We start from the raw sequence: 457,279 nt of genomic DNA, 5'->3' as shown, positions 1-457,279 counted from the left end.
TACGGCTCACGCCGTTATAGACGCAGCACGGGTGTTCGCAAACGCTCTTGCGCAAATATACAACTTCCTCATTGGTCTAACTTGTACCGAGCATTAACCGGCCGCTAACCTCAGAAGCGCTAATATCAGCATATGGACGGAGAGGTATGCGCCGATCGCATATCACTCATGAGTTTATTGCACTGCAAAATAATCATTAGTCATACTATTTATCGAACCATAGAAGCACGGGGATGGCGCCCCGGCCCGGCTTCAGCCGGACGCCCGCGGATCTCTTGGTCCGTGACGATATTCGCAGCCGCGCACTCCTCCTCCCAGCGCGCTGCGATAGGCTGGCAACACTCCTCCTCCCAGTTGCCGGTCACCATAACGCGCCCGCCGGATCCTCCCCCGGCGGGCGTTTTTGTTCGGCAAAAACTGAATTAAAGCATTGGCGGTCCGAGGATTTCCGCCGTTTGGCGCCGGCCTGCCGCATTGCCGTCACACCGCACCGGCAACGCTGCGGACAGATGGGCAACTTCGATCCGGCGGCGGAATGCGTTCTTATAGCGGATATATGGGCGGAACCGCCGGAAGCAGCGGCGTTTTTGAGCAATGGCACCGGTTCGGTCCTCCAAACGGGATTGCTTTCCTGAAAGCCATTCTGCCTATTCGTTGACCAAAAAACGGAAAATCTGCGTCAAACACCCCTAGAGCATTGCATGCATCGCATAGGTGATCTGAAAACTTGGCTGTTTTAGTCTTTCGCGCCGCAACATATATTCTGGTCATCAAATAGAGGTCAGCGCCGATCGGCGGCTGCTGGCAGATGAAACCCTCAGAAAGGGGCTTAACATGAACTTCTCTCGCTCTTTCAATAACTGGCGCAAGTATCGTCAGACGATCACGGAACTTGGCCGCATGACCAACCGCGAATTGCACGATCTCGGCATCGACCGTTCGGACATTAATCGCGTTGCCCGTGAGGCTTCTTCCCGCTAATCCAGGCGATCCGCTGCTCCTCCCAAGCAGGATCGTTCTGATTGAAACGCCCGCTGTACCCACAGCGGGCGTTTTCGTTTGTCTGCATGCGGCTGCTGCGGCGGTTGCATTGTTTTGCCGCTTTCGTTAGCCCGCACAAAAAATATCCACCGCCTAATTGACGAGCATCACACTGCACAATTGCATGGCAGACGCCTTTTATTTGCACTGCACAATAGGACGGTTCTCGCCTATATAAACATCAACCGCAGAGAGATAGGCGATCCCGCCATCCAGCGGACATATGTTAGAGGAAAAAGACAATGAACCCGATCCGCATTGCAAGAAGCTGGCTCAGCTACCGCCGTACGCTCAATGAACTCGGCGGCCTTTCGAACCAGACCCTGTCCGATATCGGCGTCAGCCGCTACGACATCCGCAATATCGCATCCCGCTCGTTCCGCTAATAGCCGGCCGTTAATAACGGCCGCTAATAGCGAGCGTGATGCTCCCAAGACGGCGCCCCAGGGCGCCGTTTTTGATTCCGGGGTGTTGGATCGCACCTGCCGACATGATATCAGCCCGGAATGAACACGATCTCCTCCTATTCCCCCATCCATGTCGTCGGCGGCGGGCTTGCCGGTTCGGAAGCCGCCTGGCAGATCGCCAGCTCCGGCATCCCCGTCATCCTGCATGAAATGCGCGGGGTGCGCGGCACGGATGCGCATAAAACCGACGGCCTTGCCGAACTCGTCTGCTCCAATTCCTTCCGCTCCGACGATGCGACCAGCAATGCCGTCGGCGTCATCCATTCCGAGATGCGCATGGCGGGCTCACTGATCATGGCCACTGCCGATCGGCACCAGGTTCCGGCAGGTGGCGCGCTCGCCGTCGATCGCGATGGCTTCTCCGAGGCGGTGACGAGGGCGATCCATGACCACCCGCTGATCACGGTCGTGCGGGAAGAGGTCACCGGCCTGCCGCCAAGGGACTGGGATCTTGCCATCGTCGCCACCGGGCCGCTGACGGCGCCGTCACTCGCAAGCGCCATCCAGGCAGAAACCGGCAAGGATTCGCTCGCCTTCTTCGACGCCATCGCGCCGATCATGTACCGCGAGAGCATCGACATGGATATTTGCTGGTATCAGTCGCGCTACGACAAGGTCGGCCCCGGCGGCACCGGCAAGGATTACATCAATTGCCCGATGGACGAGGCGCAGTACAATGCCTTCGTCGACGCGCTGATATCAGGCGACACGGTCGGTTTCAAAGAATGGGAAGGCACGCCTTATTTCGACGGTTGCCTGCCGATCGAGGTGATGGCCGAACGCGGCCGCGAGACCCTGCGCCACGGGCCAATGAAGCCGATGGGGCTGACGAACGCGCATAACCCGACGGTCAAGGCCTATGCCGTCGTGCAGCTGCGGCAGGACAATGCGCTCGGCACGCTTTACAACATGGTCGGCTTCCAGACGAAGCTGAAATATGGCGCGCAAGCGGAAATTTTTCGGATGATCCCCGGCCTGGAAAATGCGGAATTTGCCCGTCTCGGCGGTCTTCACCGGAACACCTATATCAATTCCCCCACCCTGCTCGACCCGTCGCTGACGCTGAAATCGCGGCCCGGCCTGCGTTTCGCCGGCCAGATCACCGGCTGCGAAGGTTATGTGGAAAGCGCCAGCGTCGGGCTGATGGCCGGCCGTTTCGCCGCCGCCGAACGCAAAGGCGAGGCGATCTCGCTGCCGCCGGCGACGACGGCGCTGGGCTCGCTGCTCGGTCATATCACCGGTGGGCATATCGTCACCGACGAGGAGCCGGGTAAACGATCATTCCAGCCGATGAACATCAATTTCGGGCTGTTTCCGGAGCTCCAGCCGGGTTCGATCGTCAAGCCCGAGGGCGTCAAACGTTTCCGCGGCAAGGACAAGACGATCATGAAACGGCAGTTGATCGCACGCCGCGCGCTTGCAGACTGCGCCGCCTGGCTCGGCTAAAGCACTTCTACTGCTTGTTCGCCGCCGAGATATGGCTCGGCGGCAGGTCCTTATCCGGCTCGGCGATATAGTTGCCGAGCAGCCAGAGCGCCACTTCCGAGGATTCTTTAGCGGAAGCAAATTCGAAATCGCCGTTGTGATGGGGTGCATCGAGGAAGTCGATCACCAGGCCCCTGCCCGTTTGCGAGCTGACGACGCGCACGCGGCCTGGCTCGATCAGATGGCAGGCGAAGTGGCGTGACATATTGCGCATGAAGCCCGCTTTGTTGTCGTGCAGACGCACGAAGATGGCCTGGCCGTTTTCCGTTGCCTGCAACTGGCGGATCGCCTCGGTCGGAAAAGCGCGGCCGAACTCGATGATGGCGAGGCCTGTATCGTGCAGGCCGTCTTCCTTGTTTTGCGCAGCCATGCGCGTTGCCACAAAAGCAAAGAAGATAACGATGGTGAAAAGAACGCACCAGACGATAATGCCCACGCCGAGTCTCCGTTCAATGGGGTAGCGGTTCAAGCCTTCTAACGCGCGAGACTTGCGCGAATTTGACCCGATGTCAGATTTTGCGGCGCGCCGCGGCCAGCCCCATCTGCAACTGGCGGCGCCATTGCGGCGACTGCAGCGGCCGGTCAAATATCAAAGCGCCGCGTTTCTGCGCGTTGACGAGTACCGGTTCGGCAAGGGTCGCCGGCAGAAAGGCCGGAAAGACCGCCGGCGCAATCGGCCCCGCCGCCCGCGCCTTTACCAGATGCTCGCGACCGAGGCCGGCGAAGGCCTCGATGGCGGCTGCGATGCGTGGCCTGTCTTCGCCGGCAAGGAAGGAATCGCGGTCGAGCCCGGTGGCGAAAAGGATCTGCAGCGGAATATAGACCTGACCACGGCGGCGATGCAGCGGCATCAGCAGCAACAGGCCAGCGACAGCCTGGGCGACGCCGGCGTGGCCGGCAGCATTCGCCGATCGTGCGGCCTCCTCAGGCGACAGCACGAGGCTTGCAAGCTGAATGAGGGCTGATGCCGTCTCGCCGGCATAACCTTCGAGTGAAAGACGCGTTTCCATCGGATCATCATAGAGATCGAAGGTGCGGGCCTCGATCATGTCGATCAGCGTCTTGCGCGGAAGGCGATGGGTTTCGATCGCCGCCAGAAGTGCGGCGGCGACGGGATTGGCTGCCGTCGACCCGTGTGCGCTGCCTTCCAGCAGATCCCGCCAATATTGCAGCCGCACCTCGCCGGGCAAAGTCTCGTGCACGAGATCACGGATGCGGGCAAGCTCGGCATTGAAGGCATAGAGAGCTGCAAGCGCGCCGCGCTTTTCCTCCGGCGACAAAAGACAGGCAAGATAACGGTCGCGGTCGCTGTCACGGAGCATCGCCAGGCAGATCTCCTGGTTCGTCGCACTATTGGCTTCAGCCATCGTCAGACCGCGATCAATGCCGCAGCGACGGCGCGCTGCTCGGCGAGCATGATATTGAAGGTGCGTACCGCCGCGCCGGTGCTCATCGGATCGGAGGAGATGCCACGCGATTTCAGCGCCAGTTTCAATTCCTCGGGCAGACGGCGAAGCTCGGTTCCGGTGCCGACAAGCAGAACCTCGATCTCGTCAGCCTCATCGAGCACACGCCGAAAATTTTCAGGCGACAGCGGTTTCGACATATCCATGTCCCAACCGTGAATGCCGGAGGGAAGACAAAGGATCGAGCCGCGATGAGACATATCGGCAAAGCGGAACCCGCCATTGCCGTAGCTATCGATCGGCGCGCGCCCGGGGAAATGCGCGGCGCGGATTTCTATGCCTTTTGCCATGTTTTCAAACCACCGTGCCGGATTTTACACCAACATCCGTCTTGTTGCTCTCTTCCCCGTCGGGAGCCTCCGGGCGTAGCCGAAAGACGATCAACACGGGAGCGGCGATATAGATTGAAGAGAAGGTGCCGAGAGCGACGCCGAAGAGCATCATAAAGGTGAAGGAGCGGATGACATCGCCCCCGAAAAGATAGAGCGCGAGCAAGGCGAGCAGCGTCGTCGCGGCGGTCAGAATGGTGCGCGACAGCGTCTGATTGATCGAAGCATCGATCAGGATCGGCAGCGGCATCTTCCTGTATCGCTTCAGATTCTCGCGCATTCGGTCATAGACCACGACCGTGTCGTTCAGGGAGTAACCGACGATGGTCAGCACCGCGGCAATGCTCGTCAGGTTGAATTCTATGCCGGTAAGGACGAAGAGACCGAGCATGATGATGACATCGTGCAGCGTTGCGACTATGGCGCCGACCGCAAACTGCCATTCGAAGCGGATCCAGATGTAGATGAGGATCGCCGCAAGCGCTGCAAGCACGCCGAGCGTCGCCATCATCGTCAATTCGCCGGAGATGGCGGGGCCGACGACCTCGACGCGGCGAAAGTCATAATCCTCCTGGAGCTCGCCGCGCACCAGCGTCGCCGCGGATTGTTCGGCATTTTCGCCGCCGCCTTGGGACGCGATGCTGATCCGCGCATTCGACGGCCCGCCCGTGCGCTCCACACGCACCTCGCCTAGATTGAGATCGTTGAGGCGTGATTGAAGATCGGCGAGGTCGGCATTGCCCTGCTTCGCCGTCGCCTCGATGAGCGAGCCACCGGTGAAATCGATGCCGAGACGCAGGCCGGCGGTAGCAAAGGCGGCCATGGCAATCAGCGAGATGACCGCTGACGCCGTAAAGACATAACGGCGGATTCCCATGAAACGGATATTGGCGTGTTCGAAGAGATCGGTCAGAACGCTCTTCGGCAGATGCCGGGGATGGCGGCCTTTCAGCCAGCCGGCGACGATCGAGCGCGTCAGCGTGAAGGCCGTGAAGACTGTCGTCAGGATGCCGACCGCCAGCGTCACCGCGAAACCGCGGATGGATTCGCTGCCGAGGTAAAAAAGGATGATCGCGGCGATAAAGATCGTGACATTTGCGTCGACGATCGTTGCGAATGCGCGCGTGAAACCGCGGCCGACGGCCTCTGCGAAGGAATGGGTGGTTTTCTTCTCTTCACGGATGCGCTCGTAGATCAGAACGTTCGAGTCGACCGCCATGCCGACGATGAGCACGATGCCGGCAATCCCGGGCAAGGTGAGCGTCGCGCCGGCAAGGCTCAGCACCGCAACGATGAGAATCAGGTTGAAAAACAGCGAGACGACGGCGATGACGCCGAGAATGCGGTAGAGCGCGATCATCAGTGCTGCGACCAGCACGACGGCGACGAGGCCGGCAACAAGGCCACTGAAGATCGAATCAGCGCCAAATCTTGGGCTGACGCTGCGTTCCTCGACGCTCGTCAGCGTCGCCGGCAGGGCGCCGGCGCGCAGCATGATCGCAAGATCGCGGACGCCATCCTCGGAGAAGTTCGCCGAAATCGCGCCCTCGCCGCCAGTGATCGCCGCATCGATAACCGGTGACGACATCACCTGGTCGTCGAAGACGATGGCAAGGTGCTTGCCGATATTCTGCCCCGTCACCTCCGCCAGCCGCTGCGTGCCTTCGGCATCGAGGCGGTAAGTAATCGAGGTATCCTGCGTCTGTGGATCGACGACAGGCTCGATATCGACCATATTGCTGCCGGAGACGAAAGCCGTGCGGTCGACGAGATATGGGATCGGCGGATCATCAAGCGAATAGAGCACTTGCGATGTCGCGGGCCAACGGCCGTTCAGCGCCTCCTGCCCCGACATGCTTGCATCGATCAGATGAAAGGAAAGCTTGGCCGGCTGGTTGAGCAGGTTTTTCAGCCGTTCCGCATCGACCGATCCCAGCACCTGCACGACGATCCGGTCGGCGCCATCGGGGTGAACAAGGAAATTCGCATGGCCGAATCCAGCGATACGGCGGGCAACGATATCGAGCGATCGAGTCCGGGCGGAAGCGACGTCAGCTGTGATGCCGGCGTCGGAAATCTGCAGCGAGAGCTGTCCCTCCTCGCCCCGCCGCAGCGCCACCTCCGGCCCTAAACTGCCGGCAGTCGCCGTCAAAGGTGTCAGGAGATCAACCGCCTTCTGCGTCTCGGCCGGATCGGTGATGCGGACAGTAACGGTCTGGTCATTGCCGGTCAGCCCGGTATAGCGGATGCCGGCGCCACGCAGCGCATTGCGCACATTGGCGACCGCCTCTTCCAGGCGGTCCTTGACGACATCGGAACGCTCGACCTTCAGAACGATATGCGAGCCGCCCTGCAGATCGAGACCGAGCGTCACGCGGTCGTGACGCAACCAGCCCGGCAGAGCGGAACGCTGCTCCTCGCTCAGCAGATTGGGCGCAGCGATGACGATGGCCGCAAACGCGGCCAGCCAAATCAGAAGTGTTTTCCAGCGGGAAAAATGCAACATTCTCTCGACGATCTTCCGATCCGGCGGTCCTGCCGTTATCGCTCGTTACGCTGCGTCGGCCTTGACGGGTTCACCCTTGACCCGCACTTCAGAGATGCCGCTGCGGACGATGCGTACGCGAACGCCGTCGGCAATCTCGACTTCGACTTCCTTGTCGTCGACGACCTTGGTAACCTTGCCGACAAGACCGCCACCGGTGACGACCTGGTCGCCGCGACGGATCGCCTTCAGGGTCTCGTCACGCTTTTTTGCCTGCGCGCGCTGCGGCCTGATCAGCAGGAAGTACCAGACGACCATCAGCGGCACGAACAGGATGATCATTTCGAAACCGGAGCCACCGAAACCGGTTGCGGTGTCGGTCGCACTCTGGGCGAATGCCGGGGTGATGAACATGCTAAACTCCTCAGGCTTCACGGCGGAACACCGCCTCTTTTTTCAGGTTGCCGGACTATAGTTACGGCTTCGGTGAATGCAACAGAAACAGCCGGAAACAGTACCGATTCCGCTGCCTCATAACCTTTCCGGCGTCAAAACGCCATGCTACCCCGCAGCGAAAGATCAAAGCGGATTGCCGCAGCGAAAAACAGGAGGCCTGCGATGACCGAGGAAATCAACAATGCCCTGCTTGCCGAACTGAAACGGCTCGCCGATGCCCTCCAGCGTCTTGCCGGGCCGGCGCCTGCCCTCAACGACTGGGATGCTGCCGACTGTTTCGTCTGGGCGCCTCTGCGCCAGCATCTGCAGCCTGTGAAGAAGCCGAACCGGGTGGCGTTGAAGCTCATCCGCGGCGTCGATCATGTGCGCGACATTCTGCATGAGAATACGGTGCGTTTCGCCGAGGGTTATGCCGCCAACAATGTGCTGCTGTGGGGCGCACGCGGCATGGGAAAATCCTCGCTGGTCAAAGCCGTGCACGAGGATGTCAGCCGCGAAAGTGGTGTCTCGCTGAAACTGGTCGAAGTCCATCGCGAGGATATCTCCAGCCTTCCCAATCTGCTCGACCTCTTGAAGGACACGTCGTACCGCGTGATCGTCTTCTGCGACGATCTGTCCTTCGATCATGACGACACCGCCTACAAATCGCTGAAGGCAGCACTCGACGGCGGCGTCGAGGGGCGGCCGGACAATGTACTCTTCTATGCCACATCGAACCGGCGCCATCTCCTGCCGCGCCACATGATGGAAAACGAGCAGTCGACGGCGATCAATCCGTCGGAGACGGTGGAAGAGAAGGTTTCGCTGTCCGACCGCTTCGGCCTCTGGCTCGGCTTCCACAAATGCAGCCAGGAAGACTATCTCGGCATGATCGACGGCTATGCCGATCACTTCAAGCTCGGGCTCGAACGCGGCAAGATGCATGCCGAAGCGCTGGAATGGGCAACGACGCGCGGGGCGCGCTCCGGCCGTGTCGCCTGGCAGTATATTCAGGACTTGGCCGGACGCATGCGCGTTCACATCGACCGGGTCTAATTTAGAATGATATGCATTGAATGACAAAAGCCCGGCTGTTGCCGGGCTTTTCTCGTTTCCTGGTACGCTATACCTATTCCAGGAAAGTCATCGGGTTGACCGGGGATGCGTCCTTGCGCACCTCGAAATGGACCTGCGGCTGCTTGACGTCGCCGCTCATGCCGGAGACGGCGACGGTTTGGCCACGCTGGATCTTCTGGCCGCGAGCGACGCTCAAAGTATCGGCATTACCGTAGACGGTGACGGTGCCGTCGTCGTGACGGACGAGAACCGTGTTGCCGAGTTCCTTCAGGCCGTTGCCGGCATAAATGACGACGCCATTTTCGGCGGCCTTGATCGGCGTTCCCTGCGGAACCGAGATGTCGATGCCGTCATTGCGGTTGCCGTTGACGTTAGCGCCGTATGAAGCAATGACCTGACCGCGGACCGGCCAACGGTACTTGCCGATGCCGGTCGATTCCGGTGCGGCGGAGCTGACGTCAGATTTCTTTTCGACATCGTCGACCGTCTGGGTGGCGGCCGGCGCCTTGTAGGGCGCTGGCTGAACGGAGGCCGTCTGCTGGGCCGGCGCTGTCTGAGCCGGCTTCGGATCGACCTTCTCGGGCTGGATCGACGCCGTCTTGATATTGTCGGCAGTGCCGTTCGGGATCTTCAGGGCCTGGCCGATCCGGAGCGAGTTGGCCGAAAGTTTGTTGGCGGCCTTCAGATCGTCGATATTGCTACCGGTCGCCTTGGCGATCTTTGCCAGCGAATCGCCTTGCTTGACGACGTAGCTGCCGGCAGGCGCTTTCGGATCCTTGCCGGCGCCGGCCGGAAGCTTGCCGGTAGAATCGGCGCTCGCCATGGTCTTGTCGCGGGCGGAATTGGCGCCGGGAATGACGGCGACGTTCTGCTCAGGAGCCTTCACCGGTTCCGGCATCTTGCCGGGCCTGGAAAGATCGGCCGCCTGCGACGCCGCCTTGGCGGCATTGCCGCCATTGAAGGTCGGGATCAGGATCGCCTGGCCGGGCGCAGCGGCGGAAGCCGTCTTCAGGTTGTTGACCCGCAGGATTTCCTTTTCCGGAACACCGAAGCGCCTGGACAGCGTGGCAACACTTTCGCCCGGACGTAGCGTTACGGAAGGGGCATTGGTCCCGGACCAGCCTGAAACCTTCGGCGTCGTGCCCGTCGTCAGAGTATCGGGCGTCAGCTTCGGCGCAGCCGGGGCCACCAATCGGTTTTTTTCGGCCTGGGGCGCTGAAGGGAAAGGCTGGGCGAGCGCGACTTCCTTTTCCCGCTGGCGGGAAGGCGCAACAGCCGTCGGCGCAGCAAGCTCGGAACGCTGCACCGAGACCGGTGCGGAAGCCATGCGGGCGCTCGACGTGCGGACCGGATCATAACTGGGGCTCGACGGATAAGGCTGGCTCAGCGCACCATTGCCGCCGCCGTAGCCCGACTGGCTGGCAACGGCGGAGCCGCCGAGATCGGCGCGCGGCACCGGATCGCCCTGAGCACCACCCCTGCGCGGAATGGAACTGGTGGTGATCTGGTCCTGCCCTGAGGAGGAAAACAAGCCGCCAAACCGTGTCACATCAGAACTGCAGCCTGTTGCGGCACTCGCCAACAGACCCACAACCAGAAGATTACCGGCCGACTTCCCGAACTTCGGCGAAAGACTGAAACGCATTGACTCGACCCACTGAGAACGCAACCATTTGTGAGTCTATTAAAACGCGTTAGTATTACCACGCGGTTAAGATGCTGGAATCAGTGCGGTATTTTTGAGAAGTTGATAACCATAGCTTACGGGTGAAAAATCGTAGAGCTTACAGCAGCGAGGCAAGGCGCGGAACGATCGGCAGATACGGGGCTTCGAACAGTTCTTCGCGTTCGAACCGGCTGCCGGTTTTCGTCAACCGCACCATGCGGCATTCGGTTTCGGAGATCATCAACGGCGCGATCATCGAGCCGCCGGAAACAAGCTGGTCAGTATAAAAGCGCGGCATCGCATTGAAGGCCGCCGTCACCAGGATGCGGTCGAAGGTGCCCTCTCCCTGCATGCCGGCACTACCGTCGGCGTGGCGGATGATAACGTTGCGCAGGCCAAGCGATTCCATGCGCCGCTGTGCCGCCGATGTCAGCGTCTTGTAGCGGTCGATGGACAGAACACGCTCAGCCATTCTGCCGATGACGGCGGCGGTAAAGCCGCTGCCGGTGCCGATTTCGAGGACGCGCTGTCCTGGTTTGACTTTGAGGTGATGCAGGATGCGGACGACAAAATCGATGCCTTCAAGGAAGGAGCCGCATTCGATCGGTATCGTCCGGCTCGAATAGGCATCATCGGAAAATTGCGGCGGCACGAAGAGCGAGCGCTGCGTCTGCTCGACCGCCGTCAGCAGATCGAGGTCGGAGATGCCTTCGGCACGCAATCTAAGGACGAGCGCCGCAAAGCCCTCTTTCTCGGCCAGTCTTGCCGTCAAACCTGTGCTCCGTATCCCAAGGCCCGCGCCACGCGGTCCGTCACGGAATAATCGGTCAGATCCAGTTTCAAAGGCGTTACCGAAATCTTGTTATGCTTCAGGGCATGAATATCCGTGCCTTCGATGAAGGCGCCGGCGCGTTCGCCGAACTTCAGCCAGTAATAGGGAAAGCCCCGGCCATCGGAGCGGGCGTCGACCTGCAGGTTGAAGGCGAGCTTGCCCTGCATGGTCACCTCGGCGCCATCGACCTCGTCGGGACCGCAGTTCGGGAAGTTGAGATTGAGAAACGTGCCCTGCGGCAGGTCCAGAACCATCAGCTTTTCCAGAAGGGCCGGCGCATGTGTCTCGCAGACCTCCCAAGGAACGATGCGCGCGCCGTCCTCATAGAGGTAGGCCTGGCTCAGCGCGAAGGAACGCACACCCTGCATCGTGCCTTCGATGGCGCCGGCGATAGTGCCGGAATAGGTTACGTCGTCTGCGACGTTCGAGCCCGAATTGACGCCGGAGAGAACGAGATCGGGCTTGATGTCCATCACCTGCCGGATGCCCATGATGACGCAATCGGTCGGCGTGCCGCGCAAGGCGAAATGCTTGTCGGAAATCTTGCGTAGCCGCAAAGGTTCCGACAGGCTCAACGAATGGGCAAGGCCGCTCTGATCAGTCTCGGGCGCCACGATCCAGACGTCGTCGGACAGCGTGCGGGCGATCCGCTCCAGCGCGGCCAAGCCTTCCGCGTGAATTCCGTCGTCATTCGTCAGCAGGATGCGCATCGCCTTCAGGCCGCCCGTTCGATTTTGGTCAATCCGCCCATATAGGGAAGCAAAACGTCCGGAATCGTGACGGACCCATCTTCGTTCAAATAATTTTCGAGAACGGCGATCAGGCAGCGGCCGACAGCGGTGCCGGAGCCGTTCAGCGTGTGGACGAACCTGTTGCTCTTGTCGTCCTTGTCGCGGTAGCGCGCGTTCATCCGGCGGGCCTGAAAATCGCCACAGACAGAGCAGGAGGAGATTTCGCGGAAGGCGTTCTGTCCCGGCAGCCAAACTTCGAGATCGTAGGTCTTGCGCGAGCCGAAGCCCATGTCGCCGGTGCAAAGCGTCATCGTGCGGAAATGCAGACCTAGGCGCTTCAGAACTTCTTCGGCGCAGGCCGTCATGCGCTCATGCTCGGCGATGGCGTTTTCGGCGTCGGTGATCGAGACGAGTTCGCATTTCCAGAACTGGTGCTGACGCAGCATGCCGCGCGTATCGCGGCCGGCCGAGCCCGCTTCCGAACGGAAGGACGGCGTCAAGGCGGTGAAGCGGAGCGGCAGCTTTTCCTGATCGAGGATTTCCTCGCGCACCAGATTGGTCAGCGTCACTTCGGCTGTCGGAATGAGATAACGACCGTCCGTCGTCTTGAAGAGATCCTCTTCGAACTTCGGCAGGTTGCCGGTGCCGAACAGGGCTTCAGCGCGCACCATTAGCGGCGAGCTGACTTCGGTATAACCGTGCTCACGGGTGTGGAGATCGATCATGAACTGGCCGAGCGCACGCTCGAGCCTGGCGAGCGACCCGGTCAGAACCGTGAAGCGCGAGCCGGAGAGCTTGGCGGCGCGCTCGAAATCCATATAGCCGAGCCCCTCGCCGATTTCGAAGTGCTCCTTCGGCGTATGGTTCCAGCGCGGCTTTTCGCCGACGACGCGGGTGACGACATTGTCGTGCTCGTCCTTGCCGACCGGAACATCGTCGAAAGGTATGTTGGGGATGCGAGAGAGCGCGTCGGCGAGTTCGGCCGTCAGTAGCCGGTCCTCCTCCTCGATCGCCGGCAGCAGGGTCTTCAATTCGGCGACCTCGGCCTTCAGCTTCTCGGCAAGCTCGCCATTCTTCTGGGACAGCGCCGCGCCGATCTCCTTGGAGGCGAGATTGCGGCGAGACAGCAAGTCCTGCGCTTTCTGCACGGCAGAGCGGCGCTTTTCATCGAGGGCGACGAGGCTTTGGGCCAGAGGCTCCGCGCCGCGCTTGGCAAGAGCGGCATTGAGCGCTTCGGGATTCTCACGGATCCATTTGATATCGAGCATCGTCGTTCCAGATCGTTTGCAACAGAAGTGACCCGGCCAAAGCCTGAGCGGGCTTCGACCGGATGAGACGGCGTTCATGAAAGGATTTCCGGATTGCCGCTCAGACGCTGTCCGTCTTGGCAACGTCCGCGGATTCGGTGTCCTTTTCGACCGCCTGCCGGGCACGCTGGCGCTCTACGAGTCGCGCCGCATGGATGGAAATCTCGTAGAGAAGGATCGTCGGTATCGCAAGGCCGATCTGGGACATCGGATCCGGTGGCGTCAACACGGCGGCGACGATGAAGGCAAGCACGATGGCGAACTTGCGCTTTTCGGCGAGCCATTGCGACGTCAGAAGTCCGACGCGGGCGAGCAGCGTGGTGACGACGGGAAGCTGGAAGACGAGGCCAAAGGAGAAGACAAGCGTCATGATCAGGCTCAGATATTCCGAGACCTTCGGCATCAGCGAGATCGCCACCTCGTCATGACCCGGCGCCTGCTGCATAGACAGGAAGAACCACATGACCATCGGCGTGAAGAAGAAATAGACGAGCGCGCCGCCCATCAGGAACAGGACCGGCGAGGCGATCAGGAACGGCAGGAAGGCCTGACGTTCGTTCTTGTAGAGGCCGGGCGCTACGAACTTGTAGACCTGGGCGGCAATGATCGGGAAAGCGACCACCAGTCCGCCGAACATCGCCACTTTGACCTGCGTGAAGAAGAATTCCTGTGGCGCGGTGTAGATCAGCTGGGCCTTCTCGACGTCGAGATGCGCCCATATTACGGCTGTCTTGTAGGGAATGACTAAGTAGTTGAAGAGATGCTTGGCAAAAAAGAAGCAGGCGATGAAGGCGATAAAAAACGCGCCGATCGACCAGATCAGCCGCGTGCGCAACTCCATCAGGTGCTCGATCAACGGCTGCGGCTTATCTTCGGACTCACCGCTCATGCCTCGTCCTTTTTCTTCATCTGTACCGGCGTCTTCGGCGTTGCAGGCTTCCTGACTGCCGTCGTGCGCTTCGGCTTTTCCACAGGCGCGGCAATGGCAAAGGCGGCCTTATCTGCGGCCTTGGCGCGTGGCTTGCGTACGGCCTTCGGCTTGGCGGCAACCGTTTCGGCCTGGACGATCGCTGCTGCGACGGGTTCAGGCTGCGCAGGCGCCGGCACCAACGGCGGCGTTTCCGGCAGGCTCATCGACGGCGTCGGGGCTGAGACCGCAGCAGGCGGCACCTCGGTCTTGTTTTCCGGGGCCACGGTCGCCTTCTGCAGGTCGGCCTTGATCTCGTTGCCCATCTGGCGAAGCGGATTCATCGCCTCGCGCAGGCTATTCACCGGGTTGAGCTTCTGAGCGTCGCTGAGCGTCTGGCGGACATCGTCAAGCTCTGCCTCGCGCAACGCTTCATCGAATTGCGCGCGGAAGTCACCCGCCACCTTGCGGGCGCGCTGCGTCATCTTGCCGAAAGCGCGCAGCATCGGCGGCAAATCCTTGGGACCGACGACCACGATCAGGACCACCGCGATGACCAAAAGCTCGGTCCAGCCAATATCGAACATGCAAGGCTCCTGGACGGGAAGCGCGGGGGCAGCGCCTTTTCCCGGACTTGGTTATTTCGTTTCGTCGGCCTTGTGATCGACGGTCTTTGCCGTTTCCGGCGCGTCCTCGTCCGTCATGCCCTTCTTGAAGCTCTTGATGCCCTTGGCAACGTCGCCCATCAGTTCCGGGATCTTGCCGCGACCGAACAACAACAGCACTATGACCAGAACGATCAACCAGTGCCACATGCTAAAAGAACCCATTACCCTAACTCCCTGTTTCGTTGTTCCCACGATGTAAGGATTTCAAACACCGTTTCCAACATCACGCCTTTTGAACTGCGCTTAATGTCACGGTATCGCCCTTTGTGACAAGCCATTGACCCGTCGAAAAGTGGCGGCCCCCATTGTTTTCGCCATGCATGGCAAAAGCAAGACGCAAGCCCCTCAATCTTCGGAGGCGCCGCGCGGCGCCAGCAACCCCAGTTCCTCGAGGTCCATCTGGGTTATCGGGTCCTCGTCCTCGGTCAGTTCGTCGTTCATCAACGGCGAGGGAATATTGAAATTCGCCGGAATCCGGCCTGACAGCAAGCCCGCTCCCTTCAATTCTTCGAGACCGGGCAGGTCACGCAGTTCCTCGAGACCGAAATGGTCGAGGAAATCGCGTGTCGTGCCCAGTGTCACTGGCCGGCCCGGCGTGCGCCGGCGGCCGCGAAACCGCACCCAGCCGGCTTCCATCAGCACGTCGAGCGTGCCGCGCGAGGTCTGAACGCCGCGGATATCCTCGATTTCGGCCCGGGTCACCGGCTGGTGATAGGCAATGATCGCCAGCACTTCCAGTGCGGCGCGCGACAGCTTCTTCACCTCGTTTTCATCGCGGCGGATGACAAAGGACAGATCGGCCGCGGTGCGGAAGGCCCAGGCGCCCTCGATCTGCACGAGGTTGACGCCGCGCGGCGCATATTGCGCTTTCAGACGCAGCATGATTGCGCGCACGTCAGCATTCTCAGCCAGACGCTCAGCCAGGAAGCTCTCGGAAACCGGCTGCGAGGAAGCGAAGACCAGCGCCTCGGCGATGCGCTCTGCCTCGATCTCCGCCTGCAAGTCGCGGCCCCTGCCTTCGAAATCGTCCTCGAAATCCTCATCACTCTTCGGATCGATCAAGCCGGCTGCTCCTGCTCCACCACCTGCAGCGTGGCGTGTTTGGGACCGCGGCGCATGTATAACGGCTGAAAGGCGCCGTCCTGGCGGATTTCCAACTTGCCCTCGCGCACCAGCTCTAGCGAGGCGGCAAAAGCGCTAGCGATCGCCGTGACGCGTTCCTCGGGCGCTGCGAGATAGCGCAGCAGATAATGCTCCATCGCTGTCCAGTCGCCGACCTCGCCGATCATCTGGGTCAGCAATTCGCGGGCATCTGTCAGCGACCAGACGCTGCGTCTCTCGATCGTCACATGGGTGACCGCATTGCGCTGGCGCAGCGCCGCATAGGCGGTCAACAGATCGTAGAGGCTGGCCGCATAAGCGGATTGCTGCCGGTCGGGAATATGCTCGGGCGCGCCGCGCATGAAGATGTCGCGGCCGAGACGGTTGCGGTTGACGAGGCCTTCCGCAGCCTGGCGCATGGCTTCGAGGCGTTTCAGCCGGAAGGCGAGCGTTGCCGCCAGTTCCTCGCCGGAAGGACCGTCATCCTTGGCCTGCTGGGGAATGAGCAGCCTCGACTTCAGAAAGGCGAGCCAGGCTGCCATGACGAGATAGTCGGCGGCAAGCTCGATGCGGATGCGCCGGGCGCTTTCGACGAACTGCAGATATTGCTCGGCAAGCGCCAGCACCGAAATGCGCGACAGATCAACCTTCTGGTTGCGGGCAAGATAGAGCAACAGGTCGAGCGGGCCTTCAAAGCCGGCGACATCGATCACCAACGCCGGCTCGTGGCTGGCGCGCTCGGCACCATTTTCCTGCCACAGCTTGTCCATCGGCGTTGCCGCCTGCTGACGCCCCGTGCCCTTGACCGTGTTCACCACCCTGCTCCTCTACAATCAGACCGTCGCAAACATCGCCTCGAATTCTGCCCTCAATTCCGCTTCGTCGGCGGCATCTGCTGCCGTGAAGCCCGCCTCCACCGCTTTTGCGCGGACAAGCGATTGACCGGCGATCTGCGGAACATTTGCCACGACCTCGCGCATCTCGTCCATATGGCCGTTGCAATGCAGCACGATATCGCATCCGCCTGCAATGATATTCGCCGCGCGTTGACCGATCGTGCCGGAAAGAGCATTCATCGAGCTGTCGTCGGAGAGCAGCAGACCGGTAAAGCCGATATGCTCGCGGATGATACCGTCGGTCACTTTGCGCGACGTTGTCGCCGGATTATCGGGATCGATGGCGGTGAAGACGACGTGGCAGGTCATCGCCATCAACTCGTCTTTCATCGCGACGAAGGGTGGGAAGTCATGGGCTTCCAACTCATCGCGCGAGACGGTGACGACAGGAAGTTCCAGATGTGAGTCCGCAAAGCCGCGGCCGTGGCCGGGAACATGCTTCATCACCGGCAACAGGCCGCCGGCCTTCAGCCCCTCGGCAGCCGCCCGGCCCATCGCGATGACGGTCTCGAGATCGCCGCCATAGGCGCGGTCGCCGATGACATTGCTGCTGCCCTCGACCGGCACATCGAGCACCGGCAGACAATCGACATCGATGCCGAGGCTCGAAAGGTCGAAGGCGTGCAGCCGCGACATCGCCCACGCGGCGCGCAGGCCGAGCCCTGGGTCGCGGCGATAGAGATCGCCGAGTTCCCGGCCTGAGGGATAACGCTTGAGAATGGGTGGCCGGATGCGCTGGACACGGCCGCCCTCCTGGTCGATCAGCACCGGTGCATGCCAGCCGACGCTGTCGCGCAGTTCGGCGACAAGATCGGTAATCTGACCTGCCTCCGAGATGTTGCGCCCGAAGAGGATGAAGCCCCAGGGCCGTTCGCCCCGATAGAAGGCTTTCTCTTCGGATGTGAGGGAAAGGCCACTGCAGCCAAGGATCATCGCTTTTGATTCGGTCATTTGAGAATCATAGACGGCGCCCGGCCAAATGCGAGCAAGGTCGAAAGCGATGCACAAAAAAGAGCGGCGGACCGATCCGGCCCGCCGCTCTTGTTATTCCATTCAAACCCGAGACTACTTGGAGATCAGGCAGCTGCCGCCCGCTGCGCGATACTGTTCGCAGAGCGCTGCGGCCTCGTCCTTGGAACCGGCAGGAATACGGACACGGTAGAAAGTGCCCTTGCCGGCGATATCGGCCTTGCGGATCTCATGTGCGCGGCCACCAAGCACACCGGCGAATTTCTTCGACAGGTTGGCATAGGATTTGGTCGCCTCGTCTTGCGACGGCAATGAGGCGATCTGGATGCCGTAGCCGCCGGCGGACGCGGCCTGCTGCGGCTGAGCGGCGACCGGTGCTGCGGCCGCGACCTCAGTCGTCTTCGGCTGCTGTGCCGGCGGTCGGACATTGCCCTTCTCGGTCACGGTGCCGACAACGTTGACGGGCTGCTCGGCCGGACGGGCGATCGGAACCGGAGCGGTATCGGTCGCCGCCCCGGTCTTGACCGGGCGCACCGGCGGTTGGACCGGGGCGGGATTTGCAGCCTGCGTGTCGGCGCCACCTGTCAGCGGCGGCTGTGCCGGCGTCGTTTCGGCAGGTGCTGCAGAACGAGCATCGGCGGAAGCAACCTCGGCGCTTGACGGGAAGCTTGCGGCCGTTCCGCCTACCGGCGGCACCGGCGAAGCCGATTGCGCCGACGGGGCCGTCAACGCCGGCATCGGCTGAGCAGACGATGTCACCGGGGCAGCCGGCTGGTCGACGGCTGCTGGTTCCTCGCGGGCGACCAGCGTGCCATCGGGCTTGACGATCATCGTGCGGACCTTGCGCGGCGAAACGGACGGCGCCTTGTCGGCATCGCTAGCGGGCGCGTTTTCGGCATTGTCCTGGTTCGGCAGCAGCCGAGGATCCTCCGTCTCACCGACTGCGGTCGGTGTGACCTGATCACTCGGGTTGGCGTTCTCGTCGTCCTCAGGCAGCGCTTCCGGTGTCAGCGTGCGCTGGACGACATCGACCGGCGCCTCGTCGGAAGAAACCAACGCCTTCTGCTTCGGCTCCTCGGCAGAACCGGCAACACGGTCGTAGACCGCCTTGTCCTGGTTCGGCACGGTCTTGCCGCCGGGATTTTCCGGAACGACCTTGACCGGCTCCTTGTCCGCAGCGATCACGCGCGGCTCGCCCGATGCGACGATGCCGAGCCCCTCGCCGTTCCAGACGGAGGAATAGACACCGTAACCGACGCCGGCGAAGACCACGAGCACGACGGCTCCGGCAAGCAGCCGGCGCATCGACCGGGCCCGGCTGAAATCAGCCGCCTGGCTTGCCGACTCAATCCGAACTTCGGAGGTTTCGCGGCGCTCGACCGGCTCGCGCACGCTGCGGCGGAAATCCTCCTCCAGCGCCCGTTCGAAATCATCGAGGCCATCGGCGATGGTGGGCTTGACCACCTTTGCCGCTGCGGCAGCCGTATCCGTGGCCGGCGCCGGGTTTTCCCGCGGCTTGGCCGGTTCGAAGAAGCTCGCGATCTCCGCGTCGAGATCGAAATCGAAATCCTGAGTTTTCGCGACCGGAGCTGGCTGCTCGACCGGCGGTAGCGCCGGCACGTGCATGTCCTCGACAGCCTCAGGACGATCCTCCGGATCGGAGATCATCGCCGGATCAAACGGCAAGTCTTCGGTCGAGTCAGCGACAGGCGTCCAGTTGAAGGCCGGAGCCGGAGTTGGAACCTGAGCCTGAGCCCGAACGTGGGACTCAGCAACGACAGCCGGAGCGGGCCGTGCAGGGGCGGAAGCCGCCTGCTGGAAAGCAGGAATTTGTGGCTCAGGCGCAAAAACGGCCGCTGCCCTAGGCGAGATGGCAGCGGCCTGCTCGGGAGCACGGACTGCCGGCTCCAGCTGCGGCACGGGCTCAGCCGGAGCCAGCTCTGGCGGTTCGGAGAAATCGAGATCGGCGAGTTCCAGCTCGATGCCGGCAAGATCCAGCTCGAAATCATGGCCGGCGAAGGGATCGTCGGCTTCCGGTACAGGTTGCTGTGCCCGCGAATATGCCGTCGCGGCAGGCTGAGGTGCAGCGACCTCGGCAAGCTGCGGCGCGACCGTTACGGCTTCAGCAGCATAGACCGGAGCAGGCCGAGCGGCAGCCGCGACGACCGGTGCCGGCGCGATCACTTGCGGCTGGACAAATGCAGCGGCAACGGGAGCTGCCTCGATCGATTCGGCCTGCGGCGAAACCGTCGCCGGATTGGGGCGTTGCGGTACCGGATAACGCGAGACGTCGGCGAGCAGATCGTCAAGATCGAAAGTGCCGGCAGTGTGCGGAACGTCGGGCACGACCTCGGTCAGCGCGGCATCGGCCTGGATCTCGCCTTCGACGGCGGCGGCAATGAGATCGAAACCGGCGTCGGACCCGAAATCTTCCAGATCGTCTTCGATTTCGACGAAGTCCTCGACCTCGGCAACCTCTTCCGACGCGATCACCTCGTCGTGGCGATCGAGCTCGGCGGGGAAGCCGAGCGACGGAGACGCGGATTCGAATTCCTCGGACGGCTCGGCAGCGACGATGGGGGCCAACTGCTCGACGGCGGGGGCGGACTGCTCGATTACGGGCTGCGGCTCTGCAGCGGGCAGATCGGCGGAATGCGCTTCAGCCACCGGCGCTGCGGCTGCTTCGACCACAGGTTCGGGCTTCGGCGGAACAACCGATTCCTCGCGTTTCGCGGCGTGGAAATTGGCAAGCGGCAACCTGATGCTGGCGGCCGACCACTGCGGCGCCTTGGCGGGCTGCGGCAGCGAAGAGACCGGAGCAGCACCGATCGACAGCTCAAGCTCCTCGATCAGGTCGCGGGCACCGCCGATAGCCGATTGCACCGGCGTCTCGAAAGCGGGCTCGACGGAAAGCTGCTGCGGCCAAGCCGCCGGGTCGGCGGCGGGCGCATCCCAGTTGCTTGCTGCAGGCACAGTTGCTTCCTCAGCCTCAACGGAGGCGACGGAAACCGGCTCTGCAACCTCCGGCCTCTCGGCAGCCGGAGAAACATCGAGAACGGGCTCAATGTAATCTTCGGGGATGACGTCGTCGGAGATCGGCTCGGCTGGCCGGTCGAGCTCTGCGAGCGGACGTGGCGAATCGTAACGGTCGAACTCGCGGCCAAGCTCGTCCTCGAGATCGAGGGCGGGCTCCTGCCGCGCGGGCTCGGTTATCGTGTTTGCTGCAACACGGGGTTCGAAGCCGACGATACGGGCAAGTTCGGCCAACGGATCATCGTCGGCAAACAGGTCATCTTTTCCGCGCGTATCATACGCAAGTTGTTTATCAGCCATGCCTATCCCACTCGCAAACGCCAACTCTGAATTGCCAGCGCATTGTGGGGAAATGGTGACGTTATCGCATTTCGTCCGGTGCGGCAGTGCCTGTAATGGCAAGTCCCGACTTCAAAACCGACGCGACGGCGTACACCAGCCCAAGTCTGGCAATAGTTGATTCTCGGTTTTTATCATTAACAAATCGTAATTCCGGCTGATCTTTACCTTTGTTCCAGTGCGCATGGAAAGAACTAGCGAGGTCGTAGAGGTAAAAAGCGACCCGATGCGGCTCCTGTGACTGGGCTGCAGCCTCGACGATCCGCGGGAATTCGGCGAGCTTGGCGACGAGCTGCAATTCGGCCGGATCGCCAATGCCTGCAACGGTTTGCGCCAGTTCGGCGGCCGAAACATCGAGGTCGCCAAAAGCCTCCCTCGCCTGCCGGAAGACCGACATGCAGCGGGCATGCGCATATTGCACGTAAAAAACCGGATTATCTTTCGACTGTTCCGTCACTTTGGCGAAATCGAAGTCGAGCGGCTCGGAATTCTTGCGATAAAGCATCATGAAACGCACCGAATCACGACCGACCTCCTCGACCACTTCCCGAAGCGTAACGAAATCGCCCGAGCGCTTCGACATCTTCACCGGCTCGCCGTTGCGATAGAGCTTGACGAGCTGGCAGAGCAGCACCGTCAGTTTCGCCTCACCGTCCGAAACGCCACGTGCAACCGCTTCCAGGCGCTTGACGTAGCCGCCATGGTCGGCGCCAAGCACATAGATCATCTCGTCGAAACCGCGGTCGAACTTGTTCTTGAAGTAGGCGACGTCGGCGGCGAAATAGGTGTAGGAGCCATCCGACTTGATCAGTGGCCGGTCGATATCGTCACCGACTTCGGTCGAGCGGAACAGCGTCTGTTCGCGATCCTCCCAATCCTCAGGCAGTTGTCCCTTCGGTGGCGGCAGCGTGCCTTTGTAGACATAGCCCTTGAAGGTCAGGTCGTTAATCGCCGTGCGGATCGCGGCTGCACCATGGGCATGCAGCGTGCGCTCGGAGAAGAAGACGTCATGATGGACGTTCAGCGCCGCCAGGTCTTCGCGGATCATCACCATCATCGCATCGATGGTGCGATCCTTGACGATCGGCATCCATTGGTCTTCCGGCATGTTGTGCAGCCGTACGCCGTAATCGGCGGCAAGCGACTGGCCGACGGGCACGAGATAGTCGCCTGGATAGAGACCCGAGGGAATTTCGCCGATCTTTTCGCCGAGCGCTTCGCGATAGCGCAGGAAAACCGAACGGGCGAGCACGTCGATCTGCGAGCCGGCATCGTTGATATAGTATTCCTTCTCGACGTCGTAACCAGCAAAGGCGAGCAGGTTGGCGAGCGCATCACCGACGACGGCACCGCGGCAATGGCCGACATGCATCGGGCCGGTCGGATTGGCCGAGACATATTCGACGTTGACCTTCCGGCCCTCACCAAGCGTCGAGCGGCCGTAATCGATGCTGGCGCCGATCATCGCAGCGAGCAGCCGCTGCCAGTAGCCGACGGCCAGACGGATGTTGATGAAACCCGGGCCGGCGACCGAAACCTCGGCGATGTCGGCATCCTCCCTGAGCTTGGCGATGATGATGTCGGCCAGCGCGCGCGGGTTGGTTCCGAGCGGTTTTGCCAGCACCATGGCGGCATTGGTCGCGACATCGCCATGGCTCGCGTCACGTGGCGGCTCGACGGCGATGCGGCCGAAATCGAGCTCGGATCGCTTTTCCCTGACCAGATCGATCTGTTCAAGGGCGGTTTTGATCCTGGCTTCGAAGTCGGTAAAAAGGTTCATCACACTCTTCCATGCATAGGCTGTGCCAAAGGCTTAAATCGGCCTTCGGCGGGGCGACCGCTGCCTATCGCAAATCCGGAGTCTGGTCAAACAATCGCCTGTGGGCGCTGATCGCATAGGTGTCGGTCATGCCGGCGAGATAATCGCCGACATGGCGGGCCTTCGGCGCATCCGACAGGCCGGCGATATGATCGACCCAGTAGTGGCTCTGCATCTCCTTGGGATTGGCCATGTAGGCGGCAAAGAGATCGGTGACGATCTGCGCCGCACCCGCACGGATGCGCATGATATCGGGATTGCGGTAGATACGTTTGAAGAGCATCGCCTTGATCAGCCTGTCGGTCTCGGCCATGTGATCGGAAAACGTGGCGATAACCCGGTCGGCACCGCGAATGTCGGCTGCGCTCTCGGGGCGCAGCAGGGAAAGGCGTGCCTGCGCGACGCCGATCACGTCTTCGACCATGCGGGTGATCTGCCGGCGCATGATCTCATGGGTGAAGCGGCTCGGCTCCAGATGCGGGTATCGCGCCCTGACCTCGGCCATCAGCCCGGCGAGAAACGGGATTTCCTCCAGCATATCGAAAGTCAGGTAGCCGGAGCGCAGGCCGTCGTCGATATCGTGGGTGTTATAGGCGATGTCGTCGGCGATCGCCGCGACTTGGGCCTCGAGGCTGGCATAGGTTGCAAGCTCGAGATCGTGCAGCTCGCAATAATCGAGGATCGGCTGTGGAACGGGACCGCGCGTGCCGACACCTTCGGGCGTCAGCAGCGGACCATTGTGCTTGACCAGACCTTCGAGGCTTTCCCATGTCAGGTTGATGCCGTCGAATTCGGCATAACGCCGCTCCAGCTTGGTCACGATGCGCAGCGATTGTGCATTGTGGTCGAAGCCGCCATAGGGCAGCAGCACCTCGTGCAGCGCGTCCTCGCCGGTATGACCGAACGGCGTGTGGCCGAAATCGTGCACGAGCGCCACGCCCTCGGCCAGATCCTCGTCGAGCTTCAGGGCGCGGGCGAGCGCGCGGGCAATCTGCGCCACCTCGATCGTGTGCGTGAGCCGGGTACGGTAATGATCGCCGTCCTGAGCGATGAAGACCTGGGTCTTGTGCTTCAGCCGTCGGAAGGCGGTGGTATGGACGATGCGGTCACGGTCGCGCTGGAAGTCGGAGCGCGTCGGGCTTTCATCCTCCTGATAAAGCCGTCCGCGCGTCGTCCAGGGGTCGGCCGCATAGACCGCCCTTTCACCGCTGCCGAAACCCAAAGCACGCCTATCGATCGTCATTGTTCACCGTCATCCTGCATGTTGCCGCATCTGCCCATTGACGCCGCTTTGCGCTCTTCATACCTATAGCCCGAAGAAACGGCAAAGAGGTGCTTTCTCAACCACCTCGGCGCATCATGGCCTTTTTACGAAGATCATGATAAGTTTGTTTGATATCAGGCATTTGAATATTCGAGTGCCAAAACCCATTCTCTCCGGATCTTGACCCCGGCAGGAGGAAACATGACGGATACGAGTGTAACCCTTTCAGATGCCGCAGCAAAGCGTATCGCTGCGATCGTCGGCGCCGAGGCCGGCAAGAGCGCGCTGCGCGTCTCCGTCGAAGGCGGCGGCTGCTCGGGCTTTTCCTACAAGTTCGACCTTGCCGACAGCGCTGATGACGACGACGTCGTCGTCGAAAAGAACAATGCCAAGGTGCTGATCGACAGCCTTTCGCTCGTCTACATGGCGGGTTCCGAGATCGACTTCGTCGACAATCTGCTCGGTCAATCCTTCCAGATCAAGAACCCGAACGCAGTGGCAAGCTGCGGTTGTGGCACCAGCTTCTCGATCTGAAGATCCGAACGCACTGCGTTCTCCCCATCGAACCGGCCGAAGATAATGCTTTCGGCCGGTTTACCGTCTTGTCCGACGACGAAAGACCACGATAAAAGAAGCGCACTAAAGCGCACCGCCTCGAAGCTGATTCATGCGGCGCGCTTTAGTTCTTTTGTTTTTATGCATGCCGTTATCCAGAACCGCTGCACATTTCTGGGCGACATGCATTATGCGCAACGGGACAGAGCCATGAAGATCGCGACCTGGAACATCAATGGCGTCAAGGCGCGCATCGACAATCTTACGCAATGGCTCAAGGATTCCGATCCGGATATCGTTTGCCTGCAGGAGATCAAAACGGTCGACGAAGGTTTTCCAAGGCTCGAGATCGAGGCGCTCGGTTATCACGTCGAGACGCACGGTCAGAAGGGCTTCAACGGTGTGGCCATTCTCTCGAAGAGTTCACCTTCCGAAGTGAACCGCGGCCTGCCCGGCGATCCGCTGGACGAACAATCCCGCTTCATCGAAGCGGTGTTCACCCTGCCCGACACACGTATCCTGCGCGTCTGCTGCCTCTACCTGCCGAACGGCAATCCTGTCGACACGGAAAAATATCCCTACAAGCTCGCCTGGATGGAGCGCCTGCGGACGTTTGCAGCCGAGCGGCTGGCCTATGAGGAGATGCTGGTCCTTGCCGGCGATTACAATGTCATCCCGGAACCGCACGACTGCTTCGATCCCAAGGTCTGGGAAAGCGATGCGCTGTTTCTGCCGCAGACGCGGGAGGCGTTCCGCCGGCTCGAAAATCTCGGGCTGACGGATGCCGTGCGCGTGACGACGGATGCGACGCAGCTCTATTCCTTCTGGGATTATCAAGCCGGCGCATGGCCGAAGAACAACGGCATCCGCATCGATCATCTGCTGCTGTCGCCTGAGGCCGCCGACCGGATGACGTCGGCTGCAATCGAAAAACACGTGCGGGCCTGGGAAAAGCCGTCCGACCACGTACCGGTCATCGCTTATTTCGATTTCACGGCCTGAGGCTTTTCGCCTTGATACTAGTCGTCGGAGCTAGTTGCGATGCTGTGCGATAGGGATACCGCCGTGCGGCGGTCGGCCTCATTGGCAACGGAGAAGGCCTGTTCCTGCAGCGCTTCCATCCAGCTGCAATCCTTGGGCTTGCAGCGGTCGAGCGCGGCCGTCATCAGCGCCAGGCCGCGGGCCGTCTGGCCCTCGTCGAAAAGAATATTGCCGAAGACCGCCATGGCGCCTGGGTGACCGCTCTTGCGGGCCTGGTTCAGCCATTTCTTCGCCTGCTGCGGGCTGGAATTGCCGCCCTCGCCGGCCAGCATCATCTGCGCCAGCTGGAACTGCGCCTCGGGGACGCCAAAGGTGGAGGCCACCTGAAAATAAAGCTGGCGCGCCTGGCTGAGGTCGATCCGGACCGGACTGCCTGATATGCCGTGTTTGTAATAATTGGCGAGCGACAGCAGCGCGTTGACAAAGAAGCCGGTATCTTCCGAGCCCGGTTCGACGCCCTGCTGGGCGATTTCGCTGTAAATCTTGAAGGCTTCGAAATCATCCTGCGTGACACCGTCGCCATCGGCATACATATTGGCGAGCGCCCAGCGTGAGCCGGTGTGCCCCTTTTCAGCAGCGTATTTATAGGCTTCGACCGCCTCTTCCTTCTGTCCGTTCTTATAGGCCTTGAAGCCGAACTTGAAGAGGTCGAAGGGTCCGGATTCCTTGCTGACGCCCGCCTTGATGTCAAATGCGCGGACCGGGCCGGACAGCGCCAGCGCTACGGCCATCGACATGCCCATCAGCATGAATTTGAACAGTCTGAACTCGGACGTCACCATTTCAACCGATTTCTTTCGCTCATCGCAGGCAGGAAGCAGCGGCGCTCGCGCTGTGCATTCCGCGGATGTATTTCTTCGAGGCGAGCGATCCCGCGGCGAGCTCCATGGCTCCTTTGCCCGCGTCGCATCCAGCCCACTGGCCCTCTCTCGAAGGCCGAATTTTCAGCGCATCATTCAGAACCACCCGGCTCACGGCATGGCCCGACAGCAATCTCCGTGGCAGGCTTTCGACAGTTGCGGCATCCGCCTTCCCGCCTTCACCATAATCGTAAACAACAAATGTGACGAAACCGGTATCGACATCTCCAGGAAAGCCGTGCCGCTCATCCGAGCGGGCCGAAAACGACAACAAAGAACGGCTCGACGGCGCCGCCGTGAGACCGGATTGGCGGTCGCAACAGCCTTGTGCAGAAAGCGAAACGGCCGCAATCAAACGATTGTTGCCAATCGTATCGCGCGATCTGTTGTTGCCGGAAAAAAATCGACCCATGCTACTATTTACACGCACCGTAAGCCTGCCCATCACCTTGCCCGCAAATAGCGCTGCGCCCTCTTTGTGGCGGGAAATGGACAATTTCACCCCGCTGCCACCTTACGGCAATCGTCGTAAAAAAGTGTTGCTGAATCGTCACAAATCAGAACGTCAATTTGTCTTACGGAGTGCTCAAAAAAAGCCCGGCAGACTGCCGGGCTCTCAAACCTCTACTTGGGACGCAGGGTCAGAACTTGATCTTTACGCTGGTGGAAAGCGCCGCCACCAGATCGTCGCCGAAGGAATAAGAGACGTCGTCGCCGTAAGTCTTGCCGTTATAGACGAAGGTGCCGGATTCACCGGCGGTCATGATGCCGAGCGCACCGGCCAGACGCCATTCGACGTTTTCGACCGGCGTATAGGAAACACCTGCGCCAAGCGTCCACGTGTCGGTTTGGGCGCCGTAGCCCTGGCTTGTGCCGCGATCCCAGGTCAGGCTGAGGGCGCCTGCCCATTGGTCGTTGAACTTGTGGCCGACGCCGCCGCTGATCGTCCAGCCGTCGCGATACAAGAGGTCGAGCGAGGTGAGTTGGCTGCCGGCGTTGCAGGCGACGACGCCCTTGGTGGCCTTCGGGCAGAAGGCGATCGACTGAAGCACGCTCCAGTTCGTCCACTTGACCGAACCGAAGGCAAGCCAGTCGGGGGCAATGCCGCTCTGCAGCTTCAACTCGACGGAATCGGGCGCTTCGGCCGAACCGTAGACGGGTGTGACGATACCGAGGTAGGGATTGGTGGGACTGACGGCCTTCGGCACCTCGGTCAAGTCGACCGTGCCCGTGAGATCGTCATACTTGACCTTGCTGTTATAGACCAGGCTGGCGCGAAAGGCATATTCCGGGATTTCGTAGGCGACGCCCGCCCGCCATCCCCAAGCCTGGTCGGCAAGGTCCAGACGGCCAGTGCCGTCATAGATTAGTGCGGCCGGCAGAGTGGTGATCGGGGCGACGAGGCGCGTCTTGAACCCCTCGACCGTCTGGTAGAATCCGCCACCGATCAGGCGAAGCTGTCCGGGACCCATGTCGAAACGATAGGAGCAAGTGGCACCGTAGTTGCGGGTGCTGATCTTGGTTTCGATGTTGTTGTTGACGCCCAGCCAATCAGTGCCGGGATTGGTGTGTGCGCCGAAGGGCGTTGAATAATCGCCCAAGCAGTCGATGGCGTCTCCGAAACCAACCTTTACCCCGAGATAGGGGACCCAGTAATCCTCCGTCTCATCCGCTGTGGTCGAACCACCGCCGATGCCGTTGGTGCCGAGGCCGTCCGAGGCTTTGGTGTCCTTGACGTTCGTCAGCCTGCGCTGCGGCATGACATAGGTCGCACCGGATTGCACCGAGAACCGCGAATTGTCGAAGAGAAGGTCGATATTGTATCCGCCGCGCTCCAGACCGCCGGCGAAGGACGGCGATGCAAGCGACGAAAAAAGAACGAGCGACGTTACGCCCTTGGAAAACCTACGCGATGCCATTGTGTCTCCCCCACTCCAGCAATTGATGTCACGTCACTCTAGTAAGTGTTCGCTCGACATGGCAACGCGCGCCACGGCAGCGCTTCCAGGCATTGCAGCGACTAGCTTACGTAAAGAAATTGACGGACACGTCAAAAAATCTGGTTAATAAAATTTTATTCCCAGGTTATCGGTTTTAAGATGGGCTTTTGGGTTTTCATTCCAAACATTGCAGAAGCTGTATCAATCCGACAACAGTGGCAGTTTTCACCCCCGGGAGGTCCGTCCAGCCGTAATCCACAGGCTCAGCGCCTGAAATCAGCCGCTTTCAGGCCGAATCACGCGCGCCGAACCAATGAAAAAGACGCGCCCGAGGAGGGACGCGCCTTTGAAATAAAATACCAAAACGGGCGATGAACCTTACCCGGCTTCGCTTACCCTGGAGAGGGCAGTGTTCAAGCTGGCGATCTGGCCCTTCAGCTCGTCGAGGCGCTCGCGTTCGGCCTCGACCACTTCGGGATTGGCGTTGGCGACGAACTTCTCGTTGGAGAGTTTGCCGTTGATGCGCGAAATCTCACCTTCCATTTTGGCGATCGCCTTTTCGAGACGGGCCTTTTCGGCGGAAAGGTCGATCAGATTGCCGAGCGGCAGGCAGATGGTAGCCTCGGCGACGACGATCTGAGCAGCCCCCTTCGGCGCATCGTCGGCCAGCGATATTGCCTCGACACGGGCAAGCCGCTTGATGGCGGCGTCATGGCGGAACAGACGTTCGCGCGTCAGGTTGTTGGCCTTGACGACGACGAGCGGGGCTGTCGCCGACGGCGGTACGTTCATTTCGGCGCGTACTGAGCGGATGCCGGAGACGAGGTCGATCAGCCAGTTGATCTCGTCGGCGGCCGCGTCGTCGGCATAGGAGGGCGACGGCCATTCGGCATGGCAGACCAAGGTGTCGCGCTCTTTGCCCTCGCCTGCCGTATGGGCCCAAAGCTCTTCGGTCATGAAGGGCATGAAGGGATGCAGCAGCTTGTAGATCTCTTCGAGAATATAGGCGCTGCAGGCCTGGGCCTCGGCTTTGGCACCCTCGTCCTCACCATTGAAGACCGGCTTCAGGAGCTCGAGATACCAGTCGCAGACCTCGTTCCAGACGAAGCGATAGAGCGCGCCGGCGGCATCGTTGAAGCGGAAGGCTTCAAGCGCTTCCGTAACGTCACGTTCCGTACGGGCAAGCTCCGTCAGGATCCAGCGGTTGATGGTGAGTTCGGCCGCCTCGGGCACAAAATGCGGGTCGCTCTTGACACCGTTCATCTCGGCGAAGCGCGTGGCGTTCCAGAGTTTTGTGCCGAAGTTGCGATAGCCGGCGATGCGGGCCGGATCGAGCTTCACGTCGCGGCCCTGCGCCGCCATGATCGCCAGCGTGAAACGCAGCGCGTCGGCGCCATATTCATCGATCAGTTCCAGGGGATCAATGACGTTGCCCTTGGACTTCGACATCTTCTGCCCATTCTTGTCGCGCACCAGCGCGTGAATGTAGATCGTATGGAAGGGTTCGACAGGATCGCCATTCTCGTCCTTCATGAAATGCAGGCCCATCTGCATCATGCGAACGACCCAGAACGGGATGATATCGAAACCGGTGACCAGAACACTCGTCGGATAATAGCGTGCGAGTTCCGGCGTTTCGTCCGGCCAACCGAGTGTCGAGAATGGCCAGAGCGCGGAGGAGAACCATGTGTCGAGCACGTCCTCATCCCGCGTCAGGATCTCGCCCGGCTTGAAGTTTTCGAGCAGGTCCTCGACATAAGCCTTCATTGGTCCTTCATGCGAGAGGTAATGCTGGATCGCCGCCTGCAGCGCCTCTTCCTCTGTCTGTTCGACAAAGACCTGGCCGTCCGGGCCATACCAGGCGGGAATCTGATGCCCCCACCAGAGCTGGCGAGAAATACACCACGGCTCGATGTTCTCCAGCCAGTTGAAATAGGTGTTTTCCCAGTTCCTGGGAATGAACCTGGTTCTTCCCTCGCGAACGGATTCCAGCGCGGGTTGTCCCAACGTCTTGTTGTCGACAAACCATTGTTCAGTCAGCCGCGGCTCGATAGGCACGCCGCCGCGGTCGCCGTGCGGCACCATGTGCTTGTGCGGCTCGATCTTGTCGACGAGGCCGGCCTCTTCGAAAATCTCGACGATGATCTTGCGCGCGAAGAAACGGTCCTGTCCTTCCAGACGGTCCCAGGCGCCATGCAGCGCTGCCGGATTGTCGAGACCTTCGAGGAAGTCCTCGTTCTCCTTGATGGTAATCGTGGCATCGACATTCATGACATTGATGGTACGCAGCTTCGCGCGTTTGCCGACCTCGAAGTCGTTGAAATCATGCGCAGGCGTGATCTTCACCGCGCCCGTGCCGGCCGTCGGATCGGCATAGGAATCAGCGACGATCGGTACCTTGCGGCCGACGATCGGCAGGATGACATGCTTGCCGACGATCGATTCATACCGCTCGTCTTCGGGGTTGACGGCAATGCCGGTATCACCCAGCATCGTCTCCGGCCTCGTTGTCGCGACGACAATATAGTCACGCGTCTCGAATTCGGTCGGCTTGCCTTCCTCGTCGAATGCAATCGGATATTGGTAGGTGACACCCGGCTCTAGCGGATAGCGCAGATGCCAGAGATGGCCCTTTACCTCGTGCTGCTCGACCTCCATGTCGGAAATGGCAGTCAGGAGTTTGGGGTCCCAATTGACGAGGCGCTTGTCCTTGTAAATCAGGCCTTCCTTGTAGAGTGTGACAAAAACTTCGAGGACGGCCGTCGACAGGCCCTCGTCCATGGTGAAGCGTTCGCGCGACCAGTCGCATGAGGCACCAAGGCGCTTCAGCTGGTTGAAGATCAGGCCACCCGATTCAGCCTTCCACTCCCAGACCTTGTCGATGAAGGCGTCGCGGCCCATTTCGCGGCGGCCGGGCAGCTGCTGTTCCATCAGCTTGCGCTCGACGACCATCTGCGTGGCGATGCCGGCATGGTCCATGCCCGGCTGCCAGAGCACGTCCTTGCCGCGCATGCGCTCGAAGCGAACCATGATGTCCTGCAACGTGTTGTTGAGCGCATGGCCCATGTGCAGCGAACCGGTAACGTTCGGCGGCGGGATGACGATGGTGAAGGTCTCGGCCCCGGGCTTGGCGTTCGCGCCGGCGCGGAAGGCGTCGTCCTCATCCCATTTCGCGGCGATTTTGGGTTCGACGGCAGCTGAATCATAGGTCTTGTCGAGCATTTTCTGACCAATTTCGAGGTTCGAGGATGGCGTTTGTAAATAGGATGGCTACCGGCAAGTCAATAAAAAAGCCGCCCCGGAGACCGGAGCGGCTTTTCAGGAAAAAGCAATCCGATCAGCGGCGCGGGCCGCGCGCCACGCGCTCGATCTCTTCACGCACCAGCCGCTCGACCAGCGTCGGCAGATTGTCGTCCAACCATTCGCGCAGCATCGGGCGCAGCATATCCTCGGCGATCTCGTCCAGCGAGCGGCGCTCCGCACCGTCGATCGCGGCGGCGAGCTCCTCGAAAGAGCGGCTGATCTGCAGACCGGCATCCTGTGAAAGCAGCGTCGGCTGGACCTCGTCCATGACGCTCGGCAGGAAACGTTCGGCCGAGGACTGTGCGGGTTCCAAAGCCGGCGGCATAGTTTCGACGGTGGGCGCCGGCTCGTCGACCGGTACCCGCGGTGCTTCCGCATAGACCGGCTCGGCCGGCTGCTCGATCACCGCCTGCGGAACAGGTGCAACGCTAGCCGGAGGAAAAACAGGCTGCGCCGGCTGCGGCTGCGGTACTGCTGCACGCGGCGGCTCCGGCATCACTGCCGGCTGCGGTTCGGGCTGGCGGAAGCCGCTCGGAATCTCACGCAGTGCCTGACCGGCCTGCACGGCGCTGCGCTCGGAGGCGGCGCGCACGCGGGCGGCGACATCGGCAAGCGACAGGGCGCGGGCCGGCACTTCTGCTTCAGGGGCGGTGCCGGCCGAATTGGCGGCGACGAAACGCGGATCGGAGGAGCGCATGGCCGGTTCGGGGAACTCCACGCCGGCATAGGTGTCATCCACCGTCAGATGGATTTCGGAGCCGTTCTCGTCCTCATCGGCGCCGTAGACCGGCGGCAGGGATGCGGAGATCGCCTTGCCGGCGCCGGGCTCATTGCTTTCGATGATCTGGCGAATGGAGGCCAGAATTTCTTCCATGGACGGTTCACGCGCTACACCTGGCTGAGCCATTTCAATCCCCGTTATCCAAAAACAACGACCCGATGATGTGGAGCGTTCACCCGAATCACCACGACCTTAGAATACCCCAGGCGGGAAAAAAATCATCGCGAATCAAATGAATGCGGCCATGCACAGTTTTGTTACCCGATGTTTGCGACCTGGCGGCGTCAGGGTAATTCATGTTTGTGAAGGCTTTCCAGCGGCACGAACAAAAACCGAGCATTAATGACAAGCCTTGCTCTTTACTCGGCGTCATCCTCGGCCTTGTGCCGAGGATCTGCGACGGAGAAATAGGCAGGCCTATTAGCCGGTCTGACAGGCCCCATTGACGCCCGTTGCTGAATTCATCGACAAAACCGCCTCAGAAAACGAATTCTCGCGCCTTGGCGAAACCGGGCAGCGGCTTCACGGAGGCATTGAAGAAGACGTTTTCCGAAACGGCGCCGCGCTCGGCGACGAATACCTTGGCGCGGGCAGCATTGCCGTAACCTTCGACGGTGATCAAACGGCCGCCATCACGCAATTGACCGAGAAGAGACGCCGGAACCTCCTCGACTGCGCCATTGACGAAGATCAGATCATAGGGAGCGCCGGCGGCGTAGCCCTTTTCGAGTGGTCCGGTCACGACTTCGACTTTGGCATAGCCGGAAAGCTGCGCCTTCGCCTCGGCGGCCAGCGTCTCATCGCATTCGAGCGCGATGACGGAGCCGGCAATGATCGACAGCAGCGCCGATGCGTAACCCGTACCGCAACCGACTTCGAGGACGAAATCATTCTTGGTGATCGCGGCCAGCTGCAGCAGCTTGGCGAGCGGCGATGCCTCCATCAGGAACCGGGCCGGCTTTCCCGGTGCTGCGGCCGATATCTCGACATCGTTGTCGATGTAAGCCAGCAGCTTCGCCTTCTCCGGCACGAATGCCTCACGCGGCACGGAGAGAAACGCCGTCAGCACGGAATGCGAGGTAACGTCCGTCGTGCGAACCTGGGTGTCGACCATCTTTGCGCGCGCTGCTTCGAAATCCATCATGTCCTCTGGCTCTTGAAAGCGGTTCCTATCCTTCGTCTCTTAATCCCCGCCACGGATGCTTTCAAGGCTTGGCAGCCTCCGGCGTAAAGAATCCGGCAGGCGCATCTTCCGCGCCACAGGGGGATTGAAGCGCTGCAACGCAAGCGTGGAATCCCCTGCCCCGTCATGTTATGATCCTCAACGGAGGAAATAAGGAGGAGCAGGCGATGTCTGCGATTTTCGAATATTTCTCGCTGTTCGATTTTTTCATCGTCGCAGCGCTCATCGGCATATTCTGCTGCGGGCTGCTTGACGGCGAAACGACCCTGAAGTGATTGGGCGCCGAAGGGCGCTCAGAGATATTCCCGGCATATCGTCTGCGGCAATCTCATGCAGGCAGACGCGGTTTGATTTGCACTCGGTTCGTTTGAAATCACGGCGCGACCCCGCTGCCCGCTACGCATGTTGCCAACAGCAGCCAGCACTTCCAGCCTCGACCGCCTCACGCACATTAACGTTACGTCAACCATTTTGTTGCGGCACCCTCACCTTTCGCTATGGGTGTGCGCATGCAAACCTTTCTGATAAAATCGCGTGATATAGAAGCGCTTCACTACAATGCCGATGCCCGCCTGCTGCTGATCAAATACAGCAGCGGCGACATTCGCAGCTTCACCGGCGTTTCGCCGCGGGCCATGCGACGGCTGCTCGGCGCTGGTCCCGAAATCGGTAGCGGGTCTGGATCAAGCGATCTGGTATATCAGGCGGAAATCCGCAAGGGCGGGCGGCCTGAAGGCGCTTTACCGCCTCAGGGGAATCAATCCGTCGCAGTTCGATTTTTCGGCCCGCCCGCGGATCTGGTAGCCGTGCGTTTCAGGCGCGACGCGTCGTCGCTTAACGGGCCGCAGCCAGGCGGTATACGTCGTGTGGAAAATTTTGGAGGCCTCGCCCGGAATTGAACCGGGGTACAAGGATTTGCAGTCCTCTGCGTCACCACTCCGCCACGAGGCCTCACGCGCTCGTTATCTGAGCCGTGGCGAGCGTTTAGAATGATCGTAAGGAAATCGCAAGAGGGCATTTCGGAAAAACGCCATTCCGCTGCTGCCGAAAAGGCCATTTTCCCATCCCGGAACGGCGCGGGCGCAGGCTGGGATTTCCATGGCCGTGACGATGCCCTATTTCCTGCCAATGTTTGCATTTGAAACGAATTGTCAGCTTGACGATCGTGCTGTTGGCCTCATATTGCCCCCGGGAGGGTGATAGGAGCTGCAATGGATTGGGCTGCCCTCAAATCGAAGCACGTGCATGCGGCATACGACGCCGACAGCCGGGATCTCCACGTAAAATTCCCGGGTTCTCCACCAGTGAAACATGCGGATATTCCGCCGCACGTCTACCAGAACCTGCTGGAAACGAGTGATCCGCACTTCTATTACAGTTATTATGTTGCGCCTTCCCGCGTATCACGGGGTGGGCGACATCCGGTCTCGGTCTCCCACGCGCTGAAGCTCGTCCTCCTGCTTGCCGTCTGCAGCCTCCTCATGGTGACCAGCCTCGATCCGGGTCCCAGTGGAGTGTTCGAGGAAAGCGAACTCAGGTCGAATTAGGCCCAAATTCGCATAGGCGGCGTGCCCGGCTCAATCGCTGGGCCTGCGGCAAGGCGACTGGCTGCTGGGTCGACATTGTCGGTTCTGTTCTGATTGCGATAACGGCGATCGTCGCGGTGGCGATCGTTGCTGCCATCACGCTCGTTCCGGCCGTTGAAATTGCGATAGTTACGAGGTCCGTTATAGCCTCCGCCTTGACCTTGGTCGATCACGCATCCCTCGGGACGGCGGCAGACGCCGCGAGCGTCAAAACCCCGGCTGTCGAGGGCCTCGGCAGGAACGCTTGAAAAAATCGCCGCCGCTGACACAACGACGATAAATAATGCCTTCATTTCCTCACCTGGACCAATTGGCGCGTTTTCGCATTTTACAATCCATAAACCATGAAGGCAAAAGCCATTCAGGGTTTCGCCAAATCTTTCTGGAGATGACTGTCAGCCAGCCGGGTCCCGCCGCCTGTGCCACCAGACCACCAGCCGCCGCCGAAGCCTGCGCGCGACAGGCAGATCGTGCGAAAGCACCAGGAGGCCGAGCGGCAGCATCCAGAATCCCAAGATTGGCAGGAAGCCTAAGAACCCGCAAAGAATGAGGGCCACGCCGATCGCCATCCGCGCGATGCGCGAACGGGGCATTCCGATGCTGAAGGAGCCGAGCATAAGCCTGCCGCTTGCATGATCGATGCCGAAGCGCCCCGCCCGCTTTTTGGGCCTTTCGCCGGCCCTCGTCTGTTCGCGATCATTCCGATTCGTCATTCCCCAGAGATGGGCACAGGCATCCCAAATACAAGTTCATTTCATTTTTTTGAAAAAACCGCTTGGCAAATCGGGCAAGCATTTGTATTAGCCCACTCACACCGCGCCAAGCAGTGATCCCTGGTAGCTCAGCGGTAGAGCATTCGACTGTTAATCGACAGGTCGCCGGTTCGAATCCGGCCCGGGGAGCCATTTTCAAGTTAATCGCCTGTTTCGTTGAGAAATCCGAAGACAGGCGCTTTCTTCTCACTTTTAGCCCTAAATCAGCATCCCCCTAATCCTTGCGAAAATCCACAAGACGCATAAATTCAATCCATCGGATAGCTTTTGCTGGTGACCACGGATGAACTGGCACCGTGCTGATGCAATCAAAGAAAGGTCGGGTCGAATGCTCCCCCCGACCTTTTTTTTGTTCAGACGCCGGAAACAAACGCCCGCCGAGTTGCTGCTCGACGGGCTGCTGTGGTGGTGTGGTGAGGTCAGGCCGACGCGACTGTGACCGGGTTACTGCCGACTAAAAATCGAAATACACGGTCACACCTGACCGACGACGATAGCCGTAATCGTTGCGATAGCCGTAATCGTCGCGATAGCCGTAATAGTCGCGATGCCCGTAATACCGCGGACGGTAGCACGAACCGTAGTACCGGCAGTCGCGGTAAGCGTACCGGCGGTTCTTCCAGTGGCCATACGCATATCCATTGCCGTGTCGACGGTGTTTGACCTGCTCGACGTCGGCGGTGTGCATTGCAACTGGTTTCGGCACGACGATCGGCGTGGCGTTTAGCGGCAGGGCAAAACATGCAGCCAAGACTGTGGCTGCGACTGCGGGAAAAAGCTTTTTCATCGGCGCATCCTTTCAGGCTCCGAGTCTGGGTTAATAGGCATTAACCTGGCATGAACGGCTCTCCGCTGTGGAATTTCCAGAAAGACACCAGCCGCCGCGCCCTAGTGTCGGATGGGGTGGTGATCGCGCCGGCCATCGGTGTTGGAGGAGCGGAGGTCACGTCAATGTGGCGTGAAGTGCCCCCCGCTGTTGGCCTGGGCAGCGGCCGAAAGGAACCGAGCGCACCCATAAAGCTGAGAGCCGCCCGGCCGCGGCGCCGTATGAAGCGGCGTCGCTCGCCTGCCATCGTGATGGTCACGATCCGGTTCAAGCAAAGCAAGACAGGGGTCAAGCTAGTCATACCCCGTGCTCCTGTGGACCACTCGCTCCTGGCCCGTGGCCGCATCAAGAGACCGCGATCGGCAACGTTCTGAGAGGCCTGAAAAGTTCTCATGCTGCGAACTTGGCAGACGCTACTTCGCCCTAGCACAGAGCACCACTATAACATTGTAGACGTCTTCACCGGATTGCGCGACTCGAAAACAGCAGCGGCGCTTCACCTGCGGTAGCCAAAGAACCGCCAAGGGTGTAGAGCCCATCGCATGGCCCTAGACCCACTCAAAGCACTCTCCGACTATTCCGAAGCCGATTGCACCGTGCAGTTCTGGATTGCCGACGCGCCCGCGGTTGAATTCAAATCTCTACAGGCCGCCGTGAGTTACGCGAAAAACAATGGCGGTCGATGGCAACAGATCGAAATCACGGTGCACTTGCCCCGCGAGGATATCGTTTACGCAACCGATAAGGTGCACCAGTTGATCGATGCATTGCGCCTTCACGGCCAGTGACATTGTTGGCATAGTCCCAAAGATCCAGGTCGCGAGAGAACAGCGTGGCCGCGGTCGTGTAAGCCCTCGTGGCGCCGGCCTTCATCGACGGCGATACCTCCGGGGCTGGTCGTCCTGGCGTTCGTCTTTAATGAAAGCGAAACGACGAACCGGCCGGCCTTTGCGTTGACGGTCGAATGATGTAGAGGCTGAGGCAGGACGCGACCGCCATTAACTTTAGAATGGGGTCGGGCGGCAGATTGACGTCACGTCGCTGCCACGAGATCACGTGGCCGTTCTCTCTTGATCATTGGAGCGTGGGAACCGCGCTCGCAGCTCCTTTTCAAACACATACTACCGCCACAGCAACCGGATAGGCTCAGTCATGGCTCTCGGTATGGCAATAGGAATTGGAATAGGCGCCGCGGTCGGCCCGATTCTGTTCGACGACGTCGCGATTGGCATCACGTTCGGGGTTGCGCTCGGCGCTGCCGTTGGGGCTACAATCAAACGGAAATGACGTCCGGGCGCGATCGCGATCCTATTGGCCAACGCTCCCGACTACGGAGCGCCTGCCTGACTTCTCCCCCATACTCCCGTTCTGTGCAGACGCGAGCCGCCTGCCTTTAATAGCTGCACGAACGACCGTCGCCGGGTCGGAAGCCATCGGCGCAGGCCGGATTCATGGAATCTCCCGGCTGATATCCCGATGCTGTGCCATATGAATTCGGCGGTGTCGAGCAGGCCGAGATCATGGCGGCAAGACTGATTGCTCCGGCTGCTACAAATGCCCGAAATCTGTTCATTGATGCTTCTCCAGTTTACGCCGTGACGCCATCATGAGTGCCTGTCCCTTGGGAGCAGCGGGAGGAATTTATCTTGCCCCCAAAGATATAGGCGCGTTGCTCGACTGGCGTTAGCGGGAGCGTCCAAGATTTCGTCGATCTTTATCATCCGCGCCTGAAGATCGTCGACGATCAAGCCGGCCGGGAACAAAGGCCGTGGTTCAAAGTTGAGTGGCATTAACAACGTAACGTCAGTTTCTGACAGGAGGTCTCTCATGGGTCGCGGTATTCTACTTTGGCTGCTCGGTGTTCCACTGCCTATCATCATTCTTCTGGCTCTGTTTATGCGATAGGAACAGATATGTCGGTTTCAATGACAGGTTCCGGAGAGATTGCCACTCCGGTCGAATCCTCCAAATCGGCTATGACATGGGGGCCCATCTTTGGGGGAGCCGCGGCAGCCATTGGCGTGACGCTCATCCTTTTGCTGCTCGGATCCGGGCTCGGGCTGACCATGGTGTCGCCCTGGTCGGGACAAAGCAGTTCGCTCGGGACACTCGGTGTGACGGCGGCAATCTGGCTCGTTCTCGTGCAATGGCTCTCTTCGGCGCTCGGAGGCTATATTACCGGACGGCTGCGGACGAAATGGGCGGCTGTCCACACTGATGAAGTTTTCTTCCGTGACACCGCGCATGGTTTCTTGAGCTGGGCTTTGGCGACAGTCTTCGTCGCCTGCTTTCTTGCATCGTCGCTGACCTCGCTGGCCGGCGCAGGTGCACAAGCCGTGGGTTCAGCGGCACATGCCGTGGGATCGACTGCCACTGCCGCCGGTACAGCAGCAGCATCGTCGGCAACTTCGCCGGTGGATCTCTCCACTTCCTATTTTACCGACGCACTGCTGCGCCCCGATCAGGCGCGAGCAGCGGCCACATCCAATGATTCCGCGGCAACATCGGAGGTGTCTCGCATCCTGCTCAACGGCGCCGCCGAGGGCAAGATTCCCGATGACGACAAGGCCTATCTTGCCACCATCGTCTCTTCTCGGACCGGTCTTTCCGAAGCCGATGCACGCACCCGCGTCGATGCGGTGTTGAAGCGTATCGACGACACCAAGGTTGCCGCCCAGAAAGCTGCCGATGAGGCACGCAAGGCGGCCTCCACCACGGCCCTGCTCGGCTCGCTGTCACTTCTGATCGGGGCTTTCATCGCCTCTGCCGCCGCAGCGTTTGGCGGATCGCAACGCGACGAAGAGGAAGATCTCATCGTCACTTCCCGGCGCTAAAGGCCCGGGTGAACTCGGGGCGCGGGGTCGAAAGGCCGCGCGCCCTATTTATGTTGTCTTGTTTGAAACGCAGCCCTTCGCCAGGTTGCAGTTTATTTTGCGGCGAGCGGAACATGTGGCCATTTTTGAGCTTCGGTTAAGTCAAACCTTTTCCGGAGAAGATAGATGGCCAAGAAGACGTCCAAGATCTCGCCCTCGGACAGTGCAACGATCCATGATCAGAAACTGCATCGCGGTGCAGGCGGTGAGCTTCATCAGTTTGCCGAAGACGGCATGCCGGTGTTGACCACGGCTCAAGGCGGCCCCGTCTCCGACGATCAGAATACGCTTCGCGTCGGCGCCCGTGGCCCCGCCCTCATCGAGGACTTCCATTTTCGCGAGAAGATTTTTCATTTCGACCACGAGCGCATCCCCGAGCGGGTCGTCCATGCGCGCGGTTACGGCGCCCATGGCTACTTCGAAACATACGAATCGCTGGCCGCCTATACCCGGGCCGATCTTTTCCAGCGGCCTGGCGAAAAGACGCCAGCCTTCGTACGGTTTTCCACAGTTGCCGGCAGCAAGGGTTCCGTTGATCTGGCGCGCGACGTTCGTGGTTTCGCGGTGAAGCTCTATACGCAGCAGGGTAATTGGGATCTGGTCGGCAATAACATTCCCGTCTTCTTCATTCAGGACGCAATCAAATTTCCCGACGTCATCCATTCCGTGAAGCCGGAGCCCGACAGGGAATTTCCGCAGGCGCAGTCGGCGCATGACAATTTCTGGGACTTCATCACCCTCACCCCCGAAAGCATGCACATGATCATGTGGGTCATGTCGGACCGCGCCATCCCGCGCTCCTTTCGTTTCATGGAGGGTTTCGGTGTTCACACCTTCCGCTTCATCAACGCCGCCGATGAATCGACCTTCGTCAAATTCCATTGGAAACCGAAACTTGGCCTGCAATCCGTCGCATGGAACGAGGCGGTCAAAATCAATGGTGCGGATCCGGACTTCCATCGCCGCGACCTCTGGCAGTCGGTCCAGTCAGGAAACTTCCCGGAATGGGAGCTCTGTGTCCAGCTCTTCGATCAGGACTTCGCCGATACGTTCGACTTCGACATCCTCGATCCGACGAAGATCATTCCCGAGGAGGTCTTGCCGGTCAAACCGGTCGGCCGTCTCGTGCTCGACCGAATGCCCGAAAACTTTTTCGCCGAGACCGAGCAGGTCGCCTTCATGACGCAGAACGTTCCGCCCGGCATCGATTTCAGCAACGACCCGCTTCTGCAGGGACGGAACTTCTCCTATCTCGACACGCAGCTGAAACGTCTGGGTGGTCCGAATTTCACCCATCTGCCGATCAATGCTCCGAAATGTCCCTTCCACAATTTCCAACAGGATGGCCATATGGCGATGCGCAATCCTGTCGGGCGGGTCAATTACCAACCGAACTCCTGGAATCAAGGGCCACGAGAATCGCCGGTTCAGGGCTATCGTCACTTCCCCGCCGAGGAGCAGGGTCCCAAAGTCCGGTTGCGGCCGGAAAGCTTTGCCGATCATTACAGCCAGGCCAGGCAGTTCTTCATCAGCCAGACACCGCCGGAGCAACGCCATATCGCGGCAGCGCTGATCTTCGAACTGAGCAAGGTCGAGACACCTGTCATTCGCGAACGCATGGTCTCGCATCTGATGAACATCGATGAGACCCTGGCCAGCAAGGTCGGCCACGCGCTCGGCTTCAAATCGATGCCGAAACCTGCCGATGCCGCCATGCCGACGCGGCAGGATCTCGAGCCGTCGCCGGCGCTCAGCATTATCGAGCGCGGTCCGAAGCGGTTCGAAGGACGCAAGCTCGGCATTCTTGTCAGCGATGGTACCGATGCCGCTATCTTCAAGGCGCTGCTTGCTGAAATCACCGAACAGAGGGCAAGTTTCGAAGTGATCGCGCCAAAGATCGGCGGCGTGACGCTCTCGGACGGCAATTGGATCGAGGCGCATCAGATGATCGACGGAGGACCCTCGGTGCTCTACGACGCCGTCGCGCTCCTCCCCTCGTCGGCGGGAACGAGTGACCTGCTGAAGGAGGCCACGGCCCATGATTTCGTGTCGGATGCCTTCGTGCACTGCAAGTTCATCGGCTATGTGGAAACAGCGCTGCCACTCATGCAGAAGGCCGGAATTGCCGATTCACGGGATGAGGGCGTGATTGCGCTCGGAGCGGCTGGGGATGTATCGGCCTTCGTCAAGGTGCTTGGCAAACTGCGTGTCTGGGGCCGCGAACCCTCGGTCAAACGGAATTGACCGCCGCCATGGGAATGATTTGTCGCAATCTAAAACCCGCGTAAACGCGGGTTTTATACCGTATGAGGCACGCAATTTATTGAAACTAAAGCGCGTCGCATCAAACTTGATTCATGCGACGCGCTTTAGTCCTTTGTTTTTATGCATGTCGTTATCCCGGAACCGCTGCACACTTCCGAGCGACATGCATTAAGTAATGGAAACTGCTTCGATCTGTTCCATCTTCCGTCCAATGCGCTGTGGAGAGCCGTATGCGCTGGTGCTTTCGACAGATCTCCGACTTAGCCGTCTTATGGGCAGGGCATCGTGTGGTCCCTGTCACGCTGGTCGCTTTCGTAGCCACATGGGCGGCAGTCGGCCTGAGTTTTTCCTTCCCGCGGCAGTGGCTTCTGCTGACCAACATGGTCGGTACAGCTATTATATTTTTCATTTTGCTGCTGGTGCAGCACTCGCAAAATCGGGACATGATGGCGCTCCATGCAAAGCTCGACGAACTCATCCGATCAAGCAAGGCAAGAAATCACTGGATTGCGGCTGAGAAGAAAGATGCCGACGCCATCGAGGAAATGCGCCAACAACACCACGACCAGATCTCAAAGACAATGAACTGAAGCGCGTCGCACGGAGGCGGTATGCATCAGGCGGATGCCGCCTCTGCGGCAGACTTTTCATCCGCTTTTTCCTCGACGCAGTCGGCTTGCGCGGCAAGCGTCTTGCTCATTTCCCTGAGTTCCTCCTCCTCCAGCTTTTCGATACCGACAAACTTGTTGGCGGCCTGGCTCGTCAGGATGAGTTCGTCAAGCTTGGCCTGGACCGCCTTTCCGTCGCGGTTCTGGCTGTTCTGCAAGACAAATACCATCAGGAAGGTGATGATGGTCGTGGTTGTATTGATCACAAGCTGCCAGGTTTCAGAATAGCCGAAAAACGGGCCGGAGATCGCCCATGCAAGTACGAGCGCCAGCGCCGCTACGAAGGTGAACGGCTTTCCCGAGAAATCGGCGACGAGGGTTGCAAAGGAAGAGAAGAAGTTGGGTTTGTTCGACATCTGAAAAGCCTCGCTGGATCGCAGCATCAATGCCGTCAATCGACAACATCAACGTCAAATCCGGGCCGAAGTTCCTCGCCGGTGAGCCGTCAGCGCACCCGGAAACACGGCCAACTCAGAAAATATTGTGCAGCGCAGCAACTTTTTGCTAGTGTAGACGTTTGGTTAAGCATCACCGCCATCCCGGCTGCTGATTGGCGGAGACTTTTCATGAGATCTATGTCAGACACTCTCGCACGCCTTGCTGCGCTGCGTGGAACGCTTCGCCCCCAACCCACGCAGGACAATTCCGATCTTGTCGCCTTGGAGGCGTTTGGCGCAAACCCGGGTGCTTTGGGAGGCCATACCTATCTGCCGACGAAGCGCGGGAAAAACATGGCGCTGGTCGTCGTCCTGCACGGCTGCATCCAGACTGCCGCCGGCTATGATATCGGGTCGGGGTGGTCGCGATTGGCCGAGGACTATGGCTTCGCGCTACTGTTTCCCGAGCAGCGACGGGCAAACAATCCAAACCTCTGCTTCAACTGGTTTAACCCGGAGGACACAAGACGCGATCACGGCGAGGTCTCTTCCATTCGCCAGATGATCGCAAAACTCGTTGCCGAACACGGTATCGACAGCCGGCGCGTGTTCGTGACGGGGCTTTCGGCCGGTGGCGCCATGGCCGCCGCCATGCTTGCCACCTATCCGGAGGTTTTTGCCGGCGGCGCGATCATTGCGGGCCTGCCCTATGCAAGCGCCGCGACCATTCCCGAGGCATTCGACCGAATGCGCGGCCACGGCGGTCCGACGGCAGAAGAACTTGAATTGCGGTTGAGAAGCGCTTCAGGGCACAAAGGTCCCTGGCCGACATTATCACTCTGGCAGGGAACCGCCGACAGAACCGTCGTGCCAGCCAATGCGAATGCGATCGTGGAGCAATGGAGAAATATCCACAGCGTCGACGCATCGCCGTCACGCGTCGAGGATATCGGGCGACATCAGCGAAGGGTGTGGACCGATGCTCATGGGGTCGAGGTGATTGAGCTTTATACGATTGCCGGGATGGATCACGGCACTCCGCTCGATGTCGGCACCGGCTACGGGGCAAGCGGCCCCTTCATGCTTGACGTCGGAATTTCCTCGACGGTGGAAATTGCCAGATCCTGGGGTCTGGTTCCCTCGTTTGAAAAGCGACTCGTCGCCAAATCCTCTGCTGCGCAACCGGAAAACGCCACGGCTCCATTCGCCGCGGAGAGCGACCGTGGCGGCATTCAGAAGGTCATTGAAGACGCCCTTCGATCCGCCGGCCTGCTGCGGTAAAGCGACAGACCGAGAGCAGCCCTGGCTGCTATGCCGTCATGCCAGGATGACCGTCGGAAGCCGGCGAGATTGCGCTATCAGTTTTGGGACTTGGGCAGTGGCCCGTTTTGATGGCTGAGGACGAGTTCGATCTGGACATCCTGCTGAAACTGCAGCACCCGCTGACCAACGTCGCTCTCCGGCATCCCGGCTGCCAGAAGCTGATCGGCGAGCCTGCGGCATTCGGCCCTCCAGAATTCTATTGCCTCTGCGCCGTGTCGGCGGCCGAGTTCACGGGCGCAGCGCTCGATATTGGCGGTTCCGGTTGCAGAGGGAAAAGCAATAACCCTGCCTTCACTACGGGCGGCGGGGCGGCAGGTCATTTCAGTAGCCATTGAACACAGGTTCCTTTGATCCTATTCGTTGTCTACGGGACTATGGTTAATGCTTTCTATCGTTCGTATCGGTTCCTTTTGACGAAGCAGAATTTGCAGCCCACGGCCGTCAGTCAGCCTCGCCTTCGACCTTGACGCCGGCACGCCGATGCGCCGACAGTCCGTGTCACGATCGACACTCCAGGCACAGAGACCACTGATGACGATGACCGTTCCCCGCAATTTCCTGAAAAGCCTGTTCGACGCGGCGGTTCGCGCCGCCGATCCGATAACCGGCATCAAGGCAAACCTGCCGGATCGGCCGAAGGGAAAGACCGTGGTAATCGGCGCCGGCAAGGGTGCTGCGCAGATGGCGCGGGCGCTTGAAAGCGTCTGGGATAGACCGCTCGAGGGTCTGGTGGTCACCCGCTACGGTTACGGCTGCGAGACAATCGATATCGACATCATCGAGGCTGCCCATCCGGTGCCCGATGCGGCAGGCCTTGCCGCGGCAAGGCGGCTGATGGAGACGGTGAACGGACTGACGGAAGACGATCTGGTGATCGCGCTGATCTGCGGCGGCGGCTCGGCCCTGCTGCCCGCCCCGCCGGAGGGGCTGGCCCTCGAAGACGAGATTGCCCTCAACGAAATGCTGCTTGCCTCAGGCGCGCCGATCTCGGCGATGAATGTCGTGCGCAAACATCTCTCGACCATCAAAGGCGGGAGACTTGCGGCAGCAACCAAAGCAAGGGTCGTCAGCCTGATCGTCTCCGACATTCCCGGCGACAACCCGGCGCATGTCGCCTCCGGGCCGACCGTGCCTGACGGTTCGACGCGGCACGATGCGCTGGAGATCATCAGGCAATATGGATTGCAGCTGCCGCAGGCGGCGCTCGACCATCTGAACTTGCCGAAGGCCGATGCACCGCGGCCGGACGATCCGGTCTTCCTACGGCACGAGCATCATATCATCGCCTCTGCCGGCGTGTCGCTGGAGGCCGCTGCGGCCCTGGCGAAGTCGCAGGGGATCGAGCCCGCCATCCTTTCGGATGCGATCGAGGGAGAATCGCGCGACGTGGCGCGGGTGCATGCGGCCATCGCCCGCGAGGTGCTGGGCCGGAACAGGCCGTTTTCGAAGCCGGTCGTCATCCTTTCCGGCGGCGAGACGACGGTGACGCTCCGAGCCAAGGGCGGCAAAGGCGGACGCAACGGCGAATTCGCGCTCGCCATGGCGCTTGATATCGACGGACAGGAGGGTATCCATGTCCTTGCCGCCGACACGGACGGGATCGATGGCTCGGAGGATAATGCCGGCGCCTTTGCCGATGGTGGCACCGTCAAGCGCCTTCGTGCCGCCGGGCTCGATCCGCGCCGGCTGCTCGACGGCAATGACAGCTATTCCGGCTTTGCGGCCACCAGCGACCTCTTCGAAACCGGCCCGACCGGAACCAACGTCAATGATTTCAGGGCTATCCTGATCCGCTGAAAGCCGGCCAATGGCAGCGATGGTGGATCAGGTTTTGATCCGCCCCTGCCCGACCAGCCATCCCACCGCCTCCTGCACCGCCTGCTGGGACGTGTACCTGGGGGTGTAACCGAGCAGGCGCCGGGCTTTGGCGATCGAGCAATTCGGGCTTCGGGCAATATGCTCCCACGTCGCCTTCGCATCTTCGGCCGTCTGGCTTTTGGCCCAGGCATTGAATGGGGCGAAGGTGAGCTTCGGCTCCTGCCCGAACCACCGCGACATGGCTTCGGCATAACCGCGAAGCGTCAGCGCCTGCTCCGAAACCGCGTGGAAACTTTCCCCGATCGACGCATTCCTGTTGGCGATCGCACCCATGAACATCGCCGCCACGTCATCGGCATGGACGTGATGGACAGTCTCCAGGCCGAAATGGGGCAGCGCCAGGGTCTCTCCCCGAGCAAGGGTTGAAAAGACCTGCAGGTTGAAATTACCGGCAGGATTGAGCGGCGCCCATCCGGGACCGACAATATGGCCGGGATGGATGATGGTTGCCGGAAAGCCGTGAAGCCTTGCCTGCTGCAGCAGATAGGTTTCGATCGCCGCCTTCTGGATGCCATAGTCACCGAAAGGAGACTTCGGCGCCTCTTCCAGTGTCGGCACGGCACTGGCGTGGCCGTGTGTCCAGATCGTGCCGGTATGCAGGAAATGACCGACATGCCCCGATAGTGCCGTCACCAGATGCTCCGCGCTCTCCAGCGTGAAGCAGATCATGTCGATGACGGTGTCGGCTTTCAACTCACGCACGGCCGTGCCGAATTCACCGGTCCGTTCCATCGCTGCCCGATCCATCCGACGCTGATCGACGGCAGCCCAGGCGCGGTTTTCCGTGTAGGGCTTGGCGGCGCCGCGGCTGATCGTGACGACGTCGTGCCCCGCCTCAACCAGACGAGGAACGAGATAGGTTCCGACATGGCCCGTTGCCCCGATGACCAAAACCCGCATTGTCGTTCCTCCCTTTGCATGATCCGCGCCGACTATGCTGCGCCGTGCCGCGATCCCGCAAGCGGAGTTTTCGCCAAGATGGGAAAGCGGCCCCGCTATCGATTCTTGAAAACAAGGCAGGTGCCGCCGTGACTGCGGATCTGGTTGCAGAGGTTGTTGGCTTCCGGGCGCGTCTGCCGGCCGATGCGGGCAGCATAACGCGGGCGAAAGCCGAAGCTGCGATCACGCTGTCGCAGGATCAGCGGTTGCTCCGCATTGAGCGGCGCAGGCAGATCCTGCACCGAATCGAGAAACATACGCCGGGCCACCGCGACATCCGCGTTCGCGGCAAGCTGGACGCCCCAGGGCGCCCAATCGCCCTCCGGACGCCAAGGCGTGTCCTTCAATATCCGGCGTTCGGCAAGCGCCACGCAACCCTCGAGAAAGGGCCTGTCCTTGTCGAGCGGGGCGGCCGCATCTTCCGGCGGATTGTCCTTCCACTCCTCCACCGTATGAGCGGTGATCGCCATGACGTAGCCGCGCGTCTCGTAAGGTAATCTTCCTGACGCGAGGTAAGAAGAAAGGCCGTTTTCGCCGGCATTGTAGGCAGCGGCGGCAAGGCCGAGATTGCCGAAACGATTGCGCAATTCATCGAGATACTGCGCCGATTTCCGCAGGGCTTCCAGCACCTGGTAGCTGTCCTCAAGGCCGCGCAGTTTCGCCGTTCCGGGCATGAACTGCGCAATCCCCTGCGCTCCCTTAAAGCTCACGGCATCGGGGCGAAAGGTGCTTTCGCGCCAGATGAGACGGGCGAAATAATCCGGCGGCAATTGATTGGCGCTGGCGAAATGCTCGATCGCGACGCAAAGGTCGCGATTGAAATTGTCCTTACGGATGCAGAGTGTCTCGCCCGATCCCGACGCCGAAGGCCCGGAGTAGAGACAGGCCGGCTCGGCAGCGCTTTCTTCCGGCTGGGCTTTTCCACTGGCTGCGGCGGAAAACAGAAGGCAGAGCGAAAGCATGGCCTTCGCCGTTCTCCTCCCAATGCCGGACTGACGCTTTCGCCCTATCATCGGATCTCAGCAGGTTCGACTTCCATCGCGACGGTGATCCTAGATAGCATCGATCAAGGCGCGAAGCTTGCCATTTCCGCAATGCCCGCACGAAAAAGCCGCCGCGCCAGATGGCCGCGGCGGCTTCAGGAAAGCTTTGAATACAGCGGTCAGGCCGTCGGTTGCTTGGTCTTCCGGAGATACGGCAGAACCGTATCGAAGGAGCCAAAACGCGTGATTGCGTCTTCGTTGGAAACCGCTGCGGTGATGATGACGTCCTCGCCCTGGTTCCAGTTCGCCGGTGTCGCCACCTGGTGCTTGGCCGTCAGCTGGATGGAATCGATGGCGCGCAGGATCTCGTTGAAATTCCGCCCCGTCGTCATCGGATAGGTGAGGATCAGCTTGATCTTCTTATCGGGACCGATGATGAAGACCGAACGCACCGTTGCGTTGTCGGCGGGCGTGCGGCCTTCCGAGCTCTCGCCGGCGCCGGCCGGCAGCATGTCGTAGAGCTTGGCGACCTTGAGGTCCTTATCGCCGATCAGCGGATAATCGACGTCGAAGCCGGTGGCGGTCCTGATGTCGTTCTTCCACTTGGCATGGCTTTCCACAGGATCGACGGAGATGCCGATGATCTTGACACCACGCTTGGAAAAGTCCCCGGCCAGGCCGGCCATGGCGCCGAGCTCGGTCGTGCAGACAGGCGTGAAATTCTTCGGATGCGAGAACAGGACGGCCCAGCCACTGCCGATCCAATCATGGAAGCTGACCGGTCCCTGTGTGGTGTCGGCGGTAAAATCGGGAGCAATATCGTTGATGCGTAAGCTCATGGTCGGCCCTCCAAAGCCTTGTGTTAAATCTTGATCATCTCAAATCGAGGCCATGGGATCCGTCCGCCGGAAGCGGTCACGAGATTGCGGTCAACAGGATCGCACCGGCCGAAGATAAAAACTTCCCATTCCAGGATTTTAAGTACGTCATATACCACGATCACCGAAGGCATGCTCTTTCGATTTCAGGCCTACGGCGGCATTATTTTTCCGATGCATCCGAGCGATGACAGGGCCGATATTTCAATCGGCCTTATCTGAAACATCAGGGGTCCGCCCTGCCCTCATTCAAGCCGCCTGCACGGTTTTGATCCTGTCGATGCCGCCGACAATAGGCGCGAAATCGGCCCAGACGCCCTGCGCGCCCTTCTGCCATTCATCGAAGGCTTCCGGCTTCAAGAGCTTGCCGCCATGGCCAAGCGCCGTCTCGACGGACTTCACCTCGTCGTCGACGATCAGCTGGTTGAAATAGGTGGCGCCTTCGCTGGAAGCCTGCTGGAACACCGCCTTCTGCTCGTCATTGAGGCCAGCCCAGAAGGTCGAGGAATAATAGATGACGCCGGATGCCCAGATGTGGCCAGTCTCGGTCATATCAGGCACGACCTCATAAAGCTTGAAGCCGGAATAGGCCGATTTGGTCAGGTCCATCGCGTCGGCGACGCCGGTTGCGAGCGCATTGTAGGTCTCGGTGATCGGAATGCCGATCGGTGTCGTGCCGAACGCGCTCCAGAGCTTGGTGTGCAGCGGGCTCTGGATGACGCGGATGCGCTTGCCCTTGAGTTGCTCGGGCCGCGTCACCGGTTCCTTGGTCAGGAGATGGCGGGCGCCATAATTGATGAAATCGCCGACGACGAAATTCTGCGCCTGCAGCCTCTGCTTGAGATCGGCACCGACATCGCCGCTGACGGTCCTGCGCACATGGTCGGCATCGCGGAAGAGGAAGGGCAGATCGAGGATCTGCAATTCCGGCGCCCAGCCGGAGAGCGACGAGACCGTCGAGAGGCTGGCCTGGATCGAGCCGAGGCGCACGCCCTCGGCCACTTCCTTCTCGCCGCCGAGCGCGCCGTTCCTGACGATATTGAACTTGAACTGGCCGGGAAGCTTGGCTTCGACCAGTTCGCCGATCTTCACCCAGATCTTCGTTTCCGGCTTGTCGTCGTTAAGCAGCGAGGCAATCGTGATCGTCGTCGTGCGGGCGGCGGCCGTGCGGACGAAAGCGGGCGCCGCGAGCGCCGTTCCGGCGAGCGCTGCGGTCTTCAGGAAATGGCGTCGGTTGAGATTGTCCATGGGGTTGTCCTGTTCGTTAGACGATGATGGCCCAGGCGCAAAGGATTGCGAGCGAGACCAGAAGGGCGAGCAGATAAGGAACGACGGCCCGGAAGAGCTCTGAGGCGGGAATGCGGGTGACGCCGCTGACGACGAAGATCAGCATGCCGAGCGGCGGCGTCAGTCCGTGGATCATCAGGTTGACCACGATGATCACGCCGAACTGGATGGGATCGATGCCGGCGGCAACCGCTGCCGGCAGCAGGATCGGGCCGAAGAGCAGGATCGCGGCACCGATGTCGAGAACGAGACCGACGACCAGCAAAATGACGTTCGACAAAAGAATGACGGCAAGCGCGCTGCCGCCGAGCGCCGTCGTCAGATGCGAGATCAGCGAGGACACGTCATCGACCGCCAACAGGAAGGCGAAGGGGCCGGCCGTGCCGATCAGGAGACCGATCGCCGCTGCCTCGACCGCCGCCTGACGAAAGGCAACATAGAGCGAGAGGAAACCGAGGCGCGCACCGATGCCGAGCAGCAGCGTGTAAAAGGCGGCGAGTGCTGCTGCCTCCGTGGTCGTGACGATGCCGATACGGATGCCGACGACGACTATGACGCCGAGGCCGAAGGCGGGGATCGCCTGGACCGCCGATTGCCAGCGCTGTCTCGCGGTCGCGCGCGGCAACGGCACCTGTTCGGTGACCGTCAGGTGAATGGCAACCGCCAGGCATATGGCCATCAGGCAGCCGGCAAAAAAGCCGCCGACGAGCAGTGCGCCGACGGAAAGATTGGTCGCCGAGGCAAGGATGAGAAATGCGATCGACGGCGGGATGATGTTGTCGAGAACCGATGTCGAGGCGATGATCGCCGCCGCCTGCGCCGGTCGATAGCCGTGCTTGACCAGTTCGGGCTGGAAGGTCGACGCGCCGAAAGCGGCATTTGCGACCGAGGAGCCGGAAGCGCCGGAAAAGAGAACACTGGTCAAAAGCGTCGTCTGCGCCAGTCCGGCCCGGCGATGACCAACCATGGCGGCAGCAAAGCGGACGAGCTGATTGGCGACGCCCGAAGCCGTCAGCAGGCCGCCGACTAGCAGGAAGAAGGGAATGGCGAGCAGCAGGAATTTCGATATGCCGGTGACGGTCGAGGAAACGATCGCCGCTTCCGGCAGGCTGCTGCCGAAGGCGATGGCGACATAGGCCGCGGCGAGAAAGGCGTGCGGCAGCGGCGCGGCGAGCACGAGACCGATCGCCGCGATCAACCCGAGGAAAATGCTTGGCGGCCAGTCGAGATCAATTGAGATATGCGGGATGCCGGCATAGAGCGCGACGCCCAGCGCAAGCGAAAGCGTTACCGGCAGGACCTTGCCGTCGGCGATACGCTGCAGAAGCAATACGACGAGGATCAGCGCGCCGCCGGCGCCGAGGAAGCCGAAGCGGATCCATTCCGGCAGACCGAGCGTCGGCGAGATACCGCCGAGCATCGTCATGATCTGGTTGCCGCCGAAACTCAGGATCAAGGCGGAAAGCACGGTGAAGATATCGGCGCCGATCCGCGTGACCTTCTGCAGGCTTTCCGGCAGCATCCTGACGAAAACGTCGAGGCGCATGGCAAGCGCGCTGTTGAGGCTGAGCGGCGCGCCGAGTGCGATCAGTGCCACATGCAGCCAGACTCCGAGGTCCTCGGCACCGATGAAGCCGGTGCCGAGGAAATAACGCAGGCAGACCGTGACGAGCACCATGAACAGCAACACGGCGAGAACGGATGCCGCGGCAATGCCGAGGATCGCTTCAACAGCCCGCAGCGCCCGCGCCGCAAGCCCATCGTCCCCGACCCGTTCGATCGGACGAACTTCACTGGTGGCCAATAAACCTACCTTCTGCCCAGAGGATCTGGCACTCCTGATCCTCAAAAAGATCGCGGTCGAGAGCGTCACGCCTTTTCGCCGAAACGGAGCGCTTCCTCAAGCGGCAACGGGCCAGAAAAATCGGGCTATCGACATCGGTCTGTTGAATGGAGAAGCCCAAAAGTGCAGCATTTGATTGTTTTTTAGGCATTTGCGTTGATGCACGTTTTTCAGGCGACACCTTGCCAAAATTGCTGCAGTGCGTCATCAATGAATAATGACGCATCTCGATCTGACAATTCTGGTGATCGACGAAAATGCCATACGCGCCTCCATCATCGAAGAAGGGCTGCGCGAGGCAGGGCATGCGCGCGTCACCGTGGTGCATGAGGTCAACGGCATCGCGCGAATCATCGAAACACTGACGCCCGACGTAATCATCATCGATATCGAAAATCCCAACCGCGACATGATGGAGCATCTGTTCCAGCTGACGCGCACGGTCAGCCGGCCAATCGCCATGTTCGTCGATCGCTCCGACACGGCCTCGATCGAAGCTGCGGTCGATGCCGGCGTCTCGGCCTATATCGTCGACGGATTGAAGAAGGAACGTGTCAAGCCGATCCTCGACATGGCCGTCAGCCGCTTCAATGCCTTCAGCCGGCTGCGGCGCGAGCTTGCCGATGCCCGCTCAGCGCTGGAGGAACGCAAGCTCATCGAGCGCGCCAAGGGCATATTGATGAAAATGCGCGGACTGTCCGAAGAAGAGGCGTTCGCCCTGTTGCGCCAGACAGCGATGAACGAAAAGAAGAAGATGTCGGAAATCGCCCAGAGCGTCGTCACCGCCGCAGGGCTGTTGATGTAATGGCCGACGTTCGTGAATTTCCGGAGGAACCGGAGTGGATATGATGACGAAGGCGACGAATTTTAGCGGCGGGCTGCCCTCGCCCGTGCGCGTGAACAACGAAGGGCCGAAAGTGCTGCGGGCCGGCTTCATTCCGCTCGTCGACGCATCGGTGCTGATTGCGGCGGCAGAATTCGGCTTTGCGCAAAAGGAAGGCCTGACGCTCGATCTCGTCAAGGACGTCTCCTGGGCGACTGTCCGCGACCGCCTGGCATTCCGCCAGTTCGATATCGCCCACATGCTGTCGCCGATGCCAGTCGCCTCCATGCTGGGTCTCGGCTCCAATCCCTCGCCGACAATCACGCCGTTTTCTCTGGGACGCGGCGGCAACGCGATCACGCTGTCGGCGCGACTTTTCGACAGGATGCGAAATGACGCGGGATTGCCGGAAACGGCAAATGCGCTCGACAATGCGCAAGCTTTGGCGAAGACACTGGCGGCGATGAAGATGCGCGGCGAGCCGCTACCGACCTTCGGGGTCACTTATCCCTTTTCCTCCCATAATTACGAATTCCGCTACTGGCTGGCGGCTGGCGGCATCGATCCCGACAGGGACGTCAAGCTCGTCGTCGTGCCGCCGCCACTGACTTCGGACGCGCTTGCAGCCGGCGCGATCGACGGTTTCTGCGTCGGCGCGCCGTGGAATATGGTCGCCTCGGAGCGCGGCCTCGGCAGCATCGTTGCCGCCAAACAGGATATCTGGCCATCGGCTCCGGAAAAGGTGATCGGCATGCGGCCGGACTGGGCGGAAAGCCATCCGGAAACCGTTTCCCGGCTGATCGTGGCGCTCGACGCCGCAGCCCGCTGGTGCGACCGGCCGGACAATCACGACACGCTGGCGGCAGCACTTGCCGATTCCCGCTATATCGCCGCCCCCGTCGAGATCATTCGCCGTGTTCTCGCCGGCGAATTCAGCCTCGATGCAAAGGGCAACCGCCGCGTCATTGCCGACTATTTCATGTTCCATTCCGGCTTCGCCAACTATCCCCGGCCAAGCCATGCTCTATGGATCTACAGCCAAATGATCCGCTGGGGACAGGCCGAGGCCAGCCTCAACAGCGCAAGGGCCGCCGCATCCGCCTATCGCCCCGATCTTTATCGCAGAGCCCTCGGCGACGACAACGCACCCGATGACGCCGATATCCGCATCGAAGGCAATGACGAAGGCGACCGCTTCATGGACGACCACGTCTTCGATCCGACGCGATTGCCGGACTATGTTGCGGGCTTCGCCGTTCGGAGCACCCTGCCCTTCGCTTCCCACAGCGATGAGACCTGATCGACAGGCCGGCCTGCACAAAACGCCAGCAATGATCTCCGTCCGCCCCACCGCAACGCACAAAAAATTTGCACGATTTTTAGTAGCCCCAAAAACGAGCAGACGACAGACTTTTAAAAATACTGTTTTTATTCAGTGCCTTGATATGAAAACACCAATCTGGCACACAGCTTGCAGGGTTATTAGCGCGCAGATCAACGACGATCAGCACAATGAGCGCGCATTAGGCGCTCGCGCAAAACAGAGACATTGCTCTTCAGATTGAAGACGTAGGTCCTACTGACATGAATTCGGCGTCCAACGACGGGCGCCACCAGCAAAGCCGCTGATCAGGATACTTCGCGCACCTCGTGTATGCGCGGCCTGGCCAGCGGCTTTTTTGTTTTAACCCCCAACAATGGATCGGCACGACCTCGTCGGGCCACGGAGAAGCCATGTCCGTCATCGAGAAAGCAGAGCCTATGTCCGCCGGCGAACCAGCCAAAGCATTGTGGATCTCCACAGCCGCCTTCACCCTCTGTTTCGCCGTCTGGACGATCTTTGCGATCATCGGCATCCGCATCAAGCAGGATCTCGGCCTGAACGAGGCGGAGTTCGGATTACTGGTCGGCACCCCGGTCCTCACCGGCTCGCTGGTGCGCATCGTCCTCGGCATCTGGACAGGGCGTTACGGCGGCCGTCTCGTTTACACGATCACCATGCTGGCCGCCGCATTGGCGACATTCCTGCTCTCCTACGCCCAGACCTATTCGCAGATGCTGATTGCCGGTCTCGGAGTCGGGCTTGCCGGCGGCTCCTTCGCGGTCGGTGTCGCCTATGTCTCGCCCTTCTTCCCGGCGGAAAAGCAGGGAACGGCGCTCGGCATCTTCGGCGCCGGCAATGTCGGCGCGGCCGTGACCAAATTCGCCGCCCCCTTCGTCCTGCTGGCATGGGGCTGGCAGGCGGTTGCGGAGATCTGGGCCGTCTGTCTGGCGCTGATGGCAATCGTCTTCTGGTTCACCACCACCGATGACCCGGCCTTCCGTCTTCGCCGCGAGCGCGGCGTCGCCTCCAAGAGCCTGGCTCAGGAATTCGCGCCGCTGCAGAACGTTCAGGTCTGGCGTTTCTCGCTCTACTATTTCTTCGCCTTCGGAGGCTTCGTTGCCCTGTCGCTGTGGCTGCCGCGCTATCTGGTCGGCGTCTACGGCTTCAACCTGGAAACGGCCGGGATGGTTGCGGCCTGCTACTCGATCCCGGGCAGCATCTTCCGCGCCTTCGGCGGCGTGTTGTCGGACAAAAAGGGCGCACGCAGCGTCATGTATACGATGCTGGCCGTATCGGCCGTGGCCACCCTCATTCTGTCCCTGCCGGCCGCTACGATTACGCCTGCCATTTTCATCGTCGTCATCTTCGTGCTCGGCTTCTTCATGAGCCTCGGCAAGGCCGCCGTCTACAAGCACATTCCCGCCTACTATCCCGAAAGCGTCGGCGCCGTCGGTGGCATCGTCGGGATGATGGGCGGCCTTGGCGGCTTCATCTTGCCGATCGCCTTCGGCCTGCTCAAGGACATGACCGGCCTATGGTCCAGCTGTTTCCTGCTGCTCTTTGCAATCGTCGTCGCTTCTCTCATCTGGATGCACCTGTCCGTAAAGCAACTGTCGCGCCAAGGGCACTCCGCGCCCGTGGCTGCAACCTGATCTAAGGACTTGGAAATATGACCGAAAAACTTGTCATCATCGGCAATGGCATGGCGCCCGGGCGCATGTTGGAGCACCTCTTCGAACAGGCGCCCGGACGCTATGAAGTTACGATCTTCAATGCCGAGCCGCGCGTCAATTACGACCGCATCATGCTGTCGCCGGTTCTCTCCGGGGAGAAGGACTACGAGCAGATCATCATTCACGGTGACGGCTGGTACATCAAGCACGGCATCATGCTCTACAAGGGCCACAAGATCGTCAACATCGATCGCGTCGCCAAGACCGTCACCTCCGACCACGGCGTCACCGAAAGCTATGACAAGCTGGTGATCGCAACCGGTTCGGTGCCCTTCATCATCCCGGTCCCCGGCAAGGATCTGCCGGGCGTCATCACCTATCGCGATCTGGACGACGTGCAGGCGATGCTGCTTGCCGCTCAGTCGCGCGAAAAGGCTGTTGTCATCGGCGGCGGTCTGCTTGGCCTCGAAGCGGCGGCCGGTCTTGCCCAGCGAGGCATGGACGTCACCGTGCTGCACGTCATGCCGACGCTGATGGAGCGCCAGCTCGACCCCGCCGCCGGCTATCTGCTGCAGAAGGCGGTCGAAGAACGTGGCATCAAGGTCATCTGCAAGGCCAATACCAAGGCGATCGTCGGCAACGGCAGGGTCGAGGGTATCGAGCTTGACGACGGCCGCATCATCCCGGCAACGCTGGTGGTAATGGCCGTCGGCATTCGTCCGAGTGTGGGCCTGGCGAAGGACGCCGGCCTTGCGGTCAATCGCGGCATCGTCGTCGATGCCGGCATGCAGACCTCGGATGGCAATATTCTTGCGCTTGGCGAATGTGCCGAGGTGGGCGGCATGGTCTACGGCCTTGTTGCGCCGCTCTATGAAATGGCTCGGATTGCCGCAGCACATCTCTCGGGCGATCGCTCGCCGGCTTTCGTGCATGCGGATACACCGACCAAGCTCAAGGTCACCGGCATCGAACTCTATTCCCTTGGCGACTTCGCCGACGGCGACGACCGCCAGGAAATTGTGCTGCGCGATGCCAGCGCCGGCGTCTACAAGCGCCTGGTGCTGAAGGACAACAAGATCATCGGCACCGTGCTTTACGGCGAGACCGCTGACGGCGCCTGGTTCAACGACCTGAAGAAAAAAGCGACTGATATTTCGGAGATGCGCGAGACGCTGATCTTCGGACAGGCCTATCAGGGAGGGTCGCCGCTGGACCCTATGGCGGCCGTTGCAGCCTTGCCGGATGACGCGGAGATCTGTGGCTGCAACGGCGTATGTAAGGGAAAGATCACCTCGACGATTTCAGGCAAAGGGCTGACGTCGCTCGACGACGTGCGGGCCCACACGAAGGCATCCGCCTCGTGCGGCTCCTGTACTGGCCTCGTCGAACAACTCATGGCGCTGACGCTCGGCGACAGCTACAACCCGGCTGCCGTGCAGCCGATGTGCACCTGCACCGAACTCGGCCATGACGACGTCCGCCGCCTGATCAAGGCGAAAGGGCTGAAGAGCATCCCCGCCGTCATGCAGGAATTGGAATGGAAGACCTCCTGCGGCTGCGCCAAATGTCGGCCGGCACTCAACTATTACCTGGTCAGCGACTGGCCGGACCAATATGCCGACGACTACCAGTCGCGTTTCATCAATGAGCGCGTCCATGCCAACATCCAGAAGGACGGCACCTACTCCGTCGTTCCGCGGATGTGGGGTGGCGTCACCAATTCGAACGAGCTGCGCGCCATCGCCGATGTCGTCGACAAATTCGAGATCCCCATGGTGAAGGTGACGGGCGGCCAGCGGATCGACCTGCTCGGTATCGAGAAGGAAGACCTGCCCGCCGTCTGGGCCGACCTCGGCAAGGCCGGTTTCGTTTCCGGCCAGGCCTATGCCAAGGGTCTGCGCACAGTGAAGACCTGCGTCGGCTCCGACTGGTGTCGCTTCGGCACCCAGGATTCCACCGGTCTCGGCATCCGCATCGAGAAATTCATGTGGGGCTCCTGGACGCCGGCCAAGCTGAAATTGGCCGTGTCCGGCTGCCCGCGCAACTGCGCCGAGGCAACCTGCAAGGATATCGGCGTGATCTGCGTCGATTCCGGTTTCGAGATCCATTTCGCCGGTGCCGCCGGTCTCGACATCAAGGGTACGGAGGTCCTTGGGCTCGTGCGGACCGAGGACGAGGCGCTGGAGCATATCGTGGCACTGACGCAAATGTACCGCGAGCAGGCCCGTTATCTCGAGCGCATTTACAAGTGGGCCAAGCGTGTTGGCCTCGAAGAAATCCGCCGGCAGATCATGGGCGATGCCGAAAAGCGCAAAGCCTATTACGAGCGCTTCGTCTTCAGCCAAAAATTTGCCCAGGTCGACCCGTGGTCGGAGCGTGTTTCCGGCAAGGACAAGCATGAGTTCAAGCCGATGGCGACGATCGGCTATCCGCAGGCTGCAGAGTAAGGAGATGGACATGAACTGGATCGCAATAGGCGACATCTCCGACATCCCGCTACGTGGGGCGCGTTGCGTAAAGACACCGCAGGGCAAAATCGCCGTCTTCCGCACCGCCGAAAACGAGGTCTTCGCCATCGAGGATCATTGCCCACACAAGGGCGGGCCGCTGTCTCAGGGCATCGTTCACGGCAAAGCCGTCACCTGCCCGCTGCACAACTGGGTGATCTCGCTGGAAACCGGCAAGGCTCTCGGTGCCGACCAGGGCGAGGTCCGGACGATACAGGTGCTGAACGAAGACGGCAGGCTGTTCATTGCCCTGGAAAGCCTGATGATGGCGGCGGAATAGATGGTAGCCGAGGTCAAGACCACCTGTCCCTATTGCGGCGTCGGCTGCGGCGTTCTCGCCACCGTCGACGAGGCAGGCTCAGTCAGCGTCAAGGGCGATCCCGAGCACCCGTCGAATTTCGGCCGGCTGTGCTCGAAGGGGTCGGCACTTGCCGAAACCATCGATCTCGATGGCCGGCTTCTCTACCCCGAAATCGCAGGCGAGCGCAGCGGTTGGGACGAGGCGCTGGATCTGGTCGCCCGGCGTTTTTCCGAAACGATCGCCGAACACGGGCCTGACTCCGTTGCCTTCTATGTCTCGGGCCAGTTGCTGACCGAGGACTATTACGTCGCCAACAAGCTGATGAAGGGTTTCATCGGCTCCGGCAATATCGATACCAATTCAAGGCTCTGCATGTCCTCCTCGGTGGCGGGGCATCGCCGCGCCTTCGGCGCCGACACGGTGCCCGGAACCTACGAGGATATCGAACTCGCCGATCTGGTGGTGCTCACCGGCTCCAACCTCGCCTGGTGTCATCCCGTCATCTACCAGCGGCTTGCCGCCGCAAAGGTGGCGCGGCCAAACATGCGCATCGTCGTCATCGATCCGCGCCGGACGATGACATGCGATATCGCCGACCTGCATCTGGCAATCCGCCCGGACGGCGACGTCGCGCTGTTCATGGGACTGCTTGCCCATCTCGCGACAAGCCCGGCAATCGACCAAAATTATATCGCTTCCCACACGGAAGATTTCGCCGACGCCTTTGCGGCTGCCGCGGCGCTTGATATCAACGATCTCCTGGAGCGGACCGGCCTGCCGGCCATGCAGATCCGGGAATTCTTCCGCCTGTTCGAGACCACGCCGAAAGTCGTGACCTGCTATAGCCAGGGCGTCAACCAATCCTCCTCCGGCACCGACAAGGTCAATGCGATTATCAACTGCCATCTGGCGACCGGCCGCATCGGCCGCCCAGGCATGGGACCGTTCTCGCTGACCGGCCAGCCGAACGCGATGGGCGGGCGCGAGGTCGGCGGTCTCGCCAATATGCTTGCCGCCCATATGGCGATCGAAAATCCGCAAGACCGGGACCGCGTGCAGCGCTTCTGGAATTCACCGGTCATCGCCGCAAAACCGGGCCTGAAGGCGGTCGACATGTTCCGCGCCGTGGCCGACGGGCGCATCAAGGCGCTCTGGATCATGGCCACCAATCCCGTCGTCTCGATGCCGGATGCCGACAGCGTCGAAAGCGCGATCGCCGCCTGTCCCTTCGTGGTCGTCTCCGACATCCTCAAAGAGACGGATACGACCCGGCACGCAGATGTGCTTCTACCCTCGCTCGGCTGGGGCGAAAAGGACGGCACCGTTACCAATTCCGAACGGCGCATTTCCAGACAACGGCCGTTTCTCGGCATATCAGGCGATGCCAAGGCCGACTGGTGGCAGCTTGCAGAGGTCGGACGCCGCATGGGATTTGCCGCCGCCTTCGACTTTAATGCACCGGCCGCAATCTTTGCCGAACATGCCGCCCTCTCCGCCTTCGAAAATAACGGCAGCCGCGATTTCGACATCGGCGCTCGTGCCGGCATAAGCGACGGCGCCTACGATGAACTATCGCCCTTTCAATGGCCGCAGGCGCCAGGGACCGCACCCGGCATCACCCGCTTCTTCGCCGAGGGCGGGTTTTTCCATGCCGACGGCAAGGCGCGCTTCATCGCGATGAAACCGCCGGCAACCGATCGCACCAATGCCGATTTCCCCTTCACGCTGAACACCGGGCGCGTCCGCGACCACTGGCACACGATGACGCGCACAGGAAAGAGCGCGCGGCTTTCCGCCCACATCGCCGAACCCTTTGCCGAGATCCATCCGCGCGACGCCATCGAGACCGGTATATCAAGCGCCGGCCTCGTCGAGATCGACAGCCCCCATGGCAAAGCGATCGTCCGGGCGCTGGTGACCGATCGCCAGGCACGCGGCGGCATCTTTGCGCCGATGCACTGGAACGACCAGTTCGCCGCGAAAGCGCGGATCGACGCCGTGGTCGCGCCGATAACCGATCCGTTTTCCGGCCAGCCGGCGTCGAAGAACGTTGCCGTTGCCGTTCGGCCCTTCCCCGCCACCCATTATGGCTTCGCCGTCTCGGCGACAAAACCGGCGACACCTGAGGCAGCCTATTGGGCGCTGGCGAAAGCCGACGGCGGCTGGCGGCTGGAACTTGCCTTCAGAAACACTGTCGACGACTGGACGGCCTGGTGCCGCGCGGTTTTCGCCATTCCCGATGAAATCGAGCCGCTGGGTTATGCCGATCGGCAATCCGGCGACCTCAGGCTGGCCTTCTTCGATGGCGAGACCCTGCTCGCCGCGCTGTTCCTCGCCCGCGAACCGGTCGCCGTCGCCCGCAACTGGGCGATCTCGCAGCTTTCCGCCTCGCATAGCGACCTCAGGAAACGCTTTGCACTCGTCGCAGGCCGTCCCGGCGCCGGCAGGCCGGATCCGGGCGCCACCGTCTGCTCCTGCTTCAGCGTCGGGGTCAACCAGATCGCTGCCGCCGTGCACGGCGGATGCCACAGCGTCGAGACTGTCGGCAAGGAAACGAGTGCTGGTACCAATTGCGGATCCTGCCGCAGCGAAATCGGCAGCATCATCGATCGCTGTCTTGCCGCTGCCGCGGAGTGAACGGCAGGAAACGTGACGCGGCTGCTATCAGGCCGCGTTCGGGACGATGAACATCTTATGGTCGGCTGAGATACGCACCGAAATCTCGTCATAGGATGCGAGGGTCGGATGCCGCGTCTCTATCTTGTGGTGATGAGCAGCGGTGACGACCATGACATCGGCGCCGGCGGCCTCGCCGGCAACGATGCCGGCTGCGACATCCTCGAACACCAGGCAATCATGGGTGCTGACGCCGAGCCGTTCGGCGCCCAGAATATAACATTGCGGATCGGGTTTACCGACCTTCACATCCTCCGCCGTCACCATGAATTTCGGCACCGGCAAGCCTGCCGCCTCCAGCCGCCGATGGGCAAGACGCAACGGCGAGGATGTAACGATCGCCCAGCGATCCGGAGGCAGTGAACTCAGGAATGTCGCAGCACCGGGAATGGCAACGACGTCGCTGACATCGGCGATTTCGGCTTCGGTCACCAGCCTGGATTCATGTTCGGGGTCCACCCCGGGCAGGTTCAGCCGGGTGATCGTGTCAATGCCACGCGATCCGTGCATCTTCGGCAAAAAGGTGGCGACATCGAGCCCGTGACGCCTTGCCCAGTCGCTCCATGCACGCTCGGCCGCCTGGATCGAATTGAGAATGGTGCCATCCATATCGAACAGGAAGGCGGCATAAGGCTTCTCGAAGCCACGGGGCATCGGCAGGGACAAAACGTAGATCCTTTTAAGGAGGAATATCGGACGGTCGTTGCTATCGATTGATAACGGCAAATTATTGCATTTTGCAAGCTTGCGGAAAGACGACGGCCGCTCTTGAGAAGGCAAAAACCGCCTTAGAAAGCCGTGCGGGTGGCCAGTAAGCCGCAGGAGAGTCGGAGACCAATCGAGTCGTGGCAGAGGGTATCGGTGCTGGCGGCGAGCTCCCGCGCGACCGGAGTATCGGCGCGCAGCTCGGCTTGCGCGGTTGGATCGACGCGCATCGGAGTGGCGGTCCATAGCGAGGGGCGGCTGACGTCGATTGAAGAAATCCTGTCCTTCTCGCGGCCCACGGCAGAGGACGCGATCGCCATGCCGCTTGCTGTCAAGGCGAGTGCAAGGGCAATCTGGAGGCCCAAATCTGCGGCCTCGCGAGAGGAAATGAACATAGCGGCCTCATGCTGCCGGTTTTCAGCGTTTATCCAGCAATTAAGGCAGGCGGCGATGCCGATCCAGCGGCTTCGCCCGTTAAGGTTTATGCGTAACCATGCAAGGTTCGCGTAAAAGTTTTTTGGCAAATTTCGGAACAATGATTCCAGCGGGCGGTTACCCGAGGGCCACCCAAGATGAAAATCAAAGGAGGATATCCTCATGACCAAGTCCCTTATTGCCGCTTCGCTGCTTGCGATCGGCATGGCATCGTCTGCCTTTGGCCAGTCGAACCCCGACCCGATCGGGCCGACGAATGGCGGCTCGACCGATCCGAGTTCAGGTAGCTATTCATCCGATTACACCAACAGTGACAACGGCATGTATCCGGTGCGCAGCATGGCGGTTGACCCGATGACGACACAAAGCATCGGCCGTCCGCAATCGATGGAATGCCCCGGCATGCCGCAACAGATGTCCGGCGTCGACACCCGCGGCGGTCAGAGCGGCGCATCGATCAGCGACGCCTGCCGCGAGTACGACAACTAACAGGCACCCTCCGCTGACAGAAAAGGCCGGTTCACGCCGGCCTTTTTCATGTCGCGCCGGCGATGCAAAGCTTGTTCTCGCGGATGAAACTTTTGATCCGGCCGTTCCGTACATTCGTAGCAGGTCGAAAAGAACACAAGCAGGAACGGCTTTATTGGCACAGGACGCGGCAAAACCGGCCATTCTCTGGTTTCGCAAGGACTTGCGCCTTGACGACAACCAGGCTCTCAATGCAGCCGATCTCTCCGGCCGGCCGGTCATCCCCCTCTATATAAACGAGCCCACGGCAGGCACCGGTCCACTGGGCGCTGCGCAAAGCTGGTGGCTGCACCATTCGCTGGAAGCGCTCGACAGGTCGTTGCGCAAGCAGCAGGGAGGACTGGTGCTTGCCAGCGGCGAGGCCCTCGAGGTGCTCTGCGCTTTGATCAGGGAGAGTGGTGCCGAAGCCGTCTTCTGGAACCGCCGCTACGATCCATCCGGAATCGCCATCGATATCCAAATCAAGCACGAACTGGAAAAGCAGGCGATCGAGGCGAGAAGCTTCGGCGGCCAGCTGCTGCACGAACCTTCCCGGCTGATGACCGGCGCCGGCACACCCTATCGCGTCTACACGCCTTTCTGGCGGGCGCTGGAGGCCGCCGGCGAACCAGAGCGGCCGCTCGCCGCGCCTGCGAAACTAAGGCTGGCATCGCAGCTTCTAAAATCCGAAAGGCCGGAGAGCTGGAGACTGCTGCCGACGAAGCCGAACTGGGCGAAGGGTTTTGGCGATCTCTGGACGCCGGGCGAAGAAGGTGCGCAGCAGAACCTACGTGACTTCGTCGAGGAAGCGCTCGATGGCTACAAAGAGAACCGCGACTATCCTGCGAAGCAAGCGACATCGATGCTGTCACCGCATCTGGCACTTGGCGAGATCTCCCCTGCCCGAATCTGGGATGCGACACGCGGTCTTACGAGCCAAGTGCCGGCGGCCGATATCGTGCATTTCCGCAAGGAGATCGCCTGGCGCGAATTTTCCTATCACCTGCTTTTCCATTTCCCGCAGCTTGCCTCTGAAAACTGGAAAAATCGATTCGACGGCTTCGAATGGCGCAACGACGATGACGATTTCAACGCGTGGCGCCGGGGGGTGACCGGCTACCCGATCGTCGATGCCGGCATGCGCCAGCTCTGGCACCATGGCTGGATGCACAATCGCGTACGCATGATCGTCGCCTCATTCCTCATCAAGGATCTGATGGTCGACTGGCGCCGGGGCGAGGCCTGGTTTCGCGACACGCTGGTCGATGCCGATCCCGCCAACAACGCCGCAAGCTGGCAGTGGGTGGCTGGCTCAGGAGCCGATGCCTCACCGTTTTTCCGGATCTTCAATCCGGTGCTGCAGGGCCAGACCTTCGATCCGGACGGTGACTATATCAGAGCTCATGTGCCGGAGCTTCGAGAGCTCGGGGCAAAATACATCCATCGGCCGTTCGAAGCGCCAAAGAGCATGCTCGACGAGGCAGGCATCACGCTTGGCCAAACCTATCCGAAACCGATCGTCGACCACACGCGCGCGCGCAACCGGGCGCTCGCCGCCTACAACGCCACAAAGGACGCCACATGAACGCGCACTTGCGTCCTGCTCCCCGCCGGCTGAAGATCGCCATCATCGGCTCCGGCATCTCGGGCGCCTCCGCGGCCTGGGCGCTGTGTCAGGTACACGACGTTACGCTCTACGAGAGCCAAGCGCGGGCGGGCGGCCACACGGCGACGGTCGACGTCGATTACGATGGGGTTCGGATTGCGGTCGATACCGGCTTCATCGTCTATAACGAACAGAATTACCCAAATCTGACGACGCTCTTTGCCGAGCTCGGCATCGCCACGCATGCAAGCGACATGAGCTTTTCGCTCTCACTCGACCGCGGCAGACTGGAATGGTGCGGCGGCGGGCTGTCTTCGATCTTCGCACAGAAGCGCAATCTGCTGCGGCCGTCGTTCCTGTGGATGATTCGTGAGATCCTGCGCTTCAACCGCACCTGCCTCGAAGACCGGGCGGCCGGCCATCTCGCCTCCCGTTCGATCGGCGATTATCTCGACTGGCGCGGCTTTTCGCCGGGTTTCACCAACAACTATCTCCTGCCGATGGCGGCGGCCATCTGGTCGACGCCGTCCGCCCGCATGCTGCAGTTTCCCGCCGAACATTTCGTCAATTTCTTCGACAACCACCGGCTGATCTATCGCCGGCAGCACCAGTGGCGGACGGTGACCGGCGGCAGCCGCACCTATCTCGACCGGCTGCTTCAGCCGCTCGGCGAACGGATGAAGCTTTCCTGCGGCGTGCGCAGCGTGCGCCGCTCCGCGAGCGGCATCGCGATCATTGACGATACGGGCAGCGAACACGCCTTCGACAAAGTGATCTTGGCTTGCCACAGCGACCAGGCAGCCCGCCTGCTCGTCGATGCTACCGACGGGGAAAGGAGACTGCTTGCCGCCATCCCCTATCAGCCAAACCGCGTCGTCCTGCACCGCGACGAAGCCCTTATGCCGCAGCGGCGCAAGGTCTGGGCTTCGTGGAACTATCTGCGTTCCAGCCGCGTAGATGGAAAGGCAGGCGTGGCCGTCACCTACTGGATGAACAGGCTGCAGGGCATCGACGACAATTTTCCGCTGTTCGTGACGCTCAATCCGGATCGTGAGCCGGACCCCCGCAGGGTTTTTGCGGAATTCGCCTACGAGCATCCGCAATTTTCGACCGAAGCGGTGAAGGCGCAGCAGGCGCTTGCCGCCATTCAGGGAGAGAACAATTGCCATTTCGCCGGCGCCTGGACGGGATATGGATTTCACGAGGATGGCCTCGTTTCCGGCCTGGCGGCAGCGGAGGCGATGGGCGGCATCATCCCCTGGCGGACGGTCCGAACCTGGGAACCTCAACCGGATGCAACAGCATGAGAGGACGCGGCGAAAAGCGTGGCATGGACACGGTGGCCAACGGCCCGCCACCGGATGCGGCGGCAGCACTCTATGTCGGCGACATCATGCATCAACGGATGAAACCGTTCGGCCATCGCTTCCGCTACCGCGTCTTCTCGCTGCTTGTCGATCTTGATCGGCTCGATGAGGCGGACCTGGCGTCGATGCTGTTTTCCGTCAACAGAGGCAATCTCGTGTCGTTTTACGAAAGGGACCATGCCGATGCCGGCAACACGCGACTACGCATCTATGCCGACCGGCTGCTGACCCAAGCGGGGCTCGATCGTGCCGACAGGATCCTGCTCGTCTGCTATCCCCGAATTCTCGGCTATGTCTTCAACCCGCTCTGCGTCTACCACGCCTATGATGCCGGTGGCGCACTCGTCGCGATGATCTACGAGGTGCGCAACACCTTCGGCGAGCGGCACAGCTATGTCTGTCCCGTCGGCCGCGGCGAGATGTCGGAAAGCGGGCTTCGCCAGAGCTGCGAAAAGCTCTTCCACGTCTCGCCCTTCATCGGTGTGGTGGGGCGCTATCATTTCCGCATCTTGCCGCCCGGCGCGGAAATCCGCTGGCGAATCCTCGAAACCGACAATGAAGGCCCGCTGCTTTCGGCGACGTATTCCGGGCGACAAGAGCCCTTGACCAGCGCCTCGCTGCTAAGGCTGACGGCGTACATACCTTTCCTCACCGTCAAAATCGTGGCCGGTATACATTGGGAAGCGCTGAAACTCTGGCTGAAAGGCGCGCGCTATATCAGGCGTCCGGCCCCGCCGCCTGAAGTCAGCATCCACCAGCCCTGCCCGCTTGCAGACGCGGCGGAATGACATTAGCTTTCGATGTAATGGCCGGAGGCCGCCCGAACACATCGTCACGGATGTATCGTCGCCCCTAACCGGCAAAAAATGCTGGAGGAGGAGAGATGAGTAAGGCGCAGGACTGGAATCTGCTGGCTCGTGATGCGGTGACGCTGACGGCCGAAAACATGTCCCGCATGGTGAAAGGTCTGCCCTTCAAGGCAAAGCTGGCTGTGCGCGGACTTCTGCACATGCAGCACGGTTCGCTCGCCGTTACCCTCCCCGACGGCCGCAGACTGTTGGTCGAGGGCAGGAAGGCCGGTCCAAAGGCGGCGCTCAGCCTCCACAACTGGAATCTTGCCTATCGGGCGCTGACGAGCGGCACGATCGGGGTTGCCGAAACCTATATGGACGGCGATTGGGACAGCCCCGACATCGCCGCCTTCCTTGAACTCTTCCTCGTCAACGGCGAGTCCGTCTACAGCTATGCGCATGGCAAGGGCGGCCTTGGCCGCCTCTTCGAGCGCGTCCGCCATTGGATGAACACCAATACCAGGACGGGCTCGAAGCGGAACATTTCCGCCCACTACGATCTCGGCAACGATTTCTACAAGCAATGGCTCGATCCGAGCATGACCTATTCCTCGGCACTCTATTCGACCGGGGCCAACGACCTGCAATCGGCGCAGAATGCCAAATACCGCGCGCTCGCGGAGGCGACCGGCATCGGGCCTGGGGATCACGTGCTGGAGATCGGCTGCGGCTGGGGTGGTTTTGCCGAATTCGCAGCAGGCGAGCTAAATTGCAAGGTGACCGGGCTGACGATCAGCCGCGAGCAGCTCGCTTTCGCCGAGGAGCGCATCCGCAAAGCCGGCCTCGGCGACCGCGTCGAGTTCCGTTTCCAGGACTACCGCGACGAGACCGGGCTCTATGACCGGATCGTCTCGATCGAGATGTTCGAAGCAGTCGGCGAGAAATACTGGCCATCCTATTTTTCCAAGCTCAGGCAATGCCTGAAGCCGGGCGGCAAGGCAGGCCTGCAGATCATCACCATCCAGCCAGAATCCTTCGACCAGTATCGCAGCAATCCCGACTTCATCCAGAAATATGTCTTTCCCGGCGGCATGCTGCCGACGCGCAACCATCTGGCCGAACTCGCCGGCAAGGTCGACCTGTCGCTGGACAAGGATTTCGGCTTCGGGCTCGACTATGCGCGCACGCTTGCCGAATGGCGCGAGCGCTTCTGGTCGGTCTGGGAGCGCATCCGCCCGATGGGCTTCGACGAGCGTTTCAAGCGGCTCTGGGAATTCTACCTGTTCTATTGCGAGGCCGGCTTCCGCGCCCGCAATATCGATGTGCGCCAAGTCGTGTTCTCGCGCCGGTGATCATTCCGCTAAATGCGGCGTCACCGAATGGTGACCAGTCAATGGCGGCCGCTCCCGCCAGCCGGTCACTCGGTTCACCAGCGTGAAATAAGCACCATAGGGGAGCAGGCGCGCCAGTTTCAGCATGGTTGTGAAGCGCTTCGGGAACGTGATCTCGAAGGCCCGCAATTTCAGCCCGGCGGCAATCTGCCGGGCGGCGTCTTCGGGCGACACCAAGGCCGGCATCGGAAAGGCGTTCCTCCTCGTCGCCGGCGTATCGACGAAGCCTGGGCTGACGAGCTGGATGCGGATGCCGATCTTGTCGAGATCGAATTTCAGGCTTTCGGCCATATTGATCAGCGCCGCCTTGGTGGCGCCGTAGGCCGCACCCGTAGGCAGGCCGCCATAGCCAGTGACGGAGGAGACGATGGCGATCTGCCCCTGGCCTTTCGCCTTCATATGGCCGATCGCCGGCAGCAGACAGTTGACGACGCCGGAAAGATTGACGGCAAAGCTTTTTTCGAAATCGGCGCGGTTCAGGTCCTCGGCATGGACCGGCAGGTAGACGCCGGCATTGAGGATCGCCATGGCGAGCGTGCCATGCTCATATTCGATGGAGGCCATGACATGTTCCATGTCCTCGGCATCGGTGACGTCGCCGTCGAGAACCACGATACTGCCGGAAAGACCGCTGGCTTCGGCCTGCAGCTCGACCAGCTTTTCGTGACGTCTGGCGGTAACGGCGACCTTGTATCCTTCGGCCGCGAGCTTCAGCGCAAGCGCCCGGCCGATCCCGGAACTTGCCCCGGTGATCCAGACGATTCCATGTTCGGGACGGGCGATGAAATCATGCATCACATGTTCCTCCGGCTCTGCCTGACCAACACGAAAACAGGTCCGGAAGTTCTCTGCGTCTCCCGGATTTATGGCTCTATCACACCATTGTGGCTGCTTTCAGCCGATCAGGTCGCCGATCATCTGACGAAAGGATCCCGTCAGTCTGACCGGCCCGTCCGAAACGGCAAAGGCGATGCAAGGCCTGTCCTTTTCGGCGACCGGTCGGTGGTCGACCGTCTCGTCGGCGATGGAGATGTCGCCGGGGCCGAAACGGCCGCGTTCATCGTTGAAGGCGCCGTCGAGGATGAGGATGAGTTCCATGCCTTTGTGGGTATGCGCCGGCAAGGCACGGCCCGGGCGGATCCACATCAGGTTGACCTCGCAGCCGTCCATATCGAAGCAATATTCCTTGAAGCCCGGCAAGCGCTTGCGCCAGGGCACATCCTCGACCTCGCGGCCGACGAGATCGCGCAACGCTTGGGGAAACAGTACGTTTTCCGGCCGCGCTGCCGCACGTGGCACAGAGACGGGAGGCGCCGAGGAAAAGATCGCCGAAAGCCGCCGGTCGCGATCGGCAATGGCAGCAACAGGCGCGCTTTCCAGGGCCTCCCCGGCCAGCAGCTCGAGGCTTTTGACCAGGCTGCGATTATCCGGCGTCATTTCGAGATGGGACCGCACCAACACACGCGCCGGCTCAGGCAAGGAGCCGGCGACATAATGCGCCATCAATGCATCGATCGTATCGATCTGCTCGTGAATCATGCCGGTTTCGGTCACGCCCTGTTGCCGCGCTCCGTTTTCGCTTTGTCGTCATCCGTACGGGGAAAGTCAATCTTCGGATCACTCCGCGCACGGTGGGATTGTCGGCTACGCGTCATTTCAGGGGAGGAAGGCCAAATTTTATCGTGCCCGACAGAGGCGTGGAATAGCATTTCTTGCCAACTCAGCCTTGTGAAGGGAAAAGACCGTTCCTAAAGTAAGAGTTCGAATAGAGGCAGATTCCATGACCTTCCACCCTTCCGTCCTCGAAGCCATCGGCAACACGCCCCTGATCAAACTCAAGGGTGCGTCGGCGGCGACCGGCTGCACCATTCTCGGCAAGGCGGAGTTCCTGAACCCCGGCCAGTCGGTGAAGGATCGCGCCGCGCTCTTTATCATCCGCGACGCAGAGCGGAAGGGCCTGCTTCGGCCCGGCGGCGTGATCGTTGAAGGCACGGCCGGCAACACGGGTATCGGGCTGACGCTGGTCGCCAAGGCGCTCGGCTACCGCACCGTTATCGTCATCCCGGAAACGCAGAGCCAGGAAAAGAAGGACGCTCTGAAACTGCTCGGCGCCGAACTCGTCGAGGTGCCCGCCGTTCCCTACAAGAACCCGAACAACTACGTGAAGGTTTCCGGCCGGCTCGCCGAGCAGTTGGCGAAGACCGAACCGAACGGGGCGATCTGGGCAAACCAGTTCGACAACGTCGCCAACCGGCAGGCGCATATCGAAACGACCGCCCCAGAGATCTGGAACGATACCGACGGCAAGATCGACGGCTTCATCTGCTCGGTCGGTTCCGGCGGCACGCTGGCAGGTGTCGCTACCGGCCTCAAGGCTTTCAAGGCAGACGTCAAGATCGGCATTGCCGATCCCGATGGCGCCGCTCTCTATGAATTCTACCAGAACGGCGCGCTGAAATCCGAGGGCTCCTCGATCACCGAGGGCATCGGACAGGGCCGCATCACTGCCAATCTCGAAGGCTTCACCCCCGATTTTTCCTATCGGGTGTCCGATGCAGAAGCGCTTCCCTATCTTTTTGATCTGGTCGAAAACGAGGGCCTGTGCCTTGGCGGCTCGACGGCGATCAACATTGCCGGCGCGGTCAATCTCGCCCGGGATCTAGGCCCCGGCCACACCGTGGTGACGATCCTCTGCGATTACGGCAACCGCTATCAGTCGAAGCTCTTCAACCCGGACTTCCTGACGTCGAAGGGGCTGCCCGTTCCAGGCTGGATTGCCAGGTCACCCGATATAAACGTTCCCTACGAGCCCGCGTGAGATCCCATGCCCGTCAATGCCCTCTATCGTGACGACTTCTATCTTTCGACATGCGAGGCGGTCGTCACCGCCGTTCACGAAGATGGGGGCATCGAACTGGACCAGACCTGCTTCTATGCGACATCCGGCGGCCAGCCGGGTGATACCGGCGAGCTTGAACGCGCCGACGGCACCAAGATCGCCCTTGGCCAGACGAAGCACGGTCCGAGCAAGGATATCGTCATCCACGTGCCACTTGAAAACGAGCCGAAGCCCGTGGTCGGCGAGACGCTGGTGCTGCACCTCGACTGGCTGCGCCGCTACAGGCTGATGCGCATGCACACGGCCTGCCATCTGCTCTCAGTCGTCTGCTCCTTTCCGATCACCGGGGCTGCCGTCGGCGAGGAGGAAAGCCGCGTCGACTTCGACATGACCGAGACGATCGACAAAGACGAAGTCACGGCCAAGCTGATGGAACTGGTCGGTCAGAACCATCCGGTCACCCTGCAATGGATCACCGACGAAGAGCTTGCGGCCAATCCTGATATCGTCAAATCGAAGAATGTCCGCCCGCCGATGGGGCTCGGCCGCGTCAGCCTCGTCTGCATCGGCGAGAACTCGTCGATTGACAGCCAGCCCTGCGGCGGCACACATGTTTCCGAGACTCAGGAAGTCGGGCAGATCCACATCGCCAAGATCGAGAAGAAGGGCAAAGAGAACCGGCGCTTCCGCATCCGCTTCGGCACGCCCGGCGACGAAGCCTGACCATCAAGGGAGACCACAATGAGTGAGACCAAGAGCCGTTTCGTCGTGTCGGCCGACTGGCTGCAGGCGGAACTCGGGAAGCCGGACCTGCGCGTGCTGGACGCCTCCTTCTATCTGCCGGCGCAGAAACGCGATGCCGATGCCGAATATGCGGCCGGTCATGTTCCCGGTGCCATCCGCTTCGACCAGGACAAGATCGCCGACCACTCGACGTCGCTGCCGCACACGATCCCCTCGCCTGACTATTTCGCCGCCGAAGTCGGCCGGCTCGGCATCAGCGAAAACGATCGGATCGTCGTCTATGACGGCATTGGCCTGTTCGCCTCGCCGCGCGTCTGGTGGCTGTTCCGGGTGATGGGCGCGAAGAACGTCTTCGTGCTCGACGGCGGTCTCGACGGCTGGAGGGCCGAAGGCCGTCCGCTCGAAAGCACCGCACCCAACTATGCGCCAGCGAGTTTCACACCTGACTTCGACGAGAGCCGGGTGGTGACGCTCGATAGGATGCGTGACATCGTCTCGAGCGGTGCGATGCAGATTGCCGATGCCCGCAGCGCCGGCCGCTTCGCTGCTGCCGAGCCCGAGCCGCGCGCCGGCATGCGCTCCGGCCATATGCCGGGCGCCCGCAGCCTGCCCTCCGGTGCCTTCGCGAACCAGGGCCGGTTCAAGTCGCTGCCCGAACTGCGACAGACCATCGAGGATGCCGGCATCGATCTTTCCAAGCCTGTCGTCACCTCCTGCGGCTCAGGCATCACCGCAGCAATCATCACGCTGGCGCTGGAATCGCTCGGCCATCACGACAACAAACTTTACGACGGCTCGTGGAGCGAATGGGGCAGCCGTGACGATACGCCTATCGTCACCGGCCCGCCGACGCCGGTCAAAGCCTGATCGCCATGGGGAAAACACCCGCGTCGCTCAAAGCGCATATCACCCGGCTGGAAATGACGGCGCCGCCGAAGGCGAGCATGCCGGTGCCCGTCAATATCCAGACGGCGATCATGCGCGCTCCCGAGATCCCCTTGCCCTTTTACCGCTATCTGTACCGGCAGGTCGGCGCGCGCTGGCAATGGGTGGACCGGTTGCGCATGAGCGACGAGCAGCTTGCCGAGACGTTGAACGACAAGCGCAACAATATCAGCGTCCTCTACGTCAACGGCGCGCCCGCCGGCTTCTACGAATATTTCTGCGAGGACGAAGATACGATCGAGCTCAGCCATTTCGGCCTGATCGAACACGCGCTCGGCCTCGGCATCGGCAAATGGTTCCTGCTGCAGGCGCTATACGCCATCTGGTCGCTCAATCCGAAGCGGGTCACCACCACAACAAACAACCTCGACCACCCGCGCGCACTGCAGCTCTACCAGATGTACGGCTTCTCCCCGGTCTCGACCGGCACCGGTATCGTCCGGCCGCTCAGCGACAAGGAGCTGCTGGAGATGGCGCGGAAAAGCTGACTGTTTGGTTTACCTTCCTGTGCCTGTCACAGGAATCCAGACACGGCGCGTCTGCGCCGGGAATGAAGCAATCCCACAAAGGAAAGCGTCTATCGCGCCCAAGGACTTGGGCGCACTGGAATCCTGTGACGAGCATAGGAATGAGGGAAGAGAGGTGGAAACTTCTCTTCAAACGTCGATGAATTGGCATGTCTGGCATCAAGTACGAGATTGTCCGCGGCGATCTCGACAAGCAATAGCACCCGCAAGAAACGGGTGGCTTGGGCGATGGTCCGGGTGCAATTTCATGGCGATCACAAGGAGATTTGCCGTGACCGCCATTCGTTTTGCCGCCATGCCGACCACTGACGCTGAACATCTCTGGAGCGGTGGCCGCGACGCCTATGACAACCTGCCTGAGACGGCGGTTTCCGACGGTGACGGCAACCCTTGCCGCCACTGCCTGGGGAATATCGAAGAAGGCGAGGAGTTTCTGGTTTTCGCCTACCGGCCGTTCCCGGAGCTGCAGCCCTATGCCGAAACCGGGCCGATTTTCCTCCACAAGCAGCCCTGCCGACGCTACGCCGCCGAGGAGATCCAGCCGCCAATGTTGACGATGAGCCCCGACTTCATCGTCCGCGGCTATAGCGAGAACGACCGCATCGTCTATGGCACCGGCGCAGTGACTGATATCGCCAATATTCCGGCCTACGGCGAAAAGCTGCTGGCGCGGCCTGACATCGCCTATGTGCACGTTCGCTCGGCCCGCAACAACTGCTTCCAATGCCGGATCGACAAGGTAAAGACGCCAGCCCTTGCGGAGACCGGCGCCCTCACTTGACGTAGAGTGAGATAGCTTACGCTACGTTCAATACGCTTTCCGGTGCGAAAGCCTCGTAGCCGAGCGCCTCGGCGACTGGCTTGTTGGTGATGCGGCCCTTGTGCACGTTCAGGCCGTTCCGCAGATGTTTGTCTTCGGCGATGGCGCGCAGGCCGCGATCGGCAAGCGCCAGGCCGTGGACCAGCGTGGCATTGTTCAGGGCATGCGCCGAGGTGACCGGTACCGCGCCCGGCATGTTGGCGACGCAATAATGAACGACGCCGTCGACCTCATAGGTCGGATCGGAATGGGTCGTCGCATGCGAGGTCTCGAAGCAGCCGCCCTGGTCGATGGCGACATCGACGATGACCGAGCCTTTCTTCATGCCGGATAGCATTTCGCGGGTGACGAGCTTCGGCGCGGCGGCACCTGGGATCAGCACGGCGCCGATAATGAGATCGGCCGTGAAGACTTCCTCCTCCAAAGCCTGGATGCTGGAATAACGCGTGTGGATGCGGCCTGCGAAGATATCGTCGAGCTGGCGCAGGCGCGGCAGCGACCGGTCGAGGATGCTGACATCGGCGCCGAGGCCGGCGGCCATCCTGGCGGCATGCAGTCCGACGACACCGCCGCCGATGACCGCGACCTTGGCCGGCAGAACGCCGGGCACGCCGCCGAGCAGGATGCCGAGGCCGCCATTGGCCTTCTGCAGGGCGGTGGCGCCCGCCTGGATCGACAGGCGACCGGCAACCTCCGACATCGGCGCCAGCAGCGGCAGGCCGCCGCGTTCGTCGGTCACCGTCTCATAGGCGATCGCGGTGACGCCGGAGGCGATCAGACCCTTGGTCTGATCGGGATCGGGGGCCAGATGCAGATAGGTGTAGAGAAGCTGACCGTCGCGGAGCTGCGCCCATTCGGAGGGCTGCGGCTCCTTCACCTTGACGATCATATCGCATTTTTCAAAAATATCCTTGGCGGAGGCGGCGATCTTCGCGCCAGCCGCAGCATAGGCGCCGTCATCGGCGCCGATGCCGGCGCCCGCCTTGGTTTCAACCCAGACCTCATGGCCATGGGCAACATATTCACGCACCGAAGCCGGCGTCAGGCCGACACGGTATTCATGGTTCTTGATTTCCTTCGGGCAACCGACACGCATTTGCGTTCCTCTCATGTCATCCGCAGTCGCGGATTTCCTCGGACACTGAATCCAACCACCAAGGGCGTGAAATGTCCTTGCAAAGACGATTTGCGAAGAGGCGATTTTTCGGTGATTATTGCGTACGCTCTATATTTTTTCGAAGGTTCTTCGAATGGCCGATCTGGATACCATCGATCTTGCGATTCTTAAGGTGCTGCAGGCCAATGCCCGCATCACCAATGCCGAGCTTGCCGAAAGGATCGGCCTGTCGCCTTCGGCCTGTTCGCGCCGGCTCGACATCTTAGAGCGAAGCGGTGTCATCGGCGGCTACCATGCGCGGCTTTCGCATAAGGCGCTCGACTACAAGATGATCGCCATCGTGCATATCTCGCTGTCCGGCCAGTTCGCCAAGACGTTGGCCGAATTCGAGGCAGCGGTGAAACTCTGCCCGAACGTGCTCGTCTGTTACCTGATGTCGGGCGAATACGACTATATCCTCAGGGTCGCCGCCCGCGATCTCGAGGATTATGAGCGCATCCACCGCGATTGGCTGTCGGCCCTGCCCCATGTCGTCAAGATCAATTCGAGCTTCGCGCTCAGAGAAATCATCGACAAGCCGAATGTCGGGCTTTGAGCCCTTGCATATCCACGGAAAGCCTGCCCAGACTTTCGGTGCGCGCGGGCGTTTCCCGTTCATTGGCATGTGATGACATCGAAGACCCAAGGCTATATTTTCGTCCTGCTGGCGATCACCATCTTTTCGCTGCAGGACGCCATCTCGAAACATCTGGCAGCGACCTATCCGCCGATCTTCGTGACGATGATCCGCTATTGGGCTTTCGCGCTGTTCACGATCATCCTCGCCTCGAAGATGCGCGGCGGCATCAGGGCGACGGCCCGTACCAAACGCCCCATGCTTCAGGTGACGCGCGGCGTGCTGCTTGCCGTTCAGGTGGTTTTGGCCATCACTTGTTTTGCCGTGATCGGCCTTGCCCGCTCACAAGCGATCTTTTCCGCGACGCCGATCCTGATCGCACTGCTGTCGATGCCGATCCTCGGCGAGCGGGTTGGCTGGCGACGATGGATTGCAATTGGCGTCGGGCTTTTCGGGGTTTTGCTGATCCTGAAGCCGGAAGGCGAGTTTTTCGATGTGAAACTGCTGCTGGCCATTATTTCCTGCTTCAACTTCGCCTTCTACGTCATCGCCACGCGTCTCGTCAGCCGCGACGACTCGTCGATGACGAGCTTCTTTTATACCGGCGTCATCGGCGGCATCACGATGAGCATCATTGGCCCGTTCTACTGGAGCTCTATGTCGCCTGGAGACTGGGGCTGGATGGCGCTGGTCTGCATGACCAGCATTTCCAGCCACTATTTCTTGATCCGCGCCTACGATCTCCTCGATGCCGCCGCGGTTCAGCCGCTGACCTATCTGTCACTGGTCTACGCCTCGATCATCGGTGTGACGATCTATGACGAAACGCTCAGTATCAACACGATCATCGGCTCGATCATCGTCGTTTCCGCCGGGATCTTCACCATCTGGCGCGAGCATGTGGTGGGGCGCAGGACGGCCACAGCCAATTGACGTTTCACTGCAATTTTAGCCAAGCCCCTAAAACCATTTCAATTTTCGGGCGCTATGCTCCCTGGCTGTATCAGGGGAGAACATATGACCCGCAACTTGAAAATCACGGCCCGTAAGGCCGACCGGAAAAACTGCCGCGTCTTCGGCAGCGTCAAATATCTGAACAGCGAGGTGGATGCCCGCATCCTCAACCTGTCGGCGACCGGTGCCGCATTGGAGATGAAGACGCCGCTCCATGCCGCATCCGGCAGCAAGGTCCGTATCGAGGCTGAAAACCTTGGGATGCTCGAAGGCATCATCCGCTGGAAGCACAATGGCCGTGTCGGCATCCAGTTCGACGTGAATTCGAATGCGCGGGCGCAGGTCTCCTCCTATTTCCGCTTTTTCCATAAGGAAATACGGCCGGTGCTGGCGGTACGCCAACTTAGAACCCATACCAACGGCGATCGCCCACCTCATTTGGCGCCGTTGACTCTGAAATCGTAAGGCTGCAGCGCTTCTGCGCCGCAGGGGCGGCCGAGATCGCGTCAGTCGCTGCGCTTGGCACTGGTGCCGAGCGCGCGTTGGAATCGGGTCGCCTTTCTCCGCGATTGTTTTGCCGTCCTGTCATTTTCGCAGTGTACTCCTTGTCAATTCGTCCTAATTCTGACGGGCCGGACGATGCATGATCTTTGAAGGAGAGTTCGATGTCTTCCATTTTCGACGTTGGCGTCATGAGCCGCCGTTCCCTGCTTGGCGGGCTTGCCGCCACTTCCGCCCTGGTGCTGCTGCATCCCTTCAGCGCACGCGCCAGCGCCAACCAGGCGCATCTCCGGCTGATGGAAACGACGGATATTCACGTCAACGTCTTCCCCTATGACTATTATGCCGACAAGCCGAACGACACGATGGGCCTGTCTCGCACCGGAACGATCATTGACGGCATCCGCGCGGAAGCCGTCAATTCGCTGCTGATCGACAATGGCGACGTGCTGCAGGGCAATCCGATGGGCGACTACATGGCCTATCAGCACGGCATGAAGGACGGCGACGTCCATCCCGTGATCAAGGCGATGAACACGCTCGGCTATACGGTGGGCACGCTCGGGAATCACGAGTTCAATTACGGGCTCGACTTCATGTTCAAGGTCCTATCAGGTGCAAACTTCCCCTTCGTCTGCGCCAACCTGACCAAGGGCCAGCTCGCCTCGGACCCGAGGCAGGACGATCTCTTCTTCAAGCCCTACCTTATCGTCGAAAAACAAATCAAGGACGGCGCCGGCAAGGAGAGCCCGGTCAAGATCGGCTTCATCGGCTTCGTACCGCCGCAGATCATGCTCTGGGATATCAAGAATCTCGAAGGCAAAGCGCAGACGCGTGACATCGTCGAGGCCGCCAAGGCCTGGGTTCCCGCCATGAAGGAAGCCGGCGCCGATATCGTCATCGCGCTTTCCCATTCCGGCATCGACGGAGCCGCGCCGTCCGAAAAGATGGAAAACGCCTCGCTGCATCTGGCCGCCGTCGATGGGATCGACGCGATCTTCACCGGCCACCAGCATCTCGTCTTCCCCGGCCCGAAGAGCTGGGATGGCATCGCCAATGCCGACCCCGTCAAGGGCACGCTGCACGGCAAGCCCGCGGTGATGGCAGGCTTCTGGGGTTCGCATCTCGGCCTGATCGACCTGCTGTTGGAAAAAGACGGCAACAGCTGGAAGATCGTCGACTTCACCGCGGAAGCCCGGCCGATCTATCATCGCGACGACAAAAAGAAGGTGGTTGCCGATTACGCCGACAAGAAGGACGTGGTCGACGCCGCCAAGGCCGAGCACGAGGCAACGCTTGCCTATGTGCGTACCCCCGTCGGCAAGACGTCGGCGCCGCTCTATTCCTACTTCGCGCTGGTCGCCGACGATCCCTCGGTGCAGGTCGTCTCCCAGGCCCAGACCTGGTACATCAAGCAGATGCTGGCCGACACCAAGTTCAAGGATCTGCCGGTGCTTTCGGCGGCGGCCCCCTTCAAGGCTGGCGGACGCGGCGGCGCCGACTACTACACCGACGTTCCGGCCGGCGATATCGCCATCAAGAACGTCGCCGACCTCTATCTCTACCCGAACACGGTGCAGGCCGTTGCCATCACCGGCGCACAGGTAAAGAACTGGCTCGAAATGTCGGCCGGCATGTTCAATCACATCGAGGCCGGCTCGAAGGACGCACCGCTGCTCAACAACGACTTCCCGTCCTACAATTTCGACGTCATCGACGGCGTGACCTATCAGATCGACCTGTCGCAGCCGCCGAAATATGATTCGTCCGGCAAGGCGATCAATCCGGATGCCAACCGCATCCAGAATCTCGCCTTCGACGGCAAGCCGATCGATCCCGCCCAGAAATTCGTCGTCGTCTCCAACAACTACCGCGCCGGCGGCGGTGGCAATTTCCCGGATATTGCCGCGGACAAGGTGATCTTCCAGGCGCCGGATACCAACCGCGACGTCATCGTCCGCTACATCCACGACCAGCGCACGATCAATCCGACGGCCGATGCGAACTGGACCTTCAAGCCGCTGCCGGGCACGACGGCGACCTTCGAGAGCGGCCCAAAGGCGAAGCAGTTCCTCGCGGCGGTCAAGAGCGTCAAGATCGAGGATGCCGGCGACGGCGCCGACGGTTTCTCGAAGTTCAGGCTGGTGCTTTAAGTGGAAAGAGATGCCGGCGAAGGCGCGCTCGCGCCTTCGTCATTCGGCAGCGAGCGGCGTTTCGGGTTCACGCAATTCTGCGATCTCAGCATGGAAATCGGCTTGGCTCGGGCAAGCCGAAAGCCGCGTGCGGAACGCGTCGATCATCCAGGCAGCCGCAGGTCCCGGCGGATTGGCGAGCTGGCGCATCGAATAGATGGCATACTCGCCCTGTTCGTAGGCGTCCAGATCGAGATGGACGAGCGCGCCGCTGCGAAGATCGTCATGCATCACTGAGGCAGGAAGACCGCCCCAGCCAAGGCCGGCCTTGATGAGCTGATGCTTCGTGGCAATGTCGCTGACGCGCCATGTTTTGTAGGACAGAACGTTGAAATCGCGCCCCTTCGTCCGGCCCGACGCATCGGTGACGACGAGCTGCACTTCCTCGCGCACGTCGCCGAGCGTCAACGGCCGGTCGATCCCAGCAAGCGGGTGATTGGGTGCGGCAACCGGCAACATGAAGGAGTGGCCGATCCGCTCGGTGACGACCGAATCATCCTGTTTTAGGACTGCGCCGCCAATGCCGATGGTCGCCTTGCCGCTGAGGACGAGGTCCATGACCACGCCGAGCTCACCGACATTGAGGTTTAACAAAACGGACGGAAACCTTTCGCGAAATTCGTGCAGGACATCGACCACGGCCCGGGAAGGCACCATGACGCTGATGGCGACGGACACCTCCGCTTCAAGCCCTTCCCGCAAGCTCTTGACGCGCGCTCGCATCACCTGCAGGTCGCCGAGTATGCGCCGCGCATCCTCCAGCATCGCCTTGCCCGCCTCCGTCAGCTTCGGCTGGCGGGCGCCGGAGCGCTCGAAAAGCGCCACCTCGAGCTGCGCCTCCAGATTGGCAATCGTATAGCTGACGACCGACTGCGCACGGTTCAGCGCCCGCGAGGCGGCCGAAAAGCTGCCGGTCTCGGCAACGGTCAAAAACACCTGCAATTGGTCCAGGGTCGGGTTCGGAAGCATATCCATCCATTCCATCGATAGTTTCGATCGACATTATCACCGTTTTTTCGATAGCAGGCCAGACCTATTTTCCTCGTCGACACTGCGGCTCACCTCCCAGCAATGGGCCGTCAAATCCAATTCGAAAGGAAATGCACCATGTCGTCCATCCTTCTTCTGACGTCCAGCCCGCGCGCCGACTCGCTCTCGACGCCGATCGCCGTCGACCTCGCTGAAAAGCTGAAGAGCCAGAACCCTGGTAGTGTTGTCGTTCGCCGCGACCTTGCCGCCAATCCGTTGCCGCATATCGATGACCTCTTCACCGGCGCAATCCGCAAGCCGGCCGAAGCCCGCACTGCTGAGGAGGCAGCCGCCGTCAAAACTTCCGACGAACTTGTCAACGAGCTGCTTGCCGCCGACACGATCGTCATCAGCACCGGTCTCATCAACTTCAACATCTATTCGTCGCTGAAGACCTGGATCGACAACGTCGCCCGCGCCGGCCTGACCTTCAAGTACACGGAAAGCGGCCCGGTTGGCCTCGCGACCGGCAAGAAGGTTTATGTGGTGCTCGCCTCGGGTGGCGTCTACTCGCAAGGACCGGCATCCGCCTTGAACCACGCCGTGCCCTACTTGAAGTCGGTGCTCGGCTTCCTCGGCATCAGCGATATCGAGACCATCTATGTCGAAGGCCTGGCCTTCGGTCCCGAAGCTGCCGAAAAGGCCATCGACGCCGCCAAGTCGCGCGTCCAGGAAATCGCGCTGGCCGCCTGATCGGCTTCTAATGCTCGCATGGAACGGCCGGCAATTGCCGGCCGTTTGTCATTGGTCGATACCGGCGACAAAATCCCGGACCGTCTCCAGGATTTCGGTCGAGAGTTGCTCATCGGAGGAAATCCTGGAAAGGCCGACGCCGCCGGCCATCATCGCGAAGGCCATGATCGCCTTGCGTCGCCGTTCTCCCTCGTCCGCTCCCGCAGCCTTGCTCGCCAAAGCCTCAAAATTGCGCCTGAGCCCATCGGTGGCGATCGCCCGCGCCTTCTCGCCGCTGCGGGCTATATCGGAGGTCAACGCCGCAAATGGGCAACCGTCGCCGGGGTTGTCGCGATGATAGACACTGACGTAACGATCGGCGATATCGGCGGGCTTCATCGCCGCCGGATCCACACCCTCGGCCGCCAGCCTGCGTCCCCACGAATCGAAAGCGGACTGAATCGCCTCGGCGACGAGATCGTCGCGGGAGGCGAAGTGCTTGTAGAAGCCGCCGACGGTCAGCCCGGCCTCCTTCATCAGGTCGGCGACGCCGATACCTTCGAGCCCTTCCTCGCGCAGCCGCTTCGACGCGGTCTCGACGATCTTCTCGTGCGTCTTCTGTTTCTCCAGCTGCGAACGCCCCATCGGAATCTCCCGGCACTAAATTCGAATGAGCATGATGTCGGCCGAAAACCGCTTACACTTTTCGGCATCATGCTCCTTGACTCGCATGGATTACAGTCATAATCCTTATAGATAACGATCATAATCCAGATCGTTAGCAATTCCAAGAGGAGCATGAATCATGCGTCTAAGAAACAAGGTCGCGCTGATCACCGGCGGAAACAGCGGTATCGGTCTCGCCACCGCCAGGATCTTCATCGATGAGGGCGCCAGGGTGGTGATCACCGGCCGCAATCCGGAAACGCTGGCCGCGGCCGAAAAGGCGCTTGGGGCCGGCGTGCTGGCACTGAAGATCGACGTCACCGATGCCGCTGCCACCGAGAAGGCCTTTGCGGAAGCCGCCGCAAAGGTCGGCAAGTTCGACATCGTCTTCGCCAATGCCGGCATTGGCGGCGCGACGCCGCTCGGCGAGACGTCGCCCGCGCAGTTCAACCAGATCATCAGCACCAATCTGACGGCGGTTTTCTTCACCGTGCAGGCGGCCCTGCCGCATTTCAACGACGGCGCTTCTGTCATCCTCAACGGTTCGGTGCATGCCGTGCTCGGCGCCCCCGGCTGGTCGGCCTATGCGGCGACCAAGGCTGCGGTCCGGGCGTTGACGCGGAATATGGCCTCCGAGCTCGCGCCCCGCGGCATCCGCGTCAACCAGGTGACACCAGGCGGCACGAAGACGCCGATCTGGTCGCCGATGGCACCGACGGAAGACGCGATGTCGGCGCTGGAAGCCCGCATCGGCGGGATGAGCCCGCTCGGCCGCATGAGCGAAGCTGACGAAATCGCCAAGGCAGCACTCTATCTGGCCTCGGATGACGCGGCCAATATCACCGGCATCGAGATCACCGTCGATGGCGGCATGACGAGCGCCCCGTCCGGCGCCAAGATCTTCCGCGCGGCTTAAGCGAGTTTCACCACCCCGGAACGGCCGACGACGCAGTTGCGGCCGCTCTTCTTGGCAGCATAAAGCCGGCCATCGGCGGCCGCCAGCACGGCGGTAAAATCGACACCGTCCTCGTCGGCGGTCGCAACGCCGATACTGACCGTGACCGGCCGGTCATCCGGCGTCTTGACGCTGGTGGCGATCGTCCAGCGCAGGCGCTCGGCAAGGAGCAGACCTTCCTCGTGGTCGGTGCCCGGGCAGATGGCAACGAATTCCTCGCCGCCGAAGCGGAAGACGCGGTCGCTCGAGCGCAACGTCGTGCCCAATCGGGCGGCGATCGCCTTCAGCACCTCATCGCCCTGGAGATGGCCGTAGCCGTCATTGACATCCTTGAAGTGATCGGCGTCGAGAATGAGGACGGTGGCGAATAGCCCCTGCCTCAATGCCTCGCGCACCATCAGCGGTGCTTCAACTTCCATGCGCGTGCGATCGTAGACGCCGGTGAGCATATCGCGGCCGGTGCGCTCCAGAAGGTCGTTGTAGCGCTCGCGGAATGTCAGGTCGCCGAACACGTCGCTGATCGAACGTGCCGACACGCTGGCCCCGCCCCGGCGAATACGATATTCGTAGATCGCAAACATCGCCGCATAGAGGCAGACGGCCAGCATTTTCGCCTTCCATCCGGCCCAGAATGCAGCGATCGGCACATCCAGGAAATAATTCAACGCGGCAAAGAAGCCGATCTGGTCGAAGGTCAGCAGCACAAATCCGGAAATCAGGAAGCGCAGCACGACGCGCCGGCGGAAGAAATCGCCGAGTTTCTCGTAAAGCAGGATGATGCCGAGTGAATCGACATAGAGCAACGCCGTGCCCCAGACCATCAGCCAGCCCATCTCTTTGAGGAAATCGACATCGGGCGTGTGGTTGGGCGACATTTGCAGCGGCAGGTGCAGCTGCAGCACCCAGGCGATGCCGACGGTCATCAGGTTGCCGAGGAACAGGCCGTAGATCGGCTGACGCACCGTGGCGGCATCCTCCTGCCGGTAAAGCATCAGGATCATCATCAGCTTGCCGGAGAAGAAGACCGATGAACCCGGCGACACATCGCCGAACGGCAACGAGACGTAGAAGACCGCCGCCAGATAGGTTTCCATGAAATGCATGACCCCGAGCGCCGTCAGGAAGACGCCCAGACCGAGCCGATGACGGAAGTGCAGAAGCGTGACCATCAGCGAGAAATAGGCGACGGCTTCGACAGCGAAGAGCGCGAGGTTGAACGTCTCCATCACCTCTCCCCAGCTTCAAGCCGGCGCGGTCGGCGGCGCGCGGACGCGGCGATCGCGACAGCGGATCCTTTGGTCGATCGTCCGAAAAAGTCAAACACGAGGGCGGCCCTGCACATGCTGCAGGCGATACCTTTGACCGCAATCCTTTAAGAATGCGTGAGCACGATTGCGCGCGCCGGAGAAGCATCCGGCTCACAGGATTGAAAAACAAGAATAATTGCGGCCGACATCCGGCCGATCCGGCAGATCCCGATTTCAGACCTGACGAAGCTTCTCGCCGTCACCAAAGAGCGACGAACCATGCTGATCAATGATCTGCTGCGCCTTGCGCACAGTGCATTCGAGCGCATCATCGGAAGAGCTAAACAGATCGGCGCGGATGAAATTGCGTACCAGCACCTCGTCGCCGACCTTCTTTTCGATGCGGCCGGCAAGACGATATTGGCTGCCTTCCCTACGCGGCTCCGCGTAGATCGTGCAATCATTGTAAAGCTGCGGCTCGCCGGAAGGGCCGGCCGCCTCCGAGGGGGCGGGTTTGCTGCCGCCGGAGAACATCGAAAAAATATTTGAAATGAACGAAGCCATGCTGCGCCTTTAGCACGGCGATATCGTCGTCGCCAAGTTAAATGATCAGATTGGCGAGGATCTCGTTTTCGGTGATATCCTCGTAACCCATGCCGGCAGCTTCGAAATTTCCGATCAGCCTGGCGAAATTGTCCGGCGCCTTGGTTTCGATGCCGATCAGGATCGAGCCGAAATTGCGCGCTGATTTCTTCAGATATTCGAAACGGGCGATATCGTCGTCGGGGCCGAGCAGATTGAGGAAATCCCTGAGCGCCCCGGGGCGCTGGGCAAGCCGCAGGATGAAGTATTTCTTCAGCCCTGCGTAACGCATGGCTCTTTCCTTTACGTCAGGCAGACGCTCGAAATCGAAATTGCCGCCAGAGACGACGGCAACGATGGTCTTGCCGCGGATCACGTGGCGGTCCATCGCGGCGATCGCCGTCAGCGACAATGCGCCGGCCGGCTCCAGCACGACGCCCTCGACATTCAGCATCTCCTGAATGGTGACGCAGATGGCGTTCTCCGGCATCAGTTGCACTTGGCTTGCCGGGAAATCGCAAAGAGCGGCGAAATTCAGGTCGCCGATCCGGGCAACGGCGGCGCCGTCGACGAAATTATCGACCTTGGCAAGCGTCGTCACCTTGCCGGCCTCGATACTGCGCCTCAGGCTCGGCGCGCCGGCGGGCTCGGTGAAGACGAAAGCCGATTTCGGCACGGTGCCGTGGAGATAACCGGTAATGCCGGCGGCAAGGCCGCCGCCGCCGACCGGCAGGACGACCATATCAGGCACCGTTCCCTCAGGCAGTTGCTGCATGATTTCAGCGGCGACGGTCGCCTGTCCCTCAATGATGTCGGCATGGTCGAAGGGCGGCACCATGACGCCGCCGATTGCCTCGACATGGTCGCGCGCGGCCTGGTAGCATTGGTCGAAGAAGTCTCCGAACAATCGGATGGTGATGAATTCGGCGCCGAACATGCGCGTCTTGTCGATCTTCTGCTGCGGTGTCGTCACCGGCATGAAGACGACGCCCGGCACGCCGAAATGGCGGCAGACGAAGGCGAAGCCCTGGGCGTGATTGCCGGCCGAGGCGCAGACGAAGGTCTTGCCGACCGCTCCCTGCCCGATCGCCTTGCGGAAGAAATTGAAGGCGCCGCGGATCTTATAGGAGCGCACCGGCGACAGATCCTCGCGCTTCAGCCAGATATCGGCCCCGTAGCGCGCCGACAGATGATCGTTGAGTTGCAGCGGTGTTGCCGGAAAAAGGCTGCGCATTGCTTCTTCGGCGCTTTCGACATCAAGTCTCGTCACGGGCGTGGTCCATTCTCATAATTACAGCGCCGCTATGGCATAGGCCGACCGGCAAAAGAAAGCCCGTTTCGGCCATTTGCGGTTCGCCGCCAGCCCTGTTTGCGAAAGCCTTTCTTAAGCCCACCGCAAAATTGGCGGCACATGAACTGATTTTAACTGTCAATGAAAACGCCAGCCACTAATATAAAGCCATGATCACGTTCAACTTCGCAAAACCACTCGCCTGGCTGCTGCTCGCCGTCATCCTCTTCGTCACGGTTTCGCCGATCGGGCTGAGGCCGGAGACCGTTACGACGGTCGACACCGACCGCGCAGGCGCTTATGTTCTTCTCGGCCTCGCCTTTGCGCTCGCCTATCCGAAACAGTGGAAATTGGTGGCCGTGCTGCTGATCGCTGGTTCCGTCGCCATCGAATATCTGCAGTACCTTTCGCCGACGCGCCATCCGCGCCTGCATGATGCCGGCATCAAGGCAATGGGCGCCGCCTTGGGGCTGCTCGCCGGCTGGGTGATCAACAGGTGGCGCGCGACCAAAGCGCCAGATACGCTTCCTCTCGCAGAAAGCTGATTATCCTGGACTAGAACCCGCGCAGCTGCACGGCCCAGAAAAACAGTGGTATTGCAGCGATCGCAGTTCCCAGAACAAGCGCGACACTGGTCTTGACGATCCGGACGCGCCGAACCCTAGCCCCACTCCAATCGTAAACCATCGTCTTACTCCCAGAAGACAACACTTACTCAACCGCCGCGGCGCAATCCTTGCACCGAAAATGCCCCCGTCAAGCAATAGAACGCATATATCCACAATATACATGCATATTCAAACGATATTGTGAAGCTGGTCCGGGGCGACCGGAATCGAACCCGTATGACCGAGGCCGATAGATTGTCGCTGAAACCCGGTACACTTGATCGGCATCGAAAACGACTTTGACAGTGCATGCCTAATGCTCGACGGCGAGCAAGTCAATTTCCGCTCGCCGCCGTCTCGCGCGTTTCCACATAATTCTTTCGTCGGAAGCCGAATAAAATCATGCGAAATTCAGAGTGTTACAGGTCTATTTCGCGTCTGACGTAACCGCGCTATAGCACTTCCACTAGCCGTCATAATGGCCGGAGAACGCCGCCTCTGCCGACTTGACGGTGACTGCCAAATTCACGCCCTTTGTGACCGTCGCGCCGGTGGCGCGAAGATCGGTCACCACTTTCAAGCCACCCGCCTTTGGGGCCGGGAGCGGCAGTACTGTGCCGGCGTCCAGATCAGCGACCCAGAGCCCGTCTTGACCTTCAACACTAATAACAACAACTGTAGCCATGTTTTTGCCCTCTAACGATTGATGTTTAAAATCCAGCTTTCTTCAGGCCTTCACGATAAAGATCTTTATGCCATTGCTCTTTACTTGGAACTGCAGACAACCACTTGTCCACATCGAAGTCCGGGTTGCCTTCACGAAACCTTCGTACAAAGACCCGCGCCTTGTCCTGATGACCCAACATGGCCCAACTTGCGGCGGACAACCTGTCCGCTAAATTGGGGTCGGCCATCTGCCCGATATAGTCCAGCGAAGCTTCGAATTCGCCGAGGGCATAGTTTGCTCCCGCAGCAGTCCAGAAATAGGTATCGGGACCGAGGGGGTTCAGCTCGATTGCCCGCTCGATCTTTCGCAAGGCCATGGCGGGGAGCGAACAATGAACCAACGTGTCCGCGTAGTCGGCAATCACGTCGGCATAGTGTGGCGCAAGGCTTTCTGCAATTTCCATTGCTTCGGCGCTTTCATCAAACGCGCCCTGCAATAGTTTGGCAACACCGAGCTCGCGATAGCCATCGGCAAAGTCCGAACGCATCTCGGTGGCCTGCTTTGCGAAAGTCTCAGCCAATTGCAAAAGATCGATATCACCTCGGGCCGTCAACAACCATTCCTTGGAGTAGGTGCGCGCCATAGAACTCTGCGCCGGCGCGAAATCGGGGCTTTCGCTGAGCGCGGCCTTCATTTCCTTGCGGGCGCGCCGCAGGTTCGGAAGTGTCAGCCGCGCCAGGTGCCGCCTGCCGACAAGATATCGATGGTAAGCGATCGGGTTCAGATCTTCGCGCAACGCCTCATGGCGCTCGATTTCGCTGGACACGGAGAGAGCGATCTGCCGGGCAACAACTCTCCTGTCTCTGGCGAGATCCATACGATCGAGGCTGAACCTTTCGGCCCAAACTATTTGATTCTGATCGAAAAAGATCAGCTGGGCGAACAGGGTCACTTCATCGCCGGAATTGCTGATCCGGGTGTCGAGGATATAGTTGACGCGATGCCGTTCAAAGAAGGCTTTCTGCGTCTCCACCTGGTGGCCGATCTGAACCGCCGAATACGGGGCTATGACCTCCAGGCTGTTGAAGACGCAAAATCCGATCGTGATATCCTCCACCAACGATGCGGCTAGAAAACCAGCTTGAGGCCGAACGGATTGGTTCCTGGGCGGAAGCAGCACCAAGCGGGGAATGGCAATGCTGATATCTTCGGGCTCAAGGGGAAGCGCCGCGTCGAGTTTCGCCTTTGACGACATGGATGTCGGACGGAGAGGTTTTGCATCACCGTCATCGGATCCGGTGCGCGGGGCGATGCCTTTCGAAGTCGCACTACGCCGCTGTTCGAAATAGTTCCGGAGGGATTCAACTTCCTCTTCCGCGTTGAATATCCGGATGAGCAATTGCAGCGTTTCCGGATCCCTCGGCTCCGTCCGAAACAGGATAACCGCTGCCTTCCTCAGGAGTTCGGATTCCTTTCCCGACTCGGCCAATCGGGACGCCGTTCTCAATGTATTTGCGAGAAACTCGATATGGTAGTTTTCCCGTTCGGCAAGCCACCGCTGAAACTGACGGCTATGGCTGTGAACCGCCCCCAGAAAAGGCTGGTTCATCAGTTTCACCAGCTGTCTCAGTCGGGCAAACGGCTCAACCTCGTCCTCCTGGTTCGATAGCAGAATGTCGGAAGACAGAGACGCCCGTTCAAGGGTGAGTATGTTGCCCTTTGATGAAAGGATGTTTACCCCGAGATCGATTTGGCGGGCCTTAATGCGCGAAATCACCTTGCGTAAAGTCGAAAGTGCAACGTCCCTGTCGGCCTCGCCCCATAGTAAGCGAGCCAAGGTCGTTCGATCTGCCGAACCTTGATCGGTTGTGAACAAATAGGCGAGAAGCAGCAGGCCTTTCTCGGGAAACGCAACAGCGTTCCCATCTCCGTCAACGAGCTGCAACGTCCCGAAGGTCTTCAGAACAAAAGCCATTTTGCCGTTTAGTCACCACATGTCCCGGCATTCACAATGAAAAGTGAAGTGCACGTATTGCAACAGTAGAAATCGCAAACACTACCCCTGCCAGTACTTTGTCCCAATGTCCTGCGAAATTCAACAAGCTTGTGTCGCAGGGGTTGTGCCAAGTTTTCTACGCTGACTCGCATAATGTTCGCAGTCGACCGTCGCGCCCTCGCATATCGGCAAGATAAATCGGAAAATTCGTGCCGTATCGTTGCTTTTCAAAGCTCTAATCAGCAGGCAAGATCTTCGCTTTACTGCCGAATTCAGCTGGACATTCGAAGCGGCCAGCGTTTTGGAACGCCATATCCCCAGTGCCCAATATCCGACCTCATCTCTCAAAGCCGATATAAAATTGTGGAGGGTGATTGCGGCCTCCAGACTTTGAAACGGAATCGCATGCCCACCCCTGAATATCGGTTGAGAAAACCGTCTCTCTTTGTTAGCAGGAAGAACCACGCGGACGTGGTGGAATTGGTAGACACAAGGGACTTAGACAAAATTGAGTGCACTGGCGGAAACGCCTGATGTAGAACTGCTCAAAGTCGGGGAAACCTGTCAGATGGCAATCCCGAGCCAAGCCCCGCAAGGGGAAGGTGTAGAGACTAGACGGGCAGCACCTAAGGCAGACGCTAGGGTGAAGGTATAGTCCAGACCACAAACGCCGGAAGGCGGCGGCGAAAGTCGTAGCTGGTAAGAAAATCCCTCGGCCTAGGCTTTGCGGGTTCGACCCCCGCCGTCCGCACCACCAACAAACAGTCATGCCCCGCTTTGCCGGTGGCACCGGCGAATGATCAGGCAAGTATTTCCCATCAAACGGAAAGGCGCCGCAAGCTTACGCTCGCCGCGCCTTATTATTTCTCGTCAAAGATCAGGCGAGCTTGGCAGCAAGCTTGGCGACATGGGCGCCCTGGTATTTCGCGCCTTCGAGCTCGATCTCGGAAGGCTGGCGCGAGCCGTCGCCGTTGGTGATGGTGGAGGCGCCGTAGGGCGAGCCGCCCTTGACTTCCTCGGTACCCATCTGGCCCTGGAAGGCATAAGGCAGGCCGGCGACGACCATGCCCTGGTGCAGGAAGGTCGGGATGAAGCCGAGGATGGTCGATTCCTGGCCGCCGTGCTGGGTCGCCGACGAGGTGAAGACCGAACCGAGCTTGCCGACGAGCTTGCCGGCAAACCAGAGGCCGCCGGTCTGATCCCAGAAATTGCGCATCTGCGAGGCGACCGTGCCGAAGCGGGTGCCGGCACCGACGATGATCGCGTCATAGTCCGCCAGTTCGTCGACGGTGGCGATCGGAGCGGCCTGGTCGACCTTATAGTAGGAAGCCTTGGCGACCTCTTCCGGAACCAGTTCCGGAACGCGCTTGACGGTGACGTCGGCACCAGCCGACTTGGCGCCTTCGGCAACCGCATAGGCCATGGTTTCGATATGGCCATAAGCCGAATAATAAAGGACGAGAACCTTCGCCATCTTCTGTCTTCCTTCACGCAGTGGGTTGAATGTCGTGATCGAGAGGATCTTTATCATGCGCGGATTTCCGAACACAGTCCCGCCTTGAAGAACTCAGTGTTCAACGCCCGTGGACGAAAATTCACTTGCGCTTCTCATTCCAGCGGGAATGAACGCGCCTGATAGCTGTTTGCAAAGGGGCCGAAGGACGCTACCTATTCACCAGCCCCACTTCACGGAACATCCCATGAGCCCTGCCATCGTCGTCACCGCCGCCATGCTCGCCATCGGCGACGAACTTCTTTCCGGCCGCACCAAGGACAAGAATATCGGCCACCTCGCCGATCTGCTCACCCTTTCCGGCATCGACCTCAAGGAGGTGCGCATCGTCGCCGACGACGAGGAGGCGATCGTCGAGGCGCTGAACGCGCTTCGCAGCAAATATGATTACGTCTTCACCTCAGGCGGCATCGGGCCGACGCATGACGACATCACCGCCGATGCCATTTCCAAGGCGTTCGGCGTGCCCTGCGAATATGACGAAGAGGCGATGACGCTGCTGGCCGATATGTACCGTCGCCGTGAGATGGAATTCACCGAGGCGCGCCAGCGCATGGCGCGCATGCCGCGCGGAGCTGTCCATATCGCCAATCCGGTGTCGACGGCGCCGGGCTTCATCATCGGCAATGTCCATGTGATGGCCGGCGTGCCGCAGGTCTTCCAGGCAATGGTCGACAATGTGCTGCCGACGCTTCGAACCGGCACGCCGGTGCTCTCGCTCGCCATCGCCTGCCCTTACGGCGAAGGCGAGATCGGCACGCCGCTGACCGCGATCCAGAAAGCCCATCCGGAAACCAGCATCGGTTCCTATCCCCGATATATCGGCCAGAAATTCTCGACAGAGATCGTCGTGCGCGGTCGCTCGCAGGCGGCGATCGATGCGGCCGGCGCCGAGGTGCACGCCATGATCGAGGCCATCCGCCAGCGAAAGGACATCGCCGAAAACCATTCCGCCGAGGCTTGAGGACAATGCCGGAGCCGGCGACCGAGCTTGATCCCCGTCAAGGAACGGAAGAACGGTCCGGTGCATTCCTTCCCTCGCGCACGCCATTTCAGCGCAAGGAGAATTGATATGTCTTACAAAACCATTCTCGCCATTCTCGATACAACGGACAATAGCAGCGCGGTTGCCGATTTCGCCTTTGCCTTCGCCGCCGAAAGCGGTGCTCATGTGATCGGCCTGCATGCCGAAACCATCTCCGCCGTGCCGCTGGTGGCGCCGATGGAAATCCCCGATCCTGTCGCCGTGCAGGCGCTGCAGGATATGGCGCATGGCGAAACGATCGCAGTCGAGCGGATCTTTCGCACTAAAGCGGAAGCATCGGGCGGCTCCTCCGAATGGCGCAGCTTTGCAACATCAACCGGCTACGGCTCCGCACCGCTGATCGAAAGCGCGCGCAGCGCCGATCTGCTGATCGCCTCGCAGGCCGACCCGGCCAAACCCTCCGACAGCCATGTCGACGTCGACAGTTTCCTGTTCGAAACGGGCCGGCCGGTGCTGATTATCCCCTACATCATCCGCCAGCCAAAGCCGATCAAGCGCGTGCTGATCGCCTGGAACGGCTCGAAAGAGGTGGCGCGCGCCACCTTCGACGCGCTGCCGATCCTCAAGGCCGCCGACGAGGTGGAGATTTTTTCGGTCGATCCGGCCGACACGGCGCTGCAATCGCCGCTGACGCCAGGCGCCGAGATCGCCGCGACACTCGCCCGCCACGGCGTGAAGACTACGCTTGCGACGGCCCGAAGCGTCGACAAAAACACCTCGCATGTCATCGAGAACCGGCTTTCGGACGACAGCATCGATCTTCTCGTCATGGGCGCCTATACGCATTCCTGGCTCTGGCAGATGATTTTCGGCGGTACGACGAAGACCTTGCTGCAATCGATGACGGCGCTGACTCTGTTGTCGCGTTGATGGTTGCCGCCATCATCGGCGCTCTTGCCTTTTACCGGCAAATTCCGTTAATTGCGGCGACCGATGACGCTTCGAGCCTCGGCCACAACTCGCGCAGTGCAGCTCGCGAACTCGCGCGTTGCAACTCGCGATCTCGCGCAGTTGCAACTCGCGCGATTTCTGGTTTGGCCGATTGCCGCCTCAAGCTCGTCCGGTCGCCGGCAAACGGCGTGTTGTTTTTTCATGCCGCGGAGCAGCCCGATGTCCCTTCCCGATAAAGCCTTTCCCGTTTCCTGGGATCAGTTCCACCGCGATGCGCGCGCGCTTGCCTGGCGGCTTGCCGGCCTCGACCAGACGTTCAAGGCGATCGTCTGCATCACCCGTGGCGGCCTCGTCCCGGCCGCGATCATCTCGCGCGAATTGAACATCCGGCTGATCGAGACCGTCTGCGTCGCCTCCTATCATGATTATGTCAACCAGGGCGACATGACGCTGCTCAAGGGAATAGCGCTCGAACTGCAGGAAAATGGCGGCGAAGGCGTGCTCGTCGTCGACGATCTGACGGATACCGGCAAGACCGCTGTCCAGGTACGCACCATGATGCCGAGGGCACATTTCGCCTGCGTCTATGCCAAGCCGAAGGGCGTTCCCACCGTCGATACGTTCATCACCGAGGTGAGCCAGGATACCTGGATCTACTTCCCTTGGGACATGGGCTTCACCTACCAGGAGCCGATTGCCAAGGGTCCGCGCTGATCGCCGATCAGAGCGCGCGATCCTAATATTTACCACTTGAAATTGTTCCAGATTTTGTCAACCCGGCCTCGTGAATCCGCTATCGGGATCTGCAGATCTATTTTACCTTATACTCATATACTAAGCGGGGTGCGAATCGTTTCAAGTTGCGCTTAAAGCGTGCAGCGACGATACGGTACAGGGAAGCAAGATGGCGCGGTGGGTGCATATAGGAGCGGCTGTAACCCTTGGGTTGGCGTCCTTTCTGTTTCCGCCGACGCTTGCCCGCGCCGAGCCTGCTTATATTCCCCTGGTGCGCGACTATGTCGAGACGCGGATCCGGCCAATGGTGGAAACGCCGCTGGTGCTGAAAGCCATCGCCGAGCAGAATGCGCAGTTCGGCAATGTCAGCGAAATGGATATGCGGGTGCTCGACGAGATCTACCGGTCGGAGGTCGATCAGCACCACCTGCAGATGGTCAAGCTGCTGCTCGACAAATCCGTGTCGCATTACCTGAAAACCAGGCAGGACGCCTCGCAGGGGGCGATCGTCGAATTTTTCGTCACCGACAGTCATGGGCTGAACGTAGGGCAAAGCACCATCACCGCCGACTATTGGCAGGGCGACGAGGAAAAATACCTCAGAACTTTCGCCAACGGCTCCCGCGAGATTTTCATCGACCGGGCGGAACGCAACGAATCCACCCAGATGCTCGAAACGCAGGCGAGCTTCGTCGTCATGGACGAAGAGGACAGGCCGATCGGCGTCGCCACCGTCACCATCGCCATCGATGCGCTCTGAAGAGTGCGAATTTCCTCGCCGAATCGGCATGCGCATTTGCGCCGGAAATGCCATCACAAGATTTGCCGCGGGACGTTTTTTTGCCGTTCCAGCACTTTCCTTAGCCGGCGACGCGTGCAAGCCATTGTAATTTCAGGGCTCCCCGGCTTTCCCCAATCTCCACAGGCGCATCCACAAGATGTTGTGGTTAGCAATCTATTAAGAGCCAGCCCTTGACGGAATCACCTGTTTCAAACTTACTGTCTCTGATGTTGCGGCGGCGACAGGACCGGAGGTAACGAGCCCGGTTCCCTTTTGAAAATTAGACGCGGAATCAGGGTAATGTGCCGGGAACGGTTCAGGCCTGACAGGATTTCTGCGCGGTTTTCAGCCTCCAAAAAAAGTGACATTGGGACTGGCGATAATAAGCTGTTAATACTATATTTAGTGTTTGCAGCCACCATCACCACAAGATACAGGAAGGGCATCTCCGGATGACACCCCTGTGACAATACGGAAACGAGACTGGCTGCACGACGACAAAAGTGCCGCCGGATAGGAATTTTGCGCCCTGGTCGCGGGGATCGGGCGCCAACACGAGGTTAAGACCATGCGCATCGAACGTCGTTTCACCAAGGCCGGACACGGCGCCTATGCGGATATCGAATTCCGCAAGGCGACGAGCGAGATCAAGAACCCTGATGGTTCGATCGTGTTCCGCCTCGAGAATATCGACGTTCCCGCGCAGTTCTCCCAGGTCGCGACCGACGTTCTGGCGCAGAAGTATTTTCGCAAGGCCGGCGTTCCCACCCGGCTGAAGAAGGTCGAGGAAAACGACGTTCCTTCCTTCCTGTGGCGCTCCGTTCCCGACGATGCGGCGCTGAAGACCCTGTCCAAGGATGAGCAGACCGGCTCCGAAATCGATGCGCGCCAGGTTTTCGACCGTCTTGCCGGCACCTGGACCTATTGGGGCTGGAAGGGCGGCTACTTCTCTTCTGAGGAAGATGCTTCGGCCTTCCAGGACGAGCTTGCCTATATGCTCGCCACCCAGCGCGTCGCGCCGAACTCGCCGCAATGGTTCAACACCGGCCTGCACTGGGCGTATGGCATCGACGGCCCCGGCCAGGGCCATTTCTACGTCGATCCCTTCACCGGCAAGCTGACCAAGTCGAAGTCGGCCTACGAACACCCGCAGCCGCACGCCTGCTTCATCCAGTCGGTCGAGGACGATCTCGTCAACGAAGGCGGCATCATGGACCTCTGGGTGCGTGAAGCGCGCCTGTTCAAATACGGCTCCGGCACCGGCTCCAACTTCTCGATGCTGCGCGGCGAAGGCGAAAAACTGTCCGGCGGCGGCCGCTCCTCCGGCCTGATGAGCTTCCTGAAGATCGGCGACCGCGCCGCCGGCGCCATCAAATCGGGCGGCACGACGCGCCGCGCCGCCAAGATGGTGGTCGTCGATATCGACCATCCCGATATCGAGGAATACATCAACTGGAAGGTCAAGGAAGAGCAGAAGGTGGCGGCCCTCGTCACCGGCTCGAAGGTCGTCGCCAAGCACCTGAAGGCGATCATGAAGGCCTGCTTCAATTGTGAAGGCGGCGATAACGGCGATTGCTACGATCCCAGCAAGAACCCTGCCCTGAAGCGCGAAATCCGCGCCGCCAAGAAGGACCAGGTTCCGGAAAACTACGTCCAGCGCGTCATCCAGTTCGCCCGCCAGGGCTACAAGGATCTCGAATTCAAGACCTACGACACGGATTGGGATTCGGAAGCCTACCTCACTGTATCGGGCCAGAACTCCAACAACTCCGTCTCGATCAAGGACGACTTCCTGCGCGCCGTCGAGACTGACGGCGAGTGGAACCTGACCGCCCGCAAGGACGGCAGGGTGATGAAGACGCTGAAGGCACGCGATCTCTGGGAAACGATTTCCTATGCCGCCTGGGCCTCTGCCGATCCGGGCATCCACTTCAACACGACGATGAACGACTGGCACACCTCGCCGGCCGGCGGCCCGATCCGCGGCTCGAACCCGTGCTCGGAATACATGTTCCTCGACGACACGGCCTGCAACCTTGCCTCGCTGAACCTGCTGCAGTTCAAGGACAAGGCCACCAAGCGCATCAATATCGGCGACTACGAACACGCGGTTCGCCTGTGGACCGTCGTGCTCGAAGTCTCGGTGATGATGGCGCAGTTCCCGTCGAAGCGCATTGCCGAACTCTCCTACGAATACCGCACGCTCGGCCTCGGCTATGCCAATATCGGCGGCCTGCTGATGTCCACCGGCATTCCCTACGACTCCACCGAGGCCCGCGCCATCGCCGGGTCGCTGACCGCGATCATGACCGGCGTATGTTATGCGACCTCGGCCGAAATGGCCGGCGAACTCGGGCCCTTCCCGAACTTCGCGCCAAACCGCGAGAGCATGCTGCGGGTCATCCGCAACCATCGCCGCGCCGCTTACGGCGAGACCTCTGGCTATGAGGCCCTGTCGATCGACCCGGTCGCGCTGATCCATTCGGAAAACCCCGACCAGGATCTCGTCGCCCATGCCAAAGCGGCCTGGGACAAGGCACTCGCGCTTGGCGAACAGCATGGCTACCGCAATGCCCAGGTCTCGGTGATCGCGCCCACCGGCACGATCGGCCTCGTCATGGATTGCGACACCACCGGCATCGAGCCCGACTTCGCCCTCGTCAAGTTCAAGAAGCTCGCCGGCGGCGGCTACTTCAAGATCATCAACCGCGCCGTGCCCGACGCGCTGCGCACGCTCGGTTATTCGGAAAGCCAGATTGCCGAAATCGAAGCCTATGCCGTCGGCCATGGCAACCTGAACCAGGCGCCGGCGATCAACCCGTCGACGCTGAAGACCAAGGGCTTCACCGACGAGAAGGTGGAAGCCGTCAACGCCGCGCTGAAGAGCGCCTTCGACATCAAGTTCGTCTTCAATCAGTGGACGCTCGGCGCCGATTTCCTCAAGGACACGCTGAAGGTTTCCGACGAACAGCTGGCTGACATGAGCTTCAGCCTGCTCGACCATATGGGCTTCTCGAAGAAGGACATCGAAGCTGCCAACGTCCATGTCTGCGGCGCGATGACGCTGGAAGGCGCACCCTTCCTCAAAAATGAACACCTGCCGGTTTTCGATTGCGCCAATCCCTGCGGCAAGATCGGCAAGCGCTACCTCTCGGTGGAAAGCCACATCCGCATGATGGCGGCGGCCCAACCCTTCATCTCGGGCGCGATTTCCAAGACGATCAACATGCCGAACGACGCAACCGTCGAGGATTGCAAGAACGCCTACCTCTTGTCCTGGAAGCTCGGCCTCAAGGCCAATGCGCTTTATCGTGACGGCTCGAAGCTGTCGCAGCCGCTCAATGCCTCGCTGATCGAAGACGAGGACGACGAGGATGCGCTGGAGGAACTCCTGCAAGCGCCCCTCGCCGCCCAGGCCGTCACCATCACCGAGAAAATCATCGAGCGGGTGGTCGAGCGTGTTTCCCGCGAACGCGAAAAACTGCCGAACCGCCGCCAGGGCTATACCCAGAAGGCCGCCGTCGGCGGACACAAGGTCTATCTCCGCACCGGCGAATTCGGCGACGGCCGCATCGGCGAGATCTTCATCGACATGCACAAGGAAGGCGCTGCCTTCCGCGCGATGATGAACAATTTCGCCATCGCCATCTCGCTCGGCCTGCAGTATGGCGTACCGCTCGAGGAATATGTCGAGGCCTTCACCTTCACCAAGTTCGAGCCGGCCGGCATGGTCATCGGCAATGACGCGATCAAGAACGCCACTTCGATCCTCGACTACGTCTTCCGCGAACTTGCCGTCTCCTATCTCGGCCGCCACGATCTCGCGCATGTCGATACGTCTGATTTCTCGAACACCGCACTCGGCAAGGGCATCCAGGAAGGCAAGACCAACCTGCTCTCCACCGGCTGGACCCGCGGCTACAAGCCGACGCTGGTGCCCGGCACCGGCGGCGAACGCCAGGCGGGCGAACCCAAGGGTGCGGCGACCGCAGCGCCAGCCCGCGCCACGTCCACCGGCACCGTGACCGTCTTTGCCGGCAGTGCCGCCCGCAAGCTGGAACCGACGGTCGCCATCTCCACCTCCGAAATCGTCGCCTTCAAGCGCGACTACGAGGAGCGCGCCAAGGAATTGGCGGAAGAGATCGCCGAAGAGGTGACCGAGGAAATCACCAGCGACGCGACCGCCCTCTTCTCCGACAAGGCCGCAGCCGACGCTGCAACGGCGAAATCCGAAGCCAAGAAGGTGGAAGCCGAACGCCGCCAGCGCTCGATCATGCAGGGTTACACCGGCAACATCTGCTCGGAGTGCCAGAACTTCACGATGGTGCGGAATGGGACTTGCGAGAAGTGCGATACGTGCGGTGCGACGAGCGGGTGCAGCTGAGTAATGCGCGGATGTATAGGCAGCCATTCATTTTGACGGGCAGCCACTGAAACGCAGAATACGTCTCGCCCCAAGCCGAAAACTTTGGGCGAGACGAACCCGTTCGAGATATCCCTGTTGATTGTGCGAGGCTTGGGCAGTGCACTCTCGCCGTCGTTTCCGGACGCCGAAGGGCGTTGAGACAGCAGCCTCGGCAGAGAATCCTGCCCCATCGTTTCGAGAGAATCCGCTCGGGCGTGTTGGACGTCGATCCTGAAGCATCCCGTCGGTCGCTCAGGGACACTCTTTGTCGATCGCACGATGCGCCCGGATGGCGGCTGCGACGCACACCCGTGACAGACCGTAATAGAGAGGCTCACAGGATGCGCGATGTCACGTAGCTGATCATCGACATCGCCATGATCGGGATGATGGCTTAGTGATCACCGGTGATTTCCAGGATGATGACAAAAGCCGTCATCGGGTCGGGGCCTGCACGACGCCCGCGAAATAGCCGGCCATGCCGAGAATAGTGGCAAGGGCGATGCTGGTGCCGAGCAACGAACCGACCGTGCTGCCGAAGCGGGCGCCGACTGCAAGCGAGGGCGCGAAGATGTCGCCCGGAATGACAGGGGCTTCGGCCGGAAAGGCTCGACGAGGTCGTACATGGAACCCCTGAGCCCCCAACTCGTTTGACGAGGTCGGCATGGCCTTGCATATTTAACAGCGTCCCTCCTGCCGGCGTATCCGGACGCCGAGCTTCTCCAAACCACGAGTCCGCCCTTGGCCTATCCGCAGCTCCGATCCCGGGATCCCGAACTCGAACATGAAACGCAAAGCGGCTTGCCTGCGTTGGTCCTGGCGGCGCTCGGCGTCGTCTACGGCGACATCGGCACCAGCCCGCTCTACGCCTTCAGGGAAGCGCTCCATGCGACCGCGGGAAGCGGATCGCATCGTGAGAACGTGCTTGGAATCCTTTCTCTGATCGTCTGGGCCCTGACGATCGTCGTGACCGTGAAGTATGTCACGTTCGTGCTCAAGGCCGACAACCGTGGCGAAGGCGGTACACTTTCCCTCATGACGCTGGCTCGGGAAAGTCTCTCCGGCAGGCCGGCCTGGGTCCTCGTGCTCGGCGTTGCGGGCGCATCGCTCTTCCTTGGCGACGCCATCATCACTCCGGCCATATCGGTATTGTCGGCTGTTGAAGGGATCCAGGTGGTTGCCCCGGCTTTGTCGACGTGGATCGTCCCGATAACTCTCACGATCATTGCTGTGCTTTTCTTCGTTCAGCGCTTCGGCACGGCCGGCGTGGCAGCAGTGTTCGGACCGGTCATGGCGCTGTGGTTCGTGGTGCTCGGGCTCAGCGGGGCGATCCATATCCTCGACGATCCAGCTGTCTTTTCGGCCGTCAATCCGCTCCATGCGCTCCGCTATGCGACAAACAACGTCGGCATCACAGTGACGGTGCTGGGCGCCGTCTTTCTCGCGGTTACAGGTGCGGAGGCCCTCTACGTCGACCTCGGCCATTTCGGCCGGCGTCCGATCGTGATGGCCTGGTTCCTGCTCGTCTTTCCCTGCCTCCTGCTCAACTACTTCGGTCAGGGCGCCTTCGTGCTCTCAAATCCGGAGATGGCCGAACACCCCTTCTTCGGCATGCATCCCGACTGGGCGAAAATTCCGATGGTCTGCCTGGCGACGGCGGCGACCGTCATCGCCAGTCAGGCGGTCATTTCAGGCGCCTACTCGCTTGTCCGTCAGGCCATGCACCTCAACTTGCTGCCGCGCCTGCAGATCCTGCATACCTCCGAGGCCCATTCCGGGCAGATATTCATGCCGCAGGTGAACTCCTTCCTCTTCATCTTCGTGGTCGCGCTGGTTCTCTACTTCCGTAGCTCGCGTGGGCTGTCCGCCGCCTACGGCATCGCCGTGACTGGAGAGATGTTGATCACTTCGGTGCTTCTCTTCGTCGTCATGCTACGCGTTTGGAACTGGAAACCGGTAAGCGCCGCGGCGGCCGTGGCGCCGCTCTTCCTGATCGACGCGGGCTTCTTCACCGCCAACGTCGCCAAGTTCGCCGACGGCGGCTGGGTGCCGGTCGCGGTCGCCTGCACGATGGGTCTCATCATGCAGACCTGGATGTCCGGTCGTCGTCTGCTCGCCGCCCGCACGAAGATGGACGAAATCCCGCTGGCGTCGATCATCAACAGGCTCGCGCAAAAGAAACCACCGACTGTGCCGGGCACGGCCATCTTCCTCACCAGCGACGTCGAAGGGGCACCGACTGCGCTTCTGCATAGCCTCAAGCATTACAAGGTACTTCACGAGCAAAACATCATCCTGAGCGTCGTGACCGCGACGACGCCTTTTGTCCCCGACGACGAGAAGATTTTCCTGGAGAGTTTCAATCCGCTGTTCAGCCGGCTGGTCGTCACCTTCGGCTTCATGGAGACGCCGAACATTCCCCGCGCCCTCGTCCTGGTACGTAAGCTGGGGCTGAAATTCGACATCATGTCCACGTCCTTCTTCCTGTCACGGCGGACGATCCTGCCTTCCAAGAAAGGCGGCATGCCGTTCTGGCAGGATCGTCTCTTCATTACGCTTGCGCAGAATGCCGGCAATGCGACAGACTATTTCGGACTTCCAACCGGCCGAGTTGTCGAACTTGGCCTACAGACGACGATCTGAATATTACAAGCGTCAGACGCCGACGCACTCGCGGGAACAATCTTTGTCCGTATTCAACCTCGTCGCCCCTCTGCTCACAGCAGGAAGTCGAATAGGCGCTTGCTGGCCCTCGCCGTCCAAGATGGCTTCACGGCGCCGGCAATTAATGGCGGCCCAAATGATGGAACCAGCTGCGATTGATAAAACCGGTTGAGCATGGCGTCGCACACGTAATGCCCCCAATTCGTCAGGTGCTCCGTCTCCTCAGCGCCCAAGAAATGAACGTAGGTGCCGACGTCGGAGGGAACGACCGGGGACGGCGGCAGCGTGTAAGATGCATATGGCTCGAGTTCGGCGTTCTTGCTGTCGATCGACCAATAGACGCCACGCGTTCTTGCGCGCAGAGCCGATTTCGAGGGATCGTCGAGGCCAAGCATATCCGCCAGTTTTGCAGCCTTGAAGGCGGCGACCAGGTCTCGCCGCCTCAACGACCTCACCTGATTGTCGGTGGTATCGAGAACACGCTTGAGCTGGGAGAGATAGTTCCAGTATCCGCGGGTGGTGGAGGAGCGCCAAGGCGCTCCTGCGTCGCTGACGAGCAGGCAGTCGCAGCGTTTCAGCGCCGGCTCGATGCCGTGATTGTCATAAACGCCACCGTCGCTCAATATCGCCCTGTCCGGAGCAACGGGTTCGCCAACCGTGTCATCGAGTTTTTCCCTCTTCCAGGAAAACTGCGACAGGTCCAATCGCAGCGGTGACAGTACGGGCGGGAATGCAGCCGAAGCGGCAACCGCGGTCGCGAGCGAAAGTGCCGGATGAAACGACAGGCCGATCCTGTAGTCCGCGATATAGCGGTTAGACATGCGGAAGAGCGAACCGGTGCTGAGATTGCTGGAGCAGAATACGAACCAGGGCGACCCCGGAAGATCTTTCAGGCTTGGCGACTTTCCGTCGAAGAGATGTCGCTCATAGAGTTTTGCCGCCTCCTCCGCCGCGCTCGAGAAGGGATTGAACACGCCCTTCAGAAAGCTCGGCCCATCGGCGAAGACCTGGCTGAAGGCCAGAATGCGATCGACATATTCCGTCTTGAAGTTGACGGCGACCTCATTCTTAAAGACCAGCCGCGGCCACACATAGGCCAGCAGACCGGAGGCGATGGATCCGCCCGATACCGACGAGATCATGTCGAGCTTCGCCAGAAGACCGGCCTCGTTCAGCCTCGCCAGCGATCCCGCGTGGAACAGCATGGCCCGATAGCCGCCGCCCGAAAGGCAAAGGCCAAGTTGATAGCGCTCCGCGGGTTTCTCGGGTTCGCCGGATCCAGACAAGACGCTGTCTTCCTCGGGATGCTCGTGTTCTGACATGCTTTATCGTGTCGCGTTAACAGAATGCCGACATCCGATGTATACCAGATCAAGATCGGCGCGTAGGAATGTCCTAGTGGATTTGCGCAGAGATGGCGATCCAGCCCATCTTTCACTTCGATCCGCCACTCCGCGGATTGACCGAAGCCTGCCTCGGTGGGCCGCCCCGATCGGACTTGCAAAAAATTCCTCGCAATGTTCAATAATGATCGTAAAGGCGGGGCGAATCGATGCGTTACATCGCGGCTGGGCTGTTGTTTCTATGCGCATTTCCTCTGTCTGCGGCAGAGATCACGCGACAGCCGTTGGAGAATGATACCGATCTGATCTCCGTCACGGGCGTCTTGAACGACGGTGACGAAATCGTCTTCAGAAACCTGGCCGCGGCCTCCAGCAAGGCCCTTGTTTTCCTGAACAGCGAGGGCGGGGATCTCAAAGCCGGGATCGAGATCGGGCGTGCCATCCGCCTTCGAGGCTTTGCCACGGCCACCCCGCCGGGGACCTTGTGCGCGTCAGCTTGCGCCCTCACCTGGCTTGCCGGGTCGCCCCGGTTTCTTCAGCCTGAATCCAATATCGGCTTCCATGCCGCCTATCGCGTGGTGGACGGCAAGGCCAGCGAGAGCGGCGTCGCCAATGCGCTGGTCGGCGCCTACCTCAACCAGTTGGGATTGTCCGATACCGCCATCGCCTACGTGACGTCGGCACCACCTGAAGGCATCGCGTGGCTGACGGCCGCCAAGGCGCAGGCCGTGGGCATCACCTACGACGCGATCGACGAGGACGGACCTGATCCGGCGTCCGAGGCGGGCAAGACGTTTCCACACGATCCGATGGGCGCGGTGACGGCCTTTTACTCCGCGCTCGCTGCAGCCGATGGTGAAACCGCCTCGGCGCTGGTCGTTCCGGAAAAGCGCGGCCAGGGGCCCTTCAACGAAGCTTCGATCCACGCCTTCTTCGGCGCGATGTCGCAGCCGCTAAAACTCACAGGCACGGCGTTGCGCGGCGACGATGAGGTCAGGGTTTCCTACAAATACGTCACCAATGACGGTCGTCGCTGTAAGGGCCGCGCCGATGTCCAGACCACCTATGTGTTTGGCAAAACACTGGTCTTGAGGATCAAGGTGCTTGATGGTTGCTAGCCAGATACCTCCGCTTTGAAGCAGTAACCGGCCGCTCGTTCCCTCGGGCGGACTGCGGCCCCTGCGGTCGCTGGCTGCGGACCGGCGATATCTACTCTGCATACCTCCGGGAGTTGGCATCGCATTTGTGCCATTCCCAGTCCATTCCGGCTTCACCCTCACGGCCATAACACCAGTCGAGGCGATCGAGCAGCGGACCGAGCTCGTCGCGCCGTTTGCACGCCTGCAGTGTCTTGACGCCCTCGCGGTCGAGGCTACCGCGGCAGATGTCGTCCAGCCCTATCCACTGGTCAATCAACCGATCCGGCGCCTTGGCTCCCTTGTCCGTGGCGAGCACCTTTCCGGTCTCGGACTCGATCTGCAGGGAGGCCGTGTTCCACACGTAAGAGAATTCCGCCATCCCGGCGGAAGTCTTACCCGTTTCCTTGTTTCGGGCAAACCACTCGACAATTCCCGACATTTCGCATTTTCCGGCACAGCTCGCAGTCACGGAGCCGGGTTTGACGCTGTAGATGCGCTCCGGCCAACGTTCCGCGAAGGCTGCCTTTTCCTTCAGGACGGCGTCTTTGTCGACCGAGTTGCCGAAGAAGGAGACCTCATCGGCATAGATGCTCTTCATGAAGGCTAGCGCCGAAGCGCTGTCTTTTGACCATTCGTCATTGTATCGGTTGACGAAATCAACCGCTTCCGTGGTCAGGTCGCCGGGTTCGGAGGCAGCCACCTCCTCGGAAGCGCCGGGGTCTGACGGCATGTCGGCGGGTGTTGCGCTCTCCTGCGGTGCGGCGCCTGGCGGGGGCGGCGCGCTTTCCTGTGCCGAGGGCATATCCTCGGGCGTGTTGATGTTCCAGTCTCGCATTTCGGCAGCGGTGAGATACCGTATATCGGTGCTGTCGATCGACAGACTGAGTTGCAGCAGATTGGGGCTTACCCCCATGTCGGTGAGATAGCCGATGATGTCGCCGGTCAGCGCTTGAACGGTCGAGACGGCCAATTTGTTATCCACGCCGGCATCGTCGGATAGGGAAACCCGATGCACGCCGATAGACCCTGGCTCGGCAAATCTTTCAACACCACCGACGAAGGCGAAGGCGCAAGCCGATGCACATTCCATGGCTCTGATCTGGAGCGTTTTTGCATTCAGTGCGCGGATGGCGCGGCCGAAGCTGATCGCGGTGACCACGTTTCCGCCGGGCGAGTCAAAGCTGATGTAGTCCGCTTGGTACTGCCGGTATTCGACGACAAGCTTCGTCGGATCGTCGGAGAACTCAAACACGCCCTTTATCACCAGGCCACGCTCTCCCGGCGCGCCGTCCAGACGTTGGTAGGAAATTGCTGCATGCCCCTCTCCGGCCAGGGCGACGAATGCCAGCAGCATCGATATGAATGAGACGGATTTCAGCATTCTTCCCCAGCCTTCGAGCACGTATTTCTCCTGTCGTCACTCGCAGCATATCTTGCTCACTTGTTGCCAGGCTGATCACCGAATCCTCGGCGTGAGCCCGCTTCAATGCGACCCAAGCCCATGGCGATCACGAGTGAAAGATCAACAGCTTTGACGAGAACATTTCACCCTACCCAGCAAAATCCGATCAATGCACAAGGGGCGATCTTCTGGCAAGCGGCACAATCAGAAGTGATAAGACACGGTAAACGCCGGTTCCTCGCCGGCATCGCGACATTCCTATCCGCACGGTCGGGATGCTTGGGCTAGATGTGCTTGAAATCGGTCCTATCAATTCCCGAGCGGCGGGCCTTGTAGACCGATGCACTGAATATCGGTTATGTCGCCTGCACCGAGCATCTGACCAGCGAGGCACTTCGTGACTTCTACCTATGACGATCACGCCCTCGACCTGACGAGCGACGCCGATTTCTTCTCCCTTCTCACCGGAAGCTACAAGCGCATTGTCGGCCGTCGCCTTGTCCGGGACGGGCAAGGACCGGACTGGCTTTACAACGATGCGCCTTTCGTGGTCCTCGCCCACAATAGCGAGCCGGACCCGCGCTTCATCTACGCGAACCGCACCGCGCAGAAATGCTTCGAATATGGCTGGGAGGAATTCGTCGCGCTGCCGTCTCGGCTTTCGGCCGAACAGCCCGATCGCGCCGAGCGCCAGCAGTTGCTGGATAGCGTCACGCGCGACGGTTTTGTCGACAATGGCCGCGGCCTCAGGATCGCGAAATCGGGACGGCGTTTCTGGATCGAGAAGGTGACCGTCTGGCAGCTCATCGATGAGACCGGGAAGCGGCTGGGCCAGGCTGCGATATTCCCGTCATGGCGGGACGAGTAGTCGGCTACCGCCGGATCTGCCCCGCCGGCGGTGAAATCACGGCCTCACGCGGTCAGGATGCGCTGCCTGAAACGCCGGCAGTTCTGCGCACCTACTATCGATATCGGCGATGCGTCGGAAACACGTGATATCAACGCCCCAACGGCGGGCGTTATAGACTTGCGGGATAAGGCAGAGGTCCGCCATCGTCGGCGTGTCGCCGAAGCTGAAGGCTCCGTCGTGTTCGCCGATCATCGCCTCCAGCTTGCGCAGTCCGTCGGCGATGAAATGCTTCATCCATTCCTCGCGGGCGTCGGCCTTGTCGGTCATGGTCGTGAGATGGGCCACGACATGCATGTTGCAGATCGGATGGATGTCCATGGCGACCGCATAGGACAGCGCCCGCACTGTCTGGCGATCGGCGCTATCGGATGGCAGCAATCCGCATTCCGGCCGAAGCTCGGCCAGATATTCGATGATGGCAAGCGACTGGGTCAGGGGTCTTCCATCGACCACCAGGGTCGGCACGAGCCCCTGCGGGTTGAGCGTGAGATAGTCCGGTTTCCCATGCGCTCCCTCCAGCAGATTGACCGGCACCGTCCTGTAGTCGATCTCCAGCAGGTTGAGCGCAATGCGGACGCGATAGCTCGCCGACGATCGCCAGTAGTCGTAAAGAACGACCTCGCTCATTGCGGCCCCACTCCCCCATAACGTTCGACGGTCTGCTCGATCGCCCCGAAGATCGAATGGCCGGCGCGATCCTTCATCTCGATGCGGACCTGGTCGCCGAACTGCATGAAGGGCGTCTTCGGCGCGCCGGTCTCGATCGTCTCGATCATTCGGATCTCGGCGATGCAGGAATAGCCGTCCCCTCCCTCTTCGACCGGCCGGCCCGGGCCGCCGTCCAGCTTGTTGGAAACCGTTCCCGAGCCGATGATCGTTCCGGCCGTCAGATTTCGGGTTTTGGCGGCATGGGCGATCAGCTGGCCGAAATCGAACGTCATATCGATGCCGGCATTGGCCTTGCCGAAGGACTTGCCATTCAGGCTGACCAGTAACGGCAGATGCAGCTTGCCGCCATCCCAGGCGTCCCCGAGCTCGTCCGGCGTCACAGTGACAGGCGAAAATGCCGAAGCCGGCTTGGATTGGAAGAAACCAAATCCCTTGGCCAGTTCGTGGGGGATCAGACCGCGCAGCGACACGTCGTTGACCAGCATCACGAGGCGGATGGCGTCGCGTGCCGCTTCCGGGCTTGCCTCCATGGCAACGTCGCCGGTGACGACGGCGACCTCGCCTTCCATGTCGATCCCATAGGCCTCGTCAGCCACCAGGATCGGCTCGCGCGGCGCGAGGAAACTATCCGAGCCTCCTTGATACATCAGTGGATCGGTCCAGAAGCTTGCCGGCATCTCGGCGCCGCGCGCCTTGCGCACCAGTTCGACATGGTTGACGTAAGCGGAACCGTCGGCCCATTGATAGGCCCGCGGCAAAGGTGACGTTGCGTCATGCTCGTGAAACCGGAGCGTCGGCTGGGCGCCTGTCTCGATGCCTTCGGCAATCAGCGCAAGTCTCGGCGCCACATGCTCCCAGTCGTCGAGTGCTGCCTGCAGCGTGCGGGCGATATGGCCGACTTCGGAGCAGCGGGTCAGGTCGCGGGAAACGACGACGAGGCGGCCGTCCCTGGTGGAGTCCTTCAAGGTCGCAAGCTTCATGTCCCTATTCCGATGCTATTACTTGATGCCCGGGGTTCCGTCGAACTTGCGTTCCAGACCATCCCAGCATTCGAGATAGTCGTCCTGCAGCGTTTCTAGCTCGGCGGCGTATTTCGTCAGTTGCTGCGGGTATCGGGTCTCGAACATGAAAGCCATGGTGTGGTCGAGTTTCAAAGGTTTGAGCTCGGCATTGGCCGCCTTTTCGAAGGCGAGCGCGTCCGGCCCGTGGGGAAGCATCATGTTGTGCAGGCTCATGCCGCCCGGCACGAAGCCCTCCTCCTTGGCGTCATACTGGCCATGGATCAGGCCCATGAATTCGCTCATGATGTTGCGGTGGTACCAGGGCGGACGGAAGCTGTGCTCGGCGACCTGCCAGCGCGGCGGAAAGATCACGAAATCGACATTCGCGGTGCCTGCATCTTCGGTCGGCGCCGTCAGCACCGAAAAAATCGACGGATCGGGGTGATCGAAGCGGATGGCGCCGACTGGAGAAAATGTCCTGAGGTCATATTTGAACGGCGCGTAGTTGCCGTGCCAGGCCACGACATCCAGCGGCGAATGGCCGATCTCCGTGACATAGAATTTTCCGCACCACTTCACATGGACGCGGCAAGGCGTTTCCTTGTCCTCGAAGGCGGCGACAGGTGTCTTGAAGTCGCGCGGGTTTGCCAGGCAGTTGGCGCCGATCGGCCCGCGGTCGGGCAGCGTGAATTTGGCGCCGTAGTTCTCGCATAAATAACCACGCCAGACCGTCTGTTCGCCGGTCCTGGCTACCTTGAACATCATGCCGCGGGGGATGAGACATATTTCCAGGGGCTCGACATCCATGATGCCCATTTCTGTGAATATTTGGATGGCGCCGAGCTGCGGTACGACCAGCAGTTCGCCATCGGCATTGAAGAAGTAATCGTCGACCATGTCCTCGTTGAAGACATAGGCATGGGCTGACATGCCGACCTGGGTCACGGCATCGCCTGCCGTCGTGATCGTCCGCACCCCTTCCAGAAAGTTCAGTTTCTCCGTTGGTGCGGGGATCGGATCCCACCGAAGCTGGCCCAGCGGCAGCGAATGTTCGTCGAGGCAAGGCGCGGTTTTCCAGAGCGGATAGGTGGCGTTGGAGAAGCGCCGGGTGTGACGCACGCTCGGGCGAATGCGATAGAGCCAGGACCTCTCGTTCGTCCCGCGCGGCGCGGTGAACGGCGAGCCGGAAAGCTGCTCGGCATAAAGACCGTAATTGCATTTCTGCGGGCTGTTCTGGCCCTGCGGCAAGGCGCCGGGAAGCGACTCGGTTTCGAAGTCATTGCCGAAGCCCGGCATGTATTTCAGCTTGTTTGCCGTTGCGCCTTCACCGCCCGACGTCTGGATCGATGTCTGGTCCATGCTCAACTCCTCCCCGAAAAACTCTCCGCCGAGCGTCTTTTCAGACGCGCGAGAGAGCTTACTCCGCCGCCGTCCCGATGACACCACGCCTGATCTGATCGGCCTCGATCGACTCGAAAAGAGCCCGGAAATTACCTTCGCCGAAACCTTCGTCGCCCTTGCGTTGGATGAATTCGAAGAAGATCGGGCCGATGACGGTTTTGGAGAAAATCTGCAGCAGGATTTTCGTCATGCCGCCATTCACCACGCCTTCGCCATCGATGAGGATGCCGTGTTTCTTCATGCGTTCGATGGGTTCGCTGTGGCCGTTCACGCGTTCATAGGACATGTCGTAATAGGTCTCCGGAGGACCCGGCATGAAGCGCAACCCGTTGTCGGCAAGCCGGTCGGTGGCGCCGTAAATATCCTCGGTGCCGACGGCGATGTGCTGGATGCCCTCGCCCCGGTACTTCTTCAGATATTCCTCGATCTGGCTGGTGTCGTCCTTCGATTCGTTCAGCGGAATGCGGATCTTGCCGCAGGGCGAGGTGATGGCGCGGCTCACCAGACCGGTGATGCGGCCGTCAATATCGAAGAAGTGGATCTGCTTGAAATTGAACAGCTCGCGGTAGAAATCCCACCACTTGTCCATGTTGCCGCGGAAGACGTTGTGGGTCAGGTGGTCGAGATAATAGAAACCGATCCCCTCGGGGCGCGGGTTGCGCTCGCCCAGCCAATCGAATTCAGCATCGTAAGCCGATCCCTTGGCGCCATAGGTTTCGACGAAATAGAGCAGCGAGCCGCCAATGCCTGTAATGGCCGGGACGTCGAGTAGCTTGTCATCACCTTCATAGGGAACGGCGCCTTTCGACAACGCGTGGTCGAAAGCGTGTTTGGCGTCGACGACACGCCAGGCCATCGATGCGGCGCAGGGACCATGTTGCTCGACAAAGCGGGCGGCATGGCTGCCGGGCTCGGCATTGACGACATAGTTGATGTCGCCCTGCCGCCAGACGGTGATGTCCTTGGTCTTGTGCCTGGCAACGGCGACATAGCCCATGCGTGTGAAGAGCTCGCTGAGCTTTTCGGGTTCGGGATGCGCGAACTCGACGAATTCGAAGCCGTCGGTGCCGGCCGGGTTGTCGGCGGTGATTTCGGATGGCGGTGCATCATGCGGGAAAGGACCCATTTTCTCCTCCTTATTAGATGGGAGTTTGACTGCGCAAAGTGTGGCCCAAAACGCGTGCAAAATCCTTGCATTCTTCATTCCATGAGAAGATATTATGCACGGTTCGTGAGCGTTTTGGAGATTTTACGCAATGGATGAACAGCTCGACAAACTGGATTTGCGCCTACTACAGGAACTGCAAAAGGACGGCAGGCTGACGAACAACGAGCTCGGCGATCGCATCGCGCTTTCCCCGTCGCAATGCTCGCGCCGGCGGACGAGACTGGAGGCCGAGGGCTATATTCGCAGCTATCGGGCTTACCTTGACCGGGAAAAACTGGGGCTGGATATGCTGGTGGTCATTTCCGTGACGCTTGCCACCCACAACAGAGACAATGCCCAGCGATTTTCCCAGCTGATCAACGGGCTGCCGGAGGTTCTCGAAGCCTATGCACTGACCGGGGAGATGGACTATCACCTGAAGGTCGCGACCCGCGGGCTCGCCGACCTCTCCAAATTCGTCAACGACGTTCTGTTGCCGCACGAGTCTGTGCAGCACGTGAAGACCTCGATCGTGCTCGATACGCTGAAGACCTTCGAGGGCTTTCCGGTGCGCATGCCCGGCATCTGGCACGGCGACAGCGCGCGATGATCTCCCATTGTCACCGATCAACGACTTATTTGGCGATAAGCGTCAAAGCGGCAGTTCGGTCGAGAATTTCAGCTCGCGCAGCACGAAGCTCGAGACCACCATGCGCACATGCGGGTTGCGCATGAGGTAGCGGGTCATGAAAGCTTCGTAGCTTTCCACGTCCCTCGCCCGGATCTTCAGCATGTAATCGAAAGCGCCTGACAAGGCGTAACACTCCATGATCTCCGGCCGCTCCAGCACCACCGAAGCGAAAGAGGCCACCGCCTCTTCGTGATGATCCTCCAGGGTGACATGGGCGATCACGCAGAGTTTGAGATCAAGTTTGCCGGGATCGAGCAGCGTCACGCGCTTGCGGATGACGCCGTCGGCTTCCAGTTCCTGGATCTTCCGCCAGGCCGAACTCTGCGACATGCCGGCCTTCTCAGCCAGATCTGCCAGCGACAGGCTGCCGTCGGCCTGGATGAGCTGCAGAAGGGTGCGGCGAAAGTTCCCAGTTTCTTTCATTTTCTGCCCAACACTCGGGAAAATCTGCCACCATTATGGCAAGAGCCAAGATGAAAGAAAAGAAAATCCGCCAAAGCTGGAGGATAATGGCAGGAATATCGTCATGCTCCGGGAGGATCAGCCTATGACCAAGGAAAGCAGCTACACCGCCAAACTGCCAGGCCCGGACGGCCTCTATGACTACACAGCCGAGGAAGATGCGATCTGGGGCGAACTCTACCGGCGCCAGATGAAAATGCTGGCCGATACCGCCTGCCAGGAATATCTCGACGGCGTCAAACTGCTGGGCCTCAAGCCGGAGAAGGTGCCGCAGCTTCTCGATGTGAGCCGACGCCTGAACGACACCACCGGCTTCGGGGTCGAAGGCGTGCCGGCGCTCATTCCGCCCTCGCGCTTTTACGAGCTTCTGTCGCAAGGCAAATTCCCGCTCGCAACCTTCCTGCGCCGTCGCGAGCATATCGACTATATCGAGGAACCGGACCTGTTCCACGAGGTCTTTGGTCACTGCCCGCTGCTGACCAACCAGAGTTATGCCAATTTCGTCCGGCATTTCGGCGAAACCGCCGTCCGCCTCGGCAAAGGTTATTCCTGGCATCTGTTCCGGATCTTCTGGTTCACGGTCGAATTCGGCCTGATTAACACGCCGCAAGGCCGCCGCTGCTTCGGCGCAGGCATCGTCTCATCGCCAAGCGAGGCGAAGGCGGCAACGGAGGGTATGGCCTGCGAATTTCGGCCGTTCGATCTGCTGAGCGTGCTGAGAACCCCCTACCGTATCGATATCCTCCAGCCGATCTACTACGTCATCGACAGCTTCGCCGATCTGGAGGCGATCATAGAGCAGGATATCGAGGCTACGATCCTCAAGGCGAAATCGCTCGGTGATTTCGCCCCCGCTTTCGAGGCCAAGGCTTCGTAAGCGCTGAAGCGGTGGGGAAGAGCGTGGGATCGCAGCATGCTGCGTGTCACTTCGGAGCGGCTGAACTTCGATTGACGAAGTCGACCAGGACACCCGGCTTGACCATGGCGGCCAGCTCTTCGACGTCCCAGTTCGTCAGCCGAACGCAACCATGCGAGCCAACCTTGTCGATGAGCTTCGGCTCAGGTGTCCCGTGTATTCCATAGGTCGGCTCCGTCAGGTCGATCCAGACGGTTCCGACCGGGCCGTTCGGCCCTTTCGGAATGGTCAGGACCTTGTCGTTCTTTCCCTGCTTGAAGTTCAGCTTCGGGTCATAGCGGTAGACCGGCATCCTCGCGACGCCCTTGACCTTGTGCTTGCCCGACGGCGCCGGATTGTCTTCGCTTCCAATCGTCGCCGGGTAGACTGCAAGCAGTGCTCCGTCCTCGGCATAGGCCAGTACCTGCCCGGTCTTCCTGTCAGCTTCAATCCTCTTGACCTTGCCTTCCCTTGGGGGACCAGGATTCACGACCCACACCGTGTCGCCAGGAGCGAACTGCGAAGCCGGGTTGAGCGCGTTCACAAGATCGATACCCATATGAAACCGCTCGGATAGCTTCTCCGCAACGCTGGTATATCCCAAGCTCTGCATCTTTGCCTTCTCGCCGTAATCCTCGGGGATCCGGTCAACGAGACCCTTGGCATCCTCTGGCGAGACGACATAGCTCTCGACGATCGGGGCAACGCCTTCCAAGCGGGAAACGACCTCTGCATCCGGCCTGCCATCGACAGGAAGGCCGTTCATCGCCTCGAAACCGGCGACCGCCTTGTTGACGTTCTCGCCGGCGAGCCCGTCGATGACGCCAGGAGACGCGCCGGCGCGGTCGAGCAGGACCTGAAGGCGGATGATCGCCGGGTCCGGATCTTCGGACGAGCGCTTGTCTGCTTTGATGGAAGCAATCGAAGCGGCGTTGATTGCATCGGGCTTGAGTTCCCCCGCGGCGGCATCGCCAACGGAGATGACCAAAGCGAGCAGCGATATCGGCAGGGCTGTTTTCATAAACGACAAATGACCATCGCCGAAACTTGTTCCATCGAGCAAAGCTACTCGGACTTTAGGCTTAGTCGCTTCAAGTCCTTCTCCAGATCACAGCGTCTTCGCACGGCTCTTGGCTTCGCGCGATCTTGCCGCGTGACGGGCGGGCCTGAGTTCCTCGATCGTCGGCAGCCACCACTTAGCGTCCTGAAGCGGCGGCATTTTCGCGGGCCAGGTGCGGACGAGTTCTTCGAGTGTGGGCACCCGCCAATATCCCCAGACCTGATCGTCGGTTCCGCGGGGATAGAGGTCCGCCACGACAGCCGGGTCGGCGAGTTCGCCGGTGACCTCCGTAAAGACGACGATCCCATACGAGATCGCGACGGGTCTCCCGATCGGCGGCAGGTCGTCGCCGGGAAGCGGGTAACGACGGCGCTTACGTTCCGCGGAGCGGAGCCTGCTGCGGAGATCCAGCGCGGTCCCCTTCCGCTCCTCGGCTCGACGTCGTCTCTCCTCCGGCTCGTTTCTTCGGGCCGCCGCTTCGATATCCGGCCATCTGCGCCTGAGTTCCTCATAGGATCGGCAGGGAACGTGCCATATCTTGAGATCGCCGTCCCACCGGGAGAAGGGCACTTCGCGCAACTCGTCGACGGCGGTCTTCGAGTATGGCGTGCGGATTCGAAAGCCTGCCTTGCCAAGCTCGAGGTATGGACTATCGATCGGATCGAAGGCGAAGGCATCGCGTCCCTTCGCATCCGCATGGGCGTCGGCTTCGGCCTCCTGCTCGGCAAGCCATCGTCCGATGCGACGGGAGGCAGTCCGGCCGGGAACGAACCAGGCCTTGCGGGCGTCGCTCCAGCGGGCACGGGGGAAGCGTCGTCGAAATTGCTCGACGGTCATCCTGTCGTAAGGAAAGGAAACGTCAGCGCCGGGCTTGGGGTCGTCATCGCCGGACGGCGCGTCGTCACGATCAGCCGGGGATTTCGTTTCGGTCATGGAAGGAGAACGTTTGCGCCAAGGGATCGGTTTCCCGGGGGCGACACCAACCCCTCAATTTTCAATCAACAAGAACGACGACTGCTCGACAACGACGACTGCTCGACACGGACGCGGGCAATTCCCCCTCAGTGAATTGTCTTCAATCGCTGGTCCGCATGCGAAATATCATGCAGCGTTGCCATAAGCTTTTCGAACTCGCTCAAGACACGATTGAACTCGCCGTCCGGCATGCCCGTGATTTCCGATATGGTCGACGAAACCGAGGCGATGAGCGTGTCGATCCAGACGCAACGGTCGGCCGGCACGTTGCCGAGAACCTCCTGCCGATGCGTCTTCAGCTCCCGCAGAATGCGGATGATAAGGGCTCCCCGGTCCGCCCTGCTCAAGGACCGCAGCCTTATCTGCGCCCTCTGAATTTCCGTTATCAGCGTCGTCGCCATCCCCTGCTCCCCGACCCTCAACACAACCGATATCACAACCGTAGCGTTTGCAACACGGACTTTGGTCCTACTGCGGCTCGACACCGTGATGATCAATTACTCGTCGCCACGAGGACCGGCGCGTCGCAGGTGCGCCGCGGGCCGTCCCATGGTTGATATGTATTGTCTTCCGGTCGATACGACCTGTAGCGAGCGGAGCACCAAGCCGTCTTCGCATTCACTTTGGTGCCCGCACCTTGATCGGCCTCGGCGATATCAGGCTGGTACGACGAAGAGCAGGCGCGGATCTCACCGCTATAGGATCGATAGGTGTTGGTCGCAGGATCGAAGGAGCGGTAACGTTGCGCGCACCAGGCGAGGTGCTCGGCCGAAAATTTTGGCAGCTGTGCCAGGCGCTCAGTTGACGGGCCAGCGGATTCCGGCTTCGTCGTTGCCGTCATGATGGCCGGCGCCTCGGTGACATAGCTGGAATAGAGAGGCGCAATCCGTTCATAACGCTGCAGTCGAGGGTCCACTTTCACCGGTTGCGTCGTCCAGAGATCGGGCGCCGCAAGATCCTGGAAGGCATGAGGCTCGGAATCCGCCACGACGTGGGAGGCAACGGATGCGGCGGCTATGCAGGCCCCGACGGAGCTGACGATTCCAAAGGCGACAGATGCCAGCGCGTTCATTGGCCCACCCCCTGCTGTTGCGCCTGCGCAACCCAGACGCGGCCGGCAGTGCTGCCATGTCGTCCGCCGGTGACGACAAGCATGGCGAGGATGCCGGCGATCGCCAGCAGGATCGCTATCAGCGGCAGGGCCAGACCTGCGGATTTCTCTTCGGAATAGATCATGTTCCTCTCCTCGGCCCCGGCGGCGGCGCTCTCCGCCGGGCACCGGCTGTCACGCACAACCCCGCAATCGGAACCGATTTTCGGAAAGGATTATGCGCAGATTGAAAGTGATAGAGCGTCCTTAGCGCGTGCTATTGGACGCGCGGCGCTCTATGTCGAGATGATGTAGACGATCGTGAATGCAGAAGGGTCGACGATGACGATCCGGCCATCGGCGAGGAGGAAGAAACGGTAGGCCTTATACTGCGGCACGATCTCGATTATGCGCGGCGGCAGCGGCTCGAGCCTGATCTTCTTCGGGATGGTCGTACCGACCGAGACCGTGAAATCCGTCTCACGAACCGGCTCGACATGAACTTCCTTCACAACAGTACGGATTTCCGTCTGCTGCTCGACCGAGATGTTGACGTTGGTCGTGTTGTTCGTCTCGATCTTGGTGGTGTTTTTGGTGTTGCTGTCGACCGACGTGTTGTTGTTGCCGACGTTCATCTTGCTGTTGGACTGGGTCTCGGCCGAACCGCCGGAAGACTTCGCGGCATCGCCGGGTTTTTGAGTTTCGCCGGAGCCGGTCGAGGTGCCGGTCGATGTCCCGGTATCTTGGCTGCCGGCCGGCTTCTGGCTTTCGGTCGAAGACTGTCCCGACTTGGGCGTCGTCGAGCTATCGGAGCTTCCGGACTGCGTCTTGGTGCCGGGCTCGGTTGCCGTCTGGCCGGAGGATCCATCGGTGGTGGTTCCCGAGGATGCCCCCGATGAGCTTCCGTCGGAGCCCGAAGGCTGCTGCGTGCCTTGGCCAGTGGAACCACCTGCGCCACCAGAGGCGGCACCGCCCGCATCCGGCCGCTTGGTCGCACCGTCGCTGGACTGGCCGTTTTGGGTCGCACCCTTCTTGGGAAGAATCGGCGCATCCTGCGCCGAGGCGGAAATGATGCCAACCGGCGAAACGCCGATCGCGAGTGCCGTCATCAGGACGGCGAGTGTCTTGCTCTTCATAATAATTCTCTTTGCTTTTTCGGCCGCACGACGACGCTGCCGTCGACCGTGCGGCTGATCTAAACGATGATTTCCGAAGTTAAGACGCGGTAGCGGCCGCGTGGAGGATCAGGTCACTTGATGACCTGGATCACCTTGCGGGAGGACGGTTCGACGATGACACGTTCATCATTGACCACGGCGTAGGCATAGGTCGGATCATCCGGAATAGGCGTCACGACGACCGTTTCCGGCAGCGGCTGTCCGACGACAACCTTCTCCTTTACGACTACGCGCGCCGACGGTGCCGGAGCCTCGCGAACGTAGGTGACGACCTTTTGCGGCGGCGGATCGATCGCGGTGCCAACGATGGCGCCGGTAACACCGCCGACAGCAGCGCCAACGGGACCACCGACAATCGCTCCGGTGACTGCGCCGCCGGCCGCACCATTGACGGTCGAGGACTGGGCGAATGCGACGCCGGACATGAGGGTCGCGGCAGTTGCCGCACAGACGATAAGCTTGGAGAGCATATTTTCCTCCTTCTGTTTTGAAGCGATCTTAATGACCGCTGCCAAACCAACTAGCTGGAGGCGGGGTCGTTCCCCGCCCCGGACCTCAGTCTGATCGATCCCGGCCTTTGGTCCCAAATCCATGTCAATGTCCGTTGCCGGCGCTACTTGCAGATCGAAGGGCCCCGTATTTCCGGGCATAGGCAGGAGACTGAAGGAGATGGCACGATCCAACCGCAGGGAGGCGGGACGCAGGCGCCTGGCAATGCGCCTGCCGGAGATGCGGAAGCTGATCATGGAAGCCCGCGACCCGCTGCAGCTCGAACTCTTCGAGGCCTACCAGATGGCTGTCGAAGCGCGCGATGCCGTTCGCAGACAAGGGTTCAACTCCCACCGAGTGCGGGAGTATGATGAGGTCTGCGTCGAGATTGAGCGCCACGTCATCAGCGCCATGCACGAAGCTCCCTATACGACCGCGCAGAAGGCCGGAGAGCCGTCATAGCTCGAAGGCGTTTGGCGGTCCCGCTTGGACGATCCGGGTGATTGGCGCGCCAGCCTGGGCCGAGGGCGCTACCGAGCGCGGCCGGCGACGACCAACGCGCTCATGCCGCCGCTAGGACAGGCTCCGTGCCGTGCTTCCACTCGCTCAGCCACCTCGTCGACGATCTCGGATATCCGCTCCGGCGCCCGCCATTCAATCTCTCCCCGGAGCAGCGTGCCCTGGCAGAAGGCGGCTGCGACGTCGTGCGCGCTGGCCGCGACGGATGTCAAATCGAGCCGATCGCAGGTAATCGCCTCAAAGCCGGCGGAGGACATCTGCGCCTTGATAGAGCCGGGGTCGAAGTAGGAGTATGGCAAGCGCCTGAGAAAATCCGGCGGATCGGATGGGAATAGGCTTGCCAGGCATTCATCCACGGATCTGGCGAAGTCGTTGGCCGAAAGTGCATCCCACGTCGAGAACAGAAAACGGCCTTTGCTGCGCAACACTCTTTCCGCCTCGCCATAGGCCTTCACCTTATCGGGAAAGAACATCGCGCCGAACTGGCAGATGACGAGATCGAACATCTCGGGCGCGAAGGGGAGGTTTTGGGCATCGGCGTGCATCCAGTGGGTCCGCGACATCGTCACCGATGGTGCGCCGATGTCCATCATTGCCTGGTTGAGGTCGGTGGCAACGATTTCCGTTGGCGGATCAAGCGTCATGCGCAGCGCGCGTGTCAAGGCGCCCGTCCCCGCCGCGAGCTCGAGAACGCTGCCAGGTTTCGACCGGTCGGCGGCGATCGCCATCTCCGCCGCATAGGGCTCGAAAAGAATCGGCACAAGGAGGGTCTGGTAAAGCTCGGCCACACCTTCATCGAATGGTGCGGGAGAACTGGCAAATGCGGCGCGGGCGCCGTTTTCGATGTCGGCAGAAATTGTCACTCGCAGATCTCCAAAACCCGGACCATTCAGTGCTGAAATATGACTGAATCTACTGACGTCCACGGGGGCAGGACCTAGGTCCCAGGTCTGTCAGACCGAAGTCCCGGGGGTGGAACGCGGACAGGACCGCGCCGTTTCGAAGAGGTGAAGGAGATCCAGATATGGCCCAGAGTAACAGATCCCGCGTCAATGACGCCTGCAATGTGTCCGTCATCGCCCTTGTCGTCGTTCTCGCTGCGCTTCTCTACGTCTTTGGCGCCGCCATGTCTGGAGACTCGCTCCAGTTGACCAAAAGCATAAGGGGCGCCGAAATCTTCGATACCAGGGATCTACCCTGACGCTGTCTGGAAAAATTTTGAGGAAGCGATAGGTTAGTCGGCAAGTCTCTTACCGGTATCAAAATGATTTGGCTTCGCCGCTGGAATGCCCGCTCACTCGCCTCCCAGTTCTTCATCGCGGGTGGGCTCATATCGATCGCGGCCATGTTCCTGGTTGGCATTCTCGTCACCCACCTCATAGAGGAGGCGGTCATCCACAACTCCGGTGCTGCGACGGCGCTCTACGTGGACAGCGTGGTCGCGCCGCTGCTTCCCGACATGCAAAAAGCAATACCGCTCGACGAAGGCAGCGCTCAGGCTCTGGACGAGACGCTTGGTCAGGGCGCGCTCGGCAGGCGTCTTGTTTCGTTCAAGCTGTGGCGAAGCGACGGAACTATCCTCTATTCGAATGAGAAGGAGCTGGTGGGCAAGAAGTTTGCGGTAAACGGCAAGCTTCGAAACGCGTTCGCAGGGTCTCTCGTCGCCCGCTACGAGGTCGCAAGCGATCCGGAAAGCGACAAGGAGCGCGCGCTCGGCAGGCCGCTCATGGAAATCTACAATCCTGTGCTCCAGCCATGGTCCGGACAGGCGGTCGCCGTCATCGAGTTCTACGAGACGGCAGAAGGATTAGGCGACAGTCTGGCGCATGCCAGGCTCCGCAGTTGGGGCGCCGTCGCCGCCCTGACAGCAGTCTTTTTCCTTGTTCTCTCCGTTCTGGTCTTTCGGGGCAGCCGCACGATAGAGGCGCAACGCAAGGATCTCAAAGAACGGGTCAATGAACTGTCGGCACTTTTGGAGGAGAATCGCGGGCTCCAGCGGCGGCTGCAGCGCGCCTCCCAGCGGGCGGCGGCGCTCAACGAAACCTATCTACGCAGCATCGGTGCCGATCTGCACGACGGGCCGGCCCAGCACATTGCTTATGCCTCACTGCGGCTGGACAGCGATCTGTTGATCAATGCGTCGACCCAGCCCGAAACGCGTGAAAAGGAACTCGCCTGGATACGCTCGAGCCTTGCAGAGGCGATGACCGAGATCCGCAATATTTGCAGCGGCCTGGTGCTACCGCAAATCGAGAAATCCTCGATCGCCGAGATCGTCGCGCGGGTGGTCGAAGCACACCAGCGCAAGACCGAAACCCATGTCGAAACAATCATCGACGACAATGGACCCGAACCCGCTCCTGCCGTAAAGATCTGCATCTATCGCTTCGTTCAGGAAGCGTTGAACAATGCGTATCGCCATGGCGGCGGCGTACAGCAGGCCGTAAGAGCCGTCTCGCGCAATGGTGATGTTCACGTCGAGGTCAGCGACCGCGGCGATGGCTTCGATCCGACCGAGGTGAGGCCTACGAGCCTGGGCCTTGTCGGACTTCGCGAACGCATCGACAGCCTCGGAGGATCCTTCGACGTCAAGACAGGCGAAGGAGGCACGACGGTGACCATGACCTTCGAGCCTATGGAAATGGGAGACTAGGGATGACATCAATCACTATCGGCGTCGTGGACGACCATCCGCTTTTTCGCGAGGGCGTTACGCGCAGCCTCTCGGAGATCAGCAACTTTGCCGTCGTTGGCGAAGGTGCCAGCAGCAATGATGCAGTGATGATCGCTGCCACCAGCCATCCCGACATCATGCTTCTCGATGTCTCGATGCCCGGTGGCGGACTGTCGGCGATCGGCGATGTGCTGACGCGTAGCCCGACAACGAAAGTGCTGATGCTGACGGTATCGGAGGAGGTGGACACGCTGCTGGCAGCCCTTCAACAGGGCGCGATGGGCTATGTTCTCAAAGGTGTCGGATCGCGTGGTCTCGTCGAAGCCATCCAGACGGTGCTGAGTGGCTCACGGTATATCTCGCCGACAATGTCGACGAAGGTCATGGAGAATTCGCTGCATGGCAGCGCACCCGATAAGAACAGTCTGACGCCACGAGAACGCGAGGTGATGGATCTGGTCTCTCAAGGCCTGTCAAACAAACATATCGGCTTGCGTCTCAACCTTCAGGAAAAGACGGTGAAGCACCATATGACACAGATTCTGAGCAAGCTCGGCGTCACGAACAGGACTGAAGCGGCTCTCCAATGGCGCGAACGGCGCTAGAGCATGCTGCCGAAAAGGGTGAGCGGGTTTTCCGACGACCTCATGTCCTGACTCAGCAACAGAACAGGCGCTGCCCGCACCACCCACTTTGCGGCTCCTTAGCGAAGGTAGCGGCCTAACCGGCTGGCATCATTTGCAGTCGCTTGCCGGCTTATGATCGTTCTGCCTTTTCCGTCCTTCATGACGTAACGGCCACGCCGCAGGGTTTCGGTAATGCCGTTTGCATGGCGGACGTCGATCGAACCATCGGAAGCTTCGATCGCTCTCGCCCCCGATTCTTGTGAGGTCCCTTTGGCAGAGGAAGAGGATCCGGCACTATTGCTGGAGCTTCCACCGGCACTATTCCCGGAACCGCCGTTCCCGTTCCCGTTGCCGCTCCCTCCCCCGTTGCCGTTCCCGTTGCCGCCGCCGTTACCGTTTCCTCCCCCGTTGCCATTCCCTCCCCCGTTGCCGTTGCCATTGCCGCCGCCATTCCCGTTGTTGCCGTCCTTAGCCTGCGCGCTTTCGACCGCCAGAACGGGAAGGGAGCCGCCAAGGTTCAATGTCACCGGCGATGCAACAGCGACGAGGGCTGCGGCCGTGCTGCCGCCCCACCTCAGAAAATCGCGTTTCGAGAGAGTCATCCTATATAGCCTCGTTCGTCCGTTCTCCGCCGTTTCCTACGCGGAATAGGCGCATGACAATTTTCGCTGTTCCGAAGATCAAATGCAACCGGACCTAAGGTACTAGAAAGGGCAGGACTTTAGTCCGGCTTACCCATAGCCAAGTCCACGAGCAAGGAATTCCGAACGATCATTGCGAGAGATAGACTGCGCCGCGCGCCATTCGTGACCTTCGCCGCCTCGTTGATGTATTGCCGCATGAGGGAGAATGCATTTTTCTGGAACTTCTTTCCGCGCCGCCGATTTGATTGTCGAAGAGCAACAGAGGAAACAGTGATGGCAAACCCGAACGAATCCCCCGCAGTCCAGTCCATGCGAAAAGAACAGGCAGAGCAGCGGAAGCAGGCCCAAAAAGGCGAGCTCGACAGAGGTATCGAGGGCACCTTTCCGGCCTCCGACCCAGTGTCTGCTACCCATACCTCAATTCCTGCCGGCCGCAGCGACGTCGAGGCGGCTGAGCGGGTGAAACGAGAGCCCGATCCCACCAGGCTCGACGAGGCATTTCCGTTCGTCGATCAGGCCCTGCGCTCGACCGGCGAAACCGGCGGCTCTTCCGCAGGCGTCGATGCCGATCGAGGGGAAATGCGGACGCTTCAGAAAGACGCAAGTCGAGTGGCGGAAACCGCTTCGGAACTGGCTTCAGGAACAGCGCGCCTGGCGAAGGCGGAAGCGAGCAGCTTCGTCCACGAGATCGAGAATCGGATACGCCGGCAGCCGCTGACCGCAGTGGCGATCGTCGCCGGCATAGCCTTCGTCTTCGGTGCGACGCGTTGAGGAGCCAGCCTAAAGCGCGTCGCATCAAATTTGATTCATGCGGCGCGCTTTAGTCCTTTGTTTTTATGCATGTCGTTATCCCGGAACCGCTGCGCCCTTCTGGGCGACATGCATTAGCTTCCCGGAAGTCTTGTGAAAATCGCAACCTACAATGTCAACGGAATCAATGGACGGCTGCCGATCCTGTTGCGCTGGCTGAAGGAGGACGCCCCTGATGTCGTCTGCCTCCAGGAGCTTAAGACAGACGACGCCAGGTTTCCGCGAAAGGAAATCGAACGATCCGGCTACGGCGCCGTCTGGCACGGACAAAAATCCTGGAACGGCGTTGCCATCCTGGCGAAGGGCAAGACACCGATCCTGACCCGGCGCGGACTTCCCGGCGACCCCGATGACACACACAGCCGCTATATCGAAGCCGTCATCGACGGCGTCGTGATCGGATGCCTGTATCTGCCGAACGGCAATCCCTTCCCCAGCGTCAAGTTCGATTATAAACTCCGCTGGTTCCGCCGCCTGCGCGAATACGCCGCCGAACTCCTCGAACTCGAAGTGCCTTCGATCCTCGCCGGCGACTTCAACGTCATGCCGACGGAGATCGACGTCTACAAACCCGAACGCTGGCTGGACGACGCCCTATTCAGGCCCGAAGTCCGCAAGGCCTATGCCAATCTCGTCGCCCAGGGCTGGACCGACGCCGTCCGGCATCTGCATCCGGAAGAGCGCATCTACACCTTCTGGAAATACTGGCGGAACAGCTTCGAACGCGATGCGGGGCTGCGGATCGACCACTTCCTGCTCAGCCCGGCCGTCGCGCCATGGCTGCGATCGGCGACCGTCCGGAAAAACCCGCGAGGCTGGGAGCATACCAGCGATCACGCACCCGTCATGATCGAGCTCGTTGTTCCCGCCGCCGAAGCCGTGTGAGCCGAGATGCCGTCGATCGCAGGCGCAGCAAGGAACCTACGATGCCGGCTGGAGTTAGCTCGCAAAGGAGATTGACCTATGCCCACGAATTCCATCCCCAATTCCGCAAAGCTTCCGCCGAAGCCGTTGAACGAGGATACCCAGGACGAACTGCCGGAAACCAATATCGACGAACAGCGAAAGCCTCCCATCAATATAGGCAGCAGCCGCGAGGCGGGCGACGGTGTCACCGACGCCGACCCAGAGACAGGCCGGCTAGTCCGAAGGATCGCATCCCTGCCCCGCAGTTCTCCAATCGGAAGTGACTGCTATGGCAGAAAGCAAGAATTACCTGAACTCCGACGAGATCCAGGCTGACGACCAGCTGTCGCCGAAGCCGATCGAAGGAAAGGATCCGCCAAGGCACGTGCGCAAAAGCGAGGAAGCGGTCGCCGAAGGCTCTGACGACACCGGGCGCGTGCGGATTCCGCCCCCGGTCGCCAATCCCGATTGATCGCCCGCCGGGAGGCGGTTCCGATCATCGTCAACTCATTCATTCGCGCCCAGATCATAAATGCGGCCAGTCAGCCAGGCTGGCCAGTCTCGCTCGAAGAAGGACTTGGCGTTTTCATCCACAGCGCGGTTCGGGCGCGTCGAAAGCTTGATCTCATCGCCCTCGAGCCGAACGACGATCTGCTCATCCCGATGCGCTTCGCGTTCCCTACGGAAGCGATATTGTTCTAACAGACCTGCGCTCGCATGCGGAATGGATTCGCCTTGCGGATCACATATCGCTCGCGCTCCGCGGCTGCCGCCTCCCCTTCGTATGAAGAAATCAAGCGCGCTGAGCACCGCTTCGGAGGCGAGCGCCATATGCCGCCATTGCACGCCTCGGACCGCCTCGGCTGCGCGACCGTAGGCGACGCCATCAGCGCGAATCTCAGCACTCAGCTTCCGAGCCTCGATCAAGGCCTCGCCGACGCTCTGCTCATCGCAGATGATGCCGGCCTTCTCGCTCATTCGCGACTGCACTGCTGAGCGAATCGATTTGACGGTGAGCGGGCTTTCAGTCCGAAGGGCGGAAAGCAGATCGGCAACACCTGCCTCGGCGATACCTGATTTATCCCCTGTGGCGGGCCGCTTCGCTCTACCGCTCGCGCCGATGTGCTCGGCCACCCGGGTGCCGAAGACTTGCCCGGCATTGAGCGCCGCTCCTCCCGGCCTCGTCACCCCATGGGTACCCGCCGCTTCTCCGACAGCATAACAGCCGGCAAGATTGCTGCGGCCCCAGGTGTCGACCATGATGCCGCCATTCATGTGCTGGTTGTTGACGGCGAATTCCAGCGGCTCGGCGGCGATGTCGATCTTGTAGCGGCGGTAGAGCTCGATCGCGAGCGGGTTCATGTGCTTCAAGCGATCGATCGGCACGTCTTGGCCAGCGCCGGCCTTGCCGAGATAGAGGCGGACGTCGTCGTCCAGCCTTTCGAGGCTGAACGGCAGGTCGCCTGGTACCGGCAGGGGATTGCGATTGAAGTCCATGAAGACACGCCGCCCGGCGGCGGTTTCGCTTGATATCGCGAGATCCACCAGGCTCGAGCCGAAGTCCAGCATGCGCGTCGCATGAAATGGCCACTGGTAGCCCTTGCGGAAGACATTCGACGCCAGCTCTTGCGTCGTGCGGTAATATTGCGCCAGGAAGTGGTGCTCGGTGCCTTCCGCATCGACCGAGTAGATATGCGGGATCGCCTGGACGTAAGTGCCCGACAGATTCCACGGAAAACCTTCCCGGCGCGTTCCGATGCCGAACTGGCTCTCTGTGAGGTTGACGAGTTCGACACCTGCCTCGAGCGCCAGTCCGAGGGAACCGAAACAGCCGTTGGGATAAACGCTGTCGCGATAGAGTTCTCCAGGCCCGCCAGCCGCCAGCACGATCACTCCACTGACGAACAACGCAATGCCGAGCGGGTTCTGCCCTGTGCGGTCACTGGCGCGCATGGCCAGTATGCCGACGACGTGGCGGTCCGCCCCTTCGCCTTCGGTGAGGATTTTGACGGCGGTGGTCTGGTTATAGAACGGCACGTCGAGCCGGATCGCCTCTTCAGCCAGCACCTTGACCATCAAGCGCGAGGTGCGCGGACCGCAGCTGGTGGCGCGGCCGACGTCGTCGTGGTCAGTCTGGTATCTCAAAGTTCCGCCGAGCGGATCCTGCGGCAGCGGCAGGCCGAGGAACTGCAGCGACGCCATCATCCGGGATGAGCCGACAGCCTCGACATAGGCCGTATCCTCGTCCATTGCGCCGCCGCTGCGGACGGCACGGGCCATCGCCTTGTAATTGTCGCCCTGATCCGCCGTGTTTGCCGTGTGAAGGGTCTGCTTGTCCGATCCCGAACAGGCCGAGGTTCCGCCCCAGGCGCTCTGGCTGACGATGACGACGTCATCGCCGCGCCGCTTCATTTCCACCGCGGCGCGCAGACCTGCAGCACCGGATCCGACGACGACGCAGCCGGCTCGGTAGACCGGCAGCTCGACGCCGGCGAGCCGGACCGCTTCCGATGAGGAAGCCTCGGGTGGAAGGCGCGGCATGTCGACATCGGTCAGTGCGTCAAGAATTTCCTGCGGAACAGCTCTGGTCATTGGCATTCAGCCCAACGGGATGTCGACCCAGCGCTTCTGCCGGGAGGACTCCATGCATGCATCGACGATCTGGCAGATGTGGTGGCCCGTATCGAATGTCGGCCACATCGGCTTGTTTGCAACGATCGAACGGATGACCTCGGCCACCTCGATGATCTTGCTTTCATTGTAGCCGATGCCGAAATTCGGCAGAGGAAGGAAAGCCTTGAAGGTGGGATTTTCCGGCCCGACGTCGATCTCCCGGAAGCCGCGCCGCGCCGTCCGGTCGTCGTTGGAATAGAAGCGCAGCCGGTTTATCTCGTCATAGGTATAGGCGATGCTGCCTTTCGTTCCGTAGACCTCGTAGGTCTGCATGAACTTGCGGCCGGTCGCGACACGGCTGAAATCGACGATCCCGCCGGCGCCGTTGGCAAACCGGCACAGCAGGTTGGTCGCGTCGGGGTTGGTAATATCAGCCCAGGCCTCGTTGCCGATGAGCTTCACCTGCTCGCCATAGGCAAGGTCCTCGACGACGGGCCGGCGCGGCGTCACGATGAAATTGTCAGCGATCAGGGAACTGACGCGGCCGACCAGGAAATCCATGAAGCTGAAAATGTGCGAGCCGGTGTCGCCGACGATCCCGGTTGGCGCCAGCTTTCCATCGGCGCGCCACATGAAGGGGGCGTTCGGATCGCCAAACATGTCGACGTGCTGGCAGCCGCGGAACAGCTTGATCTCGCCGATTTCGCCGGATTGAATGATGTCTTTCGCCAGATCATGGACGGGGTTTCTGGGAAAGGCGTGCCCGACACGGGTAATGACACCCTTCTCCCTGGCGATGTCTGCCAGTTCCCGAGCCTCGTCGGCGGTGTTTGCCAATGGCTTTTCGCAGTAGACATGCTTGCCGGCCAGCAGGGCCGCCTTGGCCACAGGATAATGAAGGTGGTCAGGCAGGCAGATATCGATCAGATCGACTTCAGGATCGGCGATCGCCAGTTTCCAGTCTTGATAGATCCGCGCACCCGGCGCCCTGCTGCCGAGATCCTCGACTGCGTCAGGATTGCGATCGACAAGCGCCACGATCCGCGCCGTCCCGTCCGAGACGCCGAAGAAATGCGCAAAGGTCTGATAGGCCATCGTGTGGATCTTTCCCATCCAGCCCGAGGCGCCAAGCACTGCAACTCTCACTTCGACCATTGTCATTACTCCTTAGCGGATTTCGGCGCGGGCCCGAGGTCTAGTGTCGTTGCGTTCGTAGGCGAAGATCGCCGACGGCAGCGCTGACAGGCCCCGGATGAGGTCCGATCCTTTTTCCCCGACCATGATTGTCGGTGCATTGGTATTGCAGGACGGCACGCGCGGCATGACCGAGGAATCGCAGACGCGGAGACCTTCAAGACCATGGACCTTGAGATCGAGCCCGACGACCGCATCCGGCCCCGTTCCCATCTTGCAGGTGCCCACGGGATGATGGTCGGTCTTGGCGTTGGCGCAGCCGTAGTCGAAGAGCTGCTCGTCGGTCATGACTTTCGGCCCGGGAAGCCTTTCGGCCATGACAAAGGGCTTCAGCGCCGCCTGCTGCATGATCTCTCGGGCGAGCTTGAGCCCCTCCAGGGACATCGCCCTGTCGTGAGGATCGGACCAGTAGTTGGGATCGATCAGGGGAGCAGCAGCCGGATCGGAGGATGACAGACGCACCGTCCCGCGCGAGCGCGGATGCAGATAGGCGGAATTGAGCGTCACGCCGGCGTTCTTGAGCCGCTCGACGCCCGCTTCGATACCCGAACCCAAACCGAGGTGGAACTGGATATCAGGAGACCGAGCGTCGGGATCGGCATACCAGAAGCCGCCGGTCTCGAAGAGCGACGAGGCAACCGGACCGCTGCGGAACAGGGCATATTGAAGACCGGCCCAAAGCGTGCGGTGAAGCTTTGCGACGCCGTCATAGGTATGATCGCCGGTGCACTCTGCGATGACGAAAAGGTCGAGGTGATCCTGAAGATTGCCGCCGACGCCGGGCAGATCGTGGAGCACCTTGACGCCCGCAGACCTTAGGTGATCGGCCGGTCCTATGCCGGACTGCAAAAGCAGCTTCGGCGATCCGATCGCGCCGGAGGAGATCAGCACTTCACGCTCGGCGCGGACGATTTCCGAGCCGCGCGCGGTGGCGATCTCGACGCCTGTCGCACGCGCTCCCTCGACGATAATCCGCGCGACGCGGGCGCCCGTCCGAACCGTCAGGTTCTTCCGATCCTTGATCGGCGAGAGGTAAGCAAGCGAAGCGGAGGACCGGCGGCGATCGCGCTGGGTGAGTTGGTAAAATCCGACGCCCGCCTGCTGGCGGCCGTTGAAGTCATAATTATAGGGAATACCGAGCTCCTGCCCGGCGCGAATATAGGCGTCGCAGATCGGCAACGGCGCCGCCGGCATCGAAACACCAAGCGGACCGCCATAGGCGTGGTAGTCGTCGGCGAAGCGCTGATTGTCCTCCGCACGTTTGAAATAGGGAAGGATCGAGCGATAGTCCCAGCCCTCGCAGCCGTCTTCACTCGCCCAAAGATCATAATCTGCAGCGTTTCCGCGCGTATAGAGCTGTGCGTTGATCGATGAGCCGCCACCGATGACCTTTGCCTGCGTATAGCGTAGCACCCGGCCCTTCATGTGTTTCTGAGGAACGGTTTCCCAGCCCCAGCTGGCCACACCTTTGGTCATCTTGGCGAAGCCGGCCGGCATGTGAAAAAGAGGATTCCAGTCGCCTCCCCCCGCTTCGAGCAGGAGGACGCTGATATCCGGATCTTCGCTCAGCCGGCTCGCAAGCACGCATCCTGCAGGACCGGCACCGGTGATGATGTAGTCGAATCCCATTTTTACTGTCCTGTTTGAACCCGGCTGACGCCAATGGATCTGCTCATGCCTGCAAGTCCGTCGATGCGATGTGATCTGCAACTCTCAGCGCCTGGCTGGCGACGGTGAGCGCGGGATTGACGGCAGCCGACGTCGGCAGGAAACCGGCGTCGACGACGAAGAGGTTTTCGTGATCATAAGAACGGCAGTAAGGATCCAGCGGCGCCGTCGCGGGATCGTTTCCGATGCGGACCGTTCCGCACTGATGGGAAGGCGTGCGCTTGTCGAAGGGTCTCGACAGCACGATCGGAAATCCGATCGACTTCAGGATCGCCTTCAGCCTGGCGACAAGTGCCAGATGCGCATCCCAGTTGGTTCGTTGCCACTGGAGAATGATCCGATCTCCATCGACCATGACGCGACTTTCGGGATTGGGAACGTCCTCGCTCATCGCGTAGAAATCGATGGCATGGCTGGTGATGAAACGCAGGACCCATTCCGGCGCCCTTGGCAGCGAACCCTTCAGAACCTTTTCGGAGATCCGGCCGAGGAGCTGCACGTTGCCGAGCGGCGGTCCACCCTTCCCGTCCGAGAGATAGAAGTCGTTGAAGGCAAAGGTCTTCTGGTAGACGGAGGTGTTCCGGAACCGTGGCGAGACGCCGATGACGGCGGAGGCGTTGTGGTTCATGAAATTGCGCCCTACCTGGTCGGAGGAGTTCGCCAGGCCTCCTGGGAAGCGGTCGTTTTTCGAGCGAAGCAGAAGCACCGACGACTGAACCGCACCGGCCGAAAGGATCAGGATCTTCGGCGAAACCGTCAGCGTCTCGCCGTTCCTGACATAGGTGACCCGGTCGATCCGGCTCCCCGCTGCGGTATCGAGCCTCGTCACGCGCGCATTGATTTCGAGCCGCACGTTCTCATGGCTTAACGCTACCGCAAGCGCTGCTGTCTCGGCATCCATCTTGCCGTCCCGTGCATTCGGATGCGCATCCCAGGGCGTGCGTGCCTTGGAAAGCCAGGCGTCGAGGTCCAGGCCGAGCGGCAGGGAAAACGGGTGCAGGCCCTTTTCCTTGAGGCGCGCCCTGACATCGGCGATCGGCGCCTCGTCCGGCACGGGTGGGTAGCCGTAGGCAGTCGAGTGATAAGGCTCGGTAGGGTCTTCGCCGAGGTTGCCGCGAACCTGGTACATCCTTTCCGCCTTAGCGTACCACGGCTCCAACTCCTCATAGGCAAACGGCCAGGCCGGCGACACGCCTTCCCGATGCTCGATCACGCCGAAATCCTCTTTGCGATAGCGCGACAAAACGGCGCCATAGAATTTCGAATTGCCACCGACATTGTAATAGTTGCCGGGATTGAAGCCTTTGCCGTTTGCCTCGTACCAGGTTTCCTTCGGCCGGAAATGTCCCCGCTGGAAGATGGCGCGCTGGTCGCGATTGACAGGAAGATCGGCGATGTGATCGCCGGCTTCGAGGATCAATATCCGCGCGCCGGTCGCAGCCAGGCCGGCGGCGACGGTGGAGCCGCCGACGCCTGAACCGATGATGACGATGTCTGGTGAACTGTTCATATCAGCGCCTGGCCGTCATATAATCCGCACCTGGCTGTCCGGATCGAAGAACACGGCCTTGTCGAGATTGAAGGCAAGGCGAGTTGTCTGTCCCGGAGCGATGCCGGCATCGGCGCGCAGGCGGGCGATGACGGATTTGCCGCCGAGCTTGGTGACGGCGAAGGTGTCGGAGCCGGCCGGTTCGACCACCTCGATCAGGCAATCGTCCTCGGTCAGCGAGCGCGCCTTGCGGTCGGCGCCGTCGGGGTCGGTCAAGGCTTCCGGGCGGATGCCGAAGATCACTTGTTTTCCGGCATAGGAAGACAGGCCGTGATTGCCTGAGACCACCGGCAGTCGGAGCGGGGCGGCGTTCGGCCGCTCCAGCGCGACGGCAAGCCCGGCCGCGCCATTCTCGACGGTGGCGTTCAGCAGGTTCATCGCCGGCGATCCCATGAAGTCGGCGACAAACAGATTGGCGGGGTTGTTATAGATCTCGGCCGGCGTGCCGAACTGCTGCAGCACCCCGTCCTTCAGCACGGCGATCTTGGTCGCCAGCGTCATCGCCTCGATCTGGTCGTGGGTGACATAGACGAAGGTGGTGCCCATGCGCTGGTGCAGCCGCTTGATCTCGGTGCGCATGTCGACACGCAGCTTGGCATCGAGATTGGACAGCGGCTCGTCGAACAGGAAGACCTGCGGATTGCGCACCAGCGCCCGACCCATGGCGACGCGCTGGCGCTGGCCGCCGGAAAGCTGGCTCGGCTTGCGGTCGAGCAGATGGCCGATCTGCAGCATGTCGGAGACCTGCTTGATCGCCTTGGCGCGCTCCTCCTTCGGAACGCCGCGGATCTCCATGCCGAAGGCGATATTGCCCGCCACCGTCATGTTCGGATAGAGCGCATAGGACTGGAACACCATGGCGATGTCGCGCTTGGAGGGATGCAGGCCGCTGATATCGCGCCCGTCGATGCGGATATCGCCAGAGGTGATCGTCTCCAGCCCGGCAATGGTGTTGAGCAGGGTCGACTTGCCGCAGCCGGACGGGCCGACCAGCACGAGAAAGCCGCCCTTTTCGAGTTCGAGGTCGATCCCCTTGAGAATGTCGATGGCGCCGAAGCGTTTTCTGAGACCGGAGATTTCGAGGAAGGCCATGGGTTACCCTTTGACAGCGCCCGCCATCAGACCGCGCACGAAGTAGCGGCCGGCGAGGATATAGACGATCAGCGTGGGAACGGCCGCGATCATCGCCGCAGCCATGTTGACATTGTATTCGACCACACCGGTCGAGGTGTTGACGACATTGTTCAGCGCCACCGTCATCGGCATGGAATCACCGGTGCCGGCATAGGCCGAGGCAAACAGGAAGTCGTTCCAGATATTGGTGAACTGGTAGATCACCGTGACGACGATGATCGGCAGCGAGTTCGGCAGCATGATGCGGCGGAAGATCTGGAAGAAGCTGGCGCCATCGACCTGGGCGGCCCTTACCAGCTCGGTCGGAAAGGCCTCGTAGAAATTGCGGAAGAACAGCGTGGTGAAGCCGAGGCCGTAGACGACATGCACGAAGACCAGATTGACGGTCGGATTGCCGAAGCCGAAGGTAAAGCCGGTGGCGTTTTGCAGCGTCATGCCGAAGCGGCCGAGCGAACCGAGGATCGTTGCCATCGGCAAGAGCACCGACTGGAACGGGATGAAGCAGGCAAACAGCATCAGCCCGAACACCAGCGTATGGCCGGGGAAACGCCACTTGGTCAGCACATAGCCGTTCAGCGCCCCCATGATGGTGGAGATTGCCACCGCCGGCACCACCATCTTGATCGAGTTCCAGAAGTAGCCCTTGATGCCGGCGCAAGTCAGCCCGACGCAGGTCTCGCCCCAGGCCTTGATCCAGGGATCGAAGGTCGGCGTCTGCGGCAGCGCCAGCATGTTGCCGTTCTGGATCTCGTCCATAGTCTTGAACGAGGTGGTAAGCATGACGAAGAGCGGCATCAGATAGAGGACGGCGAAGATGACCAGCAGGCCGTAGATGACCAGCCGGCCGATCCAGCGGGTGTTGTTATTCCTGTTGTCGCCGCTCTGCGAAGGCGGTGTGGTCGCAGTTATCGTCGAAGAGGTGACGCTGCTCATCGCGCCTTCTCCTTCAGTTCGGAATAGAGATAGGGAACGATGATCGCCGAGATCGTCATCAGCATGATGATGGCGCTGGCCGAGCCGACGGCCATCTCGTTGCGCTTGAAGGTGTATTCATACATGAAGTTCGATGGCAGCCAGGCCGAGCCGCCGGGGCCGCCGGAGGTCAGCGCCACCACCAGGTCGTAGGACTTGATTGCCATATGGGCGAGCACGATGAAGGCCGAGAGAAAGATCGGCCGCAAGAGCGGAATGACGATGCGCCGATAGAGCTGGAAAGCGGAAGCGCCGTCGATCTGGGCCGCCTTCATGATCTCGCCGTCGATGCCGCGAAGACCGGCCAGAAACATCGCCATGACGAAGCCGGACGCCTGCCAGACACCGGCGATGACGACGGTGTAGATGACGAAGTCCTTGTTCTTGATCCAGTCGAAGTGGAAGCTCGTCCAGCCGAAGTGGTGCAGCGTCTGCTCGAGCCCAAGGCCGGGATCGAGGAACCATTTCCAGGCAACCCCGGTGACGATGAAGGACAGCGCCATCGGATAGAGGAAGATCGGCCGCAATATGCCTTCACCGCGGATCTTCTGGTCGAGCAGGATGGCCAGGAACAGTCCGAGCGCCAGGCAGATGCCGATATAGAGAAAGCCGAAGATCGCCATGTTGGTGATCGAGGTATACCAGGAGGACGGCGGATCGCTCTCGAAGGTCCAGCGCCACAGCCGCTGATAGGCGCGCGCCCCGGTCAGCGCATAGGACGGAAAGGTCTTGGAATTGGTGAACGACAGATAGGCCGTCCAGACGATGAAGCCGTAGACGAAGACCAGGGTGATGACGAAGCTCGGCGCCAGCACGATCTTCGGCAACGCATCCTGCAGCCGGCCTCTGAGCGAGATCGGCGTCGATTGCGCCGGCGTCAGAACCGGATCGGTGGTCGCAACGGTGCTCATGGAATGTCGTCTCCCTCCTGCATGATGGTGGCCCTGCATGATCCCTGCATAGCCTCTCCGCACAATCGTCGCGGGATGATCGTCGGAGCCTGAGGCTTCCCCGCGACAATGCGCGGGGAAGCGGTGTCATCGAGCGTGGTCTCAGCGGGCGTCGTCGATCGCCTGGACGAGCTGCTTGACGGCTTCGTCGGAGGTCTTGATCTGGCCGTGGACGAACTTCGAGACGACATCTTTGTAGGCATTGGCGATGGCCGGCGGTGCGCCATAACCCTGGGCCAGCGAGCCGAACAGCGTGCCGCCCTCATTGGCAGCCTTCAGGTCGGCGATGCCCTTCTTGCCGCAGGCGTCGAAGTCGGTGTCGGGAACGTCGGTGCGGGCCGGCACCGAACCCTTGACGACGTTGAAGGCCGACTGGAAGCTCTTCGACAGCGTTGCGGTCGCCAGCGCCACCTGGGCCGCCTTGCGGTCGTCGGGGACGTTGAACATGCCGAACATGTCGGAGTTGTAGACGACGCTGCCTTCGGTGCCGGGGAAGCGGTAGCAGAGGAAGTCGGTATTCGGGGTCTTCTTGGCGGCGACGAATTCGCCCTTGGCCCAGTCGCCCATCACCTGCACCAGCGCATCACCCTTGATGACCATGGCGGTCGCCAGATTCCAGTCGCGGCCCGAGAAGTTCGGATCGACATATTTGATGATCGTCGCCAGATTGTCGAAGGACTTCTTCATCGTGTCCGACTTCAGCGATTCCTCGTCGAGGTCGTTGAAAGCCTTCTTGTAGAATTCCGGACCGCCGGTCGACAGCACGATGGAATCGAACATCGTCGCTTCCTGCCAGTTCTGGCCGCCGAGCGCCAACGGGATCACACCCGCAGCCTTGGCCTTGTCGAGCAGCGCGATCAGCTCGTCGAAGCTCTTCGGCTGGGTGCCGCCGATCTTGTCCATCACCGCCTTGTTGATCCACAGCCAGTTGACCGAATGCACGTTGACCGGGGCTGCGACCCACTTGCCGTCATAAACCGAGAACTTCTGCAGCGCTGCCGGCACCGACTTGTCCCAGCCTTCCTTCTTGGCCGTCTCGGTCAGGTCGCCCATGACGCCGGCCTGGGCATAATCGAGCACGGTATAGCCGAGCATCTGCGAGGCTGTCGGATAGGTGCCTGCGGCAACCATCGCCTTCAACGCCGTCATCGCCGCATCACCGCCGCCGCCGGCAACCGGCACGTCCTTCCAGGCAAAACCTTCCTTCGACAGATCCTGCTTCAAAACGTTCAGCGCCGCTGCCTCGCCGCCAGACGTCCACCAGTGCAGCATCTGAACTTCTTTTACGTCAGCTGCGCGAGCGGACACATGAGCGCCGGCCAGAGCCAATGCGATCACGGCAGTCGTGGTCAAAAACCTATTCATCGAAGATCCTCCCAGTTCCATTTTGGAAGATGCGGGACCCATTCCCGCACCAATCACCCGCCCTCCTCAGGCGTAGTTTCATTACCGGCTAAGCCAGCTTTTCCGTCTGCGGCATCCACCAGCCGGTGCGTTTGCCGATATGCATGTTCAGCGTCTTGGTCTCGGTGTAGTCCTCGACCGCATGGCGGCCGAGCTCGCGGCCGAGGCCGCTCTGCTTGTAACCGCCGAAGGGAAGCTCCGAGGCGCCGTCCATAAAGGTGTTCATCCAGACCGTCCCTGCCCGCACCGACCGGCCGATCGTCAGGCACGTGTCGAAATCGCGGCTCCAGACACCGGCCGACAGACCGTAGTCGATGGAATTGGCGATGCTGATCGCTTCTGCCGATGTCTCGAATGTCAGGACCGAAAGGACCGGGCCAAAGACCTCCTCGCGCGCCACCGCCATATCAGGGGTAACCTCTTCGAGGATCGTCGGCGACATGAACTGTCCCATGCCGAGGTCGAGCGTCTCGCCGCCATGCGCGATCCGAGCACCGCTGCTCCTGGCACCGGCGACATATCCTGAAATCTTCTCCAGGTGCTGCGGCGTGATAATCGCGCCGACCTGCGTCGATGGATCGAGCGGGTCGCCGACCTTCACTGCCTTCGACAACGCGGCAATCCGCTTGACGACATCGGAGGCGATTGATTTGTGCAGGATCAGCCGCGAGCCGGCGTTGCAGCACTCGCCGGCATTGAAATAGGCGCCGAAGACCGCAGCGTCGATGAACGCATCGAGATCGGCATCCGGAAAGACGATCTGTGGGTTCTTGCCCCCCAATTCCAACGACACCTTCTTCAGCGTCTGCGCCGCATTCGACATCGTCAGTTTTCCGACGCCGGTCGAGCCGGTGAAGGACACCATGTCGACGTCAGGATGAGAGGTCATGATGGCGCCGACCTCAGATCCCCCACCGGTGACAATGTTGACGACGCCATCCGGAACGCCTGCCTGCTGCAAGATCTCTCCGAGCACAAGTGTCGATCCTGAGGTCAGCTCCGAGGGTTTGACGACGGCGGTGCAGCCCGCGGCGAGCGCGAAGGGCAGCTTCTGGCCGACGATCAGGAACGGAAAGTTCCAGGGCGTGATGATCGCGACCACGCCAATCGCTTCGCGCAGGACGACGCCGAGCGTGCCGTCGCCGAGCGTATTGTAGCTTTCGCCATGGAGATCGCGTGCAAGAGCCGCCGCATAGCGCCAGATATCGACCGAGCCGGCAATTTCGCCCCGCACCTGCGTGATCGGTTTGCCTGCCTCGATAGCATCCAGAAACGCCAGCTCCTCTGCACGCGCGGCGATCAGATCGGCAGCTTTGAGCAGGATGGCGGACCGTTCGGACGCGGTCATGCGGGGCCATGGCCCGAGGTCGAAGGCCTTGCGTGCCGCAGCAATGGCGCGCTCGGCATCCGTCCTGCTGCCGGTCGGGAACCGGCTGACCACGACACCATGGCTTGGCGCGACACGCTCGATCGGATCGGCAGCGCCGGTCTCCCATTTGCCATCGATCAGCATCTTGAAATCACGCGCTTTGTGGTCGCTGAGCGCGGTGGGGTTGACGAGAACCGTCATTACCATTCTCCCTTGAACGTTGCCGGGCGCTTCTCGCTGAATGATGCGACGCCCTCCTTCAGATCGCCGGTCTTGGCGGCGAGGATCGAGCCCAGGGCTTCGACCGCGGTTCCATTGTCTTCACCATTCGCCGATGCGATCATCAACTTGGCGATCTCGACGGCAGCCGGCCCTCTTGCAGCAATCCTCTCAGCATATTCCCTGGCGGCGGCGAGTGAATTTCCTGTTGGAACGACTGCGTCGACGATGCCGAGCAGCCTTGCCTCCTCGGCGGTGAAGATCTCACCGCCGAGCGCCATGCGCCGGATGGCCTGCGCCCCGAACCGGCGCACGAGACGCTGGGTCCCCGACCAGCCCGGCACCATTCCGAGGCCGGTCTCCGGCAGGCCGATCTTGATGTGTTGCTCTGCGAGGCGAATGTCGGCAACGCCCGCCAGCTCCAGCCCGCCGCCGAGGGCGTGGCCGTTCAGCGCCGCGACCAGCGGCACCCGTAGCGTCGCCAGTCTTTCGAAGATACGATGACCGTACCGAACCCAGAGATGACCGAATTCCTGCGGCAGCATTCCGCCCCAGGCCTTGATATCGCCGCCTGCGGAAAATCCCCTTCCTTCGCCCGTCAGAACGGCGGCGCGCACATCCGGGTTCGCCTCCACCGCGTCGGCCGCGTCCGCTAAGGCCTTCAGCATGTCGAGATCGAGCGCGTTCAGCTTCTCCGGACGGCAAATCGTCAGCGTCGCAACATGTCCGTCGATGTCAACTCTGACTGTTCCGCTAGCCATTGAAACCGCCCTCCAGCGTCCGTTCCCTTTTGGCTGGAAGCGACAGGCCGATGGCTGCCTCGCCGAAGAGTGCGGCGTCCATGACTTTCAGGTCGGGGGCGACGATCAGCGGAAACTCCGATTGATCCAGGATATGGGACTGGAGATCGACGCCGGGCGCAATCTCGGTGAGGACGATGCCATCCGGCATCAGCTTCATGACGCACCGCTCGGTGACATAGGTGATCTCCTGCCCCTGCTCGATCGCCCGCCTACCGCTGAAAGTGACATGCTCGACCGCGTTGACGAGCTTCTTCAGCTTGCCTTCCTTTTCGATGAGAAGAGCCCCATCGGCGATCGAAAGCTTTGCTCCGGCGTTGAACATGCCGGAGAAGACGATCTTCTTTGCCCGCGCCGTGATGTCGACGAAGCCTCCGGCGCCAGCCGTCACATGCGGCCGGAAGGAAAGCTTGGAGACGTTGACCGAACCGTCCTTGCCGATCTCGAGGAAGGACAGCAGCGACGCATCGAAACCTGCGCCCTGGAAGTAAGTGAACTGGTAGGGAGACGGCATATATGCATCCGCATTGGAGGCACAGCCAAATGCGAAGTCGAGCAGCGGCACGCCCCCGACCGCGCCTTGCTCGATCACCCAGGTGACTGCGCCGTGAAGGCCCTCCTCCAGCAGAATACGCGGCACGTTGGCCGAGATGCCAAAGCCGAGATTGACGCAGCTTCCCGATTGAAGTTCCTGCGCGACGCGGCGCGCGATGACTTTCTGAACATTGAATTCCGGAACGTGGAAGCTCGCGAGCGGGCGGAAGATCTCACCGGAAATTGCCGGATCGTACCCTGTCTGCGTCGTCTGCTTCTGATCGGGATCGACGATGATATAGTCGACCAGCATTCCAGGCACGCGGACGTCATGGGGTTTCAGCGAGCCTTCCTTGGTGATCCGCTTGACCTGCGCGATGACGATGCCGCCATTGTTGCGGGCGGCCAGCGCCTGATCGAGGCCGCCGAGATATGCGCCTTCATGTTCGTATGTAAGATTGCCACGCTCATCGGCGGTGGTGGCGCGGATAATGGCGACCTGAGGGACGATCGAGGGGAAGAACAGCCAGTCGTCACCCTCGAAGCCGACACGCTTGACCACCGGGTGTTCCGAAGCCAGCTCGTTCATCGCGCAGCCCTGCCGCTCGGGATCGACGAATGTGTCGATGCCGATCTTGGTCAGGACGCCCGGCCGTTTGGCGGCGGCTTCGCGATGGATGTCGAAGAGGATGCCGGAGGGAATATTGTATGCCGGGATCTCGTTATTGGTGATCATCTGCCAGATCAGCGGCGGCTCTGATGACGACGGTCCCGATGGATAGGAGCCGCCGATGATACGCTTGAGCAGACCCTTCCTGGCAATATGGTCGACGCCCTTGATGCCGCTCATGTCGCCGGCGGCGATCGGATGAAGGGTCGTCAAGTCACGGGGATGACCGGTCGCATCGAAACGCTCGCCAATGGCCCTCAGCATGAGATCCGGGCAACCGAGACCGCTCGATGACGATACCGTCACAATGGCGCCATCCGGGATCAACGCGGCCGCTTCGGCTGGGGTGAGATGCTTCTTCATATGCGTTGCTCAGCGTCCTGTTTCGATTTTTACGCTCTTGCCGGTCTTTGCCGGCGTGGTCTTGCCAGCGCCGCAGCTCTCGCGGACAACCAGGCGAACGGCTGTTATCACCGTCTCGGCCTCGGCCTTGCCGGCATTGATCTGCTTCAGAAGCATCTGTGCGCCGCGGCGCCCGATGCCTTGCGGATCGACCGAGACCGTCGTCAACGCCGGAACCGCTGCCTGAGCCTCGATGACATCGTCGAAACCCACCACTGCGAAGTCGGCGCCAGGCTCCAGACGGCGCGCGCGCAATCCGTCGCAAACGCCGAAGGCCACGGCATCGTTGAAGCAGACCGCTGCGGTCGGCCGACGGCCAAGCGTAATCGCCTTTCCGATCGCCTCTACCCCGCCGGCCCGCGACGGCGCGGATGAGACGACCAGATCCTCGTGATAATCGAGCCCGGCTGCCTCTACACCGCTTCGGTAACCGGCAAGCCGGTCGTCGAAGACGGCGGTGTCGGGAAAGCCGCCGAGAAAAGCGATGCGCTTGTGACCGAGGCCCGCCAGGTGCTTGACCGCCGACATCATGCCGGCCTGGTTGTCGGAGACGATCGACGAGACCTTGGCGCCGGGCAGGTTTCGAACGACCACCACCACCGGTATGCCGGCCGCCACGAGCGGCTTGAAATCGGCGGCATCGGTAGCGCGCGCCGGCGAGACGATCAGCCCCGAAATGCCATGCTCACGCATCGATGCGACGACCTCGCGCTGCCGGTCGATGCTTTCACTGGTGTTCGACAGGAACTGCACGAATCCGGCCGACTGAACGACCATATCGACGCCGACCGCCAGCTCGGCAAAGAAGCTGTTCGTCAGGTCGTTGACTACGACCCCTACGATCTTCGATTTGGCACCGGCTTGGCGAAGATTGGCTGCGCCGCGATTATAGACGTAGCCGAGTTCGCGCATCACGGCATTGACCTTGGCACGCGTCCCTTCATTGACCAGGGAGGAGCCCTGAAGCACCAGCGAAACCGTCGACTTGGAGACGCCGGCGGCCTTTGCGATGTCGATGACGGTTACCCGCGTCTTTGTCATTTCCCTCTCCGACCACGACGTCGACTGATGGATAAATATTTGGAACGTTCCAATTTTGTCAAGTGACATTTGCAGCCCCATTATCGATTTGTTCATTTCCATTGAGAATTCGGCGCCGTTCTCGATCGTAATCTCAATCGGAAAATTGGAACGATCTAAATTCCAATCACTCGGCTGGCTTGTTTGTCAGGATCAGTGAACCCATGCCGAGTGATGTCAACGAGGTGGAAAAGGACAGCCCTGGCCTTCTGGACGAGCAGTCCGCGCATCGGTTAACCGGATCGTCGATCTTATGGAGAGCATCTTTTCGGCCGGGCGCCTCGACACCGGCAAAATCGATATCAGCTACGACGCCTGCGCCTTGAGATCATTGATAAGAACCTGTTGCGAGCGGCAGTCTTCGATCGCCAGGACGCACAGCTTTGTATTGGAGATCGACAGGCTACCTGAGTTCATCGATGCCGATCCGCGCACTTTGGCGCAGGTCTTTACCAACCTGCTGTCCAATGCCGTCAAATACGCGCTCGGAACCTCCGAAATTCGCGTCACGGCATGGGAGGAGACGGGAAACGTCACAGTCTCGGTCAGCGATGACGGCGTGGGGATCGATCCCGAAGACGTGCCCCGGCTGTTCCAGCGTTATTTTCGTGCGGGAACGTCGACTGGAATTGCCGGCACCGGCATCGCACGAGGGTGCGGATCGACCTTTACCATAACCCTTCCCATCGAGCGAACCGGTAACGCTTCTGCGAGCAGTGACGCTACCTGTTAATTCAGGATTGCTGTCCTGCATATCTACCCTATCCTTCTCAATAGAGGAGGATCATGCCATGGCTTTCATTCACACCCCCAATGCATCCGCCAGCGAGAAGACGACGTCGATGTATGCGTCGGCCGAGGCGAATTATGGTTATCTGCCGAACATGTACCGTGCCTTCGGTCACCGGCCGGAGGTGATGGAGAACTGGGCAGCGCTGCTTTCGAGCATTCGCGGCCATATGAGCCTCAGGCGCTATGAGTTGGTGACGCTGGCGGCGGCCAAGGAGCTGAAATCCTCCTATTGCATGCTGGCGCACGGCTCGGTGCTGCTGCGCGAGGGCTTTACCAGCGACGGGCTGACGGCCGTTGTCAACGAGACGGAGAAAGCGCCGATCCATGCCGGCGAACGGGCGATCATGGCCTTTGCCGCCAAGGTGGCGCGCGACGCGACGTCGGTCACCCAGCAGGATATAGACGGGCTGAAGAAACACGGGCTGAGCGATGCCGAGGTCTTCGACATCACGGCCGCGGCAGCGGCCCGGTGTTTCTTCTCGAAAATGCTGGATGCGCTCGGCGCCGCGCCCGATCACGCCTATATCGAGCGGCTGGAGCCCAATATCAGAAAGGCGCTCAGCGTGGGCCGGGAAGTCGAGCGGCCGCTGGCGCCGTCACCGTCGCGTGGCACATCGCAATGAGAGAGTGAGCCCCTACTCTTGCGGCCCCTATTATTCCGGTTTGTCCTCAAAATGCCGGATCGCAAACTCGGCGAGATTCTGACTCGACCGATCGGCATCGTCGAGCAGCGAGGGAAACAACTGCCACTGATGCGGCATGCCTGGCCAGATCTCGGTGGTGACGTCCACCCCCGCCTGGCGCGCCTTGTCGGCGAGCCGCAACGTGTCATCCAGCAGGACTTCGCCGGAACCGACCTGTAGCAGCAGCGGCGGAAAGCCGGTCATATCGGCATAAAGCGGCGATGCCTGGGGATCGGTCGGCGACCGGTTGCCGAGATAGGCCTTGCGTAAGGCCCCGATCCAGTCTTTGCCGACCAGCGGATCGCTGTCGGCATTCGATGTCATCGATCCGCCCGTCGCGGCAAGATCGGTGATGGGGCTGAGCGCAATGACCGCCGCCGGCAGCGCCTTTCCGGCCTGCATCTGCCGGAGCACGGTTTCGATCGCGATATTGCCGCCGGCGCCGTCTCCCGCGATGACGATATTGTCATTGCGATAACCATTGTCGAGAAGCCAGCGATAGGCCGTCAGCGCGTCGTTGATCTGCGCGGGATAGGTATATTCGGGCATCAGCCGATAATCGACAAGAAGCACATCGCTGGATGCGGCCTTGGCGAGCGAGCCGGCAAGCAGGCTGTGCGTGCGGATGGAGCCGCTGGAGAAGCCGCCGCCGTGAATATAGAGGATCATCCTTTGGCCGATCGGGTGATGTAGACGGGCCGGCCACATCAGCTCGGCATCGACGCCGTCCGCATCGACCTGCCGGACCTGGATGCGGGTCGGCCCCGGCGTCGTTTCCATCAGCGCCCGAAAGGCTGTCCGCCGCTGCTGCAAGCCGTCGGCGCCGGCAAAATGATCCTTCCAGAGGCCGACGAGCTTTTCGACCTGCTCGCGTGAGGCCTGGCTTTGCGGTCCAATGTCCTTGCCGGCCGCCGCCGAAGCCAGCAGCATCAGCGCGGCCAATGTGGGCAACAGACCGCTGAGCCGCTTTGAAGCTCTTCGATTACCAGTTGGCAAAATTCGACCGTTCATCAACCTCTCCCGATGATGCTGGCCATGGCGGCCATGGCAGCATCATTGGCCAGTTCACGCGCAGGAGTCAAAAGGCTGAGGGATGCGAATCCTCACCTTTTTACTCGGCTCTCATCGCGTCGATGACTGCCCTGAAGCCCGCCGACATGTGGCGTCGGCTCGGATAGTAGAGATAGAGCGGCTCCTCCGGCTGGCACCAGTCTTCCAACACCTGGATCAGTTCGCCATTGGCGATCGCCTTTTCCACGCGCGGTTCCCAGATATAGGCAAGACCGACACCGCCGAGCGCTGCCTGCATCATCAGTTCGTGATCGTCGAGCGACAGCGGTCCCGTCGGCTGAAAGCTCACCGCCTGGTCATCCTTCTCGAACTCCCAGGCATAGCGTGCACCTGACGGAAACATGTTCTGGATACAGAGATGGCGCTTGAGATCGTGCGGCGTCGCCGGCTTCGGCCGGGCCTCGAAATAGGCGGGCGAACCGACGACGACCAAGCGGATGCGCGGCTTGATGCGCAGTGCGATCATGCCCTCGGTGAGGCGCTCACCGAAGCGGATGCCGGCATCGAAACCCTCCTCGACAATATCGACCAGCCTGTCTGTCGCGTTGATCTCCAACTGCAAATTGGGATTGCGTTGGAGCAACGGAGCAATGACGCGGCCGATGACGAAGGGGCCGATCGAATTCGGCACATTGATCCTCACCTTGCCGAAGGGCGTGTCGCGATATCGGTTCAACGCATCGAGCGCTGCTGCCATCTCGCCAAAGGCCGGGTCGAGATGCGAGATCAGCAGTTCGCCGGCCTCGGTCAGCGAGACGCTGCGCGTCGTACGGTTGAGCAGGCGAATGCCGATACGGTCTTCAAGGTTGAGCACGGCATGGCTGACTGCCGAAGCGGTGACACCCCTCTCCTCGCCGGCCTTGCGAAAACTCTTATGCCGGGCAACGGCCGCAAAAGCCGCGAGTTCGGAAAGTTCGGTGGCACGCATTGCTGAATTTTGCTCATCATAGTTTCAAGAATAACAAATCTTATACAGCAACGGATTTTCGGTCAAATTCAACCCCGTCAGCACAGAGATGCGACGCCGAGACAAGCAAATAGTCCCCGAAAGGAATTCGTCATGAAAGTCTGGTTCATCACTGGTGCATCCCGCGGCTTCGGCGCGCTGATGACCAAGGAAGCCCTTGCATCAGGCGATGCCGTTATCGCCACCGCCCGCAACCCGAAGACCGTGACCGAGCAGTTCGGCGATCATCCGAATCTGCTTACCGTCGCACTCGATGTCACCAACGAGGCGCAGGCGAAAGACGCTGCGGCTACCGGCATCGCCCGCTTCGGCCGCATCGATGTTCTCGCCAACAATGCCGGCTACGGCCTGCTCGGCGCCGTCGAGGAAGCCACGGCCGAAGAGATCGAAAAGCTCTATGCCACGAATGTCTTCGGCCTGCTGAAGGTGACGCGCGCCGTGTTGCCTTATATGCGCCGCCAGCGTTCCGGCCATATTCTGAACTTCTCTTCGATCGGCGGTTACTTCGGCTATCCCGGCTGGGGCGTCTACGGCTCGACGAAATTCGCCGTCGAAGGCCTGTCCGAATCGATGGCCGCCGAACTCGAACCTTTCGGCATCACGGTGACGATCGTCGAGCCCGGCTTCTTCCGCACGGACTTCCTCGCCGATACGTCGCTGGCGGTGAGCCCGACCTCCATCGCCGATTACGAAGGCACGCCGGCCGGCAACATGCGCAATTTCGCCGCCGACGCCAATCATGCCCAGCCCGGCAATCCCGCCAAGCTCGCCGCCGGCATCATGACGATGGTCAATTCAGCCAACCCGCCGCTGCGCATGCCGTTCGGCAGCGACACGGTGGCTGTGATCGAGGAGCAGCATGCCAGCGTCGAAAAGGAGCTTGCCGTCTGGCGTGAACTTGCCCTCTCCACGGATTTTTCGAGCGATGCAAAAGCCTCGGCCTGAGAGCCAAGGCCGGTCCCGCCGCCGCATCCCGGATGTAAGGGTGCGGCGGCACTGTCGTTACGGCGGGACAGAGCGCCTTGCGGCATATTGGCATTCGCCTCACGCCGCGGATGGCCTAGATCTAAGGCAGACACCACCGTGAAGAGGCAAATCCATGTCCATCAAGACCATTTGCATTTATGGCGCCGGTGCCCTTGGCGGCGCCATCGCCGCCAAGCTCGCAAGCCGGGCCGATGACTACATCACTGTTTCCGTCGTCGCACGCGGGGCACATCTCGACGCCATCCGCAGCAACGGCCTCAGCCTGCGCGAAGCCGATGCGGAAACGCCGCTCAACGTGCGGCTGACCGCAACCGACGATCCCAAGACATTGCCGCCGCAAGATCTGGTCATCACCGGCCTCAAGGGCCATCAGTTGGCGCCCGCCGCCGCGGGTATCGCAGGCCTGCTGAAACAGGGCACCCGCGTCATAATGACCCTCAACGGCATTCCCTGGTGGTATTTCCATCGCGATACCAGGAGCGGGCATGCGGAGCTGCAATTCGATGAGCTCGATCCCAGCGGCAGGCTTTGGCGGCTGGTTGGCCCCGAGCGCGTGATTGGCTGCGTCGCCTATCAAGGCGCCGAAGTGGTCAATCCGGGTGAGATCCAGCTTTCCCACAAAGGACGCTTCGTGCTCGGCGAGCCGTCCGGCGAAATGTCTGTCGATCTGGAGGCCATAGCGGCGGTGCTGACCGGCGCCGATCTCGGCATTACGACCACTCCCGATATCCGAAGCGAAATCTGGAGCAAGTTGATGGGCAACGCTGCCTTCAACCCGATCAGCGCCCTGACACGGGCGCTGATGACAGACATCATGACGGATCCGGCGCTCATGGACATGGTGGGCAAAGTTATGAAGGAAGTGCTTGCCGTCGGCGATGCGCTCGGCGCGCATTTCAGCATGACAGTCGAGCAACGGCTGGAACAATCGCGCAATATTGGCGGCGTTCGGACATCGATGCTGCAGGACCTGATCGGCGGCAAGGCGCTCGAAATCACGCCGCTGGTCGGCATGCTGGTGGCGCTTGGACGCCTGACTGCAGTACCGACGCCGGTATCGGAGACGATCCTGGCGCTGGTGACGCAGCTGGATCGGGAAAACCGACGCGGCAGCTGATGGCGAAAAAAATGCGGCCGGGAAAAATCCGGCCGCCTCGCTTATCTTCCGACCTGCTCGGCCCAGTTCGGCGCCTTGCCGCCGCCGTCGAGGAAGGTCATTGCCACATTCGCCATGAGCGGCGAGGCGAAGGTCTCGTAGTGGGTGAGATCGGGCAGGATTGCCAGCCGGTTCTTCGACATGTTCTCCCGCATCCAACCGGCATCGCGCAGGCCGCCGCCGAGCTTGTGGTAGAAGTCAATCATATGCTCGGGACGGATCATGTCGGCATCGCCGTAGATCAGCATCACCGGCATGGTAAGCTTGGCGACCGCATCGCTATAGTCCTTGGGTTCGCGCATCAGCGCGCCCATGGCGTCGAGCAGTTTCGGAAATTCGGAAACGTCGGGCGCCACCGCCTTATAGGAGAGGAACATCGGCGAGTCCTTCATCATCTCGGCCATGCCGGCGCCGACGGCCGCCTGCTGCGGCAGCATCTCCGGGAAAAAGCCGTCCTGCGCATAGGGCGCCGAGAGGATCACCAGACGGCGCACCTGGTCGGGCGCGTTGGCCGCCATGTTCAGCGCCACCCCGCCACCGAAGGAATAGCCGAAGACGTCGAGCTTGTCGTAGCCGAGCTGCTTCACCAGGATTGCGAGATCGGCACCGATTGCCGCAAGGTCGATCGGCCGTTTGCCGAGCGGCGTGCGGCCATGTCCCTGCAGATCGACGGCGATCACCTGCCGGTGGTCGGCGAAAACAGGCATGACGGGCGCGAACATTTCGATCTGCCCGAGACCACCGTGAAGCAGCAGCAGCGGTTCGCCCTCGCCGCGGATCTCATAGTAATAATCGATGCCATTGACCGGCAGACTTCCCTTTTTGACGATCGGCGCTACTGCCTTCTCCTCGACAACGGGTACTTCACCGCCGGCGCTCGACATATCAGGGGCGGCCAGGAATGCGGCAGCCGTTGCGACCATCGAAATCAACGTCATCTTCGTCATGTCCTTGCTCCATGTTTGCGTCGATACCGCAAGGACGGCAGGGATCATGCTTTTCCGACACCGCGCTTAGAGATTTGTCGATTGAGGCTTCAAGACTGATTTCCAACTTTTCCTTAACCGGCATGCTGGTAAAATCTTCGCAGAGACTTCAGATGAACGAGACAGATGCCGAAACCGAATTTCCGCTTCACCCATTACGATATCAAGGAACAACGCGCCGGAACAATCGTCGAGGTGTCGTTGAATGCGGTGAACAATGTCCGCTTGATGACGGCGCCGAATTTCCAGCGCTTCACCGAGGTTCTCGATTTCAAATATATCGGCGGCGTGGCGCGTAAATCGCCGATCAAGATCGCCGTTCCAGAAAGCGGCCACTGGCATGTCGTCGTCGATATGGAAGGCCATCACGGGCTGGCGGATTCGTCCGTCAAGGTGATCGCCGGGCCTGGCAATCAGAAGACGCCGCGCGCTTCCTGAGCTTTACAGCACCGCGTCTCTACTCCGACGCGGTAGTGCTAAGCGCAGACGCGCTCTATAGACCCATCCAATCGAGCTGATCTTTGATCACGATCAATGAATCAAGCTGCCATGTCGATCACAATTCACCCGTTGCGAGCCGTAGCCGCCCAGAGCGCGAACCCATGCAAATCAGCTTAGCTTCCACGACCAGAGCGCTGGTGGAAACATCAAACCATGATCTTCATCACCTAGGAAGTGGTCCATGACTTCGAATCTGATCGGTCGTATCACCAATATCATTGATCCTGGCGATGCGCTCGGTGAAGTACTTTTCGGATTGATTATGGCGCTGACGTGGACGGTCGGTTCGAGGCTGGTTTTTGAAAAGGAAGGCTTAAATGTCCACGATCTGATCGTCGCAACGATCGGCTGCAACGTCGCTTGGGGGATTATTGACGCCGTCTTGTTCTTCCTCGGTACGACGTTTTACAAAAGCAGGCGGCTGCGCCTTTTTCGGCAAATCAAAACCGCCAGAAGCGAATCTGCGGCGCTGACGGTGCTCGCGAACGAATTCCCGATTGCAGAGGCACCGTTCTCGGCAAGGGGCGCCGACGCGGACGCACTCTATCGATCACTCCTGACGCTCGCATGCCGGGCCGATCCTGTGAAGGTGTCCCTACCGAAAGCTGATCTGTTTGCCGCAATCGCGGTCTTCGTTCTGGTCTCGGCCACGGCCATTCCCGCAGTGATCCCTTTCCTTCTCATCGACAGTGCGCACCTTGCGCTGAGAACCAGCAACCTGTTTCTCATCATGCTGCTGTTTGTGACGGGCTATGCGTGGGCGAGGTTTTCAGGAGGCAGGCCTTTTTATGCAGGGATGACGATGACTTGTCTCGGCTTGCTTCTGGTTGCAATAGCGATCGCGCTTGGCGGCTGAGCCCCGTTCACCAACCGAACAGGCCCAGACGCGTCAGCGCGGCTTGCGCTCCTTGCGAAGCTTGTCCCACCATTCCAGCCGCTTGCGGATTTCGCGCTCGAAACCGCGCTCCGGCGGATCGTAGAAGGTCTGGCGGCCCATCTTCTCCGGGAAATAATCCTGGCCGGAAAAGGCGTCCGGCTCGTCGTGGTCGTAGCGGTAACCGTCGCCGTAACCTTCGCCCTTCATCAGCTTGGTCGGCGCATTGAGGATATGCTTCGGCGGCAGCAGCGAGCCGTTCTGCTTGGCGGCTTGGCTTGCCGCCTTGAAGGCGGTGTAGACGGCATTCGATTTCGGCGCGGTGGCGAGATAGACGCAGGCCTGGGCCAGCGCCAGTTCGCCCTCGGGGGAACCGAGATACTCATAAGCATCCTTGGCGGCGTTGCAGATCACCAGCGCCTGCGGATCGGCAAGACCGATATCCTCCACTGCCATGCGTACCAACCGCCGGCCGAGATAGAGCGGATCCTCGCCGGCATCGAACATGCGGGCGAGATAATAGAGCGCGGCATCCGGGTCGGAGCCGCGCACGGATTTATGCAGCGCCGAGATCAGATTGTAATGGCCGTCCTGCGCCTTGTCATAGACCGGGGCGCGGCGCTGGACGATACGCGTCAGGCCTTCGGTGTCGAAACTCTCGCCCTCACGCGCAGCGCGCCAGACCTCTTCGGCGAGCGTCAGCACCGCGCGGCCGTCGCCGTCGGCCATGCGGATCAGGCTGGCGCGCGCTTCCTCCGTCAACGGCAGCGGCTTCTGCTCGATCGTCTCGGCGCGCTTCAGCAACTCCTCCAGGCTCTTCTCGTCATGCGACTTGAAGGTCAGCACGCGCGCGCGCGACAGCAATGCGGCGTTGAGTTCGAAGGACGGGTTTTCGGTGGTGGCGCCGACGAGGATGACGGTGCCGTCCTCCATGACCGGCAGAAAACTGTCCTGCTGGGCGCGGTTGAAGCGGTGGATCTCGTCGACGAAGAGCAGCGTCTGACGGCCATCCATACGCCGCAGGCGGGCGGTCTCGAACACCTTCTTCAGATCGGCGACGCCGGAAAAGATCGCCGATATCTGCTCGAAAGCCAGCCCCGCCTCGCCCGAAAGCAGCCGTGCCACCGTCGTCTTGCCGGTGCCGGGCGGGCCCCAGAAGATCATCGAGCCGAGCGAACCGCTTTCGATCATTCTTTTCAGCACGCCGTCCTCACCGGTCAGATGTTCCTGACCGGTGACATCAGCAAGCGTCTTCGGCCGCAGCCGGTCGGCAAGCGGCCGCCTGGCGGCCACCTCTTCCGGAACACGCGGCGCGAAGAGATCATTGCTCATCGGAAGAACTGCCGAATGCGCTGACCGTCGCGCTCGATCTCCACCCGCCAGAGGCCTGGGTCGCTATCGGCGATTTCGGACAGTTCGCTGGTCGACTTCACGTCCGCGCCGTTAATCGAGACGATGATATCCTTCGGCTCGAAACCGAGACGGGCGGCAGGCGAATCCTCCTTCACCTCGGATACGACGACTCCTGCCGATTCCGACGGCATGCGCAGTTCGTCGGCGACCCGCGGCGACAGGTTCTCGACGACAGCGCCGCTAAACGGGGTGCGCCCGCCAATGGTGCGCTGGTCGCGCGGCGAGGTTTCCGGAGCGCGGTCGAGCGTCAGCGGCAGCTGCTGCTCGCGGCCGTTCTCGACGACGGTCAGTTTGACCGACTTGCCAAGACCGGCCGTCGTCAGCCGATAAAGGAGCGCATCAGGATGTTCGACGGAAATACCGTCGACAGCGGTGACGATTTGGCCGGCCTTCAGCCCCGCCTTGGCGGCCGGCCCGCCTTCCGAAACCTTGACGACGAGCGCGCCGCGGGCCTTGTTTAGCCCCAGCGCCTCGGCGACTTCCGAGGTCACGGCATCGAAACTCGCGCCGACATAGGGCCGCTCGAACGATTTGACGCCGGCATCTGCCGAGGTGAGGAAGACCTTGACCAGATTGGCGGGGATGGCAAAGCCGATGCCGTTCGAGCCGCCGCCGCGCGAGAAGATCGCCGTGTTGATGCCGATCAGTTCGCCCTTCATGTTCATCAAGGCGCCGCCGGAATTGCCGGGATTAATCGAGGCGTCGGTCTGGATGAAGAAGCCGAACTCGTTCCTGACCACCTGGTTGCGGGCAAGTGCGGAGACGATGCCGCTGGTCACCGTCTGGCCGACGCCGAAGGGGTTGCCGATCGCCAGAACGAGATCGCCGACCTCAACGGCATCGGAATTGCCGATCGGCAAAGTCGGGAAATTTTCTTTGGTATCGATCTTCAGCACGGCAAGATCGACACGATCGTCGCGCAGCACCACCTTGCAGGGAAATTCGCGGCCGTCCGGCAGCGCAACCTTGATGTCGTCGGCGCCTTCGACGACGTGATTGTTGGTCACGACAGTGCCGTTCGCCTCGACGATGACGCCGGAACCGAGCGATGACTGCTTCTCGGAACGGTTCGGCATCTGCTGGCCGAAAAACTGCTCGAAGAAGGGATCGCCGGCAAAGGGCGACTGCCGCCGGACGGTCTTTTCCGCATAGACATTGACGACGGCGCCCGACGTCTGTTTGACGAGCGGCGCGAAGGAGAGCTGCATCTGCATCTGGCTTTCGGGCACGGTCTTTGCCGTCTGCGCATCAGCCGCGGCCGGCAGAACGAGCATGAGAGCGAACAGCGAGACGGAGACGCGCTTGAACAGGCCTTGCATGGGTATCCCTTTTGAATCCTCGTGTGGAACGTTTTAGAGCATGATACCGAAAAGTGTGAGCGGTTTTCGGACGACATCATGCTCTAACTACCTAATTGCGAACAAGATTCAGATTTTAGATCGAACCGGCCTAAAATCTGAATCTTGTTCTGTGGCCCGACGCTAGAAAGGAAAGAGGGCGGAAGCATGGAAGAATAAGGCCATGGGACGTCTTGGAAACCGATTGAAGTCATTGCGAACTTGATTCAGGAATTTCGGCCATGCAACTGATATCAAGAGCCAAAAACTGGGCGAAGTCACTGAAGCGTGACATCGTAGCTCTGTGGCTTGCCGCCCGAGACCCTCGCGTGCCTTGGCATGCCAAAGCGGTGGCCGCCGCCGTTGCCGCATACGCCCTGTCGCCCATCGATCTCATCCCAGATTTCATTCCCGTGCTCGGTTATCTCGACGATCTGCTGATCGTGCCGCTCGGCATCATGTTGGCGACCCGGCTCGTTCCGGCTGACGTGATGACTGCGCTTCGAGAGCAGGCGACAAAGCGCCTCGAGCGCCCCTCCAGTCGTCTCGGACTGATCTTCATCCTTGCCGTCTGGCTCGCCTGCATCATCTTCCTGGCTCTGACATTGCGCAAACTGGTTTGACCGGCGACAACAGGGATATTGGAATGATGACGGCAAGAGCGATGACGATAGTCTTTGGCTTTGCGATTTCGATCTTTGCATCGGATATGGCCCAGGCGGCGAGCTTCGACTGCGATGCGAAAGAATTGAAGCCGGACGAAAAGGCGATCTGCGACAACCGCGCGCTCAACGATGCCGACGTGAAGATGGTGACGACCTTCGAGCTGCTTTCCGGTCTGCTGGCGATGGGCTCACGCGGAACATTGCAGGATGAGCAGACAGCCTGGCTGAAAAAACGACAGGAATGCGCGGCGGATGCCGTCTGTATCAAGGCTGCCTATGACGAGCGGCTGAAGCAACTCGGCGAGACCTATAAAAACATCAACCGGCCGCTTTAAAAGCGACCGGTCGGTGGAGTAGCTGACTCTCAATCAGCGGGGAATAGCTTCGACCAGTTAGCGGGCGTTCAGATCCCGCACGGCGCCGCGATCGGCACTTGTCGCGAAGGCGGCATAGGCCTTCAGCGCCGTCGTGACGTTGCGCTTGCGCACTTCGACCGGATGCCAGCCCTTGGCGTCCTGATCGGCACGGCGGACGGCAAGTTCGGTCTCGCTGACGCGCAGGCTGATCGTCCGGTTCGGGATGTCGATGTCGATCATGTCGCCCTCGCGCACCAAGCCGATCGTGCCGCCATTTGCCGCTTCCGGCGAGGCGTGGCCGATCGACAGTCCGGAGGTGCCGCCGGAGAAGCGGCCGTCGGTGATGAGCGCACAGGCCTTGCCGAGGCCCTTCGACTTCAGATAGCTCGTCGGATAGAGCATTTCCTGCATTCCGGGGCCGCCCTTCGGGCCTTCGTAGCGGATGACGACGACATCACCCGCCTTGACCTCGTTGGCGAGGATTGCCTTGACGGAAGCGTCCTGGCTTTCGAAGACGCGGGCCGGGCCGGAGAATTTCAGGATCGATTCATCGACGCCTGCCGTCTTGACGATGCAGCCGTCAATCGCAAGGTTGCCCTTGAGTACGGCAAGACCACCATCCTTGGAGAAAGGATGTTCGACCGAGCGGATGACGCCGTTCTCGCGATCGGTGTCGAGTTCGTCCCAGCGGGCTTCCTGGCTGAAGGCGACCTGGGTCGGGATGCCGCCGGGTGCGGCGCGATAGAAGTTGCGCACGGTTTCGCTGTTGGTGCGGGTGATATCCCAGCGGTCGATCGCATCACCCAGCGTCTCGGCATGCACGGTCGGGCAATCGCGATTGAGCAGACCGCCCTTGTCGAGTTCGCCGAGGATCGACATGATGCCGCCGGCGCGGTGCACATCTTCCATATGAACATCGCTCTTGGCGGGTGCGACCTTCGACAGGCACGGCACCCGGCGCGACAGCGCGTCGATATCGGCCATGGTGAAATCAATCTCGCCTTCGTGGGCGGCAGCAAGGATGTGCAGCACCGTGTTGGTCGAGCCGCCCATGGCGATATCGAGCGTCATGGCATTCTCAAAAGCCTGCTTGGAAGCGATGGTGCGCGGCAGCGCCTTGATGTCGTCCTGCTCGTAATAGCGGCGGGCGAGATCGACGATCAGATGGCCGGCCTCGACGAAGAGGCGCTTGCGGTCGGCGTGGGTTGCGAGCGTCGAGCCGTTGCCGGGCAGCGACAGGCCGAGCGCTTCCGTCAGGCAGTTCATCGAATTGGCGGTGAACATGCCGGAGCAGGAGCCGCAGGTCGGACAGGCCGAGCGTTCGATGGTCTGGACGTCCTCGTCGCTGATCTTGTCATCGGCTGCGGCGACCATGGCATCGACGAGGTCGAGCGCGTGCGTCTTGCCGTGCAACACGACCTTGCCCGCTTCCATCGGGCCGCCGGAGACGAAGACCGTCGGGATGTTGAGGCGCAGCGACGCCATCAGCATGCCGGGAGTGATCTTGTCGCAGTTGGAGATGCAGACCATGGCGTCGGCGCAATGGGCATTGACCATGTATTCGACGCTGTCGGCGATGAGCTCGCGCGAGGGCAGCGAATAGAGCATGCCGTCATGGCCCATGGCGATGCCGTCGTCGACGGCGATCGTGTTGAATTCCTTGGCGACACCGCCGGCCGCCTCGATTTCGCGGGCAACGAGCTGGCCGAGGTCTTTCAGGTGCACGTGACCGGGCACGAACTGGGTGAAGGAATTCACCACCGCGATGATCGGCTTGCCGAAATCCGAATCCTTCATGCCCGTGGCGCGCCAAAGGCCGCGCGCGCCTGCCATGTTGCGGCCGTGGGTCGTGGTTCTGGAACGGTAGGCTGGCATCGGTGTCTTCCTCGACGTGGCGGAGATCATCAGGCGAAGCGGGACGGCATTGAGCCTGCAGCCGGGCAACGCTGCTTTTTGGAATTGTCCTAATCCAATCGGCGGGGGCTGTCACTACCGGCAAGGCCAAATCCGGTACGCTGCCCGGAGAAGCGCCTTGTACGATCGATCATATACGGTCTGGCGCGACATTGGGTTACAACCTATTCCATCACGACCGAACACAAAAAATTGGCTTCCCGTCAGCAATATTCAAGGCTTAGACACTAAAGCGCATCGCGATCTTTCAGATTCGCTCCCCGCACTTTAGGCCTTTGTTTATACGCATGTCGTTATCGCAAAACCGCTGCACACTTTTGCGCGACGTGCTTTAATCCTGTTATGCCGGCGGTTCGCTTAGGGACTATATTCCGAAGATCCGCCCAGGAGGTTTTCGACATGCCAAGCTATCGCCCACCGAAGATCGCGTCGTCCGAGATCACACCACGCCAGATATACCTGCGCCGTCGTGAATTTCTGGGCGCGGCAGCACTTGGGGCCTTTGGGCTCTACAGCACCGGCAAGGCGAGTGCTGCGGCGCTCTCCGCGGTCGAAAGCAAGTACAAGGTCGACGAGAAGCCGACGCCGATCAAGGACGTCACGACCTACAATAATTTCTATGAGTTCGGCCTCGACAAGGCCGATCCAGCCGCGAATTCCGGCGATTTCAAGCCGCTGCCTTGGACAATCAAGGTCGACGGCATGGTCAACAAACCAGGCACTTTCGACCTCGAGGCGCTGATCAAGGAATTTCCGATCGAGGAGCGCACCTATCGCATGCGCTGCGTCGAGGCGTGGTCGATGGTCATTCCCTGGGACGGCTTTCCGTTGGCATCGCTGCTCGACAAGGTAGAGCCGCTCGGCAGCGCCAAATACGTCGCCTTCGAAACCGTGGTGCGGCCAGACGAGATGCCGGGACAAAAGGGCTTCTTCCAGTCGCTCGACTGGCCCTATGTCGAGGGTCTGCGCCTCGACGAGGCGCGTCATCCGCTGACGTTGCTGGCCGTCGGGCTTTATGGCGAAACGCTGCCGAACCAGAATGGTGCGCCGGTCCGTCTCGTCGTGCCATGGAAATATGGCTTCAAGGGCATCAAGTCGATCGTCAGGATCACGCTTAGCGACCAGCAGCCGAAGAACACCTGGCAGGTCACCAATGCGCAGGAATACGGCTTCTACGCCAACGTCAACCCCGCAGTCGACCACCCGCGCTGGAGCCAGGCGAGCGAGCGGCGCATCGGCGAAAGCGGCTTCTTCGGCGCGAGCCGCCACCCCACCCTGCCCTTCAACGGTTATGCCGACGACGTGGCGAGCCTTTATGCCGGCATGGATCTGAAAGCGAATTTCTGATGGCGGAACTATCGCTTGCCATTCCCAAGCGCTGGCAGCCCGCCTCCGTCTGGCTGCTTTACGCCATCGGGCTTTTGCCGGCGGCCTGGACCTTCTATCTCGGAGCGACCGATCAGCTCGGCGCCGATCCGGTCAAGACCTTCGAGCTTTTCCTCGGCATCTGGACGATCCGTTTCCTGATCGCAACGCTTGCCGTCTCCCCTGCCCGCGAGCTCTTCGGCTGGAACTATCTGCGTTATCGCCGCGCGCTGGGCCTGCTGACCTTCTACTATGCGCTGATGCATTTCACCGTCTACATGGTGCTCGACCAGGCGATGGATATCCATGCCGTCATCAACGACGTGCTGAAGCGTCCCTTCATCATGTTCGGCATGGCCGGCCTTGCGATGCTCATTCCGCTGGCGGTGACATCCAATAATTTCTCGATCCGCCGCCTCGGCAAGAATTGGATCTGGCTGCACCGCCTGGTCATTATCATCGCCGCCTGCGGAGCGCTGCACTTCGCGCTCTCGACCAAGATCCTCGATCTCCAGCAATATATCTATGTCGGGCTGATCATCGCCCTCATCCTCTACCGCTCCTATCGCCCGATCGCGCGCAGCCGGAAGAAAGGCCAGGGGCGAACGCGCAATCGCGCGATGGCGTCGGCTTCGTGAGACGGCAAACTTAAAGGCCGGACCTCATCGCAACCCGCCGGGCGGGATCGAAGGCGCAGGCCGCGGCGATCCCGATTGCATAGGCCAGCATGTTCCAGAGCGAAAATATCCGGCCGAGCAGCAGTGCCCCTGCGGTCGTCAGCCGAAACGCGTCGAGCCAGGGCGTGTGATAGAGCCGGAACAACTCCACTGAGATCGCTATGACCAGCGCTATGACAGCAAGGATGGCCGGCCGTGACCTTGCGACAAAGAGGGCTACGAGCAGATAGACCATCGCTCCCCAGAACGCCGAGCCCCCATATTTGACGACGACGAAGGGCAGATCGACCGCATAGCCGAACCGTCTCAGCGCCAGCCCAAGTGCTATCACCACAAGCAGGGCGGCGAGGCGGAGGAACCGCACTTGAGAGCGAGTCTGAACGATGTCGCGCAATGAGACCTATCCTATATCAGTCAGCCCGTTGGACGGTTGAGGTGGAGATTGCGAATGATCGACGAGCTGCGGTTTGTCTTCGCAGATCGGCGCCCCACTTTCGTCTGCGACCGATGCACAAACAAAAACAGCCGGGCTTTGCGAGCCCGGCTGTTTTGTTTCCGCCGGAGCGGAAGATTTAAGCGGCGACGGCCTGCTCTTCGGCAGCGACGCGGGCCTTGTCGGCTGCGCCCTTGGCGAAGGTGTCGCGATCAACGAATTCGATCACGGCCATGGCGGCATTGTCGCCCTGGCGGAAGCCGGCCTTCATGATGCGCAGGTAGCCGCCGTTGCGGGTGGCGTAACGCGTTGCAATCGTATCGAACAGCTTCGAAACGACGGCGGCATCGCGGATCTGCGAAATCGCCTGACGGCGAGCGTGCAGGTCGCCGCGCTTGCCGAGCGTGACGAGCTTCTCGACGATCGGGCGGATTTCCTTGGCCTTCGGCAGGGTCGTGACGATCTGCTCGTGGGTAATCAGCGAAGCGGCCATGTTGGCGAACATCGCCTTGCGGTGGCTTGCAGTTCTATTCAGCTTGCGGCCGGCTTTACCATGGCGCATTGCTATTCTCCTTTAATGCAGGTGCCCTTACGCTAAGTGGGCCTGCCGTTTCCTGGCACATGCAGGCGATCGGCCTGCTGTTTGACGGGGAAAGGCAGCCGAAAGAGCCTGCCTTCTGTTATGTTCTTGCGATCGGCGTGCGGGCGGAAAACCGCTTCACACTTTTCCTCACGCCGCTCAGTATTGGTCTTCGTAACGCTTGGCGAGATCTTCGATGTTCTCGGGCGGCCATGCCGGCACTTCCATGCCGAGGTGCAGGCCCATGGAAGCGAGAACTTCCTTGATTTCGTTCAGCGACTTGCGACCAAAATTCGGCGTGCGGAGCATTTCTGCTTCGGTCTTCTGAATGAGGTCGCCGATATAGACGATGTTGTCGTTCTTCAGGCAGTTTGCCGAACGGACCGACAATTCGAGTTCGTCCACCTTCTTGAGGAGAGCCGGGTTGAAAGCGAGTTCGGTGACTGCTTCCTCTTCGGTTTCCTTCTGCGGCTCGTCGAAGTTGACAAAGACGCCAAGCTGATCCTGGAGGATGCGCGCCGCAAAAGCGACGGCGTCTTCGCCGGTGATCGAGCCATCGGTTTCGATGGTCATGTTCAGCTTGTCGTAGTCGAGAACCTGTCCTTCGCGGGTATTTTCAACCTTGTAGGACACCTTCTTGACCGGCGAATAGAGGCTGTCGACCGGGATGAGACCGATCGGAGCATCTTCCGCACGATTGCGTTCGGCCGGAACGTAGCCCTTGCCGTTGTTGACGGTGAACTCCATGCGGATTTCGGCACCCTCGTCGAGCGTGCAGATGACATGCTCGGGGTTGAGGATTTCGATATCGCCGACCGTCTGGATGTCGCCAGCCGTGACAACACCCGGACCCTGCTTGCGCACGACCATGCGCTTTGCGTCGTCGCCATCCATCTTGATGGCGATTTCCTTGATGTTGAGCACGATGTCCGTCACGTCTTCGCGGACGCCCGGAATCGAAGAGAATTCATGCAGCACGCCATCGATCTGCACCGCCGTGACGGCAGCGCCGCGCAGCGAGGAGAGCAGAACGCGGCGAAGCGCATTGCCGAGGGTGAGGCCGAAGCCGCGCTCCAGCGGTTCGGCAACAAGCGTCGCCCTGGTGCGCGAGCTCGAGGAGAACTCCACCTTGTTCGGCTTGATCAGTTCCTGCCAGTTCTTCTGAATCATGAGTTTGCCTTCCGTTCGTTGCCACCATCCAATCGTGGCAACCGAGCTTGAAAACCACCGGGAGCGCCAAGGCGCTCACCAGTGACGAGAGCGATGATCAGACGCGGCGCTTCTTGCGCGGACGGCAGCCATTGTGCGGGATCGGGGTCACGTCGCGGATGGACGTGATCATGAAACCAGCAGCCTGGAGCGCGCGCAGAGCCGATTCGCGACCCGAACCCGGACCACAAACTTCGACTTCCAGCGACTTCATGCCGTGCTCCTGAGCCTTCTTGGCGCAGTCTTCGGCAGCCATCTGGGCAGCGAACGGGGTCGACTTGCGCGAGCCCTTGAAGCCCTTGGCGCCAGCCGAAGACCAAGCAATCGCGTTGCCCTGGGCATCGGTGATGGTGATCATCGTGTTGTTGAAGGTCGAGTTGACGTGAGCGACACCCGACGAGATATTCTTGCGTTCACGACGGCGAACGCGGACGGCTTCCTTAGCCATGGTATTCCTTTCGTTGATCTCTTCGCCGCCGTAATGCCAGCGGCTACACCGGAACGGCGCCTATACGGTCCCGCTCCAAACTCAAAAGAGGCCGGCGCAGACCGCCAGCCTCCCTACTCCGGTTTCCCGGAAATTACTTCTTCTTACCAGCGATTGCCTTTGCCGGGCCCTTGCGGGTACGGGCATTGGTGTGCGTGCGCTGACCGCGGACCGGAAGGCCGCGGCGATGACGCAGGCCGCGGTAGCAGCCGAGGTCCATCAGGCGCTTGATGTTCATCGAGGTTTCGCGACGAAGATCGCCTTCGACCTGATAGTCGCGGTCGATGGCTTCGCGGATCTGAAGGACTTCGGCGTCCGTCAGCTGATGCACACGACGTTCAGCCGGGATACCGACCTTCTCGACGATTTCCTGTGCGAATTTCGTACCGATCCCGTGAATGTAGGTCAGCGCAATAACAACGCGCTTCGCAGTCGGGATGTTGACGCCAGCGATACGTGCCACGCCTGTTCTCCTTGCATTCCAGTTGCCATCCGGCAAGTGGGCTTCGTTATGCGGTCTTTAGAACCGCTCGTTCAGATTTACGTCCGCAACATGTCAAAACGACCGCACCCGGACTTCCCTGGGAAATCCGCGCCGATCGCATGGAATGTCGCGAGTTGGCGCGGTGTTTAGCGGAATCACTGCTGAAAAGCAACCGTTCCGCCAAGTTTATTTTCAAAGCCTTAAAGCTTCGAAAGAATGTTTTCGACCTCGGCCGTCACCTGATCGATCTCTGCCATGCCGTCCACGGTCTTGAGTTTGCCTTTGGCATGGTAATAGCCGATCAGCGGCGAGGTTTCCTTGTAGTAGACCTGCAGCCGAGCCGTCATGGTCTCCGGGTTGTCATCAGGACGGCGCTTGAAGTGCGTGGAACCGCACTTGTCGCACACGCCTTCGGCAGCCGGAACCTTATCGGTATCGTGATAGACGCTGCCGCACTGTGCGCAGGAGTAGCGACCGGCGACGCGACGGACCAGCTCGTCATCGTCGACACGGAATTCGATAACGACGGACAGGCCGAGACCCTTTGCCTTCAGCATCGCTTCCGTGGCGTCTGCCTGGACGAGCGTCCTGGGGAAACCGTCGAGAATGAAGCCGTTGGCGCAATCGGGTTGATCGATACGCTCGGAGACGATGGCGATAACGATCTCATCCGAGACAAGTTTGCCGGCGTCCATGACTGCCTTGGCGCGCTTGCCGACATCCGTGCCGGCGTTAACCGCTGCACGCAGCATGTCCCCCGTGGAAAGCTGCGGAATGCCGTGCTTTTCCACGATCCGCTGGGCCTGGGTTCCCTTACCCGCGCCCGGCGGCCCCAAAAGGATAAGTCTCATCGCCCCCTCTTTCCTCCACGCAACTTCGATTTCTTGATCAGGCCTTCGTATTGCTGCGCGATCAGGTGACCCTGGATCTGTGCAACCGTATCAAGAGTTACGCTAACCACGATCAAAAGCGAAGTCCCACCAAGGGATAACGGGATGCCGGTTTGCGACACCAAGATCTCCGGAAGGATGCAGACGAAGACGAGATAGATTGCGCCGATCATCGTGATTCGGGTCAGCACATAGTCGATATATTCGGCCGTACGCTCGCCCGGGCGGATGCCGGGAATGAAGCCGCCATGCTTCTTCAGATTGTCGGCCGTGTCCTTCGGATTGAAGACGATGGCCGTATAGAAGAAGGCGAAGAAGGCGATCAGCGCCGCATAGAGCACCATGTAAAGCGGTCGGCCATGGCCGAGGGCCGCGACGATCGATGTCGCCCAGCCAGGCATCCCCGACGTGCTGGCAAAGCCCGCAACCGTTGCCGGCAGCAGCAGCAGCGACGAGGCGAAGATCGCCGGAATGACGCCCGACGTGTTGAGCTTCAGCGGCAGGTGCGAGGTATCGCCCTGGAACATCCGGTTGCCGACCTGGCGCTTCGGATACTGAATCAAGAGCCGGCGCTGGGCACGCTCGACGAAGACGATGACGCCGATGACGCCGATCGCGACGATGATGACCAGCAGGATGAGGAAGGTCGACAATGCGCCGGTGCGGCCAAGTTCGAGCGTGCTGGCAAGAGCCGTCGGAAGACCGGCGGCGATGCCGGCGAAGATGATCAGCGAGATGCCGTTGCCGATGCCACGCGAGGTGATCTGCTCGCCGAGCCACATCAGGAACATCGTGCCGCCGAGCAGCGTCAGAACGGTGGAAACACGGAAGAACCAGCCCGGATCGACAACGAGGCCCTGGCCGCTCTCAAGGCCGGCGGCGATGCCGTAGGCCTGGAGCGCACCGAGGATGACCGTGCCATAACGGGTATACTGGTTGATGATCTTACGGCCCTGCTCGCCCTCCTTCTTGAGGTTTTCCAGCGCCGGCACGACCGATGTCATGAGCTGCACGATGATCGAAGCAGAGATATAGGGCATGATGCCGAGCGCGAAGATCGCCATGCGCTGAACAGCGCCGCCCGAAAACATGTTGAAGAGGCCGAGAATGCCGCCTGACTGACCGCGGAAAGCCTGGGCATAGGCTTCGGGATTGAGACCCGGAAGCGGAATATGGGTGCCGAGCCTGTAGACGAGGAGAGCTGCCAGTGTGAACCACAAGCGCTTCTTCAAATCCTCGGCTTTGGCAAAGGTCGAAAAATTGAGGTTGGATGCCAATTGTTCCGCTGCAGAAGCCATGCGATTCTCCGCGCTACCAATTCCGGCGTCTCTAGGGGATAGGCCGGCCCCGGAATCAGTATGAAAATTATTCAAAACCGGGTTCAGAACGGATTGCAGCGCAACCCCATGCCTCACCCTTGTTTTAGTCTTACCGGCATGACGCGGGCGCGCCAGCCAAGTTTTTGTGAGGCCCACATATGGGAGCAAAATCGCCCGGTGTGAAGCACCCCGGGCGAGATATCATCAGATTATTATTCGGCTGCAGCCGGAGCCGAAAGCTGCGTCACGGTGCCGCCGGCCTTTTCGATCTTCTCGACGGCAGGCTTGGAGGCGCCTGCAACGACGATGGTGATTTTGGCCTTCAGCTCGCCGTCGGCGAGAACGCGAACGCCGTCCTTAGGGCGGCGGATGACGCCGGCCGCCTTGAGGGCAGCTGCGTCAACGGTCGCCTTGGCATCCAGCTTGCCGGCGTCGATCGCCGCCTGGATCCGGCCGAGCGACACAACAACAAAATCGGAAGCGAAAATGTTGTTGAAGCCGCGCTTCGGCAGGCGACGATAGATCGGCATCTGGCCGCCTTCGAAGCCGTTGATGGCGACGCCCGAACGGGACTTCTGACCCTTCACGCCGCGACCAGCCGTCTTGCCGGAACCCGAACCGATACCGCGGCCGAGGCGCTTGCGGCTGTGGGTCGAGCCTTCGTTGTCTTTAATTTCATTGAGTTTCATGAGCGTTTCCTCCGTCTCACTTCTCGTCGACGACGCGAACGAGATGCTGGACAGCACGGATCATGCCACGAACGGAAGGAGTATCCTCCAGCGTGCGGCGACGGTGCATCTTGTTCAGTCCGAGACCGATCAGCGTGCGCTGCTGGACATCCGGACGGCGAATCGGGCTGCCGATCTGTTCGATCGTGACAGTCTTCGCTTCAGCCTTCTTAGTAGCCTTGGCCATCTGTCAAACTCCTCTTATTCTTCAGAGGCGTTGCCGGAGGCGCTACGACGAGCCTGCAGCGTTGCATACTTGATGCCGCGCTGAGCTGCGATGTCCTTCGGGTGAACCTGGTGCTTCAGAGCGTCGAAGGTGGCGCGAACCATGTTGTAGGGGTTCGACGAACCGGTCGACTTGGCGACGACGTCATGCATGCCGAGCGTTTCGAATACGGCGCGCATCGGACCGCCGGCGATGATGCCGGTACCGACCTTGGCCGAGCGCAGCAGAACCTTGCCGGCGCCGTGGCGGCCATGAACGTCGTGATGCAGCGTACGGCCGTCACGCAGCGGTACGAAGATCAGTTCGCGCTTGGCGGCTTCGGTTGCCTTGCGGATGGCTTCCGGCACTTCACGTGCCTTGCCATGGCCGAAGCCGACGCGGCCCTTCTGGTCGCCGACGACGACGAGTGCTGCAAAACCAAAACGACGGCCGCCCTTGACGACCTTGGCAACGCGGTTGATCGCGACCAGCTTGTCGACGAATTCGCTGTCGCGCTCGTCACGGCTCTGGCGGTCTTCCCGCTGCGGCCTTCTTTCCTGTGCCATTGTCCTCTTCCTTTTTCTTTTCCGGGTGCAATCGGCAAATAAATGTGGACCGCGTCAGCCTCCCCTATCGGAGAGTGCTTGCGGTCCGGCGAAAATCCGGCCGGCGCTATAAGCGTCCGGCCGGAAACTGATCAGAAGGTGAGACCGCCTTCGCGGGCTGCATCGGCGAGAGCCTTGATGCGGCCGTGGAAGATGAAGGCGCCACGGTCGAACACGACTTCCGTAACACCGGCCTTGGAGGCGCGCTCGGCAACGAGCTTGCCGACAACGGCAGCGGCGGCGGTATCGGCACCGGTCTTCAGAGAACCGCGCAGATCCTTTTCGAGGGTGGAGGCAGACGCAAGCGTCTTGCCGGCCACATCATCGATGACCTGGGCGTAGATGTTCTTCGAGGAGCGATGAACCGACAGGCGCGGACGGCCATTGGCCACCGACTTGATATGACGGCGCACGCGGTTGGCACGACGTGCAAGTGCTTCTTTCCTGCTAGCCATTTCGCGTGATCCTTACTTCTTCTTGCCTTCTTTGCGGACGATCCGCTCGTCAGCGTACTTGACGCCCTTGCCCTTGTAGGGCTCAGGACCGCGATATTCGCGGATTTCAGCGGCGACCTGACCGACCTGCTGCTTATTGATGCCAGAGACAACAATTTCAGTCGGCTTCGGAACGACGATCGTGATGCCGACCGGCGGCTCATAGATCACGTCATGGCTGAAACCGAGAGCCAGCTGCAGGTTCTTGCCCTGCAGGGAGGCGCGGTAACCGACGCCGTTGATTTCGAGCTTGCGCTCAAAGCCGTCCGTGACACCCTTGAAGATGCCTTCGATCATCGTGCGGGACATGCCCCACTTTGAACGTGCATCCTTGCTCTGGTTCACCGGCGTCACGACGACCGCGTTGTTTTCGAGCTTGAGGCTGATTTCGTCATTAGCAACGAAAAACAGCTCGCCCTTCGGGCCCTTTGCAGTGACCTTCTGGCCATCGACCGTAGCCGTGATCCCAGCAGGTACCTGAACGGGCTTCTTACCGATACGAGACATGTTTCAATCCTGTCTGTTCGCTATGGAGATCCCTGCCCGATCTTAGAAGACCGAGCAAAGAACCTCGCCGCCAACGTTCTGTTCGCGAGCCTGGTGATCGGCCATCACACCCTTCGGAGTCGAAAGGATGGTGATGCCGAGGCCGTTCGCGACCTGCGGAATGGACTTGACCGAGACATAAACCCGGCGGCCCGGCTTGGACACACGGCCGATCTCACGGATCACCGACGCGCCTTCATAATATTTCAGCTCGATGCTGAGTTCCGACTTGCCATTGCCGAAATCGACAACGGAATAGCCACGGATGTAGCCTTCGGACTGCAAGACATCGAGAACACGTGCACGGAGCCTGGACGCAGGCGTCGAAACCGACGACTTGCGGCGGGAAGCGCCGTTACGGATACGGGTGAGCATATCGCCCAACGGATCAGTCATTGTCATGTAACCTGCTCCTTACCAGCTCGACTTGACGATACCCGGCACCTTGCCGAAATTGCCCAGTTCACGCAGCGCAATACGCGACATGCGCAGTTTGCGGTAATATGCGCGCGGACGCCCCGAAACTTCGCAACGGTTGCGAACACGGGTCTTCGATCCATCACGCGGCAGGGATGCCAGCTTGATCGAGGCCTTGAACCGCTCTTCGATCGGAAGAGCCTGGTTCATGATGATCGCCTTCAACGCAGCCCGCTTAGCGGACTGGTTGGCGACCGTAGTACGGCGGCGCTTGTTCTTTTCAACTGCGCTTGTCTTCGCCATGTCAGGTTCCTTTTCTACGCTCGTCGTTACGGTTATTGACGGAACGGGAAGCTGAACTCTTTCAGAAGAGCCCGTGCTTCGTCGTCGGTCGTCGCCGTCGTGCAAACGATGATGTCCATGCCCCACATCTGATCAACCTTGTCGTAGTTGATCTCAGGGAACACAATGTGCTCCTTGATGCCCATGGCGAAGTTGCCACGGCCGTCAAAGCTTTTCGGGTTCAGGCCGCGGAAGTCGCGAACGCGCGGGAGCGCGATGTTCACGAGACGGTCCATGAACTCGTACATGCGGGCGCCGCGCAGGGTGACCTTGGCGCCGATCGGCATCTGTTCGCGGACCTTGAAGCCAGCGATAGAGTTGCGTGCGCGGGTGATGACCGGCTTCTGGCCGGCGATCGCTGCGAGGTCGGCGGCAGCTACCGTCGGCTTCTTCGAGTCGGCGGTCGCTTCGCCAACACCCATGTTGATCACGATCTTGTCGAGCTTCGGGATCATCATCTCGTTGGCGTAGGAGAACTGCTCCTGCAACGCCTTGCGGATGCGCTCGACATATTCCTTCTTGAGCCGTGGCTCGTATTTTGCCTCAGCCATCGATCACTTCTCCAGAACGCTTGGCCACACGGACCTTCTTGCCGTCAACAACCTTGAAACCGACGCGGGTCGGCTTGCCGTCCTTGTCGATGATTGCAACGTTAGACAGGTGGACCGGGGCTTCCTTGTTGATGATGCCGGCTTCCTGGGTCTGCGTCTGGCGCTGATGGCGCTTGACGACGTTGACGCCACGAACAACGGCACGATCTTCCTTCGGCATGACCTGGACAACTTCGCCGGTGCGGCCCTTGTCCTTGCCAGCGAGCATGACGACCTTGTCGCCCTTACGAATCTTCTGCATCGCTTCGCTCCTTACAGTACTTCGGGAGCCAGCGAGATGATCTTCATGTGGTTCTTGGCGCGAAGTTCGCGCGGAACCGGTCCGAAGATACGGGTGCCGATCGGCTCTTTTTTGTTGTCGATGAGGACTGCTGCGTTGGTGTCGAAGCGGATGACGGAGCCATCCGGACGACGGATGTCCTTGGCGGTACGAACGACAACCGCCTTCATCACGTCACCCTTCTTCACACGGCCGCGCGGGATCGCTTCCTTGATCGAAACGACGATGACGTCGCCGATCGAGGCATACTTGCGCTTCGAGCCGCCCAGCACCTTGATGCACATGACACGACGTGCGCCGGAATTATCCGCGACGTCGAGGTTTGTTTGCATCTGAATCATATCAGGTCGCCTTCTTGGTTTACCGGAATGGTTGGGCTAGCCCCCTACTCCGGCTTATGAAAATTTTCGCCGGCCGAGATGCCTTGACGGCAGCACAGACGCGGCAATAGCTGAATAGCGCGGGATCGATCGTGCCAGGGTGGTTTCCCGAAGGACCTTCCGTGCGCTCAAAGCAAAAGAACGCCCGGCTTTCGAGCGTTCTGACGCTGCTTCATACAGATATTTCGGCGAGACGCAAGGCCTCGCACAAAATTCTGTTACTGGCCCTGGGCGGAAATCACCGTCCAACGCTTGTCCTTGGAGATCGGCGCGCATTCCTCGATGGATACGGTATCGCCAATCTTGTACTGATTGTTCTCGTCGTGGGCCTTGTACTTCTTGGAACGACGAACGGTCTTCTGGAGCAGCGGGTGAGCGAAACGACGCTCGACGCGAACCACTACCGTCTTCTCGTTCTTGTCGCCAACGACGACGCCCTGCAGGATGCGCTTCGGCATATTTTTCTTCCTTTAGGCCTTAACTTCTGCCGCCTTCTGGCGGGCAATGGTTTTCACGCGGGCGATGTCCTTGCGGACTTCGTTGATGCGCGAGGACTTTTCGAGCTGGCCGGTCGCCTTCTGGAAGCGCAGGTTGAACTGCTCCTTCTTCAGCTTGGCAAGCTCGTCCTTGAGTTGGTCGGCGGTAAACCCGCGAACATCTGAGGCTTTCATGAGCTCAATCCCTTACTCTGCAATGCGCTGAACGAAGCGCGTCTTGACCGAGAGCTTGGCGGAGCCGAGGCGAAGAGCCTCACGGGCGATTTCTTCGCTGACACCGTCGATCTCGAACATCATACGGCCGGGCTTGACCTTGCATGCCCAGTATTCAACGGAGCCCTTACCCTTACCCATGCGGACTTCGGTCGGCTTTTTGGTCACCGGAACGTCCGGGAACACGCGGATCCATACACGGCCGGCGCGCTTCATATAACGCGTGATCGCGCGGCGGGCCGCCTCGATCTCGCGCGCGTTGACGCGGTTGGGTTCCTGAGCCTTCAGGCCGAATTCGCCGAATGCCAGGTCAGAACCGCCCTTAGCGACGCCCTTGATGCGGCCCTTGAACTGCTTGCGGTACTTGGTACGCTTTGGCTGCAACATTTTCTTATTCTCCGAACTTCTCTGCCACGCGCGCTATCAAGCGTTGTCGCGGCGACGGTCTCTGTCGCGGTCACGATCACGGCTTGCCGGACCCTGGGCGTCACCTTCCATCGCACGGCGCTCGGAAGCCATCGGATCGTGCTCAAGGATTTCGCCCTTGAAGATCCAGACCTTGATGCCGCAGATGCCGAATGCGGTTTCTGCTTCAGCCGTGCCGTAGTCGATGTCGGCGCGTAGCGTGTGCAGCGGCACACGACCTTCGCGGTACCATTCCGTACGGGCGATTTCAGCGCCGCCGAGACGACCGGCGCAGGTGATCTTGATGCCTTCGGCCCCAAGACGCATCGCGGACTGAACGGCGCGCTTCATGGCGCGACGGAAAGCCACGCGGCGCTCGAGCTGCTGGGCGATCGACTGAGCGACCAGCGTCGCATCGACTTCGGGCTTGCGCACTTCGACGATGTTGAGGTGCGTTTCCGAATTCGTCATCTCCGACAGCTTCTTGCGGAGCTTGTCGATGTCTGCGCCCTTGCGGCCGATGATCAGGCCCGGACGTGCCGAGTGGATCGTGACGCGGCACTTCTTGTGTGGACGCTCGATGACCACCTTGGAAATCCCGGCCTGCTTCAGTTCGCTCATGACGAACTTGCGCATCTTCAGGTCTTCGTGCAGCAACTGGCCGTACTCGGCATTGTCCGCAAACCAGCGGCTATCCCAGGTACGGTTGATGCCAAGACGGAAACCGATTGGATTGATTTTCTGACCCATTATGCGGCCTCCTCTACTGCCTGCACTTCACGAACGACGATCGTCAGGTGCGCGAAAGGCTTTTCGATGCGCGACGCGCGACCGCGGCCACGAGCGTGGAAACGCTTCATGACGATCGACTTGCCGACATAGGCCTCGGCGACGACAAGCGAGTCGACGTCGAGATCGTGGTTGTTCTCGGCATTGGCGATCGCAGATTCGAGCGTCTTCTTGACGGCACCTGCGATGCGCTTGCGGGAGAACTCCAGCTCAGCGAGTGCGCGCTCGACCTTCTTGCCGCGGATAGCCGCAGCAACCAGGTTGAGCTTCTGGGGGCTGACGCGGAGCGTGCGGGCGACTGCTTGCGCCTCGTTGTCCTTCAGCCGGCGTTCGGCTTTTGCCTTGCCCATTGTTACTTCCTCTTCGCCTTCTTGTCCGCGCCGTGACCGTAATAGGTGCGGGTCGGAGAGAATTCACCGAACTTGTGGCCGACCATGTCTTCATTGACACTGACCGGGATATGCTTGCTGCCGTTGTAGACGCCGAAGGTAAGACCGACGAACTGCGGCAGGATCGTGGAGCGACGGCTCCAGATCTTGATCACTTCTGCACGTCCGCCTTCACGAACCTTCTCAGCCTTCTTGAGAAGATAGCCGTCAACGAACGGACCTTTCCATACTGAACGAGCCATTGGAGACTTCCTCTCTTACTTCTTACGCTGATGACGCGAGCGCATGATCATCTTGTCGGTCGACTTGTTCGACCGGGTGCGCTTGCCCTTGGTCGGCTTGCCCCACGGAGTAACCGGGTGACGGCCACCAGAGGTGCGACCTTCACCACCGCCGTGCGGGTGGTCGACCGGGTTCATGACAACACCGCGGTTGTGCGGACGCTTGCCGCGCCAAACGGTACGACCGGCCTTGCCGTCGTTGATGTTGGCGTGGTCAGGGTTGGAGACGGCGCCGATCGAAGCAAGGCAGGAGCCATGAACGAGACGCTGTTCACCGGAGTTCAGGCGAAGGATCGCCATGCCCTGGTCACGGCCGACGAGCTGTGCGTAACCACCGGCGGAGCGAGCGATCTGACCACCCTTGCCCGGCTTCATTTCCACATTGTGGATGATGGAGCCGACCGGGATGAACTGCAGCGGCATGGTGTTACCGGGCTTGACGTCGACAGCCTTCTCGGAAGCGATGACCTTGTCGCCGGGAGCGAGGCGCTGAGGAGCGAGGATATAAGCCTTCTCGCCATCAGCATAGTTCACCAGCGCGATGAAAGCGGTGCGGTTCGGATCGTATTCGATACGCTCGACCGTGCCTTCGACCTCAAACTTGCGACGCTTGAAGTCGATCAGACGATACGTGCGCTTGTGACCGCCGCCGATGAAGCGGGCGGTGATGCGACCGAGGTTGTTACGACCGCCGCTCTTGGTCAGGCCTTCCGTCAGCGCCTTGACCGGCTTGCCCTTGTAGAGGGCCGAACGGTCGACGATGACCAGCTGGCGCTGGCTCGGGGTGATCGGATTGAATGTTTTCAATGCCATTTTCTTATACCTCAGAGACCGGTGGAGACGTCGATCGTCTGGCCTTCAGCCAGGGTCACAACAGCCTTCTTCACGTCCTTCTGCTTGCCGACGAAACCGCGGAACCGCTTGGTCTTGCCCTTGCGCAGCAGAGTGTTGACGGCCGTAACCTTGACGCCAAACAGCGCCTCGACAGCAGCCTTGATTTCCGGCTTCGTCGCCTGCTTGGCGACATTGAAAACAACCTGGTTGTTTTCGGATACCAGCGTGGACTTTTCGGTGATCGCCGGAGAGACGATCACATCGTAGTGGCGAAGATCGGTCACTTGAATCGCTCCTCTAGCGCTTCAACCGCAGCCTTGGAAAGCACGAGCTTGCCGCGGCGCAGGATGTCATAAACGTTGATGCCCTGGATCGGAAGAACATCGATGTTCGGGATGTTCTGAGCTGCGAGCTTGAAGTTGCCATCAAGTTCTGCGCCACCGATGAAGAGGGCGTTGGTCAGGCCGAGCGTCTCGAATACAGACGCGAGAGCCTTGGTCTTGGCTTCGGTGGCAACCAGGTTGTCGATGACGATGACGTCATCGGCCTTGATCTTGGCCGAAAGAGCGAGACGCAGGCCGAGTGCACGAACCTTCTTCGGAAGGTCATGCTCATGGCTGCGGACGACTGGGCCGTGAGCCTTGCCGCCGCCGCGGAACTGCGGAGCGCGAGCCGAATGGTGGCGGGCGCGGCCCGTACCCTTCTGCTTGTACATCTTGGCGCCGGTGCGCGAAATTTCAGCGCGGCCCTTTGCCTTGTGCGTGCCCTGCTGCTTCTTGGCAAGCTGCCAGCGGATGACGCGGGCGATAATGTCTTCGCGAGGCTCGAGGCCGAAAATCGCGTCCGAAAGGGAAACCTTCCCGGCGTCTTTTCCCTCGAGGGTTTTGACGTTAAATTCCATTGATCTGGCTCCCTTACTTCGCGGCCGACTTGACGGCGTCGCGCACGATGATCCAAGCACCCTTGGAACCAGGAACAGCACCCTTGATCAGGATCAGACCACGATCTTCGTCGGTCGAAACCACTTCCAGGTTCTGCGTCGTGACGCGCGTCTGGCCCATGTGACCAGCCATCTTCTTGTTCTTGAAAACCTTGCCCGGATCCTGGCGCGAGCCGGTCGAACCGTGCGAACGGTGCGAAACCGACACACCGTGCGTGGCGCGGAGACCGCCGAAACCATGGCGCTTCATGGCGCCGGCAAAACCCTTACCGATCGTCGTGCCCGTCACGTCGACGAGTTGACCGGCTGCAAAGTGACCCGCCTTGATCTCAGTGCCGATCTCAAGCAGTTGGTCTTCCGACACACGGAATTCTGTGACCTTGGCCTTCGGCTCGACGTTGGCAATGGCAAAATTGCCGCGCATCGCCTTCGACGTGTTCTTCACCTTCGCCTGGCCGGCACCGAGCTGAACTGCGGTATAGCCATTCTTTTCGACAGTACGCGTAGCGACGACCTGGACGGCCTCCATGCGCAGTACCGTTACCGGGACATGCTCGCCGGCGTCGTTATAGACGCGGGTCATTCCCACCTTCTGTGCAATCACACCTGAACGCATCGGTTCAATCCTTCTCACTCAGCCCGAAGACCCGAGGTCTCAGAGCTTGATCTCAACATCGACACCGGCGGCGAGATCGAGCTTCATCAGCGCGTCTACCGTCTGCGGGGTCGGATCAACGATATCGAGAAGGCGCTTGTGCGTGCGCATCTCGAACTGTTCGCGGCTCTTCTTGTCGATGTGCGGGGACCGGTTGACCGTGAACTTCTCGATGCGGGTCGGAAGCGGAACGGGGCCCCGGACGCTTGCACCGGTGCGCTTAGCCGTCGATACGATCTCGCGCGTGGAGGCATCGAGAATCCGGTGATCGAACGCCTTCAGGCGGATGCGGATATTCTGGCCGTTCATTCGACTTTATCCTTGTGTCTGTTATCCGCGTGTCACCATTGAGGGACACGACTTACCTTCAGTTACGTTAGCGGGCCACCGGTTTCAAAGATCGAGAGGGACACCGAGGTCGGCGTCCCTATCCTTTCCTTGGGCCTGGTGGCCCAGCCGCTAGTTACTCGACGATAGAAGCAACGATACCGGCGCCGACGGTGCGGCCACCTTCGCGGATCGCGAAGCGCAGCTTTTCTTCCATCGCGATCGGAACGATCAGCTCGACCGATACCGTGACGTTGTCGCCCGGCATGACCATCTCCGTGCCTTCCGGCAGCGATACGATGCCCGTCACGTCGGTCGTGCGGAAGTAGAACTGCGGACGATAGTTGGTGAAGAACGGCGTATGACGGCCACCCTCTTCCTTCGTCAGGATGTAGGCTTCAGCCATGAACTTCTTGTGCGGCTTGACAGAGCCCGGCTTGCACAGAATCTGGCCACGCTCAACGCCGTCACGGGTGACGCCGCGGATCAGCGCGCCGATGTTGTCGCCAGCCTGGCCCTGGTCGAGCAGCTTGCGGAACATTTCAACGCCGGTCACCGTCGTCTTCGTCGTCGGGCGGATGCCGACGATCTCGACTTCTTCGCCAACCTTGACGATGCCACGCTCGACGCGGCCGGTCACAACCGTACCGCGGCCCGAGATCGAGAACACGTCTTCGATCGGCAGCAGGAACGGCAGGTTGATCGGACGCTCAGGCGTCGGGATGTAGGCGTCGACAGCGGCCATCAGTTCGCGGATCGAATCCTCGCCGATCTTCTTGTCCGAATCTTCAAGGGCGGCCAGCGCCGAACCCTTGACGATCGGGATGTCATCGCCCGGGAAGTCGTAGGACGACAGCAGTTCGCGAACTTCGAGCTCGACCAGTTCGAGAAGCTCGGCGTCGTCAACCTGGTCGACCTTGTTCAGGAACACCACGATGGCCGGAACGCCGACCTGACGGGCCAGCAGGATGTGTTCGCGCGTCTGCGGCATCGGGCCGTCAGCGGCCGAGCACACCAGGATCGCGCCGTCCATCTGGGCAGCACCGGTGATCATGTTCTTGACGTAGTCGGCGTGGCCGGGGCAGTCGACGTGTGCATAGTGGCGGGCCGGCGTCTCATACTCGACGTGTGCCGTCGAAATGGTGATGCCGCGGGCCTTTTCTTCCGGAGCAGCGTCGATCTGGTCGTACGCCTTGTACTCGCCGAAGTACTTCGTGATCGCTGCCGTCAGAGACGTCTTGCCGTGGTCAACGTGGCCAATCGTGCCAATGTTGACGTGCGGCTTGTTGCGCTCAAACTTACTCTTTCCCATTTTCGGGTCTCCATTTTGCTAGTCCCCGAAGGGATCTAATTCTTGTTATCGGTCAATTGGTATTCCGGTCACTTCTGACCGGAATACTTTGCCTGGATTTCTGTTGCGACGTTCGACGGGACCGGCGAGTAGTGATCGAAGGTCATCGTGTACTGAGCGCGGCCCTGGGACATGGAGCGCAGGTTGTCGACGTACTTGAACATGTTCGCGAGCGGAACGTTCGCGTTGATGACGACGGCGATACCACGGCTTTCCTGGCCCTGGATCTGACCGCGACGGGAGTTCAGGTCGCCGATGACGTCGCCGACATAATCTTCCGGGGTCACGACTTCGACCTTCATCATCGGCTCGAGCAGCTGAGCGCCGGCCTTCTTGGCTGCTTCACGGAAGCAGGCACGCGATGCGATTTCGAAGGCGAGAACCGAAGAGTCGACGTCGTGGAAGGCGCCATCGATGAGGGTTGCCTTGACGCCGAGCATCGGGAAGCCAGCGAGCGGACCCGAAGACAGAACACTTTCGATGCCCTTCTGGACGCCCGGGATGTATTCCTTCGGAACGGAGCCGCCGACGATCTTCGATTCGAACTTGAATTCCTCACCGTCCGGGTTCGGTTCGAAGACGATTTTGACGCGGGCGAACTGGCCGGTACCACCGGACTGCTTCTTGTGCGTGTAGTCTTCTTCGTGCGTTCTGGTGATGGTTTCGCGGTAGGCAACCTGCGGCGCGCCGACGGTTGCTTCGACCTTGAATTCACGACGCATGCGGTCGACGATGATGTCGAGATGCAGTTCGCCCATGCCGGCGATGATGGTCTGGCCGGATTCCTGGTCGGTCTTGACGCGGAAGGACGGATCCTCAGCAGCCAGGCGGTTGAGCGCGAGGCCCATCTTTTCCTGGTCGCCCTTGGTCTTCGGCTCGATGGCGATCTGGATGACCGGCTCGGGGAATTCCATGCGCTCAAGGATAACCGGCTTCAGCGGATCACAGAGCGTGTCGCCCGTCGTGGTTTCCTTGAGGCCGGCGAGAGCAACGATGTCACCTGCGAAGGCTTCTTCGATGTCTTCACGCGAGTTGGAGTGCATTTGCAACATGCGGCCGACGCGCTCGCGCTTGTCCTTGACCGTGTTGATGACCGACGTGCCCTTTTCGAGCTTGCCGGAGTAGATGCGGGCGAAAGTCAGCGAACCGACGAAGGGGTCGTTCATGATCTTGAAGGCGAGCATGGAAAGCGGCTCGCTGTCATCGGCGTGACGTTCGATTTCAGCTTCAGTCTTGAAGTCGATGCCCTTGATCGCCGGGATGTCCATCGGCGACGGCAGGTAGTCGACGACGGCGTCGAGCAGCGGCTGCACACCCTTGTTCTTGAAGGCGGTGCCGCAGAACATCGGGTGGAACTTGACGTCGATCGTGCCGCGGCGAACGAGTTCGCGGATCTTCTCGTTGTCGGGCAGAATGCCCTCGAGATAGGCTTCCGTCGCGGCTTCGTCGATATCGACGACCGTCTCGATCAGCTTTTCGCGATACTCTTCAGCCTTGGCCTTCATGTCGTCGGGGATCTCGACGACATCCCACTGGGCGCCGAGCGACTCGTCGCGCCAGATGAGAGCGTTCATCTCGATCAGATCGATGACGCCCTTGAATTCGGTTTCCGCACCGATCGGCAACTGCATGACGACAGCCGTTGCGCCGAGACGGGTCTTGATCATCTCGACGGAGCGATAGAAGTCCGCGCCGGTCTTGTCCATCTTGTTGCAGAAGATCATCCGCGGGACGTTGTACTTCTCGGCCTGGCGCCAGACGGTTTCCGTCTGCGGCTCAACACCGGCATTGGCGTCGAGCAGCGCGATGGCGCCGTCGAGAACGCGCAGCGAACGCTCGACTTCGATGGTGAAGTCGACGTGGCCGGGGGTGTCGATGATGTTGAAGCGACGCGTCTTGCCGTCACGGCCCTTCCAGTAGGTCGTGGTGGCAGCGGAGGTGATCGTGATGCCACGCTCCTGCTCCTGCTCCATCCAGTCCATGGTGGCTGCGCCGTCGTGGACTTCGCCGATCTTGTGCGACTTGCCGGTGTAATAAAGGATACGCTCGGTGGTCGTGGTCTTGCCGGCGTCGATATGCGCCATGATACCGAAATTGCGGTAGTCTTCGATTTTATATTCGCGAGCCATTATGGACTGCCTTTCGATACCGTTCGGAATTACCAGCGATAGTGCGAGAACGCGCGGTTGGCGTCAGCCATCTTGTGCGTGTCTTCGCGCTTCTTGACGGCGGAGCCGCGGTTGTTGGACGCATCGAGCAGTTCGCCGGAAAGGCGGTCAACCATAGTCGTTTCATTGCGCTTGCGGGCAGCAGCGATCAGCCAGCGAATGGCGAGAGCCTGGCGGCGCTCCGGACGAACATCGACCGGGACCTGATAGGTCGCACCGCCGACGCGGCGCGAGCGGACTTCAACGTGCGGGGCAATGTTGTCGAGTGCAGAATGGAAAACCGTGAGCGGCTCCTGCTTGGACTTGCCCTGGACGACGTCGAACGCGCCGTAGACAATGTTTTCAGCAACGGACTTCTTGCCGTCGAGCATGATGGCATTCATGAACTTGGTGACGACGAGATCACCGAACTTCGGGTCCGGATTGATCTCGCGCTTTTCTGCTTTATGACGTCTGGACATAATTTTCGTCTCTTCAACCGTTAAGGCGCTTCATCACGCGGAGGACCTCGCGCAGCGCCGAATTACTCAAAACCGAATTACTTCGGACGCTTCGCGCCGTACTTGGAGCGGCGCTGCTTGCGGTTCTTGACACCTTGGGTATCGAGAACGCCGCGAATGATGTGATAACGGACACCCGGAAGGTCCTTGACGCGGCCGCCGCGGATCATGACGACGGAGTGTTCCTGAAGGTTGTGACCTTCGCCGGGGATGTAACCAATGACTTCGAAGCCGTTGGTCAGGCGGATCTTTGCGACCTTACGCAGAGCCGAGTTCGGCTTCTTCGGCGTCGTCGTATAGACGCGCGTGCAAACGCCGCGCTTCTGCGGGTTCTCCTGGAGTGCGGGAACCTTGTTACGCTTTACGTTCGCCTGGCGAGGCTTGCGGATCAGCTGGTTTACGGTAGGCATTCAACCATCCCTTACGTTTTATCTCAGTACCCTTGCGGGCTTGAACTCGCGCCGTCTCCGGCAGTGACGCACGCTTTCCGTCAATGCGCAAAATATGGCCCGATCCGCTTCCGCAGATGGACCACAAGGAGCAGAGGACGCATATAAATTGCGTCGTGCGTGCAGCATCATGACTTCAACGTGCGTTTAGAACCTTGTTTGAGGTGAACTTCAGGGCGCGTCGCCCCGAACAGCCAAGCCTCACATGGGATCTGATGGCCGGGGTACTACTGGTTTCCACCGATCTCGTCAAGGCCGGTTAAGAAATAAACTCGCCGTATCGCCTTGATCTGCGGGCCTAAGGCCCTGTTTCCAGGCTTCTAGACGAAATCAGGCCCGAGCACCAAGATAAAAACTTGGGCATTGCAGCAAAAGCAGTTAAGGAATCAGCAATTGCGGCGTGCGGCCCTCACAGCAGGATTCGAGCGACCGAATCGTCAAAGAGCCGAAGGACAGGCGATGATTACGACACCTGACAACGACAATAATTTCGACGGGCCGATGATCTTCATCATCATCGGCAAAGGCTACGAGTCCGACGGCAGCGAAGGCATCGACCTGCATATCATGTTGAAGGCGCCCGACGACGACACTGCCGTACGCGAGGCCTTGAACGCCCTTGCCGAGGAAGGCTTCATCGAGGCCGATCTCGACCAGATCGGCATGCTGACCGAGGTGCCGGCCGAAGAGCCGCACGCCTCCGCCTATCAGGGTGCCGTCGATGGCGAGGTCGCGATCATCCGCTTCAATTGAAGGGAGCCGCCGCTTGCGCTGCGGGTCGCCAAGGGCAGCATAAGCGGAAGCAGCGCCGTCCCTCCCCCCGACCAACCAAAGCCGACTAAAAACGAAAACCGCCCGGATCGCTCCGGGCGGTTTTTCAATTCGCGTGCCACCACGTGGCGGCTTCCGCTGCGGATTATTCCGCAGCCGGAGCCTTTTCGGCCATGTCCTGCAGCATCGGCGTGGCAACGGCTGCGCCGCTGCCCTTGCGGCGCTCTTCGAGGATCATCTCGTCGCGCGACGTGGCGATGCGACGGATCTGGGTCATGGTGCCGCCGGTGCCGGCCGGGATAAGGCGGCCGACAATGACGTTTTCCTTCAGACCCTGCAGGCCGTCGGTCTTGCCGGCGATTGCCGCTTCCGTCAGCACCTTGGTCGTTTCCTGGAAGGACGCCGCCGAGATGAAGGACGGGGTCTGCAGCGACGCCTTGGTGATGCCGAGAAGAACCGGATCGCCGTAGGCAGGCTTCTTGCCCTGCTCGATCAGATGATCGTTTACGTCTTCGAGCTCGATCCGGTCGACATTGTCGCCGACGATATAGGTCGAGTCGCCTGCATCGGTGATTTCCACCTTCTGCAGCATCTGACGGACAATCACCTCGATGTGCTTGTCGTTGATGACAACGCCCTGCAGGCGGTAGACTTCCTGGATCTCGTTGACGAGGTAGGAGGCCAGAGCCTCCACGCCCTTGATCGCCAGGATGTCGTGCGGAGCCGGGTTACCGTCGAGGATGTAGTCACCCTTTTCGATATAGTCGCCTTCCTGAAGGTGGAAGGGCTTGCCCTTCGGGATCAGGTATTCGACAGGCTCGACACCGTCTTCCGCCGGTTCGATGATAACGCGACGCTTGTTCTTGTAGTCGCGGCCGAGGCGGATCGTACCATCGATCTCTGCGATGATGGCGTGGTCCTTCGGACGGCGGGCTTCGAAGAGCTCGGCAACACGTGGCAGACCGCCGGTGATGTCCTTGGTCTTGGCGCTTTCAAGCGGCGAACGCGCGAGGACGTCACCCTGAGAGACCTTGGTGCCCGAATCGACCGACAAGATGGCGTCGACCGAGAGGAAGAAGCGGGCGTCACCACCACGCGACAGCTTCATGATGTTGCCGCTGGCGTCCTTGATGACGATCGCCGGCTTGAGGTCCGAACCGCGCGGGGTCGAACGCCAGTCGATGACTTGACGCTTGGTGATGCCGGTCGACTCGTCGGTGGCTTCCAGAACGGAGAGACCGTCGACCAGGTCTTCGAACTGAACGGTACCAGCCACTTCGGTCATCATCGGACGGGTGTAAGGGTCCCACTCTGCCAGACGCTGGCCGCGCTTGACCTTGTCACCTTCGTCGACATGCAGTTTCGAACCGTAAGCCACACGCTGCGAAGACCGCTCGACGCCACGCTCGTCCAGGATCTGGACGGTCATGTTGCGGCCCATGGCAACGAGGTTGCCATCGGAGTTGCGCAGGATGTTGCGGTTCTTGATCTGCACCGTACCTTCGTACGAAGCTTCGAGGAACGACTGGTCGACCACGGTTGCCGTACCACCAAGGTGGAAGGTACGCATGGTGAGCTGGGTGCCCGGTTCACCGATCGACTGAGCAGCGATGACGCCGACGGCTTCGCCCATGTTGACAGGCGTACCACGCGCGAGGTCGCGGCCGTAGCAGACTGCGCAGACGCCGGTCTGGATTTCGCAGGTCAGCGCCGAGCGGATGCGGATCGACTGGATACCGGCCTTCTCGATTTCGACGACATCGGGCTCGAGGATCATCCTGCCGGCATCGACGATGCGCTCACCCGTGATCGGATGATCGATGTCATCAAGCGCCGTGCGGCCGAGGATGCGGACGCCGATCGAAGCAACCACCTGGCCGGCATCGACGATGGCGGTCATGGTGAGGCCCGTCTGCGTTCCGCAATCGACGTGCGTGACGATGCAATCCTGCGCGACGTCGACGAGACGACGGGTCAGGTAGCCGGAGTTGGCGGTCTTCAGGGCGGTGTCTGCAAGACCCTTGCGGGCGCCGTGGGTCGAGTTGAAGTACTCGTTGACGGTCAGGCCTTCCTTGAAGTTCGAGATGATCGGCGTCTCGATGATTTCACCCGACGGCTTGGCCATGAGGCCGCGCATGCCGCCCAGCTGGCGCATCTGGTTCGGAGAACCGCGGGCACCGGAATGGCTCATCATGTAGATCGAATTCATCGGCTTCTGGCGACCGGTGCTCTCATCGAATTCGACCGCCTTAATGCGGGCCATCATCTCTTCGGCGACCTTTTCGGTGGCCTTGCCCCAGGCGTCGACAACCTTGTTGTACTTTTCGCCCTGCGTGATCAGGCCGTCATTGTACTGCTGCTCGTATTCCTTCACCAGGCTTTCGGTGTCGGCAACGATCTTGGCCTTGGCATCCGGAATGACCATGTCGTCCTTGCCGAACGAAATGCCGGCGCGGCAGGCATGGGAAAAGCCGAGCTGCATGATGCGGTCGCAGAAGATGACCGTGTCCTTCTGGCCGCAGTGGCGGTAGACCGTGTCGATCATCTTGGAGATGTTCTTCTTGGTCATTTCCTGGTTGCAGATGTCGAAGAGCACCTTGCCGTTCTTCGGCAGAAGTTCGCCGATGAGCAGTCGGCCAGGCGTCGTCTCATAGATCTTCGAGTAGGGCTTGCCATCCTCGTCGATCGACTTGAACCGGCCGCGGATCTTGGTGTGCAGCGTCACGACCTTGGTTTCGAGGGCGTGATGCAGTTCGCCGAGATCGGAGAAGGCCATGCCTTCGCCAGGCTCGTTCTGGTTCAGGATCGACAGGTAGTAGAGGCCGAGAACCATGTCCTGCGAGGGAACGATGATCGGCGCGCCGTTGGCCGGATGCAGGATGTTGTTGGTCGACATCATCAGCACGCGGGCTTCGAGCTGGGCTTCGAGCGACAGCGGCACGTGAACGGCCATCTGGTCACCGTCGAAGTCGGCGTTGAAGGCCGTGCAGACGAGCGGATGCAGCTGGATCGCCTTGCCTTCGACCAGGGTAGGTTCGAAAGCCTGGATGCCCAAGCGGTGCAGCGTCGGTGCGCGGTTCAGCAAAACCGGATGCTCGCGGATGACCTCGTCGAGGATATCCCAGACTTCCGGCTTTTCCTTTTCGACCAGCTTCTTGGCCTGCTTGACGGTCGAGGAGTAACCCTTGGCATCGAGGCGGGCATAGATGAACGGCTTGAAGAGTTCGAGCGCCATCTTCTTCGGCAGGCCGCACTGGTGCAGCTTCAGTTCCGGACCGGTGACGATGACCGAACGGCCGGAATAGTCGACGCGCTTGCCGAGCAGGTTCTGGCGGAAGCGGCCCTGCTTGCCCTTCAACATGTCGGAGAGCGACTTCAGCGGACGCTTGTTGGCGCCGGTGATGACGCGGCCGCGACGGCCGTTGTCGAACAGCGCGTCAACCGATTCCTGCAGCATACGCTTTTCGTTGCGGATGATGATGCCAGGCGCACGAAGCTCGATCAGGCGCTTCAGACGGTTGTTGCGGTTGATGACGCGGCGGTAGAGGTCGTTCAGATCCGAGGTGGCGAAACGGCCACCGTCGAGCGGAACCAGCGGACGCAGATCCGGCGGAATGACCGGAACGACCTTCATGATCATCCATTCCGGACGGTTGCCCGATTCCATGAAGTTCTCGACGATCTTCAGGCGCTTCATCAGCTTCTTCTGCTTGAGATCCGACGTGGTCTCGGCAAGCTCAGCGCGCAGATCGCCAGCGATCTTTTCGAGGTTCATCGAGGCCAGCATCTCGTAGATCGCCTCAGCGCCGATCATCGCGGTGAACTGGTCTTCGCCGTATTCGTCAACGGCAAGCATGTACTCTTCTTCCGAGAGGAGCTGGTGCTCCTTGAGGGCAGTCAGGCCCGGCTCGGTGACGATGTAGTTTTCGAAATAGAGGACACGCTCGACATCCTTCAGCGTCATGTCGAGCAGCGTCGAAATGCGTGATGGCAGCGACTTCAGGAACCAGATGTGGGCAACGGGAGCGGCGAGCTCGATATGGCCCATGCGCTCACGGCGAACGCGCGACAGCGTAACTTCGACGCCGCACTTTTCGCAGATGATGCCCTTGTACTTCATGCGCTTGTACTTGCCGCACAGGCATTCGTAGTCCTTGATCGGCCCGAAGATGCGCGCGCAGAAGAGACCGTCGCGTTCCGGCTTGAACGTACGGTAGTTGATGGTTTCCGGCTTCTTGATCTCACCGTAAGACCAGGAGAGGATCTTCTCCGGAGATGCGATCGAAATCCGAATCGAATCGAAATTCTGTGCAGGCACCTGCGGATTGAAAAGATTCATGACCTCTTGGTTCATGCCTGTCTCCTTCATGGGCTGAGAGCCCTCAAAATGCGATGGTCGGCGGCAATTTCCCGGGAGCCGCCTCCCTCGCTTAAACGAGAATAACCGCAAGATGCGGCGAAACTTCCCTTCCGGGCCGACACGGATACGGCGCCCGGTGGGACCGGCGTGCGCCGCGTTGGCAGCGCACGCCCTATCAGGTGCTTACTCGGCCGCATCGGGCAGCTGGGCTGCCTGCGCCTCATCAAGCTTGGTGTTTTCGAGCTCGACACTAAGGCCCAGCGAACGCATTTCCTTGACGAGAACGTTGAAGCTTTCCGGAATACCGGCTTCGAACGTGTCGTCTCCGCGGACGATGGCTTCGTAGACCTTGGTGCGGCCGGCGACGTCGTCCGACTTCACCGTCAGCATTTCCTGCAGCGTGTAGGCCGCGCCATAGGCTTCGAGTGCCCAGACTTCCATTTCGCCGAAGCGCTGACCGCCGAACTGCGCCTTGCCGCCCAGCGGCTGCTGGGTAACGAGCGAGTATGGACCGATCGAGCGGGCATGGATCTTGTCGTCGACCAAGTGGTTGAGCTTCAGCATGTAGATGTAGCCCACGGTCACCTGGCGGTCGAACTGCTCACCGGTACGGCCGTCATAAAGCGTCGACTGGCCGCTGTCCTTGAGACCTGCCAGACGCAGCATGTCGTTGACGTCGGCTTCGTTCGCACCGTCGAAAACAGGCGTCGCAATCGAAACGCCGCGCTTCCACTGATCGGCAAGACGCAGAACCGAGTCGTCGTCGAAATCCTGGACCTGTTCGGCCTTCGGACCGTCACCGACGACATCGCCGATGGTCTTGCGCAGCGGCTCGATGTTGCCATTGGCCTTGTATGCGTCGATCAGTTCGCCGATCTGGCGACCCATGCCGGCGCAAGCCCAACCCAGGTGGGTTTCGAGGATCTGGCCGACGTTCATGCGCGAGGGCACGCCGAGCGGGTTCAGAACGACGTCGACATGCGTGCCGTCCTCGAGGAACGGCATGTCTTCGACAGGCACGATGCGCGAGACGACGCCCTTGTTGCCGTGACGGCCAGCCATCTTGTCGCCCGGCTGGATCTTGCGCTTCACGGCGACAAAGACCTTGACCATCTTCATGACGCCAGGAGGCATTTCATCGCCGCGCTGGACCTTTTCGACCTTATCCATGAAGCGCTGTTCAAGGCGCGACTTGGATTCGTCGTACTGGCCGCGGAGTGCTTCGAGCTCGCTCTGGACCTTTTCGTCCTCGACCGCGAACATCCACCACTGCGAGCGGGGATATTCGGAAACGACGGCGTTGGAAAGCTCGGCGCCCTTCTTGAAACCCTTCGGGCCGGCGATGGAAGCCTGGCCGCGCAGCATTTCGATCAGACGGCCGTAGACGTTACGGTCGAGGATCGCCTGCTCGTCGTCGCGGTCCTTTGCAAGACGCTCGATCTCTTCGCGCTCGATCGCCATCGCGCGCTCGTCCTTCTCGACGCCATGGCGGTTGAAGACGCGCACTTCGACGATCGTGCCGTAGGTGCCAGGCGGCATGCGCATGGAGGTATCGCGCACGTCGGAGGCCTTTTCGCCGAAGATGGCGCGCAGAAGCTTTTCTTCCGGCGTCATCGGGCTTTCGCCCTTCGGCGTGATCTTGCCGACCAGGATATCGCCCGGCTGAACTTCAGCGCCGATATAGACGATGCCGGCTTCGTCGAGGTTCTTCAGAGCTTCTTCCGAAACGTTCGGAATATCGCGGGTGATTTCCTCAGGACCAAGCTTGGTGTCGCGCGCCATCACCTCGAATTCCTCGATGTGAATGGAGGTGAACACGTCGTCGGCAACAATGCGCTCGGAGAGCAGGATCGAGTCTTCGTAGTTGTATCCGTTCCAGGGCATGAACGCGACGAGCGCGTTGCGGCCGAGCGCCAGGTCGCCGAGATCGGTCGACGGACCGTCGGCAAGAATGTCGCCGCGGTTGACCTCGTCACCAACGGTGACCAGCGGACGCTGGTTGACGCAGGTGTTCTGGTTCGAACGCTGGAACTTCTGCAGCCGGTAGATATCGACGCCGGACTTGCCGGCTTCGAGGTCTTCCGTGGCGCGGATAACGATACGCGTCGCGTCGACCTGGTCGACCACGCCGCCGCGGCGGGCGCCGATAGCAGCGCCTGAGTCACGGGCAACGACCGGCTCCATGCCGGTACCGACGAACGGAGCTTCGGCACGCAGCAGCGGCACTGCCTGACGCTGCATGTTCGAGCCCATGAGCGCGCGGTTGGCGTCGTCGTTTTCCAGGAACGGGATGAGCGCGGCTGCGACCGAAACCACCTGCTTCGGCGAAACGTCCATCAGGTTCATGCTGTCGCGGGGCGCGAGCATGACTTCGCCGGCATGACGGCAGACGACGAACTCGTCGACGAAGGAACCATCAGGGTTCATTTCAGCGTTGGCCTGGGCGACGTAGTACTTCGCCTCTTCCATGGCGGAGAGGTAGAGCACGTCGCTCGTCACCCTGCCTTCGACGATGCGGCGGTACGGGCTTTCGATGAAGCCGTATTTGTTGACGCGGGCAAAGGTCGCAAGCGAGTTGATCAGACCGATGTTCGGGCCTTCCGGCGTTTCGATCGGGCAAATGCGGCCGTAGTGGGTCGGATGCACGTCGCGGACTTCGAAGCCGGCGCGCTCGCGGGTCAGACCGCCCGGACCAAGGGCCGAAAGACGGCGCTTGTGGGTGATTTCCGAGAGCGGATTGACCTGGTCCATGAACTGCGAGAGCTGCGAGGAACCGAAGAATTCGCGGACGGCGGCAGCAGCCGGCTTGGCGTTGATCAGATCCTGCGGCATCACCGTGTCGATCTCGATCGAGGACATGCGTTCCTTGATCGCGCGCTCCATGCGCAGCAGGCCGAGACGGTACTGGTTTTCCATCAGCTCGCCGACCGAGCGGACGCGGCGGTTGCCAAGGTTGTCGATGTCGTCGATCTCGCCCCTGCCGTCGCGCAATTCGACCAGCATCCTGACCACGGCCAAGATGTCGTCCTTGCGCAGGATGCGGACGGTGTCTTCGACGGTCAGGTCGAGACGCATGTTCATCTTGACGCGGCCGACGGCGGAGAGGTCGTAACGCTCCGCATCGAAGAACAGCGAGTTGAACATGGCTTCGGCCGATTCCATGGTCGGCGGCTCACCCGGACGCATGACGCGGTAGATGTCGAACAGAGCGTCCTGACGGTTCTCGTTCTTGTCGGCGGTCAGCGTGTTGCGGATATAGGCGCCGACATTGATGTGGTCGATGCCGAGAACCGGGATCTCGTCGAAGCCGTTCGCCAGGATGATGCCGAGCGTCTTCTCGTCGATTTCATCGCCGGCTTCGAGGTAGATTTCACCGGTGGAGTAGTTGACGATGTCGCCGGCAAGGTAGTTGCCGTAAAGATCGTCGTCGCCGGCCTTCAGCGCCTTCAGACCCTTATCGGAAAGCTGGCGCAGCAGGCGCGGGGTCAGCTTCTTGCCGGCTTCCACGACGACTTCGCCGGTGTCGGCGTCGACCATCTCGGTGATCGCCTTGGCACCCTTCAGCGTTTCCGGCTTGAAGGGAATGCGCCAGCCTTTGCCGTCGCGTTTGTAGAGCGACTTCGTGTAGAAGGTGTCGAGGATTTCCTCGCCGTCCATGCCAAGCGCCATCAGCAGCGACGTGACCGGAATCTTGCGGCGACGGTCGATACGGGCGTAAACGATATCCTTGGCGTCGAATTCGATATCGAGCCAGGAACCGCGATAGGGGATAACGCGGGCAGCAAAGAGCAGCTTGCCAGAAGAATGGCTCTTGCCCTTGTCGTGGTCGAAGAAGACGCCCGGCGAACGGTGCATCTGGGAAACGATCACGCGCTCGGTGCCGTTGACGATGAACGTGCCGTTATTGGTCATGAGCGGCATGTCGCCCATGTAAACGGACTGTTCCTTGATGTCCTTGATCGACTTCGCGCCCGTATCCTCGTCGATATCGAACACGATGAGGCGCAGCGTCACCTTCAGCGGCGCAGCATAGGTCAGATCGCGCTGACGGCATTCGTCAACGTCGAACTTCGGCGGTTCGAATTCGTAGGACACGAATTCCAGCATGGAGGCGCCGGAGAAATCGGTGATCGGGAAAACCGACTTGAAAACGGCCTGAAGACCCTCGTCGGGCCGGCCGCCTTTCGGCTCTTCAACCATCAAAAACTGGTCGTAGGACGCCTTCTGAACCTCGATGAGGTTCGGCATTTCTGCGACTTCGGGGATCTTACCAAAAAACTTGCGTACGCGCCTACGACCGTTGAACGAAAGGGTCTGAGCCATCGTCGCTCCTTCAAAATCTTGCACCCGGGCCTGCAACGGACGGGAACCGATGGCCAGTCGATCCCGTCAATCAATGAGTAATCCAATCTCGTCCGACACCCGAAAACGCTCAGCTCGGATTGCTGTGCTGCCCTCTGTGCGAGACTATCCTTTTGAAGAACCCATTACCCAAAAGCCGGTTTGACGCGGCTTTTGGGTAATTCGTTCAGAAAAACGGCAAATGGGAGGCAGCAGAGACTGCCTCCCAAAAGCAATTCAAGATTACTTGACGTCGGCCTTGGCGCCAGCATCTTCAAGCTTCTTCTTGATGTCAGCGGCTTCAGCCTTGTTGACGCCTTCCTTGACAGCCTTCGGAGCGCCTTCGACGAGGTCCTTGGCTTCCTTGAGGCCGAGACCGGTGATGGCGCGGACTTCCTTGATGACGTTGATCTTGTTGGCGCCGACATCCGTGAGGATGACGTCGAACTCGGTCTTTTCTTCTTCAACGACAGCAGCAGCAGCACCGCCGCCAGCAGCAGCTACAGCTACCGGAGCAGCAGCGGAAACGCCCCACTTTTCTTCAAGAAGCTTCGACAGTTCTGCGGCTTCCAGAACGGTCAGCGCGGAGAGGTCGTCAACGATCTTTGCGAGATCAGTCATTTTACTAGTTCCTTTTGTTCGGTTCGAACCGGTTGATTATAAACAGCGAAAAACCGCCTTAAGCGGCTTCGTCCTTCTTGGCGTAGGCCGCGAACACGCGGGCAAGCTGGCTTGCCGGTGCTGCAACAACTCCAGCGATGCGGGTAGCCGGTGTCTGGATCATGCCCAGCAGCTTCGCACGCAGCTCATCGAGCGAAGGCAGGGTCGCAAGCGACTTGACTGCATCGGCGTTGAGCGTGGTTGTTCCCATGGAACCACCCAGAACAATGATTTTGTCATTGGTCTTGGCGAAATCCATGACGACCTTCGGAGCGGTGATCGGATCGGTGCTGTATGCAATCAGCGTCTGACCCTTGAAGAGATTGGTAATCCCTTCCGCTTCCGTACCCTGAAGGGCAATTTTGGCCAGGCGGTTCTTCGCGACTTTGACGGTACCGCCAGCTGCACGCATCTTCGAACGAAAATCGTTCATCTGCGCGACTGTGGCACCAGCATAGTGGGCCACGACAACTGAGCCCGAAGCCTTGAAGACTTCACTCAGTTCCGTGACGAATTCGCGTTTTTCCGCTCTTTCCACTGCCTATCTCCAGTTGGCGGGACCGAGAATGGGCCCGCCGGGTTGCCTTTGCCTCCTGGGATCATGCGAGATCCCAAGCGACGCTTGAGGATCCTGTCCCCCCGCGCTCTCGCGCCAATCAAGGCTAAAGAGGCACAAGGCATCCAAGGCTCGAACCGATTTCCTAGAAGCGAACTTCATGCAATTCGGGTCTTACCCGTCTCATGCAGGCAAAGTGATTAAGGGAAAACCACCTGCAATCTCGGACAGGATTCCGGATTTCTCCGGAATATTCCGGCCCCTTGCGAGGCCGGAAATTCAGTCGCCGGACATAAAGCCCGGCAATAATTTACGCAGTCGGGCTTGCGGTGACCGAGCCGACTTCGATCTTGACGCCGGGGCCCATGGTCGAAGAAATCGCCACGCGCTTGACGTAGTTGCCCTTGGCGCCAGCCGGCTTCGCCTTGATGACGGCGTCGGCAAAAGCGCGGATGTTTTCTTCCAGAGCCTTGGCGTCGAAAGAGGCCTTGCCGATGCCGGCATGGACGATGCCAGCCTTCTCGACGCGGAACTCGACAGCGCCGCCCTTGGAAGCCTTGACGGCTCCGGCGACATCCATGGTGACGGTGCCGACCTTCGGGTTCGGCATCATGCCCCGCGGGCCGAGAACCTTACCGAGACGACCGACGAGCGGCATCATGTCGGGGGTGGCGATGCAGCGATCGAATTCGATCTTGCCGCCCTGGACGATTTCGACGAGCTCTTCAGCGCCGACGATATCGGCACCGGCAGCCTTGGCTTCATCAGCCTTGACGCCACGAGCGAAGACGGCAACGCGAACCGTACGGCCGGTGCCGTTCGGCAGGTTGACGACGCCGCGAACCATCTGGTCCGCATGGCGCGGGTCGACGCCGAGGTTCATCGAGACTTCGATGGTTTCGTCGAACTTGGCGACAGCCCGTTCCTTGACCATGCCGATGGCCAGGGTCAGAGCGTAGAGCTTGGTGGGATCAACACCTTCGTTGATCTTCTGCGTGCGCTTACCAGCCATGATCTTAACCCACCACTTCCAGGCCCATGGCGCGGGCAGAGCCCTCGATCATCGCCATTGCACCTTCGATATCCGCTGCGTTCAGATCCTTCATCTTGGCTTCTGCGATCGACTTGATCTGAGCCTTTGTGAGGGAGCCGGCCTTGGCGCCCTTGCCGGGCGTCTTGGAACCGGAGGTGATCTTCGCTTCCTTCTTCAGCCAGTAGCTGACCGGAGGCTGCTTCATCGCGAAGGTGAAGGACTTATCCTGGTAATAGGTGATGACGACCGGGATCGGCATACCCTTTTCCATTTCCTGCGTGGCGGCATTGAACGCCTTGCAGAATTCCATAATGTTAATGCCACGCTGACCAAGCGCCGGACCAATCGGCGGGGACGGGTTTGCCGATCCTGCCTTGACCTGAAGCTTGAGCTGGCCTGCAACTTTCTTAGCCATATCTCTCTGCCTTTCATGAACGGCCGGTCGCCCGGCCCGTGATGCCGGATCTCTCCGGCGGCTGCGGTTGCGTGGTGCGGATCATCAGGGTCCGGCTAAGACCCCCTCACCTTCCACGCGGATGCGGACTAGTCCGCAGGAAACAGGCCGCAAGGCCAGCTTCCAATCTCTTGCAATCAGACCTTCTCGACCTGAGCGTATTCGAGTTCGACCGGCGTTGCGCGGCCGAAGATCGACACCTCAACCTTCAGGCGCGAACGCTCTTCGTCGACGTCCTGAACCGTGCCGTTGAACGAAGCGAACGGGCCGTCGGAAACACGAACCTGCTCGCCGATCTCGAAGGTAATCGAGGCCTTCGGCCGCTCGACACCTTCCTGGACCTGACCGAGAATGCGCTCGGCTTCATAATCCGGAATCGGAACTGGCTTATTGTCGGAGCCGAGGAAACCTGTAACCTTCGGCGTATTCTTGATCAGGTGATAGGCTTCATCGGTCAGATTGGCACGAACCATGACGTAGCCCGGGAAAAACTTGCGCTCGCTGTCGACCTTGCGGCCGCGACGCACTTCCACCACCTTCTCGGTCGGCACGAGGATCTTCTCGAACAGGTGCTCAAGCCCCTTCTGGCGAGCCTTGTTCTCGATGTCCTCAGCGACCTTCTTTTCAAAATTGGAATATGCGTGGACGATGTACCAACGTGCCGCCATTTTCATCTCCACCCGTATCAGTTGCCGGTATTCAGCACGAAGCTCAGAACCCAGCCGATCAGCTGGTCAGCGGCAAAGAAAAAAAGCGCGGCGAAAACTACCATCACAAGCACCATAACCGTCGAGATCATCGTCTCGCGGCGCGACGGCCATGTAACTTTGGACGTCTCGGAGCGAACCTGCTGCAGAAACGCAAACGGATTGGATTTGGATGCCATCGACTGCCCACGCAATTACGGCGCGTAAAGCTGAAACCATCAGCCCCACGCACCGCGTGTCTGTTGAACCCTAAATAAACACCGATTTCCGAATACACAAGAGGGAAACCGAAGTTTAACGAAATTAGTTACCGCCAATCAATCCCCGGCCGGAATGCCGCGAGCATGTCCGCGCTGTCCCGCTTCGAGGAAAATGGCAGGGGCAGTAAGGCTCGAACTTACGACCTGCGGTTTTGGAGACCGCCGCTCTACCAACTGAGCTATACCCCTTCATGCCGATCATTCAGCGCCTGGACCAAAGTCCGCAAATCGCTGATGAAAAGCATGGCGCTCCCTTTAGGACGACGACAGCAGATTGGCAAGCACGATTTTCGATTTTCAAAGCCATTCTGCGCATATGCGAGCGATCGGCTCTTTCATCGCACCACCAATATCCGTTCAGACCGTCACATATTTCCGCCAATCGTGCTCTTCGTTAAAACCCAGCACCTCGCGGATCTTGCGGTTGGAGAGCAGGCCTTCATATTCGCCGATTTCGCGGGTGAAGGGCACGTTCGGGTAGAATCGCTTCGCAAGCTCCTTCGACGGCGTGTTGGCCGAGACGGTGTCGTTGGCCGCGTTGAAGACCTGATAGCCGAGACCGTCCTTTTCGATGCAGAGATGGCAGATCTGCCCGAGATCGCGGGCGTCGATATAGCTCCAGGCAATGCGCTTGCGCATTTCGGGATTGGCGAAATAGGTGGGGAACCGCTCATATTCGTGCGGCTCGATGACGTTGCCGATACGCAGCGCATAGATGTCGAAGCCTGAACGTTCGGCAAAGGCGCGGGCCGTCTTCTCGTTGACCACCTTGGAGAGCCCGTAGGAATCCATCGGATTGACGTCGTAGTCTTCCTCCAGCGGGAACTGGTGGAAATCACGATGGCCTTCGGCGAAGCAGACGCCGTAGGTCGTCTCGCTCGATGCGACGATAACCTTCCTGATGCCGAGCTTCACCGCCGCCTCGATGACATTGTAAGTGCCCATCGTGTTGATGCGGAAAGTCTCATTGTCGGGCTTGATCAGGATGCGCGGGATGGCGGCGAAGTGCACGACGGCATCGAAAGGCTGCACGCCCCGGCCCGCGTCCAGATCAGGAAAATCGCGGTGCATCGACAGAGCGTTGAAGACCTGACCGCTATCGGTGATGTCGGCAATGAGGTTGGTGACGCCGGGACTGTCCAGCGGCACGAGATCGAGGTTGTGAACCTCGTAACCGGCATTGATGAGCCACGGCACGGTATGGCGACCTGCCTTGCCCGAACCGCCCGTGAACAGAATCCGCTTCTTCATGGAATATCCTCCGCATCATGAAATCGGAGGCATAGATAGACGCTTCCGCGCGAAGAGCAAGCGAGCGTCCTGCAAGGGTTCACCCCCGCGTCGCCAGGAGCGCCCTCTTAGGGGCACCTGGCCGATCATTTCCAATCACCGCAGCAGCCTGCGGTGAACTGCTAAATCATCACTTGACGACACTTACCTCGCCGAGCTGCACTCCGGCTGCCTGAACAACCTCTTGCGGAATTGCAGCGATGAAAAACATCGTGAAAACATACATCGCGAATATCGTCGCAACGAACGTGGCCTTTGGAATCATCCGGGCTCTCCTCTTTGCATGAAGGAGTCTGGACTAAAATGAACCAATCACAACTGGTTTCTGAATGTGAGATGAACAAAATACTGTGACGGACGAACTTAACGATATTTTTACAACACGTGTTAATCCCCCTAATAGCATCAAAACGAAAAACCCCGCCGTTTCCAGCGGGGTTTTTCCTGAATTTCGGGTAATCCCAGGATTACTCGACGATAGAAGCAACGATACCGGCGCCGACGGTGCGGCCACCTTCGCGGATCGCGAAGCGCAGCTTTTCTTCCATCGCGATCGGAACGATCAGCTCGACCGATACCGTGACGTTGTCGCCCGGCATGACCATCTCCGTGCCTTCCGGCAGCGATACGATGCCCGTCACGTCGGTCGTGCGGAAGTAGAACTGCGGACGATAGTTGGTGAAGAACGGCGTATGACGGCCACCCTCTTCCTTCGTCAGGATGTAGGCTTCAGCCATGAACTTCTTGTGCGGCTTGACAGAGCCCGGCTTGCACAGAATCTGGCCACGCTCAACGCCGTCACGGGTGACGCCGCGGATCAGCGCGCCGATGTTGTCGCCAGCCTGGCCCTGGTCGAGCAGCTTGCGGAACATTTCAACGCCGGTCACCGTCGTCTTCGTCGTCGGGCGGATGCCGACGATCTCGACTTCTTCGCCAACCTTGACGATGCCACGCTCGACGCGGCCGGTCACAACCGTACCGCGGCCCGAGATCGAGAACACGTCTTCGATCGGCAGCAGGAACGGCAGGTTGATCGGACGCTCAGGCGTCGGGATGTAGGCGTCGACAGCGGCCATCAGTTCGCGGATCGAATCCTCGCCGATCTTCTTGTCCGAATCTTCAAGGGCGGCCAGCGCCGAACCCTTGACGATCGGGATGTCATCGCCCGGGAAGTCGTAGGACGACAGCAGTTCGCGAACTTCGAGCTCGACCAGTTCGAGAAGCTCGGCGTCGTCAACCTGGTCGACCTTGTTCAGGAACACCACGATGGCCGGAACGCCGACCTGACGGGCCAGCAGGATGTGTTCGCGCGTCTGCGGCATCGGGCCGTCAGCGGCCGAGCACACCAGGATCGCGCCGTCCATCTGGGCAGCACCGGTGATCATGTTCTTGACGTAGTCGGCGTGGCCGGGGCAGTCGACGTGTGCATAGTGGCGGGCCGGCGTCTCATACTCGACGTGTGCCGTCGAAATGGTGATGCCGCGGGCCTTTTCTTCCGGAGCAGCGTCGATCTGGTCGTACGCCTTGTACTCGCCGAAGTACTTCGTGATCGCTGCCGTCAGAGACGTCTTGCCGTGGTCAACGTGGCCAATCGTGCCAATGTTGACGTGCGGCTTGTTGCGCTCAAACTTACTCTTTCCCATTTGAATGCTTCCTGTGAACGAGATGGTGGGCCCCGGCGAACCGGTTTAGTGCCGCCGTTTAAGGCTTTCGGCGAAATTGCGCAAGACTTAATTGCAGGCGCCATTCTTGGTGTGACAGCGCATATGGGGGACAATTTGCCGCCTGCAAGGCGATTCGCCGGAGCACCGTCGAAAATTACTGAAATCCTTGGAGAAAATCGCGTCGACTGCCGGAGATGAGCAACCGCGCCGGCGTCTTCTGAAACATCTGCGTGCCGAATTATCGCGGCGGCGTCGGTCACGTGAATTGGGCTTAGAAAAACTGGAGCGGGTAGCGGGAATCGAACCCGCGTATTCAGCTTGGAAGGCTGCTGCTCTACCATTGAGCTATACCCGCGGGGTGGTCCGATCCGATGACGAATGGTGGAGAGAGTTGGATTTGAACCAACGTAGGCTGAGCCAACGGATTTACAGTCCGTCCCCTTTAACCACTCGGGCATCTCTCCAGTTATTCGTCCGGATCTTGAAGACCAAGTTTGTCAGACTTCGAAGCGTTGCGGCCCGTCGTCTGCGCCGCGTATATGACCGGAGCATTTCCGTCTGTCAACACGATGACAACGGAAAAAACACGAAAAATTTCATTCCTTGCCGAAAGCCGGCCGATGAAAGAAAGCCTATGCGGCAGCCAGCGCCATGGCTATAAAGCCGCATGAGCAAAGATAAAAAATCTGGCGGCACGGCCGCGACAGACCCATCGGCCAAGGATACGCATTACGCCACGCTGCGGCGCGCGCACCGTGACGGCAAGCGCGAACGCGGAGAGATTCCCACGCCTCAGCCACAGAAGCGCAAGCGCGGCGGCGAAGACTGGAAGCCGCCGGCGCTAGCGCCCGACCAGGTGCATCTCTACGGCCTGCATACGGTGCGCGCCGCCCTCGACAATCCCGAGCGCAAGAAGATCAAGCTTTTCGTGACGCAGAACGCGCTGGCGCGGCTCGAAGTCGACGTCGAAACACTCGGCATTCCCTTCGAAATGGTCTCGCCGCAGGACATCGACAAGGTGCTCGGCCCAGAGGCGATTCATCAGGGCGTCATGCTGGAAACACGGCCGCTGCCGGTCCGCCGGCTCGAAGCGCTGAAAGACAGCCCTCTCCTGCTCGTTCTCGACCAGGTGACCGATCCGCACAATGTCGGCGCCATCATGCGCTCAGCCGTCGCCTTCAATGCCGGCGCCGTTATCACCACACAGAGACATAGCCCGACCGAATCCGGCGTGCTCGCCAAGTCCGCCTCCGGCGCGCTGGAACTGATACCTTATATACAGGTTACCAATCTCGCCGATGCACTCGGTGAATTGCACAAGCTCGGTTTCTCCACCATCGGCCTCGATTCGGAAGGGCCGGCGCCGCTCGAAGGCACGTTCTCGGGCGGGAAGGTTGCGCTGGTGCTCGGCTCCGAGGGCAAGGGGCTGCGACAGAAGACGCGCGAAACCGTCAACGCGCTTGCCCGCCTCGACATGCCCGGCGCGATCAAATCGCTGAACGTCTCGAATGCCGCGGCAATCGCGCTTTATGCGGCGCGGCTTTACCTGAAGGCATAGGCTGGTCCGCAAGCGGGCCGAGGCGAAGAGAAATTACCATGATCCGTATCATCCCCCGCCTTGCGGCTGCAGCAGCGGCGCTGCTTGTCTGCGGTCTCGCATATGGGCAGGAGATCGATCCCGATATTCTCAAAGCGCAGGCCGGAACTTATCTCGTTGCCCCGGAAGACGGTGGAGCCGGATGCCGGATGACGCTCGAAACCGGCACAGCCATCGGCGGTTATGGGCTGTCCGGACAGGATTCCTGCGCCAAGCCGCTGCCTTCGCTTGCCGAGTCCTATGCCTGGAATTTCGACGGCAATGGCGGCATCATCCTGATCGATCCGCTGCGTAAGGTGCTGGCCCGTTTCGTCGAGAACGAAGGGTCGCCGATGAAGACGGAAGGTCGGGTGCCGCTTTTGCTGATCGCCGCACCCGACGGCGTCGATCGACTACCGACCTTCAACAGCCTTGCCGGGATTTGGACGATGCAAAGGCCGGACGGCGAAAAGCTCTGCGGCGTGACACTCGACGGCCATGTCAATGCTGACGGCAACGCGCCGCTGTCACTATCCGGAGACTGCGCCGCTAATGTCGCCAGGCTGAAACTGACAGTCTGGCATATCGAGGGTTTCGGGCTGACGCTGATGGGCGATGACGGCTCATCGCTTGACTTCGACATGCGCGCCGACGGCAATTTCGACAAATCGAAGGACGAAGGCGGCAAGCCGCTATCGCTCGTCCGTCATTGATTTGAAAGTTGACGGTGTATCCCGTCAACCCACTCGCCTGGGTCAGCTCGGTATCCGGCAGGCAGTCGGTCCGTCCATAGGGCTGCGGACCGCTTCGCCCGCCGCGTAAGTCAGTTCCACGGGATAGACGATCACGCTCGGCAGTTTCTCGATTTCCCTCGCATGCTCGGGGGTGCGTTTGATTTCCGCCTTGTAGGCAGCTGTGCAATCCGGCAGTTGCTGCGGCGACAGACCCGTGTCGGCGGCGATCGTCTTGGCGCAGGCAGTGCCCTCCAGATAGAGCGAACAGGAGGCCGTGTAGACGCGACGGAAATCGAGGGCCAGCTCCCCCTTCCCGCTCCTTATCGCAGAAAAATCGTCGCCCTCGAGGGAATCGTCGAGCAGCCGCTCGCCCGCCGCCGCATCGTAGACGACAAAGGGCAACCCGCCGTTCCATCCGTCCGCCGCACGGAAAAACACGAAACCGCCGCTGACGCCGATGAGATAGCCGGCGGTATCATCCTCGATCACCCGCTCGCGCTCGCCGATGCGTTCACAGGGGGCATCGGAGGCAAGCAGCGCCAGCTTTTCGGCTCCGACCTCACCGAGATCGACCTCCTTGACCATGAATGCGGGATAGCGGCTGCAGGTGATCTTCGGTTTCGCATCAGGATTGAGCTCATCCTTCGGCAACACGACAACATCCAGCTTTATCGGCTTGTCGAAAAGGCCCGCATTTTCGGACGCTCCGGCCCATGAGACGAATGCCGCGACAATGACCGATGCTGTAACCATCCGCTTCATGATGCCCGTCCCCAACTGTTTCAGGCATCCGTGGCACAGTTTAACCCGGTGCGACAGCTGGAAAAACCGATGCCGGCGATACCGCGCAAGGCTCGACCGAAGCCGGAGAAATTCAATTTTGCCTTGGAAAGACCTCCTGGGGCACTATGATCGGCCGATGACCGATCGTAACGACCGGTCAGAAGCAAGAAGGAACGATCCCCATCATGGCCATTCGACCGCTGATTTTCGGTATCCTCTTCATCGCGGTCTTCGTCGTGATTATCCTCAGCATCATGTGGGTGGACACGTCGCACCCGATCCACCAGCCCGATCCGTTGTCGCCAACGGCGCCCGGCCCCGCGACGCCCGGACAGGTGCAATAATGCATATCGCCCGGAAGTGTGCAGCGGTTCCGGGGTAACGACATGCATAAAAACAAAAGGCTAAAGCGCGTCGCATGAATCAAATTCGATGCGGCGCGCTTTAGCCCAGCAGGAACGCGGACGGCGATCAGGCGTTAATCCCGTAATTGAACGAGGATTGAACGCTCATGCGCATAATGATCGCCGTCGTCGCCTTCATGATCGTCTCAGTGCTCAGCATCGCGATGCTGTCACCTTCCGGCGCCGGCCAGACCGGCAACGGCAACAGGATTGAGGCAAGCGTCAACGAACCCGCCACGCATTGAAAACGGCCCGGATGATCCGGGCCGTTCTGTAACCGCGCGTCTCAGGCGCGCAACGGACGCGTCAGCCGCGGTAGAGCCAGAGAGGCATATCACGATCGCGATGGCGCCACTCGCGGCGTTCCTGCCAACGCTCGGCACGCCACCGGCGCCAGCGCCAGTCATCATCGCGCCAGTCGGACCGACGCCAATCACGCTGATCGCGCCAGCCACGGTCGTCACGCTCATCGCGCCAACCGCGGTCGTCACTTTCGTCACGGTTGCGATCATGTCGCCAGCCATCACGAATTTGAACGATATCGCCCTGGACCGACACGGCCGGCCGATCGACGGGCATGGCGGCGGCCGGGGCGACGGACGCCAAAGCCGCACCAACGGACATGGTTGCGGCGAAAAAGAGATGTGCGAGCTTCATGGCTGCTTCTTCCTCATTGATGATGAGGCGAAGATAAGCTGGCGCGGCTGAATTGGCGCTGAAGCAGCCCTTCAGGCAAGGTTCATCAAGGAGTACGTGATACCTGGCAAATCCGCCGGCGCGATCGAGCGAAGCAACGTCGAACCGAGACTATGGTCTGGACGGGCGGTATCGCGTGGAAAAATGGTGCCCCCACCAGGGTTCGAACCCGGGACCCCCTGATTACAAATCAGGTGCTCTACCAACTGAGCTACAAGGGCAATAGGTGCCCAACTAGCAGATTCTATGATTCTGTAAAGGAAAAATCGTGTCAGTGCGGACAGCTCGACTGCCGCTCAAAACGCTTCGCGATAGAAAACGTCCTTGTCGCGCCAGCCCTTTATCCTTTAGCTAGGACAGCATCATAAAGGGCATTGCATGGGCCGTTCATTTCAGACTCTTTCCTTTCTCGCCTCACCGACGACAGAGGCGCTTGAAGCGCGCGAGGAGTTGATTCGCATTTATGGTGACGTGCCGGCCGACGATGCCGACGTTATCGTCGCGCTCGGCGGCGACGGTTTCATGCTGCAGACGCTGCACAGCACGATGAACTCCGGCAAGCTGGTCTACGGCATGAATCGCGGCTCGGTCGGCTTCCTGATGAACGACTATCGCAGCGAACAACTTCAGGAGCGCATCTGCGTCGCCGTCGAAAACGTCTTCCGGCCATTGCAGATGACGACGGCCAACGCCGACGGCACCAATTCGACGGCACTCGCCATCAACGAGGTCTATCTATTCCGCCAGTCCTATCAGGCCGCCAATCTACGGGTCGCGGTGGATGGGCGCGTCCGCCTGGAGGAGCTGATCTGCGACGGGCTGATGGTGGCGACCCCCGCCGGGTCGACAGCCTATAATCTTTCCGCCCATGGCCCGATCCTGCCGCTCGAGGCCCCACTGCTCGCCATGACGCCGGTCAGCGCTTTCAGGCCACGGCGTTGGAGGGGCGCACTGCTTCCCAACAGGGTGACGGTCGATATCGACGTCCTCGAGCCGGTCAAGCGGCCGGTGAACGCCGTGGCCGACAATACCGAGGTCAAATCGGTGCTGCATGTCCGCATCGCCCAGTCGGAACATATGACGGCACGCATCCTTTCCGATCCCGACCGCTCCTGGTCCGACCGTATTCTCGCCGAGCAGTTCAAGGATTGAGACGATGGCAATGCGACGCCTATTGATGACCACCGTGTTCCTCATCGGGTGGTCGGCCGCAGCCTTGCCGGGGCAGGATGCCATCCTGCCGGCATCGGTGATTTTCGCGACCAGCACCGGCTACTGGCAGGATGACGGCAACGCACCGGATGTCGAGCGGGCGCCGACAGGCGCCGAGCGCGTTGCCAACCCCGAGGGAAAGACCACGCAGCGCCACGGCTACTACAAGCTATTTGCCGTTCGCCAGGCAGACAGGACCTCGAAGGTCTATCTGCAGCAGATTGCCCAGACCGAGACCGGCCCGGCGATCACTTCTACCGTCGAGTTGCAGGAGATCAGCGACCTGAAGCCTTATATTACCGATATACGCCCCGAGAATTCAAACGGCATCATCAAGGAGCCGGGGCTGTTCGCCACGATCTATCTGAAGACCGATCCCTCTGCGGAGCCGGATGGCTGGACCGTACTGATCGATGAATTCGGCGACATCACCGTGGAGAAGGCGACGAATTGAACAGCCGGGAACTGTTCAGAGGGGCATCCGAGAGATGAAATTGGGCTTCCGCGACGGCGTCCTTTACGACGAGAACAGGTCGAACTGGGACGCAGACGGCCCCAGACCCATCAGCTGGTCGCTGTGGTATCCCGCTGCCGATGAAACGCGGGAAAGCGACACAACGGAAAGAGGCTGGTTCCAAAAGGCGAAAGTCGCCCGCGACGCACCCGTCCGGCCGGGTGCCCAACCTTATCCCCTCGTCCTGTTGTCGCATGGCACCGGCGGATCCGCGGCCGGACTGGAATGGCTGGCGCGACGGCTGGTCGATCGCGGATTTGCAGCGCTTGGCGTCAACCATCACGGCAATACCGGCAACGAGCCCTATCGCACTGAAGGCTTTGCCTGTCTTTGGGAGCGGGCGCCGGATCTCAGCTACATGCTCGATCACCGCGATGACTGGCTCAGCGATCTCTGCGGTCATGTCGATACGACCAACGTCTTCGCGGCCGGATTTTCGGCCGGAGCCTATAGCGTGATGCTGCTTCTTGGCGCCGTCACCCAGTTCTCGCAGTTCGAACCGTCCAGGATGAAGCCGGGTGGCGCGCGCGGACCGAGGGAATTTCCCGACCTTGCCGATCATATCCCGACATTGCTTTCCACCAGCGAGGTGTTTCGCCAATCCTGGTCCCGCATGACAAAGTCCTACCGGGATGAGAGAATCAAGGCCGCACTGCTGTGCGCGCCGGGCCGGTCCGTTCTCGATTTCAGCGCGGAAACCCTGAAAGCTGTCGATGCGCCCGCCCTTATCCTGGTCGGCGACGCCGACAGGGCTGCGCCGGCCGAGGAATGTTCGGCATGGCTGCATGCGCGGCTCTCACGCAGCGCTCTTAAGATCTTCGTTGGCGGCCTTGGGCATTACATCTTCGTGCCGGAGGGCACCGCACTCGGCCTTGCCTTTGCGGCAGAGCTCTTTACCGATCCGCCGGGCATCGAGCGCGCGGCCATTCATGACGAGATTGCCGATCTATCGGCAGCACTGTTTCGAGATACCGCCATCGACGCCAGGGGCTGAGTACGAAAAAAGCCCCGGAGCGGGGCTTTCCACGTGCATATGCCGGCTCAATGCGGAGCGCGGCTCTATCAATCCACATCGTCGACGACCGCGTCGGCGGCGCCGCTGATGCGGTGGGCAAGGGCCGCTTCCATGAACTCGTTCAGATCGCCGTCGAGCACGGCGTCCGGCGCGCTGCTGGCAACGCCGGTGCGCATATCCTTGACCAGCTGGTAAGGCTGCAGCACGTAGGAGCGGATCTGGTGGCCCCAGCCGATATCCGTCTTGGAGGCGGCTTCGGCGCTGGCGGCGTCCTCGCGCTTCTTCAGTTCCGCTTCGTACATGCGGGCGCGCAGCATGTCCCAGGCCTTGGCGCGGTTCTTGTGCTGCGAACGCTCCTGCTGGCACTGCACGACGATGCCGGTCGGGATATGCGTGATGCGCACGGCCGAGTCGGTGGTGTTGACGTGCTGGCCGCCGGCGCCCGACGAACGATAGGTATCGATGCGGCAGTCGCCTTCATTGATCTCGATCTGGATCGAGTCGTCGACAACTGGATAGACCCAGATCGACGAAAAGGAAGTGTGGCGACGCGCATTGCTGTCGTAGGGCGAGATGCGCACCAGCCGGTGCACGCCCGATTCCGTCTTCAGCCAGCCATAGGCATTGTGTCCCTTGACCAGCAGGGTCGCGGATTTGATGCCCGCCTCTTCGCCGTCGTGGACTTCGAGAAGCTCGACCTTGAAACGCTGGCGTTCGGCCCAACGGGTGTACATGCGCAGCAGCATGTTCGCCCAGTCCTGGCTTTCGGTGCCGCCGGCGCCGGAATGGACTTCGAGATAGGTGTCGTTGCTATCGGCTTCGCCGGAGAGCATGGCCTCCACCTGGCGGCGGGCAGCCTCGGCCTTCAGGGCTTTCAGCGTGTCTTCGGCTTCCTTGACGACACTCTGATCGCCCTCCTCCTCGCCAAGCTCGATCAGCTCGATATTGTCGTTCAGCTGTTGTTCCAGCTGCTTGACGCCATTGATGCCGTCATCCAGCTGCTGGCGCTCGCGCATCAGCTTCTGCGCTTCGGAAGCGTCGTTCCAGAGGTTGGGATCCTCTGCCTTGTTGTTCAACCAGTCCAGCCGTCTTATCGCCTGGTCCCAGTCAAAGATGCCTCCTCAGCAGGGTGATAGCCTGCTTGGTTTCATCGACCACGTTTTCGATTTCGGCTCGCATTTTCCTGCTTCTCTGTCTGGGTTCTTCCGGTGCTGGTGGACATAGAGACGCCCGCAGCGGATGTAAAGGCCGCGCGGGCGTTCAAAAATCGGGACGGAGGTCAGAACAGGCCGGGCGTGCCGGTCTGGACGGCCTGGTTTGCCTGCGGCGAGGTCTTCAGGATCTCTTCCGGCGCCATGGTGCTGTCCATGCCGATGACGGAGAAGCTGTCGGCCGGGCCGGTGCCGGGCTTGAAGGCCTCGATGATGGTGTTCGGATCGCCGTCGACGGCGGCCATGCCGGTCTTGCGGTCGATCGAAATCAGATTCATGCCCGGCGGGATGACGAATTTCGATTCCGGCGCATCCTTGACGGCAGCCTGCATGAATTCGTTGAAGATCGGGGCGGAGAGAACGCCGCCGGTGCCGCCGCGGCCGAGCGGGGCCGGTGTATCGAAGCCCATATAGAGACCGGCGACCAGATCCGGCGTGAAGCCAACGAACCAGGCATCCTTCTCGTCATTGGTGGTGCCGGTCTTGCCTGCGACGTCGCGACCGCCGAGATCGACCTTGCCGGCGGCCGTGCCGCGCTGGATGACGCCCTGCATCATCGAGGTGATCTGGTAGGCGGTCATCGGGTCGAGAACTGTTTCGCGATTGTCGACGACATTCGGCTCTTCCTGGTTCTGCCAGTCGCCGGCATTGCAGCCCTCGCACAAACGCTCCTCATGCTTGAAGATCGTCTTGCCGTAGCGGTCCTGGATGCGGTCGATCAAGGTCGGCTTGATCTGCTTGCCACCATTGGCGATGACCGAATAGGCAGAGACCATGCGTAGCACCGTCGTGTCGCCGGCGCCGAGCGACATGGAGAGAACCGGCAGCATGTGATCGTAGATGCCGAAGCGCTCGGCATATTCGGCGACGATGTTCATGCCGAGATCGTTGGCGAGGCGCACCGTCATCAGGTTGCGCGAATGCTCGATGCCCGAGCGCAGCGTCGACGGGCCACTGACTTCGCCGCCGTAGTTTTCCGGCTTCCAGACCTGGCCGCCGGAGACGATTTCGATCGGCGCATCCATGATGACGGAAGCCGGCGTATAGCCGTTGTCCATCGCCGCCGCGTAGACGAAGGGCTTGAACGAGGAACCCGGCTGGCGCATCGCCTGAGTGGCGCGGTTGAATTCGGACTGGCCGTAGGAGAAGCCGCCGACCATGGCGAGCACCCGGCCGGTCTTCGGATCCATGGCGACCAGGCCACCCTGCACCTTCGGCGGCTGTTGCAGGCGATAGGAGCTCGACGCGTCGTCGCCGAGTTTTGCAACATAGACGACGTCACCGGGGGCTACGGCGCCGACCGGCGATTTCGCGGTCTTGCGGGCGCCGTCGGCCGAACGGAAGGCCCACTGCATGTTCTTGGCTTCAATGGTGCCGCGTTGACGGTCGGCTGAAACCTTGCCGCTTCCATCCTTGGCCGGCTGCAGGCCGATATCGACGTTGCTGTCCGAGACGGCAAGCACGACGGCAAGCCGCCATTCCGGCACGTCGGAGAGGGAAGGAATATCGGCAAGCGCCTTGCCCCAATCACCGCTTGCATCGATCTGCTTGATCGGGCCGTGGAAACCGCGGCGCTCGTCATAGGTCACCAGACCGTCCTGCAGCGCCTTGCGGGCCGCAAGCTGCAGCTGCGGATCGAGCGACGTGCGCACCGAAAGGCCGCCCTCATAGAGAACCTTCTCGCCATATTGGTCGATCAGCTGGCGGCGCACGGCTTCGGCGAAATAGTCCGAAGCAAAGAGCGAAGGGCCGGTCGTGCGGGCGGTGACGCCGAGCGGCTGCTTCTTGGCTTCCTCGCCATCGCTCTGGCTGACATAGCCGTTCTCGACCATGCGGTCGATCACCCAGTTGCGGCGTTCGAGCGCTGCCTCGGGATGGCGGAAAGGATGATAATTGGCCGGACCCTTCGGCAACGATGCCAGATAGGCGGCTTCGGCGACGGTCAGTTCAGTGACGGATTTGTTGAAATAGGTGAGCGCGGCGCCGGCGATGCCGTAGGAATTCAGACCGAAGAAGATCTCGTTCAGGTAGAGCTCGAGGATCTTGTCCTTGCTGTAGGCCTGCTCGATACGGAAGGACAGGATTGCTTCCTTGATCTTGCGGTCGATCGTCTGGTCAGAGCTCAAAAGAAAGTTCTTGGCCACCTGCTGGGTGATTGTGGAAGCACCGACCGGCCGGCGGCCGGAACCGAAATTCTGCAGGTTGACGAGGATTGCGCGGCCGAGACCGGTGAGATCGACGCCCGGATGATTGTAGAAATTCTTGTCTTCGGCCGACAGGAAAGCGGCCTTCACGCGGTCGGGGACGGCCTGGATCGGCAGGAAGAGACGCTTTTCCTTGGCGTATTCAGCCATCAGAGCGCCGTTGCCGGCGTGGACGCGGGTAGTCACCGGCGGCGCATAGCTGTTCAGAACGGCATAGTCCGGGAGATCCTTCGCGACGTTGGCGAGATAGATGGCAACACCCGCCGCCGCGACCAGAAACAGGACGCAGGCCATTCCGAAGAAATATCCAAAAAGTCTAACCATATTTTCAGCTACCGGTCTCTTCGATCGTCAATCGGCGCAGACGCAACGATTGTATGGATCAAGGCAATTTGCACGTTGCGCGGCTTACTCCATGAGCGCTACCGCCACAAGCCGATTCCGCGCCTCAGGCTGCGAAACATAAGCCGGAGTAACGGCGCGATTGTGAGGAAAATAGGGCTCCCGCCGCCGCATTCACCGCTGCGGGCGCGTTTCACTAGGACTGTCACATCCAAGCAACGCCCGTTCCCGCCGCCAAGCTGAGCCATCCTGCTCAGAATTCGATTCATGCAACGCAGTTTAAGTCTTTGTTTTCATGGATACGGCCGTCCCGCAACCGCAACTGAATTTCGGGCAAAAAGCGTTAGCCGCCATTCGCCATCACGCCGGCGCGGTATCGCTTCACCGCCTCGGTCAAAAGCCCGACGATCTTGCCGCGCCAGGTGTCGTCGAGCAGCAGTTTCTCGTCCTCGGCATTCGAGAGAAAGCCGAGTTCGAGAAGGATCGACGGCACGTCAGGGGCCTGCAGCACGCGGAAACCGGCATGACGGTGGGGATTGTTGATGGTGCCGACCTGATCCTTGAAAGAATTCAGCACGCTTTCGGCCAGCGAGATCGAGAAGGCCTGGGTTTCGCGCCGTGTCAGATCGAGCAGGATATCGGCGACCTCGGGCGGCTCGGCGACCGTTTCCTTGCCGGCGATCTGGTCGGAGAGGTTTTCACGTTCGGCAAGGTCGGCGGCGAGTTTGTCGGATGCCTTGTCGGAGATCGTGTAGACGGTGGCGCCACGGATATCCTTCTGCTTCAGCGTGTCGGCATGCAGCGAAATGAACAGCCCGGCATGGTTCTGGCGGGCGATCAGTACACGCTGCGACAGCGACAGGAACTCGTCGTCCTCGCGCGTCAGGAAAGCCTTGATGCCCGGCTCCTTGTTCAGGAGGTCGGTCAAGGCCTTGGCGAAGGCAAGCGTCACCTGCTTTTCCTCGGTCTTGGTGTCGACGCCGATCGCGCCGGTGTCGATGCCGCCATGGCCGGCGTCGACGGCGATGACGAAATCGCCGGGCGCGGCTTTCTCAGGCGCCGGAATGGCGCTGGTCGTCTGCGCCGCTTCGCTCCCATCGTTCGAGGCCCGATCGCTCCAGGCCCGATCGCTCCACGATTGCGTCTTCACCAGTTCGGCGAAGGCCTGCTTATCGATCATCTCGGCATCGAGCACGAGACGATGACCCTTGCCAGCCTCGTCGGCCTGCACCTTGGCGAGCGCCAGCTTCACCGGCCCTGCCGTCGTCAGAACGATGCGGGCGCTCTCCTCGTCCATCTTGCCATAACGGATATCCTTGAACAGGCCGCGGGCAGCGAGATCCTTGGCCGGAAAACCGAAGGCGGTCGCCGGCAGGTCGATGATGATGCGCTCCGGATTGGCGATATAGTGGACGGAGAAGCGCGGTTCGCGATCGAAATCGATGACGATGCGGGTTCTTGCGTCGTCGCCGACGATACGCGCGCCATAGGCAAGCAGCGGATCCCTGGCCTCGACGGAACCAACAACGGCCGGCAGGAAACCAACCGCCAGAAGCGCCGTCAGAACCAACCTTGCGAATATCGATCGCCGCACTGGGGATTTCGCCGCGATCCGAGCCCTCTTAAACAATGAACCGCCACACCCTATCTGTACTGCGATGGAGCCGACGCGGCCGCGTCGAACGTCGCTAGACGAAACACCCGTTGCGGCCCGCCGAATCGCGATCACTTTATCCCCAACTTCTATGCGTTACGAAATCCATCAATATTATGGCACATTTGGCTTTTCCCTTGCTATTGTGACACGGAAAACCTACAACGAATTTTAGGGTAAAGTGTTGACGGGATAGAGTCGCCGCAGAGGCTGCCAGCCAGATCAGGACCTGGCGCCACACCGGTCATCGTCCGCCGTCTCATGCGCTTCATCCTTAGAACTGGATCCTGATTTTCCGGCTCATTGTCGGAATTCATTGGTGGATCAGCCACCACGCTCTCAGGGAGCAAACTCATCGGACCCGAATGGGTCTTCGTATTTGTCGATCACGCTTGGTTGTTGATGGTTTCGCAGCAGGTTTTATCTGAAGTGTACAGGCCCCGGACCGAAATGGTTCCGGCTGCGGTCTGGCTGCTGCCCTCCCCCTCGCATCAGGCGCGACTTTCATTATCCGGCGCGGCCACTGCGGACCGCATTCTTTCTGTTTCAACAGCAGTCGGGAATGCGCTCTCGCGGCCACGCCGAGGAGCACAGCTTACATGGCAGACAAAATGCTTATCGATGCGTCTCACGAGGAAGAGACGCGCGTCGTTGTCGTTCGCGGGAACCGCATAGAAGAATTTGACTTCGAGTCTCAGCACAAGAAGCAGATCCGCGGCAACATCTATCTTGCAAAGGTAACGAGGGTCGAGCCCTCGCTGCAAGCGGCCTTCGTCGATTACGGCGGCAACCGGCACGGCTTCCTGGCCTTCGCCGAAATCCATCCCGACTATTATCAGATACCGCTCGCCGACCGTCAGGCGCTGCTTCGGGCCGAAGCCGAGGAGCATCGCCGCGACGAAGATGTCGAGCATGTCGAAACCGCGCCGATGGTCGATCTTTCGACCCAGGACCAGCCGGATGTCGGCATCGTGCCGGAGGCGCCGGAAACGGCTGCCGTAACCGACGAGCCGGCAGCGGTGGAGGCCGCGGCATCGCCCGAGGCCGCCGAGGAAGCTCCGGCCAAGAAGGCCAGGCCGCGCCGCAGCCGCAAGAAGGTGACCGAACCGGCTGCTGAGACAACCGCCACCGAGGACGCCGTTCCCACGGACGTCGAAGCCGAAGGCGCTTCGAGCGTCGATAACGAGGATGACGGTTCGACCGGCGGCGCGATGGCGGCCATGGTGGAAACCGACTCGATCTCCGAGGACGTCGATAGCGGCAAGCGTCGCCACGATGATGACGACGACGATGACGATCATGGCGAAGAGGAAATCATCGAATCCGTCGGCGCCGAGGACGCGATGGAAGAAGTGCCGGAACGGGTGCAGCGCAAGCCGCGCAAGCAGTACCGCATCCAGGAAGTCATCAAGCGCCGCCAGATCCTGCTCGTGCAGGTCGCCAAGGAAGAGCGCGGCAACAAGGGTGCAGCCCTTACTACCTATCTCTCGCTCGCCGGCCGCTATTCCGTGCTGATGCCGAACACGGCGCGCGGCGGCGGCATTTCCCGCAAGATCACCAACCCTGCCGACCGCAAGCGCCTGAAGGAAATCGCGCGCATGCTCGAAGTGCCGCAGGGTATGGGCGTCATCCTTCGCACCGCCGGCGCCAACCGCACCAAGGTCGAGGTCAAGCGCGACTTCGAATATCTGATGCGCCTCTGGGAGAACGTCCGCACACTGACGCTGGCGTCCACGGCTCCCTGCCTCGTCTACGAGGAAGGTTCGCTGATCAAGCGCTCGATCCGCGACCTTTACAACAAGGATATCAGTGAAGTCATCGTCTCCGGCGAAGAAGGCTATCGTGAAGCGAAAGACTTCATGAAGATGCTGATGCCGAGCCATGCCAAGGTGGTTCAGCCCTACCGCGACATCCATCCGATCTTCTCGCGTTCCGGTATCGAAGCGCAGCTCGACCGCATGCTGCAGCCGCAGGTGACCCTGAAGTCCGGCGGCTACCTGATCATGAACCAGACCGAAGCGCTGGTCTCGATCGACGTCAACTCCGGCCGCTCGACCCGCGAACACTCGATCGAAGATACCGCGCTGCAGACGAACCTCGAGGCTGCCGACGAAGTCGCTCGCCAGCTTCGCCTGCGCGACCTTGCCGGCCTGATCGTCATCGACTTCATCGACATGGAAGAGAAGCGCAACAACCGCGCTGTCGAGAAGAAGCTGAAGGAATGCCTGAAGAACGACCGCGCCCGCATTCAGGTCGGACGGATCTCGCATTTCGGCCTGCTCGAAATGTCGCGCCAGCGCATCCGCGCGTCGGTTCTCGAATCGACCACGCAGGTCTGCTCGCATTGCGGCGGCAGCGGCCATGTGCGTTCGCAGTCCTCCGTCGCCCTGCATGTCCTGCGCGGTATCGAGGAATATCTGCTGAAGAATACCACGCACAATATCAGCGTGCGCACCACGCCTGACATTGCGCTCTACCTGCTCAACCACAAGCGCCAGACGATCATCGATTACGAAAACCGTTTCGGCGTCGCTATCGTCATCGATGCGGACGGTTCGGTCGGCGCCCAGCATTTCGCGATCGATCGCGGCGATCCGGTGGAAAACCCGGTCAAAATCGAAACGCTCTTCAACTTCGCAGCCATTCCTGAAGATGACGACGACGACATCGTCATCGAAGTGGATGAGGACGAAGACGAAGAGCTCGAGGAAAAGCCGGCCGCTGCCGAGCGACCCGTCGCAGCACGCTCGGAAGGCGAAGCTGACGGCAATCGCAAGCGCAAGCGCCGCCGGCGTCGGCGTGGCCGCAACGGCAATGCCGAGCATCCGACGTCTGCCGCTGGCGAAGCCGGCGACGAAGATGAGGACGGTGACGACGAGGGCGGTGAAGGCGTTGAAACCGCCGAATCCACGTCCGAGACGCTGGCTGAAAGCGAGGAATCGCAGCGCCGCAAGCGGCGCCGTCGCGGCAAGCGTGGCGGTCGCCGCAATCGGGCCGAGGATGGCTCCGAACTGACGGCCAGCGAAGCTGGTGAGGACAATGGCGAGGACGAAGGCGACGACGTTTCGAACGACAGCGCTCCGAGCGAAGTCGTCGCCGAAACTATCGAAGCAGTTGCCGATGCCGGCGAAGGCCAGGCCGCGATGGCAGCCGTCGAAAGCGCACCTGTGATAGCCGAGGATGTAAAGCCCGCCCGCAGCCGCGGCCGCCGCAAACCGGCCGCAGTGCCGGTCGAGGAACCGGTGGCAGAGACGGCACCTGCGGCCGAGGCCGAACCGGAGTTGGTTGAAGCCACCGCCGATCTCGGAACACCCGTTCAGGAAGAGGTCAAGGAAGAGGCAAAGCCGGTTCGCGCCAACCGCGAATCCAATATCACCTCCTCCGAACCGACTGTGAAATCCACCCGCGTCGAGAATGGCGAAGCTGACGACGGCAAGCCGAAGAAGGCCGGCTGGTGGCAGCGCCGTGGCTTCTTTTGAACGCTGATTTTCGGACGTAAATGATCAATCCGGCCGCGGCGACGCGGCCGGATTTTTGTTTGTGGCGATGCTTCTTCAGCAAGTCGAACCCTGAGGGCTGGGCGTGTACCTTCACCCATTGGCACACTCGAGGTGGTCATGCGGACGACGATCGATATCGATGATGGCTTGCTCGACGCAGCAATGATCGTCACGGGATTGGCGACAAAAGAGGCCGCCGTCGAACAGGCTTTACGAAGCCTGATCGAGAGGCGCCGCCGGAAAAATGCGAACACAGACCTCGCAGGGATAGGCTGGGAAGGCGACATGGAAGAGATACGTTGCGACCAGCCGAACGGAAGACGGTGATTGTCGTCCACAGTTCGGTCTTGGATCGTGCGTCTGCGCGGGATAAGTGCGGCCAACCCGGTCCGGGAGATCGCCGATGCCGGCCCCTCATCCGCCTGCCGGCACCGACCGGGGTCGAGCCACGGGTCTCGACCCGTCCTGCGGCCCCCCGTAAACGGGGCGAAGGGACATGCCGCGCCCTCTCCGTTCCCACCTCGCTCTTGCAAGGCACGTGCCCTCGCCCCGTTTACGGGGAGAGGGTTATGGTGAGGGGCAGCCGTCGGCGCGAATCTCTTCGATATCGCTGCTCGATGCCGGCGAAGAGCGATCATCGTCCGCTACGGTCAGGCCGCCGGCGGATAGAGCAGATCGACGATGTAGCTGGCGTCGAAGCGAGAATCGAGCATGCCGTAGGTGGAGCGCCAGCCGCCGGCAAGGCGCGTCTCGATGAAGGCATCGGCAATGCGCCCTGCCCCGAGCCGATAGAGTTCGGCGGCACCGGCGGCGAGCGCCAGCTGCTCGACGAGCAAGCGCGCGGCGCCCTCATCCTGTTCACAGAGCGCGACAGCGGCGCGTAGCACGTCGATCGTCTTCTTGCCGGCCGGGCCGAGATCGCGGGCAAGGCCGGCGAACACCGTTTCGAACAGATCCTTGCCACGGTTGAGCACGCGCAGCACGTCGAGCGCCATGACGTTGCCGGAGCCTTCCCAGATGGCGTTGACCGGAGCCTCGCGGTAGTGGCGGGCGATCGGGCGTTCTTCGATATAGCCGTTGCCACCGATGCATTCCATCGCCTCGTAGATCAGCGCCGGCGCGATCTTGCAGCACCAGTATTTGGCGACCGGCGTCATGACGCGGGCATAGGCCGCTTGCTCGGCATTGCCGCGCGCCTTGTCGAAGGCATCGGCAAGACGGAAGGACAGTGCCGTCGCGGCGGCGACATCGAGCGCCATGTCGGCCAGTACGCGCGTCATGATCGGCTGGTTGACGAGCATCTTGCCGAAGACGCTGCGGCCGCGGGTGTGGTGTACGGCTTCGGCCAGTGAGGCGCGCATCATGCCGGATGAGGCCAGCGCGCAGTCGAGCCGCGTCAGTGTCACCATGTCGAGAATGGTGCGGATGCCGGCATCCGGGCCGCCGAGCAGGAAACCGAACGTGTCGGTGAACTCCACTTCGGCAGAGGCGTTTGAGCGGTTGCCGACCTTGTCCTTCAGCCGCTGGAACTGCAGGCCGTTGGCGGAACCGTCCTCCAGCAGGCGCGGCACGAGGAAGCAGCCCATGCCCTCCTTCGTCTGCGCCAGCATGATGAAGGCATCGCTCATCGGAGCCGACATGAACCATTTATGGCCGGACAGCCGGTAGATGCCCTCGCTGACCTTTTCGGCAGCGCTGCGGTTGGCGCGCACATCCGTGCCGCCCTGCTTTTCCGTCATGCCCATGCCGATGGTCACGGCAGACTTCTGCATGGCGGGCTTGTTCGACGAATCATATTTGCGCGAGAGGATTTTGGGGGCCCAATCCTTCTGTATTGCCGGCGAGGCCGAGAGCGCGGCGACCGAGGCGCTGGTCATCGTCAGCGGGCAGAGATGGCCGGATTCCAGCTGCGACGACAGATAGAAGCGGGCGGCGCGAACCTTGTGGGCCTCATCCTTGGCTTCGCTATCGGCCTGCGGATCCCAGACCGAGGAATGCAGGCCGACCGACATGGAGCGGCGCATCAACGCGTGCCAAGCAGGATGGAACTCGACGACGTCGAGGCGCTCGCCGCGCGGACCGTGGGTACGCAGCTGCGGCGGACCCTGGTTCGCCATGCGCGCCAGCTCCTGCGCCTCCGGCGAGGTGACGTAGCGGCCCATGTTTTCCAGGTCTTCGCGGATGCCGCGCGGCAGGGCTGCCGTCAGATCGACGATCAGCGGATCGGATCGATAGGCGTTGATGCCGGACCACAGGCTCGGCTGATTGAGTTCTGCGAGTTTTTCTTCAGTCCGGTTGGCGGAGGTCATAATTCGCTTCTAGTGTAAGAGCCCGGCAAAGGGAAACCGGAAGTTATGATTCGGTTCATTCTGCTCTATCGGAATTTTGGCGAAAATGCATGGGGACATAAGCCTTTGCCCACAGCGCATGCTTGCCCCGGCGGGCATCACTCTTTATAGACCCGCCAGAGACAGCAAGAGGCAGGGTCATGGTCTTTTTTCCCCACCGCCACCTCATCGGCATCAAGGGCCTCACCGAGCAGGATATCACCTATCTGCTCGACAAGGCCGACGAGGCCGTCAAGATCAGCCGCCAGCGAGAGAAGAAGACGTCGACGTTGCGCGGGCTGACGCAGATCAACCTGTTCTTCGAGGCATCGACCCGCACGCAGGCCTCCTTCGAGCTGGCCGGCAAGCGGCTCGGCGCCGACGTCATGAACATGTCGGTCGGCAACTCCTCGGTGAAGAAGGGCGAAACGCTGATCGACACGGCGATGACGCTGAATGCGATGCGCCCCGATGTGCTTGTTATCCGCCATTCGAGCGCCGGTGCTGCCGCCCTTCTCGCCCAGAAGGTCTCCTGCTCCGTCGTCAATGCCGGCGACGGGCAGCACGAACATCCGACCCAGGCGCTGCTCGACGCGCTGACGATCCGCCGCGCCAAGGGCAAGCTCTCGCGCATCATCGTGGCGATCTGCGGCGACGTGCTGCATTCGCGGGTGGCGCGCTCCAATATCCTGCTGCTCAATGCGATGGGCGCCCGCGTGCGCGTCGTCGCGCCCGCGACCCTGCTGCCCGCCGGCATCGCCGAAATGGGCGTCGAGGTCTTCCATTCGATGAAGGAAGGGCTGAAGGACGCCGACGTGGTGATGATGCTGCGGCTGCAGCGCGAACGCATGTCCGGCGCCTTTGTGCCTTCGGTGCGCGAATACTATCATTTCTACGGGCTCGACGCCGAAACGCTGAAGTCGGCGAAGGAGGATGCGCTGGTCATGCATCCCGGTCCGATGAACCGCGGCGTCGAGATCGCCTCCGAGGTGGCGGACGGGCCGCAGAGCGTGATCGCCGAACAGGTGGAAATGGGGGTCGCGGTGCGCATGGCGGTGATGGAGACGCTGCTCGTCTCGCAGAACCAGGGTCCCCGAAGCGATGGAATGATGGCATGAGCAACCCGATCGTCCTCAAAAACGTCCGCATCATCGATCCGTCGCGCAATCTTGACGACGTTGGCACGATCATCGTCGAAAACGGTGTGATCGTTGCTGCCGGTTCCGCGGCACAGAACCAGGGCGCGCCGGAGGGTGCGACCATCCGCGACTGCGCCGGCCTTGTCGCGGCCCCCGGTCTCGTCGATGCGCGCGTCCATATCGGCGAACCCGGCGGCGAACATCGCGAGACCATCGCCTCGGCAAGTCGGGCGGCAGCAGCCGGCGGCGTCACCTCGATCATCATGATGCCGGACACCGATCCTGTCATCGACGACATTGCGCTCGTCGAATTCGTCAAGAAGACGGCCCGCGATACCGCCGCCGTCAACGTCTATCCGGCAGCCGCTATCACCAAGGGCCTTGCCGGCGCGGAGATGACGGAGATCGGCCTGTTGATGCAGGCGGGCGCCGTCGCCTTCACCGATGCCCATTCGAGCGTGCACGACACGCAGGTGCTGCGCCGGATCATGACCTATGCGCGTGAATTCGGCGCCGTCATCTCCTGCGAAACCCGCGACAAATATCTCGGCGCGAACGGCGTCATGCATGAAGGGCTTTTCGCCAGCTGGCTCGGGCTCTCCGGCATTCCAAGGGAAGCCGAACTGATCCCGCTCGAACGCGATCTCAGGATCGCAGAACTGACGCGCGGCCACTATCACGCCGCGATGATCTCGGTGCCGGCCTCGGTCGAGGCTATCGAACGCGCCCGCAGCCGCGGCGCCAAGGTGACCTCAGGCATATCGATCAACAATCTGGCGCTCAACGAAAACGACATCGGCGAATACCGCAGCTTCTTCAAGCTCTATCCGCCGCTGCGCCCGGAAGACGACCGGGTCGCCATGGTCGAGGCGCTTGCGAACGGCGCGATCGACATCATCGTCTCCTCGCACGACCCGCAGGACGTCGATACGAAGCGCCTGCCCTTCGGCGAGGCGGCGGACGGCGCGATCGGCCTTGAAACCATGCTGGCGGCGGCTCTCAGGCTCCACCATGGCGGTCAGGTGAGCCTGATGCGCCTGATCGACGCCATGTCCACCCGCCCCGCACAAATCTTCGGCCTCGCCGCCGGCACGCTGAAACCGGGTGCTGCGGCCGATATCGCGCTGATCGATCTCGATGAGCCTTGGCTTGTCGCCAAAGACATGCTTCTCTCCCGCTCGAAGAATACGCCGTTCGAAGATGCGCGCTTCAGCGGGCGGGCCGTCGCGACTTATGTCTCGGGAAAGCTTGTCCACGCACTTTAAGAACCGGCTGGACTTAAGAAACGGCATACTGGGGATAGGCCACGGAGGGGCTGAGGCGGCATATGTTATCCAATCTCATGTCATGGCAGATTACGCTGCCGATCGCGCTTGCCGCCGCCATCATCGGCTACCTCTTCGGCTCGATTCCCTTCGGCCTGATCCTCACGCGTGCCGCCGGCCTCGGCGACGTGCGCAGCATTGGCTCCGGCAATATCGGCGCGACCAACGTGCTGAGAACAGGAAACCGCAAGCTCGCGGCTGCGACACTGCTGCTCGATGCGCTGAAGGCGGCGGCAGCGGCCTGGGTTGTCGGTTATTTCCTCGGCGAGGAGGCGGCGATCATCGCCGGCTTTTTCGCCTTCATCGGCCATCTCTTCCCGGTCTGGATCGCCTTCAAGGGCGGCAAGGGTGTCGCCACCTATATCGGCACCCTGCTCGGCGTCGCGCCGATCATGGTCGTGCTCTTCGCCGCCGTCTGGCTGGCGGTCGCCTTCACCAGCCGCTACTCGTCGCTATCGGCGCTGGTTGCCATGCTTGTCATTCCGGTTGCGCTATGGATACTGGGTAACGAAAAGGTTGCTGCTGTCATGGCGATCATGACGCTGATCTCCTACTGGAAGCACAGGGCCAATATTTCCCGCCTGATGGACGGCACGGAAAGCAAGATCGGAGCAAAGGGATAATGGATGCGCCGGGCGCGGGATCAAAAGGCGTCGCGCTGAGCGAACGGCAACGCATCGCCTGGCTGCGCCTCATCCGTTCCGACAATATCGGCCCGGCCACCTTTCGCGACCTGATCAATCATTTCGGATCGGCCGAGGCAGCGCTCGCAGCACTGCCGGAGCTTTCGGCGCGCGGCGGCGCGACGCGGGCAATCCGCATCGCCAGCGAGGCTGAGGCACATCGGGAACTGGAGGCGGCTCGCCGTTTCGGCGCCCGCTTCGTCGGCATCGGCGAGCCGGACTATCCGCAGGCCCTGAAGCAGATCGACGGCGCGCCACCGCTGCTTGCCGTCAAGGGCGCTCTTACCGCCGCCAAACGACCGGCCGTCGGCATTGTCGGCTCGCGCAACGCCTCGATCGCCGGCGCGAAATTCGCGGCGATGGTGGCGCGCGACTGCGGCCGGGCCGGTTATACCGTGGTCTCCGGCCTGGCCCGCGGCATCGACACGGCAGCGCATCGGGCAAGCCTCGACACGGGCACGATCGCAGCGCTTGCCGGCGGTCTCGACCAGCCTTACCCACCGGAGAATATCGGCCTGCTCGAGGAAATAACCGGTGGCAACGGCCTGGCGGTGAGCGAGATGCCCTTCGGCTGGGAACCGCGCGCCCGCGATTTCCCGCGCCGAAACCGGCTGATCGCCGGCATCGCGCTCGGCCTTGTGGTCGTCGAAGCGGCAACGCGCTCAGGCTCGCTGATCACCGCACGGCTTGCCGGCGAGTTCGGCCGCCTGGTGTTTGCCGTGCCCGGCTCACCGCTCGATCCGCGCTGCCACGGCAGCAACGGCCTGCTGAAGGACGGCGCTTCGATCGTCACCACACCTGCCGATGTCGTCGAGGCTTTGGCGCCGCCTACGCAATTCGAGCTGTTCCCGTCATCGATGGCCGAGCAACCGGCACGTGACGGCAAGGCGATGACGATGCCGCCCGGCGATTCAGACCGGGCTCGCATCATCGATGCGCTCGGACCAACCCCGGTCGAGATCGACGACGTCATCCGCCATACCGGTCTGTCAGCATCCGCGGTCTATCTCATCCTTCTGGAGCTCGACATCTCAAGCAGGCTGCATCGGCATCAGGGCGGTCTCGTCTCGCTTGCCGATTGAATTTCGCGCGATATCTCGGCGCGGCGCTGAGAATGGCGAACCATGCCGAAAATGATCGGCAACCTATCTCAAGGTGTATTTTTCCGACGATCCTCTTTCGGCTGCAACAGACGCAAGACGTAAAATTGTACCAAACCCCTTGACCGCGGCGATTTCCCTGTCCATGTCGGAGGGCCGGGCATCCATGTTGCGGTGTGTGTTGCGCTGGCTTCAATGCTGGCGTCGTTTCCTTTTTAGAGAATCATCATGAATGTTGTAGTGGTGGAATCGCCTGCCAAGGCCAAGACGATCAACAAGTATCTGGGTCCGGGATACAAAGTGCTCGCCTCCTTCGGCCATGTGCGCGATCTGCCTGCCAAGGATGGCTCGGTCCTCCCCGATCAGGATTTCGAAATGCTTTGGGAGGTCGATAGCGCCTCGGCCAAGCGGATGAAGGACATTGCCGACGCGGTGAAATCCTCCGACGGCCTTTTTCTCGCGACCGACCCGGATCGCGAAGGCGAAGCGATTTCCTGGCACGTTCTCGACATGCTGAACAAGAAGCGCGTGCTGAACGGCAAGCCGGTCAAGCGCGTCGTCTTCAACGCCATCACCAAGAAGGCGGTGCTCGACGCGATGGCCGATCCGCGCGACATCGACGTGCCGCTGGTCGACGCCTATCTCGCGCGCCGCGCACTCGACTATCTCGTCGGCTTCAATCTTTCGCCGGTCCTGTGGCGCAAGCTGCCCGGCGCACGTTCGGCCGGCCGTGTCCAGTCTGTGTCACTTCGCTTGGTCTGCGACCGCGAATCCGAGATCGAGCGCTTCATTTCGGAAGAATACTGGAACATCTCGGCGCTTCTGAAGACACCGCGCGGCGACGAGTTCGAGGCAAGGCTGGTTTCGGCGAACGGCAAACGGCTGCAGCCGCGCGCGATCGGCAACGGCGAGGATGCAGGCCGGCTGAAGGCGTTGCTCGACGGTGCGAGCTATGTCGTCGACACGGTCGAGGCCAAGCCGGTCAAGCGCAACCCGGGACCGCCGTTTACGACCTCGACGCTGCAGCAGGCCGCTTCCTCCAATCTCGGCTTCTCCGCCTCGCGCACCATGCAGATCGCTCAGAAGCTTTATGAGGGCGTCGATATCGGCGGCGAGACGGTCGGTCTGATCACCTATATGCGAACCGACGGCGTGCAGATGGCACCGGAAGCGATCGATGCGGCGCGCAGCGCCATCGTCGACCAGTTCGGCGAGCGCTACATGCCTGAGAAGCCGCGCTTCTATTCCACCAAGGCCAAGAACGCCCAGGAAGCGCATGAGGCGATCCGTCCGACCGATTTCTACCGGTCACCCGACCGCGTGCGCCAATTCCTCGATGCCGACCAGATCCGGCTCTACGACCTGATCTGGAAGCGCGGCATCGCCAGCCAGATGGCCTCGGCCGAGATCGAACGCACGACGGCTGAAATCACCGCCGACAACAAGGGCGAGAAGGCCGGCCTGCGCGCCGTCGGTTCGGTCATCCGCTTCGATGGTTTCATCGCCGCCTATACCGACCAGAAGGAAGACGGCGAACAGAGCGACGACGGCGATGAGGATGGCCGCCTGCCGGAGATCAATGCGCGCGAGACGCTCGCCAAGCAGAAGATCAATTCGACCCAGCATTTCACCGAGCCGCCGCCGCGCTACTCGGAAGCTTCGCTGATCAAGAAGATGGAAGAGCTCGGCATCGGCCGCCCGTCCACCTATGCGGCGACGCTGGCGACATTGCGCGATCGCGACTATGTGACGATCGACAAGCGCAAGCTGATCCCGCAGGCCAAGGGCCGGCTGGTGACGGCTTTCCTCGAAAGCTTCTTTACCAAATATGTCGAATACGACTTCACCGCCGATCTCGAGGAAAAGCTCGACCGGATTTCCGCCGGCGAGCTGAACTGGAAGCAGGTGCTGCGCGATTTCTGGAAGGATTTCTTCGCGCAGATCGAAGACACCAAGGAATTGCGCGTCACCAATGTGCTGGATTCGCTGAACGAGTCGCTGGCACCCCTGGTCTTCCCGAAAAGGGAGGACGGCAGCGATCCCAGGATCTGTCAGGTCTGCGGCACCGGCAACCTGTCGCTGAAGCTCGGCAAATATGGCGCCTTCGTCGGCTGCTCGAACTATCCGGAATGCAACTACACCCGCCAGCTCTCTTCTGAAAACGGCGGGGAAGCGGATGGTGCCGGATTGAACGAGCCGAAGAACCTCGGCACCGATCCGACGACCGGCGAGGAGCTGACGCTGCGTTCCGGCCGCTTCGGCCCCTATATTCAGCGCGGCGACGGCAAGGAAGCAAAGCGCGCTTCGCTGCCGAAGGGTTGGAAGCCCGAAGACATCGACTATGAAAAGGCGATGGCTCTGATTTCGCTGCCGCGCGATATCGGCAAACATCCGGAATCCGGCAAGATGATCTCGTCGGGCATCGGCCGCTATGGGCCGTTCCTGCTGCATGACGGCTCCTATGCCAACCTGGAAACCATCGAGGACGTGTTCTCAGTCGGCCTCAACCGCGCCGTGACTGTCATTGCCGAAAAGGCGAACCAGCCGCCAGGCCGGGGTTCGCGCGGTACGCCGGCGGCGTTGAAGACACTCGGCGACCATCCCGACGGCGGCGCGATCACCGTTCGCGACGGCAAGTACGGCCCTTACGTCAACTGGGGCAAGGTCAATGCCACCCTGCCGAAGGGCAAGGATCCGCAGGCGATCACCGTCGAGGAGGCGCTCGTGCTGATCGCCGAGAAGGCCGGCAAGGCGCCTGCTGGCAAAACCATCAAGGCGAAAGCCAAGCCGAAGGCGGCGGCCGCCGAAGCCAAGACCACCAAGACGGCGGCCAAGCCGAAGACAACAAAGGCGAAGGCGCCCGCGAAATCGAAAAAGAGCTGACGTGAGCAGAATACCGCGCGACAGAACGAACCCTGCGGGAACGCGCCCTGGCAAGATCGGTCGTGCCGGCAAGGATGCTTCCGCGGTCGAGCCGCTGAACATCGTCCACGGCGCGCTGCCCTCGCGCGAGGTGATCCTGCGCTTCATCGCCGATCATCCGCAGAAGGCCTCCAAACGGGAACTCGCCAGGGCCTTCGGCCTGAAGGGCGACAACCGCGTCGAGCTCAAGCACCTTCTGCAGGAGCTTGAGCAGGAAGGCCTGCTGCAGAAGAACCGCAAGTCGCTGATCCGTCCCGGCGCGCTGCCGCCGGTCACTGTCCTCGATATCACCACGCGCGACAAGGATGGCGATCTGATCGGCCGGCCGGCGGAATGGCCGGAAGACCAGGGTGTCGCACCTGCCGTCGCCATCCGCCAACAATCGCCTGCTGGCCGCCAGGGCAAGGGCAAGGCGCCCGTCGCCGGCCTCGGCGACCGCATCCTGGCGAAGATCTTCCCGGCCGCCGATCGCGGCGGGCCGGCCTATACGGCGCGGATCATCAAAGTGATCGACAAGCGCCGCGGCGCCTCGATGGGCGTTTTCCGCACGGCGCCTGGCGGCGGCGGCCGGCTGCTGCCGATCGAGCGGCGTGGCGAGGAGATGGTCATCGATCCAGACTTCACCGGCGGCGCCACGGACGGCGACCTGGTCGAAGTCGAAATCGCCCGCCTCGGCCGTCTCGGCCTGCCGCGCGCCAAGGTGCTTTCCGTCGTCGGCTCCGTCGGCTCGGAAAAGGCGATCTCGATGATCGCCATTCATGCGCATGGCATCCCGCATGTGTTCCCGCCAGCCGTCGTTGACGAGGCGGACGCAGCAAAACCCGCCACGATGTCGCATCGCGAGGATTGGCGCGACGTGCCGCTGATCACCATCGACCCGGCCGACGCCAAGGACCATGACGACGCCGTCTATGCCGAACTCGACCCCTCGCCCGACAATCCCGGCGGCGTCGTCGTCACCGTGGCGATTGCCGATGTCTCCTGGTATGTCCGCTCCAAGTCAGCGCTCGACCGCGAGGCGCTGAAACGCGGCAACTCTGTCTATTTCCCGGATCGGGTCGTGCCGATGCTGCCGGAGCGCATCTCCAACGATCTGTGTTCGCTGAAGGAAGGTGTCGACCGCCCGGCGCTTGCCGTGCGCATGAGCTTTTCCGGAGAAGGCCGCAAGATCGGCCACACCTTCTATCGCATCATGATGAAGAGCGCGGCCAAGCTGTCCTACCAGCAGGCGCAGGCGGCGATCGACGGCAAGCCGGACGATCAGACCGGACCGATGCTCGAGCCGATCCTGAAGCCCCTCTGGCACGCCTATGAGGTTATGAAGCGCGGACGCGACCGGCGCCAGCCGCTGGAACTCGACATGCCGGAGCGCAAGATCCAGCTGAAGCCCGACGGCACCGTCGACCGGGTCGTCGTGCCGCCGCGCCTTGAGGCGCACAAGCTGATCGAAGAGATGATGATCCAGGCGAACGTCTGCGCCGCCGAGACGCTGGAAAAGGCACGTCAGCCGCTGATCTACCGCATCCATGACGGCCCGACGCTTGCCAAGCAGGAAATCCTGCGCGAGTTCCTGGCGACGCTCGGCATCCCGCTTGCCAAGGGCGGCAACATGCGCGCCAACAACTTCAACGGCATCCTGGCGAAAGCGGACGGCACGCCGCACCAGACCATGGTCAGCGAGATGGTGCTGCGTTCGCAGAGCCAGGCGATCTACGGCCCGGAGAATATCGGCCACTTCGGCCTCAACCTGATGAAATACGCGCATTTCACCTCACCGATCCGCCGTTACGCCGATCTCATCGTGCATCGCGCCCTCGTCGGCTCGCTGGGCTTCGGTGAAGGGGGCATCACGCCCGAGGAAGAGGCGGCTCTCGACGATATCGCCGCCGAAATCTCGACCTTCGAGCGCCGCGCCATGGCGGCCGAGCGTGAGACGGTCGACCGGCTGATCGCCCACCATCTCAGCGGCCGCGTCGGCGAGGAGTTTGCCGGCCGCGTCTCGGGTGTGACGAAATCGGGGCTTTTTGTCGTTCTGCCGGACTATGGCGCCGACGGTTTCGTGCCCATATCGACGCTTGGAACCGATTATTTCATCTATGATGAGGCGCATCAGGCGCTCTCCGGTGAACGGACAGGGCTTGGCTATCGCCTTGGCGACAGCGTCACGGTGAAGCTTGCCGAAGCGATTCCGCTCGCCGGCGCGCTGCGTTTCGAAATGGTCAGCGAAGGGCGCGAAATGCCGACGGCGGTGCGCTCCTTCCACAAAGCGGGCCGCCGCGACAGGGGCCAGGTCCGCAAGAAGCCCGGAACGAGGCCGCCGCGCGGGCGGCATTAGTACCATTCCGCAAGAGATCCGCCGAGAAACATGAATCCCCATATACCCCGTTGAGACGACCACGGGCTTCAGGTTGGAGTAGCATGGGCGGAATGGTCAGAAGCCCCGTCAGCCGTCTACAATCAGTTCGGATCACGGCGAGGACTGCTTGAAACCGTTTTCGATGAGATTGCGCTTCAGGGTGGCCTTACGCGGATCGCCCAGGCGATGGCGATGCCGAATGCCCAAGCGGGACTCGATCATTTGATCGAAATCTTCTGCAATTTCTGGAACGGCCGTCGGTCGGTTGCATGATGCAATGGTGCTCGACGCCGAATTCGCGCAGGCATTGATCGAGCGAAACGAGCGCCGGCGGCAAACCATCGAAGTGCTGGTTGGGCGAATAACAAAGGGCAAGGCGTTTTCAATCAGCCAACGCGATGCTGTCGCATCTAATCTTTGCTTTTACGAGCTTCGCAATAGTTCGAATGCTGGGGGTGGGACGATCCCAAGAGGCGGTTGTCCTCCTGATCAAGGCTGCATGCAAGGATGCGATCGACCGAATCACATCGGAGGATTGAAATCCGCCAAACCTGTTGCAGTTGCGGGATGATCGATTGGCCCGTGCTGCTAGGGTGCGAATATTCCGCGACCGCGATCGCGCTACCGGCCGCGTCAGCTCTCAGTACCCACGACCACTAGCAGGCTGCTGAAAAACCCACTGGCTTTTGGGCTGGACACATGATTCCATCTTGCAAGTGATTTCGAGGGAATTTGGATGCGCGGCGGGGATGATCGGACGGGGTCGCTGTTTTCGTATGTCGACCTTGAGGCACGGGTTCCGGCCCGGCATCCGCTTCGGGCGATGCGCGAACTTGTGAACACCTCGTTTGTGGCGTTGGATGGATCGTTTGCAGCGCTGTATGCCAACACCGGTCGGCCGTCGATTGCGCCGGAGCGGATGCTGCGGGCGGTGCTGCTGCAGATGCTCTATTCGATCCGCTCGGAGCGTCAACTGATGGAACGGCTGGAGTTCGACCTGCTGTTCCGCTGGTTCGTCGGGCTTGGCATCGACGATGCGGTCTGGGATGCCTCGTCGTTTTCGAAGAACCGGGACCGGCTGCTGACGACGGAGGTTGCCCAGGGTTTCCTGTCGGCGTTGCTTTCGCAGCCTGCGGTCAAGCGGCTGTTGAGTGCGGAGCATTTTTCGGTCGACGGCACGATGCTGAAGGCGTTTGCCTCGATGAAGAGCTTCCGGGCCAAGGACGGTTCGGATGAGCCGCCGGAGGATGGCCGCAACGGCGAGCGCAACTTTCGCAAGGAGAAGCGCTCGAACAAGACGCATGCCTCGACGACGGACCCGGATGCGCGTCTGTACCGCAAGGGCAATGGCCAGGAGAGCCGCTTAGCCTATCTGGGGCACGCACTGATGGAGAACCGCAACGGGCTTGTGGTCGACGGCGCGGTGACGCATGCGACCGGCACGGGCGAGCGGGATGCGGCGAGCGCACTGAGCGAGGGCCTTGGCGAAGGGGCGACGCTGGGCGCCGACAAGGGCTACGACGCGGAAGCCTTCGTCGAGGAGTTGAAGGCTCGCAAGATCGTGCCGCATGTGGCGATCAATGGGACGGTGAACGGCCGAGGGCAAGCTCTATCTCTTTGTAGCAATTGACCGAACATCCAAGTTCGCGTTCGCAGAACTCTATACCAAAGCCGGCAAGATGAATGCTGCCCAGTTCTTGCGCAATCTGATCGCGGCAGTGCCTTACACCATTCACATCGTTTTGACCGACAATGGCATTCAGTTCACCAACCGAGCTTGTGATCGAAATGCCTTAGAGCACATCTTCGACTGGGTCTGCGACGATCACAGCATCGAGCATCGCCTGACCAAGGTGAAACACCCCTGGACCAACGGACAGGTCGAGCGGATGAACCGAACGATCAAGGAAGGTGAAGCGGAACAGGAATCGATCCAGTGGATCGATTTCCCGCTGAACGTCAAGCGCTTCCACTACGACGATCATGCGCAATTGAAAAATCATCTGGCCGATTTTATCGACGCCTACAATTTCGGGCGCAGGCTCAAGACGCTTAACGGCCTCACGCCTTACGAGTTCATCTGCAAACAATGGACTTTGGAGCCGGATCGATTCATCATCGATCCGATCCATCAAATGCCGGGACCAAACACCTATAGACTATCAAGCTGTAGATTCTGGCTCAGTACGTCCAAAAAGCTCCGGATCTTGGCCGGAGGCAATCTGTTCTCCTGCCAAAGAGCATGAATCGGGACCGGTGCAGGCTCGTATTCCTTCAGAAGGACCTCGAGTTTGCCCTCATCAACAAGATGTTTGACCTGCCATAAGGGCGAGTAACCCACACCGAGACCCGCGACTGCGGCTGCATAAAGCGCGGTCATGGAGTTTGATTTGAATGATCCGCCTACCTTTATCGTCCTTCGCTTGCCGTCATCCTGAAAGACCCATTCACCGGGACTCCGATCAACAGTACGCACAAGGCAATCGTGGGCCGCGAGATCTTTCGGCGAAGCTGGCCGGCCCCGTGCCAAGAGATAGCCAGGTGATGCGAATACGACACGTCGCAAAGCACCCAGTCGTTTGGCCTGAAGACTTGAATCTGGCAGATCGCCAATTCGGACAACGAGATCGAGGCGTTCATCACTAAGATCGACGAAACGGTCGGAGAGCTGAAGATCTACATCCACATCCCGAAACCGCCGCATATAGTCCGCAATCATTGGAACAATAAAGTCCGGCCCGAACAGGACGGGCGCACCTATCCGCAACAGTCCCTTCGGCTCAAGCCGGCGGTCGGTTGCTTCGAGCACGCCCTCCCTTATTGCCTCAACGGCTGGCTTGATCCTGCGATAGAACGCATCGCCCGCTTCGCTCGGTACCAAACGCCTCGTGGACCGATGAATTAGCACCACCCCCACCTCCTGCTCCAATGCAGCCAATGAACGGCTGATAGATTGAAGAGGTTTTCCAAGCTCGCGGGCTGCTGCAGTCAGGCTATGGTATTCGACGATCGCGACGTACGCCTCGAGATCATGGAGTTGTTTCATTTATTATCTCATTTATTATGATAGTCTATCTCTGATTCAGACTATTATCACAGTTTTGGTAATTCGCTACCTTCGCACAAACGCAAAAACCGGAGGAGTAGTCGAATGCCCGAAAGCAATCCCAAAGTGCTGGTGATAGGAGCCACCGGAAAATTCGCACGGCTGGTAATGCCCGCTCTAGCACGCCGAAACGTCACGGTTCGGGCGCTAGTACGATATCTCGCAAAAGATGTGCAGACCCAGGTGGGCGCCACGGTTGATGTTATTGAGGGTGACTTGCGCAATGCAGAAAGTCTTGACCGGGCATGTGATGGCGTCGATGGCGTTTTTTATATCGGACCAGCATTTGCGCCGGACGAAGCCGCGATGGGTGTCTCAATGATCGAGGCCGCTGAGCGCAGCGGAGTGCGCAAATTTGTTTTCTCATCGGTTATTCAGCCAACAAATACGCGGCTCGAGAACCACGCGAGCAAAATACCTGTGGAAGAAGCGCTCTATTCATCGCGTCTACAGTACACGATCCTTCACCCCGCGAACTTCATGCAGAACATCGCCCTCGCGTGGCCGAACGTGCTGGAGACGAGTACATTTTCCGAGCCATTCCCCAAGACCGCGCGCATTGCGCGTGTTGATTATCGAGACGTTGCCGACGTCGCTGCCGAGGCTCTGACTAGCGATCGACTGGCTTTCGCCACTCTCGAGCTTTGCTCTGAAGGACTTTACCACAGAGGCGATATTGCCGAAATGATGTCGGAAGCGCTTGGACGTCACGTCGAGGCTCTGGAACCTTCCTTTGCCGAGTGGGCATCGAGCGGGAATTTGCCGTACAACGACCATCAGCTGCATCTCCTTTCAAAGGTTCACGAGCATTATGCAAGGTTTGGGCTCGGCGGTAACAGTCTTACGCTAAGGGCGGCTTTGGGCCGCGAGCCGCGTTCCTTGCACCAGTTCATTGGCGACCTCAAGGCGGGACAATATTGATATGGCCAATTGGAACAAACGTGGTATCGCGATGACCGATCGGCGCAATAAAAATCCCAGATGGAAGAAGCTGCCAGCAGGCTACTCCAAACTTCTAATCCCGTTCGTTCTATCCCTAATGATGTCTGCAATAGTCTCGGCTGTGGCAACTGGCATGAGTGCTGGAAGCGGTTTTTTCGCGCACTGGCCCGGCGCATGGGCGGTGTCGTGGCTCGTAGCCTTCCCGAGCCTCCTCATGCTGATGCCGCTTGCACGTTGGATCGTTGGTGTCTTAGTCGAGCCCTTGCGCTGAATCGTCCTCTTTAATAGGTCAAGAGCGGCAGCGCGCTTCTGAGGATCTTCGCTCTTCCGGATACCGCGCCTGGAGCATTGTGGACCCCGCAACGATGGCCAAGGCCCAGTCCTCGAGCGTGGCTACTGCCAACTTCTTCTCGAGTAGGGGATCACGAGCGGCTGGTGTCATGCCGAAAGATTGCACCGCCTGTCGCCGAAGGGTTAACTTTACGGTGCCCATGGCTGTCGCCCGGCGAAGCTTGCGTGTCAGCAGCGAGCACGGCATAGCGAAGCGCTGTGACAAGCCGTTAAGATTCTGCCGTTAAGCTTCTGCCGTTAAGCTTCTGAAGCGAACGGAGCTTTTCGAACCCACCTGGCATAAATGAGCTCTTCAACAATCGCCTCGGCACCGGCCTCGTAGCTGATCGTCTCGGCCGGCACCGGCGGATCGACCCGAAGAGTGGCTGGCCTGGCGGGATCGGATGTCATCCGAGGTAATCGTATGACCGTCCAATTGAGGGTAGATTGCCGCAGCAGCCGCAGATGCCCCTCGCCGTCAAGAACCAGTCCGGGTATGTGCTGCATAAGAGCGGCACGCCGTTCAGCCATGTGGGGATGCTCCCTGCCAACCTCAATGTCGTCGCGCACAGCCGATCCCGTGACGGAAACGATGCGCGTGATCTCGAGCGCAGTCATCTCCGGGATCAGGTTCCTAACGGCGGCAGAGGTGACGTCCGCGATCTGTGCACCGGCACTTCCGAGCGTGGAAATCACCGCGTCGGCACCTGTGAGTAAGGCTCGAATCGCAGAAGGGTCACGGGCATCGCCATATACCGCCGTATAGTCGCTTTCAGCCGCGGCGAGTCCGTGGCTATGGACGAGGGCCCGAACCTGCATCTTCTGCCGGATAAGGTTTGCGACGATGCGGCTGCCCAAGCGGCCGCTGCCACCTAGTATCGCTACACAGGTCATGACGGTGATCGATCCGAAAGAAAGCTCGCAATCGGGCCGATAAGGTGCCGCCCAGCTTCCTCAGCAACGTTGTGACCGACATCGTCGAGCCTAATGAGACGGTGGTCCGTGAACACCTCCGTCCAGCGTGGAAGCAGCGGCGTGCAACCAGGGTCCTTCATTCCCCAGATCAGGAGTGTTGGCCGGTCCTTTAAGGTGTGACGCCGCGCCCAGATCTCAGCCAGCCAAGAGCTTTCCCCGACGATGGCGCGCGGGAAAACCCATGTGCCCTTGCGCTCGGCCGCCGTTGGAAACGGCGCCAGATATTGCGCGTGGACCTCTGGACCCAGCCTCGAGGAATCTCCGAACGAGGCTTTAAGAAGCACGCGAGGAAACAAATTGAGGTGCTTGCACAGCATCCGTCCGAACGCACTTCCGATAATATGGCTGAAGCGTCGAACGGCCGGATACTCCCGCACATCGAAGAACCAGCTATTCGATGCGATGATCCGACTCACTCTCGATGGATTGGCGACCGCGTAGCTGAGCGCGATCGGACCGCCCCAATCCTGAAAGACGAGGGTAATGTTCTTGAGATCGAGCCCTTCGATGAATCGACCAAGATTGGCCGAGTGGAATTGAGGGAGATAGGACAGGTGAGGCGGCTTGTCGGAAAGGCCGAACCCGAGATAATCGAGCGCAATGCAGCGATGAGTCGAAGAAAAATGACGGATGAGGTGGCGGTATTCAAACGACCAGCTGGGATTGCCGTGCGCGAATAGGAGAATATCACCCTCGCCCTCATCAATATAGTGCATCCTTCCATCGGGAAGATCGAACCACTTTGAGGTGAATGAATAGGCTTCACGGTCAACCCATGCCGGCATCGAAAGTGCTGGCATCGAAAGGGCGGGACCGCTAAACTCGGCGGGTACTGTTGGTTCTTCGGAGATCATCATTGGAGGATATTAGCGAGCTGCACCCAGGTGCCTCAACGCACCGCGAGGTTCCCTTATTGGTCTCAGAGCCAGAGTCCTCCGAGCACGACCCCGCATCCTGCCCGCTTGATGTCGCGATCAACACCATCGGCGGACGGTGGAAGCTCCATATTTTGCGCGTACTAGTGCTTTCCGGACCGCGTCGATACAATGCGCTGCTCGTGGCGATCGAAGGCATCAGTGCCAAGGAGTTGACCCGGAATCTGAGAGAGCTCGAGACGGCAGCACTCGTGGCGCAAATCGATGTTGAAAGCCGGAAGGCATATACCTTGACGCCGTTAGGCATTGAGATCGAAGCGCCGTTTCGGGCCCTTGGGATATTCGGAGCAGCACTGGCGAAACAGCGGGATAGCCGCCGTCGCAACAAGTTGAATGAGACCGGCTTTTTCCAGCGTTAGCACCATCTGGTGGACAGACGGTGCGGTCACCTCAAAGTGGCCATGCATATCGGCTTCTGCGAGAGGGCGTTTGAAGATCCTGGTGTAGGCATAAATGGAGGCCAGATATTGGCCCTGCAGCTGCGTGAACTGTGGCACGCTGGGGCGAGGCTCGTTGCCAAACGTTTGATTCATTTGCGTTTAACCTGTATTTCATCGCATCAGAAGGCTCAAATGACATTCTTTAGCTCCGAAGAGGAACATGCGATGCGCACACCGACCGATCCGGCTGTCCGCTACGGGGATATGCCTGAGGTCGAGCGTCCGGTTGGGCGCTCCATCATGCGGGGGCTGATGAACCGCTGCCCGGCTTGCGGCAGCGGCAAGCTCTTTCGCGCCTTTCTGAAGCCGGTCGATCATTGCGCAGCCTGCGGCGAGGCGATGTATCACCAACGCGCGGACGACCTGCCGCCCTATATCGTCATCCTCGTTCTCGGCCACGTCGTGGTCGGTGGCTATATGCTGACCGACATGACCTTCGTGCTGCCGGTATGGGCGCATCTTGCCATCTGGGCGCCGATCACCGTCATCACCGCGCTTGCCTCGATCCAGCCGATCAAGGGCGGCGTCATCGGCCTGCAATGGGCGTTGCGCATGCACGGTTTCGGTGGAGAGAGTGACGGTTCCGACGATTATGACATCCCCGGCCGGCCGGATTAGCGCCTTCACCTTCCAGACATATTTGACGTGTAGTGCCAGCGCTCCACCGATCACCACCCGAACGCGGCGGCCGACGATCCTCAACGATTTGACATGGTAAGCTTTTCTTGTCTGAACAGGCTTTACATTCCGCAGGTGGTCACTCACATCGGACATATTGCGAAACGCTGCCCGTCACCCGGATTTGGCACGTCTGTGTCTATCTGTGTGAGGTGACCGGCCGATTCGCGCGCGTAGCTTTCTAAGGATGGATAAATGTCTCAGCCGAGAAACGGCACACCGGGCGATGTCGAAGAAATCCATTGGCCTTCTCTGGTGGCAGCCATCTCGTCCATTTCTGCCGTTGGCATAGCAATCGGCCTCGGACTTCCGCTTCTCAGCATCATCCTCGAAAAACGCGGCATCTCGTCCACCCTGATCGGGCTCAACACGGCAATGGCCGGGGTCGCGGCGATGGCCGCCGCGCCGATCACCACTAGGCTCGCCCATAAATACGGCGTTGCGCCGACAATGCTCTGGGCCGTGCTGATTTCGGCGCTGAGCGCGCTCGGTTTTTATTATGCCCAGGATTTCTGGATGTGGTTTCCACTGCGTTTCGCTTTCCATGGCGCGACGACGACGCTGTTCATCCTCTCCGAATTCTGGATCAATGCCGCTTCGCCGCCTTCCAAACGCGGCTTCGTGCTCGGCATCTACGCGACCGTGCTTTCCCTCGGCTTCGCGGCCGGGCCGCTGCTGTTCTCGATTCTCGGCAGCGACGGCATCTTCCCCTTCCTGATCGGCGCCTGCGCCATCCTGCTGGCCGCCATTCCGATCTTCATAGCCCGCGACGAAAGCCCGGTGCTCGAGGAAAAACCGGAGTTGCATTTCATGCGCTACGTTTTCCTGGTGCCGACGGCGACGGCGGCGGTCTTCATCTTCGGCGCGGTCGAAGCGGGCGGCCTGTCGCTTTTCCCGATCTTTGCTGTGCGGGCCCATTTTACCGAATCGCAGGCAGCACTTCTGCTCACCATGATGGGCGTCGGCAACGTCATCTTTCAGATCCCGCTCGGCCTGCTCTCCGACCGCATCGCCGATAAGCGGCCGCTTCTGGCCGGCATGGCGCTGATGGGGTTCATCGGCGCGATGGTGTTGCCGGTGCTGCTAGACAACTGGCTGCTGATGGCCGGGCTGCTGCTTTTCTGGGGCGGCTGCGTCTCCGGTCTCTATACGGTCGGGCTTAGCCACCTCGGCTCGCGGCTGACGGGCTCCGACCTTGCGGCGGCCAATGCCGCCTTCATCTTCTGTTACGCTATGGGAACCGTCGCCGGGCCGCAGGCGATCGGCGCAGCGATCGATGTCGCCGGAAATAACGGTTTTGCCTGGGCGATTGCCGCGTTCTTCGGTCTCTACGCCCTACTTTCCGGCATCAGACTGATGTTCATTCGAAAACGGACTTGACTTTTCGGGCGAGATTCGTAGTTTCGCGCCAGAATTTGCCGTGGAGCCCATCCGGTTTCCACGGCTTTCATTTTCCTTAAAGGCAGGACGACCATGGCCAAGGCTACAACAATCAAGATCAAGCTGCTGTCGACAGCCGACACCGGTTTCTTCTATGTCACGACGAAGAACAGCCGTACGATGACGGACAAGATGACGAAGACGAAGTACGACCCGGTTGCACGGAAGCACGTCGAGTTCAAGGAAACCAAGATCAAGTAGTCACTTGATCTCAGGATTTCAAAAAAGCGCGCGCCCTCGGGTTGCGCGTTTTTTGTTGTCCAGGTGATCGCCTTTAAAGATGATAGCGCAAACAGAAAAACGCCGCCCTTCCATCTTCGGGAAGTGGCGGCGTTTTCTTGAAAGGGGGTCGGCCAGCATGCAAAACGGCACGAGGAACCGCTATAACTTGCCTACTAGCCGACCGACCCCACGACCCAGGAGATGCGGCGGACCTGAGCATCATGGGGTATCGACAACTCCTCAACGGGAGCGCTTCTCTTATGAGCCGATAATTTGCGCAAAAATGAAAGAAAATCAACAAATTCTTAATGATGATTTTTGCGGACTTGATTCTATGGTTAAAAGTCCAGTTTTGGTGCATACAAAGATTGGTCGGCTCTGCTTGGGCTCGAAGCGTAGGCATCCACGCTTCGAAGAAATTCTACACTATAACGTAATAACTTACCCATCCCCTCCCCTTAGGTGAGGTGGCTCCATCGCACTGTATTTCGCCCTATCGGCATGGGGAATTTTTTATAGTCGCTATTTCATTTTTAGCTATGGCCGCACACTTTCAAGACTATCGGGCAGCGGCGCATCGGCAGCAAAGCCGGAAATCCATTTTTGGGCTATTTGGCGGCAAAATTTTCACCCCGCGCCATGCGGGCGGGCATTAAAAATCGGTAATAATTCGCTTACCACTGTGGAAAACCCGTAGACGGCGCAGAAGGCGACAGATGATTCGTCAGGCGGCTGCGGCGACAACGCGGTTGCGGCCGGTATTCTTGGCCTCGTAAAGAGCCAGATCGGCCTGCTTCATCAGCTGGTCCGGAGTCAGCACCGCTGCAATACGCGAGGCGATGCCGAAGGACGCGGTGACGTTCAGCGCCTCACCGGCGTGTTTCAGCATGAAGGGAGCGCTTTCGATCGCCGTGCGCAGGCGCTCGGCGACAGCGGCGGCTATCTCAGGCGAGGTGTCGGGCATTACAACGACGAATTCCTCCCCGCCGTAGCGGCAGGCAAGGTCGGCACCGCGAATGGTCGAACGGACGCGATTTGCAAATTCCCGCAGGACTTCGTCGCCGCCGTCATGGCCATAGGTATCGTTTACCTGCTTGAAGCGGTCGATATCGGTGATCAGCACCGAAAGCGGCCGGCCGCGCGCCATTGAACGGTTGAAGAGCACGTTCAGATGATTGTCGAGATAGCGCCGGTTATAGAGGCCGGTCAGCGGATCGGTTACCGCAAGCTCGATCGTCTGCTTGACGCTGGCGCGCAGACGGTCGTTGTAGCGCTTGCGGCGGATCTGCGTCAGGCTGCGGGCAACCAGCTCGTTGGGATCGACCGGGCGGATGATGTAGTCGTTGACGCCGAGATCGAGCGCGCGCACGACCATCTCGTCAGCGCCCTGCTCGGTGATAATCAGGATCGGCAGGAAGCGCGTGCGCTCCAGCGAGCGCAACTGCGAGCAGAGGCGAAGCGGATCGTAATCGTCGAAATTGGCGTTGACGATGACGAGATCGAACGCGCTTTCGGCCGCCTCGAAGAGGGCTGCCTGCGGATCGGAGAGGGCAAGCACGTCGGCAACGGGCTTCAGCGCCCTGATAAGGCGCTCCTGCGAATTGGCGCGGCCGTCGACGAGCAGGACCTGAGCGGTCTCGTCGGCGCGGCCCTCGACTACCCGCGTGAGGTCGTCGATGCCCATCGTATGGGCGGTGTCGGCGCGAATGCGCAGCTCGTCGCTCAACGTCTTCAACCGCAGCAGGCTCTTCACCCGTGAGATCAGCTGCAGATCGTTGACCGGCTTGGTGAGGAAATCGTCGGCGCCAGCCTTCAGACCGCGGACGCGATCGGCCGGCTGGTCGAGCGCGGTGACCATCACGACGGGAATATGCGCGGTCTTCTGGCTGGCTTTCAGCCGCTCGCAGACCTCGAAACCATCTATGCCGGGCATCATGATATCGAGCAGGATGAGATCGACCTGGTTGCGCTCGCAGATCGCCAACGCCGTGTAGCCGTCGGCCGCGGTCATGACGTCGAAATACTCCGCGAGCAGCCGCGCTTCGAGCAGCTTCACATTGGCCGGAATATCGTCCACCACCAGTATTCGCGCAGTCATAGGTGTCTTTCCGATGCGTCAGGCATCGCCCAGATAGGTCTTGATCGTCTCGATGAATTTCGGAACCGAGATCGGCTTGGAAACATAGGCCTCACAGCCGCCCTGGCGGATCCGCTCCTCGTCGCCCTTCATCGCGAAAGCCGTGACGGCAATGACGGGAATGACGTGCAGCTCGTCGTCTTCCTTCAGCCATTTCGTGACTTCGAGGCCGGAAACCTCGGGAAGCTGAATATCCATCAGGATGAGGTCGGGGCGATGCTTGCGCGCCAGATCGAGCGCCTCCATGCCATTTCTGGTCTGGATCGTGGTGTACCCGGACGCCTCGATGAGGTCGCGAAAGAGCTTCATGTTGAGCTCGTTATCTTCTACAATCATCACCTGTTTGGGCATGGCAAGCTGTCCCTACGTCCGTTCAAGCAGCGGTTGGTCCCATGAGAAAGGCACATGCGGACAATAGCTCCGTGAAACCGATAGCGCACGCTAGCGGTATTTGGTTGAAGAAAAGGTAACTTACCCCTCGAAATGCAAAGCAACTTCAAGACTTCGAAACAACAGGCCGCCGACCCGCACGCAACCGCGATCGCCGTGCTCGGTTGGCTCGCCGGCGATCCCGACATGTTCGGCCGATTCCTCGCCCTGACGGGTGTCGCGCCCGGCCAGGTGCGCAACGCCGTCGACGACCCGGGATTCCTTGCCGGCATGATGGATTTCCTGATGAACCACGAACCGACGGCGATGGCTTTCTGCGCTGCGAGCGGCATCAGCCCGGAGACGGTGACCGCCGCCTGGCGGCATTTCTCTTCGCCGGGTCTCGATTCCGGAGAATACTGACCGTGGCCTGCACTCCGGACCTCGATGTCTCGCATATCCGCCTCGGCGAACGCCCGTTGATCGTCTGCGACGTCGACGACGTCGTGCTGCAGTTCATCGGTCCTTTCCAGCTTTTCCTTCAAAGCCAGGGACACGCGTTTCTGCCGCGATCGTTTAAGCTTCACGGCAACATCGTCTCGCAGGCGGATGGCGCGGAGATCGAGGATCCGCAGGTCAGCCGGCTGATCGAGGAATTCTTCGAGGCGCAGGAGCTGTGGCAGACGCCGCTCGACCGCGTCGTCGAAACGCTCGACCGGCTTTCGCAGGAGGCCGACGTGCTTTTCCTGACGGCGATGCAGCCGCGGTTCCAGGATCAGCGCCGCCGCCTGCTCGACAGGCTGGGCCTGCTTTTTCCGCTGCTTGCCACCGAGCAGCCGAAGGGGCCGATCGTTCACGCCTTGCATGCCAGCCGCTCCCTTCCCGTCGTCTTCATCGATGATATGGCGCGCAATCTGCATTCCGTCAGGGATCACGTCGCCGATTGCCTGCTGATTCATCTGATGCCGAACTCGCCCGTCCATCGTTTCGCACCGGCTGCCGCTGACGACATCAGCCGCGCCAGCGACTGGACGCATGCGGCCGAATTGATCGAGGCGCATTTTCTTTCCGGCGCTCTCATGCGCGCAGTTCCAGCCGCATGAGCGGACGGCCATCCTTGCGCCGTGCCACCATCTCGAAACCGGCCGCATCGAAGATCGCCGTCGAGCCGACGCAGAGGGTCACGGATTTCGACTGCTTCACATGATCGATCGGACAGGCTTCGAGCAGCCGCGCTCCCTGGCGCCGCGCATGGTCGATCGCAAGGGAAAGCAGGCGATGGCTCATTCCCTTGCCACGCAGTCCGGGCAGCAGGAAGAAGCAGCTGACGGCCCAGATGGATGGATCATGCGCATCACCCTCCTCCAGCGGCCGCGAGACGGTGCGCGGCGAATTGAACTGCGGCACGTCATGGCGCGGCCCGACCTGCACCCAGGCAACCGGTGCGCCATCCGCATAACAGAGAATGCCCGGCGGCGGCCCCGCCTTGATCCGGTCCTGCATATGCGCCTTGCGCTCCTCGGTCGCCATCTTCGTTCTTATCGCATGCGGCAGGCGCAGCGCGACGCACCAGCAATTATAGAAGGCACCTTGCGGCCCGAACAGGATTTCGAAGTCGCCCCAGCGTTCTGGCGTTACCGGCTCGAAACGAAGATCGTTATCCAAAGGCAAAGCTCCCGCCTCTCTTGAGACTCGGAAGCTTAGGGCGTAATGTTGCGGCGTTCAATCTTTGTTCTCATGATGACGCCCACGCCCGACAAGACACCCGGCTTCTGTCGCGACTGCCTTGCCGAGCAGAAGGGCGAGGCGCGCCGTTGTGTGTCCTGCGGCAGCCCCCGCCTGGTGCGCCATCGCGAGCTCTACGCATTGACGCTTGCGCATATTGATTGCGACGCCTTTTACGCGGCCGTCGAGAAACGCGACAATCCGGAACTTGCCGACAAGCCGGTGATCATCGGCGGCGGCAAACGCGGCGTCGTCTCCACCGCCTGTTATATCGCCCGCATCCACGGCGTGCGTTCGGCGATGCCGATGTTCAAAGCGCTGGAAGCATGCCCCGAGGCGATCGTCATCAGGCCCGACATGGAGAAATATGTCCGGGTCGGGCGCCAGGTGCGCGCCATGATGCAGGATCTGACGCCGCTGGTGCAACCGCTGTCGATCGACGAAGCCTTCCTCGAGCTTGGTGGCACCGAGAGGCTGCATCACGATCCGCCGGCGCGCACCCTCGCCAAATTCGCCCGCCGGGTCGAAAAGGAAATCGGCATCAGCGTTTCGGTCGGGCTTTCCTATTGCAAATTCCTCGCCAAGGTTGCCTCCGACCTGCACAAGCCGCGCGGCTTTTCCGTCATCGGCCGTGAAGAAGCGGTCGAGTTCCTGGCGCCGCGCCCCGTCACCACCATCTGGGGCGTCGGCAAGGCCTTTGCGGCGACGCTGGAGGCAGATGGCATCCGTACCATCGGCCAGTTGCAGCAGATGGAGGAAAACGACCTGATGCGCCGCTACGGCAGCATCGGCCAGCGGCTCGCCCGGCTGTCGCGTGGCATCGACGACCGTGAAGTGCATCTCAACGATGCGGCCAAGAGCGTTTCGTCCGAGACGACCTTCTTCGACGACATCTGGCGTTATGACGATCTGGTGCCGATCCTGCGCAACCTCTCCGAAAAGGTCTCCTGGCGGCTGAAGAAAAGCGGCATTGCCGGCCAGACCGTCGTCCTGAAGATGAAGAGCGCCGATTTCAAATCGCGCACCCGCAACCGCAAGCTCGAAGACCCGACCCAGCTTGCCGACAGGATCTTCCGCACCGGGCTCGAGCTTCTCGAAAAAGAAACTGATGGCACGAAGTTCCGACTGATCGGCATCGGCGTCAGCGATCTCGGCGATGCCGCGCGCGCCGATCCGCCCGATCTCATCGACCGGCACTCCGGCCGGCGAGCGGCCGCCGAAGCGGCGATGGACAAGCTGCGCGACAAGTTCGGCAAGAACACGGTCGAGACCGGCTACACCTTCGGCAGCGGCAAGCGCGATCACTAAGGCGTGAGCCCGGGCTGCCGCGCAGCCTATAAAATCTTCCTTAAACTTCGTCCCATAGTGTGCCCTGCAAGTATTGCGTATGGTTGGGTATCATGTTCTCGCGTCTCGTCTTCGGCCTCGGCTTGCTGTCGGCCACCGCACTCGTGCACCCTGCCCTTGCCGCAGATGCGCGCACGCTGCAGATCATCGTCTCGAAGGACAGGCAGTCGCTTGCGGTCTATGACGGTACCGAGGTCGTCGCGACCTCGAAGGTCTCGACCGGCAAGGACGGGCACACGACGCCGAGCGGCATCTTCTCGGTGCTCGAAAAGCAGAAATACCATGAATCCAATCTCTATTCGGCGGCGCCGATGCCGTTCATGCAAAGGCTGACCTGGTCCGGCATTGCGCTGCACGAATCGAATTCCGTGCCGCGTTATCCGGCCTCACATGGCTGCGTGCGCATGCCGGGCGCCTTTGCAAAGATGCTCTACGGGATGACCGAGCCCGGCATTCCCGTCATCATCAGCGACGGCCAAGTGGCGCCGCAGCCGATCGACCATCCGACCCTTTTCCATCGGCAAGCGCCGGCGCCGATGCTGCTGCTTTCAGATGTCGAACTGCGGCCCTCGATGCCCGACAGTCCGGGCACACCGGTGCAGGTGGCGATGAACGATACGGCGACCATGCCGATGCCGGCAGCTTCGCCGATCACCGCGCACGAACCCGAGCCGCCGTCCGAGCCGATCAGCATGCTGATCACCCGCCGCACGCTGCGCGAGACGATCATCGACATCCAGGCCTTGCTCAACCAGCTCGGCTTTTCCGCCGGCGATCCGGACGGCTTGCTCGGGCCGTCGACCGTGCAGGCGATCAAGACTTTCAAGACGCTGCGGCCGGCCGAATTTGTCGGTGACAGAAGTCTGGTCTCCGACGCGCTCCTGAGGGAAGTCTATGCCGCGGCGGGCAAGGGTGAACCGCCGAACGGCGTCATCATGGTGCGCCGGGCGTTCAAGCCGATCTTCGAAGCGCCGGTGACCATCGCCGATCCGGGCTTGGCGCTTGGCACACATTTCTTCACGCTGCATGCGGTCGATGAAACGGCCGGCACGGCGGACTGGCTCGGCATCACGCTGGAAAACAATCTCTCCCGCGAGACGATGAAGCGGCTCGGCATCACCAATCAGGAAAGCTCGATCATCACCGGCAGGCCGATTGTCCGGTCGCTCAGCCGCATCACGATCCCGGAGGAGACCCGCCGCAGGATCGACGCGCTGATCGCGCCCGGCTCGACGCTGACGATCTCCGATACCGGCCTTGGCCGTGACACCGGCGACGGCACGGATTTCATCACCATTACGCGTGGCTGATCACGATCACCCAGATTTGATCACCATCAGCCGGGGTGATCAGACAAGCTCGACATCGACGACACCGGGGGCGGCGCGAAGAGCGGCGGCGATCTCCGGGGTGATGCGGTATTTCTCCGCCAGCGCCACTTCCACCTCGCGTTTGCCCTCCTCCTTGATGACGATGAAGGACACGAGGCCGTCGCCCTTGGCGTTGAGATGACCGGCGACCATCTTCAGCGGTCCGGAATCGCGGACATAGACGCGCAGCGCCTTCTGCATCTGCAGCGACTTTTCCTCCAGCGACTGGATCGTCTGGATGCGCAAGCCGATGCCTTCCGGCCGCTCCTCGCCGGTTGCGGTCAGCACGAAGGATTTTCCCGACTCCAGCACGTCGCGATACTGGTTGAGCATTTCCGAAAACAGCACCGCCTCGAACTGGCCGGAGGAGTCGGAAAAGACGATGATGCCCATCTTGTTGCCGGTGCGGGTCTTGCGCTCCTGCTTCGAAATGACGGTGCCGGCGAGGCGCGCATTGAAGGCGCCCTGTTTGATTGCTTGGGAAAATTCGGCAAAGGTCTGCACCCGCATCTTCTGCAGGAGGTTGCTGTAGGAATCGAGCGGGTGGGCTGTGAGATAGAAGCCCAGCACCTGGAATTCCTTGAGCAGCCGCTCGGAGGCAAGCCAGGGCGAGAACGGCGGCAGGGAGATTTTTTCCGGCCCCGAGGTCAGGGTGCTGCCGAAAATGTCCGACTGGCCGCTCAGCTTGTTCTCTTGGGCGCGCTGGGCATAACCGAGGATGCGGTCGAGGCCGGCCGAAAGCTGGGCGCGGTCGGTGCCGAAACAATCGAAGGCGCCGGCAAAAATCAGGCTTTCAAGCACGCGGCGATTGACCTGGCGCGGATCGATGCGCAGGCAGAAATCCTCGATGCCGGCAAAAGGCTTGTCGCCACGCACCTCGACGATATGGTCGACGGCGGATTCGCCGACGCCCTTGAGGGCGGCGAGCGCATAATAGATGCGGTTGGCGCCGGTCTGGAAATGGCGGAAGGAGGTCTGCACCGAGGGTGCGATCACTTCGATACCGAGGCGCTTGGCATCCTGGCGGAAATCGTTGACCTTTTCGGTGTTGGACATGTCGAGCGTCATCGAGGCGGCGAGGAATTCGACCGGATAATGCGCCTTCATATAGGCCGTCTGGTAGGAGACGATGGCGTAGGCAGCGGCATGCGACTTGTTGAAGCCGTAATTGGCGAACTTCGCCAGCAGTTCGAAGATATTGTCGGCCTGCGGCTTCGATACGCCGTTCTTGACGGCGCCGACGACGAAGCGTTCGCGCTGCTGGTCCATCTCGGCCTTGATCTTCTTGCCCATGGCGCGGCGCAGAAGATCGGCTTCTCCGAGCGAGTAACCGGACAGGACCTGGGCGATCTGCATCACCTGTTCCTGGTAGACGATGACGCCTTGGGTTTCCTTGAGCAGGTGGTCGATCATCGGATGGATCGATTCCAGCTCTTCTTCACCGTGCTTGCGGGCATTGTAGGTCGGGATGTTCTCCATCGGACCCGGACGGTAGAGCGCCACCAGGGCGATGATGTCCTCGATGCAGTCCGGCTTCATGCCGATCAGCGCCTTGCGCATGCCGGCACTTTCCACCTGGAACACGCCGACCGTCTCGCCGCGCGACAGCATCTCGTAGGTCTTCTTGTCGTCGAGAGGGATCGCCGCGAGATCGACCTTGACGCCGAGCTTGGCGACAAAATCGACCGCGACCTTCAGCACCGTCAGCGTCTTCAGGCCAAGAAAGTCGAATTTGACCAGGCCGGCCTGCTCTACCCATTTCATGTTGAACTGGGTGACCGGCATGTCGGAGCGCGGATCGCGATACATCGGCACCAGCTTGGAAAGCGGGCGGTCGCCGATGACGATGCCGGCGGCATGCGTCGAGGCATGGCGGTAAAGCCCCTCGATCTTCTGGGCAATGTCGAGCAGGCGCGCGACGACCGGCTCCTTCGCCGCCTCCTCCTGCAGCTTCGGCTCCTCCTCGATCGCTTTGGACAGCGGCGTCGGATTGGCCGGATTGTTCGGCACGAGTTTGCAGATCTTGTCTACCTGGCCGTAAGGCATTTCCAGCACGCGGCCGACATCGCGAAGGGCGGCGCGCGCCTGCAGCGAACCGAAGGTGATGATCTGCGCCACCTGCTCGCGGCCATACTTGGCCTGGACGTAGCGGATCACCTCTTCGCGGCGGTCCTGGCAGAAGTCGATGTCGAAGTCCGGCATCGAGACGCGTTCCGGATTGAGGAAGCGCTCGAAGAGCAGCGAAAACCGCAGCGGATCGACGTCGGTGATCGTCAACGCGTAGGCGACCAGGGAACCTGCGCCCGAACCGCGGCCCGGGCCGACCGGTATATCCTGCTGCTTGGCCCATTTGATGAAGTCGGCAACGATCAGGAAGTACCCGGGAAAACGCATGCGCTCGATGACGCTGAGTTCAAAATCCAGTCGCTCGCGATATTCCTTTTCCTCGTAACCCGGCGACATGCCGAGCGTCGAAAGCCGCATGTCCAGCCCTTCGACTGCCTGGCGGCGCAGTTCGCTCGCCTCGGCGCGTTCGGCCTCCTCGGGATCGTCGGTCGCACCGGTGAAGCGCGGCAGGATCGGCTTTCGCGTCTTCAGCACGAAGGAGCAACGCTTGGCGATCTCGATGGTGTTTTCCAGCGCTTCCGGCAGATCGGCGAAGAGCTTGGCCATCTCGGCCCGGCTCTTCAGATAATGGTCCGGGGTCAGGCGAAAGCGGCTATCGTCGGAGACGATGGCATTGTGGGCGACCGCCATCAGCGCATCATGGGCGTCGTAATCGTCGCGTGTCGGAAAGAAGGCCTCGTTGGTCGCAACCAGCGGCAGGTCGTTGATATAGGCAAGCCCGACGATCCTCTGCTCATGGCGCTTGTCGTAGGTACCGTGCCGCTGCAGCTCGACATAGAGCCGGTCGCCAAAGAGACGCTTCAGCGCAAGCAGCCGGACTTCCGCCTGGGCTGCATGGCCCTCCTTGATCGCCACGTCGACAGGCCCGGTCAGGGCGCCGGTCAGGGCGATCAACCCTTCTGTGCCGGCCTCTTCCAGCCAGGAGGCCTTGATATGAATGGCCTGGTTGCTTTCGCCGCCGAGATAGGCGCGGCTGACGAGGTCGACGAGCCGTTCGTAACCGGCATCGGTGGCAGCGAGAAGAACGATCGACGGCAGCTTGATCAGGGCCTGCTGGCCGCCGCGCTTTTCCGTTTCCAGCCCGTCTTCCATGTCGATCGAGACCTGGCAGCCGATGATCGGCTGCAGGCCCTCCTCCATCGCTTTCTGGGAGAATTCCAGCGCGACGAACAGATTGTTGGTGTCGGTAATGGCGATCGCCGGCTGGCTGTCGCCGGTCGCCTTGTAAAGGATCTTCTTCAGCGGCAAGGCGCCTTCGAGAAGCGAATAGGCGGAGTGGACCCTCAGGTGGATGAAGCCCGGCGTGCCGCCGGTCACCTCAGCCGTTGAACCCTTTGCCGTATCCGCCATGCCATGCCTTCCCAATCACCCGAATGAATCGGACGCATTGTCGGCATAGAGGGCGAAGATGTCCAGAAGAAGTCCCGCGTCCGGACCGCATGACTGCCATGCGGTCCCCTGAAAACTTTAGATTGCCATGACGATGAGCGAGAAGCTGGCAACGAACATTGCGATGGAGGTGAATGCTGCGATATCACGGATCATGTCAGTCATTTGGCTCTCCCTTACTTGTTATGTTTTCACTTTGTTCGATGTTTGTTCCGTTGTCAACAGGAATCTTTTCCTTCTTTCTTGCGTTAGAAAATCCCGGGATGCGCATTGCGATTCGGTAAGGTCCGGGACGCGATCTGATGAGGAGCGATGTTGTTTCGCGATCTGCCGTAGATCGTGACATGGTCGCCAGACGGCCGACCTCCTCTCAAGACGACCCGCTTGTCTCGGCTGATGTTCTTTTTTTGTTCTTTACAGATCACTGCATATTTGCCAGCATCCGGCCGAGAGGAGAACGACATGCTCGACATTGCGATGCTGAACGAATTCGTCGTAGAGGCCAAGGCTGCGACCTATGTCGGCGGCGGCGTGCCGCGCGCGCCCTGCCGGCCGGGTGCCCACGATATGGGCTATGAGCGCGGCGACTGGCGCTATCTCGACAGCTATTTCGGCGGCACCGATTTCGCTGGACAGGAGGTGGTGTGGTTTGCCGGCGAGCCCGTGTGGGTGATGAACTATTTCGGTTGGATCGTCGCACCAGATCTCATCGACGGCGCTGCCGCCGGGGCAGTGATCAAAGCGGCACTTTCAGCCATGTATCGGCAGGAGCGCTTTCTCGGCGGGATGGAATTCGATCATCCAACCGGCCGCTATCTCGACCGCAGCGAAGGCGGTTGCGAGCGGTTCAGCGGCCACGAATGCATCATGGTAAACGGCCAGAAGGCCTATATGCTCGATTATCGCGGCGGGCTGGTCATCCCGTAATCGCTGCCTTAGATTTTTGTTTCTGCAGCGTTATCCCGGAACCGCTGCACACGTCCGGGCGACATGCTCTAGAAATCGACGACCTTGCCATCCGCGATCGTCACGCGCCGATCCATGCGACGGGCGAGTTCATGATTGTGGGTGGCGATGAGGGCCGCGAGGCCGGACTGGCGCACCAGCGCCTCCAGCGCATCGAAGACGTAGCTTGCCGTTTCCGGGTCGAGGTTGCCGGTCGGCTCGTCGGCAAGAAGCAAGCTCGGCGCATTGGCGACGGCGCGGGCGATCGCGACGCGCTGTTGCTCGCCGCCGGAAAGCTCGCCAGGGCGATGGGCGCCACGATGGCCGATGCGCATATAATCGAGAAGCTGGCCCGCCCGCTCACCGGCCTCCTTCCAGGACAGCCCGGCGATCAGCTGCGGCATCATGATGTTCTCGAGTGCGGAAAATTCCGGCAACAGGTGGTGGAATTGATAGACGAAGCCGATCTCGCTGCGGCGGATCGCGGTACGTTTCTCATCGCTCAGGCCGTCGCAGGCATGGCCGTTGATGCTGACTTCACCGCCATCGGGATGTTCCAAGAGGCCGGCGACATGCAGCAGGGTCGACTTGCCCGTGCCGGAGGGGGCAACGAGAGCGACGATCTCGCCTTTCGACAGCGAGAAATCCGCGCTCTTCAGGATCGGGAGCAGCGTATCGCCCTGCCCGTAATGGCGCTCGACGCCGGTAAGCTTGAGAACGACGTTGCGTTTCATGAAGGCGGCATTCCTTATTCGTAGCGTAGGGCCTGCACCGGATCGAGCCTGGAGGCGCGCCAGGCCGGGAAGATGGTCGCGATGAAGGAGAGCGTCAGCGCCATGACGACGATCGAGATGGTTTCGCTGAGATCCATCTCGGCCGGCAGCTGACTGAGGAAATAGACCTGCGGATTGAAGATCACCGTGCCTGAAATCCAGGAGAAGAACTGGCGGATGGATTCGATGTTGACGCAGACGAGGACGCCGAGCAGCACGCCGGCAACGGTGCCGACGATACCGATCGCCGCCCCGGTCATGAAGAAGATGCGCATGATCGCGCCGGCGCTGGCGCCCATGGTGCGCAGAATGGCGATATCGCTGCCCTTGTCCTTCACCAGCATGATGAGACCGGAGATGATGTTCAACGCCGCGACAAGCACGATCAGCGTCAGGATCATGAACATGACGTTGCGCTCGACCTGCAGCGCCGAAAAGAAGGTCTGATTGCGCTGGCGCCAGTCGGTGAGGTTGATCTGGCGGCCTGCCGCTTCCTCCACCTTGGGCTTCAGAGCGTCGATGTCGTCGGGGTGATCGACGAAAAGCTCGATCGACTGCACCAGTCCCTCGGCATTGAAATACAGCTGCGCTTCCTCGAGCGGCATGAAGATGATCGAGGAATCATATTCCGACATGCCGATCTCGAAGAGGCCGGAGATCTTGTAGGACTTGACGCGCGGGCTGACGCCCATCGGCGTAATGTCACCATCCGGCGAGGTCAGGGTGATGAGGTCGCCGACGCTCAGGCCGAGTTGGTTGGCCATGCCGGTGCCGATCAGCACGCCTTGGCCGGAGGCATAACCCACCATGTCGCCTGATTTGATGTTGTCGGAGATGGTCTTCAGCTTGGTCAAGTCCTCGGCGCGGGCGCCGCGCACCAAAGCACCGGTGCTGCCGCCAGCTTGGGCGGAGGCAAGCACCTGGCCTTCTACCAAGGGCAGCGCCATTTTGACGCCGGGCACGGCGGCCAGCCTGCTGGAGAGGTCGGGATAATCGGTGAAGGGACCATCGGACGGCTGGACAATCATGTGGCCGTTAATGCCGAGGATGCGCGAGACGAGCTCGGTGCGGAAGCCGTTCATCACCGCCATGACGATGATCAGCGTCGCAACGCCGAGCGTGATGCCGACGAAGGAAAAGCCGGCGATGACCGAGATGAAGGCTTCCTTGCGGCGGGCGCGCAGATAGCGCCACGCCACGAGGCGTTCGAAGGTGGAAAATGGCTTGCCAGCCGGACCCAAGCCGGATTTTGAACTCCGGTCCACTGCTGCCTCTGCCATTTCGCCTCCGTTTCCTTAAGCCACGAACCTGTTGATCGCCGCTTCGATGGTCATCGTTTCGCGGGCGCCGGTCTTGCGGTCCTTCACCTCGACTTCGCCGTTTGCGACCGCGCGCGGGCCGGCGATGATCTGGACGGGCACACCGATCAGGTCGGCGGTCGCGAATTTCGTGCCGGCCCGGTCGTCGGTATCGTCGTAGAGCACATCCTTGCCGGCCTTGGTCAGCGCGGCATAGATCAGCTCGCAGGTATCGTCGCAGGCCTGATCGCCTGCCTTCATGTTGATCACCACGACATCGAAGGGCGCCACCGATGCCGGCCAGATGATTCCATTGTCGTCATGCGAGGCTTCGATGATGGCGGGAACAAGGCGTGTCGGGCCGATACCGTAGGAACCCATGTGAACGAAATGTTCCTTGCCGTCGGGTCCCTGCACTTTCGCGCCCATCGGCTCCGAATATTTCGTGCCGAAATAGAAGATGTGGCCGACCTCGATGCCGCGTGCCGATAGGCGGTCGCCTTCGGGAACGGCGTTGAAGGCCGCCTCGTCATGCATTTCCGAGGTCGCCGCATAGAGCGAGGTCCACTTGTCGAAGATCGCCTGCAGGCCTTCGACACTGTCGAAATCAGTGCGTTCGTCGGGAATATTGAAGTCGACGAAATCCTTGTGGCAGAAAACCTCGGATTCGCCGGTGTCGGCGAGAATGATGAATTCATGGCTGAGCTTGCCGCCGATCGGGCCGGTATCGGCGCGCATCGGAATGGCGCGCAGGCCGAGCCGGTCGAAGGTTCTGAGGTAGGCGGCGAACATCTTGTTGTAGGAATGCTCCGCCGCTTCACGCGTCAGATCGAAGGAATAGGCATCCTTCATCATGAATTCGCGCGAGCGCATGGTGCCGAAGCGCGGGCGGATCTCGTCGCGGAACTTCAGCTGGATGTGATAGAGATTGAGCGGCAGGTCCTTGTACGACTTGACGGAGGAGCGGAAAATATCCGTCACCATCTCCTCGTTGGTGGGGCCATAGAGCATCGGCCGATCCTGGCGGTCCTTGATGCGCAGCATCTCCTTGCCGTAGGCGTCGTAGCGGCCGCTCTCCTGCCAGAGTTCGGCCGACTGCAGGGTCGGCATCGAAAGCTCGATGGCGCCGGCGCGGTTCTGCTCGTCGCGGATAATGGCGTTGACCTTGTCGAGCACGCGTTTGCCGAGCGGCAGCCAGGAATAGATGCCCTGCGACTGCTGGCGGATCATGCCGGCGCGCAACATCAGCCGGTGGGAGACGATTTCCGCCTCCTTGGGGTTTTCCTTGAGGATGGGCATGAAATAGCGGGACAGACGCATGGCGGATTCCGAAGCAGTTGAGATCCCGCCGTAAGCGGAATCGAAAGACAGTGGTGGATGTCGGGAGCGTTCATAGCCGCTTCGCGGCAGGAAGGAAACCCGCAACGAACGTTGGCAACCTCCCCGGAGCGCATGTTCGCAGCCCCAAAATGGAAGGGCGTCGAAAAGCGCGTGTTTATAAGGACTTGAACGAAAATCTTGTCAACAGAAAAATTTTACTAGAGTGTAGCAAAAATGCAAAAAAAGCTAATGACAAAGCCCAATGTTTGAGCTAGCTTTAGCTCACAAAACAGGCAAGAGAGATAAATTCTTGCCAAATTCGCGGTCAAGTCTTGGGAGGATCAGATCTTAGGCGCGCTCGTCGCTGCCCCGGCAACGGTTACAGATCACGCGATACTTAAAACAAGGCTTTTAGCCTTGTTTTTTTTTGGCTTTTCGACTTCACCCTACCCTAAAAATCCAAACAACTTCCGTAAGGGAATGATCCTCATTCCCTTACGCCAGCTCTTTGCCGCAATCGCATGACGCTGGTGTGACGAAGTTCGCTTTTTAGTGATATACATCTGCCCAAAGTTTGGGCAAAAGCTAGCTCTTAATAGAAGCTCGGCCCGAGTTGTGGAAGAGCATCAAAGCCCCAGCCGAAATAGGTGTCGCAGACATACCAGAGGCCGTAGATCAGAGCGGAAATCACCGTCGTCAGTGAAAAGACGAAGGCGGCACGAAACCGGCTGGGCGCGCTCGGAACGGTGCCGAAAACGACGTCATTGTCCTCAGCCTGGGTGCGCAGGCCGATCGGCAGGACGGCAAACAGCGTCATCCACCAGACGATGAAGTAGACGGCAAATCCCTGAAGAAATGTCTGGAGCATTGTGGTTCCCGGTGGTGTCGCGCTAAAGCGCGTCGCGATCTTTCAGATTCGCTCCTTGCGCTTTAGCTCTTTGTTTTACGCATGTCGTTGCCGCAAAACCGCTGCACACTTTTGCGCGACATGCTTTAGAGGACGGCAACAGACGTTCTGTCACTTTGAGTTAGGCGCCCTTATACGGCGGAATGGCAGCCAACTCAAAGCGGATGACGCGCATAGCCGCCTCGGAGGCATTCTGCCGCAGGGGTCACGCCTGTTCGAGTTCGATCAGCGTGCCGAAGAAATCCTTGGGATGCAGAAACAGCACCGGTTTGCCATGCGCGCCGGTTTTCGGCTGGCCGTCGCCGAGTACCCTTGCCCCGGCCTCGACCAACCGGTCACGGGCGAGAATGATATCATCCACCTCGTAGCAGATATGGTGCATCCCGCCAGACGGGTTCTTTTCGAGGAAGGCTCCGATCGGCGAGGTATCGCCGAGCGGTTGCAGCAATTCGACCTTGGTGTTCGGCAATTCGACGAAGACGACGGTGACGCCGTGTTCCGGCAGAGCCTGCGGCTGCGATACGGCAGCGCCTAGCGTGTCACGATAGGCGGCCGTTGCCGCGGCCAGATCGGCGACGGCAATGGCGACATGGTTCACGCGGCCAAGCATGGTCAGACCTTGGTGACGAAGGCGGTGACGACCGGCTTCTTGCCCCAGACCTGGTTCGCGGCCGAGCGGATGGCCCGGCGCACGGCCTCCTGCAGCATGTCGATATCCTTGCGACGGGCGCGCGGAATGCTTTCGATGGCGCTGATCGCCGCTTCGAAGAGCGTATCTTCCATCTCCTCGCCCTCGACGTCGTAGACCGGCAGGCCGATCGAAACGAGATCGGGATCACCGACGATGTCATAGCGGGCGTCGAGCACGACGCTGACCGCGACATGACCGACATAGGAAAGCTTCTTGCGCTCGCCGATCCCCATCTCGTCGAAATCGCCGATCAGCGTACCGTCCTTGTAGATGCGGCCATGTGGCGCCTGGCCGATCACCTCGGCGGGACCGGGCGCCAGCCGCAGAATATCGCCGTTGCGCACGCGCGGCACCAGGGCGATGCCGGATTGCTCGGCAAGCTCCTTGTGTGCCGTCAGATGCGTCGCCTCGCCATGCACCGGCACGACGATCTTCGGCCGCGTCCACTCGTACATCCGTTGCAACTCGTTGCGGCGGGGATGGCCGGAGACGTGAACCAGCGCCTCGGTATCGGTGATGATGTGCACACCCTGCTCGACGAGGCCGTTCTTGATGTCCTGGATCGCCTTCTCGTTGCCGGGAATGGAGCGCGAGGAAAACACGACGATATCGCCGGCCGCAAATGCCACATTGCGCATCTCGTCGCGGGAAAGCTTGGCAAGCGCTGCCCGCGCCTCGCCCTGGCTGCCGGTCAGAATGACGACGACCTTGTCGCGCGGGATGTAGCCGTATTCGTCCTCGGAGATGAAAGGCTTCACGCCCTCCATCAGGCCGATATCCTGGGCAACGTCGACGACCCGCTTCAGCGAGCTGCCGAGCAGCAGCACTTCGCGACCTGCCGCCTCGGCAGCCTCGGCAACAGTGCGGATGCGCCCGACATTCGACGAGAAGGTGGTGATCGCCACCCGCCCTTCGGCATTCTCGATGATCTTGCGCAGGCTTTCCGACACATCCTTTTCGGAGGGCGAAACGCCGTCGCGTAGCGCGTTGGTGGAATCGCACATCAGCGCCAGAACGCCCTCGTCGCCGAGCTGACGGAACCGCGTCTCATCGGTCAGAGGGCCGAGCGAAGGCTCGTGGTCGATCTTCCAGTCGCCGGTATGGATGACATTGCCGACTGGCGTGCGGATCATCAGCGACATCGGCTCGGGGATCGAATGGTTGACGGCCACACCTTCGATGCTGAAGGGGCCGACATTGATGGTGTCGCCTGCCTTGAACGGCGTCACCGGCACTTCGCCGATCCTGGCCTTTTCGAAATTGCGCTTGGCTTCGAGCAGACCAGCGGTAAAGCCCGAGGCATAGACCGGCACATTGAGCCCGGGCCAGAGATCGGCGAGCGCGCCATAATGATCTTCATGGGCATGGGTGATGATGATCGCCTTGAGGTTCTTGCGTTCACTGGCGAGGAAACGGATATCGGGCAGGACGAGGTCGACGCCCGGCAGGTCGGGGCCGGGAAAGGTAACGCCGCAATCGACCATGATCCATTGGCGATGCTCGGGCGGGCCGTAGCCATAAAGAGCGAGATTCATGCCGATCTCGCCAACGCCGCCCAGAGGCAGGAATACCAACTCGTCCTGTTTCGCCATAATTTTCGTTTTTTCCGCTATCTAAAAAACACATCACCGGCAGCAATGGGCATCATCCTGCCAGTGCCGGTATCGAGCATCAACAAGCCATTATCATCAATTCCGGCGAATTGTCCGGAAATCGATCGGTCCGGCAAATTCACCGTGATCTTTTCGCCGATGCCGCAGGCGATGGTGCGCCAACGCGCCGTGATCTCGCCGACGCCGCGGCCCTGGTCCCATTGATCAAGCACCTCCGCCATCGCCGCGAAGAGATGGGCGAAAAGCTCCTCCGGCGAGGCCGCACTTGCATGCTGACGCAGGCAGGTGACGGGGTAGAGCGGATTGTCCGGCATTACCGAGACGTTGATGCCGATGCCGACGATCAGCGCGTAGCGACCATCCGGGAGCCCCTCGCCTTCGACGAGAATGCCGCAAGTCTTCTTTCGGCCGATGAGGATGTCGTTCGGCCATTTGATCTCGAGCGGCTCGGCGCCCGGCGGCAGCACCTGGCGGATCGCCTGGTGCACGGCAACGGCAACGGCAAGCGGCAAAGAGCTCAGGCGCTCCATTGGCGCCGGGTCGATCAGCAGAAGAGAGGCGTAGAGATTGCCGCTTTCGGAAACCCAAAGCCTGCCGCGGCGGCCGCGGCCGCCGGTCTGCCGTTCGGCCGTCACCCAGAGATTGCCGCCATCACCCGCCCGAGCCCGGGCGAGGCATTCGCTGTTGGTGGACGATGTTTCCGACAGAGCCTCGTGCCTGAAATCGCCGAGCGATATCCGGCGCCGTCCGTCGGAAGTCATCAAAAGAGCGTCGCGGCGGCAAGCTCGGCCGCACCGCCGATCGGGCCGCCGATCAAGACATAGGCGGTGACGAACAGACCGGAGAGACCGAAGACCAGACGCAACGAACCGGAGACACGGGCGAATTCGCCGGTCGCCTCATCGAACCACATCAGCTTGATGACGCGCAGATAATAATAGGCGCCGACCACCGAGGCGAGAACGCCGATGATCGCGAGCGCATAAAGTTTGGCTTCGATGGCGGCGACGAAGACGAAGTACTTGGCGAAGAAGCCGGCGAGCGGCGGGATGCCGGCGAGCGAGAACATCAGCGCCGTCAGCACCACGGCCATAAACGGGTTGGTGGTGGAAAGGCCGGCGAGATCGTCGACGTTTTCGACGACGGTGCCATCCTTGCGGCGCATCGACATGATGATCGCAAAGGTGCCGAGCGTCATCACCATATAGATGACCATATACAGCATGACGCCGGTCACGCCGGTCTGGTTGCCGGCGGCAAGACCGACCAGCGCATAGCCCATGTGGCCGATCGACGAATAGGCCATCAGCCGCTTGATGTTCTTTTGGCCGATCGCGGCAAACGCGCCTAGCACCATCGAGGCGATCGAGATGAAGACGACGACCTGCTGCCAGTCTGCCAGAACCGGCTGGAAGGCCGTGATCACGATACGGGTCATCATCGCCATGGCGGCAACCTTGGGGGCTGCTGCGAGGAAGGCGGTGACCGGCGTCGGCGCGCCTTCATAAACATCGGGCGTCCACATATGGAAGGGAACGGCGGAGATCTTGAAGGCGATGCCGGCAAGGATGAAGACCAAGCCGAAGATCAGACCGAGCGAACGCGCACCCTCGACGGAAAGCGCCTGGGCGATTTCAGAGAAGTGGGTGTGGCCGGTGAAGCCGTAGACCAGCGACATGCCATAGAGCAGCATGCCGGAGGAAAGCGCGCCGAGAACGAAATATTTCAGGCCGGCTTCGGTCGATTTCAGGCTGTCGCGGTTGATCGCAGCGACGACATAGAGTGCCAGCGACTGCAGTTCCAGCGCGAGATAGAGCGAGATCAGGTCGTTGGCCGAGATCATCAGCAGGATGCCGAGGGTCGCAAGCACCAGCAGAACCGGGAACTCGAACTTGTCGAGCTGGTTTTCGCGTGCGTGGCCGGTCGTCATGAACAGGGCTACCAGCGAACCGATGAGCGCCACCAGCTTCATGAATCGCGAGAAGCCGTCGGCCATGTAGACGCCGCCATAGGCGAGGCCTTCAGCGGGTACGAAGAGCAGCCACAGGCCGGCGGCCAGCAAAAGCACGATGGCGAGGCCGGTAACGACGAGGCCCGACCGCTCGCCCGAGAAGACGCCGACCATCAACAGGACAAGGGCGCCGACCGCGAGGATCAGCTCCGGCGCGGAAAGATGCAGACTGAGGAGAATTGTTTCAGCGGTCATGTCCGATAAGTCCCGTCATCAATTCATAGACAGCGCAATGTTCTGCGCTGCGTGCACGGCGGCCGTGTAGTTGTTGACCAGCAGATCCACCGAGGCGGCCGTCGCATCGAAGACCGGAGCCGGGTAAACGCCGAAGAAGATGGTCAGCGCGACCAGCGGGTAGAGGATCAGCTGCTCGCGTCTAGAAAGATCGAGCAGCGCCTTCAGCTTTTCCTTCTCCAGCGCGCCGAAGATCACCCGGCGATAAAGCCAGAGTGCATAGGCGGCCGAGAGGATGACGCCGGTGGCGGCAAACAGCGCGACCCAAGTGTTGACCCGGAAGACGCCGATCAACGTCAGAAATTCGCCGACGAAGCCCGAAGTGCCGGGAAGTCCGACATTGGCCATGGTGAAGACCATCATCGCCACGGCATATTTCGGCATGTTGTTGACGAGACCGCCATAGGCGTTGATCTCGCGGGTGTGAGTGCGGTCGTAGACGACGCCGACGCAGAGGAAGAGCGCGCCGGAGACGATGCCGTGCGACAGCATCTGGAAGATCGAACCCTGAACGCCCTGCATGTTGGCGGCAAAGATGCCCATCGTCACGTAGCCCATGTGGGCCACCGAGGAATAGGCGATCAGCTTCTTGATATCGTCCTGCATCATCGCCACCAGCGAGGTATAGATGATCGCAATGACCGACAGGGCGAAGACGAACGGCGCGAAATAGTCGGACGCGACCGGGAACATGCCGAGCGAGAAGCGGATCAGACCGTAGCCGCCGAGCTTCAACAGCACGCCGGCCAGGATCACCGAGCCTGCCGTCGGCGCCTGAACGTGGGCATCCGGAAGCCAGGTATGAACCGGCCACATCGGCATTTTCACCGCGAAGGAGGCAAAGAAGGCAAGCCATAACCAGGTCTGCAGCGCCGGCGGAAATTTATAAGCGAGCAGCGCGGTGATGTCGGTCGTGCCGGCCTGCCAGTACATCGCCATGATGGCGAGCAGCATCAGCACCGAGCCGAGCAGCGTATAGAGGAAGAACTTGTAGCTCGCGTAGACACGGTCCTTGCCACCCCAGACGCCGATGATCAGGAACATCGGAATGAGGCCCGCCTCGAAGAAGACGTAGAAGAGCACGATATCGAGCGAGACGAAAACACCGACCATCATCGTTTCGAGGATGAGGAAGGCGATCATATATTCCTTCAGGCGCTTCTCGATCGAGAGCCAGCTCGCCAGCACGCAGAAGGGCATCAGGAAGGTCGACAGGATGACGAACAGCATCGAGATGCCGTCGACGCCCAGATGGTAGCCGATGCCGGTGCCGAGCCAGTCATGCTTTTCGAGCATCTGGAAACCCGGATTGGCATTGTCGAAACCAGTCCAGATGAGAAGCGAGACGACGAAGGTGAAGACGGTGGTGATCAGCGAGATCCACAGCACGTTCTTCCGGCCGGTTTCGCTTTCGCCGTTCATCAATAGCAGGAGCACCACGCCGACGAGCGGCAGAAAGGTGACCGTTGAAAGAATAGGCCAATCGGTCATCAGAAGGAACTCCCGAGCATCATCCAGGTAACAAGCGCCGCAATGCCGATCAGCATGGCGAAGGCATAGTGGTAGAGGTAACCGGTCTGCAGGCGGACGACGCGGTCGGTGACGGCGACGACGCGGGCGGCAACGCCGTTCGGGCCATAGGTGTCGATGACGCCGACGTCACCCTTCTTCCACAGGAAGCGGCCGAGCGCCTTGGCCGTGCGGACGAAGAGGAAGTCGTAGAGTTCGTCGAAGTACCACTTGTTCAGCAGGAACTGGTAGAGAATGCGGTGCTGCCTGGCGAGGGTGCGCGGCGTCTGCGGCGAACGGATATACATGTACCAGGCGAGGACGAAGCCGAGCAGCATGGCGATGAACGGGCTCAGGCCCACGAGCGCCGGCACGTGATGGAACTGTTCGACCAGTTCGTTCTCGGCCCCGGTAAACAGCGCGCCCTTCCAGAACGCGGCATATTCCTCGCCGTAGAACCGTCCTTCGAAGATCACGCCGGCAAACACCGCGCCGATCGCCAGAAGATAGAGCGGCACCAGCATGACCTGCGGCGATTCGTGGACATGGTGCATGACCTCGTGCGAAGCGCGCGGCTTGCCGAAGAAGGTCATGAAGATCAGGCGCCAGGAATAGAAGCTGGTGAAGAGAGCCGCGATGACCAGCAGCGAAAAGGCAAAGCCTGCGACCGGCGAATGCGAAGCATAGGTCGCCTCGATGATCACGTCCTTGGAGAAGAAGCCGGCAAAGCCGATCGGCGTGAACGGAATGCCGACGCCGGTGATCGCCAGCGTGCCGATGATCATCAGGATGCCGGTAACTTTGATATGCGGATACAGGCCGCCCATGTAACGCATGTCCTGCTCACCATCGACGGAATGGATGACCGAGCCGGCGCAGAGGAAGAGCAGCGCTTTGAAGAAGGCATGCGTGAACAGATGGAAGATCGCCGCGCCGTAGGCCCCTACCCCGAGCGCCACGAACATGTAGCCGAGCTGCGAACAGGTGGAATAGGCGATGACGCGCTTGATGTCGTTCTGCACCAGGCCGACGGTTGCCGCGAAGAAGGCGGTGATCGCACCGATGACGGTGACGACGACGAGCGCATCCGGCGACAGTTCGAAGAGCGGCGACATGCGGGCGACGAGAAAGACGCCGGCAGTGACCATGGTGGCGGCATGGATGAGGGCCGAGACCGGGGTCGGGCCTTCCATGGCGTCGGGCAGCCAGGTGTGCAGCAGGAACTGCGCCGACTTGCCCATCGCGCCCATGAACAGCAGCAGGCAGATGCCGGTCAGCGCATGCGCCTTGTCGAGTTGCATGCCGAAGAGGTTGAGGATCACTTCGCTCGCCTCGCCGCCGCCTTCATGCGGGGCGAAGTTCGAGGCATTGGCGAAGATCGTGTCGAGATTGATCGAACCGAACAGCACGAAGACGCCGGCAATGCCGAGCACGAAGCCGAAGTCGCCGACGCGGTTGACGATGAAGGCCTTCATCGCCGCAGCCGTTGCCGACGGCTTCTTGAACCAGAAGCCGATCAGCAGGTAGGAGGCGAGACCGACGCCTTCCCAGCCGAAGAACATCTGGGCAAGGTTATCGGCGGTCACCAGCATCAGCATGGCGAAGGTGAAAAGCGAGAGATAGGCGAAGAAGCGCGGGCGATGCGGATCGGTATGCATGTAGCCGATCGAATAGACGTGAACCAGCGTCGAGACCGTGTTGACGACGATCAGCATGACGGAGGTCAGCGTATCCACGCGCAGCGACCAGGAGACGTCGATGCCGCCGGACTGGATCCAGCGCAGCACCTCGACCTTGATCGGGCCGCCTTCAGGATGCCCCATGGCGACGGTGAAGAACACCACCCAGGACAGGATGGCGGCGATGATCATCAGGCCGCTGGTGACATATTCCGAAGCCTTGGCGCCGATGGCGCGGCCGAAAAGGCCGGCGACGATCGCGCCGATCAAGGGAAGAAAGACGATAGCCTTATAGAGGAACATGAGCCACTCAGCCCTTCATCATATTGACGTCTTCGACCGCGATCGAGCCGCGGTTGCGGTAGAAGACAACGAGAATTGCAAGACCGATCGCCGCTTCGGCAGCCGCGACCGTCAGGATGAACAGCGCGAAGACCTGGCCGACGATGTCGTTCAGGAAGGAGGAAAAGGCGACCATGTTGATGTTGACAGCAAGCAGGATCAGCTCGATCGACATCAGGATGACGATGACGTTCTTCCGGTTCAGGAAGATGCCGAAGACGCCGAGCGTGAAGAGGATGGCGCTGACCGTCAGGTAGTGGGAAAGTCCGATGACCATGTTCTTTGTTCCTTGACCTGCCTTAAACGCCCTGCCCGGGCTTGACCGAAACCACCTCGACGGCGGTGGCGGGCGTGCGGGCAACCTGCCTGGGAATATTCTGCCGCTTGATGTTGGTGCGGTGCCTCAGCGTCAGCACGATCGCGCCGATCATGGCGACCAGCAGCACCAGACCGGCGATCTGGAAGAAATAGACGTAGTTGGTGTAGAGCACGTCGCCGAGGGCAGCCGTATTGGTGCGTTCCGTCAGCGCCGGGATCGGCATGGCGACCGTCTTGGCGATCTCGGGCGAGATGACGCTGCCGCCAATGACGACGATCAGCTCGGCCGCGAGGATCACCCCGATCAGCCCGCCGATCGGCGCATATTCGAGAACGCCGGCCCTCAGTTCGGTGAAGTCGATATCGAGCATCATCACCACGAAGAGGAAGAGCACGGCAACGGCGCCGACATAGACGACGAGCAGGATCATCGCCAGGAATTCGGCACCGAGCAGCAGGAAGAGGCCGGCCGCATTGAAGAACACCAGGATCAGGAACAGAACCGAGTGAACCGGGTTCTTCGCCCAGATGACCATGAACGCCGACGCCACCGCGACAAAGGCGAAAAGGTAGAAAAATAGAGCCTGCAGACCCATGTTGGTGCCTTTTTCATCTTCCCCCCGGGCAGCCGGGAGTTTTTCTGCCCGATAGAGTTTTGCGCGGCTGACCGGCAAAGCTCCTGTGCATATTGACCGCGACCGAAGCAGCTAAGCTCCCTTACGGCATTTCAAAAACTCGATCAGCGGTACGGCGAGTCGATCGCGATGTTGCGGGCGATTTCGCGCTCCCACCGGTCTCCGTTATCCAGAAGCCGCGACTTGTCAAAATAAAGCTCTTCGCGGGTTTCCGTCGCGAATTCGAAATTCGGGCCTTCGACGATGGCGTCGACCGGGCAGGCTTCCTGGCAGAAGCCGCAATAGATGCACTTCACCATGTCGATGTCGTAACGCACCGTGCGGCGGGTGCCGTCATTGCGGCGGGGACCGGCTTCGATGGTGATCGCCTGGGCAGGACAGATCGCCTCGCAGAGCTTGCAGGCGATGCAGCGCTCTTCGCCGTTCGGATAACGGCGCAGCGCATGCTCGCCGCGAAAGCGCGGGGAGACCGGGCCCTTTTCGAAGGGATAATTGATCGTCGCCTTCTGGCGGAAGAAGTAACGCATCGACAGAAAGAACGCGCCGACGAATTCCTTGAGAAACAGCGAGCTGATGGAGCCGGACAAGCTTGCCATCTTCAACCTCCAATATTGCCGGAAACGAGAGCTGACATTATCATGCCCAACCCATCAGTTTCAGCACGAATGCAACGATGACGACCATGGCGAGCGACAGCGGCAGGAAGACCTTCCAACCGAGGCGCATGAGCTGGTCATAGCGGTAGCGCGGGACGAAAGCCTTGACCATCGCGAACATGAAGAACACGAAGCAGGCCTTCAGCATGAACCAGATGATGCCCGGAACCCAGTTGAGGATCCAGATGTCGACCGGGGGCAACCAGCCGCCGAGGAAGAGGATCGTCGTCAGCGAGCACATCAGGCAGACGGCCGCGTATTCGCCGAGCATGAACATCATGTATGGCGACGAGCCGTATTCGACCATGAAGCCGGCAACGAGTTCCGATTCGGCTTCCGGAAGGTCGAAGGGCGGACGGTTCGTCTCGGCAAGTGCTGAAATGAAGAAGATGATGAACATCGGGAAAAGCGACAGCCAGTGCCAGTCGAGGAACGACGACGGCAGGCCGAGCATGGTGCCGAGGCCGGTATGCTGCGCATTGACGATGTCGGTCAGGTTCAGCGAGCCGACGCAGAGCAGCACGGTGACGATGACGAAGCCGATCGAGACTTCATAGGACACCATTTGTGCCGCCGAGCGCAGGGCGCCGAGGAACGGATACTTCGAGTTCGAAGCCCAGCCGCCCATGATGATGCCGTAGACCTCGAGCGAGGAGATCGCGAAGATATAGAGGATGCCGACATTGATGTTGGCGATCACCCAGCCATCAGCCAACGGCACCACCGCCCAGGTGGCAAGCGCCAGAAGCACGGTCACCAGCGGGGCGAGCAGGAATACCACCTTGTTGGCGCCAGCCGGAATGACCGGCTCCTTGAAGACGAACTTCAGAAGGTCGGCGAAGGACTGGAAGAGGCCGAAGGGGCCGACGACGTTCGGGCCGCGGCGCAGCTGCACGGCCGCCCAGATCTTGCGGTCGGCGAGCAGCACATAGGCGACGAAGATAAGCAGGCAGACGAGAAGCAGCAGCGACTGACCGATCATGATGATCGCCGGCCAGACATAGGTCGAAAAGAAAGAATCCATAGTCCCCTGCCCTTACTCTGCCGCGACTTTGAAGTTGTTGCGGGCCAATGCCGAGCACTCCGCCATGACAGCCGAGGCACGCGCTATCGGGTTCGTCAAATAGAAGTCTTTCACCGGCGACGCAAACCCGGATTTGTTCATCTTGCCGGCTTTTTTCGCAACTGCGGCAATTTGGGCGCTATCGGTTTCGGCGATCTCGTCAATGGCGGCGAAATGCGGGAAAGCGGCATAGAGCCGGACGCGCAATTCGCTGAGCGAATCGAAGGGAAGCTTCTTGCCGAGCACGTCGGAAAGGGCACGGATGATCGCCCAGTCTTCGCGGGCATCGCCCGGTGCAAAGCCTGCACGATTGCCCATCTGGACGCGGCCTTCGGTGTTGACCCAGGTGCCGGACTTTTCGGTATAGGCTGCGGCCGGCAGGATGACGTCGGCATGATGCGCGCCGTTATCGCCATGCGAGCCGATATAGACGGTGAGCTTGGCCTTCTTGGCGGTGAAGTCGAGTTCGTCGGCGCCGAGCAGGAAGAGCACATCCATCGCCGTCAGCATTTCGGCGGCATTGACGCCCTTGGAACCCGGCACGAAACCGAGGTCGAGGCCGCCGACACGGGAGGCGGCCGTATGGAGGACGGCAAAGCCATTCCAGCCTTCAACGACCGCGCCGACCGAACCGGCAAGCTTGGCGGCACTGGCGAGTACGCCGGCGCCATCGGTGCGTGACAGCGCGCCCTGGCCGATGATGATCATCGGCTTGGCGGCGTTCTTCAGGACCTCGGCAAAGGCGTGACCGCCGTCGACCAGATCCTTCAGCGTGTCCGGACCACCGCCGAGATAGTCATAGGTGTAGCGCAATTCGCTCGGCTCGCCGATCACGCCGATCGGGAACTTGCCGCGGCGCCAGCGCTTGCGGATGCGGGTATTGAGGATTGCCGCCTCGAAGCGCGGATTGGCGCCGATGATCAGCAGCGCGTCGGCCTGGTCGATGCCCGAGATGGTCGGGTTGAAGAGATAGCTTGCGCGGCCGAGCGACGAATCGAGCGCCGCCCCATCCTGGCGACAGTCGAGATTGGTCGACCCAAGCGACTTCACCAGTTCGGAAAGCGCATACATTTCCTCAACGGAAGCAAGATCGCCGGCGATTGCGCCGATCTTGTCGCCGGAGGTAGCGGCAACGCCAGCCTTGATGGCGACGAAGGCTTCGGCCCAACTGGCAGGCTGCAGGCGGCCGTCGCGGCGGACATAGGGCCGGTCGAGGCGCTGGGTCTTCAGGCCGTCCCAGATGAAGCGGCTCTTGTCGGAGATCCACTCTTCGTTGATCGCCTCGTTGACTCGCGGCAGGACGCGCATGACTTCGCGGCCACGGGTATCGACGCGGATCGCCGAACCGACGGCATCCATGACGTCGATCGATTCGGTCTTGTTCAATTCCCAGGGGCGCGCGGTGAAGGCGAAGGGCTTGGAGGTGAGTGCACCGACCGGGCAAAGGTCGACGACGTTGCCCTGCAGCTCGGAGGTCATCGCCTGTTCGAGATAGGTGGTGATCTCGGCATCCTCGCCCCGGCCGATCAGGCCGAGTTCGGAAATGCCGGCGACCTCGGTGGTGAAGCGGACGCAGCGCGTGCAATGGATGCAGCGGTTCATCACCGTCTTGACCAGCGGGCCGATATACTTGTCTTCGACGGCGCGCTTGTCTTCCTGGTAACGCGAAGTGTCGATGCCGAAGGCCATCGCCTGGTCCTGCAGATCGCATTCGCCGCCCTGGTCGCAGATCGGGCAATCAAGCGGATGGTTGATCAGCAGGAATTCCATCACACCTTCGCGGGCCTTCTTGACCATCGGGGTGTTGGTGAAGACCTCGGCCAGTTCGCCGTTCGGGCCGCCGCGGATGTCGCGCACGCTCATGGCGCAGGAAGCCTGGGGCTTCGGCGGGCCGCCCTTCACCTCGACAAGGCACATGCGGCAATTGCCGGCAACCGACAGCCGCTCATGGAAGCAGAAGCGCGGAACTTCGGCCCCGGCATCCTCGCACGCCTGCAACAGCGTGTAGTGATCCGGAACCTCGATTTCGTTGCCGTCAATCTTCAGTTTTGCCATCGTCGCTCAGTCCTGTTTCCCGTTTGCCTGATGACGGCAAACAAACCTATTTTTGCAACACTCTCATTGCCAAGCCGGATCTTTCGTCCTGCCGACATTTGATGTCGCCCAAATTCTCTGTCGCGCGTTCCAGGTCCGGAACCCGCACCGGCATCTGCGGCGTGGGGCCCCCGCCCGTCCGCCGATCTGTCCATATTTCCGGCCGATTGCACGGCCGGACAGTTCATTTCCTTCGGCGCGCCCGCCCTGCCAGAACTTTTGCCTGGCCGATCCAGTCGTCACGGTCGATGCGGCCGTTGACGCCAAGCTCGGCGTCGAGCCGGGCGATGTCCTCGGTGCTCCAGGCAGCAATCTCGGCGAAGCTGCGAATGCCCCTGTCGTTCAGCACCTGCTCCAGCTTCGGGCCGATGCCGGCGATCAGCTTCAGATCGTCGACCTTTTTCGCCCGCTGGGCCGGTTTTGCCTTCACAGCCGGCTGGCTGGCAGGGACCGGTTCGCTGACCGGTGTTACAACAGTCAGTTTCGGCCTTGTCTTCTTCTCGACATCAGGCTTGGTCTCCGCCGCCGGCTTGTTCGCGGCCACCGGCTTGACCACAGCCTTGACCTCAGGGCGGATTTTCTCCGGCCGGATATCGACGGCGGGCATCGGCTCGTCCGGCGGCGTATCATCGAGCGCTGCCGCGACCTTGCCGGTCGTTTCCAGCGCGCTCTGGAAGGCGCCGAAAAAGGCGCCCGCCATCTGGGTCGAGAGACCGAAGCCGATCGCTGTTGCGGCGGCAAAGGCTGCGGCGGGATGCGCCATCAGCGGATGCATCGGCATTGCCCGCGCATTTTCCAGCATCTCGGCGGCAAGACGGCCGAAGCCGGCCGCGAAATCGGCGGCGTCTTCCTTCTTTCCACTCTTCGATGCGTTGTCCGCCATGATTATTCAGCCGCCTCCAGAACCGCGCCGTGATCAAGGGCGCTTGCCGTATACTGGTCGATGCGCTTTTCGATCTCGGGACGGAAGTTACGGATCAGACCCTGCACCGGCCATGCGGCGGCGTCGCCGAGCGCGCAGATGGTGTGGCCTTCGATCTGCTTGGTCACCTGGAACAGCATGTCGATCTCGCGCTTCTGGGCATTGCCCTTGGCCATGCGCTCCATCACCCGCCACATCCAGCCGGTGCCTTCGCGGCAAGGCGTGCACTGGCCGCAGCTCTCGTGTTTGAAGAAGGCGGAGATACGGGCGATCGCCTTGATCACGTCGGTGGATTTGTCCATGACGATCGCGGCGGCTGTGCCGAAGGAGGAGCCGACGCCGCGCAGGCCGTCGAAATCCATCGGGCAGTCGATGATGTCCTTGGCCGGAACGATCGGGCAGGATGCTCCGCCCGGAATGACGGCGAGCAGATTGTCCCAGCCGCCGCGGATGCCGCCGGCATGGCGGTCGACCAGTTCGCGGAAGGTGATGCCCATTTCCTCTTCGACCGTGCACGGCTTGTTGACGTGGCCGGAGAGCATGAACAGCTTGGTGCCGACATTGTTCGGACGGCCGATGGCCGAGAACCAGCCGGCACCGCGGCGCAGGATCGTCGGCGCAACGGCGATCGATTCGACGTTGTTGACCGTCGTCGGGCAACCGTAAAGGCCCATATTGGCCGGGAAAGGCGGCTTCAGGCGCGGCTGGCCCTTCTTGCCCTCGAGGCTTTCGAGGAGGGCTGTTTCCTCGCCGCAGATATAGGCGCCGGCGCCGTGATGGACGTAGATGTCCATGTCCCAGCCGAGCTTGTTGTTCTTGCCGAGCAGGCCATAATCATAACATTCGTCGATCGCCGCCTGCAGCGCTTCGCGCTCGCGGATATATTCGCCGCGCACATAGATGTAGGCCGCATTTGCGCCCATGGCGAAGCTGGCGATGACGCAGCCTTCGATCAGCGTATGCGGATCGTGACGCATGATGTCGCGGTCTTTGCAGGTACCGGGCTCCGATTCGTCGGCATTGACGACGAGGTAGTGCGGGCGACCGTCGCTTTCCTTCGGCATGAAGGACCATTTGAGACCCGTGGGGAATCCGGCGCCGCCGCGGCCGCGAAGGCCGGACGCCTTCATCTCGTTGATGATCCAATCGCGGCCCTTTTCGAGTATCTGCTTGGTGCCGTCCCAGTGGCCGCGGCTCATCGCGCCCTTCAGGGACTTGTCCTTGAGGCCGTAGATGTTGGTAAAGATGCGGTCTTTATCTTGTAACATGCTTCACCTCTTTACCGCGGCTTCTTGCCGAAGACCTTGATATATTCCGCTTCGCCGCCCTTGGCGAGCGCCTTGGCCTGCTTGACCCAGTCGTCACGCTCGATGCGGCCGCGGAAGTTCAGGTAGCCGTCGACCCATTCGCGCTCGGCCTTCTTCCAGCCCGCGACCTGCGAGAAGGTGAAGATGCCGATCTCGTTCAACGTCGCCTCGATCTTCGGGCCGACGCCCGAGATCATCTTCAGATCATCCGATGCGGCGGGCTTTTCGATGCCGGCCGGACGGTTCTTGTCGGTGAGCGCTGGCTTTGCCGCCGGGGCGGCTTCGGCCTTGACGGCGGGTGCCGGCGCCGGTTCGGCAGCCGCGGTGCCGGAAACCGGCTGCTGCTCGGCTGCCTTGGCATTCCTGGCAGCCGCCTTCGGCGCCGTTGCCGGCGTCTTCAGCGCGGCATTGGTCTCGGCATCGGTGCTCTTCGGGCGGGCGGCCTCGGAGGGCGGGATCGGAGCGGCGTCGACGACCGGAGCCGACACGCTTTCGGCATCGGCCTTCTTGGCGCGCGTCCTTGTCTTCGGCTCTGCCGTCGTCAGCGAGGTCAAGCCGCCTTCCGGCGCCGAAAATACCCGGTCGATCTGGGTGCCCGGCTTAATGCTCGCGCCATTGCCGGCGGCAAAGGTATCGATGATCTCTTCGAGGCGCGCCGGCGTCAGGTCTTCATAGGTGTCCTTGCCGATCATCACCATGGGGGCGTTGACGCAGGCGCCAAGACATTCGACCTCTTCCCAGGACAGTGTTCCCTCGGCATTGCGCTCGAAGGCATGGGCGTGGATCTTGCTCTTGCAGACCGACATCAGCGCTTCCGAGCCGCGTAGCATGCAGGGCGTCGTGCCGCAGACCTGGACGTGGGCGCGGGTGCCGACGGGATGCAGCTGGAACTGCGTATAGAAGGTCGCGACCTCGAGCACGCGGATATAGGCCATGTCGAGCATGTCGGCGATCTTTTCGATCGCCGCGCGCGTGACCCAGCCATCCTGCTCCTGCGCCCGCATCAACAGCGGGATGACCGCCGATTGCTGGCGGCCGGCGGGGTATTTCTGGATCGTCTTGTCCGCCCAGACCGCATTTTCATCGCTGAAAGCGAATGCGGCAGGCTGAAATTGATCTTCGGCTAATCGACGAACGGACATTCTTCCTCACGCCTTGTCAGTTTAGGGTTCCACACCGCGAAGCGGTCAAAGACTGCATTTCGCAGGCATAGGCCGACTGGTCTTTCTGCATAAACACTACGAATTTGCCGCCATTCGGAATGGCAGCCTTGATCTGATAGCCCTTGGACAAAAGATCGCCCATGGACGTTTGCGCCGCCGGCGGCGTCACTTCCTTACGACCCAGCGGCGTGCCGAGCGTATCGGTCTCCTGGGCCGAAACCCCGGATGCCGCAAGAAGAAGGGCGACGGCAAGCGGCAGACGCTGCATCAGCGGTCCACCTCGCCGAAGACGATGTCGAGCGAGCCGAGCACGGCCGCGACGTCGGCAAGCTGGTGGCCGCGGCACATGAAGTCCATAGCCTGCAGATGCGCATAACCCGGAGCGCGGATCTTGCAGCGATACGGCTTGTTGGAGCCGTCGGAGACGAGATAGACGCCGAACTCGCCCTTCGGCGCCTCGACGGCGGCGTAAACCTCGCCGGCCGGCACATGGTAGCCTTCGGTATAGAGCTTGAAGTGGTGGATCAGCGCTTCCATCGAGCGCTTCATCTCACCGCGCTTCGGCGGCACGACCTTGCCGTCGATCGACGAGAAAGGACCGGTCTTGGCATCCGACAGCAGGCGATTGACGCACTGCTTCATGATGCGGACCGATTCGCGCATCTCGATCATGCGGATCAGGTAGCGGTCATAATTATCGCCGTTCTTGCCAATCGGAATGTCGAATTCGAGATCGGAATAACATTCGTAAGGCTGGGCGCGACGCAGGTCCCAGGCAGCGCCCGAACCGCGCACCATGACGCCGGAGAAGCCCCAGGCCCAGCAATCCTCCAGCGAGACGACGCCGATATCGACGTTGCGCTGCTTGAAGATGCGGTTGCCGGTCAACAGATTGTCGATGTCGTCGAGCGCCTTCAGGAACGGGTCGCACCAGTCGCCGATATCCTGGACGAGCTGTTCCGGTAGGTCCTGATGAACGCCGCCCGGACGGATATATGCGGCATGCATGCGCGAGCCACTGGCGCGCTCATAAAACACCATCAGCTTTTCACGCTCTTCGAAGCCCCAGAGCGGCGGCGTCAGCGCGCCGACGTCCATGGCCTGCGTCGTGACGTTCAGCAGATGCGAGAGGATACGGCCGATTTCCGAATAGAGGACGCGAATCAGCTGGCCGCGGATCGGGATGTCGATGCCGAGCAGTTTTTCCACAGCCATCGCATAGGCATGTTCCTGGTTCATCGGCGCGACGTAATCGAGCCGATCGAAATAGGGCAAGGCCTGAAGATAGGTCTTGGTCTCGATCAGCTTCTCGGTGCCGCGGTGCAGCAGGCCGATATGCGGATCAACCCGCTCCACAATTTCGCCGTCAAGCTCCAGGACAAGACGAAGAACGCCATGCGCCGCCGGATGCTGCGGTCCGAAATTGATGTTGAAGTTGCGGACGTTATGTTCGGTCATGGCGATTAACTCGCTTAGAGTGAGTAGTGATTAGTGAGTAGTAGTTAGTTTTCATCCGCTCACTATTCGTCAGCTTTCCTGTGCTGAACGCTTCGGATAAGCGATCCCAGCATCTTTCCAATTTCGTCGCATCGGTCGAGCAATTCGTTCTAATCTGGCTGGTCATTCCATAGATCTCTTCCCGCGGGAAGGTTCTCGTCACCTCATAACAAACAACAGATCGCTCGATAGCAAATTGCCAGACTTTCAAATCACGATAGGAGCTGATTTTCCCGTTCGTCACCCAAATATCTGCCCACTACTCACTACCGACTAATCACCACTCACTGCTTGGCCTTCTCATCCCCAGGCAGCACGTATTCAGTACCTTCCCAGGGCGACATGAAGTCGAAGTTGCGGAATTCCTGCTTCAGTTCGACCGGCTCGTAAACGACGCGCTTTGCCGCATCGTCATAACGAACCTCGACGAAGCCGGTGGTCGGGAAGTCCTTGCGCAGCGGGTGGCCTTCGAAGCCGTAGTCGGTCAGGATGCGGCGCAGGTCCGGATGGCCGGTGAAGAGCACGCCGTACATGTCCCAAGTTTCGCGCTCGAACCAGTCGGCGCCGGGATGGACGCCGCAGGCCGAGGGAACCGGCGTATCTTCGTCGGTTGCCACCTTGACGCGGATGCGCAGGTTCTGCTTCGGCGACAGCAGGTGATAGACGACGTCGAAACGCAGCTCGCGCTGCGGCCAGTCGACACCGCAAATATCGATCAGGTTGACGAAACCGCATTTGGCGTCGTCACGCAGGAAGGTCAAAAGCGGGATCAGGTTTTCACCCGTTGCGGTCAGCGTCAGCTCGCCATACTTCATCTGCGATGCGGCGATCAGGTTACCGCGCGCTTCGCCAAGGTAGGACGCAAGCTCAGTCAGGGCTTCACTCATATGCCTTGTCCTTAACCCTTAGCGTTCGATCGTGCCGGTGCGCCGGATCTTCTTCTGCAGCAGAAGCACGCCGTAAAGCAGCGCCTCTGCCGTGGGGGGACAGCCCGGCACGTAGATGTCGATCGGCACGATGCGGTCGCAGCCGCGCACCACCGAGTAGGAATAGTGATAATAACCGCCGCCATTGGCGCAGGAGCCCATCGAGATGACGTAGCGCGGCTCGGGCATCTGGTCGTAAACTTTGCGCAGCGCCGGCGCCATCTTGTTGGTCAGCGTGCCGGCAACGATCATCACGTCGGACTGGCGTGGCGAAGCGCGCGGCGCAAAACCGAAGCGCTCGACGTCATAACGCGGCATCGACAGCTGCATCATTTCGACGGCGCAGCAGGCAAGGCCGAAGGTCATCCACATCAGCGAGCCGGTACGGGCCCAGTTGATCAGCTCGTCGGTCGAGGTGACGAGGAAACCCTTATCGGCAAGCTCATTGTTGATCTCGCCGAAAAATGCGTCGTTGCTGCCGATCGGCTTGCCGGTCGAGGGATCGATGATCCCTTTCGGCTGCTGGGCAACGAGCGGCTGATTGCTCACAGGGGCTACTCCCATTCCAGGGCTCCCTTCTTCCATTCATAGATAAAGCCGATGGTCAGCACGAAGAGAAAGACCATCATGGACCAGAAGCCGAACCAGCCGATGGCGCCGAAGGAAACGGCCCAGGGGAAGAGGAAAGCGACTTCAAGATCGAAGATGATGAAGAGGATCGACACGAGGTAGAAGCGAATGTCGAATTTCATACGGGCATCGTCGAACGCGTTGAAGCCGCATTCGTAAGCCGAGAGCTTTTCCGAATCAGGCGCTTTGAAAGCCACGGCGAACGGCGCAATAAGCAGCGCCAGGCCGATAACAAGCGCGATAGCGATGAAGATAGCGATCGGAATATAGGAACTGAGCAGTTCAGTCATCATGTTCATCCCTGCTTGCCGGAGGCGCCAGACGGCACATTTGGGCAAATGCCCGGCAAGCGAACGTGCGTTGCAACAAGCCGTGGTTAGCGCAGCCGAAGCCCCGGCGCAAGAGATTTACAGAGGCAATTCGACGCGTGGCGCGCGGACATTATCAAGCAGATGCAACGATGTCGCGACAAATCCGCCCAAGCCGTGTGAAGCTGCATGTCTGACCACTGGAAACTGCATGGCTTGGTGAAGAAAATGGCGCGAGTGACGGGGCTCGAACCCGCGACCTCCGGCGTGACAGGCCGGCACTCTAACCGACTGAGCTACACCCGCGCATTAATCGGCCATTTGCGGCCGCGAGGATGAAGAAAACCGGACAAACGACAAATCGCTTTGCGTTTTTACAAGACTTGAAATGGCGCGAGTGACGGGGCTCGAACCCGCGACCTCCGGCGTGACAGGCCGGCACTCTAACCAACTGAGCTACACCCGCAATTCATTTCAAGCAGTCCGGATGCCTTCGCACCCTTACCAAAACGGCTGCCCGTTTCGATGAGCGGCTAACTACGGGGTTCGCCATTTAGTGTCAAGCAGGTTTGGAGACAAAACCATGACAGCCGTTGAATTGTTTTGGCAAGGCCGCGCGGAATGAAGGAAAAGCCGTCAATTCCGTTTCCCGCTGCAGCACCGAGGCCGGATCGAAGCCGCCGGCACAGTCGAAGCCGACATGCCCCCTCCCCTTTATCCACAGCCTTGCCGCGCCCACCTGCCCCGCAAGGGACAGGATCGCTGTCAAAAAAATCAAAAAATCTTCACAAACACTCTTGCGGTTTTGCCGCGATCCGCATAGATCACGGCCACCAACGCGGCAGGCCGATCCGGCTTCGTTTGCGATGGGCGATTAGCTCAGTTGGTAGAGCGCCTCGTTTACACCGAGGATGTCGGGAGTTCGAGTCTCTCATCGCCCACCATTTATTCTTCCCCTAAAGTTTCAAATAGCTGGTGTGATGTTGAGGCTTCGAAGGCAGACGCCCGCATGGCTTTGTCACCTATTTGGAATTCTAATCGGCCACTGATCCAGTGGAAGCGCCCAGCAGGGCCAGATGCGGCGCGCCGTCTAAAGCCAACGCTCCACCAAAACGGACTACTCCCGGCCGCTGCAGCCACCTCCTATTGGGCGAATGGATGGGGGCCGGCAAAAGTGGGAGAATTCGTCGCCCGGAAAATCTCCGCGCTTGAAGGCTTACGACGCCTAGAGGTGTGCCATGAGGACTCTCTGCTCCGCATTGACGTTGTGCATCGCAATCGCCCTTAGCACGCCAAGCGCCAGATACGTCAGCCTGCCCGGATACGCATTCAAGACGAATCCGGCATGCGAGCGCCACGAACCGAAGACGCGATTCGACAGAAGGTGCGACTGGCCGAGAGTGGGCTTCAAGGACTTTACGCCCCCGCTTGTGACCGTGCTTGGGATCTGAAGATCCTGCTCTCAGCCTCTTTGCGAATCATCGCGGTCCAGACGCGCTTGGTAGCCCGAGGGGATCCATGCTCTTTGACTGCGACAGAGTCTCTGATCGTGGTCGAACGCCTTTGCTCTGAACTCCCCACCAGACTCTATATAGCACTTCGGAATCCCGAAATTGGTTGCGGGATTGAAATCATTGCATGTTTTTTTCTGTCGGCACCTCGCGAAGCGCCGCGGATTTCGGAATCCCGAAGCGGGGAATTTCGGGATTCCGAAGTGGCGTTCTAGAATCGTGACAGTCGAGGCTCATCGCCCACCATTCACCCCTTCGCCAGTTCTTTATCCACCGCCGAAACCAGCCGCGAATCATCCGCCGTCACATCCGGCGCGAAGCGGGCGGCGACTTTGCCGTCGCGGCCGATCAGGAATTTTTCGAAGTTCCAAAGAATGTCATCCTCGTCGCCACCTGACATGCCGTGGGATTTCAGCCGTTCACGCATCGGGCCCTCGCCTGTCGTCTTCACGCCAGACTTCGTCAGTTGCCGGTAGAGCGGATGCTGGGCTTCGCCCTTGACCGAGATCTTCGAGAAGATCGGGAAGGTGACGTCGTAGGTACTGGTGCAGAAATCGAGGATCTCGGCATCGGTGCCGGGCTCCTGACCCTTGAAGTCGTTGGCGGGGAAAGCGGCGATGACGAAGCCGCGTTCGCGCTTTTCGCCATAGAGCTTTTCGAGCCCCTCATATTGAACCGCCAGCCCGCATTTCGAGGCGACATTGACGACCAGGAGCACGCGACCCTTGTATTCGTTGAGCGCGGTTTCACGACCATCCACTGTTTTCACAGGAATATCCAACACGTTCGCCGTCACGGGAACCTCCAATTTTGTGGGAACATATTCGCCAAACTTAGCGATATCGCCGCCGTTGTCATCAGCGTCGGAATCAATTCCGCGTCAGCAGCGGTTCCGGGATAACGACATGCATCAAAACGAAGAGCTAAAGCGCCGCGTGAATCAGTTCGACGCGATGCGCTTTAGCGGCCTGTGCCGGGATGAGACCTCTCAGGCGGGGGATGTTTCCTTCACGTCGTCGAGCAGGAAGTGCACAATGATATAATCCGTCTTGAAATGGCGGCCGCTGTCCGACACGGATTCGACGCTGCCGCCGTCCTTCGGGTGCCAGGTGTGGTAATGCGGGTTGGTGGTGATCAGCGTGATGGCCTTGCCTTCTAGGGCTTCCTCACCAAGCCGGAAGCGCATCTCGGCAAACGGCCAGATCCGTTCGTAATCCTCCATGCTGATGCGTGCCTTCAGCGCCTTGCGGTGCCGCGGTGCTTCGCCGGCCTCGGCCGGTGATTCTAACATCACCTCCTCGGCCCCGTTAACGATGGCGTTGAACTCTTCAGGCCACATGCGTCTCATGAAATCGCTCCTCCCGAGCTCTCGTCAGTCCACATGTGAAACTTAGCGATTTGTTCGAAAGAAGCAAATTCCCGTCATGTGGTTGTCATCGGCGTCGGCTGCTCCTACGTTCGCCGCAAACCACATCAGGGCCGTCAGACGCCCGTAATCCAGAGATCAGAGATGAAGACACGTGAAGACAGGCAGGCGCTCCGGGCGAGCACGCCGCGCACTCCGCTCAGCGCCCATCATATGGAAAACGCCCGTCTGCTGCCGGATCGTGGCGAGTTGCTCTACCGAATCCCGAACGGCGGCATCGGCGTCGAAGTGGGAGCGGCCTTCGGCGAATATACGGCGGAGATCATGGAAAAGAATCGCCCGGCGCAGCTCTACCTCGTCGATCCCTGGTCGATGGATCGCTACAGCTCCGGCCTCGACGCAATCCACACGACGTTTTCTGCCGAGATCGAGGCCGGCAGGCTGCATCTGATGCAGGGCAAATCGCTCGACAAGCTCGCCGAGTTCGAAGACGATTTCCTCGACTGGGCCTATATCGATACCGACCATTCCTTCGAGCTCACCTGGCAGGAACTGCTGCTTTGCGACAAGAAGGTGAAGCGGACGGGGCGGATTGCCGGGCATGATTTCTGCACCGGCAATACCGTCAAGCCGATCGTCTATGGCGTCGTCGAGGCGGTCACCAAATTCTGCAAGGATTACCGCTGGCAATTCGAGTTCCTGACGGTCGAATCACACGCGCATTTTTCCTATTGCCTGAAGCGGCTGTGATTTAGCTCATGCCGGAATATTGCGCGTCGGTGACCTGCTCCAACCAGTCGACATGCTTGCCGTCCAGCGCCTCGTGAATGGCGATGTGCGTCATCGCCGTGTCCGCGGCGGCACCGTGCCAATGTTTTTCGCCCGGCGAAAACCATACCGTGTCGCCGGCGCGGATCTCGCTTATCTCACCGCCCCAGCTCTGGACGAGGCCCCTGCCAGAGGTCACGATCAGCGTCTGGCCGAGCGGATGCGTATGCCAAGCGGTGCGGGCGCCGGGTTCGAAGGTGACCGAGGTTGCCCGCATCCGGGCCGGTTCGGGCGTCTCCATCAACGGATCCTGGCGAACGGCGCCGGTGAAATAATCGGCCGGCGGCTTCATCGAAGGGCGAGAGCCGACAGGTTTGATCTCCATGATCTTTCCTTTTCCATTCATTGCGGTTGAAGCCTTGTCGCGGAACGATATTTCATCGAGGCAACCAATCAAGGCCGGATCGACAATTGCCGCATAGTTGTCCGCCTGATAGGCCAATATCTTTCATCACCTGGAGGATTTTTCATGAAACACCATGCTTTCGGCCGCATGCCTTTCACCGTCACCGATGTCGGCTTCGGCGCTTGGCAGATCGGCGGCTCCTGGGGCGATATCAGCGAGGTGGATGGACGCGCGGCGCTTAACGCCGCACTCGATGCCGGCATGACCTTCATCGATACGGCTGACGTCTATGGCGACGGCCGCTCGGAAAAAATCATCGCCGACGTGCTGAAGGCGCGCGGCGGCCAGCGCCCGATGGTCGCCACCAAGGCCGGCCGCCGGCTCAACCCGCATGTCGCCGAAGGTTATACCAAAGCGAACCTCGAAGGCTTCATCGACCGCAGCCGTGAGAATCTTGCCGTCGACAGCCTCGACCTCGTGCAGCTGCACTGCCCGCCGCGCGAGGTGTTTTACCAGCCTGAGGTCTTCGAGAACCTGAACGCGCTGCAGGCGGCCGGCAAGATCAAAGGTTACGGCGTCAGCGTCGAAAAGGTCGAAGACGGGCTGAAGGCGATCGAATATCCTGGCGTCGTCAGCATCCAGATCATCTACAATATCTTCCGCCAGCGTCCCGACCACCTGTTCTTCCAGGAAGCGCGCCGCAGGAACGTGGCGATCATTGCCCGCGTGCCGCTGGCCAGCGGCCTTCTCTCCGGCAAGATCACCCGGGACACCCACTTTGCCAGCGACGACCATCGCAATTTCAACCGCAACGGCGAAGCCTTCGATGTCGGCGAGACTTTTGCCGGCGTGCCCTTCGAGGTCGGCCTGCAAGCGGTGGAAGAGGTGCGCAAGCTGGTGCCTCAGGGCGCCACCATGGCGGCCTTTGCGCTGCGCTGGATCCTGATGGCTGAAGCCGTCACCGTCGTCATCCCCGGCGCCCGCAATGCCGAACAAGCTAAAGCCAATGCGGCCGCAGCCGATCTGGCGCCCCTTACGGCCGGTGTCATGGCGGCAACACGCGAGATCTACACGCGGCTGATCGCGCCGCATGTGCATCAGCGCTGGTAGGGCTGGAGCGTCGCTATTTTGTCAGGGCTGCGGCAAGTCGAGTCAGGCCCTCATCCGGCTGCCGCCACCGGCCGGGGTCGAGCCATGGGTTTCGGCCCGTCCCTCGTAAACGAGACGAAGGGGATGTGCCGCAACCACTCGGTTCCCTGCCCACATCTAGCATGGCACCTCCCCTTTTCCCCGTTTTCCGGGGGAGAAGGTTAGGGTACCTCAGGCGGGTTTCCGCTCTTTGCGCATCTCGTTTCGCATGATGAAGAGTGAGGCGGAAAGGATGAGCACTGCGCCTAGCCAGAGGTAGCCGGCCGGCGCATAACCGAAGAACAGCCAGCCGGCCAGCACATTCAGCGGCAGCTTCAGATCGTCGAAAGGTTGAATGTAGGCGGCATCCGCTGCGGAATAGGCAAGCGTCAGGAAATACTGCGCTGCGGCGGTCAGCAGCCCCGCCAGCAGGAACAAGGCAAGTGTTGTACCCGTCGGCACTGCAAAGCCTGCCGCAAGCGCCAGCCCTCCGTTTATCGGCGTCAGCAGAACGAGCAGCCAGACGGTGATCGTCTCCGGTCGTTCGATGCCCGTCAGGCTCTTGGTGATCAGCGACGAGGCGCCCCACAGCAGCGCCGAGAGCACCGGCAAGAGTGCTGCCCAGCCAAAGCCGTCCGACCATGGCTGCAGGACGATCATCGCGCCGGTGAAACCGGCTGCGGTCGCCGCCCAGCGGGCCGGACCGACGCGCTCACCCAGGAAGAGCCGGGCGCCGAGAATGATGAAGAACGGCGAGGTCATCACCAGCGCGATCGCCTGCCAGATCGGCACCGCGGCAAGGCCGGCGACCCAGGCCTCGACCCCGAGCGCGGCAAGCACGACGCGCGCCAGGTGACGCCAGGGATAGTGCGTGCGCATCGCCGCCAGGCCGAGCCTGCGCAGGAACGGCAGCGAAAACAGGAAGGCGAAGCCATATTGCCAGAAGGCGGCCGAGGCCGAGGGAAAGGCAAGCTTCATCGTCAGCCATTGGGTGACGACGTTAAGAAGCGAAAAGGCGATGCCGGCAAGGACCATCCAGAGTGCACCGACAATGGCGCGGGACGGCTCGACCGCAAGAGAATTCTGACTCATGTCTTTCATCCAAAACCAGGGACCAACATAAATCAGGACGCATGAGCCACGAACAGGCGACGCAGGACACCCCGCCCTTCGCACGGCCGACACTCATTCTCTTCCATCCGGACTTTAACCGTCGGCTCCGGAATCGCACCGGATCTGCTGACCCTCCCCCCGCATTGGCGCGGAAGGCGGCGCTCGCGGGCTCGGGCCGAAACCCATACCGCCGGTGGGGAGTTTCACCTCGCCCTGAGAACAGAAATGTCGTAGATCAAAGCCCGCATGGCGGCAAGCCACGAAAGCAAGGGCCCAGCAAAGCAAAAGGGGTCCGGCAAAGCCGAACCCCTTTCCAAATCCTGCACAGCCGGTCTCGTTTACGGCTGGCGGATAATCTCAGATCAGCCGTTGACGGCGTCCTTCAGGCCCTTGCCGGGCGTGAACTTCGGCACGTTGCGAGCCGGAATGTCTACCTCAGCGCCCGTCGACGGGTTGCGGCCCTTCGATGCGGCACGATGAGAAACGGTGAAGCTGCCGAACCCTGCAAGGCGGATGTCGCCCTTGTTCTTGAGTTCACCCTGGACAACGTCGAAAACCGCGTCAACAGCGGAAGCCGCGTCAGACTTCGTCAGTCCTGCCTTTTCGGCGACTGCGGACACGAGTTCATTCTTGTTCATGTTTCCACCCCTTTCTAAATGGTACGAAACGACTCAATATAAGCTAGGCGCCGAATAGGTATCATCAGGCCCGCCGGGAACCCAAAAGCCCTGCAAATCAAGGAAAAGCAAGCGTCTACATGACGTTTTCACAAAAAAGGCTGGCGTTTTCGCCAGCCTTTTTCCGAGTTTTCAGCCAATGGGGCATAAATGTGGCCGAGGCCACTCAATGCGCTATGGTTGCGCCCGTCTCGTCGAGGCCTTCGACCGATGCGATGACCGGCGTTTCCACCGTGCCGTCCCATTCGATCGGCTCCGGCCGCCGGATCAGCGCATGCTTGATCACCTCGCCCATGCGGGATACCGGGATGATCTCCATGCTGTTCTTCACGTTATCCGGAATCTCCGCCAGATCCTTGGCGTTCTCCTCCGGAATCAGCACCTTCTTGATGCCGCCGCGAAGGGCTGCGAGCAGCTTTTCCTTGAGACCGCCGATCGGCAGAATACGACCGCGAAGGGTGATCTCACCGGTCATGGCCACGTGCCTGTTCACCGGGATACCGGTCATGATCGAGACGATCGCGGTCGCCATGGCGACGCCGGCCGAGGGGCCATCCTTCGGCGTCGCGCCTTCCGGCACGTGCACGTGGATGTCGCTCTTGTCGAAGCGCGGTGGCTCGATGCCGAAATCGACAGCGCGCGAGCGGACATAGGAGGCCGCCGCCGAGATCGATTCCTTCATGACTTCCTTCAGATTGCCGGTGACCGTCATGCGGCCCTTGCCCGGCATCATCACGCCTTCGATGGTCAGCAACTCGCCGCCGACCTCCGTCCAGGCAAGACCTGTGACAACGCCGACCTGATCCTCGCCCTCGGCTTCGCCGTGGCGGAAGCGCGGGACGCCCAGATAGTCGGAGATGTTGGCAGCCGTCACATGCACGGACTTCGTCTTGCCCTTGATGATCTCGGTGACCGCCTTGCGGGCAAGCTTCATCAGTTCGCGCTCGAAGTTGCGGACGCCGGCTTCACGGGTGTAGTGCTGGCTGATGGACATCAGGGCGTCGTCGTTGACCGAGAATTCTTCCGGCTGCAACGCATGTTCCTTGATGGCCTTCGGCAGCAGATGCCGCTTGGCGATCTCGCGCTTTTCATCTTCGGTGTAGCCGGCGATACGGATGATCTCCATGCGGTCCATCAGCGGCGCCGGGATGTTCAGCGTATTCGCCGTCGTAATGAACATCACATCCGACAGGTCGTATTCGACCTCAAGATAATGGTCCATGAAGGTCGAGTTCTGTGCCGGATCGAGTACCTCGAGCAGGGCCGAAGACGGATCGCCGCGATAGTCCTGGCCGAGCTTGTCGATCTCGTCGAGCAGGAAGAGCGGGTTGGACTTCTTCGCCTTCTTCATCGACTGGATGACCTTGCCGGGCATCGAGCCGATATAGGTGCGGCGGTGACCGCGGATTTCGGCTTCGTCGCGAACGCCGCCAAGCGCCATGCGGACATACTCACGGCCGGTCGCCTTGGCGATCGACTGGGCGAGCGAGGTCTTGCCGACACCCGGAGGGCCAACGAGGCAGAGAATCGGGCCCTTGATCTTGGTGGCGCGAGCCTGCACGGCCAGATATTCGACAATGCGCTCCTTGACCTTGTCGAGACCGAAGTGATCGGCTTCGAGGATCTTCTCGGCATTGTTGAGATCGGCCTTGATCTTCGACTTCTTGCCCCACGGAATGCCGAGCAGCCAGTCCAGATAATTGCGCACGACGGTGGCTTCGGCCGACATCGGGCTCATCTGGCGCAGCTTCTTCAGCTCCGCATCGGCCTTTTCACGGGCCTCCTTGGACAGCTTGGTCTTGGAGATACGCTCTTCCAGCTCGCTCATCTCGTCGCGGCCTTCCTCGCCGTCGCCGAGTTCCTTCTGGATCGCCTTCATCTGTTCGTTCAGGTAGTATTCGCGCTGGGTCTTCTCCATCTGGCGCTTGACACGCGAACGGATGCGCTTTTCGACCTGCAGGACCGAAATCTCGCCTTCCATGAAGCCGAGGGCCTTTTCGAGGCGAGCCTTGACGCTGGTGGTTTCCAGCATCTCCTGTTTCTCGGTGATCTTGATCGACAGATGCGAGGCGACCGTATCGGCGAGCTTGGAATAGTCGTCGATCTGGCTGGCGGCGCCGACCACTTCGGGCGAAATCTTCTTGTTGAGCTTCACATAGCTCTCGAATTCGGAGACGACCGAACGCGACAAGGCTTCCAGTTCGACCGGATCGTCGTGCGGCTCCTCGAGCACATGGCCGAGCGCCTCATAGAAATCCTCGCGGCCGGTATATGTGTCGATCTCCGCGCGGGCGCGGCCTTCGACCAGAACCTTGACGGTGCCGTCGGGCAGCTTCAACAGCTGCAACACGTTCGCCACGGTGCCGACCTTGTGGATCGCGGAGGGATCCGGATCGTCGTCGCTGGCGTTGATCTGCGTCACAAGCATGATCTGCTTATCGGAACCCATGACCTCTTCGAGCGCACGGATCGACTTTTCCCGTCCGACGAACAGCGGCACGATCATATGCGGGAAAACCACGATGTCGCGCAGGGGCAGAACAGGGTAGGCAGTACTGCTCGCTACAGACGTTTTCTTCGTCATTTTAAGTCCTTTCCATCGTCCCGTTACCGGGCTCTCTGCGCGGCCGCTTGGGACCGGCCGGCACTCTCACTTGGCTCTACAAGTGGAGGTTCTGACTACGCTTTTCAAGCCACGCTAACGCCCGCGTTCCCCGGATGTGACAGCTTCATTACAACGGAACGCCAACACTATGAAGCGCGTGGCTGGACCGGCGCTTACCACTTCCGACCCGGCTAAAATACAAACGCCAGCAATAGGCTTACGGAATCACGGCATCATTGCCAAGCACTCTCCCTTGCGCAACATCGGCAAAGGCAATTCCGGTTCCCACCGGCAAAATACTAACAGTGCCTCGGATGGTTTTTCAAATAGAAAGGGGCCCGCCGATGGCAAGCCCCCAAAATAATCGTGCGAAAGCGCAAAGGTTACGCCGAAGCGTTGGCCTTTTCTTCCTGACGATCGGCATAGATGTATAGCGGACGGGCCGAACCGCGAACCACTTCCTCGGAGATGACGACCTCGCGCACGCCTTCGAGCGTCGGCAGTTCGAACATCGTGTCGAGCAGGATCTTCTCCATGATCGAGCGAAGGCCGCGGGCGCCGGTCTTGCGGACGATCGCCTTGCGGGCTGTTTCGCGCAGAGCATCCTCGTGGAAGGTCAGTTCCACGTCTTCCATCTCGAACAGGCGCTGATATTGCTTGATCAGCGCGTTCTTCGGCTCGGACAGGATCTGGATCAGCGCATCTTCATCGAGGTCTTCGAGGGTCGCCAGAACCGGCAAACGCCCGATGAACTCGGGGATGAGGCCGAACTTGACCAAGTCTTCCGGCTCCAGTTCGCGCAGGACTTCGCCGACGCGGCGATCGTCCTGGGCCTTGACGGTAGCGCCGAAGCCAATCGAGGTCTTCTCGCCGCGGGCGGAGATGATCTTATCGAGGCCGGCGAAGGCGCCGCCGCAGATGAACAGGATGTTGGTCGTGTCGACCTGCAGGAATTCCTGCTGCGGGTGCTTGCGGCCGCCCTGCGGCGGAACGGAAGCGACCGTGCCTTCCATGATCTTCAGCAGCGCCTGCTGCACGCCCTCACCCGAGACGTCGCGTGTGATCGACGGGTTGTCGGACTTGCGCGAAATTTTGTCGACTTCGTCGATGTAGACGATGCCCCGCTGCGCACGCTCGACATTGTAGTCGGCCGATTGCAGCAGCTTCAGGATGATGTTTTCGACATCCTCACCGACATAGCCGGCCTCGGTCAGCGTCGTCGCATCGGCCATGGTGAAGGGAACGTCGATGATGCGGGCGAGCGTCTGGGCAAGATAGGTCTTGCCGCAGCCGGTCGGGCCGACGAGCATGATGTTCGATTTCGCCAGCTCGACTTCGCCGTTCTTCGAGGCGTGCGCCAGGCGCTTGTAATGGTTGTGAACGGCGACCGACAGGATTTTCTTCGCCTGCCGCTGGCCGATGACATATTCGTCGAGGACCTTGATGATGTCCTGGGGCGTCGGAACGCCGTCGCGGGACTTGACCATCGAGGACTTGTTCTCCTCGCGGATGATGTCCATGCACAATTCGACGCATTCATCGCAGATGAAGACGGTCGGTCCGGCAATCAGTTTCCGGACTTCGTGCTGGCTCTTTCCGCAGAACGAACAATAGAGTGTGTTCTTGGAGTCGCCGCCGTTGCTGCCGCTGACCTTGCTCATTTCACTTTCCTTCCAGCACGCCGCATTTCAAGGCGAAATCGCGGTCCACTCTATCAGCTCCTGGCGGCACTCCGTTTCCGGAGCCTTTGCCGAGAAGGGCTTCAGGGGCTACGAACCAGGCCCAACAAATCATGTCCGGGTCCCGGCGGCAACGAATCCCCTTCGAATGCCGAATGCTATGTCATAAAAATTCAACATAGCATTAATAGTTACTATTAGCGTCTTCGTCGCCTGTTGAAAGCCCTTGTTCAATCACAAATGGGATAGAACTGTGGCGACGAAAACACCATCCCTATTAATTACTAGGCCTGTTCGCCTTCCATTTCGATGCGCGAGGTCAGAACCTTGTCGATCACGCCCCAAGTCTGGGCCTCGTCGGCATCCATGAAATGGTCACGATCGAGCGTCTTTTCAACTTCCTCGTAGGTGCGGCCGGTGTGCTTGACATAGACCTCGTTCAGGCGGCGCTTCATCTTGAGGATGTCGCGGGCGTGGCGCTCGATGTCCGAAGCCTGTCCCTGGAAGCCGCCCGAGGGCTGATGCACCATGATGCGGGAATTCGGCGTGGCGAAGCGCATATCTTTGTGGCCGGCAGCCAGCAGCAGCGAGCCCATGGATGCGGCCTGGCCGATGCAGAGCGTCGAAACCGCGGGCTTGATGAACTGCATCGTGTCGTAGATCGCCATGCCGGCGGTGACGACGCCGCCGGGCGAATTGATGTAGAGGGCGATTTCCTTCTTCGGGTTTTCGGCCTCGAGGAAGAGAAGCTGGGCGCAGACGAGCGTCGCCATATGGTCTTCGACGGCACCCGTCAGGAAGATGATGCGTTCCTTCAACAGGCGGGAATAGATGTCGTAGGAGCGTTCACCGCGGTTGGTCTGTTCCACGACCATCGGCACGAGGGCCATTGCGGTATCGACTGGGTTTCTCATGTGCGTCCTTTGTCAACGTCTCGCCGGCCGGCGCCGGGAATCAAAGAAAATGTCTATCCCTACATAGAGTGTCACTGCCCTCCTCTTCAAGACACGCATGAGGATAACGTTAAGATGGCGGGGCAAGGCGGCTTTAGCTGGTAGCCTCTTTCCCCCAAACGCCTGTTAACGGCGAGGCCCTGGCATCATCGCCCCCGGCTTTTCTCCACGACAGGATGAAGGAATGCTTACTTCATTCGAGAGCGCTTATAAGCGTTTACCCGACAGAAAGCCTACCGGCAGATATCAGCGCAAAAGCGTGCTGCGGCGCAACAGCATTAAGGAAGTGGCGAGCTTCATCGGCAAGGATAAAGGCCAACAAATAGCGGCCGACAGATAAGGCCGACGGGCAAGGGGTTGCTGCCGTGTTCAATATTGCTACAGGTCTCGCCATCTGGTGTTCGGAGGCGATGACGCTCGCTTTGGTGCTGTTCGTCGCCTGGCGCCACAATGTCAGAAACGAGGCCTACCTCTATTGGGGCATCGGCTTTCTGCTGACCGGCATCGGCTTTGCGATGATCGCGCTGCGCGGCCAAGTGCCCAGCCTGTTGTCCATAGAGATCGGCAATGCCATTGCGCTGCTCGGCCAGAGCGCCTGGGTGGCGGGTTTTCTGGCGCTGGACCGCAAACGGATCGAATGGTGGGCGCTGCTGCCGCCGGCGATCTGGCTCGCCGGGGTCTTTCTGCCCTGGGTCAACAGCGACTATTCAAACCGGGTGGTGCTCTATAATCTCGCTTCGGCGACGGGTGCGACGGCGCTTGCCCTTGCGGTCGCCGCCGGCGACATGCGCCGCGAGCGTACCCGCGTCAAGCTGATGGGTGTGTTCGTCATCCAGGGCTGCCTGTGCTTCGGCTCGGCGGTGACGATGGCGCTAACGCTGCCGAGCGATGTCGAGGCGACCAATCTCGGCGGCGCCTCCGCCATGGCAAGCGCCTTCCTGCTGACCATCGCCTTCGCGTTCACCTGCCGGCTGATCATGGAGCGCTCCGAACGGCACCTGCGCGCCCTCACCCTGACCGATTCGCTGACGGGCGTGCTCAACCGCCGCGGCCTGCTCGGTTATTTCAACGCCATCCAGGAAAAAGCTCATGACGACCAGCGCCAGGTCGCAGTGATACTCTTCGATCTCGACCATTTCAAGCGCGTCAACGACCGTTTCGGCCACCAGTCCGGCGATGCCGTGCTGACCGAATTCGCGCGAATGGCCCGCCAGTATATTCCGAACCACATCTTCGGCCGTATGGGCGGCGAAGAATTCGCAGCCTTCGCCGCGGTCACCGACCAGACCGAGGCCGAAGCGATCGCCGAAGCGATCCGCACCGAATTCTGCCGTCTTCCCGTCAGCACCGGCGAAGCAATCGTTCCCGTCACCGTCAGCATCGGCATCGCGCTTGCTTCCTCGGTCGAAGCCAATATCGACAAGCTGATCTCGGCCGCCGACCGGGCGCTCTACGCGGCAAAGGGCGCAGGCCGCAACTGCACCGTCACCTTCGGAGAAGCCGAGGCAGCAGCGCCGGCGCCGGCCGCGCCGAGCAACACCGCCGGCGAACTCGTGCCGACGGTCGACGACCAGATCGAGGCCCTGCGGCGCATGGGCACGCTGTCGCGGGCCGGCTAGCGGTAACGGTGAAAACCGGAATCAATCCTCGGGGTTAGACTTAGATTTTAAAGTGATTGACGCGCCCGGCCGGGCGCGCATCGCTTCCGGGCGGCTCGCCCTCACCCCGCACCTTTCCGAGGCCGAGCAAATCCGCTAAGCCTTCGGGCATGATGATACCGCCCTTTCTCTCGATCGATCCGGCCCGCCGCCATGTATCGCTGGACGCCCGCAACCCGGCCTTCTACAGCAATCCGAATGCCGTCTATGCCGCACTTCATGCGCATTGTCCGACGTTCTACTGGAGCGAGCAGAAGCAGTGGTTCTTCACCGGCTACGACCATGTGAACGGTTTGCTGCGCGATCGCCGCTTCGGCCGGCAGATCCTGCATATCGCCAGCCGCGAGGAGCTCGGGCTTGCCGAGCCGATGCCGCATCTTGCCAGTTTCGATCTCTCGGAACGCTATTCCCTGCTCGAACTCGAACCGCCGGAGCACACACGGCTGCGCACGCTGGTCAACCGCGCCTTCGTCTCCCGCCATGTCGAGAAGATGAAACCAGAGCTTACCGAGTTGGCCAACCGGCTGATCGACGGCTTCGCGGAAAAGGGTGAGGTCGAGCTGCTCTCTGCCTTTGCCGACATCATACCGGTGACGATGATCGCCCGGATGATCGGCATTCCCGAGGAAATGGGGCCGCAGCTGCTTGCCTGGTCGCACGCCTACGTCCGCATGTACATGTTCGGCCGCACGCGCGAGCAAGAAGACGAGGCCGAACGGGCGGCGAAGGAATTTTCCGACTATGTCCGGACGGTGATCGCAGAGCGCCGCGCCGAGCCACGCGACGACCTGCTCACCCACATGATCCATACCGAGCACAAGGGTCAGTATCTGACCGAGGAGGAGCTGGTCTCGACGACGATCGTGCTGCTCAATGCCGGGCACGAGGCGACTGTGCACCAGATCGGCAATTCGGTGCGCATCATCCTCGAGAGCGGCTCAGATCCGGCGGAAATCTTCCGCGACGAGGCGACGACCGAGCGCACCGTCGAGGAAACCCTGCGCACCTGCGCGCCGGTCCACATCTTCCAGCGCTGGGCCCTGGAGCCTGCGGAAATCGACGGCGTCTCCTTCCAGCGCGGCGACAAGGTCAGCCTCATCCTCGCCGCCGCCAATCTCGACCCGGCGAAGTTCACCGATCCGCTGGCCTTCCGGCCCGACCGCAACGAGGCGGCGAACCTCTCCTTCGGCGCCGGCATCCATTTCTGCATCGGCGCGCCGCTGGCGCGGCTGGAGCTCAACGTCGTGCTCCCGATCCTGTTCGCAAGGCTTGCCGGTCTCAAGCTGGCGAAGACGCCTGAAGTCAAGGACGTCTACCATTTCCACGGGCTGGACCGGCTGGATTTGTGGTGGTGATCCATAGCCTCGCAGATCAGCCGTAACGGCCGGTGATGTAGTCTTCGGTGCGCTTGACCTTCGGCGACTGGAAAATCTCAGCGGTCGGGCCGTATTCGATCAGCTCGCCAAGATACATGAAGGCGGTATTGTCGGAGATGCGGCTTGCCTGCTGCATGTTGTGGGTGACGATGACGATGGTGAACTCGCCCTCAGGCGGGCGACCCATCGATCGCGCGTCATGCGGCCGAGTCTTCCTGCAGCCTGCCGGATATGTCGTGCGCCGACATAGGTCTTCCCATCAGATAGCCTTGAAGCTGATCGCAGCCAGCCTCTCGCAAGATCGCCGCCTGGCGGCTGTTCTCGATACCTTCGGCGGTCACGGGAATCTTCAGAGCGGTCGCCAGCGAAATGGTCGCCCGAAGGACATCGGCGCCGTTGGCGCCTTCATCGAGAGCGGACACAAGCGAGCGATCGATCTTCATGCGATCGAACCCGAACTGCCGCAATGCGCCGATGCTGGCGTAGCCGCAGCCAAAGTCATCCAGCGCGAACTTTATCCCGACGCGCTTCAGCTGGTCTATCGACCGCCGGGCCTGATCCGGATTTGTCATCAGAACGCCTTCGGTGATCTCCAAGGTCAGGCGCTTCGGATCGAAATCGAGCTCGCGCAGGACCGAGATTACCTCCGCGGCAAATTCGGGATTGCAGAGTTGGATTGGCGAGACGTTCACCGACAGTGCCAGATCGGGCCAGCTCTTGGCATGCTCGATTGATGTCCTCAGCATGTGAACGCCAAGCGCATCGATGAGGCCGCACCTCTCGGCGAGAGGGATGAAAATCTCCGGGCTGATGTTTCCGGTTGACGTTCGCCAGCGCGCCAGCGCTTCAAGACCAGTGACAGCGCCTGTTGTGGCGGAAACGAGAGGCTGGAAAACGGCCTCGATCGCACCAGTGCTGATGGCGTGCTTCAACAGACCTTCCAGTTCGGCGACCCGTTGGCGTTCCTCGTCCAGTTCGGGGTCGAATTCGATCGCCTGGCCTCTGCCACTTGCCTTGGCGCGATAGAGGGCCATGTCCGCTCTGCGGAGAAGCTCCAGAGGCTCGATGCCTCCGTCGCGCGCGGCAGCTCCGATGCTTGCTCCAACTTCGATCGTTCGTCCGCCGATTTTGAAGGGCTCGGCAAACAGCGCGAGAATGGTCTTTTCCATATCTTCGCACGTGGCAGATCCAACATGCACCAGCGCAAATTCGTCGCCCCCCAGCCTAGCCGCGGCGACGACCTCGGGGTGGCAGGCCATCAGCGCGTTCGAAACCAGTCGGATCAAATCATCGCCGACCGCATGCCCCCAGGCATCGTTGACCGCCTTGAAGCCATCGAGATCGACCAGATAGAGCCGGGGTGGCGAAGAGCCCGAATTGTCCAACTCTTCCAGCAGGCTGAGAAGTCCATGTCTGTTCAACAGGCCGCTCAGGCTGTCATGGCCGGCTTCGAAAAGCGCTGCCTCCGCCAGCTGGCGCAGGCGCCGTGCCTCGGACGTCCCGACCATCAGAACGCCGATCAGGAACAGCGCAAGAATGGCGACGGCGGCAGCGACATAGGGCGTTACCCGATGAAACACAGTGCTTCCAGGCGCTTTGCTCGGCCATACGAGGTAGCCGATGACGGCCCCTTTCATGTCGGTGATCGGCGTATTCAGAAATTCCGGCCTGGGCTTCGTTTCAAGGTGCAAGCCTTCGAGTTCATGTTCGTTCGAGAGCGCGTCGAGAACCTCGGGGGTAAATTCCTTGTAAAAGCTCAGCGTGCTGAGCTTCGGAAGCTCTCCGGAGGCTTCGAAGGGCTGGATCGCCTGCGATGCGAGCAGGGCGATACCGCTTTCGGTCTTGATGAAGTTGACCATCGGCGCCCGCTCGGGATCGGCGGCTGCGTTGATCTGCCGATAAAAGCCTTCGCCGAAAAAGGCGCTCGGCTCGAAGGGCTTGCCCTTGGCATATGCGGAGACGATCGACGACCGGTCAGGGCCGATTACGATCGCGCCGTCATAGAGCGCGTAATCCTCGCTGGTCTTTCCCCAATTTTCATAGGCCCAGTCGGCGGCGGCAGGAGAGGAGGCCGCACTATAGGCATCGTCCCATATGGCATTGTCCGTCGTCGTCCCGCTCAGACGAGCCACAAAGGCTCCGATCGCCGCGCGGGCGGCGCGCGTGGCCCGCGCATCGTCGATCTCATTCGCCGACCGGGTCATCTTGACGACGACATGTGCCATCAGGCCGGTCAGGATGAGGGCGACGACAAGGAAACAGACCGTTGTCGCAATGATGGAAGAGGTCTGGGTGCGAACGTGCCTACCTGCAAGATTCGACGACATGCATATTCCGGAAAGATTAATTGCAAGGCCATGTCTGTGGGGACGGCAGGAGACATCATGTCCGCTATGCGCTGCAGATAAGATATAGCATTTTGACGATGTAGACCCGATTAACGGGATTGGTTAAAAGCGTTCTATCCGGCAAAGAAGCGCAGCCATCCGCAGAAAGACGGGCCGTCATCGCCGCAAATCGGGACAGGCCCGCCATCGTCAGCGCCGGTTTGCTGGCGCTGCTTAAACCTTGATCACATAATCCTTGCGAGTCGTTTCAACGACTTCCCACGTTCCCTTGAAGCCGGGTCGCAAGATCATCCGGTCGCCCGTCTTCAGATGAACCGGCTCACCGCCCTCCTCCGTGACGATCGAATAGCCGGACAGCAGGCTGAAATATTCCCATTCCTCATAAACGATCCGCCACTTGCCCGGCGTCGCCTCCCAGATGCCGGAATAGAGCCCGCCTTCGGCCTCCTCCAGGTTCCAGGTGCGGAAATGCGGATCGCCTGAGATGATCCGACCGGGCTCCGGGGCGCCGAACTCGGGTTCGACGCCGTCAATGCCGAGGGTGATGAAATTTGCCATGGCCACTCAGATCTTCGAGAGCGCCTGTTCGAGGTCGGCGATGATGTCCTTGACGTCCTCGATGCCGACGGAAAGGCGTACCACGTCGGCGCCGGCGCCGGCGGCGGTCTTCTGTTCCTCGGTCAACTGCCGATGTGTCGTCGAGGCCGGGTGGATGACGAGCGAGCGGGTGTCGCCGATATTGGCGAGGTGGGAGAAGAGCTCCAGCCCCTCGACCAGCGTCTTGCCCGCCTCATAGCCACCCGTAACGCCGCCTTCGACGCCGAAAGTGAAGACGGAGCCTGCGCCCTTTGGGGAATAGCGCTGCTGCAGGGCATGGTTCGGATCGTCGTCGAGGCCGGCATAATTCACCCAGGCGATCTTGCTGTGCGCCTTCAGCCATTTGGCGACGGCGATCGCATTGTCGCTGTGGCGTTGCATCCGGAGCGGCAGTGTCTCGATGCCGGTCAGGATCAGGAAAGCGTTGAAGGGCGAGATCGCCGGGCCGAGATCGCGCAGGCCGAGCACGCGGGCAGCGATCGCAAAGGCGAAATTGCCGAAGGTTGCGTGCAGGACCATGCCGTTATATTCCGGCCGCGGGCTCGACAGCATCGGGTAATTGCCGGATTTCGACCAGTCGAAGGTGCCTCCATCGACGATGAGGCCGCCCATGGAATTGCCGTGGCCGCCGAGAAACTTCGTCAGCGAATGCACGACGATATCGGCGCCGTGCTCGATCGGGCGGATGAAATAGGGTGTCGCCATCGTATTGTCGACGATCAGCGGCAGGCCGTTGCGATGCGCGACATCGGCAATGGCGGCGATATCGACGAAGGTGCCGCCGGGATTGGCCAGGCTTTCGATGAAGATGCCGCGCGTCTTGTCGTCGATCTGGCTTTCGAAGCTCGCGGGATCGGCGGGATCGGCCCAGCGCACCTGCCAGCCGAAATTCTCGAAGGCATGGCCGAACTGATTGATGGAGCCGCCGTAGAGCCTGTTGGCCGCGATGAAATTCTCGCCTGGGCGCATGATGGTGTGGAAGACGATCATTTGCGCGGCATGGCCGGAGGCGACGGCAAGCGCCGCCGTGCCGCCCTCGAGCGCTGCGACGCGCTCCTCGAGCACGGCCTGCGTCGGGTTCATGATGCGGGTGTAGATGTTGCCAAAGGCCTGCAGGCCGAAGAGAGCCGCGGCATGATCGGAATCATTGAAGACGAAGGCGGTGGTCTGGTAGATCGGCGTGACACGCGCGCCGGTCGCCGGGTCGGGCTGGGCGCCGGCATGGATCGCCAACGTATTGAATCCCGGATCGTTCTTGGCCATGTCGTCCTCCAGTTGTTGCTGACGGGCGGGATCATAGCCTGTCGTCTACGAAAGTTAATCGCGATCCGTTTCAACCCTTGGGCGTTTGGTGGAAAATCCGTCTCATCGCACCTCAACTCAGGCAATGAGACGGGGATACTCGATCGCCGGGCAGCGGTTCATCACCACCTTGATGCCGGCGGCCTCCGCCTTTGCGGCAGCCCCATCGTCACGGACGCCAAGCTGGGCCCAGATGATCTGCGGCAGCGGTCTCAGCGCCAGCGCCTCCTCGACCACCCCATCCAGATATTCGGCGGCGCGAAACACGTCGACCATGTCGATCGGCACGGGCACGTCGGCGAGCCGGGCATAAACGGTGCGGCCCTGGATCTGTTTGCCCGCCTGCCCCGGATTGACGGGAATGACCTCGTAGCCGCGCGACAGCAGATAACCCATGACGCCGTTGCTCGGCCGCGCCGGATTGGGCGAAGCGCCGGTCAGCGCGATGGTCTTTACGGAATGCAGGATTCCGGCGAGATAATCATCCGTATAGTCGTCGTGGTCCATGGTCGTTTCTCCACTCCCGAAAGCCCTCCAGCGCGGCCCGCAGTTTTTTTTGCGTTTCCGCGAAACGGGCTGCGTGTCTTTTCCGTATATATGAATTGGTTACTTCCTGAGGATGATTCGATGAAAAAAATCGCTCTTGCCCTCATGCTCGTGCTCGCCGCATCGCCGGCGCTGGCGATCTCGCGCTACAATCCGCTTGCCATGAGCTGCGCCAGCGTGCGCGCCGCCATCCACAATCAGGGCGCGGTGATCTTCCGCTATCAGTCTCCCCGTGGCTTGCCGCTTTACGATCGTTATGTCCGCAACAGCAATTATTGCGATGCGACCGATTATGCGGAATGGACGCATATCCCCTCGAAAGACAATCCCCGCTGCCCGGTCCTGAATTGCCAGAATATCGACAACCTTGACGGGATGCTTTTCGTTCCACATCATCAATTGTGATGGTTTCGCCCTCCTGACGGCCGCGGGAAGTCTGCAGGACTTTCGCCTTTGCGAAAGGCCGAAGCTCAATCCCGTGGTGCGACTTATCGACGATGGCACAATCAAAAGTTTAAAATTTTCAGTATGTCAAAGTTATAGAATAATATCTATATTTCAGCAGCATAGAATAATCACCTGCCTAATTCCCCCGGATCATTTCTGCTTATGTTCTTGATAATCCCCCGTTCCGTTCCCGTGTCCATTAGAAACATCTCATAGTTGAAAGGATCGCTTGGATTGAACGCATGTCGAGCGCACGTAAAAATTGCTTCAATCCACCGCGATTGTTTCCACACTGAAAGAATGCTATTCGTATATGAACGCGACCGCGACCGCCGCCGTGTATTTTCGTGCAAATCCCAGTTGTCTTTTCAGGAATTTGAAACGCCGAAGGCGAGGCGTTTTCCACTTCCCGCATCTTTTCCGGATTTACTCCCTTGCCACTCGACGTCATCCTGCTGGTTCTATTCGGCGCACTGCTGCATGCGACATGGAACGCCATCGTCAAGGCCGGCAGCGATAAATCTCTCGACGCGGCACTGATCTCTGCAGGCGGCGCGGTTTCGGCGCTGCCGTTCCTGGCATTTCTGCCGTTGCCGCAAAGCGCGGCCTGGCCGTTCATCGGCGTCTCGGCCATCCTGCAGTTCGCCTATTTCCAGTTGGTCGCCGCTGCCTACCGGGCCGGCGATATCGGCCTCGTCTATCCGCTGATGCGCGGCTGCGCACCGCTGCTGATCGCCGCGACAAGCGGCTTCATCCTGAAGGAAAATCTTTCCGGCGGCGCTCTCGCGGGCACGATGACAATCTGTGCGGGCGTCCTGACACTCGCTCTGGAGGCACGGCGCGGCAGCAGCCGCGCCATCCTGCTCTCGCTTGCCAATGCCTGCGTCATTGCCAGCTACACCTATGTCGACGGCATCGGCGCACGCCTTTCCGGCAATGCGGTTTCCTACACATTATGGATGTCGCTGCTGCCGCCGGTGTTGCTGTTTTCCTGGGCGGTTTCGCAACGCGGCACCTTGGCCGTGACGCGTCACGTCCGTCGCAACTGGTGGCGCGGCCTGATCGGCGGCGCCGGCTCGATCGCTTCCTACGGGCTGGCACTTTGGGCGATGACAAAAGCCCCGCTCGCAACCGTCGCGGCCTTGCGCGAAACCGCGATCCTCTTTGCGCTGGTGATCTCGATCACCGTCTTCAAGGAAAAAGCCAGCGTCTGGCGCTACGTCGCCGGTGTTGTCATCGCCATCGGCGGGCTGGTTCTGAAATTGGCGTGATCACTCGCCCTTCCATTCCGGCGTGCGCTTGCCGAGGAAGGCGCCGATGCCCTCCTCAGCATCCTGCGTCAGCATATTGTCGACCATCACTCTAGCGGCATAGTCATAGGCTGCCTCAACCGGCAGTTCGAGCTGGCGGTTGAACGCTTCCTTGCCGATCTTCAGGATCAGCGGCGATTTGCTGGCGATCACTCCGGCATATTTGGAAACCACCTGCGCCAGATACTGCTTCGGCACGATGCGGTTGACGAGGCCGAAATCCTTGCCGGTCGAGGCGTCGATCGTCTCGCCGGTCAAGAGCATCTCCATAGCCTGCTTGCGATGGGCGGCCCGGGAAACGGCCACCATCGGCGTCGAACAGAACAGGCCGATATTGACGCCCGGCGTGCAGAATGTCGACGTATCCGTGCAGATCGCCAGATCGCAGGAGGCGACGAGCTGGCAGCCGGCCGCCGTCGCCAACCCGTCAACCTCGGCGATGACGGGCTTCGGCAGATGCGCGATCTTCAGCATCAGATCGGCGCAGAGCCGGAAGGCCCTCTCGAAGAAACCGGCTCCCCGGTCCTCATCGGCGCGGTGGGCAGTGAGTTCCTTGAGATCATGCCCGGCGGAAAAGACATTGCCGGTCGAGGCGATGACGATGACGCGCACATCCGCATCCGAGCCGGCCTTATCGAGCTCGGCCATCAGCGCTTCGAGAAGCGCGATCGAGAGCGCATTGGCCGGCGGGTTGTTGAGCACGAGGCGCAGCACGCCGTCGCGCAGCGAGCGAACCAGTAACCCATCCGCCCTGTCTGCGTCCGGGAAGGATAGGATTTCGGCCATGATGCTGCTCCCTGCGCTCGATTTTAGAGCAGTTCAGCTTTTACGGAAACGCAGAACCACTCTAACTTTTTGTTTTAACGCCCTTCCGAACGGAAAACCGCTTCGCGCTTTTCCAGGAATTGCTTTGGACAGGTGTTCTGCCACAAGGCTGCGGCAATTTCGAGCAGGATATGCTCTGTCCGCAGCGGCCGCAGTCAAGACCAGAACCAGGATTTCAATATCTCAGCCTTCGCCTCAGCACGGGTCAGGCCGACATCGCAAAGCTCGTCGTCGGTGAGCTCGCAAAGCGTGCGGCGGCTGCGGCGCTTTTCCAGGTGATGCTCGATTGCCGCCAGCAGCCGCCGGCCCCTGCGCGCCGACCGGCAAAATTTCGATCGAACGATATCGCGCTCAAGGATTTCGCTCAATTCCATGGCCATCTCTTCCACCTCTCTTCAACACCAGAAGGATGGGCTGGAAACCCACATGAAGGAAGCTTATGGAAGTTATGATACACATAAGGAAATCTTTGGTATGGCGCTCAACCTCGATCAGCTCGCAACCTTCGTCAACGTCGCCGATCTCGGAAGCTTTACGGCGGCCGCCGACATGGAGGGACTGACGCAGCCGGCCGTCAGCCTGCAGGTCAAGGGGCTCGAGCAGCGGCTCGGTGTCCGGCTGATCGAGCGCGTCGGCCGGCGAGCGCAGCCCACCGCGGCAGGCCTCGACCTGCTGGTGCATGCAAGGCGATTGCTGCAGCAATCGGCCGTCGCTGAGGAAGCGATGATGCCACACAGAGACGGTGCCAGCGGCCGCGTGCGCATCGGCAGCGGCGGCACGGCGTCGATCCACCTGCTTCCTCACGCCATTGCCGCCGCCCGAAAATCCATGCCCGGCCTGGAAATCACCGTGCGCATCGGCGATGCCGACGACGTCTTGCGCGATCTGGAGGCCAACAGCCTCGATATCGCCGTCGTTGCCCTGCCGGCCTCAGGGCGCAACTTCGAGATCGAACCGTTCTACGAGGAAGAATTGCTGGCCGTCGCTCCGGCGGGCAGCCTGATACCCGACGGCGGACCGGACGCCGCCTTCATGCGCGACAGGACGCTGCTGCTTTATGAGGGCGGCAATACGCGACGGGCAATCGACGCGTGGCTGGCCGCACCGGACACTAGGATCCGACCGGCCATGGAGTTCGGCAGCATCGAAGCGATCAAGGAACTGGTAGCCGTCGGGCTCGGCTGGTCGATCCTGCCGGGACTGGCGTTGAAGCGCGACCGCGCCGGCCTCGTGACGACCTCATCGCTGCAGCCGAAGCTCACGCGCCGCCTCGGCATGGTTCTGCGCCGGGACAAGCATCTGACACGCGGCCTTCGGGAAATGATGAAATGCCTGCGCGAGTTCAAAGATTAGCGGCCGCTTCGACCGCGGCATGCTCTTTCAAACCCAGCAGGGATGCGAAAAGCGTCAAGCACGGCAGCTCTTTCGCCGGCAAATCTGTGGTAACACAATACCTCATAACTAACTCATTGTTTTTGCTTACTCTTTTTTCCAGACCTCAGGAACGTCGATATTGACCCAATGTCATATTCCCTCTATACACCGCGCCAGAACGCAGCCTGTCCGGGCTGCTTTCTTTTTGGCATGCCTCGAGCCTGTCAATCCAAGCAACAAGAAACGCCCTTCAAGCCCTCGGGCCAAGGGTCTCAAAAGAGAGTATTCACTATGGCAACCTTCTCCCAGAAGCCTGCAGAGGTGGAGAAGAAGTGGGTGATCATCGACGCCGAAGGGCTGGTCGTTGGCCGTCTCGCTTCCATCATCGCTATGCGCCTGCGCGGCAAGCACAAGGCAACCTTCACGCCCCACGTTGACGACGGCGACAACGTCATCGTCATCAATGCCGACAAGGTGGTTTTCACCGGCAAGAAATATTCCGACAAGGTCTATTACTGGCACACCGGTTTTGCCGGCGGCATCAAGGAACGTACCGCGCGCCAGATCATCGAAGGCCGCTTCCCGGAGCGCGTCCTCGAAAAGGCCGTCGAACGCATGGTTCCGCGTGGCCCGCTCGGCCGTCGCCAGATGAAGAACCTGCGCGTTTACGCCGGCTCCGCCCATCCCCATGAAGCCCAGCAGCCGGTCGCCCTCGACGTTGCCGTGCTCAACAAAAAGAATGTAAGGAGCGCCTGATCATGGCTGACCTCTCCTCCCTGAAGGATCTCGGCACGATTTCCGAAGCTGCTGCTCCGGCCCACGTCCGCAAGGTCGATTCGCTCGGCCGCTCCTACGCGACCGGCAAGCGCAAGAACGCCGTCGCCCGCGTCTGGCTCAAGCCGGGCTCCGGCAAGATCATCGTCAACGGCAAGGAATTCGCGGAATATTTCGCTCGTCCGGTGCTGCAGATGATCCTGCGCCAGCCGATCGTTGCGGCTGCCCGTGACGGCCAGTTCGACATCATCGCAACCGTTGCCGGCGGCGGCCTGTCCGGCCAGGCCGGTGCCGTTCGCCACGGCCTGTCCAAGGCGCTCACCTACTTCGAGCCGGGCCTGCGCCCGGTGCTGAAGAAGGGCGGCTTCCTGACCCGCGACAGCCGCGTCGTCGAACGCAAGAAGTACGGCAAGGCAAAGGCCCGCCGCTCCTTCCAGTTCTCCAAGCGTTAATCGCTTCGGACAGACGGAATTTACGAAGGCCGGGGAAACCCGGCCTTTTTTTGTTTGGCGCTGTTTAAACCAACCGGAAGCGCATCGGCATGTCATTGTCGCATTGCCGTTCTGCTGGTAGAAACTTGGCAAAGGGCTTCGAGAATGAGCGAAGCCGCAATCAGGGTTGCATCATGGGGACAACCAAGTCCGCAGACAAATAGGCCGCAACAACTCTGCCCTGTTGTTGCGGCGTCTGTCCGACCAATCCCGATACTGATGAAGAGACAGATCGCCGCCGAATGAAATCATTTGAGCGGGTTCTTTCCCATGTCTTATTCCAAAATCCAGCGCTGGACCTATTCCGTGCCGGCAGCCTTGCTGCTGATGGCGCCTTTCGACATCCTGACCTCTCTTGCCATGGATATCTATCTGCCGATCGTGCCGGTCATGCCGGAGGCGCTCGGCACCTCGCCTGATGTCATCCAACTGACCCTCAGCCTCTACATGCTCGTCCTCGGCGCCGGGCAGATCATCTTCGGCCCGATTTCCGATATTGTCGGACGACGGCCCGTCCTGCTCGCAGGGGCGGTACTCTTTGCCGCTTCCTCCTTCCTGCTGGCCGGCTCCTCGTCGGCGCCGCTCTTCGTGGCCTTGAGATTGCTGCAGGCAGTCGGTGCGTCGGCGGTCCTCGTCGCAACCTTCGCAACAGTGCGTGACGTTTACGCCGGACGTCCCGAAAGCATCACGATCTATGGCCTTCTCGGCTCCATCCTCTCCTTCGTGCCTGCATTAGGCCCGATCGCCGGAGCCTTGATCGCCGATCGCTTCGGCTGGCGGGCCATCTTCCTCGTCATCGGCCTGCTTTCGGTTGCCGCCCTTTTCAATGCCGGCATGCGGTGGCATGAAACCCGCCCCACCGTTACCGCGAAGATCGCTCTCCGCCCGATCCTCACAAGCTTTCCCTTCTGGGTTTATACCGGCGGCTTCAGCACGGCGATGGGGGCCTTCTTCGTCTTCTTCTCGACGGCACCCCGTGTGCTGATCGATAAAGCCGGTTTCTCCGAAATCGGCTTCAGCTTCGTCTTTGCCACAGTGGCGCTGGTGATGATCGTGACGGCGCGTTTCGCCAAACGCTTCGTCATGCGCTGGGGCATTGCCGGCAGCCTTGCCAGAGGCATGGCAATGCTGCTTCTCGGCGCCGTGCTGCTTGCCTTTGGAGAGTTGTTTCTGCAGCCTTCCCTGGTCAGCTTCGTCATGCCGATGTGGATCATCGCGATCGGCATCGTCCTTACGACGGCAGTCACCGCCAACGGCGCGCTCAACGCCTTTGGCGACACGGCAGGAACGGCGGTCGCGTTCTATTTCTGTGTCGAGAGCATCATCGTCGGCTTTGCCGGAACCGCCTTCGTGCTCCTGCTCGGCGGCGACAGCGCCTGGCCACTCGTGGGCTACGTCAGTGCGGCCGCGCTGACGACTCTGGCCGGATTGTGGTCCCTGCGGCGGCCGGCCTGACAGGAGCGGATGACGGCGGCTCGACGATATACGAGCGGCCGTCATCCGAACGATTGCTTGAAATCTGCCCGCGCCTCGCCTACCCCTTTCTGCGCGCAGGGGATCGGTCAATTCCTTCGTAAGAGACCCGCCCGACGCCCAGGCATCGAACGGCGTCATGCAATGCAGCGTCCGCATCGAACGCGACTATGGTTTTGCGACCGAAAAAAGGAGCATCACTTGGCGAACAGATCGATTGATCATGCCTTCACGGCGACCAGCCTCACCTCCGCCGCCAGCGACCCGACCTTTGCTGGCGCGCTGTCCTTCATGCGCCGCCGCTTCACCAAGGAGCTCGCCGGCGTCGACGTTGCCGTCTGGGGTATTCCCTTCGACGCCGCGACCTCGAACAGGCCGGGCACGCGCTTCGGGCCGCAAGCGATCCGGCGCGCCTCGGCGATCTTCGACAATGATCCGCAATATCCCTTCAACCGCGATCTCTTCACCGAGATGGCCGTCATCGATTACGGCGATTGCCTGCTCGACTACGGCAATCATCAGGATACGCCTGATGCCATCGAACGCCAGGCCAACGTCATCCTCGACAGCGGCGCTTTTCTGCTGACGCTCGGCGGCGATCACTACGTTACCTGGCCGCTGCTGAAAGCCCACGCGGCAAAACACGGGCCGCTCGCGCTTGTGCAGTTCGACGCGCACCAGGACACCTGGTTCGACGAAGAACGGCGCATCGACCATGGTTCCTTCGTGGCACGGGCCGCCCGCGAGGGCATCATTGATCCCGACCGCTCGATCCAGGTCGGTATCCGCACCCATGCGCCGGAGGATTTCGGCGTCAATATTCTCTATGGTCATCAGGTCGAGGAGATGAGCGCCGGCGATATCGCCTCGGCGATCATCTCGCATACGCGCGGCGCGCCGGCCTATCTCACCTTCGATATCGATTGCCTCGATCCGGCCTTTGCACCGGGCACCGGCACGCCGGTTGCCGGCGGCCCATCGAGCGCCAAGATCCTCTCGGTGCTGCAGCGCCTGCACCAGCTCGATATTCGCGGTGCCGATGTCGTCGAGGTGTCGCCACCCTACGACCATGCCGATATCACCGCCATTGCGGGGGCAACGGTGGCGATGTATATGCTGGGGCTTCATGCCGAGAGACGCGCCATCGCCGTGTCACAAGGCTGACGTATCATCCCAAAGTGAATCCGGAAACCTTCTGAACCCATTGAAAGCGCAGGTCTAACATGGCACCGAAAATCTTCATCGACGGCGAACACGGCACGACGGGTCTGCAGATCCGCACGCGCATGGCTGGCCGCCGCGATGTCGAGCTTCTGTCCATTCCAGAGGCCGAGCGGCGCAACGCGGCCATGCGCGAGGACATGCTGAACAGCACCGATATCGCCATTCTCTGCCTGCCTGACGACGCTTCCAAGGAAGCGGTGCAGATGGTTTCGGCCAACAATAACGTCCGCGTCATCGACACCTCGACCGCCTTCCGCGTCAATTCCGGCTGGGCCTATGGCTTTGCCGAAATGGACAGCGCGCAGGCCGACAGGATCAAGGCGGCCCGTTTTGTCGCCAATCCCGGCTGCTACCCCACGGGCGCGATCGGCCTCATCCGGCCGCTGCGTGCTGCCGGCATGCTGCCGGACGGCTATCCGGTGACGGTCAACGCGGTGTCCGGCTATACCGGCGGCGGCAAGCAGATGATCGCGCAGATGGAAAACCCGGATCACCCGGATGCGATCACCGCACCACATTTCCTCTACGGCCTGCCGCTGACCCACAAACATGTGCCTGAAATGACCGTGCACGGACTGCTCGACCGCGCGCCGATCTTCTCGCCGTCGGTCGGCAAGTTCGCACAGGGCATGATCGTCCAGGTGCCGCTGCATCTCGGCGACCTCGCCGAAGGCACGACGATGGAGAGCATCCATGCAGCCCTCGTCGCCCATTATGCCGGCCAGGATATCGTCACCGTCGTGCCGCTCGCCGAAAGCAAGGTCCTGCCCCGCATCAACGCCGTCGAGCTCGAAGGCAAGGACACGATGAAGCTCTTCGTCTTCGGCACGCCAGGCACCTCGCAAGTCAATCTGGTGGCGCTGCTCGACAATCTCGGCAAGGGCGCCTCGGGTGCTGCCGTGCAGAATATGGACCTGATGCTCGCCTCCTGACGTCATGACGCTCGATGTGCTCATCGCCGGCGTGCACGCCTGGTTTGCCGCCGCCCTGCCCGACCATGGCATCTATGCGCTGATGGCGTTCGCCGTCGTCGCCGGGCTCGCCCGCGGTTTTTCGGGCTTCGGCGCCGCATTGATCTTCATTCCGCTCGCCGGCGCGATCGTCGGGCCGAAGCTGGTCTCGCCGATCCTGCTCGTCATCGACGGCATTGCGACAGTCGGGATGATCCCGCCCGCATGGCGCGGCGCCAACCGACCCGAGGTCTTCGTCATGGCGGCGGGTGCGGCCCTCGGCGTCCCGGCCGGCACGGCGATGCTGGCGCTGCTCGACCCGCTGCTTTTGCGCTGGAGCATTACCATCATCGCGATCGCCCTACTCGCGCTTCTCGCATCGGGATGGCGATACCACGGCGCGCCTTCGGCAGCACTCAGCAGCGGCATCGGCCTAATCGCCGGGCTTTTCAGCGGCGCCGCGCAGCTCGGCGGGCCGCCTGTTGTCGCCTACTGGCTTGGCGGCAAAAGCGACTTCACGCGCGTCAGGGCGAACGTCGTTCTCTATTTCTCGATCTCGTCCGTCTTCAGTGCCATCAGCTATTATATCGGCGGACTGTTCGTGCCCACCGTCTTCGCACTGACCGCCATCATCCTGCCGAGTTATGCGGTCGGGCTTTACGGCGGCTCGAAACTGTTCGGACTCGCCGAGGAGCGGACCTTCCGCATCGCCTGCTACGTGCTGATCGCCGGCGCCGCGATCATCGGCATGCCGTTGCTCGATGGGGTGCTGCGTTAGAACAGGATGATTCAATCGCGCTCTGTGATCATCGTCCCATGCGGATATTCGCCGTAAAAGCCGCGCCAGTTGGCGACGGCGAAACCGAAAACCACCAGGGCACCGGCCTGATGCAGCAGGCCCCAGTGAAGCGGCACCTGCATCAGCAGCGTGGCGATGCCGACTGCGGCCTGCAGGGTCACCAGCGCGAAGAGCACGACGGCGCGGCGGGCATGGGTGGTCCATGGTGCGGCGCGCAGCGCGATCACCATGTTGATCAAGGTCAATGCGAAGAGCGTATAGGCGCCGATGCGGTGGATGAATTGCACCGTCTTCGGGTTCTCGAAGGCGTTGATCCAGAAGGGCTGCTGGATCAGCAGATCCGACGGGATGACGGCGCCATCCATCAGCGGCCAGGTATTGTAGGAAAAACCGGCGTCGAGCCCTGCCACCAGCGCGCCGAGATAGATCTGGAACAGTGCGAAAACGGCGATCGCGGCGGCAAAACCGCGCGAGCTTCGCGCCGGCGCCGGATCGCTGGAATGCCTGGAAAGCCCGCGCATGATCCACATGCAGCCGGCAAAGATCAGGCAGGCCATGACGAGATGCGTCGCTAGCCTGTACTGGCTGACGTCGGTGCGGACAGACAGGCCAGACGACACCATCCACCAGCCGATAAAACCCTGCAGGCCACCAAGCGCCAGAATGCCGACGAGCGGCCAGCGCAGGCGCTTTTCAATCCGCCCCGTCAGCCAGAAAAAGATGAGCGGCAGCGCGAAGATCACGCCGATGCCACGGGCGATCAGCCGATGCGCCCATTCCCACCAGAAAATGCCCTTGAACTCGTCGACGGTCATCGAGCTGTTCAACTGCTGAAACTCAGGAATGCGCTGGTAGAGGCGAAATTCCTCCTCCCATTCGGCAGCCGACAGCGGCGGGATGACGCCGTGGATCGGCTTCCACTCGGTGATCGACAGGCCGGAATTGGTTAGCCGCGTGGCGCCACCGACGAGCACGAGACAGAAGAGCGCCAAAAGCACGAAACCAAGCCAGAAACGCAAGGCGCGGCGGTCGCGGTCCTGCTTGCGCACTTCGCTCAGGATCGCCTGTTCCGTGGTCGGGTTTGCGACAGCCATGATGTCTCCTTCTATCCGGCAGTTGATTTGCCCCACCGGCTCATGCAAAACAAGCCCCGAACCTTTGCGGCATGCCGTCGCGCCGGCTCGCCCTGTCCATGCCGAGAGATAAACGATGCCCATTCGCCTCCGCAAATTCATCGGCACGATCCTCATCGTCGTGCTCGTGCTGGTCTATGCGCTGGTGGCGAACACGATCGCGGTGGCAGCGCTCGGCAACGCGCCCTGGTGGGGACACCTGCTCTATTTCCTGCTCACCGGCCTGCTCTGGGTATTGCCGGCAATGGTGATCATCAAATGGATGGCCGGACCGCCGCAGCAATAGGCCATTAACGGCCGAATAACCGTGATCGGCGGAAAACCTCGCCCGACGCGTGCAGTTAAACCAAATATACGTCTGGCATACCTACCTTCCCGTTCAGCATTCTTGACCGGAGAAAACCACCCGTGCAGACGCAAAAGCTCGATGTTCATGAACAGCCGTCGGAGGACGTGGCGCTGGCCCAAACGGCCATTTCGCGCCTGCGTCAGCTGAGCATGAAACTCGCCATGGCCGAAGTCGATATCGAAGTCTTCGACGCAATGCAGCCGTTGGAGGACGACTGGCGAGCGCTGGAGCGCGACAATCTCCAGTCACTCCATCAGAGCTATGATTGGTGCGCCGCCTGGGTGAGCGCCTTTCAGCGGCCGCTGGCGATCCTCAAAGGCACCTATGCGGGTCAGACGGCATTCATTCTGCCGGTCGAAATCATCAAGTCTCGGGGGCTTGCGACCGCGAAGTTCATCGCCGCCGATCACAGCAATATCAATACCGGCCTGTTCTCCGAGAGCTTTGCAGAGGCCGGCGGGACCATCGATCCCGGCAAGTTCGCCGGTCAGCTGCAGCAGGCGCTCAAGGGTCGGGCCGATCTGCTGCTGCTGCAGAACATTCCGCTGGAATGGCGCGGACGACCGACCCCGCTTGCGGGGCTGCCGATGGTGCAGAACCAGAATCATGCCTATCAGCTGCCGTTCTTTCCCGCTTTCGAGGACACGCTGAAGCAGCTCAACGCCAAGAACCGACGCAAGAAATTCCGTGTTCAATCGAAACGTCTCGAGGCGGCCGGCGGCGTCGAATACGTTGTCCCCGAGACTTCGGAAGAACAGCACCGTCTGCTCGATATCTTTTTCCGCCTGAAGAGCGCCCGCTTCGCCAGCCTCGGCCTGCCCGACGTCTTCGCCGACAAGGAAACGCGGGCCTTTTTGCACGGCCTCATCGACAAGCGGGATGACGACCGGCGGTATTTCGGGCTGCAGATGCATGTGCTGCGGCTCAAAAGTGAGAATGAGGGCCGGGTCGCCGCAATTTCAGGGATTTCGCGCAAGGGCGACCACATCATCTGCCAGTTCGGCGCAATCGACGAAGAGCTCGTTCCGGATACGAGCCCCGGCGAATTCCTCTATTGGCAGACCATTTCGGGATTGCATGGCAAGGGCGTGGCGCTGTTCGATTTCGGCCTTGGCGACCAGACTTACAAGCGTTCCTGGGCGCCTGTGGAGACCGCGCATTACGACGTGGTGCTGCCGGTCTCGCAGTTCGGCGTTCTCGCCGGCGCCGCGCACCGGATCGTCACCCGCGGCAAGGCCCATATCAAGGCCCGCCCGAAGCTCTACAAGTTCACGCAGAGCATCCGAGCACGGCTCGGCTAAGCGGTCTTTGTCTTACGCATGTCGTTGCCGCAAAACCGCGGCACACTTTTGCGCGGCATGCGTTAGGCGGCCTGGCCGAGCCTCTGCTCCGCCGCTTCACCACCCGACATCAACACGACGCGCTCGTAGCCCGCAGCCTGGAATTCCGTCATCAGGGCAACGAAGATCGTCTCCTCGACTTCCGGCAGGGAGAGAATGATCTCGACGTCGCGGCTGCGCGTCAGCCGCGAGACGCCGGCGACATCGGCCGAACCGCATTCGACCACCACGAGGTCGTAGGCGGCGGCAAGCGCATCGAGCAGCAGCGACAGCCGGTCCACACCGCGCATGGCGCGGCGAACGTCACTCTGGCCCTGGGGAATGAGATGGGCATCGGAAAGGTGGTCGCCGTGGATCGTGTCGCCAAAAGCGGCCTCGCCGCATAGCAGATCGGTGACGCCAAGAGCGGCCTGGTCCTCGGCCATCAATTCTGTGGGATAACCGGAACCGGTCATATCGATCAGGATGACGCGGCGGCCGGCGTCGGCGAGCATGCGGGTCAGCAAAACCGTTGCCGCCGAGCCATTGTCACCGGTCGGAGATATTGCGATTGCCAGCGGCGCCCGGCTGCCTGCGAGATAATCCGCAACCGAGGCGATTGAGAATTCGTTCTCGTCCTCCGGCGCCGCCTCGGCAGCCTTGACGTCCTCGACCGGATCTTCGTCGGCGACCACGGCGAGCATGCTCGGCCGGACGGGCTTTCTGACGACAGCGATAACGGGAGCGGCCTGCGGGGTATCCCTGTCCTCGACGAGCGTTTCGGCCTCGATCGCCTCACGGGACGCATCGACGGCACGCAGCGCCCGGCCGCTGAAAAGTTCGGCCAGCATGGTGACGATGGCGCTCAAGATCAATGTCGCAACGGTCGCGACGACGACGATCGGCACCACCTTCGGGAAATAGGGATCGACCGGCTCGATGGCTTTGGAAACGATACGGGCATCGGCTGGGCTCGAATTGCTGTCGGCGCGCGAGGCAGCCTCGCGGTAGCGCACCAGATAGGTTTCGAGCAGCTGCCGCTGGGCGGTCGCCTCGCGCTCCAGCGCATTAAGACCGACCTCGTCTTCACCGGCGCGAGCGCTATTGGCCTGCACCGTATCCGACTGCCGCTCAAGCTCGCTCGCTCTCAGATCTGCGACCTTGGATTCGTTGTCGATGCTCGCCAGAATCTTCTGGGTCTCCTGGCGGATCTGAGCCCGGATATCGGAGAGCTGGGCACGCAGGCTTTTCAGCCGCGGATGATTGTTGAGAAGGCTGGTCTGCAGGTCTGAAATCTGCGACTGCAGGCCGGATTCCGTCGCTTTCAGCCGCTGGATCGCCTGGGACGACATGATGTCCGGCAGCGTGTCGGAGGCCTCGCCCGAAGACAGCGCATTGCGCACCGCCTGCGCCCTCGCCTCGGCATTGGCCTTGTCGCCGCGCACACGGGTCAGCTCAGCAGAGATATCGTTCAGCTGCTGGGCCGGAAAGGTGGTCGTGCCGTTGGTCTGCAGCAGCCCGTGGGAGGTGCGATATTCAGCGACCTTCTTCTCGGCTTCGCTGACCTTGCCACGCAGGCCTTCGATCTCCGGCTCCAGCCAGCGCGTCGCTTCGGAATTGGAATCGAGCTTGGCGCCGCTCTGCGTCGAAAGATAGACATTGGCCATGGCGTTCGGAATGGCGGCGGCGAGCTTCGGGTCCTTCGAAGTAAAACTGATGCCGATGACGCGTGAACCCGGCACCTGGTAGACCTGCAGGCGTTCGACGAAGGCATCGATCACTCGCTCTTCCGGCGGATTCTCCAGCGGGTTCTTCTTCAGATGCAGCTTCACCAGGATGCTGCTCATCGCCGAGCCGTCGGCTGCATCGTCGAATTCCGGCAGGTTATAGAGCTTCAGGTCGTTGATGACCTTCTTGAGAAGATCGGCCGATTGCAGCAGCTGCACCTGGCTGGCGATATTCAGCTCATCCATCAGCGGACCGGCGCTGGCGTCGTTGGCCTGCTGGGTGCTGGCGAAGGCCGGCGCGCGGGGTTCGATCAGAATGCGCGTTTCGCTGCGAAATTGTGGCGACATGATCTTGGCGCCTGTAAAGGCGACGCCCGCCCCCACGAGGGTAATCGCCAGAATCCGCAGACGGCGCGCCCAGACGGCGCGGACCAACTGGCCGAGGTCGATGTCCACATCCTGATCACGCGCTACGCCGGACATGCTCTTACTCCACAACAAAGGTGCCGCAAGCGTAAACGACCATGGTAACTCAACGGTTAATGGCAATCTTGCGGAGTAATGAGCGGAGCATGATGCCGAAAAGTGTGAGCGGTTTTGGGCGACATCATGCTCTGACTTTTAATTTAGAACAGGATTCAGATCTGAGGCCGATCCGGCCTAAGATCATCCTGTTCTAAGGAGCGATGAAGGAAACCAGGAAATTGCAAGCGGCCTTTACCGGGCATTAACCCTAACGGATCGATAACGGCTCTACCGAGTTCATTTTCTGTGAGCACAAACGGATGTCTGTCGTCCAGCCCAAGATCCTTTTGGCCCTGAGCCTTGCAGCCATGACGGCAGCATTGGGCGGCTGCACGACGTACAAGCCGGCTCCGAAGGCCTTCAACGAGGCGACTATCCAGCCCTATACCCTGGACAGCGGCGATCGGTTGCGCGTTACCGTTTTCGACCAGCAGAGCCTGACCAACACCTATACGGTGGATCAGGCCGGCTATATTGCCTTCCCCCTCATCGGCCAGGTCCCTGCCCGCGGCCGAACTCTGCAGCAGCTCTCGGGGCAAATCGCTCAGAAACTGCAACAGGGCTATCTTCGCGATCCCGACGTCACCATCGATGTCGATCGCTACCGTTCGATCTTTCTCATGGGCGAAGTCGGCCAACCCGGCCAGTATGCCTATGTCCCCGGCATGACGGTGCAGAATGCTATCGCGGTCGCTGGCGGCTTTACCGGCCGCGCCAACCAGAGCATGGTCGACGTCACCCGCAAGATCAACGGACGAGTGCTGACCGGCCGCATCAACATATCGGGGCCGATTATCGCCGGCGACACGATCTATGTTCGCGAACGGCTCTTCTGAATGATGGCAGAACAGCAGCCGCTCCGCATCCTCCATTGCTTCAGGTCGCCGGTCGGCGGGATTTTCCGACATGTCCGCGACCTCGTCGAGGAGCACAGCAAGGCCGGTCATGAAATCGGCATCCTCTGTGACAGCTCGACTGGCGGCGAATACGAGGACAGCCTGTTCGACGATATCCGTCCCTATCTCTCGCTCGGCCTGACACGCGTGCCGATCCGGCGCTCGATCAGTCCGTCAGATATTGCGACGATGTGGGATACATACAAGAAAATCAAAAGTTTGCGGCCGGATGTGCTGCACGGACACGGCGCCAAGGGCGGCGTGCTCGCGCGACTTGCCGGCTCAGCGTTGCGGGTGAACAGGTATCGCGTAGCCCGCCTCTACACCGCGCATGGTGGAAGCCTGCATTATTCGCGTTCCTCGTTCAGTGGACAGTTCGTCCTCAGGATGGAGCGCCTGCAGGAATATTTCACCGATGCGCTGGTCTTCATCTGCGAATACGAGCGCGACACCTATGCGCGCAAAGTGGGTAAGCCGCGGACGAAGACGAGACTGATCTATAACGGTATCGCCGAGCGCGATTTCGAGCCGATCCCGACCCGCTCGGATGCGGTGCATTTCATCTATGTGGGAATGCTCCGGGACCTCAAGGGTCCCGATCTGTTTGTCGATGCCTTCGCCAAGACCGAACGGCTGCTCGGCAGGCCGCTGTCGGCACTGATGATCGGCGACGGGCCGGATCGCGATCGCTACCGCGAGATGATGGTCGAGCGCGGCCTCGGCAAACGCATCGGCATGCTACCGGCGATGCGGGTCCACGAAGCCTTCTCCATGGCGCAGAACCTTGTCGTTCCCTCGCGCGCCGAAGCCATGCCCTATATCGTGCTCGAAGGGCTCGGCGCCGGCAAGACGATCATCGCAAGCCGTGTCGGCGGCATTCCCGAGGTGCTCGGCGCCGACAGCGCAGCCCTTGTGGAGGCCGGGAATTCCGACGATCTCGCGCGCGTCATGGCGGAAACGCTGAGCACACCCGACTGGCACGCCAGGACGATGCCGAAGCCCGAGGCGGTGAAGGCGGTGTTTTCCTCCGCCGTCATGGCACGCGATGTCCTGAAATTGTACCATGAACTCGTCGGTGCCGCCGACCGTCAAGCAATGCCCGCCGCCTCGTAAATATTTCTTAGGGGCTTTCTGGTATTTCGCTTGGTGACAACGAGCGAAAAAGCCCCATGAACAAGCTGGAAAAAGGCGATCAATTCGACGTGGAAGCACTGCGCAAGCAGGTCTCCGACATCGAGGTGCGCGGCGACGCGGGTCAGGAAAAACCTTCCGGCCCGACCGAAATCAACCCCTATGCCCGGCAGATCGCCGAACAGTTCCGCGATGGAACCAATTCGCCTGTCATCATCATCGGGCAATTGCGGCTGCTGGAATTCCTGGCGCTCTTCGCGATCGCCCTGATCGTTCACACTTTCTGGCCCGGCGACGGCCATGATTCCTCCTGGATGCGGGCGGGCATGGCGGCGATCGCTTCGGCCTTGACCGTCATCGGCCTCCAGCTTGCCGACACCTACACCATCCCAGCGCTTCGGGCCAAGCTGCGGCTGATCCCGCGCATTCTGGCTTCGTGGACGATCGCGCTTCTCCTGACCGTCGGCCTGTTCGCTCTGGTTCGCGGCAGCACATGGGCGATGGTCGTCGACGCCTTTATACCCTGGTTTGCAGCCGGCGCGCTCTTCCTTGCCGCCGAGCGTTTCCTCGTCACCTACGGCATCCGCAACTGGGCGCGCAACGGCATCATGGAGCGCCGCGCCGTCATCGTCGGTGGCGGTGAGCCGGCCAAGGACCTGATCCGCATCCTCGAACAGCAGGATGACAACGACATCCGCATCTGCGGCATCTTCGACGATCGCGGCGAAAAGCGCTCGCCGATCATGGTCGCAGGCTATCCGAAGCTCGGCACCGTGGCCGAACTCGTCGAATTCGTGCGGCTGACGCGCATCGACATGCTGATCATCGCTCTGCCGCTTTCGGCCGAGGCGCGTATCTACGACCTTTTGAAGAAGCTCTGGGTTCTGCCGGTCGATATCCGCCTTGCCGCGCATGCCAACCGGCTGCGTTTCCGGCCGCGCGCCTATTCGCATGTCGGCTCGGTGCCGATGCTCGACATTTTCAAGATGCCGATCCGCGACTGGGATTCCGTCGCCAAGCGCGGCTTCGACATCTTCTTCACCGTCGTCGCGCTGGCGCTGCTCTGGCCGCTGATGGTAGCGACGGCGATTGCCATCAAGGCAACCTCCGAAGGCCCGGTTTTCTTCATGCAGAAGCGCCACGGCTTCAACAACGAAATCATCAACGTCTTCAAATTTCGCTCGATGTACACCAACATGGCCGACCCTACGGGAAAGGCCGCGGTCACCAAGGGCGATCCGCGTGTCACCCGCGTCGGCCGCTTCATCCGCAAGACCTCGATCGACGAATTGCCACAGTTTTTCAATGTCTTGAGGGGCGAGCTTTCGCTGGTCGGGCCGCGCCCGCATGCGGTTCTCGCCCAAGCCCGCGACCGCGCCTTCGGCGATGTCGTCGAGGGTTATTTCGCCCGCCACCGCGTCAAGCCCGGCGTCACCGGCTGGGCCCAGATCAATGGCTGGCGCGGTGAGGTGGACAATGACGAGAAGATCAAGTTCCGCACCGCATACGACCTCTATTACATCGAGAACTGGTCGCTCTGGTTCGATCTCAAGATCCTGTTCCTGACGCCGATCCGGCTGCTCAATACGGAAAACGCCTATTGACCGCGATCGAGGCGACATATCCGCGTGTCGCCCAGCCGCAGCGGATGACGCTGCGCCTGATCGGCTCGGCCTTCGTCGCCTTCGGCGTCTTCCTTTCCGGTTTCGTGATCGACGAGCCGGCACCCTACGAACTCTGGATGGCGGGGTTGATCGGCCTCTGGTTCATCCTGGGCCTCAGGATTTCGCGCGGCGTGGCGCCGCTGCTTGCCCTGCTGCTCACCTTCAATATCGGCGGCATGCTGTCGCTGACGCAGATGAAGGATCTGGCGACAGGGCCGATGTATATTGCGGTGTCGACCTTCCTGGCGCTGACGGCGGTCTTCTACGCAGCGATTATCGAGGATAGCCACAAGCGGCTGCTGCTGATCTTCAACGCCTGGACCTTCGCCGCCGTCGCCACCTCAGCGCTCGGCATACTCGGCTATTTCCATGCCTTTCCAGGCGCGGAAATCTTCACACTCTATGACCGCGCCAAGGGCGCCTTCCAGGACCCGAACGTCTTCGGCCCCTTCCTGGTGCCGCCATCACTCTATCTCGTCCACGGCATTCTGGTGGGCGACCTGAAGAAATCACCGCTGAAGGCTGCCGCCTTGCTCGTACTTGCGCTCGGCATCTTCCTGTCCTTTTCCCGCGCCGCCTGGGGCCTGTTCGCGCTCGGCGTGGGGCTGCTGATCTTCATCATGCTGCTCAAGGAGCGCAGCGGCGCCTTTCGCCTCAGGGTGCTGGTGCTGTCGCTGGCGGCGATCATCATGTTGGTCGCTTCGCTGCTGGTGGCGCTGCAGATTCCGAAGGTCGCCGAACTGTTTTCGGCGCGCGCCCAGCTAGTGCAGCAATATGACGGCGAGCATCTCGGCCGTTTCGAGCGCCACCGGATCGGCTTCACCATGATGATGGAGCGCCCGCTCGGCATCGGCCCGCTGGTGTTCGGCACAATGTTTCCCGAGGACGAGCACAATATCTGGCTGAAATCGCTCACCACCTATGGCTGGCTCGGCTTCGTTAGCTATGTCGGCATGCTCATCTGGACGCTTGCGCTCGGCTTCCGATACCTGCTGCTCGACCGCCCGTGGCAACCCTTCCTGATGATCGCCTGGATCTCGGTTCTCGGCCATGCGACGATCGGCAACGTCATCGATATCGACCACTGGCGCCATGTCTATCTGCTGCTCGGCACTGTCTGGGGCTGTGCGGCACTAGAAGTGCGCCACAGGCGTGGCCGGAGGCCATAGCTCCGATAATGTCGCAGTCTATTTCGTCGCGCCCGCCGTCAAGCCGGCGATAAACCGCCGCTGGAAAACCAGATACGTCAGGATGAGCGGGAAAATCACGATCACCGCGCCGGCGGTCAGAACTGGCGTGTTGACAGTGTAACGCCCTTGGAAAAACAGCATGCCGAGGGGCAGCGTCCGATAGGCGTCGTCGTTGACCAGAATGAACGGAATGAGAAACTCGTTCCAGGTCCAGATGAACAGGAACAGCGCCAGTGTCGACATTGCCGGTATCATCAGCGGGATAACGATCTTGCGAAGGATATGAAAGCGTCCGGCGCCGTCGAGGACCGCCGCTTCGAGAACTTCCTCCGGCAATTGCTGCATCGCACTGGCGAGGAAGATCGTTGAGAACGGTATCGACATGGCGATCTGCGGGATAATAAGCGCCGCATAGGTATTGATCAGCCCAAGGTATCGCATTTCATAGTAAAGCGGGATGATGAAGGCCTCGGCCGGCACCATCATGCCGAGCGTCAGGATCGCGAACAGCGTGCGCCGGAGCGGGAATGACAGGTAGGCAAAGGCAAAACCGGTCAGCAGGCCTAGAAAGACGCTTACTGCAACGACGGGTATGACAACGATGATCGAATTCCAGAAGTAGATGTTGAAATGTCCGGCATTCCAGGCATCGACATAATTTTCGAAATGCGGGTAGGCCGGCAATGCGAAAGCACCCCTGAGAACGTCAGCCTTGCTCTTTATCGACGTCAGCAGCAGAAGCAGGAACGGCGTGATCGTTACGAAAGCAAGAAGCCAGAGGAGAAGGCGAAGGAAGAGCGCGGCGGGGATGTTGGACGAACGGCTCATCAAGCCACTCCTTTGCTTCTAGAGCCGACCAGCCGGTGAATTGCATAGTTGATTGCGAATGTCAGCAACGCGCCGACAATGGCGATGGCCGCCGCAGCGCCGAACCGATTGAGCTCGAAGCCGAGCTGATACATGTAGATATTCGGCACGAGCGTCGCGTTTGCCGGTCCGCCGCGGGTCATTGTAAAAATCAAGTCGAAGCTTTTGATCGATGCTATCACCGTCAGAAGCAAAACCACCCTTATCTCAGGCATGAGAAGCGGCAGCGTTATCCAGAAAAATGTCTTTCGCGCCGAAGCGCCATCGACCTTGGCAGCATCGAACAGCGACGGGTCGATGCGCTGAATTCCGGTGAGGAAGATGACCATGCAGAAACCAAAGAAATACCATGTGGCAACGATCCCGACCGCGGGAAGCACAAAATTGAAATCTCCGAGCCACGGTAATGCGAACCTGCCCAGTCCTATCGCTCTGAGAAACTGATTGAACGGGCCGAATGCAGGATTGTAGAGCCATGCCCAGATGATGCCCAACACGGCAGTCGGCATGATATAGGGCAGAAACAGGAACGTTCTGAGCGCGAGTTGTTCGCGCTGCTTCAGATTCCAGACGCAGGCAGCAAGCGTTATGCCGAGCACGAGCGGCAGAACACAGTAGAAGATCATGAGCTCGGCGTTGTTACGCAAGGCGATGTAAAAACGGCTGTCGGAAAAGAGATCGGCATAATTACCGAGGCCAACCCACCTCGGCATGCTCAAGCCGTCCCAACTGGTCAGGCTCAATCCCAAAGCCGCGACAATCGGTCCAAAGACAAACGCCGCGTAAAGCAGCAATCCAGGCAATAAATAGATGAAATTGGTATGTTGCGTTCCATCAAGTGCGGAGCGTTTCATCCAGTACTCCATGAAGCCAAAGCTCTGGTCATCGCGCAGCAAGGCGTGAACTCGCAGCGCTCATTTTAACGTGGCGAACGGGACGCCGGTTGGACCGCCGAGCTGGCGGTCGTGACCACCGAGCTGGCGATCACGACCAGCGTCCGTGCTCCTTATTTCTTATCCTTCAAGTACGCCTGATAATCCTTGTCCATGGCATCGACAAAGGCTTCGGGCGTGATCTTGCCGGACAAGAGAAGTGGCGTGTTGTCGTCTATCGTCTTCAGCATCGTCGGGCTTGACCAATCGGGGTAATGGCCGAGTGCATCGTTGGCATTGAGTGTTTTCCACATCTCGATGCCAGAGGTCAGGAGCGGCGTGAGCTTGGGCTTTGCATCCGCCGGGAGCGATGTTGCGGGAAGGTAGCCGGCATTGGCCCAGCTTTCAGCGGCCTTTTCCGAAACCATGTAGTCGATATACTCGCCGGCCAAGTCCTGCTTTGTCTTGTCTTTGGCAAGGCTCGTTATCGCCCAGGCAAGATCCACGCCTCCGACACTCATGGGCTTGGAAATGCCCTTCGGAGCGGGAATGGCCATGAAGCCGATATCCGGATTGTTTTGCATGTCGCCGAAATACCAGGTCCCGGAGATCAGGAACGCGCCCTGCCCGGAAATGAAGAGCTGGACGGCGTCGTCACCCGAGATGCCCTCGAAACCAGGATAGAAATAGCCTCCCTGTGCCCAACTCTGCACGAGTTTGGCGGATTCGATATTGCCCTTGGTGTTCCAGGAACCGCCCTTGCCGTAAATCAGGTCATCAAGTTCGCCGCGATTGGCCGCGTCGATATGCGCTTGATCGATGGCACCGATCATGTGCAGGGCGAGATGCTGCTTTGCCGAGCCCATCATGAAGGGCGCGACGCCTTTTTCCTTCAGCTTATCAAGATCAGCCAAAAGCTCCTCGAAGGACTGCGGCAGTTTAACGCCTGCGTCGTCGAGGATCTTCTTGTTGTAGTAGAGGCCAACGATCTCGCCGAGACCCGATATGCCGTAGGTCTTGCCGACCCCGAATTTTGGCCCATCCCAGCGGTCTCGAGCAAGCACGGAATCCGACTGCCGCTTATCCCAGCCATATGTCTTGATGTACTCGTCAACCGGCAGGAGCAAACCTTCCTTGATCATCGCGCCCATGTCGCCGGCGCCCTGGTTGACCTTGGTGATGACAGGGCCATCCCCTGCCGAAACCGCAAGCTTCAGCGTCAGCTTCATGTCATCGAAGGTGCGGGCGGTGCGTTTGATCGTTACACCGGGATGGGCGGCTTCGAACTCCTTATTCAGTTGCTCGATAACCGCGCTCTGGCCTTCGAAGGTTTGGTCATCCCACACAGCCAGATCGTCGGCGCGGGCCGCGGAAAGGCCGAAACTCATAAGCGCCGCGCCTGCAAGCGCGACGGCTGCTTTCAATCGGTATGCCGGCAGTATGCTGATCGATTTCACGGTTCTATTCATCTGCTCCACCTCACTTGGTTTATTCTCCACTCCCCATCCGAGCCTTGCGCCTGGCACCGGCCGAACGTTTCCTTCCAGACCTTTGCCGGGCCTGCGAATCTGAGGTAATCGTCAATGCATGAGTCTCTCTCGCGACCTACAATGACAAAGCGCCACGCAGGAGGTGGCAAAGGTATGGACAGCAACTGCTTCATCCGCCCGGCGATTGAAGCGGATGTCGAAGCTCTTTTCGACATCTGCCTGAAAACCGCCAATGGCGGCGAGGATGCCAGCGCGCTTTATAGCGACCCGCATCTGCCCGGTTACATCTGGTCGGTACCCTATCTCAAGTTTGCCAGAGACCTTGCCTTTGTTCTCGTTCAGGGCGACCGGCCGGTCGGCTATGTCGTCGGAGCGGCCGATACCGGCGGGTTCGACAAAGACTTGGCGACACACTGGTGGCCGTTCGTCCGCCGAGAGATCGCCGGACTGACACCCAGCCATCCGCGCGACGCCGATGTGATCGAGCGAATTCAAAATCCGCGAAGCGGAACGACGTGGCTTCAAAACGATTATCCCGCGCATCTTCACATCAACATTCTTCCCGGACTTCAGGCAGGCGGCTGGGGGCGCAGGATGATCAGCACCGAGCTTCAGGCGCTTCGCAATCACGGGGTAAAGGCTGTGCATCTCGGGGTCGATCCAAACAACGAACGCGCCAGAGGTTTCTACCGTCATCTTGGTTTTTCCGAACTCGAACGGGACGGTTCCGTCGCCTTCGCCATGCGGATCGATGAGGGATCCGACTAGAGCATTTCCGTTTTTCTTCGAATCACGAAAATGCTCTAGCTCGTTATTTTCACGCAATTCCCTGGCCAAACCGGGTCGCGCTTTTCCCCGCAAAACCGCTGCACGCTTTTGCTGGAATTGCTTTAGAACCGAGCGAGCCGTCATGCTCATGAGATTGGCTCCGCATTTGCGGCGTCAAGCCCGTATTTTAAAACAACTGCCGCCGGCATGGCACTCCAGCCCTGAAGCAGGGAGCCGCGCCCGTAAGGCGGGGAGAAATATTCCACCGCACCGATCCAGCCATTCTCGAGGCAGGTTTCCCACCAGCGTGTCAGTGCATAGCGCGCACCGCCAAGTCCGTGGCGAAGGCGTTCTTCGGCATAGGCGCCATCCCAATACGGCCAGTCCGAGCCGTTATGGTAGCGGTAGGGAAAAGCCGTCTTGGATCGCAGATCGCTTGGCCGTTTGAATGGCGGATAGGCGCACATCACACCCCAGCTGCCATAGGGCTGCTCCTGATTGTTGCGCGTTTCGAGTCTCGTTTCAAATGCTCTCAGCAAGCCAACCGCCTTCTGCCCGGAAATCGCAGCAAATCGCGACAAGGTCAGGCTGTCGAGAGCCAGATGATCCTCGACAAAAGCGCCAGGCGTTCCATAGTCGACATATCCTCCCGTTGTCGGCACATAGAGCTTGGCTTCGATTTCTTCGCGGGCAAGATTTACGGTCTTGCGTGCGCGTTCGGCAAGCGTCGGATCGAGACTGTCTCCAAGCCTTGCCACCGCGTCCATGGCGCCTACGAAAAGACCCAGATCGTAAGAGACCAGACCCTCACGATAGACGTTGTCCGCCCAGTCTCGGTCGTTGCGCGGCTTCAGCGGCAGAACGCTGCCAGGACCGGCCATGCTGAGATAACGCTCCACGATTGCCTTGACGATCGGCCAGTGCCGTTGCACCTCGGCTGTATCTTTCGTTGCGCTGAAATAGTCGTCAATGAAAAGAATAAAGAAGAGCGGGCTGTCGAAGTGGTCGCTCCACCAATCTTGCGGACGGTTGTGGTACTCCGGAACCGCCCTCTTGTGGGTTTTGGGATTGGCCTTGCTGTCGGCGACAAAGCGCTGCCAAGCCTCTGACTGCGCAGGCCCGGTCAAGATTACGCCGCTTGGAGCTTCTCCATCCGGCTGGACCCCCTTGGCGAGCAGCCGGATCTCGTCGCGCACCGCCTCCGGCGCAAGCGTCAGAAGAGGCTGCATCGTCCAATAGCCATCGCGGTAATAGGTCCGCGCCGGAGCACTATAGGCCTGCCCTGCGGCAAGACCAGCGAAGGCGCCGTGTTCATCACGTCTGATGCTGGAAAGGGCGGCATGTATCCCCTGGCTGACCATGCTGCGCATCAGCGCGTCGGCGTCGGGCGTCAGATCACAACGTGCAACATATTCAGCGGCTTCCGTAATGATGGCCTGGCTGGTGAGGCTGAGAGCTTTCTCGGCTTCGCCTCTCGATGCGCCGACGGCAATCCGAAGATCCGAGCCGAGAGCGTCCACGATGAGCACACCCCAGCCCATTTCGAAAATCCGCCGATGATCGGTCCGAGTGAGCCTCGCGCTTGCGCCTTGTTCATCCGGCTCATGCCACCAGGCGCAACGGCGCGCCGGATATACACCCTGGAGACGCACGCCTCTGATCAACATCACCGGCAGCGACTGCGCGACGAATACGCCGCCATGTTCGCAGACCATTCGGTTCGGGGCATAGGTATAAGGCCCCCCGACGGCAGAAAATCTCACACGCCCCAGACTGCCGGCGCCCCAGAGAGCAAGATCAGCGTATCCATCCGGATGAACATCCGCCTGAAGGCGTGGCGCCATTACAGGCAATAAAACGCCCTCTTCGGCGAAAAGCTGTCCATCAGTCGAGGGCTTTATCATTGGCAATCCCCGCAATTGATCCCAGCCTACAGGTAGCCTTCCGTTTGTCAAGGACGTAGACAAAGAGAGAGCTGTAGTGTACTGAAAACCGGTAGAGATGATCAGATAGAGCTTCAGATCTCGCCTTTCGCGATATTGGAAAGCCAATATCGTGCTAATTAAGTATGTGCTCCGAACTAATTGCAACGAGCTGGCCGGATAGCAATGACCTCTTCTGTCGTACAGACTCCAATCGCACGAAAAATTTCAACCAATGCCGTGATCCGCACCGTGTTGGCCAGCGGGTCGATCTCCCGCGCCGATATTGCCAAGCTGACCGGCTTGTCAAAACAGACGATTTCCGATGTCGTGCGCGACCTTGAAGATGATGGTTGGCTGAAACCGATCGGACAGACCGACGGTCGACCCGGCCGGAATGCGATCATCTATGAAATCAATGCACGAGCAGGACTGGCTGTCTCCATCGATCTCGGTGGCACCAAGATTGCTGCGGCGATCTGCGATCTGTTGGGCAACGTCGTCGCCGAAACCAAAGTGGCCACCGACCCACGGGGCGGAATGCATCTCGTCAATCAGTTCAGCGATGTGATCGTTGAACTGGCGCTTGCTGTCGGAACGACCGCCGACAAGCTCCGTCTCGTCGTTCTGGGCAGTCCCGGCGTGCTCGATCCCGCCACCGGCCATATCAATGTGGCACCGAACATTCCCGGCATCGACGCCATGAATCTGTGGCAGGTCTTCAGCGATAGGATGGGCGTGCCGGTGATCGTCGAAAACGATGTCAACCTGGCGGCGCAAGGGGAGCGATGGCGGGGACACGGTGTCGAGACCGGCAATTTTGCTTTCATCGCTCTCGGAACCGGCGTCGGCATGGGCATTATCGCCAATGGTGCTCTGCTGCGCGGCGCGCGTGGCGCGGCCGGCGAAATCGCCTATCTCCCGATCGGCGGAGACGCTTTCGATCCTGGCGGGTTTACGCTTGGAACATTTGAGAGCGCGGTCGGCAGTGTCGCGATGCTTCGTCGCTACACGGGTTTCGGCGGGCGCAACGCATCCACCGTGGCCGACCTCTTCGCCGCCTTCAATGCGGGAGAGACAAGCGCCGTGGCGGCAATTGAAGAGACGGCAAGGCTGGTCGCAGTCGCCATTGCGGCCATCGGAGCAACGCTTGATCCTGAACTGGTGATCACCGGCGGCAGCATCGGTGCAAGACCCGAACTTGTAAATGCGATCCGGGGTTTCCTGCCGCGTTGCACGCCTTATCCGCCGCGCATCGAAATCAGCCGCTTTGGGAACCGCGCCGCGCTGATGGGAGGAATGGGGGTCGCGGTCGAGCGCATGCACGACGATCTATTTGGTGTAAAATTGAAGGACGCATGATCGGCTCGCGCCACTTGAGAACTACGGTGAATGCGCTAGATTTTGCGGTATGATAACAGCAACACAGATACGTGGCGCGCGGGCGATGATCGGAATGAGTATCGAAGAGCTCGCCGCCGCAAGTGGCTTGCCGATCGAGACCGTAGCGGCGCTGGAAAATGGCGAATTTGCGGGCGAGCCGCACGCGCTGTTTGATGTTCGCAGCACGCTCGAGGCGCAGGGCATCATCTTCCTGTCCAGCGGCAACCAGGATGAAGGCGGCCCCGGCATTCGATTGCGCGCACGTACGTCCAGCGACGACGGTATCCGGCCGGAGAACCTCAACGCCGCCAATGACGATTAGCGCATGGTGCCGAAAACTGCGCGGTTTTCGGACAGCATCGTGTTCTAACTCTTCAATTTAGAATGGGCCTTCAGAATTAGGCCGACGCGGCTTAAAATCGCTATTCTAAAGCGCGTCGCAGTTAACTTGATTCATACGACGCGCTTTAGCTCCTTGTTTTTATGCATGTCGTTATCCGGGAACCGCTGCACACTTCCCGGCGATCTGCATTAATGGAACCAAATAGGCGTTCCGGCCGTTTCCGCTGTCCTAAAGGATATTGAGGGGCAGTCAGTTGAACCGCAGCAATGGTCTCTACGTCATCATCGGCGTTCTCGTCGTCGCCGTTATCGGCCTCGGCGCTTATATCTACCGTGAGGAGAGCAAGCCGCAGGGGATCGAGATGAGCATCGGCAAGAACGGTGTCTCGATCGAGCAGAACTGAGCGTCAGAGATAGGTCTTGGCCAGATCGGCGAGCTTGCCGCCGTCCTTGACGCCCTGCCTGTAGAGCTGAATGATGACCGCACCGATCCGCTCGGCTTCGGGCGTCGTCCTGACAAGACCGCGGTCCTCGCAGACCTTGTCGAGCACTTGCGACAGCAGATCGAGATCTTCCGAAAACAACGGTAAATCATGCGGATGGATTGATGATCGCAACATCACGCCGCATTTCCTCCGAGGGCAAACGCATTCACGCTTGCATTGCCGGCCGCCCTCCGCAACCAGCAAAATGATTATGCGCGACGGCTTGAACTTTAGCAACTACGCAAATTTCCACGGAACAAAATCAGGGAACAAATTTTTGCCCCGCGCGTTCGGACCGCGCCAGGAATCAGTGAGTGCAGATATTGAGTGAAATTCGCTTTCCCTCCCCCATCCGGGTCTTTGCCCCAGATAGCAGCCTGATCGTTTCCACCGTCTGGGAAGCCGTCGAATATCTCAAACAATGGCCGAGTAAGCGTGGGCGCCATTATCGCATTGCGCGCCAGCATTGCCTGGATGCACTCGACGGGCTGCGCAGCCCGCGCACAGCACAGGCTTCCTTCATCACTGCGGCGAAGACGGCGGGATTGTTGTTGTGAGATTAGCCGGTGTGGCGGCCAGCGGCGGCGAACTGGGGGTGAATGGAGCCTTCCATGATCACCTTGGCGGTTACCTCGATCACACGCTCCTCGGCAATTTCCGCAAGCGCAAGTGCGACATCGCCCTCCGACCAGCCGGCTTTCACGGCCTCGTCTGTCAGGGCCTGGAACGCACTGGCGAGGGCTTGCCTGCAAGTTAAATTCTGTTTCATATCCGCCATGCGCTCGCATCAGGCTCGTTGTGACAGGGACGCTGTTAATCTACACGTATTTGCACGAATGCGAAGAGCTTTCGTTTTTTTTAAATTCAAATTGGATAATTCGAATTTAACTTGTGTATAATCTTAGAACAATGCAAACTTCAAGCCCCATCTAACTGAGTTATCCCTAAAGAAACCGAATTATTTATTTAGAAATCACAGCCGTTAAGGGTATTTCCTGCATTGTTTACTTTAAATAGCTACAAGGCCGCCGTCGAATTAGCGATTTTTTTTGACCTGCGATGGGACAAGCTGAATTGCGGCACGTTCTCTGCATCTCTTTGCTACCCTGTCGATCAACCGTCCCTGAGACGAAGGCGACCTTGGTCTAACGGCCGATCAACAGCTGGGGATCTGCGTCATGATCGGCACCGCAAATCGACCGGCGGCACCAGCTGCCAGGAGCGCCTTCGGCGCTAATCACGTTAATACCACAACGACACCACACTGCCGTCAAAGTCCGCCGTACGATTGCGTTGCGTATTATTGTGTTGGCGGGCTCACATCTTCAGGAGTTAAAATGTCTATCGAACTAGACGCGACGACCTATGTACACGCCAAGCCGGCGACCGCCCATTCTTACATTTTGCCAGCCGTTGTCGATGTTCTCGAGAACAGTTTCCAGCAGGCAAACGAAACGTCGGTCTTCGACCTCGGCTGTGGTGCCGGCGGTGCTGCAGCCGTGCTTGCGGGAAAGGGTTATGATGTCATCGGTGTCGATCCATCCGAGGACGGAATTGCCAAAGCGAGAACGGCCCACCCCGATCTTCCGCTGGAAATTGGCTCCGGTTACGAAGATCTTTCCAGCCGGTATGGGACCTTCGATGCGGTGATAAGCCTTGAGGTCGTGGAGCACGTTTATGATCCCAAGACTTTCTCGGCCACCATGTACGATCTGGTGAAGCCGGGCGGCATCGCGGTCATGTCGACGCCGTTTCACGGTTACTGGAAAAATCTGGCCTTGGCCGTGAGCGGCAAGATGGATGACCATTTCATGCCTCTCAAGAATCACGGCCATATCAAATTCTGGTCTCCGGAAACGCTGAGCACCCTCCTGCATGAAACAGGTTTCGAAGACGTCGATTTCGAATATGTCGGGAGGATTCCGCTCCTGGCGAAATCGATGATTGCGATCGCTCAGAAACCGCACTGAAGGCCAATCGCAAGCCCCCGCCCCTGCAGGGGCGGCGCACGGGCGGGCAAATAGCATGAACAGATAAAATTTTCGTTGGGGACTTTTTCGGGATTTCCGGTTCCCGTTTCCGCATACTTGCCAACGCCACGTCCCGTTTCCGCCTCTAGCAAGGCAACGAAAATTGACATTGTGACTGGGATTTCAAGGGGATAAATGGTCGGGGCGACAGGACTTGAACCTGCGACCCCTTGACCCCCAGTCAAGTGCGCTACCGGGCTGCGCTACGCCCCGACCTGCCGAAACGGCTTGTTTCGTTTAGTTTTTCAGCGCGTGCAATGCAAGCGGAAAAACCTTGCCCCCAACAAAAAGGAGGCGGTTTGTCGGAATGGTCAGATCGCGGTGAGCGTCAGCCGGCCTTCGGCGGTTTGGCGGGGCTGCCATGCCTGGTAGTTGGCGATCGAAAAATGTGGTGTTTCGAAGGGCGTGGCGTGGGTTTGCGTGATGACGGTGACATCGGCGCCGGCGGCCTCGCCGGCGAGAATGCCGGCGACGGCATCTTCGAAGACCAGGCATCTCGCGGGATCGACGCCGAGGCGGCTGGCGCCAAGCAGATAACCTTCGGGGCTGGGCTTGCCGGATTTGACCTCCTTGCCGCTGACGATGACCTTCGGCATCGGGATGCCGGCGGCCGCCATTCGCCGCCTGGCGAGCTCGATCGGCGCCGAGGTGACGATTGCCCATTTTCCATCGGCGATGGCGGAGAGGAAGCGGATGGCGCCGGGGATCTCGACGATGCCCGCGACGTCTTCCATCTCCTCGGCGAGCAGCAGGTCCGCCTCATGGGCCGGATCGACGCCTGGGAGGCCGAGCCCCCGGATAACGTCGGAGGCGCGGATGCCGTGAATCGTCTTCAGGAAAACCTCCGGTTCGAAGCCGTGGCGTCTTGCCCAGTCGCTCCAGACCCGTTCGACGACGGCGATCGAATTCAGCAGCGTTCCGTCCATATCGAAGAGGAAGGCGTCATATGACCTGTCGAGGATGTCACGGAGAGCGGGCACGGGCGTTTCCTTGGGGCGCGGGAGGCCGGGGCGGCCCCCAAGCAGGCGAGTAGCGGAGAGCGGTGGCGGCGTCAACGTCAGTCGTTGACTTCGGGATGGGTGACGCTGCGAACATCGGCCAGACCACGCGTGGCGTCGCGGTTGCCGGTCGCGGCGGCGGCTTCGAAGATACGCGTCGCGTCGCCGTACATTTTCAAATTGAAATAGCTGTAGCCGCGCAAGACCATCAGGTCTATGCGCTCCTGCTGCAGCTGGGCGCGCTGATCGAGATAGATGAGGGTTTCGCGATAACGCCCGGCGTCGAAGGCCGAAAGCGCACGGTCGGCGAGGATCGCCACCTGAAGCTCGGCGGCGCGCTGGCGGTTCTGCGGCGCCTTGGTGGCAGCAACGGCGGCATTGCTGGAGAGGCCGGCACGCAGATAGGCAAGGCTCTGGCCATAGGCTGCGTCTTCACGGTCCTTGCGGATCGGGCTCTTCAGTGCGATCTCGAAGGCGGAGATCGCCTCCATCGGTCGGTTGATGTCCATCAGGCACCAGCCGCGCGACAGCGCGTTTGCCGGGCTGAGCTGTCCTGCATCTACAGTCGTCGAGCAGCCGCGTGGCTGGCGCGCACCGCGCTCAACGGTCACCGTCTGCATCGCCGGCCTCGCCGTGCGAACGGCGACCTCCGGCCCGGGCTGCTGTGCCGCCGGCCGCTCGGCCGGAAGCGGCTCGGCGGCAGCCGGGCGCTGCGTCGGCTGAACCGGCTGCTGCGGGGCAAGCTTTGCCTGCCCGGGCTGCGTGCCGACATTCTGGGTCAAAGAGGAGTTGTCTTCGAGATTGGTGATCCGGGTCGACCGGCCGGCCCAGGCATGCTGGATGTCGAGCACGCCCTTGCTGTCGTTCAGCTGGTCGCGGGTGACGACAAGGCCATAGGCGGATGGCTCGTCATCGGCTTTCCAGGCAAGTGCGGTCTCGAACCAGCGTGCGGCGGTCTGGAACTGGTTGAGCGAGCGGGCATACCAGCCGAACTGCTGCGCCGTCGGCACATATTTCCGGGCAATGACCTCGGCGGCGATGCGATGCAGCACATCTTCGGCGAGATCGGCCGGCGGCTGCAACGCCATCAGGTTGGCGGTGGCGGCGAGATAGGTTGCTGTCGCATCATCGGAATCGGCGCGCCAGCGGAACATCACATCCTCGGCCTCCTGAGGAGCCTTGCGGGCGATCAGCGCCAGCGCCAGCCCTTGCGAAGCGGCGGCCGTATCCTCCTTGGCACGGGCGGCGCGGAACCACTTCTCTGCATCGGCATCATTGTTGCGGCGAAGCTGGTGCCAGCCGAGCAGCAGCGCATCCGACGCAAGCCCCTCGGTTCCGGCGAGTTTTTCGAGGCGGGCGACGTAATCGGGCGCAATGGCGAGCTTCGGATCGTCATTGCCTTCGGCCATGAAGCGTCGGGCGAGATTGTCGCGGATCGCGTCGAATTCCCTGCTGCCGTCGCTCGCAGGTTTCTCGAGGGCGAGCAGCGCCTGCATCGGCTGGTAGGCAAGCAATGTCGAGGCCTTTTCGACGGTCGCCAGCCGTTCGGCCGGATTGGCGCAGCTCATCAGGATGTAGGTATAGGCGTCCTGGCCGCGCTGCACCCTCTCCGTCTGGACGAAGGCTTCGGCGACACGCCAGAGAACGTCGACCTCGCTGCAGGTGAGCAGGCTCGGGGTTGCCGCAGCGATATCGACCACCGTCGCATATTGCTTGAGCTCGGAAGCGTTGACGAGGCGGGCGCGGCCCTCGGCGACGTCGAGGCGGTCGAGCAGATCGGCGGGCGGCTGCCATCCAGCATCGGTGGCCTGACGGTCGGCGACCGCCTTGCGCAGCTCGGCGTAACGGCCATCGGAATAAAGCTGCCACATGGCCTCGAGCTGTTTGTCGCCATTCTGCGGCACGGCGAGCGGATCGGCCGGCGGAACCCAGGTCGGGTAGAGTGCCTGAAGTCGGGAGATCTCAGCCTGCAGGCGCACCTTGTCGCCGCGGCTGGCGAAATAACGAAGCGCACTTTCATCGACGGCAGGCGGCGACGGCGCGGCGGCCTGCTGCGCCGCCGGCGGCGCGGACACGATGGCGGGCGCGACCGGCGCGAGCTCAGCGGCCGGCTGAGGCGTAGCAGGTTGAGGCGTGGCAGGTTGGGGCACCGCAGGCTGCGGTGTTGCAGGCTGCCGCGCGACGGCATTCGGATCGGGCATATCCGATGCCGATGGCGGCGAAGACGTGATCGCCTCGATCTTGTCGGCGACGAGCTGCGCGTTGAATTCGGAATTGCCGGCAACCTCGGTCGGCTTGATGCGGCCCATCATCATCAGCTCCGGCGCCGGCCTGCCAACAGAACCAAGGCCGAACCTTTCCTGCAGAGCGGCACGGTCCTTCAGTCCGGTGACGACGGTCGCCACCATCACTGCCGCTGAGACCGCCACGAGAGAAGACTTCACAGACACTCCGGATGCTTCTCCCCGATATAGGCCAGCCCGAGAAGTTGAAGGGTGGACGGATAATAGAGTGCGGGCGCAAACTGCAGCGCCGAACCCGGCAGCTTGGTCCCATCGACAACACAGGCCACAACATCGTTAACAATTCGATAACCGGGGTCCGGCAACACGGTCTTCGGCCGGCCGGTGGTCAGATCGATGGTGGCGGGAACGCCGTCTTGTGACATCCCCTTTTGCAAGCGGATGAGCAGCGCCTTGTCGGGGATGCCGCCACGCGCGAGATAGAGCGGGATGCGGATGGCATTATAGCCGAATTCGGCGTCGAACCCCTCTGCCGGCCGCGGCTTATCGTGCAGGCTCACCCATTCGGCGGGAAGCTTGCGCGGGCCGAACTGCATCGTCTTCAACAGCTCCACGCCGTCGTCCGACAGTTTTTTCCAGGCATCCGACGGAGCGAGCGCGGCCATCACCGGGATGGCCTCATAAATCCAGTAGGACGGGTTGACGACGGGGCCGTCGTCACGGTCGCTGCCGGTAAAACCTTCGGTCCCGGGCATCAGCAAGGTGCGACCCTCCGAGCTGGCGACGGTTTCGGCAAGCAGCGCCTGCGCCATACGGGAGGCGGCGAGGATATAGTCTTCACGCTTCCATGCCGTGCCGGCCAGCGCCAGCGCATAGGCGATCAACATGTCGCCGTCCGTGGCATTGTTGGTGTCGGTCACGTGCGGCTTGACGCTCGGATCCCATTTCCAAACCGCCAGCCCGTCGTCGCGCAGCAGCAGCTCGGTGCGGGTAAAATACCAGATCTGCTCGAAATCGGCGGGGCTTGCCGAGAGGTAAGCGAGCAGCAGGCCGTAGCCCTGGCCTTCGCTGTGGCTGATATTGCCATTGCCGTTATCGACGATGCGGCCGGTCGGATCGAGAAACTTCGCCTTGTAGGCCGACCATGCGCCGGCATTGATCATCGCCTGCTGCGCGACGACGGACGGGCTCGGTGCGAGCGCGACCGTTGCTGCCAGCAGGAGCGCGCGCCACCCTCTCATTTCGACCGGCCCAGTCTTTTGAGCATTCTCGACGTCGTAAGGCCGATCAACAGCAGGAAGATGACCAGCAGGAAGGCGTAGGAGAGGATATTCGTCGATAGCCAGTTGGCGGCGATCAGGCGGTAGTTGGCGATCGACCAGGGCATCGACGGCACGAAATCGAAACGGGTGACAGGCAGCGTCTCGATCTTGCCCGTCTTGCTCGAATAGGTGGTGATGTGGCCTGATATCTGCGGCCAGTTCAGCTGCGCGGTCAGAACCTCGAGCCCTTCACGCAAATCCTTCGCCGACGGCGCCGCCACCACGGTCCATGAGCCCGTTCCCGCGGGGCTGGAGCCCTGGGCAACCAGCAGCGTCGCGACGTTTGGCGGCGTAAAGATTTCCTCGGCGCCGGGCACAAACTGCAGCGAATTGCGGGAGATGTCGAAATTACGCGACAGCCACTCACGAAAGGCCGTGATACGGTTGTGCAGGAGACCGCCGCTGACCTTGGAATTCCACTCCTCGAAGGCCGTGCCGGTATCGACGACGCCCGTCTGCGCGTCCGTCACGGGACGCCAGGAGGCTTGGCTGGCGGTGGAGATATTGGTCTGCGACAGCGCGGTTGCCGGCATTTGCGAGATGGAGCCGATGAAGATGGCATCGCGATCGCCGATCGTATTCGGCGAGGCGACGCTTTCGACAGCGATCGGATGGCCGGCAGTGATCGCCATCTGGCCAAGCAGGGTTGCGGCGGCCGAAAGGGTGTCGGCATCGATGCGGTCGATGAACAGCGGCGTCGGCTCGGTAGCCCGGCCATAGGGATAAGCGGTGCCGGCCATGGCGGCCAGATTCGGCCGCTGACCGACGCGGGCAAAATCCGGAATGTGCAGCTCGGAGGTATCGAACAGCGCAAAGCGCGGATTGGCAGCGGCGGTGGCGCCCGGTGCGCAAGCCGCATCGTCCTTGGTCATCAGGATCGCCTCGATCGCCACCGAATTGAGACCGGGCTTGAAGTGCCGCATCGTCACGCGGATCGGCAGATGACGCAGAATGCCGCCGGTGGTCGTGGTGATCGGCACGGTGGAGGCGATGTTGTCATTGACGTAGATATCGATGTGGCTGCCGGGCAGCACGTTATCGGTATAGGCGGCGTCGAGCAGCACCTTCGCCTCGCCATAGGCATTGGCATAAAAGTCAGCCGGCACGGCGATATTGAAGCTGGTGCGCAACCGCCGGCCGGAGAATTCGGTGGTCTTCACACCGAGCTGAGACAGAGCGATGTTCGTGTCGGAAAAAACCAGCGGCGCGTTCGGCGCGCTCCAGCGCTCGGTGGTCAGCACGTCGCGGCGAACATCTGCGGACCTGTCCGTCGGCGAAACGATGATATCGATCGCCGAGGAAACCGCCTGCCAGGAGGGGCCGCTGATCAGAAGCACCGGCGAGCCGCTACGCGGATCGGTGACGAAGGCGGCGAGTGCAGCGCTTTCGGCGCCGGGCGGCAGGCCGGGAAAGAGCGGCCGCAGTTCCGCCGCGGTGCCGACGAGCACGCTGAGCTTACCCGGTCCACCGGCCGGAAGCGAAGCGGTGCTGAAGGCAAAGATCTGGTTCGGCATGCTGCTCAGCACCGCGAGGCCCTGCGCCAGCCGTAGCAGCGGCTTGGTGGTTCCCGGCTGCTCCAGCGCCGGGACGACGATATCGAACTCGGTCTTGCCGGCGCCGTCGACACCGATGGCGCGGATCGCGTCGGCGCTCGCCAACTGGGCGGCATCGCTGCCGGCAAAGCTCAGATAGGTTCCGGCCGGATCGACATTCGACCACAATTCATAGGTGGACTGGATGCTGCAATCGGTCCGGTGGCGCTGAGCGGCTTCGAAGGTGACGAGATTGGCGCCCGGCTGCAGCAGACCGGGCGGAACCTCGAAAGTCACTTTCGACGAACCGTCCGCCGAGCCGATGCGCTGCTGGCCGATCGGGCGGTTATTGAGATAGACGGTCAGCGCCGAGGCCTCAGGGGCAACGACGATCGAATTCTGGTAGGCGAAGGTGAAGCTCGCCTTGGCGGCCGCCTGTTCCGGCGTCAGATAGACGGTCCATGACCGCCGGTCATATTCGCCGCCGAGGCCGAGTTTCGAAAAGGGCACAACATAGCGGCGGACATCGCCGGAGCGCGGAGGCAGAGCGGCATTTGCCGCCGCGGCCGGCTGGGGCGCCGGCACCGTCGGCTGCGGCGGAACGGCGATCGCCGGGGGGACGGGTGCAGGCACAGGAGCAGGAGCAGCCTGGGTTGCGGGTGCCGGTGGTACGGACACCGGTGGCGTGACGGGAACCGCGGCCGCTGCGGGCACGGCCGTTGCCGGCTGGGTCGCTGCCGGCGGGGTCGGCGATGTCAATCTCGGGGTAACGGCGGCACCGGGCGGCCGCTCGCCGGACATGTCGAAGGGTGCCGTCTGCGCCTGGGCGAAGGCGGAGGCATTCAGCAGCAAAAGCGAGGCGGCGACGATCATTCTCATCCGGCGTTGACCTTTGCCGCCTGCTGCTGGGCTTCCCGCTCCGGCCGCATGCTGCGGAAGAAGTAAACGAGGCCGCGGCTCGTCTGGTAGAACGACAGGCCGAGAAACCAGATAGTGCCGCGGATCAGGCCCGGATTGCGGCGGCGCGAGGCCTGAAACTCGGTCCACTGGCCGGAATTGGCAAACATCAGGTCGGCGATCAGGCGATGATCGAGGGCGCTTTTCGGCACGTACTGGCAGCCGACATTGCTGATGTCACCCGACGGCTCGATATTGCGAACGATGAGCGGCAGAGTCTCCAGATCCGCGCCGCTATAGGGCCGGAAGCGGATTTCGCCGACGGCACCGACGAGCATGTCGTCGAGATTCTTGTTGAAGATATGAAGCCTTGCGCCGTGAACGGAGACGTCCTCGATCGAGGCCGTATACCACTTGCCGTTGGCGCCGAATTCACAGCGCCGGTTGACGCGGACGCGGCGGGATAGGGCGCGCTCGCCGCGCTCCGACACAACACCGAGCGCGCAGCCGGCCATGATCAGGTTGATGAGGTTCCAGCCGCCGACGACCAGCGTGACGTCGGCCTTATAGGGCTCGGCGTAAATCCTGTAGATGGTAATGATGAGCGCGACGATCTGCACCGCAAAGATGACGAAAAACGGACGGCTGATCTCCGACAGGCGGCTGACGGCGATCGATTCGTCCTTGGCGGTGACCTTGAAGGTCGGCTTCCTCGGATTGAGCATGACGGAGATGACTGCCGGCAGCAGATGCACGGTCTGGACATATTCGTATAGCTCCGAAATCCACGGCCAGCGGAACGACCCGTAAAGGTAGTTCTGCATCATCAGATTCACGAGCATATAGGCCAGCGTATAGGCAAGGAACTCGCCGCCGGAGGCGGTGAAGATTTCCAGATCGAAGAACAAATAGAAGAGCGGCGCAAACAGGAAGATCGTCCGCGGGAACGGGAAGAGCCAAAAAAGCGTGGAGGACATGTAGCAGAGGCGCTGCGGGATCGACAGGCCGCGCTTCAGCAGCGGAAAGCGGAAGCGCAGGATCTGCATCATGCCCTGCGCCCAGCGGCTGCGCTGGCCGATGAAGCTCGCGAAAGTGGCCGGCTGCAGGCCGGCGATCAGCGGCTTGTCGACATAGATGCTGTTCCAGCCAGCGCCGTGGAGCGCCAGTGCCGTCTCGCAATCTTCAGTGATGCTGATGCCGGAAAAGCCGTTCTGGGAGTCGAGCGCCCTGCGGCTCAGAACCGCGGCCGAGCCGCAGAAGAAGGCGGCGTTCCATTTATCGAGGCCGCGCTGGATGATGCCGTAGAACATTTCGTTCTCGCTCGGCATCTTGTCGAAGGTGCGCAGGTTGCGTTCCAGCGGATCGGGATTGATGAAGAAGTGCGGGGTCTGGACAAGGAAGAGCTTCGGGTCGTCCTCGAAATAGCCGACGGTCTCGAGCAGGAAATCGCGGGCGGGCGCGTGGTCGGCATCGAAGACGGCGATGAGTTCGCCGGTCGAGTGTTTCATGCCGTTGTTGAGATTGCCGGCCTTGGCGTGCTCGTTTCGGTCGCGCGTGAGATAGCTGACGTCGAGGTCCTCGCAGAGCTTCTTCAGCTCGATATGGCGGGCAGCGGCGGCCTGGGCTTCGAGCAGCTTGCCGGAATTGCGCTTCTGCAGGGTGCCGCCATCGTCGAGCAGCCAGACATGCAGCTTCTCGGCCGGATAATCCATGGCCTTGGCGGCAGCCAGCGTGTTTCCGAGAAGCCCAGCATCCTCGTTGTAGGATGGCACAAAGACATCGACATGCGGCAAACGCCCGGGATTGGCGGCACGCGAGGGGCGTGACGGCAGCGGCGTCGCGACGATGAACAGGCTGAGCGCCAGCATGGCAACGCTGTACATTTCGGCAAGATAGAGCAGCAGGCCGGGAATGAAGTTCTCGGGCTGGTTAAGAGGCGGCAGCGTATTGGTGGTGCGCCAGTAGACATAGCGCAGCACGATCGACGTGCCGAAGGCGAGCGCCACCAGGCGCCAGGTCCCCTCACCCTTCAAAATCTTGATCAGCGCCATGACCGTCACGACGGTGATGCTGGTGATCAGCTGGGTCTGCAAGTTGACCGGCAGCGTGATCAGCACGATCATGCAGAGCGAAACCACGGCCCAGATGATGACACTGCGGGCTTTGCGCATCGACGTTCCTTCGAAATTGCTCAACCGGCGCACCGTCGGGCGCGCCGGGCATGCTGATTATCTCCGGCAGGCGGCCGTCATGGCCGCGTCGCCTATACAGTCTGGCGACGGCACGGTGACGCCGATCGCCCTTGCAGTTTGTCCAGCTTGTTCGTCCGGCGCGGCTGCCGCATCCGGCGTTATCCTCGCCTGAGGCGCGTCACCCGGCAGCGGCACGCGCGGGCCGATGGGCGCCGGCATCGGTGCGGCGCCTTGCGCCGGTGGCGACACGCTGCGGGCCGGAACTGCCCGCGGCCGGCTGACAATGGCAGGCGCCGGCTCATGGCCGATCGGCATCGGGCTGGCGCGATAGCCGCCCTCGTCAGGATAAATCGGCGCGCCGGTGCGTCCGAGCGCAACATCGGCCGGCGGCGGATTGCCGTAAGGGTTCCAGATCACCCCGTCGAAAGTGCCCGATATGGTATAGCCATAGACGATGCCGAGCAGCTGGCGTTCGCTGGCGTTCGCATCGCAGAGACGCAGGCGCAGCTGGATCATGCCGAAATTGCGCGCCTGAGTATTGGCGGCCGCACTCGAGCGGATCTGCTGCCAGGCAAAGATGCAGCTGTCGCCGCTACGGCTGCGGCCGGAGGCATAACCGAAGGGTCCATAGGCGTTCTGCAGGAAGGTCGCCGACGTCGCCATCGGCACACCGGGGGCCGAACGCGCCACCTCGCGGCTAATGCCGCTCTCGTTAATCATGCTGTAGCCGGCATTGCCGATGCCGGGATTGGCCCCGGACGCGCCAAAAAACTGGACATTCAGGAAGTTCTGGCCTGGCACGGAGGATGAGGTAAACAGCGAGATCGTCTGCTCGACGCCATTGCCACGCTTACGCTCGACGACGCTGACGATCGACGGGCCGCCCGGCGGTGGCAGGACCAGCGCCTTTTCAGGCGCCACGGTCTCCGGTCCGGAGGGCTGGCGCACACCGCCCGTCGACGTGCAGCCGGCCATCATGCCCGCCACAGCCACCAGCGATATCGTCTTCCGCAAACGCATGTCTCGAGCCGCCGCAATCGTCTTTCCAGATATCCATTCGCAAGCCGAAACGCGATGGACCTTCGAATCAACGACCAACCGGCCGTTCACAGGGTATAAATCGCCAACATGGTTAACGAAGAGTAAAGAACCCGCCGCAGGTGCCGCTGAACGAACTCGCATTGAACGTGATTCGAACAGCTCAACCGTATGGTGCATAAATTTATTTAGCAACAACTGAATTGCCGAGATTGCGCCTCTTCGGCACTGGCGAAGGCCGCGCGGGAACTATGCCGCATGGCCGGCGTTGCGTTGATGTCTCAGGTTGAACAAGGAGAACATTCCATGCGCAAGATCATGCTGGCTGCGGCCGCCATGCTGACCATCGGCTCCGCCGCCTTCGCGCAGAGCACCGTCATCGTCACCGATCCCGCAGCGACCGGCTCCGTCGTGTTGCCGGGCGAGGTGCGCACCTATGTGATGGAGCAAAACACGCCATCCGTCGTCTATGAAGGCGATATCGCCGTCGGTGCGACGCTGCCCGATACCGTGGAAGTGCACACCGTGCCGGATATGGACGGCTACGGCTATACCGTCGTCAATGAGCGGCGTGTGATCGTCGAGCCGAAGACGCACCGTGTGATCCAGGTGCTGGAATAAAGCGATCGGGAATAGTGGACGTGCGGTTGCCTAGAACAGGATGATTTTAGGCCCGGTGGGCCTAACTTTCGGCATCATACTCTGGCGGCTTCACGGCCGCTCGCCTTCCGTCCTTGCCGGCGCATTCAGGAGTTCGCGGATCTTGTGGGCGAGTTGCTCCAGGCTGAAGGGCTTGGCGAGCAAGGAAACGCCGTGATCGAGCACCCCGTTATGAACGATGGCATTGCGGGTATAGCCCGTTGTGTAGAGTATCCGGATCGCCGGCCATTTTTTCTGGACGATATCGGCCAGCTGGCGTCCGGTCATTTGCGGCATGACGATATCGGTAAAGACCAGGTCGACTTCCCGATTTTCTTCCAGAACGAGAAGCGCTTCCATCCCGCTTGCCGCCTGCAACACGGTGTAACCGAGTTCATGCAGGCTTTCGGCGGTCATGGTGCGGACGTTCTCATCATCCTCCACCACCAGGATCGTATCGTTGACGCTGCCCTGGGGGATAGGCTGGGCGCCGGCCGCAGTCAACCGAGCTTCGGTCGCCCCGACACGACGCGGAAGATAGATCTTCACCGTCGTGCCCCTGTCGATCTCCGAATAGATCTTGATGTGGCCGCCGCTCTGCTTGATGTAGCCGTAAACTTGGCTGAGGCCGAGACCGGTGCCCTTGCCGGGTCCCTTGGTGGTGTAGAACGGATCGAACGCCCGCTCGATTACATCAGGCGACATGCCAGTGCCGGTGTCGGTCATGCTGATCATCACATATTGGCCGGCCTCGACCTCCGAATGCATCCGGGAATATCGCTCATCGAGTTCGGTATTGGCGGTCTCGATCGTCAGATGTCCGCCGCCAGGCATGGCGTCGCGGGCGTTGACGGCAAGGTTCAGAATAGCGTTCTCAAGCTGACTCAGATCGGCAAAACTCGGCCAGAGGCCGCCGGCAAGCACGGTCTCGATCCGGATCTGCTCGCCGAGTGTACGGCGCAGCAGCTCCGACATGCCGCCGACCAGTTTGTTGAGGTCGATCACCTCAGGGGCGAGCGGCTGCTGGCGCGAGAAAGCGAGAAGACGGGCGGTCAGTACCGCGGCCCTCTGGGCGCCGTCTTTGGCATTCTGGATCGAATGCAGCATGCGGGGGTCCTCGCTTCCGGTGAGGCGCCGCTGGGCAAGATCGAGGTTGCCGATGATGATCGCCAGCATGTTGTTGAAATCGTGGGCGACCCCGCCTGTCAGCTGACCGATCGTCTCCATCTTCTGCAGCTGGCGCACCTGCGCCTGAGCGGCTGCGTTTTCTTCCATCTCGTGCCGGAGCTCGGCGGTGCGCTGGACCACCGTGTGTTCGAGGCGCGTGTTGAAACTGTTGAGCTCACTGCGGAGGCGGCTCTGCCGGCCATGCGCGATAATGATCGTCTCCATTAGGCCGATGATGATCGCGGCATTGACGAGATAGGTTGAGAGACCAACCCATTGGCCGGCGCTGACCGGCCAGAAGATATTGTGCGGCTCGACGAAAAACTGCTGAACGATGAAAGCGGCAAGTATGGCCGCGACAAGGCCCGGCCCTGCGCCGCCTATAAAACTCGCCAGCAATATCGCCGGGAGGAAGCTCAAGAAGGGGAAGCCGGAGAGATAGTCGCTGGCGGCAAGCCTCAGAAGAAAAGTCAGGCCAACGAAGGCAACGGCCAGCGGATATGTATAACCCGGCCTATGACGCAGCCAATCCGTGGCACTCAGCAAATCCATTCCAGATCCCTTCTTACAGCGCCGCGCGTCTTTCAGATGCGCAAAGGAGGCTGTAACTCTTTCATTTTCCGCATGATTTTATCTTTGAATCGATTCGGATTTAAGGAATTATGCAGGAGCCGTTGCGCAAACGGCATCCCAGCTTTTACACATCGAATTTCACCCGGCAATATGTTGATTCTCGCACTGCCGGCCACGACACCTTGACGAGCCGTGCAAGGGGTCCACATATTTCCATGCCCAGCAAGGGGAATGGGTGGATGGGAACATGAAAGACATATTCATCGTCGAAGACGACGCGCTGATTGCAATGTTACTTGAGGACATGCTCGCCGATCTCGGCTACCGGGTTTGCGCCAGTGCGCCCGATCTGGAACGGGCGCTGACAACAGCCAGGGAGACGGAGTTCGACGCTGCAATTCTGGATGTCTCGCTTGCAGGGCAGAGTTCGCTGCCGGTTGCAAAACTGCTCGACGAACGCGGCAAACCCTATATCTACGCGACGGGATATGGCGCCGCCCCTGCTGGCAGCAGCCCAAGCACATTGCCCGTACTGCAAAAACCCTTCCAGCTCAGCGAACTCGAACAGGCGATGAAGCGGCTTACCGAAGCCTAATGCATGTCGCCCGGACGTGGGCTGCGGTTCCGGGTTAACGATGCATAAATGCAAAGAGTTGTTTTCTGGTCAGCGCACCTGATCGAGCAGGCGTTTGCATTCCAGCAGGTCGTAGAGCGCTTCCTGCAGCAATGCCCGGTCTTCCTTGCCGACGCTCGACTTGCCAATCGAGACTTCCTGCTCGTCGTCGCCAGCCACAAAGTTGAAGAAGCGGCGGGTAATCGGCGCCTTGGCACGGCCGACAATCTGGTCTTCATCGGCCATGCCGACGCGCGGTTCACCGGCAATAGCCTCCTGGACGCCCGACGCAAGCGCCTCGACGCTGGCAAGATCGCCGTGGCCGACGGATATGACGAACTTGTTGCCGTTGGTCTTCAAAAGCTTCTGCACGCCCTTGATCGTATAGCCATGATCATAGAGCAAATGCCGGATGCCCTTGAGGAGATCCACATCCTCGGGCCGGTAGTAACGACGGCCACCGCCGCGCTTCATCGGCTTTATCTGGGGAAAACGCGTCTCCCAGAAGCGCAGCACATGCTGCGGCAGATCAAGATCGTCTGCGACTTCGCTGATGGTGCGAAAGGCATCGGGGCTCTTGTCCAACGTCATGCTGCTACGCGACCTCGCGGCTCGATCCTACGGCGACTCATCATATTTCAACGGTTTGGCGCCGACAATTCAAGTCATGTGTCGACGTTGCGCACAACGCAGGACAGTGCGGAGAGAAAAAATGCTGTTTAGAAACGGGAAGCAGATGATCAAGAGGCCGGATTCTGCGGCTTCAGCTTGACCTTGCGAGACACATGCGCCTTGAGGATGCGCGTCTTCAGCACGTTCGACGCCTTGAAGGTCATGACCCGACGCGGGGAAATCGGAACCTCTTCGCCAGTCTTCGGGTTGCGGCCGATCCGCTCGTTCTTGTCGCGCACCTGGAAGGTGGCGAAGGAGGAAAGCTTGACGGTTTCACCACGCACGATGGCGTTGCAAACTTCGTCGATGACGGTTTCCACAAGTTCCGCAGATTCGGTCCGGGAAAGCCCGACCTTTCGGAAAACGGATTCCGCCAGGTCTGCTCGCGTCACTGTTTTTCCGGTCATGGTTTCCCCGCCCACTACAAATATTTTGTGAAATCGCATGAAGAGTATTTGTCTTGCGCCTTACGGTCAAGCTCTTGTTCGCCGCCAGTTTTTTAGGATTCGTGCCTACCAGCGCAGCAGAACGGCGCCCCAGGTGAAGCCGCCGCCCATCGCTTCGAGCATCACCAGGTCGCCCTTCTTGATGCGGCCATCGCCAGCAGCGGTCGCAAGTGCAAGCGGGATCGAGGCCGCCGAGGTATTGCCGTGCAGATCGACTGTGATGACGACCTTCGCCGCATCGATATTCAGCTTCTTGGCCGAACCGTCGATGATGCGCCGATTGGCTTGGTGCGGCACCAGCCAATCGAGGTCATCGGCTGTCGTGCCGGTCGAATCGAAAGCCGCCTGAATGACATCGGTGATCATGCCGACGGCGTATTTGAAGACCTCGCGGCCTTCCATGCGCAGCTTGCCGACGGTGCCCGTCGTCGACGGTCCGCCATCGACATAGAGTTTTTCCTTGTGCGAGCCGTCCGAGCGCAGATGCGCGGTCAGCACGCCGCGATCGGCAACAGTCCCCTCGCCCTCGGTCGCTTCGAGCACGATCGCGCCGGCGCCGTCGCCGAAAAGCACGCAGGTGGTGCGGTCGTTCCAGTCGAGAATGCGCGAAAAAGTCTCGGCGCCGATGACGAGAACGCGCTTTGCAAGCCCGCCACGGATATAGGCGTCCGCCGTCGTCACCGCATAGACGAAACCAGTGCAGACGGCCTGGACGTCGAAAGCGAAGCCGTGGCTCATGCCGAGGCGGTTCTGGATATTGACCGAGGTTGCCGGAAAGGTGTTATCCGGCGTCGAGGTGGCACAGATGATGAGATCGATATCATCAGGCGTCAGGCCGCCATTGGCAAGGGCTGCGCGCGCCGCGGCCTCGCCGAGCGACGCCGTCGTCTCGTCATCGCCAGCGAGATAACGCTGGCGGATGCCGGTGCGCTGGACGATCCATTCGTCTGACGTGTCGACGATCGCCTCCATGTCACCATTGGTCATCACGCGCTTCGGAAGTGCGGCTCCGAACCCGCGAACCACTGAACGGATCATAGTCGATTGAACCCCATTGCTCATGCAGCTTCCGGGCCCATGGGGGGCAGCCGCTTGGCATGATATTTCTTAAGATCGTTTTCTATTTTCTGATTGAGGCCGTTCTTGGCCATGTCGTAGCCGACTTCGATGGCCGCGGCGATGCCTTCGGCATTCGCCCCGCCATGGCTCTTGATGACGATGCCGTTCAGGCCGAGAAACACGCCGCCATTGACCTTGCTCGGATCGAGCTTCTCGCGGAGCATGTCGAAGGCGCTTTTGGCGAAGAGGTAGCCAATGCGGGCGAGCAGCGTGCGCGACATGGCGGCACGCAGATATTCACCGATCTGCTTGGCGGTGCCTTCAGCGGTCTTCAGAGCGATATTGCCGGAAAACCCTTCGGTGACGACGACGTCGACCGTGCCCTTGCCAAGGTCGTTGCCCTCGACAAAGCCGGAATATTCAAGCGAATCGATGTTTGCCTCGCGCAACAGCCGACCGGCTTCCTTGACCTCTTCCTGGCCTTTCATTTCCTCGACGCCGACGTTCAGAAGGCCGACCGTAGGACGTTCGACCTCGAACAGCGCCCGCGCCATGGCGCCGCCCATCAGAGCAAAATCCATCAGTTGCTGGGCATCGGCGCCGATCGTCGCACCGACGTCGAGCACGATGCTCTCCCCTTTAAGCGTCGGCCAGATCGCGGCGATCGCAGGGCGCTCGATATTGGCCATCGTGCGCAGACAGAACTTCGCCATCGCCATCAGCGCCCCGGTATTGCCGGCCGAGACCGCAACATCGGCCTCCCCCGTCTTCACCGCCTCGATCGAGCGCCACATGGTGGAGATGTAGCGGCCGCGGCGAAGCGCCTGGCTCGGCTTCTCCTCCATGCTGACGGCAAGCTCGCAATCGTGAAAGAGCGATTTTTCCCTAAGCTTCGGAAACTTGGCGAGAACCGGATCGCACTGTTCCTTGAGACCGTAGAAAACGAAGGAAATATCCGGATGCCGATCCAACGCCTTGGCGGCGCCGGGAATGACAACCTGGGGACCAAAGTCGCCACCCATGAGGTCGAGAGATATTCTGATCACGCGTCCCTGATCCTTCTTTTCGCCGATGGCGAAATTTCGGCCAAAATACCGGTTTTGGCGTCGCTTACAACTGAATTATGTCAAATGCCAGAGACGCTTCAGTCCTTTTTCCAATCCTTGAGGGCAGCGAAAGCCGAGGGCTTTTTGTCGTCTTCGCCGCCATCCTCGATATGGCCGTCGAATTCGATGTCCTTCTTGCGCGGATAGGGATCGATCGCCAGAGCGGCAAATTCGACAACCAACTCGCCGGCATCGATCGTATCGCCGACAAAGGTCTCGGGCAGATCAGGGCCGTCCGGATCGAGCAACATCTCGCCGGCGTCATTACCGGCCTGGCGGGCAAGCTTGGAGCCGTCCGGCACGAAGATCTGCTCGAAGCTCTCGTCGATGGCGGATTCGACCGGTTCCAGCGTAATGACGCAGGACTGGACGAGCTTCGCCTTTACGCGGCCCTTGATGCGCACGCCGTCGCGTTTCCAGCGGGCGATCTGCAGGTCGGCGCTGAGATTGTCGACCGAGACAATGTTCCAGGTCTCGGCAAGCCCCTTCAGTTCCTTGGCGTCTGCCTCGACGTGGACCTCGACGGGGTTGGCCGAGATATGGCCGACCTTGACGTGATAGGAGAAGGGAACATCGTCCCGATTGTTCTTCATCGTTTCCTCCTTCAATCGACCGGTGGCCAAGTGACCGGTGGGGTGGCGACCGGTGGGAGCGCTGCCGAACCGGTGGCGATCTCCTCTTCGGCAATGGCGGACAAATGCGCTTCCGCGGCGATCATCCACCCGGCGAGGCCGGACATATCGGCCGGTGCCGAGCTTTCCGGGTAGATATTGCGCGTGAGTGCCCCAGAGAGCGCTTCGGCATCGCCCGTGTCCATCGCCTTCGAATAGGCTTCGAGGCGGCCATAAAACATGCCGGCGAGCTTCTTCATCCGCTTCGGCACGCTGTTGTCGCCGATGCCGAGTTCACGGATCGAATAGTCGATATCCTGGAAGAAAGCGTCGACGATCTCCTGGGCGATCTCCTGGCCGCTGGTGCCGGAAGCACGCGTGCGGCGAAAAAATAGAATCATGACGATCGACAGCATCTCGAAACGGCCCATGACCGTGTCCGGCACATTGAGCCGCTGATAAATCTCAGGCATGCGCGCGGCCGCCGTCAGCGCCGCATATTGCCTGTAGACGATTGCTTGATTGTTGTTTTTCTTACGGAAGAGCCCGAAGATCATTGTTTTTTCCGGAAATGCCTCATTCTTCACGCCGGCTGGCCTCTGGCCTTGTTGCATGATTTCGAAAGCTGGTTTACCGAAGCAGGCGCGAATTGCAATGCCGATCATGGCCAGTTTCGGGACGACGCCTTCGATGCGTCAGCGAAGCGAATTCGGGACATTTGACCCGGAATGGCCACAATGGTTTTGCAGGAGGTAAAGCGTGCAAGGCCCAAAATGGCTGCTATCGATACTCAAGGGAGTAGATGTCGTTGAAGAAACGGTATTTCAAGTCTGACGTGAAATTCTTCAGCAGTGCGGCCATTGCCTTCATAATCGCCTCCACCACCGCTCTTTCCGGTTGCCAGACCAGCACCGTGCTCAATGGCGGATATGTCGCCGACCAGCAGTCGCTGAACCTCGTTCCGGAGGGCTCGAGCCGCGAGCAGGTGCTGCTTTCGCTCGGCACCCCGTCGACGACGGCGACCTTCGACGGTGAAGTCTTCTATTACATTTCGCAGCGACGCACGCGTGCGGTCGCCTTCCAGAAACTGAAAGTCGTCGATCAGAGCGTTCTGGCGGTCTATTTCGACAAGGACGGCGTCGTCAGTCGCCGCGCCAACTATACCCTGCAGGACGGCAAGGTGTTCGACACGGTCGGGCGCGTCACGCCGACCGGCGGCAAGGAACTCACCTTCCTGCAGCAGATGCTCTCCGGCGGCAGTGCCGCGAGCGCTGCCCGCAGCCTGTTCGGCGGTGGCGCCGGCGGTACGCCGCAGAACCCAAGCAGCCTGCGCTGATCGAATACACCTCATACGAAAACCCGCCGGAGCAGCTCCGGCGGGTTTTTTACTTCATAATTCAAGGCGTTACAGCGTTCTTCTCCGTGTCAGGCGCCGCGGCGAACCGCGGTGCCTGCACACGATGGCTCAACCGGCGAGAACGGCGAGCAGCAGCAGCGCAACGATGTTGGTGATCTTGATCGCCGGGTTGACGGCGGGGCCGGCGGTGTCCTTGTAGGGATCGCCGACGGTATCGCCAGTGACCGAGGCCTTGTGCGCATCCGAGCCCTTCATGTGACGCACGCCGTCCTTGTCGACGAAACCATCCTCGAAGCTCTTCTTGGCATTGTCCCAGGCGCCGCCACCCGATGTCATCGAAATGGCGACGAAGAGGCCGTTGATAATGACGCCAAGCAGCGATGCGCCGAGCGCAGCAAAGGCCGAGGCTTTGGAGCCGGAGATGAGAAGAACGCCGAAATAGACGACGATCGGCGCCAGCACCGGCAACAGCGACGGCACGATCATCTCGCGGATGGCGGCCTTGGTCAGAAGGTCGACGGCCCTGCCGTAATCCGGCTTTTCCGTGCCCTCCATGATGCCCGGTTTTTCCTTGAACTGACGGCGAACTTCCTCGACGATCGCACCGGCCGCACGGCCGACGGCGGTCATTGCGATGCCGCCGAAGAGGTAGGGAATGAGACCGCCGAAGATCAATCCCGCCACGACATAGGGGTTGGAAAGATCGAAGGAAATTTCGCCTATGCCGGCGAAATAAGGGAACTTGTCGCCATTCGCCGCAAAATATTTGAGGTCGTAGGAGTAGGCTGCGAAAAGAACCAGTGCGCCGAGGCCGGCGGAACCGATGGCATAACCCTTGGTGACGGCTTTGGTCGTATTGCCGACAGCATCGAGCGCATCCGTGGATTTACGCACTTCCGGCGGTAGATGCGACATTTCGGCGATACCGCCGGCATTGTCCGTCACCGGTCCGAATGCGTCGAGGGCGACGATCATCCCGGCAATACCCAGCATCGCCGTGACCGCAATGCCGGTGCCGAAAAGGCCGCCGAGCTGGTAGGTGGCGAGAATGCCGCCGACGATGACGATCGCCGGCAGTGCCGTCGATTCCAGCGAGACGGCCAGGCCCTGGATGACATTGGTGCCGTGACCGGTGACCGAGGCCTGGGCGATCGAGACGACCGGACGCTTGCCGGTGCCGGTATAATATTCGGTGATCACCACGATCAGCGCGGTGACGACGAGGCCGACGATGCCGCAGAAGAAGAGGTGCGCGCCTGAAATGTCGACGCCGCCGACCGTGCCGAGCGAGCCCCAGCCGACCGTCAGCGAGGTGGCGGCGCCGAGACCGACGATCGACAGCAGGCCGGTGACGATGAGGCCCTTGTAAAGAGCGCCCATGATCGAGCCGTTCGAGCCGAGCTTGACGAAGAAGGTGCCGATGATCGAGGTGATGATGCAGGCACCGCAGATCGCCAGCGGATAGATCATCGCAGACTGGAGGATCGGCGCTCCGGCAAAGAAGATCGAAGCGAGGACCATGGTGGCGACGACGGAAACCGCATAGGTCTCGAAAAGGTCGGCGGCCATCCCGGCGCAGTCGCCGACGTTGTCGCCGACATTGTCGGCAATCGTTGCCGGGTTGCGCGGATCGTCTTCGGGAATGCCGGCTTCCACCTTGCCGACAAGGTCGCCGCCGACATCGGCGCCTTTGGTGAAGATGCCACCACCGAGACGGGCGAAGATCGAGATCAGCGAAGCACCGAAGCCCAGCGCCACCAGCGCATCGACGACTTCGCGCGAGCCGCTCTCATGGCCGAGGCCGAAGGTCAAAATGGTATAGTAGATGGAGACGCCGAGCAGTGCCAGGCCAGCCACCAGCATGCCGGTGATCGCACCAGACTTGAAGGCGATGTCGAGGCCGGCGGAAAGGCTCGCGGAAGCAGCCTGGGCGGTGCGCACATTGGCGCGGACGGAGACGTGCATGCCGATGAAGCCGGCAGCCCCGGAAAGCACAGCGCCGATCAGGAAGCCGATGGCGGCCGTGGCGGAAAGAAGCAGCCAGGCTGCGATGAAAACGACAACGCCAACAAGGGCAATGGTTCTGTACTGGCGCGTCAAATAGGCTTGAGCGCCCTCGCGGATATAGCCCGCGATCTCCTGCATGCGGCTGTTGCCCTGATCGGCGGCAAGCACCGACCGAGTTGCCCAGGCGGCATAGACCACCGAGAGCAGACCGCATGCAATTACGCATAAAAGAATGGTCATTTCGCTCTTTCCTCCCATAGGCCGGAGATCACTCCTTCTCCGGCAAAAACGCCGCCGAATCGCCTTTCCTCTCCACAGAAATGCCACAGCTAAGCGGTGCGGAGATTGCTTGGTCGATTACGTGGCGTCAAGACCGCAACAGGCGAAAAACCGTTGCAGTTCAAAGAAAGAGGCGGGAGATTGTTTGGCGGCTAAGGAGTTATTTCTTCGCCTCGCCGCGGACCTGCTTCGCGATGCGGTCGAGCACGGCGTTGACGAGCTTCGGCTCGTCGTCATCGAAGAAGGCCTGGGCGATCTCGACATATTCGGTGACGATGACCGCCACCGGGACGTCCTTGCGGTCGGTGATCTCGAAGACGCCGGCGCGCAGGATGGCGCGCACGGTGCTGTCGAGACGCGACAAAGCCCAATCATCCTGCAGGGCCGCAGCAATCAGCGGATCAAGATGGGTCTGATCGCGCACGACGCCGGAGACGATCGAACGGAACCAAGCGGCGTCGGCCTTCAGATAGGTCGCGCCGTCGAGTTCCTGGCCAAGACGGTGCGCCTCGTATTCGGCGACGATCTCCAGGACACCAGTGCCGCCGACATCCATTTGATAAAGCGCCTGAACGGCAGCAAGTCGGGCAGCGCCCCGCTGGTTTGCAGTCTTGACCGGCCGTTCCGTCTTGTCGTCGTTCATTCGTTATGCACCCAATTTCTGCTTCAGCTCGATCATGGTCAGAGCTGCGCGAGCGGCAAATCCGCCCTTGTCTTTATCCGAGCGGCGCGCACGCGCCCATGCCTGTTCGTCGTTTTCGACGGTCAGAATGCCGTTGCCGATGGCAAGGGACTCGCTGACCGCAAGATCCATCAAAGCCCGCGAGGATTCATTCGATACGATATCGAAGTGATAGGTCTCGCCGCGGATGACCATGCCAAGCGCGACATAGCCATCATAATGCGTTCCACCATTGTCGTCTCCATCGAGCGACATGGCAATCGCCGCTGGAATTTCCAGTGCGCCGGGAACCGTGACGACCTCAAAGGTGGCGCCGGCCTGTTCCAATGCGAAGGTGGCGCCTTCGAGCAAGGCGTCGGCCATGTCGTCGTAGAAGCGGGCCTCAACGATCAAAATATGGGGAGCGGTCTCTCTCGGCATGGTTCACCTTCGTTTTGCGGGGCGTTTTCCACTCGGCAGGCCGCGGTCAAAACATGCCTTCGCAGGAATGGCAAGCACTTTCGCCCGATGCCGCAACGCCAAAATTGAAATATCAGCAAAGGGATAGCCGCGCCACGGCTGCGTCAGCGGGCAAGCCTTTGAAATCAGCTTTTCCGGATGCCTGGAAGACGGCAATTCAAAGGCCGTATTAATGAACAATTCTTAATGGATTTTCAGTGACTTAACCCATTGAATCGCGAAAGGGACAACGCCAATTCCATGTCGTGACGCAGACGATCCCCTGCAACGACAGTCGACCGTCAAAGCAGATGAAAAGGATACTATCATGAACCGCGTTGTCACCATCACTATCGCCGCCGCCCTCTCCTCCCTCGGATTTGCCGGCGTCAGCCGGGCCGAAAGCCTTGGGATGAACACTGCCCAGGGTATCGAGCAGACACTCAGGAGCTTCCACGGCAACGATTTCAACGTCGAGCAGGTCCATAACTGGCGTAACCTCGACGACGAAACGACCGGTCCGCGCTCGGCGCCGGAACGTTCCGGCCAGGCCGTTCACGGCATCCAGGCCTCGATCGACGCCAACGGGTCGCTTGCCCATCGGCTTAACAATGAAGGCGTCGATGTCCGTAACATCGTCAATGCCGAACAGGCAGCCGACGGAAGCTTGACCTTCTACGTCCGCTGACGCTTCAGAGCATCGTGTCCCATCGGTGCGCGGCGCTCAAAGCATGGGCGGCGGTCTCCTCTCCGCCCATGCCGGGGATTTCCCAGATAGGCCCAAATAAGCATTGAATTATTAGCCGCGATGATGGCTTCTCTCCCTGCAACAGGAGGACATCATGGCGACGGAACCGAACGCGGTGATCAATACCGCCGATCTCAAACTCGACCACTGGAAACAGGGCGAGTTCTATGAAAGCGCCGATACTTCGTTCGGCACGCTTCTCGGCTTGGCCGGTCTCGGTGTCAGCTACAACGAAGTGCCGCCGGGCAAATCGGGCTGCCCCTTCCACAATCACCACGTCGAAGACGAGCTTTTCTATGTGATAGCAGGCGCCGGCGAATACCGCTTCGGCGACGAGCGCCATGCGATCAAGGGGGGAGACGTGCTCGGCGCGCCGGCCGGTGGGCCGGAGACGGCGCACCAGATCATCAATACCGGCACTGTACCGCTCGTTTATCTCGGCATTTCGACGGTGGCGAAGACCGAAATCGTCGAATATCCCGATTCCGGAAAGTTTCTGGCCAAAACCAACAGGGCCAAGACCAACAGCGACGATAGCAACCCCGGGCGCTTCCGCCATATCGGACGGCCGGAGGGCGATCTCGACTATTGGGATGGCGAACCCGGCGCGTGAAGGACCCGATATGACCGACATTCCGACCCTCGAAACGGAACGGCTGACGCTCCGCCCTCACCGCCTCGCCGATTTCGAGATGCATGCAGTGCTATGGGCGGACGAAGACGTCGTCCGCTTCATCAGCGGTGTACCGTCGACGCGAGAGCAGAGCTGGAGCCGCATGCTGCGCCTTGCCGGCATGTGGCACCATATGGGCTTCGGCTTCCTTGCAATCATCGAAAAGGCGAGCGGCCGGTTCATCGGCGAGGCCGGTTTCATGGAATCCCGCCGGGAGATGACGCCGTCGATCGAGGGAACGATGGAGGTCGGCTGGGCTCTGATGCCCTCGGCGCACGGCCGCGGTTATGCCACCGAGGCGCTGACCGCCCTGATCGGCTGGGCGGAGAGTTATTTCCCGGGAAAACCGATGAGCTGCATCGTCAGCCCGGAAAACCAGGCCTCGTTGAGGGTCGCAGCCAAACTCGGTTTTCGCGAGACTACGCGCACGCAGTATAACGGCGAGATCATTCAGTTTTCGCGTTAGGGAATTCCGCCAAACGGGCAGCGCAGCGCGCGCCATTGTGGGCTTGCTGACGCTTGCCGATATCGCCAACGGCAACAGCAAGCTCAAGCAAAAGGATGTCGACGACCTCAGCTTGCGGCACCCGACTTCATCCCCGAATGGGTCCTTCGCACCGGCTACGCGCAAGGAACGTGCTTTAGGGTCGCCACAGAGGCAGATACCTTCGCCCCCTTACGCCCCATCCATAAGAGGCTAATTACAAATATGACCATTTACATTGTTTGCCATAAGGATTTGCCGAGCTACCCTCCTCCCGCGGGCTCGAAAATCATATGGCTCAATTCTAAACTTCCTCTGGAAAACAAGGGTATGGACGTCATTGCCGGTTATGATTTTTTCAGTGAGCCGGAGGAGCTTCACGCGAAATTGTCGGGATCGCTTGGAACGATAGTCATTGCAAAAGTCGTTTCGGAAGAATCAGTAAAACCTCGTAACATTACTATCTGGCAGTATCGTAAATTTCTAACGCGACTAAAAATAGGAACACCGAATCCCGAATATCCCGGGATGAATACAACGACGTCAGAAGAGGCAGACATCACAAGACCGGAGAATCCGGCGCTTTTTTCAGAAAGTTTCTTTCTACCTCGGCCGTTAAATCTCCATAACATATCTCAACACTATGCACGCTTTCACAGTATTGTTGACTTTATGAGATATACGGCGCTCTCAATCGAAGCAAACAGTTTAACGCAAGCCGAAGCTTTGCATTTTTTTAATTCCAGCACTTTCGTTCCAGGAGGCATTGAACTCGGCACGTATCCGACGGACTGGTGGCTGGAAACTTTTGTGCGCCTTGTCGCGCCGTCTTTTGAATTTGCGAAACGATATCAACCGTTTCAAGCCGAAGATCCCGTGCAGAAACGTGCGATCTCATTTTGCCAGGAGCGTCTGGGAAGCTATCTTCTCATCAAACGGATAGCCGAACTCTATGGCAATAGCCTACCTGGGTCCTTGTTCGGGGATATCGCTACCGTATCGAATGATGGGGTCTATAAAAGCGGCGTATAAACCGAGCGGCCCAATTCCAAACGTAACATCGCAACTCTTTGCGGCACTGGCAGCAGGAGCGGCTGAGCCAATAAATCTGGCTAGAGAAATTGACTGCGGATCGTCGAGTTCCCACACCCCTCCAGGCTGATCAGCGAAAGTTCTGCGAACAGTGTGGCGCAAGCTTCAACTCAAATAGTAGGCACCAAACAGGCTCGAATTGCCGTTCTGCGGATTGCCTATGCAGACGGTAACCATTCGCGAAGGACAAAACCTTGACGATCAATCAGCCCATTTCCGCTCTACCGGCCGGTCTTCCTGATCTGGCGCTTCTCACGGAGAAGGCTGCCGGCACGGGATCCGTGATTATCTATCAGCCTTATCTCGATCCTTCGCAGCGCAGTCAGCTCGATGCCGCTGCCATGCCGCTCGACATCTCGTTCAATACGCACGCTACGACCCGCGAATATGAGCTCTTCCTCACCCTGCATCAGCATCACGAGGCGATCGGCCTCGGCGACGACGTGTTCTGGGGGCTGCTCTCCAGCAAATTCGAGATGAAGTCGGTGACGAGCTTCCCGTCCTTTGTCACCGAGGCGGAAAAGGCCAGGGCAGAGGGTGCGGATGCCTATCTTTACAATCCGCTGATCGGCCACGCGGCGATCTACAGCAATGTCTGGGAACATTCGCTGCTTGGCGGTCACCCCGGCATGGAGCCGATCTTTCTGCATATCCAGGAGCTCGGCTATCCGATCGCGCCGCCGCAGGACAAGACTGCCTTCATGTTCTGCAACTATTTCTGCGGCAATCGGAAATTCTGGTCCGGGTATATCGCCTTTTGCGAACGCATTCTCGAGTCGCTGGAAAACCAGGCGTGCGCTGGCACGGCCGCGGGCACCGCCTATGCCGGCACGGCTCACTATTCACGCGATGCCAACGCGACGATGCGCCCCTTCGTGATCGAGCGTCTGCTCGGGCTTTATGTCCAGCAGGCCATCGCCTCCGGATTGAAGATCGCCGCCTTCGTACCGACCGTTGCCGATTTCGAATGGAAGTTCGGTGTCCGCCTCGGCCGGTTGCTGCATGGCCTCTTCGCCGCCAAGGAAGCCTTTCTACGGAGCCGTGACGAGGCTCTCCTGACCACGTGGCAGCAAGGCCGCCAGCCGCTCATCAAGCAGCCGCATCTGATTTGGGGGGCTGATGATCCGCCCGGCTGGATGCCGCGCGGCCAATTCATCGGCGACCGCGAATTGATGCGCGCCCATGCTCCGCAGGCTTCAGGCGCCTCTCCGGTGCAGCAGCAGCAGGTACGGACGGACAGGCCCGCTATGCCAGCCGCGCCGAAAATCGAGCAGCCGCTCCACAACGCATTGCAGCCCTTTGCCGGCGGGTGGCAGGCACACAAGGACCGTCATTGCATCTGGATCGTGACGCCCGAAAACTACAATCACAGCCACGCCTTCGATGAAGTCGCACTCGGCTTGCAAGGCGCCTTCGAAGAACTCGGCGGCTCGGCACCGATCGTCCGCGACATGGACGCATTCGCCGGCCGTGCGCCGATCATCTACGGCGGCAATCTTCTCGCCCCCGAAATCGTCAGCCATCTGCCGAAGGACAGCGTCGTCATCAATCTAGAGCAGGTGTCCGAAGAAAGCATCTGGATCAATTCGCGCTACACCTCGATCCTGAAATCGCTTCCGGTTCTCGACTACAGCCCGCGCAACCGGGAAAATCTCGCCGCCAAGGGCATTGATCACGCCGGTGTCCTCGAAATCGGTTATAGCCGCTGCCTCAGCCAGATACAGCACGCCCCCGTCAAAGATATCGAAGTGCTCTTCTACGGCTCGATAAACGAACGCCGCCACAATATCCTGACGACGCTGAAGGACGGCGGGCTCAAGGTCGCGCATCTCTTCAACATCTATGGTGCGGAACGCGATGCGGCGATTGCCCGCGCCAAGATCGTCATAAACATCCATCATTATGCGAGCGGCGTCTTCGAGATCGTCCGCATTTCCTATCTGCTCGCCAATCGCGTTTGCGTGCTGACGGAAGGCGACATCAACGATCCAGACCTCCAACCCTTCATCGGCGGCTTGGCAATTGAGCCCTATGACGACATGATCAAGCGCTGCTACAAGCTGATCGCAGATGCCGACGAGCGCGATGCCATTGCCGCGACAGGCCTTGCGGCCATGCGGAGCCGCTCGCAGGCGGACATGCTGATGAGCGTCATGAAGGCTGGCGCCTGATGAAGGCCGCAGAAAAGGTACGTCATGCGCATTGAGGCCGCGGCCATCGAGGGCATCGTCGCAATTACGCCGCCACGCTTCGGCGATCACCGCGGCTACTTCTCCGAGGTATTCAAGGATGCCTGGTTCCGGGAAAATGTGGCCGACGTCACGTTCATCCAGGACAATGAATCGCTTTCGGCGCAGGCCGGCACCGTCCGGGGGCTGCATTTCCAGATCCCGCCCTTCGCACAGGGCAAGCTGGTGCGCTGCCTTGCCGGCCGGATCATGGATGTCGTCGTCGATATTCGCGAGGGATCACCGAGCTTCGGCAAATGGCTCTCTCAGGAGCTCTCGCCGGAGACCGGCAAGCAGCTCTGGATACCGGCCGGTTTCGCACACGGATTCGCAACGATCGAGCCGAACAGCGTCATCAGCTACAAGGTAACCGCACCCTACAGCCCGCAGCATGATCGGGGCATCGCGTGGAACGATCCGGTGATCGGCATTCGCTGGCCCTTCGATGAGAGAGACATGGTGTCGTCCGACAAGGACAAGACGCTGCCGCGGCTCGCCGATCTGCCAGGCCATTTTTCCTATTCAGCACAGCAACCCCAGGATTGATCGACGATGCGCATACTGGTCACGGGCGGAGCGGGCTTCATCGGATCGGCATTGGTGCGCCATCTCGTCAGCGAGATCGGCGCCGAGGTAATGAATGTCGACACGCTGACCTATGCCGGCAATCTGGCATCGCTGACATCCGTCGAATCGGCGCCGAACTATCAATTCCTGCGCGCCGACATCTGCGACCGCGCCGGGATGCAGGAAGCATTCGAGTCCTTCCGCCCTGATACCGTCACGCATCTCGCGGCAGAGAGCCATGTCGACCGCTCGATCTCGGGCGCGGCCGATTTCATTCAGACCAACATCGTCGGCACATTCAGCCTGCTGGATGTCGCACGGCACTATTGGGATGGGCTTGACGCCCGCCGCAAGAGTGCCTTCCGCTTTCTGCACGTCTCGACGGACGAGGTCTACGGCTCGCTCGGCGATGAGGGCCTGTTCGAGGAGACGACGCCTTACGATCCGTCCTCGCCCTATTCCGCCTCCAAGGCCGCGAGCGACCATCTGGCGATCGCCTGGCACCGCACCTACGGCCTGCCCGTCGTCGTCTCCAATTGCTCCAACAACTACGGCCCGTTCCATTTCCCGGAAAAGCTCATTCCGCTGACGATCCTGAACGCGCTGGAGGGCAAGCCTCTTCCGGTTTACGGCAACGGCGCAAATGTCCGCGACTGGCTCTATGTCGAAGACCACGCCCGCGCGCTCTTCACCATCGCATCCAGAGGGCGCCCCGGCGAAAAATACAATGTGGGCGGCCGCAATGAGCGCAGGAACATCGATGTCGTTCATCGCATCTGCGCTGTTCTCGACGGCGTCTACAGTGACAAGGCACCGCATGCACGTCTGATCACCAACGTCACGGATCGCCCCGGACACGACGCACGCTATGCGATCGATGCCTCGAAACTCGAAGGCGAACTCGGCTGGAAAGCGCAAGAGACCTTCGAAACCGGCATCGAGAAGACCGTGCACTGGTACCTGGAAAACGAATGGTGGTGGAGGCCGCTGCGCGAAAACGTCTACTCCGGCGAACGCCTCGGCGTTTTCAAGGAAGGATAGCGATGCGCATCGCCGTCACCGGCAAACGGGGCCAGGTCGTTCAGTCGCTGCTCAGACGTGGCGCCGAAACGGGCGTCGAAATCAGCGCGGTCGGGCGCCCGGAAATGGACCTCGCGAATCCCGAAAGCATCGCAGCCGCCTTTCCGGCTCTGCGCCCGGATGTGATCGTCTCGGCCGCCGCCTATACGGCGGTCGACAAGGCCGAGAGCGAAGCCGAGCTTGCTTTTTCCGTCAACGCGGCGGGCGCCGGGGCGGTTGCCGAGGCTGCCGCGCGGATCAGGGTCCCGATCATCCACATTTCGACCGACTATGTCTTCAGCGGCGACAAGGCCTCCGCGTATTCTGAAGAGGATACGACGGCGCCGATCTCCGTCTACGGACGTTCGAAGCTTGCGGGCGAGACGGCCGTCGCGGCGGCGAACCCGAACCACGTCATCTTGCGCACCGCCTGGGTCTATTCGCCCTTTGGCACCAATTTCCTGAAAACGATGCTGCGACTTTCCGAGACGCGCGATCATCTCCGTGTTGTCGCCGATCAGACGGGATGCCCGACCTCGGCACTCGACATCGCCGACGCGATTCTTGCGATAGCAACCCGTATCGTAGCGGACCCTGCGCCATCGCTCCGCGGCACCTTTCACCTGACCGGCAGCGGCGAAGCAAGCTGGGCTGATTTCGCCGAAGAGATATTCACGGAGCTTTCTAAATCCGGCGGCAGAAACATCGGCGTCGAGCGCATCCCAACGGCGGACTATCCGACACCGGCGAAGCGTCCCGCCAATTCACGTCTCAACGGCGACAAGCTCGCCAGGACATATGGAATCCGGCTCCCGGAGTGGAAGCAGTCTATGACGATTGTCATGCAAGACCTTTTGAATAAAGGTCTTTAAGGAGATGGGCATGAAGGGCATTATTCTCGCCGGCGGCACAGGCACGCGTCTGCATCCGATCACGCAGGCGGTCTCGAAACAGTTGATGCCGGTCTACGACAAGCCGATGATCTACTATCCGCTGACGACGCTCATGCTCGCGGGCATCAGGGAGCTGCTGATCATCACCACGCCTCACGACGTCGAAGCCTTCAAGCGCCTTCTCGGCGACGGCTCGCAATGGGGAATTTCGCTGACCTATGCCGTACAGCCGAGTCCGGACGGCCTCGCCCAGGCCTTCATCATCGGCGCCGACTTCTTGCACGGCGACAGCTCGGCACTCGTTCTCGGCGATAACATCTTCTACGGGCACGGACTGCCGGAAATCATGAAGTCCGGCACGAGCCGGCGGGAAGGAGCGACGGTGTTCGCCTATCACGTCACCGATCCGGAACGCTATGGCGTTGTCGGCTTTGACGAAAAGATGAATGCGCTGTCGATCGAGGAAAAACCGAAAGAGCCAAAATCGAACTGGGCGGTGACCGGCCTCTATTTCTACGACCAGCAGGTGGTCGATATCGCCGCCAACCTGAAGCCGTCACCGCGCGGCGAATTGGAAATTACCGATGTCAACCGCACCTATCTTGAGCGCGGCCAGCTTTTCGTGGAGCTGATGGGCCGGGGCTATGCCTGGCTCGACACCGGCACGCCGGACAGCCTGCACGATGCCGCAGGTTTCGTCAGCACGCTGGAGAAACGCCAGGGCTTCAAGATCGCCTGCCCCGAGGAAGTCGCCTGGCGCATGGGTTACATCTCGCAGGGCGACCTCGCCAAGCTCGCGGAGAAGCTCGGCAAGAGCGCCTACGGCCAGTATCTGACGAAGCTGTCCCCGGATTGGTGAGCTATTTGACCGGCGCGCGCCCTGGAAACCGGTACAGGTTTTCGATTCAGGCGCTCGGGAATTCAGCCAGCCGGGCGGCGTAACGCGCCATGGTGTCGACTTCGAAATTGACGAAATCGCCGGCCTTACGCTCGCCCCAGGTGGTGACCTCGAGCGTGTGGCGGATGAGCAGCACGTCGAAATCCGTGCCGTCGACTGCATTGACCGTCAGCGAGGTGCCGTCGAGGGCGATCGACCCCTTGGGGGCGACGAATTTGGCCAGATGCTCCGGCGCTCGCAGACGGTAGCGTGTGGCGTCGCCCTCCGATGTCACAGAGAGGATTTCCGCCTTGCCGTCGATATGGCCGGAAACGATGTGGCCGCCGAGTTCATCGCCGATCTTCAGCGACCGTTCGAGATTGATGCGGCTGCCTTCCCGCCAGGTGCCGATCGTCGTCAGCCGCAGCGCCTCCTCCCAGGCCTCGACCTCGAACCAGCGGCCGTTGCTGCCCTCTGCCGGAAGTGCGGTGACGGTGAGGCAAATGCCGGAATGCGAGATCGAGGCACCCATGTCGATGGTCGCAGGATCATAAGTGGTCGCGACCCGCAGACGGATGCCCTCCTTCAGCGGGGAAACGGATTCGACCGTGCCGACATCGGTGACTATTCCGGTGAACATCAAAGCCCTCTTTCGTATTCGTCCAGGCGATCGGCCCCGAACATCCGCGTGCCCGTATGGGCGAAACCGGATGGTATGTCGGTTGCCTGAAGCGGGGATTCAATACCGCTCTCGCCGATGACGACGGGCGCCTGATAAAGCTGGATGCGGTCGACGAGGCCGGCTTCCAGGAAAAGCCGCGCCGTCTTGGCGCCGCCCTCGACCAGAAGCGAGGAAATGCCGCGTGTTGCCAGCGCCGGCAGCAGGATTTCCGGATGATAGGGATTGCAATAGACGACCTCGACTCCGGCGGCTTCGAGCGCGGCGCGGCGTGATTCCGTATCGGTGACGCCGGCGGGCGAGGTACCCCCCTCTGCCCCTGACAGCGAAACCTCTTCACTCGCCACCGCGATCACCGGCACGTCCCGCGCCGTTGCAACCAGCTTGCTCGTCAGCGGTAATGCCAGCGAGGGATCGAGCACGATACGGATCGGCGACTGCGCCTCGAGGCCTGGTGTCCGCACCGTCAGCAGCGGATCGTCTGAAATAACGGTGCCGATGCCGACCAGGATGGCGTCGGTTTCGGCGCGCAGCGCCTGAACCTCAGCGCGGGCCTCCGGGCCTGTTATTGCCACCTGTCCCGCCCCTTCGCGGCCGATCATGCCGTCGGCGGAAATGGCAAGTTTGAGAGTCACATAGGGCCGGTTCTTCGTCTGGCGGGTGAGATAGCCGGCGAGCGAACGCCGGCCCTCCGCCTCCAGCACGCCGGCATCCACCTCTATGCCGGCGTCGCGCAGCATGGCGACACCGCGGCCGGAGACGCGAGGGTCGGGATCGGTGACTGAGATGACGACGCGGGCAAGGCCATAGGCGATCAGCGCCTCGGCGCAGGGCGGCGTCTTGCCGTGATGCGAGCAGGGTTCGAGCGTCACATAGGCGGTGGCGCCGCGGGCAGCCGCGCCGGCTTCAGCAAGCGCCTGCGTCTCGGCATGCGGGCGGCCGCCGACGGCGGTGACCGCCTGGCCGACGACGACGCCGTCCTTGACGATCAGGCAGCCGACGGAGGGGTTGGTGGCGGTGCGGCCGAGATGCCGGCGCGACAGGCGGAGCGCCGCCGCCATGAAATTCTCGTCATGCGGCGTGACGCTCATGGCTCACCTATCCAGCGGGTCGCGGGCGATCTTGGCGTTGATTTCGGAAATCACCTTTTCGAAATCCTCGGCGAGCGAGAAATCCCGATAGACCGAGGCGTAGCGCACGAAGCCGACATCATCGAGGCTCTTCATCGCTTCGAGCACCTGCAAGCCGATCTGCTCGGAGGAGATTTCGGTCTCGCCGGAGCTTTCCAGCCGGCGAACGATGCCGGAAACGGCGCGCTCGATGCGGTCACGCTCGACCGGGCGTTTGCGCAGCGCAACTTCGAAGGAGCGCACCAGCTTGTCGCGGTCGAAGGGCACCTTGCGGCCGGTCTTCTTGATGACCATCAGCTCGCGCAGCTGCACACGCTCGAAGGTGGTGAAACGGCCGCCGCAATCCGGACAGATACGCCGCCGGCGGATGGACGTGTTGTCCTCCGCCGGGCGCGAATCCTTGACCTGAGTATCTTCCGAACCGCAATAGGGGCAGCGCATCGCTACTCCTTATCCCATGTAGTCGTACATTGGAAAGCGGTCTGTGAGGTTGACCACCTTACCACGCACGGCGGCTTCGACGGCGGCATTGCCTTCATCGGAATTGGCGACTTTCAGGCCGTCGAGAACCTCGACGATCAGATTGCCGATTTCGCGGAATTCGGCTTCCTTGAAGCCGCGCGTCGTACCGGCCGGCGCGCCGAGACGTACGCCCGAGGTGACGAAGGGCTTTTCCGGATCGAAGGGAATGCCGTTCTTGTTGCACGTGACGTAAGCGCGGCCGAGAGCTGCCTCAGCGCGTTTGCCGGTGGCGTTCTTCTTGCGCAGGTCGACCAGCATCAGATGGTTGTCTGTGCCGCCGGAGACGACGTCGAGGCCGCCCGCCATCAGCGATTCGGCAAGAGCCTTGGCGTTCTTGACGACCTGGGCGGCGTAATCCTTGAACTCAGGCTGCAGCGCCTCGCCGAAGGCGACGGCCTTGGCGGCAATGATGTGCATCAGCGGTCCACCCTGCAGACCGGGGAAAACGGCCGAATTGAATTTCTTCGCCAGATCCTCGTCATTGGTGAGGATGACACCGCCGCGCGGGCCGCGCAGCGACTTGTGGGTCGTCGTCGTCGCAACATGGCAATGCGGGAATGGCGACGGATGCTGGCCGCCAGCAACGAGGCCGGCAATATGGGCCATGTCGACCATCAGGTAAGCGCCGACCGAGTCGGCGATTTCGCGGAACCGCTTCCAGTCCCAGATACGGGAATAGGCAGTGCCACCGGCAATGATCAGCTTCGGCTTGGTTTCCTTGGCCTTGCGCTCGACTTCATCCATGTCGAGCAGGTTGTCGCCTTCACGCACGCCATAGGAGACGACGTTAAACCACTTGCCGGACATGTTGACCGGCGAACCATGCGTGAGGTGGCCGCCCGAATTCAGGTCGAGGCCCATAAACGTATCGCCGGGCTGCAGCAGCGCCAGGAACACGGCCTGGTTCATCTGCGAGCCGGAATTCGGCTGGACGTTGGCGAAATTGACGCCGAACAGCGTCTTGGCGCGTTCGATCGCCAGCTCCTCGGCGATATCGACGAACTGGCAGCCGCCGTAATAACGCTTGCCGGGATAACCCTCGGCATATTTGTTGGTCATGATGGAGCCCTGAGCTTCCAGCACGGCGCGGGAGACGATGTTCTCGGAAGCGATCAGTTCGATCTCGTGCCGTTGGCGACCGAGTTCCTTTCCGATCGCACCGAAAATCTCGGGATCGACGTCCGCAAGCGAGCGGTTGAAGAAGGACTCGGTGGAAGCATTGGTCATGGGCGGGCTCCTCAACTGGAATGCGCTGAGGTATTAGCCTTCCGCTGTGGCAAGGGCAATACGAAGAACGACATTTGCTGAGCAAACCGCGCGCTTCCGCTCTTTTGCGGCCGCGCCGCGCCGAAGACGAGCGGTCACGTTACCGAGCGCCCGCCCCGGCATAAAAAACCGCGCCGGGAAGGCGCGGTTTGAAGATGCGATGCAGAGGCCGCCGCCTACTGGACCGGCTGTTCCATGCCGGCCGTCGTATCGAGCGCCAGCTCGGCATTGCCGTCCATCTGGTAGATGTCGTCGCGGAACTGGACGACGCCGTCCGGCATGCCCCAGGCCGAGATGTAGACGAAATAGACAGGAACTTCGGTGCCGAGTTTGATCGGCGTGTTGACGCCGGTTGCGATCACCTGCTCCATCTGCTGACGGTTCCAGCCGGGGGTCTCTCGCAGCAGCCAGTTCGTCAGGTCGCGCACGTTCTGGACGCGGACACAGCCCGACGATTCGAAGCGCATCAGCTTGTTGAACAGGCCCTGCTGCGGCGTGTCATGCATGTACTCGCCGTTCTTGTTATAGAAGTTGATCTTGGTCGACGCCATGGCGTTGATCTTGCCGGGGTCCTGACGGAACATCAGGTTCGGCGCCTCGCCGTTCCAGTCGACGGTCTCGGGGGCGACTTCATTGCCCTTGCCGTCGATCAGGCGGATGGCGTTCTTTTCGAGATAGGTCGGATCCTTGCGCATCAGCGGCATGATGTCCTTCTCGACAATCGAGCGCGGCGCGGTCCAATAAGGATTGAGGATGACCTCGTAGATCTTCGAGTTGACGAGATGAGTCGGGCGGCTCAAGCGGCCGACAACCGCGGTGTGGCGCGTTGCGACACTGCCGTCTTCAACGGCCTCGACATAGGCAGCCGGAATGTTGACCATCACGTGGCGGCGGCCGAGGTCCTCGGGAAACGTCTGCAGGCGGATGATATTGGTGTTCAGCTGCTGCAGGCGAACGTCGGCCGGGATGTTCAGCGCCTTCAGCGTGAATTCGCCGAGGACACCGTCGGACGGCAGGCCGTGGCGCGCCTGAAAGCGCTTGACGGCGCCGTCGACGTAGGAATCGAAGGCGCTCGACATTCCGGCCTCGCGCGGCAAGTCGCCGGTGATCGCCAGACGCTGGCGTAGCGCCTGGACTGCGGGATGGCTGACGCCGAGCTGCAGGCGCTGGTCGCCGGGATTGACTTCAGGCCAGCCGCCGGCAGCCGCGATCTGCTGATACTGCGTGATCGCCTGCTGGGCGCTGGCGACCGATTGGGGCCCAAGGATCGGGGTATTGGAAACGACGGCGCTTGCCGTACGCGAAGCCGCCTTGGCGTCAAACTGGTCGTCCCAGTTGCCGCGGCGCGGTGCATTGATCAGCGTATCGAGCGCCGATTGCGCGAAGGCCGGTGCGGCAATCGCGCTGGCGCCAACCGTTGCCGCGGACGCAAGGAAAGCGCGGCGCGAGAGAGCTTCAATTCCGTTTTTCTTCGACATAGTCCCAACCACTGAATGCGGCGATAAAGAGAAGCCGCGGCTCTTTGAGATATCACTGCGCTTTAACGCAGATCTCCGTGCATTTGTTGTCCCGGCACATCAAAACTTTCCGCTTGCCCCATCACAAGATTGCGATGCGACAGCCTGAGCGTCCTGATCGGTCCATTGAAAGCGCCGGTTGTTAAGCCTTCCGCTGCCACACCAATATGGCCAATTCGTGTTATCGGGCCGAAAGACGGATGACCCGGCTACCGGAAACACGACACAACGAACCATGACGGGCTAAACCGTGCCGGTTAATAACGGCTAAAAGACGGCTTGAATACCGCGATAATGCTTGCCCGCCTTTGCGTTGCAAAGATGCCACTCGACAGCAAACGGCAAAACCGGACGCGCAGGGACACGTCCGGTTTTCTGCAACCCTGAAGGAGGTCAAGGGTCTTAGAGGCGATACATGATGCTGTCGTTCCAGAAGCGGTCCAGACGCTGGAGCAGCTTGTTCATCTGGGTGAATTCGTCGGTGCCGATGCCGCCGACCTTGTCGATCGAGGTGATGTGGCGTTCGTAGAGCTTGCCGACCGTTTCGGCGATGTCCTGGCCGGTTTCGGTCAGGCTGATGCGGACCGAGCGACGGTCGATGCGCGAGCGCTGGTGGTTGATGAAGCCGAGGTCGACCAGCTTCTTGACGTTGTAGGAAACGTTGGAGCCGAGATAGTAGCCACGCGAGCGCAGCTCGCCGGCGGTCAGCTCGGAATTGCCGATGTTGAAAAGGAGCAGCGCCTGGATGGCGTTGACGTCGCTGCGACCCTGACGGTCGAACTCGTCCTTGATGACGTCGAGAAGACGGCGGTGAAGACGTTCAACAAGATGAAGGGATTCCATGTAAAGATCACGGATGCCCTGATCCTGCTGGTCACGGAAGTTCGATACCGCCTGCGGCTTGATTTTCGTGTTCATATTGACTGCCTCACTGTTTGTTTGGCGGTGTATTTTCTTCCCGCCTTGAGTGAGACCCTATCGAATACATATAAAATTCGACTTAAACCGCAGGCTTAACGGAGCCTTACCGGTAGCCCCACGTTGTCTCAGGGTAAATCAACACTTACCTGGCGGCGATGGCGGCGCTTTTCCAACCAGAGCAGCAGGCGGAAAATCCAGTAAACCACGGCGACAATGACATGCAGCAGGATGATCAGCCTGTTGGGGCCGAAAATATCCGGCAACAGGCCATACATCAGGATTTGCCCGCCGGCAGCCAGCACCCAGATGACCGGACCCCAGGAGACGGTGAGCCAGAGGCCGAGGGAGGCGACGGGAAAAAGTACGGCGAGGCTGGTGCTCGCCACCTTCCATGGCAGGCTCAAAAGATCGAAGCGGCCGGCGCCGACCAGCGAATAGCCGACGAGCATTGCCCAATATTGCAGGCCGAACCAGAAGCAGGATATGGCAACCAGTCTCAGAAAGAGAATGAAGAGGATATCCGCCAGTGTGCGTTTCGGTATCGTCGGGGAATCGGTTTCCATAGCGCAGACATCGGTTTGGGGTTGCATCTTCTTAAAGAGCGCCTCGCGTCTGTCGACGCGCAAACGACGCTCTATCATATCGAGTGCGCGCATAATGCCGAAAAATCGACTTTGATTTCGGCATTATGCGCCAGGTTTTTCCGCCGCGGCCAATCGCCCGGTTTGGATTTTCAAGGCGCCATGATAATGAGCGCTCCAATAAATGGAATGGCCCAGGGGGCAGATATCATGCAGGACAGGACGCATCTCGTCGACGACATCACCGGCCATCGCCGCATGCGGCGCAACCGCAAGTCGGACTGGACACGCCGGCTGGTGCAGGAAAACCGGCTGACGGTCGACGACCTGATCTGGCCGATTTTCATCGTGCCAGGTTCCGGCATCGTCGATCCGATCGCGGCCATGCCGGGGGTCAACCGCATGAGCATCGACAAGGCGGTCGAGGCCGCACGCGAAGCGGCCGGCCTCGGCATTCCCGCGATTGCCACCTTTCCGAACATCGAGATGGAACTGCGCGACGAGACCGGCTCGAACAGCCTCGAAGCCAACAATCTGATCAATCAGGCGACGGCGGCGATCAAGAAGGCGGTGCCCAATATCGGCGTCATCACCGACGTCGCGCTCGATCCCTTCACCAGCCACGGCCATGACGGTATTCTGAGAGACGGCGAGATCGTCAACGACGAGACGGTCGATCAGGTAGCACGTGCCGCGGTGATGCAGGCGGATGCGGGCGCCGACATCATTGCGCCATCGGAGATGATGGACGGACGCATCGGTGCGATCCGCATGGCGCTCGATGCGGCCGGCCACCAGAGCGTCGGCATCATGAGCTATGCGACGAAATTCGCCTCCGCCTTCTACGGCCCCTATCGCGAGGCGATCTCGACCGGCGGGCTGCTGAAAGGCGACAAGAAGACCTATTATATCGACCCGGCCAACGGCACCGAGGCGATCCGCGATGCGGCCCTGGACGTCGAGGAAGGCGCCGACATGCTGATGGTCAAGCCCGGCCTGCCCTATCTCGACATCTGCTGGCGGATGAAGGAGGCCTTCGGCCTGCCGACCTTCGCCTACCAGGTCTCCGGCGAGTACAGCCAGATCAAGGCGGCGGCGATGAACGGCTGGATCGATGGCGAACGGGCAATGCTCGAAACGCTGCTGTCGTTCAAGCGGGCGGGATGCGACGGTATCCTCACCTATTTCGCGATCGAGGTGGCGAAAATCCTCAGCAGGCGATGAATCCGGCAGAAATGTTGTATTTGGTTCTGCCGATACCATATCTGCGGCATCGCTTTTCCGCAGGAGATTGAGATGAGCTACAACCCCAATCCGCTTTATGCCGCACCGGAGGACTGGCGCACCTATAGCGGCGTGTTGAGCCGCCGTGTCTTCGCCTTCATCCTCGACTATCTGATCGTGCTGCTGCTGTGCATCCCCGCGGCGATCGTGCTGTTCTTCCTGTCGATCGTCACGCTCGGGCTCGGCTTCCTGCTCTACCCTGCCCTCTTCGTCATCGTCGCCGGCATCTACTTCGGCCTGACTGTCGGCGGGCGGAGCCAGGCCTCGCTCGGCATGCGCGCAATGGGGATCGCCATCGTGCGCGTCGACGGTCGGCCGATGGATTTCCTGACGGCAATCGTGCATCTGGCGCTGTTCTGGATCCTCAACTCGGTGCTGACGCCGCTCATCCTGCTTGCCGGCCTGTTTACCGAACGCAGCCGTCTCATCCACGACCTGCTGGTCGGCACCGCAACGGTCCGCACGGCCTGAGCGTTGGGCCGAGATCACGGCTGAAACCACTAGGCGGAGACGAAATAAAGTCTCCGCTTTCTCTTTGCCCGGGGGCGCGAGCGCTCCATATCTAAAATTAGAAGACCGATATGAACGGCGAGAACCGTCCCGCTGTTGACGTTTTTTATTCTTAGGTCATGCTGTCAGGAAACGGCACGGTCTCGACAAAGGAAATTTCCGCGACAGATGAATACGCAGACAACGCCATCTCCGCAGTTTTATCTGACGGCTCCGGCTACGTGTCCGTATCTGCCGCATGAGATGGAGCGTAAGGTGTTTACCCATCTGGTAGGGCCCCGCGCTGCCGAGATGAACGACATCTTGACGCAGGGCGGTTTCCGCCGCTCCCAGAATATCGCCTACCGCCCGGCCTGCGAATCCTGTCGCGCCTGCGTTTCCGTGCGCATTCTCGCCCAGGAATTCGAGCCAACAAAATCGATGAAGCGGGTGCTTGCCGCCAACTCCGATGTCATCGCCACCGAATTTACAGCCCAGCCCTCCAGCGAGCAATATTCGCTTTTCCGGCGTTATCTGGATTATCGCCACCAGCAGGGCGGCATGTCAGACATGACGGTGCTCGACTACGCGATCATGGTCGAAGACACGCATGTGAATACGAGAATCGTCGAATACCGCCAGCGTGAAGAAGGCTCCGGACTGGAGCAGCGGCCGAAGGGCGAGCTGCTTGGCGCCGCTCTTACCGACACGATGAGCGACGGGCTATCGATGGTCTATTCCTACTTCAATCCCGATCTCGAGCGGCGTTCGCTCGGCACCTTCATGATTCTCGACCATGTCAGGCGCACGAAGGCGCTCGGCCTACCGCATGTCTATCTCGGCTACTGGGTTCAAGGATCGCGAAAAATGGACTACAAGACACGCTTCCAGCCGCAGGAACATCTGACGCCGCGCGGCTGGGAACGTTTCGATCCCGCATCCATGCCCGAAAGCCCCCACGACTGAATGTTCTCCACCGCTCTTTCCGATCACCGGAAGGGCCTCCTGCTGACGGCGATCGGCGGGCTGGCGCTTTCCATGGATATTCCGCTGATGCGGCTTGCGGACGGCGAGCTGTGGTCGATCCTTGCCGCGAGGAGCATCGCGACGCTGGGTGTGACGTTGCTGGTCGTCGCAGTGCTGCGGATCTTGAACGGGCGCTGGCCGCTGCTCGTGCCGGGCTGGCCGGGCCTCGTCACCGGCCTGCTCTACGGACTGACGACGGTGATCTTTCTTCTCGCCGTCTTCAACACGTCGACGGCCAATGTCGTGTTCATCGTCGCCTTCAATCCGATGTTCGCCGCCCTTCTTTCCTGGATTTTCCTGAAAGAACGGCCGGCGCCGGCAACGCTGATCGCCATGGCGACGATGATCTTCGGCGTCGGCCTGATCGTGCGGGACGGGCTTTCGGGCGGCCATCTGTTCGGCGACATCATGGCGCTGCTGACCGCCTTCATCATTGCCGCCGCCATCACCATCAGCCGCGCTTCCCGCCGCGACATGGGCTTTGCCTCGCTGCTTTCGACGGTGCTGCCGGCGGCGGTCGGACTCGCCTTGGTCATGCCGGCCGGCGGTTTTTCGATCGAGCATCCCGGTTGGATCCTCTTTAACGGCGCGGTCGTGATGCCGCTTGCCTTCTGGTGTCTGGCGACGGGGCCGCGTTACCTCTCCGCGCCCGAAGTCGGCATGTTCTACCTGCTCGAAACCGTGCTCGCACCGATCTGGGTCTGGCTGATCTTTGCGGAAACCCCGGCAACCATGACCCTGGTCGGTGGTGGCATCCTGGTGGCGGCGATCGCGGCACATTCGGTCTGGATGGCGCGGCGGAGAAGCATCCCGCAACCGGCGGAGTAGATGTGTCGTCTCTTTGTCTCCATGTTATAACGTCGTTATTACACTGAGGGTAAAACGATGAACGTCACGATCCGTAGGATCGGCAATTCCGAGGGAATTATCATCTCCAAGGAGGTTCTCGACCGGCTTGGATTGAAGACCGGTGATTCGCTGGAAATGCAGGTTGAAAATGGCGGCATCACTTTGAAGCCGACTGACGAGGATTTGTCGCGTCAGCTCGAGGCCGCACGATATTTCATGGACAAGTATAAGGTCGCTTTGAAAAAGCTCGCCGAATAATGGCCTTCAAATTCCTGACGAGGCCCTTGGTCGAGAGCCTGCAGAAAATGCAGATCGATCGCTTCGGCGGACTTGCTGGATTGAGTGACGATGGCGCGCTGGGGTCTGCTCTCGACCGGCCGATGCACAAGGCGCATTGTGGCTGCGACGACGTCATCGAACTCGCCGCCGCCTATCTTTTCGGCCTTGCCCGCAACCACGCCTTCGTAGACGGTAACAAGCGGATTACGATCGTAACTGCAGGTGTTTTCCTTCTCGAAAACGGCTACGAGATCGAAACGACCGACGCCAATCTCTACGCCTTCGTGCTTGCCGTCGCCGCCGGCGAGATCGACGAAGAAGGTGCTGCCCGCTTCCTCAGGGATTTCAGCGTACCGCTCAACCCGTAGCCTTCATCTGCTGCTGTTCCAGCTCCCTGCCCAGCCCTTCGACCACATGCGCCCAGCCTCGCCGGGTCTTCTCCTCGTGTTCGGCCCACTCGGCGCACATTTCGTGGGTCAGCGTCAGACGGCTGCCGCCGCCGAGAGGCTCGATGTCGATTTCGACACGGTCGCAATTGTGATCATGCTCTTCGACGGAGAAGCTGAAGACCATGCGTTGCGGGCGCTTCAGTTCCAGGAAGACACCCTGGTGAAAGGCGTCGCCTGTGGGACGGCGGTCGACGACGAAGAAACGACCGCCGACATGCGGATCGATATCGGCGCGGATGACATGACCGTCGTCGGTGGCAAACAGGAAGCGGCGGGCGATTTCGGGGTTGAGCCAGGCGTCGTACACCACAGACGGCGGCACGCTGTAGGTTTGGCTCACATGCAATTTGATGGTGCTGGCGGGCATCGATTTTCCTCCGGTAAGGGCGCGCGCACTTTTTCAAGTGCACGGGTCGCGGCCATTTCGCCCGCCTGCGAAAACCGGCCTTATCCTATTTTTGCTGACAGGAATTAGATAGAGGATTTGCCACGCCCGCCAAGAGCCGGGCACGGAAATATAATTCCTCTAATCGGTACTGATCTAAAGAATTATGCAGAAAATCAAAGCGTTACAGCCAAGACGTCTCGCCTCAGCCGGCAAATTTACCGCTGCGCGGAAAACCCTTCGGCACGGTGCGGCCGGCGGTGGCGCGGTCGGACAGCCATTCGGCAAGCTCGTCCTTGTTCTTCGTGAAGGTGCGGCCGGCGCTGTCTTCCCAAACGAGGCCGGTTGATATCGCGAAGCAGCGGACGTCGGAAATGCCGCCATCCTTGTAGCGTTGCAGACGCACGCCCTTGCCGCGCGACATTTCCGGCACCTGCGCCAGCGGAAAGACCAGCAGCTTGCGGTTTTCGCCGACGACGGCGACATGATCGCCGCCGACGGGCACGAGCAGCTGCGTTTCCTCGGGCAGCGCGACGTTCATGATCTGCTTGCCCTTGCGGGTATTGGCGACCAGCTCGGCCTCCGGAACGACGAAGCCGTTGCCGGCTGTGGAGACGATCAGCCGCTTGCGCGAGGGATCGTGAACGAAAGCGGTCAGCACCGCCTGGTCGTTGTCCATGTCGATGATGATGCGCAGCGGCTCGCCGTGACCGCGACCGCCCGGCAGCTTGTCACCGCCGAGCGTAAAGGCCTTGCCGCCTGTGGTGACGATCAGGATCTTGTCCGTCGTCTGCGCCGGGAAGGCCAGCTTCAAGCCGTCGCCTTCCTTGAAGGTCAGCGTCGCCGTATCGGCGATATGGCCCTTCAGCGCGCGGATCCAGCCCTTTTCGGAAATGACGACGGTGATCGGTTCCTTCTCGATCATCGCCTGCTGGATTGCTTCCTCGTCGGTTTCGGGTGCGTCGGCAAACTGGGTACGGCGGCGACCGACCTCGGTCGCCTTGGCGAATTTCTTCTTCACTTCGCCGATTTCCCAGGCGACCGTCTGCCATTGCTTGTCGTCGGAGGCAAGCAGCGCCTCGATCTCACCCTTTTCCTTGGTGAGTTCGTCGAATTCCTTGCGGATCTCGAACTCCTCGAGCTTGCGCAAGGCGCGCAGCCGCATGTTGAGGATCGCCTCGACCTGAATGTCGCTGAGATCCCAGCGCGCCATCATCACCGGCTTCGGCTCATCCTCCTCGCGGATGATCTTGATCACCTCGTCGATGTTGAGATAGGCGATCAGAAGGCCGCCGAGGATTTCGAGGCGCCTGTCGATCGCCGCCAGGCGGAAGCGCGAGCGGCGCTGCAGGACCTCGCGGCGGTGATCCAACCACTCCTTCAGCACTTCGTTCAGCGCCATGACCCGCGGGATGCGGCCCATGGACAGCACGTTCATGTTGAGCGGGAAGCGGCTTTCCAACTCCGTCAGCTTGAACATCGATTCCATCAGGATCGTCGGATCGACGCTACGGGTCTTCGGCACCAGGACGACACGGATGTCCTCGGCCGATTCGTCGCGGATATCTTCCAGCAGCGGCAGCTTGCGGGCGATCAGCAGTTCGGCGATCTTCTCGATCAGCCGCGATTTCTGCACCTGGAAGGGAATTTCGGTGATGACGATCTGGTAGCCACCTCGGCCGAGATCTTCCGTCTGCCATTTCGCCCGTACGCGGAAACCGCCGCGGCCGGTGCGGTAACTCTCGATGATGCTGTCGCGGCTGTCGATGATGATGCCACCGGTCGGGAAGTCCGGGCCGGGAATGAATTCGACGAGCTTTTCGACGGTCGCATCGGGATGTTTGATCAGATGCAGTGCGGCGTCGCAAAGTTCGTGGGCATTGTGCGACGGGATCGAGGTCGCCATGCCGACGGCGATGCCGGAGGAACCGTTGGCGAGCAGGTTCGGGAAGGCGCCGGGAAGGACGACCGGCTCGGAATTCGACTCATCGTAGGTATCGCGGAAATCGACGGCATCCTGATCGATGCCTTCGAGCAGCAGTTCGGAGACCGCCGTCATCTTCGATTCAGTGTAACGCATGGCGGCTGGACTGTCGCCATCGATATTGCCGAAATTGCCCTGGCCGTTGACCAGCGTGTAGCGCTGCGAGAAATCCTGGGCGAGACGAGCAAGCGCGTCGTAGATCGATTGGTCGCCGTGCGGATGGTAGTTACCCATCACCTCGCCGACGATCTTGGCGCATTTCCTGAAGGCCGAAGTCGGCCGCAAGCCCATCTCGTTCATCGCATAGACGATGCGGCGGTGAACGGGCTTCAGACCGTCGCGCACGTCAGGCAGGGCGCGGTGCATGATGGTCGACAGCGCATAGGCGAGATAGCGCTGCTCGAGCGCCGCCTTGAGGTCGACCGGTTGGATGTGATCGTCGTCTCCGCCGGAAGGCGGCAAAATCTCTTGTCCCATAGGTTCTGACTAGCCCAGAAGAGGCTGGCGGGCAAGGAATCCAGGTCATAGCAGCTGTGGATGAAGTCTTGGCACCGACATCAAAGGATGAGACAAACGTTCCGCCGCAATTCGGATTTCGTTTGCCGTTCCTTTCAACGGAAATTTAGAAGTCCGCAAATATAAAGCAGGCCCAATCCGTAGTAGCGTAACTGCAGATTTCCAACCGCCATCACGCCACCAGAGGAATCACCCCATGAACTTTTACCGGACAACGCGGCTGATGCTGTCGGGCGCCGCCATTTTCTCGCTCGCCGGCTCGGCTTTCGCTCTCGATGGCACCGATCTGCTGAAAAAGATCAATGCCGCCTATGCCGCCCAGGGCGGGACGATTGCCGCTGAGGCCGTCGATATCGACGGCACGACCGTGACGTTGAAGAATGTCACCGTCAAGCCGACCGGTGGCGAAAGCCTGCCGATCGGCGAAATCACCCTTTCCGGCGTCGAAGAAGACGAGGATGGCGGCTATTACATCGAAGAAGCGGCCTTCCCCGACATCAACAAGACGGGAGACGGCGTTACCGTGACGGCGCAGGAGCTGACGCTCGGCGGCATCTCCGTGCCGGCAACGGCGGGCGGCAACACGCTCGACACGATGATGCTCTATGAAACCGCCCACACCGGCCCGGTGAAGGTGGTCAAGGACGGGGCGGAAGTGTTCTCGCTGCTCGAAACCAACATGAACCTGACGCTGCGCGAAGACGAATCCGGCTTCGATTTCGACGGCGCCTTCAAAAGCATGAAGGCCGATCTCACCAAGACCGAGGATGCGCAGAGCAAGGATGCGATCGAGAAGCTCGCCCTGCAACACGTCCAGGGCGACATCACCATGAAGGGCGCCTGGGAACTCGCCCCCGGCACGATCGACGTTTCGGAATTCGCCTTCGACTTCACCAACGTCGGCAAGCTGAACCTCGGCTTCAAGATCTCGGGCTATACGATGGCCTTCATGAAATCGATGCAGGATGCGATGAAGGAATCCGAAGCTGGTGCGAACAAGGACCAGTCGCAGCAGGCGCTGGGCCTCGCCATGCTCGGCCTGATGCAGCAGCTTTCCTTCGAGGCCGCGCAGGTGCGTTTCGAAGATGCCTCGATCACCAAGCGTGCGCTGGATTATGCCGGCTCGCAGCAGAACATGTCGGGCAAGCAGATGGCGGATTCGCTGAAGGCGATGACGCCGATCATGCTGGCGCAGCTCAATATCCCGGAACTGCAGAATGCCGTTTCGGCAGCGGTCAATACCTTCCTCGACGATCCGAAGAGCCTGACTGTCAAGGCCGCTCCTGAAAAGCCGGTGCCGTTCCCGACGATCGTCGGTGCCGCCATGGGCGCTCCGAATACGCTGCCGCAGGTGCTCGGCGTCAAGGTTTCGGCCAACGACTGATCGCATCGATCTGATGACGAAAGGCCCGGCAGTGCGTGACTGACCCCAATAGCTGGTGTCAGTCACGATCTGTCGGGCCTTATCGTTTTCAGGCGCGGTGGCGGGCGAGTTCGGCAATGGCGAGACTTGCGATCTCCAGCAATTCCTCAAGCGATGCGCCGTCCCTCGCCTGCACCGACATGCCCTGGACGATAGCGCCGAGGAACCGCGCAAGTGCGCGAGGCTTCGCCTCGGCGCTGATGTCGCCCTCGCGAATGCCGCGCTCGATCCTTGCCGCATAGGCCTCCAGCGACCGACGACGCAGCGCCGCCACGTGGTCGGCGATCAGATCGTTCTCGCTGGCGCAGTTCAGCACAGCCGTCGAGATCATGCAGCCTTTCGGATGTTCCGGCGCCGAAAACCTTGCGGCCGAGCCCCGCAAGATCCGCTCGAAGGCGGAGACGGTATCGATCGGCTCGCCGAGCGCGGAAGAGGTTTCGGCGCCCAGCGCCCGATATTGCTCCAGCGCCGCACGATAGAGATCGGCCTTCGAGTTGAAGGCGGCATAGAGGCTTTGCGGCGTGATGCCCATGGCCGCCGTCAGATCGGCAATCGAGGCGCCCTCGTATCCGTGCGCCCAGAAGGTCTCGCGGGCGGCTGAAAGAACCGTCTCACGGTCGAAGGCGGGAGGGCGACCGCGGCGGCGGGCGGTAGGATTTTTCATGTCTGCACTATTTTTCACAACGATCACTCTAGAAATTCCGCTCCACTTGTCTAATTCAGGAATGGTCATTGTGATTATAGAAGGTTTGATCTGATGAGTCTTCCCCTCGAAACGGCGAATGCCGACAGGAATACCTTGCTTTCGGCTGCCGTCGATACGGCAATAGCAGACGCGCTCGACGAAAAGCGGCTGGTCGGGACGGTCGTATTCGTCGCCCGCGACGGAGAGATCATCCATCGCCGCGCAGCCGGCCTCGCCGACCGCGAAAACGATTTGGCGATGGGCGAGGACACGATTTTCAGGCTAGCCTCCATCACCAAACCAATCGTCACCATCGCTGCGATGCGGCTCGTCGAGCAGGCGAGAATCGGGCTCGACGACCCGGTGACCCGATGGCTGCCGGAGTTCCGCCCGAGGCTGCCCGACGGCAGCGAAGCAACCATTCGCATCCGCCACCTGCTGACCCACACATCAGGCCTCGGCTACGGCTTCTCCGAAGAGGACGGCGGCCCCTATATCAGCGCCGGCATTTCCGACGGCCTCGATCAACCGGGACTGCCGCTCGCCGAAAATCTGCGGCGGATCGCCAGCGTGCCGCTGCGTTTCGCGCCGGGCAGCGACTGGCAGTATTCCCTTGCCATGGATGTTGTCGGCGGCATCATCGAGGCGGAAACCGGCATGCCCTTGGGTGGGGCCGTTGCCGAACTGGTGACGAGACCGCTTGGGCTTGCCGGCACCGCATTTTCGGTTCGTGACCGCAACCGGCTTGCGGCGGCCTATATGGACGCTTCGCCGGAACCGGCGCTGATGGGCGAGAATGCGCTGGTGATGTCGCAGATGGGTCCCATCCGTTTCGCGCCGAACCGCATCTTCGACCCCGCTTCCTATCATTCCGGGGGCGCCGGCATGGCGGGAACGGCGGCTGACGTGCTTTCCGTACTCGAAACCATCCGTAGCGGTGGCGCGCCGCTGCTATCGACGGAAACCGTACGGATAATGATGACAGACCAGGCCGGCGGGCACCGCCAGCAGCACGAACCCGGCTCCGGCTTTGGCTTCGGCTGGTCTGTCATCACCGATCCGGCCGAGGCGGGCGTCCCCTTCCCCAAGGGCACGCTGAAATGGGGCGGCGTCTATGGCCACAGCTGGTTCATCGACCCGGTCAACGGGCTGACCGTCGTTGCGCTGACGAACACGACGCTGGAGGGCATGTGGGGCAAGTTCACGGTCGATCTACGCGAGGCGATCTACGCGGCATTGTGAACGACAGCAAAAAGCCCGACGACATCGGTCGCCGGGCATTTGCATTGGGGATCAGACGATCCTCAGTCCTTCTTGACCAGCGGGATCGGCCGGATCGAGAGTTCACGCAGCTGTGTCGGCGCTGCCGGGCTCGGCGCGCCCATCAACAGATCCTGGGCCTGCTGGTTCATCGGGAACAGCGAGATCTCGCGCAGGTTCTTCGCGCCGACGAGCAGCATGACAACGCGGTCGATACCGAAGGCAGCACCACCATGCGGCGGTGCGCCGTACTGGAAGGCGCGGTAGAGGCCGCCGAAACGGTCTTCGACATCCTGCTGGCTGAGGCCCACCTTCTCGAAGGCGGCGACCATGGTTTCCGGCGACTGGTTACGGATCGAGCCCGAGGCGATTTCGAAGCCGTTGCAGACGGCGTCATACTGGAAAGCCTTGATCGTCAACGGATCCTGGTTCTGCAGTGCGTCCAGGCCGCCCTGCGGCATCGAGAACGGATTGTGGGCGAAATCGACCTTCTTGTCTTCCTCGCTCCATTCGAAGAAGGGGAAATCGACGATCCAGCACAGTTCGAAGCGGTCGCGGTCGACGAGGTTCAGTTCCTCACCAGCCTTGGTGCGAGCCTCGCCGGCAAACTTGTAGAATTTTTCCGGCTCGCCGGCGACGAAGAAGCAGGCATCGCCATCGCCGAGACCGAGCTGGGTGCGGATGGCGTCCGTGCGCTCCTCGCCGATGTTCTTGGCAAGCGGGCCGGCACCTTCGAGTTTGTCGTTCTCGCTGCGCCAGAAGATGTAGCCGAGGCCGGGCTGGCCCTGGCTCTGCGCCCAGGCGTTCATGCGGTCGCAGAAGGCGCGCGAGCCGCCGGTATTGGCCGGGATCGCCCAGATCTGAACCTTCGGGTTCGAGGCGATCATGCCGGCGAAGACCTTGAAGCCGGAGCCGGCGAAATGCTCGGTCACGGCTTCCATGACGATCGGGTTGCGCAGGTCCGGCTTGTCCGAACCATATTTGCGGATCGCCTCGTCATAGGGGATGCGCGGCCATTCCTTGGTGACCGGCTTGCCTTCGGCAAACTCCTCGAACACGCTTGTCATCAGCGGGCCCATCGTGTCCCAGACGTCCTCCTGGGTGACGAAGCTCATTTCGAGGTCGAGCTGGTAGAATTCGCCCGGCAGGCGGTCGGCGCGCGGGTCTTCATCGCGGAAGCACGGCGCGATCTGGAAGTAACGGTCGAAACCCGCCACCATCAGCAGCTGCTTATACTGCTGCGGCGCTTGCGGCAGAGCGTAGAAGGTACCGGGATGGATGCGCGAGGGTACGAGGAAGTCGCGTGCGCCTTCCGGCGAAGAGGCCGTCAGGATCGGCGTCGTATATTCGGTGAAGCCGACATTGCCCATTTCTCGGCGCATCGCCGAGATGACCTGGGTGCGCTTGACGATGTTCTTATGCAGCGTTTCGCGGCGAAGATCGAGAAAGCGGTACTTGAGGCGAACGTCTTCCGGATAGTCCGGCTCGCCGAAGACCGGCAGCGGCAATTCCTTGGCGGCGGAGAGCACTTCGATCTCCTGAGCGTAGAGCTCGATTTCGCCGGTTGCCATGGTCCCGTTGACGGTGTCGTCGGTGCGGGCCTTGACGAGGCCGTCGATGCGGATCACCCACTCGCCGCGCACAGTCTCCGCCATCTTGAAGGCCGGGCTGTCGGGATCGGCGACGACCTGGGTAATGCCGTAATGGTCGCGAAGGTCGATGAAGAGAACGCCGCCATGGTCGCGGACCCGGTGGACCCAGCCGGAGATGCGGACGGTCGAGCCGACATCCGTCTTGCGGAGGGCGGCGCATGTGTGGCTGCGATAGCGATGCATGATCTCAAATCCTGGCATGTGGCTTAAGACGGCAGCAAGGGCTCCAAGAACCCTCAAGCGCCGACAAGAAAATCGGGCGGAAAAGCGCATGGACGCTCCGATTTGTCAAGGCTTGGCGCGTGCCACCCGCGCGTTTGGCACCCGTTTGTGGCGGGGGCGCGCCCCATATGCCGCGGCAGATTGGCCGCACTTCCCGTATTGATGAAGGAGCGGGTCAACTTTAAAAGGATTTGGCATTATCACTGTGGAGCCTCCGCATGCCTCTCCTGACCCGCCGCAACCTTCTCAAGGCATCCGCTGTCGCGGGCGCCTATGGCGTCGGTATCGGCATTGCCGGTAAATTCGGGCTTGCCGAGGCAGCCCCCGAGCCGCAGCTGCTGACGGCGGTAAAGACCGAGGCCATGCTGACCGAGGCGGGACCGACCCGGGACATTATGAGCTGGGGCCAGGACGGCATGCCGCCGGTTCTCCGGATGAAAAAGGGGCGACCCTATGCGGCGCGGCTGAAAAACGAACTCGACGAGCCGACGACGATCCACTGGCATGGGCTTCGCATCGACAACCGCATGGACGGCGTGCCGTTCATGACGCAGCCCTACATCTATACCGGCGACAGCTTCGACTATGCCTTCTCGCCGCCCGATGCCGGCACGTTTTGGTACCATCCGCATTGCAACACGCTGACGCAGATGGGCCATGGCATGACCGGCGTCATCGTCGTCGAAGATCCGGCCGATCCAGCATTCGATGCGGAAATAGTGCTGAACCTGCGTGACTGGCGGCTCGGCGGCGACGGGCAGTTCATCGCCGCTTTCAAGCCGCGCGACGCTGCCAAATCGGGGACCTACGGCACCGTGCGCACCGCCAACTGGCAGCAGGAGCCGCAATATGACGCGCCCGCGGGCGGGCTGGTGCGGCTGCGCATCGCCGTCACCGACGTGACGCGGATCTTTTCACTGAAGATGGAAGGGGCGGTTGCGAGCGTAATTGCGATCGACGGCAATCCGGTACCGAAGCGTTTTCCGCTCGATCTCCTGCAGATCGGCCCAGGTCAGCGGCTCGATCTTGCCGTGCGCATACCGGACAGCGAAGGCGCTGTCGCGACGCTCGAAGATATACGCGGCACCACGCCGAAGACGATCGCCAGCCTGCGCGCAGTCGGATCATCGTTGAAGCGCGATATCGGCGATCTCGGGCCGCTTGCCGAAAATCCGGTGGCGAAGGCGGATCTTTCCGCCGCCGAGCAGATCCCGCTGGTGCTGAGCGCCACGGCCGAGAACACCGCCGTCGAGAGCATCTGCGGCACGCTCGGCTACAGTTTCTGGGCAATCAACAAGGTGCCGTGGCCGGGCGACACGCCCGATCCGACAGCACCGCTGGCGGAACTGAAGCTCGGCAAGAGCTATGTCTTCAACCTAGAGAATACCACGCCGCACGCACATCCGATCCATCTGCACGGGATGAGCTTCACGGTGATCTCCTCGACCAGGCAGGTGATGCCGCTCGTCTCCGATACCTATCTCATCCAGCCTGACGAGAAGGTGCAGCTCGCCTTCGTCGCCGACAATCCGGGCGACTGGCTGCTGCATTGCCATATCATCGAGCATCAGAAAACCGGGATGACCAGCTATCTCAGGGTGAGTTGAGGCAGCGTGCGCTCGTTGCGACGGCGGCGGTCTTGGCCTTGCCTCAGTTTCGACGTGATTCTTGCCCAGCAATGCTCGAAGCGTATGCTGTTGTATTGACATATCGAAGCGAAAGGAGAAGGAAGGTTCAACCGACCTTTTCCTTGCGAATGAAATGATATGATCGAAACCACCGCCGATTTGGCGGCCGCCTGCAAAGAGCTGGCCAAGTCCGACTTCATCACCATCGACACCGAATTCCTGCGCGAGACGACCTTCTGGCCGGAGCTTTGCCTGATCCAGATGGCAAGCCCGACAACCGAAGTTCTCGTCGATCCGCTGGCCAAGGGCATCGACCTCACCCCCTTCTTCGAGCTGATGGCCGATCCGAAGGTGCTGAAGGTCTTTCACGCGGCGCGTCAGGATATCGAAATCATCTTCAATCGCGGCAATCTCATTCCGCATCCGATCTTCGACACGCAGGTCGCCGCCATGGTCTGCGGTTTCGGCGACAGCGTTTCCTATGACCAGCTGGTCAGCCGGATCAAGAACGTCCACATCGACAAGTCGTCGCGCTTCACCGACTGGAGCCGCCGGCCGCTTTCCGACAAACAGCTGGAATATGCGCTGGCCGACGTCACCCATCTGCGCGATGTCTACCTGTCGCTGAAGGCGGAACTCGATCGCGAAGGCCGCACCTCCTGGCTCTCCGAGGAGATGGACATTCTCGAGGCGCGCGAAACCTACGACATGCATCCCGACGATGCCTGGCAGCGGCTGAAGATGCGATTGCGCAAGCCGCAGGAACTGGCGATCCTGAAATATGTTGCCGCTTGGCGCGAACGCGAGGCGCGGGCGCGCAATGTGCCGCGTTCGCGGGTGCTGAAGGATGATGCGATCTACGAGATCGCCCAGCAGCAGCCCAAGGATACCGAGGCGCTTGGCCGGTTGCGTACCATTCCGAAAGGCTGGGAGCGCTCGACCTCCGGCGCCGCCGTCATCGAGGCCGTCAACACAGCACTCGCTCTTCCGAAGGCCGATATGCCACATGTGCCGCGCCAGGCGCAGGCGCCCGAAGGGGCCGCTGCTGCCGTCGAACTGCTGAAAGTGCTGTTGAAACTGATTTCGGAAAAGCACGGGGTGGCGCCGAAGGTGATCGCCAACAGCGAGGATCTCGACAGGATCGCCGCCGAAGGCGAGAAGGCCGAAGTCTCTGCCCTGCACGGCTGGCGGCGCGATCTTTTCGGCGAGCCGGCGCTGCAACTAATCCAGGGTGAGATCGCTCTGCGCTTCGTCGACCGGAAGGTCGAGACCATCAGCCTCTAGCGTGATTTCAAAGTGTTACAGCTCCGCACGTCTGTCTGACGCGCGGCGCTGTAAGACCGCATCGAATTCGCTTGACGCTTTTTTCCCAGCTGAAACAATGGCTGGAAGAACCATTATTTGGCGAAGGACGGCATGCGGGAAATATCTCCGACGCAGAACTGGATCCTGATCACGATCGTTCTGGCCGCCAGCGGCGTCGTCTATGATCTGATGTTCTACTCCAATCAGACGCCCGTTGTCGGCGCAATCTTCGCGCTGTTCATCGGCATGCCGATCGTCGCCTTCGAGCGCAAGGCGCTGTTCCGCGGGATGTACAGACGTATCCAGAGGCTGCCGACCTTCGCCTTCATCATCAGCGAACTGGTGATCTACGAAATCCTGATGAGCCTCGGCTTTGCCTGCGCCGCACTGCTGCTCTCGGCAGTCGGCATGGTGAAGCCGACGTCGTTCCTCGATCTCGTCATCATGCCCTACGAGGTCTTCCTCTATGCGCTTGCCGTCTGCTCGGCGCTGATCTTCATCCTGCGCGTGCGGGAACTGCTCGGCCGCGAGGTATTCCTCAGCATGCTGGTCAGCCGCTATCGCAATCCGGTCAGGGAAGAGCGTGTATTCCTCTTCATCGATCTGGTCGATTCGACTGCTTTTGCCGAAAAGCATGGCGACCTCCGCGCGCAGCAGCTGCTGAGCTCGCTGTTTGCGACCTTCGCCGAGCCGGTCAGGCGCCACAAGGGCATGATCAACGACTATGTCGGCGATGCGGCGATCATCACCTGGCCGCTTGCCCGCGGCGTCAAGAATGCGCGTTGCGTGCGCTGTATGTTCGACATCCTCGCCGATATCGAAGCCAATGCCGCCGGCTGGCGGAAAAGCTACGGACATGTACCGAAGCTGCGGGCCGCTCTTCACGGCGGCGAGATCATCACCGCCGAAATCGGCGTCGACCATCACAAGATCAGCTATTTCGGCGATACGGTGAACACCACCGCCCGGCTGGAGACGCTCTGCCGCACTCTGAACCGGCCGGTGCTGATCTCCACTGAGCTTGCCCGACGCATGAACTTTCCCGACGACATCGCTTGCGAGGATCTCGGCACCCATGCCGTCAAGGGACGCGGCCAGGCGCTCGGCGTCATGGCGCTTTCTTCGCGTGCGGTCACCGTGCTGAATAAGCCGGCGGTCATTCTGCACGGCTGAGCGACCGTTCTGCTGCGCGTCACCAAAGCTTCACCCAACCGTCAATTCGCTGACACGGAAGCCCTGCTAAGCGGAAGCCATTCGCATCCGTTCCATGGGGATATTATGAAGACCATTCTTTTTGCTTCCGTATCGCTTTTCATTCTGGTCGCGGGCTCCGCTTACGCCGACCAACAGCAGTTCCCGGCCAAGCTCGCCCGCCAGGCGATCCTTCCTGCCAACACCATGGTTCCAGCTCCGGCCGATGCTCCTGAGTTCCTCAAGCATTCCGGCAAGTTCACGACGGCGGACCGCAAGCGCACCGAGGCGCTCGGCACGGTGCCCGGCAAGGATGGCGCACGCGTCACCGACCTGAAGCTTCCCTTCGACGGTCAAGCGATCCAAGGCTTCTCGGGCATCAAGACGATGGCCGACGGCACCTTCTGGACGCTCACGGACAACGGCTTCGGCTCGAAGGCCAATTCCTCCGACTCCATGCTCTTCCTGCACCAGATGAAATTCGACTGGGCGACCAACAAGGCTGACGTCGTCAAGAACCTCTTCCTCTCCGATCCCAACAAGATCGCCCCCTTCCCGATCGTGCTCGAAGGCACCGACACGCGTTATCTCACCGGCGCCGACTTCGACATCGAATCGATCCAGCCGGTTGCCGACGGTTTCTGGCTCGGCGACGAATTCGGTCCTTATATCCTGAAGTTCGACACGGCAGGCCGCCTCACCGACGTCATCGCGACGACGCTCGACGGCAAGCCGGTGCTTTCGCCCGACAATCCGCTGATCCAGCTTCCGGGCAACCCGACCGCGAAGATGCCGGTCTTCAACCTGAAGCGCTCCGGCGGTTTCGAGGGCCTCTCCATGTCTAGGGATGGCTCCAAGGTCTACGGCCTGCTCGAAGGCGCCATCTACAAGGATGACGGCCAGATGGAAACGGCCGATGGCCACACCGCCGTCCGCGTGATCGAGTTCGACGTCGCCGCCAAGAAGTGGACCGGCCGCAGCTGGCTCTATCCGTTCGAAGACAAGGGCGTGTCGATCGGCGACTTCAACATGCTCGACGACAGCACCGCTCTCGTCATCGAGCGCGACAGCGGCGCCGGCACCAAGGACAAGGCCTGCGCCGACCCGAAGCAGCCAAAGCCGGATTGCTTCGAAGCCCCGGCCGAGCTGAAGCGTGTCTACAAGATCGAGTTCAACGACGCCAATGTTGGCAAGGCCGTCCGCAAGATCGGCTATATCGACCTCCTGAATATTCAGGACCCCGACAACAAGAAGAAGGCCGGCAGCAAGGATGGCGTCTACGACATGCCGTTCGTGACGATCGAAAACGTCGACCGCGTCGACGCCACCCACATCATCATCGGCAACGACAACAACCTGCCCTTTTCAGCCGGCCGCGCCGTCGACAAGGCCGATAATAATGAGTTCAGCCTGCTTGAGGTTGGTGAGTTTTTGAACGCGAAGTAATTTGGGTTTGATGGGAGATGGAGGGGCGGTGCGTGAGCGCCGTCTTTTTCGTCTGGTTGGGCGGGTACATCGTACGGCATGCCGTGCCAGCCCCCCCTCTGCGCTACCGGGCATCTCCCCCACAGGAGATCACAAGCGGCTTGGCCTTCCCACCTCTCTACCGTTTCGTCGCGCTGCAACGGCAATTGTTTTGGGAAACCGTTGCGCCCAGCCGATCTCCCCACCTGTGGGGAGATGGCCGACAGGCCAGAGGGGGCCGGCACGGCACAGCGACCGTTGCACCGCCCTACTCGAACAGAAACGCCAGCCGTTTGTTCGTCAGCTTCGACAGCTGCTGCAGGCGGCCGTCCAGGCGTTCGCCGGCGAAATCGCGGTATTCGGGGGGCACGACGAATTCGAGGTCGATGTCCGGGTTCGACGACTTGCGGAAGATCAGGTTCTTGACGATTCCGGGCATCGAGGCCGAGAAGAGGTAGACGACGCGCAGCATGCCGCCGAGCAGCTTGGCGCGCTCGATGAACTGGGGTGTGGCGATCTGCGCCAACGGGCCTGTTGCGCCGTCGTCGTGTAGCCCTTCGAAACGGTAATAGTTGCTGAGCGCGATGAAGGCGCGGCCGGGATGGCTGATGCCGACGAAGGAAGAGTGAGCGATGACGTTCAACGCCTGCAGGCCGCGATAGTCGGGATGGGCACGCCAGCTGATATCGGCAAGCAGACAGGCGGCCTGACGGTAGCGGCTTTCCTCTTGCGTTTCCTGGACGCCAAAGAGAGGCATCATGCGGCCGGTCCATTCCGCCAGTTCGCGGGCATGCTCGGGCGAACGCGCACGCAGGATCGCCAGTTCGCCGGCAGCGGCAAGCAGCGGATCAAGGCGACGTTCGCCCTCCGACAGCAGCGAATAGAGATATCCCTCACGCACACCCTGCGCCGAGAAGGAAATCACCGACGGCTTCATCGCGCTCAGCACTTCCTTCATGGCGACGGCGCCGAAGGGCAGCAGCGAACGGCGGTGCTTCGACACCGCCTGCAGCGCCGGCTCCTTGGAATCGCGCGCGCTGACCACCTGTTCGAGGAACAGCATCATCGCTTCGAGCGAGACCTCATAGCCCTGCATCATGTGCAGCGGATAGTTGGTGAGCTCCATGTGCAGCTTGGCGATATTTCGCCAGGTGCCGCCGACGGCGTAGAAGGTGCGCCCCTCGCCTTTCGACAGCAGCTTTGCCGTCTTCACCTGCTTGCGGGCAAAGGTCCGGGCTTTGGACAGCGAGCCGCCGGCATATTCCGACAGGCGCAGGCCGCCGAGCGGCAGCGTGATGCCCTTGCCGACTTCCTTGCCCCTGATATCGATCAGCTCCAGCGAGCCGCCGCCGAGATCGCCGGCGATGCCATCGGGATTGTAAAAGCCGCTGATGATCCCGAGCGAGGCGAATTTCGCCTCCTCCTCGCCCGAGAGCACGCGGACCTTGCGGCCAAGGATGGTTTCGGCCTGATGGATGAAATCAGGACCGTTGCTCGCCTCGCGCGCGGCGGCCGTCGCCAATACATACATGGTGGCGGCGCGCGCCTGATCGGACAGCGCCTTGAAACGGTGCAGCGCCACCAAAGCCCGACTGACGCTGTCTTCATCCATCTTGCCGCTAAGGGCAATACCCCTGCCGAGGCCGCAGAGAACCTTTTCGTTGAAGAGGACGGTTGGCGAACGGGACATGCCTTCGTAGACGACTAGACGAATGGAATTCGATCCAATATCGACGACGGAGACCGGGGCGATCCCCGGAAGGCGCCCCTGGGCTTCAGATTCAACCATTTGGTCCAGTTTTACTTGTTGTTGCGGCCTTCGAGCAGGCCGGCGATCAGCTTCGGCGCACTGGACTTCAGAGCTTCACCACGGCCCGACAGGCTCGGATTGGTCATGAAATACTGCTGCGCATTGAACGGTTCCTCGCCCCTGCGCACTTCCATGCGCCGCGACGTACCGTCGGGCAATATCTCGTAGCTTTGTTGATTGTCAATCACGTTGCCGAGCATAATCTGTGACAAGACCTGCTCGTGAACGGTCGGATTCGTCAGCGGAACCATGGTTTCAACGCGGCGATCGAGGTTTCTCGGCATCATGTCGGCCGAACCGATGTAAACCAGCGCCTTGTCGGATGGCAGGCCGTGGCCGTTGCCGAAGCAGAAGATGCGGCTATGTTCGAGGAAGCGGCCGATGATCGACTTGACGCGGATCTTTTCCGAAAGGCCGGGCACCTGCGGACGCAGGCAGCAGATGCCGCGCACGACGAGATCGATCTCGACGCCGGCATGGCTGGCGCGATAGAGCGCATCGATAATGTCGGGATCGACAAGCGAATTCATCTTCATCCAGATCGCCGCCGGGGCGCCGTTCCTGGCGTGCTGAATCTCTTCGTCGATGTGGCGCAGGATACGCGGGCGCATCGTATAGGGTGAGATGGCGAGCTGCATGCTCTGTTCCGGCTCGCCATAGCCGGTGATGAAATTAAAGATGTTCGCCATGTCGTGGGCGATGACCGGATTGCAGGTGAAATAGGACAGGTCAGTGTAGATCTTCGCGGTGATCGGGTGGTAGTTGCCGGTTCCGAGGTGGCAATAGGTCCTGAGCTTGCCTTCCTCGCGGCGGACAACCATCGACATCTTGGCGTGGGTCTTGAGTTCGATGAAGCCGAAGACGACCTGCACGCCGGCACGCTCGAGATCGCGCGCCCAGCGGATGTTCGCCTCTTCGTCGAACCGAGCCTTGAGCTCGACCAGCGCCGTCACCGACTTGCCGGCTTCGGCGGCGTCGACCAGCGCGCGGACTATCGGGCTGTCGTTGGAGGTGCGGTACAGCGTCTGCTTTATCGCCAGGACGTCAGGATCGCGCGCAGCCTGGAGAAGAAACTGGACCACCACGTCGAAAGATTCGTAGGGGTGATGGACGACCATGTCCTTTTCGCGGATGGCGGCGAAGCAATCGCCGGCATGTTCGCGGACGCGCTCGGGAAATCGCGCATTGTAGGAAGGAAACCTGAGATCCTCGCGCGGCGCCTTAGTGATCTCGGACAGAGTGTTCAGCGCCAGAAGGCCCGGCAGAACGGCGACGCGATTGTCGGGGATATTAAGCGCCTGAACGACGAACTGGCGCAGCGAGGCCGGCATTTCCGAGTCGGTCTCGATACGGATGACCTTGCCGCGGCGGCGCCGCTTCAGCGCCGTTTCGAAGAAGCGGACAAGATCCTCGGCCTCTTCCTCGACTTCGATATCGCTGTCGCGGATGACGCGGAACGTACCGGAGCCCTGCACCTCGTAACCCGGGTAGAGCCGGTGGATGAAGATGTTGGCGACATCTTCCAGAGTGATGTAGCGGATCGTGTTTCCATCATCCGGCAAACGGACGAAGCGGTCGAGCGCCGGCGGCAGGCGCAGCAACGCCGTCATCGGATCGCGGCCATTCTTGCTGACGAGTTGCAGGCCGATCGAGAAGCCGAGATTTGGAATGAACGGGAACGGATGGGCCGGATCGATCGACAGCGGCGTCAAGACAGGAAAGATCGCCTGTTCGAATTCGGCGGCCAGCCACTGGCGATCGGCATCGCTCAAAGCGCCGGGGCGGACGATCAGGATGTCTTCCTTGGCGAGATACTGCTGCAGCACGGCCAGCGAGGCCTGCTGCTCCATCTGCAGATGGTCGATTTCCTGCAGGATCGAATCGAGCTGCTCGGCCGGCGTCTTGCCGTCGGGGCTGCGGATGACGATGTTCTGGCGCACCTGGCCCTCGAGGCCGGCGACACGCACCATGAAGAATTCATCGAGGTTGGCGGCCGAGATCGACAGGAAGCGAACGCGCTCGAGCAGCGGATGCTCGGTATTCAACGTTTCTTCCAGGACGCGGCGGTTGAACTGCAGCCAGGAGAATTCTCGGTTGATGAAGCGCTCGGGGCTCTTAAGCAGCTCTTCCAGCGGGGGAGTGTTGTCGTTGGATTGCGGAGTAAGTTCCTGATGTTCTGCGACTGCGCTATCCATAGACCGTTTACCCCGCTCTCAATCGCCGAAGGCAATTATATCAGTTTCACGACGGAACTGTGACAGTCAATCGGCCGGCTCCGAATTTCCCAATTCATTCAATACTTCGGCGGCCAGAGACCGGGTGATTTTCGTGCCCCGCGACAGGGCCAGCCGGTCAAGCCTTTCGACGATCGTCTGGGCGGCATTCAGCGACCGCTCCATCCGGTTAACGATATAGAGCACGAGTTTGTCATCTATATAAAGCTGCCGGTCGGCAAAGAGCTTGACGATCACCTGCGACAACAACGCCTCGTCGGGTTCGCCGATTTCGACGACGGTTGCAGCTTTCAGGCGCGAGCGCAGATCGGGCAGCAAAACCGGCCAGGACATCGGCCAGAGACGGCTGGTCATCAACAGCCCGGTGCCATTTTCGCGCACGCTGTTGATGACGTGAAACAGCGCATTGTCGTCGAAGCCAAGGCGGTCGGCGTCCTCGAACAGTACGGGACCGGCGGCGGCAGCAACCGCGGCGTCTGAGCCAAGTTCGGGATGGATGTCGACTGCGCCGCTCAGTTCCCGCCAGATGCGGGCGAGATGCGATTTTCCCGAACCGACCGGGCCGGCGAGCACGACGACCGGCGATGGCCATGCCGGCCAGGCATCGACGATCGAAACGGCGGCGGCGAGACGCTCCGAGACCAGGAGGTCGTCGCGCCCGCTTGCAGCATCGTGCAAAAAGACCAGCGGTAGCTGCTCTCCGGCCTTGCGCTTCGGATCAGCGTTGTTCACGTCATTCATTGGGAACTGATTTCGTCTTTCGGGTGCGGCCAGTGGGCGACACGCCAAAATAAAGATCGCTCTGAAGGTAACGCGAAAGCGCGAAACGAACAAGCACGCCGACGGCGGCGGCGGCCGGCACGGCGACCAGAAGACCGACGAAACCAAAGAGCGCGCCGAAGGCAAACAGCGCAAACATCAGCCAGACCGGGTGCAGGCCGACGCTGGAGCCGACGAGCTTCGGCTGCAGGATATTGCCCTCGAGGAACTGGCCGCTGAAGAAGACGGCGAGCACCAGGCCGATCCAGGGATAATTCGGCCAGAACTGGACGATCGCCACGCCGATGGCGAGGACGAGGCCGACCATCGAGCCGACATAGGGAATGAAACTGATCATGCCGGCAAAGAGCCCGATCAGCAGGCCAAAATTCAGGCCGACGAGAGACAGGCCGGCGGCATAATAAATGCCGAGGATGAGGCAAAGCGAGCCCTGGCCGCGGATGAAGCCGGCGATCGCCTGGTCGATCTCCTTGGCGATCTGGCGGACATCGCTGATATAATCGCGCGGGATCCATTGATCGACCTTGGCGACCATGCGGTCCCAATCGAGCAGGATATAGAAGGCGACGACCGGAGTGACGACAAGCAGCGATATGACGTCGACGATCGCCTTGCCGGAATTCCAGATCTGCGCGAAGAGCCCGGTCAAGAAGCCCATGCCTTCGGAGAGGATTCCGGAGAAATTATCCTTGATCGTGCCGGCCTGGCTCTTGACCCAATCCGGCAGCAGCGAATTCTGCGATTGGCTGATGAACTGCTGCAACTGGCTGATATAGGTCGGCAGACGCTCGGCGAAATCGTTGAACTGGCTGACGAGCACGGGAATGAGGATCATCAGCGCCAGCGCAAAGATAATGACGAAAGAGATGAGGATGCCGACCGTCGCCATCATGCGGCTCAGGCCCAGACGCTCCAGCCGATCGGCCACCGGATCGAGGAAATAGGCGATCGCCATGCCGGCGATGAAAGGCAGCAGGATCGAGCTGAAGACATAGAGAAAGACGATGAAGAAGACGAGCACTGCCAGCCAGAAGAATATCTGACGCTTGAGACTGTTGCCGCTGACTTGCTGTGGCATCGCTTCCCCGCTGTTCGCTCGCCGCCGACCAAAAGCCGCATCCGAACCGAAGCGGCCATTCAGCACATAGGATGCAGGCGCAAAGATGGTCAACCCTGCCGCGCCAAATCCCGAAAAGGCTCGGGGAAGACGCGGGAAATTGGGGGCTTTTGCCATGCGGCGCTTGCATAAAGGCCCCTGTCATGCAATTGCGACCGGCAGATGACGCGGCGCGTCTGCCGCCAGAAATAGCCATCGGAGACCAGCATGAGCCAGTCTGGGAAAAACGGCCTGACATACAGCGATGCGGGCGTCGACATCGATGCCGGCAACCTCCTCGTCGAGAAGATCAAGCCGGCGGTGCGCTCGACGCGCCGCCCCGGCGCCGACGGCGAGATCGGCGGCTTCGGCGGGCTGTTCGACCTCAAGGCCGCCGGCTTTACCGACCCGGTTCTGGTCGCCGCCAATGACGGCGTCGGCACAAAGCTGAAGATCGCCATCGATGCCGATTACCACGACACCGTCGGCATCGACCTCGTCGCCATGTGCGTCAACGATCTCGTCGTGCAGGGCGCCGAGCCGCTATTCTTCCTCGATTATTTCGCCACCGGCAAGCTCGACCCCGACCAGGGCGCGGCCATCGTCGGCGGCATTGCCGCCGGCTGCCGGCAGGCCGGCTGCGCGCTGATCGGCGGCGAGACCGCCGAAATGCCCGGCATGTATTCCTCCGGCGACTACGATCTCGCCGGTTTCGCCGTCGGTGCTGCCGAACGCGGCAAGCTGCTCCCCTCCGGCGATATCGCCGAGGGCGACGTGATCCTCGGGCTTGCCTCCTCCGGCGCCCATTCGAATGGCTTCTCGCTGGTGCGAAAGATCGTCGAACTGTCCGGTCTCGACTGGGATGCGCCGGCGCCGTTCGCCGACGGCAAGAAGCTCGGCGAGGCCCTGCTTGAGCCGACCCGCATCTATGTGAAGCCGCTTCTGAAGGTGATCCGCGAGACCGACGCCATCAAAGCGCTGGCGCACATCACCGGCGGCGGCTTCCCGGAAAATATTCCGCGCGTGCTGCCGAAGCATTTGGCGGCCGAGATCGATCTTGCCGCCGTCAGGGTTCCCAAGGTGTTTTCGTGGCTCGCCAAGACCGGCGGCGTCGAAGCGAATGAAATGCTGCGCACCTTCAACTGCGGCGTCGGCATGATCGCCGTCGTCGCCGCCGAGAATGTCGCGGCCGTTTCCGCCGCACTCGAAGCCGAGGGCGAGACCGTCGTCACGCTTGGGCGCATGATCGCCCGCGATGAGGGTTCTGCCGGCACGGTCTATAAGGGCACGCTTGCCATATGAGTTCGCCGCGCAAACGCGCCGTCGTCTTCATATCCGGCGGCGGCTCGAACATGATGGCGCTGATTGCGGCGGCGAAGGCCGCCGACTACCCCGCAGAAATCGTCGGCGTGATCTCCGACAAGGCCGATGCCGGCGGGCTCGCCAAGGCGGCAGCCGAGGGTATCGCCACCTTCGCCTTTCCCCGCAAGGATTATGCCAGCAAGGAAGCGCACGAGGCGGCGATCTTTGCCGCGCTCGACACGCTGTCCCCCGACATTCTCTGCTTGGCAGGCTACATGCGGCTGCTGACGCCTACCTTCATCCAGCGTTATGAAGGCCGGATGCTCAACATCCACCCTTCCCTGCTGCCGCTGTTTCCGGGCCTGCATACACATCAGCGGGCGATCGACGCCGGCATGCGGATCGCCGGCTGCACGGTGCATTTCGTCACCGAAGGCATGGACGAAGGGCCGGTGATCGGCCAGGCCGCCGTCCCGATTCTCACAGGCGACACGGCCGAAAGCCTTGCCGCGCGCGTGCTCACCATCGAACACCAGATCTATCCGCAAGGGCTGCGGCTCTTTGCCGAAGGCCGCGTGACGATGGAAGGCGGCAAGGCCGTCGGCGCCGAAGCTTCGGCCGCTGCGCCCCAGGCCCAACTGATTTCGCTGATCGGCGACCGCGCTTAGGGCAACAACGACCGTTCCAGAGGCAATGACGGCGCCGAAGGATGTGTCGCGGCGGCGAGACCTGCCGCTACACTGCCAAGCAGGACGACGATGCTGAGGGCGACCGCCGTCAACTTCCTATTCAAAGGCGTCACTTATATCTCTGTCGAAAATTTCCGACCGATGTAGGCGCGAATCGGTTCATCGAAACGGGTGGATAGAAAATGTGCCGCCCCAACGGCAGCTAAGAGGGTGCCGCTTACCGCAATCGGCAATGGCACACTTCCGTCGCCAAGGTTTTGGAACTCAGCGCCGAGTCGAATGATGGGCTGATGAACAATATAGAGCGGATAGGACAACCGTCCCAGATATGCCGCTAACGGCCGCTCCTTGTTCAGCGGAACTGCAACCGCTAGCACGACCACGATCGGAATTATGATAGCGATACAGAAGAAATCGTACATGTTTTTGGAGACAGCAAAGGGGAAAAATAAAACCCCTATCAGGATGAAAAGCGGGATCTGAGGTGGAACCGTTCCGACAAGACGACTGATTTTCCAGCGAAAAATCAGAACACCACCAAGGAACGAAAAGCCGACCCTGACAAATCCTTCTAGGAACGCTTGCCAGCTGGCAAAGCCGACCGGACCAATAGAACCTTCGATGGTGACGACCAGGAAAAGCGCTGCTGCCAATAATATGAGCGCCGCTGCCTCATGCTGGAAACGAATTCTCCGGCGAGCGGCTGATCCGTACACCCCGCTGGCGAACATCTCAAAACAGAGCGACCAAAGTGGGTTGTTGATCGCGAACGCCTCTTGCCCCGCCAGAAGCCCTAACGGCAATAGGAGTAGTGCACCTAGAGCCAGAATCGGGACGTCGGCGAGTGGGATACTCGGTGTTGAAGTAAATAGCGACGCGACAACGCCCAAGCCGACACCAGCCACGATCAAGGGGTAAAGGCGCAATAGACGCTTCAGGAAGAATGCACTGCTCCGCAGAACGCCCGACTTTAATTTTTGATCGTACCTATGAGCGAGAACGAAGCCGCTAAGGCAAAAAAAGAAATCCACGGCCAGAGAAGCGTGGGAATTAAGGCCGAATCCGAAAGCCTGGCTGGCATGCAAGAGAACCACGGATAGCGCAGCTACCCCCGAAGTTCATCCAGAAAGAAAAAGTAGTTCTTCAATTTGCGAGCCTTGCTAGCGAGACTCGCATCACCAAACCGTATGGTACGCTGAGCCACCATCGTGCAGTCCGACCGGGACTTGGCAATGGCTCACCCAAACCTTGGCTCATCATATCGAGATCCCCATCAGCTGGCGCTGGGATAGTGATGCCGTGTGACAAGTCAGAATCGTCGACGGCGTCGACTCTCTCGATCGAGGCATTCGGACTCAACGTTTGCCGGTCCCAAAGCTATTCATATTTCCCCAGCCCAGTGGCCCGCCGGACGGAATCCAGCGCCCTGAAGTTGCAATTGCGGTAACCGTTGTCGACGAGCGTAGATTACAAATTGAATTTTCAATTGCAAGTGAAATTTATGCGCTCACTGGACGAGTGATGCACCGTGACTTCGCAGACGTTCCAGGCACCTCAGCAGGGAGTTGAGCTATGCCGCCAGCGCATGTATAGGATGCAGCGTGCCGTCGCTGTAGACGAAGCGGCCGGCGCGGAACGTCGCACGGATGCGATGGACCTCGCCTGGCTCAACCACGACCAGATCGGCGCGCTGGCCGATGGCGATTTCGCCGCGATCCAGGAGGCCGGCGGAGCGGGCGGCATTGCCGGTGGCCATGGCGACGGCGGCCGGCAGTCCACCCTCCACCATGTCGGCGAGCTTGAAGATGCCCGGCACGAAGGCGGCCGGGTGATAGTCGGCGGCGATGACGCTGAGGAGACCGGCCCTTGCGGCATCGAGGGCGCTGAGATTGCCCGACATCGACTGGCCGCGCAGCGCGTTCGGCGCTCCCATCAGCGTCCAGAGGCCGCGCCGGCGCGCCTCCTCTGCGGCGGGCGCCGTCACCGGAAACTCGCTGATGGTGACGCCGAGGTCGTGCATCTCGGCGACTTTTTCGACGCTGTCATCATCATGCGAGGCCAGCGACAGCTTGTGCTTCAGCGACAGCGCGACGATCTCCTTCAGCTTGGCCTCGATGTCAGGATTGTTGCGCATGGCGATGCGCTTGGCGACGATCTCGGCTGCCATTTCCTCGGAGACGGCGCGGCGCTCGGAAATGCTGAGGATGTAGCTTTGCAGGTTGTTGTACTGGCCCTGGCCCGGCGTGTGGTCGGTCAGCGAAACCATGTCGATCTGGTCGGCATTCAGCAGGCGTTCGAGCGCCGGAGCGGCGCCGACATTGGTGATTTCGTAGCGGGCGTGAACGCGGTGATCGATCAGCAGATTGTCGCGCAAGCGGTTGATGCCTTCGATGACCGCCGAGGTCGTCTCCAACGAGCGGACGTGACCATAGACGCTTTCGGTGGCGAAGGAGACGGCGGCAAAGGCCGTGGTGACACCGGCGGCGGCAAGCTTCTTGTCGAGTTCATGAATGCCGAAATCGATCGGCATCGTCGCGTTCGGGCGCGGCGCGATCTCGCGCTCGATCATGTCGCCGTGCAGATCGACGAAGCCCGGCATCAGCAGCCGACCGCCGCCGTCGATCGCCGCCCCGGCAACCGGCTCCGGCCTGATCTCGGCAATGACGCCGTCCTCAACACGCACGGAACCTTCACTCACCACCTCGTTTGGGAGAACGAGGGTGAAATTGCTGAGCCACATGGGCTTTCTCCTGACCGCATCGGATGATTGACAGACCGCAGCGGATAGAACCGCTTCGTGACAGTCGTATGAAATTTCGAGCACACTCACCTTAAAGCGGAAACTTGCGCTTTGGAAATGGTCCGATGCGCCGCTCCATGAATTCACGGTCACCGATCCAACCGAGTACCCTGTCCAACAGCCAGTTGACTAGTTATAACTTAACTAGTAATACTATGACTATGACCTTAATCAAACGCTCACCAGTCGCGCTCGCTGTCCTTGCAATGCTCATGGAAGAGCCGCTGCATCCTTACCGAATGCAGCGGCTCATCAAGGAGCGCGGCAAGGATGAAGTGATCAACGTCACGCAGAGGGCGAGCCTTTATCAAACCATCCATCGGCTCGAGCGCGAGGCATTGATTGCCCAGCAGAAAACAGTCCGGGATGACAAGCGTCCCGAGCGGACCGTATACGAGATCACCGAAAAGGGCCGCGACGTTGCGCTGGCATGGATCCGCGAGATGTTGTCGGCCTTGACGCGGGAATATCCGGAATTCCCCGCAGCCGTATCATTTCTTGCTCTGCTGACGCCGAACGATGTGTTGGGTCTGCTTGAGCACCGGGCAAAAGCCATCGAGTCGGAACTTCGGCGGATCGACGGGCTCCTGCGGGAGGCGCAGGCCGTACCAAGGCTCTTCCTACTTGAGATGGAATATCTCCGAGCGCTTCACGCGACCGAGTTGTCTTGGGTCAATGGCGTCATCGGGGACCTGCGCGCCGGGCGCATCACCTGGACAGACGAGTGGCTCAGGCAGATTGCCGTCGAGTTCTCCACCCACTCCAAGCTCGACAAGGACTAGCACCATGAAGGTTTTGATTATCGGCGCCGGGACTGGCGGTTTGGCACTCGCTCATCTGCTTAAACAGGCTGGCGTTTGCATTGCGGTGTATGAGCGCGACATCGCACCGAACGCCGACACCGGCGGCTATCGCGTCGGTATCAGCCCGGCTGGGAGCCGAGCGCTAAAGGCCTGTATACCCAACGAACTCTACGACCTCTATCTTACCACATGCGCCAGGTCGCCATGCTATTTCAACATGTTGACGGAACAGCTTGGTGAGGTGCTGAGCTTCGACATCGGTGATGCGGCTGCGAATACTCTTGACGGTGAAAAGAACGTCGTTCGAAAGACGCTGAGGCGGGTTCTGCTCAGGGGGCTTGAAGACAACGTCTCCTTCGGCAAAGCGCTTCAGGGGTACGGACGTAACGCCGACGGGTCCGTCACCGCTTGCTTTCAGGATGGAAGTCTGGCGACGGGAGATGTTTTGGTCGGCGCTGACGGCACGAACTCTGCTGTGCGCAGGCAATACTTGCCGGAAGCGCGTCTGGAAGACACGGGGATCGTGTCGCTCGGGGGCAAAATTCCTATGACGGTCGAGGCGAAAGCTCTGCTGTCGGACAAGATGCTGAAAGGCATGTCGATGATTATGGCGCCGATGGGGTTCGGCGCGATTATTCACTCGCTCGAGTTCGCCGACAGCCGCAGCAACCCTGATTTTGCCGCTCGCTGGCCGGATTTCGTCGAAGCGCTCGACGAGGACAGTATCGGCTGGGGCATCTGGGGCGCTCGGCAGAATTGCCCGCGGGATACGGCCGGCCTGAGCGGAGAGCAATTGAGAGAATTGGGCCTGGAGCTTGCTCGGGACTGGCATCCGCACTTGCGCGCGCTCATCCGTATGACGGAGCCCGCGACCATCCACGATGTCAAGGTCAGGACTTCCGTGCCGCTGAAACCTTGGACGAGTTCGAACGTCACACTGCTCGGTGACGCCGTCCATACGATGACACCTGGACGCGGCGCCGGCGCCAATACGGCGCTTCGCGATGCCGCTCTGCTTGGGCATATGCTGGTCGAGGCGGACCGAGCTCAAAAGCCGCTCGTCGAAGCCATACACGCCTATGAAGCCGAAATGCTTCGCTACAGTACCGAAGCAGTACTCGAATCGAAAAGGCATATGGATGCCAGCGATCCGGCTCATCGGCCGATTGTCGGCACAGTCCAGCTCGCTGCCATGCGCGGCGTCATGCGCATCATCAACGCAACACCTGTATTAAAGCGACGTGCCTTTCGGCAGATGATGCGAGTTCGCGGCGAAAACTAAGACGATCGCGGGTAATGGGATCGCCCCGCAGGCAATTTGGCGAACGAGGCCTCGATCGCCGCATCCGCTATCGAAGATCATTCCTGTTCAACATGGCCCATTGCAGCAGCATGATCGTCTTGGCGTCGAAGATCTCGCCGTCTTCGATCATTCCGGCGGCTTCGTCGAGCGGGACTTCGAGAACCTCGATATCCTCGTGCTCCTCGTCCAGGCCGCCGCCTTCCGCGACCCGGTCGGCGATGTCGATCAGGGAGACGAAGAAGTGGACGACTTCGGTGACCGCGCCCGGCGACGGGTAGCATTTGAAGAGGAAACGCGCATCGCGCAGGTGGTAACCGGTTTCTTCCATCGCCTCGCGGCGGATCGCCTGTTCGGGATGGTCGTCATCGAGAAGGCCGGCCGGCACCTCGATCATCCAGGCCGGATCGCCGTTCAGATGCACGGCAAGCCGGAACTGGCGGACGAGAACGACGAGATCCCGCTTCGGATCATAAAGCAGGATGCAGGCGGCGGGCGTGCGGTGATAAACCTCCCGCTTCAAGCGCTGGGTCGCGCCTTTGCGGTCGATATAATCGAGCAGATAACTGCTCAGCTTTGTCCAACCATTCGACAGCGTTTCCTCGCTGACGATCTTCACCCGCGATTTCGGCTGCATCATGCTGCGTCCCTGCGAAGCCAGACCTTGTTATCATGCACGGCCGCCCCGCCATAGGGCGCGACCGGGTCGGCGCCGGTCAAGACGTTGATACCCTCGCCATCGACATGCGCCTTGTTCGGCCAGAGGCCCTCGGCGATCAAAACGCCAGGTTTCACCTCGGTGGTGATGCGGGCGTGGATGCGCAGATCGCCGCGACTGTTGCCGATGCGGACGAGATCGCCGTGGGCGATGCCATTGGCTTCAGCGTCGGCGGGATTGATCATCACCTCAGGACGGCCTTCCTTCTGACGAGACGTCTTGGTCTCGGAGAAGCTCGAATTCAGAAAATTGCGGGCGGGCGACGTGGCGAGACGGAAGGGATGTTCGCGATCGGCAACTTCGATGACATCGACCTGATCGGGGAAAGCCGGAAGCTCGGCATGCGGCCCGAGCACGCCGATCGCCGCCGGCGGCTTGTTCGGCGCCGGCTGATTGATCCAGTCCGGGCGGAAATGGAACTTGCCATCCGGATGGGCAAAGCCGTTCAGATAATGCGCCTCCTCGAAAGCGGGCTGACGATCGAACCATTTGTGTTCGAGGAAATGGTCGTAATCTGGCAGGCCGCTCGATTCGAGGACGCGGTCGACCATTTCGCGGGCAGAAAAACCGAAGCCGGGTCGATCGGCGACGCCGAGGCGTTTGGCCAGTTCCTCGATGACGAAGAGATTGGTGCGCACGCTAGGTGGCGGCTCGACCAGCTTCGGCCCGAGCAGGATATGGTTCTGGCCACCGGCCCGGTAGATGTCGTCATGCTCGACGAACATCGTCGCCGGGATGACGATGTCGGCGATATCAGCCGTCTCGGTCATGAACTGCTCGTGCACGGCGACGAAGAGGTCGTCCCGGGCAAAGCCGCGTCTGACGAGGCGCTGTTCGGGAGCGATGTTTGCCGGGTTGGTGTTCTGGATCAGCATTGCTCTCACCGGGCCGCGATGGCGTAGCGCCACAGCATCGCCGGTGAGCACGCGGCCGATCTGCGACTGATCGAGCATGCGGATATCGGCATCCTTCATCGGCCGGCCGGTCAGCTCCGCATTGTTCATGCGGAAGATATCGCTGTTCGAATGGAAGGCGCCGCCGCCCTCATATTGCCAGGAACCGAGAACGGTGGCGATCGAGGCGGCCGCATGCATGGCTACGGCGCCGTTGCGCTGGCGGGTGAAGCCATAGCCCAGGCGGAAGAAGGTCTTTTTCGTCGTGCCGACGAGGCGGCCGAAGGCTTCGATCTCCTCGACCGAAAGGCCGGTGATATCTACTGCCCATTGCGGCGTCCTGGTTTTCAGATGCGCTTCGAGCCCCGCGGGATCGTCGGCATATTTCGCCATGTAGTCACGGTCGGCATGGCCGTCGCGGAAGGCGATGTGCATGACGGCACAGGCAAGTGCCGCATCGGTGCCCGGCTTGACGATCAAGGCCATGTCGGCCTGCTTCATCGTCGGATTGTCGTAAATGTCGATGACGACGATCTTCGCGCCGCGCTCCTTGCGCGACCTGATGGCGTGGGTCATCACGTTGACCTGCGTCGAGACCGCGTTGGTACCCCAGATGACGACGCAATCGGTGCGGCCCATCTCGCGCGGATCGGGACCGCGCAGCGTGCCGGTCGCCATGGTGAAGCCGGTCCAGGCGGGGTTGGTGCAGATCGAAGAGAAGAAGCCCGAATAGCGCTTGGCATGGCGCAGGCGATCAATCGAATCGCGCTGCACCCAGCCCATGGTGCCGGCATAGAAATAGGGCCAAATCGCCTCGCTGCCGTCCCTTGCCTCGGCCTTCACGAAGGCTTCGGCGATCTCATCCAGCGCATCGTCCCAGGAAATCTGCTGCCACTGCCCTGCCCCCTTGGCGCCGGCGCGGCGCAAGGGATGCATCAGCCGCTCGGGATGGTAGAGCCGCTCGGCATAACGGGCGACCTTGGCGCAGATGACGCCGGAGGTATAGGAATGGTCGCCGGCGCCGCGCACGCGGCCGATGCGGCCATCCTCTGCTATATCGACCTCCAGCGCGCAGGTGGAGGGACAGTCGTGCGGACAGGCCGTGTGGCCTACCCTGGTGTCCGACTTCGGGGATTTGGCGTGGATGGGGGTCGCAATGTTCATGGCATTTGTATATTCCAAGGCTTGCACGGCCAAAAGCCACAAAACTTCCCCATGACGCGAATTCATACGGACATCAGCGAAAATGAACTACCGCCACATCTATCACGCGGGCAATTTTGCCGATGTGCTGAAACATGCCGTGCTGGCGCGGCTGATCCGCTACATGCAAAAGAAGGATGGGGCATTCCGCGTGCTCGACACGCATGCCGGCATCGGGCTCTACGACCTCTCGTCCGAAGAAGCGCAGAAAACCGGCGAATGGCTCGAAGGCATCGGCAAGCTGATGGAGGCCGATCTCGGCCCTCAGGTTTCCGAACTGCTGGAGCCGTATCTCTCCGCCATCCGCGAACTCAACCCTGAGGGCGGCGTCCGTTTCTATCCCGGATCGCCGAAACTTGCGCGGCTGCTGTTCCGGCCACAGGATCGCTTGTCGGCAATGGAACTCCATCCCGAAGATTTCGTCAGGCTGCACCGGCTGTTCGAGGGCGATCACCACGCCCGCATCACCGAGCTCGACGGCTGGCTGGCGCTCGGCGCGCACCTGCCGCCGAAGGAGAAGCGCGGCATCGTGCTCGTCGATCCGCCCTTCGAGGAAGAGGACGAATATCAGCGCCTCGCCGAGGGACTGGAAAAGGCCTATCGCCGTTTTCCCGGCGGCACCTATTGCCTGTGGTATCCGCTGAAGAAGGGTGCGCCGATCAAGGAATTCCACGAGGCGCTGCAGGCGCTCGACATCCCGAAAATGCTCTGCGCCGAACTCGCGGTCCGCAGCGACCGCGGCATCACCGGATTGACGGGCTCAGGCCTCGTCATCGTTAACCCGCCCTTCACGCTGAAGGACGAGTTGCATCAATTGCTGCCGGCATTGAAGGACCATCTGGCGCAAGACCGTTTTGCCTCGCACCGGGCCTTCTGGCTGCGCGGCGAGAACAAGGCGGCGATCAAGGACGATTGACCCGGCAACCGGGTTCGGGAATAGTCCGCGCCACAGGTCCACAATCTGATCAGGTATCCCATGAAGCTGCTCTGTTCGCCCGCCTCGCCCTATTCCAACAAGGTGCGGATGGCCGCGCATTTTCTCGGCCTAGGGGTGAACGCCATTCGGGTCGACACCAATACCGGACCGGCGATCCTGGTGGACAACAATCCGCTCGGCAAGATCCCGACGCTGCTGACCGATGACGGAGTGTCGATATACGACAGCGTGGCGATCATGCATTATTTCGACCGGCTGACGAAGGGCAAGCTCTATCCTGCGAAGAAGGGCAAGCGCACGGATGCGGAAATCCTCGAGGCGCTTTGCGACGGCATCTGTGACTGCCTGCTCGCCATCATCTACGAGCGACGCTTCCGCGACGAGGAAAAGGTCCATCAGCCCTGGATCGACCGGCAATGGAAAAAGGCGACGAGCGGGCTTGCTCACCTCAGCGCCGATCCGCCGAAGCTCGGCAAGAAGCTCAGCGGCGGGCATTTCGCGCTGGCCGCGACGCTCGATTATCTCGAGCTGCGCTTCAAGGACCAGTGGGAAGCCGATCATGCGCCGCTGGTCGACTGGCTGCGGCAGTTCGACAAGAAATTCCCCGCCCATGGCGAACTGAAAGCCCAGGGCTGAGAGCAGTCGGCTCGTCGGCCTGAGCGCCGGCAACAACAAGGAAGCAGCAAAAAGCCGGGCAACGTGCCCGGCTTTTCCATGCTTGGACGGTTCTGTTCGGCTTAGAACTTGACGCCGATACCGAGCTTGACGCTGTTCTCGTCGTAACCGCGCGAGAAGCTGCCGGAGTCGAGGTCGTAGTCCTTGCTCTGGTAGTCGGTGTAGCGATATTCGAGGCGCGTCGTGATGTTGTTGGTCACGAAGGCTTCGACGCCAGCGCCGACCGTATAGCCGTAGTTCGTCTTGCTTTCATCCGAGGTGCCGTCGGAAACCTTGACGTTGCCGAGGGCAAGACCGGCGGTGCCGTAGAGCAGGAAGGGGTTCATGTCGTAGCCGACGCGGCCACGGACGGAGCCGTTCCAGCCATACTTGTTCTTGACGCCGTCTGAGGAGACGTCGTCGCCGCTGTAGCCGAGATCGGATTCAACGCCATAAACGATCTGGCCCTGCTGCCAGTTGTAACCGGTGAAGACCTGGCCGCCGAAACCATAGGTGTGACGGTCGGAACCGAAGTCACCCATGTTGTAGGTGCCGGCGCCGCCGAGGTAAAAGCCTTCCCAGCTACCGGCCGGCTTGACCGGAGCGTCCTGGGCGACCGGTGCTTCCGGAACCTGGTCGACGGCATCGGCCGCCTGAGCTGCCGAGACGCCCGCAATTGCAAAAACGGAGGCCATGAGGCCAGCAATGAGTACACGCATACTTAGTCTCCTTTCAGTCCCGCTTTGCTTGCCATCTGTCTATCAGTGAAGCATTGGCGGGATATTGCCAGATGTCCCTTCCGGATCGAGACTGAAATTGGAACTCAAATGCGGATTTGAAAGAGCCAAATTGTGATATCATTGTGGCTGCCGCGTGGCCGAAATTCGATGTTGCTTGAGTGCAACATACACTTCATTAACCATACCGAAGAGTTGATCTTAAAATACTTATTTCAAGAAATCGCATTCTTAAATAATACATAGAATATCCTGCTCACGGACGCAACCGCGACGGCCTATTTATATAATCTCCGCCCGCGCCTATATAGTCAGCAGACAGACTCGCGGGATCAGAAGGCAGGATTTTGAACCACAAAAGACTTCGCTCGGCCCTTGTAACTGGGGCCGCTAAAAGAATAGGCAGGGCAATCGCCGAAGACCTTGCTGCAAATGGCTTTTCCGTTGCGATCCACGCGAACGGCTCCATCGATGAAGCCGAAGAGCTGGCGGCGGAATTGCGGCAGAAGGGATATCGGGCGATCGCGCTTATGGCCGATCTTACCGATATCGGCGAAACAAGCGCGCTCATGAAAAGAGCGTCAGAAGCTCTCGGGCCGATCGACCTGCTCGTCAACAACGCCTCGATCTTCCGCCAGGATTCGGCCCGCAGTTTCGATGCGCAGGCATGGGCGCAGCATTTCGACATCCATGTGCGGGCGCCCTCGATTCTCGCTGCGGGTTTTGCCGAACAACTGCCCGACGATGCGAACGGACTGATCGTCAACATCATCGACCAGCGGGTCTGGGCGCTCAACCCCGGCTTCTATTCCTACACGCTTTCGAAGGGCGCACTCTGGACGGCGACGCAGACGATGGCACAGACCTTTGCGCCGAAGCTGCGCGTCAACGCCATCGGCCCCGGTCCGACGGTGCGTAGCGCGCGGCAGTCGGAAGAGGACTTCCAGGCACAGATCGACGGGCTTATCATGAAGGCGGGGCCGGGATTCGGCGAGTTCGGACAGACGATTCGCTTTCTCTTCGACACGCCCTCGATCACCGGCCAGATGATTGCCCTCGATGGCGGCCAGCACCTCGCCTGGCAGACGCCCGATGTGGCGGAGATTACGGAATGAACGGACGAAAGCTGCCGGATGGCGGCGTTCTCTACGATGATACGGATGAGAGCGAAGACGATATCGAGGTGGAAGGCGATGTTTCCGCCGCCGCCCCGCTTGCGACTGCGGTCGACTGGAACGCGGGCAGCCTCAACGAGACCGGGCTCATCGGCGCGGAACTGATCGGCGAATTCGTCAAGCGGCTGCCGAACAGCCCCGGCGTCTACCGCATGTTCAATGCCGACGGCGACGTGCTTTATGTCGGCAAGGCGCGCAGCCTGAAGAAGCGCGTCGGCAATTACGCCGTCGGCCGCGTGCATTCCAACCGCATCGCCCAGATGGTGCGGCAGACGGCGAACATGGAATTCGTGACGACGCGCACGGAAACCGAAGCGCTGCTGCTGGAAGCGAATCTGATCAAGCGCTTGCGGCCGCGCTTTAACGTGCTGCTGCGCGACGACAAGTCCTTTCCCTATATCCTCATCACCGGCGACCATCGGGCGCCGGCCATTTTCAAGCATCGCGGTGCGAGAGCGCGAAAGGGCGACTATTTCGGACCTTTCGCTTCGGCCGGCGCGGTCGGGCGGACGATCAATTCGCTGCAGCGTGCCTTCCTGATCCGCACCTGCACCGACAGCGTCTTCGAAACGCGCACCCGCCCCTGCCTGCTCTACCAGATCAAGCGCTGTTCCGGGCCGTGCACCCACGAGGTCAGCGACGGGGGTTACGGCGAACTGGTGCAGGAGGCGAAGGACTTCCTCTCCGGCAAGAGCCAGAAGGTGAAGTCGCACATGGCTGAGGCCATGAACCAGGCGGCCGAGGACCTCGACTTCGAGCGGGCGGCGATCTATCGCGATCGACTGGCAGCACTTTCGCATGTGCAGAGCCATCAGGGCATCAATCCAGCCGGCGTCGAGGAGGCGGATGTTTTCGCCATCCACCATGAGGGCGGCATTTCCTGCATCCAGGTGTTCTTCTTCCGCACCGGTCAAAACTGGGGCAACCGCGCCTATTTCCCGAAGGCCGATCCGCAGCTTTCCGGCGCCGAAGTGCTGAATGCCTTTCTCGCTCAGTTCTACGACGACAAGCCTGTGCCGAAGCAGATCATGCTGTCGGAAACGATCGAGGAGATGGAACTGCTCGCGGCCGCACTCAGCCAAAAGGCCGCTCACAAGGTTTCGATCCTGGTGCCGCAGCGCGGTGAGAAGCGCGATCTGGTCGACCATGTCGTCGGCAATGCGCGCGAGGCGCATGGGCGAAAGCTCGCCGAGACGGCGTCGCAATCGCGGCTGCTCGAAGGTTTCAAGGACACGTTCGGGCTTGCCTATGCACCGCAGCGCATCGAGATCTACGACAACTCGCATATCATGGGCACCAATGCCGTCGGTGGAATGGTGGTCGCGGGGCCGGAAGGTTTCGTCAAAAACCAGTACCGCAAGTTCAACATCAAATCGACCGACATCACCCCCGGCGACGACTTCGGCATGATGAAGGAGGTGATGACGAGGCGCTTCTCGCGGCTGATCAAGGACGAAGGCATTCCCGACCGGACGGCGCAGACCGCCGCGCCCGACGCCGCCGACATGCCCTTCCCGGCCTGGCCCGATGTGATCCTGATCGACGGCGGCCAGGGGCAGATGACCGCGGTACGCGCCATCCTCACCGAGCTCGGCATCACCGACAGCGTGACGGCGATCGGCATCGCCAAGGGCGTCGACCGCGATGCCGGGCGCGAGCGCTTCTTCCCGCCGGGACGCGAGAGTTTTACCCTGCCGCCGCGCGATCCGGTGCTCTATTTCGTCCAGCGCATGCGCGACGAGGCGCATCGTTTCGCAATCGGCTCGCACCGGGCACGGCGCAAGAAGGAAATGATCAAGAACCCGCTCGACGAGATCGGCGGCATCGGGCCATCGCGCAAACGCGCGCTGCTCCAGCATTTCGGCACGGCGAAGGCGGTTTCTCGCGCGGCGCTCTCCGACCTGATGACGGTCGAAGGCATATCGGAAGCCGTCGCCAAGCAGGTCTATAACCATTTCCACGACGACGCCGCGAAATAACCGGTGTCCGTCGCAAATTCCACGCAAAGGCAGTGAAAAGACAGAAAGAATGTTGACGGTCCGCAGCCAAAGCCGTCATCTACCGCATCGGCCCGAAAATCGGAATCGATTGGAAAGCACGATGCGCAGGTTCAAAGTGTTACAGCGTCCTTTGCGCGTCTGAAAAGCCGCGCGGCGCTGTAGCGGCGCATCAATTCAGAGAAACGATCCCATGGCATCGCGTGCGTACAGCATTCCCAATCTTCTGACCTACGGCCGTATTCTCGCCGTACCGCTGATCGTTCTCTGCTTCTTCATCGAGGGTAAGCTGTCGATCAGCAACACGGCGCGCTGGGTGGCGCTGTGGATCTTCGTCATCGCCTCGATCACCGATTTTCTCGACGGCTATCTCGCGCGCATCTGGAACCAGACGTCGAATATCGGCCGCATGCTCGATCCGATCGCCGACAAGCTGCTGGTCGCCTCGATCCTTCTCCTGGTCGCCGCCGACCAGACGATTGCCGGCTGGTCGATCTGGGCTGCGATCACCATTCTCTGCCGTGAGATCCTGGTATCGGGCTTGCGCGAATATCTGGCAGCGCTGAAGGTCAGCGTGCCGGTGACGCGCATCGCCAAGTGGAAGACGACGCTGCAACTCGTCGCCATCGCCTTCCTGCTCGCCGGCCCGGCCGGCGACGAGATTTTCCCCTACACGACGCAGACCGGCATCGCGCTCTTATGGATCGCCGCGCTGCTGACCATCTATACCGGCTATGATTATTTCCGCGCCGGGGTGAAACATATCGTGGATAACGAGGAATGACCCGGCTGGTCTATTTCGCATGGGTGCGTGAGCGCATCGGCAAGAGCGAGGAGGATATCGACCTCCCCTCCTCCGTCGTTACCGTTACCGATCTCTTGAATCATTTGAAGACGCTGGGCGAAGAATATGAGACCGCGCTTCAATATCCCGAGGTGATCCGCGTGGCGCTCGACATGGAGCATGTCGAGCATGACGAGCCGATATCAGGCGCGCGCGAGATCGGGATATTTCCTCCGATGACGGGGGGGTGAGACAGTGATGGTGGTGCCGTGTCGCTACCCCCCTCTGTCCTGCCGGACATCTCCCCCACAAGGAGGGAGATTGGCTGGAAGCACGAACTTCCCCAACCAATCAACCTCGCAGCCCGGAAAAACAGAAGATGGGCACGATGGTCAAGCCGCCCGTAATTTCCCTCCTTGTGGGGGAGATGCCCGGCAAGGCAGAGGAGGGTTGGCAGGGCACGCCCTCTCCATAGTTTCCGCTACTGCATCAAAACAGTTGGGGATGTTATCATGATCATCACCCCCACCATCCGCGTCCAGGATGAGGACTTCGACCTTCAAACCGAGGTCGACCGCCTCTCCAAGGACAGGCCCGGCATCGGCGCCGTCGTCACCTTTTCCGGCCTCTGCCGCGATGAAGGCGGGGCGCTCTCGGCGCTCGAACTCGAACATTATCCCGGCATGGCCGAAGCGGAGATGGCCCGCATCGGCGATCTCGCCATTGCCCGTTTCGGGCTTCTCGGCCTCACCGCCATCCACCGTTACGGCAAGATCGCCGTGGGCGAGAATATCGTGCTCGTCATTGCAGCGGCGCCGCACCGGCAGGCGGCGTTCGACGGCGCCAATTTCGTCATGGATTTCCTGAAGACCGCAGCCCCCTTCTGGAAGAAGGAGCATGGTCGGGATGGCGCCACCGGCGAGTGGGTCACGGCGAGAGACGCCGACGACGCGGCGCGCGACAAATGGAAATGAATTAGAGCGTGACTCGCTCCCTGCGGCTCATGACCAAGACCAGGACGAGCAGCGAGAAGATCACCAGATCCCGCCAGACAAAGGGGCCATAGGCCCCCCACATGGTCTCGACGACGGCGAGGCCGGCGGCGCCGCCTGCCGAGCGTAGCGGATCGGAATAGCCGCCGACAGCCGCAATCAGCAGCACCTTCAGCCCGAACATCAGGCCGGCGCCGAAATCCATCGAACCGTAATAGAAGGTGGCGAGGATTCCGCAAATCGTGGCGACGAGGCTAGCTGCCGCATAAGCGACGAGAAAGACGCGGTTGGCGCTGGTGCCGCAGAGCTCGGCGGCCAGCGGGTCGTCGGTGACGGCGCGCCAGATGCGGCCCCAGGCTGTGCGCCTGAGGATCAGCGTTCCAACAGCGACGATGGCTGACATCAGCGCGGTGTCGATCAGTTGGATATAGGTGAGCGTTACCTTGAACGGGCCGTCACTCCAGAAGATCACCGTATCGTTCAGAAACGGCGGCAGCCAGATGGTGCGGGTATTGGCGGCAAGCCTGGCGGTCTCCATCAGCACGATCATGATGCCGAGGGCGGCGACGATGACCGTATTCGGCGATTTGTTGACCAGCGGCAGCATGATCGACCGGCCGATCCACAAGCCCGCCCCCAGCGAATAGGCGATGGAAGCGCAGGCGCCGACGGCAAGGGCGGCCGGCAGTACCAGCCAGAGGCGGTTGAAGGCGAGTTCGGTGAAGAGCAGCAGGATCTGGCCTGCGAAGGCGAAAATCGCCCCATAGGTGATATCGGCCCGCTTCGTCACGCCGAAGGCTACGGCATAACCGAAGGCGAGCGCGGCATAGAGAGCAGCGAGCGGAACCGCATTCGCCAACTGCTGCAGAAGATAGGCCATTCCAGACACTCCACGTCACCAAAATTATAACTGGCAAAAGTTATTTCACCAGTTATAATTTCACCATGAGCTTTTCCTGGACCCCTCACCGCTTTGCCGGCGGCGCCCTGGCGCTCGATGTCGCCAACAGCGTCGTGCTGCGCCATGATGCGACGCGGCGGATCGACCGCTTCGCGGTTCGGGACCAGATGCGGGACTTTCCGCATGCCGCCGCCGAATTCTGCGCCGAACGCGCCCTCTTCGGCGATATCGCCCCGGTGGCGGCGGAAAACGAGACGGATTTCATCGCGCTGCGGGAAGCGATCGACCTCTATTTTCGCAAGCGTATACTCAAGGGCGGCGATGACCAATTGCTGGCCTTGCTGCTGGAAGCGCTGGCGAAGGTGTTGCGCGAAGCAGGCCGCGGCAGCCTGGCGGCGGCGACCGCGCATTCGGTGCTGCGGCTGATCACCATGCCCGATCCGGAACGCATGAAGATCTGCGGCAATTGCGGCTGGCTGTTCATCGACCGCAGCAAGAACAGGAGCCGCGCCTGGTGCGACATGGCGGTCTGCGGCAACCGCGCCAAGGCGAACCGGTATTATCGCCGCAAGAAGGAGGAGACGCCATGAGAAAACATTTGATCATAACGGCGGCAGCGGCCAGCCTTCTGATGTCTGCCTGCCAGCGCCAGGCTGAAGACCTGGTCGAAGTCACCGGCCATCTCTTCGTCTTCAACTATCGCGTGGCAAGCGCCACCTATCTGCTGACGCTGAAGAAGACGGGTCCCATCCCCGACGGTTCTCTCATCATCGCCGAATTCGAAAATCCTGAGGGCGGCGATCCGCTGGTGCTGAACCAGAAAATCTACCCGATCGACGACAAAATTGCGCTGCAGAGCGAAAAACTCCACTGCGTGCGCAAGGACCGTCCCTATTCCGTCAGTGTCCGGCTGGTCGACAAGGACGGCAAGGTCCTGCAGGAATTGAAGACGCAGTTCCGCTCCGACCTTGACCAGACTGTGCTGCCGAGCAAGCCGCTCGTCCTCGGTGCGCTTTATGACAAAAACCCGGAGGTCTTCAAGCCTGACGGCAGCGTCGATTTTTCGAATACCGACAAGTGCCCCGCATAGAGGCTATTCGGCATGGAAAAAGCCGGAGCGAGGCCCCGGCTTTTAAGAGTCAATTCAAGGCATTGCCGGGCAATGCAGAAACGTTGCCTCAGCCGACGACTTCGGTATCGGAGAACCAGTACTTGATTTCCTGGGCAGCCGTCTCCGGAGCATCCGAGCCGTGAACGGAATTTTCGCCGATCGACAGGGCATGGACCTTGCGGATCGTGCCTTCGTCAGCGTTTGCCGGGTTGGTCGCGCCCATGATTTCGCGGTTCTTGAGGATGGCGCCTTCGCCTTCCAGAACCTGAACGACGGTCGGGCCGGAGGTCATGCCTTCGACGAGTTCGCCGAAGAAGGGACGCTCCTTGTGAACGGCGTAGAAGCCTTCAGCTTCGCGACGGCTCATCCAGACGCGCTTGGAGGCGACGACGCGCAGGCCGGCATCTTCGAGCATCTTGGTGATGGCACCCGTCAGGTTGCGCTTGGTTGCATCCGGCTTGATCATCGAGAAGGTGCGTTCAATCGCCATAGTCAAATCCTCTGTTTTCTCGGGAAAAGTGGGCGGTCTTTACCCGCCCCAACGCCCGAAAACAAGGGGTCGACGGCAATTTCACGCCGCTGTCACAGTCCTGCCGCGGCTTTCATGGAGATCGAGGCAGCGCTCGAACCAGAGCATGACGGGATCGTCGGCGGCCAGCATGGCGAGGCCGGCGGAGACGCGCAGCCATTGCAGCGCGCCGAAGACGATATAGTCGGCAAAGAGCGGCGTCTGCCCGCCGATGAAGGGCTGGAACTTCAGCATGTGACGGAGCGGCTCCAGCTTGGCGCCGAAGGCGGCCTTCTCCGCTTCGCTGTCGGCGGCAATCACCTCCAGCGGCTTGCCGAGCCTGACCTCGCGGCTCTCGCGGAAATAGGCCTTGTCTCCTTCGTCGAGGTTGGCGTGGATGTCGAGAAGGGCGATGCGCGTGATTGAGGGATGGATGATCATCTGCGAATAACCCTCGACCATGCGCGACAGCGCCTTGCCGCCCTCGCCGTTAAACAGCGACGGCCGCTCGGGATAGGCTTCTTCCAGATAGAGGGCGATGTCGAAACTGTCGGGGATCAGCCGGCCGTTGTCGTCGAGAACGGGCACGGTCTGCGAGACACCGCCACCGATTGCGCGGATGCGGGTATAGGTCGTCGGGATTTCCTCGAAATCGAGCCCCTTATGCGCCAGCGCCATCACCGCCTTCCAGCAATGGGGCGAAAAGAAGCGCCGCTCGTCGGCGCCGCAAAGAGAATAGAGAGCTCTGGTCATACCAGTCCTTTCGAGATCGCAGCTTCATCCATTGCACGACAGAAAGCGCCCGTAATCAAATCAGGAAATTTCATGGGCGCCATCACTCCGATTTCTGGACAAACGGCATAGACTGCCGATACGACAGCAGGAGGGGTCGGATGCTCAGGCATTACAGGATGTTTGCCGCCTATATAGGCTGCGGTTGGGGCGGGGCGTAGTGCAGATTGGATAGAGCGGACACCGCATGCTTGAGCGCGGGGTTCTTCGGAGGACGCTGTGACAAAACGCCTAAATCTTATCTGTCTGGTAGCTTTCTTCTTCTGCTTCGCAGGAGCGTATGCTGTGCAGCTGTTGAATGGCGGTGTAGAAAACACACACGGGATTTACAGGTCTGTATACACGGTATTTTGGTTTTTTATCGTTGCGTTGCTTCCATTCAGCGTCGGGAGTTATCTCCTTACGCGGTCCTGGCGAGAACTGCGCAAAAATAAAGAAAATAGGGAGTTCCTACTCAAAAATCCGATTCTCACATTTTTCATTTGGCGTGAGGAGATTGATGGTGAGTAGCGCGACAGCGTTTCGACTACCGATGGCTGTTCACCCTGCTTCGGCGAGACGGAGAGCCGTCCGGCGCCGATCGTATCTACCGGCTCTATCGCGAGGAAGGTCTTCTGTCCGCACGCGCAAAGGCAGGTGGCGGGTGCCATCAAGACTGCATTAACCGCTTATGCCGTAAATCCCGGGCTTCCCGTTGAAAATTCAGCCTCTTTTAAAAGCTTGCAGGCATGAATGCAGGAAATGAGGCCGGGCAGCGAGGGATCGTCATGCAGAATGCAAGCGCAAACGCACTGGTGCCGCGCGAAGCGGTGCGCCCGGCGCCCATGACGGACATTCAGAGGATCGCCCAGCACCTGGCACGCCTCAACGTCGCCGCCTTGCCACGCAATTACGAACTCTTCCACGAGGCGATTATCGGGCTCAATGCCGGCCTTGCGCAGGATATTGCAGCACTTGGGTCCCAGCCGCAGCAGGCGATGCTCGATGAACTCGGCCTGAAATACCGGCTCGTCAGCCATTGCGGGCTGGCCGGCGAGACGTCACGCAACGAGGCGAGCCGGATGCTGCGCGAGGTGGCCGAGAGGCTTACCGAAGGGCTGAGGCACAGAGATGCCTTTGCACGCGCCTGCGCCACGATCCTGAAATCCGTTTCCGGAAACGACGACCAGAGCCTTGCCGCCTTCCTCAGCGAGATCGATTACCTCACCGCCTCGCTCGCAACGGTGCTGTCGGCGGAGATGGAAATCGGCGCCAGGCTGCAGGACGACATCAAGGCGCTGGAAACGCTGGAGCGCGGCATTTCGGCAATGCAATCGGCCGCTGTGGCCGACAAGATCACCGGGCTTCCGAACCGCATCGCGCTGAACCGGACGATCGCCGATCTCTACGAGCGCGAAGAGGGTGCTGCCGGCAGCGCGCTGATCATGGTCGATATCGATAATTTCACCGATCTCAACGACACATATGGGACCCAGGCCGGCAACAAGCTGCTGAAGAAGCTCGCCGGCCTCTTCCGCAAATCGGTCAAGAAAAACGACTTCGTCGCCCGCACCGAGGCGGACGAATTTGCCTTGCTGTTTGCCAATGTCGGCATGCAGGACGCAATCGCTATCGCCGAGCGGCTGCGCGCCTCGGTCGAGGACAATCTGGTCTTCGCGACATCCGACAAGGCCGATCGCGGCCGGCTGACCATCTCGATCGGCGTAGCGCTCAGCACCGATGCGGCAACGCCGGGGCAATTGCAGGCCAATGCCCGCGTGGCGCTTCTCGCAGCGCAGTCCAATCCTCGACGGCCGGTGCAGGCTTTCGGCCACTGAGGCACACAAGCATTCCTTGGCGCAGGGCAAGTATGCTTAAGCGCTCTTGCCTTGGCGGGCGCTTTCGGCCAAAACGCCGCCATGATCACGATTACCGACATTTCCGCCCGCATCGCCGGGCGCCTGCTTCTCGACAATGCCAGCGTCTCGCTGCCTTCGGGCACCAAGGCGGGGCTGGTCGGACGCAACGGCGCCGGCAAGTCGACGCTGTTTCGCGTCATCACCGGCGATCTCGGCTCCGAGAGCGGATCGGTATCGATCCCGAAGGCCGCCCGCATCGGCCAGGTGGCACAGGAAGCGCCGGCGACCGAGGACGCCCTGATCGAGATCGTGCTTGCCGCCGACAAGGAACGCACGGCGCTCGTCACTGAGGCGGAAACGGCAACCGATGCGCACCGCATCGCCGAAATCCAGATGCGCCTCGTCGATATCGACGCGCATTCGGCCGAAGCGCGGGCGGCGAGCATTCTCGCCGGCCTCGGCTTCGACCAGGCGGCGCAGGCCCGCCCCGCCTCCTCCTTCTCCGGCGGCTGGCGCATGCGCGTTGCCCTTGCAGCCGTGCTGTTTGCCGAGCCGGACCTGCTCCTGCTCGATGAGCCCACAAACTATCTCGACCTCGAAGGTACATTGTGGCTGGAAGACTATATCCGCCGCTACCCGCACACCGTCATCATCATCAGCCACGATCGCGACCTCCTGAACAACGCGGTCAATTCGATCGTGCATCTCGATCAGAAGAAGCTCACCTTCTATCGCGGCGGTTACGACCAGTTCGAGCGGCAGAAGGCGGAGGCCGACGAGCTGCAGACGAAGGCCAAGGCGAAGAACGACGCGGCCCGCAAACATCTGCAGGGCTTCATCGATCGCTTCAAGGCCAAAGCCTCCAAGGCGCGGCAGGCACAGTCGCGCGTCAAGGCGCTGGAGCGCATGGGAACGGTCGCCGCGGTGATCGAGGACCACGTCACGCCGATCACCTTTCCCGAGCCGGAAAAGCAGCCGGCATCGCCGATCGTCGCGATCCAGAGCGGCGCCGTCGGCTACGAACCCGGCAATCCGATCCTGAAGAACCTCAACCTGCGCATCGACAATGACGATCGCATCGCTCTTCTCGGCTCGAACGGCAACGGCAAGTCGACTTTCGCCAAATTCATCTCCGGCCGGCTTGCGCCGGATAGCGGCGAAGTGAAAATCGCGCCGAGCCTGAAGATCGGCTTCTTCGCGCAGCACCAGCTCGACGACCTCATTCCCGAGCAGTCGCCGGTCGAACATGTGCGCCGGCTGATGCCCGGCGCGCCGGAGGCCAAGGTGCGCGCCCGCGTCGCACAGATGGGGCTTGCCACCGAGAAGATGGCGACGGCCGCCAAGGATCTTTCCGGTGGCGAAAAGGCCCGCCTGCTAATGGGGCTCGCCGCCTTCAATGCGCCGAACCTGCTGATCCTCGACGAACCCACCAACCATCTCGACATCGACAGCCGCCGCGCGTTGATCGAGGCGCTGAACGATTACGAAGGCGCCGTCATCCTGATTTCGCACGATCGCCATCTGATCGAGGCGACGGTCGATCGGCTGTGGCTGGTCAACGCCGGCACGGTGACCGCCTTCGAAGGCGATATGGACGAATATCGCGACCTGATCGTCAGTTCAGGTAAAAAAAAAGAAGAAAAACCGCAGCTAATTGAAGACGCGACGTCGAAGGCGGAGCAACGCAAGCTCAATGCCGAACGGCGGGCGTCGCTGAAGCCGCTGAAGAAAAAGATCAACGAAATCGAATCCTTGACGGCGAAGCTGGAGAAACAGATTCAGGCGCTTGACGCGGAACTTGCGGATCCTGTTCTCTATGAAAAGACGCCCGCCAAAGCCGCCGAAAAGGCAAAGCAGCGCGGCGAGGCTGCGGCCAAGCTGGCTGCGGCCGAGGAAGACTGGCTGATGCTTTCGGCCGAATACGAAGAAGCGATGGCGGGATAGCCACAGCTGTCGCCGAAACGCGGCGAAGTGCCGCGCATCGGCACAATTCCGGCCACCATCAACCAATCGTTAACCATAATTCGAAAGGTTGTCTCAACATTCGTTACCGATTTGTTGAGCCCTTTCGATGTATCGCTTTTTCATTCTGTTTTGCATGGCCCTCACGGCCACCCTGTCTGCCTGCAGCACCACCAAACAGTCCCCGGACACATCGATCAAGACCTCCTCGGTGATTGCGCCCGAGGGGCGGAAACTTGGCTATGCCGGCGACGATGCGGGCCCGCGCATGACCGGCTGGCACCGTCTGGCCGGGCGGACGCTGGAGGTTTCCTCGCTCGCCGATCTCAAGCTGCAGGACAAGGAAGTGATCCTGAGCTTCGACGACGGCCCGATCCCGGGCCGGACCGACAAGGTGCTGGCGATCCTCGACCAGTTCGGCGTCAAGGGCGCCTTCATGATGGTCGGCGAAATGGCCGAAATGCATCCGGCGCTGGCCCGCAAGGTCGCTGAGGACGGCAACACGATCGGCAGTCACACCTATGACCACGCCAACCTGAGTGCGCTTGATTTCGACGCGGCGATGGCCGAGGTGATCAAGGGCGAATTGGCGGTGACCAAGGCGACGGGGACCGACGTTTCCTTTTTCCGTTTCCCCTATCTTTCCGAGAACCACAGACTGCGCGCCGCGATCGCCATGCGCGATTTGGTAGTCATGGATGTCGATATCGACAGCAAGGACTATTTCGCCACAACACCGGCCTCCGTGACTCAGCGGACGATGGACCTGCTGCGCAAGCGCGGCCGTGGCATCATTCTGATGCATGACATCCACAAGCGCACCGCAACGATGCTGCCGACCCTGCTTTCGGACCTTGAAGCCGAAGGCTACAAGGTGGTGACGCTGAAGTTCAAGAAGACGCAGGCGCCGAACAATCTCGTTGCCTCGGCCGATTTCGTGACGACCCGTTAAAGCCGGGTTGCCAAGCCTGGACCGGCTGCCTAGATCTGAGCGACGTCAACGGAAACCGGCAGGTCGAACATGAACCTTCATCTCGAAACGGACGACGATCCGCGCACCCGCCAGTTTATCGACGAGCATAACCGGGTGTCCGACGCTGCACTCAGAACAGCTGAATTCGTCAGGGATCGGGACGCGATCAAGGCGCTGATCGAACGGCAGGACAGACTGATCGTGCCGATGCGCCGCGGCGACTGGCTGTTCGATTTCCGGCAGAGCAAGGACAATCCTCTCGGCGTCTGGCTCCGTCTGCCTGCCGACCAGGAACCGCTGCCGGACGCCGATTGGGAGCCGGTCTTCGATCTCGATGCCTTCTGTGCCAGTGAAGGCAAGCGCTGGAGCTGGCGCGGCGCGGTTACCTGCCCGTGGGAGCCGACGCGGGTGCTGCTCACGCTTTCCGACGGCGGCTCCGACCTTAACCGGCTGCTCGAGTTCGACGCCGAGAGCAAGCAGATCGTCGAGGGCGGTTTCGATACGCCGACCGCACGATCGCATGCCAATTGGCTGAGCCGCGACGAGATCTGCTATTTCGGCTCCATCGACCGATTTTCGTCGACCCGCTCCGGATGGCCACGGGTCGGGCGGCGATTGAAGCGCGGGCAGCGGCCAGAAGATGCCACCGTCATGTTCGAAGCCGCAAACGAGGACGTCTACGGCTTTAATCTCGTCATCGACCCGGCCCTGTCGGGCGCTTCGGCGGATGCCGGATTGATCGACATTTTCGTCGCCGCCCATGAGATCGGCGTGGCCAGCGCGTTCCTGATCGGCGACGACGGCACGCGGCGGCGCATCGATCTGCCCAAGGAGGCGGACTTCCAGTTCAATCATGATCATTGCCTCTGGCGGGCAAAGACCGATGAGCGCGTTGCCACCGGCAGTCTCGTGCTGCAGCGCTTCGATCCGAGTTCGGAGACGGTTCCGCTCGGGCCGGCGCGGATCCTGTTTCAGCCTGGCGAGGGCCAGTCGATCTCGCAGATGATGCTGATGCGCGAGTGGTGCGTCTTCATCATCTCCGATCGGCTGCGTCCGCGTCTCCTGGTGCTGGACCTGACAAAGCCCGATGCCGAACAGCGCGAGATCGCGCTGCCGGCGGACATGCAGACGGCTCATTTCAGGCCGCTCTATGCGGATCTGCATCTTGGCGACGATACGCTCTGCATCGTTGGCCAGGGTTTCCTGCAGGCTCCGGCCTGTTACCGCCTCGCGCTGTCGGACCGCAGCAAGGAGGCCGGGCCGATTTTCGTCGCCGCGGCGCCCAGCTATTTCAATGCGACCGGTATGTCATCCGAACTGCTGGAGGCCGTTTCCGAGGACGGAACCAAGGTTGCCTACCGGCTGGTCCTGCCGAAGCAGTGGACCAAGGGGGCGCTGCCGGTGCTGCTTTACGGCTATGGTGGCTTCGACGTCTCGCTGTCGCCGAACTATTCCGGGGTGACGGGACGCTGGCTGGAACAAGGCGGCGCCTATGTGCAGGCCTATATCCGCGGCGGCGGCGAATTCGGGCCCGACTGGTATCGCAGTGCCAAGCGGCAGGGGCGAGACCGGGCGTTTGCCGATTTCGTCGCCATCGCCCGCGACCTCGTCGACCGCGGCTATACCGTGCCGTCGCGGATCGCCTGCCAGGGCGGCAGCAATGGCGGCCTGCTGACGGGCGTGATGCTGACGCGTTACTCTGAAGATTTCGGCGCCGTCTGGTGCCAGGTACCGGTGCTCGACATGACACGCTTTCACCTTTTCAGCGCAGGGCAAGCCTGGATGGACGAATACGGCGATCCGGAGACGCCGGCGGACCGGGATTTCATGCTCGGTTATTCGCCGCTTCACAATGTCAGGCCGGCGACCGAGATCACCTACCCGCCGATTTATATCGAAAGCTCCGCCAATGACGACCGCGTGCATCCCTCGCATGCGCGCCGCTTCGCCGCGCGGCTGGAGGAAGAAGGACACCGGCCGCTCTTCCATGAATTCGGCTCAGGCGGGCATGGCGGCGACGGCAATTCCGAAGAACGCGCCGCCCGCGCGGCAATGGGTTACAGCTTCCTTCGCCAGACCATCATGGGCTAGTATCCAACAGAATGGAGGAGGAGAGCTTGTCGGCACGCCTCTTTCTGCTACAAAGCGCAATAAATCATACTTTTCATACAGGCTGGAAAATACCATGTCCCCAATCAACCTCGCCATCGTCGGCGTCGGCAAGATCGTCCGCGACCAGCACCTCCCCTCCATCGCCAAGAACGCGGATTTCGAGCTTGTCGCCACGGCGAGCCGCCACGGCACGGTCGAAGGCATCAGGAGCTATACGACGATCGAGGCGATGCTCGACGCCGAGCCGTCGGTCGATGCCGTCTCGCTCTGCATGCCGCCGCAATATCGTTATGAGGCAGCCTATAAGGCCCTCGTCGCCGGCAAACACGTCTTCCTGGAAAAACCGCCCGGCGCAACGCTGAGCGAAGTGGCCGATCTCGAGGCGCTTGCGAGCAAGCAGGGTGCGTCGCTGTTTGCCAGTTGGCATTCGCGCTATGCGCCGGCCGTCGAGGCGGCCAAGGCGTTTCTGGCTTCGACGACGATCAAAAGCGTGCACGTGATCTGGAAGGAGGATGTCCGCCACTGGCATCCGAACCAGGATTGGATCTGGCAGGCCGGCGGCCTCGGCGTTTTCGATCCCGGCATCAACGCGCTGTCGATCGTCACCCACATCCTGCCGCGGCCGATCTTCATCACCGAGGCCGTGCTCGAATTTCCCGACAACCGCGATGCGCCGATCGCTTCCGACATTCGCTTCCGCGATGCCGACGGCCTGCCGGTTCATGCCGAATTCGACTGGCGCCAGACCGGCAAGCAGAGCTGGGACATCGTGGCGGACACGGCAGCAGGCCAGATGGTTCTCGCCGAGGGCGGCGCCAAGCTTTCTATCGATGGAGCGCTGACATTCGCCGAGCCGGAGCAGGAATATCCCTCGCTCTACCGTCGCTTCGCCGAAATCATCAAAGCCGGCAATTCGGATGTCGATCTCGCGCCGCTGCGCCACGTCGCCGACGCCTTCATGCTCGGCAAGCGGAAGTTCGTGGACGCGTTCCACGACTGAGCCATTTGGCAATCTTTGCCGAGGAGTTGCCCGTCAACAGCGACGGGCAACGGCCTGGCTCACCCAGCCGGGGGGATCGTGCCGCTCAATATCCTCACGAATCTCGACGACGACAAAGGCTCGAGGCGGTAACGCGCCACCACCGCGGTGAACCGCTCAAGCCTTCTTCTCCCACCGTCCCTCCGAAGTCTGCTGCCAATAGGTGAGGTTATGCCCCTCGCCTTTCAGCTTCTTCCATTGTGCACGCGCGGCCTCCAGTTGCTCCTGGTCGTGACCGTCGAACATGAAGACCACGCGCTCATAGCCATCGACCGGCGGCGGCTCGGCGCCGTCGATGATAAAACGCACGGTCGCAGCATTGGCATTATCAGGTGTCACCGTCAAAAGTACCGGCTGGCTTTCGGCGAAATCGCCCTCGTCGGTGCCGTGCGGCAGGAAGCTCTCCTCGCGGAACGTCCAAAGATGCGCGTCGAGAACATCGCGCCGCGCCGGCTCGCGCATCTGGATGGCGACACGCCAGCCGCGCTCGACGCTCTTGTCGATCAGCGGCGGAAGCGCGTCCTCCAGCCTGGTTTCGGTCAGATGATAAAAGAGAACGTCGGTCATCAGGCTTCATAATGAGCGCGAACGAGCTCGTCGAGCAGGCGCACCCCGAAACCGGAACCCCAGGATTGGTTGATCTCATCCTGCGGCGAGCCCATCGCCGTGCCGGCGATATCGAGATGCGCCCAGGGTGTGTCCTGGACGAAGCGCTTGATGAAATGCGCCGCGGTGATCGAGCCGGCCTGTCGGCCGCCGGTGTTCTTCATGTCGGCGAACTTGCTATCGATCAGCTTGTCGTAGTCCTTGCCAAGCGGCATGCGCCAGAGCTTCTCGTTGGTCGAAAGGCCGGCTGCCGTCAGTTGGGCGGAAAGCTGGTCGTCATTGGAGAACAGGCCGGCATGCACATTGCCGAGCGCCACGATGATGGCGCCGGTCAGCGTGGCGAGATTGATCATGAACTGCGGCTTGAAACGATCGTTGCAATACCAGAGGGCATCGCAGAGCACGAGGCGGCCTTCGGCATCGGTATTGATCACCTCGATCGTCTGGCCGGACATCGAGGTGACGATATCACCAGGACGCTGGGCGTTGCCGTCAGGCATGTTCTCGACCAGGCCGATAATGCCGATGGCATTGACGGCGGCCTTGCGGGACGCGAGAACATGCATGAGGCCGGTGACGGCTGCGGCACCGCCCATATCGCCCTTCATGTCCTCCATGCCCGCGGCCGGCTTGATCGAAATGCCGCCGGTATCGAAGACGACACCCTTGCCGATGAAGGCGATGGGACGATCCTTGCCCTTGCCGCCCTTCCACTGCATGACCGCCAGGCGCGGCGGACGCACGGAGCCCTGGGCGACGCCGAGAAGGGCGCCCATGCCGAGACGGCGCATCTCCTTCTCCGTCAGGATTTCCACGTCGACGCCCAGCTTTTCCAGCTCCTTCGCTTTAGCGGCGAACTCGACGGGGCCGAGCACGTTCGGTGGCTCGTTGACGAGATCACGGGCAAGATTGACGCCGCCGGCAATCGCTTCGGAATCGGAAAACGCCTTCTTGGGACCATTCGGATCGGCGGTGACGATCGTCACCTTGACGGATTTCGCCGCCTTTTCCTCGTCGTCACTCTTCTTCGTTTTGTAGGTATCGAAACTGTAAGCGCGCAGCAGCATGCCGAGCGCGAAATCGGCAGCTGCCCGCGCGCTCGTCTCAAGGCCAGGCACGTCGATGAAGACGGCGGCCTTGTCGGTATTCTTGATTCTCGCTGCCGCAATACCGCCGGCCTTCAGCCAGTCATGGGCGGTGAGGTCGGCGGCCTTGCCAAGCCCGATGACGACGATGCGCTCGACGGATGCGCCTTCCGGGGCGACGATATCGAGCGCGCTCATGGATTTCGCGGAGAATCGGGCGATCCTAGCAGCCTTGGCGATCACGCCTGCAGGGTCGACCGTTTCGGTGCCTGCGGCGCTGTCGGCCTCCGCAGTCTTCAACAGGATCGCCAGGCCGCCATTGAGCTTTGCCGATTTTGAGAATGCAATTTCGAACTTTGCTGACATGTCTTCTCCGCTGGGATTCTTTGAAATCCGTCCATGGCGGATAATTTCGCGTTTGGCGGGTCTGTCAATGGCTTGCGACAATTGTTATGGTCGCCCGCGGCCATCAGGGCCTTCGTGTTTTCGTCAGTTTCATAGATATTCGCGTTGACAATTTTTTCGAAAAATCGATGGCGGGGCCCAGCAATCCGCCTGCCGAAAACGACTTTCGGTGCATTCGTGCTGCTGTTCTGGACGTGGTGGGCGCTGCTTATCGTCTTCCGCGCCTTCCCCGGGATAGACATCTATTTTTCCCAGCTTTTTTTCGTGCGTGCAGATTGCGACGCGGCTGCCGCCGCCGGCAGCATCTGCGGCGGCTTTCCCTATCGCGACTCGGGGAACTTCGACCTTCTGCGCACCGTCTTCTTCCGTCTGCCCTATGTCGTGGCGATCGTGATGGTGTGGAAACTCATCGAATGCCACCAGCAGCATGGCGCAACCTTCAACGCCGAACGGGCGCGCAAACTGAACGTCGCGCTCGGAACGCTGCTGATTGGGCCGGTGCTGCTCGTCAATGTTGTCCTCAAGGAACATTGGGGTCGGCCGAGGCCGATACAGACGGACATTTTTGGCGGTGCCCTGCATTTCGTCGAAGCCGGTTCGCTTGCCGGAAAATGCGTTTCGAACTGCTCGTTCATCTCAGGTGAGGCTGCGAGCGCCGGATGGCTTTTCTGCCTTCTGCTCTTCGTTCCAAAATCCCTGCGTTATGCACTGGCTGCACCTGTGGCGGCAATCGCGATTCTCACTCCGGCGATGCGGCTATCCTTCGGCGCGCACTACCTCTCCGACGTCGTTCTCGGATGGCTTTCGTCGCTTGTCGTCTTCGCCGCGTTGCTGGCGTTAACTGAGTCGCAACAGCATCGAAAAAATTCTGAAATTTGAATGAATTTTTGACACCAGCTTGTCGCAAAAGCGCGACAAAGAGCGTAGAGGGATTCTCCTGCAAAGCCGTTTGGGCTTGCAGGTGCTTTCAAGGGCAGGCATGAAACTACTCGAGACATACATATTGCGGCGCGTCGGCCAGATGTTTCTCGTGGCGCTCCTGCCCGTTCTGGCGATCATTTGGACGACTCAGGTTTTGCAGCGCATCAATCTGGTCACCGACAGCGGCCAGTCGATTGGCACGTTCGCCAAGCTCGCGACGATGATCCTGCCGTCGATCATTCCCGTCGTGCTGCCCTTCGCCCTCGTTATCGCGATCACTCAGACGCTGACGACGATGAACAATGATTCCGAGCTCACCGTCATCGACGCGGCCGGGGCGCGGCGCAGCGTGCTGATCCGCCCGATCCTGCTGCTTGCCGCCGTCGTCAGCGTCTTTTCCTTCTTTGTCGACAACGTCGTCGAGCCGCGCGCAAAAACCGTCGTGCGCCAGATGATCGCCGAGACCTATGCCGACCTGCTGTCTTCGGTGATCGAAGAAAAGACCTTCCGCAAGCTTGATGAAGGCCTTTATGTGCAGATCTCGAAGCGGATGGCCGGCCGCATGCTGAAGGGACTTTTCGTCGCCGACGAGCGCGACCCCGCCTACGAGCTGGTGTATTATGCGAAGGAAGGCGCCGTCGACGATACGGGCACGACGCTGATCATGCATGAGGGTGAAGTGCACCGCAAAACGCCCGACGGCAATGTCTCGGTGATCAATTTCGATTCCTATTCCTTCGACCTCTCGGACATGACGGAAAGCCGCGGCCAGGCGACGCTGCGCGCCAGCGACCGTGACCTGTGGTTCCTGATCAATCCGGATCCGGCCGACAAGGATTATACGATCCGGCCGCTGAGCTACACCGCCGAACTGCATCGCCGGCTGACGGACTGGATCCTGCCTGTCGTCTTTGCCCTGTTTTCGCTGGCGATCGCCGGCGATGCGCGCTCGCACCGCGAAGCGCGGCTGCATCCGATGGTGAGCGCGCTCGCCTATGCCTTCGCGCTGCGATGGGCGGCATTTTATGCGGCCAATCAGATCGACACCGACCCTGAATATATCGTCGTTCTCTATGCCATACCGATCGTCAGCGGCATCGTCTCGATCGTCTTCCTCGGCCTGCACAAACGACTGGCCATTCCATCGTTCATCCGGGACCGGATTTCGTCTTTCTGGAGACGGGGACAGGAAAGGCTGCTTGCCGCGACCGGCAGGACCGACGGGGATACGGCCCAATGATATTCGGGACATTGTCGCGTTATTTCTTTCGCCGCTACTTGGTGACGATGGGCTGGTTCCTGATCGGCGTCTCGGCGATTTCTTTCCTCCTCGATTTCAGCGAGACGGCAGGCCGCATGTCCGGCCTGCCCGGCTACACGATCGGCGGCGGCATTCTGATGACCGCCGTGCGCCTGCCGCTTATCCTGCAGCAGACGGTACCCTTCATCGCGCTGTTCGTCGGCATGACGGTGCTGATCGGGCTCAACCGCAAATATGAGCTTGTCGTCACGCGCGCAGCCGGTATTTCGGTCTGGCAGTTCATGTTCCCCTTCATCGCCGGGTCGCTGCTGCTTGGTTTGCTGACGATGACGGCGCTCAATCCGCTTGCCGCCTGGGGACAACGCCAGGCGCTGCTGGTCGAATCGGACTGGCGCGGTGAGAACGCGGTTCTGCGCAAGGCGCCGCAGATTCCGTGGCTGCGCCAGATCAGTGGCCGGGACGACGTCATCATCGGCGCCCAGACGGTTCAGGAGAACGGAACCAAGCTGATCGACGCGGTGCTGATCCATTTCGATTCAAGCGGCCAGGTCATTCTGAGACAGGACGCCGCGACGGCAAAATTGGAAGATGGTTACTGGCAACTTAACAACGTTGTCGAGCGTAAGGCTGGCGAAATCCCCGTGCGTAAAGCTTCGGTTCAACTTCGCACCAATCTGAAACAGGACTTCGTCCAGGAGCGGCTGACGGCGCCGGAAACAATTGGTTTCTTTGACCTTTCCAACCGCATTGCCGCGGCCAAATCCTTCGGTATCTCGACCAAGGCGCTGGAGACGCAATTCAACTCTCTGTTGTCCCAGCCATTGCTGCTGGTGGCGATGACTTTCATTGCCGCAACAGTGTCCCTGAAATTTAGCCGGTTCAACCAATCTCGCTCCGTGATTCTGGGTGGCATCCTTTCGGGCTTCATGCTTTATGTCATCACCGTGCTTGTAAAGGCATTCGGAAGCAGTGGAGTTGTGCCCCCCTTCGTGGCGACGTGGATACCGGTGATCGTCGCGCTGGCTTTAGGTGCGACAATTCTGCTTCATCAGGAGGACGGCTAGTGGCGGCAGGCGACCGCAAGTATTTTAGTAAACAGTTGGTTGCCCTGCTCGTCGGCGCGACTCTATATTCCTATTTCGGCAGCGCCCCGGTCTCCTACGGCCAGGTCAGCGCGCCCGACCAAACGATTGGAAAGAAAATTCCTGCAGAGGCCAAGCTTCTGCTTTCGGCCAATGAACTCGTCTATAACCGTGACGCCGATCTGGTGTCGGCGGTCGGCGGCGTGCAGATCAATTATGCCGGCTACAAAATGGTCGCGCAGAAGGTCGAATACAATCAGAAGACCGGCCGGATGATGGCGGTCGGCAATGTCGAGCTGGTCAGCCCCGACGGCAACCGCATCTATGCCGACAACCTAGACGTGACCGACAATTTTGCCGACGGGTTCCTGAACTCGCTGCGCATTGAAACCGCCGACAATACCCGCATAGTCGCTGAAAGCGGCCAGCGCGTCGGCGGCACGATGATGATTCTCAACAAGGGCGTTTACACCGCCTGCCTTCCCTGCGCCGAAGATCCGAAGCGCGCGCCGTTCTGGCAGGTCAAGGCCAAGCGCGTGATCCAGAACGGCGTGACGCACACGATCCGTCTGGAGAGGGCACGCTTCGAGCTGCTCGGCCATCCGATCGCCTTCTTGCCGTTCATCGAAGTTCCCGACAATACGGTGAAGCGCAAGTCGGGCTTTCTCTTCCCGACGATGAGCCTGTCGCAGAATCTCGGCTTCGGTCTTTCCGTTCCTTATTATTACGTGATCTCGCCGAGCATGGACGCGACGGTGACCGGCACCGGCTACACCGCCCAGGGCTTCCTCATCGAAGGTGAATTCCGCCAGCGCTTCGAAAACGGCACGCATATCCTGCGCGTCGCCGGCATAGATCAGGCAAAGCCGGACAATTTCAGCTCCGGCACCAGCGATGCCGAAGCCAGTCAGCGTGGCATGGTGGCCTCGAAGGCCGAATTCCGTATCAATCCGCGCTGGACGTTCGGTTGGGACGTCATGATGCAGAGCGACAACAATTTCTCGAAAACCTACAAGCTGCGGGACTTCACCGGCACGGATCGCACCAACCAGATCTACCTGACCGGACTTGGCAAACGCAATTATTTCGACATGCGGGCGTTCTATTTCGACGTCCAGGATGCCGATCGAACGAACACGGCCGAAAAACAGCAGGCGATCGTCTATCCCTCGCTCGACTATCACTATGTAGCGCCGCAGCCGCTTGCAGGCGGCGAACTGTCGGCTGATGTCAACCTGACGAATATTTCGCGCACCCATGACGACTTTTATACCGTCGACGGATTCGATCGCTTCCGCGGCCTGAAGGGCCAGACGTCGCGACTGACCACCGAGTTGCAGTGGAAGCGCACCTACGTCACGCCGACCGGCCTGGTCATCACGCCGCTGCTTGCGGCGCGCGGCGACGCCTTCGCGCTGAATATGGACGACCCCACAGGCTACGCCGGCAACTACAGCGACGGAAATTCCGCCACCCGCTCGATGTTCACCGCCGGGCTGGAGATGCGTTATCCGATCCTGATGACGACGGATAACAGCACCCATATCCTCGAGCCGATCGCGCAGATCTATGCCCGCCCCGACGAGCAGCTCGCAGGCCGCCTGCCGAACGAAGATGCGCAGAGCTTCGTCTTCGACGCCACCTCACTGTTCGACCGCGACAAATTCTCGGGCTACGACCGCGTCGAAGGTGGCACCCGCGCCAATCTCGGCGTCCAGTACACCGGTACGTTTGACAGCGGTTACAAGCTGCACGGCATCTTCGGCCAGTCTTATCAGATCGCCGGCCAGAACTCGTTTGCCACCGACGATCTTGTCAATGTCGGCGCGGATTCGGGCCTTGAAACCACTCGCTCCGACTATGTCGGCCTCGGCGGTATCGAGACACCGTTCGGCGTTTCCGTAACGGGCTCGTACAGGCTCGACGAGAAGAATTTCGAGTTCCGCCGCGGCGACCTGACGACGGCCTACCAGAACGACACCTTCTCCACGCAGATGACATTCACCCATCTCAGCGCCCAGCCGGAATATGGCTTTGCCTCGGACAATGACGAGCTCCAGACCAGCAGCAAAATCAAGTTCAAGGATTACTGGTCGATTTTCGGCGGCATCGCCTGGGATCTGAATAATGATGTGATCAGCCGCCGGACGCTTGGCCTGTCCTATGACGACGAATGCACGATCTTCACGATTGCGTATACCGACAGCAGGGATTCCGGCGACGAGACGGCAAGCGACTGGACGATCGGCGCACGGCTGACCTTCCGCACGCTCGGCGACATCAAGATCGGCTCAGACACCCTCGAGTGATGGGCGGACAGCGCAAACATGGCCTGAAGCCATTCTTTCGCCGTAAGCCTGTGCAGGACATTGCCGCCAGTCGATATCTGAGGCATAGGGGATTCGCGCCGTGATGGAAGCGAATGTCCGCGTGTCTCGCACTATGGTAAGAACGCCGCGAACAACGTCTCGCGGCGCTATTGGGAGGTCAACAACAGATGATTGACGCAAAAAAAGCTATAGCTACGTTCCTCGCCGGGGCAGCGATTGCCTTGCTGACGGGTGTTGCCGCTCCAGCGCTTGCAGCAAGTGAGGTCAAGGCCGTGGTGAACGGTACCGCCATCACCAGCGGCGATGTCGCCAAGCGCCAGGCCTTTATGCGCCTGCAGCATACGAAACCCGATGCCAAGGCTGCCGAGGAGCAATTGATCGACGAGGCGCTCAAGCGCCAGGAAGTTTCCCGAGTCCATATGTCGGTTTCGCAACAGGACGTCGACGCGTCTTTCGCCCGCTTTTCGAGCGGCAACAAGCTTTCCGTCGAGCAGATGTCGCAGATCCTCGATCGCGCGGGCGTTGGCGTCGACCATTTCAAGGGTTTCATCGCCGTGCAGATGAGCTGGCCGCGGGTCGTCAACGCGCGATACGGTTCGACCTCGCGGCTGTCGAACTACGATCTCGTCTCGCGCATGATGCAGAACAACAAGCAGAAGCCGGTGACCACCGAATATATGCTGCAGCAGATCATCTTCGTCGTTCCGCAAGCCAAGCGCAATGCCATCACCGGCAAGCGCAAGGGTGAGGCCGAGGCGTCGCGCTCGAAATTTCCGGGCTGCGATCAGGCGAAGGTCTTTGCCGCAACGATGCGCGACGTTTCCGTGCGCGATCTCGGCCGCATGCTCGCCCCTGAGATCCCGCCGGATTGGAAGCCGCTGGTCGAGCAGGCCAAAGGCAATACGACGGGGACCCGCGTCACCGACAAGGGCGTCGAATATCTGGCAATCTGCAGCCAGCGCCAGGTTTCCGACGACCAGGCGGCCGAAATGGTGTTCCGTCAGGAAGATCTCGGCAAGTCCAAGGCCGACAAGGACGCCAGCCCGGAAAACGATAACAGCAAGAAGTATCTGGATGAACTGCGCAAAAAGGCGCAGATCGCCTATCGCTGACCGACGATGACGATACCGTTTTCGCGACCGCTTGCGCTGAGCCAGGGCGACCCCGCCGGCATCGGGCCGGATATTACGCTGATGGCCTGGCTGCGGCGGCGTGAACTCGGGCTGCCGCCTTTCTTCCTGATCGGCGATCCCGAGGTATTGGCGTTGCGAGCCCGCCAGCTCAACCTTTCGGTTTCGATCGGCGAGGCGGATAAGGCCAGCGAGGCCGCCGGGATGTTTGCCGAGGCGCTGCCCGTCATGACAGTACCTGTCGGTATCGAAGTGGTGGCCGGCGAGCCGCATGCGGCAACGGCTAAGAGCACGATCGCGGCAATCGAAAAAGCCGTCTCGCTTGTCATCGACGGCGAGGCGCTCGCGGTCGTTACCAACCCGATTTCCAAAGCCGTGCTCTACGAGGCAGGTTTCCGGTTTCCCGGCCATACCGAATTTCTCGCCGATCTCGCCGCCAGGGCAACCGGCAGGCCGGTGACGCCCGTGATGATGCTGTCAGGACCGAAGCTCAGGGCCATTCCCGTCACCATCCACATCCCGGTTCGGGACGTGCCGCAGGCACTGACCGGCGAACTGATCGTGGAAACCTGCCGGATCGCTCATGAAGACCTGAGGCAACGCTTCGGCATCGAGGCGCCGCGGCTCGCGGTTGCCGGCCTCAACCCGCATGCGGGCGAAGGCGGGACGATCGGCAAGGAGGACGAGGATGTCATTCGCCCGGCGATCGAGCGCCTGCGCGACGAGGGCATCGATGCGATCGGCCCCCTTCCCGCCGATACGATGTTCCATGACGAGGCGCGGGCGCGATATGACGTCGCCGTCTGCATGTATCACGATCAGGCGCTGATTCCGGCCAAGGCGCTGGGTTTCGACGACAGCGTCAACGTGACGCTCGGGCTTCCCTTCGTGCGCACCTCGCCGGATCACGGCACCGCTTTCGGCATTGCCGGCAAGGGACTGGCGCGCGAGCAGAGCCTTGTTGCGGCGCTGAAGCTTGCCGCCCAGCTCGGCCGCAGCGCGGAAAGCCGCCGCTGATGGCAGCACTCGATGGCCTGCCGCCGCTTCGCGATGTCATCCAGCGTCACGGCCTCGACGCGCGCAAGGCGCTCGGGCAGAACTTTCTGCTCGACCTCAACCTCACGCAGAAGATCGCCCGGACGGCGGGCGCTCTCGAAGAGGCGACCGTGTTCGAGGTCGGCCCCGGTCCCGGCGGGCTGACGCGGGCGATCCTGGCGCTCGGCGCCAGGAAGGTTATCGCCATCGAGCGGGATACACGCTGCCTGCCGGCACTCGCCGAGATCGCCGATCATTATCCGGGCCGGCTGGAGGTGATCGAAGGCGATGCGCTGAAGACCGATTTCGAGGCCTTGGCGCCGGAAGGCCCGATCAAGATCATTGCCAACCTGCCCTACAATGTCGGCACGCAGCTTTTGGTCAACTGGCTGCTGCCGAAAGCCTGGCCGCCATTCTGGCAGTCGCTGACGCTGATGTTTCAGAAGGAAGTCGGCGAGCGGATCGTCGCCTGCGAAGACGACGACCATTATGGCCGCCTCGGCGTGCTTTGCGGCTGGCGGACGGAGGCACGCATGGCCTTCGACGTGCCGCCGCAGGCCTTCACGCCGCCACCGAAGGTAACGTCGACGGTCGTCCATCTGACACCCCGCGAAAACCCCATCCCCTGCGCTGTCAGCAATCTGGAAAAGGTGACGCAGGCGGCCTTCGGCCAGCGTCGCAAGATGCTGCGTCAAAGCCTGAAACCGCTCGGCGGTGAGAGCCTGCTCGTCAAGGCGGGCATCGATCCGGCCCGGCGGGCGGAGACCCTGTCCGTCGAGGAATTCTGCCTTCTCGCAAACAGCTTAGTGATGACGAAGGCAAGCCGCGAAGTCGGCACCTAGGCCTCGGACGGCTCTTGGAAGCCACGGCAAAAAAATGCCAAATAACCGGCTGTGGCCGACGGCTGCCGCAATTTCGGCAAGGAAATTCGAGGCGAATTCAGTTTCGGATACTGATTCACGATGCACCATTGAGAATATGGTTTAGCGAAGCGAGAACGCGATCATTCTGCTTGGGCGTCCCGATGGTGACGCGCACCCAATTTTCGTAGCCCGCCTCGCGCCACGGCTTTACGATGATCCCGTCTGCGAGCAACGCCTTGGCGGCATGCTCGCTCGGAAGGGTGGTCCGGAAGAAAAGAAAATTAGTCTGGGAAGACGCGGTGAAGACGCCGAGCTCGTCCAGACCTCGCGCCAACCGTGCTCGCTCGGTTTTTGTGCGCTCGACGGATTGCTTCATCCATTGTTGATCGGCAAGCGCGGCGACTGCCGCGACCTGGGCTGCAGCGTTCACGTTGAACGGCGGCTTTGCAGCGGCAACGATACGGGCGATCTCGGGGTTGGAACAGGTCGCATAGCCCACTCTGAGGCCTGCAAGTCCATAGGCCTTAGAGAAGGTTCGCAGCACGATCGAAGGGAAATTGCCGCTGCGAACCAGCGCCATCCCGTCCGCCTGCCCTTCTTCCATATATTCGAAATAGGCTTCGTCCAGCACGAAGAGCGTTTGCGGCCGCGTGGCGGCCACCAGTCTGTCAAGCTCGCCGCGGGTCAGCGCCGCACCGACCGGGTTCGACGGAGAGGGAAGGAAGAAAAGCGCCGGGCCGGTTGCAAGCGCCGCTTCCAGAGCCGGGATGTCGAAGCCCATATCCGATGTCATCGGCACCTTGGTGACCCGTGCTCCCGCCGCAAGCGGCTCGATCTCGTGCAAGCCGAAGCTCGGCGTCACGGTCAATGCCGATGAGCCCTGGACGAGGAAGGCACGGGAGATGGCGGCGACCATCTCCTCCGAGCCATTGCCGACGACGATTTGGCCGGGCGGCAGGTCAAGCAGGCGTGACAGGGCGTTTCTCAGTTCTGTGCAGGCTGGATCCGAATAGCGCGACGGGTTGAAGGCCGACGATGCCATTGCTTCCATCACCTTCGGCGAGCAGCCGTTCGGATTTTCATTGCTGGCGAGTGCCGCGATGTCGTCATGGCCGCTCAACTGACGCGCAAGCCTGATATTCATGCCCGCATTGTAAATCGGCAAGGCCGATATATGCGGATTAGGGACGATCCCTGGCCTTGCGGATTCATTGACTGACATCGATCGAGCGCTTTCGAATTTCCATGGAACGGGTTACCAGGGGAGCGGGATTGCTGCGGGCAGTCTTGGTTCAGGAGGCCGGGGCAACGCCCGCGAGATGGCGAAATGCGCCGTTCCAGTAAAGAAGCGGCTCAGCCCCTCTCCGCAGCGTGATCGCCCTCACCCTTCCAATCAATATGGCGTGGGAATGCATGGGGATGGCTTCGTCCAATTCGCAATCGAGAGCCGTCAGCGCGCCGTCGAGCATCGGCGCGCCGGTGCTGATCGCCGACCACGCGGCACCCTCGTAGCGGCGAACGCCGCTTCTTCCCCCGTAACCGGAAAATGATTGCGCCACGCTCTGCTGATCATGCGCAAGCACGTTGACGCAGAAGTGTCTGTGGCGCTGCAGCGCCGGCCACGAGGACGATCCGCGATTGACGCTGACGATGACGGAGGGGACGTCGGCCGACAACGATGACACCGATGTCGCCGTAAAACCGGTCCGGTCATCACCAATACCCACGGTGATGACGCTAACGGCGCCGGCGAGATGGCGCATCGATGCCTTGAAAAGGTCCTTGTCGACCAACTGCAACTCGGCAGGGATCTCGGGAAGCGTTATTGAAACTGTCATCGGGGATCCTCGATAGGCTTTCGGGAAGCCCCGACCGGAGCCTCCGAGACATCGCGTCCTGGCTCAGACGGATTTGCGTGCGGCGGCGTAGCGGTTGACCGGCATAGAGAGACCCAGGTTCTCCTGCAGCGTCTTTCCTTTATACTCCTCTCTGAACAAGCCCCGAGATTAGCCTCAAGGAATTCAGACAGCATCCGGCGGCCGACATCCGCGACATTCAGCAAGTAATTGAAATCATTTGCACCGTTGACATTGCTTTGCGGATGCAGCCATGAAGCCGGATGATAAACGAAGGTGCCAAGTTTCGGTTTGTCCTGCCGAGGCATGCAATCACCTTTCAGAGACTTTGGGTTGCTGATCGTCTTCGGCAGCTCCCATGACATTCAATAGGCCGCGCCTGCCAAGGCAACAAGGCGGCAACAAATGCGTTCATTTTTAGATTTTCTAAACGTCGGGAGACGCGTGAGCATCCATGACACGCCCTTGGTTGCGACCCATGACCTGTGCGAGCACAGCGAACAACAGGCGTCGGCTTGCCTTTGAGCTGGTTGGTGACGAGCTAATCACCCTCTATAACGGCGGAGCGTCAAGTGAGATCCACGTACAAGGGTTCCGAGCTGTAGGCCGGATTGAACTTTGATCAAATGCCAATGCCCAGATACCAAGAGACAGCGATCAATTGACCGAGGTAATCGATGACATTCAATGAGGAAAAATTAATCGCTCTGCGCAAGAAGTATGGCGAAAGCCACGGCGGAGAATTTTTCGATGCCAATTTCCGTAACGTGGCGGATAAGATCTTCTCGAAGAGCGGCACCCGGCTTGCGCCATATGCCGGCATCCCGACCTTCCTGTCGGCACCCCATATGCCGGCCTATGCGGAAAATCCGGAGTTTGGCAATCTGCAGGTCGCGATCCTGGGCGTGCCGATGGATCTCGGCGTGACCAATCGGCCCGGTTCCCGCTTTGGACCGCGCGCGCTGCGCGCTATCGAGCGCATCGGTCCCTATAATCACGTTCTCGGCTGCGCGCCCGTTTTCGATCTCAACGTCGCCGATATCGGCGATGTTCCGTTCCAGAGCCGCTATCGTCTCGAACTCAGCCAAGACGATATAGAAAAGCGCATCAACCAGATCGTCGATGCCGGCGTGCTGCCGCTGTCCGTCGGCGGCGATCACTCGATCACGCATCCGATCCTGAAGGCCGTCGGCAAGAAGGCGCCGGTCGGTCTTATTCATATCGACGCCCATTGCGATACCGGCGGCTCCTTCGACCAGACGAAGTTCCATCATGGCGGTCCGTTCCGAAATGCCGTCCTCGACGGCGTGCTCGACCCGACGCGGACGATCCAGATCGGGATTAGGGGATCGGCGGAATATCTTTGGGAATTCTCCTATGAATCCGGCATGACGGTCATTCATGCAGAACAGGTGACCGGCCTCGGCATCCCGGCCATCGTCGAGAAGGCCAGACAGATCGTCGGCGACGGCCCGACCTATCTTTCCTTCGATATTGACAGCCTCGATCCGAGTTTTGCGCCTGGCACCGGAACGCCGGAGGTCGGCGGTCTGACCACCCGGGAGGTGCTGGAGCTCATCCGCGGCCTGAAAGGCATCAATCTGGTCGGCGGCGATGTGGTCGAGGTGGCGCCGCAATATGATGCGACGACCAACACGGCCCACGCGGGCGCGCAGACGCTGTTCGAAATCCTGAGCCTGATGGTTTTCAGCCCCTCGGTGAAATAGCGCGGGGCAACATCGGGTGGAAATGGAATGAGCGGCGGGCTTGTGAGCGCCTGTCTTATGGTCTTCGACAAAGCGGTTGAGAAGGCGATCGATATCGGTGTAGCAATCGATTTCAAAAGGATAATCGATATGCCTATCGCTGCCGCCAATTCGCTCGTTGCTCGTCTTTCACCCCCACCAATTCCCTCTGTCATCGCCTGGAGCCGCGAATATACCGGTGGAAAGGGCGCGCTCATCGATCTCTCGCAAGCAGTGCCGGGCTATCCGGCGCATCCGGAGATGCTGCGACTGCTCGGCGAGGCCGCCGCATCGCAGGCCATGACCGGCTACGGACCGATCGAGGGAGAGGCGGTCTTGCGGACGGCCTATGCGCGACATGTGAGCGGGCTTTACGGTGCGCCCGTCGGTGCTGAGAATGTCCATATCACCTCCGGCTGCAATCAAGCCTTCATGTGCGCGGCCATCGCACTTGCAGGCGCCGGCGAAACCGTAGCACTGACCAATCCCTTCTATTTCAATCACGATACGACACTGGCAATGCTCGGGATCAAGCGTGCGTTGGTCGCATGTGATGCGGCCAATGGATTTCTTCCCGATCTCGCATCCGCCGAACAAGCGCTGGCTGCCGGAGCGCGCGCCCTGGCGATCGTCACGCCCAACAATCCGAGCGGCGCAGTCTATCCGCCGGCATTGTTGCATGATCTGTTCCTGTTGTGCCGGAAACACGGCGCCTGGCTGATCCTGGACGAGACCTATCGCGATTTCCTGGCGGCGGGTTACGGGCCTCCGCACGCGCTGCTCTCCGAGCCCGGATGGAAGGAAACGCTCGTTCTCCTTTACAGCTTCTCGAAGTCCTTCTGCATTCCCGGCCACAGGCTCGGCGCAATTACGGCGGGACCGAAGCTGCTCGCCGAGATCACCAAGGTCATGGACAATATGCAGATCTGCGCGCCGCGCTCAGCGCAGCATGCCGTCGCCGAGGCCTTGCCGGTGCTGGCCACCTGGCGGGCCGACAACCGGCTGGAAATCGCCAGGCGGGCGGATGCGTTGAAGGCGGTGATCGCTGAGTTGCCCGGCTGGGACATCGCCGCGATCGGCGCCTATTTTGCTTTCATCCGCCATCCGTTCGCCGATCAGCCATCCACGGTGGTCGCCGAGCGGCTTGCAAAACAGGCAGGTATCATTTCGATCCCCGGCGCCTATTTCGGCGAAGGGCAGGAGCGATATCTGCGCCTGGCCTTTGCCAACGCCGATACGGCTTCGATCGGCCTGCTCGGTGAACGCCTGCGGTGATCAGGCGGGGGTCGCGAACCGATTTGCGGGCATGGAGAGCCCGAGATTCTCGCGAAGTGTCGAACCTTCATATTCCTCGCGGAACAATCCGCGGCGACGCAGTTCCGGCAAGACAAGCGTCACGAAATCGTCGAGGCTTGCCGGCAAGGTCGGGAACATCAGGATGAAGCCGTCGGCGGCGCGCGTCTCGAACCATTCCTCCATGAAGTCAGCGATTTCGGCCGGCGTGCCGGTCATGCCGTTGCCCGTATGCTTTTCCGCATAATGGCGGATGAGTTCTCCTACGGTGCGGCCGTTCTTGACGAAGTCGACCAGTTCGTCGAAGAGCGCCCGCGAGCCCTTCGGCGCGTCCGGCAGCCGGTCCATCGGAAAAGGCTTGTTGAGAGGCACGCCGCGCAGATCCGCCTCCAGGAATTCCGAAAGCATCAGGCGACCAACATCGGGATGCATCTTGTCGATCAGATAATCGACCTTCGCCTGCGCTTCGGCTCTGGTCTCACCGACATTGATGACGACGCCCGGCATGATCTTGAGATCATTCGGGTCGCGTCCGTAGGCCGGCATACGTTTTTTCACATTTTCATAGAAGGCCCGGTTGCGGTCGATGTTGGACGCGAGGCTGAAGACGATCTCCGCCGTGCGCGCCGCCATTTCCATGCCGGGTTCGGAGCCACCGGCCTGCGCGATAACCGGGCGGCCCTGGGGTGTCCGGGCGATATTGAGGGGACCGCGCACTTGGAAATGCTTACCCTTGTGGTTCAGCGTATGATGCTTAGTCTTGTCGTAATAGACCCCGTTCTTGCGGTCGAGAAGTAGGGCGCCGTCCTCAAAACTATCCCACAGGCCGAAGACGACATCGACGAATTCGTTGCCTCGCTCATAGCGCAAGGCATGCGGATCCAGGCCCTCGCGATTGAAATTGTAGCCGGTCTCGTCATGGTCGGAGGTGACGACATTCCAACAGGCGCGGCCGCCGCTCAGATGATCTATCGAGGCGAAGAGGCGCGCGACGTTATAAGGCTCGTAGTAGCTCGTCGACACGGTTGCGACCAGACCAAGGTTCCGTGTGGTGACCGAAAGCGCCGATAGCAGTGAAAGCGGCTCGAAGCGGTTCATCTTAGTGGGAATACGGGCGAGAGCATCAGGATCGCCGACGGCTGCGGCGGGTGAATCCGCCATGAACATGAAGTCGAACTTTGCCGCCTCCGACCGTTTGGCAACCTCAAGAAGATGGGCAAAGTCGTTGGCGCCGTTGATATCGCTGGCAGGATGAAGCCACGATGCCGGATGGAAGCCGAACGTGTAGACAAAGGTGCCGAGCTTCATCTTACGCGCCATAAAATTCCAGCCTCCAAGATTGATGATTGTGCAAATTATCGCCGCGCCGATTTTTCGAGCAATAGTGCTGAACTATCTTTCATTTTAGTTTTTCTAAAAGATTGGCAAGATTTTCATTGCGGGGCGGAAATCCGCGCCTGCTGCCGCGAAATCGTCATCAGCCAATCGCGGAAGGCGGCACCATGGGATTTCTGCAGCGCTGACCTATCCCAGGCCAGGAAATAGCTTTCGCGAAGCGGGATCCGGATATCGAGGGGGATGACCAGCGCCTGAGCTTCCAGCTCATCGGCGATCATCGACATTTGCGCGAGGACGATGCCACGTTTTTTGACGGCAGCGTCGATCGCGCTACTTGATAAGGTGAAGGACAGTCCAGGCGTCGTTTCCCTGAGAGTCGCGCCCACTTTCGCGGCGAAGTCGACCCAACTGGGGTACGGGGTGAAGTGCCTTTCCCATTCGACATGCAATAGCGGATAGTCGAAAAGTTCAAATGCCGACGGCTTACGCTCTTGAATGAGCGCCGGCGAGCAGGCGGGCACGACCCAGTCGCGGAATAGTTCACTGTAATGCTCGTGCTGCAGCACGTTCGATCCGTAGCTGATGCGAAAGTCGATTTCGTCGAAGCCCATACGTGGCTCACTGTCGCGACCGATGATCCGGACATGGGCATCCGGATGAAGCGCCTGCCAGCCGAAGATAAGCCGGCCGATCCACTTATTGACGACGGAAGACAAGGCACTCAGGACGAGGGCATTTTCATTGCGTGCCCGCTCCAGCATGCGTTCGGCAATCGCGAATTGCTCGAAGCCTTTGGATATCTCCTGATGATAAAGCCTGCCCCAGAGGGTCAGCTCCGTGGTGCGGCCGTTGCGCTCCAGAAGCGTCACGCCCAGAAAGCTTTCGATCTTGCGCACCTGCTGGCTGATCGCGCCGGGCGAAACGTTCAATTCCAGGGCAGCGGCCGTCACGCTGCCGCAGCGGCCGACGGCTTCGAAGGCCTGCAAGCCTTTAAGCGGAATGGCTTTGAAGCGGCGCGGCGCACTCACGTTGCGTTTCTCCGGGACGAATAGTCGGACATTTCCTGCTCGGTCGGCTGAAAGTCACCGGCGAATTGAAAGCGGTCGCCGGGATGGGTGATTTCGACATAGGTGACGGTCCGGCCATTTTGCCATGTCTGGCGAATGAGCGTCAGGCAGGCGTCACCACGCTCGGTCTCGAGCAGCCTGGCGGTGGCCGGATCTGCGGAAACGGCGCGAATGATGTGCCTTGCCTTCGACCACGGCACCTGCTCCAGCAACCATTTGGCCGGCGGAACGGATGCGAAGTTTTCATTCCTGGCAAGCGGTACGGCATCAAGCATGATGATGCGTCGCTCGATTGCGTTCGGCTTGCCGTCGACGAGGTGCAGACATTGCAGCTTGAGAACCTCCGCACCCGGACTTTCACCCAATAAGACGGCCCCTGACGTATCCAGTTTCTCTATCTGCCGCTTCAGTATGCGGTGGTCGTGCTCGTGTCCGGCAAGCTCCGCCTCGGTACTGATATCCTGAATATCCATGACCGTGCGATCGATCTGCCGCGAGGCGACAAAGGAGCCTGTCTTGCGCCGCCGGACGATCATGCCGCGCTCGGCGAGCGCCGACAGCGCCTTGTTCACGGTCATCCGCGAGCATTGGTATTGGTCGGCGAGTTCATGCTCGATCGGGATACGCTGGCCAGGTTTCCAGTCGCCATTCATGATCTTCGCCTCGATGTCTCCGAAGATTCTATGATGAATTGAGACCAACACTCACCTCGATCCCGCGACGGCGTTCAGATCCTGGCCTCAATGCGAGGCGGCTTCGGCCAAAGGTCCGGCACGTTTTTTGCTTTTCAAGACTTTTACATTGACACTGTATGCCGAGCTATATCTATTTGTATAGACAAAAGCGGGCCAGAGAAGCTCGTTCGACGGGAAACGCTGGGGAACCTGGACTCTTCCGCTGGAAGGGCAAAACTGGAGAGAAGATCATGAAGAAGAATTCATTGCTCAAAGGGTTGATGAGCGCCGCGTTCCTGCTCGGGGCGACACTTTCCGCGCACGCTGCAGATACGCTGGCGACGGTCAAGGCCGCCGGCACCCTGAAGGTCGGCACCGAGACGGCCTTCGCACCCTTTGACTTCATCGACGCTGGTGAGCATGTCGGATTGAACGTCGATCTTTTCGACGAGATCGGCAAGGAGCTCGGTGTGAAGATCGAGTGGGTGACGTTGCCCTGGGACGGCGTTTTCCCTGCTTTGGAAGCCGGAAAATTCGACGTGGTGGCCGGCCCGGCGACGATTACCAAGAAACGCATGGAGCGCTATCGCTTTACGCCGCCGCTGGCCGAAGCGACCATAGCCATTCTCAAAAAGGCGGGCGATCAAACCATCAGCAAGCCGGAAGACATCGCTGGCAAGAAGATCGGCGTCGGCAAGGCAACCTCGCAGCTCGATCAGCTCAAGGAATTCTCCGAGACATTGCCGACGAAAGCGGACATTCGTGAATATCCGGCCTTTACCGAATCCTATGCCGATCTTGCCGCCGGTCGCATCGCCGGCGTGGCAAACTCTCTGCCGAACATCGCATTCGTCGCCAAGCAGCGTGAGGGTGTCTTCGAAGTCGTGCTGCCGCCCTTCGGCAAAAAATCCTATTTCGGCTTTATCGGCCTGAAGGATACCGATCACACGCCGCTAATGGATGCGATCGATGCCGCGATGCTGAAGATAAAGGCGGACGGCAGAATGGCCGCGCTGCAGAAGAAGTGGTTCGGCGCGACCTTCGACACCCCGGATTCGGTCAAGGACCCAGCATTCTGATCGATTGATCGTCATCACCAATCATGCCCCGGATGTGCCGGGGCATGATTGGAAGCATATCCGGTTTCATGACCGCCAAGGGGACGACATCCAACCCTCATGTCCTTCAAACTCTTCGAATTGCTGCTGCAGGCTTCGATCTATACGGTCACGATCAGCGTCGTATCAATCCTGATCGGTTTCGCCATCGCGATCCTGCTGTCGGGCATGCTGCTTTCGCTGCGGCGCCATCTGGTGCTGCCTGCCCGGATTTTTATCAGCTTTTTTCGCGGTGTGCCGCTGCTCGTGCAATTGCTGCTGATTTACAATCTTCTGCCAGTTATTGGCATCAATGTGCCAAGCGTTGTGGCGGCGGTCATTGGCCTGTCGCTCTGTACCGCCGCTTATCAAGCGGAGAACCTGCGGGGCGGCTTTGCCAGTGTTCCCGTCGGGCTGGTCGAATCCGCTGAAATGGTCGGCTTGACGCCCGGTCAGATCTTTCGCCGCATCAAGGTTCCGACCGCCCTTCGCCTGACATTGCCTGCCCTCGTCAACGAAGCGATCCTCATTCTCAAGGCGTCGTCTCTCGTCTCCGTTGTCGGCATTGTCGAATTGACGCGCATGGCGCAGGATCTCGCCGGCAGCACCTTTCTGCCCCTGCAGCTCTTCGCGTCAGCCGGCTTGATCTATCTGGTGATCAACTGGATCGTCGCATTGGCCGGCGGCCTGATCGAACGCTCTCTTCCTGGAGCACCCCGATGAGCTTCGACATCAACGTCCTCATCGAGCAATGGCCTGCGATCGTCAGCGGCGCGGGCGTCACGATCATGATTTGGGTTTTCGGCACGATTGCCGCCGCCGCCCTTGGCTTTCTGCTGGCTGTCGCCAGGCAATATGGCGGTCTGGTGGTCGATAAGGCGCTTGGTCTTATTGTCGCGGTCCTGCGCGGTACACCCTTCCTGATCCAGATATTCCTAGTCTATTATGGCGGTCCTTTCGTCGGTCTGTCGCTCGATCCCCTACCCGCCGGGCTGATCGGCATCTCGATCTATGGTGCGGCCTATTTTAGCGAAATTTTCCGCTCCGGCTTTCGGGCAGTCCCAAGGGGGCACATCGAAGCCGGTGAATGCGTCGGCCTCACGCAAGGGCAGATCGTCAGGCGCATCCTGCTGCCGGAAATGACCATGCTGGTGCTGCCGCCGTCGGTGAACATGGCGGTGATCCTCATGAAGGAGACGGCAGTACTGTCGATCATTACCGTGCCGGAACTGACGGCGACATTGAGCGCCATAGGCTCGCAGCAATACGCCTTCGTGGAAGCGCTTTCCGCGCTGGCGCTCTTTTATTGGGTGCTGGTCGAATTCACCGGCCGGCTTGGCAATCTCGCCGAAACGAAACTTTCCAGATTCAGGTTTTTCAACGCATGAGCGTTCCCGCAATCGCAGTCAACAATCTTGTCAAGAAGTTCGGGGATTCCACTGTCCTGCAAGGCATCGACCTCGAGATAGCGCAGGGACAAGTCTCCTGCCTGATCGGCCCTTCCGGCTCCGGCAAGAGCACGCTTTTACGCTGCATGGCCTTTCTCGAAGAGGCAACCCGCGGCACGATTGCCATCAATGGCGAGGTACTTGGCTTCAGCGAGAACGCCGAGGGTGTGCGGGAGCGCGTTCCTGCGGCTACGAACCGAACAATCCGCGCCCAGATCGGCATGGTCTTCCAGCAGTTTAATCTTTGGCCGCACATGACGGCGCTCGGCAATGTCAGCGAGGCACTAAAGATGGTTCACAGGCTGAGCCGCAAACAGGCCGAGGATCTGGCGTTGGCTCAGCTTGTGAAAGTCGGGCTGGAAGCGCGTGCCGGGCACTATCCCTCGCAGCTTTCCGGCGGCCAGCAACAGCGTGTCGCCATTGCCCGCGCATTGGCGCTCAAGCCTAAGATCATGCTGTTTGACGAACCAACCTCTTCGCTCGATCCGGAGCTAACGGGCGAGGTGCTGAATGTCATGCGCGATCTGGCGGCCGAGGGCATGACCATGGTCGTGGTCTCACACGAGATCGGCTTCGCCGCGACGGTCGGTCAGCAGATCATCTTCCTCGACCATGGCAAGGTACTGTTTACAGGGGCGCCGCAAGACGTGTTCAAGAAACCGCGAAATCCGCGTCTGGAGCAGTTCCTAGACACCTATCTCGATCGCGGCGCGTCCATGCTTCTCTAAGCGCAGCTGCAGCTATAGCAACAGGCTCAGTGAAACCGTCGCCGTAACGTTAGCGGTGGCCGTCGCTGGCATCTGACGTTTCTTACCCAGAGCGGCTAGGACCGCTCAAGCTTCTCAGGATCTACCCCTAAAGCGACGGCGTCTCTTCCAGCAGCTCGCGGACGAAGTCGAACATGCCATGGCGGCGGTCGCGGCGCAGGCGTTCGGCTTTGACGATCGACTGGACGGCGTCGAACGCGGCATTAAGATCGTCGTTTATGATGACGTAGTCGTATTCGCGCCAGTGGGCGATCTCGGCGCGGCTGTTGGCGAGGCGCGTCTGAATGACCTCCTCGGAATCCTCGGCGCGGCGGTGCAGGCGCGACTGGAGCTCGGTCATGGTCGGCGGCAGCACGAAGATCGAGACGACGTCGGCCGACATCTTCTCCTGCAGTTGCTGGGCGCCCTGCCAGTCGATATCGAAGAGCATGTCACGGCCTTCTGCCATCGCCTGCTCGACCGGCTCACGCGGCGTGCCGTAGAAATTGCCGTGCACCTCGGCCCATTCGAGCAGCGCGTCGCTATCGCGCAGCCGCTCGAACTCGCGCACACTCTTGAAGTGGTAATGCACATCCTCGACTTCGCTCGGGCGGCGCTGGCGCGTGGTGACGCTGACGGAGAGGCCTATTTGCCTGTCCTGCTCCAGCAGCGTACGCGCGATGGTGGACTTGCCGGCGCCCGACGGCGACGAGATGACAAGCATCAGACCGCGGCGGGCGATCTGGACGGGCGAGGGTTTCGCCGGTTTCATGTCCTACTCCAAATTCTGGACCTGCTCGCGGAACTGGTCGATCACAACTTTCAGCTCGATGCCGGCGGCGGTAACCGCCGAGGCATTCGACTTCGAGCAGATGGTATTCGATTCGCGGTTAAATTCCTGTGCAAGGAAATCGAGCCGGCGCCCGGCAGGGCCATCTTTCACCAGGAGATCGCGCGCTGCGGCGACGTGCGCCTTCAGACGATCGATTTCCTCGCGCAGATCCGCCTTGGTCGCCAGCAATGCGGCTTCGGCATGCAGCCTGTCGCGGTCCAGCGCGGCCATGCCGTCCATCAACAAGGCGACTTGCGCGGCAAGCCGTGCGGCGATCTCCTGCAGCGAGCGTGAGGGATCGGCCGCGATCGTGCGCGTCAGACCGTCGATTGTCGTGACATGGTCGAGGAGAATGCGGGTCAGCGCCGCCCCTTCCTGCTCTCGCATGGCTCTCAGATCTGAAAGCGCGGCCAACAGGCCGGCTGCGATATCGGCATCACGGGCGGCAAGCGCTTCCTCGCCATCCTCGCTTTCCCGGAATTCAACGATGCCGCGCAACAGAAGCAGCGTATCGAGCTTCAGCGGCGCCGGATCAATTATCCCGTCCAATTGTTCGCGCATGGCAAGCACGGCGGCAAGCGCTTGCTTGTTCAGCACTGCATCGAAGCGGTTCTCGTCGGCGGTGACGGACAGCGATGCCTGCAGGTTGCCGCGGCTGAAGCTTTCGCCGGCGAGGCGGCGGACGTCTGCCTCCATACGTTCGAGGCCGGGTGGCAGGCGCAGCCGCAGATCGAGGCCCTTGCCGTTGACCGAGCGCAGTTCCCATGCCCAGCGCCAGCGGCCGCTCGTTCCCTCGCGCCGCGCAAAACCGGTCATGGACTGCAAAGCCATCCGAGCCTCCAGAAACTATCAGTTAATCTTCTTTTTCTTCGGCGGCACGACGGTCGCGCCGTCATCCGCCGGCTGTTCTTCCGGCTGGCCGTCGACGGCGATGCTCGGATCCGAGCCCTTGTCGGCTTCGAGCTTGCGCCAGTGCTTGACGTTGGCGTTGTGCTCCTCGAGCGTAGCAGCGAAAACATGGCCGCCGGTGCCGTCGGCGACAAAGTAGAGATCCTGGGTCTTCCAGGGATTGGCGACGGCTTCCAGCGCATCCTTACCGGGATTGGCGATCGGCGTCGGCGGCAGACCCTTGATGACATAGGTGTTGAAGGGCGTGTCCCGCTTCAGGTCCGACTGGTAGATCGGCCGGTCGGCCGGTTTGCCGTCGCCGCCGAAGAGACCGTAGATGATCGTAGGGTCGGACTGCAGGCGCATGCCCTTGCCGAGGCGGTTCAGGAAAACCGAGGCGACATGGGCACGTTCGTCGGCAACGCCGGTTTCCTTTTCGACGATCGAGGCGAGCGTCACGAGTTCTTCCTTGGACCGCAGCGGCAGCGAAGAGTCGCGCTTGTCCCAGATCTGATCGACGATTTTCTGCTGTGCCGCCTCCATCTGCTCGATGATTTCCGAGCGCTTGGTGCCGCGCGAGAACTTGTAGGTATCCGGGCGAAGGCTGCCCTCGGCCGGAAGGGCGGCCGGCAGGTCGCCTTCCAGCACCCGATCCTCCAGCATGCGGTTGAACATCTGGCGGACCGTCAGGCCTTCGGGGAAGGAAACAGAATAGAGAATGGATTTGCCCGATTTCAGAAGCTCCATGATATCGCTCATGGAGGCTCTGGCCTTGATCTCATATTCACCGGCCTTCAGGCTCTCGCCGGCAGAAAGATGCGTTGCCGTGAGATAACGGAAGATGCGGGCATCGCCGATGATCGCGTTGCGTTCGAGGTTCGTCGCAATTTCGGCCAGACCGGCGCCATTGCGGATAATGAAATTGGTATTGGTCTGCAGCGGACCGGGGTTCCGATAGGTCGATGTCGCGTAGTAGAAGGCGATGATGGCGACAACGCAGACCACAACTGCCATCGTCATGATGAAGTTCAGGAAAAGAACCACCTGGCCGCGGGCTTTCTTGGACCGTTTCGGCGGCTCCGGAACGCGCTCCGGACGCAGGGCTTCGCTGGGCGACTTCGGGATGATCGGCCCCTTCTGCGCCTGGGTATCGTTGCTCTGGTTCGTCGTATCGCTCACCGGCAATCCTCTAAAACTTGACCCTCACTTCGCTATTTCGCGAAGCAATGCGGCAAAAGCAGGTTCCGCCGCCGTTCAACGGCGCTTCCGCTCGTTATGCTCGCGCGCCCCGCTACGCAACGCAGAGGACGGTTGCGGCGCAAGAGACACCCATTACACCGCGCGGACAGGACCGTTATTGCGCGTAACGGCGCAGGACGAGCGACGCGTTCGTGCCGCCAAATCCGAACGAGTTGGATAGCGCCACATTGATTTCTCGCTCACGTGCCTTGTGCGGAACAAGATCGATCGCCGTCTCGCGTTCGGGATTGTCGAGATTGAGCGTCGGCGGCGCGGTATTATCGCGGATGGCAAGCGTGGTGAAAATCGCCTCGATCGCGCCGGCAGCACCGAGAAGATGCCCGGTTGCCGATTTTGTCGAAGACATGGAGATCTTCGACGCCGCATTGCCGACCAGCCGCTCGACGGCGCCGAGTTCGATCGTGTCGGCCATGGTCGAGGTGCCGTGGGCGTTGATGTAGTCGATATCGGCCGCCGTCAGCCCGGCGCGCTTCAGCGCCATCGCCATGCAGCGGCCGGCGCCCTCGCCGTCTTCGGACGGAGCGGTGATGTGATAGGCGTCGCCCGACAGGCCGTAGCCGACGATTTCGGCATAGATCTTGGCGCCGCGCGCCTTGGCGTGTTCAAGCTCTTCGAGCACGACGATGCCGGCGCCCTCGCCCATGACGAAGCCGTCGCGGTCGCGGTCATAGGGGCGCGAGGCCTTCTGCGGATCGTCGTTGTGCTGAGTCGACAGCGCCTTGCAGGCGGCAAAGCCGGCGAGCGAAATGCGGCTGACCGGGGATTCTGTGCCGCCGGCGACCATGACGTCGGCATCGCCGAGTGCAATCAGCCGCGCGGCATCGCCGATCGCATGCGCGCCTGTCGAGCAGGCGGTGACGACCGAATGATTGGGTCCGCGCAGCTTGTGGCGGATCGAAACCTGGCCGGAGACGAGGTTGATCAGGCGGCCGGGAATGAAGAAGGGGGAGATGCGGCGGGGGCCCTTGTCGCGCAGTGTGTACCCTGCCTCGACGATGCCTTCGATGCCGCCGATGCCGGAGCCGATCAGCACGCCGGTGGCGATCTGGTCCTCATCGGTCTCGGGATGCCAGCCGGCATCGGCAAGCGCCATGTCGGCGGCAGCCATGCCGTAGATGATGAAGGGATCGACCTTGCGCTGCTCTTTGGGCTCCATCCACTGATCGACATTGAAGGTGCCGTCGGTGCCGTCGCCGACGGGAATGCGGCAGGCGATCTTGGCGGGAAGGTCGTCGACCTCGAATTCGGTGACCAGGCGGGCGCCGTTCTGACCGGCAAGCAGCCGGGACCACGTCACCTCGGTTCCGCATCCTAAGGGTGATACCATGCCGGTACCCGTTATGACGACACGTCTCATCGCGTGCTTTCCCCCGTCTCTTATGTTCTATGGAGAAATATGCCGAAAAGAAAAGGGCGGACTCCAGGCCCGCCCTTTCTTAAAATTACAGGATCAGGCCTGGGCCTTCTCGATAAACTTCACGGCATCGCCGACCGTCAGGATCGAGTCGGCGGCGTCGTCAGGAATTTCAACGCCGAATTCTTCTTCGAAAGCCATGACAAGTTCGACCGTGTCGAGCGAGTCGGCGCCCAGATCGTCGATAAAGCTGGCGCTCTCGACGACCTTGTCGGCATCGACGCCAAGATGATCAATAACAATTTTCTTTACGCGTTCTGCGATATCGCTCATGTCGGTTTCCTCGACCTTATGTCCTGATCGGAATGCCGTTGCGGCACCCCTACCCTGTTTCAGCCTGCGATGTTTTCAGACATCCTCGGCAAACTCTTTTACCCGGCTTCAGAGATGTCCAGGCTTGCAAAAAGCCGGCCGGTCCGTCTGCTTTCTCGGGACGACTGTTGACAGTCATGGCCCGCTTAACATGCTTTATGTCTGCCGCAAAGCGAGAAAATCAACGGTTCGTGATTGCTCAACATGCTATTGGCGGAAATATCCCCATGCCAGCGGTTTGTCGTTTCAGATCATCGCCATGCCGCCGTTTACGTGCAGCGTCTGGCCCGTCATATAGGCAGCCTCGGAGGACGCAAGATAAGCGACCGCCGAAGCAACCTCACCGCCCGTGCCCATGCGCTTCATCGGGATCGCTCCCATGATCGCTTCCTTCTGCTTGTCGTTCAGCTTGCCGGTCATGGCGCTTTCGATGAAGCCTGGCGCCACGCAGTTGACCGTCACGTTGCGGGTGGCGATCTCCTGGGCCAGCGACTTGGTGAAGCCGATCATGCCGGCCTTGGAGGCGCAGTAATTGGTCTGGCCCGCATTGCCGGTGACGCCGACGATGGAGGTGATGTTGATGATGCGGCCATAGCGGCGACGCATCATCGGATGCGTCAATTCGCGCGTCAGCCGGAAGGTCGACGTCAGGTTCACTTCAAGAACGGCATCCCAATCCTCGTCGCTCATGCGAACGAACAGGCCGTCCTTGGTGATGCCGGCATTGTTGACGAGGATATCGACGCCTTCGAGTTCGGCCTCGGCCTTCTGGCCAAGCGCCTTGACCTCATCGCGGTCGGAAAGGTTTGCCGGGAAGATCTTGACGCGCTCGCCGAGTTCGGCGGCCAGCGCTTCCAGCTTCTCGACGCGGGTGCCGTGCAGACCGACGATAGCGCCCTGCTTATGAAGAAGGCGGGCGATTTCCTCGCCGATACCGCCCGATGCGCCGGTGACGAGAGCCTTGCGGCCGGAAAGATCGAGCATGGAAACGTTCCTTATCTTTGGATATCTGGATCTTTGGATATCTGGAAATACCAATCAGGCCATGAGGGCGGCGACGGCCGCGTCGATATCCGCCGGACCGTTGACGGAGATGCCGTTGATCGTCTTGTCGATGCGGCGGGCAAGGCCGGTCAGCACCTTGCCGGAGCCGAGTTCATAAAGCGTCGTCACGCCATTGCCGGCGAACCATTCCACCGTCTCGCGCCAGCGCACCTGACCGGTCACCTGATCGACTAGGAGGCCGGCGATCTCATCGGCGCTGGTCACGGGCGCGGCACGGACATTGGCAATGAGGGGCACGACGGGATCGGCCTTGGCGACCGTTGCCAGCGCTTCGCGCATGGCCTCGGCGGCGGGCGCCATCAGTGTCGAATGGAACGGAGCGGAGACCGGCAGCAGAATGGCGCGCTTGGCGCCCTTGTCGGTCGCCAGGCCGGCGGCCTTTTCGACAGCTGTCTTCTCACCCGAGATGACGATCTGGCCGCCGCCATTGTCGTTGGCGATCTGGCAGGCGCCGAGGACGGCCGCTGCCTCGCAGACGGCGACGACGTCGGCATGTTCGAGGCCGATGATCGCGGCCATAGCACCGGCACCGACAGGGACGGCCGCCTGCATGGCATTGCCGCGGATGCGCAACAGCCGCGCGGTGTCGGCGAGCGAAAAGGTTCCGGCGGCGCAAAGTGCCGAATATTCGCCGAGCGAGTGACCGGCGACGTAGGCGACCTTGGACTTCAGATCCAGCCCTTTGGCCTCCAGGACGCGGACGACGGCGATCGAGACAGCCATCAGCGCCGGCTGGGCGTTCGCCGTCAGGGTTAACGTATCCTCGGGACCGCTGAACATGACGTCCGAAAGCTTTTCACCGAGCGCCGCATCGACCTCTTCGAAAACGACGCGGGCTTCGGCGAAATTCTCGGCGAGATCCTTGCCCATGCCGACGGCCTGACTGCCCTGACCGGGAAAAGTGAAAGCAATGGTCATTCTCGTGTCCCTGGCTGATGCCCCTGATTGCGCCCCATGAGGCTGTTTTGCCTCCAATTGACATTCTTTCGGGCAGAGTCAAGTGGCGGCTCATTCTCCGCAAAGCCTTTCTCCCCGGCGCAAAAGCCAGGTTTTTGCTCTTGCGCTCCGCCAAATCGAGCCTAGATTTGCGCGGACCCTCCCTAAGGCTTCACCTCTCTCCCAAGGTTTTCCCATGCAGTACAATTCACTAGGCCGCACCGGCATTTCCGTTTCAGAGATTTGCCTTGGCACCATGACCTGGGGTTCGCAGAACAGCGAAACCGACGCTCACGCGCAGATGGATTACGCCGTCGAAAAGGGCGTCAATTTCTTCGATACCGCCGAACTCTACCCAACCACGCCCGTTTCGCCGGAAACACAGGGCCGGACCGAAGACTATATCGGCAGCTGGTTCGGCAAATCAGGCAAGCGAGGAGATATCGTGCTCGCCACCAAGGTCGCCGGCCGCGGCCGCGATTATCTGCGCGGCGGCGAAGGTGCGGATGCCAGGAATATACGGCTGGCGCTCGAGGCCAGCCTGACGCGGCTGAAGACGGATTACGTCGACCTCTACCAGATCCACTGGCCGAACCGCGGTCATTTCCATTTCCGCCAGAACTGGAGCTACAATCCCTTCAACCAGGATCGCGACCAGACCGTCGCCAATATGCTCGACATCCTGGAAACCCTCGGCGCACTGGTGAAGGAAGGCAAGATCCGGGCGATCGGCCTTTCCAACGAAACCACCTGGGGCATCCAGAAATACCTGACACTGTCAGAACAGAAGAGCCTGCCGCGCGTCGCCAGCGTCCAGAACGAATACAATCTGCTCTACCGCCATTTCGACCTCGATCTCGCCGAACTCTCGCACCATGAGGATGTCGGGCTGCTCGCCTATTCGCCGCTCGCCGGCGGCATCCTGTCCGGTAAATATGTCGATGGCCTCAGGCCGAAAGGTTCGCGCGGCTCGATCAACCACGATATCGGCGGCCGCCTGCAGCCGCTGCAGGAGCCGGCGACCAAAGCCTATCTGGCGATCGCGGCCAGTTACGGCCTCGACCCAACGGCCATGGCGATCGCCTTCTGCCTGTCGAGGCCCTTCATGGCCTCGGCCATCATCGGCGCAACCTCGATGGAGCAGCTGAAAGTCGATATCGGCGCGGCCGAGCTGACGCTTTCTAACGACGTGCTGGCGGAGATCGCCAAGGTGCATCGGCAGTATCCGCTGCCGCTCTGATTATATTCCTTGATTTCGATTTAAGGAATTATGCAATAGCCAGACGCTACCGATTGGTCTGCGTCGGGCTCGAGTGTCCGATTGAGCTTGCGTTTGCCCGAAAAATCCGTATAAGCCGCCCTGTTCGTTAACCCGGTCTTCTGGCTGGTGGCTGAACGGAGGGCCGGTTTCCTGTTGGAAATCGTTCGGAACGGAAGCGTTCCAGCCTCCCGTGTCTCCGCTCTCGACCGTCTCGGAAACGCTTTCTTGCCTGGGTCCGCCCAATCAGGAGCAGTCGTTGAGGCTTAGCCGCCGAATATCGGGTTGAACCAAACGCAAGAAAGGCAAAGCTGTCATGGCTCTTTATGAACATGTATTCCTTGCCCGGCAGGATATTTCCGCTCAGCAGGTCGATGCCCTCGTAGAACAGTACAAGGGTGTGATCGAAGCTAACGGCGGTAAAGTCGGGCGTATCGAGAACTGGGGCCTCAAGTCCCTTACCTATCGCATCAAGAAGAACCGCAAGGCGCACTACGCCCTGATGGACATCGATGCACCGGCTGCTGCCGTCCAGGAAATGGAACGTCAGATGCGCATCAGCGAAGACGTTCTTCGCTACATGACGATCGCCGTCGAGAAGCATGAAGAAGGGCCGTCTGCCATGACGCAGAAGCGCGACCGCGACGACCGTCCGCGCGAAGGCGGCCGTGGCCCGCGTGAAGGCGGCTTCGGCGATCGTGACCGCGGCCCGCGTCCGCCGCGTGAAGGTGGCTTCGACGACCGTCCGCGCCGTCCGCGCGAAGACCGTGTATAAGGGAGATCCGAGATATGTCTGAAACTTCCTCCGCTCCGGTCCGCCGCCCGTTCCATCGCCGCCGCAAGACCTGCCCGTTCTCCGGCGCCAACGCGCCGCGGATCGACTACAAGGACGTACGTCTGCTGCAGCGCTACATTTCCGAGCGCGGCAAGATCGTTCCGTCGCGCATCACGGCTGTTTCCCAGAAGAAGCAGCGCGAACTCGCCCAGGCGATCAAGCGCGCCCGTTTCCTCGGCCTGCTGCCCTACGTCGTAGCCTAATAGAATATGTGACCCCCGGATTCCTGATCTGGGGGTTGCCTCCCTTCTGCGATGGGCGCGGATCGGAACTCTTAAAACCCATGTTGAGACGTTTCTGAATTCGATTCAGCAACATCCTCTAACTGCTTGATGAAGCAGGACAGCGACCTTGAAACGACCGGATCTTAAAACGCTGCTGATCGGCGCACTCGCCGGATTGACCGCCGCCCTGCTGGTGCTGGGCGCGAGCGTGCAGCCGTCGTTTTTCAGCGCGCTCCTCTACACGGCCTCGGCGCTGCCGATCCTGATCGTCGGGCTCGGCTGGGGCAATGCCGCGGCGATCTCGGCCGTTGCCACTGCAGCGGCGCTCGGCGCGATCTTCATCTCGCCTTCCTTTGCGCTGATCATGACGCTGGTGACGCTCTTGCCGGCCGGCTGGCTCAGCCACCTCGCCAATCTCGCTCGCCCCGCCTCCGAACTCGGCGGCCCTGACCACCTGCTTGCCTGGTATCCGCTCTCCGATATTCTGCTGCATCTCTGCGGCCTGGTGACGATCGCCGTCATCGTCATCGGCGTGATGATCGGCTATGGGCCGGAGATCACCGATCCGATCGTCGATCTGCTGATCACCTCGGTCAAGCAGCAGCAGCCGGAATTCATGCCCGATCCGGCAGCCACCGCGCAGACCAAGTCGCTGATCCTGCTGATGCTGCCGGCTTTGCAGGGCGGCATGTGGGTCAGCATGCTGTTTGCCGCCTATTATTTCGCCGTGCGCATCGTCGCAGCGTCAGGTCGCGGCCTTCGCCCGCGCGAGGACATTCCCTCGTCGCTGCGCATGAACCGCAACTCGATCTTCATCTTCCTCGCCGGGCTTGCCGCCTGCTTCTTCGGCGGCGTTCCGGCGCTGGTCGGCGCGACGGTGATCGGCACCTTCGGCGCCGGCTTCGTGCTTTCCGGTTTCGCCTCGCTGCATTTCCGCACGCGCGGCAAGGACTGGCGCATCCCGGCCCTCATCCTTAGCTACCTGGCTTCGATGCTCATGCTGCTGCCAGCTCTCCTCATCCTCGTCCTCGGTCTCAGCGATACGCGCAAGGCGATCGCGCTGACCCCGACGAAAGATGCTGATGCCCCCAAACAATCCGACACGAAAATTTGAGACACAAGAAAGGCAAAAGAAAATGCAAGTCATCCTTCTCGAACGCATCTCCAAGCTCGGCCAGATGGGCGAAACCGTAAAGGTTCGCGACGGCTTTGCCCGTAACTACCTGCTGCCGCTCGGCAAGGCGCTGCGCGCCAACGCCGCCAACAAGACCCGCTTCGAAGCCGAGCGTTCGACGCTCGAAGCCCGCAACCTCGAGCGCAAGTCGGAAGCCCAGAAGGTTGCCGACGTTCTCGACGGCAAGTCCTTCATCGTCGTGCGTTCGGCCGGCGAAACCGGCCAGCTCTATGGTTCGGTCGCTGCCCGTGACGTCGTCGATATTCTCGCCGCCGAAGGCTTTAACATCGGGCGCAATCAGGTTCACCTCAACACGCCGATCAAGGCGATCGGCCTGCACAAGGTCGAGCTGCAGCTGCATGCCGAAGTCGAAATCCACGTCCAGCTGAACGTTGCCCGTTCTGCCGAAGAGGCAGAGCGCCAGTCCAAGGGCGAAGAACTCACCTCGGTCGACGCCATCTACGGCGTCGACGAAGACGCTCTGCGTCCTGAAGATTTCTTCGATCCGGAAGCCGACGGCGTCGACGAAGACGAAGCATAATATCGTCGGAGCAATCCACGACAGGAAGCCCGGCCACAGCGCCGGGCTTTTTCGTTGGGGATGTTTCGGATGTTTTTGCTGCGAGCCTTATCGCATCGCGCTAAAATAGAGTTCTCCGAAACGGATGGGCTGAGTCGGCGCCATACCGTGTCGTGCGGGTGACACTGCCGGTATTTCTCCTTTGCGTCGCCCAGGACTGTGGAGAAGTCGAACAACGTGCACAGCGTTCAGGATTTAAGCGAAGCGAGCCCCCGCTCCCCTCGCAGCCTCTTGATTTTCGCGTCCGGAATTGCAAATCCGGAGCTGGAAAAAGACAGAACGGATGATGATGAACGACGCCGCTCGAAAGATTGCAGCCGTTGCTCCCTCGGAGCAGCATTATCGCGAAGCACCCAACAATATCGAAGCCGAGCAGGCGCTTCTGGGTGCTATCCTGATGAACAACGACGCCTATTACCGGGTGTCGGACTTCCTGAAGCCGATTCATCTCTATGAACCGCTGCACAGGAAGATCTTCGAGGTTGCCGGCGATATCATCCGCATGGGCAAAATCGCCAATCCGGTGACGATCAAGACCTTCCTGAAGGCCGACGAGAAGGTCGGCGACATGACGGTTTCGCAATATCTGGCGAGCCTCGTCAGCAATGCCGTCACCGTCATCAATGCCGAGGATTACGGCCGGGCGATCTACGATCTGGCGCTGCGCCGGGCGCTGATCACCATCGGCGAAGATGTCGTCAACATCGCCTACGACGCGCCGCTCGACATGCCGCCGCAGTCGCAGATCGAGGATACCGAACGCCGCCTCTTCGAACTGGCGGAAAACGGCCGCTACGACGGCGGCTTCCAGGCCTTCAATGATGCGGTTGCGCTGGCGATCGACATGGCGGCCGTCGCCAAGGAACGCGACGGCGGGCTTTCCGGCATTTCCACCGGCATCCATTCGCTGGATTCCAAGATGGGCGGCCTGCAGCGTTCGGACTTGATCGTTCTTGCCGGACGTCCCGGCATGGGCAAGACTTCGCTTGCGACCAATATCGCCTACAATATCGCTGCCGCCTACGAAGGCGAAGTCCAGTCGGACGGCAGCACGAAGGCGAAGAACGGCGGCGTCGTCGGTTTCTATTCGCTGGAAATGTCGTCGGAACAGCTTGCCACCCGTATCATCTCCGAGCAGACGGAAGTCTCCTCCTCGAAGATCCGCCGCGGCGACATCAACGATGCCGATTTCGAAAAGCTCGTCGCCTGCTCGATGATGATGCAGAAGGTGCCGCTTTATATCGACCAGACCGGTGGTATCTCGATTGCCCAGCTTTCGGCGCGCGCGCGCCGTCTCAAGCGCCAGCGCGGCCTCGACGTGCTTGTGGTCGACTACATTCAGCTGATGACCGGCTCGGGCAAATCCAGCGACAACCGCGTGCAGGAAATCACCCAGATCACCACCGGCCTGAAGGCGCTCGGCAAGGAACTCAACGTTCCGATCATCGCTTTGTCGCAGCTCTCGCGTCAGGTGGAAAGCCGCGACGACAAGCGGCCGCAGCTCTCCGACCTTCGCGAATCCGGCTCGATCGAGCAGGACGCCGACGTTGTGCTCTTCGTGTTCCGCGAGGAATACTACGTCAAGAATTCGGAACCGCGCGACATCCACGATCCGAAATATCCGGAATGGGAAGCGCTGTTCGACAAGGTGAAGGGTACCGCCGACGTCATCATCGCCAAGCAGCGCCACGGGCCGACCGGCACGGTGAAGCTCGCCTTCCAGGCGGAATTCACCCGCTTTGCCGATCTCGCCGATCCGTCCTTCACCCAATATGAAGAGCACTGATCGCGCAGCGATGCTGCAGCGCCGGGCTTTCCATTGACAAAATCGACCTTTAAACTGGCCGGAGAATCCTCCTCCGGCCTCTTTTCGATGTGGATCATGAGCGATTTTCTCGACGCCCCCGAAGACGATAATTTTGCCTCGGCAGGCCTGCGACTGACCGTCGACCTGACGGCCTTGACGGAGAACTGGCGCGACATGGCGCGCCGCTCCGGTGCGGCGCGCGCCTCGGCGGTCGTCAAGGCGGATGCCTACGGCATGGGCATCGAGGATGCCGGCGAAGCGCTCTACATGGCAGGCGCCCGCGACTTCTTCGTCGCGACCGTCGACGAGGGTGTGACGCTTCGCCTCTATGCGCCCGAGGCGCGCATTTTCGTGCTCTCGGGCATATGGCCGGGCACCGAGCGGCGCTTCTTCGAAAACGATCTGGTTCCGGTGATCTCCTCTGACGAGCAGCTCGCCTTCTGGATGGCGGTACTTGCCGATTACGGTGACTACCCCTGCGCGCTGCATGTCGATACCGGCTTCAATCGGCTCGGATTGCATATGGACGATGCGATCGCGCTCGCCGACGACGTCTCACGTCCGGCGAGCTTCGCACCGGTGCTTGTCATGAGCCATCTCGCCTGCGCCGACGATCCCAGCCATGCGATGAACCGGCAGCAACTCGAATCATTCCACAGGGTTAGCGCCGCCTATGAAGGCATCGATTCAAGCCTTGCCGCCTCGGCCGGCATTTTCCTCGGCGAGGATTATCACTTCGACTTGACCCGTCCCGGCATCGCGCTTTATGGCGCCGAGGCGGTCTGCGGCCTGGCCAATCCGATGCGGCCGGTGGCAACCGCGGAAGCCCGCATCATCCAGGTGCGCAGCGTCGAGGCCGGCGAGACCGTCAGCTACGGGCGGGCGCTGCAGCTTGGCCGCAAAAGCCGGCTGGCGATCGCTTCGGCCGGTTATGCCGACGGCTACATGCGCAGCCTGTCGAGCGGCGGCGTGCCGCTGCGCCAGACCGTACCGCAGGGTGGGCAAGGCTTCATCGCCGGACGTAAGGTGCCGGTCGCGGGCAGGATCACGATGGACCTGACGATCTTCGACGTGACGGATCTGCCTGACAACGCCGTGCGCGCCGGGGATTATGTCGAGCTGTTCGGAAAGAACATGGCCCTGGACGATGTGGCGCGGGCGGCAGGCACGATCGGATACGAGATCCTGACCAGCATGGGGCTCCGCCACGAGCGGCGCTATGTCGCCGACGAGGAATAACCTACCCGTCAGCGGCTGCTGAGCGCAAGGCGGACGCCGAGCGCCAGGAAAAGCGCGCCGAGGCCGCGATCGAGCCATAACCCAATTTTTTGATTATGCCTGAGCGCATCGGCAAGGCGCCCTCCGAGGAGGACGAGCGGCGGCTCGATGAAGGCAGCGACGACGATGATCAGCCCGCCATGCAGCATGAGCTGGGCCCATGCCGGCCCTGCCCCTTCAACGACGAATTGCGGCAGGAAGGCCAGGAAGAAAATCGCCACTTTCGGATTGAGCAATGAAACCAGAATGCCCTGTCGGTAGATCCTTGCTGCCGGCATTTTTTCACCGGCAGTCTTTATCAGACCATTGCCGCCGCCGGCGCGCAAAGCCTGGATGCCCAGCCAGACGAGATAGGCGGCGCCGATCCATTTGACCGCGGAGAAGGCGACGGCCGAAGCGGCGAGCACGGCGGAAAGGCCGAGCGCTGCCATCAGAACATGCAGGCAGGCGCCGGACCAGACGCCGAACAGCGCGGAAAAACCGGCACGTTTTCCGCTTTTCATCGTGTGACCGAGGATGAAGGCGATGTCGGGGCCGGGTGACAGGTTGAGCAGGACCGCCGCCGAGAAAAATGCAAACCAGTGCGCAAACGAATAATCGAACATCTTCCACCGTTCAGAATGAGCAGAGGCAAAGCATAGGCACGGGAGGCACTGATGGGAAAATCATTAGTTTTGATCCGTCGCGATAGCCATTATCTCAAGCACGACAATGATTCGATGAAGCGGCGCGACTGCTTCACTCGGGAACCCGGACTGAAAGAGTGATTGATGGCGAAGGCCAGGACACAATTCATTTGCCAGAGTTGCGGCACGATCCACAACCGCTGGGCCGGCAAATGCGAGAACTGCGGCGAGTGGAACACCATCGTCGAAGAGGACCCGATGGGCGGGATCGGCTCCGGCCCCGGCAAGACGCCGAAGAAGGGCCGGCCGGTGGCGCTGACGGCGCTGTCCGGTGAAATCGAGGAGGCGCCGCGCATCCATACCGCCATGTCGGAACTCGACCGGGCGCTTGGCGGCGGCTTCGTGCGCGGGTCGGCGGTGCTGATCGGCGGCGATCCCGGTATCGGCAAATCGACGCTGCTGATGCAGGCGGCCGCCGCTCTTGCGCGGCGTGGCCACAAGATCATCTACGTCTCCGGCGAAGAAGCTGTGGCGCAGGTCCGGCTGCGGGCACAGCGCCTTGCGGCGGCCGATACCGACGTGATGCTGGCGGCCGAAACCAATGTCGAGGATATTCTGGCGACAATTGCCGAGGGCAAGCGGCCGGATCTCGTCATTATCGATTCCATCCAGACGCTGTGGAGCGAACTGGCCGAATCCGCGCCGGGAACGGTGACGCAGGTGCGCACCGGCGTGCAGGCGATGATCCGTTTCGCCAAGCAGACCGGCGCCGCCATGGTGCTGGTCGGGCATGTCACCAAGGACGGGCAGATCGCCGGCCCGCGCGTCGTCGAGCACATGGTCGACGCCGTGCTCTATTTCGAGGGCGATCGCGGCCATCACTACCGTATCCTGCGCACGGTCAAGAACCGCTTCGGCCCGACCGACGAGATCGGCGTTTTCGAAATGTCCGACAAGGGGCTGCGCGAAGTCGCCAATCCCTCGGAACTCTTCCTCGGCGAACGCAACGAAAAATCGCCGGGCGCCGCTGTCTTTGCCGGCATGGAGGGCACGCGTCCCATTCTCGTCGAGGTGCAGGCGCTGGTGGCGCCGACCTCGCTCGGCACACCACGGCGCGCCGTGGTCGGCTGGGATTCGGCCCGGCTGTCGATGATCCTCGCGGTGCTGGAAGCCCATTGCGGCGTCAGGCTCGGCCAGCATGACGTCTACCTCAATGTTGCCGGCGGTTACCGCATCACCGAACCGGCGGCCGATCTCGCCGTCGCCTCGGCGCTGGTTTCCTCGCTTGCCGGTATTGCCCTTCCCGCCGATTGCGTCTATTTCGGCGAAGTCAGCCTGTCGGGCGCCATCCGGCCGGTTGCGCACACCGCCCAGCGCCTCAAGGAAGCCGAGAAGCTGGGCTTTTCCGCAGCACTGCTTCCATCCGCCTCCGCCGAACTGCCGAAGGGCTCCGGCGGGCGGTGGAGCGAGGTCGAAAGCCTGCCGGATCTGGTGGCGCGCATCGCCGGCTCGAAGGGAGCGCTGCGTGTGGAAGACGAGGTTTGATCCTTTCATTGCCAAGATTGGTAATGATATAGGAGGCACACGATAAGGCACGACACGGCCGCCAAGCGGCAGTCCTGGAGTTGAATTTACATGCCCATTACGATTTTCGACGGTATTGTCATCGGCGTCGTGCTCTTCTCCGCCGTGCTGGCGATGGTCCGCGGCTTTTCGCGCGAGATCCTCTCAATCGCGAGCTGGGGCGGATCGGCAGCGGCGGCCTATTACCTCTATCCGTACCTGTTGCCCTACGCGAAGAAATATACCGATGACGACCGCATCGCGATCGTCGGTTCGGCAGCGGTCGTCTTCCTGATCGCGCTCATCGTCATTTCTTTCATCACGATGAAGATTGCCGATTTCATCATCGACAGCCGCGTCGGCGCGCTCGACCGCACGCTCGGTTTCCTGTTCGGGGCAGCGCGCGGCGTGCTGCTGCTGGTCGTCGCCGTCGCCTTCTGGAACTGGCTGGTCGATGTCGACCACCGCCCGGCCTGGGTCAACCAAGCAAAATCGAAACCCTTCCTGGATTCGATGGTCGTGAAGCTGAAATCGGTTCTGCCGGAGCAATTTGCCCAGATGATACCGGCGAGCATCCGTGATAAGCTTCAGCCGCCGGCACAGGGCGCCGAAGGCACCAATCCGCCGACGGGCGACCAGGCACCGGCAGAAGACGCACCGACCGCGCCTGCACAGCAGCCAGCGAATTGACACAGTGTTCAAGAGCTTGACCCGCCCTCCGGCAATTGCCATTTGAGCGGGATGTCAAATAAGGGGTCCGGCCGGGCATTCCAGCTCTGCCGGGCTTCAGTTATTTCTGGAAATGCCGATCCATTCTTGTGAGAGCAGAGGCCCGCAGAAATGAACCAGTCCCATTCCTTCCCGACCGACGATCCGCTCGACGGAGATACGCTGCATGAGGAATGCGGGGTTTTCGGAATTTTGGGACATCCCGATGCCGCGGCACTGACGGCTCTTGGTCTGCATGCGCTTCAGCATCGCGGACAGGAAGCAGCCGGCATCGTCTCGTTCGACGGCAAGCGCTTCTATCAGGAGCGCCATATGGGCCTGGTCGGCGACCACTATACCAATCCGATGACGCTCGCCCGCCTGCCCGGCAGCATGTCGATCGGTCATACCCGCTACTCGACGACAGGCGAAGTCGCCATGCGCAACGTGCAGCCGCTGTTTGCCGAACTTGAGGAAGGCGGGATCGCCATTGCCCATAACGGTAATTTCACCAACGGCCTGACGCTGCGCCGCCAGATTATCGCGACCGGCGCCATCTGTCAGTCGACGTCCGATACCGAAGTGGTGCTCCATCTCATCGCCCGCTCCCGCCACGCTTCCACGTCCGACCGCTTCATCGACGCCATTCGCCAGATGGAAGGCGGCTATTCGATGCTCGCGATGACGCGCACTAAGCTGATTGCCGCGCGTGACCCGACCGGCATCCGCCCCCTGGTGATGGGCGAACTCGACGGCAAGCCGATCTTCTGCTCGGAAACCTGCGCGCTCGACATCATCGGCGCCAAGTTCATCCGCGACGTGGAAAATGGCGAGGTCGTCATCTGCGAAATCCAGCCCGACGGCTCGATCAGCATCGATGCCCGCAAGCCCGGCAAGCGGCAGCCGGAACGGCTCTGCCTGTTCGAATATGTCTATTTCGCCCGGCCGGACTCGGTCGTCGGCGGCCGCAACGTCTATACGACGCGCAAGAATATGGGCATGAACCTCGCCAAGGAATCGCCCGTCGAGGCCGACGTTGTCGTGCCGGTGCCGGACGGCGGCACGCCGGCGGCTCTCGGCTTCGCACAGGAAAGCGGCATTCCCTTCGAATACGGCATCATCCGCAACCACTATGTCGGCCGCACCTTCATCGAACCGACCCAGCAGATCCGCGCCTTTGGGGTGAAGCTGAAGCATTCGGCCAACCGGGCGATGATCGAAGGCAAGCGTGTGGTGCTGGTCGATGATTCCATCGTGCGCGGCACGACGTCTCTCAAGATCGTCCAGATGATCCGTGAAGCGGGCGCGCGCGAAGTCCATCTCCGCGTCGCCAGCCCGATGATCTTCTTCCCCGACTTTTACGGCATCGACACGCCCGATGCCGAAAAGCTCCTGGCGAACCAGTATGCCGATGTCGACGCCATGGCCAAATATATCGGCGCGGACTCGCTTGCCTTCCTGTCGATCAACGGGCTTTACCGCGCCGTCGGCGGCGAGGACCGCAATCCTGCCCGGCCGCAATTCACCGACCACTACTTCACCGGTGACTATCCGACCCGCCTGCTCGACAAGAACGGCGAGTCGATGGGCAACAAGCTTTCGATGCTTGCCAGCAACGGCTGAGCCGCCGCTGCTTTGACTTCCCTTCCGAGGGGCTCGTGCGCCCCTCGCCATCGCAAGCAAATCCGGAACCGGAACAGATGAACATCAATCTTGAGGGCAAGATCGCACTCGTCACCGGTGCATCGCGTGGCATCGGCTATTTCACGGCGCTGGAGCTTGCGAAAGCCGGCGCCCATGTGATCGCCTGCGCCCGCACGGTCGGCGGGCTCGAGGATCTCGACGATGCGATCAAGGCGGTCGGCGGCACGGCGACGCTCGTCCCCTTCGACCTGGCCGACATGAATGCGATCGACGCACTCGGCGGCTCGATCTTCGAGCGCTGGGGCAAACTCGATATCCTCGTCGCCAATGCCGGCGTGCTCGGCGTCATTTCGCCGATCGGTCATATCGAGGCGAAGGTGTTCGAAAAGGTGATGACCATCAACGTCACTGCCACATGGCGGCTGATCCGGTCGGTCGATCCGCTGCTGACCCGCTCGGATGCCGGCCGCGCCGTCATCCTGTCCTCGGGTGCCGCCCACAAGTGCCGGCCCTTCTGGGGCGCCTACTCCGCTTCCAAGGCGGCCGTCGAGGCGCTGGCTCGGACCTGGGCCGGCGAGAGCCAATCGACGCCGCTGCGCATCACCAGCGTCGATCCGGGCGCCACCCGCACGGCGATGCGCGCCCAGGCGGTGCCGGGCGAAGATCCGCAGACGCTGCCGCATCCCTCCGAGATCGCCAAGGCGATCCTGCCATTGACGGGGCCTGGTGTGACCGACACGGGCAAACTGTTCATCGTGCGGGAAAACAAGCTCGTCGACTACCGCCTGCCGGAGTAGCGTCATTTGACAGCAACGGCTGGGAACAGATGTGCGAAGCCCGTTTCCGACGGGCACACGGCATTGAGGTCCACCGCTCCCTGAATGCCGTCGACAGTGCCGTTGTCGGCAAATTGCCAGATCGACCAACCACCGCAGTCTTCCTGCGTCGGTTCTTGGAACACGCTTCGCAGCCACAGGAAATGGTCGGGGAAGCGGGATTCATTGCCTTTCAGATAGCGATCGAAGAATTCCTGCGTGACGTAAAAGATCGGCTTTTCCGGAAAGGTGCCTGTCAGCTCGGTAAAGAAGGCGTTCACCTCAGTCGCCATTTCCTCGACAGTCGGGACCTTGTTGCAATTGCCGACGAACTCCAGATCGACGGCGATCGGCAGGGTTCCCGGCTGTTTCGGCACGGTCGCGAGGACGTTCTGCGCCTGATCCTTGCCCGGGCGGCAGAAGGTGAAGAAATGATAAGCGCCCCTGACCAGTCCTGCATCGCCGGCGCGCCGCCAGTTGTCGGCGAACCTGGAATCCTTGTGATCTCCGCCTTCGGTCGCCTTCATGATCGCGAAACGGACGTTGGGCTGCGCGGCCACCATCTTCCAATCAATGTCACCCTGGTGATGGCTGACATCGATGCCCTGGATCGGATAGCGGCTCAAGGACGGATTGTTGAAGCGAAGCATTCCGAAATCGTACGCCAGATATGCAGCGGATGCGACCACCACAATTGCGGTCGCTCCGATTGTCCACCGAACCACGCTCCTCACACATTTCTCCCATATTTTCAGCAGGTTTCAGCTGGCTATAGAAGATTTGCGCCGCGAAAATGGCAGACGAATCTGAAGACGCGCTGTTTGTCTTCGCGGACCTTCGGCCTTGCAATCGATTCACCGGATGCGCCGCTTCAGTTGCTGCCGGGATCGTTCCTCGCCCCTCTTGACCAAACGTCATTCCCACGCCATAAAACGCGGCATGAAAACGGTTATCTGCATTATCTGCGGAAAGATTATTCGCTAGCGCAAGCGCTGGCCCGGCCGTTTTCGTCTCCCAAATAGTCAAGATGCGAAACGCCCCGGCCCGCCGGTCGCGATATTTCTGATTGTACTGATGGGAGAGTGGAATGGGCGGCATGCCGGAACTGAGGCTGTACAACACGCTGACACGGGAAGAATCGGTTCTTTCGCCGATCGATCCCAACAATGTCCGCATGTATGTCTGCGGCCCGACCGTCTATGATTTCGCTCATATCGGCAATGCCCGGCCGGTCATCGTCTTCGACGTGCTGTTCGGGCTGCTGCGCCATGTCTATGGCGAAGGCCACGTCACCTATGCCCGCAACATCACCGACGTCGATGACAAGATCAATGCGCGGGCGCTCCGGGATCATCCGGGCCTGCCGCTGAATGAAGCGATCCGCGCGGTCACCGAAAAGACCGAGACGCAATTTCACGCCGATGTCGCCGAACTCGGCTGCCTGGAGCCGACCTTCGAGCCGCGGGCGACCGACAATATCGCTGAGATGATCGAGATCATCGAGAAGCTGATCGGCAATGGCCATGCCTATGTCGCAGCCGGCGAAGTGCTGTTCGACACCAAGTCCATGGCGGATTACGGCCAACTTTCGAAGCGCCCGCTCGACGAGCAACAGGCCGGCGCCCGCATCGCCGTCGACGCGCACAAGAAGAACCCGGGCGATTTCGTGCTCTGGAAGCTGTCGAGCCACAACGAGCCCGGCTGGGAGAGCCCGTGGGGCCGCGGCCGGCCTGGCTGGCACATCGAGTGCTCGGCGATGAGCAAGCGCTATCTCGGCGATGTCTTCGACATTCATGGCGGCGGGCTGGACCTGATCTTCCCGCATCATGAAAACGAGATCGCCCAGTCGCGTTGCGCCCACGGCACCGAGGTGATGGCGAATGTCTGGATGCATAACGGCTTCCTGCAGGTCGAAGGCCGCAAGATGTCGAAATCCGAAGGCAATTTCGTCACCATCCACGAGTTGCTGCACACGGAAACCTTCGGCGGCCGCAAATGGCCGGGCCAGGTGCTGCGCCTTGCCATGCTGATGACGCATTATCGCGAGCCGATCGACTTTTCGATCAAGCGACTGGAAGAGGCCGAACGTCTGCTCGCCAAATGGCCGGCGACCGAAGCCGGCGATGCAGCGCCCGATGAAACCGTGCTCAACGCGCTGGCCGACGACCTCAACACGGTGGCGGCGGTGCAGGCATTGCATGCCTTGGCGCAAGCTGCCCATACGGATCCCGCCGCCGGCGCCGCCTTCGCGGCAACCGCTGCCCTCCTCGGGCTGCTGCCGAGGAAAGCAGAAATCGACGCGGCCGTCGCAGCGGCAGTCGATGCGCTGGTCGCCATGCGTTTGGAAATGCTGAAGGCGAAGAATTTTGCTGAGGCCGACAAGATCCGCGACGAGCTGACCGCGAAAGGCATCCAGCTGAAGGACGGCAGGGATACGGCGACCGGCGAGCGGGTGACGACGTGGGAGGTCAAGCGGTGAGAGTGGTGTCTGGGGATAACGCCCCTCCCCAACCCCTCCCCACATTGTTGCGGAGGGATTGTCCATGACCACCTATACCGGCGGCTGCCAGTGCGGTGCGGTGCGCTTTCGCGTCAGCGGCGAACTCAAGGATTCGTCGATCTGTCATTGCCGCATGTGCCAGAAGGCGTTCGGGGCTTATTATGCGCCGCTGGTGTCGGTGCGCGGCGCCGATTTTGCGTGGACGCGCGGAGAGCGGAAAATGTTCCGCTCTTCCAATTTCGTCGAGCGCGGCTTCTGCGGCGATTGCGGGACGCCGCTTTCCTACGAGGCGCCTGACGGGGTTGCGATTGCCGCGGGCGCCTTCGACGATCCTTCGGCGCTCCCGCCGGTGGTGCAATTCGGCATCGAGGGCAAGATCGGCTTCGTCGATCATCTGCACGAACTGCCGGGGCACCGGACGGAGGAGGATGCGCAAGCCGCCCCCTTCGTGCTCGAACTCGTCTCCTTCCAGCATCCCGATCATGAGACGCAGGCATGGCCGCCCAAGGAGCCCCGATGACAGTGGACGCAGACAGAAGCGGTGGGTGCCAGTGCGGGGCGGTGCGTTACCGCGCTGAAGGCGAACTCGGTTATCCCCACCTTTGCCATTGCCGCATGTGCCAGAAGGCGGCCGGCAATTATTTCATGCCGCTTGCAGCAGCGAAGCGTCAAGATTTCGAGCTGACGCGCGGCGCGGCGAAATGGTTTCAATCCTCGGATCTGGTGCGGCGCGGCTTCTGCGGCGATTGCGGCACGCCGCTGTTCTACGACATTCCGGAGATGGATTTCATCAACATCATGCTCGGCTCTCTCGATAATCCCGAGGCGGTCAGGCCGGTGATGCAATCGAACACCGACCGCAAGATGTCCTGGTTTCACGCGCTCCCCGGACTGCCGCTGGAACCACAGGCTGAAACGCCCGACCGCGAGAACGCGATTGCGGCAAGCAACCATCAGCACCCCGATCACGACACGAAAAGCTGGCCCCTCGGAGAGATCTCATGACGGACACGATAAAAACAGGCGGATGCCAATGCGGCGCCGTGCGCTTCCGCATTTCAGGCGGACTGGGGCGACCCTCGATCTGCCATTGCCGCATGTGCCAGAAGCAGTTCGGTGGTTTCTTCTCCGCGCTCGTCACTGCGCCTGAGGAGGGGATGGAATGGACGCGCGGCGAGCCGAGCTATTTCCAGTCCTCGGTCAATATCGACCGTGGCTTCTGCAGCAATTGCGGCACGCCGATGACCTATCGTCATCCGGGCGGGCTGGAGCTTGCGATCGGCACTTTCGACGACCGCAGCGATCTCGCACCGCTGGTCCAGGTAAACTACGAGGCCCGCCTGCCCTGGGTCGAAGAGATCTTCGATGCGCCGGTGCTGAAGGATCAGGATTTCTACGCGCGGCAGGAGGCGATCATTTCCTTCCAGCATCCCGATCACGACACCGCGCTCTGGCCCGCGAAAGGCGTGAAGATATGACCGAGATCCTGCGCACACTCTATCCCGAGATCGAACCCTACGCCTCCGGCCATCTCGATGTCGGCGACGGCCATGTGATCTATTGGGAGCGGTCGGGAATGCCGGGCGCCAAGCCCGCCGTCTTCCTGCATGGCGGTCCGGGCGGCGGCATCTCGCCCGCTCATCGCCGGCTTTTCGATCCTCAGCTCTACGACGTCATGCTGTTCGACCAGCGCGGCTGCGGCCGGTCGACGCCGCATGCGGAACTCAACGCCAACACGACCTGGCATCTCGTCGCCGATATTGAGCGGCTGCGCGAAATGGCCGGCGTCGACAGCTGGCAGGTGTTCGGCGGCTCCTGGGGTTCAACCCTGGCGCTCGCCTATGCCGAGACGCATCCGCAGCACGTCTCCGAGCTCATTCTGCGCGGGATCTATACGCTGACCAAGGCCGAGCTCGACTGGTACTACCAATTCGGCGTCTCGGAAATGTTCCCGGACAAGTGGGAGCGCTTCATCGCTCCCATTCCGTCGGAAGAGCGGCATGAGATGATGCAGGCCTATCATCGCCGCCTGACGCACGAAGACAGAGACGTGCGCCTCAAGGCCGCGCAGGCCTGGAGTATCTGGGAAGGCGAAACGATCACGCTGCTGCCGGAACCTTCGACGAGCGGCAAGTTCGAGGAGCCGGAATTCGCCTATGCATTCGCGCGCATCGAGAACCATTTCTTCGTCAATGCCGGCTGGATGGACGAGGGACAGCTGATCCGCGATGCCGGCAAGCTCAAGGATATTCCCGGCGTCATCGTGCATGGACGCTACGACATGCCCTGCCCGGCCAAATATGCCTGGCAGTTGCACAAGGCCTGGCCGACGGCAGAGCTCCACCTGATCGAGGGTGCGGGCCATGCCTATTCGGAGCCGGGGATTCTCGACCAGCTGATCCGGGCGACGGATAAGTTTGCCGGGAAGCCGGACTGATGCTACACGCCGTGACTACCCCTCTGCCCGGCAGGGCAAGGGGGGTAAGCTCCGGATAAAAACAATCAATGCCCCGGAGACATCGCGGTGACCAAGGAAAAAATCTACCTCTTCGACACGACGCTCCGGGACGGGCAGCAGACGCCCGGCATCGATTTCTCGGTCGAGGACAAGATTGCGATCGCCGCGATGCTGGACGAATTCGGCATCGATTACGTCGAGGGCGGCTATCCCGGCGCCAATCCGACGGATACAGCCTTCTTCAGCGAGAAGCGCACCAGCCGGGCCGCCTTCGTTGCCTTCGGCATGACGAAGCGGGCGGGCGTTTCGGTTTCCAATGATCCCGGCATTGCCGGGCTGCTGCAGGCGAAATCCGACGCCATCTGTTTCGTCGCCAAGAGCTGGGATTATCATGTTGCGGTGGCGCTTGGCTGCACTAATGAGGAAAACCTCGAAAGCATCGCCGAAAGCGTCAAGGCGGCGGTCGGCGCCGGCAAGGAGGCGATTGTCGATTGCGAGCATTTCTTCGACGGCTTCAAGGCCAATCCGGCCTATGCGCTCGCCTGCGCCAAGACCGCCTATGACAGCGGCGCCCGCTGGGTGGTGCTCTGCGACACAAATGGCGGCACGCAGCCGCCGGAGGTGCGCGCCATCGTCGAGGCGGTGATCGCCTCAGGCGTTCCCGGCCACTGTCTTGGGATTCATGCCCATAACGACACCGGCCAGGCGGTCGCCAATTCATTGGCCGCGGTCGAGGCCGGCGTCCGGCAGATCCAGGGCACGCTGAATGGCATCGGCGAGCGTTGCGGCAATGCCAATCTGGTGACGCTGATCCCGACGCTGGCGCTAAAGAGCGCCTACACCACACGTTTCGAAACGGCAATCGACGAGGAGCGGCTGCTCAATCTCACCCGCCTTTCGCATGCCTTCGACGAGCTGCTCAACCGCTCGCCTGATCATCAGATGCCCTATGTCGGCGCTTCCGCCTTCGCCACCAAGGCCGGCATCCATGCATCGGCGCTGATCAAGGACCCGCGGACCTATGAACACGTGCCGCCGGAGACCGTCGGCAACTTCCGCAAGGTCATGGTGTCAGACCAGGGCGGCAAGGCGAACTTCATCAATGCGCTGAAGCGGCGCGGCATTACCGTCGCCAAGGACGATCCAAAGCTCGACTTGCTGATCTCGATCGTCAAGGAACGTGAATCCATCGGCTATGCCTATGAGGGCGCAGATGCGAGCTTCGAGCTGCTGGCGCACCGCACGCTTGGCACGATCCCGGAATTCTTCACCATCGAAGGCTTCCGGGTGATGATCGAGCGCCGCTTCGACAGTCTTGGCCGCGTGAAGATCGTCTCCGAGGCCGTGGTGAAGATCACCATCGACGGCCAGACGCTGATGTCGGTTGCCGATGCCGAAGGCCCGGTGAACGCGCTCGACCTCGCGCTACGCAAGGATTTCGGCAAATACCAGCACGAGATCGACGATCTGGTGCTCGCCGATTTCAAGGTGCGTATCCTCAATGGCGGCACGGAGGCGATCACCCGCGTTCTGATCGAGTCCACCGACAGCGACGGCGTGCGCTGGTGGACGGTCGGCGTCTCGGAGAACATCATCGACGCCTCGTTCCAAGCACTGATGGACTCCGTCATCTACAAGTTGATGAAGAACCGGCAGCTGGCAGGCAAGATCGCGGCGGAATAAGTCTCTTCCGCCGGTTCGGCGAGGAAGCCTTGCCGGTCTTTGCCGCCATCATCCGTCCGTCGCCTCGTTTCCGCTTCAAATTCTCTCAAGGTTCATTCAACGAAATGAATTGGCCTATTCACGGCGCTTAAGCTAGGCCGGATCAGAAGAAGAACAAAGATGGAAACACCCCGATGTCGACCGATGCATCCGTTCCCTTGGCCAAGAACGAAGACAGTCCGCGCGGTTTCGCCTTCGCGCTGACGGCCTATCTGCTCTGGGGCTTCCTGCCGATCTACATGAAGGCGGTGGCGCATATTTCGCCGGCCGAGGTGATCGCCCACCGCATCGTCTGGTCGCTGCCGCTGGCAGGCATCGTTCTGATCGTGCTCGGGCGCACCCAGGAGATCGCGACTGCGCTGCGCTCGCCGCGCATGCTGGCGATGGCAGCGCTGACGGCGTCGCTGATCACCGTCAACTGGGGCACTTATGTCTGGGCGATCGGCGCCGGCCATTCGCTCGATGCGGCGCTCGGTTATTTCATCAATCCGCTGTTCAGCATCTTCCTCGGCTCGGTGCTGCTCAAGGAGAAGCTGCAGCCGCTGCAGATCGCCGCGATCGCGCTGGCAGGGCTTGCCGTCGCCATTCTCGCATTCGATAGCGGCGGCATTCCATGGGTGGCGCTGACGCTGGCGATCTCGTGGGGGTTTTATGCTTTGCTCCGCAAGACGCTGCCGCTCGGGCCGAACCAGGGCTTCTTCCTCGAAGTGCTGATCCTCAGCGGACCCGCCCTGCTCTATATCCTCTATCTCGAATTCGGCAGCGGCCAGGGCCACCTCTACCGCACCGGCCTTGCAGATACGACGCTGCTGCTCGGCTGCGGCGTCATTACCGCTGTGCCGCTGATGATCTATGCCAACGGCGCCAAGCTGCTGAAACTCTCGACGATCGGCATCATGCAGTATATCGCACCGACGATGATTTTCCTGATCGCGGTCTTCGTCTTCCAGGAGCCGCTCGGCACGGCGCGCATGATTGCCTTCCCGCTGATCTGGGCAGGGCTGGTCCTCTACAGCTGGTCGATGCTGAGGGGAAGCCGCGGGCGCTGAGGCGCCCGTACGGACTTCTACATCTTCGAGATCACCTCGTCCTCGCCGTTACGATCGGCGGCGAGTTGGGCTGCCTGGGCCATGATCGCCGGAATGATGCCGGAGATCTCGTCGACGACGAGCGGCTGCACCCGGTGGGCGGTGTGCAGGAAGCCTTCTTCGGTCATATGGCGCATCAGTTCCATCATCGGATCCCAGAAACCGTTGACGTTGGCAAAAACCATCGGCTTTTCGTGGCGGCCGAGCTGTGCCCAGGTCATGATCTCGACGATCTCCTCCAGCGTGCCGATGCCGCCTGGCAGCGCGACGAAAGCATCGGAACGCTCGAACATCGTGTGTTTGCGCGCATGCATATCAGGGGTTACAATAAGTTCGTTGAGCTGACCGAGCGAGTGGCGAGTCGCCTCCATATCGATCAGGAATTCGGGGATAATGCCCGTGACCTGACCGCCGCCTGAAAGCACGCCGCTTGCGACCGCGCCCATGATGCCTTTGGTACCCCCGCCATAGACGAGGCGCAGGCCGTATTCGGCGATCTCTCGTCCGAGAGCGCGCCCGGCCGCCATGTGGGAGGGATCGCGTCCCGGCCTTGAGCCGCAGTAAACGCAGATGGATCGAATCGATACAGATTGTTCGGTCATAGAGGCAAACAACTATTCCATTTCAATGCAGTCAAGAAAATTGACTGGAAAGCAGCGTGCCTAGCTTGCCGAATTGCTTTGAATGCTTGTGAAAAGCAACGGGAATCGCTAGCAATTTCGGTTACTACGGCAAATTGCCGCCTTGGGAGACATAATGATGAAGAACCGTGCCGGCTTGCTGGCCCTTGCAGTGCTCGTAATCGCAATCCTACTGATGGTGTTTTTCGTTATGCCGCGCATCGGCGGCGATGCAGGCAAGGTCGGCGACGCGATCAACCAGGCGAGCACGGAACTCAAGGATACGGTTAACGAGTCGGCAAAGACATCGCGCTCCGCTGTGGCGGATGCGGCTGCGACAGCCGACAAGGTGGGCCGCCTTTCGGCCGGCGCCAGCGTCTCGCTCAGCGAACTTAAGGCGCTGTTTGCCGACGGCAAGGGCCCTGCCGACGATGTCTTCGCCGCCACCAAGACCAAGGCCGTCAACGCGCTGGGCGCACTTGCCGGTTTCGCAATCCCCGAGGGCCTCGATCCGGCGACCCAGACGCTTGCCACGAAAGCCAAGGACGGCGGCGCGAAGGCGCTCGCTATCGTCCAGGCGCTGCCGGAGAACATCGCCGATGCGCTTGCCGCGATCGCCAAGGCCGAGGCTGCGCTGACCGGTGCGTCCGACCCTGCTGCGAGCACGGCAGCGGCGAATGCCGGCCCGAAGCTTCCCGCCTTCGACGTCTTGCGCGTTGAGCCCGACGGCTCGACGGTGATTGCCGGCTCCGCCGAACCGAACGGCAAGCTCGAAGTGCTTGACGGCGAAAAGGTCGTAACGACAGCCAATGTCGATGCAAGCGGCGATTTCGCCGCGGTTCTCGACGAGCCGCTTGCAGCGGGCGACCACCAGCTGGTGCTCAAGTTCACCGGCAAGGACGGCAAGAGCTCGCTTTCCGAAGAAGTCGCGACCATTTCCGTGCCGAAAGACGGCAACGGTGCCAATCTGCTCGCCATGGTATCCAAACCCGGCACAGCGAGCCGCATCATCACCGCGCCGAAGGCCGGAACCGAAGTTGCTGATGCCTCCAACAAGCCGGCCACGGGCGAAAGCTCGCCTGCGCCTGCCACAACAGCTGCGCCGACCGGCGAGCTGGCGCTGCAGACGCCAAACCTCACCGACGCCGCCTCCGGCGCCGCAGCCACGGCACCGGCCATCCCCGGCACCGCCGCACCCGACAAGACGAATGCGCCCGATGTGATGGTCAATGCCGTCGAGATCGAAGGCAACAAGATCTTCATTGCCGGCACGGCGCGCGCCAACGCCAAGGTCGTCGGTTATGCCGACGACAGCCTGGTCGGCCAGGACACGGCCGGCTCGGACGGCCATTTCGTCATCGACGGTGTGGTGGCGCTTTCGGTCGGCGACCACAAGATCCGCGTTGATGTTGTCGATCCCTCCGGCAAGGTGATCGTTCGCGCGGCGGTGAATTTCAATCGCCCTGCCGGCGACCAGGTGAGGGTCGCCGCCCAATCCGCGCCTGCCGACGCGAATGGCGCTTCCTCGATGGTGCCGCTCGACGAAGGCGAACTCGGCAAGCGCAAGGCCGAGACCGGCAAGGCCTTCGGCCTGCTGAAGGGGCTGTTTGCCGACGGCAAGCTGCCGGGCGCCGAACAGCTTGCGGCAGCGCGCTCGGCAACGGAATTCGCACTGCGCTCGGTCGCCGATTTCCGCGCGTCGGCAGATGCATCCGATGCCTTCAAGCAAGCGTCCGGCGCCGCCTCTCAGGTCGCCGGCAATGCGCTGACGCTGCTGCAGAGCCTGCCTGGGGACGCGAAGTCCGTCGGCGCGGCACTCGACAGGCTGGGTGGCATGATCGCTGAACTTACCGCCACGCCCGCGCCGGCGGTGACCTCTGCAAACGATGTCGTAGGCAATCAGCCGAAGACGATCGAACAGGCGCCGCTGACGGCAAACAACGCGGCGGTCATCATTCGCCGCGGCGACACGCTGTGGCAGATCTCGCGCCGCACCTATGGCCTCGGCGTTCGTTACACGACGATCTACATCGCCAACGAAGACAAGATCGTCGATCCAGACCGCATCCGTCCCGGTCAGATTTTCGGTCTGCCGAAGGATGTGTTGCCGAATGCCGAAGAGCTGCACCGCAAGCGCCTTTCCGGCCAACACCTCTAAACGCCAGACAAGATGACGAAGCCGGGCGGGCGAACCGCCCGGCCTGTCTTTTCCTGAACTCCGCATTTGTTGTATTCGTCCGCCCGACACCCTATCTGGCGATGGCGGCTGCGGGTTGCGGCGAGTGCTTTCGGGCACGTCCCGGTTCCGTGCTCTTGCCGGCATCGAAGCGCGGCAATCGCCGCAAGCCCATCCGGGCTGGAGACAAGCATGGCAAACGGTAAGACAGTCTCGGAATCCAACCTGCTGCAGACGCTTCTCAACCTCTGGCCCTATATGTGGCCGGCCGGCCGGCCGGACCTCAAGATGCGCGTGGTCTGGGCCTCGGTCTTCCTGCTGATTTCCAAGTTCGTCCTGCTGCTCGTCCCCTATTTCTTCAAGTGGTCGACCGATGCGCTGAACGGCAGGATGGATCTGGCCGGCTCGGTGCCGCCGCTGCTGGCCGGCGCCATCGCCCTGGTGATCGCCTATAACATCACCCGGCTGATTCAGCTCGGCCTCAACCAGTTGCGCGACGCGCTGTTTGCCAGCGTCGGGCAACATGCGGTGCGTCAGCTCGCCTACAGGACCTTCGTGCACATGCACGAGTTGTCGCTGCGCTTCCATCTGGAGCGCAAGACCGGCGGTCTCTCGCGCATCATCGAGCGCGGCACCAAGGGCATCGAGACGATCGTGCGGTTCACGATCCTTAATTCGGTCCCGACAGTCATTGAATTCCTGCTGACGGCGGCGATCTTCTGGTGGGGCTACGGCTTCTCCTATCTCGCCGTCACCGGCTTCACTGTCTGGGCCTATATCTGGTTCACCATCCGAGCATCCGACTGGCGCATCGCCATCCGCCGGTCAATGAACGACAGCGATACCGACGCCAACACCAAGGCAATCGACTCCCTCCTCAATTTCGAGACCGTCAAATATTTCGGCAACGAAGAGATGGAGGCAAAACGCTTCGACAAATCGATGGAACGCTACGAGAAGGCGGCGACCGATGTCTGGACCTCGCTCGGCTGGCTGAACTTCGGCCAGGGCGTCATCTTCGGCATCGGCACGACCATCATGCTGGTGCTGTCGGCGCTGGCCGTCCAGCGCGGCGAGCAGACGGTCGGCGATTTCGTCTTCGTCAATTCGATGCTGCTGCAGCTTTCCGCGCCGCTCAATTTCATCGGCTTCGTCTACCGCGAAATCCGCCAGGGCTTGACCGACATCGAGCAGATGTTCGACTTGCTTGAGGTCAAGGCCGAGGTCAAAGACACGTCCGATGCGACCGAGCTTCGGATCGGCCAGGGTGCGATCGCCTTCAAGGACGTGCACTTTTCCTACGACCCGGCCCGTCCGATCCTGAAGGGCATTTCTTTCGATGTTCCAGCCGGCAAGACAGTTGCCGTCGTCGGTCCTTCGGGCGCCGGCAAATCGACGCTGTCGCGGCTGCTCTACCGTTTCTACGATATCCAGAGCGGCGTAATCACCGTCGACGGCCAGGACATCCGCACAGTGACGCAGAAGAGCCTGCGCTCAGTGATCGGCATGGTGCCGCAGGATACCGTGCTCTTCAACGACACGGTCGCCTATAACATCCGCTACGGCCGCACATCGGCCAGCGAAGGCGAGGTCTTTGCGGCAGCCGAGGTAGCGCAGATCGCCCATTTCATCGAGACGCTGCCCGAGGGATTCGAGACCAAGGTCGGCGAACGCGGGCTCAAGCTTTCGGGTGGCGAGAAGCAGCGGGTGGCGATCGCCCGCACCATCCTCAAGGCGCCGCCGATCCTGATCCTCGACGAGGCGACATCGGCGCTCGATACGACGACGGAACGGGAAATCCAGACCGCGCTCGACGTGGTGTCGAAGAACCGCACGACACTGGTGATCGCCCACCGGCTTTCGACCGTCATCGGCGCCGACGAAATCATCGTGCTGAAAAGCGGGGAGATCGCCGAGCGCGGGACGCATGCCGCCCTGCTCGAAATGAACGGTCTCTACGCCTCGATGTGGAACCGCCAACGCGAGGCGACACAGGCGGAGGAACATCTGAAGCAGGTGCGAGAAAGCGACGACCTCGGCGTGATTGCGCGGCTTGCCCCGGCAAGCTGAGCCGGGATAGGGCACCGACAGGCTTTTGTTGTTCAGAACCCCGGCGTCGGAACCAGGGCGCGGGCCATAGCATTGCCCCGGAGACGGTTTTTCGCTAACCAGCGAGAAACGCAAACGCAAGGAGACCGGCAGCATGAGCCTGTTCAACACGGTTCGCAACACGATCGTCCCCGTGCACAAGGAGGGTTATCCCTTCGTTGCCGCCTTCTTCGTCGCGTCGCTGATCCTAGGCTGGATCTTCAAGCCGCTCTTCTGGATCGGCATGATCTTCACGCTCTGGTGCGCCTATTTCTTCCGCGATCCCGAACGGGTGACCCCGCAGGACGACGATCTGGTGATCTCTCCCGCCGACGGCAAAGTCTCGGCGATCCAGATGGTGACCCCGCCGGCGGAACTCAATCTCGGCTCCGAGCCGATG

General features: G+C 60.8%; 435 protein-coding genes, 10 tRNA genes, 8 pseudogenes and 1 riboswitch (1 of these 454 cut by a window edge). Of the genes and pseudogenes, 200 read left to right on the top strand and 253 right to left on the bottom strand.

Annotated features, from left to right (window positions below; translation table 11 throughout):
- The first annotated feature begins 834 nt into the window (after positions 1-834).
- The 3 genes from J3O30_RS09905 to trmFO all read left to right on the top strand — a co-directional run bounded on the left by J3O30_RS09905 (position 835) and on the right by trmFO (position 2,954).
- Positions 835-981 (top strand): DUF1127 domain-containing protein, encoded by a 147-nt coding sequence (locus tag J3O30_RS09905; protein WP_007628510.1) that lies wholly within the window; start codon positions 835-837, stop codon positions 979-981.
- 302 nt (positions 982-1,283) lie between these two features.
- Entirely contained in the window at positions 1,284-1,427 is a 144-nt protein-coding gene (locus J3O30_RS33720) for a DUF1127 domain-containing protein (protein WP_003539017.1), read from the top strand.
- 120 nt (positions 1,428-1,547) lie between these two features.
- On the top strand, positions 1,548-2,954 hold the full coding sequence (trmFO, locus tag J3O30_RS09895; protein ID WP_207583978.1) for a methylenetetrahydrofolate--tRNA-(uracil(54)-C(5))-methyltransferase (FADH(2)-oxidizing) TrmFO: 1,407 nt from the start codon (positions 1,548-1,550) through the stop codon (positions 2,952-2,954).
- Between the two features lie 7 nt (positions 2,955-2,961).
- Here trmFO and J3O30_RS09890 read toward each other — a convergent pair whose 3' ends face one another.
- The 5 genes from J3O30_RS09890 to yajC all read right to left on the bottom strand — a co-directional run bounded on the left by J3O30_RS09890 (position 2,962) and on the right by yajC (position 7,687).
- Positions 2,962-3,429 carry a hypothetical protein gene (locus J3O30_RS09890; RefSeq protein ID WP_207583977.1) on the bottom strand — a complete coding sequence of 156 codons (468 nt, stop codon included), beginning with the start codon at positions 3,427-3,429 and terminating at the stop codon, positions 2,962-2,964.
- Positions 3,430-3,502: 73 nt separating this feature from the next.
- Entirely contained in the window at positions 3,503-4,360 is an 858-nt protein-coding gene (locus J3O30_RS09885; protein ID WP_207583976.1) for a phytoene/squalene synthase family protein, read from the bottom strand.
- A 2-nt stretch (positions 4,361-4,362) separates the two neighbouring features.
- The gene (locus J3O30_RS09880) at positions 4,363-4,749 is read right to left on the bottom strand and encodes an Mth938-like domain-containing protein (RefSeq protein ID WP_207583975.1); all 387 of its coding nucleotides are present in this window, start codon (positions 4,747-4,749) and stop codon (positions 4,363-4,365) included.
- 4 nt (positions 4,750-4,753) lie between these two features.
- Positions 4,754-7,294 carry a protein translocase subunit SecDF gene (gene secDF, locus J3O30_RS09875; RefSeq protein WP_207583974.1) on the bottom strand — a complete coding sequence of 847 codons (2,541 nt, stop codon included), beginning with the start codon at positions 7,292-7,294 and terminating at the stop codon, positions 4,754-4,756.
- 45 nt (positions 7,295-7,339) lie between these two features.
- A complete protein-coding gene (gene yajC / locus J3O30_RS09870; protein ID WP_007628493.1) occupies positions 7,340-7,687 on the bottom strand; it encodes a preprotein translocase subunit YajC in 348 nt (115 codons plus the stop codon).
- 204 nt (positions 7,688-7,891) lie between these two features.
- Between yajC and J3O30_RS09865 the strand changes: the two genes are divergently transcribed.
- On the top strand, positions 7,892-8,764 hold the full coding sequence (locus tag J3O30_RS09865; protein ID WP_207583973.1) for an ATP-binding protein: 873 nt from the start codon (positions 7,892-7,894) through the stop codon (positions 8,762-8,764).
- Positions 8,765-8,837: 73 nt separating this feature from the next.
- On the opposite strand, the gene J3O30_RS09860 is transcribed toward J3O30_RS09865, so the two are convergent.
- From J3O30_RS09860 to J3O30_RS09800, 13 genes are all read right to left on the bottom strand, one after another.
- Positions 8,838-10,430: a peptidoglycan DD-metalloendopeptidase family protein gene (locus tag J3O30_RS09860; protein WP_207583972.1), complete on the bottom strand. Its 1,593-nt coding sequence runs from the start codon at positions 10,428-10,430 to the stop codon at positions 8,838-8,840.
- Between the two features lie 139 nt (positions 10,431-10,569).
- Positions 10,570-11,223: a protein-L-isoaspartate(D-aspartate) O-methyltransferase gene (locus tag J3O30_RS09855; protein ID WP_007628476.1), complete on the bottom strand. Its 654-nt coding sequence runs from the start codon at positions 11,221-11,223 to the stop codon at positions 10,570-10,572.
- On the bottom strand, positions 11,220-11,993 hold the full coding sequence (gene surE, locus J3O30_RS09850; RefSeq protein ID WP_207583971.1) for a 5'/3'-nucleotidase SurE: 774 nt from the start codon (positions 11,991-11,993) through the stop codon (positions 11,220-11,222). Before surE ends, J3O30_RS09855 begins: the two co-directional genes overlap by 4 nt.
- Positions 11,994-11,998: 5 nt before the next feature.
- Complete coding sequence (gene serS / locus J3O30_RS09845) at positions 11,999-13,282, bottom strand: serine--tRNA ligase (protein ID WP_207583970.1); 1,284 nt, start codon at positions 13,280-13,282, stop codon at positions 11,999-12,001.
- Positions 13,283-13,382: 100 nt separating this feature from the next.
- On the bottom strand, positions 13,383-14,210 hold the full coding sequence (gene tatC / locus J3O30_RS09840; RefSeq protein WP_207583969.1) for a twin-arginine translocase subunit TatC: 828 nt from the start codon (positions 14,208-14,210) through the stop codon (positions 13,383-13,385).
- Positions 14,207-14,815 carry a Sec-independent protein translocase protein TatB gene (tatB, locus tag J3O30_RS09835; protein WP_207583968.1) on the bottom strand — a complete coding sequence of 203 codons (609 nt, stop codon included), beginning with the start codon at positions 14,813-14,815 and terminating at the stop codon, positions 14,207-14,209. Before tatB ends, tatC begins: the two co-directional genes overlap by 4 nt.
- Before the next feature lie 51 nt (positions 14,816-14,866).
- Positions 14,867-15,058, bottom strand: coding sequence for a twin-arginine translocase TatA/TatE family subunit (locus J3O30_RS09830; protein WP_064709192.1), 192 nt, complete (start codon positions 15,056-15,058; stop codon positions 14,867-14,869).
- Between the two features lie 183 nt (positions 15,059-15,241).
- Positions 15,242-15,958: an SMC-Scp complex subunit ScpB gene (gene scpB / locus J3O30_RS09825; RefSeq protein ID WP_207583967.1), complete on the bottom strand. Its 717-nt coding sequence runs from the start codon at positions 15,956-15,958 to the stop codon at positions 15,242-15,244.
- Complete coding sequence (locus J3O30_RS09820) at positions 15,955-16,812, bottom strand: ScpA family protein (RefSeq protein ID WP_207583966.1); 858 nt, start codon at positions 16,810-16,812, stop codon at positions 15,955-15,957. Before J3O30_RS09820 ends, scpB begins: the two co-directional genes overlap by 4 nt.
- An 18-nt stretch (positions 16,813-16,830) precedes the next feature.
- Complete coding sequence (nagZ, locus tag J3O30_RS09815) at positions 16,831-17,844, bottom strand: beta-N-acetylhexosaminidase (protein ID WP_207583965.1); 1,014 nt, start codon at positions 17,842-17,844, stop codon at positions 16,831-16,833.
- A 114-nt stretch (positions 17,845-17,958) separates the two neighbouring features.
- Positions 17,959-21,195: an SPOR domain-containing protein gene (locus J3O30_RS09810; protein WP_207583964.1), complete on the bottom strand. Its 3,237-nt coding sequence runs from the start codon at positions 21,193-21,195 to the stop codon at positions 17,959-17,961.
- A gap of 61 nt (positions 21,196-21,256) precedes the next feature.
- Positions 21,257-23,014: an arginine--tRNA ligase gene (argS, locus tag J3O30_RS09805; RefSeq protein ID WP_207583963.1), complete on the bottom strand. Its 1,758-nt coding sequence runs from the start codon at positions 23,012-23,014 to the stop codon at positions 21,257-21,259.
- Between the two features lie 64 nt (positions 23,015-23,078).
- A complete protein-coding gene (locus J3O30_RS09800) occupies positions 23,079-24,296 on the bottom strand; it encodes a deoxyguanosinetriphosphate triphosphohydrolase (protein ID WP_207583962.1) in 1,218 nt (405 codons plus the stop codon).
- Between the two features lie 222 nt (positions 24,297-24,518).
- Here J3O30_RS09800 and erpA point away from each other — a divergent pair, with 222 nt between their 5' ends.
- Positions 24,519-24,851, top strand: coding sequence for an iron-sulfur cluster insertion protein ErpA (gene erpA / locus J3O30_RS09795; protein WP_164009248.1), 333 nt, complete (start codon positions 24,519-24,521; stop codon positions 24,849-24,851).
- A gap of 231 nt (positions 24,852-25,082) precedes the next feature.
- Entirely contained in the window at positions 25,083-25,874 is a 792-nt protein-coding gene (gene xth, locus J3O30_RS09790; RefSeq protein ID WP_207583961.1) for an exodeoxyribonuclease III, read from the top strand.
- A 17-nt stretch (positions 25,875-25,891) separates the two neighbouring features.
- On the opposite strand, the gene exoR is transcribed toward xth (J3O30_RS09790), so the two are convergent.
- The 6 genes from exoR to J3O30_RS09760 form a co-directional block, all read right to left on the bottom strand.
- The gene (gene exoR, locus J3O30_RS09785) at positions 25,892-26,695 is read right to left on the bottom strand and encodes an exopolysaccharide production regulator ExoR (protein ID WP_207583960.1); all 804 of its coding nucleotides are present in this window, start codon (positions 26,693-26,695) and stop codon (positions 25,892-25,894) included.
- 19 nt (positions 26,696-26,714) lie between these two features.
- Positions 26,715-27,275, bottom strand: a complete 561-nt coding sequence (locus J3O30_RS09780) for a hypothetical protein (RefSeq protein ID WP_246762742.1) — start codon at positions 27,273-27,275, stop codon at positions 26,715-26,717.
- Between the two features lie 139 nt (positions 27,276-27,414).
- Positions 27,415-28,692, bottom strand: coding sequence for an OmpP1/FadL family transporter (locus tag J3O30_RS09775; protein WP_207583959.1), 1,278 nt, complete (start codon positions 28,690-28,692; stop codon positions 27,415-27,417).
- A gap of 399 nt (positions 28,693-29,091) precedes the next feature.
- Positions 29,092-31,935 (bottom strand): valine--tRNA ligase, encoded by a 2,844-nt coding sequence (locus tag J3O30_RS09770; protein ID WP_207583958.1) that lies wholly within the window; start codon positions 31,933-31,935, stop codon positions 29,092-29,094.
- A 115-nt stretch (positions 31,936-32,050) separates the two neighbouring features.
- A complete protein-coding gene (locus J3O30_RS09765) occupies positions 32,051-32,923 on the bottom strand; it encodes a DUF2497 domain-containing protein (protein WP_207583957.1) in 873 nt (290 codons plus the stop codon).
- A gap of 352 nt (positions 32,924-33,275) precedes the next feature.
- Entirely contained in the window at positions 33,276-33,941 is a 666-nt protein-coding gene (locus tag J3O30_RS09760; protein WP_207583956.1) for a protein-L-isoaspartate O-methyltransferase, read from the bottom strand.
- 536 nt (positions 33,942-34,477) lie between these two features.
- Here J3O30_RS09760 and J3O30_RS09755 point away from each other — a divergent pair.
- A pseudogene (locus tag J3O30_RS09755) lies at positions 34,478-34,784 on the top strand (hypothetical protein).
- A gap of 73 nt (positions 34,785-34,857) precedes the next feature.
- On the opposite strand, the gene J3O30_RS09750 reads toward J3O30_RS09755, so the two are convergent.
- Positions 34,858-34,931, bottom strand: a tRNA-Cys gene (locus J3O30_RS09750).
- Between the two features lie 260 nt (positions 34,932-35,191).
- On the opposite strand from J3O30_RS09750, the gene J3O30_RS09745 reads away from it, so the two are divergent.
- Positions 35,192-35,527, top strand: coding sequence for a KTSC domain-containing protein (locus tag J3O30_RS09745; protein ID WP_207583955.1), 336 nt, complete (start codon positions 35,192-35,194; stop codon positions 35,525-35,527).
- On the opposite strand, the gene J3O30_RS09740 is transcribed toward J3O30_RS09745, so the two are convergent.
- Complete coding sequence (locus tag J3O30_RS09740; protein WP_207583954.1) at positions 35,524-35,859, bottom strand: hypothetical protein; 336 nt, start codon at positions 35,857-35,859, stop codon at positions 35,524-35,526. The two genes, J3O30_RS09745 and J3O30_RS09740, sit on opposite strands and share 4 nt — an antisense overlap.
- A gap of 102 nt (positions 35,860-35,961) precedes the next feature.
- Positions 35,962-36,279, bottom strand: a complete 318-nt coding sequence (locus tag J3O30_RS09735) for a hypothetical protein (RefSeq protein ID WP_207583953.1) — start codon at positions 36,277-36,279, stop codon at positions 35,962-35,964.
- Between J3O30_RS09735 and J3O30_RS09730 the strand changes: the two genes are divergently transcribed.
- On the top strand, positions 36,199-36,396 hold the full coding sequence (locus tag J3O30_RS09730; RefSeq protein ID WP_207584408.1) for a hypothetical protein: 198 nt from the start codon (positions 36,199-36,201) through the stop codon (positions 36,394-36,396). The two genes, J3O30_RS09735 and J3O30_RS09730, sit on opposite strands and share 81 nt — an antisense overlap.
- A tRNA-Asn gene (locus tag J3O30_RS09725) sits at positions 36,397-36,471 on the top strand.
- Between the two features lie 322 nt (positions 36,472-36,793).
- Here J3O30_RS09725 and J3O30_RS09720 read toward each other — a convergent pair.
- Positions 36,794-37,126, bottom strand: coding sequence for a hypothetical protein (locus J3O30_RS09720; protein WP_207583952.1), 333 nt, complete (start codon positions 37,124-37,126; stop codon positions 36,794-36,796).
- Positions 37,127-37,707: 581 nt separating this feature from the next.
- On the opposite strand from J3O30_RS09720, the gene J3O30_RS09715 reads away from it, so the two are divergent.
- Positions 37,708-37,953, top strand: coding sequence for a hypothetical protein (locus J3O30_RS09715; RefSeq protein ID WP_207583951.1), 246 nt, complete (start codon positions 37,708-37,710; stop codon positions 37,951-37,953).
- 605 nt (positions 37,954-38,558) lie between these two features.
- On the opposite strand, the gene J3O30_RS33145 is transcribed toward J3O30_RS09715, so the two are convergent.
- Complete coding sequence (locus J3O30_RS33145; RefSeq protein ID WP_246762740.1) at positions 38,559-38,738, bottom strand: hypothetical protein; 180 nt, start codon at positions 38,736-38,738, stop codon at positions 38,559-38,561.
- Positions 38,739-39,078: 340 nt separating this feature from the next.
- On the opposite strand from J3O30_RS33145, the gene J3O30_RS09710 reads away from it, so the two are divergent.
- From J3O30_RS09710 to J3O30_RS09700, 3 genes are all read left to right on the top strand, one after another.
- Positions 39,079-39,999: a hypothetical protein gene (locus J3O30_RS09710; protein ID WP_207583950.1), complete on the top strand. Its 921-nt coding sequence runs from the start codon at positions 39,079-39,081 to the stop codon at positions 39,997-39,999.
- Positions 40,000-40,164: 165 nt separating this feature from the next.
- Positions 40,165-42,282 carry a catalase gene (locus tag J3O30_RS09705; RefSeq protein ID WP_207583949.1) on the top strand — a complete coding sequence of 706 codons (2,118 nt, stop codon included), beginning with the start codon at positions 40,165-40,167 and terminating at the stop codon, positions 42,280-42,282.
- Between the two features lie 251 nt (positions 42,283-42,533).
- A complete protein-coding gene (locus tag J3O30_RS09700; RefSeq protein ID WP_207583948.1) occupies positions 42,534-42,893 on the top strand; it encodes a low affinity iron permease family protein in 360 nt (119 codons plus the stop codon).
- Positions 42,894-42,919: 26 nt separating this feature from the next.
- Here J3O30_RS09700 and J3O30_RS09695 read toward each other — a convergent pair whose 3' ends face one another.
- The gene (locus J3O30_RS09695; protein WP_207583947.1) at positions 42,920-43,327 is read right to left on the bottom strand and encodes a low affinity iron permease family protein; all 408 of its coding nucleotides are present in this window, start codon (positions 43,325-43,327) and stop codon (positions 42,920-42,922) included.
- 210 nt (positions 43,328-43,537) lie between these two features.
- Between J3O30_RS09695 and J3O30_RS09690 the strand changes: the two genes are divergently transcribed.
- Complete coding sequence (locus J3O30_RS09690; protein ID WP_207583946.1) at positions 43,538-44,629, top strand: PHB depolymerase family esterase; 1,092 nt, start codon at positions 43,538-43,540, stop codon at positions 44,627-44,629.
- Between the two features lie 77 nt (positions 44,630-44,706).
- Here J3O30_RS09690 and J3O30_RS09685 read toward each other — a convergent pair whose 3' ends face one another.
- Positions 44,707-45,003 carry a DUF6074 family protein gene (locus J3O30_RS09685; protein ID WP_207583945.1) on the bottom strand — a complete coding sequence of 99 codons (297 nt, stop codon included), beginning with the start codon at positions 45,001-45,003 and terminating at the stop codon, positions 44,707-44,709.
- 199 nt (positions 45,004-45,202) lie between these two features.
- On the opposite strand from J3O30_RS09685, the gene J3O30_RS09680 reads away from it, so the two are divergent.
- The gene (locus J3O30_RS09680; protein ID WP_207583944.1) at positions 45,203-46,468 is read left to right on the top strand and encodes a glycerate kinase; all 1,266 of its coding nucleotides are present in this window, start codon (positions 45,203-45,205) and stop codon (positions 46,466-46,468) included.
- A gap of 27 nt (positions 46,469-46,495) precedes the next feature.
- Here the strand turns inward: J3O30_RS09680 and J3O30_RS09675 are convergent, their stop codons facing one another.
- From J3O30_RS09675 to J3O30_RS09650, 6 genes are all read right to left on the bottom strand, one after another.
- A complete protein-coding gene (locus tag J3O30_RS09675; RefSeq protein ID WP_207583943.1) occupies positions 46,496-47,449 on the bottom strand; it encodes an NAD-dependent epimerase/dehydratase family protein in 954 nt (317 codons plus the stop codon).
- A gap of 95 nt (positions 47,450-47,544) precedes the next feature.
- Positions 47,545-48,501: a lytic transglycosylase domain-containing protein gene (locus J3O30_RS09670; protein WP_207583942.1), complete on the bottom strand. Its 957-nt coding sequence runs from the start codon at positions 48,499-48,501 to the stop codon at positions 47,545-47,547.
- A 149-nt stretch (positions 48,502-48,650) separates the two neighbouring features.
- Positions 48,651-49,310, bottom strand: coding sequence for a peroxiredoxin (locus J3O30_RS09665; protein ID WP_207583941.1), 660 nt, complete (start codon positions 49,308-49,310; stop codon positions 48,651-48,653).
- Between the two features lie 288 nt (positions 49,311-49,598).
- Complete coding sequence (locus J3O30_RS09660) at positions 49,599-50,597, bottom strand: TRAP transporter substrate-binding protein (protein ID WP_207583940.1); 999 nt, start codon at positions 50,595-50,597, stop codon at positions 49,599-49,601.
- Positions 50,598-50,613: 16 nt separating this feature from the next.
- Positions 50,614-52,440, bottom strand: coding sequence for a TRAP transporter large permease subunit (locus J3O30_RS09655; protein ID WP_207583939.1), 1,827 nt, complete (start codon positions 52,438-52,440; stop codon positions 50,614-50,616).
- Positions 52,427-52,705 carry a hypothetical protein gene (locus tag J3O30_RS09650; RefSeq protein ID WP_207583938.1) on the bottom strand — a complete coding sequence of 93 codons (279 nt, stop codon included), beginning with the start codon at positions 52,703-52,705 and terminating at the stop codon, positions 52,427-52,429. Before J3O30_RS09650 ends, J3O30_RS09655 begins: the two co-directional genes overlap by 14 nt.
- Between J3O30_RS09650 and J3O30_RS09645 the strand changes: the two genes are divergently transcribed.
- The 6 genes from J3O30_RS09645 to J3O30_RS09620 all read left to right on the top strand — a co-directional run bounded on the left by J3O30_RS09645 (position 52,697) and on the right by J3O30_RS09620 (position 61,744).
- Entirely contained in the window at positions 52,697-53,284 is a 588-nt protein-coding gene (locus J3O30_RS09645; protein WP_207583937.1) for an ANTAR domain-containing response regulator, read from the top strand. The genes J3O30_RS09650 and J3O30_RS09645 overlap by 9 nt on opposite strands.
- A gap of 34 nt (positions 53,285-53,318) precedes the next feature.
- Positions 53,319-54,602, top strand: coding sequence for a CmpA/NrtA family ABC transporter substrate-binding protein (locus J3O30_RS09640; protein WP_207583936.1), 1,284 nt, complete (start codon positions 53,319-53,321; stop codon positions 54,600-54,602).
- Between the two features lie 434 nt (positions 54,603-55,036).
- Positions 55,037-56,278 (top strand): nitrate/nitrite transporter, encoded by a 1,242-nt coding sequence (locus J3O30_RS09635; RefSeq protein ID WP_207583935.1) that lies wholly within the window; start codon positions 55,037-55,039, stop codon positions 56,276-56,278.
- Between the two features lie 17 nt (positions 56,279-56,295).
- Positions 56,296-58,746, top strand: coding sequence for a nitrite reductase large subunit NirB (gene nirB, locus J3O30_RS09630; RefSeq protein ID WP_207583934.1), 2,451 nt, complete (start codon positions 56,296-56,298; stop codon positions 58,744-58,746).
- Between the two features lie 4 nt (positions 58,747-58,750).
- A complete protein-coding gene (nirD, locus tag J3O30_RS09625) occupies positions 58,751-59,086 on the top strand; it encodes a nitrite reductase small subunit NirD (protein WP_207583933.1) in 336 nt (111 codons plus the stop codon).
- On the top strand, positions 59,087-61,744 hold the full coding sequence (locus J3O30_RS09620) for a nitrate reductase (protein ID WP_207583932.1): 2,658 nt from the start codon (positions 59,087-59,089) through the stop codon (positions 61,742-61,744).
- Between the two features lie 27 nt (positions 61,745-61,771).
- Here J3O30_RS09620 and J3O30_RS09615 read toward each other — a convergent pair whose 3' ends face one another.
- Together J3O30_RS09615 and J3O30_RS09610 are read right to left on the bottom strand one after the other, a co-directional pair.
- Entirely contained in the window at positions 61,772-62,449 is a 678-nt protein-coding gene (locus tag J3O30_RS09615; RefSeq protein ID WP_207583931.1) for an HAD family hydrolase, read from the bottom strand.
- 122 nt (positions 62,450-62,571) lie between these two features.
- Positions 62,572-62,883 carry a hypothetical protein gene (locus J3O30_RS09610; protein WP_207584297.1) on the bottom strand — a complete coding sequence of 104 codons (312 nt, stop codon included), beginning with the start codon at positions 62,881-62,883 and terminating at the stop codon, positions 62,572-62,574.
- 202 nt (positions 62,884-63,085) lie between these two features.
- Between J3O30_RS09610 and J3O30_RS09605 the strand changes: the two genes are divergently transcribed.
- The 5 genes from J3O30_RS09605 to J3O30_RS09585 all read left to right on the top strand — a co-directional run bounded on the left by J3O30_RS09605 (position 63,086) and on the right by J3O30_RS09585 (position 68,546).
- Positions 63,086-63,412 (top strand): hypothetical protein, encoded by a 327-nt coding sequence (locus J3O30_RS09605; RefSeq protein ID WP_207583930.1) that lies wholly within the window; start codon positions 63,086-63,088, stop codon positions 63,410-63,412.
- A gap of 154 nt (positions 63,413-63,566) precedes the next feature.
- Positions 63,567-65,015 carry a deoxyribodipyrimidine photo-lyase gene (locus J3O30_RS09600; protein WP_207583929.1) on the top strand — a complete coding sequence of 483 codons (1,449 nt, stop codon included), beginning with the start codon at positions 63,567-63,569 and terminating at the stop codon, positions 65,013-65,015.
- Positions 65,012-66,343, top strand: a complete 1,332-nt coding sequence (locus J3O30_RS09595) for an FAD-dependent oxidoreductase (protein ID WP_207583928.1) — start codon at positions 65,012-65,014, stop codon at positions 66,341-66,343. The genes J3O30_RS09600 and J3O30_RS09595 overlap by 4 nt, the downstream gene beginning before the upstream one ends.
- Positions 66,340-67,191 (top strand): DUF1365 domain-containing protein, encoded by an 852-nt coding sequence (locus J3O30_RS09590; RefSeq protein ID WP_207583927.1) that lies wholly within the window; start codon positions 66,340-66,342, stop codon positions 67,189-67,191. Before J3O30_RS09595 ends, J3O30_RS09590 begins: the two co-directional genes overlap by 4 nt.
- A gap of 95 nt (positions 67,192-67,286) precedes the next feature.
- Entirely contained in the window at positions 67,287-68,546 is a 1,260-nt protein-coding gene (locus tag J3O30_RS09585) for a cyclopropane-fatty-acyl-phospholipid synthase family protein (protein ID WP_207583926.1), read from the top strand.
- Here the strand turns inward: J3O30_RS09585 and J3O30_RS09580 are convergent, their stop codons facing one another.
- Both J3O30_RS09580 and J3O30_RS09575 read right to left on the bottom strand, forming a co-directional pair.
- On the bottom strand, positions 68,547-69,380 hold the full coding sequence (locus J3O30_RS09580; RefSeq protein WP_207583925.1) for an SDR family NAD(P)-dependent oxidoreductase: 834 nt from the start codon (positions 69,378-69,380) through the stop codon (positions 68,547-68,549).
- Between the two features lie 99 nt (positions 69,381-69,479).
- Complete coding sequence (locus J3O30_RS09575; protein WP_207583924.1) at positions 69,480-70,139, bottom strand: ChrR family anti-sigma-E factor; 660 nt, start codon at positions 70,137-70,139, stop codon at positions 69,480-69,482.
- A gap of 226 nt (positions 70,140-70,365) precedes the next feature.
- Between J3O30_RS09575 and J3O30_RS09570 the strand changes: the two genes are divergently transcribed.
- From J3O30_RS09570 to J3O30_RS09550, 5 genes are all read left to right on the top strand, one after another.
- Complete coding sequence (locus J3O30_RS09570) at positions 70,366-71,403, top strand: cysteine synthase A (RefSeq protein ID WP_207583923.1); 1,038 nt, start codon at positions 70,366-70,368, stop codon at positions 71,401-71,403.
- A 6-nt stretch (positions 71,404-71,409) separates the two neighbouring features.
- Complete coding sequence (locus J3O30_RS09565) at positions 71,410-72,147, top strand: alanyl-tRNA editing protein (RefSeq protein ID WP_207583922.1); 738 nt, start codon at positions 71,410-71,412, stop codon at positions 72,145-72,147.
- 18 nt (positions 72,148-72,165) lie between these two features.
- Entirely contained in the window at positions 72,166-73,035 is an 870-nt protein-coding gene (sseA, locus tag J3O30_RS09560; protein WP_207583921.1) for a 3-mercaptopyruvate sulfurtransferase, read from the top strand.
- A gap of 5 nt (positions 73,036-73,040) precedes the next feature.
- Complete coding sequence (locus tag J3O30_RS09555) at positions 73,041-73,601, top strand: GNAT family N-acetyltransferase (protein WP_207583920.1); 561 nt, start codon at positions 73,041-73,043, stop codon at positions 73,599-73,601.
- A gap of 310 nt (positions 73,602-73,911) precedes the next feature.
- Positions 73,912-74,421 (top strand): DUF1203 domain-containing protein, encoded by a 510-nt coding sequence (locus J3O30_RS09550; RefSeq protein ID WP_207583919.1) that lies wholly within the window; start codon positions 73,912-73,914, stop codon positions 74,419-74,421.
- 16 nt (positions 74,422-74,437) lie between these two features.
- On the opposite strand, the gene ald is transcribed toward J3O30_RS09550, so the two are convergent.
- Positions 74,438-75,556, bottom strand: a complete 1,119-nt coding sequence (gene ald / locus J3O30_RS09545; RefSeq protein WP_207583918.1) for an alanine dehydrogenase — start codon at positions 75,554-75,556, stop codon at positions 74,438-74,440.
- 154 nt (positions 75,557-75,710) lie between these two features.
- On the opposite strand from ald, the gene J3O30_RS09540 reads away from it, so the two are divergent.
- The 4 genes from J3O30_RS09540 to J3O30_RS09525 all read left to right on the top strand — a co-directional run bounded on the left by J3O30_RS09540 (position 75,711) and on the right by J3O30_RS09525 (position 79,801).
- Positions 75,711-76,172: an Lrp/AsnC family transcriptional regulator gene (locus J3O30_RS09540; RefSeq protein ID WP_207583917.1), complete on the top strand. Its 462-nt coding sequence runs from the start codon at positions 75,711-75,713 to the stop codon at positions 76,170-76,172.
- A 72-nt stretch (positions 76,173-76,244) separates the two neighbouring features.
- Positions 76,245-77,126, top strand: a complete 882-nt coding sequence (locus J3O30_RS09535) for a DMT family transporter (protein WP_207583916.1) — start codon at positions 76,245-76,247, stop codon at positions 77,124-77,126.
- Positions 77,127-77,210: 84 nt separating this feature from the next.
- Positions 77,211-77,612 carry a PilZ domain-containing protein gene (locus J3O30_RS09530; RefSeq protein ID WP_207583915.1) on the top strand — a complete coding sequence of 134 codons (402 nt, stop codon included), beginning with the start codon at positions 77,211-77,213 and terminating at the stop codon, positions 77,610-77,612.
- Between the two features lie 200 nt (positions 77,613-77,812).
- Positions 77,813-79,801 carry a bifunctional 2',3'-cyclic-nucleotide 2'-phosphodiesterase/3'-nucleotidase gene (locus J3O30_RS09525; protein ID WP_207583914.1) on the top strand — a complete coding sequence of 663 codons (1,989 nt, stop codon included), beginning with the start codon at positions 77,813-77,815 and terminating at the stop codon, positions 79,799-79,801.
- Positions 79,802-79,840: 39 nt separating this feature from the next.
- Here the strand turns inward: J3O30_RS09525 and J3O30_RS09520 are convergent, their stop codons facing one another.
- Positions 79,841-80,809: a LysR family transcriptional regulator gene (locus J3O30_RS09520; RefSeq protein WP_207584296.1), complete on the bottom strand. Its 969-nt coding sequence runs from the start codon at positions 80,807-80,809 to the stop codon at positions 79,841-79,843.
- Positions 80,810-80,947: 138 nt separating this feature from the next.
- On the opposite strand from J3O30_RS09520, the gene J3O30_RS09515 reads away from it, so the two are divergent.
- Positions 80,948-81,562 (top strand): FMN-dependent NADH-azoreductase, encoded by a 615-nt coding sequence (locus J3O30_RS09515; RefSeq protein WP_207583913.1) that lies wholly within the window; start codon positions 80,948-80,950, stop codon positions 81,560-81,562.
- Between the two features lie 48 nt (positions 81,563-81,610).
- On the opposite strand, the gene J3O30_RS09510 is transcribed toward J3O30_RS09515, so the two are convergent.
- A complete protein-coding gene (locus J3O30_RS09510) occupies positions 81,611-82,186 on the bottom strand; it encodes a TetR/AcrR family transcriptional regulator (RefSeq protein ID WP_207583912.1) in 576 nt (191 codons plus the stop codon).
- Positions 82,187-82,346: 160 nt separating this feature from the next.
- Between J3O30_RS09510 and J3O30_RS09505 the strand changes: the two genes are divergently transcribed.
- Positions 82,347-83,123: an SDR family oxidoreductase gene (locus tag J3O30_RS09505; RefSeq protein WP_207583911.1), complete on the top strand. Its 777-nt coding sequence runs from the start codon at positions 82,347-82,349 to the stop codon at positions 83,121-83,123.
- Here J3O30_RS09505 and J3O30_RS09500 read toward each other — a convergent pair.
- From J3O30_RS09500 to ilvA, 3 genes are all read right to left on the bottom strand, one after another.
- Entirely contained in the window at positions 83,120-84,391 is a 1,272-nt protein-coding gene (locus J3O30_RS09500) for a GGDEF domain-containing protein (RefSeq protein WP_207583910.1), read from the bottom strand. The genes J3O30_RS09505 and J3O30_RS09500 overlap by 4 nt on opposite strands.
- 252 nt (positions 84,392-84,643) lie before the next feature.
- Positions 84,644-84,973: an HlyU family transcriptional regulator gene (locus tag J3O30_RS09495; RefSeq protein WP_207583909.1), complete on the bottom strand. Its 330-nt coding sequence runs from the start codon at positions 84,971-84,973 to the stop codon at positions 84,644-84,646.
- Positions 84,974-85,010: 37 nt separating this feature from the next.
- The gene (gene ilvA, locus J3O30_RS09490) at positions 85,011-86,261 is read right to left on the bottom strand and encodes a threonine ammonia-lyase (RefSeq protein WP_207583908.1); all 1,251 of its coding nucleotides are present in this window, start codon (positions 86,259-86,261) and stop codon (positions 85,011-85,013) included.
- Positions 86,262-86,452: 191 nt separating this feature from the next.
- Between ilvA and J3O30_RS09485 the strand changes: the two genes are divergently transcribed.
- Positions 86,453-86,827 carry a VanZ family protein gene (locus J3O30_RS09485; RefSeq protein ID WP_207583907.1) on the top strand — a complete coding sequence of 125 codons (375 nt, stop codon included), beginning with the start codon at positions 86,453-86,455 and terminating at the stop codon, positions 86,825-86,827.
- Positions 86,828-87,356: 529 nt separating this feature from the next.
- Here the strand turns inward: J3O30_RS09485 and J3O30_RS09480 are convergent.
- From J3O30_RS09480 to wrbA, 3 genes are all read right to left on the bottom strand, one after another.
- Positions 87,357-87,575 carry a hypothetical protein gene (locus J3O30_RS09480; RefSeq protein ID WP_207583906.1) on the bottom strand — a complete coding sequence of 73 codons (219 nt, stop codon included), beginning with the start codon at positions 87,573-87,575 and terminating at the stop codon, positions 87,357-87,359.
- Positions 87,576-87,600: 25 nt separating this feature from the next.
- Entirely contained in the window at positions 87,601-89,532 is a 1,932-nt protein-coding gene (locus J3O30_RS09475; RefSeq protein ID WP_207583905.1) for a hypothetical protein, read from the bottom strand.
- Between the two features lie 898 nt (positions 89,533-90,430).
- Complete coding sequence (gene wrbA / locus J3O30_RS09470) at positions 90,431-91,027, bottom strand: NAD(P)H:quinone oxidoreductase type IV (protein WP_207584295.1); 597 nt, start codon at positions 91,025-91,027, stop codon at positions 90,431-90,433.
- 226 nt (positions 91,028-91,253) lie between these two features.
- Between wrbA and J3O30_RS09465 the strand changes: the two genes are divergently transcribed.
- The 5 genes from J3O30_RS09465 (at position 91,254) to J3O30_RS09445 (ending at position 98,902) form a co-directional block, all read left to right on the top strand.
- Positions 91,254-92,030: a competence/damage-inducible protein A gene (locus J3O30_RS09465; protein ID WP_207583904.1), complete on the top strand. Its 777-nt coding sequence runs from the start codon at positions 91,254-91,256 to the stop codon at positions 92,028-92,030.
- A 108-nt stretch (positions 92,031-92,138) separates the two neighbouring features.
- Positions 92,139-92,981, top strand: coding sequence for a universal stress protein (locus J3O30_RS09460; RefSeq protein WP_207583903.1), 843 nt, complete (start codon positions 92,139-92,141; stop codon positions 92,979-92,981).
- Between the two features lie 240 nt (positions 92,982-93,221).
- Entirely contained in the window at positions 93,222-93,716 is a 495-nt protein-coding gene (gene gpt / locus J3O30_RS09455) for a xanthine phosphoribosyltransferase (protein WP_207583902.1), read from the top strand.
- Between the two features lie 190 nt (positions 93,717-93,906).
- Entirely contained in the window at positions 93,907-94,497 is a 591-nt protein-coding gene (locus tag J3O30_RS09450; protein ID WP_207583901.1) for a hypothetical protein, read from the top strand.
- 589 nt (positions 94,498-95,086) lie between these two features.
- Complete coding sequence (locus J3O30_RS09445) at positions 95,087-98,902, top strand: vitamin B12-dependent ribonucleotide reductase (protein ID WP_207583900.1); 3,816 nt, start codon at positions 95,087-95,089, stop codon at positions 98,900-98,902.
- 273 nt (positions 98,903-99,175) lie between these two features.
- Here J3O30_RS09445 and J3O30_RS09440 read toward each other — a convergent pair.
- Positions 99,176-99,508: pseudogene (locus J3O30_RS09440) on the bottom strand (chloride channel protein); the annotation flags it as partial.
- Positions 99,509-99,664: 156 nt separating this feature from the next.
- Between J3O30_RS09440 and J3O30_RS09435 the strand changes: the two are divergent.
- Positions 99,665-101,566 (top strand): potassium transporter Kup, encoded by a 1,902-nt coding sequence (locus J3O30_RS09435; protein WP_207583899.1) that lies wholly within the window; start codon positions 99,665-99,667, stop codon positions 101,564-101,566.
- Positions 101,567-101,640: 74 nt separating this feature from the next.
- Here the strand turns inward: J3O30_RS09435 and J3O30_RS09430 are convergent, their stop codons facing one another.
- Positions 101,641-102,909, bottom strand: a complete 1,269-nt coding sequence (locus J3O30_RS09430) for a patatin-like phospholipase family protein (protein WP_207583898.1) — start codon at positions 102,907-102,909, stop codon at positions 101,641-101,643.
- Between the two features lie 230 nt (positions 102,910-103,139).
- On the opposite strand from J3O30_RS09430, the gene J3O30_RS09425 reads away from it, so the two are divergent.
- A complete protein-coding gene (locus tag J3O30_RS09425) occupies positions 103,140-104,048 on the top strand; it encodes a hypothetical protein (protein ID WP_207583897.1) in 909 nt (302 codons plus the stop codon).
- Between the two features lie 91 nt (positions 104,049-104,139).
- On the opposite strand, the gene J3O30_RS09420 is transcribed toward J3O30_RS09425, so the two are convergent.
- Positions 104,140-105,471 (bottom strand): hypothetical protein, encoded by a 1,332-nt coding sequence (locus tag J3O30_RS09420; RefSeq protein ID WP_207583896.1) that lies wholly within the window; start codon positions 105,469-105,471, stop codon positions 104,140-104,142.
- A gap of 397 nt (positions 105,472-105,868) precedes the next feature.
- Between J3O30_RS09420 and J3O30_RS09415 the strand changes: the two genes are divergently transcribed.
- Complete coding sequence (locus J3O30_RS09415; protein ID WP_207583895.1) at positions 105,869-106,339, top strand: MEKHLA domain-containing protein; 471 nt, start codon at positions 105,869-105,871, stop codon at positions 106,337-106,339.
- A 36-nt stretch (positions 106,340-106,375) separates the two neighbouring features.
- Here J3O30_RS09415 and maiA read toward each other — a convergent pair whose 3' ends face one another.
- From maiA to hppD, 4 genes are read right to left on the bottom strand one after another with little or no spacing between them, the layout of a single operon-like run.
- Complete coding sequence (gene maiA / locus J3O30_RS09410; RefSeq protein WP_207583894.1) at positions 106,376-107,008, bottom strand: maleylacetoacetate isomerase; 633 nt, start codon at positions 107,006-107,008, stop codon at positions 106,376-106,378.
- Entirely contained in the window at positions 107,005-108,030 is a 1,026-nt protein-coding gene (locus J3O30_RS09405) for a fumarylacetoacetate hydrolase family protein (RefSeq protein ID WP_207583893.1), read from the bottom strand. Before J3O30_RS09405 ends, maiA begins: the two co-directional genes overlap by 4 nt.
- Before the next feature lie 18 nt (positions 108,031-108,048).
- A complete protein-coding gene (gene hmgA / locus J3O30_RS09400) occupies positions 108,049-109,410 on the bottom strand; it encodes a homogentisate 1,2-dioxygenase (RefSeq protein ID WP_207583892.1) in 1,362 nt (453 codons plus the stop codon).
- A 58-nt stretch (positions 109,411-109,468) separates the two neighbouring features.
- On the bottom strand, positions 109,469-110,578 hold the full coding sequence (gene hppD / locus J3O30_RS09395; RefSeq protein WP_207583891.1) for a 4-hydroxyphenylpyruvate dioxygenase: 1,110 nt from the start codon (positions 110,576-110,578) through the stop codon (positions 109,469-109,471).
- Between the two features lie 130 nt (positions 110,579-110,708).
- Between hppD and J3O30_RS09390 the strand changes: the two genes are divergently transcribed.
- Positions 110,709-111,209: an Lrp/AsnC family transcriptional regulator gene (locus tag J3O30_RS09390; protein WP_207583890.1), complete on the top strand. Its 501-nt coding sequence runs from the start codon at positions 110,709-110,711 to the stop codon at positions 111,207-111,209.
- Between the two features lie 42 nt (positions 111,210-111,251).
- Here the strand turns inward: J3O30_RS09390 and J3O30_RS09385 are convergent, their stop codons facing one another.
- On the bottom strand, positions 111,252-111,713 hold the full coding sequence (locus J3O30_RS09385; RefSeq protein WP_207583889.1) for an Lrp/AsnC family transcriptional regulator: 462 nt from the start codon (positions 111,711-111,713) through the stop codon (positions 111,252-111,254).
- A gap of 124 nt (positions 111,714-111,837) precedes the next feature.
- On the opposite strand from J3O30_RS09385, the gene J3O30_RS09380 reads away from it, so the two are divergent.
- On the top strand, positions 111,838-112,629 hold the full coding sequence (locus J3O30_RS09380) for a phenylalanine 4-monooxygenase (protein WP_207583888.1): 792 nt from the start codon (positions 111,838-111,840) through the stop codon (positions 112,627-112,629).
- A gap of 46 nt (positions 112,630-112,675) precedes the next feature.
- Here the strand turns inward: J3O30_RS09380 and J3O30_RS09375 are convergent, their stop codons facing one another.
- From J3O30_RS09375 to J3O30_RS09345, 7 genes are all read right to left on the bottom strand, one after another.
- A complete protein-coding gene (locus J3O30_RS09375) occupies positions 112,676-113,677 on the bottom strand; it encodes a L,D-transpeptidase family protein (protein ID WP_207583887.1) in 1,002 nt (333 codons plus the stop codon).
- Positions 113,678-113,755: 78 nt separating this feature from the next.
- Positions 113,756-114,640: a hypothetical protein gene (locus J3O30_RS09370; RefSeq protein ID WP_207583886.1), complete on the bottom strand. Its 885-nt coding sequence runs from the start codon at positions 114,638-114,640 to the stop codon at positions 113,756-113,758.
- 128 nt (positions 114,641-114,768) lie between these two features.
- Positions 114,769-115,083 carry a hypothetical protein gene (locus J3O30_RS09365; protein ID WP_207583885.1) on the bottom strand — a complete coding sequence of 105 codons (315 nt, stop codon included), beginning with the start codon at positions 115,081-115,083 and terminating at the stop codon, positions 114,769-114,771.
- Positions 115,084-115,175: 92 nt separating this feature from the next.
- Entirely contained in the window at positions 115,176-115,754 is a 579-nt protein-coding gene (locus tag J3O30_RS09360; protein WP_207583884.1) for a BA14K family protein, read from the bottom strand.
- Positions 115,751-115,918, bottom strand: a complete 168-nt coding sequence (locus J3O30_RS09355; RefSeq protein ID WP_207583883.1) for a hypothetical protein — start codon at positions 115,916-115,918, stop codon at positions 115,751-115,753. Before J3O30_RS09355 ends, J3O30_RS09360 begins: the two co-directional genes overlap by 4 nt.
- A gap of 150 nt (positions 115,919-116,068) precedes the next feature.
- Entirely contained in the window at positions 116,069-116,908 is an 840-nt protein-coding gene (locus J3O30_RS09350) for a DUF1236 domain-containing protein (RefSeq protein WP_207583882.1), read from the bottom strand.
- A gap of 113 nt (positions 116,909-117,021) precedes the next feature.
- Positions 117,022-117,420 carry a DUF1236 domain-containing protein gene (locus tag J3O30_RS09345; RefSeq protein WP_207583881.1) on the bottom strand — a complete coding sequence of 133 codons (399 nt, stop codon included), beginning with the start codon at positions 117,418-117,420 and terminating at the stop codon, positions 117,022-117,024.
- A 199-nt stretch (positions 117,421-117,619) separates the two neighbouring features.
- On the opposite strand from J3O30_RS09345, the gene J3O30_RS09340 reads away from it, so the two are divergent.
- Entirely contained in the window at positions 117,620-117,901 is a 282-nt protein-coding gene (locus tag J3O30_RS09340) for a hypothetical protein (protein WP_207583880.1), read from the top strand.
- Between the two features lie 68 nt (positions 117,902-117,969).
- Here J3O30_RS09340 and J3O30_RS09335 read toward each other — a convergent pair whose 3' ends face one another.
- Entirely contained in the window at positions 117,970-118,821 is an 852-nt protein-coding gene (locus J3O30_RS09335; protein ID WP_207583879.1) for a methyltransferase domain-containing protein, read from the bottom strand.
- 161 nt (positions 118,822-118,982) lie between these two features.
- Between J3O30_RS09335 and J3O30_RS09330 the strand changes: the two genes are divergently transcribed.
- The 3 genes from J3O30_RS09330 to J3O30_RS09320 all read left to right on the top strand — a co-directional run bounded on the left by J3O30_RS09330 (position 118,983) and on the right by J3O30_RS09320 (position 121,237).
- A complete protein-coding gene (locus J3O30_RS09330; protein WP_207583878.1) occupies positions 118,983-119,159 on the top strand; it encodes a hypothetical protein in 177 nt (58 codons plus the stop codon).
- Between the two features lie 63 nt (positions 119,160-119,222).
- A complete protein-coding gene (locus tag J3O30_RS09325; RefSeq protein WP_207583877.1) occupies positions 119,223-120,611 on the top strand; it encodes a sensor histidine kinase in 1,389 nt (462 codons plus the stop codon).
- 2 nt (positions 120,612-120,613) lie between these two features.
- Positions 120,614-121,237 carry a response regulator transcription factor gene (locus J3O30_RS09320; protein ID WP_207583876.1) on the top strand — a complete coding sequence of 208 codons (624 nt, stop codon included), beginning with the start codon at positions 120,614-120,616 and terminating at the stop codon, positions 121,235-121,237.
- A gap of 98 nt (positions 121,238-121,335) precedes the next feature.
- Here J3O30_RS09320 and J3O30_RS09315 read toward each other — a convergent pair whose 3' ends face one another.
- Positions 121,336-121,860, bottom strand: a complete 525-nt coding sequence (locus J3O30_RS09315) for a hypothetical protein (RefSeq protein ID WP_207583875.1) — start codon at positions 121,858-121,860, stop codon at positions 121,336-121,338.
- 315 nt (positions 121,861-122,175) lie between these two features.
- Here J3O30_RS09315 and J3O30_RS09310 point away from each other — a divergent pair, with 315 nt between their 5' ends.
- The 3 genes from J3O30_RS09310 to J3O30_RS09300 all read left to right on the top strand — a co-directional run bounded on the left by J3O30_RS09310 (position 122,176) and on the right by J3O30_RS09300 (position 124,090).
- Positions 122,176-122,673 (top strand): hypothetical protein, encoded by a 498-nt coding sequence (locus tag J3O30_RS09310; RefSeq protein WP_207584294.1) that lies wholly within the window; start codon positions 122,176-122,178, stop codon positions 122,671-122,673.
- A 132-nt stretch (positions 122,674-122,805) separates the two neighbouring features.
- Positions 122,806-123,597: an exodeoxyribonuclease III gene (gene xth, locus J3O30_RS09305; RefSeq protein ID WP_207583874.1), complete on the top strand. Its 792-nt coding sequence runs from the start codon at positions 122,806-122,808 to the stop codon at positions 123,595-123,597.
- 310 nt (positions 123,598-123,907) lie between these two features.
- Positions 123,908-124,090: a hypothetical protein gene (locus tag J3O30_RS09300; RefSeq protein ID WP_207583873.1), complete on the top strand. Its 183-nt coding sequence runs from the start codon at positions 123,908-123,910 to the stop codon at positions 124,088-124,090.
- 35 nt (positions 124,091-124,125) lie between these two features.
- Here the strand turns inward: J3O30_RS09300 and J3O30_RS09295 are convergent, their stop codons facing one another.
- From J3O30_RS09295 to J3O30_RS09240, 12 genes are all read right to left on the bottom strand, one after another.
- Complete coding sequence (locus J3O30_RS09295; RefSeq protein WP_207583872.1) at positions 124,126-126,210, bottom strand: FAD-binding protein; 2,085 nt, start codon at positions 126,208-126,210, stop codon at positions 124,126-124,128.
- Between the two features lie 6 nt (positions 126,211-126,216).
- On the bottom strand, positions 126,217-127,386 hold the full coding sequence (locus J3O30_RS09290) for a Gfo/Idh/MocA family oxidoreductase (protein WP_207583871.1): 1,170 nt from the start codon (positions 127,384-127,386) through the stop codon (positions 126,217-126,219).
- Positions 127,387-127,398: 12 nt separating this feature from the next.
- Positions 127,399-129,054 carry a GMC family oxidoreductase N-terminal domain-containing protein gene (locus J3O30_RS09285; protein ID WP_207583870.1) on the bottom strand — a complete coding sequence of 552 codons (1,656 nt, stop codon included), beginning with the start codon at positions 129,052-129,054 and terminating at the stop codon, positions 127,399-127,401.
- A gap of 43 nt (positions 129,055-129,097) precedes the next feature.
- Positions 129,098-130,603, bottom strand: coding sequence for a GMC family oxidoreductase (locus J3O30_RS09280; protein WP_207583869.1), 1,506 nt, complete (start codon positions 130,601-130,603; stop codon positions 129,098-129,100).
- A gap of 15 nt (positions 130,604-130,618) precedes the next feature.
- Positions 130,619-131,734, bottom strand: coding sequence for an ABC transporter ATP-binding protein (locus tag J3O30_RS09275; RefSeq protein WP_207583868.1), 1,116 nt, complete (start codon positions 131,732-131,734; stop codon positions 130,619-130,621).
- A 3-nt stretch (positions 131,735-131,737) separates the two neighbouring features.
- The gene (locus J3O30_RS09270; RefSeq protein WP_207581917.1) at positions 131,738-132,709 is read right to left on the bottom strand and encodes a carbohydrate ABC transporter permease; all 972 of its coding nucleotides are present in this window, start codon (positions 132,707-132,709) and stop codon (positions 131,738-131,740) included.
- On the bottom strand, positions 132,706-133,659 hold the full coding sequence (locus J3O30_RS09265; RefSeq protein WP_207581918.1) for a sugar ABC transporter permease: 954 nt from the start codon (positions 133,657-133,659) through the stop codon (positions 132,706-132,708). Before J3O30_RS09265 ends, J3O30_RS09270 begins: the two co-directional genes overlap by 4 nt.
- Positions 133,660-133,800: 141 nt before the next feature.
- On the bottom strand, positions 133,801-135,063 hold the full coding sequence (locus tag J3O30_RS09260) for an ABC transporter substrate-binding protein (protein WP_207583867.1): 1,263 nt from the start codon (positions 135,061-135,063) through the stop codon (positions 133,801-133,803).
- Between the two features lie 88 nt (positions 135,064-135,151).
- A complete protein-coding gene (locus tag J3O30_RS09255) occupies positions 135,152-136,672 on the bottom strand; it encodes an aldehyde dehydrogenase family protein (protein ID WP_207583866.1) in 1,521 nt (506 codons plus the stop codon).
- Positions 136,672-137,451, bottom strand: a complete 780-nt coding sequence (locus J3O30_RS09250) for an enoyl-CoA hydratase/isomerase family protein (protein WP_207583865.1) — start codon at positions 137,449-137,451, stop codon at positions 136,672-136,674. The genes J3O30_RS09255 and J3O30_RS09250 overlap by 1 nt, the downstream gene beginning before the upstream one ends.
- On the bottom strand, positions 137,444-139,057 hold the full coding sequence (locus J3O30_RS09245; protein ID WP_207583864.1) for an acyl CoA:acetate/3-ketoacid CoA transferase: 1,614 nt from the start codon (positions 139,055-139,057) through the stop codon (positions 137,444-137,446). Before J3O30_RS09245 ends, J3O30_RS09250 begins: the two co-directional genes overlap by 8 nt.
- Positions 139,058-139,066: 9 nt before the next feature.
- Positions 139,067-140,137 (bottom strand): LacI family DNA-binding transcriptional regulator, encoded by a 1,071-nt coding sequence (locus J3O30_RS09240; protein WP_207583863.1) that lies wholly within the window; start codon positions 140,135-140,137, stop codon positions 139,067-139,069.
- A gap of 259 nt (positions 140,138-140,396) precedes the next feature.
- On the opposite strand from J3O30_RS09240, the pseudogene J3O30_RS09235 reads away from it, so the two are divergent.
- Together J3O30_RS09235 and J3O30_RS09230 are read left to right on the top strand one after the other, a co-directional pair.
- Positions 140,397-140,909 (top strand): annotated as a pseudogene (locus J3O30_RS09235) (HAMP domain-containing sensor histidine kinase); the annotation flags it as partial.
- A gap of 58 nt (positions 140,910-140,967) precedes the next feature.
- Complete coding sequence (locus tag J3O30_RS09230) at positions 140,968-141,591, top strand: carboxymuconolactone decarboxylase family protein (RefSeq protein WP_207583862.1); 624 nt, start codon at positions 140,968-140,970, stop codon at positions 141,589-141,591.
- A gap of 30 nt (positions 141,592-141,621) precedes the next feature.
- Here J3O30_RS09230 and J3O30_RS09225 read toward each other — a convergent pair whose 3' ends face one another.
- Positions 141,622-142,593 carry an alpha/beta hydrolase gene (locus J3O30_RS09225; protein ID WP_207584293.1) on the bottom strand — a complete coding sequence of 324 codons (972 nt, stop codon included), beginning with the start codon at positions 142,591-142,593 and terminating at the stop codon, positions 141,622-141,624.
- Between the two features lie 169 nt (positions 142,594-142,762).
- Positions 142,763-143,650, bottom strand: a complete 888-nt coding sequence (locus J3O30_RS09220) for a LysR family transcriptional regulator (RefSeq protein WP_207583861.1) — start codon at positions 143,648-143,650, stop codon at positions 142,763-142,765.
- A gap of 132 nt (positions 143,651-143,782) precedes the next feature.
- Between J3O30_RS09220 and J3O30_RS09215 the strand changes: the two genes are divergently transcribed.
- The gene (locus J3O30_RS09215; protein WP_207583860.1) at positions 143,783-144,634 is read left to right on the top strand and encodes an oxidoreductase; all 852 of its coding nucleotides are present in this window, start codon (positions 143,783-143,785) and stop codon (positions 144,632-144,634) included.
- A 154-nt stretch (positions 144,635-144,788) separates the two neighbouring features.
- Positions 144,789-145,793: a 2-dehydropantoate 2-reductase gene (locus tag J3O30_RS09210; protein WP_207583859.1), complete on the top strand. Its 1,005-nt coding sequence runs from the start codon at positions 144,789-144,791 to the stop codon at positions 145,791-145,793.
- A 41-nt stretch (positions 145,794-145,834) separates the two neighbouring features.
- Here the strand turns inward: J3O30_RS09210 and J3O30_RS09205 are convergent, their stop codons facing one another.
- A complete protein-coding gene (locus J3O30_RS09205) occupies positions 145,835-146,827 on the bottom strand; it encodes an alpha/beta fold hydrolase (RefSeq protein WP_207583858.1) in 993 nt (330 codons plus the stop codon).
- 117 nt (positions 146,828-146,944) lie between these two features.
- Here J3O30_RS09205 and J3O30_RS09200 point away from each other — a divergent pair, with 117 nt between their 5' ends.
- Positions 146,945-147,256 carry a DUF1883 domain-containing protein gene (locus J3O30_RS09200; RefSeq protein WP_207583857.1) on the top strand — a complete coding sequence of 104 codons (312 nt, stop codon included), beginning with the start codon at positions 146,945-146,947 and terminating at the stop codon, positions 147,254-147,256.
- A gap of 244 nt (positions 147,257-147,500) precedes the next feature.
- The gene (locus J3O30_RS09195) at positions 147,501-148,175 is read left to right on the top strand and encodes a VIT1/CCC1 transporter family protein (protein ID WP_207583856.1); all 675 of its coding nucleotides are present in this window, start codon (positions 147,501-147,503) and stop codon (positions 148,173-148,175) included.
- A gap of 33 nt (positions 148,176-148,208) precedes the next feature.
- On the opposite strand, the gene J3O30_RS09190 is transcribed toward J3O30_RS09195, so the two are convergent.
- Positions 148,209-149,525: a replication-associated recombination protein A gene (locus J3O30_RS09190; RefSeq protein WP_207583855.1), complete on the bottom strand. Its 1,317-nt coding sequence runs from the start codon at positions 149,523-149,525 to the stop codon at positions 148,209-148,211.
- Entirely contained in the window at positions 149,522-150,925 is a 1,404-nt protein-coding gene (locus tag J3O30_RS09185; RefSeq protein ID WP_207583854.1) for a DegQ family serine endoprotease, read from the bottom strand. The genes J3O30_RS09190 and J3O30_RS09185 overlap by 4 nt, the downstream gene beginning before the upstream one ends.
- Before the next feature lie 260 nt (positions 150,926-151,185).
- Here J3O30_RS09185 and J3O30_RS09180 point away from each other — a divergent pair, with 260 nt between their 5' ends.
- Together J3O30_RS09180 and J3O30_RS09175 are read left to right on the top strand one after the other, a co-directional pair.
- The gene (locus tag J3O30_RS09180; RefSeq protein ID WP_207583853.1) at positions 151,186-151,566 is read left to right on the top strand and encodes a YkvA family protein; all 381 of its coding nucleotides are present in this window, start codon (positions 151,186-151,188) and stop codon (positions 151,564-151,566) included.
- 23 nt (positions 151,567-151,589) lie between these two features.
- Positions 151,590-151,943: a hypothetical protein gene (locus J3O30_RS09175; RefSeq protein WP_207583852.1), complete on the top strand. Its 354-nt coding sequence runs from the start codon at positions 151,590-151,592 to the stop codon at positions 151,941-151,943.
- 57 nt (positions 151,944-152,000) lie between these two features.
- On the opposite strand, the gene ilvD is transcribed toward J3O30_RS09175, so the two are convergent.
- Positions 152,001-153,839 (bottom strand): dihydroxy-acid dehydratase, encoded by a 1,839-nt coding sequence (gene ilvD / locus J3O30_RS09170; RefSeq protein ID WP_207583851.1) that lies wholly within the window; start codon positions 153,837-153,839, stop codon positions 152,001-152,003.
- 438 nt (positions 153,840-154,277) lie between these two features.
- Here ilvD and msrP point away from each other — a divergent pair, with 438 nt between their 5' ends.
- On the top strand, positions 154,278-155,225 hold the full coding sequence (gene msrP, locus J3O30_RS09165) for a protein-methionine-sulfoxide reductase catalytic subunit MsrP (RefSeq protein ID WP_207583850.1): 948 nt from the start codon (positions 154,278-154,280) through the stop codon (positions 155,223-155,225).
- Positions 155,225-155,881: a protein-methionine-sulfoxide reductase heme-binding subunit MsrQ gene (gene msrQ / locus J3O30_RS09160; protein WP_207583849.1), complete on the top strand. Its 657-nt coding sequence runs from the start codon at positions 155,225-155,227 to the stop codon at positions 155,879-155,881. Before msrP ends, msrQ begins: the two co-directional genes overlap by 1 nt.
- A 10-nt stretch (positions 155,882-155,891) precedes the next feature.
- Here msrQ and J3O30_RS09155 read toward each other — a convergent pair whose 3' ends face one another.
- The 32 genes from J3O30_RS09155 to rpsL all read right to left on the bottom strand — a co-directional run bounded on the left by J3O30_RS09155 (position 155,892) and on the right by rpsL (position 175,689).
- Positions 155,892-156,314, bottom strand: coding sequence for a DUF2809 domain-containing protein (locus tag J3O30_RS09155; protein ID WP_207583848.1), 423 nt, complete (start codon positions 156,312-156,314; stop codon positions 155,892-155,894).
- 178 nt (positions 156,315-156,492) lie between these two features.
- Entirely contained in the window at positions 156,493-156,915 is a 423-nt protein-coding gene (gene rplQ / locus J3O30_RS09150) for a 50S ribosomal protein L17 (protein WP_007626063.1), read from the bottom strand.
- 177 nt (positions 156,916-157,092) lie between these two features.
- Positions 157,093-158,103, bottom strand: a complete 1,011-nt coding sequence (locus J3O30_RS09145; protein WP_003547579.1) for a DNA-directed RNA polymerase subunit alpha — start codon at positions 158,101-158,103, stop codon at positions 157,093-157,095.
- 97 nt (positions 158,104-158,200) lie between these two features.
- The gene (gene rpsK, locus J3O30_RS09140; RefSeq protein WP_007626065.1) at positions 158,201-158,590 is read right to left on the bottom strand and encodes a 30S ribosomal protein S11; all 390 of its coding nucleotides are present in this window, start codon (positions 158,588-158,590) and stop codon (positions 158,201-158,203) included.
- Between the two features lie 133 nt (positions 158,591-158,723).
- Positions 158,724-159,092 carry a 30S ribosomal protein S13 gene (gene rpsM / locus J3O30_RS09135; RefSeq protein WP_007626066.1) on the bottom strand — a complete coding sequence of 123 codons (369 nt, stop codon included), beginning with the start codon at positions 159,090-159,092 and terminating at the stop codon, positions 158,724-158,726.
- A 221-nt stretch (positions 159,093-159,313) separates the two neighbouring features.
- Complete coding sequence (locus tag J3O30_RS09130; RefSeq protein WP_207583847.1) at positions 159,314-159,964, bottom strand: adenylate kinase; 651 nt, start codon at positions 159,962-159,964, stop codon at positions 159,314-159,316.
- The gene (secY, locus tag J3O30_RS09125; protein WP_207583846.1) at positions 159,961-161,301 is read right to left on the bottom strand and encodes a preprotein translocase subunit SecY; all 1,341 of its coding nucleotides are present in this window, start codon (positions 161,299-161,301) and stop codon (positions 159,961-159,963) included. The genes J3O30_RS09130 and secY overlap by 4 nt, the downstream gene beginning before the upstream one ends.
- A 233-nt stretch (positions 161,302-161,534) precedes the next feature.
- Positions 161,535-162,011 carry a 50S ribosomal protein L15 gene (gene rplO / locus J3O30_RS09120; RefSeq protein ID WP_007626070.1) on the bottom strand — a complete coding sequence of 159 codons (477 nt, stop codon included), beginning with the start codon at positions 162,009-162,011 and terminating at the stop codon, positions 161,535-161,537.
- Between the two features lie 16 nt (positions 162,012-162,027).
- Positions 162,028-162,237, bottom strand: a complete 210-nt coding sequence (gene rpmD / locus J3O30_RS09115; protein ID WP_003547566.1) for a 50S ribosomal protein L30 — start codon at positions 162,235-162,237, stop codon at positions 162,028-162,030.
- A 14-nt stretch (positions 162,238-162,251) separates the two neighbouring features.
- Positions 162,252-162,821, bottom strand: a complete 570-nt coding sequence (rpsE, locus tag J3O30_RS09110; protein WP_007626073.1) for a 30S ribosomal protein S5 — start codon at positions 162,819-162,821, stop codon at positions 162,252-162,254.
- 131 nt (positions 162,822-162,952) lie between these two features.
- A complete protein-coding gene (gene rplR, locus J3O30_RS09105; protein ID WP_007626075.1) occupies positions 162,953-163,315 on the bottom strand; it encodes a 50S ribosomal protein L18 in 363 nt (120 codons plus the stop codon).
- Positions 163,316-163,327: 12 nt separating this feature from the next.
- Positions 163,328-163,861 carry a 50S ribosomal protein L6 gene (rplF, locus tag J3O30_RS09100; RefSeq protein WP_007626076.1) on the bottom strand — a complete coding sequence of 178 codons (534 nt, stop codon included), beginning with the start codon at positions 163,859-163,861 and terminating at the stop codon, positions 163,328-163,330.
- Positions 163,862-163,903: 42 nt separating this feature from the next.
- Entirely contained in the window at positions 163,904-164,302 is a 399-nt protein-coding gene (rpsH, locus tag J3O30_RS09095) for a 30S ribosomal protein S8 (RefSeq protein WP_007626077.1), read from the bottom strand.
- Between the two features lie 12 nt (positions 164,303-164,314).
- Positions 164,315-164,620 (bottom strand): 30S ribosomal protein S14, encoded by a 306-nt coding sequence (gene rpsN / locus J3O30_RS09090; protein ID WP_007626078.1) that lies wholly within the window; start codon positions 164,618-164,620, stop codon positions 164,315-164,317.
- Positions 164,621-164,652: 32 nt separating this feature from the next.
- A complete protein-coding gene (gene rplE, locus J3O30_RS09085) occupies positions 164,653-165,210 on the bottom strand; it encodes a 50S ribosomal protein L5 (RefSeq protein ID WP_003547560.1) in 558 nt (185 codons plus the stop codon).
- Positions 165,203-165,511, bottom strand: coding sequence for a 50S ribosomal protein L24 (rplX, locus tag J3O30_RS09080; RefSeq protein ID WP_003547559.1), 309 nt, complete (start codon positions 165,509-165,511; stop codon positions 165,203-165,205). Before rplX ends, rplE begins: the two co-directional genes overlap by 8 nt.
- Positions 165,512-165,522: 11 nt before the next feature.
- Positions 165,523-165,891, bottom strand: a complete 369-nt coding sequence (gene rplN, locus J3O30_RS09075; RefSeq protein ID WP_003573790.1) for a 50S ribosomal protein L14 — start codon at positions 165,889-165,891, stop codon at positions 165,523-165,525.
- 257 nt (positions 165,892-166,148) lie between these two features.
- Positions 166,149-166,388: a 30S ribosomal protein S17 gene (gene rpsQ, locus J3O30_RS09070; RefSeq protein WP_003573791.1), complete on the bottom strand. Its 240-nt coding sequence runs from the start codon at positions 166,386-166,388 to the stop codon at positions 166,149-166,151.
- Positions 166,389-166,400: 12 nt separating this feature from the next.
- Positions 166,401-166,601, bottom strand: a complete 201-nt coding sequence (gene rpmC, locus J3O30_RS09065) for a 50S ribosomal protein L29 (RefSeq protein ID WP_003547556.1) — start codon at positions 166,599-166,601, stop codon at positions 166,401-166,403.
- A gap of 12 nt (positions 166,602-166,613) precedes the next feature.
- Positions 166,614-167,027, bottom strand: coding sequence for a 50S ribosomal protein L16 (rplP, locus tag J3O30_RS09060; RefSeq protein WP_003547555.1), 414 nt, complete (start codon positions 167,025-167,027; stop codon positions 166,614-166,616).
- Positions 167,028-167,063: 36 nt separating this feature from the next.
- Complete coding sequence (gene rpsC / locus J3O30_RS09055; RefSeq protein WP_003547554.1) at positions 167,064-167,795, bottom strand: 30S ribosomal protein S3; 732 nt, start codon at positions 167,793-167,795, stop codon at positions 167,064-167,066.
- Complete coding sequence (gene rplV / locus J3O30_RS09050; protein ID WP_007626081.1) at positions 167,795-168,184, bottom strand: 50S ribosomal protein L22; 390 nt, start codon at positions 168,182-168,184, stop codon at positions 167,795-167,797. The genes rpsC and rplV overlap by 1 nt, the downstream gene beginning before the upstream one ends.
- Before the next feature lie 2 nt (positions 168,185-168,186).
- On the bottom strand, positions 168,187-168,465 hold the full coding sequence (rpsS, locus tag J3O30_RS09045) for a 30S ribosomal protein S19 (RefSeq protein WP_003573797.1): 279 nt from the start codon (positions 168,463-168,465) through the stop codon (positions 168,187-168,189).
- Between the two features lie 15 nt (positions 168,466-168,480).
- The gene (gene rplB, locus J3O30_RS09040) at positions 168,481-169,317 is read right to left on the bottom strand and encodes a 50S ribosomal protein L2 (RefSeq protein ID WP_007626082.1); all 837 of its coding nucleotides are present in this window, start codon (positions 169,315-169,317) and stop codon (positions 168,481-168,483) included.
- A gap of 11 nt (positions 169,318-169,328) precedes the next feature.
- On the bottom strand, positions 169,329-169,622 hold the full coding sequence (locus J3O30_RS09035; RefSeq protein WP_003547550.1) for a 50S ribosomal protein L23: 294 nt from the start codon (positions 169,620-169,622) through the stop codon (positions 169,329-169,331).
- The gene (gene rplD, locus J3O30_RS09030) at positions 169,619-170,239 is read right to left on the bottom strand and encodes a 50S ribosomal protein L4 (protein ID WP_207583845.1); all 621 of its coding nucleotides are present in this window, start codon (positions 170,237-170,239) and stop codon (positions 169,619-169,621) included. Before rplD ends, J3O30_RS09035 begins: the two co-directional genes overlap by 4 nt.
- Before the next feature lie 13 nt (positions 170,240-170,252).
- Complete coding sequence (rplC, locus tag J3O30_RS09025; RefSeq protein WP_007626085.1) at positions 170,253-170,894, bottom strand: 50S ribosomal protein L3; 642 nt, start codon at positions 170,892-170,894, stop codon at positions 170,253-170,255.
- A 39-nt stretch (positions 170,895-170,933) separates the two neighbouring features.
- Positions 170,934-171,242, bottom strand: a complete 309-nt coding sequence (gene rpsJ / locus J3O30_RS09020) for a 30S ribosomal protein S10 (protein ID WP_003547547.1) — start codon at positions 171,240-171,242, stop codon at positions 170,934-170,936.
- A gap of 154 nt (positions 171,243-171,396) precedes the next feature.
- Positions 171,397-172,572, bottom strand: coding sequence for an elongation factor Tu (gene tuf / locus J3O30_RS09015; RefSeq protein ID WP_207583839.1), 1,176 nt, complete (start codon positions 172,570-172,572; stop codon positions 171,397-171,399).
- A 68-nt stretch (positions 172,573-172,640) separates the two neighbouring features.
- Complete coding sequence (gene fusA, locus J3O30_RS09010; protein ID WP_207583844.1) at positions 172,641-174,740, bottom strand: elongation factor G; 2,100 nt, start codon at positions 174,738-174,740, stop codon at positions 172,641-172,643.
- Positions 174,741-174,769: 29 nt separating this feature from the next.
- Positions 174,770-175,240: a 30S ribosomal protein S7 gene (gene rpsG / locus J3O30_RS09005; protein ID WP_003578662.1), complete on the bottom strand. Its 471-nt coding sequence runs from the start codon at positions 175,238-175,240 to the stop codon at positions 174,770-174,772.
- A 77-nt stretch (positions 175,241-175,317) separates the two neighbouring features.
- Positions 175,318-175,689 carry a 30S ribosomal protein S12 gene (gene rpsL, locus J3O30_RS09000; RefSeq protein WP_003547537.1) on the bottom strand — a complete coding sequence of 124 codons (372 nt, stop codon included), beginning with the start codon at positions 175,687-175,689 and terminating at the stop codon, positions 175,318-175,320.
- Between the two features lie 498 nt (positions 175,690-176,187).
- On the opposite strand from rpsL, the gene J3O30_RS08995 reads away from it, so the two are divergent.
- Entirely contained in the window at positions 176,188-176,481 is a 294-nt protein-coding gene (locus tag J3O30_RS08995; RefSeq protein WP_007626097.1) for a hypothetical protein, read from the top strand.
- 163 nt (positions 176,482-176,644) lie between these two features.
- Here the strand turns inward: J3O30_RS08995 and rpoC are convergent, their stop codons facing one another.
- The 14 genes from rpoC to J3O30_RS08930 all read right to left on the bottom strand — a co-directional run bounded on the left by rpoC (position 176,645) and on the right by J3O30_RS08930 (position 192,288).
- Entirely contained in the window at positions 176,645-180,853 is a 4,209-nt protein-coding gene (rpoC, locus tag J3O30_RS08990; protein WP_207583843.1) for a DNA-directed RNA polymerase subunit beta', read from the bottom strand.
- A gap of 189 nt (positions 180,854-181,042) precedes the next feature.
- Positions 181,043-185,182: a DNA-directed RNA polymerase subunit beta gene (gene rpoB / locus J3O30_RS08985; RefSeq protein WP_207583842.1), complete on the bottom strand. Its 4,140-nt coding sequence runs from the start codon at positions 185,180-185,182 to the stop codon at positions 181,043-181,045.
- Between the two features lie 261 nt (positions 185,183-185,443).
- Positions 185,444-185,821: a 50S ribosomal protein L7/L12 gene (rplL, locus tag J3O30_RS08980; RefSeq protein WP_164009049.1), complete on the bottom strand. Its 378-nt coding sequence runs from the start codon at positions 185,819-185,821 to the stop codon at positions 185,444-185,446.
- A 58-nt stretch (positions 185,822-185,879) separates the two neighbouring features.
- Positions 185,880-186,398: a 50S ribosomal protein L10 gene (gene rplJ / locus J3O30_RS08975; RefSeq protein WP_164009047.1), complete on the bottom strand. Its 519-nt coding sequence runs from the start codon at positions 186,396-186,398 to the stop codon at positions 185,880-185,882.
- Positions 186,399-186,726: 328 nt separating this feature from the next.
- Complete coding sequence (rplA, locus tag J3O30_RS08970) at positions 186,727-187,428, bottom strand: 50S ribosomal protein L1 (RefSeq protein ID WP_207583841.1); 702 nt, start codon at positions 187,426-187,428, stop codon at positions 186,727-186,729.
- 4 nt (positions 187,429-187,432) lie between these two features.
- Positions 187,433-187,864: a 50S ribosomal protein L11 gene (rplK, locus tag J3O30_RS08965; protein WP_003547518.1), complete on the bottom strand. Its 432-nt coding sequence runs from the start codon at positions 187,862-187,864 to the stop codon at positions 187,433-187,435.
- 176 nt (positions 187,865-188,040) lie between these two features.
- Positions 188,041-188,571 carry a transcription termination/antitermination protein NusG gene (gene nusG / locus J3O30_RS08960; RefSeq protein WP_003547516.1) on the bottom strand — a complete coding sequence of 177 codons (531 nt, stop codon included), beginning with the start codon at positions 188,569-188,571 and terminating at the stop codon, positions 188,041-188,043.
- Between the two features lie 17 nt (positions 188,572-188,588).
- Positions 188,589-188,789, bottom strand: a complete 201-nt coding sequence (gene secE / locus J3O30_RS08955) for a preprotein translocase subunit SecE (RefSeq protein WP_003573826.1) — start codon at positions 188,787-188,789, stop codon at positions 188,589-188,591.
- Positions 188,790-188,983: 194 nt separating this feature from the next.
- A tRNA-Trp gene (locus J3O30_RS08950) sits at positions 188,984-189,059 on the bottom strand.
- Positions 189,060-189,227: 168 nt separating this feature from the next.
- On the bottom strand, positions 189,228-190,121 hold the full coding sequence (locus tag J3O30_RS08945; RefSeq protein WP_207583840.1) for an NAD(P)-dependent oxidoreductase: 894 nt from the start codon (positions 190,119-190,121) through the stop codon (positions 189,228-189,230).
- Between the two features lie 169 nt (positions 190,122-190,290).
- A complete protein-coding gene (locus J3O30_RS33625) occupies positions 190,291-190,425 on the bottom strand; it encodes a hypothetical protein (protein ID WP_259669787.1) in 135 nt (44 codons plus the stop codon).
- A gap of 202 nt (positions 190,426-190,627) precedes the next feature.
- A complete protein-coding gene (gene tuf, locus J3O30_RS08940) occupies positions 190,628-191,803 on the bottom strand; it encodes an elongation factor Tu (RefSeq protein ID WP_207583839.1) in 1,176 nt (391 codons plus the stop codon).
- A 302-nt stretch (positions 191,804-192,105) separates the two neighbouring features.
- A tRNA-Gly gene (locus tag J3O30_RS08935) sits at positions 192,106-192,179 on the bottom strand.
- Positions 192,180-192,203: 24 nt separating this feature from the next.
- A tRNA-Tyr gene (locus tag J3O30_RS08930) sits at positions 192,204-192,288 on the bottom strand.
- A gap of 30 nt (positions 192,289-192,318) precedes the next feature.
- On the opposite strand from J3O30_RS08930, the gene J3O30_RS08925 reads away from it, so the two are divergent.
- The 3 genes from J3O30_RS08925 to J3O30_RS08915 are packed head-to-tail and all read left to right on the top strand — an operon-like array spanning position 192,319 to position 194,113.
- On the top strand, positions 192,319-192,495 hold the full coding sequence (locus J3O30_RS08925; RefSeq protein ID WP_207583838.1) for a hypothetical protein: 177 nt from the start codon (positions 192,319-192,321) through the stop codon (positions 192,493-192,495).
- Entirely contained in the window at positions 192,492-193,382 is an 891-nt protein-coding gene (rlmB, locus tag J3O30_RS08920; RefSeq protein ID WP_207583837.1) for a 23S rRNA (guanosine(2251)-2'-O)-methyltransferase RlmB, read from the top strand. Before J3O30_RS08925 ends, rlmB begins: the two co-directional genes overlap by 4 nt.
- Before the next feature lie 38 nt (positions 193,383-193,420).
- The gene (locus tag J3O30_RS08915) at positions 193,421-194,113 is read left to right on the top strand and encodes an AprI/Inh family metalloprotease inhibitor (RefSeq protein ID WP_207583836.1); all 693 of its coding nucleotides are present in this window, start codon (positions 193,421-193,423) and stop codon (positions 194,111-194,113) included.
- Positions 194,114-194,155: 42 nt separating this feature from the next.
- Here J3O30_RS08915 and J3O30_RS08910 read toward each other — a convergent pair whose 3' ends face one another.
- Positions 194,156-194,896 carry a hypothetical protein gene (locus J3O30_RS08910; RefSeq protein WP_207583835.1) on the bottom strand — a complete coding sequence of 247 codons (741 nt, stop codon included), beginning with the start codon at positions 194,894-194,896 and terminating at the stop codon, positions 194,156-194,158.
- Positions 194,897-195,102: 206 nt separating this feature from the next.
- On the opposite strand from J3O30_RS08910, the gene J3O30_RS08905 reads away from it, so the two are divergent.
- Complete coding sequence (locus J3O30_RS08905) at positions 195,103-195,261, top strand: hypothetical protein (protein WP_207583834.1); 159 nt, start codon at positions 195,103-195,105, stop codon at positions 195,259-195,261.
- Between the two features lie 167 nt (positions 195,262-195,428).
- A complete protein-coding gene (locus tag J3O30_RS08900; protein ID WP_207583833.1) occupies positions 195,429-195,566 on the top strand; it encodes a hypothetical protein in 138 nt (45 codons plus the stop codon).
- Positions 195,567-195,627: 61 nt separating this feature from the next.
- Here the strand turns inward: J3O30_RS08900 and J3O30_RS33140 are convergent, their stop codons facing one another.
- A complete protein-coding gene (locus tag J3O30_RS33140; RefSeq protein WP_246762755.1) occupies positions 195,628-196,053 on the bottom strand; it encodes a hypothetical protein in 426 nt (141 codons plus the stop codon).
- A 109-nt stretch (positions 196,054-196,162) separates the two neighbouring features.
- Positions 196,163-196,238 (bottom strand) — tRNA-Thr (locus J3O30_RS08890).
- A gap of 157 nt (positions 196,239-196,395) precedes the next feature.
- Here J3O30_RS08890 and J3O30_RS08885 point away from each other — a divergent pair.
- From J3O30_RS08885 to J3O30_RS08875, 3 genes are read left to right on the top strand one after another with little or no spacing between them, the layout of a single operon-like run.
- Positions 196,396-197,169, top strand: a complete 774-nt coding sequence (locus J3O30_RS08885; RefSeq protein ID WP_207583831.1) for an NAD kinase — start codon at positions 196,396-196,398, stop codon at positions 197,167-197,169.
- Positions 197,170-197,173: 4 nt separating this feature from the next.
- Positions 197,174-197,683 (top strand): hypothetical protein, encoded by a 510-nt coding sequence (locus J3O30_RS08880; RefSeq protein ID WP_207583830.1) that lies wholly within the window; start codon positions 197,174-197,176, stop codon positions 197,681-197,683.
- A 34-nt stretch (positions 197,684-197,717) separates the two neighbouring features.
- Positions 197,718-198,737, top strand: coding sequence for a dienelactone hydrolase (locus J3O30_RS08875; protein ID WP_207583829.1), 1,020 nt, complete (start codon positions 197,718-197,720; stop codon positions 198,735-198,737).
- Between the two features lie 68 nt (positions 198,738-198,805).
- Here the strand turns inward: J3O30_RS08875 and prfB are convergent.
- The 3 genes from prfB to J3O30_RS08860 form a co-directional block, all read right to left on the bottom strand.
- Positions 198,806-199,937, bottom strand: a protein-coding gene (prfB, locus tag J3O30_RS08870) for a peptide chain release factor 2 (RefSeq protein ID WP_207583828.1) whose coding sequence is annotated in 2 segments (ribosomal slippage) — positions 198,806-199,867 and positions 199,869-199,937 — 1,131 coding nt in all. Because the reading frame shifts where the segments join, the coding sequence is not laid out codon by codon here.
- Between the two features lie 100 nt (positions 199,938-200,037).
- Positions 200,038-202,497, bottom strand: coding sequence for a penicillin-binding protein 1A (locus J3O30_RS08865; RefSeq protein ID WP_207583827.1), 2,460 nt, complete (start codon positions 202,495-202,497; stop codon positions 200,038-200,040).
- A gap of 361 nt (positions 202,498-202,858) precedes the next feature.
- Positions 202,859-204,145: an N-acetylmuramoyl-L-alanine amidase gene (locus J3O30_RS08860; protein WP_207583826.1), complete on the bottom strand. Its 1,287-nt coding sequence runs from the start codon at positions 204,143-204,145 to the stop codon at positions 202,859-202,861.
- A 623-nt stretch (positions 204,146-204,768) separates the two neighbouring features.
- On the opposite strand from J3O30_RS08860, the gene J3O30_RS08855 reads away from it, so the two are divergent.
- Together J3O30_RS08855 and J3O30_RS08850 are read left to right on the top strand one after the other, a co-directional pair.
- Positions 204,769-207,648 carry a ribonuclease E/G gene (locus tag J3O30_RS08855; RefSeq protein ID WP_207583825.1) on the top strand — a complete coding sequence of 960 codons (2,880 nt, stop codon included), beginning with the start codon at positions 204,769-204,771 and terminating at the stop codon, positions 207,646-207,648.
- 138 nt (positions 207,649-207,786) lie between these two features.
- Positions 207,787-207,996, top strand: coding sequence for a type II toxin-antitoxin system VapB family antitoxin (locus J3O30_RS08850; RefSeq protein ID WP_207583824.1), 210 nt, complete (start codon positions 207,787-207,789; stop codon positions 207,994-207,996).
- Between the two features lie 323 nt (positions 207,997-208,319).
- On the opposite strand, the gene J3O30_RS08845 is transcribed toward J3O30_RS08850, so the two are convergent.
- Complete coding sequence (locus tag J3O30_RS08845) at positions 208,320-209,978, bottom strand: acyl-CoA dehydrogenase family protein (RefSeq protein ID WP_207583823.1); 1,659 nt, start codon at positions 209,976-209,978, stop codon at positions 208,320-208,322.
- 179 nt (positions 209,979-210,157) lie between these two features.
- On the opposite strand from J3O30_RS08845, the gene J3O30_RS08840 reads away from it, so the two are divergent.
- The 6 genes from J3O30_RS08840 to rnr all read left to right on the top strand — a co-directional run bounded on the left by J3O30_RS08840 (position 210,158) and on the right by rnr (position 219,500).
- Entirely contained in the window at positions 210,158-211,114 is a 957-nt protein-coding gene (locus J3O30_RS08840) for an aspartate carbamoyltransferase catalytic subunit (protein ID WP_207583822.1), read from the top strand.
- Positions 211,111-212,400 carry a dihydroorotase gene (locus J3O30_RS08835; protein ID WP_207583821.1) on the top strand — a complete coding sequence of 430 codons (1,290 nt, stop codon included), beginning with the start codon at positions 211,111-211,113 and terminating at the stop codon, positions 212,398-212,400. The genes J3O30_RS08840 and J3O30_RS08835 overlap by 4 nt, the downstream gene beginning before the upstream one ends.
- Positions 212,401-212,462: 62 nt before the next feature.
- The gene (gene plsY / locus J3O30_RS08830; protein WP_207583820.1) at positions 212,463-213,083 is read left to right on the top strand and encodes a glycerol-3-phosphate 1-O-acyltransferase PlsY; all 621 of its coding nucleotides are present in this window, start codon (positions 212,463-212,465) and stop codon (positions 213,081-213,083) included.
- On the top strand, positions 213,083-214,225 hold the full coding sequence (gene dprA / locus J3O30_RS08825; RefSeq protein ID WP_207583819.1) for a DNA-processing protein DprA: 1,143 nt from the start codon (positions 213,083-213,085) through the stop codon (positions 214,223-214,225). Before plsY ends, dprA begins: the two co-directional genes overlap by 1 nt.
- Positions 214,226-214,471: 246 nt before the next feature.
- Positions 214,472-217,126 carry a type I DNA topoisomerase gene (gene topA / locus J3O30_RS08820; protein ID WP_207583818.1) on the top strand — a complete coding sequence of 885 codons (2,655 nt, stop codon included), beginning with the start codon at positions 214,472-214,474 and terminating at the stop codon, positions 217,124-217,126.
- 1 nt (position 217,127) lies between these two features.
- Positions 217,128-219,500, top strand: a complete 2,373-nt coding sequence (rnr, locus tag J3O30_RS08815; RefSeq protein WP_207583817.1) for a ribonuclease R — start codon at positions 217,128-217,130, stop codon at positions 219,498-219,500.
- A gap of 132 nt (positions 219,501-219,632) precedes the next feature.
- Here rnr and J3O30_RS08810 read toward each other — a convergent pair whose 3' ends face one another.
- Positions 219,633-219,896: a hypothetical protein gene (locus J3O30_RS08810; protein ID WP_207583816.1), complete on the bottom strand. Its 264-nt coding sequence runs from the start codon at positions 219,894-219,896 to the stop codon at positions 219,633-219,635.
- Between the two features lie 361 nt (positions 219,897-220,257).
- Between J3O30_RS08810 and J3O30_RS08805 the strand changes: the two are divergent.
- Both J3O30_RS08805 and J3O30_RS08800 read left to right on the top strand, forming a co-directional pair.
- Positions 220,258-221,121 (top strand): annotated as a pseudogene (locus J3O30_RS08805) (IS5 family transposase); the annotation flags it as partial.
- Positions 221,114-221,767 (top strand): annotated as a pseudogene (locus tag J3O30_RS08800) (DDE-type integrase/transposase/recombinase); the annotation flags it as partial. The pseudogenes J3O30_RS08805 and J3O30_RS08800, both read left to right, overlap by 8 nt.
- Here the strand turns inward: J3O30_RS08800 and J3O30_RS08795 are convergent.
- Positions 221,674-222,567 (bottom strand): LysR family transcriptional regulator, encoded by an 894-nt coding sequence (locus J3O30_RS08795; protein ID WP_207583815.1) that lies wholly within the window; start codon positions 222,565-222,567, stop codon positions 221,674-221,676. The pseudogene J3O30_RS08800 and the gene J3O30_RS08795 overlap by 94 nt on opposite strands.
- Positions 222,568-222,672: 105 nt before the next feature.
- Here J3O30_RS08795 and J3O30_RS08790 point away from each other — a divergent pair, with 105 nt between their 5' ends.
- Both J3O30_RS08790 and J3O30_RS08785 read left to right on the top strand, forming a co-directional pair.
- Complete coding sequence (locus J3O30_RS08790) at positions 222,673-223,548, top strand: NmrA family NAD(P)-binding protein (protein ID WP_207583814.1); 876 nt, start codon at positions 222,673-222,675, stop codon at positions 223,546-223,548.
- Positions 223,549-223,579: 31 nt separating this feature from the next.
- Positions 223,580-223,840 carry a DUF2798 domain-containing protein gene (locus J3O30_RS08785; protein ID WP_207584292.1) on the top strand — a complete coding sequence of 87 codons (261 nt, stop codon included), beginning with the start codon at positions 223,580-223,582 and terminating at the stop codon, positions 223,838-223,840.
- Positions 223,841-224,157: 317 nt separating this feature from the next.
- On the opposite strand, the gene J3O30_RS08780 is transcribed toward J3O30_RS08785, so the two are convergent.
- Together J3O30_RS08780 and J3O30_RS08775 are read right to left on the bottom strand one after the other, a co-directional pair.
- Complete coding sequence (locus J3O30_RS08780) at positions 224,158-224,757, bottom strand: NAD(P)H-binding protein (protein WP_207583813.1); 600 nt, start codon at positions 224,755-224,757, stop codon at positions 224,158-224,160.
- Positions 224,758-224,789: 32 nt separating this feature from the next.
- Complete coding sequence (locus tag J3O30_RS08775) at positions 224,790-225,731, bottom strand: alpha/beta fold hydrolase (protein WP_207583812.1); 942 nt, start codon at positions 225,729-225,731, stop codon at positions 224,790-224,792.
- On the opposite strand from J3O30_RS08775, the gene J3O30_RS08770 reads away from it, so the two are divergent.
- The 4 genes from J3O30_RS08770 to rpmG all read left to right on the top strand — a co-directional run bounded on the left by J3O30_RS08770 (position 225,731) and on the right by rpmG (position 228,568).
- Entirely contained in the window at positions 225,731-226,168 is a 438-nt protein-coding gene (locus tag J3O30_RS08770) for a helix-turn-helix domain-containing protein (protein WP_207583811.1), read from the top strand. The two genes, J3O30_RS08775 and J3O30_RS08770, sit on opposite strands and share 1 nt — an antisense overlap.
- A 246-nt stretch (positions 226,169-226,414) precedes the next feature.
- Positions 226,415-226,867 (top strand): DUF983 domain-containing protein, encoded by a 453-nt coding sequence (locus J3O30_RS08765; protein ID WP_207584291.1) that lies wholly within the window; start codon positions 226,415-226,417, stop codon positions 226,865-226,867.
- Positions 226,868-227,122: 255 nt separating this feature from the next.
- The gene (locus tag J3O30_RS08760; protein WP_207583810.1) at positions 227,123-228,307 is read left to right on the top strand and encodes an MFS transporter; all 1,185 of its coding nucleotides are present in this window, start codon (positions 227,123-227,125) and stop codon (positions 228,305-228,307) included.
- 93 nt (positions 228,308-228,400) lie between these two features.
- The gene (gene rpmG, locus J3O30_RS08755) at positions 228,401-228,568 is read left to right on the top strand and encodes a 50S ribosomal protein L33 (protein ID WP_007626161.1); all 168 of its coding nucleotides are present in this window, start codon (positions 228,401-228,403) and stop codon (positions 228,566-228,568) included.
- A 745-nt stretch (positions 228,569-229,313) separates the two neighbouring features.
- Here the strand turns inward: rpmG and J3O30_RS08750 are convergent.
- Positions 229,314-230,687 carry a PleD family two-component system response regulator gene (locus tag J3O30_RS08750; RefSeq protein ID WP_207583809.1) on the bottom strand — a complete coding sequence of 458 codons (1,374 nt, stop codon included), beginning with the start codon at positions 230,685-230,687 and terminating at the stop codon, positions 229,314-229,316.
- 18 nt (positions 230,688-230,705) lie between these two features.
- On the bottom strand, positions 230,706-231,077 hold the full coding sequence (locus tag J3O30_RS08745; RefSeq protein WP_003547430.1) for a response regulator: 372 nt from the start codon (positions 231,075-231,077) through the stop codon (positions 230,706-230,708).
- Between the two features lie 132 nt (positions 231,078-231,209).
- Between J3O30_RS08745 and J3O30_RS08740 the strand changes: the two genes are divergently transcribed.
- Positions 231,210-231,518 (top strand): DUF3572 domain-containing protein, encoded by a 309-nt coding sequence (locus J3O30_RS08740; protein ID WP_207583808.1) that lies wholly within the window; start codon positions 231,210-231,212, stop codon positions 231,516-231,518.
- A 2-nt stretch (positions 231,519-231,520) separates the two neighbouring features.
- Entirely contained in the window at positions 231,521-232,198 is a 678-nt protein-coding gene (locus J3O30_RS08735) for a hypothetical protein (protein WP_207583807.1), read from the top strand.
- Here J3O30_RS08735 and J3O30_RS08730 read toward each other — a convergent pair.
- Positions 232,173-232,760 (bottom strand): GNAT family N-acetyltransferase, encoded by a 588-nt coding sequence (locus J3O30_RS08730; RefSeq protein WP_207583806.1) that lies wholly within the window; start codon positions 232,758-232,760, stop codon positions 232,173-232,175. The genes J3O30_RS08735 and J3O30_RS08730 overlap by 26 nt on opposite strands.
- Positions 232,761-232,835: 75 nt before the next feature.
- On the opposite strand from J3O30_RS08730, the gene J3O30_RS08725 reads away from it, so the two are divergent.
- The gene (locus tag J3O30_RS08725; RefSeq protein ID WP_207584290.1) at positions 232,836-234,128 is read left to right on the top strand and encodes a DNA polymerase IV; all 1,293 of its coding nucleotides are present in this window, start codon (positions 232,836-232,838) and stop codon (positions 234,126-234,128) included.
- A gap of 92 nt (positions 234,129-234,220) precedes the next feature.
- Complete coding sequence (locus J3O30_RS08720) at positions 234,221-235,477, top strand: L,D-transpeptidase family protein (protein WP_207583805.1); 1,257 nt, start codon at positions 234,221-234,223, stop codon at positions 235,475-235,477.
- Between the two features lie 39 nt (positions 235,478-235,516).
- On the opposite strand, the gene dnaE is transcribed toward J3O30_RS08720, so the two are convergent.
- Positions 235,517-239,014: a DNA polymerase III subunit alpha gene (dnaE, locus tag J3O30_RS08715; RefSeq protein WP_207583804.1), complete on the bottom strand. Its 3,498-nt coding sequence runs from the start codon at positions 239,012-239,014 to the stop codon at positions 235,517-235,519.
- 501 nt (positions 239,015-239,515) lie between these two features.
- On the opposite strand from dnaE, the gene J3O30_RS08710 reads away from it, so the two are divergent.
- Entirely contained in the window at positions 239,516-239,980 is a 465-nt protein-coding gene (locus J3O30_RS08710) for a DUF5680 domain-containing protein (protein ID WP_207583803.1), read from the top strand.
- 68 nt (positions 239,981-240,048) lie between these two features.
- On the opposite strand, the gene J3O30_RS08705 is transcribed toward J3O30_RS08710, so the two are convergent.
- The 27 genes and pseudogenes from J3O30_RS08705 to J3O30_RS08575 form a co-directional block, all read right to left on the bottom strand.
- Complete coding sequence (locus tag J3O30_RS08705; protein WP_207583802.1) at positions 240,049-240,732, bottom strand: ABC transporter ATP-binding protein; 684 nt, start codon at positions 240,730-240,732, stop codon at positions 240,049-240,051.
- 14 nt (positions 240,733-240,746) lie between these two features.
- On the bottom strand, positions 240,747-242,051 hold the full coding sequence (locus J3O30_RS08700; protein ID WP_207583801.1) for a lipoprotein-releasing ABC transporter permease subunit: 1,305 nt from the start codon (positions 242,049-242,051) through the stop codon (positions 240,747-240,749).
- Positions 242,052-242,066: 15 nt separating this feature from the next.
- Positions 242,067-243,389 (bottom strand): proline--tRNA ligase, encoded by a 1,323-nt coding sequence (proS, locus tag J3O30_RS08695; RefSeq protein ID WP_207583800.1) that lies wholly within the window; start codon positions 243,387-243,389, stop codon positions 242,067-242,069.
- Between the two features lie 592 nt (positions 243,390-243,981).
- Positions 243,982-244,257: a DUF1467 family protein gene (locus J3O30_RS08690; protein WP_207583799.1), complete on the bottom strand. Its 276-nt coding sequence runs from the start codon at positions 244,255-244,257 to the stop codon at positions 243,982-243,984.
- A gap of 244 nt (positions 244,258-244,501) precedes the next feature.
- Entirely contained in the window at positions 244,502-244,906 is a 405-nt protein-coding gene (mce, locus tag J3O30_RS08685; RefSeq protein ID WP_207583798.1) for a methylmalonyl-CoA epimerase, read from the bottom strand.
- 2 nt (positions 244,907-244,908) lie between these two features.
- Positions 244,909-246,579 (bottom strand): ribonuclease J, encoded by a 1,671-nt coding sequence (locus tag J3O30_RS08680; protein ID WP_207583797.1) that lies wholly within the window; start codon positions 246,577-246,579, stop codon positions 244,909-244,911.
- Between the two features lie 17 nt (positions 246,580-246,596).
- A complete protein-coding gene (locus J3O30_RS08675) occupies positions 246,597-247,361 on the bottom strand; it encodes a biotin--[acetyl-CoA-carboxylase] ligase (protein WP_207583796.1) in 765 nt (254 codons plus the stop codon).
- A complete protein-coding gene (gene nuoN, locus J3O30_RS08670; protein WP_207583795.1) occupies positions 247,361-248,806 on the bottom strand; it encodes an NADH-quinone oxidoreductase subunit NuoN in 1,446 nt (481 codons plus the stop codon). Before nuoN ends, J3O30_RS08675 begins: the two co-directional genes overlap by 1 nt.
- An 18-nt stretch (positions 248,807-248,824) precedes the next feature.
- Positions 248,825-250,336, bottom strand: coding sequence for an NADH-quinone oxidoreductase subunit M (locus J3O30_RS08665; protein WP_207583794.1), 1,512 nt, complete (start codon positions 250,334-250,336; stop codon positions 248,825-248,827).
- Complete coding sequence (gene nuoL / locus J3O30_RS08660) at positions 250,336-252,336, bottom strand: NADH-quinone oxidoreductase subunit L (protein WP_207583793.1); 2,001 nt, start codon at positions 252,334-252,336, stop codon at positions 250,336-250,338. Before nuoL ends, J3O30_RS08665 begins: the two co-directional genes overlap by 1 nt.
- A 7-nt stretch (positions 252,337-252,343) precedes the next feature.
- Positions 252,344-252,652 carry an NADH-quinone oxidoreductase subunit NuoK gene (nuoK, locus tag J3O30_RS08655; RefSeq protein WP_003547388.1) on the bottom strand — a complete coding sequence of 103 codons (309 nt, stop codon included), beginning with the start codon at positions 252,650-252,652 and terminating at the stop codon, positions 252,344-252,346.
- A gap of 22 nt (positions 252,653-252,674) precedes the next feature.
- Entirely contained in the window at positions 252,675-253,289 is a 615-nt protein-coding gene (locus J3O30_RS08650; RefSeq protein ID WP_207583792.1) for an NADH-quinone oxidoreductase subunit J, read from the bottom strand.
- A gap of 143 nt (positions 253,290-253,432) precedes the next feature.
- A complete protein-coding gene (nuoI, locus tag J3O30_RS08645) occupies positions 253,433-253,924 on the bottom strand; it encodes an NADH-quinone oxidoreductase subunit NuoI (RefSeq protein WP_164008961.1) in 492 nt (163 codons plus the stop codon).
- A gap of 40 nt (positions 253,925-253,964) precedes the next feature.
- Entirely contained in the window at positions 253,965-255,008 is a 1,044-nt protein-coding gene (gene nuoH / locus J3O30_RS08640) for an NADH-quinone oxidoreductase subunit NuoH (RefSeq protein WP_207583791.1), read from the bottom strand.
- Between the two features lie 12 nt (positions 255,009-255,020).
- On the bottom strand, positions 255,021-257,102 hold the full coding sequence (gene nuoG / locus J3O30_RS08635) for an NADH-quinone oxidoreductase subunit NuoG (RefSeq protein WP_207583790.1): 2,082 nt from the start codon (positions 257,100-257,102) through the stop codon (positions 255,021-255,023).
- Between the two features lie 223 nt (positions 257,103-257,325).
- Positions 257,326-258,024, bottom strand: coding sequence for a 5' DNA nuclease (locus tag J3O30_RS08630; RefSeq protein WP_207583789.1), 699 nt, complete (start codon positions 258,022-258,024; stop codon positions 257,326-257,328).
- A gap of 2 nt (positions 258,025-258,026) precedes the next feature.
- Positions 258,027-259,331, bottom strand: coding sequence for an NADH-quinone oxidoreductase subunit NuoF (gene nuoF / locus J3O30_RS08625; protein ID WP_003573907.1), 1,305 nt, complete (start codon positions 259,329-259,331; stop codon positions 258,027-258,029).
- A gap of 11 nt (positions 259,332-259,342) precedes the next feature.
- A complete protein-coding gene (locus J3O30_RS08620; RefSeq protein ID WP_207583788.1) occupies positions 259,343-260,512 on the bottom strand; it encodes an NADH-quinone oxidoreductase subunit E in 1,170 nt (389 codons plus the stop codon).
- A gap of 16 nt (positions 260,513-260,528) precedes the next feature.
- Positions 260,529-260,801 carry a hypothetical protein gene (locus tag J3O30_RS08615; protein WP_007626190.1) on the bottom strand — a complete coding sequence of 91 codons (273 nt, stop codon included), beginning with the start codon at positions 260,799-260,801 and terminating at the stop codon, positions 260,529-260,531.
- On the bottom strand, positions 260,801-261,991 hold the full coding sequence (locus J3O30_RS08610) for an NADH-quinone oxidoreductase subunit D (protein ID WP_207583787.1): 1,191 nt from the start codon (positions 261,989-261,991) through the stop codon (positions 260,801-260,803). The genes J3O30_RS08615 and J3O30_RS08610 overlap by 1 nt, the downstream gene beginning before the upstream one ends.
- A gap of 148 nt (positions 261,992-262,139) precedes the next feature.
- Positions 262,140-262,259, bottom strand: a pseudogene (locus J3O30_RS33135) (four helix bundle protein); the annotation flags it as partial.
- Positions 262,260-262,314: 55 nt separating this feature from the next.
- On the bottom strand, positions 262,315-262,917 hold the full coding sequence (locus tag J3O30_RS08600) for an NADH-quinone oxidoreductase subunit C (protein WP_207583786.1): 603 nt from the start codon (positions 262,915-262,917) through the stop codon (positions 262,315-262,317).
- A gap of 18 nt (positions 262,918-262,935) precedes the next feature.
- A complete protein-coding gene (locus tag J3O30_RS08595; protein ID WP_003578567.1) occupies positions 262,936-263,520 on the bottom strand; it encodes an NADH-quinone oxidoreductase subunit B in 585 nt (194 codons plus the stop codon).
- Complete coding sequence (locus J3O30_RS08590) at positions 263,511-263,876, bottom strand: NADH-quinone oxidoreductase subunit A (protein WP_007626195.1); 366 nt, start codon at positions 263,874-263,876, stop codon at positions 263,511-263,513. The genes J3O30_RS08595 and J3O30_RS08590 overlap by 10 nt, the downstream gene beginning before the upstream one ends.
- Positions 263,877-264,123: 247 nt before the next feature.
- Positions 264,124-264,200: transfer RNA gene (locus tag J3O30_RS08585), tRNA-Asp, on the bottom strand.
- 83 nt (positions 264,201-264,283) lie between these two features.
- Positions 264,284-264,360, bottom strand: a tRNA-Asp gene (locus tag J3O30_RS08580).
- Between the two features lie 93 nt (positions 264,361-264,453).
- Positions 264,454-264,672: a hypothetical protein gene (locus tag J3O30_RS08575; RefSeq protein ID WP_207583785.1), complete on the bottom strand. Its 219-nt coding sequence runs from the start codon at positions 264,670-264,672 to the stop codon at positions 264,454-264,456.
- A gap of 90 nt (positions 264,673-264,762) precedes the next feature.
- On the opposite strand from J3O30_RS08575, the gene J3O30_RS08570 reads away from it, so the two are divergent.
- Both J3O30_RS08570 and J3O30_RS33715 read left to right on the top strand, forming a co-directional pair.
- Positions 264,763-264,838, top strand: a tRNA-Val gene (locus J3O30_RS08570).
- 294 nt (positions 264,839-265,132) lie between these two features.
- On the top strand, positions 265,133-265,345 hold the full coding sequence (locus J3O30_RS33715) for a hypothetical protein (RefSeq protein ID WP_311043797.1): 213 nt from the start codon (positions 265,133-265,135) through the stop codon (positions 265,343-265,345).
- A 307-nt stretch (positions 265,346-265,652) separates the two neighbouring features.
- Here J3O30_RS33715 and J3O30_RS08565 read toward each other — a convergent pair whose 3' ends face one another.
- Positions 265,653-266,201, bottom strand: coding sequence for a glutathione peroxidase (locus tag J3O30_RS08565; RefSeq protein WP_207583784.1), 549 nt, complete (start codon positions 266,199-266,201; stop codon positions 265,653-265,655).
- 192 nt (positions 266,202-266,393) lie between these two features.
- The gene (locus J3O30_RS08560) at positions 266,394-266,753 is read right to left on the bottom strand and encodes a hypothetical protein (protein ID WP_207583783.1); all 360 of its coding nucleotides are present in this window, start codon (positions 266,751-266,753) and stop codon (positions 266,394-266,396) included.
- A 162-nt stretch (positions 266,754-266,915) separates the two neighbouring features.
- Here J3O30_RS08560 and J3O30_RS08555 point away from each other — a divergent pair, with 162 nt between their 5' ends.
- Positions 266,916-267,521 carry a class I SAM-dependent methyltransferase gene (locus J3O30_RS08555; protein ID WP_207583782.1) on the top strand — a complete coding sequence of 202 codons (606 nt, stop codon included), beginning with the start codon at positions 266,916-266,918 and terminating at the stop codon, positions 267,519-267,521.
- Position 267,522: 1 nt separating this feature from the next.
- On the opposite strand, the gene J3O30_RS08550 is transcribed toward J3O30_RS08555, so the two are convergent.
- Entirely contained in the window at positions 267,523-267,945 is a 423-nt protein-coding gene (locus tag J3O30_RS08550) for a cupin domain-containing protein (protein WP_207584289.1), read from the bottom strand.
- Positions 267,946-268,068: 123 nt separating this feature from the next.
- Here J3O30_RS08550 and J3O30_RS08545 point away from each other — a divergent pair, with 123 nt between their 5' ends.
- A complete protein-coding gene (locus tag J3O30_RS08545; RefSeq protein ID WP_207583781.1) occupies positions 268,069-269,055 on the top strand; it encodes an aldo/keto reductase in 987 nt (328 codons plus the stop codon).
- 210 nt (positions 269,056-269,265) lie between these two features.
- On the opposite strand, the gene J3O30_RS08540 is transcribed toward J3O30_RS08545, so the two are convergent.
- From J3O30_RS08540 to clpP, 5 genes are all read right to left on the bottom strand, one after another.
- Positions 269,266-270,165, bottom strand: coding sequence for a DMT family transporter (locus J3O30_RS08540; RefSeq protein WP_207583780.1), 900 nt, complete (start codon positions 270,163-270,165; stop codon positions 269,266-269,268).
- Between the two features lie 91 nt (positions 270,166-270,256).
- Positions 270,257-270,411: riboswitch (FMN riboswitch) on the bottom strand.
- Between the two features lie 137 nt (positions 270,412-270,548).
- Positions 270,549-270,824 carry a DNA-binding protein HupB gene (gene hupB, locus J3O30_RS08535; protein WP_003573937.1) on the bottom strand — a complete coding sequence of 92 codons (276 nt, stop codon included), beginning with the start codon at positions 270,822-270,824 and terminating at the stop codon, positions 270,549-270,551.
- 205 nt (positions 270,825-271,029) lie between these two features.
- Positions 271,030-273,447: an endopeptidase La gene (lon, locus tag J3O30_RS08530; protein ID WP_207583779.1), complete on the bottom strand. Its 2,418-nt coding sequence runs from the start codon at positions 273,445-273,447 to the stop codon at positions 271,030-271,032.
- A 404-nt stretch (positions 273,448-273,851) separates the two neighbouring features.
- Entirely contained in the window at positions 273,852-275,129 is a 1,278-nt protein-coding gene (gene clpX, locus J3O30_RS08525) for an ATP-dependent Clp protease ATP-binding subunit ClpX (RefSeq protein WP_007626206.1), read from the bottom strand.
- A 302-nt stretch (positions 275,130-275,431) separates the two neighbouring features.
- The gene (gene clpP, locus J3O30_RS08520; protein WP_007626207.1) at positions 275,432-276,061 is read right to left on the bottom strand and encodes an ATP-dependent Clp endopeptidase proteolytic subunit ClpP; all 630 of its coding nucleotides are present in this window, start codon (positions 276,059-276,061) and stop codon (positions 275,432-275,434) included.
- A gap of 223 nt (positions 276,062-276,284) precedes the next feature.
- Here clpP and J3O30_RS08515 point away from each other — a divergent pair, with 223 nt between their 5' ends.
- From J3O30_RS08515 to J3O30_RS08505, 3 genes are all read left to right on the top strand, one after another.
- Entirely contained in the window at positions 276,285-276,440 is a 156-nt protein-coding gene (locus J3O30_RS08515; RefSeq protein WP_207583778.1) for a hypothetical protein, read from the top strand.
- Between the two features lie 25 nt (positions 276,441-276,465).
- Positions 276,466-277,719 carry a GGDEF domain-containing protein gene (locus J3O30_RS08510; protein WP_207583777.1) on the top strand — a complete coding sequence of 418 codons (1,254 nt, stop codon included), beginning with the start codon at positions 276,466-276,468 and terminating at the stop codon, positions 277,717-277,719.
- Between the two features lie 149 nt (positions 277,720-277,868).
- Positions 277,869-279,113: a cytochrome P450 gene (locus tag J3O30_RS08505; RefSeq protein ID WP_207583776.1), complete on the top strand. Its 1,245-nt coding sequence runs from the start codon at positions 277,869-277,871 to the stop codon at positions 279,111-279,113.
- A gap of 16 nt (positions 279,114-279,129) precedes the next feature.
- On the opposite strand, the pseudogene J3O30_RS08500 reads toward J3O30_RS08505, so the two are convergent.
- The 5 genes and pseudogenes from J3O30_RS08500 to J3O30_RS08480 form a co-directional block, all read right to left on the bottom strand.
- Positions 279,130-279,300 (bottom strand): annotated as a pseudogene (locus tag J3O30_RS08500) (phosphate ABC transporter ATP-binding protein); the annotation flags it as partial.
- 31 nt (positions 279,301-279,331) lie between these two features.
- On the bottom strand, positions 279,332-281,461 hold the full coding sequence (locus J3O30_RS08495) for an EAL domain-containing protein (protein ID WP_207583775.1): 2,130 nt from the start codon (positions 281,459-281,461) through the stop codon (positions 279,332-279,334).
- 234 nt (positions 281,462-281,695) lie between these two features.
- Entirely contained in the window at positions 281,696-282,040 is a 345-nt protein-coding gene (locus J3O30_RS08490; protein ID WP_207584288.1) for a cupin domain-containing protein, read from the bottom strand.
- A 6-nt stretch (positions 282,041-282,046) separates the two neighbouring features.
- Positions 282,047-283,342: an O-acetylhomoserine aminocarboxypropyltransferase gene (locus J3O30_RS08485; protein WP_207583774.1), complete on the bottom strand. Its 1,296-nt coding sequence runs from the start codon at positions 283,340-283,342 to the stop codon at positions 282,047-282,049.
- 117 nt (positions 283,343-283,459) lie between these two features.
- On the bottom strand, positions 283,460-283,888 hold the full coding sequence (locus J3O30_RS08480) for a CoA-binding protein (protein ID WP_207583773.1): 429 nt from the start codon (positions 283,886-283,888) through the stop codon (positions 283,460-283,462).
- Between the two features lie 120 nt (positions 283,889-284,008).
- Here J3O30_RS08480 and J3O30_RS08475 point away from each other — a divergent pair, with 120 nt between their 5' ends.
- Entirely contained in the window at positions 284,009-284,332 is a 324-nt protein-coding gene (locus tag J3O30_RS08475) for a hypothetical protein (RefSeq protein WP_207583772.1), read from the top strand.
- Positions 284,333-284,808: 476 nt separating this feature from the next.
- The gene (locus J3O30_RS08470) at positions 284,809-285,645 is read left to right on the top strand and encodes an EamA family transporter (protein WP_207583771.1); all 837 of its coding nucleotides are present in this window, start codon (positions 284,809-284,811) and stop codon (positions 285,643-285,645) included.
- Here the strand turns inward: J3O30_RS08470 and J3O30_RS08465 are convergent, their stop codons facing one another.
- Together J3O30_RS08465 and J3O30_RS08460 are read right to left on the bottom strand one after the other, a co-directional pair.
- Positions 285,646-286,470 carry an enoyl-CoA hydratase gene (locus J3O30_RS08465; protein WP_207583770.1) on the bottom strand — a complete coding sequence of 275 codons (825 nt, stop codon included), beginning with the start codon at positions 286,468-286,470 and terminating at the stop codon, positions 285,646-285,648.
- 194 nt (positions 286,471-286,664) lie between these two features.
- Positions 286,665-286,889, bottom strand: coding sequence for a DUF1127 domain-containing protein (locus tag J3O30_RS08460; protein ID WP_207583769.1), 225 nt, complete (start codon positions 286,887-286,889; stop codon positions 286,665-286,667).
- A 46-nt stretch (positions 286,890-286,935) separates the two neighbouring features.
- Here J3O30_RS08460 and J3O30_RS08455 point away from each other — a divergent pair, with 46 nt between their 5' ends.
- The 7 genes from J3O30_RS08455 (at position 286,936) to J3O30_RS08425 (ending at position 293,573) form a co-directional block, all read left to right on the top strand.
- Positions 286,936-287,862, top strand: coding sequence for a LysR family transcriptional regulator (locus J3O30_RS08455; RefSeq protein WP_246762738.1), 927 nt, complete (start codon positions 286,936-286,938; stop codon positions 287,860-287,862).
- A gap of 312 nt (positions 287,863-288,174) precedes the next feature.
- The gene (rplM, locus tag J3O30_RS08450) at positions 288,175-288,639 is read left to right on the top strand and encodes a 50S ribosomal protein L13 (protein WP_164008904.1); all 465 of its coding nucleotides are present in this window, start codon (positions 288,175-288,177) and stop codon (positions 288,637-288,639) included.
- Between the two features lie 2 nt (positions 288,640-288,641).
- A complete protein-coding gene (gene rpsI, locus J3O30_RS08445; protein ID WP_207583768.1) occupies positions 288,642-289,109 on the top strand; it encodes a 30S ribosomal protein S9 in 468 nt (155 codons plus the stop codon).
- Between the two features lie 309 nt (positions 289,110-289,418).
- Complete coding sequence (cml, locus tag J3O30_RS08440; RefSeq protein WP_207583767.1) at positions 289,419-290,603, top strand: CmlA/FloR family chloramphenicol efflux MFS transporter; 1,185 nt, start codon at positions 289,419-289,421, stop codon at positions 290,601-290,603.
- Between the two features lie 219 nt (positions 290,604-290,822).
- Positions 290,823-291,785 (top strand): agmatinase, encoded by a 963-nt coding sequence (gene speB, locus J3O30_RS08435; RefSeq protein ID WP_207583766.1) that lies wholly within the window; start codon positions 290,823-290,825, stop codon positions 291,783-291,785.
- A gap of 59 nt (positions 291,786-291,844) precedes the next feature.
- Positions 291,845-292,777, top strand: coding sequence for an N-acetyl-gamma-glutamyl-phosphate reductase (gene argC / locus J3O30_RS08430; RefSeq protein WP_207583765.1), 933 nt, complete (start codon positions 291,845-291,847; stop codon positions 292,775-292,777).
- A 4-nt stretch (positions 292,778-292,781) separates the two neighbouring features.
- Positions 292,782-293,573, top strand: a complete 792-nt coding sequence (locus J3O30_RS08425) for a sulfite exporter TauE/SafE family protein (RefSeq protein ID WP_207583764.1) — start codon at positions 292,782-292,784, stop codon at positions 293,571-293,573.
- Positions 293,574-293,584: 11 nt separating this feature from the next.
- On the opposite strand, the gene J3O30_RS08420 is transcribed toward J3O30_RS08425, so the two are convergent.
- On the bottom strand, positions 293,585-294,688 hold the full coding sequence (locus tag J3O30_RS08420; RefSeq protein WP_207583763.1) for a COX15/CtaA family protein: 1,104 nt from the start codon (positions 294,686-294,688) through the stop codon (positions 293,585-293,587).
- A gap of 115 nt (positions 294,689-294,803) precedes the next feature.
- On the opposite strand from J3O30_RS08420, the gene J3O30_RS08415 reads away from it, so the two are divergent.
- Both J3O30_RS08415 and J3O30_RS08410 read left to right on the top strand, forming a co-directional pair.
- On the top strand, positions 294,804-295,013 hold the full coding sequence (locus tag J3O30_RS08415; RefSeq protein ID WP_207583762.1) for a DUF2842 domain-containing protein: 210 nt from the start codon (positions 294,804-294,806) through the stop codon (positions 295,011-295,013).
- Between the two features lie 122 nt (positions 295,014-295,135).
- The gene (locus J3O30_RS08410; protein ID WP_207583761.1) at positions 295,136-296,377 is read left to right on the top strand and encodes a GNAT family N-acetyltransferase; all 1,242 of its coding nucleotides are present in this window, start codon (positions 295,136-295,138) and stop codon (positions 296,375-296,377) included.
- Positions 296,378-296,439: 62 nt separating this feature from the next.
- Here the strand turns inward: J3O30_RS08410 and J3O30_RS08405 are convergent, their stop codons facing one another.
- On the bottom strand, positions 296,440-298,605 hold the full coding sequence (locus J3O30_RS08405) for a Wzz/FepE/Etk N-terminal domain-containing protein (protein WP_207583760.1): 2,166 nt from the start codon (positions 298,603-298,605) through the stop codon (positions 296,440-296,442).
- A 302-nt stretch (positions 298,606-298,907) separates the two neighbouring features.
- On the opposite strand from J3O30_RS08405, the gene J3O30_RS08400 reads away from it, so the two are divergent.
- The 4 genes from J3O30_RS08400 to J3O30_RS08385 are packed head-to-tail and all read left to right on the top strand — an operon-like array spanning position 298,908 to position 303,507.
- A complete protein-coding gene (locus tag J3O30_RS08400; RefSeq protein WP_207583759.1) occupies positions 298,908-299,483 on the top strand; it encodes a polysaccharide biosynthesis/export family protein in 576 nt (191 codons plus the stop codon).
- A 3-nt stretch (positions 299,484-299,486) separates the two neighbouring features.
- Entirely contained in the window at positions 299,487-300,656 is a 1,170-nt protein-coding gene (locus J3O30_RS08395) for a glycosyltransferase family 4 protein (RefSeq protein ID WP_207584286.1), read from the top strand.
- A gap of 56 nt (positions 300,657-300,712) precedes the next feature.
- The gene (locus tag J3O30_RS08390) at positions 300,713-302,278 is read left to right on the top strand and encodes an undecaprenyl-phosphate glucose phosphotransferase (protein ID WP_207583758.1); all 1,566 of its coding nucleotides are present in this window, start codon (positions 300,713-300,715) and stop codon (positions 302,276-302,278) included.
- Positions 302,275-303,507: an O-antigen ligase family protein gene (locus J3O30_RS08385; RefSeq protein WP_207583757.1), complete on the top strand. Its 1,233-nt coding sequence runs from the start codon at positions 302,275-302,277 to the stop codon at positions 303,505-303,507. The genes J3O30_RS08390 and J3O30_RS08385 overlap by 4 nt, the downstream gene beginning before the upstream one ends.
- Before the next feature lie 18 nt (positions 303,508-303,525).
- Here the strand turns inward: J3O30_RS08385 and J3O30_RS08380 are convergent, their stop codons facing one another.
- The 3 genes from J3O30_RS08380 to J3O30_RS08370 all read right to left on the bottom strand — a co-directional run bounded on the left by J3O30_RS08380 (position 303,526) and on the right by J3O30_RS08370 (position 306,736).
- On the bottom strand, positions 303,526-304,356 hold the full coding sequence (locus tag J3O30_RS08380) for a carbohydrate ABC transporter permease (protein ID WP_207583756.1): 831 nt from the start codon (positions 304,354-304,356) through the stop codon (positions 303,526-303,528).
- Complete coding sequence (locus J3O30_RS08375) at positions 304,356-305,249, bottom strand: sugar ABC transporter permease (protein WP_164008873.1); 894 nt, start codon at positions 305,247-305,249, stop codon at positions 304,356-304,358. The genes J3O30_RS08380 and J3O30_RS08375 overlap by 1 nt, the downstream gene beginning before the upstream one ends.
- Positions 305,250-305,401: 152 nt before the next feature.
- A complete protein-coding gene (locus J3O30_RS08370) occupies positions 305,402-306,736 on the bottom strand; it encodes an extracellular solute-binding protein (protein WP_207583755.1) in 1,335 nt (444 codons plus the stop codon).
- A 174-nt stretch (positions 306,737-306,910) separates the two neighbouring features.
- Here J3O30_RS08370 and J3O30_RS08365 point away from each other — a divergent pair, with 174 nt between their 5' ends.
- The gene (locus J3O30_RS08365; RefSeq protein WP_207583754.1) at positions 306,911-307,525 is read left to right on the top strand and encodes a GNAT family N-acetyltransferase; all 615 of its coding nucleotides are present in this window, start codon (positions 306,911-306,913) and stop codon (positions 307,523-307,525) included.
- A 146-nt stretch (positions 307,526-307,671) separates the two neighbouring features.
- On the opposite strand, the gene J3O30_RS08360 is transcribed toward J3O30_RS08365, so the two are convergent.
- Positions 307,672-309,429: a glycogen debranching protein gene (locus tag J3O30_RS08360; protein WP_207583753.1), complete on the bottom strand. Its 1,758-nt coding sequence runs from the start codon at positions 309,427-309,429 to the stop codon at positions 307,672-307,674.
- Positions 309,430-309,627: 198 nt separating this feature from the next.
- Between J3O30_RS08360 and J3O30_RS08355 the strand changes: the two genes are divergently transcribed.
- The 3 genes from J3O30_RS08355 (at position 309,628) to J3O30_RS08345 (ending at position 311,576) form a co-directional block, all read left to right on the top strand.
- The gene (locus tag J3O30_RS08355; RefSeq protein ID WP_207584285.1) at positions 309,628-310,809 is read left to right on the top strand and encodes an ROK family transcriptional regulator; all 1,182 of its coding nucleotides are present in this window, start codon (positions 309,628-309,630) and stop codon (positions 310,807-310,809) included.
- Positions 310,810-310,858: 49 nt separating this feature from the next.
- On the top strand, positions 310,859-311,152 hold the full coding sequence (locus tag J3O30_RS08350) for a helix-turn-helix domain-containing protein (protein WP_207583752.1): 294 nt from the start codon (positions 310,859-310,861) through the stop codon (positions 311,150-311,152).
- Between the two features lie 274 nt (positions 311,153-311,426).
- Positions 311,427-311,576 (top strand): hypothetical protein, encoded by a 150-nt coding sequence (locus J3O30_RS08345; protein WP_207583751.1) that lies wholly within the window; start codon positions 311,427-311,429, stop codon positions 311,574-311,576.
- Between the two features lie 3 nt (positions 311,577-311,579).
- Here the strand turns inward: J3O30_RS08345 and J3O30_RS08340 are convergent, their stop codons facing one another.
- Entirely contained in the window at positions 311,580-311,792 is a 213-nt protein-coding gene (locus J3O30_RS08340) for a hypothetical protein (RefSeq protein WP_207583750.1), read from the bottom strand.
- Positions 311,793-311,980: 188 nt separating this feature from the next.
- Here J3O30_RS08340 and J3O30_RS08335 point away from each other — a divergent pair, with 188 nt between their 5' ends.
- On the top strand, positions 311,981-312,214 hold the full coding sequence (locus J3O30_RS08335) for a DUF982 domain-containing protein (protein ID WP_207584284.1): 234 nt from the start codon (positions 311,981-311,983) through the stop codon (positions 312,212-312,214).
- Positions 312,215-312,216: 2 nt separating this feature from the next.
- On the opposite strand, the gene J3O30_RS08330 is transcribed toward J3O30_RS08335, so the two are convergent.
- On the bottom strand, positions 312,217-312,435 hold the full coding sequence (locus tag J3O30_RS08330) for a hypothetical protein (RefSeq protein WP_207583749.1): 219 nt from the start codon (positions 312,433-312,435) through the stop codon (positions 312,217-312,219).
- A gap of 559 nt (positions 312,436-312,994) precedes the next feature.
- Between J3O30_RS08330 and J3O30_RS08325 the strand changes: the two genes are divergently transcribed.
- A complete protein-coding gene (locus tag J3O30_RS08325; RefSeq protein WP_207584283.1) occupies positions 312,995-313,627 on the top strand; it encodes a methyltransferase domain-containing protein in 633 nt (210 codons plus the stop codon).
- A 196-nt stretch (positions 313,628-313,823) separates the two neighbouring features.
- Here the strand turns inward: J3O30_RS08325 and J3O30_RS08320 are convergent.
- The 7 genes from J3O30_RS08320 to bcsN form a co-directional block, all read right to left on the bottom strand.
- A tRNA-Pro gene (locus J3O30_RS08320) sits at positions 313,824-313,900 on the bottom strand.
- 98 nt (positions 313,901-313,998) lie between these two features.
- The gene (locus tag J3O30_RS08315) at positions 313,999-314,667 is read right to left on the bottom strand and encodes an HAD family hydrolase (protein ID WP_207583748.1); all 669 of its coding nucleotides are present in this window, start codon (positions 314,665-314,667) and stop codon (positions 313,999-314,001) included.
- A gap of 77 nt (positions 314,668-314,744) precedes the next feature.
- Positions 314,745-317,129 carry a cellulose synthase gene (locus tag J3O30_RS08310; protein WP_207583747.1) on the bottom strand — a complete coding sequence of 795 codons (2,385 nt, stop codon included), beginning with the start codon at positions 317,127-317,129 and terminating at the stop codon, positions 314,745-314,747.
- Positions 317,126-318,169: a glycosyl hydrolase family 8 gene (locus J3O30_RS08305; protein ID WP_207583746.1), complete on the bottom strand. Its 1,044-nt coding sequence runs from the start codon at positions 318,167-318,169 to the stop codon at positions 317,126-317,128. Before J3O30_RS08305 ends, J3O30_RS08310 begins: the two co-directional genes overlap by 4 nt.
- Positions 318,166-320,661 (bottom strand): cellulose biosynthesis cyclic di-GMP-binding regulatory protein BcsB, encoded by a 2,496-nt coding sequence (locus tag J3O30_RS08300; RefSeq protein ID WP_207583745.1) that lies wholly within the window; start codon positions 320,659-320,661, stop codon positions 318,166-318,168. The genes J3O30_RS08305 and J3O30_RS08300 overlap by 4 nt, the downstream gene beginning before the upstream one ends.
- Complete coding sequence (gene bcsA, locus J3O30_RS08295) at positions 320,658-322,850, bottom strand: UDP-forming cellulose synthase catalytic subunit (RefSeq protein ID WP_207583744.1); 2,193 nt, start codon at positions 322,848-322,850, stop codon at positions 320,658-320,660. The genes J3O30_RS08300 and bcsA overlap by 4 nt, the downstream gene beginning before the upstream one ends.
- 57 nt (positions 322,851-322,907) lie before the next feature.
- Positions 322,908-323,891, bottom strand: a complete 984-nt coding sequence (gene bcsN, locus J3O30_RS08290) for a cellulose biosynthesis protein BcsN (RefSeq protein WP_207583743.1) — start codon at positions 323,889-323,891, stop codon at positions 322,908-322,910.
- Between the two features lie 324 nt (positions 323,892-324,215).
- Between bcsN and J3O30_RS08285 the strand changes: the two genes are divergently transcribed.
- Positions 324,216-324,530, top strand: coding sequence for a DUF1236 domain-containing protein (locus J3O30_RS08285; protein ID WP_207583742.1), 315 nt, complete (start codon positions 324,216-324,218; stop codon positions 324,528-324,530).
- Positions 324,531-324,620: 90 nt separating this feature from the next.
- Here J3O30_RS08285 and J3O30_RS08280 read toward each other — a convergent pair whose 3' ends face one another.
- Positions 324,621-326,267, bottom strand: a complete 1,647-nt coding sequence (locus tag J3O30_RS08280) for an ATP-binding protein (RefSeq protein ID WP_207583741.1) — start codon at positions 326,265-326,267, stop codon at positions 324,621-324,623.
- 268 nt (positions 326,268-326,535) lie between these two features.
- Here J3O30_RS08280 and J3O30_RS08275 point away from each other — a divergent pair, with 268 nt between their 5' ends.
- Positions 326,536-326,883 carry a response regulator gene (locus J3O30_RS08275; RefSeq protein WP_207583740.1) on the top strand — a complete coding sequence of 116 codons (348 nt, stop codon included), beginning with the start codon at positions 326,536-326,538 and terminating at the stop codon, positions 326,881-326,883.
- Between the two features lie 69 nt (positions 326,884-326,952).
- Here the strand turns inward: J3O30_RS08275 and J3O30_RS08270 are convergent, their stop codons facing one another.
- From J3O30_RS08270 to J3O30_RS08245, 6 genes are all read right to left on the bottom strand, one after another.
- Complete coding sequence (locus J3O30_RS08270) at positions 326,953-327,492, bottom strand: MerR family transcriptional regulator (RefSeq protein ID WP_207583739.1); 540 nt, start codon at positions 327,490-327,492, stop codon at positions 326,953-326,955.
- A 149-nt stretch (positions 327,493-327,641) separates the two neighbouring features.
- On the bottom strand, positions 327,642-327,980 hold the full coding sequence (locus tag J3O30_RS08265) for an integration host factor subunit alpha (RefSeq protein WP_003574027.1): 339 nt from the start codon (positions 327,978-327,980) through the stop codon (positions 327,642-327,644).
- A 105-nt stretch (positions 327,981-328,085) separates the two neighbouring features.
- Positions 328,086-329,057, bottom strand: coding sequence for a beta-ketoacyl-ACP synthase III (locus tag J3O30_RS08260; RefSeq protein WP_207584282.1), 972 nt, complete (start codon positions 329,055-329,057; stop codon positions 328,086-328,088).
- A gap of 20 nt (positions 329,058-329,077) precedes the next feature.
- The gene (gene plsX / locus J3O30_RS08255) at positions 329,078-330,124 is read right to left on the bottom strand and encodes a phosphate acyltransferase PlsX (protein ID WP_164008837.1); all 1,047 of its coding nucleotides are present in this window, start codon (positions 330,122-330,124) and stop codon (positions 329,078-329,080) included.
- Between the two features lie 98 nt (positions 330,125-330,222).
- The gene (locus J3O30_RS08250; protein WP_207583738.1) at positions 330,223-330,777 is read right to left on the bottom strand and encodes a DUF177 domain-containing protein; all 555 of its coding nucleotides are present in this window, start codon (positions 330,775-330,777) and stop codon (positions 330,223-330,225) included.
- A gap of 11 nt (positions 330,778-330,788) precedes the next feature.
- Positions 330,789-331,460, bottom strand: a complete 672-nt coding sequence (locus J3O30_RS08245; RefSeq protein WP_207583737.1) for a ubiquinol-cytochrome C chaperone family protein — start codon at positions 331,458-331,460, stop codon at positions 330,789-330,791.
- 137 nt (positions 331,461-331,597) lie between these two features.
- On the opposite strand from J3O30_RS08245, the gene J3O30_RS08240 reads away from it, so the two are divergent.
- Positions 331,598-332,131, top strand: coding sequence for an outer membrane protein assembly factor BamE (locus tag J3O30_RS08240; RefSeq protein WP_207583736.1), 534 nt, complete (start codon positions 331,598-331,600; stop codon positions 332,129-332,131).
- Positions 332,132-332,260: 129 nt separating this feature from the next.
- On the opposite strand, the gene J3O30_RS08235 is transcribed toward J3O30_RS08240, so the two are convergent.
- The 3 genes from J3O30_RS08235 to ribH form a co-directional block, all read right to left on the bottom strand.
- Positions 332,261-334,399, bottom strand: a complete 2,139-nt coding sequence (locus tag J3O30_RS08235) for a sodium-translocating pyrophosphatase (RefSeq protein ID WP_207583735.1) — start codon at positions 334,397-334,399, stop codon at positions 332,261-332,263.
- A 199-nt stretch (positions 334,400-334,598) separates the two neighbouring features.
- The gene (gene nusB / locus J3O30_RS08230; protein WP_207583734.1) at positions 334,599-335,081 is read right to left on the bottom strand and encodes a transcription antitermination factor NusB; all 483 of its coding nucleotides are present in this window, start codon (positions 335,079-335,081) and stop codon (positions 334,599-334,601) included.
- A 3-nt stretch (positions 335,082-335,084) separates the two neighbouring features.
- Complete coding sequence (gene ribH / locus J3O30_RS08225; RefSeq protein WP_003574043.1) at positions 335,085-335,540, bottom strand: 6,7-dimethyl-8-ribityllumazine synthase; 456 nt, start codon at positions 335,538-335,540, stop codon at positions 335,085-335,087.
- 346 nt (positions 335,541-335,886) lie between these two features.
- Between ribH and J3O30_RS08220 the strand changes: the two genes are divergently transcribed.
- The 9 genes and pseudogenes from J3O30_RS08220 to rfbA all read left to right on the top strand — a co-directional run bounded on the left by J3O30_RS08220 (position 335,887) and on the right by rfbA (position 344,161).
- Positions 335,887-336,246, top strand: a complete 360-nt coding sequence (locus J3O30_RS08220) for a hypothetical protein (RefSeq protein ID WP_207583733.1) — start codon at positions 335,887-335,889, stop codon at positions 336,244-336,246.
- Between the two features lie 154 nt (positions 336,247-336,400).
- Positions 336,401-336,919 (top strand): cupin domain-containing protein, encoded by a 519-nt coding sequence (locus J3O30_RS08215; RefSeq protein WP_207583732.1) that lies wholly within the window; start codon positions 336,401-336,403, stop codon positions 336,917-336,919.
- A gap of 10 nt (positions 336,920-336,929) precedes the next feature.
- A complete protein-coding gene (locus J3O30_RS08210; RefSeq protein WP_207583731.1) occupies positions 336,930-337,445 on the top strand; it encodes a GNAT family N-acetyltransferase in 516 nt (171 codons plus the stop codon).
- 243 nt (positions 337,446-337,688) lie between these two features.
- Positions 337,689-338,495, top strand: a complete 807-nt coding sequence (locus J3O30_RS08205) for a hypothetical protein (protein ID WP_207583730.1) — start codon at positions 337,689-337,691, stop codon at positions 338,493-338,495.
- A 254-nt stretch (positions 338,496-338,749) separates the two neighbouring features.
- Positions 338,750-340,761: pseudogene (locus J3O30_RS08200) on the top strand (glycosyltransferase family 1 protein).
- The gene (rfbC, locus tag J3O30_RS08195) at positions 340,751-341,329 is read left to right on the top strand and encodes a dTDP-4-dehydrorhamnose 3,5-epimerase (RefSeq protein ID WP_207583728.1); all 579 of its coding nucleotides are present in this window, start codon (positions 340,751-340,753) and stop codon (positions 341,327-341,329) included. Before J3O30_RS08200 ends, rfbC begins: the two are co-directional and overlap by 11 nt.
- A gap of 6 nt (positions 341,330-341,335) precedes the next feature.
- The gene (rfbB, locus tag J3O30_RS08190) at positions 341,336-342,391 is read left to right on the top strand and encodes a dTDP-glucose 4,6-dehydratase (protein ID WP_207583727.1); all 1,056 of its coding nucleotides are present in this window, start codon (positions 341,336-341,338) and stop codon (positions 342,389-342,391) included.
- Between the two features lie 2 nt (positions 342,392-342,393).
- Positions 342,394-343,281: a dTDP-4-dehydrorhamnose reductase gene (gene rfbD, locus J3O30_RS08185; protein WP_207583726.1), complete on the top strand. Its 888-nt coding sequence runs from the start codon at positions 342,394-342,396 to the stop codon at positions 343,279-343,281.
- A gap of 10 nt (positions 343,282-343,291) precedes the next feature.
- Positions 343,292-344,161 (top strand): glucose-1-phosphate thymidylyltransferase RfbA, encoded by an 870-nt coding sequence (rfbA, locus tag J3O30_RS08180; protein WP_207583725.1) that lies wholly within the window; start codon positions 343,292-343,294, stop codon positions 344,159-344,161.
- A 46-nt stretch (positions 344,162-344,207) separates the two neighbouring features.
- Here the strand turns inward: rfbA and J3O30_RS08175 are convergent, their stop codons facing one another.
- From J3O30_RS08175 to J3O30_RS08145, 7 genes are all read right to left on the bottom strand, one after another.
- On the bottom strand, positions 344,208-344,819 hold the full coding sequence (locus J3O30_RS08175; protein ID WP_207583724.1) for a riboflavin synthase: 612 nt from the start codon (positions 344,817-344,819) through the stop codon (positions 344,208-344,210).
- Positions 344,819-345,949, bottom strand: a complete 1,131-nt coding sequence (ribD, locus tag J3O30_RS08170; RefSeq protein ID WP_207583723.1) for a bifunctional diaminohydroxyphosphoribosylaminopyrimidine deaminase/5-amino-6-(5-phosphoribosylamino)uracil reductase RibD — start codon at positions 345,947-345,949, stop codon at positions 344,819-344,821. The genes J3O30_RS08175 and ribD overlap by 1 nt, the downstream gene beginning before the upstream one ends.
- Before the next feature lie 3 nt (positions 345,950-345,952).
- Positions 345,953-346,429 (bottom strand): transcriptional regulator NrdR, encoded by a 477-nt coding sequence (gene nrdR, locus J3O30_RS08165; RefSeq protein WP_003547190.1) that lies wholly within the window; start codon positions 346,427-346,429, stop codon positions 345,953-345,955.
- A 9-nt stretch (positions 346,430-346,438) separates the two neighbouring features.
- Entirely contained in the window at positions 346,439-347,737 is a 1,299-nt protein-coding gene (gene glyA / locus J3O30_RS08160; protein WP_207583722.1) for a serine hydroxymethyltransferase, read from the bottom strand.
- A gap of 215 nt (positions 347,738-347,952) precedes the next feature.
- Positions 347,953-349,254: a L,D-transpeptidase family protein gene (locus J3O30_RS08155; RefSeq protein ID WP_207583721.1), complete on the bottom strand. Its 1,302-nt coding sequence runs from the start codon at positions 349,252-349,254 to the stop codon at positions 347,953-347,955.
- Between the two features lie 441 nt (positions 349,255-349,695).
- Complete coding sequence (locus J3O30_RS08150; protein WP_007626316.1) at positions 349,696-350,211, bottom strand: MarR family winged helix-turn-helix transcriptional regulator; 516 nt, start codon at positions 350,209-350,211, stop codon at positions 349,696-349,698.
- A gap of 128 nt (positions 350,212-350,339) precedes the next feature.
- Complete coding sequence (locus tag J3O30_RS08145; RefSeq protein ID WP_207583720.1) at positions 350,340-350,777, bottom strand: DUF6163 family protein; 438 nt, start codon at positions 350,775-350,777, stop codon at positions 350,340-350,342.
- A gap of 228 nt (positions 350,778-351,005) precedes the next feature.
- Here J3O30_RS08145 and hemB point away from each other — a divergent pair, with 228 nt between their 5' ends.
- The 6 genes from hemB to J3O30_RS08115 all read left to right on the top strand — a co-directional run bounded on the left by hemB (position 351,006) and on the right by J3O30_RS08115 (position 355,090).
- Entirely contained in the window at positions 351,006-352,019 is a 1,014-nt protein-coding gene (gene hemB, locus J3O30_RS08140; protein ID WP_207583719.1) for a porphobilinogen synthase, read from the top strand.
- A 72-nt stretch (positions 352,020-352,091) separates the two neighbouring features.
- Complete coding sequence (locus J3O30_RS08135; protein WP_207583718.1) at positions 352,092-352,550, top strand: RDD family protein; 459 nt, start codon at positions 352,092-352,094, stop codon at positions 352,548-352,550.
- 207 nt (positions 352,551-352,757) lie between these two features.
- A complete protein-coding gene (locus J3O30_RS08130; protein ID WP_207583717.1) occupies positions 352,758-353,534 on the top strand; it encodes an arginyltransferase in 777 nt (258 codons plus the stop codon).
- Positions 353,535-354,422 carry a DMT family transporter gene (locus J3O30_RS08125; protein ID WP_207583716.1) on the top strand — a complete coding sequence of 296 codons (888 nt, stop codon included), beginning with the start codon at positions 353,535-353,537 and terminating at the stop codon, positions 354,420-354,422. It begins immediately after the preceding gene.
- A gap of 57 nt (positions 354,423-354,479) precedes the next feature.
- Positions 354,480-354,701: an AbrB/MazE/SpoVT family DNA-binding domain-containing protein gene (locus J3O30_RS08120; protein ID WP_207583715.1), complete on the top strand. Its 222-nt coding sequence runs from the start codon at positions 354,480-354,482 to the stop codon at positions 354,699-354,701.
- Positions 354,701-355,090 carry a type II toxin-antitoxin system death-on-curing family toxin gene (locus J3O30_RS08115; protein ID WP_207583714.1) on the top strand — a complete coding sequence of 130 codons (390 nt, stop codon included), beginning with the start codon at positions 354,701-354,703 and terminating at the stop codon, positions 355,088-355,090. The genes J3O30_RS08120 and J3O30_RS08115 overlap by 1 nt, the downstream gene beginning before the upstream one ends.
- Here the strand turns inward: J3O30_RS08115 and J3O30_RS08110 are convergent.
- Entirely contained in the window at positions 355,080-355,538 is a 459-nt protein-coding gene (locus J3O30_RS08110) for an SRPBCC domain-containing protein (protein ID WP_207583713.1), read from the bottom strand. The genes J3O30_RS08115 and J3O30_RS08110 overlap by 11 nt on opposite strands.
- A gap of 223 nt (positions 355,539-355,761) precedes the next feature.
- Positions 355,762-358,017 carry a DNA topoisomerase IV subunit A gene (parC, locus tag J3O30_RS08105; protein WP_207583712.1) on the bottom strand — a complete coding sequence of 752 codons (2,256 nt, stop codon included), beginning with the start codon at positions 358,015-358,017 and terminating at the stop codon, positions 355,762-355,764.
- Positions 358,018-358,252: 235 nt separating this feature from the next.
- Between parC and J3O30_RS08100 the strand changes: the two genes are divergently transcribed.
- On the top strand, positions 358,253-359,440 hold the full coding sequence (locus tag J3O30_RS08100; RefSeq protein WP_207583711.1) for a hypothetical protein: 1,188 nt from the start codon (positions 358,253-358,255) through the stop codon (positions 359,438-359,440).
- A gap of 88 nt (positions 359,441-359,528) precedes the next feature.
- Here the strand turns inward: J3O30_RS08100 and J3O30_RS08095 are convergent, their stop codons facing one another.
- Positions 359,529-360,170 carry a TetR/AcrR family transcriptional regulator gene (locus tag J3O30_RS08095; RefSeq protein ID WP_207583710.1) on the bottom strand — a complete coding sequence of 214 codons (642 nt, stop codon included), beginning with the start codon at positions 360,168-360,170 and terminating at the stop codon, positions 359,529-359,531.
- 66 nt (positions 360,171-360,236) lie between these two features.
- Between J3O30_RS08095 and J3O30_RS08090 the strand changes: the two genes are divergently transcribed.
- Positions 360,237-361,406, top strand: coding sequence for a serine hydrolase domain-containing protein (locus tag J3O30_RS08090; protein ID WP_207583709.1), 1,170 nt, complete (start codon positions 360,237-360,239; stop codon positions 361,404-361,406).
- 62 nt (positions 361,407-361,468) lie between these two features.
- Here J3O30_RS08090 and aspS read toward each other — a convergent pair whose 3' ends face one another.
- A complete protein-coding gene (aspS, locus tag J3O30_RS08085; protein WP_207583708.1) occupies positions 361,469-363,259 on the bottom strand; it encodes an aspartate--tRNA ligase in 1,791 nt (596 codons plus the stop codon).
- A gap of 257 nt (positions 363,260-363,516) precedes the next feature.
- Here aspS and J3O30_RS08080 point away from each other — a divergent pair, with 257 nt between their 5' ends.
- The 4 genes from J3O30_RS08080 to J3O30_RS08065 all read left to right on the top strand — a co-directional run bounded on the left by J3O30_RS08080 (position 363,517) and on the right by J3O30_RS08065 (position 368,868).
- Positions 363,517-364,905 (top strand): multicopper oxidase family protein, encoded by a 1,389-nt coding sequence (locus J3O30_RS08080; RefSeq protein WP_207583707.1) that lies wholly within the window; start codon positions 363,517-363,519, stop codon positions 364,903-364,905.
- A 159-nt stretch (positions 364,906-365,064) separates the two neighbouring features.
- Complete coding sequence (gene rnd / locus J3O30_RS08075) at positions 365,065-366,210, top strand: ribonuclease D (RefSeq protein ID WP_207583706.1); 1,146 nt, start codon at positions 365,065-365,067, stop codon at positions 366,208-366,210.
- A 132-nt stretch (positions 366,211-366,342) separates the two neighbouring features.
- On the top strand, positions 366,343-367,404 hold the full coding sequence (locus J3O30_RS08070; RefSeq protein ID WP_207583705.1) for an adenylate/guanylate cyclase domain-containing protein: 1,062 nt from the start codon (positions 366,343-366,345) through the stop codon (positions 367,402-367,404).
- Between the two features lie 105 nt (positions 367,405-367,509).
- Positions 367,510-368,868, top strand: coding sequence for an esterase-like activity of phytase family protein (locus tag J3O30_RS08065; RefSeq protein WP_207583704.1), 1,359 nt, complete (start codon positions 367,510-367,512; stop codon positions 368,866-368,868).
- Between the two features lie 286 nt (positions 368,869-369,154).
- Here the strand turns inward: J3O30_RS08065 and ppx are convergent, their stop codons facing one another.
- The 4 genes from ppx to J3O30_RS08045 form a co-directional block, all read right to left on the bottom strand.
- Complete coding sequence (gene ppx, locus J3O30_RS08060; protein WP_207583703.1) at positions 369,155-370,675, bottom strand: exopolyphosphatase; 1,521 nt, start codon at positions 370,673-370,675, stop codon at positions 369,155-369,157.
- 11 nt (positions 370,676-370,686) lie between these two features.
- Complete coding sequence (locus J3O30_RS08055) at positions 370,687-372,891, bottom strand: RNA degradosome polyphosphate kinase (protein ID WP_207583702.1); 2,205 nt, start codon at positions 372,889-372,891, stop codon at positions 370,687-370,689.
- A 66-nt stretch (positions 372,892-372,957) separates the two neighbouring features.
- A complete protein-coding gene (gene hdaA, locus J3O30_RS08050) occupies positions 372,958-373,671 on the bottom strand; it encodes a DnaA regulatory inactivator HdaA (RefSeq protein ID WP_207583701.1) in 714 nt (237 codons plus the stop codon).
- Entirely contained in the window at positions 373,664-374,788 is a 1,125-nt protein-coding gene (locus J3O30_RS08045; protein ID WP_207583700.1) for an AI-2E family transporter, read from the bottom strand. Before J3O30_RS08045 ends, hdaA begins: the two co-directional genes overlap by 8 nt.
- Positions 374,789-375,034: 246 nt before the next feature.
- Here J3O30_RS08045 and purM point away from each other — a divergent pair, with 246 nt between their 5' ends.
- Positions 375,035-376,108 carry a phosphoribosylformylglycinamidine cyclo-ligase gene (gene purM, locus J3O30_RS08040; protein ID WP_207583699.1) on the top strand — a complete coding sequence of 358 codons (1,074 nt, stop codon included), beginning with the start codon at positions 375,035-375,037 and terminating at the stop codon, positions 376,106-376,108.
- Positions 376,105-376,776, top strand: coding sequence for a phosphoribosylglycinamide formyltransferase (gene purN / locus J3O30_RS08035; protein WP_207583698.1), 672 nt, complete (start codon positions 376,105-376,107; stop codon positions 376,774-376,776). The genes purM and purN overlap by 4 nt, the downstream gene beginning before the upstream one ends.
- A 134-nt stretch (positions 376,777-376,910) precedes the next feature.
- On the opposite strand, the gene J3O30_RS08030 is transcribed toward purN, so the two are convergent.
- Positions 376,911-377,891, bottom strand: a complete 981-nt coding sequence (locus J3O30_RS08030) for an acyltransferase (RefSeq protein WP_348651596.1) — start codon at positions 377,889-377,891, stop codon at positions 376,911-376,913.
- 476 nt (positions 377,892-378,367) lie between these two features.
- Positions 378,368-379,537 carry an alpha-D-ribose 1-methylphosphonate 5-triphosphate diphosphatase gene (locus J3O30_RS08025; RefSeq protein ID WP_207583697.1) on the bottom strand — a complete coding sequence of 390 codons (1,170 nt, stop codon included), beginning with the start codon at positions 379,535-379,537 and terminating at the stop codon, positions 378,368-378,370.
- 272 nt (positions 379,538-379,809) lie between these two features.
- Between J3O30_RS08025 and J3O30_RS08020 the strand changes: the two genes are divergently transcribed.
- Positions 379,810-380,379, top strand: coding sequence for a helix-turn-helix transcriptional regulator (locus J3O30_RS08020; RefSeq protein ID WP_207583696.1), 570 nt, complete (start codon positions 379,810-379,812; stop codon positions 380,377-380,379).
- 4 nt (positions 380,380-380,383) lie between these two features.
- A complete protein-coding gene (locus J3O30_RS08015) occupies positions 380,384-381,682 on the top strand; it encodes an NAD(P)/FAD-dependent oxidoreductase (RefSeq protein ID WP_207583695.1) in 1,299 nt (432 codons plus the stop codon).
- 67 nt (positions 381,683-381,749) lie between these two features.
- Here J3O30_RS08015 and J3O30_RS08010 read toward each other — a convergent pair whose 3' ends face one another.
- Together J3O30_RS08010 and J3O30_RS08005 are read right to left on the bottom strand one after the other, a co-directional pair.
- Complete coding sequence (locus J3O30_RS08010) at positions 381,750-382,340, bottom strand: NUDIX domain-containing protein (RefSeq protein WP_207583694.1); 591 nt, start codon at positions 382,338-382,340, stop codon at positions 381,750-381,752.
- Positions 382,337-384,541 carry a molybdopterin oxidoreductase family protein gene (locus tag J3O30_RS08005; RefSeq protein ID WP_207583693.1) on the bottom strand — a complete coding sequence of 735 codons (2,205 nt, stop codon included), beginning with the start codon at positions 384,539-384,541 and terminating at the stop codon, positions 382,337-382,339. Before J3O30_RS08005 ends, J3O30_RS08010 begins: the two co-directional genes overlap by 4 nt.
- Positions 384,542-384,557: 16 nt before the next feature.
- Between J3O30_RS08005 and J3O30_RS08000 the strand changes: the two genes are divergently transcribed.
- Complete coding sequence (locus tag J3O30_RS08000; protein WP_207583692.1) at positions 384,558-385,430, top strand: 23S rRNA (adenine(2030)-N(6))-methyltransferase RlmJ; 873 nt, start codon at positions 384,558-384,560, stop codon at positions 385,428-385,430.
- Positions 385,431-385,490: 60 nt separating this feature from the next.
- Positions 385,491-386,087: a glutathione S-transferase gene (locus tag J3O30_RS07995; RefSeq protein ID WP_207583691.1), complete on the top strand. Its 597-nt coding sequence runs from the start codon at positions 385,491-385,493 to the stop codon at positions 386,085-386,087.
- Positions 386,088-386,188: 101 nt separating this feature from the next.
- Here the strand turns inward: J3O30_RS07995 and J3O30_RS07990 are convergent, their stop codons facing one another.
- Positions 386,189-386,824 (bottom strand): outer membrane protein, encoded by a 636-nt coding sequence (locus J3O30_RS07990; RefSeq protein ID WP_207583690.1) that lies wholly within the window; start codon positions 386,822-386,824, stop codon positions 386,189-386,191.
- 365 nt (positions 386,825-387,189) lie between these two features.
- Here J3O30_RS07990 and J3O30_RS07985 point away from each other — a divergent pair, with 365 nt between their 5' ends.
- The 5 genes from J3O30_RS07985 to J3O30_RS07965 all read left to right on the top strand — a co-directional run bounded on the left by J3O30_RS07985 (position 387,190) and on the right by J3O30_RS07965 (position 391,772).
- A complete protein-coding gene (locus J3O30_RS07985) occupies positions 387,190-387,957 on the top strand; it encodes an SDR family oxidoreductase (protein ID WP_207583689.1) in 768 nt (255 codons plus the stop codon).
- Complete coding sequence (uvrC, locus tag J3O30_RS07980) at positions 387,954-389,996, top strand: excinuclease ABC subunit UvrC (protein ID WP_207583688.1); 2,043 nt, start codon at positions 387,954-387,956, stop codon at positions 389,994-389,996. Before J3O30_RS07985 ends, uvrC begins: the two co-directional genes overlap by 4 nt.
- A 211-nt stretch (positions 389,997-390,207) precedes the next feature.
- Entirely contained in the window at positions 390,208-390,798 is a 591-nt protein-coding gene (pgsA, locus tag J3O30_RS07975) for a CDP-diacylglycerol--glycerol-3-phosphate 3-phosphatidyltransferase (protein WP_164008748.1), read from the top strand.
- Positions 390,795-391,049, top strand: coding sequence for a molybdopterin converting factor subunit 1 (moaD, locus tag J3O30_RS07970; RefSeq protein WP_207583687.1), 255 nt, complete (start codon positions 390,795-390,797; stop codon positions 391,047-391,049). The genes pgsA and moaD overlap by 4 nt, the downstream gene beginning before the upstream one ends.
- Before the next feature lie 261 nt (positions 391,050-391,310).
- Positions 391,311-391,772, top strand: coding sequence for a molybdenum cofactor biosynthesis protein MoaE (locus J3O30_RS07965; RefSeq protein ID WP_207583686.1), 462 nt, complete (start codon positions 391,311-391,313; stop codon positions 391,770-391,772).
- A gap of 1 nt (position 391,773) precedes the next feature.
- Here the strand turns inward: J3O30_RS07965 and J3O30_RS07960 are convergent, their stop codons facing one another.
- Entirely contained in the window at positions 391,774-392,670 is an 897-nt protein-coding gene (locus tag J3O30_RS07960; protein WP_207583685.1) for a branched-chain amino acid ABC transporter permease, read from the bottom strand.
- A gap of 65 nt (positions 392,671-392,735) precedes the next feature.
- Here J3O30_RS07960 and J3O30_RS07955 point away from each other — a divergent pair, with 65 nt between their 5' ends.
- Both J3O30_RS07955 and J3O30_RS07950 read left to right on the top strand, forming a co-directional pair.
- Positions 392,736-393,281, top strand: coding sequence for a CGNR zinc finger domain-containing protein (locus J3O30_RS07955; RefSeq protein WP_207583684.1), 546 nt, complete (start codon positions 392,736-392,738; stop codon positions 393,279-393,281).
- Positions 393,278-393,781, top strand: a complete 504-nt coding sequence (locus J3O30_RS07950; RefSeq protein ID WP_207583683.1) for a hypothetical protein — start codon at positions 393,278-393,280, stop codon at positions 393,779-393,781. The genes J3O30_RS07955 and J3O30_RS07950 overlap by 4 nt, the downstream gene beginning before the upstream one ends.
- An 88-nt stretch (positions 393,782-393,869) precedes the next feature.
- On the opposite strand, the gene ndk is transcribed toward J3O30_RS07950, so the two are convergent.
- Both ndk and J3O30_RS07940 read right to left on the bottom strand, forming a co-directional pair.
- Entirely contained in the window at positions 393,870-394,292 is a 423-nt protein-coding gene (gene ndk, locus J3O30_RS07945; RefSeq protein ID WP_179610847.1) for a nucleoside-diphosphate kinase, read from the bottom strand.
- Between the two features lie 81 nt (positions 394,293-394,373).
- Positions 394,374-395,063, bottom strand: a complete 690-nt coding sequence (locus tag J3O30_RS07940) for a glutathione S-transferase family protein (protein WP_207583682.1) — start codon at positions 395,061-395,063, stop codon at positions 394,374-394,376.
- 806 nt (positions 395,064-395,869) lie between these two features.
- On the opposite strand from J3O30_RS07940, the gene J3O30_RS07935 reads away from it, so the two are divergent.
- From J3O30_RS07935 to J3O30_RS07915, 5 genes are all read left to right on the top strand, one after another.
- Positions 395,870-396,919, top strand: coding sequence for a GGDEF domain-containing protein (locus J3O30_RS07935; RefSeq protein WP_207583681.1), 1,050 nt, complete (start codon positions 395,870-395,872; stop codon positions 396,917-396,919).
- A gap of 81 nt (positions 396,920-397,000) precedes the next feature.
- Positions 397,001-398,884, top strand: a complete 1,884-nt coding sequence (locus J3O30_RS07930) for an ABC-F family ATP-binding cassette domain-containing protein (protein WP_207583680.1) — start codon at positions 397,001-397,003, stop codon at positions 398,882-398,884.
- A gap of 127 nt (positions 398,885-399,011) precedes the next feature.
- A complete protein-coding gene (locus J3O30_RS07925) occupies positions 399,012-399,854 on the top strand; it encodes a polysaccharide deacetylase family protein (protein ID WP_207583679.1) in 843 nt (280 codons plus the stop codon).
- Positions 399,855-399,923: 69 nt separating this feature from the next.
- Positions 399,924-401,966, top strand: coding sequence for a prolyl oligopeptidase family serine peptidase (locus J3O30_RS07920; protein ID WP_207583678.1), 2,043 nt, complete (start codon positions 399,924-399,926; stop codon positions 401,964-401,966).
- 94 nt (positions 401,967-402,060) lie between these two features.
- Positions 402,061-402,987 carry a Gfo/Idh/MocA family oxidoreductase gene (locus J3O30_RS07915; protein ID WP_207583677.1) on the top strand — a complete coding sequence of 309 codons (927 nt, stop codon included), beginning with the start codon at positions 402,061-402,063 and terminating at the stop codon, positions 402,985-402,987.
- Positions 402,988-403,143: 156 nt separating this feature from the next.
- Here J3O30_RS07915 and J3O30_RS07910 read toward each other — a convergent pair whose 3' ends face one another.
- Both J3O30_RS07910 and J3O30_RS07905 read right to left on the bottom strand, forming a co-directional pair.
- Entirely contained in the window at positions 403,144-403,593 is a 450-nt protein-coding gene (locus J3O30_RS07910; RefSeq protein ID WP_207583676.1) for a DNA polymerase III subunit chi, read from the bottom strand.
- Complete coding sequence (locus J3O30_RS07905) at positions 403,593-405,083, bottom strand: leucyl aminopeptidase (protein ID WP_207583675.1); 1,491 nt, start codon at positions 405,081-405,083, stop codon at positions 403,593-403,595. The genes J3O30_RS07910 and J3O30_RS07905 overlap by 1 nt, the downstream gene beginning before the upstream one ends.
- A 144-nt stretch (positions 405,084-405,227) precedes the next feature.
- On the opposite strand from J3O30_RS07905, the gene J3O30_RS07900 reads away from it, so the two are divergent.
- The 7 genes from J3O30_RS07900 (at position 405,228) to rsmA (ending at position 413,723) form a co-directional block, all read left to right on the top strand.
- Positions 405,228-406,001: a phosphatase PAP2 family protein gene (locus tag J3O30_RS07900; RefSeq protein ID WP_207583674.1), complete on the top strand. Its 774-nt coding sequence runs from the start codon at positions 405,228-405,230 to the stop codon at positions 405,999-406,001.
- Positions 406,002-406,101: 100 nt separating this feature from the next.
- Positions 406,102-407,283, top strand: a complete 1,182-nt coding sequence (lptF, locus tag J3O30_RS07895) for an LPS export ABC transporter permease LptF (RefSeq protein WP_207583673.1) — start codon at positions 406,102-406,104, stop codon at positions 407,281-407,283.
- Positions 407,280-408,368 (top strand): LPS export ABC transporter permease LptG, encoded by a 1,089-nt coding sequence (gene lptG, locus J3O30_RS07890; protein ID WP_207583672.1) that lies wholly within the window; start codon positions 407,280-407,282, stop codon positions 408,366-408,368. The genes lptF and lptG overlap by 4 nt, the downstream gene beginning before the upstream one ends.
- Positions 408,368-410,695 carry an LPS-assembly protein LptD gene (locus tag J3O30_RS07885; protein ID WP_207583671.1) on the top strand — a complete coding sequence of 776 codons (2,328 nt, stop codon included), beginning with the start codon at positions 408,368-408,370 and terminating at the stop codon, positions 410,693-410,695. The genes lptG and J3O30_RS07885 overlap by 1 nt, the downstream gene beginning before the upstream one ends.
- A 188-nt stretch (positions 410,696-410,883) precedes the next feature.
- Positions 410,884-411,828 carry a peptidylprolyl isomerase gene (locus J3O30_RS07880; RefSeq protein WP_207583670.1) on the top strand — a complete coding sequence of 315 codons (945 nt, stop codon included), beginning with the start codon at positions 410,884-410,886 and terminating at the stop codon, positions 411,826-411,828.
- A gap of 6 nt (positions 411,829-411,834) precedes the next feature.
- Complete coding sequence (gene pdxA / locus J3O30_RS07875; protein ID WP_207583669.1) at positions 411,835-412,863, top strand: 4-hydroxythreonine-4-phosphate dehydrogenase PdxA; 1,029 nt, start codon at positions 411,835-411,837, stop codon at positions 412,861-412,863.
- Complete coding sequence (gene rsmA, locus J3O30_RS07870) at positions 412,863-413,723, top strand: 16S rRNA (adenine(1518)-N(6)/adenine(1519)-N(6))-dimethyltransferase RsmA (RefSeq protein WP_207583668.1); 861 nt, start codon at positions 412,863-412,865, stop codon at positions 413,721-413,723. The genes pdxA and rsmA overlap by 1 nt, the downstream gene beginning before the upstream one ends.
- 115 nt (positions 413,724-413,838) lie before the next feature.
- Here rsmA and hisC read toward each other — a convergent pair whose 3' ends face one another.
- Both hisC and J3O30_RS07860 read right to left on the bottom strand, forming a co-directional pair.
- Positions 413,839-414,888 (bottom strand): histidinol-phosphate transaminase, encoded by a 1,050-nt coding sequence (hisC, locus tag J3O30_RS07865; protein WP_246762737.1) that lies wholly within the window; start codon positions 414,886-414,888, stop codon positions 413,839-413,841.
- Positions 414,889-415,036: 148 nt separating this feature from the next.
- On the bottom strand, positions 415,037-415,582 hold the full coding sequence (locus J3O30_RS07860) for a flavin reductase family protein (RefSeq protein ID WP_207583666.1): 546 nt from the start codon (positions 415,580-415,582) through the stop codon (positions 415,037-415,039).
- Positions 415,583-416,277: 695 nt separating this feature from the next.
- Here J3O30_RS07860 and speB (J3O30_RS07855) point away from each other — a divergent pair.
- Positions 416,278-417,327, top strand: a complete 1,050-nt coding sequence (speB, locus tag J3O30_RS07855; protein ID WP_207583665.1) for an agmatinase — start codon at positions 416,278-416,280, stop codon at positions 417,325-417,327.
- A 129-nt stretch (positions 417,328-417,456) separates the two neighbouring features.
- Positions 417,457-418,620, top strand: coding sequence for an aminotransferase (locus J3O30_RS07850; RefSeq protein ID WP_207583664.1), 1,164 nt, complete (start codon positions 417,457-417,459; stop codon positions 418,618-418,620).
- Here the strand turns inward: J3O30_RS07850 and J3O30_RS07845 are convergent, their stop codons facing one another.
- From J3O30_RS07845 to J3O30_RS07835, 3 genes are all read right to left on the bottom strand, one after another.
- Positions 418,621-419,958 (bottom strand): LLM class flavin-dependent oxidoreductase, encoded by a 1,338-nt coding sequence (locus J3O30_RS07845; RefSeq protein WP_207583663.1) that lies wholly within the window; start codon positions 419,956-419,958, stop codon positions 418,621-418,623.
- Between the two features lie 113 nt (positions 419,959-420,071).
- Positions 420,072-421,004 carry a LysR family transcriptional regulator gene (locus tag J3O30_RS07840; protein ID WP_207583662.1) on the bottom strand — a complete coding sequence of 311 codons (933 nt, stop codon included), beginning with the start codon at positions 421,002-421,004 and terminating at the stop codon, positions 420,072-420,074.
- A complete protein-coding gene (locus J3O30_RS07835) occupies positions 421,001-421,744 on the bottom strand; it encodes a UTRA domain-containing protein (protein ID WP_207584281.1) in 744 nt (247 codons plus the stop codon). Before J3O30_RS07835 ends, J3O30_RS07840 begins: the two co-directional genes overlap by 4 nt.
- A 224-nt stretch (positions 421,745-421,968) precedes the next feature.
- On the opposite strand from J3O30_RS07835, the gene J3O30_RS07830 reads away from it, so the two are divergent.
- The 4 genes from J3O30_RS07830 to J3O30_RS07815 all read left to right on the top strand — a co-directional run bounded on the left by J3O30_RS07830 (position 421,969) and on the right by J3O30_RS07815 (position 424,990).
- On the top strand, positions 421,969-422,796 hold the full coding sequence (locus J3O30_RS07830) for a transporter substrate-binding domain-containing protein (RefSeq protein WP_207583661.1): 828 nt from the start codon (positions 421,969-421,971) through the stop codon (positions 422,794-422,796).
- Between the two features lie 99 nt (positions 422,797-422,895).
- Positions 422,896-423,537 (top strand): amino acid ABC transporter permease, encoded by a 642-nt coding sequence (locus tag J3O30_RS07825; RefSeq protein ID WP_164008695.1) that lies wholly within the window; start codon positions 422,896-422,898, stop codon positions 423,535-423,537.
- On the top strand, positions 423,534-424,202 hold the full coding sequence (locus J3O30_RS07820; RefSeq protein WP_207583660.1) for an amino acid ABC transporter permease: 669 nt from the start codon (positions 423,534-423,536) through the stop codon (positions 424,200-424,202). The genes J3O30_RS07825 and J3O30_RS07820 overlap by 4 nt, the downstream gene beginning before the upstream one ends.
- Positions 424,199-424,990 carry an amino acid ABC transporter ATP-binding protein gene (locus J3O30_RS07815; RefSeq protein WP_207583659.1) on the top strand — a complete coding sequence of 264 codons (792 nt, stop codon included), beginning with the start codon at positions 424,199-424,201 and terminating at the stop codon, positions 424,988-424,990. Before J3O30_RS07820 ends, J3O30_RS07815 begins: the two co-directional genes overlap by 4 nt.
- A 127-nt stretch (positions 424,991-425,117) precedes the next feature.
- Here the strand turns inward: J3O30_RS07815 and gmk are convergent, their stop codons facing one another.
- From gmk to fabD, 7 genes are all read right to left on the bottom strand, one after another.
- Positions 425,118-425,780, bottom strand: a complete 663-nt coding sequence (gene gmk, locus J3O30_RS07810) for a guanylate kinase (RefSeq protein ID WP_207583658.1) — start codon at positions 425,778-425,780, stop codon at positions 425,118-425,120.
- A 3-nt stretch (positions 425,781-425,783) separates the two neighbouring features.
- Positions 425,784-426,671, bottom strand: a complete 888-nt coding sequence (locus tag J3O30_RS07805) for a YicC/YloC family endoribonuclease (RefSeq protein WP_207583657.1) — start codon at positions 426,669-426,671, stop codon at positions 425,784-425,786.
- Between the two features lie 18 nt (positions 426,672-426,689).
- Entirely contained in the window at positions 426,690-427,907 is a 1,218-nt protein-coding gene (gene mltG / locus J3O30_RS07800; protein ID WP_207583656.1) for an endolytic transglycosylase MltG, read from the bottom strand.
- 175 nt (positions 427,908-428,082) lie between these two features.
- Positions 428,083-429,345 carry a beta-ketoacyl-ACP synthase II gene (gene fabF / locus J3O30_RS07795; protein WP_207583655.1) on the bottom strand — a complete coding sequence of 421 codons (1,263 nt, stop codon included), beginning with the start codon at positions 429,343-429,345 and terminating at the stop codon, positions 428,083-428,085.
- Positions 429,346-429,438: 93 nt separating this feature from the next.
- Positions 429,439-429,675 (bottom strand): acyl carrier protein, encoded by a 237-nt coding sequence (locus J3O30_RS07790; protein WP_003547058.1) that lies wholly within the window; start codon positions 429,673-429,675, stop codon positions 429,439-429,441.
- Between the two features lie 285 nt (positions 429,676-429,960).
- Positions 429,961-430,698, bottom strand: coding sequence for a 3-oxoacyl-[acyl-carrier-protein] reductase (fabG, locus tag J3O30_RS07785; RefSeq protein ID WP_207583654.1), 738 nt, complete (start codon positions 430,696-430,698; stop codon positions 429,961-429,963).
- 54 nt (positions 430,699-430,752) lie between these two features.
- Entirely contained in the window at positions 430,753-431,697 is a 945-nt protein-coding gene (fabD, locus tag J3O30_RS07780; protein WP_207583653.1) for an ACP S-malonyltransferase, read from the bottom strand.
- 214 nt (positions 431,698-431,911) lie between these two features.
- On the opposite strand from fabD, the gene J3O30_RS07775 reads away from it, so the two are divergent.
- The 7 genes from J3O30_RS07775 to alr all read left to right on the top strand — a co-directional run bounded on the left by J3O30_RS07775 (position 431,912) and on the right by alr (position 438,832).
- A complete protein-coding gene (locus J3O30_RS07775; protein WP_207583652.1) occupies positions 431,912-432,955 on the top strand; it encodes an aldo/keto reductase in 1,044 nt (347 codons plus the stop codon).
- 334 nt (positions 432,956-433,289) lie between these two features.
- The gene (gene rpsF, locus J3O30_RS07770) at positions 433,290-433,748 is read left to right on the top strand and encodes a 30S ribosomal protein S6 (protein WP_207583651.1); all 459 of its coding nucleotides are present in this window, start codon (positions 433,290-433,292) and stop codon (positions 433,746-433,748) included.
- A gap of 14 nt (positions 433,749-433,762) precedes the next feature.
- A complete protein-coding gene (rpsR, locus tag J3O30_RS07765; RefSeq protein ID WP_003547038.1) occupies positions 433,763-434,011 on the top strand; it encodes a 30S ribosomal protein S18 in 249 nt (82 codons plus the stop codon).
- A 148-nt stretch (positions 434,012-434,159) separates the two neighbouring features.
- On the top strand, positions 434,160-435,146 hold the full coding sequence (locus J3O30_RS07760) for a DUF2232 domain-containing protein (RefSeq protein ID WP_164008680.1): 987 nt from the start codon (positions 434,160-434,162) through the stop codon (positions 435,144-435,146).
- 22 nt (positions 435,147-435,168) lie between these two features.
- Positions 435,169-435,747: a 50S ribosomal protein L9 gene (gene rplI, locus J3O30_RS07755; protein ID WP_207583650.1), complete on the top strand. Its 579-nt coding sequence runs from the start codon at positions 435,169-435,171 to the stop codon at positions 435,745-435,747.
- 328 nt (positions 435,748-436,075) lie between these two features.
- The gene (locus J3O30_RS07750; RefSeq protein ID WP_207584280.1) at positions 436,076-437,572 is read left to right on the top strand and encodes a replicative DNA helicase; all 1,497 of its coding nucleotides are present in this window, start codon (positions 436,076-436,078) and stop codon (positions 437,570-437,572) included.
- Positions 437,573-437,668: 96 nt separating this feature from the next.
- The gene (gene alr, locus J3O30_RS07745; RefSeq protein WP_207583649.1) at positions 437,669-438,832 is read left to right on the top strand and encodes an alanine racemase; all 1,164 of its coding nucleotides are present in this window, start codon (positions 437,669-437,671) and stop codon (positions 438,830-438,832) included.
- 8 nt (positions 438,833-438,840) lie between these two features.
- Here alr and J3O30_RS07740 read toward each other — a convergent pair whose 3' ends face one another.
- Positions 438,841-439,476, bottom strand: coding sequence for a LysE family translocator (locus J3O30_RS07740; RefSeq protein WP_207583648.1), 636 nt, complete (start codon positions 439,474-439,476; stop codon positions 438,841-438,843).
- A gap of 165 nt (positions 439,477-439,641) precedes the next feature.
- Between J3O30_RS07740 and radA the strand changes: the two genes are divergently transcribed.
- From radA to J3O30_RS07720, 4 genes are all read left to right on the top strand, one after another.
- On the top strand, positions 439,642-441,042 hold the full coding sequence (gene radA / locus J3O30_RS07735) for a DNA repair protein RadA (RefSeq protein ID WP_207583647.1): 1,401 nt from the start codon (positions 439,642-439,644) through the stop codon (positions 441,040-441,042).
- A gap of 90 nt (positions 441,043-441,132) precedes the next feature.
- The gene (locus tag J3O30_RS07730; RefSeq protein ID WP_164008666.1) at positions 441,133-441,750 is read left to right on the top strand and encodes a CvpA family protein; all 618 of its coding nucleotides are present in this window, start codon (positions 441,133-441,135) and stop codon (positions 441,748-441,750) included.
- 150 nt (positions 441,751-441,900) lie between these two features.
- Positions 441,901-443,391 carry an amidophosphoribosyltransferase gene (purF, locus tag J3O30_RS07725; RefSeq protein ID WP_207583646.1) on the top strand — a complete coding sequence of 497 codons (1,491 nt, stop codon included), beginning with the start codon at positions 441,901-441,903 and terminating at the stop codon, positions 443,389-443,391.
- 77 nt (positions 443,392-443,468) lie between these two features.
- A complete protein-coding gene (locus tag J3O30_RS07720) occupies positions 443,469-444,209 on the top strand; it encodes an SDR family NAD(P)-dependent oxidoreductase (protein WP_207583645.1) in 741 nt (246 codons plus the stop codon).
- 2 nt (positions 444,210-444,211) lie between these two features.
- Here J3O30_RS07720 and J3O30_RS07715 read toward each other — a convergent pair whose 3' ends face one another.
- Positions 444,212-444,961, bottom strand: a complete 750-nt coding sequence (locus tag J3O30_RS07715) for a GH25 family lysozyme (RefSeq protein ID WP_207583644.1) — start codon at positions 444,959-444,961, stop codon at positions 444,212-444,214.
- 353 nt (positions 444,962-445,314) lie between these two features.
- Here J3O30_RS07715 and cysS point away from each other — a divergent pair, with 353 nt between their 5' ends.
- The 7 genes from cysS (at position 445,315) to rarD (ending at position 451,956) form a co-directional block, all read left to right on the top strand.
- Positions 445,315-446,706: a cysteine--tRNA ligase gene (gene cysS, locus J3O30_RS07710; RefSeq protein WP_207583643.1), complete on the top strand. Its 1,392-nt coding sequence runs from the start codon at positions 445,315-445,317 to the stop codon at positions 446,704-446,706.
- Between the two features lie 64 nt (positions 446,707-446,770).
- Complete coding sequence (locus tag J3O30_RS07705; protein ID WP_207583642.1) at positions 446,771-447,247, top strand: GFA family protein; 477 nt, start codon at positions 446,771-446,773, stop codon at positions 447,245-447,247.
- On the top strand, positions 447,244-447,732 hold the full coding sequence (locus tag J3O30_RS07700; RefSeq protein ID WP_207583641.1) for a GFA family protein: 489 nt from the start codon (positions 447,244-447,246) through the stop codon (positions 447,730-447,732). The genes J3O30_RS07705 and J3O30_RS07700 overlap by 4 nt, the downstream gene beginning before the upstream one ends.
- Complete coding sequence (locus tag J3O30_RS07695) at positions 447,729-448,205, top strand: GFA family protein (RefSeq protein WP_207583640.1); 477 nt, start codon at positions 447,729-447,731, stop codon at positions 448,203-448,205. The genes J3O30_RS07700 and J3O30_RS07695 overlap by 4 nt, the downstream gene beginning before the upstream one ends.
- Positions 448,202-449,164: a prolyl aminopeptidase gene (gene pip, locus J3O30_RS07690; protein ID WP_207583639.1), complete on the top strand. Its 963-nt coding sequence runs from the start codon at positions 448,202-448,204 to the stop codon at positions 449,162-449,164. The genes J3O30_RS07695 and pip overlap by 4 nt, the downstream gene beginning before the upstream one ends.
- Positions 449,165-449,251: 87 nt before the next feature.
- Positions 449,252-450,868 carry a citramalate synthase gene (gene cimA / locus J3O30_RS07685; RefSeq protein WP_207583638.1) on the top strand — a complete coding sequence of 539 codons (1,617 nt, stop codon included), beginning with the start codon at positions 449,252-449,254 and terminating at the stop codon, positions 450,866-450,868.
- Between the two features lie 173 nt (positions 450,869-451,041).
- Positions 451,042-451,956 carry an EamA family transporter RarD gene (gene rarD / locus J3O30_RS07680; protein WP_207583637.1) on the top strand — a complete coding sequence of 305 codons (915 nt, stop codon included), beginning with the start codon at positions 451,042-451,044 and terminating at the stop codon, positions 451,954-451,956.
- Between the two features lie 17 nt (positions 451,957-451,973).
- On the opposite strand, the gene J3O30_RS07675 is transcribed toward rarD, so the two are convergent.
- Positions 451,974-452,597, bottom strand: a complete 624-nt coding sequence (locus tag J3O30_RS07675) for a TIGR00730 family Rossman fold protein (RefSeq protein ID WP_018241422.1) — start codon at positions 452,595-452,597, stop codon at positions 451,974-451,976.
- A 154-nt stretch (positions 452,598-452,751) separates the two neighbouring features.
- Here J3O30_RS07675 and J3O30_RS07670 point away from each other — a divergent pair, with 154 nt between their 5' ends.
- The 3 genes from J3O30_RS07670 to J3O30_RS07660 all read left to right on the top strand — a co-directional run.
- Positions 452,752-454,773 carry an Ig-like domain-containing protein gene (locus J3O30_RS07670; RefSeq protein ID WP_207583636.1) on the top strand — a complete coding sequence of 674 codons (2,022 nt, stop codon included), beginning with the start codon at positions 452,752-452,754 and terminating at the stop codon, positions 454,771-454,773.
- Between the two features lie 210 nt (positions 454,774-454,983).
- Complete coding sequence (locus tag J3O30_RS07665; RefSeq protein WP_207583635.1) at positions 454,984-456,861, top strand: ABC transporter ATP-binding protein/permease; 1,878 nt, start codon at positions 454,984-454,986, stop codon at positions 456,859-456,861.
- A 133-nt stretch (positions 456,862-456,994) separates the two neighbouring features.
- Positions 456,995-457,279 carry the 5' end (the start) of a phosphatidylserine decarboxylase gene (locus J3O30_RS07660; RefSeq protein ID WP_207583634.1) on the top strand. 414 nt of this gene lie beyond the right edge of the window, so 285 of the gene's 699 nt are visible here — the first part of the coding sequence; its start codon is at positions 456,995-456,997; its stop codon lies beyond the right edge, outside the window.

It is taken from the genome of Rhizobium sp. NZLR1 (genome assembly GCF_017357385.1).
GTDB lineage: Bacteria > Pseudomonadota > Alphaproteobacteria > Rhizobiales > Rhizobiaceae > Rhizobium.
This window is presented reverse-complemented; position numbering and strand designations above follow the sequence as displayed.

Coding starts and splice junctions, on each gene's coding strand:
- rplC (WP_007626085.1), bottom strand. CDS start 170,894: ATGCGTTCAGGTGTGATTGCACAGAAGGTGGGAATGACCCGCGTCTAT.
- J3O30_RS09610 (WP_207584297.1), bottom strand. CDS start 62,883: ATGTTCATTTCCTCTCGCGAGGCCGCAGATTTGGGCCTCCAGATTGCC.
- J3O30_RS08205 (WP_207583730.1), top strand. CDS start 337,689: ATGACCATTTACATTGTTTGCCATAAGGATTTGCCGAGCTACCCTCCT.
- rpsG (WP_003578662.1), bottom strand. CDS start 175,240: ATGTCCAGACGTCATAAAGCAGAAAAGCGCGAGATCAATCCGGACCCG.
- J3O30_RS08720 (WP_207583805.1), top strand. CDS start 234,221: ATGTTCTCGCGTCTCGTCTTCGGCCTCGGCTTGCTGTCGGCCACCGCA.
- J3O30_RS09450 (WP_207583901.1), top strand. CDS start 93,907: ATGGCGCGGTGGGTGCATATAGGAGCGGCTGTAACCCTTGGGTTGGCG.
- J3O30_RS09580 (WP_207583925.1), bottom strand. CDS start 69,380: ATGCATGATTTCATCGCCCGTCCCGAACATGGAATCGTCTGGATCACC.
- J3O30_RS07880 (WP_207583670.1), top strand. CDS start 410,884: ATGATTGACGCAAAAAAAGCTATAGCTACGTTCCTCGCCGGGGCAGCG.
- J3O30_RS09865 (WP_207583973.1), top strand. CDS start 7,892: ATGACCGAGGAAATCAACAATGCCCTGCTTGCCGAACTGAAACGGCTC.
- J3O30_RS09445 (WP_207583900.1), top strand. CDS start 95,087: ATGCGCATCGAACGTCGTTTCACCAAGGCCGGACACGGCGCCTATGCG.
- sseA (WP_207583921.1), top strand. CDS start 72,166: ATGAGTGAGACCAAGAGCCGTTTCGTCGTGTCGGCCGACTGGCTGCAG.
- dprA (WP_207583819.1), top strand. CDS start 213,083: ATGGATGCGCCGGGCGCGGGATCAAAAGGCGTCGCGCTGAGCGAACGG.
- J3O30_RS09425 (WP_207583897.1), top strand. CDS start 103,140: ATGCGTTACATCGCGGCTGGGCTGTTGTTTCTATGCGCATTTCCTCTG.
- nuoK (WP_003547388.1), bottom strand. CDS start 252,652: ATGGTCATCGGACTTTCCCACTACCTGACGGTCAGCGCCATCCTCTTC.
- J3O30_RS08400 (WP_207583759.1), top strand. CDS start 298,908: ATGTCTGTCGTCCAGCCCAAGATCCTTTTGGCCCTGAGCCTTGCAGCC.
- nagZ (WP_207583965.1), bottom strand. CDS start 17,844: ATGACCGAATCAAAAGCGATGATCCTTGGCTGCAGTGGCCTTTCCCTC.
- J3O30_RS08360 (WP_207583753.1), bottom strand. CDS start 309,429: ATGATAAAGCCCTCGACTGATGGACAGCTTTTCGCCGAAGAGGGCGTT.
- rpsN (WP_007626078.1), bottom strand. CDS start 164,620: ATGGCGAAGACAAGCGCAGTTGAAAAGAACAAGCGCCGCCGTACTACG.
- J3O30_RS08375 (WP_164008873.1), bottom strand. CDS start 305,249: ATGAAACGCTCCGCACTTGATGGAACGCAACATACCAATTTCATCTAT.
- J3O30_RS08000 (WP_207583692.1), top strand. CDS start 384,558: ATGAACTACCGCCACATCTATCACGCGGGCAATTTTGCCGATGTGCTG.
- J3O30_RS09200 (WP_207583857.1), top strand. CDS start 146,945: ATGCCGAAACCGAATTTCCGCTTCACCCATTACGATATCAAGGAACAA.
- J3O30_RS08595 (WP_003578567.1), bottom strand. CDS start 263,520: ATGGGAGTAGCCCCTGTGAGCAATCAGCCGCTCGTTGCCCAGCAGCCG.
- J3O30_RS09370 (WP_207583886.1), bottom strand. CDS start 114,640: ATGACCGAAACGAAATCCCCGGCTGATCGTGACGACGCGCCGTCCGGC.
- J3O30_RS07910 (WP_207583676.1), bottom strand. CDS start 403,593: ATGACCGACGTTCTCTTTTATCATCTGACCGAAACCAGGCTGGAGGAC.
- J3O30_RS08080 (WP_207583707.1), top strand. CDS start 363,517: ATGCCTCTCCTGACCCGCCGCAACCTTCTCAAGGCATCCGCTGTCGCG.
- J3O30_RS08665 (WP_207583794.1), bottom strand. CDS start 250,336: ATGACCGATTGGCCTATTCTTTCAACGGTCACCTTTCTGCCGCTCGTC.
- rplX (WP_003547559.1), bottom strand. CDS start 165,511: ATGCAGAAGATTCGTAAGGGCGACAAGGTCGTCATGCTCGCTGGCAAG.
- nusB (WP_207583734.1), bottom strand. CDS start 335,081: ATGAACGACGACAAGACGGAACGGCCGGTCAAGACTGCAAACCAGCGG.
- rpoB (WP_207583842.1), bottom strand. CDS start 185,182: ATGGCTCAGACCCTTTCGTTCAACGGTCGTAGGCGCGTACGCAAGTTT.
- J3O30_RS09270 (WP_207581917.1), bottom strand. CDS start 132,709: ATGAGCAGCGTCACCTCTTCGACGATAACTGCGACCACACCGCCTTCG.
- plsY (WP_207583820.1), top strand. CDS start 212,463: ATGTTATCCAATCTCATGTCATGGCAGATTACGCTGCCGATCGCGCTT.
- pdxA (WP_207583669.1), top strand. CDS start 411,835: ATGACGATACCGTTTTCGCGACCGCTTGCGCTGAGCCAGGGCGACCCC.
- rpsL (WP_003547537.1), bottom strand. CDS start 175,689: ATGCCTACCGTAAACCAGCTGATCCGCAAGCCTCGCCAGGCGAACGTA.
- J3O30_RS09760 (WP_207583956.1), bottom strand. CDS start 33,941: ATGATGGATTTCGAAGCAGCGCGCGCAAAGATGGTCGACACCCAGGTT.
- secE (WP_003573826.1), bottom strand. CDS start 188,789: ATGGCATCCAAATCCAATCCGTTTGCGTTTCTGCAGCAGGTTCGCTCC.
- clpP (WP_007626207.1), bottom strand. CDS start 276,061: ATGAGAAACCCAGTCGATACCGCAATGGCCCTCGTGCCGATGGTCGTG.
- bcsN (WP_207583743.1), bottom strand. CDS start 323,891: ATGCGTTTGCGGAAGACGATATCGCTGGTGGCTGTGGCGGGCATGATG.
- wrbA (WP_207584295.1), bottom strand. CDS start 91,027: ATGGCGAAGGTTCTCGTCCTTTATTATTCGGCTTATGGCCATATCGAA.
- J3O30_RS08710 (WP_207583803.1), top strand. CDS start 239,516: ATGCTCGACATTGCGATGCTGAACGAATTCGTCGTAGAGGCCAAGGCT.
- rfbA (WP_207583725.1), top strand. CDS start 343,292: ATGAAGGGCATTATTCTCGCCGGCGGCACAGGCACGCGTCTGCATCCG.
- J3O30_RS09525 (WP_207583914.1), top strand. CDS start 77,813: ATGTCTTCCATTTTCGACGTTGGCGTCATGAGCCGCCGTTCCCTGCTT.
- yajC (WP_007628493.1), bottom strand. CDS start 7,687: ATGTTCATCACCCCGGCATTCGCCCAGAGTGCGACCGACACCGCAACC.
- J3O30_RS09715 (WP_207583951.1), top strand. CDS start 37,708: ATGGCCCTAGACCCACTCAAAGCACTCTCCGACTATTCCGAAGCCGAT.
- J3O30_RS08785 (WP_207584292.1), top strand. CDS start 223,580: ATGACCGATCGGCGCAATAAAAATCCCAGATGGAAGAAGCTGCCAGCA.
- J3O30_RS09460 (WP_207583903.1), top strand. CDS start 92,139: ATGTCTTACAAAACCATTCTCGCCATTCTCGATACAACGGACAATAGC.
- J3O30_RS09570 (WP_207583923.1), top strand. CDS start 70,366: ATGACCTTCCACCCTTCCGTCCTCGAAGCCATCGGCAACACGCCCCTG.
- J3O30_RS08610 (WP_207583787.1), bottom strand. CDS start 261,991: ATGACCGAACATAACGTCCGCAACTTCAACATCAATTTCGGACCGCAG.
- J3O30_RS08840 (WP_207583822.1), top strand. CDS start 210,158: ATGGTCTTTTTTCCCCACCGCCACCTCATCGGCATCAAGGGCCTCACC.
- tatB (WP_207583968.1), bottom strand. CDS start 14,815: ATGTTCGATATTGGCTGGACCGAGCTTTTGGTCATCGCGGTGGTCCTG.
- J3O30_RS08775 (WP_207583812.1), bottom strand. CDS start 225,731: ATGATGATCTCCGAAGAACCAACAGTACCCGCCGAGTTTAGCGGTCCC.
- J3O30_RS08495 (WP_207583775.1), bottom strand. CDS start 281,461: ATGTCGTCGAATCTTGCAGGTAGGCACGTTCGCACCCAGACCTCTTCC.
- J3O30_RS09485 (WP_207583907.1), top strand. CDS start 86,453: ATGATCACGTTCAACTTCGCAAAACCACTCGCCTGGCTGCTGCTCGCC.
- J3O30_RS08150 (WP_007626316.1), bottom strand. CDS start 350,211: ATGAACACGAAAATCAAGCCGCAGGCGGTATCGAACTTCCGTGACCAG.
- J3O30_RS08795 (WP_207583815.1), bottom strand. CDS start 222,567: ATGAAACAACTCCATGATCTCGAGGCGTACGTCGCGATCGTCGAATAC.
- msrQ (WP_207583849.1), top strand. CDS start 155,225: ATGGCGGAACTATCGCTTGCCATTCCCAAGCGCTGGCAGCCCGCCTCC.
- J3O30_RS08865 (WP_207583827.1), bottom strand. CDS start 202,497: ATGGTTAGACTTTTTGGATATTTCTTCGGAATGGCCTGCGTCCTGTTT.
- ribD (WP_207583723.1), bottom strand. CDS start 345,949: ATGAGCGTCACGCCGCATGACGAGAATTTCATGGCGGCGGCGCTCCGC.
- rplI (WP_207583650.1), top strand. CDS start 435,169: ATGCAAGTCATCCTTCTCGAACGCATCTCCAAGCTCGGCCAGATGGGC.
- J3O30_RS07665 (WP_207583635.1), top strand. CDS start 454,984: ATGGCAAACGGTAAGACAGTCTCGGAATCCAACCTGCTGCAGACGCTT.
- rpsE (WP_007626073.1), bottom strand. CDS start 162,821: ATGGCACAGGAAAGAAGGCCGCAGCGGGAAGACCGCCAGAGCCGTGAC.
- rpsK (WP_007626065.1), bottom strand. CDS start 158,590: ATGGCTAAGGAAGCCGTCCGCGTTCGCCGTCGTGAACGCAAGAATATC.
- J3O30_RS07695 (WP_207583640.1), top strand. CDS start 447,729: ATGACGGACACGATAAAAACAGGCGGATGCCAATGCGGCGCCGTGCGC.
- J3O30_RS09645 (WP_207583937.1), top strand. CDS start 52,697: ATGACGCATCTCGATCTGACAATTCTGGTGATCGACGAAAATGCCATA.
- J3O30_RS07750 (WP_207584280.1), top strand. CDS start 436,076: ATGAACGACGCCGCTCGAAAGATTGCAGCCGTTGCTCCCTCGGAGCAG.
- J3O30_RS09405 (WP_207583893.1), bottom strand. CDS start 108,030: ATGAAGCTTGCGACCTTGAAGGACTCCACCAGGGACGGCCGCCTCGTC.
- rpsC (WP_003547554.1), bottom strand. CDS start 167,795: ATGGGTCAGAAAATCAATCCAATCGGTTTCCGTCTTGGCATCAACCGT.
- J3O30_RS08025 (WP_207583697.1), bottom strand. CDS start 379,537: ATGTGGCTCAGCAATTTCACCCTCGTTCTCCCAAACGAGGTGGTGAGT.
- J3O30_RS09660 (WP_207583940.1), bottom strand. CDS start 50,597: ATGGACAATCTCAACCGACGCCATTTCCTGAAGACCGCAGCGCTCGCC.
- J3O30_RS09620 (WP_207583932.1), top strand. CDS start 59,087: ATGGTAGCCGAGGTCAAGACCACCTGTCCCTATTGCGGCGTCGGCTGC.
- rpoC (WP_207583843.1), bottom strand. CDS start 180,853: ATGAACCAAGAGGTCATGAATCTTTTCAATCCGCAGGTGCCTGCACAG.
- J3O30_RS07705 (WP_207583642.1), top strand. CDS start 446,771: ATGACCACCTATACCGGCGGCTGCCAGTGCGGTGCGGTGCGCTTTCGC.
- J3O30_RS08415 (WP_207583762.1), top strand. CDS start 294,804: ATGCCCATTCGCCTCCGCAAATTCATCGGCACGATCCTCATCGTCGTG.
- bcsA (WP_207583744.1), bottom strand. CDS start 322,850: ATGCGCAAAGCCCGCAGTGTCATCATCTGGGCCGTGGTTTCGCTCTGC.
- J3O30_RS07960 (WP_207583685.1), bottom strand. CDS start 392,670: ATGGCCTATCTTCTGCAGCAGTTGGCGAATGCGGTTCCGCTCGCTGCT.
- J3O30_RS09730 (WP_207584408.1), top strand. CDS start 36,199: ATGATCGATGCCGAAGCGCCCCGCCCGCTTTTTGGGCCTTTCGCCGGC.
- J3O30_RS08010 (WP_207583694.1), bottom strand. CDS start 382,340: ATGATGCAGCCGAAATCGCGGGTGAAGATCGTCAGCGAGGAAACGCTG.
- J3O30_RS09255 (WP_207583866.1), bottom strand. CDS start 136,672: ATGACGGTTCTCGTCAACCCCACCGCGCTCAGCGACCACAAAGCGCGT.
- nuoN (WP_207583795.1), bottom strand. CDS start 248,806: ATGACCGCTGAAACAATTCTCCTCAGTCTGCATCTTTCCGCGCCGGAG.
- J3O30_RS08745 (WP_003547430.1), bottom strand. CDS start 231,077: ATGCCCAAACAGGTGATGATTGTAGAAGATAACGAGCTCAACATGAAG.
- J3O30_RS09710 (WP_207583950.1), top strand. CDS start 39,079: ATGTCGGTTTCAATGACAGGTTCCGGAGAGATTGCCACTCCGGTCGAA.
- J3O30_RS08740 (WP_207583808.1), top strand. CDS start 231,210: ATGCAAAGCAACTTCAAGACTTCGAAACAACAGGCCGCCGACCCGCAC.
- fabF (WP_207583655.1), bottom strand. CDS start 429,345: ATGAGACGTGTCGTCATAACGGGTACCGGCATGGTATCACCCTTAGGA.
- rplM (WP_164008904.1), top strand. CDS start 288,175: ATGGCAACCTTCTCCCAGAAGCCTGCAGAGGTGGAGAAGAAGTGGGTG.
- J3O30_RS09590 (WP_207583927.1), top strand. CDS start 66,340: ATGAGAGGACGCGGCGAAAAGCGTGGCATGGACACGGTGGCCAACGGC.
- J3O30_RS08120 (WP_207583715.1), top strand. CDS start 354,480: ATGAACGTCACGATCCGTAGGATCGGCAATTCCGAGGGAATTATCATC.
- rplF (WP_007626076.1), bottom strand. CDS start 163,861: ATGTCTCGTATCGGTAAGAAGCCCGTTCAGGTACCTGCTGGGATCACG.
- rarD (WP_207583637.1), top strand. CDS start 451,042: ATGTCGACCGATGCATCCGTTCCCTTGGCCAAGAACGAAGACAGTCCG.
- lptF (WP_207583673.1), top strand. CDS start 406,102: ATGAAACTACTCGAGACATACATATTGCGGCGCGTCGGCCAGATGTTT.
- J3O30_RS08100 (WP_207583711.1), top strand. CDS start 358,253: ATGAACTTTTACCGGACAACGCGGCTGATGCTGTCGGGCGCCGCCATT.
- J3O30_RS08420 (WP_207583763.1), bottom strand. CDS start 294,688: ATGGCTGTCGCAAACCCGACCACGGAACAGGCGATCCTGAGCGAAGTG.
- J3O30_RS09220 (WP_207583861.1), bottom strand. CDS start 143,650: ATGCGTGCCACCGAACTTTCCGAACTCGCGGCTTTTGCGGCCGTTGCC.
- J3O30_RS09530 (WP_207583915.1), top strand. CDS start 77,211: ATGACCCGCAACTTGAAAATCACGGCCCGTAAGGCCGACCGGAAAAAC.
- J3O30_RS07790 (WP_003547058.1), bottom strand. CDS start 429,675: ATGAGCGATATCGCAGAACGCGTAAAGAAAATTGTTATTGATCATCTT.
- J3O30_RS08275 (WP_207583740.1), top strand. CDS start 326,536: ATGAAAGACATATTCATCGTCGAAGACGACGCGCTGATTGCAATGTTA.
- J3O30_RS08915 (WP_207583836.1), top strand. CDS start 193,421: ATGATCCGTATCATCCCCCGCCTTGCGGCTGCAGCAGCGGCGCTGCTT.
- J3O30_RS08145 (WP_207583720.1), bottom strand. CDS start 350,777: ATGGAAACCGATTCCCCGACGATACCGAAACGCACACTGGCGGATATC.
- rsmA (WP_207583668.1), top strand. CDS start 412,863: ATGGCAGCACTCGATGGCCTGCCGCCGCTTCGCGATGTCATCCAGCGT.
- serS (WP_207583970.1), bottom strand. CDS start 13,282: ATGCTCGATATCAAATGGATCCGTGAGAATCCCGAAGCGCTCAATGCC.
- J3O30_RS08620 (WP_207583788.1), bottom strand. CDS start 260,512: ATGTCCGTTCGTCGATTAGCCGAAGATCAATTTCAGCCTGCCGCATTC.
- rpsI (WP_207583768.1), top strand. CDS start 288,642: ATGGCTGACCTCTCCTCCCTGAAGGATCTCGGCACGATTTCCGAAGCT.
- trmFO (WP_207583978.1), top strand. CDS start 1,548: ATGAACACGATCTCCTCCTATTCCCCCATCCATGTCGTCGGCGGCGGG.
- J3O30_RS09330 (WP_207583878.1), top strand. CDS start 118,983: ATGGCCCAGAGTAACAGATCCCGCGTCAATGACGCCTGCAATGTGTCC.
- maiA (WP_207583894.1), bottom strand. CDS start 107,008: ATGAGCGAGGTCGTTCTTTACGACTACTGGCGATCGTCGGCGAGCTAT.
- J3O30_RS09295 (WP_207583872.1), bottom strand. CDS start 126,210: ATGACCAGAGCTGTTCCGCAGGAAATTCTTGACGCACTGACCGATGTC.
- J3O30_RS08480 (WP_207583773.1), bottom strand. CDS start 283,888: ATGGACCACGACGACTATACGGATGATTATCTCGCCGGAATCCTGCAT.
- J3O30_RS08110 (WP_207583713.1), bottom strand. CDS start 355,538: ATGCCCGCCAGCACCATCAAATTGCATGTGAGCCAAACCTACAGCGTG.
- J3O30_RS08725 (WP_207584290.1), top strand. CDS start 232,836: ATGACGCCCACGCCCGACAAGACACCCGGCTTCTGTCGCGACTGCCTT.
- J3O30_RS08515 (WP_207583778.1), top strand. CDS start 276,285: ATGCTTACTTCATTCGAGAGCGCTTATAAGCGTTTACCCGACAGAAAG.
- fabD (WP_207583653.1), bottom strand. CDS start 431,697: ATGACCATTGCTTTCACTTTTCCCGGTCAGGGCAGTCAGGCCGTCGGC.
- gmk (WP_207583658.1), bottom strand. CDS start 425,780: ATGAAACCGGCGAAACCCTCGCCCGTCCAGATCGCCCGCCGCGGTCTG.
- ndk (WP_179610847.1), bottom strand. CDS start 394,292: ATGGCGATTGAACGCACCTTCTCGATGATCAAGCCGGATGCAACCAAG.
- J3O30_RS08325 (WP_207584283.1), top strand. CDS start 312,995: ATGTCTATCGAACTAGACGCGACGACCTATGTACACGCCAAGCCGGCG.
- hmgA (WP_207583892.1), bottom strand. CDS start 109,410: ATGGACCAGACATCGATCCAGACGTCGGGCGGTGAAGGCGCAACGGCA.
- J3O30_RS08485 (WP_207583774.1), bottom strand. CDS start 283,342: ATGGCCAAGAACGATCCGGGATTCAATACGTTGGCGATCCATGCCGGC.
- J3O30_RS09605 (WP_207583930.1), top strand. CDS start 63,086: ATGACCAAGTCCCTTATTGCCGCTTCGCTGCTTGCGATCGGCATGGCA.
- J3O30_RS09670 (WP_207583942.1), bottom strand. CDS start 48,501: ATGATAGGGCGAAAGCGTCAGTCCGGCATTGGGAGGAGAACGGCGAAG.
- J3O30_RS09800 (WP_207583962.1), bottom strand. CDS start 24,296: ATGACGATCGATAGGCGTGCTTTGGGTTTCGGCAGCGGTGAAAGGGCG.
- nuoH (WP_207583791.1), bottom strand. CDS start 255,008: ATGGATTCTTTCTTTTCGACCTATGTCTGGCCGGCGATCATCATGATC.
- J3O30_RS08065 (WP_207583704.1), top strand. CDS start 367,510: ATGAAGACCATTCTTTTTGCTTCCGTATCGCTTTTCATTCTGGTCGCG.
- J3O30_RS08425 (WP_207583764.1), top strand. CDS start 292,782: ATGACGCTCGATGTGCTCATCGCCGGCGTGCACGCCTGGTTTGCCGCC.
- fabG (WP_207583654.1), bottom strand. CDS start 430,698: ATGCTCGATCTTTCCGGCCGCAAGGCTCTCGTCACCGGCGCATCGGGC.
- J3O30_RS08155 (WP_207583721.1), bottom strand. CDS start 349,254: ATGTCGAAGAAAAACGGAATTGAAGCTCTCTCGCGCCGCGCTTTCCTT.
- J3O30_RS09565 (WP_207583922.1), top strand. CDS start 71,410: ATGCCCGTCAATGCCCTCTATCGTGACGACTTCTATCTTTCGACATGC.
- J3O30_RS08305 (WP_207583746.1), bottom strand. CDS start 318,169: ATGAGAGGGTGGCGCGCGCTCCTGCTGGCAGCAACGGTCGCGCTCGCA.
- J3O30_RS08015 (WP_207583695.1), top strand. CDS start 380,384: ATGAAGGTTTTGATTATCGGCGCCGGGACTGGCGGTTTGGCACTCGCT.
- hppD (WP_207583891.1), bottom strand. CDS start 110,578: ATGGGTCCTTTCCCGCATGATGCACCGCCATCCGAAATCACCGCCGAC.
- J3O30_RS09675 (WP_207583943.1), bottom strand. CDS start 47,449: ATGCGGGTTTTGGTCATCGGGGCAACGGGCCATGTCGGAACCTATCTC.
- glyA (WP_207583722.1), bottom strand. CDS start 347,737: ATGACCAATGCTTCCACCGAGTCCTTCTTCAACCGCTCGCTTGCGGAC.
- J3O30_RS09350 (WP_207583882.1), bottom strand. CDS start 116,908: ATGAAGAGCAAGACACTCGCCGTCCTGATGACGGCACTCGCGATCGGC.
- J3O30_RS08855 (WP_207583825.1), top strand. CDS start 204,769: ATGGCAGACAAAATGCTTATCGATGCGTCTCACGAGGAAGAGACGCGC.
- J3O30_RS07820 (WP_207583660.1), top strand. CDS start 423,534: ATGAGCTTCGACATCAACGTCCTCATCGAGCAATGGCCTGCGATCGTC.
- J3O30_RS08835 (WP_207583821.1), top strand. CDS start 211,111: ATGAGCAACCCGATCGTCCTCAAAAACGTCCGCATCATCGATCCGTCG.
- lptG (WP_207583672.1), top strand. CDS start 407,280: ATGATATTCGGGACATTGTCGCGTTATTTCTTTCGCCGCTACTTGGTG.
- J3O30_RS08680 (WP_207583797.1), bottom strand. CDS start 246,579: ATGGCGAAACAGGACGAGTTGGTATTCCTGCCTCTGGGCGGCGTTGGC.
- purM (WP_207583699.1), top strand. CDS start 375,035: ATGAGCCAGTCTGGGAAAAACGGCCTGACATACAGCGATGCGGGCGTC.
- rpmC (WP_003547556.1), bottom strand. CDS start 166,601: ATGAAAGCCTCAGATGTTCGCGGGTTTACCGCCGACCAACTCAAGGAC.
- J3O30_RS07915 (WP_207583677.1), top strand. CDS start 402,061: ATGTCCCCAATCAACCTCGCCATCGTCGGCGTCGGCAAGATCGTCCGC.
- J3O30_RS09740 (WP_207583954.1), bottom strand. CDS start 35,859: ATGAAGGCATTATTTATCGTCGTTGTGTCAGCGGCGGCGATTTTTTCA.
- J3O30_RS09380 (WP_207583888.1), top strand. CDS start 111,838: ATGACCAAGGAAAGCAGCTACACCGCCAAACTGCCAGGCCCGGACGGC.
- J3O30_RS09685 (WP_207583945.1), bottom strand. CDS start 45,003: ATGGCTACTGAAATGACCTGCCGCCCCGCCGCCCGTAGTGAAGGCAGG.
- J3O30_RS07940 (WP_207583682.1), bottom strand. CDS start 395,063: ATGACCAGAGCTCTCTATTCTCTTTGCGGCGCCGACGAGCGGCGCTTC.
- rplA (WP_207583841.1), bottom strand. CDS start 187,428: ATGGCTGGTAAGCGCACGCAGAAGATCAACGAAGGTGTTGATCCCACC.
- J3O30_RS07775 (WP_207583652.1), top strand. CDS start 431,912: ATGCAGTACAATTCACTAGGCCGCACCGGCATTTCCGTTTCAGAGATT.
- J3O30_RS09515 (WP_207583913.1), top strand. CDS start 80,948: ATGTCGTCCATCCTTCTTCTGACGTCCAGCCCGCGCGCCGACTCGCTC.
- purF (WP_207583646.1), top strand. CDS start 441,901: ATGAACCAGTCCCATTCCTTCCCGACCGACGATCCGCTCGACGGAGAT.
- J3O30_RS08070 (WP_207583705.1), top strand. CDS start 366,343: ATGCGGGAAATATCTCCGACGCAGAACTGGATCCTGATCACGATCGTT.
- J3O30_RS09190 (WP_207583855.1), bottom strand. CDS start 149,525: ATGAGCAATGATCTCTTCGCGCCGCGTGTTCCGGAAGAGGTGGCCGCC.
- J3O30_RS07740 (WP_207583648.1), bottom strand. CDS start 439,476: ATGTTCGATTATTCGTTTGCGCACTGGTTTGCATTTTTCTCGGCGGCG.
- exoR (WP_207583960.1), bottom strand. CDS start 26,695: ATGGTGACGTCCGAGTTCAGACTGTTCAAATTCATGCTGATGGGCATG.
- rplR (WP_007626075.1), bottom strand. CDS start 163,315: ATGGCTAGCAGGAAAGAAGCACTTGCACGTCGTGCCAACCGCGTGCGC.
- rpsS (WP_003573797.1), bottom strand. CDS start 168,465: ATGGCTCGTTCAGTATGGAAAGGTCCGTTCGTTGACGGCTATCTTCTC.
- J3O30_RS33720 (WP_003539017.1), top strand. CDS start 1,284: ATGAACCCGATCCGCATTGCAAGAAGCTGGCTCAGCTACCGCCGTACG.
- argS (WP_207583963.1), bottom strand. CDS start 23,014: ATGAACCTTTTTACCGACTTCGAAGCCAGGATCAAAACCGCCCTTGAA.
- J3O30_RS09695 (WP_207583947.1), bottom strand. CDS start 43,327: ATGTCGAACAAACCCAACTTCTTCTCTTCCTTTGCAACCCTCGTCGCC.
- J3O30_RS08490 (WP_207584288.1), bottom strand. CDS start 282,040: ATGGCAAATTTCATCACCCTCGGCATTGACGGCGTCGAACCCGAGTTC.
- clpX (WP_007626206.1), bottom strand. CDS start 275,129: ATGAGCAAGGTCAGCGGCAGCAACGGCGGCGACTCCAAGAACACACTC.
- J3O30_RS08455 (WP_246762738.1), top strand. CDS start 286,936: ATGAAGGAAGCTTATGGAAGTTATGATACACATAAGGAAATCTTTGGT.
- dnaE (WP_207583804.1), bottom strand. CDS start 239,014: ATGGCGGATACGGCAAAGGGTTCAACGGCTGAGGTGACCGGCGGCACG.
- rfbB (WP_207583727.1), top strand. CDS start 341,336: ATGCGCATACTGGTCACGGGCGGAGCGGGCTTCATCGGATCGGCATTG.
- J3O30_RS09770 (WP_207583958.1), bottom strand. CDS start 31,935: ATGCTCGACAAGACCTATGATTCAGCTGCCGTCGAACCCAAAATCGCC.
- J3O30_RS09245 (WP_207583864.1), bottom strand. CDS start 139,057: ATGAAGAAGCATCTCACCCCAGCCGAAGCGGCCGCGTTGATCCCGGAT.
- J3O30_RS08850 (WP_207583824.1), top strand. CDS start 207,787: ATGCGGACGACGATCGATATCGATGATGGCTTGCTCGACGCAGCAATG.
- J3O30_RS07925 (WP_207583679.1), top strand. CDS start 399,012: ATGTATCGCTTTTTCATTCTGTTTTGCATGGCCCTCACGGCCACCCTG.
- nuoF (WP_003573907.1), bottom strand. CDS start 259,331: ATGTTACAAGATAAAGACCGCATCTTTACCAACATCTACGGCCTCAAG.
- J3O30_RS09720 (WP_207583952.1), bottom strand. CDS start 37,126: ATGAAAAAGCTTTTTCCCGCAGTCGCAGCCACAGTCTTGGCTGCATGT.
- J3O30_RS08465 (WP_207583770.1), bottom strand. CDS start 286,470: ATGGCCGAAATCCTATCCTTCCCGGACGCAGACAGGGCGGATGGGTTA.
- topA (WP_207583818.1), top strand. CDS start 214,472: ATGAATGTTGTAGTGGTGGAATCGCCTGCCAAGGCCAAGACGATCAAC.
- J3O30_RS08240 (WP_207583736.1), top strand. CDS start 331,598: ATGTCGTTGAAGAAACGGTATTTCAAGTCTGACGTGAAATTCTTCAGC.
- nusG (WP_003547516.1), bottom strand. CDS start 188,571: ATGGCGGCACGTTGGTACATCGTCCACGCATATTCCAATTTTGAAAAG.
- rplP (WP_003547555.1), bottom strand. CDS start 167,027: ATGTTGCAGCCAAAGCGTACCAAGTACCGCAAGCAGTTCAAGGGCCGC.
- J3O30_RS08405 (WP_207583760.1), bottom strand. CDS start 298,605: ATGTCCGGCGTAGCGCGTGATCAGGATGTGGACATCGACCTCGGCCAG.
- J3O30_RS07850 (WP_207583664.1), top strand. CDS start 417,457: ATGCCTATCGCTGCCGCCAATTCGCTCGTTGCTCGTCTTTCACCCCCA.
- cml (WP_207583767.1), top strand. CDS start 289,419: ATGTCTTATTCCAAAATCCAGCGCTGGACCTATTCCGTGCCGGCAGCC.
- J3O30_RS08135 (WP_207583718.1), top strand. CDS start 352,092: ATGAGCTACAACCCCAATCCGCTTTATGCCGCACCGGAGGACTGGCGC.
- ppx (WP_207583703.1), bottom strand. CDS start 370,675: ATGGTTGAATCTGAAGCCCAGGGGCGCCTTCCGGGGATCGCCCCGGTC.
- J3O30_RS09555 (WP_207583920.1), top strand. CDS start 73,041: ATGGGGAAAACACCCGCGTCGCTCAAAGCGCATATCACCCGGCTGGAA.
- J3O30_RS07920 (WP_207583678.1), top strand. CDS start 399,924: ATGAACCTTCATCTCGAAACGGACGACGATCCGCGCACCCGCCAGTTT.
- secDF (WP_207583974.1), bottom strand. CDS start 7,294: ATGTTGCATTTTTCCCGCTGGAAAACACTTCTGATTTGGCTGGCCGCG.
- J3O30_RS07825 (WP_164008695.1), top strand. CDS start 422,896: ATGTCCTTCAAACTCTTCGAATTGCTGCTGCAGGCTTCGATCTATACG.
- J3O30_RS08265 (WP_003574027.1), bottom strand. CDS start 327,980: ATGACCGGAAAAACAGTGACGCGAGCAGACCTGGCGGAATCCGTTTTC.
- hdaA (WP_207583701.1), bottom strand. CDS start 373,671: ATGAATGACGTGAACAACGCTGATCCGAAGCGCAAGGCCGGAGAGCAG.
- J3O30_RS07905 (WP_207583675.1), bottom strand. CDS start 405,083: ATGTCAGCAAAGTTCGAAATTGCATTCTCAAAATCGGCAAAGCTCAAT.
- J3O30_RS08395 (WP_207584286.1), top strand. CDS start 299,487: ATGGCAGAACAGCAGCCGCTCCGCATCCTCCATTGCTTCAGGTCGCCG.
- rpmG (WP_007626161.1), top strand. CDS start 228,401: ATGGCCAAGGCTACAACAATCAAGATCAAGCTGCTGTCGACAGCCGAC.
- pip (WP_207583639.1), top strand. CDS start 448,202: ATGACCGAGATCCTGCGCACACTCTATCCCGAGATCGAACCCTACGCC.
- J3O30_RS08910 (WP_207583835.1), bottom strand. CDS start 194,896: ATGAAGCGGATGGTTACAGCATCGGTCATTGTCGCGGCATTCGTCTCA.
- J3O30_RS09705 (WP_207583949.1), top strand. CDS start 40,165: ATGGCCAAGAAGACGTCCAAGATCTCGCCCTCGGACAGTGCAACGATC.
- rplN (WP_003573790.1), bottom strand. CDS start 165,891: ATGATTCAGATGCAAACAAACCTCGACGTCGCGGATAATTCCGGCGCA.
- J3O30_RS08210 (WP_207583731.1), top strand. CDS start 336,930: ATGACCGACATTCCGACCCTCGAAACGGAACGGCTGACGCTCCGCCCT.
- J3O30_RS07815 (WP_207583659.1), top strand. CDS start 424,199: ATGAGCGTTCCCGCAATCGCAGTCAACAATCTTGTCAAGAAGTTCGGG.
- J3O30_RS09215 (WP_207583860.1), top strand. CDS start 143,783: ATGAAAGTCTGGTTCATCACTGGTGCATCCCGCGGCTTCGGCGCGCTG.
- J3O30_RS09775 (WP_207583959.1), bottom strand. CDS start 28,692: ATGGCATCGCGTAGGTTTTCCAAGGGCGTAACGTCGCTCGTTCTTTTT.
- J3O30_RS09495 (WP_207583909.1), bottom strand. CDS start 84,973: ATGGCTTCGTTCATTTCAAATATTTTTTCGATGTTCTCCGGCGGCAGC.
- aspS (WP_207583708.1), bottom strand. CDS start 363,259: ATGCATCGCTATCGCAGCCACACATGCGCCGCCCTCCGCAAGACGGAT.
- argC (WP_207583765.1), top strand. CDS start 291,845: ATGGCACCGAAAATCTTCATCGACGGCGAACACGGCACGACGGGTCTG.
- J3O30_RS08245 (WP_207583737.1), bottom strand. CDS start 331,460: ATGATCGGCATTGCAATTCGCGCCTGCTTCGGTAAACCAGCTTTCGAA.
- J3O30_RS08005 (WP_207583693.1), bottom strand. CDS start 384,541: ATGAATTCGCGTCATGGGGAAGTTTTGTGGCTTTTGGCCGTGCAAGCC.
- J3O30_RS09175 (WP_207583852.1), top strand. CDS start 151,590: ATGATGACGGCAAGAGCGATGACGATAGTCTTTGGCTTTGCGATTTCG.
- nuoG (WP_207583790.1), bottom strand. CDS start 257,102: ATGGCAAAACTGAAGATTGACGGCAACGAAATCGAGGTTCCGGATCAC.
- J3O30_RS08705 (WP_207583802.1), bottom strand. CDS start 240,732: ATGAAACGCAACGTCGTTCTCAAGCTTACCGGCGTCGAGCGCCATTAC.
- J3O30_RS09390 (WP_207583890.1), top strand. CDS start 110,709: ATGGATGAACAGCTCGACAAACTGGATTTGCGCCTACTACAGGAACTG.
- rnd (WP_207583706.1), top strand. CDS start 365,065: ATGATCGAAACCACCGCCGATTTGGCGGCCGCCTGCAAAGAGCTGGCC.
- nirB (WP_207583934.1), top strand. CDS start 56,296: ATGACCGAAAAACTTGTCATCATCGGCAATGGCATGGCGCCCGGGCGC.
- speB (WP_207583665.1), top strand. CDS start 416,278: ATGACATTCAATGAGGAAAAATTAATCGCTCTGCGCAAGAAGTATGGC.
- J3O30_RS08945 (WP_207583840.1), bottom strand. CDS start 190,121: ATGAAGAAGCGGATTCTGTTCACGGGCGGTTCGGGCAAGGCAGGTCGC.
- nrdR (WP_003547190.1), bottom strand. CDS start 346,429: ATGCGCTGCCCCTATTGCGGTTCGGAAGATACTCAGGTCAAGGATTCG.
- J3O30_RS08235 (WP_207583735.1), bottom strand. CDS start 334,399: ATGACCATTCTTTTATGCGTAATTGCATGCGGTCTGCTCTCGGTGGTC.
- J3O30_RS09130 (WP_207583847.1), bottom strand. CDS start 159,964: ATGAGACTTATCCTTTTGGGGCCGCCGGGCGCGGGTAAGGGAACCCAG.
- J3O30_RS08900 (WP_207583833.1), top strand. CDS start 195,429: ATGCGCATAATGATCGCCGTCGTCGCCTTCATGATCGTCTCAGTGCTC.
- J3O30_RS09650 (WP_207583938.1), bottom strand. CDS start 52,705: ATGCGTCATTATTCATTGATGACGCACTGCAGCAATTTTGGCAAGGTG.
- J3O30_RS09540 (WP_207583917.1), top strand. CDS start 75,711: ATGGCCGATCTGGATACCATCGATCTTGCGATTCTTAAGGTGCTGCAG.
- J3O30_RS09145 (WP_003547579.1), bottom strand. CDS start 158,103: ATGATTCAGAAGAACTGGCAGGAACTGATCAAGCCGAACAAGGTGGAG.
- J3O30_RS08885 (WP_207583831.1), top strand. CDS start 196,396: ATGGGCCGTTCATTTCAGACTCTTTCCTTTCTCGCCTCACCGACGACA.
- J3O30_RS08130 (WP_207583717.1), top strand. CDS start 352,758: ATGAATACGCAGACAACGCCATCTCCGCAGTTTTATCTGACGGCTCCG.
- J3O30_RS09510 (WP_207583912.1), bottom strand. CDS start 82,186: ATGGGGCGTTCGCAGCTGGAGAAACAGAAGACGCACGAGAAGATCGTC.
- J3O30_RS08615 (WP_007626190.1), bottom strand. CDS start 260,801: ATGCAGCGTCTGCCGCTTGCCGTCGCCCTTCTTCTTGCGGCATCCGGG.
- J3O30_RS08215 (WP_207583732.1), top strand. CDS start 336,401: ATGGCGACGGAACCGAACGCGGTGATCAATACCGCCGATCTCAAACTC.
- J3O30_RS09360 (WP_207583884.1), bottom strand. CDS start 115,754: ATGAACGCGCTGGCATCTGTCGCCTTTGGAATCGTCAGCTCCGTCGGG.
- J3O30_RS07995 (WP_207583691.1), top strand. CDS start 385,491: ATGAAGCTGCTCTGTTCGCCCGCCTCGCCCTATTCCAACAAGGTGCGG.
- J3O30_RS08545 (WP_207583781.1), top strand. CDS start 268,069: ATGAAACACCATGCTTTCGGCCGCATGCCTTTCACCGTCACCGATGTC.
- J3O30_RS08995 (WP_007626097.1), top strand. CDS start 176,188: ATGATTACGACACCTGACAACGACAATAATTTCGACGGGCCGATGATC.
- alr (WP_207583649.1), top strand. CDS start 437,669: ATGAGCGATTTTCTCGACGCCCCCGAAGACGATAATTTTGCCTCGGCA.
- J3O30_RS08380 (WP_207583756.1), bottom strand. CDS start 304,356: ATGAGCCGTTCGTCCAACATCCCCGCCGCGCTCTTCCTTCGCCTTCTC.
- J3O30_RS07935 (WP_207583681.1), top strand. CDS start 395,870: ATGCAGAATGCAAGCGCAAACGCACTGGTGCCGCGCGAAGCGGTGCGC.
- rfbD (WP_207583726.1), top strand. CDS start 342,394: ATGCGCATCGCCGTCACCGGCAAACGGGGCCAGGTCGTTCAGTCGCTG.
- nuoI (WP_164008961.1), bottom strand. CDS start 253,924: ATGGCAAGCTTGTCCGGCTCCATCAGCTCGCTGTTTCTCAAGGAATTC.
- J3O30_RS09240 (WP_207583863.1), bottom strand. CDS start 140,137: ATGACAAAGACGCGGGTAACCGTCATCGACATCGCAAAGGCCGCCGGC.
- J3O30_RS33145 (WP_246762740.1), bottom strand. CDS start 38,738: ATGAACAGATTTCGGGCATTTGTAGCAGCCGGAGCAATCAGTCTTGCC.
- J3O30_RS08550 (WP_207584289.1), bottom strand. CDS start 267,945: ATGAATGGAAAAGGAAAGATCATGGAGATCAAACCTGTCGGCTCTCGC.
- J3O30_RS09185 (WP_207583854.1), bottom strand. CDS start 150,925: ATGCAAGGCCTGTTCAAGCGCGTCTCCGTCTCGCTGTTCGCTCTCATG.
- J3O30_RS08700 (WP_207583801.1), bottom strand. CDS start 242,051: ATGGCAGAGGCAGCAGTGGACCGGAGTTCAAAATCCGGCTTGGGTCCG.
- rplV (WP_007626081.1), bottom strand. CDS start 168,184: ATGGGCAAGGCAAAAGCCGAACGCCGGCTGAAGGACAACGAGGCGCAA.
- J3O30_RS07990 (WP_207583690.1), bottom strand. CDS start 386,824: ATGCGTGTACTCATTGCTGGCCTCATGGCCTCCGTTTTTGCAATTGCG.
- J3O30_RS09690 (WP_207583946.1), top strand. CDS start 43,538: ATGAGATCTATGTCAGACACTCTCGCACGCCTTGCTGCGCTGCGTGGA.
- rpsJ (WP_003547547.1), bottom strand. CDS start 171,242: ATGAACGGCCAGAATATCCGCATCCGCCTGAAGGCGTTCGATCACCGG.
- rplL (WP_164009049.1), bottom strand. CDS start 185,821: ATGACTGATCTCGCAAAGATCGTTGACGACCTCTCCGCGCTGACCGTT.
- erpA (WP_164009248.1), top strand. CDS start 24,519: ATGACGGATACGAGTGTAACCCTTTCAGATGCCGCAGCAAAGCGTATC.
- rfbC (WP_207583728.1), top strand. CDS start 340,751: ATGCGCATTGAGGCCGCGGCCATCGAGGGCATCGTCGCAATTACGCCG.
- J3O30_RS09310 (WP_207584294.1), top strand. CDS start 122,176: ATGGCAAACCCGAACGAATCCCCCGCAGTCCAGTCCATGCGAAAAGAA.
- J3O30_RS08270 (WP_207583739.1), bottom strand. CDS start 327,492: ATGACGTTGGACAAGAGCCCCGATGCCTTTCGCACCATCAGCGAAGTC.
- cysS (WP_207583643.1), top strand. CDS start 445,315: ATGGGCGGCATGCCGGAACTGAGGCTGTACAACACGCTGACACGGGAA.
- rplB (WP_007626082.1), bottom strand. CDS start 169,317: ATGGCATTGAAAACATTCAATCCGATCACCCCGAGCCAGCGCCAGCTG.
- radA (WP_207583647.1), top strand. CDS start 439,642: ATGGCGAAGGCCAGGACACAATTCATTTGCCAGAGTTGCGGCACGATC.
- J3O30_RS07730 (WP_164008666.1), top strand. CDS start 441,133: ATGCCCATTACGATTTTCGACGGTATTGTCATCGGCGTCGTGCTCTTC.
- tuf (WP_207583839.1), bottom strand. CDS start 191,803: ATGGGAAAGAGTAAGTTTGAGCGCAACAAGCCGCACGTCAACATTGGC.
- nirD (WP_207583933.1), top strand. CDS start 58,751: ATGGACATGAACTGGATCGCAATAGGCGACATCTCCGACATCCCGCTA.
- J3O30_RS08560 (WP_207583783.1), bottom strand. CDS start 266,753: ATGAGACGCATGTGGCCTGAAGAGTTCAACGCCATCGTTAACGGGGCC.
- J3O30_RS07700 (WP_207583641.1), top strand. CDS start 447,244: ATGACAGTGGACGCAGACAGAAGCGGTGGGTGCCAGTGCGGGGCGGTG.
- J3O30_RS08280 (WP_207583741.1), bottom strand. CDS start 326,267: ATGGATTTGCTGAGTGCCACGGATTGGCTGCGTCATAGGCCGGGTTAT.
- xth (WP_207583961.1), top strand. CDS start 25,083: ATGAAGATCGCGACCTGGAACATCAATGGCGTCAAGGCGCGCATCGAC.
- gpt (WP_207583902.1), top strand. CDS start 93,222: ATGTCCCTTCCCGATAAAGCCTTTCCCGTTTCCTGGGATCAGTTCCAC.
- rplE (WP_003547560.1), bottom strand. CDS start 165,210: ATGGCTGAGGCAAAATACGAGCCACGGCTCAAGAAGGAATATGTCGAG.
- rplQ (WP_007626063.1), bottom strand. CDS start 156,915: ATGCGCCATGGTAAAGCCGGCCGCAAGCTGAATAGAACTGCAAGCCAC.
- rplD (WP_207583845.1), bottom strand. CDS start 170,239: ATGGAATTTAACGTCAAAACCCTCGAGGGAAAAGACGCCGGGAAGGTT.
- J3O30_RS09230 (WP_207583862.1), top strand. CDS start 140,968: ATGGCTTTCATTCACACCCCCAATGCATCCGCCAGCGAGAAGACGACG.
- J3O30_RS08045 (WP_207583700.1), bottom strand. CDS start 374,788: ATGCCACAGCAAGTCAGCGGCAACAGTCTCAAGCGTCAGATATTCTTC.
- purN (WP_207583698.1), top strand. CDS start 376,105: ATGAGTTCGCCGCGCAAACGCGCCGTCGTCTTCATATCCGGCGGCGGC.
- J3O30_RS07930 (WP_207583680.1), top strand. CDS start 397,001: ATGATCACGATTACCGACATTTCCGCCCGCATCGCCGGGCGCCTGCTT.
- J3O30_RS09285 (WP_207583870.1), bottom strand. CDS start 129,054: ATGGGATTCGACTACATCATCACCGGTGCCGGTCCTGCAGGATGCGTG.
- J3O30_RS08675 (WP_207583796.1), bottom strand. CDS start 247,361: ATGACTTCCGACGGACGGCGCCGGATATCGCTCGGCGATTTCAGGCAC.
- J3O30_RS08090 (WP_207583709.1), top strand. CDS start 360,237: ATGAGTCTTCCCCTCGAAACGGCGAATGCCGACAGGAATACCTTGCTT.
- mce (WP_207583798.1), bottom strand. CDS start 244,906: ATGCTTGGCCGCGTGAACCATGTCGCCATTGCCGTCGCCGATCTGGCC.
- J3O30_RS09735 (WP_207583953.1), bottom strand. CDS start 36,279: ATGACGAATCGGAATGATCGCGAACAGACGAGGGCCGGCGAAAGGCCC.
- J3O30_RS09480 (WP_207583906.1), bottom strand. CDS start 87,575: ATGGCTACAGTTGTTGTTATTAGTGTTGAAGGTCAAGACGGGCTCTGG.
- J3O30_RS08350 (WP_207583752.1), top strand. CDS start 310,859: ATGATAACAGCAACACAGATACGTGGCGCGCGGGCGATGATCGGAATG.
- J3O30_RS09830 (WP_064709192.1), bottom strand. CDS start 15,058: ATGGGTTCTTTTAGCATGTGGCACTGGTTGATCGTTCTGGTCATAGTG.
- ald (WP_207583918.1), bottom strand. CDS start 75,556: ATGCGTGTCGGTTGCCCGAAGGAAATCAAGAACCATGAATACCGTGTC.
- J3O30_RS09325 (WP_207583877.1), top strand. CDS start 119,223: ATGATTTGGCTTCGCCGCTGGAATGCCCGCTCACTCGCCTCCCAGTTC.
- J3O30_RS09535 (WP_207583916.1), top strand. CDS start 76,245: ATGACATCGAAGACCCAAGGCTATATTTTCGTCCTGCTGGCGATCACC.
- hemB (WP_207583719.1), top strand. CDS start 351,006: ATGCAGGACAGGACGCATCTCGTCGACGACATCACCGGCCATCGCCGC.
- J3O30_RS09260 (WP_207583867.1), bottom strand. CDS start 135,063: ATGAATAGGTTTTTGACCACGACTGCCGTGATCGCATTGGCTCTGGCC.
- J3O30_RS09265 (WP_207581918.1), bottom strand. CDS start 133,659: ATGAGCACCGTTGCGACCACCGATCCGGTTCTGACGCCGGCGCAATCG.
- secY (WP_207583846.1), bottom strand. CDS start 161,301: ATGGCTTCTGCAGCGGAACAATTGGCATCCAACCTCAATTTTTCGACC.
- J3O30_RS09290 (WP_207583871.1), bottom strand. CDS start 127,386: ATGGTCGAAGTGAGAGTTGCAGTGCTTGGCGCCTCGGGCTGGATGGGA.
- J3O30_RS08555 (WP_207583782.1), top strand. CDS start 266,916: ATGAAGACACGTGAAGACAGGCAGGCGCTCCGGGCGAGCACGCCGCGC.
- J3O30_RS07950 (WP_207583683.1), top strand. CDS start 393,278: ATGAGAAAACATTTGATCATAACGGCGGCAGCGGCCAGCCTTCTGATG.
- rpsQ (WP_003573791.1), bottom strand. CDS start 166,388: ATGCCGAAGCGCATCCTGCAGGGCGTCGTCGTTGGCGACAAGAACGAG.
- surE (WP_207583971.1), bottom strand. CDS start 11,993: ATGCGCATCCTGCTGACGAATGACGACGGAATTCACGCGGAAGGCTTG.
- J3O30_RS09210 (WP_207583859.1), top strand. CDS start 144,789: ATGTCCATCAAGACCATTTGCATTTATGGCGCCGGTGCCCTTGGCGGC.
- J3O30_RS08690 (WP_207583799.1), bottom strand. CDS start 244,257: ATGCTCCAGACATTTCTTCAGGGATTTGCCGTCTACTTCATCGTCTGG.
- moaD (WP_207583687.1), top strand. CDS start 390,795: ATGACCCGGCTGGTCTATTTCGCATGGGTGCGTGAGCGCATCGGCAAG.
- pgsA (WP_164008748.1), top strand. CDS start 390,208: ATGGCATCGCGTGCGTACAGCATTCCCAATCTTCTGACCTACGGCCGT.
- J3O30_RS08630 (WP_207583789.1), bottom strand. CDS start 258,024: ATGGCGGACAACGCATCGAAGAGTGGAAAGAAGGAAGACGCCGCCGAT.
- J3O30_RS08905 (WP_207583834.1), top strand. CDS start 195,103: ATGGCCATTCGACCGCTGATTTTCGGTATCCTCTTCATCGCGGTCTTC.
- J3O30_RS07845 (WP_207583663.1), bottom strand. CDS start 419,958: ATGGCGCGTAAGATGAAGCTCGGCACCTTTGTCTACACGTTCGGCTTC.
- J3O30_RS33625 (WP_259669787.1), bottom strand. CDS start 190,425: ATGATTCCAAAGGCCACGTTCGTTGCGACGATATTCGCGATGTATGTT.
- rplO (WP_007626070.1), bottom strand. CDS start 162,011: ATGAAACTCAATGAAATTAAAGACAACGAAGGCTCGACCCACAGCCGC.
- rpsH (WP_007626077.1), bottom strand. CDS start 164,302: ATGACAATGACTGATCCGTTGGGCGATATGCTCACCCGTATCCGTAAC.
- J3O30_RS33715 (WP_311043797.1), top strand. CDS start 265,133: ATGAGGACTCTCTGCTCCGCATTGACGTTGTGCATCGCAATCGCCCTT.
- J3O30_RS09365 (WP_207583885.1), bottom strand. CDS start 115,083: ATGGCGACGACGCTGATAACGGAAATTCAGAGGGCGCAGATAAGGCTG.
- J3O30_RS09465 (WP_207583904.1), top strand. CDS start 91,254: ATGAGCCCTGCCATCGTCGTCACCGCCGCCATGCTCGCCATCGGCGAC.
- J3O30_RS08365 (WP_207583754.1), top strand. CDS start 306,911: ATGGACAGCAACTGCTTCATCCGCCCGGCGATTGAAGCGGATGTCGAA.
- J3O30_RS08460 (WP_207583769.1), bottom strand. CDS start 286,889: ATGGCCATGGAATTGAGCGAAATCCTTGAGCGCGATATCGTTCGATCG.
- J3O30_RS09505 (WP_207583911.1), top strand. CDS start 82,347: ATGCGTCTAAGAAACAAGGTCGCGCTGATCACCGGCGGAAACAGCGGT.
- J3O30_RS09250 (WP_207583865.1), bottom strand. CDS start 137,451: ATGGCTAGCGGAACAGTCAGAGTTGACATCGACGGACATGTTGCGACG.
- J3O30_RS08650 (WP_207583792.1), bottom strand. CDS start 253,289: ATGGGTCTGCAGGCTCTATTTTTCTACCTTTTCGCCTTTGTCGCGGTG.
- J3O30_RS09315 (WP_207583875.1), bottom strand. CDS start 121,860: ATGACTCTCTCGAAACGCGATTTTCTGAGGTGGGGCGGCAGCACGGCC.
- J3O30_RS09665 (WP_207583941.1), bottom strand. CDS start 49,310: ATGAGCTTACGCATCAACGATATTGCTCCCGATTTTACCGCCGACACC.
- rlmB (WP_207583837.1), top strand. CDS start 192,492: ATGAGCAAAGATAAAAAATCTGGCGGCACGGCCGCGACAGACCCATCG.
- J3O30_RS08880 (WP_207583830.1), top strand. CDS start 197,174: ATGGCAATGCGACGCCTATTGATGACCACCGTGTTCCTCATCGGGTGG.
- J3O30_RS08505 (WP_207583776.1), top strand. CDS start 277,869: ATGATGATACCGCCCTTTCTCTCGATCGATCCGGCCCGCCGCCATGTA.
- J3O30_RS09355 (WP_207583883.1), bottom strand. CDS start 115,918: ATGATCTATTCCGAAGAGAAATCCGCAGGTCTGGCCCTGCCGCTGATA.
- rpsR (WP_003547038.1), top strand. CDS start 433,763: ATGTCTGAAACTTCCTCCGCTCCGGTCCGCCGCCCGTTCCATCGCCGC.
- J3O30_RS09595 (WP_207583928.1), top strand. CDS start 65,012: ATGAACGCGCACTTGCGTCCTGCTCCCCGCCGGCTGAAGATCGCCATC.
- J3O30_RS09905 (WP_007628510.1), top strand. CDS start 835: ATGAACTTCTCTCGCTCTTTCAATAACTGGCGCAAGTATCGTCAGACG.
- ilvD (WP_207583851.1), bottom strand. CDS start 153,839: ATGCCAGCCTACCGTTCCAGAACCACGACCCACGGCCGCAACATGGCA.
- J3O30_RS09765 (WP_207583957.1), bottom strand. CDS start 32,923: ATGGCTCAGCCAGGTGTAGCGCGTGAACCGTCCATGGAAGAAATTCTG.
- J3O30_RS09275 (WP_207583868.1), bottom strand. CDS start 131,734: ATGGCCTTCCTCGAAATCTCCGGTCTCAGAAAACGCTTCGGCGCCATC.
- J3O30_RS08330 (WP_207583749.1), bottom strand. CDS start 312,435: ATGGCGGATATGAAACAGAATTTAACTTGCAGGCAAGCCCTCGCCAGT.
- J3O30_RS08790 (WP_207583814.1), top strand. CDS start 222,673: ATGCCCGAAAGCAATCCCAAAGTGCTGGTGATAGGAGCCACCGGAAAA.
- rplK (WP_003547518.1), bottom strand. CDS start 187,864: ATGGCTAAGAAAGTTGCAGGCCAGCTCAAGCTTCAGGTCAAGGCAGGA.
- lon (WP_207583779.1), bottom strand. CDS start 273,447: ATGACGAAGAAAACGTCTGTAGCGAGCAGTACTGCCTACCCTGTTCTG.
- J3O30_RS07965 (WP_207583686.1), top strand. CDS start 391,311: ATGATCATCACCCCCACCATCCGCGTCCAGGATGAGGACTTCGACCTT.
- J3O30_RS09475 (WP_207583905.1), bottom strand. CDS start 89,532: ATGGCTTTTGTTCTGAAGACCTTCGGGACGTTGCAGCTCGTTGACGGA.
- J3O30_RS09300 (WP_207583873.1), top strand. CDS start 123,908: ATGGCAGAAAGCAAGAATTACCTGAACTCCGACGAGATCCAGGCTGAC.
- J3O30_RS09340 (WP_207583880.1), top strand. CDS start 117,620: ATGGCACGATCCAACCGCAGGGAGGCGGGACGCAGGCGCCTGGCAATG.
- J3O30_RS09345 (WP_207583881.1), bottom strand. CDS start 117,420: ATGCTCTCCAAGCTTATCGTCTGTGCGGCAACTGCCGCGACCCTCATG.
- J3O30_RS09860 (WP_207583972.1), bottom strand. CDS start 10,430: ATGCGTTTCAGTCTTTCGCCGAAGTTCGGGAAGTCGGCCGGTAATCTT.
- J3O30_RS09180 (WP_207583853.1), top strand. CDS start 151,186: ATGCAACTGATATCAAGAGCCAAAAACTGGGCGAAGTCACTGAAGCGT.
- J3O30_RS09810 (WP_207583964.1), bottom strand. CDS start 21,195: ATGGCTGATAAACAACTTGCGTATGATACGCGCGGAAAAGATGACCTG.
- msrP (WP_207583850.1), top strand. CDS start 154,278: ATGCCAAGCTATCGCCCACCGAAGATCGCGTCGTCCGAGATCACACCA.
- J3O30_RS08340 (WP_207583750.1), bottom strand. CDS start 311,792: ATGTTGCGATCATCAATCCATCCGCATGATTTACCGTTGTTTTCGGAA.
- J3O30_RS07670 (WP_207583636.1), top strand. CDS start 452,752: ATGATGAAGAACCGTGCCGGCTTGCTGGCCCTTGCAGTGCTCGTAATC.
- J3O30_RS09880 (WP_207583975.1), bottom strand. CDS start 4,749: ATGGCAAAAGGCATAGAAATCCGCGCCGCGCATTTCCCCGGGCGCGCG.
- J3O30_RS09205 (WP_207583858.1), bottom strand. CDS start 146,827: ATGATCCCTGCCGTCCTTGCGGTATCGACGCAAACATGGAGCAAGGAC.
- parC (WP_207583712.1), bottom strand. CDS start 358,017: ATGGGACAAGAGATTTTGCCGCCTTCCGGCGGAGACGACGATCACATC.
- J3O30_RS08475 (WP_207583772.1), top strand. CDS start 284,009: ATGAAAAAAATCGCTCTTGCCCTCATGCTCGTGCTCGCCGCATCGCCG.
- J3O30_RS08055 (WP_207583702.1), bottom strand. CDS start 372,891: ATGGATAGCGCAGTCGCAGAACATCAGGAACTTACTCCGCAATCCAAC.
- J3O30_RS09385 (WP_207583889.1), bottom strand. CDS start 111,713: ATGAAAGAAACTGGGAACTTTCGCCGCACCCTTCTGCAGCTCATCCAG.
- J3O30_RS09885 (WP_207583976.1), bottom strand. CDS start 4,360: ATGGCTGAAGCCAATAGTGCGACGAACCAGGAGATCTGCCTGGCGATG.
- J3O30_RS08590 (WP_007626195.1), bottom strand. CDS start 263,876: ATGACTGAACTGCTCAGTTCCTATATTCCGATCGCTATCTTCATCGCT.
- J3O30_RS08220 (WP_207583733.1), top strand. CDS start 335,887: ATGAACCGCGTTGTCACCATCACTATCGCCGCCGCCCTCTCCTCCCTC.
- J3O30_RS07860 (WP_207583666.1), bottom strand. CDS start 415,582: ATGACAGTTTCAATAACGCTTCCCGAGATCCCTGCCGAGTTGCAGTTG.
- J3O30_RS09280 (WP_207583869.1), bottom strand. CDS start 130,603: ATGAACAGTTCACCAGACATCGTCATCATCGGTTCAGGCGTCGGCGGC.
- hupB (WP_003573937.1), bottom strand. CDS start 270,824: ATGAACAAGAATGAACTCGTGTCCGCAGTCGCCGAAAAGGCAGGACTG.
- J3O30_RS09585 (WP_207583926.1), top strand. CDS start 67,287: ATGAGTAAGGCGCAGGACTGGAATCTGCTGGCTCGTGATGCGGTGACG.
- ribH (WP_003574043.1), bottom strand. CDS start 335,540: ATGCCGAGAGAGACCGCTCCCCATATTTTGATCGTTGAGGCCCGCTTC.
- fusA (WP_207583844.1), bottom strand. CDS start 174,740: ATGGCTCGCGAATATAAAATCGAAGACTACCGCAATTTCGGTATCATG.
- J3O30_RS09320 (WP_207583876.1), top strand. CDS start 120,614: ATGACATCAATCACTATCGGCGTCGTGGACGACCATCCGCTTTTTCGC.
- J3O30_RS08115 (WP_207583714.1), top strand. CDS start 354,701: ATGGCCTTCAAATTCCTGACGAGGCCCTTGGTCGAGAGCCTGCAGAAA.
- J3O30_RS09430 (WP_207583898.1), bottom strand. CDS start 102,909: ATGTCAGAACACGAGCATCCCGAGGAAGACAGCGTCTTGTCTGGATCC.
- J3O30_RS09520 (WP_207584296.1), bottom strand. CDS start 80,809: ATGCTTCCGAACCCGACCCTGGACCAATTGCAGGTGTTTTTGACCGTT.
- J3O30_RS08125 (WP_207583716.1), top strand. CDS start 353,535: ATGTTCTCCACCGCTCTTTCCGATCACCGGAAGGGCCTCCTGCTGACG.
- J3O30_RS08750 (WP_207583809.1), bottom strand. CDS start 230,687: ATGACTGCGCGAATACTGGTGGTGGACGATATTCCGGCCAATGTGAAG.
- J3O30_RS08875 (WP_207583829.1), top strand. CDS start 197,718: ATGAAATTGGGCTTCCGCGACGGCGTCCTTTACGACGAGAACAGGTCG.
- J3O30_RS08285 (WP_207583742.1), top strand. CDS start 324,216: ATGCGCAAGATCATGCTGGCTGCGGCCGCCATGCTGACCATCGGCTCC.
- proS (WP_207583800.1), bottom strand. CDS start 243,389: ATGCGTCTGTCCCGCTATTTCATGCCCATCCTCAAGGAAAACCCCAAG.
- J3O30_RS08540 (WP_207583780.1), bottom strand. CDS start 270,165: ATGAGTCAGAATTCTCTTGCGGTCGAGCCGTCCCGCGCCATTGTCGGT.
- nuoL (WP_207583793.1), bottom strand. CDS start 252,336: ATGTTCCTCTATAAGGCTATCGTCTTTCTTCCCTTGATCGGCGCGATC.
- J3O30_RS08760 (WP_207583810.1), top strand. CDS start 227,123: ATGTCTCAGCCGAGAAACGGCACACCGGGCGATGTCGAAGAAATCCAT.
- J3O30_RS08175 (WP_207583724.1), bottom strand. CDS start 344,819: ATGTTCACCGGAATAGTCACCGATGTCGGCACGGTCGAATCCGTTTCC.
- J3O30_RS08845 (WP_207583823.1), bottom strand. CDS start 209,978: ATGACCTCCGCCAACCGGACTGAAGAAAAACTCGCAGAACTCAATCAG.
- J3O30_RS08370 (WP_207583755.1), bottom strand. CDS start 306,736: ATGAATAGAACCGTGAAATCGATCAGCATACTGCCGGCATACCGATTG.
- uvrC (WP_207583688.1), top strand. CDS start 387,954: ATGAACGGACGAAAGCTGCCGGATGGCGGCGTTCTCTACGATGATACG.
- J3O30_RS09635 (WP_207583935.1), top strand. CDS start 55,037: ATGTCCGTCATCGAGAAAGCAGAGCCTATGTCCGCCGGCGAACCAGCC.
- J3O30_RS07675 (WP_018241422.1), bottom strand. CDS start 452,597: ATGACCGAACAATCTGTATCGATTCGATCCATCTGCGTTTACTGCGGC.
- rpmD (WP_003547566.1), bottom strand. CDS start 162,237: ATGGCCAAGGCTACTAAGAAGGCTGAAGCGAAGACTGTCACGATCGAA.
- J3O30_RS07955 (WP_207583684.1), top strand. CDS start 392,736: ATGAGCTTTTCCTGGACCCCTCACCGCTTTGCCGGCGGCGCCCTGGCG.
- J3O30_RS09745 (WP_207583955.1), top strand. CDS start 35,192: ATGGATTGGGCTGCCCTCAAATCGAAGCACGTGCATGCGGCATACGAC.
- J3O30_RS08250 (WP_207583738.1), bottom strand. CDS start 330,777: ATGAAGAACAATCGGGACGATGTTCCCTTCTCCTATCACGTCAAGGTC.
- J3O30_RS09680 (WP_207583944.1), top strand. CDS start 45,203: ATGACGATGACCGTTCCCCGCAATTTCCTGAAAAGCCTGTTCGACGCG.
- tuf (WP_207583839.1), bottom strand. CDS start 172,572: ATGGGAAAGAGTAAGTTTGAGCGCAACAAGCCGCACGTCAACATTGGC.
- J3O30_RS08600 (WP_207583786.1), bottom strand. CDS start 262,917: ATGAGTGAAGCCCTGACTGAGCTTGCGTCCTACCTTGGCGAAGCGCGC.
- J3O30_RS08300 (WP_207583745.1), bottom strand. CDS start 320,661: ATGAGAATGATCGTCGCCGCCTCGCTTTTGCTGCTGAATGCCTCCGCC.
- J3O30_RS08390 (WP_207583758.1), top strand. CDS start 300,713: ATGAACAAGCTGGAAAAAGGCGATCAATTCGACGTGGAAGCACTGCGC.
- J3O30_RS08765 (WP_207584291.1), top strand. CDS start 226,415: ATGCGCACACCGACCGATCCGGCTGTCCGCTACGGGGATATGCCTGAG.
- rpsF (WP_207583651.1), top strand. CDS start 433,290: ATGGCTCTTTATGAACATGTATTCCTTGCCCGGCAGGATATTTCCGCT.
- J3O30_RS07805 (WP_207583657.1), bottom strand. CDS start 426,671: ATGGCTTTGCAGTCCATGACCGGTTTTGCGCGGCGCGAGGGAACGAGC.
- J3O30_RS07720 (WP_207583645.1), top strand. CDS start 443,469: ATGAACATCAATCTTGAGGGCAAGATCGCACTCGTCACCGGTGCATCG.
- J3O30_RS09195 (WP_207583856.1), top strand. CDS start 147,501: ATGACTTCGAATCTGATCGGTCGTATCACCAATATCATTGATCCTGGC.
- tatC (WP_207583969.1), bottom strand. CDS start 14,210: ATGAGCGGTGAGTCCGAAGATAAGCCGCAGCCGTTGATCGAGCACCTG.
- J3O30_RS08020 (WP_207583696.1), top strand. CDS start 379,810: ATGGAAGAGCCGCTGCATCCTTACCGAATGCAGCGGCTCATCAAGGAG.
- J3O30_RS09700 (WP_207583948.1), top strand. CDS start 42,534: ATGCGCTGGTGCTTTCGACAGATCTCCGACTTAGCCGTCTTATGGGCA.
- J3O30_RS07830 (WP_207583661.1), top strand. CDS start 421,969: ATGAAGAAGAATTCATTGCTCAAAGGGTTGATGAGCGCCGCGTTCCTG.
- hisC (WP_246762737.1), bottom strand. CDS start 414,888: ATGAATATCAGGCTTGCGCGTCAGTTGAGCGGCCATGACGACATCGCG.
- J3O30_RS08260 (WP_207584282.1), bottom strand. CDS start 329,057: ATGATCCGTTCAGTGGTTCGCGGGTTCGGAGCCGCACTTCCGAAGCGC.